Source organism: Streptomyces sp. A2-16, assembly GCF_018128905.1.
In the GTDB taxonomy this organism is placed as follows: domain Bacteria; phylum Actinomycetota; class Actinomycetes; order Streptomycetales; family Streptomycetaceae; genus Streptomyces.
Genome location: NZ_CP063808.1, coordinates 7229538 through 7684695, shown reverse-complemented (window position 1 = coordinate 7684695; position 455158 = coordinate 7229538). Strand labels below are relative to the sequence as shown.

Annotated in this window: 411 protein-coding genes, 1 tRNA gene, 2 pseudogenes and 2 riboswitches (2 of these 416 only partly in view); of the genes and pseudogenes, 243 read left to right on the top strand and 171 right to left on the bottom strand. The window is 71.0% G+C overall.

All coding sequences use genetic code 11. The features are described from left to right. A protein-coding gene (locus IOD14_RS34570) for a helix-turn-helix domain-containing protein (protein ID WP_249126128.1) crosses the window boundary here: on the bottom strand, window positions 1-277 show its beginning. 404 nt of this gene lie to the left of the window's left edge; 277 of the gene's 681 nt are visible here — the first part of the coding sequence; it begins with the start codon at window positions 275-277; the stop codon falls past the left edge of the window. 255 nt (window positions 278-532) lie between these two features. On the opposite strand from IOD14_RS34570, the gene IOD14_RS34565 reads away from it, so the two are divergent. The 3 genes from IOD14_RS34565 (at window position 533) to IOD14_RS34555 (ending at window position 3044) form a co-directional block, all read left to right on the top strand. Beyond that, on the top strand, window positions 533-2347 hold the full coding sequence (locus IOD14_RS34565) for an AAA family ATPase (RefSeq protein ID WP_212672375.1): 1815 nt from the start codon (window positions 533-535) through the stop codon (window positions 2345-2347). Between the two features lie 108 nt (window positions 2348-2455). Further along, window positions 2456-2590: a glutamine synthetase gene (locus IOD14_RS44585; protein ID WP_249126127.1), complete on the top strand. Its 135-nt coding sequence runs from the start codon at window positions 2456-2458 to the stop codon at window positions 2588-2590. A 211-nt stretch (window positions 2591-2801) separates the two neighbouring features. Then, window positions 2802-3044, top strand: a complete 243-nt coding sequence (locus IOD14_RS34555) for a hypothetical protein (RefSeq protein WP_212672374.1) — start codon at window positions 2802-2804, stop codon at window positions 3042-3044. 95 nt (window positions 3045-3139) lie between these two features. Here IOD14_RS34555 and IOD14_RS34550 read toward each other — a convergent pair whose 3' ends face one another. The 3 genes from IOD14_RS34550 to IOD14_RS34540 are packed head-to-tail and all read right to left on the bottom strand — an operon-like array spanning window position 3140 to window position 4876. Further along, window positions 3140-3580 carry a VOC family protein gene (locus IOD14_RS34550; RefSeq protein ID WP_212672373.1) on the bottom strand — a complete coding sequence of 147 codons (441 nt, stop codon included), beginning with the start codon at window positions 3578-3580 and terminating at the stop codon, window positions 3140-3142. Window positions 3581-3620: 40 nt separating this feature from the next. Beyond that, entirely contained in the window at window positions 3621-4130 is a 510-nt protein-coding gene (locus IOD14_RS34545) for a pyridoxamine 5'-phosphate oxidase family protein (protein WP_212672372.1), read from the bottom strand. Then, complete coding sequence (locus IOD14_RS34540; RefSeq protein ID WP_212672371.1) at window positions 4130-4876, bottom strand: helix-turn-helix transcriptional regulator; 747 nt, start codon at window positions 4874-4876, stop codon at window positions 4130-4132. The genes IOD14_RS34545 and IOD14_RS34540 overlap by 1 nt, the downstream gene beginning before the upstream one ends. Window positions 4877-5039: 163 nt before the next feature. Here IOD14_RS34540 and IOD14_RS34535 point away from each other — a divergent pair, with 163 nt between their 5' ends. Beyond that, window positions 5040-5918 (top strand): hypothetical protein, encoded by an 879-nt coding sequence (locus IOD14_RS34535; protein ID WP_123988731.1) that lies wholly within the window; start codon window positions 5040-5042, stop codon window positions 5916-5918. Window positions 5919-6495: 577 nt separating this feature from the next. Beyond that, a complete protein-coding gene (locus IOD14_RS34530; RefSeq protein ID WP_212672370.1) occupies window positions 6496-9483 on the top strand; it encodes a bifunctional [glutamine synthetase] adenylyltransferase/[glutamine synthetase]-adenylyl-L-tyrosine phosphorylase in 2988 nt (995 codons plus the stop codon). On the opposite strand, the gene IOD14_RS34525 is transcribed toward IOD14_RS34530, so the two are convergent. Both IOD14_RS34525 and IOD14_RS34520 read right to left on the bottom strand, forming a co-directional pair. Beyond that, the gene (locus IOD14_RS34525) at window positions 9471-10331 is read right to left on the bottom strand and encodes a phosphatase PAP2 family protein (protein WP_212672369.1); all 861 of its coding nucleotides are present in this window, start codon (window positions 10329-10331) and stop codon (window positions 9471-9473) included. The two genes, IOD14_RS34530 and IOD14_RS34525, sit on opposite strands and share 13 nt — an antisense overlap. Before the next feature lie 131 nt (window positions 10332-10462). Further along, complete coding sequence (locus IOD14_RS34520; protein ID WP_280843768.1) at window positions 10463-11497, bottom strand: LacI family DNA-binding transcriptional regulator; 1035 nt, start codon at window positions 11495-11497, stop codon at window positions 10463-10465. A 363-nt stretch (window positions 11498-11860) separates the two neighbouring features. Here IOD14_RS34520 and IOD14_RS34515 point away from each other — a divergent pair, with 363 nt between their 5' ends. From IOD14_RS34515 to IOD14_RS34475, 9 genes are all read left to right on the top strand, one after another. Further along, a complete protein-coding gene (locus IOD14_RS34515) occupies window positions 11861-13129 on the top strand; it encodes an extracellular solute-binding protein (protein WP_123988727.1) in 1269 nt (422 codons plus the stop codon). A gap of 133 nt (window positions 13130-13262) precedes the next feature. Next, window positions 13263-14267, top strand: coding sequence for a sugar ABC transporter permease (locus IOD14_RS34510; protein WP_212672368.1), 1005 nt, complete (start codon window positions 13263-13265; stop codon window positions 14265-14267). 13 nt (window positions 14268-14280) lie between these two features. Continuing rightward, window positions 14281-15186 carry an ABC transporter permease subunit gene (locus IOD14_RS34505; protein WP_123988725.1) on the top strand — a complete coding sequence of 302 codons (906 nt, stop codon included), beginning with the start codon at window positions 14281-14283 and terminating at the stop codon, window positions 15184-15186. 143 nt (window positions 15187-15329) lie between these two features. Beyond that, complete coding sequence (locus IOD14_RS34500) at window positions 15330-16991, top strand: glycoside hydrolase family 13 protein (protein ID WP_123992594.1); 1662 nt, start codon at window positions 15330-15332, stop codon at window positions 16989-16991. Between the two features lie 129 nt (window positions 16992-17120). Next, a complete protein-coding gene (locus tag IOD14_RS34495; protein WP_212672367.1) occupies window positions 17121-17687 on the top strand; it encodes a dihydrofolate reductase family protein in 567 nt (188 codons plus the stop codon). 122 nt (window positions 17688-17809) lie between these two features. Then, a complete protein-coding gene (locus tag IOD14_RS34490; protein WP_212672366.1) occupies window positions 17810-19201 on the top strand; it encodes an alpha-amylase family protein in 1392 nt (463 codons plus the stop codon). Between the two features lie 334 nt (window positions 19202-19535). Next, window positions 19536-24935, top strand: a complete 5400-nt coding sequence (gene pulA, locus IOD14_RS34485) for a pullulanase-type alpha-1,6-glucosidase (RefSeq protein WP_212672365.1) — start codon at window positions 19536-19538, stop codon at window positions 24933-24935. A gap of 73 nt (window positions 24936-25008) precedes the next feature. After that, entirely contained in the window at window positions 25009-26628 is a 1620-nt protein-coding gene (locus IOD14_RS34480) for a fused response regulator/phosphatase (RefSeq protein WP_123988721.1), read from the top strand. 28 nt (window positions 26629-26656) lie between these two features. Beyond that, window positions 26657-27010, top strand: coding sequence for a 5-carboxymethyl-2-hydroxymuconate Delta-isomerase (locus IOD14_RS34475; protein WP_123988720.1), 354 nt, complete (start codon window positions 26657-26659; stop codon window positions 27008-27010). On the opposite strand, the gene IOD14_RS34470 is transcribed toward IOD14_RS34475, so the two are convergent. The 3 genes from IOD14_RS34470 to IOD14_RS34460 form a co-directional block, all read right to left on the bottom strand. Next, entirely contained in the window at window positions 27007-27696 is a 690-nt protein-coding gene (locus tag IOD14_RS34470) for a TetR/AcrR family transcriptional regulator (protein WP_123988719.1), read from the bottom strand. The two genes, IOD14_RS34475 and IOD14_RS34470, sit on opposite strands and share 4 nt — an antisense overlap. A gap of 64 nt (window positions 27697-27760) precedes the next feature. Further along, complete coding sequence (locus tag IOD14_RS34465) at window positions 27761-29701, bottom strand: hypothetical protein (RefSeq protein WP_212672364.1); 1941 nt, start codon at window positions 29699-29701, stop codon at window positions 27761-27763. A gap of 49 nt (window positions 29702-29750) precedes the next feature. Then, entirely contained in the window at window positions 29751-30260 is a 510-nt protein-coding gene (locus IOD14_RS34460; protein WP_212672363.1) for a tetratricopeptide repeat protein, read from the bottom strand. A 130-nt stretch (window positions 30261-30390) separates the two neighbouring features. Here IOD14_RS34460 and IOD14_RS34455 point away from each other — a divergent pair, with 130 nt between their 5' ends. Further along, window positions 30391-30828: a hypothetical protein gene (locus IOD14_RS34455; protein ID WP_212672362.1), complete on the top strand. Its 438-nt coding sequence runs from the start codon at window positions 30391-30393 to the stop codon at window positions 30826-30828. A gap of 59 nt (window positions 30829-30887) precedes the next feature. Here IOD14_RS34455 and IOD14_RS34450 read toward each other — a convergent pair whose 3' ends face one another. The 3 genes from IOD14_RS34450 to IOD14_RS34440 form a co-directional block, all read right to left on the bottom strand. After that, entirely contained in the window at window positions 30888-32483 is a 1596-nt protein-coding gene (locus tag IOD14_RS34450; RefSeq protein ID WP_123988716.1) for a DUF1996 domain-containing protein, read from the bottom strand. A gap of 183 nt (window positions 32484-32666) precedes the next feature. After that, window positions 32667-33320: a response regulator transcription factor gene (locus tag IOD14_RS34445; protein WP_212672361.1), complete on the bottom strand. Its 654-nt coding sequence runs from the start codon at window positions 33318-33320 to the stop codon at window positions 32667-32669. Continuing rightward, window positions 33311-34582, bottom strand: coding sequence for a sensor histidine kinase (locus IOD14_RS34440; RefSeq protein WP_123988714.1), 1272 nt, complete (start codon window positions 34580-34582; stop codon window positions 33311-33313). The genes IOD14_RS34445 and IOD14_RS34440 overlap by 10 nt, the downstream gene beginning before the upstream one ends. 256 nt (window positions 34583-34838) lie before the next feature. Here IOD14_RS34440 and glnII point away from each other — a divergent pair, with 256 nt between their 5' ends. The 3 genes from glnII to IOD14_RS34425 all read left to right on the top strand — a co-directional run bounded on the left by glnII (window position 34839) and on the right by IOD14_RS34425 (window position 37859). After that, window positions 34839-35867: a glutamine synthetase gene (gene glnII / locus IOD14_RS34435; protein WP_212672360.1), complete on the top strand. Its 1029-nt coding sequence runs from the start codon at window positions 34839-34841 to the stop codon at window positions 35865-35867. A gap of 363 nt (window positions 35868-36230) precedes the next feature. Continuing rightward, window positions 36231-36785 (top strand): winged helix-turn-helix domain-containing protein, encoded by a 555-nt coding sequence (locus IOD14_RS34430; RefSeq protein ID WP_123988712.1) that lies wholly within the window; start codon window positions 36231-36233, stop codon window positions 36783-36785. 75 nt (window positions 36786-36860) lie between these two features. Beyond that, window positions 36861-37859, top strand: coding sequence for an SDR family oxidoreductase (locus IOD14_RS34425; RefSeq protein WP_212672359.1), 999 nt, complete (start codon window positions 36861-36863; stop codon window positions 37857-37859). A 30-nt stretch (window positions 37860-37889) separates the two neighbouring features. Here the strand turns inward: IOD14_RS34425 and IOD14_RS34420 are convergent, their stop codons facing one another. Then, the gene (locus IOD14_RS34420) at window positions 37890-38339 is read right to left on the bottom strand and encodes a helix-turn-helix domain-containing protein (protein WP_123988710.1); all 450 of its coding nucleotides are present in this window, start codon (window positions 38337-38339) and stop codon (window positions 37890-37892) included. A 66-nt stretch (window positions 38340-38405) separates the two neighbouring features. On the opposite strand from IOD14_RS34420, the gene IOD14_RS34415 reads away from it, so the two are divergent. Beyond that, a complete protein-coding gene (locus IOD14_RS34415) occupies window positions 38406-39260 on the top strand; it encodes an alpha/beta fold hydrolase (protein ID WP_212672358.1) in 855 nt (284 codons plus the stop codon). Window positions 39261-39262: 2 nt separating this feature from the next. On the opposite strand, the gene IOD14_RS34410 is transcribed toward IOD14_RS34415, so the two are convergent. Both IOD14_RS34410 and IOD14_RS34405 read right to left on the bottom strand, forming a co-directional pair. Continuing rightward, complete coding sequence (locus IOD14_RS34410; RefSeq protein ID WP_212672357.1) at window positions 39263-39934, bottom strand: hypothetical protein; 672 nt, start codon at window positions 39932-39934, stop codon at window positions 39263-39265. Window positions 39935-40041: 107 nt separating this feature from the next. Beyond that, window positions 40042-40404 carry an arsenate reductase family protein gene (locus IOD14_RS34405; protein WP_174269103.1) on the bottom strand — a complete coding sequence of 121 codons (363 nt, stop codon included), beginning with the start codon at window positions 40402-40404 and terminating at the stop codon, window positions 40042-40044. A 166-nt stretch (window positions 40405-40570) separates the two neighbouring features. Between IOD14_RS34405 and IOD14_RS34400 the strand changes: the two genes are divergently transcribed. Continuing rightward, window positions 40571-40885 (top strand): hypothetical protein, encoded by a 315-nt coding sequence (locus IOD14_RS34400; RefSeq protein WP_123988706.1) that lies wholly within the window; start codon window positions 40571-40573, stop codon window positions 40883-40885. 146 nt (window positions 40886-41031) lie between these two features. Here the strand turns inward: IOD14_RS34400 and IOD14_RS34395 are convergent, their stop codons facing one another. Then, complete coding sequence (locus IOD14_RS34395; RefSeq protein ID WP_123988705.1) at window positions 41032-42225, bottom strand: winged helix DNA-binding domain-containing protein; 1194 nt, start codon at window positions 42223-42225, stop codon at window positions 41032-41034. Window positions 42226-42234: 9 nt separating this feature from the next. On the opposite strand from IOD14_RS34395, the gene IOD14_RS34390 reads away from it, so the two are divergent. Together IOD14_RS34390 and IOD14_RS34385 are read left to right on the top strand one after the other, a co-directional pair. Beyond that, window positions 42235-42441: a hypothetical protein gene (locus tag IOD14_RS34390; protein ID WP_212672356.1), complete on the top strand. Its 207-nt coding sequence runs from the start codon at window positions 42235-42237 to the stop codon at window positions 42439-42441. A 48-nt stretch (window positions 42442-42489) separates the two neighbouring features. Then, window positions 42490-43830: a DUF2252 domain-containing protein gene (locus tag IOD14_RS34385; RefSeq protein ID WP_212672355.1), complete on the top strand. Its 1341-nt coding sequence runs from the start codon at window positions 42490-42492 to the stop codon at window positions 43828-43830. 165 nt (window positions 43831-43995) lie between these two features. On the opposite strand, the gene IOD14_RS34380 is transcribed toward IOD14_RS34385, so the two are convergent. Beyond that, complete coding sequence (locus IOD14_RS34380) at window positions 43996-45642, bottom strand: alpha/beta fold hydrolase (protein WP_123988703.1); 1647 nt, start codon at window positions 45640-45642, stop codon at window positions 43996-43998. Between the two features lie 106 nt (window positions 45643-45748). On the opposite strand from IOD14_RS34380, the gene IOD14_RS34375 reads away from it, so the two are divergent. Continuing rightward, entirely contained in the window at window positions 45749-46036 is a 288-nt protein-coding gene (locus IOD14_RS34375) for a hypothetical protein (protein ID WP_123988702.1), read from the top strand. Between the two features lie 4 nt (window positions 46037-46040). Here the strand turns inward: IOD14_RS34375 and IOD14_RS34370 are convergent, their stop codons facing one another. The 5 genes from IOD14_RS34370 to glnA form a co-directional block, all read right to left on the bottom strand. After that, on the bottom strand, window positions 46041-46625 hold the full coding sequence (locus IOD14_RS34370) for a hypothetical protein (protein WP_123988701.1): 585 nt from the start codon (window positions 46623-46625) through the stop codon (window positions 46041-46043). A gap of 2 nt (window positions 46626-46627) precedes the next feature. Beyond that, window positions 46628-47545: a zinc metalloprotease HtpX gene (htpX, locus tag IOD14_RS34365; RefSeq protein ID WP_212672354.1), complete on the bottom strand. Its 918-nt coding sequence runs from the start codon at window positions 47543-47545 to the stop codon at window positions 46628-46630. Between the two features lie 96 nt (window positions 47546-47641). After that, window positions 47642-49090 carry a hypothetical protein gene (locus IOD14_RS34360; protein WP_249126126.1) on the bottom strand — a complete coding sequence of 483 codons (1449 nt, stop codon included), beginning with the start codon at window positions 49088-49090 and terminating at the stop codon, window positions 47642-47644. A gap of 12 nt (window positions 49091-49102) precedes the next feature. Next, window positions 49103-49357: a hypothetical protein gene (locus IOD14_RS34355; protein WP_212672353.1), complete on the bottom strand. Its 255-nt coding sequence runs from the start codon at window positions 49355-49357 to the stop codon at window positions 49103-49105. 105 nt (window positions 49358-49462) lie between these two features. Continuing rightward, complete coding sequence (gene glnA / locus IOD14_RS34350) at window positions 49463-50872, bottom strand: type I glutamate--ammonia ligase (RefSeq protein WP_123988698.1); 1410 nt, start codon at window positions 50870-50872, stop codon at window positions 49463-49465. Window positions 50873-51072: 200 nt separating this feature from the next. Here glnA and IOD14_RS34345 point away from each other — a divergent pair, with 200 nt between their 5' ends. Next, complete coding sequence (locus IOD14_RS34345; protein ID WP_123988697.1) at window positions 51073-51543, top strand: RDD family protein; 471 nt, start codon at window positions 51073-51075, stop codon at window positions 51541-51543. 139 nt (window positions 51544-51682) lie between these two features. Continuing rightward, window positions 51683-52942, top strand: coding sequence for a lipase family protein (locus tag IOD14_RS34340; protein WP_123988696.1), 1260 nt, complete (start codon window positions 51683-51685; stop codon window positions 52940-52942). A 71-nt stretch (window positions 52943-53013) separates the two neighbouring features. On the opposite strand, the gene IOD14_RS34335 is transcribed toward IOD14_RS34340, so the two are convergent. The 4 genes from IOD14_RS34335 to lipB form a co-directional block, all read right to left on the bottom strand. Then, on the bottom strand, window positions 53014-53715 hold the full coding sequence (locus tag IOD14_RS34335) for a DUF4191 domain-containing protein (RefSeq protein WP_123988695.1): 702 nt from the start codon (window positions 53713-53715) through the stop codon (window positions 53014-53016). Between the two features lie 81 nt (window positions 53716-53796). Then, window positions 53797-53997: a hypothetical protein gene (locus IOD14_RS34330; protein WP_123988694.1), complete on the bottom strand. Its 201-nt coding sequence runs from the start codon at window positions 53995-53997 to the stop codon at window positions 53797-53799. A 266-nt stretch (window positions 53998-54263) separates the two neighbouring features. Next, on the bottom strand, window positions 54264-55229 hold the full coding sequence (gene lipA, locus IOD14_RS34325) for a lipoyl synthase (RefSeq protein WP_123988693.1): 966 nt from the start codon (window positions 55227-55229) through the stop codon (window positions 54264-54266). Window positions 55230-55303: 74 nt separating this feature from the next. Continuing rightward, a complete protein-coding gene (gene lipB, locus IOD14_RS34320) occupies window positions 55304-56104 on the bottom strand; it encodes a lipoyl(octanoyl) transferase LipB (RefSeq protein WP_123988692.1) in 801 nt (266 codons plus the stop codon). 244 nt (window positions 56105-56348) lie between these two features. On the opposite strand from lipB, the gene IOD14_RS34315 reads away from it, so the two are divergent. Further along, window positions 56349-57785 carry a regulator gene (locus IOD14_RS34315; RefSeq protein ID WP_212672352.1) on the top strand — a complete coding sequence of 479 codons (1437 nt, stop codon included), beginning with the start codon at window positions 56349-56351 and terminating at the stop codon, window positions 57783-57785. A 33-nt stretch (window positions 57786-57818) separates the two neighbouring features. Here IOD14_RS34315 and IOD14_RS34310 read toward each other — a convergent pair whose 3' ends face one another. Both IOD14_RS34310 and IOD14_RS34305 read right to left on the bottom strand, forming a co-directional pair. Continuing rightward, on the bottom strand, window positions 57819-59243 hold the full coding sequence (locus IOD14_RS34310; RefSeq protein WP_123988690.1) for an NAD(P)/FAD-dependent oxidoreductase: 1425 nt from the start codon (window positions 59241-59243) through the stop codon (window positions 57819-57821). Between the two features lie 233 nt (window positions 59244-59476). Further along, window positions 59477-60370: a TIGR01777 family oxidoreductase gene (locus IOD14_RS34305; protein WP_212672351.1), complete on the bottom strand. Its 894-nt coding sequence runs from the start codon at window positions 60368-60370 to the stop codon at window positions 59477-59479. Window positions 60371-60444: 74 nt separating this feature from the next. Here IOD14_RS34305 and IOD14_RS34300 point away from each other — a divergent pair, with 74 nt between their 5' ends. Continuing rightward, a complete protein-coding gene (locus IOD14_RS34300) occupies window positions 60445-60933 on the top strand; it encodes a GNAT family N-acetyltransferase (RefSeq protein WP_123988689.1) in 489 nt (162 codons plus the stop codon). Window positions 60934-61088: 155 nt separating this feature from the next. Here IOD14_RS34300 and IOD14_RS34295 read toward each other — a convergent pair whose 3' ends face one another. Next, window positions 61089-62273, bottom strand: a complete 1185-nt coding sequence (locus tag IOD14_RS34295; protein ID WP_123988688.1) for a MarP family serine protease — start codon at window positions 62271-62273, stop codon at window positions 61089-61091. A gap of 1019 nt (window positions 62274-63292) precedes the next feature. On the opposite strand from IOD14_RS34295, the gene IOD14_RS34290 reads away from it, so the two are divergent. Next, window positions 63293-64078 (top strand): peptidoglycan recognition protein, encoded by a 786-nt coding sequence (locus tag IOD14_RS34290; protein ID WP_249126314.1) that lies wholly within the window; start codon window positions 63293-63295, stop codon window positions 64076-64078. A gap of 21 nt (window positions 64079-64099) precedes the next feature. On the opposite strand, the gene IOD14_RS34285 is transcribed toward IOD14_RS34290, so the two are convergent. Continuing rightward, window positions 64100-65227, bottom strand: a complete 1128-nt coding sequence (locus tag IOD14_RS34285) for a peptidoglycan bridge formation glycyltransferase FemA/FemB family protein (RefSeq protein ID WP_212672350.1) — start codon at window positions 65225-65227, stop codon at window positions 64100-64102. Window positions 65228-65386: 159 nt separating this feature from the next. Here IOD14_RS34285 and IOD14_RS34280 point away from each other — a divergent pair, with 159 nt between their 5' ends. Continuing rightward, window positions 65387-65620, top strand: a complete 234-nt coding sequence (locus IOD14_RS34280; RefSeq protein ID WP_212672349.1) for a hypothetical protein — start codon at window positions 65387-65389, stop codon at window positions 65618-65620. Between the two features lie 44 nt (window positions 65621-65664). Here IOD14_RS34280 and IOD14_RS34275 read toward each other — a convergent pair whose 3' ends face one another. The 4 genes from IOD14_RS34275 to IOD14_RS34260 all read right to left on the bottom strand — a co-directional run bounded on the left by IOD14_RS34275 (window position 65665) and on the right by IOD14_RS34260 (window position 70886). Further along, a complete protein-coding gene (locus tag IOD14_RS34275; protein ID WP_123992589.1) occupies window positions 65665-66183 on the bottom strand; it encodes a DUF4240 domain-containing protein in 519 nt (172 codons plus the stop codon). Window positions 66184-66239: 56 nt separating this feature from the next. Next, window positions 66240-67214: a YafY family protein gene (locus tag IOD14_RS34270; RefSeq protein ID WP_123988685.1), complete on the bottom strand. Its 975-nt coding sequence runs from the start codon at window positions 67212-67214 to the stop codon at window positions 66240-66242. An 85-nt stretch (window positions 67215-67299) separates the two neighbouring features. Then, window positions 67300-70002 (bottom strand): pyruvate dehydrogenase (acetyl-transferring), homodimeric type, encoded by a 2703-nt coding sequence (aceE, locus tag IOD14_RS34265; RefSeq protein ID WP_123988684.1) that lies wholly within the window; start codon window positions 70000-70002, stop codon window positions 67300-67302. Window positions 70003-70262: 260 nt separating this feature from the next. Further along, a complete protein-coding gene (locus tag IOD14_RS34260; protein WP_123988683.1) occupies window positions 70263-70886 on the bottom strand; it encodes a GntR family transcriptional regulator in 624 nt (207 codons plus the stop codon). A gap of 213 nt (window positions 70887-71099) precedes the next feature. Between IOD14_RS34260 and IOD14_RS34255 the strand changes: the two genes are divergently transcribed. Continuing rightward, complete coding sequence (locus IOD14_RS34255; RefSeq protein ID WP_123988682.1) at window positions 71100-71762, top strand: hypothetical protein; 663 nt, start codon at window positions 71100-71102, stop codon at window positions 71760-71762. Between the two features lie 58 nt (window positions 71763-71820). Here IOD14_RS34255 and sucB read toward each other — a convergent pair whose 3' ends face one another. The 3 genes from sucB to IOD14_RS34240 form a co-directional block, all read right to left on the bottom strand. Continuing rightward, window positions 71821-73608, bottom strand: coding sequence for a 2-oxoglutarate dehydrogenase, E2 component, dihydrolipoamide succinyltransferase (gene sucB, locus IOD14_RS34250; RefSeq protein WP_123988681.1), 1788 nt, complete (start codon window positions 73606-73608; stop codon window positions 71821-71823). A gap of 68 nt (window positions 73609-73676) precedes the next feature. Continuing rightward, on the bottom strand, window positions 73677-75065 hold the full coding sequence (lpdA, locus tag IOD14_RS34245; RefSeq protein ID WP_174269101.1) for a dihydrolipoyl dehydrogenase: 1389 nt from the start codon (window positions 75063-75065) through the stop codon (window positions 73677-73679). A 290-nt stretch (window positions 75066-75355) separates the two neighbouring features. Then, window positions 75356-76882 (bottom strand): leucyl aminopeptidase, encoded by a 1527-nt coding sequence (locus tag IOD14_RS34240; RefSeq protein ID WP_212672348.1) that lies wholly within the window; start codon window positions 76880-76882, stop codon window positions 75356-75358. Window positions 76883-77075: 193 nt separating this feature from the next. On the opposite strand from IOD14_RS34240, the gene IOD14_RS34235 reads away from it, so the two are divergent. Then, window positions 77076-77855 carry an endo alpha-1,4 polygalactosaminidase gene (locus tag IOD14_RS34235; protein ID WP_123988678.1) on the top strand — a complete coding sequence of 260 codons (780 nt, stop codon included), beginning with the start codon at window positions 77076-77078 and terminating at the stop codon, window positions 77853-77855. On the opposite strand, the gene IOD14_RS34230 is transcribed toward IOD14_RS34235, so the two are convergent. Beyond that, entirely contained in the window at window positions 77852-78634 is a 783-nt protein-coding gene (locus IOD14_RS34230; protein WP_212673450.1) for an adenosylcobinamide-GDP ribazoletransferase, read from the bottom strand. The two genes, IOD14_RS34235 and IOD14_RS34230, sit on opposite strands and share 4 nt — an antisense overlap. A 74-nt stretch (window positions 78635-78708) precedes the next feature. On the opposite strand from IOD14_RS34230, the gene IOD14_RS34225 reads away from it, so the two are divergent. After that, window positions 78709-79473 (top strand): hypothetical protein, encoded by a 765-nt coding sequence (locus IOD14_RS34225; RefSeq protein ID WP_123988677.1) that lies wholly within the window; start codon window positions 78709-78711, stop codon window positions 79471-79473. A gap of 464 nt (window positions 79474-79937) precedes the next feature. Here IOD14_RS34225 and IOD14_RS34220 read toward each other — a convergent pair whose 3' ends face one another. The 3 genes from IOD14_RS34220 to cobT form a co-directional block, all read right to left on the bottom strand. Next, the gene (locus tag IOD14_RS34220) at window positions 79938-80681 is read right to left on the bottom strand and encodes a hypothetical protein (RefSeq protein ID WP_249126125.1); all 744 of its coding nucleotides are present in this window, start codon (window positions 80679-80681) and stop codon (window positions 79938-79940) included. Window positions 80682-80691: 10 nt separating this feature from the next. Continuing rightward, a complete protein-coding gene (locus IOD14_RS34215; RefSeq protein WP_212672347.1) occupies window positions 80692-82452 on the bottom strand; it encodes a phosphatidylglycerol lysyltransferase domain-containing protein in 1761 nt (586 codons plus the stop codon). An 86-nt stretch (window positions 82453-82538) separates the two neighbouring features. Continuing rightward, on the bottom strand, window positions 82539-83621 hold the full coding sequence (cobT, locus tag IOD14_RS34210) for a nicotinate-nucleotide--dimethylbenzimidazole phosphoribosyltransferase (RefSeq protein ID WP_123988675.1): 1083 nt from the start codon (window positions 83619-83621) through the stop codon (window positions 82539-82541). 126 nt (window positions 83622-83747) lie between these two features. Between cobT and IOD14_RS34205 the strand changes: the two genes are divergently transcribed. Further along, entirely contained in the window at window positions 83748-84629 is an 882-nt protein-coding gene (locus IOD14_RS34205; RefSeq protein WP_249126124.1) for a hypothetical protein, read from the top strand. Here IOD14_RS34205 and IOD14_RS34200 read toward each other — a convergent pair. After that, entirely contained in the window at window positions 84618-85820 is a 1203-nt protein-coding gene (locus IOD14_RS34200; protein ID WP_212672346.1) for a bifunctional adenosylcobinamide kinase/adenosylcobinamide-phosphate guanylyltransferase, read from the bottom strand. The genes IOD14_RS34205 and IOD14_RS34200 overlap by 12 nt on opposite strands. Before the next feature lie 130 nt (window positions 85821-85950). On the opposite strand from IOD14_RS34200, the gene IOD14_RS34195 reads away from it, so the two are divergent. Continuing rightward, the gene (locus IOD14_RS34195) at window positions 85951-86166 is read left to right on the top strand and encodes a hypothetical protein (RefSeq protein WP_123988673.1); all 216 of its coding nucleotides are present in this window, start codon (window positions 85951-85953) and stop codon (window positions 86164-86166) included. A gap of 127 nt (window positions 86167-86293) precedes the next feature. On the opposite strand, the gene IOD14_RS34190 is transcribed toward IOD14_RS34195, so the two are convergent. Together IOD14_RS34190 and IOD14_RS34185 are read right to left on the bottom strand one after the other, a co-directional pair. Then, a complete protein-coding gene (locus IOD14_RS34190) occupies window positions 86294-86995 on the bottom strand; it encodes a methyltransferase domain-containing protein (protein ID WP_123988672.1) in 702 nt (233 codons plus the stop codon). Between the two features lie 83 nt (window positions 86996-87078). Next, window positions 87079-87756 (bottom strand): DUF3043 domain-containing protein, encoded by a 678-nt coding sequence (locus IOD14_RS34185; protein ID WP_123988671.1) that lies wholly within the window; start codon window positions 87754-87756, stop codon window positions 87079-87081. Window positions 87757-87974: 218 nt separating this feature from the next. Between IOD14_RS34185 and IOD14_RS34180 the strand changes: the two genes are divergently transcribed. The 8 genes from IOD14_RS34180 (at window position 87975) to IOD14_RS34145 (ending at window position 98446) form a co-directional block, all read left to right on the top strand. Then, window positions 87975-88754, top strand: coding sequence for a PspA/IM30 family protein (locus IOD14_RS34180; protein WP_234358555.1), 780 nt, complete (start codon window positions 87975-87977; stop codon window positions 88752-88754). Between the two features lie 22 nt (window positions 88755-88776). After that, the gene (locus IOD14_RS34175) at window positions 88777-89055 is read left to right on the top strand and encodes a hypothetical protein (protein WP_123988670.1); all 279 of its coding nucleotides are present in this window, start codon (window positions 88777-88779) and stop codon (window positions 89053-89055) included. Window positions 89056-89234: 179 nt separating this feature from the next. Beyond that, window positions 89235-90473: a histidine kinase gene (locus IOD14_RS34170; protein ID WP_123988669.1), complete on the top strand. Its 1239-nt coding sequence runs from the start codon at window positions 89235-89237 to the stop codon at window positions 90471-90473. Further along, window positions 90470-91147, top strand: a complete 678-nt coding sequence (locus IOD14_RS34165) for a response regulator transcription factor (RefSeq protein WP_123988668.1) — start codon at window positions 90470-90472, stop codon at window positions 91145-91147. Before IOD14_RS34170 ends, IOD14_RS34165 begins: the two co-directional genes overlap by 4 nt. 134 nt (window positions 91148-91281) lie before the next feature. Next, on the top strand, window positions 91282-94389 hold the full coding sequence (locus IOD14_RS34160; protein WP_212672345.1) for an efflux RND transporter permease subunit: 3108 nt from the start codon (window positions 91282-91284) through the stop codon (window positions 94387-94389). Between the two features lie 161 nt (window positions 94390-94550). Continuing rightward, a complete protein-coding gene (locus IOD14_RS34155) occupies window positions 94551-94976 on the top strand; it encodes a YciI family protein (protein WP_123988666.1) in 426 nt (141 codons plus the stop codon). Next, complete coding sequence (locus IOD14_RS34150) at window positions 94969-96114, top strand: DUF6596 domain-containing protein (RefSeq protein ID WP_212672344.1); 1146 nt, start codon at window positions 94969-94971, stop codon at window positions 96112-96114. The genes IOD14_RS34155 and IOD14_RS34150 overlap by 8 nt, the downstream gene beginning before the upstream one ends. Window positions 96115-96208: 94 nt before the next feature. Continuing rightward, window positions 96209-98446, top strand: a complete 2238-nt coding sequence (locus IOD14_RS34145) for a serine/threonine-protein kinase (protein ID WP_212672343.1) — start codon at window positions 96209-96211, stop codon at window positions 98444-98446. Between the two features lie 18 nt (window positions 98447-98464). Here IOD14_RS34145 and nadA read toward each other — a convergent pair whose 3' ends face one another. Beyond that, a complete protein-coding gene (gene nadA / locus IOD14_RS34140; RefSeq protein WP_123988663.1) occupies window positions 98465-99649 on the bottom strand; it encodes a quinolinate synthase NadA in 1185 nt (394 codons plus the stop codon). A gap of 254 nt (window positions 99650-99903) precedes the next feature. On the opposite strand from nadA, the gene IOD14_RS34135 reads away from it, so the two are divergent. Then, entirely contained in the window at window positions 99904-100260 is a 357-nt protein-coding gene (locus IOD14_RS34135; RefSeq protein WP_020137379.1) for an iron-sulfur cluster assembly accessory protein, read from the top strand. An 81-nt stretch (window positions 100261-100341) separates the two neighbouring features. Here IOD14_RS34135 and IOD14_RS34130 read toward each other — a convergent pair whose 3' ends face one another. Continuing rightward, window positions 100342-101973 (bottom strand): hypothetical protein, encoded by a 1632-nt coding sequence (locus IOD14_RS34130; RefSeq protein ID WP_249126313.1) that lies wholly within the window; start codon window positions 101971-101973, stop codon window positions 100342-100344. A 904-nt stretch (window positions 101974-102877) separates the two neighbouring features. Then, window positions 102878-103087, bottom strand: coding sequence for a hypothetical protein (locus tag IOD14_RS34125; RefSeq protein WP_123988662.1), 210 nt, complete (start codon window positions 103085-103087; stop codon window positions 102878-102880). A 151-nt stretch (window positions 103088-103238) separates the two neighbouring features. Between IOD14_RS34125 and IOD14_RS34120 the strand changes: the two genes are divergently transcribed. Continuing rightward, window positions 103239-104213, top strand: coding sequence for a carbohydrate kinase family protein (locus IOD14_RS34120; protein WP_123988661.1), 975 nt, complete (start codon window positions 103239-103241; stop codon window positions 104211-104213). A gap of 4 nt (window positions 104214-104217) precedes the next feature. Here IOD14_RS34120 and IOD14_RS34115 read toward each other — a convergent pair whose 3' ends face one another. Beyond that, window positions 104218-105579 carry a cysteine desulfurase/sulfurtransferase TusA family protein gene (locus IOD14_RS34115; protein ID WP_212672342.1) on the bottom strand — a complete coding sequence of 454 codons (1362 nt, stop codon included), beginning with the start codon at window positions 105577-105579 and terminating at the stop codon, window positions 104218-104220. 247 nt (window positions 105580-105826) lie between these two features. Between IOD14_RS34115 and coxB the strand changes: the two genes are divergently transcribed. From coxB to IOD14_RS34095, 4 genes are all read left to right on the top strand, one after another. Next, a complete protein-coding gene (gene coxB / locus IOD14_RS34110) occupies window positions 105827-106786 on the top strand; it encodes a cytochrome c oxidase subunit II (RefSeq protein WP_123988659.1) in 960 nt (319 codons plus the stop codon). Further along, window positions 106783-108525, top strand: a complete 1743-nt coding sequence (ctaD, locus tag IOD14_RS34105; protein WP_123988658.1) for a cytochrome c oxidase subunit I — start codon at window positions 106783-106785, stop codon at window positions 108523-108525. Before coxB ends, ctaD begins: the two co-directional genes overlap by 4 nt. Then, window positions 108522-108920 carry a cytochrome c oxidase subunit 4 gene (locus IOD14_RS34100; protein WP_123988657.1) on the top strand — a complete coding sequence of 133 codons (399 nt, stop codon included), beginning with the start codon at window positions 108522-108524 and terminating at the stop codon, window positions 108918-108920. Before ctaD ends, IOD14_RS34100 begins: the two co-directional genes overlap by 4 nt. Before the next feature lie 131 nt (window positions 108921-109051). Continuing rightward, the gene (locus tag IOD14_RS34095) at window positions 109052-110314 is read left to right on the top strand and encodes an Ig-like domain-containing protein (protein WP_123988656.1); all 1263 of its coding nucleotides are present in this window, start codon (window positions 109052-109054) and stop codon (window positions 110312-110314) included. A gap of 42 nt (window positions 110315-110356) precedes the next feature. Here the strand turns inward: IOD14_RS34095 and IOD14_RS34090 are convergent, their stop codons facing one another. Further along, window positions 110357-110758: a response regulator transcription factor gene (locus tag IOD14_RS34090; RefSeq protein ID WP_212672341.1), complete on the bottom strand. Its 402-nt coding sequence runs from the start codon at window positions 110756-110758 to the stop codon at window positions 110357-110359. A gap of 145 nt (window positions 110759-110903) precedes the next feature. On the opposite strand from IOD14_RS34090, the gene IOD14_RS34085 reads away from it, so the two are divergent. The 7 genes from IOD14_RS34085 to IOD14_RS34055 all read left to right on the top strand — a co-directional run bounded on the left by IOD14_RS34085 (window position 110904) and on the right by IOD14_RS34055 (window position 120234). Then, window positions 110904-111524 (top strand): heme-copper oxidase subunit III, encoded by a 621-nt coding sequence (locus IOD14_RS34085; protein WP_123988654.1) that lies wholly within the window; start codon window positions 110904-110906, stop codon window positions 111522-111524. A 60-nt stretch (window positions 111525-111584) separates the two neighbouring features. Further along, entirely contained in the window at window positions 111585-112394 is an 810-nt protein-coding gene (locus IOD14_RS34080; protein ID WP_212672340.1) for a c-type cytochrome, read from the top strand. Next, window positions 112391-113446, top strand: a complete 1056-nt coding sequence (locus IOD14_RS34075) for a Rieske 2Fe-2S domain-containing protein (protein WP_123988652.1) — start codon at window positions 112391-112393, stop codon at window positions 113444-113446. The genes IOD14_RS34080 and IOD14_RS34075 overlap by 4 nt, the downstream gene beginning before the upstream one ends. After that, entirely contained in the window at window positions 113443-115080 is a 1638-nt protein-coding gene (locus tag IOD14_RS34070) for a cytochrome bc complex cytochrome b subunit (protein ID WP_123988651.1), read from the top strand. Before IOD14_RS34075 ends, IOD14_RS34070 begins: the two co-directional genes overlap by 4 nt. A gap of 208 nt (window positions 115081-115288) precedes the next feature. Continuing rightward, window positions 115289-116353, top strand: coding sequence for an anthranilate phosphoribosyltransferase (gene trpD, locus IOD14_RS34065; protein ID WP_212672339.1), 1065 nt, complete (start codon window positions 115289-115291; stop codon window positions 116351-116353). 76 nt (window positions 116354-116429) lie between these two features. Further along, window positions 116430-116546, top strand: a riboswitch (SAM riboswitch). Window positions 116547-116666: 120 nt separating this feature from the next. Continuing rightward, window positions 116667-118028: an aminotransferase class V-fold PLP-dependent enzyme gene (locus tag IOD14_RS34060; RefSeq protein WP_123988649.1), complete on the top strand. Its 1362-nt coding sequence runs from the start codon at window positions 116667-116669 to the stop codon at window positions 118026-118028. Between the two features lie 67 nt (window positions 118029-118095). Further along, entirely contained in the window at window positions 118096-120234 is a 2139-nt protein-coding gene (locus IOD14_RS34055; protein ID WP_212672338.1) for a serine/threonine-protein kinase, read from the top strand. Here the strand turns inward: IOD14_RS34055 and IOD14_RS34050 are convergent. Further along, a complete protein-coding gene (locus IOD14_RS34050; RefSeq protein WP_007381475.1) occupies window positions 120231-120512 on the bottom strand; it encodes an Lrp/AsnC ligand binding domain-containing protein in 282 nt (93 codons plus the stop codon). The genes IOD14_RS34055 and IOD14_RS34050 overlap by 4 nt on opposite strands. Then, on the bottom strand, window positions 120509-121249 hold the full coding sequence (locus IOD14_RS34045) for a rhomboid family intramembrane serine protease (RefSeq protein ID WP_123988647.1): 741 nt from the start codon (window positions 121247-121249) through the stop codon (window positions 120509-120511). The genes IOD14_RS34050 and IOD14_RS34045 overlap by 4 nt, the downstream gene beginning before the upstream one ends. 160 nt (window positions 121250-121409) lie before the next feature. On the opposite strand from IOD14_RS34045, the gene IOD14_RS34040 reads away from it, so the two are divergent. The 5 genes from IOD14_RS34040 to IOD14_RS34020 all read left to right on the top strand — a co-directional run bounded on the left by IOD14_RS34040 (window position 121410) and on the right by IOD14_RS34020 (window position 126720). Then, complete coding sequence (locus IOD14_RS34040) at window positions 121410-121649, top strand: hypothetical protein (protein ID WP_123988646.1); 240 nt, start codon at window positions 121410-121412, stop codon at window positions 121647-121649. A 35-nt stretch (window positions 121650-121684) separates the two neighbouring features. Continuing rightward, entirely contained in the window at window positions 121685-123028 is a 1344-nt protein-coding gene (locus IOD14_RS34035) for an NYN domain-containing protein (protein ID WP_212672337.1), read from the top strand. Window positions 123029-123237: 209 nt separating this feature from the next. Further along, a complete protein-coding gene (locus IOD14_RS34030) occupies window positions 123238-124272 on the top strand; it encodes a C40 family peptidase (protein WP_123988644.1) in 1035 nt (344 codons plus the stop codon). Window positions 124273-124476: 204 nt separating this feature from the next. Continuing rightward, window positions 124477-125493, top strand: a complete 1017-nt coding sequence (locus IOD14_RS34025; protein ID WP_212672336.1) for a C40 family peptidase — start codon at window positions 124477-124479, stop codon at window positions 125491-125493. A gap of 33 nt (window positions 125494-125526) precedes the next feature. Continuing rightward, the gene (locus tag IOD14_RS34020; RefSeq protein WP_212672335.1) at window positions 125527-126720 is read left to right on the top strand and encodes a hypothetical protein; all 1194 of its coding nucleotides are present in this window, start codon (window positions 125527-125529) and stop codon (window positions 126718-126720) included. An 84-nt stretch (window positions 126721-126804) separates the two neighbouring features. On the opposite strand, the gene IOD14_RS34015 is transcribed toward IOD14_RS34020, so the two are convergent. Further along, window positions 126805-128046 carry a glycosyltransferase family 87 protein gene (locus IOD14_RS34015; RefSeq protein ID WP_212672334.1) on the bottom strand — a complete coding sequence of 414 codons (1242 nt, stop codon included), beginning with the start codon at window positions 128044-128046 and terminating at the stop codon, window positions 126805-126807. 121 nt (window positions 128047-128167) lie between these two features. Between IOD14_RS34015 and IOD14_RS34010 the strand changes: the two genes are divergently transcribed. Both IOD14_RS34010 and IOD14_RS34005 read left to right on the top strand, forming a co-directional pair. Further along, on the top strand, window positions 128168-129310 hold the full coding sequence (locus IOD14_RS34010; RefSeq protein ID WP_212672333.1) for a glycosyltransferase family 4 protein: 1143 nt from the start codon (window positions 128168-128170) through the stop codon (window positions 129308-129310). A gap of 83 nt (window positions 129311-129393) precedes the next feature. Beyond that, window positions 129394-130974: a GMC oxidoreductase gene (locus IOD14_RS34005; RefSeq protein WP_212672332.1), complete on the top strand. Its 1581-nt coding sequence runs from the start codon at window positions 129394-129396 to the stop codon at window positions 130972-130974. A gap of 19 nt (window positions 130975-130993) precedes the next feature. On the opposite strand, the gene IOD14_RS34000 is transcribed toward IOD14_RS34005, so the two are convergent. Then, window positions 130994-132790 carry an AMP-dependent synthetase/ligase gene (locus tag IOD14_RS34000; protein ID WP_123988638.1) on the bottom strand — a complete coding sequence of 599 codons (1797 nt, stop codon included), beginning with the start codon at window positions 132788-132790 and terminating at the stop codon, window positions 130994-130996. Window positions 132791-133083: 293 nt separating this feature from the next. Here IOD14_RS34000 and IOD14_RS33995 point away from each other — a divergent pair, with 293 nt between their 5' ends. From IOD14_RS33995 to IOD14_RS33970, 6 genes are all read left to right on the top strand, one after another. Next, window positions 133084-133881, top strand: coding sequence for a metallophosphoesterase (locus tag IOD14_RS33995; protein ID WP_123988637.1), 798 nt, complete (start codon window positions 133084-133086; stop codon window positions 133879-133881). A gap of 83 nt (window positions 133882-133964) precedes the next feature. Beyond that, the gene (locus IOD14_RS33990; protein WP_123988636.1) at window positions 133965-134405 is read left to right on the top strand and encodes an SRPBCC family protein; all 441 of its coding nucleotides are present in this window, start codon (window positions 133965-133967) and stop codon (window positions 134403-134405) included. A 148-nt stretch (window positions 134406-134553) separates the two neighbouring features. Further along, window positions 134554-135711 (top strand): ArsA-related P-loop ATPase, encoded by a 1158-nt coding sequence (locus IOD14_RS33985; protein ID WP_123988635.1) that lies wholly within the window; start codon window positions 134554-134556, stop codon window positions 135709-135711. Between the two features lie 57 nt (window positions 135712-135768). Then, window positions 135769-136245 (top strand): DUF5304 domain-containing protein, encoded by a 477-nt coding sequence (locus IOD14_RS33980; RefSeq protein WP_123988634.1) that lies wholly within the window; start codon window positions 135769-135771, stop codon window positions 136243-136245. Window positions 136246-136312: 67 nt separating this feature from the next. Next, entirely contained in the window at window positions 136313-137266 is a 954-nt protein-coding gene (locus IOD14_RS33975) for an ROK family glucokinase (protein ID WP_007381458.1), read from the top strand. A gap of 132 nt (window positions 137267-137398) precedes the next feature. Further along, complete coding sequence (locus IOD14_RS33970; protein ID WP_212672331.1) at window positions 137399-138106, top strand: endonuclease/exonuclease/phosphatase family protein; 708 nt, start codon at window positions 137399-137401, stop codon at window positions 138104-138106. A 6-nt stretch (window positions 138107-138112) separates the two neighbouring features. On the opposite strand, the gene IOD14_RS33965 is transcribed toward IOD14_RS33970, so the two are convergent. Then, window positions 138113-138721, bottom strand: a complete 609-nt coding sequence (locus IOD14_RS33965) for a hypothetical protein (RefSeq protein ID WP_123988632.1) — start codon at window positions 138719-138721, stop codon at window positions 138113-138115. Next, a complete protein-coding gene (locus tag IOD14_RS33960; protein WP_123988631.1) occupies window positions 138714-139493 on the bottom strand; it encodes an alpha/beta fold hydrolase in 780 nt (259 codons plus the stop codon). The genes IOD14_RS33965 and IOD14_RS33960 overlap by 8 nt, the downstream gene beginning before the upstream one ends. Window positions 139494-139640: 147 nt before the next feature. On the opposite strand from IOD14_RS33960, the gene IOD14_RS33955 reads away from it, so the two are divergent. From IOD14_RS33955 to IOD14_RS33935, 5 genes are all read left to right on the top strand, one after another. Further along, window positions 139641-140417: a lysophospholipid acyltransferase family protein gene (locus IOD14_RS33955; RefSeq protein WP_123992586.1), complete on the top strand. Its 777-nt coding sequence runs from the start codon at window positions 139641-139643 to the stop codon at window positions 140415-140417. Between the two features lie 38 nt (window positions 140418-140455). Next, entirely contained in the window at window positions 140456-141673 is a 1218-nt protein-coding gene (locus tag IOD14_RS33950; RefSeq protein ID WP_123988630.1) for a DUF5931 domain-containing protein, read from the top strand. After that, on the top strand, window positions 141670-142344 hold the full coding sequence (locus IOD14_RS33945) for a response regulator transcription factor (RefSeq protein ID WP_123988629.1): 675 nt from the start codon (window positions 141670-141672) through the stop codon (window positions 142342-142344). Before IOD14_RS33950 ends, IOD14_RS33945 begins: the two co-directional genes overlap by 4 nt. 53 nt (window positions 142345-142397) lie before the next feature. Next, window positions 142398-143426, top strand: coding sequence for a 6-phosphofructokinase (locus IOD14_RS33940; protein WP_123988628.1), 1029 nt, complete (start codon window positions 142398-142400; stop codon window positions 143424-143426). 61 nt (window positions 143427-143487) lie between these two features. After that, the gene (locus IOD14_RS33935) at window positions 143488-144483 is read left to right on the top strand and encodes a 2-hydroxyacid dehydrogenase (RefSeq protein WP_123992585.1); all 996 of its coding nucleotides are present in this window, start codon (window positions 143488-143490) and stop codon (window positions 144481-144483) included. Here the strand turns inward: IOD14_RS33935 and IOD14_RS33930 are convergent. Continuing rightward, window positions 144435-146315, bottom strand: a complete 1881-nt coding sequence (locus tag IOD14_RS33930) for an anthranilate synthase family protein (protein ID WP_212672330.1) — start codon at window positions 146313-146315, stop codon at window positions 144435-144437. The two genes, IOD14_RS33935 and IOD14_RS33930, sit on opposite strands and share 49 nt — an antisense overlap. Before the next feature lie 268 nt (window positions 146316-146583). On the opposite strand from IOD14_RS33930, the gene IOD14_RS33920 reads away from it, so the two are divergent. Further along, window positions 146584-147936, top strand: coding sequence for a 3-deoxy-7-phosphoheptulonate synthase class II (locus IOD14_RS33920; protein WP_123988626.1), 1353 nt, complete (start codon window positions 146584-146586; stop codon window positions 147934-147936). Between the two features lie 133 nt (window positions 147937-148069). Continuing rightward, on the top strand, window positions 148070-148312 hold the full coding sequence (locus IOD14_RS33915) for a (2Fe-2S)-binding protein (protein ID WP_212672329.1): 243 nt from the start codon (window positions 148070-148072) through the stop codon (window positions 148310-148312). On the opposite strand, the gene bfr is transcribed toward IOD14_RS33915, so the two are convergent. Next, a complete protein-coding gene (gene bfr / locus IOD14_RS33910; protein WP_123988624.1) occupies window positions 148309-148788 on the bottom strand; it encodes a bacterioferritin in 480 nt (159 codons plus the stop codon). The two genes, IOD14_RS33915 and bfr, sit on opposite strands and share 4 nt — an antisense overlap. 177 nt (window positions 148789-148965) lie before the next feature. On the opposite strand from bfr, the gene IOD14_RS33905 reads away from it, so the two are divergent. Further along, entirely contained in the window at window positions 148966-149598 is a 633-nt protein-coding gene (locus tag IOD14_RS33905; RefSeq protein WP_123988623.1) for a sulfite oxidase-like oxidoreductase, read from the top strand. A gap of 3 nt (window positions 149599-149601) precedes the next feature. Here IOD14_RS33905 and IOD14_RS33900 read toward each other — a convergent pair whose 3' ends face one another. From IOD14_RS33900 to thiO, 6 genes are all read right to left on the bottom strand, one after another. Next, window positions 149602-150147 (bottom strand): DUF4396 domain-containing protein, encoded by a 546-nt coding sequence (locus IOD14_RS33900; protein WP_123988622.1) that lies wholly within the window; start codon window positions 150145-150147, stop codon window positions 149602-149604. A gap of 76 nt (window positions 150148-150223) precedes the next feature. After that, window positions 150224-151087, bottom strand: a complete 864-nt coding sequence (locus IOD14_RS33895; protein WP_123988621.1) for a deoxyribonuclease IV — start codon at window positions 151085-151087, stop codon at window positions 150224-150226. Window positions 151088-151605: 518 nt separating this feature from the next. Next, window positions 151606-153546: a Stk1 family PASTA domain-containing Ser/Thr kinase gene (gene pknB / locus IOD14_RS33890; RefSeq protein ID WP_212672328.1), complete on the bottom strand. Its 1941-nt coding sequence runs from the start codon at window positions 153544-153546 to the stop codon at window positions 151606-151608. 118 nt (window positions 153547-153664) lie between these two features. Then, window positions 153665-154459 carry a thiazole synthase gene (locus tag IOD14_RS33885; RefSeq protein ID WP_123988619.1) on the bottom strand — a complete coding sequence of 265 codons (795 nt, stop codon included), beginning with the start codon at window positions 154457-154459 and terminating at the stop codon, window positions 153665-153667. A gap of 2 nt (window positions 154460-154461) precedes the next feature. Further along, the gene (gene thiS, locus IOD14_RS33880) at window positions 154462-154662 is read right to left on the bottom strand and encodes a sulfur carrier protein ThiS (protein WP_212672327.1); all 201 of its coding nucleotides are present in this window, start codon (window positions 154660-154662) and stop codon (window positions 154462-154464) included. Beyond that, complete coding sequence (gene thiO, locus IOD14_RS33875; protein ID WP_212672326.1) at window positions 154659-155816, bottom strand: glycine oxidase ThiO; 1158 nt, start codon at window positions 155814-155816, stop codon at window positions 154659-154661. The genes thiS and thiO overlap by 4 nt, the downstream gene beginning before the upstream one ends. Beyond that, window positions 155814-155926, bottom strand: a riboswitch (TPP riboswitch). It overlaps the preceding gene by 3 nt. A 52-nt stretch (window positions 155927-155978) precedes the next feature. Between thiO and IOD14_RS33870 the strand changes: the two genes are divergently transcribed. The 6 genes from IOD14_RS33870 (at window position 155979) to IOD14_RS33845 (ending at window position 160921) form a co-directional block, all read left to right on the top strand. Next, the gene (locus IOD14_RS33870; RefSeq protein ID WP_123988616.1) at window positions 155979-156329 is read left to right on the top strand and encodes a hypothetical protein; all 351 of its coding nucleotides are present in this window, start codon (window positions 155979-155981) and stop codon (window positions 156327-156329) included. A gap of 32 nt (window positions 156330-156361) precedes the next feature. Further along, entirely contained in the window at window positions 156362-157576 is a 1215-nt protein-coding gene (locus tag IOD14_RS33865) for an FAD-dependent oxidoreductase (RefSeq protein ID WP_212672325.1), read from the top strand. Between the two features lie 144 nt (window positions 157577-157720). Continuing rightward, window positions 157721-158092, top strand: a complete 372-nt coding sequence (locus IOD14_RS33860) for an Rv2175c family DNA-binding protein (RefSeq protein ID WP_123988615.1) — start codon at window positions 157721-157723, stop codon at window positions 158090-158092. 94 nt (window positions 158093-158186) lie between these two features. Further along, a complete protein-coding gene (gene thiE / locus IOD14_RS33855) occupies window positions 158187-158837 on the top strand; it encodes a thiamine phosphate synthase (RefSeq protein ID WP_123988614.1) in 651 nt (216 codons plus the stop codon). Window positions 158838-158969: 132 nt separating this feature from the next. After that, the gene (metF, locus tag IOD14_RS33850) at window positions 158970-159893 is read left to right on the top strand and encodes a methylenetetrahydrofolate reductase [NAD(P)H] (RefSeq protein ID WP_123988613.1); all 924 of its coding nucleotides are present in this window, start codon (window positions 158970-158972) and stop codon (window positions 159891-159893) included. 56 nt (window positions 159894-159949) lie between these two features. Continuing rightward, window positions 159950-160921 (top strand): hypothetical protein, encoded by a 972-nt coding sequence (locus IOD14_RS33845; protein WP_123988612.1) that lies wholly within the window; start codon window positions 159950-159952, stop codon window positions 160919-160921. Window positions 160922-160937: 16 nt separating this feature from the next. Here IOD14_RS33845 and IOD14_RS33840 read toward each other — a convergent pair whose 3' ends face one another. From IOD14_RS33840 to IOD14_RS33820, 5 genes are all read right to left on the bottom strand, one after another. After that, complete coding sequence (locus tag IOD14_RS33840) at window positions 160938-162440, bottom strand: NAD(P)/FAD-dependent oxidoreductase (protein ID WP_212672324.1); 1503 nt, start codon at window positions 162438-162440, stop codon at window positions 160938-160940. Window positions 162441-162489: 49 nt separating this feature from the next. Continuing rightward, window positions 162490-163110: a DUF4126 domain-containing protein gene (locus IOD14_RS33835; RefSeq protein WP_123988610.1), complete on the bottom strand. Its 621-nt coding sequence runs from the start codon at window positions 163108-163110 to the stop codon at window positions 162490-162492. Between the two features lie 394 nt (window positions 163111-163504). After that, the gene (locus tag IOD14_RS33830) at window positions 163505-164137 is read right to left on the bottom strand and encodes a TetR/AcrR family transcriptional regulator (RefSeq protein WP_031059424.1); all 633 of its coding nucleotides are present in this window, start codon (window positions 164135-164137) and stop codon (window positions 163505-163507) included. Window positions 164138-164184: 47 nt separating this feature from the next. Next, entirely contained in the window at window positions 164185-166269 is a 2085-nt protein-coding gene (locus tag IOD14_RS33825) for a YhgE/Pip domain-containing protein (RefSeq protein ID WP_212672323.1), read from the bottom strand. Then, window positions 166241-166999, bottom strand: coding sequence for an ATP-binding cassette domain-containing protein (locus IOD14_RS33820; RefSeq protein WP_212672322.1), 759 nt, complete (start codon window positions 166997-166999; stop codon window positions 166241-166243). Before IOD14_RS33820 ends, IOD14_RS33825 begins: the two co-directional genes overlap by 29 nt. A gap of 186 nt (window positions 167000-167185) precedes the next feature. On the opposite strand from IOD14_RS33820, the gene IOD14_RS33815 reads away from it, so the two are divergent. The 3 genes from IOD14_RS33815 (at window position 167186) to IOD14_RS33805 (ending at window position 169355) form a co-directional block, all read left to right on the top strand. After that, window positions 167186-167755: an SAV_6107 family HEPN domain-containing protein gene (locus IOD14_RS33815; RefSeq protein WP_123988607.1), complete on the top strand. Its 570-nt coding sequence runs from the start codon at window positions 167186-167188 to the stop codon at window positions 167753-167755. Window positions 167756-167911: 156 nt separating this feature from the next. Then, complete coding sequence (locus IOD14_RS33810) at window positions 167912-168682, top strand: methyltransferase (protein ID WP_123988606.1); 771 nt, start codon at window positions 167912-167914, stop codon at window positions 168680-168682. 277 nt (window positions 168683-168959) lie between these two features. Further along, complete coding sequence (locus tag IOD14_RS33805) at window positions 168960-169355, top strand: DUF3040 domain-containing protein (protein WP_053846972.1); 396 nt, start codon at window positions 168960-168962, stop codon at window positions 169353-169355. Window positions 169356-169549: 194 nt separating this feature from the next. Here IOD14_RS33805 and IOD14_RS33800 read toward each other — a convergent pair whose 3' ends face one another. From IOD14_RS33800 to IOD14_RS33785, 4 genes are all read right to left on the bottom strand, one after another. After that, window positions 169550-171958, bottom strand: coding sequence for a DUF3488 and transglutaminase-like domain-containing protein (locus tag IOD14_RS33800; protein ID WP_212673448.1), 2409 nt, complete (start codon window positions 171956-171958; stop codon window positions 169550-169552). Next, window positions 171958-173325 carry a DUF58 domain-containing protein gene (locus tag IOD14_RS33795; protein ID WP_123988605.1) on the bottom strand — a complete coding sequence of 456 codons (1368 nt, stop codon included), beginning with the start codon at window positions 173323-173325 and terminating at the stop codon, window positions 171958-171960. The genes IOD14_RS33800 and IOD14_RS33795 overlap by 1 nt, the downstream gene beginning before the upstream one ends. Then, entirely contained in the window at window positions 173325-174359 is a 1035-nt protein-coding gene (locus tag IOD14_RS33790; protein WP_212672321.1) for a MoxR family ATPase, read from the bottom strand. Before IOD14_RS33790 ends, IOD14_RS33795 begins: the two co-directional genes overlap by 1 nt. 250 nt (window positions 174360-174609) lie before the next feature. Next, window positions 174610-175152: a carbonic anhydrase gene (locus IOD14_RS33785; protein WP_249126123.1), complete on the bottom strand. Its 543-nt coding sequence runs from the start codon at window positions 175150-175152 to the stop codon at window positions 174610-174612. Between the two features lie 434 nt (window positions 175153-175586). Between IOD14_RS33785 and rsmH the strand changes: the two genes are divergently transcribed. From rsmH to IOD14_RS33705, 16 genes are all read left to right on the top strand, one after another. Next, window positions 175587-176543, top strand: coding sequence for a 16S rRNA (cytosine(1402)-N(4))-methyltransferase RsmH (gene rsmH, locus IOD14_RS33780; RefSeq protein WP_123988603.1), 957 nt, complete (start codon window positions 175587-175589; stop codon window positions 176541-176543). 58 nt (window positions 176544-176601) lie between these two features. Beyond that, window positions 176602-177186, top strand: coding sequence for a hypothetical protein (locus tag IOD14_RS33775; protein WP_212672319.1), 585 nt, complete (start codon window positions 176602-176604; stop codon window positions 177184-177186). A gap of 5 nt (window positions 177187-177191) precedes the next feature. Beyond that, on the top strand, window positions 177192-179168 hold the full coding sequence (locus IOD14_RS33770; protein WP_282959530.1) for a penicillin-binding protein 2: 1977 nt from the start codon (window positions 177192-177194) through the stop codon (window positions 179166-179168). A 232-nt stretch (window positions 179169-179400) separates the two neighbouring features. Further along, window positions 179401-180930, top strand: coding sequence for a UDP-N-acetylmuramoyl-L-alanyl-D-glutamate--2,6-diaminopimelate ligase (locus IOD14_RS33765; RefSeq protein ID WP_212672317.1), 1530 nt, complete (start codon window positions 179401-179403; stop codon window positions 180928-180930). Between the two features lie 4 nt (window positions 180931-180934). Beyond that, entirely contained in the window at window positions 180935-182344 is a 1410-nt protein-coding gene (gene murF / locus IOD14_RS33760; RefSeq protein WP_212672316.1) for a UDP-N-acetylmuramoyl-tripeptide--D-alanyl-D-alanine ligase, read from the top strand. Further along, window positions 182341-183414: a phospho-N-acetylmuramoyl-pentapeptide-transferase gene (gene mraY, locus IOD14_RS33755; RefSeq protein WP_123988598.1), complete on the top strand. Its 1074-nt coding sequence runs from the start codon at window positions 182341-182343 to the stop codon at window positions 183412-183414. The genes murF and mraY overlap by 4 nt, the downstream gene beginning before the upstream one ends. After that, window positions 183396-184838, top strand: a complete 1443-nt coding sequence (gene murD / locus IOD14_RS33750; RefSeq protein ID WP_249126122.1) for a UDP-N-acetylmuramoyl-L-alanine--D-glutamate ligase — start codon at window positions 183396-183398, stop codon at window positions 184836-184838. The genes mraY and murD overlap by 19 nt, the downstream gene beginning before the upstream one ends. Window positions 184839-184974: 136 nt before the next feature. Next, the gene (ftsW, locus tag IOD14_RS33745; protein WP_123988597.1) at window positions 184975-186336 is read left to right on the top strand and encodes a putative lipid II flippase FtsW; all 1362 of its coding nucleotides are present in this window, start codon (window positions 184975-184977) and stop codon (window positions 186334-186336) included. A gap of 6 nt (window positions 186337-186342) precedes the next feature. Then, window positions 186343-187437 carry an undecaprenyldiphospho-muramoylpentapeptide beta-N-acetylglucosaminyltransferase gene (gene murG / locus IOD14_RS33740; protein ID WP_123988596.1) on the top strand — a complete coding sequence of 365 codons (1095 nt, stop codon included), beginning with the start codon at window positions 186343-186345 and terminating at the stop codon, window positions 187435-187437. A 19-nt stretch (window positions 187438-187456) separates the two neighbouring features. Beyond that, on the top strand, window positions 187457-188251 hold the full coding sequence (ftsQ, locus tag IOD14_RS33735; RefSeq protein ID WP_212672315.1) for a cell division protein FtsQ: 795 nt from the start codon (window positions 187457-187459) through the stop codon (window positions 188249-188251). A gap of 287 nt (window positions 188252-188538) precedes the next feature. Next, the gene (gene ftsZ / locus IOD14_RS33730) at window positions 188539-189735 is read left to right on the top strand and encodes a cell division protein FtsZ (RefSeq protein ID WP_123988594.1); all 1197 of its coding nucleotides are present in this window, start codon (window positions 188539-188541) and stop codon (window positions 189733-189735) included. Then, the gene (pgeF, locus tag IOD14_RS33725) at window positions 189732-190460 is read left to right on the top strand and encodes a peptidoglycan editing factor PgeF (RefSeq protein ID WP_212672314.1); all 729 of its coding nucleotides are present in this window, start codon (window positions 189732-189734) and stop codon (window positions 190458-190460) included. Before ftsZ ends, pgeF begins: the two co-directional genes overlap by 4 nt. Window positions 190461-190466: 6 nt before the next feature. Then, a complete protein-coding gene (locus IOD14_RS33720; RefSeq protein WP_123988592.1) occupies window positions 190467-191186 on the top strand; it encodes a YggS family pyridoxal phosphate-dependent enzyme in 720 nt (239 codons plus the stop codon). A 129-nt stretch (window positions 191187-191315) separates the two neighbouring features. After that, window positions 191316-191957: a cell division protein SepF gene (sepF, locus tag IOD14_RS33715; RefSeq protein WP_007381413.1), complete on the top strand. Its 642-nt coding sequence runs from the start codon at window positions 191316-191318 to the stop codon at window positions 191955-191957. A gap of 50 nt (window positions 191958-192007) precedes the next feature. Beyond that, window positions 192008-192298 carry a YggT family protein gene (locus tag IOD14_RS33710; RefSeq protein ID WP_053847334.1) on the top strand — a complete coding sequence of 97 codons (291 nt, stop codon included), beginning with the start codon at window positions 192008-192010 and terminating at the stop codon, window positions 192296-192298. 52 nt (window positions 192299-192350) lie between these two features. After that, window positions 192351-193532 (top strand): DivIVA domain-containing protein, encoded by a 1182-nt coding sequence (locus tag IOD14_RS33705; RefSeq protein WP_123988591.1) that lies wholly within the window; start codon window positions 192351-192353, stop codon window positions 193530-193532. 150 nt (window positions 193533-193682) lie between these two features. Here IOD14_RS33705 and ileS read toward each other — a convergent pair whose 3' ends face one another. Further along, window positions 193683-196820 (bottom strand): isoleucine--tRNA ligase, encoded by a 3138-nt coding sequence (gene ileS / locus IOD14_RS33700; RefSeq protein WP_212672313.1) that lies wholly within the window; start codon window positions 196818-196820, stop codon window positions 193683-193685. A gap of 581 nt (window positions 196821-197401) precedes the next feature. Here ileS and IOD14_RS33695 point away from each other — a divergent pair. The 6 genes from IOD14_RS33695 (at window position 197402) to IOD14_RS33670 (ending at window position 203373) form a co-directional block, all read left to right on the top strand. Beyond that, a complete protein-coding gene (locus tag IOD14_RS33695) occupies window positions 197402-198724 on the top strand; it encodes a TraR/DksA family transcriptional regulator (protein ID WP_212672312.1) in 1323 nt (440 codons plus the stop codon). 61 nt (window positions 198725-198785) lie between these two features. Continuing rightward, a complete protein-coding gene (lspA, locus tag IOD14_RS33690; protein WP_123988589.1) occupies window positions 198786-199361 on the top strand; it encodes a signal peptidase II in 576 nt (191 codons plus the stop codon). Window positions 199362-199427: 66 nt separating this feature from the next. Next, window positions 199428-200372 (top strand): RluA family pseudouridine synthase, encoded by a 945-nt coding sequence (locus tag IOD14_RS33685; RefSeq protein WP_212672311.1) that lies wholly within the window; start codon window positions 199428-199430, stop codon window positions 200370-200372. Beyond that, window positions 200369-200839, top strand: a complete 471-nt coding sequence (locus IOD14_RS33680; RefSeq protein WP_212672310.1) for a GNAT family N-acetyltransferase — start codon at window positions 200369-200371, stop codon at window positions 200837-200839. Before IOD14_RS33685 ends, IOD14_RS33680 begins: the two co-directional genes overlap by 4 nt. A gap of 165 nt (window positions 200840-201004) precedes the next feature. After that, window positions 201005-202579 carry a Na+/H+ antiporter gene (locus IOD14_RS33675; RefSeq protein ID WP_123988586.1) on the top strand — a complete coding sequence of 525 codons (1575 nt, stop codon included), beginning with the start codon at window positions 201005-201007 and terminating at the stop codon, window positions 202577-202579. Window positions 202580-202632: 53 nt separating this feature from the next. Next, on the top strand, window positions 202633-203373 hold the full coding sequence (locus IOD14_RS33670; protein ID WP_123988585.1) for an SDR family oxidoreductase: 741 nt from the start codon (window positions 202633-202635) through the stop codon (window positions 203371-203373). A gap of 377 nt (window positions 203374-203750) precedes the next feature. On the opposite strand, the gene IOD14_RS33665 is transcribed toward IOD14_RS33670, so the two are convergent. Then, complete coding sequence (locus IOD14_RS33665; RefSeq protein WP_123988584.1) at window positions 203751-204872, bottom strand: mechanosensitive ion channel domain-containing protein; 1122 nt, start codon at window positions 204870-204872, stop codon at window positions 203751-203753. A gap of 119 nt (window positions 204873-204991) precedes the next feature. Here IOD14_RS33665 and IOD14_RS33660 point away from each other — a divergent pair, with 119 nt between their 5' ends. After that, a complete protein-coding gene (locus IOD14_RS33660; protein WP_123988583.1) occupies window positions 204992-205561 on the top strand; it encodes a dienelactone hydrolase family protein in 570 nt (189 codons plus the stop codon). On the opposite strand, the gene IOD14_RS33655 is transcribed toward IOD14_RS33660, so the two are convergent. From IOD14_RS33655 to IOD14_RS33640, 4 genes are all read right to left on the bottom strand, one after another. After that, window positions 205558-207216 carry an alkaline phosphatase D family protein gene (locus IOD14_RS33655; protein WP_123988582.1) on the bottom strand — a complete coding sequence of 553 codons (1659 nt, stop codon included), beginning with the start codon at window positions 207214-207216 and terminating at the stop codon, window positions 205558-205560. The two genes, IOD14_RS33660 and IOD14_RS33655, sit on opposite strands and share 4 nt — an antisense overlap. 84 nt (window positions 207217-207300) lie before the next feature. Further along, window positions 207301-208116, bottom strand: coding sequence for a thioredoxin domain-containing protein (locus IOD14_RS33650; RefSeq protein ID WP_212672309.1), 816 nt, complete (start codon window positions 208114-208116; stop codon window positions 207301-207303). A 95-nt stretch (window positions 208117-208211) separates the two neighbouring features. Then, on the bottom strand, window positions 208212-208904 hold the full coding sequence (locus IOD14_RS33645; RefSeq protein WP_123988580.1) for a hypothetical protein: 693 nt from the start codon (window positions 208902-208904) through the stop codon (window positions 208212-208214). A gap of 91 nt (window positions 208905-208995) precedes the next feature. Next, window positions 208996-210321 carry a DUF2252 domain-containing protein gene (locus tag IOD14_RS33640; protein ID WP_123988579.1) on the bottom strand — a complete coding sequence of 442 codons (1326 nt, stop codon included), beginning with the start codon at window positions 210319-210321 and terminating at the stop codon, window positions 208996-208998. Between the two features lie 204 nt (window positions 210322-210525). Here IOD14_RS33640 and dnaE point away from each other — a divergent pair, with 204 nt between their 5' ends. Next, window positions 210526-214065 carry a DNA polymerase III subunit alpha gene (gene dnaE / locus IOD14_RS33635; RefSeq protein WP_123988578.1) on the top strand — a complete coding sequence of 1180 codons (3540 nt, stop codon included), beginning with the start codon at window positions 210526-210528 and terminating at the stop codon, window positions 214063-214065. A 91-nt stretch (window positions 214066-214156) separates the two neighbouring features. Here dnaE and IOD14_RS33630 read toward each other — a convergent pair whose 3' ends face one another. Further along, window positions 214157-214321: a hypothetical protein gene (locus IOD14_RS33630; protein ID WP_174269096.1), complete on the bottom strand. Its 165-nt coding sequence runs from the start codon at window positions 214319-214321 to the stop codon at window positions 214157-214159. Window positions 214322-214544: 223 nt separating this feature from the next. Between IOD14_RS33630 and IOD14_RS33625 the strand changes: the two genes are divergently transcribed. The 4 genes from IOD14_RS33625 (at window position 214545) to IOD14_RS33610 (ending at window position 218462) form a co-directional block, all read left to right on the top strand. Beyond that, on the top strand, window positions 214545-215762 hold the full coding sequence (locus IOD14_RS33625) for an NYN domain-containing protein (protein ID WP_123988577.1): 1218 nt from the start codon (window positions 214545-214547) through the stop codon (window positions 215760-215762). 106 nt (window positions 215763-215868) lie between these two features. Continuing rightward, window positions 215869-216843, top strand: a complete 975-nt coding sequence (locus tag IOD14_RS33620) for an ABC transporter ATP-binding protein (protein ID WP_212672308.1) — start codon at window positions 215869-215871, stop codon at window positions 216841-216843. Window positions 216844-216925: 82 nt separating this feature from the next. After that, on the top strand, window positions 216926-217750 hold the full coding sequence (locus tag IOD14_RS33615) for an ABC transporter permease (RefSeq protein ID WP_123988575.1): 825 nt from the start codon (window positions 216926-216928) through the stop codon (window positions 217748-217750). A 34-nt stretch (window positions 217751-217784) separates the two neighbouring features. Beyond that, on the top strand, window positions 217785-218462 hold the full coding sequence (locus tag IOD14_RS33610; protein WP_212672307.1) for a DUF2567 domain-containing protein: 678 nt from the start codon (window positions 217785-217787) through the stop codon (window positions 218460-218462). A 603-nt stretch (window positions 218463-219065) separates the two neighbouring features. Here IOD14_RS33610 and ybaK read toward each other — a convergent pair. The 4 genes from ybaK to IOD14_RS33590 form a co-directional block, all read right to left on the bottom strand. After that, complete coding sequence (gene ybaK / locus IOD14_RS33605) at window positions 219066-219566, bottom strand: Cys-tRNA(Pro) deacylase (protein WP_123988573.1); 501 nt, start codon at window positions 219564-219566, stop codon at window positions 219066-219068. A gap of 16 nt (window positions 219567-219582) precedes the next feature. Further along, complete coding sequence (locus tag IOD14_RS33600; protein WP_123988572.1) at window positions 219583-220323, bottom strand: LON peptidase substrate-binding domain-containing protein; 741 nt, start codon at window positions 220321-220323, stop codon at window positions 219583-219585. An 11-nt stretch (window positions 220324-220334) separates the two neighbouring features. Continuing rightward, window positions 220335-221345: a hypothetical protein gene (locus IOD14_RS33595; RefSeq protein WP_123988571.1), complete on the bottom strand. Its 1011-nt coding sequence runs from the start codon at window positions 221343-221345 to the stop codon at window positions 220335-220337. Between the two features lie 121 nt (window positions 221346-221466). Continuing rightward, on the bottom strand, window positions 221467-223044 hold the full coding sequence (locus IOD14_RS33590; RefSeq protein WP_123988570.1) for an oxidoreductase: 1578 nt from the start codon (window positions 223042-223044) through the stop codon (window positions 221467-221469). A 170-nt stretch (window positions 223045-223214) separates the two neighbouring features. Here IOD14_RS33590 and hisD point away from each other — a divergent pair, with 170 nt between their 5' ends. From hisD to IOD14_RS33540, 10 genes are all read left to right on the top strand, one after another. After that, window positions 223215-224540: a histidinol dehydrogenase gene (hisD, locus tag IOD14_RS33585; RefSeq protein WP_123988569.1), complete on the top strand. Its 1326-nt coding sequence runs from the start codon at window positions 223215-223217 to the stop codon at window positions 224538-224540. Next, complete coding sequence (locus IOD14_RS33580) at window positions 224537-225643, top strand: histidinol-phosphate transaminase (RefSeq protein ID WP_123988568.1); 1107 nt, start codon at window positions 224537-224539, stop codon at window positions 225641-225643. Before hisD ends, IOD14_RS33580 begins: the two co-directional genes overlap by 4 nt. Beyond that, a complete protein-coding gene (hisB, locus tag IOD14_RS33575) occupies window positions 225640-226233 on the top strand; it encodes an imidazoleglycerol-phosphate dehydratase HisB (RefSeq protein ID WP_123988567.1) in 594 nt (197 codons plus the stop codon). The genes IOD14_RS33580 and hisB overlap by 4 nt, the downstream gene beginning before the upstream one ends. Further along, on the top strand, window positions 226230-226394 hold the full coding sequence (locus IOD14_RS33570; protein WP_174269095.1) for a hypothetical protein: 165 nt from the start codon (window positions 226230-226232) through the stop codon (window positions 226392-226394). The genes hisB and IOD14_RS33570 overlap by 4 nt, the downstream gene beginning before the upstream one ends. Continuing rightward, window positions 226391-227032, top strand: coding sequence for an imidazole glycerol phosphate synthase subunit HisH (hisH, locus tag IOD14_RS33565; protein ID WP_123988566.1), 642 nt, complete (start codon window positions 226391-226393; stop codon window positions 227030-227032). Before IOD14_RS33570 ends, hisH begins: the two co-directional genes overlap by 4 nt. Then, window positions 227032-227760: a bifunctional 1-(5-phosphoribosyl)-5-((5-phosphoribosylamino)methylideneamino)imidazole-4-carboxamide isomerase/phosphoribosylanthranilate isomerase PriA gene (gene priA / locus IOD14_RS33560; RefSeq protein ID WP_053850461.1), complete on the top strand. Its 729-nt coding sequence runs from the start codon at window positions 227032-227034 to the stop codon at window positions 227758-227760. Before hisH ends, priA begins: the two co-directional genes overlap by 1 nt. After that, window positions 227757-228155 (top strand): RidA family protein, encoded by a 399-nt coding sequence (locus IOD14_RS33555; RefSeq protein ID WP_123988565.1) that lies wholly within the window; start codon window positions 227757-227759, stop codon window positions 228153-228155. Before priA ends, IOD14_RS33555 begins: the two co-directional genes overlap by 4 nt. After that, entirely contained in the window at window positions 228152-228907 is a 756-nt protein-coding gene (gene hisF / locus IOD14_RS33550; RefSeq protein ID WP_123988564.1) for an imidazole glycerol phosphate synthase subunit HisF, read from the top strand. The genes IOD14_RS33555 and hisF overlap by 4 nt, the downstream gene beginning before the upstream one ends. 148 nt (window positions 228908-229055) lie before the next feature. Continuing rightward, entirely contained in the window at window positions 229056-229643 is a 588-nt protein-coding gene (locus tag IOD14_RS33545; RefSeq protein WP_123988563.1) for a helix-turn-helix domain-containing protein, read from the top strand. Window positions 229644-229682: 39 nt separating this feature from the next. Beyond that, window positions 229683-230999: an MFS transporter gene (locus tag IOD14_RS33540; protein WP_249126121.1), complete on the top strand. Its 1317-nt coding sequence runs from the start codon at window positions 229683-229685 to the stop codon at window positions 230997-230999. A 223-nt stretch (window positions 231000-231222) separates the two neighbouring features. Here the strand turns inward: IOD14_RS33540 and IOD14_RS33535 are convergent, their stop codons facing one another. Next, the gene (locus tag IOD14_RS33535) at window positions 231223-231858 is read right to left on the bottom strand and encodes a TIGR03085 family metal-binding protein (RefSeq protein WP_123988562.1); all 636 of its coding nucleotides are present in this window, start codon (window positions 231856-231858) and stop codon (window positions 231223-231225) included. Window positions 231859-231940: 82 nt separating this feature from the next. On the opposite strand from IOD14_RS33535, the gene hisI reads away from it, so the two are divergent. The 10 genes from hisI to lgt all read left to right on the top strand — a co-directional run bounded on the left by hisI (window position 231941) and on the right by lgt (window position 240664). Beyond that, window positions 231941-232336, top strand: a complete 396-nt coding sequence (gene hisI / locus IOD14_RS33530) for a phosphoribosyl-AMP cyclohydrolase (RefSeq protein ID WP_123988561.1) — start codon at window positions 231941-231943, stop codon at window positions 232334-232336. Window positions 232337-232347: 11 nt separating this feature from the next. Beyond that, entirely contained in the window at window positions 232348-233826 is a 1479-nt protein-coding gene (locus IOD14_RS33525) for an anthranilate synthase component I (RefSeq protein ID WP_123988560.1), read from the top strand. Window positions 233827-233877: 51 nt separating this feature from the next. Beyond that, window positions 233878-234519, top strand: coding sequence for a TIGR02234 family membrane protein (locus IOD14_RS33520; RefSeq protein ID WP_123988559.1), 642 nt, complete (start codon window positions 233878-233880; stop codon window positions 234517-234519). Window positions 234520-234620: 101 nt separating this feature from the next. Next, window positions 234621-234869, top strand: coding sequence for an HGxxPAAW family protein (locus IOD14_RS33515; protein WP_123988558.1), 249 nt, complete (start codon window positions 234621-234623; stop codon window positions 234867-234869). A 78-nt stretch (window positions 234870-234947) separates the two neighbouring features. After that, the gene (locus IOD14_RS33510) at window positions 234948-235388 is read left to right on the top strand and encodes a DUF2752 domain-containing protein (protein ID WP_123988557.1); all 441 of its coding nucleotides are present in this window, start codon (window positions 234948-234950) and stop codon (window positions 235386-235388) included. A 138-nt stretch (window positions 235389-235526) separates the two neighbouring features. After that, window positions 235527-236336, top strand: a complete 810-nt coding sequence (trpC, locus tag IOD14_RS33505) for an indole-3-glycerol phosphate synthase TrpC (RefSeq protein WP_123988556.1) — start codon at window positions 235527-235529, stop codon at window positions 236334-236336. A 295-nt stretch (window positions 236337-236631) separates the two neighbouring features. Beyond that, entirely contained in the window at window positions 236632-237918 is a 1287-nt protein-coding gene (gene trpB, locus IOD14_RS33500) for a tryptophan synthase subunit beta (RefSeq protein ID WP_123988554.1), read from the top strand. Further along, window positions 237915-238733, top strand: coding sequence for a tryptophan synthase subunit alpha (gene trpA, locus IOD14_RS33495; protein ID WP_123988553.1), 819 nt, complete (start codon window positions 237915-237917; stop codon window positions 238731-238733). Before trpB ends, trpA begins: the two co-directional genes overlap by 4 nt. A 115-nt stretch (window positions 238734-238848) precedes the next feature. Beyond that, window positions 238849-239625: a thioredoxin domain-containing protein gene (locus IOD14_RS33490; protein WP_123988552.1), complete on the top strand. Its 777-nt coding sequence runs from the start codon at window positions 238849-238851 to the stop codon at window positions 239623-239625. 82 nt (window positions 239626-239707) lie between these two features. Further along, on the top strand, window positions 239708-240664 hold the full coding sequence (gene lgt, locus IOD14_RS33485; RefSeq protein ID WP_212672306.1) for a prolipoprotein diacylglyceryl transferase: 957 nt from the start codon (window positions 239708-239710) through the stop codon (window positions 240662-240664). A 69-nt stretch (window positions 240665-240733) separates the two neighbouring features. Here the strand turns inward: lgt and IOD14_RS33480 are convergent, their stop codons facing one another. Genes IOD14_RS33480 through IOD14_RS33450 form a run of 7 tightly spaced genes read right to left on the bottom strand, consistent with a single transcriptional unit; the run spans window position 240734 to window position 248550 of the window. After that, entirely contained in the window at window positions 240734-241558 is an 825-nt protein-coding gene (locus IOD14_RS33480; protein ID WP_123988550.1) for a CoA ester lyase, read from the bottom strand. Beyond that, window positions 241555-242745, bottom strand: a complete 1191-nt coding sequence (locus IOD14_RS33475) for a CoA transferase (protein WP_123988549.1) — start codon at window positions 242743-242745, stop codon at window positions 241555-241557. The genes IOD14_RS33480 and IOD14_RS33475 overlap by 4 nt, the downstream gene beginning before the upstream one ends. Continuing rightward, window positions 242742-243635, bottom strand: a complete 894-nt coding sequence (gene rbsK / locus IOD14_RS33470; RefSeq protein ID WP_123988548.1) for a ribokinase — start codon at window positions 243633-243635, stop codon at window positions 242742-242744. Before rbsK ends, IOD14_RS33475 begins: the two co-directional genes overlap by 4 nt. Next, complete coding sequence (locus IOD14_RS33465) at window positions 243632-244990, bottom strand: ADP-ribosylglycohydrolase family protein (RefSeq protein ID WP_212672305.1); 1359 nt, start codon at window positions 244988-244990, stop codon at window positions 243632-243634. The genes rbsK and IOD14_RS33465 overlap by 4 nt, the downstream gene beginning before the upstream one ends. After that, window positions 244978-246144, bottom strand: coding sequence for an ADP-ribosylglycohydrolase family protein (locus IOD14_RS33460; protein WP_212672304.1), 1167 nt, complete (start codon window positions 246142-246144; stop codon window positions 244978-244980). Before IOD14_RS33460 ends, IOD14_RS33465 begins: the two co-directional genes overlap by 13 nt. A 7-nt stretch (window positions 246145-246151) precedes the next feature. Next, on the bottom strand, window positions 246152-247456 hold the full coding sequence (locus IOD14_RS33455; protein ID WP_249126120.1) for an ADP-ribosylglycohydrolase family protein: 1305 nt from the start codon (window positions 247454-247456) through the stop codon (window positions 246152-246154). Next, window positions 247453-248550 (bottom strand): ADP-ribosylglycohydrolase family protein, encoded by a 1098-nt coding sequence (locus IOD14_RS33450; RefSeq protein ID WP_123988545.1) that lies wholly within the window; start codon window positions 248548-248550, stop codon window positions 247453-247455. The genes IOD14_RS33455 and IOD14_RS33450 overlap by 4 nt, the downstream gene beginning before the upstream one ends. 273 nt (window positions 248551-248823) lie before the next feature. Here IOD14_RS33450 and IOD14_RS33445 point away from each other — a divergent pair, with 273 nt between their 5' ends. The 3 genes from IOD14_RS33445 (at window position 248824) to IOD14_RS33435 (ending at window position 255995) form a co-directional block, all read left to right on the top strand. Next, on the top strand, window positions 248824-249555 hold the full coding sequence (locus IOD14_RS33445) for a VIT1/CCC1 transporter family protein (RefSeq protein ID WP_123988544.1): 732 nt from the start codon (window positions 248824-248826) through the stop codon (window positions 249553-249555). A gap of 379 nt (window positions 249556-249934) precedes the next feature. Next, window positions 249935-254542, top strand: a complete 4608-nt coding sequence (gene gltB / locus IOD14_RS33440) for a glutamate synthase large subunit (protein WP_123988543.1) — start codon at window positions 249935-249937, stop codon at window positions 254540-254542. After that, a complete protein-coding gene (locus tag IOD14_RS33435) occupies window positions 254535-255995 on the top strand; it encodes a glutamate synthase subunit beta (protein ID WP_123988542.1) in 1461 nt (486 codons plus the stop codon). The genes gltB and IOD14_RS33435 overlap by 8 nt, the downstream gene beginning before the upstream one ends. A gap of 99 nt (window positions 255996-256094) precedes the next feature. On the opposite strand, the gene IOD14_RS33430 is transcribed toward IOD14_RS33435, so the two are convergent. Beyond that, a complete protein-coding gene (locus IOD14_RS33430) occupies window positions 256095-256268 on the bottom strand; it encodes a hypothetical protein (protein ID WP_212672303.1) in 174 nt (57 codons plus the stop codon). Then, a complete protein-coding gene (locus tag IOD14_RS33425; protein WP_212672302.1) occupies window positions 256265-256606 on the bottom strand; it encodes a hypothetical protein in 342 nt (113 codons plus the stop codon). Before IOD14_RS33425 ends, IOD14_RS33430 begins: the two co-directional genes overlap by 4 nt. Before the next feature lie 59 nt (window positions 256607-256665). Here IOD14_RS33425 and IOD14_RS33420 point away from each other — a divergent pair, with 59 nt between their 5' ends. Continuing rightward, a complete protein-coding gene (locus IOD14_RS33420; protein ID WP_249126119.1) occupies window positions 256666-256953 on the top strand; it encodes a hypothetical protein in 288 nt (95 codons plus the stop codon). Here the strand turns inward: IOD14_RS33420 and IOD14_RS33415 are convergent. Together IOD14_RS33415 and IOD14_RS33410 are read right to left on the bottom strand one after the other, a co-directional pair. Next, a complete protein-coding gene (locus IOD14_RS33415) occupies window positions 256938-257870 on the bottom strand; it encodes a chitosanase (protein ID WP_249126118.1) in 933 nt (310 codons plus the stop codon). The two genes, IOD14_RS33420 and IOD14_RS33415, sit on opposite strands and share 16 nt — an antisense overlap. Next, entirely contained in the window at window positions 257867-258784 is a 918-nt protein-coding gene (locus IOD14_RS33410; protein ID WP_212672301.1) for a rhomboid family intramembrane serine protease, read from the bottom strand. The genes IOD14_RS33415 and IOD14_RS33410 overlap by 4 nt, the downstream gene beginning before the upstream one ends. A gap of 176 nt (window positions 258785-258960) precedes the next feature. Here IOD14_RS33410 and IOD14_RS33405 point away from each other — a divergent pair, with 176 nt between their 5' ends. After that, window positions 258961-260601 (top strand): cytochrome bc complex cytochrome b subunit, encoded by a 1641-nt coding sequence (locus tag IOD14_RS33405; protein WP_212672300.1) that lies wholly within the window; start codon window positions 258961-258963, stop codon window positions 260599-260601. Here the strand turns inward: IOD14_RS33405 and IOD14_RS33400 are convergent. Next, window positions 260576-261541: an acyl-CoA dehydrogenase family protein gene (locus IOD14_RS33400; protein WP_212672299.1), complete on the bottom strand. Its 966-nt coding sequence runs from the start codon at window positions 261539-261541 to the stop codon at window positions 260576-260578. The two genes, IOD14_RS33405 and IOD14_RS33400, sit on opposite strands and share 26 nt — an antisense overlap. Then, window positions 261541-262680: an acyl-CoA dehydrogenase family protein gene (locus IOD14_RS33395; protein WP_212672298.1), complete on the bottom strand. Its 1140-nt coding sequence runs from the start codon at window positions 262678-262680 to the stop codon at window positions 261541-261543. Before IOD14_RS33395 ends, IOD14_RS33400 begins: the two co-directional genes overlap by 1 nt. 48 nt (window positions 262681-262728) lie before the next feature. On the opposite strand from IOD14_RS33395, the gene IOD14_RS33390 reads away from it, so the two are divergent. Genes IOD14_RS33390 through IOD14_RS33380 form a run of 3 tightly spaced genes read left to right on the top strand, consistent with a single transcriptional unit; the run spans window position 262729 to window position 265323 of the window. Continuing rightward, window positions 262729-263514 (top strand): SDR family oxidoreductase, encoded by a 786-nt coding sequence (locus IOD14_RS33390; RefSeq protein WP_123988536.1) that lies wholly within the window; start codon window positions 262729-262731, stop codon window positions 263512-263514. A 13-nt stretch (window positions 263515-263527) separates the two neighbouring features. Further along, on the top strand, window positions 263528-264142 hold the full coding sequence (locus IOD14_RS33385) for a TetR/AcrR family transcriptional regulator (RefSeq protein WP_123988535.1): 615 nt from the start codon (window positions 263528-263530) through the stop codon (window positions 264140-264142). Window positions 264143-264165: 23 nt separating this feature from the next. After that, window positions 264166-265323, top strand: coding sequence for an acetyl-CoA C-acetyltransferase (locus IOD14_RS33380; protein ID WP_212672297.1), 1158 nt, complete (start codon window positions 264166-264168; stop codon window positions 265321-265323). On the opposite strand, the gene IOD14_RS33375 is transcribed toward IOD14_RS33380, so the two are convergent. Genes IOD14_RS33375 through IOD14_RS33360 form a run of 4 tightly spaced genes read right to left on the bottom strand, consistent with a single transcriptional unit; the run spans window position 265307 to window position 268624 of the window. Next, window positions 265307-266356 carry a nitronate monooxygenase gene (locus tag IOD14_RS33375; RefSeq protein ID WP_123988533.1) on the bottom strand — a complete coding sequence of 350 codons (1050 nt, stop codon included), beginning with the start codon at window positions 266354-266356 and terminating at the stop codon, window positions 265307-265309. The two genes, IOD14_RS33380 and IOD14_RS33375, sit on opposite strands and share 17 nt — an antisense overlap. Continuing rightward, entirely contained in the window at window positions 266356-267072 is a 717-nt protein-coding gene (locus IOD14_RS33370; RefSeq protein ID WP_212672296.1) for a CoA-transferase, read from the bottom strand. Before IOD14_RS33370 ends, IOD14_RS33375 begins: the two co-directional genes overlap by 1 nt. After that, the gene (locus tag IOD14_RS33365; protein ID WP_212672295.1) at window positions 267069-267884 is read right to left on the bottom strand and encodes a CoA transferase subunit A; all 816 of its coding nucleotides are present in this window, start codon (window positions 267882-267884) and stop codon (window positions 267069-267071) included. The genes IOD14_RS33370 and IOD14_RS33365 overlap by 4 nt, the downstream gene beginning before the upstream one ends. After that, on the bottom strand, window positions 267881-268624 hold the full coding sequence (locus tag IOD14_RS33360) for an enoyl-CoA hydratase family protein (RefSeq protein WP_212672294.1): 744 nt from the start codon (window positions 268622-268624) through the stop codon (window positions 267881-267883). The genes IOD14_RS33365 and IOD14_RS33360 overlap by 4 nt, the downstream gene beginning before the upstream one ends. Before the next feature lie 54 nt (window positions 268625-268678). Here IOD14_RS33360 and IOD14_RS33355 point away from each other — a divergent pair, with 54 nt between their 5' ends. Together IOD14_RS33355 and IOD14_RS33350 are read left to right on the top strand one after the other, a co-directional pair. Next, window positions 268679-269428: an SDR family oxidoreductase gene (locus IOD14_RS33355; RefSeq protein WP_212672293.1), complete on the top strand. Its 750-nt coding sequence runs from the start codon at window positions 268679-268681 to the stop codon at window positions 269426-269428. Window position 269429: 1 nt separating this feature from the next. Then, window positions 269430-270335, top strand: coding sequence for an SDR family oxidoreductase (locus IOD14_RS33350; RefSeq protein ID WP_123988528.1), 906 nt, complete (start codon window positions 269430-269432; stop codon window positions 270333-270335). Between the two features lie 13 nt (window positions 270336-270348). On the opposite strand, the gene IOD14_RS33345 is transcribed toward IOD14_RS33350, so the two are convergent. Together IOD14_RS33345 and IOD14_RS33340 are read right to left on the bottom strand one after the other, a co-directional pair. After that, a complete protein-coding gene (locus IOD14_RS33345) occupies window positions 270349-271230 on the bottom strand; it encodes a hypothetical protein (protein ID WP_123988527.1) in 882 nt (293 codons plus the stop codon). A 37-nt stretch (window positions 271231-271267) separates the two neighbouring features. Then, window positions 271268-273037 (bottom strand): beta-galactosidase family protein, encoded by a 1770-nt coding sequence (locus tag IOD14_RS33340; RefSeq protein ID WP_212672292.1) that lies wholly within the window; start codon window positions 273035-273037, stop codon window positions 271268-271270. An 84-nt stretch (window positions 273038-273121) separates the two neighbouring features. Between IOD14_RS33340 and IOD14_RS33335 the strand changes: the two genes are divergently transcribed. The 7 genes from IOD14_RS33335 to IOD14_RS33305 all read left to right on the top strand — a co-directional run bounded on the left by IOD14_RS33335 (window position 273122) and on the right by IOD14_RS33305 (window position 282079). After that, complete coding sequence (locus IOD14_RS33335) at window positions 273122-273994, top strand: AraC family transcriptional regulator (protein WP_123988525.1); 873 nt, start codon at window positions 273122-273124, stop codon at window positions 273992-273994. A 196-nt stretch (window positions 273995-274190) separates the two neighbouring features. Continuing rightward, window positions 274191-274541 carry a chorismate mutase gene (locus IOD14_RS33330; RefSeq protein ID WP_123988524.1) on the top strand — a complete coding sequence of 117 codons (351 nt, stop codon included), beginning with the start codon at window positions 274191-274193 and terminating at the stop codon, window positions 274539-274541. A 139-nt stretch (window positions 274542-274680) separates the two neighbouring features. Then, entirely contained in the window at window positions 274681-275337 is a 657-nt protein-coding gene (locus tag IOD14_RS33325) for a response regulator (protein ID WP_212672291.1), read from the top strand. A 56-nt stretch (window positions 275338-275393) separates the two neighbouring features. Beyond that, window positions 275394-277880 (top strand): aminopeptidase N, encoded by a 2487-nt coding sequence (pepN, locus tag IOD14_RS33320; protein WP_123988523.1) that lies wholly within the window; start codon window positions 275394-275396, stop codon window positions 277878-277880. 116 nt (window positions 277881-277996) lie between these two features. Further along, window positions 277997-279391 carry an aminotransferase class V-fold PLP-dependent enzyme gene (locus tag IOD14_RS33315; RefSeq protein ID WP_212672290.1) on the top strand — a complete coding sequence of 465 codons (1395 nt, stop codon included), beginning with the start codon at window positions 277997-277999 and terminating at the stop codon, window positions 279389-279391. Further along, window positions 279388-280809, top strand: a complete 1422-nt coding sequence (locus IOD14_RS33310; RefSeq protein ID WP_212672289.1) for a SidA/IucD/PvdA family monooxygenase — start codon at window positions 279388-279390, stop codon at window positions 280807-280809. The genes IOD14_RS33315 and IOD14_RS33310 overlap by 4 nt, the downstream gene beginning before the upstream one ends. A gap of 121 nt (window positions 280810-280930) precedes the next feature. Next, window positions 280931-282079: a GDSL-type esterase/lipase family protein gene (locus IOD14_RS33305; RefSeq protein WP_212672288.1), complete on the top strand. Its 1149-nt coding sequence runs from the start codon at window positions 280931-280933 to the stop codon at window positions 282077-282079. Here IOD14_RS33305 and IOD14_RS33300 read toward each other — a convergent pair. Beyond that, a complete protein-coding gene (locus IOD14_RS33300) occupies window positions 282076-283875 on the bottom strand; it encodes a 5'-nucleotidase C-terminal domain-containing protein (protein WP_212672287.1) in 1800 nt (599 codons plus the stop codon). The two genes, IOD14_RS33305 and IOD14_RS33300, sit on opposite strands and share 4 nt — an antisense overlap. Window positions 283876-284001: 126 nt before the next feature. Here IOD14_RS33300 and IOD14_RS33295 point away from each other — a divergent pair, with 126 nt between their 5' ends. Together IOD14_RS33295 and pyk are read left to right on the top strand one after the other, a co-directional pair. Next, window positions 284002-284694 carry an SIMPL domain-containing protein gene (locus IOD14_RS33295; protein ID WP_123988518.1) on the top strand — a complete coding sequence of 231 codons (693 nt, stop codon included), beginning with the start codon at window positions 284002-284004 and terminating at the stop codon, window positions 284692-284694. 144 nt (window positions 284695-284838) lie between these two features. Then, window positions 284839-286275, top strand: coding sequence for a pyruvate kinase (pyk, locus tag IOD14_RS33290; protein ID WP_123988517.1), 1437 nt, complete (start codon window positions 284839-284841; stop codon window positions 286273-286275). Between the two features lie 6 nt (window positions 286276-286281). On the opposite strand, the gene IOD14_RS33285 is transcribed toward pyk, so the two are convergent. Together IOD14_RS33285 and IOD14_RS33280 are read right to left on the bottom strand one after the other, a co-directional pair. Then, on the bottom strand, window positions 286282-287067 hold the full coding sequence (locus tag IOD14_RS33285; RefSeq protein WP_123988516.1) for a helix-turn-helix domain-containing protein: 786 nt from the start codon (window positions 287065-287067) through the stop codon (window positions 286282-286284). Window positions 287068-287153: 86 nt separating this feature from the next. Further along, window positions 287154-287236: transfer RNA gene (locus IOD14_RS33280), tRNA-Leu, on the bottom strand. Between the two features lie 101 nt (window positions 287237-287337). Between IOD14_RS33280 and IOD14_RS33275 the strand changes: the two genes are divergently transcribed. Next, window positions 287338-287994: a response regulator gene (locus tag IOD14_RS33275; protein WP_031041938.1), complete on the top strand. Its 657-nt coding sequence runs from the start codon at window positions 287338-287340 to the stop codon at window positions 287992-287994. Between the two features lie 72 nt (window positions 287995-288066). Here IOD14_RS33275 and IOD14_RS33270 read toward each other — a convergent pair whose 3' ends face one another. The 8 genes from IOD14_RS33270 to IOD14_RS33235 all read right to left on the bottom strand — a co-directional run bounded on the left by IOD14_RS33270 (window position 288067) and on the right by IOD14_RS33235 (window position 297996). After that, complete coding sequence (locus tag IOD14_RS33270; RefSeq protein ID WP_123988515.1) at window positions 288067-288783, bottom strand: ABC transporter ATP-binding protein; 717 nt, start codon at window positions 288781-288783, stop codon at window positions 288067-288069. Beyond that, window positions 288780-289640 (bottom strand): ABC transporter ATP-binding protein, encoded by an 861-nt coding sequence (locus tag IOD14_RS33265; RefSeq protein ID WP_212672286.1) that lies wholly within the window; start codon window positions 289638-289640, stop codon window positions 288780-288782. Before IOD14_RS33265 ends, IOD14_RS33270 begins: the two co-directional genes overlap by 4 nt. Window positions 289641-289645: 5 nt before the next feature. Continuing rightward, a complete protein-coding gene (locus IOD14_RS33260; RefSeq protein ID WP_212673445.1) occupies window positions 289646-291415 on the bottom strand; it encodes a branched-chain amino acid ABC transporter permease in 1770 nt (589 codons plus the stop codon). Window positions 291416-291420: 5 nt separating this feature from the next. Continuing rightward, complete coding sequence (locus IOD14_RS33255; protein WP_031041929.1) at window positions 291421-292350, bottom strand: branched-chain amino acid ABC transporter permease; 930 nt, start codon at window positions 292348-292350, stop codon at window positions 291421-291423. A 135-nt stretch (window positions 292351-292485) separates the two neighbouring features. Next, window positions 292486-293706, bottom strand: coding sequence for a branched-chain amino acid ABC transporter substrate-binding protein (locus tag IOD14_RS33250; RefSeq protein WP_123992577.1), 1221 nt, complete (start codon window positions 293704-293706; stop codon window positions 292486-292488). A 226-nt stretch (window positions 293707-293932) separates the two neighbouring features. Next, entirely contained in the window at window positions 293933-294619 is a 687-nt protein-coding gene (locus tag IOD14_RS33245; RefSeq protein WP_212672285.1) for a hypothetical protein, read from the bottom strand. Window positions 294620-295200: 581 nt separating this feature from the next. Then, entirely contained in the window at window positions 295201-295662 is a 462-nt protein-coding gene (locus tag IOD14_RS33240; RefSeq protein ID WP_123988512.1) for a hotdog fold thioesterase, read from the bottom strand. Between the two features lie 54 nt (window positions 295663-295716). Next, a complete protein-coding gene (locus IOD14_RS33235; protein ID WP_212672284.1) occupies window positions 295717-297996 on the bottom strand; it encodes an FdhF/YdeP family oxidoreductase in 2280 nt (759 codons plus the stop codon). A 166-nt stretch (window positions 297997-298162) separates the two neighbouring features. On the opposite strand from IOD14_RS33235, the gene polA reads away from it, so the two are divergent. Then, complete coding sequence (gene polA / locus IOD14_RS33230; protein WP_212672283.1) at window positions 298163-300892, top strand: DNA polymerase I; 2730 nt, start codon at window positions 298163-298165, stop codon at window positions 300890-300892. Between the two features lie 631 nt (window positions 300893-301523). Further along, entirely contained in the window at window positions 301524-301994 is a 471-nt protein-coding gene (locus IOD14_RS33225; RefSeq protein ID WP_212672282.1) for a hypothetical protein, read from the top strand. Here the strand turns inward: IOD14_RS33225 and IOD14_RS33220 are convergent. Continuing rightward, on the bottom strand, window positions 301927-302772 hold the full coding sequence (locus IOD14_RS33220; RefSeq protein ID WP_212672281.1) for a DUF4184 family protein: 846 nt from the start codon (window positions 302770-302772) through the stop codon (window positions 301927-301929). The two genes, IOD14_RS33225 and IOD14_RS33220, sit on opposite strands and share 68 nt — an antisense overlap. Window positions 302773-303081: 309 nt before the next feature. On the opposite strand from IOD14_RS33220, the gene IOD14_RS33215 reads away from it, so the two are divergent. The 3 genes from IOD14_RS33215 (at window position 303082) to IOD14_RS33205 (ending at window position 306092) form a co-directional block, all read left to right on the top strand. Beyond that, the gene (locus IOD14_RS33215) at window positions 303082-304806 is read left to right on the top strand and encodes a lytic transglycosylase domain-containing protein (RefSeq protein WP_212672280.1); all 1725 of its coding nucleotides are present in this window, start codon (window positions 303082-303084) and stop codon (window positions 304804-304806) included. A gap of 146 nt (window positions 304807-304952) precedes the next feature. After that, window positions 304953-305087: an SPW_0924 family protein gene (locus IOD14_RS33210; protein WP_123988507.1), complete on the top strand. Its 135-nt coding sequence runs from the start codon at window positions 304953-304955 to the stop codon at window positions 305085-305087. A 21-nt stretch (window positions 305088-305108) separates the two neighbouring features. After that, complete coding sequence (locus tag IOD14_RS33205) at window positions 305109-306092, top strand: DUF3068 domain-containing protein (RefSeq protein ID WP_212672279.1); 984 nt, start codon at window positions 305109-305111, stop codon at window positions 306090-306092. On the opposite strand, the gene hrpB is transcribed toward IOD14_RS33205, so the two are convergent. Both hrpB and IOD14_RS33195 read right to left on the bottom strand, forming a co-directional pair. Continuing rightward, window positions 306082-308607, bottom strand: a complete 2526-nt coding sequence (gene hrpB, locus IOD14_RS33200) for an ATP-dependent helicase HrpB (RefSeq protein WP_212672278.1) — start codon at window positions 308605-308607, stop codon at window positions 306082-306084. The genes IOD14_RS33205 and hrpB overlap by 11 nt on opposite strands. 31 nt (window positions 308608-308638) lie before the next feature. After that, on the bottom strand, window positions 308639-309532 hold the full coding sequence (locus tag IOD14_RS33195) for a class I SAM-dependent methyltransferase (protein WP_174269094.1): 894 nt from the start codon (window positions 309530-309532) through the stop codon (window positions 308639-308641). A 317-nt stretch (window positions 309533-309849) separates the two neighbouring features. Between IOD14_RS33195 and rpsA the strand changes: the two genes are divergently transcribed. From rpsA to IOD14_RS33175, 4 genes are all read left to right on the top strand, one after another. Then, the gene (gene rpsA, locus IOD14_RS33190) at window positions 309850-311352 is read left to right on the top strand and encodes a 30S ribosomal protein S1 (protein WP_123988504.1); all 1503 of its coding nucleotides are present in this window, start codon (window positions 309850-309852) and stop codon (window positions 311350-311352) included. Window positions 311353-311531: 179 nt separating this feature from the next. Next, window positions 311532-312470 carry a PAC2 family protein gene (locus IOD14_RS33185; protein WP_123988503.1) on the top strand — a complete coding sequence of 313 codons (939 nt, stop codon included), beginning with the start codon at window positions 311532-311534 and terminating at the stop codon, window positions 312468-312470. A 31-nt stretch (window positions 312471-312501) separates the two neighbouring features. Then, window positions 312502-313119: a dephospho-CoA kinase gene (coaE, locus tag IOD14_RS33180; RefSeq protein WP_123988502.1), complete on the top strand. Its 618-nt coding sequence runs from the start codon at window positions 312502-312504 to the stop codon at window positions 313117-313119. A gap of 50 nt (window positions 313120-313169) precedes the next feature. Next, window positions 313170-313556, top strand: a complete 387-nt coding sequence (locus IOD14_RS33175) for a tetratricopeptide repeat protein (protein ID WP_123988501.1) — start codon at window positions 313170-313172, stop codon at window positions 313554-313556. A gap of 25 nt (window positions 313557-313581) precedes the next feature. On the opposite strand, the gene IOD14_RS33170 is transcribed toward IOD14_RS33175, so the two are convergent. Further along, window positions 313582-313848: a DUF6343 family protein gene (locus IOD14_RS33170; RefSeq protein WP_174269093.1), complete on the bottom strand. Its 267-nt coding sequence runs from the start codon at window positions 313846-313848 to the stop codon at window positions 313582-313584. A gap of 77 nt (window positions 313849-313925) precedes the next feature. Here IOD14_RS33170 and IOD14_RS33165 point away from each other — a divergent pair, with 77 nt between their 5' ends. Together IOD14_RS33165 and IOD14_RS33160 are read left to right on the top strand one after the other, a co-directional pair. Further along, complete coding sequence (locus tag IOD14_RS33165) at window positions 313926-314825, top strand: acyltransferase domain-containing protein (protein ID WP_212672277.1); 900 nt, start codon at window positions 313926-313928, stop codon at window positions 314823-314825. A gap of 186 nt (window positions 314826-315011) precedes the next feature. Further along, window positions 315012-315476 (top strand): DoxX family protein, encoded by a 465-nt coding sequence (locus IOD14_RS33160; RefSeq protein ID WP_212672276.1) that lies wholly within the window; start codon window positions 315012-315014, stop codon window positions 315474-315476. Window positions 315477-315548: 72 nt separating this feature from the next. Here IOD14_RS33160 and IOD14_RS33155 read toward each other — a convergent pair whose 3' ends face one another. Continuing rightward, window positions 315549-316172: an RNA-binding S4 domain-containing protein gene (locus IOD14_RS33155; RefSeq protein ID WP_123988497.1), complete on the bottom strand. Its 624-nt coding sequence runs from the start codon at window positions 316170-316172 to the stop codon at window positions 315549-315551. A 123-nt stretch (window positions 316173-316295) separates the two neighbouring features. On the opposite strand from IOD14_RS33155, the gene IOD14_RS33150 reads away from it, so the two are divergent. Together IOD14_RS33150 and pip are read left to right on the top strand one after the other, a co-directional pair. Beyond that, window positions 316296-317027 carry a uracil-DNA glycosylase gene (locus IOD14_RS33150; protein WP_212672275.1) on the top strand — a complete coding sequence of 244 codons (732 nt, stop codon included), beginning with the start codon at window positions 316296-316298 and terminating at the stop codon, window positions 317025-317027. 9 nt (window positions 317028-317036) lie between these two features. Beyond that, the gene (gene pip, locus IOD14_RS33145) at window positions 317037-317999 is read left to right on the top strand and encodes a prolyl aminopeptidase (RefSeq protein ID WP_123988495.1); all 963 of its coding nucleotides are present in this window, start codon (window positions 317037-317039) and stop codon (window positions 317997-317999) included. Here pip and IOD14_RS33140 read toward each other — a convergent pair. After that, window positions 317996-318664, bottom strand: a complete 669-nt coding sequence (locus IOD14_RS33140) for a GntR family transcriptional regulator (protein WP_123988494.1) — start codon at window positions 318662-318664, stop codon at window positions 317996-317998. The two genes, pip and IOD14_RS33140, sit on opposite strands and share 4 nt — an antisense overlap. Window positions 318665-318841: 177 nt before the next feature. On the opposite strand from IOD14_RS33140, the gene IOD14_RS33135 reads away from it, so the two are divergent. Then, on the top strand, window positions 318842-320308 hold the full coding sequence (locus tag IOD14_RS33135; protein WP_123988493.1) for an NCS1 family nucleobase:cation symporter-1: 1467 nt from the start codon (window positions 318842-318844) through the stop codon (window positions 320306-320308). A 5-nt stretch (window positions 320309-320313) separates the two neighbouring features. Next, window positions 320314-321033, top strand: a complete 720-nt coding sequence (locus tag IOD14_RS33130) for an aspartate/glutamate racemase family protein (protein ID WP_123988492.1) — start codon at window positions 320314-320316, stop codon at window positions 321031-321033. Between the two features lie 267 nt (window positions 321034-321300). Here the strand turns inward: IOD14_RS33130 and IOD14_RS33125 are convergent, their stop codons facing one another. The 3 genes from IOD14_RS33125 to IOD14_RS33115 are packed head-to-tail and all read right to left on the bottom strand — an operon-like array spanning window position 321301 to window position 322825. After that, the gene (locus IOD14_RS33125; protein ID WP_212672274.1) at window positions 321301-321750 is read right to left on the bottom strand and encodes a GNAT family N-acetyltransferase; all 450 of its coding nucleotides are present in this window, start codon (window positions 321748-321750) and stop codon (window positions 321301-321303) included. Then, window positions 321747-322160 carry a RidA family protein gene (locus IOD14_RS33120; protein ID WP_212672273.1) on the bottom strand — a complete coding sequence of 138 codons (414 nt, stop codon included), beginning with the start codon at window positions 322158-322160 and terminating at the stop codon, window positions 321747-321749. Before IOD14_RS33120 ends, IOD14_RS33125 begins: the two co-directional genes overlap by 4 nt. Next, the gene (locus tag IOD14_RS33115; RefSeq protein ID WP_212672272.1) at window positions 322157-322825 is read right to left on the bottom strand and encodes a hypothetical protein; all 669 of its coding nucleotides are present in this window, start codon (window positions 322823-322825) and stop codon (window positions 322157-322159) included. Before IOD14_RS33115 ends, IOD14_RS33120 begins: the two co-directional genes overlap by 4 nt. 86 nt (window positions 322826-322911) lie before the next feature. Between IOD14_RS33115 and IOD14_RS33110 the strand changes: the two genes are divergently transcribed. Both IOD14_RS33110 and IOD14_RS33105 read left to right on the top strand, forming a co-directional pair. Beyond that, complete coding sequence (locus tag IOD14_RS33110) at window positions 322912-323676, top strand: nucleotidyltransferase domain-containing protein (protein WP_212672271.1); 765 nt, start codon at window positions 322912-322914, stop codon at window positions 323674-323676. Window positions 323677-323898: 222 nt separating this feature from the next. Further along, window positions 323899-325842, top strand: coding sequence for an FUSC family protein (locus IOD14_RS33105; RefSeq protein WP_212673444.1), 1944 nt, complete (start codon window positions 323899-323901; stop codon window positions 325840-325842). 3 nt (window positions 325843-325845) lie between these two features. Here IOD14_RS33105 and IOD14_RS33100 read toward each other — a convergent pair whose 3' ends face one another. Further along, window positions 325846-326826: an endonuclease/exonuclease/phosphatase family protein gene (locus IOD14_RS33100; protein ID WP_123988488.1), complete on the bottom strand. Its 981-nt coding sequence runs from the start codon at window positions 326824-326826 to the stop codon at window positions 325846-325848. 136 nt (window positions 326827-326962) lie between these two features. Between IOD14_RS33100 and IOD14_RS33095 the strand changes: the two genes are divergently transcribed. The 4 genes from IOD14_RS33095 to IOD14_RS44575 all read left to right on the top strand — a co-directional run bounded on the left by IOD14_RS33095 (window position 326963) and on the right by IOD14_RS44575 (window position 330700). Continuing rightward, window positions 326963-328315 (top strand): amidohydrolase, encoded by a 1353-nt coding sequence (locus tag IOD14_RS33095; RefSeq protein ID WP_212672270.1) that lies wholly within the window; start codon window positions 326963-326965, stop codon window positions 328313-328315. Window positions 328316-328380: 65 nt separating this feature from the next. Then, the gene (locus IOD14_RS33090) at window positions 328381-329550 is read left to right on the top strand and encodes a cytochrome P450 (protein ID WP_212672269.1); all 1170 of its coding nucleotides are present in this window, start codon (window positions 328381-328383) and stop codon (window positions 329548-329550) included. A 102-nt stretch (window positions 329551-329652) separates the two neighbouring features. Then, window positions 329653-330342 (top strand): DUF899 domain-containing protein, encoded by a 690-nt coding sequence (locus IOD14_RS33085; protein WP_212672268.1) that lies wholly within the window; start codon window positions 329653-329655, stop codon window positions 330340-330342. A 172-nt stretch (window positions 330343-330514) separates the two neighbouring features. Next, on the top strand, window positions 330515-330700 hold the full coding sequence (locus IOD14_RS44575) for a hypothetical protein (protein WP_079162746.1): 186 nt from the start codon (window positions 330515-330517) through the stop codon (window positions 330698-330700). Between the two features lie 2 nt (window positions 330701-330702). Here the strand turns inward: IOD14_RS44575 and IOD14_RS33080 are convergent, their stop codons facing one another. The 3 genes from IOD14_RS33080 to IOD14_RS33070 form a co-directional block, all read right to left on the bottom strand. After that, window positions 330703-332646, bottom strand: a complete 1944-nt coding sequence (locus tag IOD14_RS33080; RefSeq protein ID WP_123988484.1) for an ABC transporter ATP-binding protein — start codon at window positions 332644-332646, stop codon at window positions 330703-330705. Between the two features lie 206 nt (window positions 332647-332852). Then, window positions 332853-333308, bottom strand: a complete 456-nt coding sequence (locus tag IOD14_RS33075; protein WP_123988483.1) for a hypothetical protein — start codon at window positions 333306-333308, stop codon at window positions 332853-332855. Continuing rightward, window positions 333299-333961, bottom strand: coding sequence for an ATP-binding protein (locus IOD14_RS33070; protein ID WP_249126117.1), 663 nt, complete (start codon window positions 333959-333961; stop codon window positions 333299-333301). The genes IOD14_RS33075 and IOD14_RS33070 overlap by 10 nt, the downstream gene beginning before the upstream one ends. 260 nt (window positions 333962-334221) lie before the next feature. On the opposite strand from IOD14_RS33070, the gene IOD14_RS33065 reads away from it, so the two are divergent. Together IOD14_RS33065 and IOD14_RS33060 are read left to right on the top strand one after the other, a co-directional pair. After that, entirely contained in the window at window positions 334222-335082 is an 861-nt protein-coding gene (locus tag IOD14_RS33065) for a helix-turn-helix transcriptional regulator (RefSeq protein WP_123988481.1), read from the top strand. Then, the gene (locus IOD14_RS33060; protein WP_123988480.1) at window positions 335083-335337 is read left to right on the top strand and encodes a DUF397 domain-containing protein; all 255 of its coding nucleotides are present in this window, start codon (window positions 335083-335085) and stop codon (window positions 335335-335337) included. A 170-nt stretch (window positions 335338-335507) separates the two neighbouring features. Here the strand turns inward: IOD14_RS33060 and IOD14_RS33055 are convergent, their stop codons facing one another. Continuing rightward, the gene (locus IOD14_RS33055) at window positions 335508-337046 is read right to left on the bottom strand and encodes a PLP-dependent aminotransferase family protein (protein WP_212672267.1); all 1539 of its coding nucleotides are present in this window, start codon (window positions 337044-337046) and stop codon (window positions 335508-335510) included. A gap of 46 nt (window positions 337047-337092) precedes the next feature. On the opposite strand from IOD14_RS33055, the gene IOD14_RS33050 reads away from it, so the two are divergent. Then, the gene (locus IOD14_RS33050) at window positions 337093-337572 is read left to right on the top strand and encodes a carboxymuconolactone decarboxylase family protein (RefSeq protein WP_123988478.1); all 480 of its coding nucleotides are present in this window, start codon (window positions 337093-337095) and stop codon (window positions 337570-337572) included. 131 nt (window positions 337573-337703) lie between these two features. Here IOD14_RS33050 and IOD14_RS33045 read toward each other — a convergent pair whose 3' ends face one another. From IOD14_RS33045 to IOD14_RS33035, 3 genes are all read right to left on the bottom strand, one after another. Continuing rightward, window positions 337704-339191, bottom strand: a complete 1488-nt coding sequence (locus IOD14_RS33045) for a glutamate synthase subunit beta (protein ID WP_123988477.1) — start codon at window positions 339189-339191, stop codon at window positions 337704-337706. A gap of 162 nt (window positions 339192-339353) precedes the next feature. Further along, window positions 339354-339833: an anthrone oxygenase family protein gene (locus IOD14_RS33040; RefSeq protein ID WP_123988476.1), complete on the bottom strand. Its 480-nt coding sequence runs from the start codon at window positions 339831-339833 to the stop codon at window positions 339354-339356. 277 nt (window positions 339834-340110) lie between these two features. Continuing rightward, window positions 340111-340818, bottom strand: a complete 708-nt coding sequence (locus IOD14_RS33035) for a DUF2293 domain-containing protein (RefSeq protein ID WP_212672266.1) — start codon at window positions 340816-340818, stop codon at window positions 340111-340113. 123 nt (window positions 340819-340941) lie between these two features. Here IOD14_RS33035 and IOD14_RS33030 point away from each other — a divergent pair, with 123 nt between their 5' ends. Both IOD14_RS33030 and IOD14_RS33025 read left to right on the top strand, forming a co-directional pair. Continuing rightward, entirely contained in the window at window positions 340942-341574 is a 633-nt protein-coding gene (locus tag IOD14_RS33030) for a uridine kinase (protein ID WP_212672265.1), read from the top strand. 168 nt (window positions 341575-341742) lie between these two features. Next, complete coding sequence (locus IOD14_RS33025; protein ID WP_212672264.1) at window positions 341743-342174, top strand: CBS domain-containing protein; 432 nt, start codon at window positions 341743-341745, stop codon at window positions 342172-342174. A gap of 22 nt (window positions 342175-342196) precedes the next feature. Here the strand turns inward: IOD14_RS33025 and IOD14_RS33020 are convergent, their stop codons facing one another. Beyond that, complete coding sequence (locus tag IOD14_RS33020) at window positions 342197-343324, bottom strand: magnesium and cobalt transport protein CorA (protein ID WP_123988472.1); 1128 nt, start codon at window positions 343322-343324, stop codon at window positions 342197-342199. 198 nt (window positions 343325-343522) lie between these two features. Here IOD14_RS33020 and IOD14_RS33015 point away from each other — a divergent pair, with 198 nt between their 5' ends. Beyond that, complete coding sequence (locus tag IOD14_RS33015) at window positions 343523-344317, top strand: methyltransferase domain-containing protein (protein ID WP_123988471.1); 795 nt, start codon at window positions 343523-343525, stop codon at window positions 344315-344317. Between the two features lie 165 nt (window positions 344318-344482). Here the strand turns inward: IOD14_RS33015 and IOD14_RS33010 are convergent, their stop codons facing one another. Together IOD14_RS33010 and IOD14_RS33005 are read right to left on the bottom strand one after the other, a co-directional pair. Continuing rightward, entirely contained in the window at window positions 344483-345421 is a 939-nt protein-coding gene (locus tag IOD14_RS33010; RefSeq protein WP_212672263.1) for a PfkB family carbohydrate kinase, read from the bottom strand. Continuing rightward, entirely contained in the window at window positions 345418-346326 is a 909-nt protein-coding gene (locus IOD14_RS33005; RefSeq protein ID WP_212672262.1) for a pseudouridine-5'-phosphate glycosidase, read from the bottom strand. Before IOD14_RS33005 ends, IOD14_RS33010 begins: the two co-directional genes overlap by 4 nt. Window positions 346327-346425: 99 nt before the next feature. Here IOD14_RS33005 and IOD14_RS33000 point away from each other — a divergent pair, with 99 nt between their 5' ends. After that, window positions 346426-346854 carry a VOC family protein gene (locus IOD14_RS33000; RefSeq protein WP_123988468.1) on the top strand — a complete coding sequence of 143 codons (429 nt, stop codon included), beginning with the start codon at window positions 346426-346428 and terminating at the stop codon, window positions 346852-346854. Between the two features lie 46 nt (window positions 346855-346900). Here the strand turns inward: IOD14_RS33000 and fdhA are convergent, their stop codons facing one another. From fdhA to IOD14_RS32985, 3 genes are all read right to left on the bottom strand, one after another. Further along, window positions 346901-348127 carry a formaldehyde dehydrogenase, glutathione-independent gene (fdhA, locus tag IOD14_RS32995; protein WP_123988467.1) on the bottom strand — a complete coding sequence of 409 codons (1227 nt, stop codon included), beginning with the start codon at window positions 348125-348127 and terminating at the stop codon, window positions 346901-346903. Window positions 348128-348259: 132 nt separating this feature from the next. Next, complete coding sequence (locus tag IOD14_RS32990; protein ID WP_212672261.1) at window positions 348260-348814, bottom strand: methylated-DNA--[protein]-cysteine S-methyltransferase; 555 nt, start codon at window positions 348812-348814, stop codon at window positions 348260-348262. 61 nt (window positions 348815-348875) lie between these two features. Next, entirely contained in the window at window positions 348876-349745 is an 870-nt protein-coding gene (locus IOD14_RS32985; RefSeq protein ID WP_212672260.1) for a glycerophosphodiester phosphodiesterase family protein, read from the bottom strand. Window positions 349746-350025: 280 nt separating this feature from the next. On the opposite strand from IOD14_RS32985, the gene IOD14_RS32980 reads away from it, so the two are divergent. From IOD14_RS32980 to IOD14_RS32950, 7 genes are all read left to right on the top strand, one after another. After that, window positions 350026-350895, top strand: a complete 870-nt coding sequence (locus tag IOD14_RS32980) for an MHYT domain-containing protein (RefSeq protein WP_212672259.1) — start codon at window positions 350026-350028, stop codon at window positions 350893-350895. Between the two features lie 72 nt (window positions 350896-350967). Further along, entirely contained in the window at window positions 350968-353100 is a 2133-nt protein-coding gene (gene uvrB / locus IOD14_RS32975) for an excinuclease ABC subunit UvrB (protein WP_123988463.1), read from the top strand. 135 nt (window positions 353101-353235) lie between these two features. Further along, a complete protein-coding gene (locus IOD14_RS32970; RefSeq protein ID WP_123988462.1) occupies window positions 353236-353814 on the top strand; it encodes a TerD family protein in 579 nt (192 codons plus the stop codon). Between the two features lie 51 nt (window positions 353815-353865). After that, the gene (locus tag IOD14_RS32965; protein ID WP_212672258.1) at window positions 353866-355953 is read left to right on the top strand and encodes a TerD family protein; all 2088 of its coding nucleotides are present in this window, start codon (window positions 353866-353868) and stop codon (window positions 355951-355953) included. Window positions 355954-356179: 226 nt separating this feature from the next. Next, window positions 356180-357181, top strand: a complete 1002-nt coding sequence (locus IOD14_RS32960; RefSeq protein ID WP_212672257.1) for a TerC/Alx family metal homeostasis membrane protein — start codon at window positions 356180-356182, stop codon at window positions 357179-357181. 131 nt (window positions 357182-357312) lie between these two features. Continuing rightward, window positions 357313-357615, top strand: a complete 303-nt coding sequence (locus tag IOD14_RS32955; protein WP_123988459.1) for a hypothetical protein — start codon at window positions 357313-357315, stop codon at window positions 357613-357615. A gap of 45 nt (window positions 357616-357660) precedes the next feature. Beyond that, window positions 357661-358761, top strand: coding sequence for an ionic transporter y4hA (locus tag IOD14_RS32950; RefSeq protein WP_212672256.1), 1101 nt, complete (start codon window positions 357661-357663; stop codon window positions 358759-358761). Here the strand turns inward: IOD14_RS32950 and IOD14_RS32945 are convergent. Both IOD14_RS32945 and IOD14_RS32940 read right to left on the bottom strand, forming a co-directional pair. Then, window positions 358751-360037, bottom strand: a complete 1287-nt coding sequence (locus IOD14_RS32945; protein ID WP_212672255.1) for an MFS transporter — start codon at window positions 360035-360037, stop codon at window positions 358751-358753. The two genes, IOD14_RS32950 and IOD14_RS32945, sit on opposite strands and share 11 nt — an antisense overlap. A 75-nt stretch (window positions 360038-360112) precedes the next feature. After that, window positions 360113-361159 carry a S66 peptidase family protein gene (locus IOD14_RS32940; RefSeq protein WP_123988456.1) on the bottom strand — a complete coding sequence of 349 codons (1047 nt, stop codon included), beginning with the start codon at window positions 361157-361159 and terminating at the stop codon, window positions 360113-360115. 85 nt (window positions 361160-361244) lie between these two features. Here IOD14_RS32940 and aroQ point away from each other — a divergent pair, with 85 nt between their 5' ends. Continuing rightward, window positions 361245-361718, top strand: coding sequence for a type II 3-dehydroquinate dehydratase (gene aroQ, locus IOD14_RS32935; protein ID WP_123988455.1), 474 nt, complete (start codon window positions 361245-361247; stop codon window positions 361716-361718). A 44-nt stretch (window positions 361719-361762) separates the two neighbouring features. Here the strand turns inward: aroQ and IOD14_RS32930 are convergent, their stop codons facing one another. From IOD14_RS32930 to IOD14_RS32910, 5 genes are all read right to left on the bottom strand, one after another. Next, a complete protein-coding gene (locus tag IOD14_RS32930) occupies window positions 361763-362521 on the bottom strand; it encodes an amino acid ABC transporter ATP-binding protein (protein ID WP_280843655.1) in 759 nt (252 codons plus the stop codon). Next, window positions 362518-363408, bottom strand: a complete 891-nt coding sequence (locus IOD14_RS32925; protein ID WP_123988454.1) for an amino acid ABC transporter permease — start codon at window positions 363406-363408, stop codon at window positions 362518-362520. The genes IOD14_RS32930 and IOD14_RS32925 overlap by 4 nt, the downstream gene beginning before the upstream one ends. Continuing rightward, complete coding sequence (locus IOD14_RS32920; protein WP_212672254.1) at window positions 363405-364289, bottom strand: ABC transporter substrate-binding protein; 885 nt, start codon at window positions 364287-364289, stop codon at window positions 363405-363407. The genes IOD14_RS32925 and IOD14_RS32920 overlap by 4 nt, the downstream gene beginning before the upstream one ends. 348 nt (window positions 364290-364637) lie before the next feature. Further along, the gene (locus IOD14_RS32915; protein WP_123988452.1) at window positions 364638-365294 is read right to left on the bottom strand and encodes an MBL fold metallo-hydrolase; all 657 of its coding nucleotides are present in this window, start codon (window positions 365292-365294) and stop codon (window positions 364638-364640) included. Window positions 365295-365304: 10 nt separating this feature from the next. Continuing rightward, on the bottom strand, window positions 365305-365991 hold the full coding sequence (locus IOD14_RS32910) for a maleylpyruvate isomerase family mycothiol-dependent enzyme (RefSeq protein ID WP_212672253.1): 687 nt from the start codon (window positions 365989-365991) through the stop codon (window positions 365305-365307). A 229-nt stretch (window positions 365992-366220) separates the two neighbouring features. Here IOD14_RS32910 and uvrA point away from each other — a divergent pair, with 229 nt between their 5' ends. Next, window positions 366221-369259, top strand: a complete 3039-nt coding sequence (gene uvrA / locus IOD14_RS32905; RefSeq protein WP_123988450.1) for an excinuclease ABC subunit UvrA — start codon at window positions 366221-366223, stop codon at window positions 369257-369259. Window positions 369260-369389: 130 nt separating this feature from the next. Here uvrA and IOD14_RS32900 read toward each other — a convergent pair whose 3' ends face one another. From IOD14_RS32900 to IOD14_RS32885, 4 genes are all read right to left on the bottom strand, one after another. After that, on the bottom strand, window positions 369390-370301 hold the full coding sequence (locus IOD14_RS32900) for a carbohydrate kinase (protein WP_212672252.1): 912 nt from the start codon (window positions 370299-370301) through the stop codon (window positions 369390-369392). Further along, window positions 370298-371473 (bottom strand): LacI family DNA-binding transcriptional regulator, encoded by a 1176-nt coding sequence (locus IOD14_RS32895; protein WP_212672251.1) that lies wholly within the window; start codon window positions 371471-371473, stop codon window positions 370298-370300. Before IOD14_RS32895 ends, IOD14_RS32900 begins: the two co-directional genes overlap by 4 nt. Before the next feature lie 109 nt (window positions 371474-371582). Next, a complete protein-coding gene (locus IOD14_RS32890; protein ID WP_212672250.1) occupies window positions 371583-372560 on the bottom strand; it encodes a hypothetical protein in 978 nt (325 codons plus the stop codon). Between the two features lie 211 nt (window positions 372561-372771). Then, window positions 372772-373146: a response regulator gene (locus IOD14_RS32885; RefSeq protein ID WP_123988446.1), complete on the bottom strand. Its 375-nt coding sequence runs from the start codon at window positions 373144-373146 to the stop codon at window positions 372772-372774. Window positions 373147-373606: 460 nt separating this feature from the next. On the opposite strand from IOD14_RS32885, the gene IOD14_RS32880 reads away from it, so the two are divergent. Next, entirely contained in the window at window positions 373607-376348 is a 2742-nt protein-coding gene (locus IOD14_RS32880) for a PAS domain S-box protein (protein WP_212672249.1), read from the top strand. A 129-nt stretch (window positions 376349-376477) separates the two neighbouring features. Here the strand turns inward: IOD14_RS32880 and IOD14_RS32875 are convergent, their stop codons facing one another. Next, window positions 376478-376636 carry a hypothetical protein gene (locus IOD14_RS32875; protein WP_212672248.1) on the bottom strand — a complete coding sequence of 53 codons (159 nt, stop codon included), beginning with the start codon at window positions 376634-376636 and terminating at the stop codon, window positions 376478-376480. 249 nt (window positions 376637-376885) lie between these two features. On the opposite strand from IOD14_RS32875, the gene IOD14_RS32870 reads away from it, so the two are divergent. The 13 genes and pseudogenes from IOD14_RS32870 to IOD14_RS32810 all read left to right on the top strand — a co-directional run bounded on the left by IOD14_RS32870 (window position 376886) and on the right by IOD14_RS32810 (window position 393120). Beyond that, the gene (locus tag IOD14_RS32870) at window positions 376886-377560 is read left to right on the top strand and encodes a response regulator transcription factor (protein WP_212672247.1); all 675 of its coding nucleotides are present in this window, start codon (window positions 376886-376888) and stop codon (window positions 377558-377560) included. An 86-nt stretch (window positions 377561-377646) separates the two neighbouring features. After that, window positions 377647-379701 carry an excinuclease ABC subunit UvrC gene (uvrC, locus tag IOD14_RS32865; RefSeq protein WP_212672246.1) on the top strand — a complete coding sequence of 685 codons (2055 nt, stop codon included), beginning with the start codon at window positions 377647-377649 and terminating at the stop codon, window positions 379699-379701. Beyond that, entirely contained in the window at window positions 379698-380657 is a 960-nt protein-coding gene (gene rapZ, locus IOD14_RS32860) for an RNase adapter RapZ (protein ID WP_123988442.1), read from the top strand. The genes uvrC and rapZ overlap by 4 nt, the downstream gene beginning before the upstream one ends. Next, complete coding sequence (yvcK, locus tag IOD14_RS32855; protein ID WP_123988441.1) at window positions 380654-381721, top strand: uridine diphosphate-N-acetylglucosamine-binding protein YvcK; 1068 nt, start codon at window positions 380654-380656, stop codon at window positions 381719-381721. Before rapZ ends, yvcK begins: the two co-directional genes overlap by 4 nt. Continuing rightward, on the top strand, window positions 381712-382701 hold the full coding sequence (whiA, locus tag IOD14_RS32850) for a DNA-binding protein WhiA (protein WP_020120074.1): 990 nt from the start codon (window positions 381712-381714) through the stop codon (window positions 382699-382701). The genes yvcK and whiA overlap by 10 nt, the downstream gene beginning before the upstream one ends. Before the next feature lie 190 nt (window positions 382702-382891). Beyond that, complete coding sequence (locus IOD14_RS32845) at window positions 382892-385843, top strand: M14 family metallopeptidase (RefSeq protein WP_212672245.1); 2952 nt, start codon at window positions 382892-382894, stop codon at window positions 385841-385843. Window positions 385844-386056: 213 nt separating this feature from the next. Beyond that, a complete protein-coding gene (gene gap / locus IOD14_RS32840; RefSeq protein WP_123988439.1) occupies window positions 386057-387064 on the top strand; it encodes a type I glyceraldehyde-3-phosphate dehydrogenase in 1008 nt (335 codons plus the stop codon). Between the two features lie 125 nt (window positions 387065-387189). Beyond that, the gene (locus IOD14_RS32835; protein WP_212672244.1) at window positions 387190-388401 is read left to right on the top strand and encodes a phosphoglycerate kinase; all 1212 of its coding nucleotides are present in this window, start codon (window positions 387190-387192) and stop codon (window positions 388399-388401) included. Between the two features lie 6 nt (window positions 388402-388407). After that, complete coding sequence (gene tpiA, locus IOD14_RS32830) at window positions 388408-389184, top strand: triose-phosphate isomerase (RefSeq protein WP_212672243.1); 777 nt, start codon at window positions 388408-388410, stop codon at window positions 389182-389184. 103 nt (window positions 389185-389287) lie between these two features. Continuing rightward, window positions 389288-389518 carry a preprotein translocase subunit SecG gene (secG, locus tag IOD14_RS32825; protein ID WP_031057628.1) on the top strand — a complete coding sequence of 77 codons (231 nt, stop codon included), beginning with the start codon at window positions 389288-389290 and terminating at the stop codon, window positions 389516-389518. A 215-nt stretch (window positions 389519-389733) separates the two neighbouring features. Next, entirely contained in the window at window positions 389734-390069 is a 336-nt protein-coding gene (locus IOD14_RS32820) for an RNA polymerase-binding protein RbpA (protein ID WP_003957010.1), read from the top strand. A gap of 729 nt (window positions 390070-390798) precedes the next feature. Further along, window positions 390799-392454, top strand: a complete 1656-nt coding sequence (gene pgi / locus IOD14_RS32815) for a glucose-6-phosphate isomerase (RefSeq protein WP_212672242.1) — start codon at window positions 390799-390801, stop codon at window positions 392452-392454. Window positions 392455-392492: 38 nt separating this feature from the next. Then, window positions 392493-393120: pseudogene (locus IOD14_RS32810) on the top strand (thioredoxin domain-containing protein). 36 nt (window positions 393121-393156) lie between these two features. Here the strand turns inward: IOD14_RS32810 and pgl are convergent. Genes pgl through tkt form a run of 5 tightly spaced genes read right to left on the bottom strand, consistent with a single transcriptional unit; the run spans window position 393157 to window position 399932 of the window. Beyond that, window positions 393157-393939 (bottom strand): 6-phosphogluconolactonase, encoded by a 783-nt coding sequence (pgl, locus tag IOD14_RS32805; protein ID WP_123988435.1) that lies wholly within the window; start codon window positions 393937-393939, stop codon window positions 393157-393159. Then, on the bottom strand, window positions 393936-395168 hold the full coding sequence (opcA, locus tag IOD14_RS32800) for a glucose-6-phosphate dehydrogenase assembly protein OpcA (RefSeq protein WP_212672241.1): 1233 nt from the start codon (window positions 395166-395168) through the stop codon (window positions 393936-393938). Before opcA ends, pgl begins: the two co-directional genes overlap by 4 nt. Continuing rightward, window positions 395165-396688, bottom strand: coding sequence for a glucose-6-phosphate dehydrogenase (gene zwf / locus IOD14_RS32795; RefSeq protein WP_123988433.1), 1524 nt, complete (start codon window positions 396686-396688; stop codon window positions 395165-395167). Before zwf ends, opcA begins: the two co-directional genes overlap by 4 nt. Before the next feature lie 4 nt (window positions 396689-396692). Then, window positions 396693-397811 (bottom strand): transaldolase, encoded by a 1119-nt coding sequence (gene tal / locus IOD14_RS32790; RefSeq protein ID WP_212672240.1) that lies wholly within the window; start codon window positions 397809-397811, stop codon window positions 396693-396695. 33 nt (window positions 397812-397844) lie between these two features. Beyond that, the gene (gene tkt, locus IOD14_RS32785) at window positions 397845-399932 is read right to left on the bottom strand and encodes a transketolase (RefSeq protein ID WP_123988431.1); all 2088 of its coding nucleotides are present in this window, start codon (window positions 399930-399932) and stop codon (window positions 397845-397847) included. Window positions 399933-400285: 353 nt separating this feature from the next. Here tkt and IOD14_RS32780 point away from each other — a divergent pair, with 353 nt between their 5' ends. From IOD14_RS32780 to IOD14_RS32765, 4 genes are all read left to right on the top strand, one after another. Further along, on the top strand, window positions 400286-401239 hold the full coding sequence (locus tag IOD14_RS32780; RefSeq protein WP_123988430.1) for a heme o synthase: 954 nt from the start codon (window positions 400286-400288) through the stop codon (window positions 401237-401239). 59 nt (window positions 401240-401298) lie between these two features. Continuing rightward, window positions 401299-401631, top strand: coding sequence for a hypothetical protein (locus tag IOD14_RS32775; protein ID WP_123988429.1), 333 nt, complete (start codon window positions 401299-401301; stop codon window positions 401629-401631). Between the two features lie 103 nt (window positions 401632-401734). Next, window positions 401735-402841: an amidohydrolase family protein gene (locus tag IOD14_RS32770; RefSeq protein WP_123988428.1), complete on the top strand. Its 1107-nt coding sequence runs from the start codon at window positions 401735-401737 to the stop codon at window positions 402839-402841. A gap of 99 nt (window positions 402842-402940) precedes the next feature. Continuing rightward, entirely contained in the window at window positions 402941-403660 is a 720-nt protein-coding gene (locus IOD14_RS32765) for a nucleotidyltransferase domain-containing protein (protein WP_212672239.1), read from the top strand. Here IOD14_RS32765 and IOD14_RS32760 read toward each other — a convergent pair. Further along, window positions 403615-404637 (bottom strand): COX15/CtaA family protein, encoded by a 1023-nt coding sequence (locus tag IOD14_RS32760; RefSeq protein WP_212672238.1) that lies wholly within the window; start codon window positions 404635-404637, stop codon window positions 403615-403617. The two genes, IOD14_RS32765 and IOD14_RS32760, sit on opposite strands and share 46 nt — an antisense overlap. 70 nt (window positions 404638-404707) lie before the next feature. Continuing rightward, window positions 404708-407293 (bottom strand): tetratricopeptide repeat protein, encoded by a 2586-nt coding sequence (locus tag IOD14_RS32755; RefSeq protein ID WP_212672237.1) that lies wholly within the window; start codon window positions 407291-407293, stop codon window positions 404708-404710. Window positions 407294-407571: 278 nt separating this feature from the next. On the opposite strand from IOD14_RS32755, the gene IOD14_RS32750 reads away from it, so the two are divergent. Further along, entirely contained in the window at window positions 407572-408879 is a 1308-nt protein-coding gene (locus IOD14_RS32750) for a glycosyltransferase family 4 protein (RefSeq protein WP_212672236.1), read from the top strand. Here the strand turns inward: IOD14_RS32750 and IOD14_RS32745 are convergent. The 4 genes from IOD14_RS32745 to IOD14_RS32730 are packed head-to-tail and all read right to left on the bottom strand — an operon-like array spanning window position 408791 to window position 413502. After that, window positions 408791-410914: a glycogen debranching N-terminal domain-containing protein gene (locus tag IOD14_RS32745; RefSeq protein WP_212672235.1), complete on the bottom strand. Its 2124-nt coding sequence runs from the start codon at window positions 410912-410914 to the stop codon at window positions 408791-408793. The two genes, IOD14_RS32750 and IOD14_RS32745, sit on opposite strands and share 89 nt — an antisense overlap. A 29-nt stretch (window positions 410915-410943) precedes the next feature. Continuing rightward, window positions 410944-411714, bottom strand: a complete 771-nt coding sequence (locus tag IOD14_RS32740; protein WP_212672234.1) for an ABC transporter permease — start codon at window positions 411712-411714, stop codon at window positions 410944-410946. Continuing rightward, window positions 411711-412634: an ABC transporter ATP-binding protein gene (locus tag IOD14_RS32735; RefSeq protein ID WP_123988420.1), complete on the bottom strand. Its 924-nt coding sequence runs from the start codon at window positions 412632-412634 to the stop codon at window positions 411711-411713. The genes IOD14_RS32740 and IOD14_RS32735 overlap by 4 nt, the downstream gene beginning before the upstream one ends. Before the next feature lie 10 nt (window positions 412635-412644). Further along, on the bottom strand, window positions 412645-413502 hold the full coding sequence (locus tag IOD14_RS32730; protein WP_123988419.1) for an AAC(3) family N-acetyltransferase: 858 nt from the start codon (window positions 413500-413502) through the stop codon (window positions 412645-412647). A 160-nt stretch (window positions 413503-413662) separates the two neighbouring features. Between IOD14_RS32730 and IOD14_RS32725 the strand changes: the two genes are divergently transcribed. The 8 genes from IOD14_RS32725 to IOD14_RS32690 are packed head-to-tail and all read left to right on the top strand — an operon-like array spanning window position 413663 to window position 420221. Beyond that, window positions 413663-414406 carry a metalloregulator ArsR/SmtB family transcription factor gene (locus IOD14_RS32725; protein ID WP_123988418.1) on the top strand — a complete coding sequence of 248 codons (744 nt, stop codon included), beginning with the start codon at window positions 413663-413665 and terminating at the stop codon, window positions 414404-414406. Then, window positions 414403-415827: a Fe-S cluster assembly protein SufB gene (sufB, locus tag IOD14_RS32720; protein WP_123988417.1), complete on the top strand. Its 1425-nt coding sequence runs from the start codon at window positions 414403-414405 to the stop codon at window positions 415825-415827. The genes IOD14_RS32725 and sufB overlap by 4 nt, the downstream gene beginning before the upstream one ends. 59 nt (window positions 415828-415886) lie before the next feature. Next, the gene (gene sufD, locus IOD14_RS32715) at window positions 415887-417068 is read left to right on the top strand and encodes a Fe-S cluster assembly protein SufD (protein ID WP_123988416.1); all 1182 of its coding nucleotides are present in this window, start codon (window positions 415887-415889) and stop codon (window positions 417066-417068) included. Next, window positions 417068-417385 carry a non-heme iron oxygenase ferredoxin subunit gene (locus IOD14_RS32710; RefSeq protein ID WP_123988415.1) on the top strand — a complete coding sequence of 106 codons (318 nt, stop codon included), beginning with the start codon at window positions 417068-417070 and terminating at the stop codon, window positions 417383-417385. Before sufD ends, IOD14_RS32710 begins: the two co-directional genes overlap by 1 nt. 7 nt (window positions 417386-417392) lie before the next feature. After that, on the top strand, window positions 417393-418157 hold the full coding sequence (sufC, locus tag IOD14_RS32705; RefSeq protein ID WP_123988414.1) for a Fe-S cluster assembly ATPase SufC: 765 nt from the start codon (window positions 417393-417395) through the stop codon (window positions 418155-418157). Further along, complete coding sequence (locus IOD14_RS32700) at window positions 418154-419410, top strand: cysteine desulfurase (protein ID WP_123988413.1); 1257 nt, start codon at window positions 418154-418156, stop codon at window positions 419408-419410. Before sufC ends, IOD14_RS32700 begins: the two co-directional genes overlap by 4 nt. 17 nt (window positions 419411-419427) lie before the next feature. Further along, window positions 419428-419892: a Fe-S cluster assembly sulfur transfer protein SufU gene (gene sufU / locus IOD14_RS32695; RefSeq protein WP_123988412.1), complete on the top strand. Its 465-nt coding sequence runs from the start codon at window positions 419428-419430 to the stop codon at window positions 419890-419892. Then, window positions 419889-420221 carry a metal-sulfur cluster assembly factor gene (locus tag IOD14_RS32690; protein WP_123988411.1) on the top strand — a complete coding sequence of 111 codons (333 nt, stop codon included), beginning with the start codon at window positions 419889-419891 and terminating at the stop codon, window positions 420219-420221. Before sufU ends, IOD14_RS32690 begins: the two co-directional genes overlap by 4 nt. A 67-nt stretch (window positions 420222-420288) precedes the next feature. Here the strand turns inward: IOD14_RS32690 and IOD14_RS32685 are convergent, their stop codons facing one another. After that, on the bottom strand, window positions 420289-421104 hold the full coding sequence (locus tag IOD14_RS32685; RefSeq protein WP_123988410.1) for an AbfB domain-containing protein: 816 nt from the start codon (window positions 421102-421104) through the stop codon (window positions 420289-420291). Window positions 421105-421370: 266 nt separating this feature from the next. Here IOD14_RS32685 and IOD14_RS32680 point away from each other — a divergent pair, with 266 nt between their 5' ends. The 6 genes from IOD14_RS32680 (at window position 421371) to IOD14_RS32655 (ending at window position 425762) form a co-directional block, all read left to right on the top strand. Next, entirely contained in the window at window positions 421371-421691 is a 321-nt protein-coding gene (locus tag IOD14_RS32680; protein WP_123988409.1) for a multidrug efflux SMR transporter, read from the top strand. Beyond that, window positions 421691-422248: a TetR family transcriptional regulator gene (locus tag IOD14_RS32675; protein ID WP_212672233.1), complete on the top strand. Its 558-nt coding sequence runs from the start codon at window positions 421691-421693 to the stop codon at window positions 422246-422248. Before IOD14_RS32680 ends, IOD14_RS32675 begins: the two co-directional genes overlap by 1 nt. 213 nt (window positions 422249-422461) lie before the next feature. Further along, window positions 422462-423451, top strand: a complete 990-nt coding sequence (gene dapD, locus IOD14_RS32670; protein WP_212672232.1) for a 2,3,4,5-tetrahydropyridine-2,6-dicarboxylate N-succinyltransferase — start codon at window positions 422462-422464, stop codon at window positions 423449-423451. Window positions 423452-423578: 127 nt separating this feature from the next. Then, window positions 423579-423794 (top strand): hypothetical protein, encoded by a 216-nt coding sequence (locus IOD14_RS32665; protein ID WP_123988406.1) that lies wholly within the window; start codon window positions 423579-423581, stop codon window positions 423792-423794. A 175-nt stretch (window positions 423795-423969) separates the two neighbouring features. Beyond that, window positions 423970-424539 (top strand): SigE family RNA polymerase sigma factor, encoded by a 570-nt coding sequence (locus IOD14_RS32660; RefSeq protein WP_123988405.1) that lies wholly within the window; start codon window positions 423970-423972, stop codon window positions 424537-424539. Next, the gene (locus tag IOD14_RS32655; RefSeq protein WP_212672231.1) at window positions 424536-425762 is read left to right on the top strand and encodes a WD40 repeat domain-containing protein; all 1227 of its coding nucleotides are present in this window, start codon (window positions 424536-424538) and stop codon (window positions 425760-425762) included. The genes IOD14_RS32660 and IOD14_RS32655 overlap by 4 nt, the downstream gene beginning before the upstream one ends. Here the strand turns inward: IOD14_RS32655 and dapA are convergent, their stop codons facing one another. Further along, entirely contained in the window at window positions 425763-426656 is an 894-nt protein-coding gene (gene dapA, locus IOD14_RS32650) for a 4-hydroxy-tetrahydrodipicolinate synthase (RefSeq protein WP_174269091.1), read from the bottom strand. A 152-nt stretch (window positions 426657-426808) separates the two neighbouring features. On the opposite strand from dapA, the gene IOD14_RS44810 reads away from it, so the two are divergent. The 7 genes from IOD14_RS44810 to IOD14_RS32620 all read left to right on the top strand — a co-directional run bounded on the left by IOD14_RS44810 (window position 426809) and on the right by IOD14_RS32620 (window position 430980). Further along, on the top strand, window positions 426809-426937 hold the full coding sequence (locus IOD14_RS44810; RefSeq protein ID WP_280843644.1) for a hypothetical protein: 129 nt from the start codon (window positions 426809-426811) through the stop codon (window positions 426935-426937). After that, window positions 426934-427626: a hypothetical protein gene (locus IOD14_RS32645; RefSeq protein WP_123988402.1), complete on the top strand. Its 693-nt coding sequence runs from the start codon at window positions 426934-426936 to the stop codon at window positions 427624-427626. The genes IOD14_RS44810 and IOD14_RS32645 overlap by 4 nt, the downstream gene beginning before the upstream one ends. 51 nt (window positions 427627-427677) lie before the next feature. Further along, the gene (locus tag IOD14_RS32640) at window positions 427678-428097 is read left to right on the top strand and encodes a phage holin family protein (protein ID WP_123988401.1); all 420 of its coding nucleotides are present in this window, start codon (window positions 427678-427680) and stop codon (window positions 428095-428097) included. Then, window positions 428094-428588: a DUF3618 domain-containing protein gene (locus IOD14_RS32635; RefSeq protein ID WP_212672230.1), complete on the top strand. Its 495-nt coding sequence runs from the start codon at window positions 428094-428096 to the stop codon at window positions 428586-428588. The genes IOD14_RS32640 and IOD14_RS32635 overlap by 4 nt, the downstream gene beginning before the upstream one ends. 247 nt (window positions 428589-428835) lie before the next feature. After that, window positions 428836-429537 carry an antibiotic biosynthesis monooxygenase gene (locus IOD14_RS32630; protein WP_212672229.1) on the top strand — a complete coding sequence of 234 codons (702 nt, stop codon included), beginning with the start codon at window positions 428836-428838 and terminating at the stop codon, window positions 429535-429537. An 81-nt stretch (window positions 429538-429618) separates the two neighbouring features. Next, complete coding sequence (locus IOD14_RS32625) at window positions 429619-430242, top strand: helix-turn-helix domain-containing protein (RefSeq protein WP_212672228.1); 624 nt, start codon at window positions 429619-429621, stop codon at window positions 430240-430242. Between the two features lie 3 nt (window positions 430243-430245). After that, window positions 430246-430980, top strand: a complete 735-nt coding sequence (locus IOD14_RS32620; RefSeq protein WP_123988397.1) for an SRPBCC domain-containing protein — start codon at window positions 430246-430248, stop codon at window positions 430978-430980. 11 nt (window positions 430981-430991) lie between these two features. Here IOD14_RS32620 and IOD14_RS32615 read toward each other — a convergent pair whose 3' ends face one another. Further along, the gene (locus tag IOD14_RS32615; protein ID WP_212672227.1) at window positions 430992-432815 is read right to left on the bottom strand and encodes an endonuclease/exonuclease/phosphatase family protein; all 1824 of its coding nucleotides are present in this window, start codon (window positions 432813-432815) and stop codon (window positions 430992-430994) included. Window positions 432816-433092: 277 nt separating this feature from the next. Between IOD14_RS32615 and IOD14_RS32610 the strand changes: the two genes are divergently transcribed. The 6 genes from IOD14_RS32610 to IOD14_RS32585 all read left to right on the top strand — a co-directional run bounded on the left by IOD14_RS32610 (window position 433093) and on the right by IOD14_RS32585 (window position 440669). Then, window positions 433093-434517 carry a hypothetical protein gene (locus IOD14_RS32610; RefSeq protein ID WP_123988395.1) on the top strand — a complete coding sequence of 475 codons (1425 nt, stop codon included), beginning with the start codon at window positions 433093-433095 and terminating at the stop codon, window positions 434515-434517. Window positions 434518-434722: 205 nt separating this feature from the next. Beyond that, window positions 434723-436186 carry an alkaline phosphatase PhoX gene (locus IOD14_RS32605; protein WP_212672226.1) on the top strand — a complete coding sequence of 488 codons (1464 nt, stop codon included), beginning with the start codon at window positions 434723-434725 and terminating at the stop codon, window positions 436184-436186. Between the two features lie 454 nt (window positions 436187-436640). Next, complete coding sequence (locus tag IOD14_RS32600) at window positions 436641-438221, top strand: TROVE domain-containing protein (protein ID WP_212672225.1); 1581 nt, start codon at window positions 436641-436643, stop codon at window positions 438219-438221. An 84-nt stretch (window positions 438222-438305) separates the two neighbouring features. Continuing rightward, window positions 438306-438953, top strand: coding sequence for a GntR family transcriptional regulator (locus tag IOD14_RS32595; RefSeq protein WP_123988392.1), 648 nt, complete (start codon window positions 438306-438308; stop codon window positions 438951-438953). Between the two features lie 38 nt (window positions 438954-438991). Continuing rightward, window positions 438992-440008: a 1-aminocyclopropane-1-carboxylate deaminase gene (locus IOD14_RS32590; protein ID WP_123988391.1), complete on the top strand. Its 1017-nt coding sequence runs from the start codon at window positions 438992-438994 to the stop codon at window positions 440006-440008. Window positions 440009-440102: 94 nt separating this feature from the next. Beyond that, entirely contained in the window at window positions 440103-440669 is a 567-nt protein-coding gene (locus tag IOD14_RS32585; protein ID WP_123988390.1) for a TetR/AcrR family transcriptional regulator, read from the top strand. Window positions 440670-440792: 123 nt separating this feature from the next. On the opposite strand, the gene IOD14_RS32580 is transcribed toward IOD14_RS32585, so the two are convergent. The 7 genes from IOD14_RS32580 to IOD14_RS32550 form a co-directional block, all read right to left on the bottom strand. After that, window positions 440793-442031 carry a TerD family protein gene (locus IOD14_RS32580; RefSeq protein WP_174269293.1) on the bottom strand — a complete coding sequence of 413 codons (1239 nt, stop codon included), beginning with the start codon at window positions 442029-442031 and terminating at the stop codon, window positions 440793-440795. 59 nt (window positions 442032-442090) lie between these two features. Beyond that, complete coding sequence (locus IOD14_RS32575) at window positions 442091-443080, bottom strand: zinc-dependent alcohol dehydrogenase family protein (protein ID WP_123988388.1); 990 nt, start codon at window positions 443078-443080, stop codon at window positions 442091-442093. Further along, on the bottom strand, window positions 443077-443919 hold the full coding sequence (locus tag IOD14_RS32570) for a carbohydrate ABC transporter permease (RefSeq protein ID WP_212672224.1): 843 nt from the start codon (window positions 443917-443919) through the stop codon (window positions 443077-443079). Before IOD14_RS32570 ends, IOD14_RS32575 begins: the two co-directional genes overlap by 4 nt. Then, on the bottom strand, window positions 443916-444854 hold the full coding sequence (locus IOD14_RS32565; protein WP_123988386.1) for a sugar ABC transporter permease: 939 nt from the start codon (window positions 444852-444854) through the stop codon (window positions 443916-443918). The genes IOD14_RS32570 and IOD14_RS32565 overlap by 4 nt, the downstream gene beginning before the upstream one ends. Next, a complete protein-coding gene (locus tag IOD14_RS32560; RefSeq protein WP_212672223.1) occupies window positions 444851-446224 on the bottom strand; it encodes a sugar ABC transporter substrate-binding protein in 1374 nt (457 codons plus the stop codon). The genes IOD14_RS32565 and IOD14_RS32560 overlap by 4 nt, the downstream gene beginning before the upstream one ends. 76 nt (window positions 446225-446300) lie before the next feature. After that, window positions 446301-447068, bottom strand: a complete 768-nt coding sequence (locus IOD14_RS32555; RefSeq protein WP_123988384.1) for a DeoR/GlpR family DNA-binding transcription regulator — start codon at window positions 447066-447068, stop codon at window positions 446301-446303. A 305-nt stretch (window positions 447069-447373) separates the two neighbouring features. Beyond that, complete coding sequence (locus tag IOD14_RS32550; protein WP_212672222.1) at window positions 447374-448183, bottom strand: NAD(P)-dependent oxidoreductase; 810 nt, start codon at window positions 448181-448183, stop codon at window positions 447374-447376. 154 nt (window positions 448184-448337) lie between these two features. On the opposite strand from IOD14_RS32550, the gene IOD14_RS32545 reads away from it, so the two are divergent. Together IOD14_RS32545 and IOD14_RS32540 are read left to right on the top strand one after the other, a co-directional pair. Further along, on the top strand, window positions 448338-449282 hold the full coding sequence (locus IOD14_RS32545; protein WP_212672221.1) for a 5-dehydro-4-deoxyglucarate dehydratase: 945 nt from the start codon (window positions 448338-448340) through the stop codon (window positions 449280-449282). Next, window positions 449279-450439, top strand: coding sequence for a hypothetical protein (locus tag IOD14_RS32540; protein WP_123988381.1), 1161 nt, complete (start codon window positions 449279-449281; stop codon window positions 450437-450439). The genes IOD14_RS32545 and IOD14_RS32540 overlap by 4 nt, the downstream gene beginning before the upstream one ends. On the opposite strand, the gene IOD14_RS32535 is transcribed toward IOD14_RS32540, so the two are convergent. Further along, window positions 450376-451695, bottom strand: a complete 1320-nt coding sequence (locus tag IOD14_RS32535) for an MFS transporter (protein WP_212672220.1) — start codon at window positions 451693-451695, stop codon at window positions 450376-450378. The two genes, IOD14_RS32540 and IOD14_RS32535, sit on opposite strands and share 64 nt — an antisense overlap. Window positions 451696-451835: 140 nt before the next feature. Between IOD14_RS32535 and IOD14_RS32530 the strand changes: the two genes are divergently transcribed. From IOD14_RS32530 to araD, 5 genes and pseudogenes are all read left to right on the top strand, one after another. Then, window positions 451836-452420: a TIGR03086 family metal-binding protein gene (locus IOD14_RS32530; RefSeq protein WP_123988379.1), complete on the top strand. Its 585-nt coding sequence runs from the start codon at window positions 451836-451838 to the stop codon at window positions 452418-452420. A 74-nt stretch (window positions 452421-452494) separates the two neighbouring features. Next, a pseudogene (locus tag IOD14_RS32525) lies at window positions 452495-453287 on the top strand (MBL fold metallo-hydrolase). A 158-nt stretch (window positions 453288-453445) separates the two neighbouring features. Next, a complete protein-coding gene (locus IOD14_RS32520) occupies window positions 453446-454102 on the top strand; it encodes a GntR family transcriptional regulator (RefSeq protein ID WP_031044780.1) in 657 nt (218 codons plus the stop codon). Beyond that, on the top strand, window positions 454099-455010 hold the full coding sequence (locus IOD14_RS32515) for a dihydrodipicolinate synthase family protein (RefSeq protein ID WP_123988378.1): 912 nt from the start codon (window positions 454099-454101) through the stop codon (window positions 455008-455010). The genes IOD14_RS32520 and IOD14_RS32515 overlap by 4 nt, the downstream gene beginning before the upstream one ends. Beyond that, window positions 455007-455158: the beginning of an L-arabinonate dehydratase gene (araD, locus tag IOD14_RS32510; RefSeq protein ID WP_212672219.1), read on the top strand. 1585 nt of this gene lie beyond the right edge of the window; only the first 152 of its 1737 coding nucleotides appear in the window; its start codon is at window positions 455007-455009; its stop codon lies beyond the right edge, outside the window. The genes IOD14_RS32515 and araD overlap by 4 nt, the downstream gene beginning before the upstream one ends.

Here is a 455158-nt window from a genome sequence, read left to right as displayed (position 1 = left end):
TGAGCGCGTCACGCACGGCTGGGACGTCGTCCTGCTGTTTCTCGTCTTCCATGAGCACGGTCTGACCGAGCAAATCTCCCAGGGGCACGCGCAGGATGCGCGACAGCTCCGCGAGCATGTCGATCCGGGGAGGCTTCCGGCGCCCCGTCTCGATCTTCGCCAACCAGTCCGTGCTACGCCCGACCAGACCGGCGAGCACCTCTTGCGTGTAGCCGCGACGCTTCCGGTAGAACGCGATGCGCTCGCCGATGCTGAGGTGATCTCCAAGACCACGCATTACGTGCTGCCTCCTGCGGGTTGTAGGGGCCTGTCTCACGGTACAGAGCTGTTGACGGGGCAGGTAGTTGGCCTCGCTTGTTGCTTGGCTGAACAAGAATGTCGGTTCCTGGCGGCGGTGACCCGGACACAGTGTCCGGGTCACCGCCGCCAGGAACCGACATGCAGCAGTGGCTAGGCAGTACGCAGGTCCTTCGTTCGATATTCGATCACTAGAATTATATTTCCGCGCCCCACTCCTACGCGGCTCAGTAAGATGTTCACCTCACTGCAGAAGAAGGGCAGGCTGCCGATGGAGAACGTGGTTATTCCCGCAAACCTGAGTGGTGGAGAGGCTGACAAGTTCGCACTTTCTATCGCATCCGTCACGCTCGAAAATGGTCTCACTTTGAATCCGCCATCGCGTGGCGTGACAGTAGTAGTAGGTGGCAATAATGTTGGCAAGTCGACGTTGCTCAAGCAGATTTCAGCCCTCTCTTCGCGAAATGCCGGTGAGGCGGTAGGGCCGGCTCGCTGGCGGCTTGTAACAGACATTCGTTTTAATGTCTCGGGTACTTCCAGAGATCTTTGCGCGTGGCTCCTTGCGCATGGGAATGTGTACATGCAAAACGGATTGCTTTGGTTTGGTACGCAGGGGCATGGAGGTGCGCATGAACATCATGTTCGGCAATTCGGTGAAATGGATCAAGGGCGAGTAGATAGGCTCTTGCCCTTGGTGAGTTCATTCATGCTATTTGCGGACCCGTGGGAGCGGGTAGGAGCTATTCAGCCCCAGGAGATGAGGGAGTCTGTAGAAACGCCTCCGAAAAATGTGATGCACCACCTAGAGGACTCGGTGCAGATGTTGACTGAAGTGCGAGAAATCTGTCGTGAAGTATTTCGTCTTGACTTGACGCTAGACACGTTGGCTCGAATGATTCAGTTGCGTGTAGGAAGGGTGGCGATTTCTGCACCCCCTGCCGATGCTATCTCGTCAGAATATCGAAAGGAGGTTGCGAGCCTTCCGCCGCTAATGGAACAGGGGGATGGGATCAAAAGTTTGATCGCGCTCATCCTCCCCATTGTGACTGCCGAACATCCCATTGTCCTGATTGACGAACCGGAAGCTTTCCTTCATCCGCCACAGGCCACCGCCCTCGGGAGAATCCTGGGTAGCCTTGCAAAGAGGAAGGGGATTCAAGTGATTCTAGCGACGCATGATAAAAATCTCCTGACCGGGCTCCTGGCCTCCGACTCGGAGGTTTCCATTGTCCGTCTCGATAGAACCCTGGAGGGTACCTCGCGGGCTCATCAGCTTGCCGTTGAGGATGTTCGGGAGCTTTGGGGTGACCCGTTGTTGAGGTACACGAATACGCTGGATTCTCTCTTTCATCGGCTTACTGTTGTTGCCGAGGCCGATCAGGATTGCCGGTTCTATGCAGCTGCGCTCAATGAATATGAACCTCGGGCGAATGTGCCGATTCCGGCCAGCGATGTTCTATTCGTTCCGTCGTACGGTAAGGCGGCAATCTATAAGCTGGTTAAGGCGCTGCGAGCCATCCATGTCCCAGTTGTTGCGGTTCCTGATATTGACATTTTGAACGACGAGGTGACCATTTCTCGATTGGTCGAAGCGTATGGCGTCGACTGGAATCTGCTGAAGCGTGACTATAGAGTCGCGACCCAGTCTTTTCGGGGGTCTCGAAATCCGGCTACTCTGCGTGATGTGATCGCGGCGGTGCAGTCTGTTTTCGCAGGGAGAGAGGATGAGAAATATAGTGACGATGCAAAACGCGAGGTTCTGGCTCAAATTCGAGCGCAAGAAAGCCCATGGAGCCTACTCAAGAAATTCGGCGAAGCGGCGTTTGAGGGGCAGTCTGCTGTCGCGGCGGAGCAGCTAATGAAGCGTCTGGATGAACTCGGAATTGTGCTTGTGAGGGTGGGTGTACTTGAGAAGTTCGCTCCGACTTTGGGTGTTGCTAAAGGGCCAGCTTGGCTGACCGCTGCGCTGGCGGCAGGGGCGCACAGGGGAGACCGGGCACGGGAGCACATCAGGCGTTGCCTATCCCCGCTCAACGTCTCTTCGGAGTGAGGCCCGGATGGTCATCTGCTGGCCTCGGCGCCGGGCCGTCTGTGGGCCGTCGAAGGGTGGCCCACAGCGACCAACAACGACCAATGACGGCCGTTCGATCTCAGGTCAGTGCTGCGCAGACGTCGATCGCCTGAGGTCGCCCCGGGCCGCCGTCACTTCCTGCGCAACAAGCGGCAGGAGTGGGAGGAGTACCGCAGCGAGGTCACGGCCTTCGAGCTGCGGAAGAACCTGCCGGTGCTGTAGGGCGGGAGCGCTGGGTTTCTCCTCGGTAGGAACGGCGTCCGGGCCGGCGGCATGGTGCCGTCGGCCCGGAGTCGTGTGTGGTCCCTGTTGCCGGAAAAAGATGTGCTTTTTGTGTTGACTTGCACCATTTCGGCGAGAAGCGTGAGGTCGAGACGCGACAGTTCGACACCGCACTGCCGCACGGCCCGATCGACACAGGAGGCTGAGCGGAATGACAAGCAGAGCCCCGGTGAGGCGGATCGCCATGGCGCTGGGCGCCGGTGCCGCCGTCTGCGCACTGAGCCTCGGCGGCGCGGGCTTGGCCGATGCCAAGATCCAGCCGGTCGACACGCAGTGCACCAACAACGGAGGCCACCAGCCCGGAGGACAGCAGCCGAGCTGCGGCGGCAACGGACTCACCCAGGAAACCGAGAACCAGAACCCCTCGGGCCACGCACCGCCCGGACAGAACTGAGCAGCCCGCACTCCACGGGCGTGGACAGCAGGACAGGACACGACCGCCGCGGCACCGAGGAGCCGCGGCTTTCCCGTGCCGTCCCGCTGTCCCCGCTACCCCTGCTGCCGGGCCAGCTGCGCGAGCACCTGGTGCAGGGGCTCGGTCTCCCGGCGCTTGTACTCCTGGATCGCCCAGCCGTTGCCGTCCGGGTCCTTGAAGTACATGAAGGTGGCGCCGTCCTGCGGGGCGAACTGGACCGGCTCGCTCACGTCCAGGCCGCGGGAGGTGAGCTCCTCGTACGCCGCCTTCGCGTCCGTCACGCACAGCTGCATGCCGTGGTACGTCCCGGGCTGTGGGGTTCCCGTCGGGACTTGGAGGCCGTCCACCAGGGCGATGGAACAGCCGGATCCGGGCGGGGTCAGCTGGCAGATGCGGACGCCCTCCATCACCTCGCCGTCCAGATCCACGTGGAAGCCGACCTTGTCGCGGTAGAACTCCTTCGCGCGGTCCACGTCCGTGACCGGCAGCAGGATGACTTCGAGGCTCATGTCCATGGCGTGACTCCCTTGTCGACGTCGGTGCATCGGGCCGTTCTCAGAAGCGCCACCGCGTCTGGCTGAACGGCTGTCCCTTACCGAAGCCGAAAACGGTGCGCGGCGCCACCGCATAGACGACAGCGTGTCCCGGTCCGTGATGGAAGTAGCCGTCCCGCACCTCGAAGCGCCAGAAGTCGCCGTACTTCGCCTCCCACGCGGCGGCCAGTTCACGCAGCCTCGTGTCGTCGGAGACCCGCACCGCCTCGCCCTCCACCACCAGGTCGTAGCCCTTGTCCCAGATGTTGGTGCCGGTCGTCAGCGTCACGTGCACGTTGTGCGCGAGGTTCTTCGCCTTGCGCTCCTCCGGGCCGGTGCAGAAGTGCAGTGCGCCGTGCGCCCACACGGCAGGCAGCGGTGTGACGTGCGGGCGCCCGTCCGGCCGTACCGTCGAGATCCAGAACAGCTCGGCGGAGGCCAGCAGCGACTCCGCGTCGGCCCAGGAGTGCGCTGTCGCGTCGGGGTCGCTGTAGCGCGGGTCGAGGTGGGTCTCGGGTTCCTTCTCGGTCATCACAGAGCCTCCGGCTCGGGGAACACCCGGGCCACCGCGGCGGTCCGGCTCGACACCCCCAGTCTGCCGAAGGCGTTCTCCAGATGCTTGCGAACGGTGCTGGGGGAGACCACGAGCTGTTCGGCGATCTGCGCGGTGCTCATGCCGACCGCCACGCAGCGCAGCACGTCCAGTTCGCGGTGGGTGAGGCGGACGGGCTGCCGGCGTCGGCGGGCCGCGACCTTGTAGAGGTCGTACAGGTGGGGGGCCAGCATGCGCAGGGTGGTCATCTCGTGGTCGGTGAAGGCATTCCTGTCCTCGCGGAAGAACTGGAAGACCCGGGTGCGGTTCGGCGCGGTCGACAGCGCGACGGACGCGATGGTCGGGTGCGGGGCGAGGAACTCCGTGTAGATCGGCAGGCTCCGCAGCTCGCGCACCGAGCGGAAGTCCGCCATCTGTGTCGTCTCGGGAACGTCGTGCGGCCTGCAGACCTGGAGGCACTGGGTGTGCTGATGGCGCCAGGTCCAGTACCCGTCCATGTCGTCCTCGGCCTCGTCCTCGTCGCCGATCGCCTGGGCGTTGAGCTCCCTCCTGGTCGGGATGTCCAGCTCGCAGAAGCTCGCCGCGTCGCACGGAATCAGCCGCATCAGTCCCGGCAGCAGGCACTTCGGGGGCACCCCGCCCCCGTCGAGATCCTGCCGGGCCTCCTCCAACAGGTCCGCCATGCGGCGCAGATGGGCCTCGGCGGTGGTGCGGGGTGGGGTCATGTCGGCCTCCCCGGGCCGAAGTACGGGCGCTGACTCGACGCTACGCCGGGCCCGTTCGCGCCGCCCCGGGATTCGCCAAATGGCGAATGGGCGGGCGGCGTGGCAGCGCGCACGCTCGTCATCGGGCGACCGGCTCGGCCGCCCGGAGTCACGGAGGCAGCCCATGCGCTCACATCCGCACCATCGTCCTGACGGCCGCGCGCACCGGCACGCGGTGCTCGTCGCGGCCGCCGTCCCCCTGGTCCTCGCCCTGCCGGCCACCGGCTGCGACGCGTCGACCACCTCCGGCGCGGCCGGCGCGCGGGCCGACGCCGCGTTCTCGTCCGTACGGTTCACGCTGGGTGCCCGGGGTGACATCGAGGTCGCCGGCGTGTCCCGTACGGCGGTCACCCGGGCCGGGGACCGCGCCGTGACCGGCGGCCGCGCGTACCCCTTCGACCGGACCCCGGGCAAGCTGCTCGTGGTGCTCCGGCACTGGCCACAGGGTCAGCGGGCCGCGCGGGACGCGATGCGTCTGCTGCCGCCGCCGGACGACGTGGCGATCGAGAGCGCCTACCTCGTCGACACCGGTGACTGGGCGCTGGCCGAGCTCGACGGTCACCCGGTGCAGTGGCTGCGCGGCGGGACGATCCGTGTGGACGCGACGAAGGCGGGGGCCGTGGAACGCGTCCACCTCACCCTGTCCGGACCGCGCGGGAGCCGGCCGGGGCAGGTCACGCCCCCGCCGGACGAGCGCGCGTGCGAGGACGTCGAACCGGGCGTGAACCGGTACGTCGTCCTCCCGGAGGTCGAGTCGGGCACGGACGTCGCGGAGGTCCTCGCGCGGTTGCGGGAGCGGTGCCTCGACGTCCAGTACGTCTCCATGCCCGGCGGGGTGAACCGGGGCACCGTGTGGTGGGTCGAGATACCGGTCGCCGGCCCCGCGGCCCCGGTGGCCGAGCTACCGCCCCCCACCGACGGCACCCCCACCCACACCCCCGTCCCGGGCGACAACATCCTCACGGACCCGTCCCGCCCGACAACGGTGGTGGTGGTCCACTGACACCCCCTGACGCGACACCGGGCCCGGTTTCCCCTGCCCGCGCCGACCCGACCCGCTGCTCCAGCCGGCCAGCACCCGTCCGCGCCTCACCACAGCCCCGGCTGGGATTCCCCCGCCCGCTCCCCAGGGGGACCCCTGGCCGGGAGCCCACTGTCCGCGGCCCCCGGGCCCTGGCCGGGAGCCCACTGTCCGCGGCCCCGCTGGGCCCTGCCCGGGAACCCACCCTCCACGCCCCCGCTGGGCCCCGGCCGGGAACCCACCCTCCACGCCCCCGCTGGGCCCCGGCCGGGATTTCACCGTCCACACCCCGCTTGCTCCCTCGGCCTGGAACGCCTCACCCACGCCCCGGACCCCAGCCGCAGATCCCCGTCCACGCCTCGCACCCAGCCGCGGGACCCATCCACACCCGGCCGCCCCCCCGAGCCCCACCCAACAATCCCCGGCCGCCCCCCGAGCCCCCACCCGAAAATCCCCACCCGCCCCCACCCCGAAATCCCCCCACCCGCTCCCCGGCGCTCATCCCCCGCTCTCCGGTTACGCTCGATCGACACGACCTAGATCGGACAGGAGGCCGGGGATGACCGCGGCGCCGGGGCGCAGGAGCAGTACCTTCTCGCGGCTGTTGCGGCACGGCTTCACCGATCCGTCGGCCGCCGAGCGGCTGCTGGAGAGCGCGGAGCTGAGCGCCGTACGCAATGACCCGGTGCTGCTGGAGGCGCTCGGCGCGACCGCCGACCCCGATCTCGCGCTGCACGGTCTCGTACGGCTGCTGGAGGCGCAGCCCGACCGGGAGCTGCTCGACACGGTGATAGCGGCGAAGCCGTTCCGCGACCGGCTGCTCGGGGTGCTCGGCGCGTCCGCCGCGCTCGCCGAGCATCTCGCCCGGCACCCCGGCGACTGGCAGGCCCTCGTCACCTACGAGCCGCGCGACCTCCATCCCGGTGTGGAGGAGTTCGAGCGCGGGCTCGCCGAGGCCACCGACCCCGTCTCCTTGCGCGTCGCCTACCGCCGCTGTCTGCTGTCCATCGCCGCCCGTGACGTGTGCGGCACCACCGACCTCGCCGAGACCGCCGCCGAGCTCGCCGACCTCGCCACCGCGACCCTGCGCGCGGCCCTCGCCATAGCGCGGACGGCCGCCCCCGAGGACGCGGCGCTGTGCCGGCTCGCGGTGATCGCGATGGGCAAGTGCGGTGGCCACGAGCTGAACTACGTCTCCGACGTCGACGTGATCTTCGTGGGCGAGGCCGTCGACGGGGCCGACGAGGGCAAGGCGCTGCGCGCCGCGACCAAGCTCGCCTCGCACATGATGCGTGTCTGCTCCGAGACCACCGTCGAGGGTTCCATCTGGCCCGTCGACGCCAACCTGCGGCCCGAGGGCCGCAACGGCCCGCTCGTGCGCACCCTCTCCTCCCACCTCGCCTACTACCAGCGCTGGGCCAAGACCTGGGAGTTCCAGGCCCTGCTCAAGGCCCGCCCGGTCGCCGGTGACATCGAGCTGGGCGAGAGCTACGTCGAGGCGCTCGAACCCCTCGTCTGGAAGGCCGCCGAGCGCGAGAACTTCGTCGCCGACGTGCAGAAGATGCGGCGCCGGGTCGTCGAGAACATCCCCGTCGCCGAGCTCGACCGGCAGCTCAAGCTCGGCCCCGGCGGTCTCAGGGACGTCGAGTTCGCCGTGCAGCTCCTGCAGTTGGTGCACGGCCGCGAGGACGGTTCGCTGCGCAGCGGCACCACGCTGAAGGCCCTGCAGGCCCTCGCCGCGGGCGGCTACGTCGGCCGCGCCGACGCCGCCCAGCTCGACGAGGCCTACCGTTTCCTGCGCTCCATGGAGCACCGCATCCAGCTCTACCGGCTGCGCCGCACCCACCTCGTCCCCGAGGACGACACCGACCTGCGCCGCCTCGGCCGCTCCCTCGGCCTGCGCGCCGACCCGGTGACCGAGCTGAACCGCGAGTGGAAGCGGCACTCCTCCGTCGTACGACGACTGCACGAGAAGCTGTTCTACCGGCCGCTGCTGGACGCCGTGGCCCAACTCGGGGCCGGGGAGATCAGGTTGAGCGCCGGGGCGGCCCGGGAGCGGCTGGTCGCGCTCGGGTACGCCGACCCGGCCTCCGCACTCAGGCACCTGGAGGCCCTCGCCTCCGGTGTCACCCGCAAGGCCGCCATCCAGCGAACTCTCCTTCCGGTCCTGCTGGGTTGGTTCGCCGACTCCGCCGACCCCGACGCCGGGCTGCTCAACTTCCGCAAGGTGTCGGACGCGTTGGGCAAGACGCCCTGGTATCTGCGGCTGCTGAGGGACGAGGGCGCCGCCGCCGAGAACCTCGCACGCGTCCTGTCCGCCGGACGCCTCGCCCCCGATCTGCTGATGCGCGCACCGGAAGCCGTGGCCCTCCTGGGGGACGGCGACGGCGGCGGACTGGATCCGCGCGGGCGGGCCGGTCTCGAACAGGAGATCCTCGCCGCGGTCGGCCGCGCGGAGGGCGCCGTCCAGGGCGTCACGGCGGCCCGTGGCGTCCGCCGCCGCGAACTCTTCCGTACGGCTGCCGCGGACATCGTCGGCTCCTACGGCACCGAGACCCAGCCGGCCGAGCCGGACCAGGGCGCCCTGGTGGAGCGCGTCGGCGCCGCCGTGTCCGACCTGACCGCGGCGACCCTCGCCGGCACCCTGCGCGCGGTCGTCCGGGAGGGCTGGGGCGACACCCTGCCGACCCGGTTCGCCGTGATCGGCATGGGCCGCTTCGGCGGTCACGAACTCGGCTACGGCTCCGACGCGGACGTCCTGTTCGTCCACGAGCCGCGCGAGGGCGTCGAGGAGCGGGAGGCCTCCGAGGCCGCCAACAAGGTCGTCTCCGAGATGCGCCGCCTGCTCCAGATCTCGAGCGCCGACCCACCGCTGCTCATCGACGCCGACCTGCGCCCCGAGGGCAAGTCCGGGCCGCTGGTGCGCACGCTGACCTCGTACGCGGCCTACTACCGCCGCTGGTCGCTGGTCTGGGAGTCACAGGCGTTGCTGCGGGCCGAACCGGTCGCCGGGGACGAGGAGTTGGGCCGCCGGTTCGTCGAACTGATCGACCCCCTGCGCTATCCGACGGCGGGCCTCGGCGACGACGCCGTACGTGAGATCCGGCGGCTGAAAGCGCGCATGGAGTCCGAGCGGATGCCGCGCGGCGCCGACCCGAAGCTGCACACCAAGCTGGGGCCCGGCGGTCTCTCGGACGTCGAGTGGACGGTCCAGCTGCTCCAGATGCGGCACGGGGCGCGGGTCGCGGAGCTGCGCACGACCCGTACCCGCGCGGCCCTCTCCGCGGCGCGGGACGCCGGGTTCGTCTCCGCGGACGAGGCCCAGGTCCTCGACGAGGCGTGGGTGCTGGCGACCCGGGTGCGCAACGCGGTGATGCTGGTACGGGGACGGGCCGGGGACACGTTTCCGACGGAGGCCCGTGAGCTCGCCGCGGTGGGGCGCTACCTGGGGTACGGGCCGGGGCACGCCGGAGACATGCTGGACGACTACCGGCGCACGGCCCGGCGGGCGCGGGGCGTGGTGGAGGAGCTGTTCTACGGGGCGTAGGGAACGCGCAGGGTGCCCTTCTTGTCCGGCACGACCTTCGGCAAGGCGTACGGCAGCGCCCCGTACCAGATCCGTGCCACCGCGAAGCCGAACAGCAGGCACAGGATGCCGCCCACCGCGTCGAGCCAGAAGTGGTTGGCGGTGGCCACGATGACCAGGAGCGTCGCCGCCGGGTAGAGCAGGCCGAGAACGCGTACCCACGGCACCGACGCCAGCGCGAAGATCGTCAGGCCGCACCACAGGGACCAGCCGATGTGCATGGACGGCATCGCCGCGTACTGGTTGGACATGTGCTTCAGATCGCCGGAGGCCATCGAGCCCCAGGTCTGGTGGACCATGACCGTGTCGACGAAGTTCCCGCCGGTCATCAGCCGCGGGGGCGCCAGCGGGTACAGGTAGTAACCGACCAGTGCCACACCGGTGGTCGCGAAGAGCACCAGACGGGTCGCCGCGTAGCGGCCGGGATGGCTGCGGTAGAGCCAGACCAGGACACTCAGGGTCACGATGAAGTGCAGGGTCGCGTAGTAGTAGTTCATCCCGACGATGAGCCAAGTCACGGAGTTCACCGCGTGGTTCACGGACTCCTCGACCGCGATGCCCAGATGGTGCTCCATCCGCCAGATCCAGTCGGCGTTGCGCAGCGCCTCGGCCTTCTGCTCCGGCACCGCGTTGCGGATCAGCGAGTACGTCCAGTAACTCACCGCGATCAGCAGGATCTCGAACCACAGGCGAGGCCGGCGCGGGGTGCGCAGCCGGCGAAGGAGATTCGGCCGGTCCGCGGCCGTGAGGGAGTCAGGAGCGGCCGCATTCTCGCGGTCTTCCAGACTGGTCACGGTCGAGTCACCCATAGACACAAAGTCTGCCAGAGACGCCTTACCCCACCGATCATCCTCCGGTCGGGTTCGGGTCGCATGTCCTACAACGGGAAGACTGTCACTTTCTCCTACCGGGGCACTGTCGACAGCCCGGTTTCTCCGCCTTACGGACGACTGCGGTCCCCAGGGGCCGAAGCCGTCGAACCCCGCACCACCAGCTCCGGCATGAACACGAACTCACTGTGCGGCGCGGGCGTTCCGCCGATCTCCTCCAGCAACGTGCGCACCGCCGCCTGCCCCATGGCCGGCACCGGCTTGCGGATCGTCGTCAGCGGCGGGTCGGTGAAGGCGATCAGCGGGGAGTCGTCGAAGCCCACGACCGACACGTCCCGCGGCACCTCCAGACCCCGCTGCCGGGCCGCCCGTATCGCGCCCAGCGCCATCATGTCGCTCGCGCACACCACCGCGGTGCAGTCACGGTCGATGAGGGCGGTGGCGGCCGCCTGGCCACCCTCCAGGGTGTACAGGGAGTGCTGGACGAGGTCCGCCTCGACGGTCGCCGCGGCCAGGCCGAGCTGGTCCTGCATGGTGCGGACGAAGCCCTCGATCTTGCGCTGGACCGGCACGAAGCGCTTGGGGCCGAGCGCGAGGCCGATCCGGGTGTGCCCCAGCGACACCAGATGGGTCACCGCCAGCGACATCGCCGCGCGGTCGTCGGGGGAGATGAACGGCGCCTGCACCTTCGGCGAGAAGCCGTCCACGAGCACGAAGGGCACGCCCTGCGCCCGCAGCTGCTCGTAGCGCTGCATGTCCGCGGAGGTGTCCGCGTGCAGCCCGGAGACGAAGATGATGCCCGCCACGCCCCGGTCGACGAGCATCTCGGTGAGCTCGTCCTCCGTGGAGCCGCCCGGGGTCTGGGTGGCGAGGACGGGCGTGTACCCCTGCCGGGTCAGCGCCTGGCCGATGACCTGGGCCAGCGCCGGGAATATCGGGTTCTCCAGCTCCGGGGTGATCAGGCCCACCAGGCCCTCGCTGCGCTGCCGCAGTCGTACCGGGCGTTCGTAGCCCAGTACGTCGAGCGCGGCCAGCACGGACTGTCGAGTGGTGGCGGCGACACCCGGCTTCCCGTTGAGGACGCGGCTGACGGTCGCTTCGCTCACCCCCGCCTGAGCAGCGATGTCGGCTAGCCGTGTGGTCACGGCACCGGACTGTACCGGCCGTATCGTCATCGCGGTCCCTCTGTTCTGGTCGGCGCCCCTTGTCCCGCAAGGGGATGATTCCCGCAAGGGAGGGGGATGGCAAGAGCTTGCAGAGTCTTGCACAACCTGTAGTCGTCCCGCTCAGGCCCGTAAAACAAGGGTCTCGCGACGGTCGACGAGGGGTCACGACGGGGTAACTTCCGCGGTCTCTTGCACTTTTTTTCTGCAAGGTCTTTCGCAAGCCTTGCATCGCTGTTACGTTCCCACTCGCCCGGCGGCCGCAAAGGCGCAGTCGGCAGACGGGGAGGGCAGACGGGACCTCTCTCCCCGCACCACACGGGCTTTCACCCTCAAGGAGAACTCATGCGGCGTGGCATAGCGGCCACCGCGCTGGTGGCGTCGTTCGCCCTCGCGGCGACGGCCTGCGGCGGAAGCGACAGCGGCGACAAGGCCGACGGTCCGGTCACCATCACCTGGTGGGACACCTCCAACGCCACCAATGAGGCGCCGACGTACAAGGCCCTGATCAAGGACTTCGAGGCCGCCAACAAGAACATCAAGGTCAAGTACGTCAACGTCCCCTTCGACCAGGCGCAGAACAAGTTCGACACCGCCGCCGGCGCGAGCGGTGCCCCCGACGTGCTGCGCTCCGAGGTCGGCTGGACCCCGGCCTTCGCCAAGAAGGGCTACTTCCTGCCGCTGGACGGCACCGAGGCCCTCGCCGACCAGGCCAAGTTCAAGTCCAACCTGATCGAGCAGGCCAAGTACGACGGCAAGACCTACGGCGTGCCGCTGGTCACCGACACCCTCGCCCTGGTCTACAACAAGCAGCTCTTCGCGAAGGCCGGCGTCGAGGCCCCCAAGACCTGGGACGACCTGAAGGCCGCCGCCGCCACGATCAAGTCGAAGACCGGCGTCGACGGCTACTGGGGCTCCACCCAGGCCTACTACGCGCAGACCTTCCTCTACGGCGAGGGCACCGACACCGTCGACGCCTCCGCCAAGAAGATCACCGTGAACTCGGCCGCCGCCAAGAAGGGCTACGGCACCTGGCTGAGCCTCTTCTCCGGCAAGGGCCTGCACAAGGCCGACACCACCGCCGACGCCTACGCCCACATCCAGGACGCGTTCGTCAACGGCAAGGTCGCCGCGATCATCCAGGGCCCGTGGGAGATCACCAACTTCTACAAGGGCTCCGCGTTCGCGGACAAGGCCAACCTCGGCATCGCCACCGTCCCGGCCGGCTCCACCGGCAAGGCGGGCGCCCCGACCGGCGGCCACAACCTCTCGGTCTACGCCGGCTCGGACGCCGCCCACCAGAAGGCCGCGCTGAAGTTCGTCAACTTCATGACCTCCGCGAAGTCCCAGTCGACCATCGCGCTGAAGAACTCCACGCTGCCCACCCGCGACGACGCCTACACCGACCAGGTCAAGGCCGACCCGGGCATCGCCGGCTACGGCACGGTCCTCGCAGCCGCCCAGCCGCGCCCGGCCCTGCCCGAGTACAGCTCCCTGTGGGGCCCGCTGGACACCGAGCTGCCCAAGGTCGCCGGCGGCAAGGAGTCCCTGGACAAGGGTCTGAGCAACGCGGAGACCGCCATCGCCAAGCTGGTGCCGGACTTCAGCAAGTGAGTCCGCGTGGCCGCCGGATCTCCCGGTCATGGGGGGAGAGATCCGGCGGCCACCGGTCTGTGTCGGCCCCGCCCGCGGGGCCGCGTCGCCCAGCCACTTCTCAGAGCCGCAGAACTTCCAGAAGGTGTCGAACATGACAGTCGCCATCGACCGCGCCACCGGCAAACGCCACGGTGACCGCGCGCCACGGCCCGGGCTGGGCCAACGCCTGAAGCACAGCTACCACAAACACTGGTACGCCTACGCGATGATCGCCCCGGTGGCGGTCGTCCTCGGCGTCCTCGTGCTGTACCCCCTGGTCTACGGCGTCTACCTCACGCTCACCGACGCCACCAGCCTCAACACGGCCCGCACGATCGGCGTCAACCACATCGACGCCACCTACAAGTTCATCGGCCTGGACAACTACGCCGACATCCTGTGGGGCGACACCGCCTACGACCGCTTCTGGTCGCACTTCATCTGGACGATCGTCTGGACGGCCCTGTGCGTCGCGCTGCACTACTGCATAGGGCTCGGCCTCGCGCTGCTGCTCAACCAGAAGCTGCGCGGACGCACCCTGTACCGGCTGATCCTGGTGCTGCCCTGGGCCGTGCCGACCTTCGTCACCGTCTTCGGCTGGCGGTTCATGCTCGCCGACGGCGGCATCATCAACAGCGCCCTGGACGCACTGCACCTGCCGAGCCCGTCCTGGCTGGAGGACACCTTCTGGCAGCGCTTCGCCGCGATCATGGTCAACACCTGGTGCGGAGTGCCGTTCATGATGGTCTCGCTGCTCGGCGGACTCCAGTCCATCGACGCCTCCCTGTACGAGGCCGCCGAGATGGACGGCGCGACCGCCTGGCAGCGCTTCCGGTACGTCACCCTCCCGGGCCTCAGGAGCGTCAGCTCCACCGTCGTACTGCTCGGCATCATCTGGACGTTCAACCAGTTCGCCGTGATCTTCCTGCTGTTCGGCAACACCGCGCCGGACGCGCAGATCCTCGTCACCTGGGCCTACTACCTGGGCTTCGGACAGCAGCCGCGCGACTTCGCGCAGTCGGCCGCGTACGGCATCCTGCTGCTGGCCATCCTGATCGTCTTCACCTCCTTCTACCGCCGCTGGCTGAACCGCAATGACCAGCAGCTCGCGATCTGAGGCAGGAGCCCCCATGAGCACGTCCACAGTCGAGAACCCGGCCACGGTGAGCGAACGGCCCGCCGAGGCGCCCCGCCGGATCCGCCGCCGCGGTGAGCAGAGCCTCGCCGGCTCCTTCGTCTCGCACGGCATCCTGATCGTCGCGAGCCTCATCGCGCTCTTCCCGATCACCTGGCTGGTCTTCCTGTCCCTCGGCCCGGACAAGGACGACTACCTCCACCCGGGCGGCATCTGGAAGAAGATGACGTTCGACAACTACTCGTTCGTCCTCCAGCACACCGAGTTCTTCAGCTGGCTCAAGAGCTCGCTGATCGTCTCGCTCGGCACCACGGTGATCGGTGTGCTGATCGCCGCGACCACCGGGTACGCCGTGTCCCGCATGCGCTTTCCGGGCTACCGGAAGTTCATGTGGGTGCTGCTGGTCACCCAGATGTTCCCGGTGGCCGTACTCATGGTGCCGATGTACCAGATGCTCTCGGACCTCCAGCTCATCGACAGCTACCTTGGGCTCATCCTCGTGTACTGCACGACAGCGGTGCCGTACTGCGCCTGGCTGCTCAAGGGATACTTCGACACCATCCCCTTCGAGATCGACGAGGCCGGACGCGTCGACGGGCTGACCCCCTTCGGCACGTTCGCGCGGCTGATCCTGCCGCTCGCCAAGCCGGGACTCGCGGTCGCCGCGTTCTACAGCTTCCTCACCGCCTTCGGTGAGGTCGCGTTCGCCTCGACGTTCATGCTGTCCGACACGAAGTACACGTTCGCGGTGGGCCTGCAGAGCTTCGTCAGCGAGCACGACGCCCAGCGGAACCTGATGGCCGCGACCGCGGTGCTGATCGCGATACCGGTGTCGGCGTTCTTCTACCTGGTGCAGAAGAACCTGGTGACCGGACTGACCGCGGGCGGCACGAAGGGGTAGTCCGACCGTCGTTCGGCCACGGCGCCGCCGTGGCCGGTCATACCCGGGGCGGCCGCAGTGTCCATCCGACCCCGCTGTCACCGCGGCCGCCTCGTCACCCTCATACCTTTGACCTGATGAACCCGTTACACATCAAGGACGCCATGAGCCAGCAGCACTCCGCCATCGCCCCGGCCCCCCACCCCGCCGAAGCCAAGCGCAGCGACTGGTGGCGCGACGCGGTGATCTACCAGGTCTATCCGCGCAGCTTCGCCGACAGCAACGGCGACGGCATGGGCGATCTGGAAGGCATCCGCACCCGACTGCCGTACCTGCGCGACCTCGGCGTGGACGCGGTGTGGCTCAGCCCCTTCTACGCCTCCCCGCAGGCCGACGCCGGCTACGACGTCGCCGACTACCGGGCCGTGGACCCCATGTTCGGCAACCTCCTGGACGCCGACGCGCTGATCCGCGACGCCCGCGGGCTGGGCCTGCGGACCATCGTCGACCTGGTGCCCAACCACTCCTCCGACCAGCACGAATGGTTCAAGCGTGCGGTCGCGGAGGGCCCCGGATCGCCGCTGCGGGACCGCTACCACTTCCGCCCCGGCAAGGGCGAGGACGGCGAACTCCCGCCCAACGACTGGGAGTCCATCTTCGGCGGACCCGCGTGGACCCGCGTCGAGGACGGCGAGTGGTACCTCCACCTCTTCGCCCCCGAGCAGCCCGACTTCAACTGGGACCACCCCGCCGTCGGCGACGAGTTCCGCTCGATCCTGCGCTTCTGGCTGGACATGGGCGTGGACGGCTTCCGCATCGACGTGGCCCACGGCCTGGTGAAGGCGGACGGCCTTCCCGACCTTGGATCCCACGACCAAGTCAAGCTGCTGGGCAACGATGTCATGCCCTTCTTCGACCAGGACGGTGTCCACGAGATCTACCGCCAGTGGCGGCTGATCCTCGACGAGTACTCCGGTGAGCGCATCTTCGTCGCCGAGGCCTGGACCCCGACCGTCGAGCGCACCGCGAACTACGTCCGGCCCGACGAGCTCCACCAGGCCTTCAACTTCCAGTACCTGAGCACCGCCTGGGACGCCGAGGAGCTGCGCGGGGTCATCGACCGCACGCTGGAGGCGATGCGCCCGGTCGGCGCCCCGGCCACCTGGGTGCTCTCCAACCACGACGTCACCCGGCACGCCACCCGCTTCGCCAACCCGCCCGGCCTCGGCACCCAGATCCGCACGGCGGGGGACCGGGAGCTGGGGCTGCGCCGCGCCCGCGCCGCCACACTGCTCATGCTGGCGCTGCCGGGATCGGCGTACATCTACCAGGGCGAGGAGCTCGGCCTCCCGGACGTCGTCGACCTCGCCGACGAGGTCCGCCAGGACCCGGCGTACTTCCGCGGCGCGGGCCAGGACGGCTTCCGCGACGGCTGCCGGGTGCCGATCCCGTGGACGCGCGAGGGATCGTCGTACGGCTTCGGGGCGGGCGGCAGCTGGCTGCCCCAGCCGTCGGAGTGGGCGGAGCTGAGCGTGGAGGCGCAGACCGGCGACCCGGACTCCACCCTGGAGCTGTACCGCTCGGCCCTCGCCGTCCGCCGCGCGCAGCCCGACCTGGGAGCGGGCGACGCGGTGGAGTGGCTGCGGGCGCCCGAGGGCGTCCTCGCCTTCCGGCGCGGGGAGTTCGTCTGTGTCGCGAACACCGGCGGTGAGTCGGTGACGACTCCGGCGTACGGCCGTCTGCTCCTCGCCAGTGGTGAGGTCGCCGAGGTCGACGGGGACGCGAAGGTGCCGGCCGACACGACCGTGTGGTGGACGACGGCCTGATCATCTGTGTGCATCACCGGGTCCCTCGGGGCCCGGTGATTTTTTCGTCGGGCGTGTCGATCGGCGGGAGGCGCGTTCGACGCTTGGGTGAAAGGGCGAGGACAGCGCCCCGCGATCCGAGGAGAGACCATGCAGATCCGCGCCCGCCTGAGCATGAGCGCCGACGGCTATGTGACGACCCCCGACGGCTGGCCCGCGCTGACCGCCGACCCCGGGTTCGTCTCCGGCCGGAGCCACGGCATCCGGGAGTTCCTGGCCGACTGCGAGGCCGCGCTCATGGGCCGTACGACCTTCGAGCCCGCCCTCACCAACAGCCGCTGGCCCTGGCCCGACCTCGATGTGTTCGTCCTCGGTTCGCACCGCCCCGAGGGCACCCCGGACCACGTCACCACCGACAGCGACCCGGTACGCCTGCTGGAGAAGATCCGCGCGGCCAACCGGGGCGGCGACGTCCACCTCGTCGGCGGCCCCCGCACGATCGGCACATTCCACGCCCTCGGCGCGCTCGACCGCCTCGAACTGGTCGTCCTGCCCATGCTGTTCGGCGGCGGCATGCAGCTGACCCCGGCGCTCGGCCCCGAGACCGGACTGACCTTCCGGAGCCAACGGGCCCTGCCCGGAGGGTCGGTGGAGATCGTCTACTCCTGCCGGGGCAGTCGGGACGACCTGCCGGGCAAGCCCGCCAGTCAGCGCTGAGCAGAGTAGGTGAAAGTTCTTTCTGTTGCTTTCAAGACTCTTGCTGTAAACATTTCGGCAGCGGTACGTTCTCGCCGGCGCCAGGCAAAGACGCCTGGCCGTCCGGCAAGGAGAACCCCCACGTGATATCGAGATGGTCCGCAAGAACCACCGCCACCGCCGCTGCCACCGTGCTCGCGGCCGCGGTCGCCGTCCTGACCCCCACCACCGCCGAGGCCTCCCCACCGGGCACCAAGGACGTCACCGCAGTCCTCTTCGAGTGGAACTTCGCCTCGGTCGCCAAGGAGTGCACCAACACCCTCGGCCCCGCCGGATACGGCTACGTCCAGGTCTCCCCGCCCGCCGAGCACATCCAGGCCTCGCAGTGGTGGACCTCGTACCAGCCGGTCAGCTACAGGATCGCGGGGCGGCTCGGTGACGCCACCGCCTTCCGGAACATGGTCACCACGTGCCACAACGCGGGTGTGAAGGTCGTCGTCGACACCGTCGTCAACCACATGGCCGCGGGCAGCGGCACCGGCACCGGCGGCTCGTCGTACACGAAGTACAACTACCCGGGCCTGTACTCCTCCTGGGACATGGACGACTGCACGTCCACGATCACCGACTACACCAACCGGGCCAACGTCCAGAACTGCGAACTCGTCGGCCTCGCCGACCTGGACACCGGTGAGGAGTACGTCCGCGCCACCATCGCCGGATACATGAACTCCCTGCTCGGCTACGGCGTCGACGGCTTCCGCATCGACGCGGCCAAGCACATCCCGGCCGGCGACCTCGCCAACATCAAGTCCCGCCTGAGCAATCCGTCGGTGTACTGGAAGCAGGAGGTCATCTACGGCAGCGGGGAGGCCGTCCAGCCCACCGAGTACACGGGCAACGGCGATGTGCAGGAGTTCCGTTACGCCTACGACCTCAAGCGGGTCTTCAACAACGAGAACCTCGCCTACCTGAAGAACTACGGCGAGGGCTGGGGCTACATGAACAGCTCGGTCGCGGGCGTCTTCGTCGACAACCACGACACCGAGCGCAACGGCTCCACGCTCAGCTACAAGGACGGCGCGAACTACACGCTGGCCAACGTCTTCATGCTTGCGTATCCCTACGGCGCCCCGGACATCAACTCCGGCTACGAATGGTCCGACAAGGACGCCGGACCGCCCAACAACGGCTCGGTGAAAGCCTGTTGGCAGGACGGCTGGAAGTGCCAGCACGCCTGGCCGGAGATCGTCCGCATGGTCGCCTTCCGCAACGCCGTGCGCGGTCAGTCGGTCACCGACTGGTGGGACAACGGCGGCGACGCCATCGCCTTCGGGCGGGGCAGCAAGGGCTATGTGGCGATCAACCACGAGTCGGGCTCGCTGAGCCGTACGTACCAGACCTCGCTGAGTGCCGGGACGTACTGCAACGTCCAGAACAACACCACGGTGACCGTGAACTCCAGCGGTCAGTTCACCGCCACCCTGGGCGCGAACACCGCGCTGGCGATCTACGCCGGCAAGTCCGGCTGCTGAACCGGCGCGCGCTCACCGATCGGCCACCCCTGCCACGGCCCCACGCCGTCGCACGGGTGGCCGATCCAGTATCTCGATCCACACGATCCGGCCGTCGACCACGTCGAGGATCGGATCGCCCCGCGCGGGCAGCGGCGGCACGCACCGATGGCCCGGACCGAACGGCTGTCCCGGCGGAAGCACCGCCGTGCGCGCGTGATCGACGTATTCACTGACAGATCTGCTGAAAGTTCTTTCCGTTGCTTTCAAGACTCTTGCTGTAAGTATTACGGCGGCGATACGGTCGCGCGGGGTCGGACCCACGTAGAGCCGCCGTAATGCAAGGAGTCCATCCGTGATACCGAGATGGCCGACGCCGTCGAGGCGCCGCACCGCCCACGCCGGACGGGTCGCCGCGGTCACCGTCGCCGCCCTGACCGCAGCATTCGTCCAACCCCTCGCGGCGCGGGCGGACACCCCGCCTCCGCCCCCGTCCGACGCCAAACTCGCCGCCGAGCCCGCCCGGCACGACGACACCCGCGAGCAGTTCTACTTCGTTATGCCGGACCGTTTCGCCAACGGCGACACCGCCAACGACAAGGGCGGCCTGACCGGTTCCCGCCTCTCCACCGGCTACGACCCCACCGACAAGGGCTTCTACCAGGGCGGCGACCTCAAGGGCCTCACCCAGCGCCTCGACTACATCAAGGGCCTCGGAACCACCTCCATCTGGATGGCCCCGATCTTCAAGAACCGGCCCGTGCAGGGCACGGGGGCCGACGCCTCGGCCGGCTACCACGGCTACTGGATCACCGACTTCACCCAGGTCGACCCGCACTTCGGCACCAACAAGGACCTCCAGACCCTCATCTCCAAGGCGCACGCCAAGGGCATGAAGGTCTTCTTCGACGTCATCACCAACCACACGGCCGACGTCGTCGACTACAAGGAGAAGTCCTACGACTACCTCTCCAAGGGCGCCTTCCCGTACCTGACGAAGGACGGCGAGCCCTTCGACGACGCGGACCACGCCGACGGCTCCAAGGCGTTCCCGGCCGTCGACGCGGACTCCTTCCCGCGCACGCCGACCGTCACCGGCGCGAACGCCAAGGTCCCGGCCTGGCTCAACGACCCGACGATGTACCACAACCGCGGCGACTCGACCTACGCCGGCGAGTCGACGACCTACGGCGACTTCTCCGGCCTCGACGACCTGTGGACCGAGCGTCCCGAGGTCGTCTCCGGCATGGAGAGGATCTACCAGCGCTGGGTCAGGGACTTCGACATCGACGGCTTCCGGATCGACACCGTGAAGCACGTCGACATGGAGTTCTGGACCCAGTGGGCCACGGCCCTCGACGCCTACGCGGCCAAGCACGGCCGGAAGAACTTCTTCATGTTCGGCGAGGTCTACTCCGCCGACACGTCGATCACCTCCCCGTACGTCACCCAGGGCCGCCTCGACGCCACGCTCGACTTCCCCTTCCAGGAGGCGGCACGGCAGTACGCCTCCCAGGGCGGCAGCGCGCGGAGACTCGCCGGCGTCTTCGGCGACGACTACAAGTACACGACCGACAAGGCCAACGCCTACGAGCAGGTCACCTTCCTCGGCAACCACGACATGGGCCGCATCGGGTACTTCCTGAACCAGGACAACCCGAAGGCGACCGACGCCGAACTCCTCGCCAAGGACAGGCTCGCCAACGAGCTGATGTTCCTCAGCCGCGGCAACCCCGTCGTCTACTACGGCGACGAGCAGGGCTTCACGGGCGCCGGCGGCGACAAGGACGCCCGCCAGACGATGTTCGCCTCGAAGACGGCCGACTACCTCGACGACGACGAGATCGGCACCGACCGCACCCACGCGAGCGACGCCTACGACACGAGCGCGCCGCTCTACCGGCAGATCAGCGCTCTCGCCAAGCTCCGCAAGGCCAACCCGGCCCTCACCGACGGCGTCCAGACCGAGCGCTACGCGGCCGACGGGGCCGGGATCTACGCCTTCTCGCGCACGCAGGGAGGCATGGAGTACGTCGTCGCCTTCAACAACGCCGGTGAGGCCAAGTCGGCCACGTTCGCGGCCGGTTCGGCGGGGATGACGTACACCGGGATTCACGGCACCGACGCGACGGTGAAGTCCGATGCCGACAAGAAGATCACCGTCACCGTCCCGGCCGGCTCCGCGATCGTCCTCAAGGCGGCGGGCAGGCTCGGCAAGCCCGCCACCACGCCGACGATCGCCCTGAAGGCCCCCGCCGAGGGCGCCACCGGCACGGTCGAGCTCGCCGCCGACGTGGACGGCGGCCTGCTCAACCGGGTCGTCTTCGCCGCCCAGACCGGCAACGGCCCGTGGCGGACGCTCGGCTCCGCCGACCACGCTCCCTACAAGGTCACGCAGACCGTCTCCGACGAGACTCCCGCCGGAACGGCCCTGCGCTACAAGGCCGTTGTCATCGACTCGGCGGGCCGCACCTCCAGTGCCACGGCCGTGTCCACCACCGGCACCCCGCCCGCCGAGGAGCCCCCGACCGCCTCCTCCCGCGACTACGCGGTCGTCCACTACAAGCGCACCGACGGCGACTACGACAAGTGGGGCCTGTACGCCTGGGGCGACCTCGCCGACGGCGAGTCCACCACCTGGCCCGACAGCCATCCCTTCACCGGCCGGGACGCGTACGGCGCCTTCGCCTACGTCAAGCTGAAGCCGGGCGCCTCCGACGTCGGCTTCCTCGTCATCGACAAGGACGGCAACAAGGACGTCGCCACCGACCGCACGATCGACGTCACCAGGACCGGTGAGGTGTGGATCGAGCAGGGCAAGGACGCCGTACTGACGGAGAAGCCCGACCTCCCTGCCCAGGACACGACCAAGGCGGTCATCCACTACCACCGCGCCGACGGGAACTACGACGGCTGGGGCCTGCACGTCTGGACCGGCGCCGCGCACCCCACCGACTGGTCGAAGCCGCTGGAGCCCGTGCGGACCGACAGCTACGGCGCGGTCTACGAGGTTCCGCTCAACGACGGTGCCGCCAGCCTCAGTTACATCATCCACAAGGGTGACGAGAAGGACCTGCCCACCGACCAGTCCCTGGACCTCACGGCGAACGGCCACGAGGTGTGGTTGCTGAACGGCCAGGAGAAGTACCTGCTCCCGCAGCCCGCAGGGTCCGCCGCCGCGCTCGACCTCACCACCTCCAAGGCGGTGTGGATCGACCGCGACACCGTCGCCTGGAACGGTTCGGAGGCCGCTGCCTCCACCCAGCTGCTGTACTCCCGCGACGGCTCCATCGCCGTGAACGGCGGGGCTCTGACCAGCGACGACGAGCGGTGGCTGCGGCTCACGAAGACCGCCCTCACCGACACCCAGAAGGCCAAGTACCCGCACCTGAAGGACTACACGGCCTGGTCCGTCGATCCCCGTGACCGCGACCGGGTGAAGCAGGCCCTCTCAGGCCAGGTCGTCGCCTCCCAGCGAGCCGCCAACGGAGCGGTGCTGACCGCGACCGGCGTCCAGGTCGCCGGTGTCCTGGACGACCTGTACCCCGGTGCGACCAAGGCCGAGCTGGGCCCGGTCTTCCACAAGGACCGCCCCACGCTGTCCGTCTGGGCACCCACCGCGCAGTCCGTGAAGCTGGAGCTCGACGGTTCCACGGTCGCCATGAACCGCGACGCCACCACCGGCGTCTGGTCCGTCACCGGCCCCAAGTCCTGGAAGGGCAAGCCCTACCGGTACGTCGTGAAGGTCTGGGCGCCCAGCGTCCGCAAGGTCGTCACCAACAAGGTCACCGACCCCTACTCCGTCGCCCTCACCACCGACTCCGAGCGCAGCCTCGTCGTCGACCTGAACGACCGGTCCCTGGCCCCGAGCGGCTGGTCGACCTACCGGAAGCCCACGGCCGTCCCCCTCAAGGACGCCGAGATCCAGGAACTGCACATCCGCGACTTCTCGGTGGCGGACGAGACCGTGCCGTCCAAGGACCGGGGCACCTACCTCGCCTTCACCGACAAGAACAGCGACGGCTCCCGGCACCTGCGTCAGCTGGCGAAGGCGGGCACGTCCTACGTCCACCTCCTGCCCGCCTTCGACATCGCGACCGTCCCCGAGAAGAAGTCCGAGCAGTCGACCCCCGACTGCGACCTCGCCTCCTACCCGGCCGACTCCGACCAGCAGCAGGCCTGTGTCGCCGCGTCCGCCGCGAAGGACGCCTACAACTGGGGCTACGACCCCTACCACTACACGGTCCCGGAGGGCTCCTACGCGAGCGACCCGGACGGCACCGGCCGCACGGTCCAGTTCCGGAAGATGGTCAAGTCGCTGAACCAGGACGGCCTGCGGGTCGTCATGGACGTCGTCTACAACCACACCGCGGCGAGCGGGCAGGCCCCCACGAGCGTGCTCGACCGGATCGTGCCCGGCTACTACCAGCGGCTCCTCGCCGACGGCTCGGTCGCCAACAGCACCTGCTGCGCCAACACCGCGACCGAGAACGCGATGATGGGCAAGCTGGTCGTCGACTCGATCGTCACCTGGGCCAGGGAGTACAAGGTCGACGGCTTCCGCTTCGACCTCATGGGCCACCACCCCAAGGCCAACATCCTGGCCGTGCGCAAGGCCCTGGACGCGCTGACCCTCAAGAAGGACGGCGTCGACGGCAAGAAGATCATCCTCTACGGCGAGGGCTGGAACTTCGGCGAGGTCGCCGACGACGCCCGCTTCGTGCAGGCCACGCAGAAGAACATGGCCGGCACCGGCATCGCCACCTTCTCCGACCGCGCCCGTGACGCCGTACGCGGCGGCGGCCCCTTCGACGAGGACCCCGGCGTCCAGGGCTTCGCGTCCGGGCTGTACACCGACCCCAACGGGTCAGCCTCGAACGGGACCGCAGCGGCCCAGAAGGCCCGCCTGCTCCACTACCAGGACCTCATCAAGGTGGGACTCTCCGGCAACCTCGCGCAGTACCGCTTCACCGACACCGACGGCAAGGAGGTCACCGGCGCCCAGGTCGACTACAACGGGCAGCCCGCCGGATACGCGGCCGCGCCAGGAGACGCCCTCGCCTACGCCGACGCCCACGACAACGAGTCACTGTTCGACGCGCTGACGTACAAGCTGCCCGCGGGCACCAGCGCCTCCGACCGGGCCCGGATGCAGGTCCTCGCCATGGCCACGGCCGCCCTCTCGCAGGGCCCGGCGCTCTCCCAGGCGGGCACCGACCTGCTGCGCTCCAAGTCCCTGGACCGCAACTCCTTCGACAGCGGCGACTGGTTCAACGCGATCCACTGGAACTGCCGGGACGGCAACGGCTTCGGCCGCGGACTGCCCATGGCGGCCGACAACGCGTCCAAGTGGCCGTACGCCAAGCCGCTGCTGGGCTCGGTGCGGGTCGGCTGCGCGCAGATCCAGGGGGCGTCGGCCGCCTACCAGGACCTGCTGAGGATCCGTACGACGGAGAAGGCGTTCTCGCTCGGAACGGCGGACCGGGTGCAGTCGACGCTGTCCTTCCCGCTGTCCGGGAAGGACGAGACGCCCGGTGTGATCACGATGGAACTCGGTGACCTCGTCGTCGTCCTCAACGCGACGCCGAAGGCGCAGAACCAGCGGGTCGACGCCCTGGCCGGCACCACCTACCGGCTGCACCCCGTGCAGGCGGCGGGGGCGGACTCTACCGTCAAGGCAGCCTCCTACGCGAAGGAAACCGGCACCTTCGCCGTTCCGGCACGGACCGTGGCCGTATTCATGCGCCATCCGTAGCCCAACGCATTACCTTGGTGGAGCGGACCCTGAACCCCGGTCCGCTCCACCGGTGTTGCCCGAGGGGTGACAGATGGACGCACAAGGCAAGCTGACCGGCACGACCGTGATGGTCGTGGACGACATGGAGGCCAGCCGGTACGCCATGGGCACCGTGCTGAGCCGCGCAGGACACCGGGTGGTCCCGGTCGCCACCGGCGGCGAGGCCCTCGCCGAACTCGACACCCGGCTGCGCAAGGGCACCCTTCCGGACGTGGCCCTCGTCGACGTGGGCCTGCCCGACATGAGCGGCTTCGAACTGTGTCGGCTGTTCAAGGAACGCCCGCACACCGCCGGGATGCCCGTCGTGCACTTCTCGGCCTCCGCGGTGCCCCCCGCCGTGCACTGCGCGGGCATGGACACCGGCGTCGAGGCCTACCTCAAGGTGCCCGCCGAGCCCCTGGAGATCGAGGCCGTGGTCCGGGGCGCCGTACGCAACGCGCAACTGCGGGCCGGAGACCGGGCGCTCGTACGACGGCTCACCCTCCTGTCCGAGACGATCGTCACCATCCAGGCGGCGCGCACCCTCCAGGAACTGTCCGACGCGGCCGCCGAGGGCGTCTCGCGGCTCACCGGAACCCCCGCCGCCGTCTTCGTCCTCGACCAGGACGACCAGCTCTACCGTGGTCTGTCCCGCGACCGGATCCCCGTGGCGCTGCCCGACGAGGGCGCCGACCGGACCGTCGCCGGCCTGCTGCGCCGGCTCGCCCGGGGGCAGTCCGGAGTGCAGCTCACCACCGTGCCGGCGCCGCTGTGGCCCGCCGGTTTCTTCCGGCCGGGCGTCCAGCACGACGCCCGCCTCGCCGTCGTCGTCACCCAGGACGGCCGGGCCCCGGTGTGCCTGGCCGCGCCCGCGCGCGGGATGCGCAGGGTCGGCCTGGAGGGCGAGACCCTGCTGGCCCAGCTCGCGCAGGCCACCGCGCTCGCCGCCCAGCCGCTGCTCATGTACAAGGTCGAGCGGCATGTCGCCCTGACCCTCCAGCACAGCTTCCTGCCCCAGCCGCACCGGCTGCCCGACCTGCCGGGCATCGACGTCGTGGTCCGCTACGTGCCCGCCTCCCGGCAGACCGAGATCGGCGGAGACTTCTACGCCGCGCTGCGCGTCGACGAGGGCGTGCTCACCGCGGTCGGCGATGTCGTCGGGCACTCGCTGGACGCGGCGACCGTCATGGTCGAGCTCCGCCACGCGCTGCGCGCCTACGCCGTCGACGAGAGCGACCCCGCCGTCCTCGCCGAGCGCCTCGACCGGACGCTCCGGCGCTACCACCCCGACACCACGGCCACGGTCTGCCTGGCGCTGATCGACCCGGACACCGGGCGCACCCGGATCGCCAACGCCGGTCACATCCCGCCGCTGGTCGTCCGTGACAGCGGCACCGCGGACTACGCCAAGGCGTCCGGCCCGCTGCTCGGCATCGGCCTGCCCCACCCGCCGGCCACGGAGCTGTTCCTCGAGCCCACCGACCGGCTCCTCATGGTCACCGACGGCCTCATCGAGACCCGCGGCACCGACCTCACGGCCTCCCTGGAACAGCTGCGCGCGGCCTCCGCGGGCGCCCTGCCCGGACTGGACGCGCTGTGCGACACCCTCCTGGACACCTTCGGCCCCGACCGGGAGGACGACATCGCCATGCTGGCGCTGCGGCTAGGGTGATCCGTGTCGCCGTAGAACAGGAGTACCCATGCCGCAGATCACTGTCGAACACTCCCCGTATCTCGACCGTGTCCACTGGGAGGAGTTCGCCCTGGCGCTGCACCCGGTCGTCGTCGAGACGGCGGACGCGAAGCTCGAGGCGTGCAAGACCCGGGTCCTGCGCACCGAGGACGAGGCGGTCGGCGGCGAGAGCAAGAACCACGCGATCGTGCACGTCACGCTCGCCCTGCTTGCCGGACGGTCCGAGGAGACCAAGGCGAAGCTCACCGAGGCCGTCGTGGAACTGCTGCGCGAGCACGTCGGACCCGAGGACGGCCTCACCGTGCACCTCTCCGCCGAGGTGCGCGACCTCGACGCCTCCTACACCAAGGCCGTGCTCTAGGAGGCGAGGGTGATCAGCCGGGCGGCGAGGTCGGTGAACGGGCCGTCGTGCGGCTCGTCCTTGAGCATGTGGCGCAGCAGGTCGGTCATCTCCTGGTCGTAGGCCGCGCTCACCGCGGCCAGCGCGGCGAAGTCGTGGACGAGCTGCGTCTCCAGTTCGGCCCGCGGGACCCTGCGGCCGTCCAGCCAGATCAGGGCCGTCGACTCGACGAGCGAGATCCAGGAGCGGATGAGCAGTTCCAGACGCGCGGGCGGGTCCGTCACCCGCAGATGCGACAGGATCTGCTCGTAGGCGACCTGTCGTACGGAGTCGATGAGCGCGTTCGTCGCGGAGGAGCCGACGGCCGGCCCGCCGCGCATCAACGCCGAGAAACCGGGCCCGTGTTCGTCCACGAAGTCGAAGAACCGGCGCATCACCCGCAGCAGCCGGCCGCCCAGCGACCCCTCGTGCGGCTCCTCGAACCGGCTCGCCAGATCCTGCGCGGCCCGCTTCAACGCGGCCTCGTACAGGCTGAGTTTGCCGGGGAAGTAGTGGTAGACCAGTGGCCGCGAGATACCGGCCGCCGACGCTATCTCGTCGATGGAGACCTCGTCGGGCGAGCGACGGGCGAACAGTTCGAGGGCGACGCCGATCAACTGCTGACGCCGTTCCTCGACTCCCATTCTTCGACGGACCCCGGTAGTCATACGAACACCTTACCGATCGAATCCGGCCCCGAACGGGCCGGTCCGGTCGGGGGTGTTCATTCCGCTACCGGAGCCCGCTGACCGCCCGGCCGTCCTCCAGGGTCCCCTTGAGCTCGGCCTGAGCCCCCTGGCTCGCCTTCACGGCCAGCAGGTTGCCCCGGGCGGAACCCTTCACCCCGCCCGTCGCGCCGATCGACGACGTCCCCCGGCTCCCCGCCGCCAGCAGGTACCAGGAGCCGGTCCCCGACTTCCACAGCACCCCGGCCAGCACCTGCGGATCCTTCGCCCCGCACGCCGGCACGTTCTCGGCCTTCGCCGCGACCGCCCCGTACGTCGAGCCCGGCGTGTGGAACTGGGCCAGCACCCGCTCCCCGCCGCCCTGCCAGGTCTCGCCCCGGGTGCACACCCAGTCGGCCGAGCCGCTCGCGTCGGGCAGCGGCTGCGACGCGTAGCCCCAGGCGTTCACCGCGCGCACCCCCGAGGAGCGCATCGCACCGAGCGAGCAGGCGTACGGCGCCCAGGCGCGCAGCGCCCCCGCTCCGGACGCGTCCTTCACGGACCCGGGGCGGCCGGTGGTGAGGCGGGCCGGGACCAGTTCGCCGAGGTCGGTCAGCAGCCGGGTGCCGGAGGCGTCCGTCAGCTGCAGGACGTTCCAGGAGGTGCAGGCGCCGCTCTGCGCGGGGCCGGCCATCGGTGCGGTGGTGCCGTCGGACAGCGTGAGGTCCATCGCTCCCGAGCCCGGCTTCAGCAGGTCCCGCTCGGCGGCCTTCGTCACCCAAGGGGCCGTCAGATAGCGGATGTTGCCGTCGGCCCGGCCCAGGACGACCGCGCTCGCCTCCGCCCGGTCCGCGCCGTCGACCCGGGCGAAGTCCAGCGCGGCGCCCTTGGTGCTGCCCAGCGGCTCGGCGTAGCGGACGATGCGCAGACCGTCGTAGAGGATCACCACGCGCGCGTTGTCGACGGTGCCTGCGTACAGGAGCTGTGGCGGGCCGGCGGGGCCGCCCGACGGGGTGCCGGGGGTCGCGGAGACCTGGACCGTCTCGCCGGGGCGGGCCCACACGGCGAGGGCGCGGCGCAGCAGGGCGCTGTCGCCGGTCAGGTCACCGCGCGCGGGCCACACGGAGAAGTCGGTGCGCGCTGAGGACTCCCACGCGGCGGCCGGGACCTTGAGCAGCAGGGCCGGGTCCAGGGCGGCCTGGGCGGCGGGGTTCTGCGCGTAGGCGGGCGCGGCGGCGCCGTCGGGTCCCCAGCCGTCGCCGGGCATGCCGAGCAGCGCCCCGCACACGGCGACGGCCGCGGCGGCGGCGAGCGCGGCCTTCATGTGCTGTCTGCGCCGCATCAGGTCGGTGGGGCGGGCCTGGAGCGAGCAGGGATCGAACTCGGGGGATTCGAGGAGGGCGTACCGGTCCTCGGCGGAGGCGGTGTCGACACCGGCGGCCTCGTCGAGCGCCGCGTCCACGTCGGTCACGCCCGCCGCCGCCAGCACCTCGCGCACGTCGCCGTCGGGGAGCTTCTCCAGGCCGCGCAGGACATGGGCGGCGCGGCCCGGACCGGACATCGCCGACAGGCGCTGGTCCAGGGCGAGTTCGTCGGCGCCGCCGGAGCGCGGGAAGAGCCTGAGGCCCCACACCTGGGGGAGCAGCGGCGGGAGCTGGGAGCGCTTGGGCCACGCCAGGCGCCGCAGCGGCAGGCCCGCCTCCAGCGCCGTCCGCACCACCTGGAGGCGGACGAAGGCGTAGCCGGGATCGCCCTCGCGGCCGGCCGACTGGGCCGGGATCACGGGCGTCGCCTTGCGGCCCCTGGGCAGGGCGCGCTGGGTGAGGGCGTGCGCGGTCAGGACCCGTCGGCCCCGGCCGAGGCCCGGCGGAAGCACCAGATAGGCGATCCTGACCAGCCGGGGGTAGTGCTCGACGAGCGCGGCCTCGGCCTGTTCGACGTCGACGACGGGGTCGGCGGCGGAGCCGGACGCGGGTGCGGGGCGCGGGGCGACATCCTGTGACTGCACGTTCAGCAGAACGAGCGAATCGTTCGTTGGTCACCGCCGACCGGAGGAATCAGTCCTCGGGGTCGACCAGGGCGCGTGCGTAGTTCGCCATCGACCGCTGGTAGCGCGGGAGATGGGGCGCGAGCGCGCCCAGGACCAGCGACAGGCCCTCGCGGTCCCGGCCGAGGCTGGACAGGCACAGCGCGAGCGTGGCGCGTACCGCGTCGTCCAACTCGTCCGACGGGCCGTCCAGTTCGGGGGTGAGCAGCTTGACGCCCTCCTCCGCCTGCCCGATGTTCCTGAGCGAACTGGACAGCTGGATCTTGGCCCGTCGCCCCTTGTAGCCGCTCTCCTGGCCGAGCCCCTTCGCGAGCGCCTCCCGGTACAGCGGGGCCGCCTTGTCGGAGTGCCCCGTCGAGTCCCAGGCACAGGCCCGCTCGAAGGGGGCGAGCGCACTGTCCTCCGGCAGCTCGGCGACCAGCGCGTCGATCACGGCCCGGAAATCGGCCGCGCGCTCTTCCGGATACTCGTCGAAGGTCGCCCAGGCGGCGTCGACCCGCTTTTCCCAGTCCTCGTTCACCCGGCACACTTTCGCACAGCCGTACCCGTGATGACACCAGGATTTGAGTGTCCCGCGCTCCACAGCCGTATGGGGGGAGACGGACCCCCGCCGGGGCCCGTCCGACGTGACCCCGTGACCGGAGGAACAGATGAGGTTGACCCGACCGATGCTCGCGCTGACCGGCGCGGCCGCGGCGCTGGCGCTGGCGGGCTGCGGATCCGGCGGTGACGCGAAGGCCGTCGCCGCGGTCCCGTCCGCGGCCACCGGGAGTCTCGAGCACCTGGCCGCCGAGGTGAAGTGCACGCCCAACATCCAGATCGACGCCGACGAGCTGCGCCAGGCCGTGTGCAAGAAGTCCAAGGACGCCGCCGGCAAGTTCATCCTCGCCACCTTCGCCACCGACCGCGGCCAGCGCGAGTGGATCAACGGCGCCAAGGACTACGGCGGTCACTTCCTGGTCGGCCGCAAGTGGGTCGCCGTCGGTGACACCACCCAGACGGTGACGGCGCTGCGCAAGACGCTCGGCGGGGACATCGAGGAGGGCACCGACCACTCGAAGATGGGCGCCACGCATTCGGCCCACTGAGGACGCGGACACAAGAAAGCCGGCGGTGAGAGATTCTCACCGCCGGCTTTCTCAGTGCGTCACTGGCACTTCTTGCCGGTGTTGATGCAGTTGACCATCTTGTTCATCGTGTTCTGGGAGAAGAAGTTGATGAAGTCGTTGTGGTCGGTGATCGGCTTGTGCAGGTTCTCCGGGAAGGTGTCGACCGCGTAGGGGTTGACGACCGTGCCGTTCTGGAGCTTCGGGGCCGGGACGTTGTAGACGAGCCGGACCTGGAGCTGCGGGATCGCCTTGAAGCCGTTGGCGCAGCTGCCGTCGGCCTGGGCGAACGCCACGTGGGTGCGGTGGTTGGCGCTGTCGATGTTCTGACCGTCCCAGCAGCTCTGGAAGTTGGTCGTGCGCACCACCTGGCTGCCCTGCGGGCAGATCGGGTACTTGTCGTGCAGCTGCACCTTGTTCTCGAAGCCGGTGCAGGACCAGTTCACGTTGGCGTTGGCGTTGCCGTTGACGAAGGCCTTCGCGTCACCGGTGATGATGCGCAGGGCGGTCGGCATCGCGACGACGTTGCCCTTCTTGTTGCCGACGAACTTCAGCTGGGCCTGGGCCGGCTGGAGGATCTTGCCGACGTTGCCCTCCTTGCCGCCGCCGTCGTTGTTCTGGTCGAAGTCCTGCTGACCGTTCTGCAGACGCAGCACCGGCCAGAAGTACGAGGACTTGTCGCCCTGGTTCTGGCAGGTGGTCTGGGCCGCCGCCAGTTCCTGGTCGCTCGCGAAGGCGTCGTTGCTCTGGTTGCCGACGTAGTCGTGCAGGTGGTGCGCGCCGTTGGCGACACCCGGGGCGACGATCACGTTGTCCGTGTTGTGGTTGTCGTTCCCGTTGGTGCCGCACTTCGTGGTGAAGGTGCCGCGCGAACCCGAGTTGCCGTTGGCCGGGAGGCCGTTCTGGCCCACTCCGAGCTGGGCGCTGCCCTGGACCTTGGTGATGTCCACGAAGTCGGCCGCGACCGGGCCGTTGCCGCCCTGTCCGCCGTTGCCCTGCTGCTGGCCGCCGTTCTGCTGGCCGCCGTTCTGTTGGCCACCGTTCTGCTGACCGCCCTGCTGCTGACCGCCGCCCTGCTGCTGGCCGCCGTTCTGCTGCTGACCGCCCTGCTGCTGGCCACCGTTCTGCTGCTGGCCACCGGCCTGGCCCGCGTTCGTCTGCGCGTTCTGCGTGGTGCACGCGGCCAACTGGCTGAGCGAGCTGTTGAACTGGCCGCCGACCCGCTGGATGTCGATGCGGATCCGGTCGATCGTGGCCGCCCGCTTCTCCTTCAGGGGACCGACGATGGCGTTCTGGACGAAGCCCGGGTCACCCGCCTGGGCCTGTCGGGTCGAGGCGAGCCTGGCGTAGGCCTCGGTGATCTGCTTGTCCAGGTTGGCCAGCTCGGTGGCCACCCCCTGACGCGCGTTCTGAGGCACGTTCGTCAGCTTCTGACCGACGTCGGGGCACGAGATGGTCGCGACCTGCGCGGCGGCGGCCTTGGTCTGGTTCTGGGACCAGCCGTTGTTGTTGGACTCGTGCGCCGAAGCGTAGAAGTTCGCCCAGATCAGCCCGCCCCCGCCGAGCGCTAGGGCCGCCGACGCGGCTATGGCCTTGGTGGCCATCGACGAGCGGCGTTTACGTGTATTGCGTCCCATGGAACTCCTCTGACTTCCTTTTTCGGGGCTATCGAGGCGCCCGACAGGAGTGAAGCGGCGCCATCCCATACGCATGGCGTCCCATGGGTGTTCAGCCACCCCACAAACAAATCAGAGGTTTGCCGGGCCTTGGGGTACCAACAGCCCCCTGAGCAGCAGGAGTTACAGAAAATGATGCTCTGCTCACCGGCCCCGGTCCAGGAACGCGAGCACCGCCAGAACGCGGCGATTGTCGTCGTCCGACACCTCAAGGCCCAGTTTGGCGAAGATGTTGGCGGTGTGTTTGGCGATCGCCCGTTCCGTGACGACGAGCTTGGCGGCGATCGCCGCGTTCGACCGCCCCTGCGCCATCAGTTCGAGCACTTCCCGCTCCCGGGGCGTGATCCGCGCGAGCGGCTGGTCATCGGCGGCCCGCCGGGCCAGCAGCTGCTGGATCACCTGCGGGTCCATCGCCGTACCGCCCGCCGCGACCCGTCGTACGGCGTCCACGAACTGCTCCGCGTCGAACACCCGGTCCTTGAGCAGATAGCCCACCCCGCCGCTGCCGTCGGCGAGCAGCTCGCGCGCGTACAGCTGCTCCACGTGCTGGGAGAGCACCAGCACCGGCAGCCCCGGTCTGTCCCGCCGGGCGTTCAGCGCGCACTGCAGCCCCTCGTCGGTGTGCGTCGGCGGCAGCCGTACGTCGACCACGGCGACGTCCGGTTCCAGCTCGGCCAGCGCGCGGGCCAGTTCGGGCCCGCTCTCGACGGCCGCGGCGATCTCGAAGCCGTGGGCCTCCAACAGCCGTACGAGACCGTCGCGCAGCAGGAAGAGGTCTTCGGCGAGGACTACGCGCAAGGGATCTCCATGGTCACCATGGTGGGACCGCCCGCGGGTGAGCTGACGGCCAGGACGCCGTCGAATGTACCGAGGCGCCGCTCGACTCCGGCCAGGCCCGAACCGGCCCCGATCACCGCGCCGCCCCGGCCGTTGTCGGTGACGGTGATCCGCAGCATCCCCGCCCCCTCCTTCACGTGATGCAGGTCGATCCAGATCCGGTCGGCGCCCGAGTGCTTGACCGCGTTGGTGAGCGCCTCGCTGACGGCGAAGTAGGCGGCTGACTCCACGGGGGCCTCCGGGCGGCCCGGCAGTTCCACGCTCACCTCCGTCGGGACCGGCATCCTGAGCGCCAGCGCCCTTACCGCGTCGCCCAGTCCGCGCTCGGCCAGCACCGGCGGATGGATGCCGCGCACCAGGTCGCGCAGTTCGGTGAGCGCGTCCGCGGAGGACTGGCGGGCCTGCGCGAGCAGCCGCCTCGCCTGTTCGGGGTCCTTGTCGAGGAGCATCTCGATGGTGCCGAGATCCATGCCCATGGCGACCAGACGGGCCTGCGCCCCGTCGTGCAGATCCCGCTCGATGCGCCGCAGTTCGGCCGCGGAGGTGTCCACGGCGTCCCGCCGGGTCTCGGTGAGGACCCGGACGCGTTCGGCCAGCTCGCCCTGTCCGGCGCCGAGCACGGTCCGGGTGAGCCGGAAGTGCACGGTCAGCAGACGCGGTGCGAGCGGGGCGAGGGCCAGCAGGGCGACGCCGAGGGCGCCGGCGGCGAGCGCGGAGGTCTGGTCGGCGACGCGCACGAAGCCGTACCAGTAGCCGCCCGACGCGGCGAGCGGCCGCCACAGCCCGGCCGCGACCGCGATCCCCTCCAGCGGGTAGAACACGAGCACCGCGGGCAGCAGCGCGGTCACGAAGCCCGCCGTCATGTCCACCGGCAGCCACCGCAGATCCCGCCAGGTCGCCGGGTCCCGCAGCATCCCGAAGGTGCGCGTCCAGGGGTTGGGGTCCTTCGGCTCCGGCCGGTAGGCCGACGGGATCCGCACCCCGCCCCACTCGGCCGCCAGGACCCGCCGCCAGTCCGCGAGCGCCCGCACCCCCGTGAGCACCCAGGGGGTCGTGATCAGACCGACGCCGATCGGCACGAGGGCGATCGACACCAGGGCGAGCGTGAAACCGAGCACCGCCCCCGGCAGCGTCACCAGCGCCAGCGCGAGCCCCCGTGCGGCCGCGAGCCCCATGGCCCGCACCCTCGTACTCCAGCTGCCGTTCCCCGTCTGCATGGTCATACAGTCAGTCTCGTCCAGCGGGACGGCGCGGGGCACTGGGTCTGGCCGCCCGGTCGGGGGTGGTGCCGGATACACCCTGTGCCGTGCTCACACCGTGAATCGCGCCACAGCACCACCAGGTAACACGGGGTTCACATTCGAGCAATGATCGGGAAATCGCCTGTTGACAGGCTCGCGGGCGTCAAGTGGCGGCGTTTCAGTGCCGCAGCGCCGCAGCACCCGCAGTGCGTAGACACATCCCCGAAGGAAGTGGCCCGTGACCTTCAAGGCTGAGTACATCTGGATCGACGGCACCCAGCCGACGGCCAAGCTCCGTTCCAAGACGAAGATCCTGGCGGACGACGCCAAGGGCGCGGAGCTGCCGATCTGGGGCTTCGACGGGTCCTCCACGAACCAGGCCGAGGGGCACTCCTCGGACCGTGTCCTCAAGCCGGTCTTCTCCTGCCCCGACCCGATCCGCGGCGGCGACGACGTCCTCGTCCTGTGCGAGGTCCTCAACATCGACATGACGCCGCACGAGTCCAACACCCGTGCCGCGCTGACCGAGGTCGCGGAGAAGTTCGCCGCGCAGGAGCCCATCTTCGGCATCGAGCAGGAGTACACGTTCTTCAAGGACGGCTACCCGCTCGGCTTCCCCAAGGGCGGCTTCCCGGCCCCGCAGGGCGGCTACTACTGCGGTGTCGGCGCGGACGAGATCTTCGGCCGTGACGTCGTCGAGGCGCACCTGGAGAACTGCCTCGCGGCCGGCCTGGCGATCTCCGGCATCAACGCCGAGGTCATGCCCGGCCAGTGGGAGTTCCAGGTCGGCCCGGTCTCCCCGCTGGAGGTCTCCGACCACCTGTGGGTGGCCCGCTGGCTGCTCTACCGCACCGCCGAGGACTTCGGCATCTCCGCCACCCTGGACCCGAAGCCGGTCAAGGGCGACTGGAACGGCGCGGGCGCGCACACCAACTTCTCCACCAAGGCGATGCGCGAGGGCTACGACGCGATCATCACCGCCGCCGAGTCGCTGGGCGAGGGCTCCAAGCCGCTCGACCACGTCAAGAACTACGGCGCCGGCATCGACGACCGCCTGACCGGCCTGCACGAGACCGCCCCGTGGAACGAGTACTCCTACGGCGTCTCCAACCGCGGTGCCTCGGTCCGTATCCCGTGGCAGGTCGAGAAGGACGGCAAGGGCTACATCGAGGACCGCCGCCCCAACGCCAACGTCGACCCGTACGTCGTCACGCGTCTGCTCGTCGACACGTGCTGCTCCGCCCTGGAGAAGGCCGGCCAGGTCTGATCCCCACCGCTTTCCCAGGGGCGTCCACCGGCCACGGTGGGCGCCCCTCGGCGTGCTGTCGGCGGCCGTGCGGGTGCGTCACGTCATTTTCACGCCAACGAAGTGTCCGAGCAGTGAGAGGAGTCTCCTGTTGTCGGCCGACGTCTGCTTCAATGAGCTCATGGCCAGCTACCGGAAGTGCATCGCGACAGGTCGCCATGACCTCGAGCCCTTCTGGCCCTCCCGTCAGCACCACGACTTCGACCGGGTGTGTTGCCGCGCGATGAACGCGCCGGCCCTCTAAAGCCGTACACCCCGGCCTTCGGCCAGCGCGCAGTCGACGTACGTCTCCAGACGACCTTCTCGCGCGAAAGAGCTGACCTCATGGCGACCACTCGTTCCCTCTCCACCGTCACCCTCCCCGCCCCGTCCGAGAACGGCGCACGGCACCGGCTCCGAGCCGTCGGCCCGGACGAGGTCCCGCACGTGGCGGAGTTCCTCCCCCCGGGCGCCACCTGGCTGCCCGCTCCCCAGCACACCCTGCCCACCCTGCCGGGCCAGCCCCCGATGATCGGCTACCTGGTGCTCGTCCCGGCCGACCAGCACCAGCCCTTCCGGCCGGAACCGACGGTCACGGACGACGACGCGCACCTCGTGCGGATCGACACCGGGCAGCGCACCGCCGAGGTGAACGGCCGCGAACTCGACCTCACCTACCTGGAGTTCGAGCTCCTCGCCCACCTCGTCCAGAACCCCAACCGGGTGCACACCCGTGACCAGCTGGTCACCACGGTCTGGGGCTACGGCCATGTCGGCGACGGCCGTACCGTCGACGTCCACATCGCCCGGCTGCGCCGCAAGCTGGGCGCGGACTTCCGGGGCGCGATCCAGACCGTAAGGCGGGTCGGCTACAAGTACACCCCGCCGACCGGCGACTGACCCGCCCCCTCCGCCCCGTCTGCCCAGGGCAGATCCGGGTTCCCTCGTGCCGTCCCGGCGGGCACAGTCACCGGCATGAGACTTCTTCTGCTGGGTGGTACGGAGTTCGTCGGCAGGGCCGTCGCCGAGGCGGCCCTCAGGCGCGGCTGGGAGGTGACCGTCTTCCACCGGGGGCGGCACGCGCCCGTGGCCGGGGTGCGGTCGCTGCACGGTGACCGCACCGCGCCCGACGGGCTCGCCGCCCTCGCCGAGGGCGGCGAGTGGGACCTCGTCGTCGACACCTGGTCGGGGGCGCCCCGCGCGGTCCGGGACGCGGCGCGGCTGCTGCGGGGCCGCGCCGACCGGTACGCGTACGTGTCGAGCTGCTCGGTGTACACCTGGCCCCAGCCGGCCGGGTACACCGAGGAGGCCCCCGTGGTCGAGGGCGCCTCGGCCGACGCGGACACGACCGACTACGCCCATGACAAACGCGGCGGCGAACTGGCCGTGCTGGACGCCTTCGGCTCGGACCGCTCGCTGCTCGTACGGGCCGGCCTGATCCTCGGCCCGTACGAGAACATCGGCCGGCTCCCGTGGTGGCTGGGCCGAGTCGCCCGCGGCGGTCAGGTCCTCGCGCCCGGGCCACGGGACCTGCCCCTCCAGTACGTCGACGTCCGCGATCTGGCGGAGTGGGTACTGGGCGCCGCCGCGGACGGCCGGTCCGGCCCGTACAACCTGGTCAGCCCGCCGGGCCACACGACGACGGGGGAGTTCCTCGAAGCCTGTGCGACGGCGACGGGCTCGGACGCCTCCCTGCGCTGGACGGACCCGGACGCGGTCCTCGCGGCGGGCATCGCCCCCTGGACCGACCTCCCGGTGTGGGTCCCGCCGGGCTCCGACCTGCACACCACCCTCCATGGCGCGGACACCTCCCGGGCCGCCGCGGCCGGCCTGCGCTGCCGTCCGGTCGCCGAGACGGTCGCCGACACCTGGAGCTGGCTGTGCGGGATCGGCGGCGTCGCCCCGCAGCGCCCGGACCGGCCGGTGGTGGGCCTGGACCCGGAGACGGAGGCGAAGGTGCTGGCCGGCAGGTAGGCCGTCGCCGGTCGCGTACGGCCGGTGAGGTCAGTCCTCCTCGGCCACCGCGTCCCGCACCCCGGCCAAGAACCCCCGGATCGCCGCCCGTTCCCCCTCGTCGTACCCCTGGAGCAGCTCCACCGTCCGCCCGATCAGCGGTCCGAAGAAGGCCTGCCCCAGCTCCACCGCCCGCTCGTCCACTTCGACGACCACCTTGCGCCGGTCCTCGCGCCCCCGTGCCCGCCGCACATGACCGGCCCGCTCCAGCCGGTCGAGCAGCGCGGTCGTCCCCGCCGAGTTGAGCCCGAGCTCCGCGCCGAGCCGTCCCGCCGTCAGCTCCTCTCCCGCGCGGGAGGCGTCCATCAGGGCGATCAGTGCGCGCACGTCCGTCGGATGCATGGCGTTGCGCTGGGCGAACCGGGCGCTGTGCAGGCCGAGTTCGACGGTCACCGCGCGCAGGAGATGGACGATCTCCATCTCGGGTCCCTGGGACGGCATGCGCATTCTCCCCTATCATCTCGCTCAACAAGTGTCTTGCTGAGCGAGATAATAGGGGAGGGGTCGATGGGCAGGTACGACGGCGACGCGTTCGAGGCCGCCTACGACAAGGTGCTGGCCAAGTGGCCCGCCGACCGGGAGGCACTGCGGGTGCCCACCCCGTTCGGCACGACCCATGTCAACGTGTGCGGCCCGGCCGACGCGCCCCCGCTCGTCCTGCTGCCGGGCGGCGGGGGAGCGACCTCCACGTCCTGGTACGCCCAGGCCGCCCACCTCGCCCGCACCCGCCGGGTCCTCGCCGTCGACCTGATCGGCGCCCCGGGCCGCAGTGAACCGGCCGCCGACCGTCACCCCCGCACGGTCGCCGACCTGGTCGCCTGGCTGGACGCCCTCCTCGACGGACTGGGCATCGAGCGGGCCGACGTCGGCGGGCACTCCTACGGCGCCTGGATCGCCCTGCACCACGCCCTGCGTGCCCCCGACCGGATGCGCCGCCTGTTCCTCCTGGACCCGACCCAGTGCTTCGCCGGGTTCAAGGCGGCGTATCTGCTGCACGCCCTGCCGATGCTGCTGCGCCCCACGCCGGCCCGGGTCCGCGCCTTCCTGGAATGGGAGACCGGGAAGGTCGCACTGGATCCCGACTGGCTTCGCCTCCAGGAGGCCGCCGCGGGCTTCCCCGCCACCAGGCCGGTCACCGGGCCCCGCCCCGCCCCCGAGGCGCTGCGCGCCCTGAACGCGCCGGTCCTGCTGCTCGTGGCCGCGAACAGCAGGACCTGTGACACGTATGACGTGACAGCCCGGGCGGCCGAACTGCTGCCACGGGTGGAAGCCGACGTGGTCCCCGGCGTCTCCCACCATGCGTTGCCGCAGTCCGCACCACCCGAACTGGCCCGCCGCCTCACCGAGTTCCTGGGCGAATAGCCTCACCCCACCTTCTCGATCGCGGCCCGGCGGATGAGGAACTTGCCGGGCTCCCGTACCTGTTCGAAGGCCGCGTTGTTGAGCAGGACACAGCTGCCGGAGACCGAAGTGACCTCCACCGTCGTGGACTTGTTGTTGTCCAGGTTGGTGACCTTCAACTTCGTGCCGGCCGGGAACTGGTTGCTGGACGCGGCGGGCGCACCGGCCTCACCGGAGAGCGTGACGGTCGAGCCGTTGCACACCTGCTGCCCGGAGGCGGCGTTGCCCGCCGGGGGAGCCTGGGAGGCGGGCGGAGCCTGGGGTGCGGCGGGCGCGGATGCCGACGCGGCCTGGGAGGGCTGCTGTCCCGCGGCGGCCTGGGAGCCCTGAGCCGACTCCCCGACCACGCAACCGGACGCCTCCTGCTGCACCTTGATCTGCGCGATCACCGCTTCCCGGTTGGCGATCCGGGCCGCCGACTGTGCGTCGGGAGTGGCTCGCTGCCCCTCGATGAACCGCTGGTTGTTGCCGAGCGCGGTGGCGAGCCCCTGGCAGACCGTGGACTGGGCCGCCGTCTGCGGACTCGCGGCGTTCGAGGTGGAGGCCATCGCGAAGGCCCCACCACCCGCCACCGCCGCCGCGCTCACCAGCAGCGCGACTTTCTTCTTCGTACCGAGTGTTCTCCTGCGCGACATCCGCGCCTCCTGAGAGCTAGGGGAGCGTACGCCGCTATGTACGAGATACCGAACGAGGTTACTCAGTGGTCACGGGAGTCCGTTGACGTAACCTGCGTCACACCCCGCTACTTCCTGGCCATGGCGTCCCGTACGGCGTCCTCGGTCCGGCCGACCACCGCCGAGCCGTCGTCCGCCGTGATGAGGGGCCGCTGGATCAGCTTGGGGTGCTCGGCGAGGGCAGTGATCCACCGGTCGCGCGAACTGTCGTCACGGGACCACTCCTTGAGGCCGAGCTCCTTGGCATCGGCCTCCTGGGTGCGGGTGATGTCCCACGGTTCGAGGCCGAGCCGATCGAGCACCTCGCGGATCTCGTCCTCGCTCGGGACGTCCTCCAGATAGCGGCGGACGGTGTACTCGGCACCCTCCGCGTCGAGCAGGCTGATCGCGCTGCGGCACTTCGAACAGGCCGGATTGATCCAGATCTCCATGGCACCCACGGTACGTGAAAACCCGTTCTCCACCTGCGTCACAGCACCCCCGAAAGCCCTTGTGGCCAGGGGCTTTTGTCAGTGCCGGGCGGTAGAATGAAACCAGTGTTCGAGGGCGTCGCCGGGGGTAGCCGGCGGTCGTCCTGACCGCGACAGGAGGATGCCTGTGCCCGCTGCCGCACTGAAGCCGAAGCCGTTGCCGACCCAGTCCACCGCGAAGCACCCCGTGCTGCTCGACCTGCCGTACACCCCCGTGGAGAAGCGCCCGTTGCCGCCGGGCCGCCCCCGCGAGTGGTATGTCACCCACAACCGCCGACTCAAGGCGATGCGGCTCGCGATCGCCCTGCTCGACTCCGGCGTCTACGTGCCGAACCAGGCCCGCAACGACACGATCCGGGACGCCGCCGAGACGATCGGCGTACATCCGCCGTCGGACACGACGTGCCACATGGTGCGGGCGCTGATGCGGTACTCGCGCTAGGCCGTGACGCCGGGTGCCCCGCTCTTCGGGGGTGCCCGGCGTCCCGGTCCGGGGCGGGCTCCGCGTCCCGCTCGGCGGCCGGGCTCGGCGTCCCGGTCAGCCGGCGGGTCCGCCGTACCGCTCAGCCGGCGGGTCCGCCGTACCGCTCAGTCCGCGGGTCCGGCCAGCTCCTTCTCCAGCGGGACCCGGAACCGCGGTGTCACCCGGGTGGTCCCCACCCAACTCCCGAGGCGCTCCGCCTCCACGGCGATGGCCGCCTCGGCCTCGCGCCCCACGCCCTCCGTGTCCAGCAGCCGCCAGACGATCTCCCCGTCCGGCCGCTGGCCCCAGCCGCCCACCACCCGGCCGTTCCACCACACCGTCGGTCCCACGTTGCCGCTCCGGTCGAACAGCGCGGGCCGCAGCGACGGCGCCAGATACCAGTCCCGCTGCTGCCAGCCCATCGCCGTCGGGTCGAGGCCCGGCAGCAGGGCGGCCCAGGGCTCCACGGGCCCCGCGAGCGGGCCGGCGTCGCCCTCGACGACGTAGGCCGGACCCTCGTCCACGCTCACCCGCTCCGCACGGATCGCCGTGAGCGCGCGGCGGACGTCGGTCACCTTCCAGCCCGTCCACCACTTCAGGTCGGCCTCGGTGGCGGGACCGCACACGGTCAGCCAGTGCCGCAACAACCCCGCCTGGGCCACGGCCACGTCCAGCTCCGGATGCGGGGGTGCCACCGCCCAGCGGAACTGCGTGGAGATCCAGGAGCCGAGCGGCCGCCCGCGGACCACCTTGCCCTCCACACCGAGGACCCTCAGCAGGCGGCTCCCGACGGTGTGGACGCCCTCGTAGCTCTTCCCGGCCGCGTACGCGAACTGCTCCCGCAGCCGCGGTTCGTCCTCGGCGAGCTCCGATGCCGTCGCCTGACCGCGCCGGGCGAGCGCGACCAGCGCCGACTCCTCGACCTCCTTCAGCCAGGTCGCGTCCGGGGCACCGGCCTTCGCCATGTCCTTGATGAGCTTGTCCCGTTCACGGGCGGCGACGGTGACACCGGTCGAGGCGTGCACGACCGCGGTGAGCTCGGTCGGGAACGCGAACACGGTGTGCCGCATCCCGTGCATCCGCACCAGCGAACGGTCCTCGTACAGCGCCCGCTCCGTCTCGGCGACGGTCCGGGCCGGGTCCACGAGCCGCGCGCCGACCGCCAGATACACGGTCGCGGGATCGGACCCGTGCAACGCGACCAGGGCGCCGGCCACCTCCTCGGGGCTGCCCGCACGAGCTCCCGCGGCCAGCTGATGCCGCACTGCCAGCCGAGCCCGCCGCTCGTCCACCCCGATGTACCGCTCCCCGTCACCCATGAGCCCATCTTGGCGCAGGCCACTGACAACGCGCCCCGCAGAGACGCCGGGCTGTACCGGATGTGCGGCTACCGCCGCGCGGGCGCGACCAGCCACGACGGCGCCGCGGACGAACGACGGCACATCGCCGCACTTCCACGGAGCGCAGGTCACCCGATCGCCGTACCCGGCATGCGCACCATCCCCCTCCGGCCCTTCACTGCGATGAGGAGGTGACCCACACACCGGCGACCAGGAGGCGGGCGTGACGCAGAGGCACGGCTCATGATCACCCCCGGCACACCGCAGGACCGCGCCCGCGCCGCCCGCAAACGTGTCTCCCGCTCCGCCCACGCCGTCTGGATCCCCTCCGTCGACCGCCCCGACCCCGTCGCCGTACTGGAGCGCCAGGGCCGCGACCGCCTTCCGGAGCTGCTGCCGATCCGGTACGGCAGGATGTCGGCCTCCCCCTTCGCCTTCCTGCGCGGCGCGGCCGCCGTGATGGCCGCCGATCTCGCCGCCCAGCCCCACACCGGCCTCACCGTGCAGCTCTGCGGCGACGCCCACCTGCTCAACTTCGGTCTGTACGCCTCCCCGGAACGCTCCCTCCTCTTCGACCTCAACGACTTCGACGAGACCTTCCCCGGCCCGTTCGAGTGGGACGTGAAACGGCTCGCCGCGAGCGTCGCGGTCGCTTCCCGCGAGAACGGGCACAGCGAGGCCAAGGCCCACCGGGCGGCCGCGGAGACGGTCACCGCGTACCGCACGGCCATGCGACGGCTGGCCCCCCTGGGCGAGCTGGAGGTCTGGTACGCGAAGGTCGACGCCGACAGCCTGCTGCCCCTCGTCCGCTCCGACCGGCACCGCCGGCGCGTGGAGTCCAGCCTCACCCGCGCCCGCCGCCGCACCAGCCTCCAGGCCCTCGGCAAGCTGACGGAGGTCGTCGACGGCCGCCGCCGCATCATCACCGACCCGCCGCTCCTCGAACCGGCCGGCGCCCCCGACATGGCCGGCCTGCGCAAGATCTTCAGCGACTACCGCTCCACGCTCTCCGAGGAACGCCGACTGCTCCTGGACCGCTACCGCTTCGTCGACGCGGCCCGCAAGGTCGTCGGCGTCGGAAGCGTCGGCATGCGCTGCTTCATCGTGCTGCTGGCCGGACGGGACGCCGACGACCCCCTGTTCCTGCAGATCAAGGAGGCCCGGACGTCCGTACTCGAACAACATCTCCCGCAGGGCCCGTACGTCCACCCCGGCCGCCGTGTGGTGGTCGGTCAGCGTCTGCTCCAGTCGGCGAGCGACATCTTCCTGGGCTGGATGAGCGGACCGCAGGGACGGGCCTACTACTGGCGCCAACTGCGCGACATGAAGGGCTCCGCGGACGTGGCCGGCATGCCCCCGGCCGACCTCAGGGCCTACGCCCGCCTCTGCGGCACCACTCTGGCGCGCGCCCACGCCCGCTCCGGCGACCGCGCCGCCATCGCCGCGTACCTGGGCGGCGCCGACACCTTCGACCAGGCGGTCGCCGACTTCGCACTCGCCTACGCCGCCCGCACCACGAGCGACCACGCGACCCTGTGCGCCGCCATCGCGGCGGGCGTGGTCCGGGCGGCCCCGGGCGAATGACCGAAGGCGGCGGGGGCAGCCGTACGGCGAGGGCGGTCCGGTCGGCGTACGGCGACGGCGGTCCGGTCGGCGTACGGCGAGGGCGGTCCGGTCGGCGTACGGCGACGGCGGCCCGGTCGGTCGTACGGCGACGGCGGCCCGGTCAGCCGGGAACCTCCCGCCGCCTCACCCGTACCGCTCCACCAACTCCCGCACATAGACCTCCAGCCGCCCGCTCAACACCTCCGACGTCAGCTCGGTGCGGCCGAGTTCGCGCCACGGCCCGGCGAGCTTCGCCGCGTCGGGGCAGTAGGCGAGCGCGTCGAGGAGCCGCCAGTACAGGTGGTCCGGCCCGTCCGCGAGCCGACGCCCGCCGTGCGCCTCGTACCGCTGCCGGAAGGCGAGCCCGTGTTCGGGTCCGTGCAGCAGGGCGAGGGCCGTCGAGCAGTGCGCGACATCCAGGTCGGCGGGACCCCAGGAGGTCTCCACCCAGTCGACCACCCCGCTGACCCGCAGCCCGGCGCCCGCCCCGGTGAACAGCACGTTCCCGGGATGGAAGTCCCGGTGCAGAAAGCATCCCTCGTACGGCGGCGGGTCCCGGCGGAGCACGTCCACGGCCCGCTCCCACAGCGGGCCGTGGACCCCTCGGACCCTCTCCGGCCCCGTCCACGCCTGGTAGGTGCGCGGCCGCTCCTCGGGAACGACCCGGTGGATCCGTACGAGTTGGGCCGCCAGGAGATCCAGCCGCTCCTCCATGTCCTCCTCGTCGACCCGCACCCGTCCCGGCAGCCGGGACATCAACAGCGAGGGATGGTCGCAGTGCTCGGCGGTGGGGTCCACGGCGACGAGCCGGGGGGCCGGGACGCCGTCGACGGCGGCGAGCAGCGCCAGGACCGACGCCTCGCGGCCCAGCAGACCGGGGGCGTGGTGCCGGAAGAAGGGCTTCACGAACGACCGCAGGACCAGCTCGGTGCCGTCGTCGAGGGCGAGCCCGCGCATCTGGGAGCTCCACCCCCCGGACAGAAAGCCCGAGTCGACGACCGAACGGCCCGCCGGGAGCCGCTTGGCCACCCAGCCCTCGGTCGCCGTCCACCCCCGGTCGCCGAGCCCGGTCAGCAGCGCGGACACCAACTCCCGCCGGTCGGCGGGATGATCGTGCAGCCACTGCCCCAACCGGTGCTCGGCCTCGGGCAGTTCGAGGCGCGTGAACTGGGACCGGAAGGCCAGTGCCTCCTGCACGGCCTCGGTGACCGCCGGCGGGATCACCGCATCCGTGCCGGGTACGACGAGCACCGCCCGCCCCTCGTACGCCCGCAGCACCTCCAGGGCGGGGGAGCTCCGCCAGCTGTCCGGCCGCCGGATGACCTCGCTGAAGCGCCCGTCCCCCCGGCCGAACGGCAGGTCCCAGGCCTCTTCCCCGTACACGGCGGGCGCGCACAGCCCCAGCGCCATAACCCGCTCGCCGTAGTGGCGGGCGAGGTCCGCCACCGTCTGCCCGCTCATGCTGAACCCGACCAGCACCAGCGGCCCGTCCGCCGGAACCCGCGCGTCGATCACGGCGACCGCCTGCTCGAACCGGCGGCGCAGGCTCAACTCGGCGAGTTTCCCGGAGCTTTCACCGTGCCCCGAGAAGTCGAAGGCGAGCGCACGACAGCCGTGGGCCACGAACTCGTCGAGCAGCGGCAGGAGTCGCTCCTTGCTGCCGCTGCCTGCTCCGTGCAGCAGGACGGCGGTCGGGGACACCGCGGTCGCCGACACGGCCGTCGCCGGGCGGCCGCCGTACCCGCCACGAAGGCGCTCACCGGCGTGTTCCTGGGTGAAGGGCTCGAGCATGCCGTCGACTCCGGAGTGTGGGGAAACAGCCTCGCGCAGGGCAGGCATCAGCCCGCCCCTCCGGGGCTACTCTTCTACACCACACCCACGCACACGGAGGCCCGTCATGGGCACCATCGTCCTTTCCGGGACCGTCGTCCTGGTCATCCTGGGCTTCGGGAACCACACCTGGTGGCTCGTCGCCGTCGCCCTGCTCTTCGTGTACATGCAGTACGGCCGGGGCGGTGCCTCGGCGTCCTCGTCGGGCGGCCCGTCCGGCGGCAACTCGGGGACCGCGCCCGGCAGCTACCGGGCCTACCGCGACCGCCGGGACAAGCAGGCCAGGTGGGACCGCCGGTACCGCCGCGAGCGCCCCCTGGAGTCCCGCCGCCAGGCGCGCGAGAGAAAGGGCTAGGGGCTCAGAGGCCGGGGGCGCCCCACAGCGGGAACCAGCGGTTCAGGTCCTGCTCGATGCGCAGATCGTTCGCGAGCGCGGCCTTCACCCGAAGTTCCAGCGGGTTGTCGCGCCGCTGTCCCGCACCGGGCAGCGGCGCGAAGGGGTAGAAGCTGCCGCGCTTGTAGAGGTAGACCAGCGCGAGGGAACGGCCCTCGGTGTCCTGGAACCCGGCCAGCGAGCACAGCAGTTGCGGCCCGAAGCCGTTGACCTCCATTGAACTGTTCACCGCGTGCAGGTCGTTGACCAGCTGCGGCAGCTGCTCCGGGACCCGCTCGGAGACCAGCCAGGAGTAGCCGAAGTCGTCCCTGGTGAGCTGCACCGGGGGGCCGTCCCGGTCGGCGTCCGCGTCCAGCAGGGCCTGGACCTCCCGGTGCGTCTGCTCGAAGGCCGCGCCCTCGACCGTGGCGAAGCACACCGCGCCGCGCCCGGTCGGCCTGAAGGAGGCGGCCGCCTCCAGCGTCACGGCCGCCGACGGCAGCGCGAAGAGCTGGTCGAGATCGGGCGCGACGGGCTTGGTGCGCCCGAGCAGGATGTCCAGCAGCCCCATCCTCAGCCCGCCTTCCCGGGCTCCACCGGCTCACCCAGCTCCGTGGAGATCCGCCCCAGTTGATCCAGCCGCTGTTCCAGCGAGGGGTGGGTCGAGAAGATCCGCTCGATGCCGGGCTCCTTGCCGGTGGCCGGGGTGAAGTAGAAGGCGTTGAAGGCCTGGGCGGTCCGCAGGTCCTTGGTGGGGATGCGGGCGATGTCCCCGGAGACCTTGGTGAGCGCGGAGGCCAGGGCGGAGGGCCGGCCGGTGAGATGGGCCGCCGCCCGGTCCGCCGCCAGTTCGCGGTACCGGGACAGTGCCCTGATCAGCAGGAAGCTGAGCGCGTACACGGCCGCCGAGACGCCCATCACGGCGGCGAAGAGCACAGCGGTGTTCTGGTCCTTCCGGCCGCCGAACAGCTGGCTGTAGAAGGCGAACCGCACGATCAGGCCGGCGATCACGCCCAGGAACGAGGCGATGGTGATCACGGCGACGTCCTTGTGCGCCACGTGCGACAGCTCGTGCGCGAGGACGCCCTCCAGTTCGGCGGGGTCCAGCCGGTCGAGCAGCCCGGTGGTCACGCACACCACGGCGTTGTCCGGGTTCCGCCCGGTGGCGAACGCGTTCGGCATGTCCATCGTGGACACCGCGACGACGGGCTTGGGCATGTCCGCGATGGCGCACAGCCGGTCGACCACGGCGTGCAGTTCGGGATACTCCACCGGCCCCACGACCCGCCCGCGCATGGCGAACATCGCGATCTTGTCGGAGAACCAGAACTGCGCCACGAACATCACGGCGATCAGGCCCACGACCAGCAACCAGGACTTCAGCAACACGATCAACGCGGCGAAGAAGGCCACGTACAGCAACCCGAGCAGGAACATAGTGACCGTCATCCGCACGGTCAGTCGCCGGTCGCTCCGGAAACGACTCCGCATCTGTACCACCCCGCAGTCAGGCACTCGTCCCACCTTCAGTGTGCACCCGCCGCTGCCCATGAAGCGGTCCCGATCGGCCCTAGGGCCAGCAAAGGCTCAGACCCTGAGGCCGGCCTCCCACATGCGCTGCTTCAGCGCGTGGTCACCGAGCAGGTGCCGCACCCGCCCCAGCAGCTCACCCAGCTCGGCCGACCCGGGCGGCACCTTGTCCGTCGGACGCCAGCGCAGCACGGACTGCCGGGCCCAGTGCCGCAGCTTGTCGTCGGGGTCGTCGACCAGCGCGGCGGCGGCCCGCAGCCGTACGACCCCGTCGTGCGCGTTGAGCAGCCGGAACGCGGAGACCCGCGTCTCCCGGGACCGCGTCACCGCCAGCCGCTCCAGCAGCCAACCGGCGTCCAGCATCCGCGCGGACGGCACCAGCGCCCAGGTCGCCTCCCGCACCACACCGGGCGCGGGATCGTCGAGCAGCGCCCGCAGCCGCGGTACGTCCAGCACGTCCAGTGCCCGCAGCCCGCCGACGGCACGCGTTCTGACCACCGGATCCGGATGCGAGGTGAGCCTCCACAGGGACTCCGCGTCACGACGGTCCCCGCACTCCGCGAGCCCGCTCACCACCCCCGCCGACAGCGTGGCGAGGTCACCGGTGGCACAACGTCGCCGGTACCACTCCACCGGGTCGCCCCCGGACTGCCGTACGACATAGCGCGCACAGGCCCGCACCAGCCCGGCCCGGTCTCCGAGGAACCCGGCCGCCCGCTCCCCGAGCCCGGCCCGCCGCAACGCGGTCACACCGGCCGACCGCGCCCGCGGATTGCGGGCGGTGAGCAGCGGTTCGAGCACGTCGTCGTCCGCGTCACCCTCCGCCACGGCGGCCAGGGCGGCCTCCGAGCAGAGACCCTGGACGACCGTGTCCTCGTCCCGGGCGGCGGTGCGGGCCAGCTCGGCGGGGGAGAGGAGGCCCTCCTCGACGGCGAGCCGGTGGACGAAGCGGCGCACGGCGCGGTCGGCGTGGGTGAGGAGCGGCAGCAGCGCCTCGCGGTCCGCCGAGCGCAGCACCTTGTCGACCAGGCCCACGGCGAAGTCGCCCCGGTGCCGGACGGCGATCCTGAGAGCGAGCGGGGCCAGCGCGACCGCGGACTCCACGGTGACCGCCTCCGCCCACCGAGTCCGGGCCGACTCCCGCACCGGTTCGGCCCAGTCCGCACAGCGCACCACGACCAACGGCAACAACTCCGGCCGCCCCGCGACCATGCCCAGCGCCCGTTCGCGGATCCGCCCGTCCCGGTGGCACAGGGCGAGCGCGAGCGGTCCGTCGGCGAGCGGTTCGCCGCGTCGGAGGGCGTCGGTCAGCGTGCGTCCCCGCTCGGTCCGCTGCCAGGCCGGCATCCAGGTGCCGTCGGCCGAGGAGCGGTCGCTGTGCCGCACCGCTTCGTCCAGCGCGATCCAGACAGCCGGATCGCCCGCACCGAACAGGGCGTCCCGCAGGACGGCCCCTTCCGCGAGGCGCACCGCTGCCTGTGTCCCGTTCCAGATACTGCCGCGCACGTGCCCCGCCCCTCAGTACGGACGGAAGTCCGTGTAGCCCAGCACCAGGATGATCAGCGCCACGATCCCGAAAACGGTCGCCGTGGCCCCCCACGACGACCGGCGCGGAGCACGCAGCTCAGGATCGGCCCGGAACGGCTGAGCCTTCGGCGGGTTCTCCTTCCAGCGGGCGGCGAGCATACGAGCCCGGGCCGAGGGCTCCTTGTGCTCCGCTCCGTCGGCCCAGCGGATGTCGAACTCCCGCTCCTCGTCCTCCGGTTCCGCCATCCCCTGCCCCCCGTCTCCCAAAAACTCGTACAAACAAACGATACGGCGACGCCCCCACCCCTGAACAACAGGAATGGGGGCGCCGCCGTACGGCTTGGGCGTCGATCACACGTCGAAGTACAGCTCGAACTCGTGCGGGTGCGGACGCAGCTGCAGCGGGGCGATCTCGTTCGTCCGCTTGAAGTCGATCCACGTCTCGATCAGGTCCGGCGTGAAGACGTCGCCCTGGAGGAGGAACTCGTGGTCGGCCTCGAGGGAGTTGAGGACCGCCGGGAGGGAGGTCGGGACCTGGGCGACGTTCGCGTGCTCCTCGGGAGCCAGCTCGTACAGGTCCTTGTCGATCGGCTCGGCCGGCTCGATCTTGTTCTTGATGCCGTCGAGGCCCGCGAGCAGCAGGGCCGAGAAGGCGAGGTACGGGTTGCCGGAGGAGTCGGGCGCACGGAACTCGACGCGCTTGGCCTTCGGGTTGGAGCCCGTGATCGGGATGCGCATGGCCGCGGAGCGGTTGCGCTGCGAGTACACCAGGTTGATCGGCGCCTCGAAGCCCGGCACCAGACGGTGGTACGAGTTCACCGTCGGGTTGGTGAAGGCCAGCAGCGACGGGGCGTGCTTGAGGATGCCGCCGATGTAGTAGCGGGCGGTGTCCGACAGGCCCGCGTAACCGGCCTCGTCGTAGAAGAGCGGGGAGCCGCCGGCCCACAGGGACTGGTGGACGTGCATGCCCGAGCCGTTGTCGCCGAAGATCGGCTTCGGCATGAAGGTCGCGGTCTTGCCGTTGCGCCAGGCCACGTTCTTCACGATGTACTTGAAGAGCTGGAGGTCATCGGCCGCGGCGAGCAGCGTGTTGAACTTGTAGTTGATCTCGGCCTGGCCGGCGGTGCCGACCTCGTGGTGCTGGCGCTCGACCTGGAGGCCGGACTTGGCCAGCTCCAGGGAGATCTCGGCACGCAGGTCGGCGAAGTGGTCGACTGGCGGGACCGGGAAGTAGCCGCCCTTGTAGCGGACCTTGTAACCGCGGTTGTCCTCCAGCGCACCGGTGTTCCAGGCGCCCGCCTCGGAGTCGATGTGGTAGAAGGACTCGTTCGACGAGGTGGCGAAACGCACGCTGTCGAACACGTAGAACTCGGCCTCGGGGCCGAAGTACGCGGTGTCGGCGATCCCGGTGGAGGCGAGGTAGGCCTCGGCCTTCTTCGCCACGTTCCGCGGGTCACGGCTGTACTGCTCGCCGGTGATCGGGTCGTGGATGAAGAAGTTGATGTTCAGCGTCTTGTCGCGGCGGAAGGAGTCGACCCGGGCGGTCGACAGGTCCGCGCGCAGCGCCATGTCGGACTCGTGGATGGCCTGGAAACCACGGATCGACGAACCGTCGAACGCGAGCTCCTCGTCCGGGTCGAACGCCTCGACGGGCAGCGTGAAGTGCTGCATGACGCCCGGCAGGTCGCAGAATCGGACGTCGACGAACTTGACGTCCTCGTCCGCGATGAACTTCTTGGCCTCGTCGGCGTTCTGGAACATCCAGCTCCTCCTACTCCCGACCGTTCCTGGACCGGGGTGGTAGTTCGTTCGTGCGGCCAGTGCGGTGGCACACGCTGTCCTCGACCCTAGGGACGGGTGGTTTCTCGGGCGTGACCCATTTGTTTCGCACAAGTTAACCGGACATCGTCGGCCCGGCCCCACCTGTCCGTATCCCGAAACGCGGGCAGTACCGTGGGCGTGTGGACAAGAGGGATGCAATCGGATCATGGCTCTCCGGCCCCCGCGCGGCCGCCGAGAACGCCGGTGTCGACTTCGGATACCGCGGACAGCAGCTCGGCCTGCCGGAGGAGGGGCCGGGGTCGATCGCCCGCCCCGGGCGGCGGCTCGGCGCACTAGCCGTGGACTGGGCGATGAGCGTCCTGATTGCATCCCAGCTCATCACGCAGCGCTACGGCGACCCGGCGACCTCGAACTGGGCGCTGCTGGTGTTCTTCCTGATGGGCGTCCTCACGGTCGGCACCATCGGCTTCACCCCGGGCAAGCGCCTCTTCGGCCTGCGGGTGGTCGCCCTCGACACCGGCCGTGTGAATCCGGCCCGCGCCCTGCTCCGCACGGTCCTGCTCTGCCTCGCCGTCCCGGCCCTGATCTGGGACCGCGACGGCCGGGGCCTGCACGACCGGCTGGCGAGGACCGTGGAGGTACGGATCTGACGGCGCCCCGCGTCTTTGTCGCATCCTGACAGTCCCGGCGCGGAACACGCGCGGCGGCTGACTATAAGTCAGTGGGTCTGAGCTCCTAGCGTCTGGCACCCGAGCAACCTCCCCCGTTGCGAAGGGACCCTCCGGACCGATGAAGAAATCCGCCCTCGTCACCGCCCTCGCCGCCCTCACCGCCGCTCTGCTGGGCAGTGGCGGCCTCGTCTCCGAAGCGCCCCGGGCCTCCGCCGCGGCCGCCTGCACGGCCGCCGACCCGGACGTCTACACGCCTCCCGCCACCGTGCCTGCCACCCCGGGCACCGTGCTGGCCTGCCGTTCCGTCACGCTGAGCCAGGTGCCGGGAAGTATCGCGATGTCCGCCTGGAAAGTCCTCTACAGCTCCACCGACAACCAGGGCCGGCCCGCCGCCGTATCCGGCACCCTCGCCGTCCCCTCGGCGCCCTGGACCGGCGCGGGCCCCCGTCCCGTCGTCGCCTTCCACCCCGGCACTCTCGGCCTCGGCCCCCAGTGCGCCTTCTCCAAGCAACTCGCCGGAGCCTTCCAGGACGAGTACGAGGGCGACAACGTCGCCGCCCTGCTCAAGGCCGGGTACGCCGTCGCCGCGACCGACGGCCCCGGCTACCTCGACGGCCGGACGCACCGCTATGTCGCCGGCACCGACTCGGGGCACGCCCTGCTCGACATCGCCCGCGCCGCCCCCGCCGTACCGGGCAGCGGACTGTCCCGGCAGGCCCGCGTCGGGCTGTGGGGCTACTCCGAGGGCGGTGCGGCCAGCCTGTGGGCGGCCCAGCTGGCGGCGGGCTACGCGCCCGAGCTCAAGGTGGTCGGGGACGCCTCCGGCGGCATCCCGGGCGACCTCAGGCAGGTGGCGGCCGCGCTCGACGGCGGCGCCTTCTCCGGCTTCCTCGCCGACGCGGCCGTCGGCATCCAGGCCGCCTACCCCGCCCTGCCCCTCGACTCGCTCCTCAACGACCAGGGCCGCCAGGCCGTGCGGACCGCCAAGTCCGTGTGTCTCGTCGGCACCGTCACCGCCCTCGCGGGCAGGAGCATCAAGGACCTCACCACCGCCGGACTCACCCTCGACCAGCTCTACCGGCAGCGCGGCAGCGACGGCCGCACCTGGGGCGAGGTCCTGGACGCCCAGAAACTCGGGGTGGACCTCGGAACGTACAAGATCACCTTCCCGGTCCTGCAGTACCGCGGAGCCCTCGACGAGGTCATCCCCACCGCCACCGAGGACGCCGTCCGCGCCGCCTACTGCGCCGCGGGCGTGAGCACCGGCTGGAAGATCTACCCCGGCGACCATCTCCTCGCCGACAACCAGGCCGTCGGCGACGTCGTCTCCTGGCTCGGCGACCGGTTCGCGGGAAAGGCGGCCCGGAGCGACTGCTGACGCCCCGTGTCCCTTACGACGACGAGGGCGCCCGGAGTGATCCGGGCGCCCTCGTCGTCGTAACGGGAAAGTCAGCGTGCCTTGCCGCCGCCCTTCGGCAGCTTCATGCCCTTGGGCATCGGGCCCTTCGGCAGCGGCATGTTGCTCATCAGGTCGCCCATCGCCCGCAGACGGTCGTTGGTGGCGGTCACCTGGGGGCCGGTCAGCACGCGCGGCAGCTTCAGCATCGTGGTCCGCACCTTCTTCAGGGGGACCTGGCCCTCGCCCGTGCCCACGACGATGTCGTGCACCGGCACGTCCGCGACGATCCGGTTCATCTTCCGCTTCTCGGCGGCCAGCAGGCCCTTGACCCGGTTCGGGTTGCCCTCGGCGACCAGGACGATGCCGGCCTTGCCGACGGCCCGGTGCACCACGTCCTGGCTGCGGTTCATCGCCACCGCGGGGGTGGTCGTCCAGCCTCGGCCGATGTTGTCCAGTACGGCCGCGGCGGCACCCGGCTGGCCTTCCATCTGCCCGAACGCGGCCCGCTCGGCGCGGCGCCCGAACACGATCGCCGTCCCGAGGAAGGCGAGCAGGAAGCCCAGGATGCCGAGGTAGACCGGGTGACCGATCAGGAAACCGATCGCGAGAAAGACACCGAGGATGAGGATGAAGACACCCGCGAGCACCAGGCCGATCGTCTTGTCGGCCTTGCGGGTCATCTTGTACGTCAGGGCGATCTGCTTCAGTCGCCCGGGGTTCGCGGCATCCGCCGCACTGTCACTTCTCGCCATGCCCCGAAGTCTACGTGGCCCCGCAGGCGTCGACGACGGCAGTGTCCGCCCCTTCGCGCATCCTCGCGAGGAGCGGAGGGGTCAGGAGCTGACGGTGAAGGTCTGGTCCAGCACGCGCTGCGCCTCGACCCGGTCCTTGGCGCGGCGGCGGTCCTCCAGGACGGAGGTCCAGGCGTTGCGGCGGGCGGTGCGCTGGCCGCTGCTGAGGAGCACGGACTCGACGGCACGGAGTGCATCGGTGAACGACGGAATCGCGGTGGCGCGAACGGGCGCGGCCTGCATGATGGGGGTCCCCTCGGAGCGGCGGCTCTGGTGAGTGGTGCACGGGCTGTACAACCAGGGTCACTGAATGGTGTTACCAGGGCGTGACCAGCCGGTCAAACGCCAATGAAGCCTGGAGTTGCGGTCCGAAAACGACGACGCGGCCCCGATGACCCCCCTATCTGCGGGGATGTCCGGGACCGCGTCAATCGGCCACTACCGAGCGGTAGTTGCTTGTGCTCGGATTCACACGTTTGGAGTGGCACTCCGTGCCATTCGGGTGTCGCTCAGACGGCCTGCGAGGCGACGTACGCGCCACGCTTTTCGACGGCCATCTGGTAGAGCCGGCCCGCCCGGTAGGAGGACCGGACGAGCGGTCCGGACATCACACCGGAGAAGCCGATCTGCTCGGCCTCCTCCTTCAGCTCCACGAACTCCTGCGGCTTGACCCAGCGCTCCACGGGGTGGTGGCGCACCGACGGGCGCAGGTACTGCGTGATGGTGACGAGCTCGCAGCCGGCGTCGTGCAGCTGCTGGAGCGCCTCGCTGACCTCCTCGCGGGTCTCGCCCATGCCGAGGATCAGGTTGGACTTGGTCACCAGGCCGAAGTCGCGGGCCTCGGTGATGACCTTCAGGGAGCGCTCGTAGCGGAAGCCGGGGCGGATCCGCTTGAAGATCCGCGGGACCGTCTCGACGTTGTGCGCGAAGACCTCGGGGCGGGACTCGAAGACCTGCTGGAGCAGCTCCGGCACGGCGTTGAAGTCGGGGGCGAGAAGCTCGACCTTGGTGCGGCCGGCCTCACGAGCGGACGTCTGCTCGTGGATCTGGCGGACCGTCTCGGCGTACAGCCAGGCGCCGCCGTCCTCCAGGTCGTCGCGGGCGACGCCGGTGATGGTGGCGTAGTTGAGGTCCATGGTGACCACGGACTCGCCCACGCGGCGCGGCTCGTCCCGGTCGAGGGCCTCGGGCTTGCCGGTGTCGATCTGGCAGAAGTCGCAGCGCCGGGTGCACTGGTCGCCGCCGATGAGGAAGGTCGCCTCGCGGTCCTCCCAGCACTCGTAGATGTTGGGACAGCCGGCTTCCTGGCAGACCGTGTGCAGACCCTCGCTCTTCACGAGCTTCTGCATGGCGGTGTACTCGGGACCCATTTTCGCCCGGGTCTTGATCCACTCGGGCTTGCGCTCGATGGGGGTCTGAGCGTTGCGGACCTCCAGGCGCAGCATCTTGCGTCCGTCGGGTGCGACTGCGGACACGACCGGCTCCCTAGCGATTGATTCTTCGGCGTGGTCAAGGGTACGCCCGTGGATTTGAAAGCCCACCGCCTGTCTCAGGCCGCAGGTGTCTTCTCGATCACCCTCGGCCTGAGGTCCGCGTTCTCCAGTACGTCCTTCAGGTGCCGCTCGACGACCGGCAGGACCTCGGCGATGGTCACGTCCCGGCCGAGTTCGTTCGCGAGGGAGGCGACCCCCGCGTCGCGGATGCCGCACGGGATGATCCGGTCGAACCACTTGTTGTCCGGGTTCACGTTCAGCGCGAAGCCGTGCATCGTCACGCCCTTGGCGACGCGGATGCCGATCGCCGCGATCTTGCGGTCCTCGCGGCGCTGGCCCGCGTTGGACGGGGCGTACTCCGGGCCGTTCAGACGCGGGTCGAACTCCTCGTCCGTGAGCCGGGGGTCGAAGTCCAGGGAGAGCCCGCCGAGGGCCGGACGCTGCTCGACCGGGTCGCCGAGGACCCATACGCCGCTGCGGCCCTCGACCCGGGTGGTCTCGAGGCCGAACTCCGCGCAGGTGCGGATCAGGGCCTCCTCCAGGCGCCGTACGTGCGCCACCACGTCCACCGGGCGCGGGAGCTTCTGGATCGGGTAGCCCACCAGCTGGCCCGGTCCGTGCCAGGTGATCTTGCCGCCGCGGTCGACGTCGATGACCGGAGTGCCGTCGAGGGGGCGCTCGTTGTCCGCGGTGCGCCGGCCCGCCGTATAGACAGGGGGGTGTTCGAGCAGCAGGACCGTGTCGGGGACCTCGTCCTCGAACCGCGCCGCATGCACCCGGCGCTGCTCGTCCCAGGCCACCTGGTACTCGACCGCGTCCGCACCGAACCCCATGCGGACGAACCGCAACCCACTCACGGCAAGCGCCTCCCTAGAAGGTCGTAAGGCACGAAAGGTGCCTGTGCCACTGTACGTCCGGCCCGCGGGCGTCAGCCCCGGTGGCAATCCTCACACGATCGGATGAACGAACGTCGAAGTGTGCGATCGCCTGCTCACTCTCCGCTACATTCGCGCCGTTCGCAGAGGCCATAAGGGCAGCTCACAGGCAATCCGGGCACCACGTTCGACGTGACGGCCCGAAAGGCAGGAGACCGCACCGCAGATGACGGAACGACCCGCGCAGCGCACGCCCAACCGACAGCTCGCCGCGCTCATCGCAGAAGCGGGGTTCTCCAACGCGGGTCTCGCCCGACGCGTGGACCAGCTCGGACTCGAACACGGGCTGGATCTCAGATACGACAAGACATCCGTGACCCGGTGGCTGCGCGGGCAGCAGCCCCGGGGCACCACGCCCGCCCTCATCGCCGAGGTCTTCACCCGCCGGCTTGGCCGCCGGCTCTCCGCGCAGGACCTGGGTCTCGACGCCTGCGCACCCGTGTACGCGGGACTGGAGTTCGCCGCCGGGCCCGAGGAGGCCGTCGACATCGTCAGCGGGCTGTGGCGCAAGGACTCCGGCAGCCACGCCGAGCTGCGCAAGATCGCCTTCACCCCGGCCGGTCTGGTCGTCCCGAGCCGCGACTGGCTGATCGGCCGCCCCGACGACCGGGTCGCCCGGGGCGAGCCTCCCGTCCGGGTCCCTCCCCAGGGGCGACCGATGCTGCCCCGGCAGCGCGGCCAGGCCGAGCGCGGGCCCGGCCAGAAGGTCACCAGCGGGGACATCGCCGCGCTCGGCTCGGTCGGCGACCTCTTTCGCACCCTCGACGACCAGTACGGCGGCGGCCACGCCCGGCAGGCCCTGGTCCGCTACCTGGAGCACGAGTGCGAGCCGATGCTGCGCGGCACCTACGGGGAGACCACCGGGCGCAGACTGTTCGCCGCGGCCGCCGACCTGACCCGGCTCGCGGGCTGGACCTCCTACGACATCGCGGCGCACGGCCTCGCACAGCGGTACTTCGTGCAGGCGCTGCGGCTCGCGCAGGCGGCGGGGGACCGGGCGTACGGGGCGTACGTCCTGGTCACCATGAGCCGGCAGGCGGTGTACCTGGGGCACGGACGGGAGGCGATCCAGCTCGCGCGGGTGGCCCAGCAGGGCGTCGGTACGACGGCTCCGCCGGTCGTGCAGGCGCTGCTGCACTCGGCCGAGGCGCGGGGGCACGGGGTGCTGGGCGAGGTGCGGGCGTGCACCGCGTCACTGGTCCGCGCGGAGCGGGCCCTGGAGACGGCACGCCCCGGTGACGAAGTCCCGCACTGGGCGCGGTTCTTCGACGAGGCGCAGCTGGCGGACGAGTTCGGCCACTGCCACCGGGACCTGCAGCAGTTCCGGGCGGCCGCGCAACACGCCGAGCGCTCGCTGCAGTTGCGCGCTCCGGCATACGCCCGCAGCCGGCTGTTCTGCCGGGTGGTGCTGGCCTCCGCGCGGCTGGGGCTGGGGGAGTTGGACCAGGCCTGCTCGTTGGCCGCGGAGGCCGCCGGGCAGGCCGCGGAGATGCGGTCGGTGCGGGCGGTGGAGTACGTGCGGGACTTCGAGCGGCGGTTGGAGCCGTACAAGGACGCGGCACCGGTGCGGAGTTATCGCGACAAGGTCGCCGCACTGGGGTAGGAACCCGCGCCCCTGACGGGGCGCGGATGATCCCTACGCCGCCTGAGCCGTCGGAGTCGGGTCCGCCCTGTGCATCGAGCCCGCCGCTCCCAGGTCCGTGAGGATCGCCGTGGCCGCCCGGTGTGCCGAGTGCAGGGCGCCCTGCACCGTGCTGGTGTCCCGGTGGTCGCCGCAGACGTACAGGCCGGCCAGGAGGCGTACCGGGCGGCGCAGGTCGTGGGGGGCGGGCATGGCCGGGACCGCCTCCCGGGTGTGGTGGACCGCGAGGGTCTCCCAGCGGTGCGTCGACGTGCCGTACAGGCGGGCCAGATGGGTGCGTACGGCCGTCTCCAGGTCCGGGGGAGGGGTGCCCAGGACCGTCGAGGAGATCAGGGCCCGGCCCGAAGGGGCCCGGCTCGGGTCGACCTCGCTGAGCACCGCCGTGTGGGTCACCGGGCCGCCCCGGTCGGCGTCGAGGAGCAGCGCGGAACCCGTGCGGGGCGGATCGTCCGTCGTGTGGTGGACGACCGTCACCGGATGGAAGTCCGGCACCCGCAACCCCGGCAGCAACTCCGCCGCGGCCCGCGCGTCCGTCGCCAGCAGCACCGCCCGGCACCGGATCTCGCCGTGCTCGGCCGTGGTCACCGACGTCGTCGCGACGGACGTGACCCGCACCCCCGTGTGCACGGTCCCCGCCGGCAGCGTCTGCGCGAGCAGCTCCGGCAGCGTCTCCGCACCGCCCTCCGGCACGCACAGCCGCCCGCCCGCGAAGGCCCGCAGCGCGAGGTCGGCGCACCGGCTGGACGTCGTCAGCGCGGGGTCGCACAACAGCGCGGCCAGCAGCGGGCGCAGGAACCCGTCGATCGTGCGCGCGGGCAGTCCCCGGGCCGCCAGCGCCTGCCCGGCGGGCAGTTCGGGACGGGCCAGGAGGCGTTCGACGGACACATGGGCGAGCCGGGTGAGCGCGGCACCGAGCCGCGCCTGGTCCACGGCACCGCCCAGCGGCGCGGCCCCGCGGGCGATCCGGGACCCGGCCCCCTGACCGGCACCGGGCAGCACCCGGAGCGCGGTTCTCCGGGACGCTGCCACCAGGCCCGGACCTGCCACCCCCCGAGGGGCGCTCGCCAGGGCGCGTACCGCACGCAGTGCGCCCCTCGCGCTCCGGGCGCCCGCCGGAGCGTCCACCCGGTGGTGGCGCCCGTCGCCGTGCAGCAGGATCCCCGGCGCGAACGGGCGCAGCACGAGCCCGTCGAGCCCCGGCGTCAGCCGTAGTTCGGGATACGCCGTGGACAGCAGCTGTCCGATCCGGTCGAGCCGGAAGCCGTCGACCTTCTCGGTCGACATGCGGCCGCCCGCGCACGGGGCGGCCTCCAACACCGCGACGGTCACTCCTGCGCTGGTCAGCCGATGCGCCGCGGAGAGCCCGGCGACCCCGGCTCCCACGATCACGACGTCCGCCTGGTACGTGGGCTCAAGCACGTGCCCCTCCTCGAGGTTGCGCGGCCGGTGGAGACGTCATGCCCCCAACAGGCTCCGGGGATACCCGAGTTCGGATCGAGGGTAGGGCTGTGATCGGTCAGGAACAGTCGCGCATCGGCAGGGCACGGTCGCACGCCGGTCGCATGTCGTCACGGACGGTCGCCGAGAAGGTCGTACGGCACTTTCTCGCGCCGCCCGGCCACCCCGCCCCGAGCGCCCCGGACCGCCCCTTCTCAGGCCGCCCGGATCGCACCCTCGATGTCCGGAAACGCGAACGTGAACCCCGACTTCAGCAGCCGGGTCGGCCGCACCCGCGCGCTGCCGAGCACGTCCCCGGCCATCTCGCCGAGCGCGGCCCGCAGTACCGGCGCGGGCACGCTGAACAGGGTCGGCCGGTGCAGCACACGGCCCATGGCCTCGGTGATCTCACGGTTCGTCAGGGGCTCCGGAGCGGTGAGGTTGAACGGTCCTGACAGCCCGTCGGTCTCCAACAGGTACCGGATCGCGGCCACTTCGTCGTGCAGCGCGATGAACGACCAGTACTGGCCGCCGTCGCCCATCCGGCCGCCGAGCCCTGCCTGGAACAACGGGAACAGCTTGCCCCAGGCGCCGCCCCCGCGACCCACCACCAGACCGGTGCGGGTGAACGCGGTCCGCACGCCCGCCTCTTGCGCGGGCGCGGCCGCCCCCTCCCACTCCACGCACAGCTCGGGCAGGAAACCCTGCCCTGCGGGCGAGTCCTCGTCGACGACCCGGTCGCCGGTCTCGCCGTAGTAGCCCATCGCGCTGCCGTTCACGAAGACCTTCGGCGGCTCGTCCAGGGAGGCGACGGCCTTGGCGAGGGCGGTCGTGCCGTTGACCCGGCTGTCATGGATCTGCTTCTTGTACGTGTCCGTCCAGCGCCGCGAACCGACCCCGGCACCGGCGAGGTTGACCACGGCGTCGCACCCGGCGAGCCCGGCCGTGTCGACCCGCCCGGCCTCGGGTTCCCACCGGACCTCGTTCCGGTCCCGGGGCTCCCGGCGCACCAGGCGCACCACCTCGTGCCCGTCGGCGGTGAGGGACCGCGCCAGGGCCGAGCCGATCAGTCCGGACGCCCCGGCCACCGCGATTCTTGAAAGTTGCATGACCTCATCCTGCCTGGTGGGTGCGTAAAAGCGATGTCTGGTTCCGCTATGCCCGGCGCCGTAGTGTGACGGGCATGTCCGCACTGTCCATACGCCTCGCCCTCCCCGACGACGAAGAGGAGCTCGCCCGTCTCGACCGTGCCGAATGGTCGCCCCTGCACGACGTCCTGCCCCGGCAGCAGCCGCCCTACCGGCCGTTCTTCGACGAGCGCCACCTCCCCGGCGACTGCCTGGTCGCGGAGGCCGACCGCCGCATCCTGGGGTTCATACGTCTCGGTTTCCCGACCGGGCTCGAGTCGAACGCCCATGTGCGCCAGATCCAGGGCTTCGTCGTCAGCGCCCAGGCCCGGGGCCGCGGTGTCGGCCGGGCCCTGATCCGCGCGATCACGGAGGAGACCCGCCGCCGGGGCGCCCGACGGCTCACCCTGCGCGTCCTCGGCCACAACACACCGGCCCGCAGGCTCTACGAGTCCGAGGGCTTCGCGGTCGAGGGCGTACTGCCGGAGGAGTTCCTGCTGGCGGGGGAGTACGTCGACGACGTGATCATGGGGCGCCGTCTCTGAGGACCTGGTCGGCCGCGGCGGTCGTACGGCGTCTGCGCACCACCAGGTAGAGCGCGACCCCCGCCACGAGCAGCGAGATCAGGAAGAACACGGGCACGGGAGCCTCCGGGGTGCCATGCGGAACCGTGGCCCCCATCATCCGCGAGGCGACCGCGTTACGACGTGACCAGCTCGCCCGTGTCCACCGGTGAGGTGGCGTCCGCCGCCTTCTGGGCGTCGCCTGCGACCTCGTCGGCGGTCAGGACGTAGCCCGTCTCGTCGTCGGAGGTGGAGCGGGCGAACACCACGCCGTAGACCTTGCCGGAGGTGGTCAGCAGCGGGCCGCCGGAGTTGCCGGGGCGCACGGTCGAGCGGATCGAGTAGATCTCGCGGGTGACCGTGGCGTCGCTGTAGATGTTCTGCCCGGTCGCCTTCACCCGGCCCGCCACGGTGGCCGCCTGGAGGTTCAGGTCGCCGTCCTGCGGATAGCCCGCGACCACCGCGGAGTCGCCCCGCGAGGCGCCGTCGTCGAAGCGCAGCACCGGGGCCCGGAGGTCCGGGACGTACAGCACGGCCACGTCCCGGTTCGGATCGAACAGCACCACCCGTGCCTCGTACGGCTGCCCGACCCCGCCGATCCGGACGCTCGGCTCGTCGATGCCGGCCACCACGTGGGCGTTGGTCATGACGTGCTGCGGCGCGTACACGAAGCCGCTGCCCTCGCGGCCCTGGGTGCCGGAGGCGCCCTCGATCTTGACGGTGCTGAGCTTGGCGGCGTTGGTGGCGGCCGCGGTGACGCTGTCGCCGGTGGGCTTGGCGACCTCCGCCGTGGACTCGTTCTCGAACGGGTTGAACACCTGAGGGAAGCCCGCCTCGGTGAGCGCGGAGGTGGCCCGGGAGAACCAGGACGGCGTGGTCTCCGGCATGGAGTCCTGGACGGCACCGAGCAGGGCGGAGTCCCGGATGGCCGTGGTGACCAGCGGGGACGAGGACGCGCCCAGGACGCTCGCGGCGACCCACGCGACGACGAGCACGGCCACGGAGTTGGCGGCGGCCCCGCCGACGCCGTCGGCGACTCTCAGCGGTCCCTCGTCCAGTTCCCTGCGCAGTCTCAGCGCCAGGCGCCCCGCCAGCTCGTGGCCCACGGCGGCCGGGACCAGCACGGTCAGCACCGCGGTCACGGTCGCGGCCGTGCTGCCCGGGGTCACCAGGTCCATCATCCACGGCAGCACCCACACGCCCACGACGGCGCCGCCCACGAAGCCGGCGAACGAGACACAGCCGGCCAGCAGGCCACGCCGGTAGCCGGAGGCCGCATAGGCGGCGATCACCAGCAACAGCAGGATGTCGAGCACGTCCACGGAGCCGCCCTTCTCTCTCGGAACCTTCAGTACGCAGGCGAGGCGTCCAGTGATCAGCTACGCGCGCGCGTGGCACCGGTTACCGGCCACGCGTGCGTGCACCTGGAAAAACGTCGTGGATGCGGACGATGGTTCCACCGGGTGGCACAGCACACATCGCGGACGGAGCGGATCCGGCCGAGAGTGGAACCATGCGTGTCCGAAGATCGCGGGGACCGCGAAGACGGCGGGCGCCCCGAATACGCCACGCGGGCCGAATACGGCTCGCGATCCTCAAAGCCCTGCCCCCGGCCAACCGCCACCGCTCCACCCTGCCGCCCACGCCCGCGACAACCTCGCAAGGCGCGTCGCCCGCCCGGCCCGTCGGCCCTGGCGAGCAGGCGGCCCCGACCCCCGCGACCTCGGGTGAACCGCCCGGCATCCGCTCGTCGGACTCCGGCGGGGACCGATCTGCGCCGCCCACAGGCCCCGCCGGGGCAACGGCCACCCCGACCCCCGCGACGACGTCGGACGCCCTGCCCGCCACGAGCCCGTCGGCCGCGGCGCCGGGTCGGTCCCCGTCGTCCGCCCGGCCCGTCGGTCCTGGTGAGCAGGCAGGTCCGCCCCTCGTGACGTCGGGTGAACCGTCCGGCATCCACTCGTCGGGCTCCGGCGGCCCCCTGGCCCCGGGCGGATCGGCGCCGCCTACCGGCACCGCCGGGGCACCGGCCACCCCGACCCCCGTCACGAGCCCGTCCGCTGCCGCCCCGGGCCGGTCTCCTGCCGTGGACCCCGCAGCGTCCCCAGGGTCAGAGGACTCCGGCCCGTCCTCGGCGTCCGTCAGGCCCGCAGATCCCCGGGGGCAGGCCGCTGCCGGGTCCGTCGCCTCGGGGGAGGCCACCGGAACACCCCAACCCCCGGACGTCCCCCAACCCCCGGACGTCCCCCAACCCCCGGACGTCCCCTCACCCCCCGCCGCCCTCCAACCCCCCAGCCCCCCGACCCCCCGCCCCCCGACCCCCCGCCCCCCGGCATCCCGCATCCCCCGCATCCCCCGCCCCCTCCTCGCCCTCCTCGTCCTTCTCCCCGGCCTCGTGGTCCTGCTCGTGATCGTGATCTGTGTCGTCGGGATCGAGGACGTGGCCGGGCGGCCCGTGCGGGGGGCCGTGGTGACCCCGCACAGGGTGGTGACGCATGTCGCGGCCAGGCCGCACATCGTGCCGCGGTCGGTGTGGGCCCGCGGTGGTGGTGAGGCGAACACCGCCGCCCGCACCCCGCCGCCCCCGCACTACGACGACAAGGTGATCGCGGTCTTCGTGCACCACACCGACTCGCCCAACGACTACGCCTGCTCCGACGCGCCCCGCATCATCCGCTACCTCGCCGCAGGCCAGACCGGCGCCCGGAACTGGGACGACATCGGCTACAACTTCCTCGTCGACCGCTGCGGCACCATCTACGAGGGCCGTGCGGGCGGCGTCGGCCGTCCCGTCACCGGCGCCCACACCCTCGGCTTCAACCACCGCACCGCGGGCATCGCCGCCCTCGGCACCTTCACCGCCGGCTCCCCCGTCCCGCGCGCGATGACCGACGCGATCGCCGCCCTGGCCGCCTGGAAACTCGGCCTCGCCCACGTCGACCCGCGCGGCACCGTCCGCCTCACCTCCAGCAACAGCCTCAGCCGCTACCGCTCCGGCACCACCGCCTCGCTGCCCGCCCTCGCGGCCCACGGCGACGCCTACATGACGACGTGCCCCGGCGCCGCCCTGGACGCCCTGCTGCCGGCGATCAGGGAGCGCGCGGCCCGACTCCAGGGCAGGACGTGATCCCCCGAGCGCCGCACCCGGTCACCTGCGCCCGAGATACACCGCCAGCGCCCGCTGCAACACCCTGCCCTGGAGCCCCACCGGCCGTTCCCACTCACCCAGGTACTCCACGACCCGGCCCCCCGCCCCCGTCTTGAAACGGAGCCGGCCCAGCAGCCGGCCCTCGCCGAGCGCGGGGGTCACGGACCGCAGGTCGTACGTCTCGGCACCGGCGGCCCGCGCATCGCACAGCATCCGCCACAGCAGCGCGCTGCTGGGCCGCACCTCCCGCCCCCGGCGACCGGACGCGGCGTAGGAGTGCCAGACCCGGGAGCCGACGTTGATCATCAGCGCGGCGGAGAGCACCTCGCCGTCGTACTCGGCGAGATAGAGCCGGAGCCGGTCCGAGTCCTCGGCGTTCAGGGCCTCCCACATGTGCCGGAAGTAGGCCGCGGGACGGGCCCGGAAACCGTCCCGGGCGGCGGTCGCGGTGTAGAGGCGGTAGAAGTCGGGCAGGTCGGCCGCCGTACCCCAGGAGACCCGCACACCCGCCGACTCGGCCGTGCGCAGCGACTGCTCGAAGTGCGGCGCGAGGGCTTCGCGCAACTCGTCCACCGAGCGGCCCGCCAGCGGGATCTGACAGCCGTACCGCGGCTGCCCGAGGCCGAAGCCGCTGTCCTCGTCCGCCGCGCACCGCCGCCACCCGAGCCCCCGCAGCCGCTCCCCGGCGTCCAGCGCGAACCCGTCGACACCGGCCGCGGGCAGGTCCCGCACATGCCGGACGCCGGGGTCGGCAATCCCCTTCGTCACCGTGTCGGCGCCCCAGTGCCGCACGACGACGGGCGGTCCGATCCGCACCGAGAACGCCCCGCGTTTCTCCAGGTGGGCGACCAGGGGGTCCAGCAGGCGTTCCGGGCGCGGGCCGAGCCAGTCGATCGTCGGTCCGTCGGGAAGATAGGCGAGACAGCGCCGGGTGCCGGGCAGCGGCCGGTACAGGACGAGCGCCGTCGCGATCCTCGTCCCGTCCTCGAACCAGCCGACGCTCTCGGCCAGCCAGTCGGGCTTCACGTCGGCCCACTCGGGGATCTGCAGATGGCTCGCGTCGGGGTGCAGCCGCAGGTGGGCGAGATGTTCCTCGCGCGTGATCTCGCGCACATACGGGCTGGTCATGGGCGGGGTGCTCCTGTTCGGGGCGGCCACGGTAAGCCGGGAGTCACGGCAGGGGTCAAGAGCCCGAGCTCTCACAGGTTTCTCGTGGGTGACTCAAGGACCACGCCGAAACAGCCGCCCTATCGTCATGCACACGCACTGACTGGAGGTGGGGAAGAAATGAACAGCAGTCACACGAACACCCCCGAGAAGACCGGTGGCCGGCTCCGGACCCCCGGCGGCCCCTGGGCGGTCGTCTGCGCCGTCGCGGCCGTCATCCTCGGCCCGGCCGCGGTCACCGCGTCCGCGCTCGACCAGGCCAACGCGGCCCCCCTGCACCACGCGGTGAAGGCCGACCAGACGCAGGCGTACATCCCGACGGACACGACCCGCCGCCGGAACGCGGCGGTCTGAGAGACGGCGTGAGACGGCGTGAGACGGCGGCCGGTGACGGGGGCTCAGCCCCTGAACCGCTCCCACAGCTTGGGGTACCGCTCCGCCAGCGCCCGGTCGCTCTCCAGGTCGACCGGCGTGCCGAGCGGCTCGGAGGCCGCGGGCGGGATGCCCAGATCGGGAGCGACGGTACCGGTGAGCTGCTCGTAGGCCTCGTCGGCCGCGTAGCCCAGTTCCTCGCCGTCGCCGTCGATCTCCTCGTCGAAGTCGGCGAGCAGGTCGGCGAGCGAGTCGGGGTCGTGCACCGCGCCCTCGTACACCTCGCGGCCCTGGCCGATCAGCCAGCACCGGAAGAAGTCGAAGGCGTCGTCGCTCGCCCCGTCCAGCAGGATCCAGGCGGCGCCCCACAGATCCCAGCTGTACGCGCGGTTGTAGCGGGCCTCGAAGTGACGGGCGAAGTCCAGGACCATCTCCGGGTCCAGCGCCAGGAGCCGGTCCACGAGCAGGTCGGCCTGCTCCTCGGGGTCGCCGTCGGCGGCCTCGCGGGTGGCGTCCACCAGCTCCCAGAACTCCGTCTCGTCCATCACGGGTCCAGCATCGGGCCTTGAGGGGTGGGGCGCACGTGGAGTGCGGCGGATTGTTATGTCCCGTACAGGCGGGCCAGCCGGGCCGCGTCCTCGACGAAACGCACCCGCAGGCTCTCCGGGGCCAGCACCTCCACCTCCGGTCCGAGCCCCCTGAGCTGCGAGTGGGCGACCTTCTCGGACTCCACGGGGAGCGTCACCGTCAGCCACCCGTCCTCGTCCGGGGTGCCCGCCGCCGCCAGCGCCTCCCGCGCGGAGGCGGGATCGACGGCGTACGGCAGTCCGCGCACCCCGTCGCCGGAGAGCCGTACCACCACCTCGGCCCGCAGGATCGACCGCGCGAACTGCTCCGCCCGTTCCTCCCAGAAGCCGGGCAGGTCGAACTCCTCGTCCCGTACGAAGCGGTCGGCGGCGGACTCCACCGAGGTGAACCGGTCGATCCGGTACACCCGGAAGGAGCCGCCCTGCGCGACCCGTGCGCACACGTACCAGACGCCCGCCTTGAGGACGAGGCCGTACGGCTCCAGCTCCCGCTCCACCTCGGCCTCCCGGCTCCGGTACCGCGCGCTGATCCGGCGGTCGTCCCACACCGCGTCCGCGACGGCGGGCAGCAGCTCGGGGGACTTCGGCTCGGCGAACCAGTTGGGCGCGTCGAGATGGAAGCGCTGTGCGGCCGTACGGGAGGCGTCGCTGAGGGAGGGGAGCAGCGCGGCGGACACCTTCAGCCGGGCGGCGGAGGCCGCGTCCTCCAGCCCCATCTCGCGCAGCGCCCCCGGCACACCGGACAGGAACAGCGCCTCGGCCTCGCTCCGCGCCAGCCCGGTCAGCCGGGTCCGGTACCCGCCGATCAGCCGGTAACCGCCGGCCCGCCCCCGGTCGGCGTACACCGGGACCCCCGCCTCCGACAGCGCCTGGGCGTCCCGCGTCACGGTCCGCTCCGACACCTCCAGCTCCCGCGCCAGCTCGGCGGCGGTCATGGAGGGGCGGGACTGGAGCAACAGCACCATCTTGATGAGCCGGGCAGCACGCATACGGCCATGATGCCGGGGCCCACTGACAGCGAAGGGGCACGGCGGCGGCCGTACCCCTTCGTCGTAGGCATCGAAGCCCGGATCCCTACAGCCCGTACTTCTCCCGGGCTTCCTTCACCGCAGTCGCCTTGACCTCGCCGCGGCGGGCCAGCTGGGCGAGGGCCGCGACGACGACCGACTCGGCGTCGACGCCGAAGTGGCGGCGGGCGCCCTCGCGGGTGTCGGAGAGGCCGAAGCCGTCCGCGCCCAGCGAGGACCAGTCCTGCTCGACCCACTGCGCGATCTGGTCGGGGACCTGGCGCATGTAGTCGGAGACCGCGAGCACCGGGCCCTCGGCGCCGTGCAGGGCCTGACGGACGTACGGGACCCGCTCCTCGCCGCGCAGCAGGCCGGCGTCGGCCTCCAGCGCGTCACGGCGCAGTTCCGTCCAGGAGGTCGCGGACCACACATCGGCCGCCACGCCCCACTCCTCGGCCAGCATGCGCTGTGCCTTCAGCACCCAGTGGATCGCCGTGCCGGAGCCGAGCAGCTGGATGCGGGCGGCGTTGGCGGCGGGCGAAAGGCCCGCCGACTCGGCCGTGTTGAAGCGGTACAGGCCCTTGACGATGCCTTCGTCGACGGCGGGGGCGGACGGCTTGGCGGGCTGCGGAAGCGGCTCGTTGTAGACCGTCAGGTAGTAGAAGACGTTCGGGTCCTCGCCGGGTGCCGCCTCGCCGTACATGCGGCGCAGACCGTCCTTGACGATCGCCGCGACCTCGTAGGCGAACGCCGGGTCGTACGTCAGCGCCGCCGGGTTGGTCGCCGCGATGACCGGCGAGTGACCGTCGGCGTGCTGCAGGCCCTCGCCCGTCAGCGTGGTACGGCCCGCCGTGGCGCCGACGAGGAAGCCGCGGCCCAGCTGGTCGCCGAGCTGCCACATCTGGTCGGCCGTGCGCTGCCAGCCGAACATCGAGTAGAAGATGTAGAACGGGATCATCGCCTCGCCGTGCGTCGCGTACGCGGTGGACGCGGCGATGAAGTCGGCCATCGAACCGGCCTCGGTGATCCCCTCGTTGAGGATCTGGCCGTTCTGGGCCTCCTTGTAGTACATCAGCTGGTCGCGGTCGACCGGCTCGTACGTCTGGCCCTTGGGGGAGTAGATCCCGAGAGAGGGGAACAGCGACTCCATACCGAAGGTGCGCGCCTCGTCGGGGACGATCGGCACCCAGCGCTTGCCCGTCTCCTTGTCGCGGACCAGGTCCTTGATGAGCCGGACGAAGGCCATCGTGGTCGCGACGTTCTGGGAGCCGGAGCCCTTGTCGAAGGAGGCGAACGCCTTCTCGGCGGGGGCGGGCAGCGGGGCCACGGGGTGGACACGGCGGGCCGGGGCCGGGCCGCCCAGGGCCGCGCGGCGCTCCTGGAGGTAGCGCACCTCGGGGGAGTCGGCGCCCGGGTGGCCGTAGGGGACCACGCCGTCGACGAACTGGCTGTCCGAGATGGGCAGTTCGAGCAGGTCGCGCATTGTCTTGAACTCGTCCACCGACAGCTTCTTCATCTGGTGGTTGGCGTTCTTCGACGCGAAGCCCTCGCCGAGGGTGTGGCCCTTGACCGTCTGGGCCAGGATCACGGTCGGCGCGCCCTTGAACTCGACGGCGGCCTTGTAGGCGGCGTACACCTTGCGCGCCTCGTGGCCACCGCGGGAGAGGTGGAAGCACTCGAGGATCTTGTCGTCGGACAGCAGCTTCGCCATCTCGACGAGCGCCGGGTCCTTGCCGAAGAAGTCCTGGCGGATGTAGGCGGCGTCGCGCGTCTGGTACGTCTGGACCTGCGCGTCCGGTACCTCACGCAGGCGCCGTACGAGCGCGCCCGTGGTGTCGAGCTGGAAGAGCTCGTCCCAGGCGTTGCCCCACAGCGACTTGACGACGTTCCAGCCGGCGCCGCGGAACTGGGCCTCCAGCTCCTGCACGATCTTGAAGTTCGCGCGGACCGGGCCGTCGAGGCGCTGGAGGTTGCAGTTGATGACGAAGGTCAGGTTGTCGAGGCCCTCGCGGCTCGCGAGTGCGAGTGCCGCCGTGGACTCCGGCTCGTCCATCTCGCCGTCGCCGAGGAAGGCCCAGACGTGGGACTGCGAGACGTCCTTGATGCCGCGGGCGGTCAGGTAGCGGTTGAAACGCGCCTGGTAGATCGCGGAGAGCGGGCCGAGGCCCATCGACACCGTCGGGAACTCCCACAGCCAGGGCAGGCGGCGGGGGTGCGGGTACGACGGGAGGCCGTTGCCGCCCGACTCGCGGCGGAAGTTGTCCAGCTGGGACTCGTCGAGCCGGCCGTCGAGGAAGGCGCGGGCGTAGATGCCGGGGGAGGCGTGGCCCTGGATGTAGAGCTGGTCGCCGGACCCGTCGGCCTCCTTGCCCTTGAAGAAGTGGTTGAAGCCGGTCTCGTAGAGCCAGGCCGCGGAGGCGAAGGTGGCGATGTGGCCGCCGACGCCGTATTTGGAGCCGCGCGTGACCATCGCGGCCGCGTTCCAGCGGTTCCACGCGGTGATCTTCCGCTCCATCTCCTCGTCACCGGGCGCGGACGGCTCGGCGGCGGTGGGGATGGTGTTGACGTAGTCCGTCTCGAGGAGCTTCGGCAGCGCGATGCCGTTGCCCTCCGCCCTCTCCAGCGTGCGGCGCATCAGGTACGCGGCTCGGTGCGGGCCGGCCGCCTTGGCGACCGCGTCCAGGGAGGCCTGCCATTCGGCGGTCTCCTCGGGGTCACGGTCGGGGAGCTGGTCGAGCTCGCTCGGCTGGATGGCGTTGGGGTCGGTCATGTCGCCGCCTTCCTCAGTCGAAGGGGGTTCCCTCAATCAGGCAGGGTTTCGGGGGTGCCCTTTGTCTTTGGCAGGACAGGGCGGAGGGCCCTGGTAAGGCCCGTCGGCGACTCTAACTCGCTGATCGATGATCGATCAAAGGGTTGAGAGGCAAAACTTCTTGATCGCGAGAAAGTAGGCACGCGGTGCCTTCGACGGAGACACCGGGTGCCTTGATTTTGAAGGATTTCCGCAGGTGAGCGTGGGTGTGCTCGGCTGTGTCAGGCCCTTGGGGCGCACCCCAGGACATGCGCCTTCACGATCTCCGCGATCCGCGGGTCCCGGCGCTTGAACGCCGCCACCAGCTCCTCGTGCTCCTCCGCGTACGACTGCTGGACCGTCCCCAGCCAGCGGATCGACAGCGCGGTGAAGACCTCGATGCCCAGGCCCTCCCAGGTGTGCAGCAGCACCGAGTTGCCGGCCGCCCGGACCAGCTCGCGGTGGAAACCGACCGTGTGCCGCACCTGCCCCGTGCCGTCGGAGTCCCGGTCCGCCTCGTACAGCGCCGCCACATGCGGCTCCAGGGCCGAGCAGTCCCGCGCCAGCCGCTCCGCCGCCAGCTCCGCCGCGATCGCCTCCAGACCGGCCCGGACCGGATAGCTCTCCTCCAGGTCGGCCGCCGTCAGGTTCCGCACCCGTACGCCCTTGTTCGGCGCGGACTCGATCAGCCGCAGCGACTCCAGCTCCCGCAGCGCCTCCCGCACCGGCGTCTGGCTGACCTCCAGCTCGGTCGCGATACGGCGCTCCACGATCCGCTCGCCCGGCTGCCAGCGCCCGCTGACGATCCCCTCCACGATGTGCTCGCGGATCTGTTCGCGCAGCGAGTGGACGACGGGCGCGGTCATGAGAGCTCCTTAAGGGCGTTTGACGTAAAGACAATAAGGCCGAGGGCCCGTCCGGGAGGGGCGCACGGGGGCGCTTTCATGCAGGTGAGACGAGGCTTACACGCTCCCAGTCACACGACTTCTGTCAAGACACGGAACCCCACGGCCTCCAGGCGTGTCGCGTTGAGCAGGGGTTCCCGCGCGGGGCGCCCCTTCGCACCACAGGGGGACGGCATGGACATCGGGGGGCGACGGGGACTGGCGGCCGTGGCCGTGATCGGCGCGATCGTCGCCGTGACGGGCTGCGGACAGTCGGCCGCACGGGTGACGGCGGAGTCCACGCCGAGCAGCTCGGAGACGATCACGGGGATGGCGGGCGCGGCCGGCGGCAGCGGCGCAGCCTGCGTCTTCGTCAAGCCGGACGGGGCACAGAAGTTCGGGCACGTCGGCTGGGGCTTCAGGATCCCGGGCACCGGCCGCTGGGTCTACGGCGCCGTGGAGAACCCCAGCGGGAAGCTCTACACCCCGCCGGGCGGCGACATCGGGGCCTGGCACGCCGAGGGGTCGTACGACCGCATGCTCGGCGACATGTCCACGGACGCGCACTACCCGGGCACCTCCGAACACCCCTACAGCCGCTACCGCTGCACGAAGTCCTCGACGCACTCCGTGCACAAGGCCAGGGCCATGATCGGCAAGGTCGAGGCCCGCGGCTTCCTCGTCGGGGTCGACCCGAGGACCGGGAAACTCACCTCGCGGGACTGCCTGGACGCCACCTACGACGTGCTCAAGGCGTACCGGACGAAGGGACTCACGCCCGCGCCCAGGCTCTCCGTTCCCAACGTGTGGGTGGAGGAGCTGTGGGGCTGGTCGGACCGGCAGCTGACACCCGGGTGAGCACACGCCGGTGCCCCCGCCCGGAGACCGGACGGGGGCACCGTGCGAGCGAAGTGCCTTACAGACCGAGCTCGACCTCGAACTCGCCCGCCTCCAGGATCGCCTTGACCGCGGTCAGGTAACGGGCCGCGTCGGCGCCGTCCACCAGACGGTGGTCGTAGGAGAGGGTCAGGTACGTCATGTCGCGGACGCCGATGACCGTGCCCTCCTCGGTCTCGATGACCGCCGGACGCTTGACCGTGGCACCGATGCCGAGGATCGCGACCTGGCCCGGCGGCACGATGATCGTGTCGAAGAGCGCACCGCGCGAACCGGTGTTGGAGATGGTGAAGGTCGCGCCGGACAGCTCGTCGGGCGTGATCTTGTTGGCGCGGACCTTGCCGGCCAGCTCCGCCGTGGCCTTCGCGATGCCGGCGATGTTGAGGTCGCCCGCGTGCTTGATGACCGGGGTCATCAGGCCCTTCTCGGAGTCCACCGCGATACCGATGTTCTCGGTGTCGAAGTAGGTGATCGTGCCTTCGCCCTCGTTGATCTTGGCGTTGATGGGCGCGTGCGCCTTCAGCGCCTGGGCGGCCGCCTTGACGAAGAACGGCATCGGGGAGAGCTTGACGCCCTCCCGGGCCGCGAACGCGTCCTTGGCACGGGCGCGCAGCTTCATCAGACGGGTGACGTCGACCTCGACGACCGAGGACAGCTGCGCCTGCTCGTGCAGTGCCTTGACCATGTTGTCGCCGATGACCTTGCGGATGCGCGGCATCTTGACGGTCTGGCCACGGAGGGGGGAGGCCTCCAGCGTCGGCGCCTTCTTGGCGGCGGCGGCCGGAGCGGCGGCGGCCGGAGCCGGAGCAGCGGCGGCGGCCTTCGCGGCCTCGGCGGCGGCGACGACGTCCTGCTTGCGGATACGGCCACCGACGCCGGTGCCCTTGACGGCGGCCAGGTCGACGCCGTGCTCGGCGGCGAGCTTGCGCACCAGCGGGGTCACGTAGGCGCCGTCGTCACCGGAGGTCGCGGCGGGCGCCGGGGCCGGGGTGACCGGGGCGGGAGCCGGAGCGGCCGGCGCCGGAGCCGTCTGCTGCTGCGGGGCCGGGGCCGGGGCGGCGGGCGCCTGCGGGGCCGGAGCCGGGGCAGGAGCGGGCGCCGGAGCCGCGGGGGCCGGAGCCGGGGCGGGGGCCTCGGCGGCCGGGGCGGGAGCGGCGGGGGCCGGGGCAGCGGCCGGAGCCGCACCCGGGGCGCCGATGACGGCGAGCTTCGCGCCGACCTCGGCGGTCTCGTCCTCGCCGACCACGATCTCCAGCAGCACGCCGGCGGTGGGCGAGGGGATCTCGGTGTCGACCTTGTCGGTGGAGACCTCGAGCAGGGGCTCGTCCTCCGCGACCTCCTCGCCGACCTCCTTCAGCCACCGGGTGACGGTGCCCTCGGTGACGGACTCGCCGAGCGCGGGCAGGACGACGTCCGTGCCCTCGGCGCTGCCGCCGCCGGAAGCGGCCTCGGCGGTGGGAGCGGGCGCCGGGGCGGCCTGCTCGGTGGACGGAGCGGCCGCGGCCGGCTCCGGGGCGGGCTCGGCGACCGGCTCGGCGGCCGGGGCCGGGGCAGCGGCCGGGGCGCCGGTGCCGTCGTCGATCACGGCCAGCTCGGCGCCGACCTCGACCGTCTCGTCCTCGGCGACCTTGATGGAGGCCAGGACACCGGCGGCGGGGGAGGGGATCTCGGTGTCGACCTTGTCGGTCGACACCTCGAGCAGCGGCTCGTCGGCCTCTACACGCTCACCCTCGGCCTTCAGCCAGCGGGTGACAGTGCCCTCGGTGACGCTCTCGCCGAGCGCCGGAAGGGTTACGGAAACCGCCATGGTTTCGGTTGCTCCTTACGAATTGCGGAAGTCTGTGTGCGAAGCGGAGTCGCTTCGTCGACCGAGGGTCAGTCGTGCGAGTGGAGCGGCTTGCCGGCCAGGGCCAGGTGCGCCTCGCCGAGTGCCTCGCTCTGCGTCGGGTGGGCGTGGATGAGCTGCGCGACCTCGGCGGGCAGCGCCTCCCAGTTGTAGATCAGCTGGGCTTCGCCGACCTGCTCGCCCATGCGGTCGCCGACCATGTGGACGCCGACCACGGCACCGTCCTTGACCTGGACGAGCTTGATCTCGCCCGAGGTGTTCAGGATCTTGCTCTTGCCGTTGCCCGCGAGGTTGTACTTCAGAGCGACGACCTTGTCCGCGCCGTAGATCTCCTTGGCCTTGGCCTCGGTGATGCCCACGGAGGCGACCTCGGGGTGGCAGTAGGTCACCCGCGGGACGCCGTCGTAGTCGATCGGGACGGTCTTCAGACCGGCCAGACGCTCCGCCACCAGGATGCCCTCGGCGAAGCCGACGTGCGCGAGCTGGAGCGTGGGGACCAGGTCGCCGACGGCGGAGATGGTCGGGACGTTGGTGCGCATGTACTCGTCGACCAGGACGTAGCCGCGGTCCATCGCGACGCCCTGCTCCTCGTAACCGAGACCGGCGGAGACGGGCCCGCGGCCGACGGCCACCAGCAGCAGCTCGGCCTCGAACTCCTTGCCGTCGGCGAGGGTGACCTTGACACCGTCCTGGGTGTACTCGGCCTTCTGGAAGAAGGTGCCCAGGTTGAACTTGATGCCGCGCTTGCGGAACGCGCGCTCAAGAAGCTTGGAGGAGTTCTCGTCCTCGAGAGGGGCGAGGTGCTTGAGGCCCTCGATGATGGTGATGTCGGTCCCGAAGGACTTCCAGGCGGAGGCGAACTCGACGCCGATGACACCGCCGCCGAGGACGATCGCGGACTTCGGCACCCGGTCCAGCACGAGCGCGTGGTCCGAGGAGATGATCCGGTTGCCGTCGATCTCCAGGCCCGGCAGCGACTTCGGCACGGAGCCGGTCGCCAGGAGCACGTGACGCCCCTGGACGCGCTGGCCGTTGACATCGACCGACGTCGGGGAGGAGAGGCGCCCCTCACCCTCGATGTAGGTGACCTTCCGGGAGGCGACAAGCCCCTGCAGGCCCTTGTACAGGCCGGCGATGACGCCGTCCTTGTACTTGTGGACCCCGGCGATGTCGATGCCCTCGAAGGTGGTCTTCACACCGAACTGCTCGCTCTCGCGGGCCTGGTCGGCGATCTCGCCCGCGTGCAGCAGGGCCTTGGTGGGGATGCACCCTCGGTGCAGGCAGGTACCGCCGACCTTGTCCTTCTCGATCAGGGCGACGTCAAGCCCCAGCTGCGCCCCGCGCAGGGCCGCGGCGTAACCGCCACTACCACCGCCGAGGATCACTAGGTCGAAAACGGTGCTGGCGTCGTTCGCCACGTCACGTCCTCCATGCATGTGCGCCGTACGCCGGTCTGCAGTGACCGGGCGGCGGCTGGTGTCCGGCCGCTCTTTCTTCGGCCCTGTGGTGGGGGCCCTGTCCTGCCGAGCCCCATCTTCGCACTTGTCGGCACTGAACGAGACGCCGGGCCGGGGTGTGAGACACCACACGCTCACATGAGAACGAGGGGCGCGGTGAGACACCCGAAGGGGCGTGGGGAACTGCGCGACCAGCCACAACCGGCCCGCAGTCGCCCACGCCCCTCGGGCGTCGAGCTCTCAGGCGAGCATCAGCCCAGGTCACCCGACGCGGTCAGCTCCGCGAGCCGCACCAGCGTGCGCACCGCGGATCCCGTGCCGCCCTTGGGCGTGTAGCCGAACGGCCCGCCGTCGTTGAACGCGGGACCCGCGATGTCCAGGTGCGCCCAGGCGATGCCCTCGCCCACGAACTCCCGCAGGAACAGACCCGCGACCAGCCCGCCGCCCATCCGCTCACCCATGTTCGCGATGTCGGCGGTGGGGGAGTCCATCCCCTTGCGCAGGTGCTCCGGCAGCGGCATCGGCCAGGCAGGCTCGCCGACCTCCTCCGCGGCCTCGTGCAGAGCCGTGCGGAAGGAGTCGTCGTTCGCCATGATCCCGAAGGTCCGGCTCCCCAGGGCGAGCATCATCGCGCCGGTCAGCGTCGCCACGTCCACGATCGCGTCCGGCTTCTCCGCCGACGCCGCCCACAGCGCGTCGGCCAGCACCAGCCGGCCCTCGGCGTCGGTGTTGAGCACCTCCACCGTCTTGCCGCTGTACATCCGCAGCACGTCACCCGGCCGGGTCGCCGACCCCGACGGCATGTTCTCGGCCAGCGCCAGCCACCCGGTCACGTTGACCTCGAGACCCAGCCGCGCGGCCGAGACCACGGCCGCGAACACCGCCGCCGCCCCGCTCATGTCGCACTTCATCGTCTCGTTGTGGCCCGCAGGCTTCAGCGAGATGCCGCCCGAGTCGTACGTGATGCCCTTGCCCACCAGCGCGAGGTGCTTCTTCGCCTTGGACGAGGTGTACGACAGCTTCACCAGCCGCGGCCCCGACGCCGACCCCGCGCCGACGCCGAGGATGCCGCCGTAGCCGCCCTTCTCCAGGGCCTTCACGTCGAGCACCTGCACCTTGAGCCCGTGCTCCTTGCCCGCCGCCTGCACGATCGCGGCGAAGGCCTCGGGGTTCAGGTCGTTCGGCGGCATGTTGATGAGGTCGCGGGCGCGGTTGAGCTCCTCGCAGACCGCGACGGCCCGGGCGAGCGCGGCCTTGTGGGCGGCGTCGCGCGGCTTGCCGCCCAGGAGCGCGGCCTCGGCGAGCGGCGCCTTGCCGTTCTTCGCCTTCGGGTCCTTGCCGTTCTCCTTGTAGGCGTCGAAGGAGTACGCGCCGAGCAGCACGCCCTCGGCTACCGCGCCGACGTCGGCGGCGTCGCCCAGCGGCAGCACGAAGGCGGCCTTCTTCGCGCCGGTCAGCGCGCGGGCGGCGACACCGGCCGCCTTGCGCAGGGCCTCAGGGGCGAAGGAGGAGTCCTTCTCGGGCTCGGCGCCCAGGCCGACCGCCACCACGAGGGGGGCCTTGAGACCGGAGGGCGAGGGCAGCTTGGTCACCTCGCCCTCGGCGCCGGAGGCACCGAGGGTCTCCAGGACGCCGGCGAGCCTGCCGTCGTACGCCTTGTCCACTGATTCGGCGCCCGGCGCCACGACCGGGCCCTTCGCGCCCTTGGCGACACCGATCACGATCGCGTCGGCCCGCAGGCCGGGCGCCGCGGAGGTGCTGAGAGTCAGAGCAGTCACGGTGGTGAATTCTCGCTTCCGATGTGAAGTTTGCTTGAGTCGAGCGGGTGGGTCGACCGGGCCCGACGGCCGACCCTATTTCGTGTCCGAACACGGGCCCCGATCGGGGCCTTCACCCCTGTCGGCGACCACCCGGGAAGAGCCTACGCTCGGGTCGGCCGCCGATCCTTCCGCACGCCCTGGAGCCCACCCCTTGAAGCGCCCTCTCCTGCTCGCCGCCCTGCTCCTCCTGGTGACGGGCTGCTCGACCACGTCCGACGCCCGGCCCGGTGACTCCCGCTGGCGGCCCCGCCCCGGCATCGCCTGGCAGTGGCAGCTGACCGGCCGCGTCGACACCTCCGTGGACGTGCCGGTCTACGACATCGACGGCTTCGACCAGACCGAGGCGGTGGTGTCCGCCCTGCACGACAAGGGCCGCAAGGTCATCTGCTACCTCTCCACGGGTGCCTGGGAGGACTGGCGGCCCGACGCCGACAGGTTCCCCAAGTCGGTGATCGGGCGCGGCAACGGCTGGGAGGGGGAGCGCTGGCTCGACATACGCGCGACGGACGCACTGGAACCGCTCATGGCGGACCGCCTCGACATGTGCCGCGAGAAGGGCTTCGACGCGGTGGAGCCGGACAACATGGACGGCTACAGGAACCGCACGGGCTTCAGGCTCACGGCGGCCGACCAACTGCGCTACAACCGGCTGATCGCGAAGCTGGCCCATGAGCGGGGCATGGCCGTCGGGTTGAAGAACGACCTCGACCAGATCCCCCAGCTGGTGGGCGACTTCGACTTCGCCGTCAACGAGCAGTGCGCGCAGTACGACGAGTGCGCGGACACGGAGCCCTTCATCAAGGCGGACAAGGCCGTCCTCCACGTCGAGTACGAGCTGCCCACCAGCCGCTTCTGTGCCGAGTCCCGGCGGCTGAAGCTGAGTTCGATGCTGAAGAAGTACGAACTCGGGGTGTGGCGCGAGGCCTGCTAGAAGGTCAGCGACAGGACCACCAGGGCCGTCGTCCCGGCCGTCTCCGCCAGCCCTCCGAACACGTCCCCGGTCACTCCGCCGAAGCGGCGTGTGCAGTGCCGCAGAAGGAGTTCGGCCACCGCCACGGCGGCACCGACCGCGAGAACCGTCCGGACGAGGTCGTACGGTCCGAAGAGCGCCCCCGCCCCGGCCGCGCCCAGGGTCACGGCGGCGGCCGCGAGCACCGCCTCCCGCACCGGGACGACTCCCGCCACCGCGGCGCCCAGCCCCTCCGGGCGGGCCGGCGGGACCCCGGTGCGGGCCGCCAGGGTCAGGGCCAGGCGCGCGGCCGTCGCCGAGACCACCGCGGCCACCGCACCCCGCGTCCACGAGTCGCCGTACATCTGCGACAGGGCGGCCACCTGTCCGAGGAGCACCAGGACGAGGGTGATCACCCCGAACGGGCCGATGTCCGACTGCTTCATGATCCGCAGGGCGTCCTCGGCGGGCTTGCCGCTGCCCAGGCCGTCGGCGGTGTCGGCGAGGCCGTCGAGGTGCAGGCCCCGTGTCAGGACCGCCGGTACGGCCACCGTGGCGACGGCGGCCAGCGGTGCGGAGGCACCCAGGAACAGCAGCAGGAGGCCCACCGCCGCCGACGCTCCTCCCAGTGCCACCCCGACCAGCGGAGCGCACAGCATTCCGCCGTGTGCCGCCTCCCGGTCCCAGCGGGTCACCTTCACGGGGAGCACGCTGAGGGTGCCGAAGGCGAAACGGAGGCCGTCGAGCGGGGGCTGGGTCATGGACACGATCGGCAGGGTAGCCCGGACGCCGTAGCCGCCGGGCGGCCCACCCCCGGCGACCGGAGACTGGGTTCATGGGTCACTGGCTGCAGCGCAACATCGTGGAACCCGGCAAGCTGCCGCTGCTCCTCGCCCTGACCGCGTTCGTGCTGACCTTCCTGATCACGCGGGTCATCACCCGGCTCATCCGGGCGGGCAAGGGGCCCTTCGGCAACGTCAGCTCCGGAGGCGTGCACATCCACCACGTGGTGCCGGGGGTCGTTCTCACGGTCATCGGCGGCTTCGGCGCGGTCGCCAGCGGGCGGCACGGCTTCGGGGCGGGGTTGTGCGCGGTCGTCTTCGGGATGGGTGCGGGTCTGGTGCTGGACGAGTTCGCGCTGATCCTGCATCTCGACGACGTGTACTGGAGCGAGGAGGGCCGCAAGAGCGTCGAGGTCGTCGTCCTCACCGTGGCGCTGGTCGGACTGGTGCTCGCGGGGTTCTCGCCGTTCGGCGTCAACGACGTGACGCAGGACGAGGCCCAGGACCGCGGCGGTGTCATCACCAGCGTGGTGGTCAACTTCCTCTTCGCGATGCTCGTCCTGCTCAAGGGCAAGACCCGGATGGCGATCTTCAGCGTGATCGTCCCGCTCGTCGGCCTGATCGGCCTCATCCGGCTGGCCCGCCCGGGCTCCCCCTGGGCCCGGCGCTTCTACCGCCACCGCCCACGCGCCCGAGCCCGCGCCACCCTGCGCTCCTACCACCACGACAAACGCTGGTCGGGCCCCCGCCGAAGACTCCAGGACCTGATCGGCGGCAGACCGGACCCGACGACACCGCCACCTGCGCGACCCCACTGACGACGGACACGGTCGGCGGGCAGGGGCCGTTCACAAGAACCACCGACAGGACCACGCAACCCACCCACCGGCCGCTGCCCGCCCGCCGAGCCGCGGCCCGCCCGACCCCGCCCGCCTGACGGGACCCCACCCGTCGGCCGCTGCCCGCCCGCCGAGAGCTCGCTGCCGAGCCGCTGCCCACCTGACCCCGCCCGCCTGACCGCCGACGGACCCCGCCCGCCGCGCGCAGGCACCCGAGGCGAACCGTGCGCCGACGGTCGCCGAGGCCCCGGGGGCCGCACTCTCGCGCGCCCCCGACTCGCCACGAACCCTTACGCGGGACCCCACCGGTCCCGCCACACGTCCCCGCCCGCCGCCCGCCGCCCGCCGCCCGCCGCCCGCCGCCCGCCGCCCGCCGCCCGCCGCCCGCCAGCGTGTCACCGTCGGCCCGTTCGGCACTGTCACCGTCGGCCCGTGCGGCGTTGTCACCGTCGGTCCGCGCGGCGGCCTCCCGGGGTTCGGGGGTGGGAGCCGGGGCCGTTGTCGGTGGGTGGTGGGCCGGGTGCGGGTGACCTGGTGGGGCGGTGTCTGCGCAGGGCCGAAGCCGCGCACAGCAGCAGCATCGCCGCGATGGCCGCCAGGTGTTCCTTGCCGGCGAGGTTCTGTTTCACCAGGACCTCGACCAGCATCGCCGCGATCACCGCGCCCGCGGTGACCCGGGCTCCGTAGCGCCAGCCGAGGAAGACGGCGAGGCCCACCACGGCCGCCGACGGGCCGGTGTCGACGACGTGGGCGTCCGAGGCGGGCAGGCCGAGCGGGCTGTCGGGGCCCAGCCAGATGCCCACGCGTGCGTACAGCGTCCCGGCGAGCGTGGCCGCGTACGCCAGCGTGAGCGTCCGCCACCGGCCCAGACAGATCTCGGCGATCCCGAACACGAACAGGATCTGCGCCAGCGCACCCCACACGGGCAGGTCCAGAGCCGGCACGAACAGGGAGAGCGGAGTGCGGAGCAGGGCCACCCAGAGGGGATCCGCGGCGCGCACGGCACCGGCGTCCTGGACGAGGTCGTAGCCCCACGACTGGTTGTGCACGATGTGCAGCACCGCGGTCAGGCACACGGCCGTCAGGGCCAGAGGAACCGCCCGCCACCTCCGCCGGAGCAGCGGACCGCGCACGGCGACGTACAGCGGCCCCCACTCCGCGCGAGCCCAGCGGGCGAGCCTCTTCATCCCATGGTCCTCATCTGTGCGTACTCAGGCGCTCCCGGCGCCGCAGCCACCTCGGCAGCCCCGGCACCTCCAGGAACCCCTCCGCGCGGGCCGCGGCGATGCCGATGCGCGGCAGGTCCGCGCTCTTCTCGAAGAGCAGGAAACGCGGTTCCCAGATGGGCCGGTACTTGGCGTTGGCCCGGTACAGCGACTCGATCTGCCACCAGCGGGAGAAGAAGCTGAGCAGCGACCGCCACAGCCGCAGCACCGGTCCGGCACCAAGACGCGCCCCACGTTCGAAGACCGAACGGAACATGGCGAAGTTGAGCGAGACCTGGGTGATCTGAATCTCCTGCGCCCGGTTCAGCAGCTCGATGACCATGAACTCCATGAGGCCGTTGTCCGCGTCGCGGTCCCGGCGCATGAGGTCGAGGGACAGCCCGTGCGGCCCCCACGGCACGAAGGACAGCAGCGCCTTCAGCTCCCCGTCACCGTCGCTGCACTCCAGCGCCACGCACCGCCCGTCCGCCGGGTCCCCGAGCCGCCCCAGCGCCATGCTGAAGCCTCGCTCGGTGGCCCCGTCCCGCCACTCGTCGGCCCGTTGTACGAGAGCGTCCATCTCCTCGGCGGGGATGTCCTCGTGGCGCCGGATCCGCACGGTGTACCCGGCCCGTCTGACCCGGTTGTACGCCTGCCGGACGGTCCGCATCGCCCGCCCCTCCAGCGTGAACTCGGCGACCTCGACGATCGCCTCGTCGCCCAGCTCCAGCGCGTCCAGGCCGTGCCGCGCGTACACCGTCCCCGCGTCCTCGCCCGCCCCCATCACCGCCGGCAGCCAGCCGTGCTCCCGCGCCTGGGCGAGCCACGGCTCGATCGCCCCCGGCCAGGCCTCGGGGTCGCCGATCGGATCGCCGGAGGCCAGGGAGACCCCGCTGACCACCCGGTAGGTCACGGCGGCCTTCCCGGTCGGCGACCACACGGCGCTCTTGTCCCTGCGCAGCGCGAAGTACCCGAGCGAGTCGCGCTCGCCGTGCCGGTCGAGGAGTTCGCGCAGGCGCCGTTCGTCGTCCTCGGTGAGCGGGTCGACGGCACGCCGGGAGCGGAACGCGGCGTAGAAGACGGCGAGGACCAGGATCGTGCTGAGCACGTTGATGACGACGTTGACCCAGTTCGGCGTCGAGATGCCGTCGAAGCGGGAGTCGTCGGCGGCGACCGAGACCAGCCGCAGCGTGCCGTACCACCACCGCTCCGTGAAGGTCGACGACCCGGGCGCCTCGTTGGTGACGGTCACCAGCAGCGCGGCCAGCAGCGAGGACACGAGCAGTCCGCCCACGGCCACGGCGGCGGCGAGCCGCGGGTTGGACCGGTCACCCTTGGCGTAGAACTCCCGCCGGCCGACCAGCAGCGCGGCGACGAACGCGGCCGTCAGGGCCAGCGAGATCCAGTTCTGCGCGTACCGCCTGATCTCCGGGAACGCCATCGCGAGGACGAACAGCGCGAGGAACGCTCCCGACAGCACCAGGTTCAGGATCCATGCCGCGCGCTTGCGCCGCCGCATGGTGATGGCGAGGAAGGCCGTGAACACCCCGGAGGCGAAGCCCGCCGTCAGCAGGTACGGCGTGAAGTAGTCCTCCTGGTTGTGCCGCCGCACGTCCTGCCCCAGCGAGACCCACACCGCGCTGAGGAGGTTGACGAACGAGACGACCCGCAGATACCAGACGGCGAACCCGGCGGCCCGCCGGGAGGCGATGGTGGACGGTCGACGGGTGCCGGTGTTGAGGACATCTCCCATGAAAAGGGATCATGCCCCTCTTCTTCGCCGCGGCGGCGTTCAGCCACGACGGCACATCCCGGCGGTGCCCGACCGGCCGAACCCGCCTACTCGTCCTTCTCCTCCGGCTCCTCGGAGGCAACAGTGGGCCGCTCCGGCAGCTCGGCGGCCAGCGCCGCCGCGGCCTGCACCAGCGGCAGTGCCAGCAGTCCGCCCGCGCCCTCCCCGACCGTCACGCCATGGTCGAGCAGCGGCTCCAGGGCCATCCGGTCCAGCGCCTTCGACTGCCCCGGCTCCCCGCTGTTCTGCCCGGCCAGCCACCAGTCCGGCGCCCGGAACGCGATCCGCTGCCCCACCAGCGCACAGGCGGCCACGACCACCCCGTCCAGCACGACCGGCAGCTTGCGCACCGCGCTCTGCAGCAGAAAGCCCGTGATCGCCGCGAGGTCGGCCCCGCCCACCGTCGCCAGCAACTGCAACTGGTCCCCGAGCACCGGCCGCGCCCGCCGCAGCGCGTCCCGGATCGCCGCGCACTTGCGCATCCACGCCAGGTCGTCGATCCCGGTCCCGCCGCGCCCGGTCACCACGGACGCGTCGGTCCCGCACAGCGCCGCGACCAGCACCCCGGCCACCGTGGTCCCGCCCACGCTGACATCGCCGAGCACCACGAGATCCGTACCGGAGTCGGCCTCCTCGTCGGCCACCGCGACCCCGGCCCGGAAGGCGGCCTCCGCCTCCTCCAGGGTCAACGCGTCCTCGACGTCGACACGACCGCTGCCGCGCCGCACCCGATGCCGTACGACGTCCTCCGGCAGCTCGGCCGGATCGCAGTCCAGCGCCATGTCGACGACCCGCACCGGCACGCCGAGGCGCCGCGCGAGGATCGACACCGGCCGGCCGCCTTCCAGGACCTCCCGCACCAGCTCCGAGGCGCTGCCCGCGGCCCGCCCCGAGACGCCCAGTTCCGCGACCCCGTGGTCACCGGCGAACAGCACGACCCGCGGCCGCTCGACCGGCCGTACCGGTACGGCCGACTGCGCCGCGGCCAGCCACTCACCGAGTTCGTCGAGGCGGCCCAGCGCCCCGGGAGGCACGATCTGACGCTCCCTGCGCGCCTCGGCGTCGCGGCGCACCCCGCCGTCGGGGCGCTCGATCAGATCGGTGAAGTCGTCGAGATTAAGCGAGCTCATTCGCCGAACAGTACCGGCCCTGATCGAACACGGCGGCGCCACGGGGCCTTGACGTCATTGCACCCAAGATCGGGATCCCATACGTTCCGTTTTATAGCGAATTGCCGTGCGTCCCCGGGAGGCCCCATGACCGCACCAACCGCCCCTTCCGTACGGCGTCTTCGCTCCACCGCCCGCGCGATGGTGCCGTTCCCCGAACCCGAGAGCTGGCTGGACGTGGAGACGGGGGACGCGGACTTCCCGGAGGCGGCGCGCACGTTCTTCCCCTACACGGCCTTCGACGGCCTGGACCTCACCCCCCGCGTCCTGCACGCCCAGGCGGTCGAGCGCCTGGAGGAGGGCTACCAGGGGCGTCTGACGGACCCGCGGATCACCGTCCGTCTGCGCGCCCGCTACGACGTGGTCAGCCTGCTGAACCGGCACGCGGACCCCGAGGAGCTCGAGGCGGCCCTCGCCGTCCTGCGCCCGGGGGGCCACCTCCTGGTGGAATCCCCGGACGACCCCCGCCCCGAACTGGAGTCCCGGGGCTGCACCGTCCTCGCGACGGCCCGCAGATCCGCGCACGTCCCGGACCGTCTGACGGCCCGTCTGCCCGGCACCCTGCCCCCGTGGGTGAGCGGACCGCTGACGTCCACCGCGAGAGCACTGGACCACGCCCTGGCCCTCCTCCTCGCCGGCACCCGCTTCGCGAAGACCTACCGGGTGATCGCCCGCAAGGAGCCCACAGCCCCACAGGCCTTGCCCACAGCCGCGCAGAACCGGCCCGCAGCCCCGCAGGGCTTGCCCCCAGCTCCGCAAGACCCGCCTTCGGCCGCGCAGAGTCCGCCTGCAGCTCCGCAGGGCTTGCCCGCACGCCCGCAGAGCCCGCCCGCAGTCGCGCAGGGCTTGCCCTCGGTCCCGCTGAGTCCGCCCTCAGCCCGGCAGGGCTTGCCCTCGGCCGGGCAGAGCCCGCCCGCAGTCCCGCAAGACCCGCCCGCACCCCCGCAGAACCCGCCCTCAGCCCCGTAGGACCATCGCCTGTCCCGCCACCACCAGCACCACCTGCTCGCACTCGCCCGCGAACGCCGCGTTCAGGCGTCCCAGCTCGTCCCGGTAGCGGCGCCCGGAGGCGGTGGCCGGGACGATGCCCGACCCCACCTCGTTCGACACGGCCACCACCGTCCGCCGTGCGCCCCGCACCGCCTCCGTCAACTCCCGCACGCGCGACCGCAGTTCCCGCTCCCCGCCGTCGGCCCACTCCGCGTCGTCCCACGCCCCGACGGTGTCCATCGCGTCCGTCAGCCACAGCGACAGACAGTCGATCAGCAGCGGCGCCCCCCCGTCCTTGAGCAGGGGCACCAGGTCGCACGTCTCGGCCGTACGCCACGACCCCGGCCGCCGCTCCCGGTGCGCGGCGACCCGCGAGGCCCACTCGGTGTCCCCGTTGCGCGAGCCGCCGGTCGCCACGTACAGCACACCGGGGAACGCCTCCAGCCGCCGCTCGGCCTCCACCGACTTCCCGGACCGCGCTCCACCGAGCACCAGCGTCCGGCGCGGCACATCCGGTACGTCCTCGTAGACCCCGACGACCAGGGTCGTCCCGTCGGGCACGGCCCGCGCACCGGCGGCGGCGAGCCTGCGCCGCAGCTCCGCGCCGGGCGGCACGTCGTGATCGACATGGACGGCGACCACATCGGTCGTGGGCCCCGCGGCCCCCACGGCCCGCAGCCGGGCGAGCGCGTCCGGCCGCCGTACGACGTCGGCGAGCACCATGTCGTACGACTCCACGGCCCCGTTCTCCAGCCCGGCGGGCGCACCCCCCGGCGGCAGGTACAGCACCCGCTGGCCGTCGGGCCCGGTGACGGCGTACCCGGTCCCCGGCGCGTCCAGCGCCACGGCCCGCACCCGATGCCCCGTCAGCAACGCCAACTCCCGCCCGTCCGGCACCCGCCCCGGCTGCGGAAGCCCGGCGGGCACCTCGACGGGGGGCCCGTCATGGGGATGCGACAGCAGGACCTGCTTGACACCTGCGAGTGAATGGCCCGCGCGCGCGGCGGCGAAGGCGGCCCCGGGAGTGAGATCGAGCAGCAACGTCTCGTCGATGAGCACGGCGGTGGCGGCCCGGGCGTCCGCACCGAGCGCGACTGCACAGGCGGCGCAGGGGCAGAAGGGGCGGGGTAGGCCGTCGGGGGCACCGGTGCCGAGCAATGTCAGTTCCACGGCACGATTCTCGCCGGTGCCCGTTGATCCAGCGCGCGCAGAGACCCCTTCAAGGGGCGCCCACCGGCCCACACCCGGAGACGCACCGCTTAGGGTGCTCTTCGTAACGGATCAAACACGGGAGGCTCACATGGCGACATGGACCTGGCGATTCGAGACGGCCGACGGTGCGGAGACCCAGCCCGCCGTGGAGCCCGAGGAGTTCACCACCCAGGGCGACGCCGAGTCCTGGCTCGGTGAGTACTGGAAGCCTTTGCTCGCCGGCGGTGCGGAACAGGTGCGCCTGTTCGAGGACGCCACCGAGATCTACGGCCCGATGAGCCTGAAGGCCGCCGAAGAGGCGTGACCGGGAAGGGCGGGGGCGATCGGACCGCCCTCGCCCGCCGCTCTCCCCTTACGGCCGGTGCATCCGCCGCCGGCGCCGCGCCGTCCCCGGCACCCCGACCCGCCCCGTTCGGTTCGCCCGAACCGGCTCAGCCGCGCACTCCGCACAGGTGCAGCAGCGCGGCGACCCCCCGATACGGATCCGTCCGCCCGGCTCGCTCCTCGCAGGCCAGCAGTGTCTCCGCGTCGGCAGGCGCCTCGGTGTCGTCCGCGGCGTTGTCCGTGAACACCCGCACGCCGTACCAGGCCTGGAGCGGAGCCCCGATCCCGGCGAGCGTGGCGGTGAGCGTGCTCAGCCGGTCGGCCCGTACGTCGAGCCCCAGCCGGTTGCGGTACGTGGTGCTGTCGAAGGCGTCCAGCGCCCCGGCCCAGTCCCCGGCCAGCCCCGGCCGCATCGCGAGCGCGTCGGCGTTGCGCACGAGCAACGACAGCAGTCCGCCCGGTGCCAGCATCCGCGCCAGCCCGGCGAGCAGTGGATCCGGCTCCTCGACGTACATGAGCACGCCGTGGCACAGCACCACGTCGAAGCTGCCCGGCAGGAAGTGCACCCCGGTGTCCCGGCCGTCGCCCTCGATGATCCGCATCCGCTCCCGGATGCCCTCGGGCTCGGCGGACAACGAGTCCCGCGCCGCCGCGACCATCGTGGAGTCCTGTTCGAGCCCGGTCACCTGATGCCCGGCCCGGGCCAGCCGCAGCGCCTGCGTGCCCTGGCCCATGCCCACGTCGAGCACCCTCAGCCGCTGCCCGACCGGGTACCGCCCGACTATCTGCTCGTCGAGCTGCCGGGCCACCAGCTCCTGTCGTACGACATTCCGCAGCCCGCCCAGCTTTCCCAGCCAGGCATCAGCCGCACCCCCGGAGAAAGACGTCGTACTCAGGGCCGCTCTCCGCGCTTGACCTGCGGCTTGGGCAGCCGGAGGCGACGCATCTGGAGGGAGCGCATCAGGGCGTAGGCCACCGCGCCCTTGCGGCTCTGGTCCGGGAAGCGCTCGGTGAGCCGCTTCTTCAGACGGAAACCGGTGAGGATCGAGTCGAGCACGATCAGCACGATCACGACCAGCCACAGCAGCAGCGCGATGCTCTGGAGCGCGCCCACCCGCACCAGGCTCAGCACGAGGATGACCACGGCCATGGGCAGGAAGAACTCCGCCACGTTGAACCGCGCGTCGATGAAGTCGCGGGCGAACTTGCGCACCGGGCCCTTGTCCCGCGCGGGCAGGTACCTCTCGTCGCCGCCGGCCAGCGCCTGGCGCTGCCTGTCCAGGGCCGCACGGCGCTCCTCGCGCTGGCGCTTGGCGGCGTCCTTGCGCGTGAGCGAGGTGTTGGCGACGCTGCGGCGCTGGGACTGCGACTCACTGCGCTTGGGCGTCGGGCGGCCCTTGGGGGCCTGCGGGTCGCGGGGCTGCTTGGAGTCGGTCAGCTGCGCCTTGTCGGCGACAGCGGCCTTCTCTTCCTTGGTGGCACGGCTACGGAACACAAAACCCAAGGGTAAGGGGTGTCCGGGGTTGGACCCCAGCCCCGTGGGGAACGATCCGGCAACACCAGTCGTCATCAAGGGGGACAGAGGGGACGTCCGGTGACTGGTCGCTCACCCTGAAGGTCACCTACTCCTTACGCCGGAGCAAGGGATTGGTCAGTCGTCCTTGGGGATGAGCGCATCCGTCCCGGAACAGTGCGTCAATGGATGCAGGGCCCGTACTGTGGGTTCTGTCGCAGAGCTGGAGCTGGAAGTCCGTCAGAAGGGGGCGCGCGAAGCCCATGAGCGGTGTCATGAAGCGTATGGGGATGATCTTCCGCGCGAAGGCGAACAAGGCCCTTGACCGGGCCGAGGACCCGCGCGAAACCCTCGATTACTCGTACCAGAAGCAGCTCGAACTGCTCCAGAAGGTACGCCGGGGCGTGGCCGACGTGGCCACCTCCCGCAAGCGCCTGGAACTCCAGCTGAACCAGCTGCAGTCGCAGTCCTCCAAGCTGGAGGACCAGGGCCGCAAGGCGCTCGCGCTCGGCCGGGAGGACCTCGCCCGTGAGGCGCTGTCCCGCCGGGCCGCGCTCCAGCAGCAGGTGACCGACCTGGAGACCCAGCACTCGACGCTGCAGGGCGAGGAGGAGAAGCTCACCCTTGCGGCCCAGCGCCTCCAGGCCAAGGTGGACGCCTTCCGGACCAAGAAGGAGACCATCAAGGCGACCTACACCGCGGCCCAGGCGCAGACCCGGATCGGCGAGGCCTTCTCCGGCATCTCCGAGGAGATGGGCGACGTGGGCCTGGCCATTCAGCGGGCCGAGGACAAGACGGCCCAGCTCCAGGCCCGGGCCGGCGCCATCGACGAACTCCTTGCCTCGGGTGCCCTGGACGACCAGTCCGGCATGCACAAGGACGACATCCAGGCCGAGCTGGACCGGCTCTCCGGTGGTACGGATGTAGAGCTGGAACTGCAGCGCATGAAGGCGGAGCTGGCGGGAGGCTCCTCGTCGCAGCAGGCCATCGAGGGCGGCACCGGCCAGTCGCAGTCCCAGCAGCCGCAGGACACTCCACGCTTCGACAAGCAGTAGGTCCCACGCCGAGGAGGGCGACATGATCGTACGGATCATGGGGGAGGGGCAGGTGAGGCTGGCCGAGAGCCACCTCGCCGACCTGAACAAACTGGACGACGAGCTGTTGGCCGAGATGGAGAACGGCGACGGTCCGGGCTTCCGCCGCACCCTCCAAGCCCTCCTCACCAGGGTTCGGGACCTGGGCACCCCGCTCCCGGACGACTCCCTGGAACCCTCGGAACTGATCCTCCCCTCCCCGGACGCCACGCTGGAGGAGGTCCGGGAACTGCTCAGCGACGACGGCTTGATCCCGGGCTGAAGTTTCGATGCCGGTTCAGGGCGATCCAGCCCGTCCGGCGTTTGAGGACGAGGCCCGCAAGGGCCGACGGGGGGCTGGGGGCGCAGCCCCCAGAGACGCGCGCCCACCACTGGCCGCAAGTCGGAAGGTACAGGCAGCCCCCGGTCCAAGCGACGCAGGACCCCGTACCGTTGGCAGACGTGACCACCCTCGCCCGAGTCCGCCGCCAGCTCAAGGCGCACCCCGTGGCGGCCGACGCCGTCCTCGCCGCAGGCGTCCTGCTCTGCATGGTGGCCGGCTCCTTCGTGGACCCCCACGGCGAGCACGACGTCAGCTGGAGCATCCGCACCCCGGCCCCCCTCAGCCTCGTCCTCATCGCGCTCGCCGCCGCGGCCCTGGTCTTCCGCCGCCGCGCCCCCCTGACCGTGCTCGCCCTCACCGGCACCGCCTCCGTCATCGAGTGCGTCACCGGCGACCCGCGCGCCCCCGTCGCCATGGCCGCCGTGATCGCCCTCTTCACGGTCGCCTCGACCACCGACCGTCCCACCACCTGGCGCGTCGGCCTGCTCACCATGACCGTCCTCACCGGCGCCGCGATGCTCGCCGGCCCGCTGCCCTGGTACGCCCAGGAGAACCTCGGCATCTTCGCCTGGACCGGCATCGGCGCCACCGCCGGCGACGCCGTCCGCAGCCGCCGGGCCTTCGTCCAGGCCATCAGGGAGCGCGCCGAGAAGGCCGAACGCACCCGCGAGGAGGAGGCCCGCCGAAGGGTCGCCGAGGAGCGCCTGCGCATCGCCCGCGACCTGCACGACGTCGTCGCCCACCACATCGCCCTGGTCAACGTCCAGGCCGGAGTCGCCGCGCACGTCATGGACAAGCGCCCCGACCAGGCCAAGGAGGCCCTCGCCCACGTCCGCGAGGCCAGCCGCTCCGCCCTGGGCGAGCTGCGCGCCACCGTCGGCCTGCTCCGGCAGTCCGGCGACCCCGAGGCCCCCACCGAACCCGCCCCGGGCCTCGCCCGCCTCGACGAACTCGTCGGCACCTTCCGCAGCGCGGGACTCCATGTCGAGGTCGCCCGCGCCGACCACGGCACCACCCTGCCCGCCGCCGTGGACCTGGCCGCCTACCGGGTCATCCAGGAAGCGCTCACCAACGTCCAGAAGCACGCCGGTACGGACGCGAAGGCCGAGGTCAGCGTCGTACGGGTCGGACCGGATGTGGAGATCACCGTCCTCGACAACGGCAACGGCGAGGACCACGACCCGGACGGCCCCGACAGCGGCGGCGGCCACGGCCTGCTCGGCATGCGCGAGCGCGTCACCGCCCTGCGCGGCACCCTCACCACCGGTCCCCGCTACGGGGGCGGATTCCGCGTCCATGCGATGCTGCCGGTCAAGACCCGATCCGCAGCCAAGGACCAGCCGGGAGAGCCCGTATGACGATCCGTGTCCTGCTCGCCGACGACCAGGCACTGCTGCGCAGCGCCTTCCGTGTGCTCGTCGACTCGGAGCCGGACATGCAGGTGGTCGGGGAGGCGTCCGACGGCGCCGAGGCCGTGCGGCTGACCCGGGAGGAGGGCGCCGACGTCGTCCTCATGGACATCCGGATGCCCGGCACGGACGGCCTCGCGGCCACCCGCATGATCAGTGAGGATCCCTCCCTCGCCCATGTCCGGGTGGTCATCCTGACGACCTTCGAGGTCGACGACTACGTCGTGCAGTCCCTGCGCGCCGGCGCCTCCGGCTTCCTCGGCAAGGGCAGCGAACCCGAGGAACTCCTCAGCGCCATCCGGGTCGCGGCGGGCGGCGAGGCCCTGCTGTCCCCGGCCGCCACCAAGGGCCTGATCGCCCGCTTCCTGGCCCAGGGCGACGCCGAGGACAACGACCCGGTGCGCTCCGAACGCCTCGCCGCCCTCACCGTCCGCGAGCGCGAGGTCCTCGTCCAGGTCGCCGGCGGCCACTCCAACGACGAGATCGCCGAGCGCCTCGAGGTCAGCCCGCTCACCGTCAAGACCCACGTCAACCGGGCCATGGCAAAGCTGGGCGCCCGGGACCGGGCCCAGCTCGTGGTGATCGCGTACGAGTCGGGGCTGGTACGGCCGAGGGTGGAGTGACACTGGGTGCGTGTACTGCGCCAGGAGTAGGCGCCGTATAAGGAAATGGACCTGGGGCCTACGAAACAGCGCACAGCCATGGCCCAGGGTTGAGGAGCCGTTTCTGCCGCTCACAGAATTGAGAACCCTCACCCATGTCCTGGCTGTCCCGATTCAGCCTCGCGCAACGGGCCCTGATAGGCCTGATGTCCCTCGTCGCGATCGTGTTCGGCGCGATCGCGATCCCGCAGCTGAAGCAGCAACTCCTGCCCACCATCGAACTGCCGATGGTGTCGGTGATCGCGCCCTACCAGGGCGCCGCCCCCGACGTCGTCGAGAAGCAGGTCGTCGAGCCCATCGAGGACAACCTCGAGGCCGTCGACGGCATCTCCGGCGTCACCTCCACGGCGAGCGAGGGCAACGCCGTCATCATGGCGTCCTTCGACTACGGCAACGACACCAAGCAGCTCGTCGCCGACGTCCAGCTCGCCGTCAACCGGGCCAGGCTCCCGCAGGACGTGGACCCCCAGGTCGTCGCCGGCTCCACGGACGACATGCCGACGGTCGTCCTCGCCGTCACCGCGGACAAGGACCAGCAGGCCCTCGCGGACCAGCTGGACCGGACCGTCGTCCCGGATCTGAAGAACATCGACGGCGTCGGCCAGGTGACCGTCAGTGGTGTCCGTGACCTGCAGGTCTCCGTCACGCCCGACGACCGCGAGCTCGCGGCGGCCGGTCTGACGACCCAGTCCCTCGCCCAGGCCCTCCAGGCGGGCGGCGCGACCGTCCCGGCCGGCTCCTTCGACGAGGACGGCGCCAACAGGACCGTTCAGGTGGGCGGCGGCTTCACCTCGCTCGAGCAGATCCAGAACCTCATGGTCAAGGGCTCGGGCAAGCCGGTCCGGCTGGCCGATGTGGCCACCGTGCGGCAGACGCAGGCCCCGGCCGACTCCATCACCCGCACCGACGGCAGGCCGAGCCTGTCCGTCGCGGTCACCATGGACCACGACGGCAGCGCGGTCGCCATCTCGGACGCGGTCGAGGACAAGCTGCCCGGTCTGCGCAAGGACCTCGGTTCCGGCGCGACGATCACCGTCGTCAGCGACCAGGGCCCGGCCGTCTCGAAGGCCATCTCCGGCCTGACCACGGAGGGCGCGCTCGGCCTGCTCTTCGCGGTCCTGGTGATCCTGGTCTTCCTGGCCTCGGTCCGCTCGACGCTGGTCACGGCGGTCAGCATCCCGCTCTCCGTCGTCCTGGCCCTGATCGTCCTGTGGACCCGCGACCTCTCGCTCAACATGCTGACGCTGGGCGCGCTGACCATCGCGATCGGCCGGGTCGTCGACGACTCCATCGTCGTACTGGAGAACATCAAGCGGCACCTCGGCTACGGCGAGGAGCGCCACTTCGCGATCCTCACCGCGGTCCGCGAGGTGGCCGGAGCGGTCACCTCCTCGACCCTCACCACGGTCGCCGTGTTCCTGCCGATCGGCCTGGTCGGCGGCATGGTGGGCGCACTGTTCGGCGCGTTCAGCCTGACGGTGACGGCGGCCCTGCTGGCCTCGCTGCTGGTCTCGCTCACGGTCGTCCCGGTCCTGTCGTACTGGTTCCTGCGCGCCCCGAAGGGCACCCCCGAGGACGCCGACGAGGCACGCCGGGCGGCGGAGGCGAAGGAGGCGAGGAGCAGGCTCCAGCGGCTCTACGTCCCCGTCCTGCGCTTCGCCACCAGGCGCCGGCTGACGAGCGTGCTGCTGGCGGCCGTGATCCTGATCGGCACCTTCGGCATGGCCCCGCTCCTGAAGACCAACTTCTTCGACCAGGGCGAGCAGGAAGTCCTCACCGTCAAGCAGGAGTTGAAGCCCGGCACCAGCCTGGCCGCGACCGACGTCCAGGCGAGGAAGGTCGAGAAGCTCCTCGCCGGCACGAAGGGCGTCAAGGACTACCAGGTCACCATCGGCTCCTCCGGCTTCATGGCGGCCTTCGGCGGCGGCACGGACACCAACCAGGCGTCCTACCAGGTGATGCTGGACGACTCGGCGAAGCACGACGCCGTCCAGGACGACATCGAGGCGGGCCTGAAGAAGCTCGACGGCATCGGCACCACGACCGTCGCCGCCGGTGACGGCTTCGGCAGCCAGGACCTCAGCGTGGTCGTGAAGGCGGCCGACGCGAAGGTCCTGCGCGAGGCGTCCGAGAAGGTGCGCAGGACGGTGGCCGGCCTGGACGACGTCACGGACGTCACCAGCGACCTCGCGCAGAGCGTGCCGCGCATCTCGGTGAAGGCCGACGACAAGGCCGCGGCGGCCGGCTTCGACGACCAGACCCTGGGCGCCGCGGTGACCCAGGCGGTCAAGGGCACGACGGCCGGCCGGGCGATCCTGGACGACACCGAGCGCGATGTCGTCATCACGTCGGCGAAGCCCGCGGCGACCCTCGACCAGCTGAGGAACCTGCGGCTCGGCCCGGTGAAGCTGGGGGACATCGCCACGGTGAAGCTGGTGGACGGTCCGGTGTCGATGACGCGGATCGACGGCCAGCGGGCCGCCACGATCACCGCGAAGCCGACCGGCGACAACACGGGCGCGGTCAGCGCGGACCTCACGTCCAAGCTGGACGCGCTGAAGCTCCCGGAGGGCGCCACGGCCGAGATCGGCGGAGTCACCTCGGACCAGGACTCGGCGTTCAAGAACCTGGGCCTGGCGATGCTCGCGGCGATCGCGATCGTCTTCATGCTGCTGGTCGCGACCTTCCGCTCCCTGGCCCAGCCGCTGATCCTGCTGGTGTCGATCCCCTTCGCGGCCACCGGCGCGATCGGCCTCCTGATCGTGACGGGCACCCCGATGGGCGTCCCCGCGATGATCGGCATGCTGATGCTCATCGGCATCGTGGTGACGAACGCGATCGTGCTCATCGATCTGATCAACCAGTACCGCAAGCAGGGGTACGGCGTGGTGGAAGCCGTGATCGAGGGCGGCCGGCACCGTCTGCGCCCGATCCTGATGACGGCCCTGGCCACGATCTTCGCGCTCCTCCCGATGGCGCTGGGCGTCACCGGCGAGGGCGGCTTCATCGCGCAGCCGCTCGCGGTGGTCGTGATCGGCGGCCTGATCACCTCGACGCTGCTGACCCTGCTCCTGGTCCCGACGCTCTACACGATGCTGGAGCTCCGCAAGGAGCGCCGGGCGAAGAAGCGGGCGGCGAAGCGGGGCGAGACCCCCGCGCAGCCGGCCCGGGCCGCCGAGGAACCGGAACCGGCGGGCGTCTGACCCGGCAGGAGCCCCCGCGGCGTCGGCTGCGGGGGCTCCCGCCGTTCCACGAAAGCCGGGAAAAAGAATTTCCCACGGCGATGTCGAGAACCCGTGCCCTGCTCCGTCCCCGTGGTGAGAGCGGCCAGAATGGGGCCGCACCGGGATACAGGAGAGACATCATGGCCAAGTACCTGTTGCTCAAGCACTACCGTGGCGCCCCCGCTCCGGCCAACGACGTGCCCATGGAGCAGTGGACCCCCGAGGAGATCTCGGCCCACGTGCAGTACATGCGGGACTTCGCGGAACGGCTGGAGAAGACCGGGGAGTACGTCGACGGGCAGGCCCTCGCTCCCGAGGGCACGTGGGTGCGGTACGACGGCGAGGGGCGCCCGCCCGTCACCGACGGGCCGTTCGCCGAGACCAAGGACCTCATCGCCGGCTGGATGGTGATCGACGTCGACAGCTACGAGCGGGCCCTCGAACTGGCCGGGGAACTCTCGGCCGCCCCCGGCGCCGGCGGGAAGCCGATCCACGAATGGCTGGAGCTGCGCCCGTTCTACGCCTCCTCGCCCACTGCCACGGACGACTGCCACGCCGGTGGATGAGGCGCTGCTCAGAAGCCTGACCCCGGGCGTGCTCGCCGTCCTCGTCCGCCGCGGAGCAGACTTCGCGGCGGCCGAGGACGCCGTCCAGGACGCCCTCGTCGAGGCGGTCCGGGTCTGGCCGGCCGACCCGCCGAGGGACGCGAAGGGCTGGCTGGTCACCGTGGCCTGGCGCAAGTTCCTCGACGCGACCCGCTCGGACACCGCCCGGCGCCGGCGCGAGGACCGTGTCGAGGAGGAACCGGCGCCCGGGCCCGCGCCCGGCGTGGACGACACGCTCCAGCTGTACTTCCTGTGCGCCCACCCCTCGCTCACCCCGTCGTCCGCGGTCGCGCTCACCCTGCGTGCGGTCGGCGGCCTGACCACCCGGCAGATCGCCCAGGCGTACCTCGTCCCCGAGGCGACCATGGCGCAGCGGATCAGCCGCGCCAAGCGGACCGTCTCCGGGGTGCGGTTCGACCAGCCAGGCGACGTCGCCACCGTGCTGCGCGTCCTCTACCTCGTCTTCAACGAGGGCTACTCGGGCGATGTCGACCTGGCCGCCGAGGCGATCCGCCTCACCCGGCAGCTCGCCGCCGCCATCGACCACCCCGAGGTCGCGGGACTGCTCGCCCTCATGCTGCTCCACCACGCCCGCCGCGCCTCGCGCACCGCGCCCGACGGCAGCCTGGTGCCGCTCGCCGAGCAGGACCGCACCCGCTGGGACACCGCGGCCATCGCCGAGGGTGTACAGATCCTCCAGAGCGCCCTCGCCCGCGACCGGCTGGGCGAGTTCCAGGCCCAGGCCGCCATCGCCGCCCTGCACGCCGACGCGCCCACCGCCGAGGAGACCGACTGGGTGCAGATCGTCGAGTGGTACGACGAACTCGCCCGGCTGACCGACAGTCCCGTGGTCCGCCTCAACCGGGCGGTCGCCGTGGGCGAGGCCGACGGCCCCCGCGCGGGCCTGGCCGCGCTGGCCGCGGTCGAGGACTCGCTGCCCCGCCACACCGCGGCCGCCGCCTATCTCCACGAACGCGCGGGCGACCTGACCACCGCGGCCCGCCTGTACGCCGAGGCCGCCCACAAGGCCCCCAACCTCGCCGAACGCGACTACCTGACCCGCCGGGCGGCCCGGCTCAACTCCCGTAAGCGGCACTGAAGGCGCGGACCTGGACCTTCCCGGGACGGGGCGGGCCGGCCCCGTTACATATGCTGGAGCCTCGGACTGCCGCACGGGGGAAGGGGATGCGGGCGTGCCGCTTCACAAGGACGACCCGAAATCGGTCGGCGGGTACAGACTGGTCGACCGGCTCGGGTCCGGGGGGATGGGCATCGTCTACCGGGGCAGATCCCGCTCGGGCCGCGAGGTCGCGGTGAAGGTCGTGCACGCCCAGTACGCCGAGGACCCCGTCTTCCGCACCCGCTTCCGCCAGGAGATCGAGGCCGTCCGCAAGGTGAGCGGTGCGTTCACCGCCCCGGTCGTGGACGCCGACCCCGAGGCGGCGCGGCCCTGGATGGCGACCCAGTACGTGCCCGGCCGCTCGCTCGCCGACCGGATCGACGAGCGCGGCCCCCTGCGGGAGACGGAACTGCGGCGCCTGGCGCTGGGGTTGGTGGAGGCCCTGCGGGACATCCACCGGGCCGGTGTGGTGCACCGCGACCTCAAGCCCGCCAATGTCCTGATGGCCGACGACGGCCCCCGCGTCATCGACTTCGGCATCTCCCGGGCGGCGGAGAACAACCCCCTCACCGAGACCGGCCAGATGATCGGCACCCCGCCCTTCATGTCCCCGGAACAGCTCACCGACGCCCGCACGGTCGGCCCGGCCTCCGATGTCTTCGCGCTCGGCGCGCTGCTGGTGTACACGCTCAGCGGCCGGGGGCCGTTCGACGCGGACAGCCCCTACCTCACGGCGTACCAGGTGATCCACGACGAACCCCGCCTGGACGGCGTGCGGGAGGAGTTGCGGGCCGTCCTGCAGAGCTGTCTGGCCAAGAAGGCAGCGGACCGGCCCGGGCTGGACGAGGTCGCCCGGGAGCTCGCGCGGGTGCTGCCCGAGGAGACGACGGACGGCCCGCAGACGGTGACGCTGCTCGGGGACCTGCCGGACCCGTCCGACACCGGTGCCCCGCACCCGGACTCGCCCACGACCCCCGGCCGCCGCCGGCTGCGCCCGCTGTGGACGGCGACCGCCGCGATCGGCGCGCTGGCCCTCGGGCTGACGGCGTATCTGCTGGGCGGCCCGGGACGGACGGAGAGCGACGGCGGGGGCGGCACGGTCCGTGCCGAGGGCGCCGCCTCCCGCTGGACGGAGCTGCCCAGCGGCTGGCAGCCCTGGCAGACGACGGTGTACGCCACCGCGGAGCGGGGCCTGAAGAAGGGGATCACCCTTCTGGAGGGCGGGGTCGACAGCGGCCCGGAGTGCCAGATGTACGAGGGCTCCCTCTACTGCGCGGGGGACGCGGTGCTGCCCGTGCGCCTCGACGGCACCACCGGACGGGTCGACTGGCGCGCCGACGGGGTGCCGTCCCTCCCGATGAAGAGGTCGTACTTCTTCTGGCTCCTCGGGGTCGCGGACGACGTCATGCTGGTCAAGCAGCAGTACCAGCCGGAGGGCGGGGACCTCGTGATCTCGGTCATCGCCCTCGACACCAAGACGGGGAAACGGCTCTGGCACCGCACGGTGGACGGGCGGTCCACGCATGTGTTCCTCTCCGGTGACCTGGTGCTCGTCCCGGACATCGGCCGCGGAACGCTGACCGCGCGTTCGGCGCGCACCGGCGACCGGCGCTGGACGGCGCCGCTTCCGTCGGGGATGCAGTGCGATCCGGCGCACACGAACGTGGGCCTGTATTTGGAGTGCATGCCGGGCATGACGCCCAGCAAGACCATTCTGCTGCTCGGCTTCGACCGCTCCGACGGCTCGGTGCGCCGTATGGAGGTGCCGGCCCTGTCGACGCTGGTCGGCACGTACGACGGCCGCCTGCTCTACCTCGAGGCCGCCGAGGAAGTACCGGGGCACCTGAGCACCGGTACGAAGGGTCCCTTCGCCCGGATCCGGCTGGTCGACCCGGACACCGGCGCCGCCACGACGACGGAGCTCGCCAAGGAGTTCGAGGGCACCGTGACGGCGGCGGACGGCACCCTGTGGTTCACCGGCGCCTCCGGCCGGGTGACCGCCGTGTCGGTCCGCACCGGAAAGCAGCTGTGGCAGACCCAGACGAGCCTGGAGCAGCCGGGCGGTGTCACCCCCGGCCCGGGCGCACGGGTGGTCTGTCTGTCCAGTGCCAGCGGGCGGGTCGCGGCCCTGGACGCCAGGAAGGGCACGCTGCTGTGGAAGACCCCGCCGCGCGCCAAGTGGGTGAACGCCCAGAACGATCTGCCGCCCGAGGTGCTGCTCGACAAGGGCGCCCTGGTCGTCACCACCCCGTCCGGCGACGTCTTCACCCTCGACCCCGCCCACCCCGAGCGGACCTCCGCGTCGGGGTGAGCGTGGCTCGACACGGGCCTACGGCAGCGCCAGCATCCGCTCCAGGGCCAGCTTCGCGAACGCCTCGGTCTCCTTGTCGACCTCGATCCGGTTCACGAGCTTGCCCTCGGCCAGGGACTCCAGGGTCCAGACCAGGTGGGGCAGGTCGATGCGGTTCATGGTCGAGCAGAAGCAGACCGTCTTGTCCAGGAAGACGATCTCCTTGCCCTCGGGGGCGAAACGGTTCGCGAGCCGTCGTACGAGATTGAGCTCGGTGCCGATGGCCCACTTCGAGCCGGCCGGGGCCGCCTCCAGCGCCTTGATGATGTACTCGGTCGAGCCGACGTAGTCCGCGGCGGCGACGACCTCGTGCTTGCACTCGGGGTGCACCAGGACGTTCACCCCGGGGATGCGGGCGCGCACGTCCTCCACCGACTCCAGCGAGAAGCGGCCGTGCACCGAGCAGTGACCGCGCCACAGGATCATCTTCGCGTCCCGCAGCTGCTCGGCGGTCAGACCGCCGTTCGGCTTGTGCGGGTTGTAGACGACACAGTCCTCCAGGGACATGCCGAGATCCCGGACGGCGGTGTTGCGGCCGAGGTGCTGGTCGGGCAGGAAGAGGACCTTCTCGCCCTTCTCGAAGGCCCAGTTCAGGGCCCGCTCGGCGTTCGACGAGGTGCAGATCAGGCCGCCGTGCTTGCCCGTGAACGCCTTGATGTCCGCCGAGGAGTTCATGTACGACACCGGCACGACCTGCTCGGCTATGCCGGCGTCGGTCAGCACGTCCCAGCACTCGGCGACCTGCTCGGCCGTCGCCATGTCGGCCATGGAGCAGCCGGCGGCGAGGTCGGGGAGGACCACCTTCTGGTCGTCGGAGGTGAGGATGTCCGCGGACTCGGCCATGAAGTGCACACCGCAGAACACGATGTACTCGGCTTCCGGGCGGGCGGCCGCGTCCCGGGCCAGCTTGAAGGAGTCGCCCGTGACGTCGGCGAACTGGATGACCTCGTCACGCTGGTAGTGGTGGCCGAGGACGAACACCTTCTCACCGAGCTTCTCCTTGGCCGCGCGGGCGCGCTCGACCAGGTCCGGGTCGGAGGGAGAGGGCAGGTCGCCGGGGCACTCGACGCCCCGCTCGCTCCTCGGGTCGGCCTCGCGGCCGAGCAGCAACAGGGCGAGCGGAGTCGGCTGTACGTCGAGCTCCGTGGTCTGGGCGGTGGTCACGACACGCACCCTTTCTACTTTTCGTCGAACTGACGTTATCTATCATAACCCGGTTCACGTCACTTTGACGATGGTCATTGCGTCGATGTGACGTGAATCCCGAAGAACGGCGGATGAGCCGTTTTCCGCTCCACGTCACGTGTGCGAGCATGAAGAAGGCGCCGGAAATCCGGCGTCCGGCCCGGAATGAATCCGCGGCCTTGCCGGTTGCACCAGTCGGCAAGCAGTCTCCGTACAACCCGGGAGAGATGTAGATGTCCGTATCGGACGAGACCGGCACCGTCACCGACGGCATCATCCTGTCCGACGCCGCCGCGGCGAAGGTCAAGGCCCTGCTCGACCAGGAAGGCCGTGACGACCTGGCCCTGCGCGTCGCCGTTCAGCCCGGCGGCTGCTCCGGCCTGCGTTACCAGCTCTTCTTCGACGAGCGTTCCCTCGACGGCGACGTCGTCAAGGACTTCGGCGGCGTCAAGGTCGTCACCGACCGCATGAGCGCCCCGTACCTGGGCGGCGCTTCCATCGACTTCGTGGACACCATCGAGAAGCAGGGTTTCACGATCGACAACCCGAACGCGACCGGCTCCTGCGCCTGCGGCGACTCCTTCAGCTGAGCCCCCGGTTCGACCAGGTTCCGAGCGACAGAAGGCGGCGGCCCCCTCCGACGGGGCCGCCGCCTTCGCGCGTCTCCGGGACTACCGTGCCCCGGAGGTCTCCGGCAGCCGTGCGCCCGCCTTCCTCAGCGGGATCTCCTTGCCGTCCGAACCCACGACCTTGCGGGCACCGAGCGGCTCGTCGAGCGTCACGGTCTTCTGCATCTCCTTGGCGATCGCGATGCAGACCCGCTCCGGCCACGGTGTGTAGGTCACCTTGGCCGTCACCTCGTCCGCGCTCTCGCTCGCCGTCGCCGCGTAGTCCCCGCACACCCCGCCGGTGAAGGTCAGGGTCAGCTCGTCGCCCTCGGCCGTGTAACCGTCCACCTGGACGTCCCGTGTCTTCGGCGCGGAGGTCGGCTCGTCCGAGGGGGCCGTGGGTGTGGCGGGTGACGTGGGCGTCGCCGTCGCCGGGGAGGCGATGTACTTCGGGTCGACCGCCGGGTACGTCACCGTGAAGGCGTCCTTCGCACCCGCCGACCGCACCTCGAACAGCCAGGACGGCACGAGCGCCTGCCGGCCGTCCACGTAGTGCGAGGCCAGCCCGAACACCGCCTTCTCCACGGTGAGCGTGCTCTTCGCGGGGCTCGCCGTCGGCTCCCCGCAGGGCGCCTCCAGACGGTCCTTCAGCGGTACGGGACTTGCGCAGCCGCCGATGCCCATGCGGTGGTCGGTGGCAGGCACCTTGTTCAGCAGGGCCAGCGTCTTCTCGGCGCTCAGCACGGGGTACGAGTCGCTCTTCACCGGGGCCTTCAACTGGCCGGTGCCGCCGACCACTTCACCCTGCCCGTTCACGGTGACACCGGTGGTCCAGCCGTACGTGGGCAGCCCGCCCACGGCCGGATCGGCGTTCACGACCCGCTGCGCGCCCATGACCTGGCTCGCGTCCAGCTTCGCGGTGTCCTGACCGAGCGCCTTCAGCACCGGCGCGGCGGCCTTCTCCGCGACCGCCACGCTCACCGGAGGGCCGGTGGGCGTGTCGGGCTGCGCCCCGCACACGGTGGCACTGGAGCAGTTGTCGATGACGGGGGAGTAGCGCTGGAAGGTCCACGCGCCCGGCGCCTGCCGGTTCACCTGGAGACTCGGCCCCGAGCCGTCCTTGACGCCGACCCGCCAGACCTGCCCCTGCATCACCGGCGTCCCCTCGACGCCCAGCGCCTCGGCGAGCCGCGTCACGTCCGCCTCGGCCACCTGCCCCTGGACCCGGTAGACGGGCGCGGAGTCGGGACCCTCGGGGAGAGTGCCGTCCGCGCGATAGGTCGCCCCGTACGGGTTCGGCTCCCCGGGCGCGATCCCGTTCCCCGCCCCGCCGTCCGCGCCGTAACCGTCGAGCGCGAGAGGCGGCGGAGTGTCGTCCCCGGGCGCACCGGCGGTCGTGTCGTTCCCGGACCCTCCGGAGGCATTGGCGGCGAGGTACGCCCCACCCCCTCCCACCACCAGCACGGCAGCGGCGACGGCGGCAATGGCCACGGGCGACCGGCGCCGCGCCGAACGCGGAGCACCGGCATCCCCGTCCCGGGGGACCTCGGATCCGGTGAGACCGCTCTCGACCGCACCCTGACCGGCACCGTCGTCCGCGGGCGCGCCGGCCCGGGGCCCGGAAGCGGTGCCGTCGGCGGGGGAAGGCGACTGACCGGGCTGGACGGCAGCGGACCCGAGCCGCTTGAGGCCCACGGACGCATCGTCCGGCTCCACGGCGGCCGTGCTGCCCGAGGCCGATGAGCTGCCCGCATCGTCGGCCAGGGAGTCGGCGCCCACGGAACCGTCCGAATCGGCGGCGCCGGCCGTGTCGCCGGCGGGCTGCGGCTGATCGGGACCCGCGGGCGCATCAGGGGCGGCGGCCTCCGGAGCCGGACTCGCGGCGGCCCCGGCCTCCGGGCCTGTAGGGCCGTCCGGATCGGTGCCGGCAGCCGTGTCGGTGGCCGTGTCGCCGGCGGACCGCGGTTGATCGGGACCCGCGGGTGCATCGGGAGCGGCGGCCTCGGGGGCTGGGCTCGCGGTGGCCCCGGCCTCCGGGTCTGTAGGGCCGTCCGGATCGGTGCCGGCAGCCGTGTCGGTGGCCGCGTCGTCGGCGGGCTGCGGCTGATCGGGAGCCGCGAGTGCATCAGGAGCGGCGGCCTCGGGGGCCGGGCTCGCCGTGGCCGCCGTGTCGGGGTTCGGGGAGGCGTCCGTGTCGGCGTCGGCGACTTCCTCGGGGTCTCCCACCGGGCCTGCGGCGGCGCCGGACGTCTCCTCGGTGCGGCCCTGACCTGCCTCGGCCCCGGCCCCGCTGGAACCCCGCTCTTTCGCGGACCCGCCCGCCGCACCCGTGCCAAGAGCTTCCGCGGCGTTCCCGTCCCCGCCGCCGGAGGCCTCGCCGGGGTCGTTGTTGTCGGGTCGCTCGCTGTTCACCGCATCGCTCCTTCTGCTGCGCAACTGTCCCTCGACCCTGACCCGACCCTGTCAAAAAGGTCGGCAAACGGGTCGTATTCCGCATCCCCTTTCCGGGGGACGGCGATGGGACGCAGCGGGGGAGCGCGCGGTTCCCTCGAACGCGCCGACGCACGCGCCGCGACTCGGGCGACGCACGCGCCGTGACTCAGTCGCCGTACTCCGACATCGCCTCCAGCAGCCGCGCGGACCCCTCGGGAACCGTCACACCGTGGATGAGGGAGGGAGAGACCGGGAGAGCGGCGATCCGGTCGGGAACCGCCCAGTGCGGAGCCATCCGGGCGCAGTCACCGCGCAGCGAGGCGAGGTCCCCGTCCAGGTCGGACGGGACGGACGCGTACAGCTCAAGGTTCGTCATGACGGAACCGTATGCACGTCGGAGCCCGCGAAGAAAGATCTACTATCGGGTAGTTTTACCTGCTTCACCGCGCCGTCGGCCGCCTCGCAGTACTCCATACGGACCCGATAGCGTGAAGTGTCAATACACCCTCCCTCAGGAGAGCCACGCCGTGCGCATCGCAGTCACCGGCTCCATCGCCACCGACCACCTCATGACCTTCCCCGGCCGCTTCGCCGACCAGCTCGTGGCGGACCAACTGCACACGGTCTCGCTCTCCTTCCTGGTCGACAACCTCGACGTACGCAGGGGAGGCGTCGGCGCCAACATCGCCTTCGGCATGGGCCAGCTCGGCACCAACCCGATCCTCGTCGGCGCCGCGGGCTTCGACTTCGACGAGTACCGCGCCTGGCTGGACCGGCACGGCGTCGACACCGCATCCGTCCGGATCTCCGAGACCCTGCACACCGCCCGCTTCGTGTGCACCACCGACGCCGACCACAACCAGATCGGCTCCTTCTACACGGGCGCGATGAGCGAGGCCCGCCAGATCGAGCTCAAGACGGTCGCCGACCGCGTCGACGGCCTCGACCTCGTCCTCATCGGCGCCGACGACCCCGAGGCGATGCTCCGCCACACCGAGGAGTGCCGGTCCCGCGGCATCCCGTTCGCCGCGGACTTCTCCCAGCAGATCGCCCGGATGAACGGCGACGAGATCCGGATCCTGCTGGAAGGCGCCACGTACCTCTTCTCCAACGAGTACGAGAAGGGGCTCATCGAGTCCAAGACGGGCTGGTCCGACGAGGAGATCCTCGCGAAGGTGGGCCACCGGGTCACCACGCTCGGTGCGCGCGGTGTCCGGATCGAGCGGACCGGCCAGGACCCGATCGAGGTCGGCTGCGCGGAGGAGGAGCGCAAGGCCGACCCGACGGGTGTCGGTGACGCGTTCCGCGCCGGCTTCCTGTCCGGGCTCGCCTGGGGCGTCTCGCTGGAGCGCGCGGCCCAGGTGGGCTGCATGCTGGCGACGCTCGTCATCGAGACCGTGGGCACCCAGGAGTACCGGCTGCGCCGCGGCCACTTCATGGAGCGGTTCACCAAGGCGTACGGCGACGAGGCGGCCGAAGAGGTCCGCACGCACCTCAAGTGACCGGCTAGGAGATCCGGCGGACCACGTAAGCGGAACCCCGGTCCGCCGGTTCCTCGCCCACGTACTCCTGCTCCCGCATCTCGCACCACGCCGGGATGTCCAGGCGGGCCGCCTCGTCGTCGGACAGGACCCGGACCGTGCCGCCCACCGGCACGTCCCCGATGACCTTGGCGAGCTCGATGACGGGGATCGGGCAGCGCTTGCCGAGGGCGTCCACGACCAGGGCGTCCTCGCGCACGACGGCCGAAGGCGTCGGCGCGCCCAACTTCTCCCGGACCGCCGCCACCGCCCCCGGCAGCACCTCCAGGAAACGGTCGACCTCCTCGGCGGGTGTCCCCGGCGGCAACGACACCCGCACATTCCCCTCACTCAGCACCCCCATCGCCTTGAGCACATGGCTCGGCGTCAGCGTGCTGCTGGTGCACGACGATCCGGAGGACACGGAGAACCCGGCCCGATCCAGTTCGTGCAGCAGGGTCTCTCCGTCGACATAGAGACAGGAGAAGGTGACGATCCCCGGCAGCCGTCGCTCCGGATCGCCCACCACGTCCACGTCCGGCACCAGCCGCGGCACCCGCGCACGGATCCGCTCCGTCAGCTCCCGCAGCCGCAGTGCCTCCTGTGCCGCCTCGGCACGCACCGCCCGCAGCGAGGCCGCCGCCGCGACGATCGCCGGCAGGTTCTCGAACCCGGGCGCCCGCCCCGACTCCCGTTCGTCCGCCGGTCCTTGGGGTGAGAACCGGACACCTTTCCGCACGGCGAGCAGTCCGACTCCCGAGGGACCGCCCCATTTGTGCGCACTGCCGGTCAGCAGGGACCACTCGCCCTCCACCGGCCCCCACCCCAGCGACTGCGCCGCGTCCACCAGCAGCGGCACCCCGGCCGCCCGGCACGCGGCAGCCACCTCGGCCACCGGCTGGAGCGTCCCCACCTCGTGGTTGGCCGACTGCAGACACGCCAGCGCGGTGTCGGGGCGAAGGGCATCGACGTAGGACTGCGCGCTCACCGCCCCCGTCCGGTCCACCGGCACCTCGGTCACCTCGAACAACTCCGCCGAATGAAGTACCGAGGAGTGTTCGACGGCGGACACGATCAGGTGACGTCCGACCCGCCTGCGCCCGCCCGTCGCCCCGGCGATCCCGCTGTGCACGGCCCGCGTCCCGGAGGAGGTGAAGGTCAGCTCATCGGGGCGGCAGCCCACGGCTTCGGCGGCGGCCTCCCGGGCGGCGTCCAGCAACATCCGGGCCCGCCGCCCTTCCCGGTAGAGCCGAGAGGGATCGGCCCACCCTTCATCCAGAGAGGCCAACAGCGCCTGACGGGCAACGGGGTGAAGGGGCGCACCGGAAGCGGCGTCGAAATAGGACACACGGCAACGCTAACCTCCTTGGCGGCGCCGGGAACTGCGCGATCAGCCACAAAGCACCCGCAGCCGCCAATCAAGCGAACCCACGGAGCGACTAGGCACCCCTCCCGCTGAACCCCCGGAGGGCGTCGGCTAGGGTTTGGTCCGCATAAACATCCAAACCCCTGCCCGACGCAGGGCGGCGACCGACCACCGAGTAAGGCCAGGCCGCAGCCGATACGCGCGGGCGAGACTCTCGGGAAGGCGCTACGTGAGTCCCAACGGCTCCGACCGCTCGCCGCGGCGCCCGATGCGGCGGAAGCTGCTGCAGGCAATGACCGCGGGCCTGGTCCTGGCGACCGCCACCGGTTGCACATACAAGGACTTCCCCCGCCTTGGTATGCCCACCCCGACCACGGAAGAGGCTCCGCGGATCCTCTCCCTGTGGCAGGGATCCTGGGCTGCCGCGCTGGCCACCGGCGTGCTGGTGTGGGGCCTGATCCTGTGGAGCACGATCTTCCACCGGCGCAGCCGCACCAAGGTCGAAGTTCCTCCGCAGACCCGGTACAACATGCCGATCGAGGCGTTGTACACGGTGGTTCCGCTCGTCATCGTCTCGGTGCTCTTCTACTTCACGGCCCGCGACGAGTCGAAGCTCCTCAGTCTGAAGAAGCAGCCCGACGTCACCATCAACGTCGTCGGCTACCAGTGGAGCTGGGCGTTCAACTACGTCGAGCCCGTCGCCGGTTCGACGGGGGACGCGAAGACCGACAAGAACCTGGACGCGATTCCGAAGCGTTTCAAGGACGACTTCCCGGCGAACGCCGGCGGTGTCTACGACTTCGGGACCCCCGCCACCAGGAACCCGCAGACCGGCAACCCCGGCCCGACCCTCTGGCTCCCCAAGGGCAAGACGGTCCGCTTCGTCCTCACCTCGCGTGACGTCATCCACTCCTTCTGGGTGGTGCCGTTCCTCATGAAGCAGGACGTCATCCCGGGCCACACCAACGCCTTCGAGGTGACCCCCAACAAGGAGGGCACCTTCCTCGGCAAGTGCGCCGAGCTCTGCGGTGTCGACCACTCCCGGATGCTGTTCAACGTGAAGGTCGTCTCCCCCGAGCGCTACGAGCAGCACCTCAAGGACCTCGCCAAGAAGGGGCAGACCGGTTACGTTCCCGCGGGCATCGAGCAGACCGCCCACGAGAAGAACCGGGAGACGACGAACCTGTGAGCATCCTCAACGAACCCCAGGGTGCCGCGGCAGCAGGGTCCCACTACACGGACGAGCTGCCGGTCCGGCGCCACAACCGCGGCAGTGTCGTGATCAAGTGGCTCACCACCACTGACCACAAGACCATCGGCACGATGTACCTGGTCACGTCGTTCGCGTTCTTCCTGATCGGCGGCGTGATGGCGCTCTTCATGCGCGCCGAGCTGGCCCGGCCGGGTCTGCAGATCATGTCGAACGAGCAGTTCAACCAGGCGTTCACGATGCACGGCACGATCATGCTGCTGATGTTCGCGACGCCGCTGTTCGCCGGCTTCACCAACTGGATCATGCCGCTGCAGATCGGCGCGCCCGACGTGGCGTTCCCGCGGCTGAACATGTTCGCCTACTGGCTCTACCTGTTCGGCTCGACGATCGCGGTGGGTGGCTTCCTCACCCCCTCAGGTGCGGCCGACTTCGGCTGGTTCGCCTACTCGCCGCTGTCGGACGCGGTCCGCTCGCCGGGCATCGGCGCCGACCTGTGGATCATGGGTCTGGCCTTCTCCGGCTTCGGCACGATCCTCGGTGCGGTCAACTTCATCACCACGATCATCTGCATGCGCGCGCCGGGCATGACCATGTTCCGCATGCCGATCTTCGTGTGGAACGTGCTGCTGACCGCGGTGCTGGTCCTGCTCGCCTTCCCCGTTCTCGCCGCCGCGCTGTTCGCGCTGGAGGCGGATCGGAAATTCGGGGCACACGTCTTCGATGCCGCCAACGGCGGAGCGTTGCTCTGGCAACACCTCTTCTGGTTCTTCGGCCACCCCGAGGTGTACATCATCGCGCTGCCGTTCTTCGGCATCATCTCCGAGGTCATCCCGGTCTTCTCCCGCAAGCCGATGTTCGGCTACATGGGTCTGATCGCGGCGACCATCGCGATCGCGGGTCTGTCCGTGACGGTGTGGGCGCACCACATGTACGTCACCGGCGGTGTGCTCCTGCCGTTCTTCTCCTTCATGACGTTCCTCATCGCCGTACCGACGGGCGTGAAGTTCTTCAACTGGATCGGAACGATGTGGAAGGGGTCCTTGAGTTTCGAGACCCCGATGCTCTGGGCCACGGGCTTCCTGATCACCTTCACCTTCGGTGGTCTGACCGGTGTCATCCTGGCCTCGCCCCCGCTGGACTTCCATGTCTCGGACTCGTACTTCGTGGTGGCGCACTTCCACTACGTCGTCTTCGGCACCGTCGTCTTCGCGATGTTCTCCGGCTTCCACTTCTGGTGGCCGAAGTTCACCGGCAAGATGCTCGACGAGCGCCTCGGCAAGATCACGTTCTGGACGCTGTTCATCGGCTTCCACGGCACCTTCCTGGTCCAGCACTGGCTGGGCGCGGAGGGCATGCCGCGTCGTTACGCCGACTACCTGGCGGCCGACGGCTTCACCGCCCTGAACACGATCTCGACGATCAGCTCGTTCGTGCTCGGCCTGTCGATCCTGCCGTTCCTCTACAACGTGTGGAAGACGGCCAAGTACGGCAAGCCGGTCGGCGTCGACGACCCGTGGGGCTACGGCCGCTCGCTCGAGTGGGCGACCTCCTGCCCGCCGCCGCGCCACAACTTCCTCACCCTGCCGCGGATCCGCAGCGAATCCCCGGCGTTCGACCTGCACCACCCCGAGATCGCCGCGCTCGACCAGCTCGAGAACGCCGGTCACGGTGAGAAGGCTCTGGCCGGCAACGGCGGCAAGGAGGCCGGGAAGTGAAGATCCAGGGACGGATGTTCATCTGGCTGAGCGTCTTCATCCTCGTCATGGCGATCGTCTATGGCGTGTGGTCGAAGGAGCCGGCCGGTACCACCGCGCTCTTCCTGGCCTTCGGCCTGTCCATCATGATCGGCTTCTACCTGGGCTTCACGGCCAAGCGGGTGGACGCCGGCGCGCAGGACAACAAGGAGGCCGACGTCGCGGACGACGCCGGCGAGGTCGGGTTCTTCAGCCCGCACAGCTGGCAGCCGCTCGCCCTCGGCTTCGGCGGCGCCCTCGCCTTCCTGTCGGTCGCGATCGGCTGGTGGCTGCTGTACTTCTCGGTGCCGGTCATCATGATCGGCCTGTACGGCTGGGTCTTCGAGTACTACCGCGGTGAGAACCGCACCCAGTAGCACGAACCGCGCTCATCAGGGGCCCGGACACTCCGTCAGGAGCGTCCGGGCTCCTGCTTTTGCCGCAAGACTGATCACTCGTACGAGTCACTCGGCGTGCCGGAGTTGACTTTGCTTCCTAGCGTGAAGTCATGAACCACGTACCGCGTACCCGCACCGTCGTCAGCTGCACCCTGCTGGTGATCGCGCTCGGCGCGAGCGCCTCCGCCTGCGGGTCCGACGGGAACCCGCTGGCGGCCACTCCGTACGACGCGGCGGATCAGATCGCCTTCAACGCGCCCACGGGCGACGACAAGAAGGCCGACCCGGACAAGCCGCTCGAGGTCACCGCCGAGGACGACGACGGCCGCATCACCGACGTCACGGCCATGGACGCCACGGGGCGCTTCCTGGCGGGCGAACTCTCCGACGACGGCACCCGCTGGCACAGCACCTCCCCGCTGGCCGCGAACGCCCATTACACGGTCCGCGTGAGCACCGAGGACGAGGACGGGGCACCGGGCCGCAAGGTCCTCGACTTCGACACCAGCAAGCCGCTCGGCAAGAAGCGCCTGAACGTCACCTTCGGTCCCAAGTCGGGCACCTACGGCGTCGGCCAGCCCATCACCGCCAAGCTGGACCGACCCGTCAAGGACAAGGCCCAGCGGGCGGTCGTCGAGCGTGCCCTCAGGGTGGACTCCACGCCCGCCGTGCCGGGCGCCTGGCACTGGGTGAACGACAAGGAGCTCCACTACCGCCCCAAGGAGTACTGGCCCGCCCACGCCACGATCCAGGTCCGCAGCGACCTGGAGGGCCTCAAGATCGGCGACCGGCTCTGGGGCGGCAAGGGCAAGGCCCTGCGGCTGACCACCGGCGACCGCGTCATCGCTGTGACGGACGCCTCGTCACACTCGATGAAGGTCTACAAGAACGGCGAGGTCATCAAGGAGCTCCCGGTCACCACCGGCAAGCCGGGCTTCGACACCCGCAACGGCGTCAAGGTCGTGCTGGGCAAGGAGTACTTCGTACGTATGCGCGGCACCAGCATCGGGATCGCCGAGGGCTCCTCGGAGTCGTACGACCTCCCGGTCTACTACGCCACCCGCGTCACCTGGAGCGGCGAGTACGTGCACGCCGCCCCCTGGTCGGTGGGATCCCAGGGCTACGCCAACGTCAGCCACGGCTGCACCGGCATGAGCACCTCGAACGCCGAGTGGTTCTTCGACACCGTCCGCGAGGGCGACGTGGTCCAGGTCGTCAACTCCGAGGGCGACACGATGGAGCCCTTCGGCAACGGCTTCGGCGACTGGAACGTGGACTGGAAGAAGTGGCGCGACGGCAGCGCGCTGGTGGCCGGCACCCCGGACGCCCCCAGCCCGGCACAACAGGCCAGGCTGAGGCCCCGGAGCGTCTAGAGACACCTCAGGGCAGCGGACCGGACCGGCTCCCTGGGGTCCCTAGGCGCTCAAGGCCTTCCGGTCCCGCAACAGGGAAGCCAGCGCCGCGGCGAACTCCACCGGATCCACGGGATGCGTCACCGCCCCCTCCGCCCGGCTCCACGTCGCCAGCCACGCGTCCTGCGGCCGCCCGATCAGCAACAGCACCGGCGGGCAGTGGAACACCTCGTCCTTGATCTGCCGGCACAGGCCCATGCCCCCCATCGGCACGGCCTCCCCGTCCAGCACACAGACGTCGATCCCGCCCTTGTCCAGCTCCTTCAGCACCGCGGCGGGCGTGGCGCACTCCAGGAACTCGACCAGCGGGACGTCGGGAGCCGGTCGCCGGCCGGAGGCGAGCCGCACCTGCTCGCGGGTGTTGGAATCGTCGCTGTAGACCAGCACCGTGGCGGTCGGCTGCATTGTTCCTCCGTGACGTCAGCGTCGTAAGGACAGGCCCGTTGGGCCGGATGCTACTCCCTTGAACACCACGTCAACACCGGTATGGAGCAGGGAGACACTCCGAACGGCACCCCCCGGGGTGAGGGCGGGATAAGCGACCGACATAATGTCGGTCGTGGCGACAGCAACGACAGAGACAACCGGGCACGCGCACCCATCGGTCAACCGGCCGAACCTCACCAGCGTCGGAACCATCATCTGGCTGAGTTCCGAGCTGATGTTCTTCGCGGCCCTCTTCGCGATGTACTTCACCCTGCGATCGGTGACGGGTCCCGACCACTGGAAGGAAATGGCGCACAGCCTGAACTTCCCGTTCTCGGCGACGAACACCACGATCCTGGTGCTTTCCTCCCTCACCTGCCAGCTCGGCGTCTTCGCAGCCGAGCGCGGTGACGTGAAGAAGCTCCGGGGCTGGTTCATCATCACCTTCATCATGGGCGCGATCTTCATCGGCGGTCAGATCTACGAGTACACGGAGCTGGTGAAGAAGGACGGGCTCTCGCTCTCCTCCGACCCGTACGGCTCGGTGTTCTACCTGACCACCGGCTTCCACGGCATGCACGTGACGGGCGGCCTCATCGCGTTCCTGTTCGTTCTCGGGCGTACCTACGCGGCCAAGAGGTTCACCCACGAGCAGGCGACCGCGGCGATCGTCGTGTCCTACTACTGGCACTTCGTCGACGTCGTCTGGATCGGCCTCTTCGCCACGATCTACATGATCAAGTAGCCGGGCCCGCTCCCGACATCGCAAGCATCGACGCAGAAGATCCTGACACCGGGGTAATCCGTGAAAAAGCTCTCCGCACGACGACGCCACCCGCTGGCAGCGCTCGTCGTCCTACTCCTCGCGCTGGCATGCACCGGGGGGCTGTACGCCGTGTTCGCGCCCGCGGACAAGGCGAAGGCAGATGAAACCGCCCAGTCCCTTGCCATCGACGAGGGCAAGAAGCTCTTCGCCGTAGGCTGCGCCAGCTGCCACGGCAGGGGAGGCGAGGGCTCTTCCGACGGTCCGAGCCTCGTGGGCGTGGGCGCCGCCGCCGTCGACTTCCAGGTCGGCACCGGCCGCATGCCGGCCCAGCAGCCGGGCGCGCAGGTCCCGCGCAAGAAGGTCATCTACACGCAGGCCGAGATCGACCAGCTGGCCGCGTACATCTCCTCGCTGGGCGCCGGTCCGAGCATCCCGACCGAGGCGCAGTACGGCCCCGACGGTGCCGACATCGCCAAGGGCGGTGAGCTGTTCCGCGACAACTGCACCCAGTGCCACAACTTCACCGGCAAGGGTGGTGCGCTGACGCACGGCAAGTTCGCGCCGAGCCTGGAAGGCGTCGACCCGAAGCACATCTACGAGGCCATGCAGACCGGCCCGCAGAACATGCCGTCGTTCCCCGACACCACGCTGTCGGAGCAGAACAAGAAGGACATCATCGCGTACCTGAACGCGGTCAACGGCGACGACACCGTGAGCCCCGGCGGCCTTGAGCTGGGCGGTCTCGGCCCGGTCTCCGAAGGCCTGTTCGCCTGGATCTTCGGCCTCGGCGCGCTGATCGCGATCGCCGTCTGGGTCGCCGCTCGGACCGCAAAGGCCAAGAAGTCATGAGTAGCCAAGACATTCCAGAAGAGAACCTGCCCGCAGAGCAGGACGCGCACGGCGCGGTAGGCGTCGCGGACGAGAAGAACCCGTTCGCGGACCCCGGCCTCCCGCCCCACGAGCACCGGGTGCAGGACATCGACGAGCGGGCCGCCAGGCGGTCCGAGCGCACGGTGGCCATGCTGTTCACGGTGTCGATGCTGGCCACCGTCGGGTTCATCGCCTCGTACGTGGGCATCCCCCACGACAAGTCGATCTTCGTCTTCCCGATCGGGCACATCAACGCGCTGAACTTCGCGCTGGGCCTGACCCTCGGTCTCGCCCTCTTCGCGATCGGCGCGGGCGCGGTCCACTGGGCCCGCACCCTGATGTCCGACGAGGAGATCGCCGACGAGCGTCACCCGATCGAGGCGTCCCCCGAGGTCCGCGCGAAGGTCCACGCGGACTTCAAGCAGGGTGCCAAGGAGTCGGCGCTCGGCCGTCGCAAGCTGATCCGCAACACCATGTTCGGCGCGCTGGCCCTGTTCCCGCTCTCCGGCGTCATGCTGCTGCGCGACCTCGGCCCGCTGCCCGGCACCAAGCTCCGCCACACCATGTGGCGCAAGGGCCTCCAGCTCGTCAACATGAACACCAACGAGCCGCTGCGTCCCTCCGACGTCGCGGTCGGCTCGCTGACCTTCGCCAAGCCCGAGGGCCTGGAGGAGCACGACGAGGAGTTCCAGACCGAGATCGCCAAGGCCGCCCTGATGATCGTCCGCATCCAGCCGGACAACATCAAGGACAAGCGCGAGCTCGAGTGGTCGTACGAGGGAATCGTCGCGTACTCGAAGATCTGCACCCACGTGGGCTGCCCGATCTCCCTGTACGAGCAGCAGACGCACCACGTGCTCTGCCCCTGCCACCAGTCCACCTTCGACCTCTCCGACGGTGCCCGGGTGATCTTCGGCCCCGCCGGTCACGCCCTGCCGCAGCTGCGCATCGGCGTGAACGACCAGGGTTACCTCGAAGCGCTCGGCGACTTCGAGGAGCCCGTCGGTCCTGCATTCTGGGAGCGCGGATGAGCACTGAGACCACCACCGAGTCGCGCTCGCGCGACAAGGCACCGGCCGGCGAGCGCGTCGCCGACTGGGCCGACGGCCGGCTCGGGATCTACTCCCTGGCCAAGGCCAATATGCGCAAGATCTTCCCCGACCACTGGTCGTTCATGTTGGGTGAGGTCTGCCTCTACAGCTTCATCATCATCATCCTCACGGGTGTGTACCTGACGCTGTTCTTCCACCCGTCGATGAACGAGGTGGAGTACCACGGCAGCTACGTCCCGCTGCAGGGACAGCTGATGTCCGAGGCGTTCAACTCGACCATGCACATCTCCTTCGATGTGCGCGGTGGTCTGCTGATCCGGCAGATCCACCACTGGGCGGCGCTGATCTTCCTCGCCGGCATGTTCGTGCACATGATGCGTGTGTTCTTCACGGGCGCGTTCCGCAAGCCGCGTGAGGTCAACTGGCTGTTCGGCTTCCTGCTGTTCGTCCTCGGCATGTTCACCGGCTTCACCGGTTACTCGCTCCCGGACGACCTGCTCTCCGGCACCGGTGTCCGCTTCATGGAGGGCGCGATCCTGTCCGTGCCGATCGTCGGCACGTACCTGTCGTTCTTCCTGTTCGGCGGAGAGTTCCCGGGCGGCGACTTCGTGGCCCGCTTCTACTCGATCCACGTCCTGCTGCTGCCGGGCATCATGCTCGGCCTGGTCGTCGGCCACCTGATCCTGGTCTTCTACCACAAGCACACGCAGTTCGCGGGCCCCGGCAAGACCAACAACAACGTCGTCGGCATGCCGCTGCTGCCGGTCTACATGGCCAAGGCCGGAGGCTTCTTCTTCCTGGTCTTCGGTGTCATCGCGGCCATCGCGGCGATCGCCTCCATCAACCCGATCTGGGCGATGGGCCCCTACCGTCCCGACCAGGTGTCCACGGGCGCCCAGCCGGACTGGTACATGGGCTTCTCCGAGGGCCTGATCCGTGTCATGCCGGGCTGGGAGATCAACTTCTGGGGTCACACGCTCGTCCTGGGCGTGTTCATCCCGCTGGTGATCTTCCCGCTGGTCCTCGTCGCGATCGCGGTCTACCCGTTCATCGAGTCCTGGGTCACCGGCGACAAGCGCGAGCACCACATCCTGGACCGCCCGCGCAACGCCCCGACGCGTACGGCCTTCGGTGTCGCGTGGATCACCTGGTACATGGTGCTGCTGATCGGTGGTGGAAACGACCTCTGGGCCACCCACTTCCACCTGTCGATCAACGCCATCACCTGGTTCGTGCGGGTCTCGTTCTTCGTCGCCCCGGTCCTGGCGTTCGTCGCCACCAAGCGGATCTGCCTCGGCCTCCAGCGCCGCGACAAGGAGAAGGTGCTGCACGGTCGCGAGTCCGGCATCATCAAGCGCCTGCCGCACGGTGAGTTCATCGAGGTGCACGAGCCGCTCAGCCAGGAGCAGCTGCACACGCTCACCGCGCACGAGCAGTACAAGCCGGCCGCGATCGGCGCCACGGTCGACGAGAACGGCGTCGAGCGCAAGGTCAAGGGCTCCGAGAAGCTGCGCGCCAAGCTGAGCGAGGCGTACTACGGCGAGGAAGCCCAGATCGCCAAGCCGACCGTCGAGGAGTACAAGGAGATCACGAGCGGCCACGGCCACCACTGATCACTGCTTGTCGCTGCGCTCGCCACGCGCGGTGGAAGGGCCCGTCCGGAACGCCGGACGGGCCCTTTGCCGTGCGCTGCTCCCCGCGCCGACGCGCCGGGCCCGCCGGAGGCGAAGGGCCCCGTCCGAACACCGGACGGGGCCCTTCGCCGTGCTCCGCGCTGGATAGGGTGTGAGGACACTTTTCTACGACATCTGGAGCGGCCCCATGAGCGCTGTGACCCCCGCTGGAGGCGACATCGCGGCGGGCCGTTCCTGGCCCGAGGTGCTGAACGCCCTGCTGTACGGCCGTGACCAGAGCGCCGAGGCGACGGCCTGGGCGATGGACCGGATCATGCAGGGCGAGGCGACCGACGCACAGATCGCGGGCTTCGTGGTCGCCCTCCGCGCCAAGGGCGAGACGGTCGAGGAGATCAACGGCCTCGTCCGGGCGATGTACGCGCACGCCAACGTGATCGAGGTCCCCGGGCGGACGGTCGACATCGTCGGCACCGGGGGCGACGGCGCCAAGACCGTCAACATCTCCACCATGTCGGCGATCGTCGTGGCCGGAACCGGCGCCACGGTCGTCAAGCACGGCAACCGCGCCGCCTCCTCCGCGTCCGGCGCCTCGGACGTCCTGGAGAAGCTCGGCGTCAACCTGGAGCTGACCCCGCGGCGGGTGGCGGAGGTGGCCGGGGAAGCAGGGATCACCTTCTGCTTCGCGATCAAGTTCCATCCGGCACTGCGTCACGCGGGCGCCGCACGCGGCCAGTTGGGCATCCGCACGGTGTTCAACATCCTCGGACCGCTGACCAACCCCGCCCGGGTGCGGTCCCAGGCCGTCGGGGTCGCGGATCCGCGGATGGCACCGGTCGTCGCGGGCGTCTTCGCCGAGCGCGGCAACTCCTCCCTGGTCTTCCGCGGGGACGACGGCCTCGACGAGCTGACGACCACGTCGACCTCCCGCGTCTGGGTCGTCCGCGACGGCAAGGTCACCGAGGAGAGTTTCGACCCCCGGGACGTCGGCATCGAGCTGGTGCCTGTGGAGGCCCTGCGCGGCGGTGACCCGGCGTTCAACGCGGAGGTCGCGAGGAAGCTCCTGGACGGCGAGACGGGCCCGGTGCGGGACGCCGTGCTCCTGAACTCGGCGGCCGCCCTGGTGGCCCTGGAGCCCGGTCCCGGGACGCTGGCCGAGCAGCTGCGGGCCGGGATGGACAAGGCGGCCGAGGCGATCGACTCCGGGGCGGCGAAGCGGACCCTGGAGCGCTGGGTGGCCGCGAGCAACGCCTAGCGCCCGGCGGGGTGTCGTCCCGCGATCCGGACACGGGTTGCGGGACGACGATCACCTCGCGTACTTTTTTTGACCAGGTCATGAGTGACAGTCATGAGGCCCCGGCCGACTGTCCGGCAACCCTCCGTCCGTGGCGGGGTGCCCCGGGTGAAGACCAGGCCGTAGGCAGCGAGGTCTGCGGCAAGCGCGGATCCCTCACGAACCAGGGATCCTGGTCGTTCGAGGAGTCTTCCGTGAGCAAGCGAATGCGATAGGGCGCCGAGCCCCGCCTCCGCACACCCATCTCACCTTTCTCTTTGCCCGGGAGTCCCCCATGTCTGTCTCCACCGCTGCCTCCGCCCAGACCATTTGTTCCCAGCTGCCCGTTCTGGGCCGTGATGTCACCGTCCCGCTCGTCACCGGCGGCGAGGTCACCTACGCGGCGCTCGACTACGCCGCCAGCGCTCCGGCCCTCCAGCGGGTCTGGGACGACGTGGCGGCCTACGCGCCCTACTACGGCAGCGTGCACCGCGGGGCCGGCTACCTCTCCCAGCTGTCGACCGACCTCTTCGAGAACGCCCGCAGGACCGTCACCGAGTTCCTCGACTGCCGGGACGACGACCAGCTGGTCTTCACCCGGTCGACCACCGACTCGCTGAACCTCCTCGCCGCCGCCCTCCCCGCCGACTGCCAGGTCTTCGTCTTCGAGACCGAGCACCACGCGAGCCTGCTGCCCTGGCAGGACGCCCGGGTCAGCTACCTCGACGCCCCGCGCACCCCGGACCAGGCCGTCGAGACGCTGGAGAAGGCCCTCGCCGACCGCGACCCTCAGGGCCCGGCCCTGGTCTGCGTCACCGGTGCGTCCAACGTCACCGGCGAACTGTGGCCGGTCCGCGAGCTGGCCGCCGCCGCCCACGCCCACGGCGCCCGGATCGTCCTGGACGCGGCCCAGCTCGCCCCGCACCACCCCGTGAGCGTCCGTGACCTCGACGTCGACTGGGTCGCCTTCTCCGGGCACAAGCTCTACGCCCCCTTCGGTTCCGGTGTCCTGGCCGGACGCGCCGACTGGCTCAGGGCCGCCGACCCCTACCTCGCGGGCGGCGGCGCCAGCCGCAAGGTCACCCGGCGCGAGGACGGGGGAGTGGACGTGGAGTGGCACGACAGCGCCGCCCGCCACGAGGCCGGCTCCCCGAACGTCATCGGCGCCTACTCCATCGCCTCGGCCTGCAGGGCGCTGACCGAGGCCGGCTTCGACACCCTGGTGGCCCGCGAGCAGTACCTCGTCGAGAAGGTGAAGACAGGGCTCGCCGAGGTCCCCGAGGTCCGCGTGCTGTCCCTCTTCGGCGACGACGCCCCCCGGGTCGGCGTGATCTCCTTCGTCGTCGAGGGCTGGAACAGCTCCCACTTCGCCGCCGCCCTGTCCGCCGAGTACGGCATCGGCGTCCGCGACGGCCTCTTCTGCGCCCACCCCCTCGTCCGCACCCTCCTCGGCAGCGACCCGCAGTCCCAGGGCGAGTGCGGCGCCCCCGAGGCGGCGCCCGGCGAGAAGTCCCTCAACGCGATCCGGGTGAGCTTCGGCGCGGGCACGCCGGACGAGCACGTCGAGCGGTTTGTGAAGGCCGTGAAGGAACTGGTCGCGGACGGTGCGAAGTGGACGTACCGCACCGAGGACGGCCGCTGCGTCCCGGCCGTCTGAGGTACCGGCCACCGGCGCGCGTATACGCTCCCCCTCAGCAGCCGTACGAAAGCAGGGGGAGCACGGGGTGCAGGAGCTGCGCGAGACGGACCCGCGGACCATCGGGCCGTACGAGGTCCTGGGCAGACTCGGGTCCGGCGGCATGGGCGAGGTGTATCTCGCCGAGGCGCGGGGCGGGCCGCGGCTCGCCGTGAAGGTCGTACGGACCGAGCACGCCGGGGACCGTACCTTCCGTGCCCGGTTCCGGCACGAGGTCCGGGCCGCGCAGACCGTCGGCGGGGCGGGCACGTACACCGCGCGGGTCGTGGACGCCGACACCGAGGCGGCGCGGCCGTGGATGGCCACCGAGTTCGTGGCGGGCCCCAACCTGCGGGACGCGGTGCTCGACGGCGGACCGCTGCCCGCGGCCGCGGTGCGGCTGCTGGCGGCCGCGCTCGCCGAGGCGCTCGCCGCGATCCACGCCAAGGGGCTGGTGCACAGGGACCTCAAGCCCTCCAACATCCTGCTCGCGCCGGACGGCCCCCGGGTCATCGACTTCGGGATCGTCCGGGCCCTGGAAGGCACCGCCCTGACCCGGACCGGCGTGGTCGTCGGGTCGGTCGGCTATCTCTCGCCCGAGCAGATCCGCAACGGCGCCCAGGTGGTGCCGGCCAGTGACGTCTTCTCCCTGGGCGCGGTCCTCGCGTACGCGTCCGGCGGCAAGGAGCCCTTCGGCGAGGGGCAGGATTCGGTCGTTCTGCTGCGGATCCTGACCGGGGACGTCGACCTGTCCGCCGTACCGAAGGAACAGCTGCCGCTGGTGGAGGCCTGTCTGCGGGACGAGCCCGGCGCGCGGCCCACGCCCGCCGAGCTGGTCGCGGCCGCCGGACACACGACACAGTCGCTGCGCGCGGGCCTCCGGCCGGGCTGGTACGCCCCCGGTGCGGCCAAGGAGCCCGAGACCGCTCCGAGCGGGGCGCGGTGGGTTCCCGGGCACGACTCGGGGGAGCGGGAGAGCCGGGTCGAGTACGTGGCGCCCGTGACCGTCACGGACGTCCCCGAGGTCACCCATGTGTCGCCGCCGCCCGCCCCGCCGTCCCGGCGCGGGCTGCTGCGGGCCGTGGCGGGCGGCGCAGGAGTGGCGGCGGCCGCGGGCGTGGGCGGATGGCTGTGGCTGCGGGACGGGTCGGACGGATCCGCGCAGGTCGGGGCGGGCCCGACGGGCACGCCCGCCACGGGCTGGCAGTACAAGGTCCAGGGGCTCGGCGGGCGGCGCGGCCCCTGTGCCGCGGTCTCGCCCGACGGCACCCGGGTGTACGTCGGCGGCGCGGACCGCGCGCTGCACGCGCTGGACCTGGACGGACGGGCCGTGTGGCGGACCCCGCTCGGTGCCGAGGCCATGTCCCCGCTCGCCACCGCCGACGGCGTCCACTGCCTGCTGGAGGACGGCCAGGAGGGCGCCGCCGAGCTGTGCGCGCTCGGCCCGCGCGGCAAGGTCCGCTGGACCAGGTCCTTCGCGGCGAACAGCCAGTTCCTGGTCGCCGCAGGCAAGCTGATCCTGGTGTCCTACGGGGACGGCTCGGACGCGGGCGGAGTGCGGGCCTACGCCCCCGACGGCAGCGTGCGCTGGTCCACCCCGACCGGTGCCGCGCCCACCAGCGAGCCCATGGTGGCGGACGGGGTCGTCTACGTCGGTACCTTCGGGGACCAGGTCCAGGCCCTGGACGCGAAGACCGGCAAGCGGCTCTGGGCGACGAAGGCCGGCCTGGACGCCGGGCGGCCCGCCCTGGTCGGCGACACGCTGGTCGTCGGATCGGGCGGCGAGCAGTCGCTGCACGGCATCAGCCGCACGGGCAGGTCGCTGTGGGACTCGACCAACGAGAAGGCGTTCGGCAGCCGCTACTTCACCTGCGTGCCGTTCCGCGGCCTGGGCGTCACCGCGTCCGACTACGAACTCGTCGCCCTGGACCCCGCCGACGGATCGACGGTGTGGTCCTTCCGGTTCACCGACGAGGGGAGCCAGTACAGCGACCCGGTGGTCTCCGGCGACACGGTCTACGTACGCCGTGGTTCGACCCTCTACGGCATCGACCGTGCGGGCAGGCAGACCTGGCACAAGCGCGTCGAGGGCGGGGCGTCCATCGGCACCCAGTCCCCGGTGGTCCGGGGCGGCCGCGTCTATGTCGCGACCGCCGACGGCATCACCGTGCTCGCGCTGGACTCCTAGCTGTCGAGGCCGATCGCGAACGCGGCCTCCAGGTCGTGCTGCGAGTAGGTGCGGAAGGCCACGTGGGTGTCGGTCGCCTCGACGCCGGGGATCTTGCTGATGCTGCCCGGGATGACCTCGGCGAGGTCCTCGTGCCGCTTGACCCGGACCATGGCGATCAGGTCGTACGTGCCCGTGACGGAGAAGACCTCGCTCACGGACTCCAGCGCGGCGATCCGCTCCGCGATCTCGGGGATCCGGTCCACGCTGGTCTTGATGAGGACGATCGCGGTGATCACGGCTGGTTCTCTCCCTCGGGGGCTGTCGCTGGGGCGGCCCTCACTCTAGTGGTACGGCCGAACCGCACCCAGGCGAAGACCAGGCCCAGGCCGAAGCCCACCAGGTGGGCCAGATACGCCACCCCGGGGCCGTCGGAGGCCCGGCCCGCCGCGAGCCACTGCAGGGCCGCCCAGAAGGGGAGGACGACCCAGGCGGGGAAGCGCAGCGGCAGGAAGAACAGGAACGGCAGGAGACTGGTCACCCGGGCCCCGGGGAACAGGAACAGGAACGCGCCGAGGACCGCCGAGATCGCCCCGGAGGCACCGACCAGGGACTGGTCGGAGTCGGCGTTGGCGGCCGCGTAGCCCAGCAGGGCGAGGTAGCCGCAGCCGAGGTAGAAGAGGAGGAACTGCAGCCGGCCCATCCGTTCCTCGGTCATCACGCCGAAGACGTAGAGGAAGAGCATGTTGCCCAGCAGGTGCACCCAGCTGCCGTGCACGAACAGCGCGGTGGCCGGGGTGAGCGCGGCACCGGGCGCGTCCTCGAAGAGCTCGGCCGGGACCACGCCCCAGCGGTGGAAGTAGGCGCGCTGGGCGGCCAGGGCCGCGTCCCCGGAGCCGTAGGCCGGATCGAGACCCGAGGCGGGGCCGACCACGAAGACCAGACAGCACAGGGCGATCAGGCCGTAGGTGACCGGAGCCGGCCCCCACAGCGCCCTGCTTGCTCCACCGACCGTCACCCTCCAGTTGCTGATCATGAACACAGAGCATGACGTAACCGGACGCAACCCGACAGACCGCCTCGCCGCTGCGGACGCCCGAGCGGCGAGTACCCGCCAGGCCGTAGGGTTACGAGCCACATGCACCGGGACGCCGGTGTGTCACTGACAATGGCTAGTAGGAAAGAGCACAGTCACGATGACGGTTCCCCTCCCGACCGCCTCGACGCGGTGGCGCTGCACCCTCTGCGGCAACCTCACGCGCTTCGACGTGACCCGCTCGTCGAAGGTCGTCGAGTACGTCCACCTCGATCTGGCCGGCGAGCCGAATGTCGAGGAGCGCGAGGTGGTCAGTGAGACCATCGAGTCGGTGCGGTGCCGCTGGTGCAACGCGGTGGACCAGGTGGAACTCGTGGACAGGCCGGGCGCCGGCTCCTGACAGGGCCGGCCCCGCACGGCGATGGGGTGTGACGGATGGTGGAGACACAAGGCGGGGGGCCGGGCGACGGCGCCGCCGAGGTGCTCGACCGTCCGCTGCCCGACAGTGTGCGGCGCCGGGTCGTGCACATCGTCTCGGAAGGCTTCGGCGGGCTGACCGTCGGCGAACTGCCCGCCCAGCTGAGGCAGTACGCGCGCTTCGCGCCGAACCGGCGGGCCAAGTTCGCGGGCAACGCGATGGCGGCCGCGCTGGAGACCGATCCGCTGTTCCGCCAGCGCATCGGGGAGAAGTTCAGAGAGGCCCAGCCGGAGCTGTCCGGCGCCCTCGACTCCGGTGCCCCGCCCCCGGCCGCGGACCCGCTCGATGTGGCGGCCGCGGCCTATGTTCTGCGTCCCACCGGCTGGGTCAAGCTGGTCACCGCGGCCGGTGAGGAGGCCCAGCGGGCGGACGCCGAGCGGGCCGACGAGGAGAGCCGTGCCGAGCTGGAGCGGCTGCGCGAGGAGCTCGCGGCCGCCCGCGACCAGACGCGCGCCGACACCGAGCGGCTGCGCGCCGACCTGGAGGTCGCCAAGAAGGAAGCCGAATCGCTTCACCGCAAGCTGCGCGCGGCACTCAGTGACGTCAAGCGCGGCGAGGCGGCGCTGCGCAAGCTGCAGGCCGAGATGGAGGCCGTGCGCACCGAGGGCCAGACCCAGGTGTCCGCCGCCGAGAGCGAGTCCCGGCGCCTGAAGGCACGCCTCGGGGAGGCGGAGGCCGCTCTGGAGGCCACGCGCAGAGCGGCACGGGAGGGGCGCAGTGTCGAGGACATGCGCGTGCGTCTGCTTCTGGACACCGTTCTGGACGCGGCCCAAGGGCTGCGCCGGGAGCTGGCGTTGCCGCCCGTCTCGGTACGGCCCGCCGAGACCGTGGACGCGGTCGAACCGGGCCGCATGACCCCGAAGGACATCGCCGCGCGGGCGCTGTCCGAGCACGATCCGGCCATCCTGGACCAGCTTCTCGCCCTGCCCCAGGCGCACTTGGTGGTCGACGGCTACAACGTCACCAAGACCGGCTATCCCCAGATGCCGCTGGAGAAGCAGCGCCTGAGGCTCCTCGGGCAGCTCTCCCAGCTCGCGGCGCAGACCGGGGCGGAGGTGACCTGCGTCTTCGACGGGGCCGAGCTGGCCGCGCCGGTGCTGCTCGCGCCGCCGCGCGGGGTGCGGGTGCTGTTCTCGAAGGCGGGTGTCACCGCCGACGAGTTGATCCGCCAGCTGGTGCGTGCCGAGCCGCCGGGGCGGCCGGTCATCGTCGCCTCGACCGACCGCGAGGTCGCCGACGGGATCGCCAAGGCGGGGGCGCGGCCGGTCGCTTCCGCGGTGCTTCTCAAGCGCCTGTCCTAAACATCAGGGTCCAGGTTTAATGCCCGAATTAGCCTTATCGTCACGCAACGTAGTGTCAATCGCGTATCACTGCACGTGAGTTGTGTGTAAAGAATGCATGGCGTGACAGGATTTTGCTCCTGAGGATTTGAACTGATCACGGGATGGTCACTAGGGTCTGGGCTCGAACCTCCGAGCGGGTGATCACTCAAAAGAAGGAGTTCACCTCCGTGGCGTCCCATCGTCGACCCAAGCAGCCGAGCCGTACGCGCGTGACCGTGCTCACGACCGCAGCCGCTGCCGCCGTGGCCCTCAGTGCCAATGCCGCCAATGCCGCGCCGAGCGCGAAGCCGAGCAAGGACGAGGTCAAGGCGAAGGTCGACGCCCTCTACGAGCAGGCCGAGCAGGCCACCGAGAAGCTCAACGGCGCCAAGGAGAAGCAGGAGAGCCTCCAGAAGGAGATCTCCACCATCCAGGACAACGTGGCCCGCGGCCAGGACGACCTGAACGAACTGCGGGACTCCATAGGCCTCGCGGCCGCCGCGCAGTACCGCACCGGCACCATCGACTCCTCGCTCCAGCTCTTCCTGTCGTCGAACCCGGACGACTACCTGGACAAGGCGTCCACCGCGGACCAGCTCAGCTCCCAGCAGGTCGAGGCGCTGAAGAAGATCCAGGAGAAGCAGCGCGAGCTGGCCCAGGACCGCGCCGAGGCCTCCGAGAAGCTGAAGGACCTCGCGAGCACCCGCACCGAACTGGCCAAGCAGAAGAAGGCCGTTCAGGGCAAGCTCGCCGAGGCGCAGAAGCTCCTCAACACGCTGACGGCCGCCGAGAAGGCCGCCCTCGCCGCCGCCGACAGTCGTGCCAGCCGCTCCGCGAGCGCGCGCGTGGACCTCGGTGACGCCCCCGCGTCCTCCGCCCGGGCCCAGGCCGCCTTCAACGCCGCCCAGACCCAGCTCGGCAAGCCCTACGTCTACGGCGCCACCGGCACCGCCTCCTACGACTGCTCGGGCCTGACCTCCTGGGCCTACGCGCAGGCCGGCATCACCATCCCGCGCACCTCGCAGGCCCAGGCCAACGCCGGCACCCGCATCTACTCCCAGAGCGACCTCAAGGTCGGCGACCTGGTCATCTTCTACGGCGACCTGCACCACGTCGGCCTGTACGCGGGCAACGGCCAGATCATCCACGCCCCGCGCACCGGCACGGTCGTCCGCTACGAGTCGATCAACAACATGCCGTTCCAGTTCGGCGTGCGGATCTGAGGCCCGCAGCCGATCAAGATCGCGACGACGCACCCCCCGTTCGGGCGAATCGCGACAACTGCATCTGACTCCACGCCCCGCCCATGACCTGCGTCTGAGGCGGGGCGTCACTTTGTGCCCCCCCCTGAGGTCTTTGGCCGGGTCCCGTTCACGGGGCTACTGTCTGCCGCGTTCTCGTCCGCCAAGGGAAGGAGCGCGGCCTCCGTGGGGTCCCATCGCCGCCTTGTCCAGACGTCCGGGTTCAACCGGGGCGCCGGTGCCGCTTTGTGCGTGCTGTCCGCCGCGGCCGCCGCGCTCGGCGCGGTACCGGCCTTCGCCGCCCCGTCCGACGACACCCGGGCCGAGGTGGACCGCCTCTACGAGCAGGCCGAGCAGGCCACCGAGGCCTTCAACCAGGCCGACGAACGCGCCGACTCGCTGCGCGAGGAGGTCTCCACCGCGCAGGACGGGATCGCGCGGCAGCAGGAGCGCATCAACTCCATGCGGGACGCGCTCGGTTCGCTGGCCGGCGCCCAGTACCGCTCCGGGGGACTCGACCCGTCCCTGGCGCTGCTGTTCTCCGACGACCCGGACGACTACCTCGACAAGGCCGCCGTCCTGGACCGCATCAACGCCCACCAGGCGGGCGAGCTCAAGGACCTCCAGGAGGCCATGCGCGAACTCGCCCAGGAGCGCAGCGAGGCGGCCCTGAAGCTCGGCGAGCTGGAGAGGAGCCGCAAGGCCGTCGCCTCCCACAAGCGGACCGTGGAGAAGAAGCTCGCCACGGCGCGCGAACTCCTCAACTCCCTCCCGTCCGACGAGCGCGCCGCCTACGACCGGGCCTCCCGCTCCGGGCGCTCCGAGATGCCCGACCTGACGGGGGCCGCGGCGCCCTCGGGCCGGGCGGCAGCCGCCGTGGCCGCCGCGCAGTCCGCGATCGGCAAGCCGTACGTGTGGGGCGCCAACGGACCCAACGGCTTCGACTGTTCGGGCCTGATGCAGTGGTCGTACGCCCAGGCCGGTGTCTCCCTGCCGCGCACCTCGCAGGCCCAGCGCTACGCCGGCCGCCAGGTCCCGCTCTCCCAGGCGCAGCCCGGCGACCTGGTCACCTACCGGGGCGACGCCAGCCACGTCGGCATGTACGTCGGCAACGGCCAGGTCGTCCACGCCCCCTACCCCGGCGCCCCGGTCCGCTACGACCCGGTGGGCATGATGCCGGGGGCGACGGTCACGCGGCCCTGACCGAGGGCGCCGATACCCGTACGATCGGGAAACATGGCTGGTCGAAGGCGGGCGTCGGAACACGGTGTCGTGGTGGTGTGCCTGCTGCTGGTCTCCCTGGTGGCCTGTGGCGGGAGGCCCACGGCCGCCGACACCGCCCGGGCCGACGTCCAACGCGTCCTCGACCGGCGGGCCACGGCCGTCCTGGACCGCGACGGGGCGGCGGTGGCGAGGACGGGCACCGCGGACTGGTGGAAGGACCTCAGCGCCGTCCCCCTCGCCTCCTGGTCCTACAAGGTCACCGCAGTGCACCGCAGCGGCTCCACCGCCACCGCCGACGCCGAACTCCGCTACCAGGTCCAGGGGTACGACCGGGCCCCCGTCACCGTCGCCCGCACCATGAACCTCTCCCTGGACGCGGCCGACCAGTGGTACGTCCGCAGCGAGAAGCCCGCCAGGAAGGCCCCGCAGCTGCTGTGGGACCAGGGCCAGGTGAGGGTCGTCCGCGGAAGGCACAGCATCGTCCTCGGCGTCGGACACTCCGGTGAGAAGCTGCACTCCTTCGCGGACCTCGCCGACCACGCGGTGCCCGCGGTGTCGGACGCCTGGGGCACGAAGTGGGCGGGGCATGTCGTCGTGCTCGTACCGAAGTCCCTGGACGGGATGGCGGGACTGCTCGGCTCGCCGGCCTCCTCGTACCGGGGCATCGCGGCCGTCACCACCGGCGAGACGGGCGCCCCGGCGCAGGCACCCGCGGACCGGATCATCGTCAACCCCGACGCGTACGCCCTCCTCGGCACCCTGGGCAGACAGGTCGTGCTCACCCACGAGACCACCCATGTCGCCACCCGTGCCGACACCACCGCGGCGACACCGCTGTGGCTGTCGGAGGGGTTCGCCGACTGGGTCGGCTACCGGGACACCGGGCGCACCCCGGCCGAGGCCGCGCCGGAGCTGTCGGAGGCCGTCTCCGCGGGCCGGGTGCCCGCGGCCCTGCCGTCCGACGCGGACTTCGGCTTCGGCGGCAGCGCGACCGGGCTCGCGCTGTCCTACGAGAGCGGCTGGATGGCCTGCCGGATGATCGCGGACCGGTGGGGCGAGGGGAAGCTGGACGCGTTCTACCGGGCCGTGGGCACGCACGAGAAGCGGCGGGGGGCGGTGGAGGAGGCCATGGCGAAGGTGCTCGGCACCGACCTGAAGGCCTTCACCGCCCAGTGGCAGGAGTACCTGCGGGACCAGTTCGGCTGATCCGGCCGGGTTCGGCTGATCCGGCCGCCCGGAGCCGGCCGCGGCCCCTCGGCCCGCACCGTCCCCGGTCCACGCGTACGGCGCTCAGGACGAGGCCGGGGCCTCCTGGGCCGGAGCGGCGCTCTGGTCCGGTGCCGGGTCCGGCTGGACCCGCTTGGGGACCGTCGCCCGCCACAGCTCACGCATCCCGACGACCGTGGCGAGGACCAGCAGGCCGTTGCGCACGACGAGGAGGCCGATGCCGCGCGGGCTGCTGGCCACGACGTCCGCGAACCAGATCGGGAACTCCAGGACCGTCACGAAGCACGCCGCCAGCACCAGGACCGCGGTCAGGCCCATCCGGCTCGCGCGGAAGCACAGACAGGCCGCCGCGAGGCCGACCAGCCACACCATGTACTGCGGGCTGATCACCCGGCTGGTCGTGGTGAACATCAGCACCGCCACCAGCGCCGCGTCGGCCGCCGTGTGCGCCTCGAACCGGGTGGCCGTCAGCCGCCACAGCAGCAGCAGTCCGAAGGCCATCCCGGTCAGCGCGAGGGCGGCCGTGCTGACCATGGTCACCCAGGGGCCGAGGAACTCCACCGAGCCGTAGTTGAGCAGGACCGAGCCGTCCCAGCCGTGGTGGCGGGCGACGTGGAAGACCAGGGAGCCCAGCGACTCCACCTCGGTGCCCCGCTCCCGCTGGAAGGTCAGGAAGGCGAAGGCCCCCGGCATCGCCACCGCGAACAGTCCGGCGACCACCAGGGCAGTCACCGCCGCCGAGGCCCAGACACGGCGACTGCGGACGCCGACCAGGATCAGCGCCGGCCACACCTTCAGCATGGCCCCGAAGCCCACCAGGGCTCCGGCCACCTTCGGATGCCGGGCCGCCGCGAGGACCGCGGCGACCGCCACCGCGGTCACCATCACGTCGTAGCGGGAGTAGACGGTCGGTCCGAGCAGAGGTACGCCCGCCACCCACACCCAGGCTCCCCGCAGTCGTCGCCCGGGACGCAGGCCCGCGTACAGCAGCAGGAGGAGGACGGCCAGGTCGGCGGCGAAGGCGACGAGGAAGAAGGCCTGGGTGTACTCCAGGAAGGGCAGCAGCGCGGGGGAGAGGATCGCGAGGGCCGCGGCCGGCGGATACTGCCAGGTCACGTCGTCCTGAGGGAACGTTCCGGTGCGCAGGACCTCGTACCAGCCCTGGTAGATGACCGACACGTCACTGGTGACGTCGGGGCCCGGGAAGACGTACACCTTGTAGACCCACAGCAGCAGCAACAGCCTGGTCACGCCCCAGGTCAGCAGCAGTCCTGTCAGGGATCGCCGCCAGGCCGTCGTGTCCACGTGATCCCCTGCCGTTCTCTTTCGGTCTTTGAGGAGAACATGATGTCCCGCTCTCCTGTGAGGGTGCCACAGACATGGCCGTGCCCGGCTGTGAGCAGCCGGTTCGGTAGGGTCGGCCGCGATGCACAAGACCCTGATCGTGACGAACGACTTCCCGCCCCGCCCCGGTGGCATCCAGGCGTTCCTGCACAACATGGCGCTGCGGCTCGACCCCGAGCGCCTGGTCGTCTACGCCTCCACCTGGAAGCGGAGCCGCGAGGGCGTCGAGGCCACCGCCGCCTTCGACGCGGAGCAGCCCTTCACCGTCGTACGGGATTCCACGACCATGCTGCTGCCGACGCCCGGCGCGACCCGCAGGGCCGTCGGGCTGCTGCGGGAGCACGGCTGTACGTCGGTGTGGTTCGGGGCGGCCGCGCCGCTCGGGCTCATGGCCCCGGCGCTCAGGAAGGCCGGTGCGGAGCGGCTGGTGGCGACGACCCACGGGCACGAGGCGGGGTGGGCCCAGCTGCCCGCGGCCCGGCAGCTGTTGGGCCGGATCGGGGAGTCCACGGACACGATCACCTACCTCGGCGAGTACACGCGGTCGAGGATCGCCGCCGCGCTGTCCCCGGCGGCCGCGGGGCGGATGACGCAGCTGCCGCCGGGGGTCGACGAGAAGACCTTCCACCCCGGGTCGGGCGGGGCCGCCGTGCGGGCGCGGCTGGGGCTGACCGAGCGGCCGGTGGTCGTCTGCGTCTCGCGGCTGGTGCCGCGCAAGGGGCAGGACACCCTCATCCTCGCCATGCCGCGGATCCTCGCGCGGGAGCCCGACACCGTCCTGCTGATCGTCGGCGGCGGCCCCTACGGCAAGGAGCTGCGCAAGCTCGCCCACGAGACCGGGGTCGCCGACTCCGTGCGCTTCACCGGGGCCGTGCCCTGGGCCGAGCTGCCCGCGCACTACGGCGCAGGGGACGTCTTCGCGATGCCGTGCCGGACCCGTCGGGGCGGGCTCGACGTGGAGGGGCTCGGGATCGTCTACCTGGAGGCCTCCGCGACCGGGCTGCCCGTCGTCGCGGGCGACTCCGGCGGCGCCCCCGACGCGGTGCTCGACGGCGAGACCGGCTGGGTCGTGCGCGGCGGGTCGGTCGAGGAGGCGGCCGAACGGATCACCGTCCTCCTCGGCGACGCGGAACTGCGGAGCCGCATGGGGGAGCGGGGACGGGAGTGGGTCGAGGAGAAGTGGCGCTGGGACTTGTTGGCAGAAAAGTTGAAGACATTGCTATAGCCGGAGGGGGATAATCCGCCGATGCTGCGGCCATGACAGGAAAACTGATACAGCGTCAGCTGAGTAGACGTCAGATCCTTGGTATGGCCGCCCTCCAGACGGCGGCCACTCTCGGCTTCACCCGCGTCGGGCTCCAGTCGGCCCACGCGGACGAGCCCGCCGCGGTCGAGTCCGCGCCCGCCATCGTCGTCGGTTCCGGCTATGGCGCCTCAGTCGCCGCCCTGCGCCTCGGCCAGGCCGGCATCCGCACCCTCGTCCTCGAGATGGGCCGGCTCTGGAACACCGCCGGCCCCGACGGCAAGGTCTTCTGCAACACCGCCAACCCCGACCAGCGCTCCATGTGGTTCCGCACCCGCACCGAGGCGCCGCTCGCCACCTTCCTGTGGCTGGACGTCGTCAACAAGGACATCAACCCCTACCCCGGCGTCCTGGACCGCGTCCGCTTCGCCAACATGTCCGTCTTCGTGGGTCGCGGCGTCGGCGGCGGCTCCCTGGTCAACGGCTCGATGGCGGTCACCCCGCTGCAGTCCTACTTCGCGGAGCAGTTCCCGACCGTCGACACCGCCGAGATGTACTCCACGTACTTCCCGCGCGCCCGCGCCATGCTCGGCGTCAACACCGTCGACCCGGCCTGGTTCGAGTCGACCGAGTGGTACAGGTTCACCCGGGTCTCCCGGAAGCACGCCCAGAAGACCGGCCTGAAGACCACCTTCGTGCCCAGCGTCTACGACTTCGGCTACATGCAGCAGGAGGCCGCCGGCACCGCCACCAAGTCCGCCCTGGGCCAGGAGGTCATCTACGGCAACAACTACGGCAAGAAGAGCCTAGACAAGACCTATCTGGCGTCCGCGCTCGGCACCGGCAACGTCACCATCCACACCCTGGAGAAGGTCACCGGGATCAGCCGGGCGAGCGACGGCACCTGGCTGCTGACCGCCGACCGCATCGACTACACCGGCGCGGTCGTCGAGACCAAGCAGTACTCCTGCACCTACCTGTTCCTCGGCGGCGGCAGCCTCGGCACCAGCGAACTCCTGCTCCGGTCACGGCAGTCGGGGACGCTCCCGGCGCTGGACGCGAGCGTCGGGGCCGGCTGGGGGCCCAACGGCAACACGATGCTCGGGCGGGCCAACCACCTGTGGGACACCGTCGGCGCCAACCAGTCGACCATGCCGGTCATGGGCATCGACGACTGGGCCAACGCCGACAACCCGGTGTTCGCCGAGATCGCGCCCCTGCCCACGGGACTCGAGCACTGGGTGAGCCTGTATCTGGCGATCACCAAGAACCCGCAGCGCGCGGCCTTCTCGTACTCCGGCGGTGCTCTGAACCTCAACTGGACGGCCGCGCAGAGCGCCGTCTCCTCCGGCATGGCCAAGAAGCTCTTCGACCGGATCAACTCCGCCAACTCGACCATCTACCGGTACGACCTCTTCGGGTCGCCCAGCAGGGTCTTCGCCGACGACTTCACCTACCACCCGCTGGGCGGCTGCGTGCTCGGCAAGGCCACCGACAACTACGGCCGGGTGAAGGGCTATTCCAGGCTCTACGTCACCGACGGCTCGCTGATCCCCGGCAACATCGGGGTCAACCCGTTCGTCACCATCACCGCGCTCGCCGAACGCACGATGGCGCGGGTCCTCGTGGAGGACACCGCGCCATGACGTTCCGTCGGAAGGGGTACTACTTCGCGTAGATCGCCTCGATCTCGTCCGCGTAGTCCTTCGCCACCACATTGCGCTTCAGCTTCAGCGAGGGCGTGAGGTGGCCCGTCTCCTCCGTGAACTGGGAGGACAGAATGCGGAACTTCCGCACCGATTCCGCCTTCGACACCGCGGCGTTGCCGTCGTCGATCGCGGCCTGGATCGCCGCGTTCAGGTCCGCGTCCCCGGCCAGCGACGCCGCGGTGGAACCCGCCGGCTTGCCGTGCTCCTCGGCCCAACGGCCCAGGAACTCCTCGTCGATGGTGACCAGCGCGCCCACGAACGGCCGCCCGTCGCCCACCACCATGCACTCCGCGACCAGCGCGTGCGCCCGGATGCGGTCCTCGATCACGGCCGGGGCGACGTTCTTGCCGCCCGCGGTGACGATGATCTCCTTCTTGCGGCCGGTGATCCTCAGGTAGCCGTCCTCGTCGAGGGTGCCGATGTCACCGGTGTGGAACCAGCCGTCGGTCAGCGCCTCCGCCGTGGCGGCCTCGTTGTTCCAGTAGCCCTTGAACAGGTGCTCGCCGTGCAGCAGCACCTCGCCGTCGTCCGCGATCCGGATCACCGAGCCCGGCAGCGGCTGCCCGACGGTGCCGATCTTCGTGCGGTCCCAGGGGTTGAACGCGGTCGCCGCACAGGACTCGGTCAGTCCGTAGCCCTCCAGGACCGTGAAGCCGATCCCGCGGAAGAAGTGCCCGAGGCGCTCGCCCAGCGGGGCGCCGCCGGAGATGGCGTACTCGCCCTTGCCGCCGAGGACCGCGCGCAGCTTGCTGTAGACCAGCTTGTCGAAGGTCTTGTACTTGATCTTCAGACCGAGGGACGGGCCCGAGGGGGTGTCCAGGGCCTTGCTGTAGGCGATCGCCGTGTCGGCGGCCTTGTCGAAGATCTTGCCCTTGCCGTCCGCCTGCGCCTTGGCGCGTGCCGAGTTGTAGACCTTCTCGAAGACGCGCGGTACGCCGAGGATCAGCGTCGGCCGGAAGGATGCCAGTTCGTCGGTGAGCTGCTTGATGTCCGGAACCATGCCGAGCTTGATCGGCGCCATCATCGGCGCGATCTGCACGAGCCGGCCGAAGACGTGCGCGAGCGGCAGGAACAGCAGGACCGAGCACTCGCCGGTGCGGAACAGCGGGCGCAGCCGCTCCACGATGTTGCCGCACTCCGCGAAGAAGCTGCGGTGGGTGAGCACACAGCCCTTGGGCCGGCCGGTGGTGCCACTCGTGTACACGATGGTCGCCGGGTCGTCGGCCTTCGCCAGCGAGCTGCGCTCCTCGACGGCCGCGTCGCTGATGTCCTTCCCCGCGCGCCCCAGCTCCTCGATCCCGCCGCCCTCGATCTGCCACACGTGCTTGAGCGCGGGCAGCTGCTGGCGCACCGACTCGACGGCCGCGCTGTGCCCGTCCAGCTCCACGACACAGGCGGTCGCGCCCGAGTCGGACAGGATCCACTGGATCTGCTCGGGAGAGCTGGTCTCGTACACCGGCACGGTGATCGCACCCGCGCACCAGATCGCGAAGTCGAGCAGCGTCCACTCGTAGCGGGTACGGGACATCAGGCCGACCCGGTCGCCCGGCTGGACGCCGGAGGCGATGAGCCCCTTGGCGGCGGCGTGCACCTCGGCGAGGAACGCCGTGGCCGTCACGTCCTGCCACTGACCGCCCACCTTGCGGGCGATGACGGCGACGTCGGGATGCTGCGCGGCGTTTCTACGGACGATGTCGGTGAGATTGCCGTCCGCAGGGACCTCGTACAAAGCCGGAAGGCTGAACTCGCGCAAGACTGCTGCTCCTCATAGGGCGCCGGCGCCACGACGTTGTGTGATGCGACGGTCGGTCCAAGGCTCGGGCAGGTGCTCAGAGTTTCAGTAGTTGAATGCTGAGCACGACTGGACTGCCCGGACGTTACCCGCCGGTATGGCTTCTTCGACAGGGGGTCCCGGCGAGATGTTCGCTGCGTCACACGGATTGGGGTTCTTGGCGCACAGTAGTCCACCTGCTTACTGACTGGCCAGTAACCGCAGGCCCGGCCGCCACTGTTCACGTATGCCGCACAGGCCTACTCTTGATCGTCATGGCACCCACACCGGCCGGGAACCGACGAACACGCGTGCACGTGGTCAGCGATGTGCACGGCAACGCCCGTGACCTGGCCAGGGCCGGCGACGGTGCCGACGCCCTGATCTGCCTGGGTGACCTTGTTCTTTTCCTCGACTACGCCGACCACTCGCGCGGCATCTTCCCCGACCTGTTCGGGGTGGAGAACGCGGACCGCATCGTGGAACTGCGCACCGCCCGCCGTTTCGAGGAGGCGCGGGAACTCGGCGCCCGGCTGTGGGGCGGGATCGGCGCCGACCGCGCCTCGGTGATCGAGAAGGCGGTGCGCAAGCAGTACGCCGAGATGTTCGCCGCGTTCCCGACACCGACGTACGCGACCTACGGCAATGTCGACATGCCGCCTCTGTGGCCGGAGTACGCCGGACCCGGTACGACCGTGCTCGACGGCGAGCGGGTGGAGATCGGCGGCTGGACGTTCGGCTTCGTCGGCGGCGGCCTCAGGACCCCCATGCGGACGCCGTACGAGATCAGTGACGAGGAGTACGCGGCCAAGATCGAGGCGGTCGGCGAGGTGGACGTGCTGTGTACCCACATCCCGCCGGAGGTGCCGGAGCTGGTGTACGACACGGTGGCGCGGCGGTTCGAGCGGGGGAGCCGGGCACTGCTCGCGGCGATCCGCCGTACCCGCCCCCGGTACTCCCTGTTCGGCCATGTCCACCAGCCGCTCGCCCGCCGGATGCGCATCGGCGCGACGGAGTGCGTGAACGTGGGGCACTTCGCGGGGAGCGGGAAGCCGTGGGCGCTGGAGTGGTGACTCCGTGCGCGCGGTAGCCTTCACGCTGCACAGACGTGCGTACCACCCTTCCTCACCGGACCGTATCTGGAGGAGCCACGGCGATGGCGGAACACACCAGTTCGAGCATCACGATCGAAGCTGCGCCTGCCGACGTCATGGCGGTGATCGCGGACTTCGCCCGCTACCCGGACTGGACGGGCGAGGTGAAGCAGGCGGAGGTCCTCTCGACGGACGCGTCCGGGCGGGCCGAGCAGGTGCGGCTGGTCATGGACGCGGGCGCGATCAAGGACGACCAGGTCCTCGGCTACACCTGGACCGGCGACAACGAGGTCTCCTGGACGTTGGTGAAGTCCCAGATGCTGCGGCAGCTGGACGGTTCCTACGTGCTGAAGCCGGCGGGCGCGGGGGCGACGGAGGTCACCTACCTGCTCACGGTCGACGTCAAGATCCCGATGCTCGGCATGATCAAGCGCAAGGCGGAGAAGGTCATCATCGACCGGGCGCTGGCGGGGCTGAAGAAGCGGGTGGAGTCGGAGCAGTAGGGCGCGTTCGCAGGTGCGGGTCCGTCGGGGTCGCTCGCGCAGGCCCGCGCGGCTGTACCCACGGCTTCAGAGGCGCGGGGAACTGCGCGACCGGCCCCCACCGGCCTGCAGCCGGACCGAACCGCCGAGTCCGTTACGGTTCACCCCTATGCGCTCCATCCTGATCACCGGACCCGGCGGCAGCGGCCGTACCACCGTCGCCGCCGCCACCGCGCTCGCCGCCGCCCGCGGGGGAACCCGCACCCTCGTGCTGAGTGCCGACCGCACCGACACCCTCGGCACGATCCTCGGCACACCGACCGGGGCGACCCCCGCCCAGGTCTGCGAGAACCTCACCGCGTGGCGCCCCGACGCCACCGCCGGTTTCCGGGACGATCTGGCCGGCTTCCAGGACCGTGCCTCCAACGTGCTCGACCTGCTCGGCGCCTCCCGGCTGGACCCGGAGGAGGTCACCCCCCTGCCCGGCGCCGAGGAGCTCACCCTGCTGCGCGCCCTGCGCGACGCGGCCCTCTCCGAGCGGCACGACCTCCTGGTCGTCGATCTCCCGCCCACCCCGCAGGCCCTCGCCCTCCTCTCCCTCCCCGAGGAACTGCGCCGCTACCTGCGCCGGCTCCTCCCGGCCGAGCGCCAGGCCGCCGCAGGTCTGCGGCCCGTGCTCGGAAGGCTGGCCGGCGTCCCCATGCCCTCGGAGTGGCTGTACGAGACCGCCGCCCGCTGGGACACCGAACTCGGCGCCGTCGAGGCCGTCCTCGCCGACCGGCACCGCGTCGTACGGCTGGTCGCGGAGCCCGGCCCGGCCGGCTCCGACGCCGTGCGTTCCGCGAGCCTCGCCCTCGCCCTGCGCGGCCTGCGCCCCGACGCCCTGGTCGCCAACCGCGTCGCACCCCAGGAGTGGTCCGCGGGGCTCGTCGCCCAGCAGCGCAAGACCCTGGAGGAGTGGCAGGAGTCGTACGACGTCCATGTCGTCCCGCATCTCGGCCACGACCCGCGCGGCACCGACGACCTCGCCGCGCTCGCCGTCCCCGGGGTCAACGACACGACCTCCACCGTCGAGTGGCCCGTCGTCGATCACCTCGCCGAGGACGGCGTCCTGGTGTGGCACATCCCGCTGCCCGGCGCCGTCCGCGACGAACTGGACCTGATCCGGCGCGGTGACGAACTCGTCGTCAGCGCTGGGCAGTTCCGCCGGATCGTCCCGCTGCCCTCCGCCCTGCGCCGCTGTGCCGTCGCCGGTGCCGCACTGCGCGAGGGCGAGCTGCGCATCCGGTTCGCGCCGGACCCGGAACTGTGGCCCCGCACCCCGTGAACCGCGTACGCCCATTCGGGTAACGTCGGAGGGACGAACCGTAGTCAGGAGTCCGTCATGAGCGAAGAGCTCCCCCCGTCCGACGCCGGGGAACACGAGGCGATCGACGAGGTACGGGCGACCGACGCCGACGCGTGGGCGACGGCGGTCGCCGAGGACCTCGCGGCGGAGAAGGCCCGCCGTCGCGCCGAGTACGGCCCGCCCCCGGGCTCGGCCGCCGAGGAACTGCGCAAGCTCGTGGACAACGTCGCCGAGAAGCTGTCCGGCCTCCAGTCCCCGCTCCTCGGAGGCATCGCCGGACCGGCCGCCCAGCAGGTGGTCAAGCAGGTCGTCCAGCAGGCCAAGGCCGCGGTCGAGCCGGTCATCGAACGCAACCCGGACGTCTTCGACCACCTCGCCGCCGCCGGTGGCGAACTCCTCGCCGCGTACCGCTCCGCGGTCCAGGCCCAGGAGCAACGCTGGAGCCGCCGTGACGAGAACCTCCGCGGCCGGGGCGAGGACCCGGGTCCCGGCGAGCGCATCGACTTGGACTGAAACCCCCTGACGGCAGGGCCTCGGGTACGGTTGACCGTAGCGGGGCTCGACCGAAACTGAGGGATTCATGGGACTCACCATCGGCGTCGACATCGGCGGCACGAAGATCGCGGCCGGCGTGGTCGATGAGGAAGGCAACATCCTCTCGACCCACAAGGTGCCGACTCCGGGCACGGCCGAGGGCATCGTGGACGCCATCGCCTCGGCGGTGGAAGGCGCGCGCGCCGGGCACGACATCGTGGGCGTGGGCATCGGTGCGGCCGGATACGTCAACCGCCAGCGCTCGGAGGTGTACTTCGCCCCCAACATCCACTGGCGCAACGAGCCGTTGAAGGAGAAGGTCGAGACCCGCGTCGGCCTTCCGGTCGTCGTGGAGAACGACGCCAACGCGGCCGCCTGGGGCGAGTACAAGTTCGGCGCGGGCAAGGGCCACCGCAACGTCATCTGCATCACGCTCGGCACCGGTCTCGGCGGCGGCATCATCATCGGGAACAAGCTGCGCCGCGGCCACTTCGGCGTCGCGGCCGAGTTCGGCCACATCCGCATGGTCCCGGACGGCCTCCTGTGCGGCTGCGGCAGCCAGGGCTGCTGGGAGCAGTACGCGTCGGGGCGGGCGCTGGTGAGGTACGCCAAGCAGCGCGCCAACGCCACCCCGGAGAACGCAGAGATCCTCCTCGGCCTCGGCGACGGCAGCCCCGACGGCATCGAGGGCAAACACATCTCCATGGCCGCCCGCCAGGGCGACCCGGTCGCCGTCGACTCCTACCGCGAGCTCGCCCGCTGGGCCGGCGCGGGCCTCGCCGACCTCGCCTCCCTCTTCGACCCCTCCGCCTTCATCGTCGGCGGCGGCCTGTCCGACGAGGGCGAGCTGGTCCTGGACCCGATCCGCAAGTCCTACAAGCGCTGGCTGGTCGGCGGCAACTGGCGCCCGGTCGCCGACGTCATCGCGGCCCAACTGGGCAACAAGGCGGGCCTGGTGGGCGCGGCGGACCTGGCGAGAGAGCCGGACCCGATCATGTAGCGGTGACGGTGCCTTTCAGGGGCGCGGGGTGGTGCGAACCTGCGGCTCCGCCGCGTGGGCGCGACCGGCCACGGACGACCGGTGGTCGCGCCCGGCCCTCGCGCCCCTCCCCTTGGGCGTAAATTGATCCACATGGTTCCGGTCAAGGTCCTGAGCTACAACATCCGCTCCATGCGCGACGACACGGACGCTCTCGCCCGTGTCATCAGCGCCTGCGAACCGGATCTCGTACTGATCCAGGAAGCCCCCCGTTTCTTCCGCTGGCGCAAGAAACTCGCGCGGCTGGCGTCGGCCTCCGGACTGGTCGTCCTCACCGGCGGCGGCACTGCGGCGGGCCCCGCGATCCTCTGCAACCTGCGGGTCACGGTCGAACGCACGGAGGACGTCCTCCTGCCCCTCACCCCGGGTCAGCACAGAAGAGGCTTCGCCACAGCCGTCGTCGACATCGCCGGTGCCCGCCTCGGTGTACTGAGCTGTCATCTGTCCCTGCAGAAGGACGAGCGATACGAACAGGCAGGAGTGCTCCTCGACCGCCTCGCCGGCATGGGCGTGGACCACGCCGTCGCGGGCGGCGACCTGAACGACCGCCCCACCGGCCGCACCTTCACCCGGCTGGCGACGGACCTCCAGGACTGCTGGGCGGTCAGCCCCACCGGCGGCGAACACACCTGGACCCGCAGCGAACCCCACCAGCGCATCGACGCGATCTTCGCCACGAAGGGCATCGAGGTGCGCGGCTGCGGAGTCCCCCTGGACCTGCCCGGGATCACGGAGACAGACCTGAGGGCGGCCACGGACCATCTCCCGGTCCTGGCCACCCTCGGCATCCCCGCGAGCTGAGCCGGACTAGACCACGGCCCCCCGGCCGGGATCCCCGTCGTCCTCGTCGTCGGCCCGCATCCGGGTCACCAGGGTGACGAAGCCGCCCAGGAACCCGCCGATCCCGACCGTGGCCAGCCACCACGTCATCTCCCAGCCGAGCAGCACCGCGACCAGCAGCAGGAGCGGACCGCCGAGGACCCCCAGCCAGGCGAACTTCGCGGTGGTGTCGGCGGCGGGCAGCGGCGGCGGCTCCGGCGGCACGAAGTGCCCCTCGTCGTCGTCCTCGAAGTCCTCCTCGGACGGCTCCGGGGTGCTGTAGTCACGTGGCCCGACGCCGGGCGCGAAGGCGACGGAACCGCCCAGCGGCTTGGCCGGCTTCTCGTCCTTCTTCGGTGCGTCCTTCGTGGGCTGGGCCTCCGTGGCCGCCGGTTCGTCGTTCGTCTCGGTCTCCAGCAGCGCGAGGTCCTCGACCGACTTGAACGGCTTGGTGCCCGGTGGGTCCTTCGGCTCCTCGCCGTACCCGGCGACGATGGCCGCCCACGCGGCCTCCTCGTCGAACGGGACGCTCTGCTCGTCCGGCTCCTGGCCCTCGCGGCCTTCACGGCCTTCACGGTCGGAGTCGTGCTCAGCCACGGGCGGTCGTCCCTTCACTGCCGATGCCGGTGGTGTGCCGGCCGATGAACGCGAGGCTCTCGTCGAAAATCCGCTCCGCGTCATGGTCCAACGTCGCCACGTGGTAGCTCTGTTCCAGCACGATCTCAGTTACGTCCGTCGACGACACCCGGCTCAGCACGCGCGCGGAGTCGGCCGCCGGCACCACATGGTCCTGCGCGCTGCGCAGCACCAGCAGCGGCTGGGTGACCTGCGGCAGCTCGCCGTCCACCTGCCGGAAGAAGGTCCGCAGGGAGTGCGCCGCGTGCAGCGGCACCTTGTCGTACCCCAGCTCGACGCTGCCCTCCTTCTTGATGTCGCTGGCGATCCCGGGCGCCGTACGGACGAAGTGGCGGGCCACCGGAAGGGCGTAGGGCGCGAGGCCGTGCATGCGGTTCGCCGGGTTGACGACCACGACACCGCTGACCGCGTCCCCGTGCTTGGCGGCCAGCCTGAGGGCCAGGGTGCCGCCCATGGAAAGACCGGCGACGAACACGGAGGTGCAGCGCTCGGTGAGGGCGCGCAGCTCGCGGTCCACCTCGGCGTACCAGTCCTGCCAGCCGGTGAGGGCCATGTCCTGCCAGCGGGTGCCGTGCCCGGGCAGCAGCGGCAGGGAGACCGTCAGGCCGTGCTCGGCGAGGTGCTGGGCCCAGGGCCGCAGTGACTGGGGGGAACCGGTGAAGCCGTGGCAGAGAAGGACACCGGCCTCCCCGCCCTCATGGCGGAACGGCTCGGCTCCGGGGAGGACCGGCACCTAGGTCTCCTGTTCATGAAAGAAGCGTGAGCAAGTCCAGGTGTGGTTCACCGTACGCGACCGCACTGACACCGACCAGGGCCGTCGGGCTGTTTGACAGCGCTCCGGGTTAAGGTCTGATCGACGGACACAGGAGGCACTCGGTTGTTGTACGGCACGATGAAGGTCGCCATCGGAGGGCCGCTGAAGGTCGCCTTCAGGCCCTGGGTGGAAGGCCTGGAGAACATTCCCGCCGAGGGTGCCGCCATCCTGGCGAGCAACCACCTGTCGTTCTCCGACTCGTTCTTCCTGCCCGCGGTCCTCGACCGCAAGGTCACCTTCATCGCGAAGGCCGAGTACTTCACCACCCCCGGGGTCAAGGGCCGCCTCACGGCAGCCTTCTTCAAGGGGGTCGGCCAGCTTCCCGTGGACCGCTCGGGCGCGCGCGGCGCGGGCGAGGCGGCGATCAGGAGCGGCCTCGACGTCCTGGAGCGCGGTGAGTTGTTCGGGATCTACCCCGAGGGCACCCGCTCGCCCGACGGCCGTCTGTACCGCGGCAAGCCCGGCGGCCTCGCGCGCGTGGCGCTCGCCTCCGGGGCCCCGGTCATCCCGGTCGCCATGATCGACACCGAGAAGATCCAGCCGCCCGGCAAGGTGATGCCCAAGCTGATGCGCCCGGGCATCCGCATCGGCGAGCCCCTGGACTTCAGCCGCTACCAGGGCATGGAGCACGACCGTTTCGTGCTGCGCGCGGTGACCGACGAGGTCATGTACGAGATCATGAAGCTCTCCGGCCAGGAGTACGTCGACATCTACGCGACGGCCGCCAAGCGGCGGATCTCGGAAGCGGCCAAGGCCGAGAAGGCCGCCAAGGCCGCTGCGGCGAAGGCCGAGGCCGCTGTCGCGAAGGCCGAGCAGGACGAGCCCGGCAGCTCCGCGTCCTAGGATCCTGGGACACGGGCATCGGGCCGGGGGTGGGGGAGATGGCCAAACAAGTACGCGTCATGCGCATGTCGGTCGAGCAGCCGCTGTGGCGTGCCCTGACCGGCTACCGGGTGCTCACCATGCTGTACGCGGTCGGGCTCTTCGCCACCGAGTACGACCAGTTCGACCGGCCCGGCATCGCCATCGCCTACTACGTCGTCCTGTGCCTCTGGACGCTCGCCACGCTGCCCCGCGTCCAGAACGCGGCCGCGTGCACCAAGCGCTTCCTCGCCGTCGACCTCACGATCGCGATCACCGGCATCGTCCTGACCCCGCTGGTCGTCAACCAGCACCACATCGACAGCGGCGGCCCCACCCTGCCGTCGATATGGACCGCCGGTTCCGTCCTCGCGTTCGCCATCAAGGGCGGCTGGCGCTGGGCCGCGCTCGCCTCCACGCCGGTCGCCGCCGCCAACCTGTTCGAGCGCGGCCACCCGGCCCGCGACACCGTCCACAACGTGATCCTCGTCTGGGTCGCCTCCATCGCCATCGGCTACGTCGTCGAGGTCGCCCGCGCCTCCGAGCGCACCCTCGCCCGCGCGCTGGAGATCGAGGCGGCGACCCGGGAGCGCGAGCGGCTGGCCCGCGACATCCACGACAGCGTCCTCCAGGTGCTCGCCATGGTGCAGCGCCGGGGCGCGGTCATGGGCGGCGAGGCGGCCGAGCTGGGCCGGATGGCCGGCGAGCAGGAGGTGGCGCTGCGCACCCTGGTCTCCGGCGGCCTGACGTCGGTGTCCCGGGTCTCGTCCGACGCGTCCCAGGGGGCGGTCGTCCACGTGGTGGAGGACGAGTCGGACGACGACGCCCCGCTCGACCTGCGCGCGCTGCTCGCCCCGTACGCCTCGGCGAAGGTCTCCCTCGTCGAACCGGGCGCCGCCGTCCCGCTGCCGCCGCCCGCCGCCCGCGAACTGGCCGCGGCCGTGGGGGCCGCCCTGGACAACGTGCACCGGCACGCCGGAGAGCACGCGCGCGCGTGGATCCTCGTCGAGGACGAACCCGACGAGGTGATCGTGACCGTACGCGACGACGGGCCCGGCATCCCCGAGGGGCGGCTCGCCCAGGCCGAGGGCGAGGGGCGGCTCGGGGTGGCCCAGTCGATCCGGGGCCGGCTGCGCGACCTCGGCGGCAGCGCCGAGCTGATCTCGCCTCCGGGGCAGGGCACCGAGGTCGAGCTGAAGGTACCGAAGGTCTCACGGGGGAAGGCAGGACAACGATGAGCGACAAGGATCCGATCAAGGTGATGGTGGTCGACGACCACCCCATGTGGCGCGACGCCGTCGCCCGGGACCTGGCCGAGTCCGGCTTCGACGTGGTCGCGACCGCCGGCGACGGCGACCAGGCCGTACGCCGGGCCAGGGCCGCGAACCCCGACGTGCTGGTGCTCGACCTGAACCTGCCGGTGAAGCCGGGCGTCCAGGTCTGCAAGGAGCTCGTCGGCCACAACCCGGCCCTGCGCGTCCTCGTGCTGTCGGCGAGCGGCGAGCACGCCGACGTCCTGGAGGCCGTGAAGTCCGGCGCGACCGGCTATCTGCTGAAGTCGGCGTCGACCGAGGAACTCCTGGACGCCGTCCGCCGCACGGCCGTCGGCGACCCCGTCTTCACACCCGGACTCGCCGGCCTGGTCCTCGGCGAGTACCGGCGCCTGGCCACCGACCCGGCGCCCACCACCGACCCCGACCAGCCCAGGGCCCCGCAGCTCACCGAGCGCGAGACCGAGGTGCTGCGACTGGTCGCCAAGGGCCTGAGCTACAAGCAGATCGCCGAGCGTCTGGTGATCTCCCACCGCACGGTCCAGAACCACGTCCAGAACACTCTCGGCAAGCTGCAACTCCACAACAGGGTCGAGCTCGTCCGATACGCCATCGAACGAGGCCTCGACGACGAGTGAGACGCGCGTCACACTGACCCTTCGTCAGGCACCTGCGGCGAAGGGAACTGTCCATGCGCGTCGGAGTACTGACCGGAGGCGGCGACTGCCCCGGCCTCAACGCCGTCATCCGGGCCATCGTCCGCAAGGGCGTTCAGGAGTACGGCTATGACTTCACCGGCTTCCGGGACGGCTGGCGGGGTCCACTGGAGGACGCCGTCGTGCGTCTCGACATCCCGGCCGTGCGCGGCATCCTGCCCCGCGGCGGCACCATCCTCGGCTCCTCCCGCACCAACCCGCTGAAACAGGAGGACGGCATCCGCCGGATCCAGGAGAACCTGGCCGAGCGGGAGGTCGACGCGCTCATCGTGATCGGCGGCGAGGACACCCTCGGCGTCGCCGCGACCCTGTCCGACCAGCACGGAGTGCCCTGCGTCGGCGTCCCGAAGACCATCGACAACGACCTGTCCGCCACCGACTACACCTTCGGCTTCGACACCGCGGTCGGCATCGCCACGGAGGCCATCGACCGGCTGCACACCACCGCCGAGTCCCACATGCGCGTCCTGGTCTGCGAGGTGATGGGCCGCCATGCCGGCTGGATCGCCCTGCACTCCGGTCTCGCGGGCGGCGCCAACGTCATCCTCATCCCCGAGCAGCGCTTCGACGTCGACCAGGTGTGCGCCTGGATCACCTCCCGCTTCAAGGCGTCGTACGCCCCGATCGTGGTCGTCGCCGAGGGCGCCATGCCGAAGGACGGCGACATGGTCCTCAAGGACCAGTCCCTCGACTCCTTCGGCCATGTGCGCCTGTCCGGGGTCGGTGAGTGGCTGGCTAATCAGATCGAGAAGCGCACCGGCAAGGAGGCCCGCACGACCGTGCTCGGGCACATCCAGCGCGGCGGCACTCCCAGCGCCTTCGACCGCTGGCTCGCCACCCGTTTCGGACTGCACGCCATCGAAGCGGTGCGGGACGGCGACTTCGGCAAGATGGTCGCCCTGCGCGGCACGGACATCGTGCGCGTCCCCATCGGGGAGGCCACGGCACAGCTCAAGACGGTGGACCCGAAGCTGTACGAGGAGGTCGGGGTGTTCTTCGGCTGATCCGGCGGGGCTCGGCCATGGGCCGTATATTCGGCCCATGGCCGACCACAGGGGAGACGCCTTGGAGATCCTGGCCTTCGGTGTGCAGGCCGACGAGAAGCCTCTGATCGAGAGCGCGTTCGCCGGTCACCACGACGTCCGCTGCCTGGACGTCTTCCTCAACGAGGACACCGCCCCCATCGCCGCCGGCCACGAGATGGTCTCCACCAGCGTCAACGCCGAGCTCGGCGCCCGCGTCCTGGAGATGCTCGCGGCGGGTGGCACCCGGATGATCGCCCAGCGCTCCACCGGCTTCAACAACATCGACCTCAAGGCGGCCGAGCGCCTCGGCATGACGGTCGCCCGGGTGTCGTACTACTCGCCCTACTCGGTCGCCGAGTTCGCCTGGACCCTCGCCCTGGCGGTCAACCGCCGCGTCGTGCGCGCCTCCACGCGCACGCGTGACTTCGACTTCCGCCTCGACGGACTGATGGGCCGCGACATGCACGGCCGCACCGTCGGCGTCCTCGGCACCGGCAAGATCGGCGAGGCCTTCACCCGGATCGCCCACGGCTTCGGCATGCGGCTGCTCGGCTGGGACGCCGCCGAGAACCCCGCCTGCCGGGAACTCGGCATGGAGTACGTCCCCAAGGAGCGACTCCTCGCCGAGTCCGACCTGATCACCCTGCACGTCCCGCTGATGCCCGAGACCACCCACCTCCTCGACGCCGACGCACTGAAGGCGATGAAGGACGACGCGATCCTGGTCAACTCCAGCCGCGGCGGCCTCATCGACACCGCGGCCCTCGTCACCGAACTGCGCGCCGGCCGCTTCGCGGGCGTCGGCCTCGACGTGTACGAGGCGGAGGCGGGCCTGTTCTACGTCGACCGCTCGCTGGAGGCCATCGAGGACGACATCCTGGCCCGCCTGGTCACCTTCCCGAACGTCCTGGTCTCCTCCCACCAGGCGTACTACACCGAGGACGCCGTCGGGCAGATCATCGACGCCACGGTGAGGAACGTCCTGGACTACAGGGCGGGCCGCCGCTCCGAGAACGTGCTGGTGCCCCGCAGCTGAGCCACCAGCTCCCGTACGACGGCGGCGCCGTCCAGCGTCAGGACCGACTCCGGGTGGAACTGCACCCCGGCGAAGCCCGGCCCGCGCAGGGCATGCACCTCGTGCGTGTCGCTTCGGCTCACCTCGATGCCGTGCGCGGCCAGCTCTCGGGCGGCCTCGTCGTCGCAGCGCGCCACGAAGCTGTTGTAGAAGCCGACCGTCTCCGGCCGCCCGAACAGGTCGACGGTCGTCTGCGCCCCCTGGTACGGCACTTCCTTGCGTACGATCTCCAGGCCCAGCTCGGCCGCGATCAGCTCGTGCCCGAGGCAGACGCCGAGCACGCCGTGCCGGTGGTCGCGGAGGACCTCGGCGGTCAGGGCACGCAGCAAGCGCATCTTGGGATCGGACCCGTCGCAGGGGTCACCGGGGCCGGGGCCCAGGACGACCGGGCCCTCGTGCCCGAGCACCGCCTCCCGGAGACCGGGCTCGTCATAGCGCCGTACGGTCACCTCCAGGCCGCTGGACCGCAGCACATGCGCGAGCATCGCGGTGAAGGTGTCCTCCCCGTCGACCACCAGGGCGTGTCCGGCGAGCTTGTCGACGGGTTCCTGCATCCGCAGCCAGAAGGGCGCGAGGTGCGCGCGCCGCCCGTCGAGCGCGGCACGCACGCGTGGATCGTCGGAGAGACTCGCGCGCGCGTGCTCCGCACGGGGCCGGGACGGACGTACACCCAGAGCCGCCAGCACCCCCGCCGCCTTCGCGTGGGTCTCCGCGACCTCGCTCACCGGGTCCGAACCGCGCACGAGGGTCGCGCCGACCGGGACGCGCAGGCGGCCGTCGGCGGAGATGTCCGCGGTGCGGATCAGGATGGGGGAGTCCAGGGTCTGCGCCCCGCCGGAGTCCCGGCCGAGCAGCGCGAGCGCGCCCGCGTAGTAGCCGCGCCCGCCGACCTCGTGGCGCTCGATGACCCGGCAGGCGTTCTGCACGGGCGAGCCGGTGACGGTCGCCGCGAACATGGTCTCCTTCAGGACCTCCCGCACGTCCAGAGAGGACTTCCCGCGCAGTTCGTACTCGGTGTGCGCGAGGTGGGCCATCTCCTTGAGGCGGGGGCCGATCACCACTCCGCCCATGTCGCCGACCGTGCACATCATCTTGAGCTCCTCGTCGACGACCATCGACAGCTCCTCGATCTCCTTGCCGTCGGCGAGGAAGTCGAGCAGGTGCTCGGGGGTCGGGCCCTCGGCGGGATAGCGGTACGTCCCGCTGATCGGGTTCATGACGACGGTCCCGCCGGACATCCGCACGTGCACCTCGGGGCTCGCGCCGACCAGGGTGCGCTCGCCGGTGTGGACGACGAAGGTCCAGTACGCGCCCCGCTCGCCCACCAGGAGCCGCCGGAACAGGCCGAGGGCGTCCGCGCGGGAGAACCCCGGGATCTCGCCCTCGTACGTCCTCCGGATCACGAAGTTGGCGCCCTCACCGCGCCCGATCTCCTCGTGCAGGACACGCCCGACGATCTCCGCGTACTCCTCGTCGGCCACGTCGAAGCCGCCGTTCTCGACCCGCACGTCGTGGGCGGGGAGCTCCGCGAGGGCCTCGGTGAGGGAGAGGGTGCGGGTCTCCTCGGGGATCAGCACGCTGAGCGGTGTCCCGTCGTCGCGCACGTCGAAACCGCGTTCGCGGATCTGCCGGTAGGGGATGAGCGCCAGGCCCTCGTCGGGGAGGTCGGCGAGACGGTCACAGGTGCGGACGGGGCCGAGGAGCAGCTCCACCGTGCTCTCGTCGTGGCCCGGGGTGCGACGGCGGAGCAGTGCGAAGGGACGGTCGTCGTCCAACAGGTGTGTCAGGTCCATGGTTCCTCAGCTCTCGATGGCTCGGGCTCGATGGCTCGGTATCGGTGAGGAACGACCCCGGAAACGCCGAAGGCCGCCCCTCGGGCGGCCTTCGCGAAGTCTTGCGTACGCGCAGTCAGTGGGCCGCCGGATGAGCGGTCCACCACCAGTTCTGGGTCGAATGCGCGAACATGGGCCGCACCCTACCCCATGTCCGCGGAGTGTTTTCGGTGTCTCACTTGATGGGCACGGCGCTGGAGCCATGACACGACCCCGTAATGTTGAGGTCGTGACCGTGAACGCTAAGACCAGCGCGAGCGCTGGCAACACCTGGCGAGACCTGCCCGCGGCGCAGCAGCCCGAGTACCCCGACACCGAGGCTCTGCGCGCAGTGATCGCGGACCTCGAGTCGTATCCGCCGCTCGTCTTCGCGGGCGAGTGCGACCAGCTGCGCGCCCGGATGGCGGCCGTCGCCAAGGGAGAGGCGTTCCTCCTCCAGGGCGGCGACTGCGCCGAGGCCTTCGACGCCGTGTCCGCGGACCACATCCGCAACAAGCTCAAGACCCTGCTCCAGATGGGCGCCGTGCTGACGTACGCCGCCTCGGTGCCGGTCGTGAAGGTCGGCCGGATCGCCGGCCAGTACTCCAAGCCGCGCTCCAAGGGCACCGAGACCCGCGACGGCGTGACCCTGCCGACCTACCGCGGCGACTCCGTCAACGGCTTCGAGTTCAACGAGAAGGCCCGCATCCCGGACCCCGAGCGCCTGAAGCGGATGTACAACGCCTCCGCGTCCACGCTCAACCTGGTGCGCGCCTTCACCACCGGCGGCTACGCCGACCTGCGCCAGGTGCACGCCTGGAACCAGGACTTCGTGAAGTCGTCCCCCTCCGGCCAGCGCTACGAGCAGCTGGCCCGGGAGATCGACCAGGCACTGAACTTCATGCGGGCCTGCGGGACCGACCCGGAGGAGTTCAAGACCGTCGAGTTCTACTCCTCGCACGAGGCGCTGCTGCTCGACTACGAGTCGGCGCTCACCCGCGTGGACTCGCGCTCGGGGCAGCTGTACGACGTCTCCGCGCACATGGTGTGGATCGGTGAGCGCACCCGGCAGCTGGACCACGCGCACATCGAGTTCGCCTCGCAGATCCGCAACCCGGTCGGCATCAAGCTCGGCCCGACGACCACGGCCGAGGAGGCGCTGCAGTACATCGAGCGCCTCGACCCCGACCGCGAGCCCGGCCGGCTGACCTTCATCGTGCGCATGGGCGCCGACAAGGTCCGCGACAAGTTGCCCGAGCTGGTCGAGAAGGTCACCGCCTCCGGCGCGACCGTCGCCTGGATCACCGACCCGATGCACGGCAACACCTACGAGGCGGCCTCCGGCCACAAGACCCGCCGCTTCGACGACGTGCTCGACGAGGTCAAGGGCTTCTTCGAGGTCCACAAGGGCCTCGGCACCCACCCGGGCGGCATCCACGTCGAGCTCACCGGTGACGACGTCACCGAGTGCGTGGGCGGCGGCGACGAGATCTTCGTCGACGATCTGCACCAGCGCTACGAGACGGCCTGCGACCCGCGGCTCAACCGCAGCCAGTCGCTCGACCTGGCGTTCCTCGTCGCGGAGATGTACAGGGACCAGTGACGGGGGCACCTGTTACCAGCATGTGAATGGGGCGCGGATCACATACGATCCGCGCCCCACTCCACTTTTGCGGTTCCTGAGCGCCGGGTAAGGTTAGGTTAGCCTTATCGATCTCGGCGGGAGGTGAATCCGCGTGTACGTCTGCAACTGCTTCGGGGTGACCGAAGCGCAGGTCCAGCAGCACGCGGACAACGGCGCCTGCACGCCCCGCCAGATCGCCTCCGCCTGCAAGGCCGGGACGGACTGCGGATCCTGTGTGCGCCGGATCCAGGCGATCCTCGGCCGGGGCGCCTGCCCCCGCCCCGCGTCGGCCGACCCGGGCACTCCGGTCCTGGCCGGACTCGAGGGGCTCGAGGGACTCGGAGAGGCCGCCTAGCTCTCCGGCTGCTCGATCAGCTGCGCGATGTACAGCGCCTCGCCGAGCTTGTCCAGAAGCTCCAGCTGCGTGTCGAGATAGTCGATGTGGTGCTCCTCGTCCGCGAGGATCGACTCGAAGATGTTCGCCGAGGTGATGTCGCCCTTGGCGCGCATCACCTCGATGCCGCGCTTGAGGCGGTCGATGGCCTCGACCTCGACCTGCCGGTCGGCCTCGAACATCTCCTTGACGGTCTGGCCCACGCGCACGTGGAACAGCCGCTGGTAGTTCGGCAGCCCCTCCAGGAAGAGAATGCGGTCGGTGAGCACCTCGGCGTGCTTCATCTCGTCGAACGACTCGTGCCGCGTGTACTTCGCGAGCTTCGTCCAGCCGAAGTTCTCCTGCATCTTCGCGTGCAGGAAGTACTGGTTGATCGCGGTGAGCTCGCCCGTGAGCTGCTCGTTGAGGAATTCGATGACCTCGGGGTCGCCCTGCATCGCAGAGGCTCCTTCCAACCGTGGGGAACTGGCGGATTGCGCCGCATCCTTGCACCGGCGAAGAAGATCGTCCAGTAAGTCTTCACTTAGTAAGTAAGGGCATGCTTAGTCCATTTTGAGGCGTATTGGGGGGAGCCTGGTCAGGTGCATCCCCTCGGGTCTGTCAGGATGGAAGGCATGGGTCAGCCGGTGGAGCGGGAGAGTGGGGAGGCGGCGCACTCCGAGCTTCCGCCGGGGCAGCGACTGCAGCGCGGCTGGCCCGTCACGCACTACGGTCCGGTGCCCAAGTTCCGGCCCGAGCGCTGGGAGTTCCGGGTCTTCGGTGCCACCGCCGACAGCGAGAAGCACTGCTGGAGCCACGAGCAGTTCACGGCCCTGCCGTACACCACCGTCGTGGGCGACCTGCACTGCGTCACGAAGTTCAGCATGCTCGGCGCCGAGTGGGGCGGCATTCCCGCCCGCACCATCCTGGAGATCGCCCCGCCCGCGCCGACGGTGACCCATGTGATGGTCTGGGCCGAGTACGGCTTCAGCTCCAACCTCCGGCTCGACGACTTCGCGTCCGAGGGGGCGATCTTCGCCACCCACAAGGACGGTGAGCTGCTGACCGCGGAGCACGGGTTCCCGCTCCGGCTGGTCGTCCCCCATCTGTACGCCTGGAAGGGGCCCAAATGGGTCCGAGGCGTCGAGTACATGACCGCCGACCGGCGCGGGTTCTGGGAGGAGCGCGGCTACCACAACGTCGGCGACCCCTGGAAGGAACAGCGGTACTCCTACCAGGAGGAGCCGGGGGACGGCCCCGAGCTCTGACGCTCAGTGGTGGCCGTGATGCTGGTGGACCACGGCGTGCCCCTTGCCGCGGCCGATCATCCACTTGTTGACCGGCACGGTGACGACGAACGCGATGACCAGTGAGATCGCCAGCGACGCCCAGAACAGCAGATCGGCGAGTTCCGCGTCCATGGCGTCCGGCCACAGGGCGATCACGCCGTTGTCGATCAGCTCCATCACGGCGATGGACAGGGTGTCGGCGGCCAGCGCCACCTTGACCGCCGCGGCGAGGCCGAGGCCGGACCTGAGGACGCCGTACAGGGTGAACGAGTAGCCGAAGAGGAAGGCGAGCACGATCGCCAGGACGGTCGTCGGCAGGTTTCCCCAGCCCAGCGCGGTCCCGATGACCATGCCGAGCACTTCGCCGATGGCGCAGCCAGTGAGGCAGTGGAGGGTGGCCTGGATGGCGATGGTCCAGGTGGCGGTGGTCGGAGTGGCGGTGGTCGGGGTCGTGTGGTCGTGTCGGCCTTCGGGCTTGTGCTCGGGTTCGTGTGTCTTGTGCTGGTGCGCGTGCGTCTCGTGATCCATGACAGCCCCCATGGTCGGATGACGGTTCCTGCGACTGATAGGAACCGTATACCCCCTGGGGGTATTCCTCAATGTGTCACGCGTCCCGGAGTTTCTTCAGGCGCTCCACGTCCGCCGCGTGTCCCTCCTTGCCGCCCGGCGTCTCGATGACCAGGGGGACGCCCTCGGTGGCGGGGTGGGTCATCAGGGCGCGGAACGGGTCCTCGCCGATGTGGCCGGAGCCGATGTTCTCGTGGCGGTCCTTGTGGGCGCCGACCACGTCCTTCGAGTCGTTGGCGTGGATCAGCTTCAGGCGGCCCTCGCCGACCGTGTCCACCAGCAGGTCCAGCGTCTGGTGCATGCCGGACGGGCCGGTCAGGTCGTGGCCGGCCGCGAAGATGTGGCAGGTGTCCAGGCAGACGCCCAGCTTCGGATGGGCGTCCAGGGCCTCGAAGTACGGGCCGAAGTCCCACGTGCGTGAACAGAGCGAGAAGCCCTGGCCGGCCGTCGACTCCAGGAGGAGGTACGGGTCGTCGTCGTGGGTGAGCTCGTCGAGCAGCGGGAGCATGTGCTCGCGGACCTGCTTCAGGGCCACGGAACGGTCCCGGCCGCCGGTGGCGCTGCCGGTGTGCACGACGACACCGAGCGCCCCGATCTCGCGTCCGCGTCGGAGGGAGTGCCGCAGGGACTCGACCGACCTCTCCACGGTCGCCTCGGTGTGCGAGCCGAAGTTGATCAGGTACGGGGCGTGGACGTAGGCCGGGATCGCGCTCTCGGCGCAGGTCTCGCGGAACGCCTCGTCCTGGCGAGGGTTGCCGGGGGGTGTGGCCCAGCCGCGCGGATTGGCGACGAAGACCTGCACGGTTTCTGCGTCGAGGTCACGGGCGTAGGAGAGGCCTACGGAATGCAGACCGCCGGCCACGGGGATGTGGCCGCCGATGGGGTTGCGCTGAGTTGTCACTGGTCAAGGGTGCCATTGCCTGCGGCGCGGGGGCGGTGGTGGGTGCGGGTTCGGTGGGGGCTGGGGTTTTGCGCCCACGCGGCGGAGCCGCATATCGACACGGTCCCGCGCCCCTGGATGCCTGCGGCGCAGCTGCGGGTTCGGTGGGGGCGTGTGTAGCGCATGGGCCCCGGTGGGTGGGTCGGGGCCGGGGTGAGGGGTGTCCGTCCTCGGTCCGGCGGTAGCTGTCGATCCAGCAGTACGGGATGCCGGACGCCGGCCGCTGCGGGCGGACACCCCCCACCCCGTCCCCTTCTCGCCGTACGCGGCTTGCGCCCCGTCGTGCCGCACGGTCCGGCGAACGGACCGCCCTGGCGCCGGGTCAGGCAACCCCCCAGGGGCGCGGGGAACTGCGCGACCAGCCACGATGCACCCGCACCCGCCCGACCACCTGACCCGGCACCCCCATACGCGCCCGGCTCCAGCCCAGCGCAGCTGACCGTCGCACGACGACCGAACCCGGCACCCCGTCACGCGTCTCAGCGGATCGTGATGGTGATCGTCGACCCCTTCGGTGCCGTGTCGCCGCCCTCCACCGACTGCTTCTTCACGGTGTCGCCGAACAGGCCGAGCAGGCCGCGGTCCTCGTCGACCTGGAATCCGGCGTCCTCCAGCGCGGACTTGGCGTCGTCGACGCTGTCGCCCGTGACGTCCGGGACCTCGATCATCTCGGGGCCCTTGGAGATGGTCAGGGTGATGGTGTCGCCCTCGGCGGCCTGGCTGTCGGGCTCGGGGCTCTGCCTGGCGACCTGGCCCGCGTCGTACTCGGAGTTGATCCGGGCCGTGGCGATCTTCACCTTCAGGCCGGCCTTCGTGAGGTCGGACTTCGCGTCGGCCAGGTCCTCGCCGGTGACGTCGGGGACGTCGACCGGGGCGCCCTTGCTGACGGTGAGCGCGATCGCCGAGCCGGCGCGGAGCGTGGTGCCGCTCTGGGGGTCGGTGCCGATCACAAAGCCCTTGGGGACGTCCTCGCTGAACTCCCGGGTGACCATGCCCGGTTGCAGGCCTTCCGTCTTCAGCCGAGCTCTCGCCCTGCCGAGTTCATAGCCGTCCATATCGGGCACCTTCACCGTCTGCGGGCCCTTGGACACGGTGATCGACACGGAGTCGTTGTTCCGTATGCGGGCGCCCACCTCGGGGTCCGTGCTGATGACGGTGCCGCGCTTCACCGTGTCGCTGTAGGCGTAGGTGACCTTCCCGGCCTCCAGCCCGGCCTCCTCCAGCCGGTCCCTCGCCTGGGTCTCGGTCTTCGTCAGCAGGGCCGGGACGCGGGTGAACTGGCCGGAGTTGATGTACCAGACGCCCGCCCCGAGGCCGAGGGCCAGCAGGACCGCGGCGACGATCAGGAGGGGGCCGCGCCGGGAGCCGCCGCGGGAGGAGCGGCCGCGCCGGGACGGGGGGAGCGGCGGGCTCTCCAGGACGCTGGTGCGGTGGTGGACCGGTTCCGGCTCGTCCTCGTTGACCGGGAGCGGGCGCGGCACGGTGAGGGTGCGCGGGATCACGCTCGTACGGTTGTCGGCGCCCGCGTACTCCGTGGGGAGCGCCTGCGGCGGCACCGCGTCCAGCTGGTCGGGGGTCAGCCTGCCGTGGGCCTCGCGGGTCTGCGCGAGCAGGGCCACGGCGTCGTACGGGCGCAGGTCCGGGGTGCGGGCGGTGGCCGACGCGACCAGTTCGTCCAGTTCGTACGGCAGTCCCGGGACCACGGCCGACGGGGGCGGGACGTCCTCGTGGAGGTGCTTGTAGAGGACGATCGCGGGGGATTCGCCCTCGTGCGGCTGGCTGCCGGTCAGCATTTCGTACAGGACGACACCGCACGCGTACACGTCGACGCGGGCGTCGGCGGTGCCGGGCTGGTCGATCTGCTCCGGGGACAGGTAGGAGACAGTGCCGAGGACGGCTCCGGTGGTGCTGGTCACGGTGTTCACGGACCGCACGAGCCCGAAGTCGGCGACCTTGACCCTGCCGTCGTCCCCTATCAGGACGTTCTCCGGCTTCATGTCGCGGTGCACGAAGCCTGCGCGGTGCGCGGCGCCGAGCGCGGCGAGGACCGGCTCCAGGATGTCCAGGGCGGCGCGCGGCTGCAGGGCCCCGCGCTCGCGCAGCACGTCACGCAGGGTGCAGCCGGCGACGTACTCCATGGCGAGATAGACGTACGACCCGTCGGTGCCCTGGTCGAAGACCTGCACCACGTTGGGGTGGGCGAGCCGGGCGACGGACTTGGCCTCCCGGATGAACCGCTCGACGAAGGTCCCGTCCGCCGCGAGCGCGGGGTGCATCACCTTGAGGGCGAGCACACGGTCCAGACGGGTGTCCAGGGCCCGGTAGACCGTGGCCATCCCGCCGACCGCGATCCGCGCGTCCACGCGGTAGCGGCCGTCGAGCATCTGCCCGACCAGCGGGTCCTGAAGGGTCGTATCCACGCAGGCGAGTGTACGAGCCGTCGCTGACAGTCCATCCGGTTCGGCGGAGATAGGGGCGGTACTGCAGCTGTCCTGTGACGGAGGTCGCACCTGCTCGTGTCCATTGTCGAACGTGTGTTCAGAAGGCCGGACGCTCCGGATCCAGTTCGGCCCTGCCGTCCACCGGGGACGACGCCTGGGCGAAGTGCCGCCGCGGAATCCGTCCCGCCCGGTACGCCAGCCGTCCCGCCTCCACCGCGTGCCGCATCGCGTGCGCCATCAGCTCCGGCTCCTGTGCCCGGGTGACCGCCGAGGCGAGCATCACCCCCGCGCACCCCAGCTCCATCGCCAGCGCCGCGTCCGAGGCGGTGCCCGCCCCCGCGTCCAGGATCACCGGCACGCGCGCGTGCTCGACGATCAGCTGGAAGTTGTGCGGGTTGCGGATGCCGAGCCCGGAGCCGATCGGGGAGCCGAGCGGCATGATCGCCGCGCAGCCCGCGTCCTCCAGCTTGCGGGCCAGCACGGGGTCGTCGTTGGTGTACGGCAGCACCGTGAAGCCGTCGTCCACCAGGGTCTCCGCCGCGTCCAGCAGCTCGATCGGGTCCGGCAGCAGGGTCCGCTCGTCGGCGATGACCTCCAGCTTGACCAGGTCGGTGCCGAGCGCCTCGCGCGCGAGGCGGGCCGTCAGGACGGCTTCTCCGGCGGTGAAGCAGCCCGCCGTGTTCGGGAGCACCCGGATGCCGAGCTTCTCGAGCACGGACAGCACCGAGCCGTGCACCGAGGGGTTCACGCGTCGCATCGCGACCGTCGTCAGCTCCGTGCCGGAGGCGATCAGCGCCCGCTCCAGCACCTCCGGGCTGGGGGCTCCGCCCGTGCCCATGATCAGCCGGGACGAGAAGGGCGTACCGCCGATGACAAAGGGGTCGTCGGCCATGGTCAGCCTCCTTGGACGGCGGTGAGGACTTCCACGCGGTCTCCCTCGGAGAGGGACGTGGACGGCCACTGCGCGCGCGGGACGACGGTCTCGTTGAGCGCGGCCGCGACTCCGGAGGGCGCCGGGGACAGGGCCCGTACGACGGTGTCGAGAGCCGTGCCGGGAGCGAACTGGCGCGGCTCCCCGTTGACGGAGATGTTCATGCCGGCTGCTCCACGGACTCCAGGAACCGCCCGGGGGTGAACGGGCGTGCCACGTCCGGCAGTTCACCGGTGGTCAGCGCGTGCGCCAGCGCGTCCCCGGTGACCGGCGTCAGGAGCACGCCGTTGCGGTAGTGCCCGGTGGCCAGCAGAAGGCCGGGCAGTTCCGTCGGGCCGAGCAGCGGGGCGTTGTCCGGGGAGCCCGGACGCAGTCCCGCGCGGGTCTCCGTCAGCGGCAGTTCGGTGATGCCGGGGACCAGTTCGTGCGCGTCCCGCAGCAGTTCGTACACCCCGCCCGCGGTCACCGTCGTGTCCCAGCCCAGCTCCTCGCTGGTCGCGCCGATCACCAGCTCGCCGCTCTCGCGCGGCACCAGGTAGACGTGGCTGCCGCGCACGACGGCCCGCACGGTACGGCTCAGGAAGGGCGCCTGGTGCGGCGGCACGGTCAGCCGCACGACTTGTCCCTTCACGGGCCGTACGGGAGGCAGGAGGGCCTGCGGGACCCCTTCCAGGCGGCCGCTGAGGCTGCCGGCGGCGAGCACCACCTGGTCCGCGTCCAGTTCCTCGCCGTCCGTGGTGGCGACCCCGGCGGCCCGGTCCCGGACGACACGAAGGCGTTCCGCCCATGTGCGGTGGAAGACCACGCCCATCCGCTCGCAGGCGGCCAGCAACGCGCGCGTGAGGCGGCGCGGATCGATCTGGTGGTCGCCGTCCACCCGCAGCCCGCCGCGCACCCCTGGCGCGAGCATCGGCTCCAGGCGCCGGCACTCCCGTCCCGACAGCCACTCCGACTCCAGCCCCGACTGCCGCTGGAGCGCGTGCAGTTCGCGCAGGTGGGCGCGGTCGTCGGCGTCCAGGGCGACGGCGAGCGTGCCGCACCGGCGGTAGCCGAGGTCGTGCCCGGTCAGCTCGGTGAGCTCGGCCGCGAAGTCGGGATAGCGGTGGGCCGAGGCGAGATTCAGGCCCAGCAGGGTCTGCTCGCCGTAGTGCAGTTCGGTGACCGCGGCCAGCATCCCGGCGGCCACCTGGGCGGCCCCGCCGCCCGGTTCCGGGTCCACGACGGCCGTGGTGAGACCGCGTTGCGCGGCCCGCCAGGCCGTGACCAGGCCGATGATGCCGCCCCCGACGACGAGGACGTCTGACGTACGTGAGGACATGGGCGTCCAGCCCCTCCCTTCGCCGGCATGACCCGGATCAGGTTCGTACGGTCGGAGGCCGCCCAGCCTCCCTCTCAGCCCGGTGCGTCCGGGCTCCCGCGAGTGCTCTACGTTGGCCACCCTAGCCCTTCGTTCCACGCCTCTGTAAGGGAGCCTCGCACCATGCCCCGCTCGCTCGACGGCCTCGTCCTCGCCCCGGTGGCCGACCAGGCCCCAGGTCAGGTGGGTACGCGGACCCGCTTCACCTACCACGAGAAGGACGGGGAGATCTGGGCCGAGTACGCGGGCGGTGACGTCGTACGCGGGCATCTGGTCGGCACGCGCGCGGGGGACCGCCTCGACTTCCGGTACGTACAGCTCAAGCACGACGGCACGACGTCCTGCGGGCACTGTGTCTCCACGGTCGTCGAGCTTCCCGACGGCCGGGTGCGGCTGGAGGAGACGTGGGAGTGGGAGTCGCAGCCGGGCAGCGGGACGAGCGTTGTGGAGCAGGTCACTCGGCACGACCCCTGACTGACTGATTGTCAGCTGGCTATGGTGATCAAATGAGCGAGCGGACGCAGGCGCAGCGGCGGGTGGTCGTGGTCGGCGCGGGCATGGCCGGGGTGCAGACCGCGGTCGCGCTGCGCGAGCAAGGCTTCTCGGGAACCGTCACGGTGATCGGCGCGGAGCCCCATCAGCCGTACGACCGTCCGCCGCTCTCCAAGGCCGTGCTGCTCGGCAAGGCCGAGGGCTCCGCCTTCGACGTGGACTTCGAGGCCCTCGGCATCGAACTGCTGCTCGGCCGTGAGGCGCTGGGCCTGCGCCCCGAGGCGCACGAGCTGGACACCGAGGCCGGACCCGTGCCGTACGACGTCCTGGTCCTCGCCACCGGCGCCGAACCGATCCGGCTGCCCGGCACGGAGGGCGTCCCCGGGGTCCATCTGCTGCGCACCCTGGACGACGCCGAGCGACTGCGGCCCGTGCTCGCCCGGCAGCACGACATCGTGGTCGTCGGCGCGGGCTGGATCGGCGCCGAGTTCGCCACCGCCGCGCGCGAGGCGGGCTGCGCGGTGACCGTCGTGGAGGCCGCCGACCGGCCGCTCGCGGGCGCGCTGCCCGCCGAGGTGGCCGCTCCGATGACCTCCTGGTACACCGACGCGGGAGCTGACCTTCGCACCCACGCGCGCGTGGTGCGCGTCGAGCCCGGCGAGGTCGTCCTGGACGACGGCTCCAGGGTGGCCGCGGGGGCCGTCGTGGTCGGGATCGGCGCCCGGCCCGCCACGGCCTGGCTCGCCGGTTCCGGCATCGAACTGGGCGCCCACCGCGAGGTCGTCGCCGACAACCGGCTGCGCACCTCGGCGCCGGACGTCTACGCCGTCGGAGACTGCGCCTCCTTCCCCTCGGGCAGGTACGGCGGGCGCCTGCTGATCCACCACTGGGACAACGCCCTCCAGGGCCCCCGCACGGTGGCCGCCGACATCCTCGGCGAGACGCCCACGGTCTACGACCCGGTCCCGTACTTCTGGTCCGAGCAGTTCGGCCGCTTCGTCCAGTACGCCGGCCACCACGCGTCCGCCGACACGACCCTGTGGCGCGGCGAGCCGTCCGGTCCCGCCTGGACGGTGTGCTGGCTGCGCGAGAACCGCCTGGTGGCCCTTCTCGCGGTGGGCCGCCCCCGAGACCTGGCCCAGGGCCGCCGCCTGATCGAGGCGGGCACGGAGATGGACCCGGTGCTGCTGGCGGACCCGGCGAGGCCCCTGAAGGCGGCGACGGCGTAGGCCGCGGTGCGGGCGCGCGGAGGCGGCCCGTGCGGCAGTCCGCGTGCTGTCGGCACGGTCGCCACCAGGCGATCGGGCCCTTTGTTCCCCCGCCGGAGGCGCCCCGGCTTCCGACTGTCAGTGCGGGATGGCACGCTTAATCCCGTGACCGAGATTGACGCAAAAACCGATGCACTCGTCCCCGCCTGGCTCACCCTCCCCGACATCGCGGAGCTGCTCGACGTCGAGGTGACGCGGGTGCGGCAGCTGGTCAAGGAGGGCCAGCTCATCGCCGTACGCCGTGGTGAGAACCGCGCGCTGCACGTCCCCGCCGCCTTCATCGACGTGGCCGAGCAGAAGGTCGTCAAGGGTCTGACCGGGACCCTGACGCTCCTGAGGGACGACGGCTTCACAGACGAAGAGATGCTGGAGTGGCTCTTCACCCCCGACGAGAGCCTGCCCGGCACCCCCGCGCAGGCCCTGAGCGAGAATCGCGGCACGGAGGTGAAGCGCCGGGCCCAGGCGCTCGCCGTCTGACCCAACAGCATCGGCGTACGGGCCGTGACCGCCGGGGCCACGGCCGCGGTCCGGTGCGGCCCGTACGCCACCGAACCCCGGGGGAGACACACGCATGCCCGACACCGCCCGCGCCCAGCTCGCCGACGCCCGCCTCTACCTCTGCACGGACGCCCGCAGGCGCCAGGGCGACCTCGCCGAGTTCCTGGACGCCGTCCTGGCCGGCGGCGTCGACATCGTGCAGCTGCGGGACAAGGGCATGGAAGCCGCCGAGGAACTGGAGCACCTCCGGATACTCGCCGACGCCTGCGCGCGGCACGGCAGGCTTCTCGCGGTCAACGACCGGGCCGACGTCGCCCACGCGGCCGGTGCCGACGTACTGCACCTCGGCCAGGGCGATCTGCCCGTCCCGGCCGCCCGCGCCATCCTCGGCGACGACGTCCTCATCGGCCGCTCCACGCACGCCGAGGCGGAGGCGGCCGCGGCCGCCGTGCAGGACGGCGTGGACTACTTCTGCACGGGTCCCTGCTGGCCCACCCCCACCAAGCCCGGCCGGCACGCCCCCGGTCTCGACCTGGTCCGCCACACCGCAGCCCTCGGCACGAACCGCCCCTGGTTCGCCATCGGCGGCATCGACCTCGGCAATCTCGACCAGGTCCTGGAGGCCGGGGCCGGCCGGGTCGTGGTCGTCCGGGCCATCACCGAGGCGGACGACCCGGGTGCGGCCGCCGCGGAGTTCGCGAAGCGGCTGCGTGACGTCGTGTGACACGGCGAGGGCCCGCCCTGCGCCGGTCGCATGATCGGCCCGGTGTCCGAGGGGTGGGACAACAAGTCGACAAACCGGGCAAATTTGCGTGATCCGGTTGGGCGACCGCTGCCCCCTGGCTAACCTGCCGGTATGGCCCTAGGAACCTCATCCACCAGGACTGACCGCGCCCGCACCGTGCGCGACATGCTCGCCGCCGGCAAGACGACGTACTCCTTCGAGTTCTCGGCGCCGAAGACCCCCAAGGGTGAGCGGAACCTGTGGAGCGCGCTCAGGAGGGTCGAGGCGGTCGCCCCGGACTTCGTCTCCGTCACCTACGGCGCAGGTGGCTCCACCCGAGCGGGCACCGTCAAGGAGACCGAGCAGATCGTCGCGGACACCACCCTGACCCCGGTCGCCCACCTGACCGCGGTCAACCACTCCATCGCGGAGCTGCGCAACATCATCGGCCAGTACGCCGACGCCGGGATCCGCAACATGCTGGCCGTCCGCGGCGACCCGCCCGGCGACCCCATGGCCGAGTGGGTGGCGCACCCGCAGGGTCTGACCTACGCCGCCGAACTCGTCCGACTCATCAAGGAGTCGGGCGACTTCTGCGTCGGTGTCGCGGCCTTCCCGGAGATGCACCCGCGCTCCGCCGACTGGGACACCGACGTCGCGTGCTTCGTCGACAAGTGCCGCGCGGGCGCCGACTACGCCATCACCCAGATGTTCTTCCAGCCGGAGTCGTATCTGCGGCTGCGTGACCGAGTCCACGCCGCGGGTTGCGAGACCCCTGTCATCCCCGAGGTCATGCCCGTGACCAGCGTGCGGATGCTGGAGCGGCTCCCGCAGCTCAGCAACGCGATCATCCCGTCCGTCCTGAAAGAGCGGATCCTCACAGCAAAGGACGATCCGGCCGCTGTACGCTCGATCGGAATCGAGTTCGCCACGGAGTTCTGCGCGCGGCTGCTGTCCGAGGGAGTGCCCGGACTGCACTTCATCACGCTCAACAACTCCACGGCATCGCTGGAAATCTACGAAAACCTGGGTCTGCACCACCGACCGCAGGCCTAGACCGGCCGCACGGATATACGACACACTGCGTAGCGGTCACTGGGAGAGGGGCGTACATGGGCTGGACGGTCCTCTACATCGCGTTCGGATTCGTCGCGCTGTGGCTGCTCGGCGAAGTGCTGCTGCAGTACAAGGCGCGGCTGCGCTGGCGGGTGCTCGCCTTCGTCGGCTTCCTGGGCGTGGTCCTCGGCGTGCTCATCTCGCAGGTCGTCGTCATCGGTCTCGGTGCGATCGCCTTCGCGGTCGGCCAGACCTATGTGACCCTGTCGTTCCGCCGTGGCTTCGAGCAGGGCTGGGCGGTCAACCCGCCCGCCGCACTGGGCACTCTGACCGGCGGCAAGAAGAGCCGCCGGGAGCGCGGCCGCGAGGAGCCCGCCCTCGAGGTCTCCGGCCTGGAGACGGGTGAGGCGGCCTACGGCGACGAGCCCGGGTACGACCAGGGCCGCCCCGACACCGCCGGATACGGCCACGAGGACGACTACGACCGCGACGACGTCTTCACGCCCGCGCGCTCCGCCGCCATGGCCACCGAGACCACCGCCGTCTACGAGCCGCAGCCGCTGCCCGACGACACCGGCTCCTACGGCGTGTACAACGACTCCGCCTACGCCGGTGACCAGTCCTACGCCCCCGCGGGCCAGACCCAGGACCAGTACGCGACGGCCGCCGCCGACCAGTCCTACGGCTACGACGGCTACACCGGCTACGACCAGCAGCAGTACGGCTACGACCCGGCGGGACAGCAGCAGTACGCCGCCTACTCCGACCCGTACATCGGCACCCAGACCTACGGCGCGGGCTCGTACGACACCTCGTACGGCGGCCAGCAGCAGTTCGTCCAGCAGGGCTACGACCAGTACGGCGGGACGTACGGCGGCGAGACCCCGGCCGGCGGTGTGTGGGTGCCGCAGCAGCGCACCGACGAGTACGGCGCCGAGCTTCCGCAGGAGCAGCAGTACTACCAGGACAACAACGGCCAGGGGCAGCAGAACCAGGGCCACGGGTACGACGAGCAGTACCGCTTCTGACGCGGGACGGCTCTCGTCACTGAGAGCCGCGGAACTCCGGACCCTCCACGACCAGTCCGGCCACCAGCGCGCCCGACATACCGGCGTGGGCCAGGCCGCCACCGGGGTGCGACCAGCCGCCGGCCGTGAACAGACCGGGTACCGCCGTGCTGTTGGACGGGTGCAGGGTGCCCTCGCCGCCCGCCAGTGAGGGCGGGGGAACGGCACCCCCCTCGGCCCCTGTCTCCCGCTCGGTGTCCACGGGCGTGCGCACCTCGCGCCACAGCACCCGCTCACGCAGCCCCGGTATCGCGCGCTCGGCGGCGGCCGTCATCTTCTCCACGAAGGCGTCGACGACACCCGGCGTGACCCAGTCGTGCCCGCGGCCGCACGGCACGGTCGCCGTCAGCACCACGGACTCGTGCCCCGCGTCGGGACGCAGTGCGGCGTCGTCCGGCCGGTCGATCCGGACCGTGGGCTCCGGTGTCTCCCCGCGGACGAACAGGTCCAGTTCGTCCCCGGGGGCCGGTCCGTACACCACCGTGCGGTGCACGGCGTCCGGCTCCCGCGCGCCGCGCAGGGCGAGACACACCACGACCCGGCCCGGGTGCAGGTCCTCGGCGTCGGGAGGGACGTCCTTCGCGCCGTAGAGCTCACGACCCGGTACGAGCCCGCGCAGCCGCCAGGGGCCGGCGCCGACGACGGTGTCCGCCTCCACGACCGTCCCGTCGGACAGCTCGAGACCTGCCGCGCGACCGTCCTTCTCCAGGACTCCCGTCACCTCGGCGCCGAAGTGGAACTCGACCCTGCGCTGGACACACCGCTCGTACACCGCCCGCGCCAACTCCCGCACGCCGCCTCGGACATACCAGGTGCCGAAGGCGTGCTCCATGTACGGCAGGACGGCCGCGCTCGCCGGAGCGGTGCCGGGGTCGACGCCGTAGGTGAGGGCGCACCCGTCCAGCAGGGCCGCGAGGCGGGGGTCCCGCAGCTCCCAAGCCCCGATCTCGTGCAGGGTGCAGGCCCGCCGGGTGCGCAGCAGACGCTTGTGCGGCACCGCGGGGTAGGGCTCGCGCGTCAGCACCTGCCAGTTGGGCCACAACGGCTCCTCCAGGAGCGGTCTGCGGGTGCGGTCCCAGGCCTCACGGGCCCGGATGAGGAAGTCGCCCCAGCGTGCGCCCGCGCCCGCGCCGAGGGCCTCGTCCAGGGCGGCGACCACTCCCGCGCGCGAGGCGTTGGGCAGGGACACCTCGGTGCCGTCGGTGAAGAGGTGCCGCGACGACGGGTCGACCTGGACGAGCTCGATGACCGACTCCAGGGGCTCCTTGCCGGTCTTGATGAACAGATCGCGGTAGACCGCGGGGAGGGTGAGCAGGCCCGGCCCGGTGTCGAACCCGAACCCGTCGCGCTCGAACCGGCGCACTGCTCCGCCGTACGTCTCCGTGCGCTCGTACACCGCCACCCGGTGGCCCGCGACGGCCAGCCGGGCAGCGGCCGCCATCGCGCCCATCCCGGCGCCGATCACCGCAATCCGTGCCATGCCTGCGACTTTATCGGCCGCCACTGACAGTTCGGATCCGCCCTTCGCCTCAGCCCCCGCGTCCCTGGGCGGGAGGCCGTGCGGCCAGTCGTCTTTCCTCCCTGCGCTGCGCCCTGCGTCTGCGGAATCTGCGGATCCGGGAGATCAGGAAGTACAGCACCACCAGGCCCGCCGCCAGCAGGAGGCCCGCGATGATCGCCGCCGCGGTGGGATGGAACATCGCGAACGTGACGATGCCCGCGACCCCGAGGTCCTCCGCCAGGCTCAGGACGATGTTGCTGAAGGGCTCCGGCGAGGTGTTCACCGCCATGCGGGTGCCCGCCTTGACCGTGTGGCTGGCCAGGGCCGTCGAACCGCCGACCAGGCCCGCCGCCACGTCGGAGAGCGACCCGCTCTGACCGGCGAGCAGCGCCCCGACCCAGGCGCCGGCGACGGGACGGACCACCGTGTGGACCGAGTCCCACGCAGAGTCGACGTACGGGATCTTGTCCGCCACCGCCTCGCACAGGAACAGCACGCCCGCCGCGACCAGTACCTCGGGGCGCTGCAGGGTCTCGGGGACGTCGTCGCTCAGCCCTGTCGCGCCGAACACGCCGAGCAGCAGCACCACCGCGTACGCGTTGACACCGCTGGCCCAGCCGCTGGTGAACACCAAGGGGAGTACGGACACGGACGCGATCGTAACCAGTGGGCCGCAAGCCGTCCTGGGGGTGAGCACGCACGACTGAGTATCCGTACCTAGGGGCTGAGATGAGTACGCGCGCGGATGGGCTCCGACCTGCGCGGACGAGAGAGTGGAGCCACGGCGAAGGGGAGAGGCTCCGGCACCGGCGACACGGGGCGCCGGAACGGAGCCGCCCCGGACCCGCTCCTTCCGCCGACTGAGGTCGGCGGGAGCGAGGCACGGGGGAACCCGGGAAAGCGGGGGAACGACCGAACGGGGGCCCAACGGGGGGCACGGGGGGTACGGGGGTACGGGGGTACGGGGGAGAAGGCGCCGGTTCGAGGTGGCCCGCGGGGGACGCGGCCACAGCGGACCGGCGCCTTCGCCTGTCAGCCCGGCGTCATCCGTTGCGCCCGCTCACCCGCCCCTGCAGCAGCCGCGACAGCGCCGCGTGCACGTCGTCCAGGGAGCGCTCGGGCTGGAAGGACTGCCAGTCCAGGGCGGCCACCAGGACCATGCCGACCAGCGCGGACGCGGTCAGCGGCACATCGATCTCGTCGCTGAACTCGCCGTTCTCCACACCTTCGCGCAGCACGCCCTCCACGACCGCCACGGCTTGCTGACGGACCACCATGAGCGTGGACTGCCAGGCCCTGTTGGTGCGCCACAGCTCGGCCACGTACAGCTGGGTGAAGGCCGGATAGCGGTCGATGAAGACGAGGCCCGCGCGGATCATCGCGTCCAGGGCGTCCACCTTGCCGCCACCCGCGCGTGCCGTCGCCTCCGCCGCCTCCCTCAAGGACGCGGTGAGCAGACCCACACCGTGCCGCAGCAGCTCCTCGAAGAGCACGGACTTGCTCGCGAAGTTGTAGTAGACCGTGCCCTTCGCGACTCCGGCCCGCTCGGCGATCTCGTCGACCGTGGTGGCGGAGAAGCCCTGCTCGGCGATGAGCGTGACGGCCGCCTCGTAGAGCTTCTGCCGGGTGGCCTCGCGGCGTGTGCTGACGCCCGCCGTGGCGCTGCTGCTTTCCATGGTTCTGATTCTCACAGGCGAGGGCGCCCCTGAGGTCGCGGAAGGGCTCACAGGGTCAGCTCCGGGTGCAGCCGGTCCAGCGTCCACACCTGCCGGCGGCGGGCCGAGACGGCGGTCAGCGCGAGGGCGCCCGCGGTGAAGGCGAGAAGCACCACGCACGCGTGCCACACCGGAGTCAGACCGCCGCCCGTGATGAGCCTTCTCAGGGCCTCGACGACGTAGCTCATCGGCAGGAAGGGGTGGATCGCGTTGAAGAAGCCCGGACTGGTCTGGACGGGGTAGGTGCCTCCCGCGGACGTCAGCTGGAGCATCAGCAGGGCCAGGACGAGGATCCGGCCCGCCGCTCCGAAGCGTGCGTTCAGCCATTGGACGATCGCCGCGAAGCACGCCGTCACGAGGAACAGGAAACCCACCGTCCCGGCCGCCCGCGCCATCTGCAGACCGATCGCCCAGTGCAGCACCGACATCAGGGCCACGGTCTGCAGCACCCCGATGGCCACCACGGGCAGCCACCCGGCCAGCGCGATCCGCCAGGCCGCCGCACCGGCGGCGAGGGCACGCCGGTTCATCGGCGTGATCAGCATGTAGGCGACCATCGCGCCCACCCACAGGGACAGCGGGATGAAGTACGGGGCGAACCCGGTGCCGTAGTTCGGCGCCTTGTGCAGGTCCTTGGAGACCAGCTGGACCGGGTCCGCCATCACGTCGGTGCGCCGGTCGCGGTCCTTCTTGTCGTAGTCGGGGATCTGCGAGGCGCCGTCGTGCAGCCCGTCGGAGAGCTTGCCGGAGCCGTCGGCGAGCTTGTACATGCCGCCGCTCAGGGTGTCCGCCCCGTTCTTGAGCCGCCCGACGCCCTCGTCCAGGTCCTGTGCGCCGGTCCGCGCGGTGCCGAGGCCGGAGTGGAGCGACCTGGCGCCCGCGGCGACCTGGCCGGCGCCCCGGTTGAGCTGGTTGACCTTCGCCACGGCGTCGTCGAGGTCCTCGGAGAGGCGGGGTGCCCGGTCGGCGAGGTCGCGGGCCTGCTTCTGGAGGGTCGCGAGCTGTCCGTCCAGCTTTTTCAGGTCGCCGTTCTGGTCGGCGACGAGCGCGTTGACGTCGTCGGCGACCTTCGCCACGTCGTCGGCGGCCTGCCGGGCCTTCTTCAGGTCGGCGCAGGCCGCGTCCGGCAGGACCGGGTCGGTGCAGCGCGTCCTGTAGACGCTGTCCAGCGTGTCCGCGGCCCGATGCGCCCCCTGGGCGGCCGCGGGGGCGGTCCGCACCAGCGTGCCGAGGTTGTGGCGGACGGCGCCGGCCGAGTCGGCGACGAGCCGGGCGGTGTCCCCGATGCTCTTCTCGTTGCCGTCGAGGAAGGGACCCAGCTTGTCCGCGACCCCGTTGACCTTGTCGGCGAGGCTCTGGGTGCCGTCGGCGACCTGCTGCGCCCCGTCCGCGAGGTCGCCCGAGCCCGTGTCCAGCTTCGCCAGTCCGTCGGAGAGCTTCCCGCTGCCCGCCTCGGCCTCCTGAAGGCCCGCGGCAAGGTCCTCGGATCCCTTCTCCGCCTTGCCGATGCCGCCTTCCAGGTCGTCGGCCCCGTTCGCGGCCTTCACCGTGGCGCCGTGGATGTCGGAGAAGGAGATGAAGATCCGGTCCAGGAAGGACCGCGAGGCCTTCGTGGACGCGGCCTGGCGCACCTCGGCGAAGACCGTCCGCGAGATCTGCCCGACGATGTAGTTGTTGGAGTCGTTCGTACGGACCTGGAGGGCGCCCGTCTCGGGGGAGTCGCCCGCACTGGAGGCGATGCGCCGGCTGAAGTCGGCCGGCATGGTGAGCGACAGGTAGTAGGTGCCGTTCTCGACGCCCTTGCGCGCCTCGGCGGCGTCGACCTCGTGCCATTCGAAGGTGCCGCTCTCGCGGAGCCCCTTGGTGAGGTCGTCGCCCGCGGTGAGCCTCTTCCCGTCGGCGGTGGCACCCTTGTCGTCGTTCACGAGGGCGACGGGGATGCGGTCCAGGCGGCCGTAGGGGTCCCAGAAGGACCACAGGTACAGGGCGCCGTACAGCAGCGGCAGCACCAGCAGGGCCACCAGGGCGGCACGCGGCAGTTTCCCCCTGCCGAAGCGGCGCAGCTCAAGCGCGGCCAGTCGCGGTGAACGCATCGGTCGCCTCCTTCCCGGTCTCGGTTCGTGTGTCCTGCTCGGGCTCCGGTCGCGTGGACACCTTCACGGCGCCCGCAGGGGCCTCGCTGCACACCGCCAGGACCGTCGTCCCGGCCGCGGCGAGGGAGCCGAGCTGCGCCCAGGCCTCGACGCGTTCGGCGTCCGACAGCTTCAGGTCCAGGTCGTCGACGGCGAGCAGTCGCGGCCGGCCGATCAGGGCCAGGGCGATCGACAGCCGCAGGGCCTCCGGGCGTTCCAGATCGCGTACGGCGGTCCGCGCGCCCTTGGGCAGCGCCTCCCGGTCGAGCCCGGCGGCCGCCAGCGCGGTGTCGATCCGCAGCCTCGCCTCGGCCGTACGCTCCTCGCGCGGCCGCAGCAGGGCCCGCACCGAGTCGCCGAACCGGCGCTGCAGCAGCGCCCGTTCGCGCAGGTGCTCCCCGACGGTCAGGGCCGGGTCGAGGTCGGTGAGCCCGGCCACGTGCGCCGGCGCGCTGAACCGGCGCACCGCCGCGAGCTGCTTCGGGAGCCGCGCCCCGCCCACGGTCGCGGTTCCCTCGGTGGCCTTCATCCGCCCGGTGAGCGCGAGCAGCAGGCTCGTACGGCCGGACCCCGAGGGCCCCTCCACGGCGATCAACGCACCGGGCTCCGCGGTGAGGTCGATCCCGCGGAACGCCCAGCCGCGAGGCCCCTTCAGACCGAGACCCTCGGCCGTGACAGCTACTCCGTCCACGGCCACCCCCTGATCCTCTTGAATCGGCAATTTTTTGAACTGACTGGTCAGTGCAAAAACTAACCCGAACCTTCGCTCGAAGCAAAAGCGCAGGTCAGAACGGATTGTCAGTGGCATACCTCACGATGGGCACATACGGCACTCCGTAGCGCGAGCTGCCGTCAACCAGACGACAGGAGGTTCGTCATGGCCAGCTACCACGCAGCCGCCGCCCGTCGGCGCCGCGCCACCGGCCCTGCCCCCTCACTGACCGGCCCGGCGAGCGACGTGCACCCCGTGCTGCGCCGGACGACGGCCCCGCCCGCCGCCCTCGACCTGCTCGCCCAGGCCCGCGCCGGCCTCGACGAGGCCTCGGCGCTGGAGACGTCGAACGAGCGCTATGCGACGGCCCACCTCGCCGCCCTGCGCACCGCGGCCGCCGTGCTCGCCGCCCGGGGGCGTCCGGAGCCCACGCCCCGACGCCGCGCCAAGATCCGGAGCGCTTGGGAAGTGCTCCCCGAGATAGCGCCCGAGCTCACCGAGTGGAGCGCGCTGTTCGCCGCCGGTGCCCGGCGCCGCGCCCGGGCCGAGGCCGGCATCCAGGGCGCGGCCAGTCGCCGGGACGCGGACGACCTCATACGCGACGTGGCGATGTTCCTTCGCCTCGTCGAGCGGATGCTGGTGCTCCAGCCGGTCCTCCCGCAGCCGCGCCAGGACGCGGAGGGGCCGGCGGAGAGCGGCCACGGCACCGACCGCGACTTCCCGGACGCCGGGTGACCGGCATGCCGCGTCACGGGCCGGCAAGGTCCTCCGGGGTCCGCCGTACGAGACGAGCCGCCGGGCACGGCACCCGGAGTGACCAGGTGGGGTACCGGAGGCAATAGGGTGGAGAGCGCCTGAAGCCTTCCCCTCCGCGCCGAGGAGTCAACTGCCGTGTCGGACCCGCTGCGACCCCGCGCCTCCCTCCGTACCGCCGTGGTCTGGGAGGTCCTCCAGGACGCCCTCGACCGCCGGGTCAAGGCCACGGGACGCCAGGCGCTGGACGTCCTCGACACCGGGGGCGGCAGCGGCAACTTCGCGGTGCCCGTGGCCCGACTCGGCCACCAGGTCACCGTCGTCGACCCCAGCCCCAACGCGCTGTTCGCCCTGGAGCGCCGCGCCGCCGAGGCCGGCGTCGCCGACCGGGTGCGGGGTGTCCAGGGAGACGCCCACGGCCTCTTCGACGTGGCCGAGCGCGGAGGCTACGACGTGGTGCTGTGCCACGGAGTCCTGGAGTACGTGGACGACCCCGCCGAGGGCGTGCGCAACGTGGTGGCCGCCCTGCGCCCCGAGGGCGTCCTCAGCCTGCTCGCTGCCGGTCTCGGCGGCGCCGTGCTCGCCCGGGCCCTGGCCGGCCACTTCAAGGAGGCCCGGCAGGCGCTCGGCGACCCGGACGGCCGCTGGGGCGACGGCGACCCCGTGCCGCGCCGCTTCACCACCGACCAGCTCACCGCGCTCGTCGAGGGCGCGGGCCTGACCGTGGGCGCCGTGCACGGTGTACGGGTCTTCGCCGACCTCGTCCCCGGCGTGCTCGTGGACACCGAGCCCGGCGCCCTGGAAGCCCTGCTCAAGCTGGAGGAGGCGGCGGCCGAGCTCCCCGCCTTCCACTCCGTTGCCACACAGCTTCACGTGCTCGGTGAGACGCGGGAGGCCGCCGAGGCCTGAGCCGCCCCGTGTGCCGTACTGCTGATCAGGTACTTGATGGCACATGGAGTACGCCACAGGCCCCCCGATCGCGCCCTCAGCGCCGTATGATCGAGGGAGACCGCCCGGCATGACGGGACGGCCGCTGGGGAATGACAAGATTCAGCAGCCGGAGCGTTCATGGCGGAATCCGGTTGGCCAATTGGCGCAGAGGGGCGGGTTTCACGGGGGCGATTCCCTGCCTATCCTGAAGGGACCCCCCGAGTCGCCCCGGCGACTGCACGATGAGGAGGACTCCGTGCCGCTCTCGGAGCACGAGCAGCGCATGCTCGAGCAGATGGAGCGAGCGCTGTACGCCGAAGATCCCAAGTTCGCGTCGGCGCTCGAGGGAAGCGGGCTGCGTACGTACACCCGGCGGCGGGTCTACCAGGCGGTCGCCGGCTTCCTCGTGGGTATCGCGCTCCTCATGGCCGGTATGGTCGCCAAGCAGGTGTGGCTCAGCGTGGTGGGCTTCCTCGTCATGCTGGGATGCGCGGTGCTCGCCGTGACCGGCTGGCGCAAGGCCCCCAAGCCGGGCGAGCAGCCCGCCGCAGGCGCCCCGCACGCCCGTCGCCAGGGACGTCAGAAGCGCTCGATGATGGACCGGATCGAGCAGCGCTGGCAGAAGCGCCGCGACGAGCAGGGCGGCCAGTAGCCGACCCGCCCGACAGCTCCCACAGATGTTCTGAGGGGGCGAGCACCCGGTCGGGTGCTCGCCCCCTCACGCACGTCCTGCGGACGCAGGCTCATGTCCTGCGGCCTCGCCCGCCCGTCTCCGCAGGGCACCTCACCCCTCGCAGCACAGTGGCCCGGGCCACCAGTGCTGTTCCGCCCGCGGGGCGGCGCTTTTCAGCCTTCCTGACCGGACGGTTTGCGCAGCGTCGGCCGGACCCCCGCCACGCGTGTCCTCGTCCCGGCCCACCACTCCGAGAGCGTCCACACCACCCGTGCGGTGGAACGCGGGGCGATCAGTGCCCGCGCCCGCGTGCCCCGGCTGACCGATTCGCGCAGTCCGCCGATCACCCGGAGGACGTCCTGGGCCAGGCCGGCCGTCGGCCGCGGGTGCGGGGCGTAGAGCACCTGCTCCACGGCGTCCGCCACCCGGTGCACCGAGGCGGCCGCCGTCGGTTCGAGATGGCCGAGCCGTACGATCCGCGCCGCCGCCTTGCGTGGCGTCTGCGAGTCGTCCGGCGCGATCCCGAAGTCCCACGCGGTATCGGTCAGCTCCTGCCAGGCCGCCAGGGTGTACGCGGCGGCGTCCGCGTCACTGCGGCCGTGCGCGCCCAGCCGTACCGAACGGGTCCGCAGCCGCCACAGCATCGGCATCAGGGGCACCGACAGCACGACCAGCCCGAGGAGCGTCCAGAACAGCAGCTTGAGGTACCACCACTGGCCCTGCACGGCCCACCAGGGGCCGCCACCGTCCTGGGCCGCCGCGGCCGCCGGGGACGCGCTGTCGCACGCCTCCAGCTTCCGCAACTGGGGCGAGCAGCTGTCGCTCGCCGAGGCCGAGGCCGACGGCGCCGTGGACGACCCCGCGGACGGCCGCGCCACGCCGGGGTCCACGCTGCCGCCCACCTCGGGGATGGTGTACGAGGGGACCGTGCCCCGGGTCGGGGTGGGCTCGAAGCGGGTCCAGCCCACTCCCTCGAAGTACAGCTCGGGCCAGGCGTGGGCGTCCTTCAGCCCCACCGACACCGTGCCGTCCGCCTGCGGGGTGCCGGGCGCGAAGCCCACCGCGACCCGGGCCGGAATGCCCAGGGAGCGGGCCATCGCCGCCATGGCGAAGGAGAAGTGGACGCAGAAGCCCTGCTTGTCCCGCAGGAAGTTGGCGATCGCGTTGGGCCCGTCGCCGACCTGCACCTGGGTGTCGTACTCGAAGCCGCCGGTCACCGCGAAGTAGTCCTGGAGCGCGACCGCCTGCTCATAGGGGTTCTTCGCGCCCGCGGTGACCTCGCGGGCGGTCTTGGCCACCACCGCCGGCAGCGAGTCGGGCAGCTCGGTGTAGTCGCGCTCGAGGGCCGGGGGCGGGGCCGGCGCGGCGGCGAGCTGCTCGGCCGTCGGCTCCACGTCCAGGCTCTTCACGTCGTACGTCAGCCCGCGCGTGTTCTGCCCGTGGTCGCCGACCAGCGCCATGCCCTCGGGCTCGTAGCGCCAGTTGCCGCGGACCTGGACGCCGCTGGGCGGGTAGGGCATGGGCAGATAGCTCTGCTCGTACCAGTTCGCCGCCGAGATGGTCGTCTCGACCTCCGTGCGCTTGACGTCGGAGCCCAGGCCGATCGGGGTGGGGAAGTCCTTCGGCACGGCGCCGATGGACCGCTTGGACGGCTTCCAGGTCCGGCCGTCGAAGTCGTCCAGGGAGACGATCCGCAGATACAGGTTGGAGATGTCGTTGCTCCCGGTGCGCACGGACAGGACCTGGCGGTCCTCGTCCACGTTCAGGCTGTCGCGCAGCGAGAGGAGCGGGTTCACCGCGGAGATCGTGCCGCCGTTGCCGTTCCCGGCCCCCACGCCCGCCCCGGTGGCGTCCAGGAGGCCGCCGTTCATCGAGGGCAGGACGGCCGACACCACGAGGGCGATACCGAGGCTCGCCACGCCGATCCGCCGGCCGGTGCGCACCGGCGCCACCGGCCCGGAGTCGATGCCCGGGGAGCGTGGCGCCCCGCCGAAGACACGGCCCCACTGGGAGAGCCGGTCGCGCCCCTCGGCCAGGAGCAGCAGCAGATAGCCGATCGCGGCGACCAGGAACCAGAGCCAGTCGCCGTGGCCTTCCGACAGCCCCGCGGCGACGGAGTACAGCGCGAGCAGGGGCAGCCCCGCCGGGGCCGCGCTCCGGAAGGTCACCGCGAGGGTGTCCACCATGAGCCCGACGACCAGGACACCGCCGAAGACCATCAGCTTGATGCCGTCGGACTCCAGCGGCGCCGGAATCGCGTACCGCGCGATGTCGTCGCCGCCCTGCTGGAGCAGGTCCCCGAAATGCACGAAGGCGCCCGGACCGGGGATCAGGCCCAGGAAGGCATGGTCACGGGCGAAGATCAAGGTGAGCATGGCCAGCGTGACGAGCGCCTGGGCCGCGACCGTCAGCGGACGGGCCAGCGGGATCCGCCGCGCCACCGCGCCCGTGACCGTCTGCACCCCGAGCAGGAACGCGGCCTGCACGATCCACGTGACCGGCTCGACCAGCGGCAGCAGGGCGCAGGCGGCCATCAGCGTGGCCGCCCACGCGCACAGCGCCAGTCGTCCCCGCCCGCTCATCATGATCCCTCCCCGGCGCCGGCCGCACCGACGCCCGAGCGCTCGCGGTCCGCGAGACGCCACAGCTCCTCCAGCGAGGCGCCCCGGGGCACGCCCAGTGCCGTCCAGCCCGCCTCGCGCAGCATCCGCAACCGCTCCTCGCGCTCCTGCAACGGCCCGGGAACATCGGTCGGTTCCCGCACCCAGCTCTCGCTGTCGAGCACGAAGGCGAGCGCGCCCCCGCTGCGCTGGCGCATCTTGGCGACCACGGTGGCCTGCTCCTCGTCCAGGTCGCCGAAGAACGCCACCAGCAGCCCTTCGTTGCCGCTGCGCAGCACGTCGTACGCGCGCGACAGGCCCGTGCCGTCGGAGTGGTCGATCACCGCGAGCGTGTCCATCATCAGTCCGGCCGCGTCCGCGGTCCCCTGGCTGGCGCCCGCGAAGCCGTCGGCGCCCTCACCGGGCACGGAGTTGCCGGTGTCGGTCAGCAGCCGGACGGAGAAGCCCCGCTCGAGCATGTGGACCAGGACGGAGGCGGCGCCCGAGACGGCCCACTCGAAGGCCGAGTCGGGGCCCGCGCCCGCGAAGGCGAGGCCCCGGGTGTCCAGCAGCACCGTGCAGCGGGCGCGCTGGGGCTGTTCCTCGCGGCGCACCATCAGCTCGCCGTAGCGGGCGGTGGAGCGCCAGTGCACCCGGCGCAGGTCGTCGCCGTAGCGGTAGCCGCGCGGGATCACGTCGTCCTCGCCGGCCAGGGCGAGCGAGCGCTGCCGTCCGTCGCCGTACCCCTTGGCCTCGCCGCTCAGCCGCACCGGCGGCAGCGCCTCCACGCGCGGGATCACGGTCAGGGTGTCGTACGAGGAGAAGGACCGGGTCAGCTCGCACATCCCGAACGGGTCGGTCAGGCGCAGCTGGAGCGGGCCCAGCGGATAGCGGCCGCGCAGGTCGGAGCGGACGCGGTAGGAGACCTCGCGGCGGCCGCCCGGCTCGACGCGGTCGAGCACGAAGCGGGGGCGCGGGCCGAGGACGTAGGGGACCCGGTCCTGGAGCATCAGCAGGCCGGTGGGCAGGCGCGAGACGTTGTCCATCCGCAGATGCACGCGGGCCTCGCTGCCGGCGGGCACGCGCGCGGGGGAGAGCCGGCGGCTGCCCGCGACCCGGTAGCGGGTGCGGTAGAGCACGGTGGCGCACACCAGGGGCAGCACGGCGAGGAGCAGGCCGACCCGGAGCAGGTCGCTCTGGCCCAGGACGTACGCGCAGATGGCCGCGGCGATGCCGGCGGCGAAGAAGGAGCGGCCCCGGGTGGTCAGACCGGCCAGTGCCGTGCGGACACCGCCCTTGTCGCCCCGGTCGGGCTCGGGGCCGCCGGCCGAGGGCACCCCGGTGGACATCACAGGCTCCGCGGCGGCTGCTGCGGATACGCGGGCGCGGTCCGGCCGATCCCGAGACCGCCCTGCTGGGGCGTGGCGGGGACCGGGGTGCGCTGGAGGATCTCCTGCACGACCTGCTCGGCGGTGCGCCGGTTCAGCTGGGCCTGGGCGGTGGGCAGCAGACGGTGGGCGAGGACGGCCACCGCGAGCGCCTGGATGTCGTCCGGGAGCGCGAACTCGCGCCCGCTGAGGGCGGCGGAGGCCTTGGCGGCGCGCAGCAGGTGCAGCGTCGCGCGCGGGGAGGCGCCGAGTCTGAGGTCGGGGTGGGTGCGGGTGGCGGCGACCAGGTCGACGGCGTACCGCCGGACCGTTTCGGCGACATGGACGCCGCGGACGGCCTCGATGAGCTTCACGATGTCGTGGGCGTGCGCCACCGGCTGGAGGTCCTCCAGCGGGCTCACCCCGCCGTGGATGTCGAGCATCTGCAGCTCGGCCTCCGCGCTGGGGTAGCCGACCGAGACCCGGGCCATGAAACGGTCGCGCTGGGCCTCGGGCAGCGGGTAGGTGCCCTCCATCTCGACGGGGTTCTGCGTGGCGACCACCATGAAGGGGCTGGGCAGCTCGTAGGTCTGTCCGTCGATGGTGACCTGGCGCTCCTCCATCGACTCCAGGAGTGCGGACTGCGTCTTCGGCGAGGCGCGGTTGATCTCGTCGCCGATCACGATCTGGGCGAAGATCGCGCCCGGTTTGAACTCGAAGTCCCGGCGCTGCTGGTCCCAGATGGACACGCCCGTGATGTCCGAGGGCAGCAGGTCGGGCGTGAACTGGATACGGCGCACCGAGCAGTCGATGGACCGCGCCAGCGCCTTGGCCAGCATGGTCTTGCCGACGCCGGGGACATCCTCGATCAGAAGATGTCCCTCGGCGAGCAGCACGGTCAGCGAAAGCCGTACGACCTCGGGCTTCCCCTCGATCACGCCCTCCACCGAACTGCGTACCCGCTCGACAACGGCGGTCAGATCAGTGAGGCTCGCTCGATCGTCATAGGTGGTCACCCGGCCCTCCTCGGCCCGAAACTTTCCGGGCCGACGCTCTGTGATGCGTAACCGGCCCACCCCGAATCACGGACACCACGCGTGAAAAGTTCCGCGCGACGCCACACCCGCATTCTTGCTGCCGTTACCGATTCGTGTCACTCGACTGTGGACAACTGGCTGCACTATGTCGGGTCTTACGGTGTTTTGGGCACCCTGAGGGCCGAAATCAACAGCGAAACGACAGCTACGGCAGTGTGCTGCACCGGTCTCAGGCCGGGTCGATCTCGCGCAGCAGGCCCGTCTTCACGTCGAACACGAAGCCGCGCACGTCGTCGGTGTGCAGCAGGAACGGCGAGGTGCGCACCCGCTGCATGGACTGGCGTACGTCCTGGTCGACGTCCCGGAAGGCCTCCACGGCCCATGCCGGGCGCTGGCCGACCTCCATCTCCAGCTCGGTGCGGAAGTCCTCGGTGATCGCCTCCAGGCCGCAGCCCGTGTGGTGGATGAGCACGATGCTGCGGGTGCCGAGTTTGCGCTGGCTGATGGTGAGGGAGCGGATCACGTCGTCGGTGACCACGCCGCCCGCGTTGCGGATGGTGTGGCAGTCGCCGAGTTCCAGGCCGAGCGCGGCGTGCAGGTCGAGGCGGGCGTCCATGCAGGCCACGACGGCGACGTGCAGGACGGGGCGGGCGTCCATCCCGGGGTCGGTGAACGCGGCGGCGTACCGCTCGTTTGCGTCGACCAGGCGGTCGGTCACCCCGCCGCCGGGGGATATGGCGCCTTCGGTGGGAACGGATGCGGAAGTCGTCATAACCATGACGGTACTGGTCACCGCCGTCGCGGTCCTGTCGTGAGAAGGGAAAAAGAGCGTCATCACGTCCTCTGTGTGAGGTACCCCACAAGGGGATCGGGTGCACCCGAACGGGTGTTTTCCGCCCATTCCCAGCATCGGGTCCGCGCCGGTGCGCGACGCGCAGGCCGGTTGATTGACCGCGAGACACCGTGGACTAAAGTGACGCGAAGCGGGAGGCGAGGCCTCCCTGCTGGACTTTCCCCGGAGACCCCGGCGATTTTCCGGAGATCTTCCCACGTGCGCGGCGCGTACGTACGGCTCGGCCTCCTCCCGCTCCCGGTCGGCTGACGCTTCCGGCGCCGGCAGGCCTCCCCCTCGGGGCCTCCAGCGAAGCTGGGGAAGGGCGGGAGCCCGGCGGTGCGTACGGCCCGCGCCGGACCTGAGAGGGCCCCTTGAGCCAGAGTCGACACGTCCCGGTGATGCTCCAGCGGTGCCTGGACCTGTTGGCCCCCGCGCTCGAGCGGCCCGGGTCGGTGGTGGTCGACTGCACGCTCGGGCTCGGCGGTCACAGCGAGGCCCTGCTCCAGCGGTTCCCCGAGGCCAGGCTCGTCGCCCTCGACCGCGACAAGGAGGCCCTGCGCCTGTCGGGCGAGCGGCTCGCGCCCTTCGGTGAGCGCGCCACCCTCGTCCACGCGGTCTACGACGAGCTCCCGGAGGTGCTCGACCGGCTCGGCATCGCGCGCGTGCAGGGCGTCCTGTTCGACCTCGGGGTCTCCTCCATGCAGCTCGACGAGGCAGACCGCGGCTTCGCCTACGCCCAGGACGCCCCGCTCGACATGCGCATGGACCAGACGACCGGCATCAGCGCCGCCGAGGTCCTGAACACCTACCCGCCGGGCGAACTCGTCCGGATCCTCAGGGCGTACGGCGAGGAGAAGCAGGCCAAGCGGATCGTCGCCGCGATCGTGCGCGAGCGCGACAAGGAGCCGTTCACGAACAGCGCGCGGCTCGTCGAGCTGATCCGCGACTCCCTGCCGCAGGCCGCCAAGCGCACCGGCGGCAACCCGGCCAAGCGCACCTTCCAGGCCCTGCGCATCGAGGTCAACGGCGAACTCTCGGTCCTGGAGCGGGCGATCCCGGCCGCGGTCGAGGCACTCGCCGTGGGCGGCCGGATCGCCGTGCTGTCGTACCACTCGCTGGAGGACCGGCTGGTCAAGCAGGTCTTCGCGGCCGGCGCCGCCACCACGGCCCCGCCCGGACTGCCCGTCGTGCCCGAGCGCTACCAGCCCCGGCTCAAGCTGCTCACGCGCGGTGCCGAACTTCCCACCGAGGAAGAGATCGCCGAGAACCGGCGGGCCGCACCGGCGCGTTGCAGGGGCGCCGAGCGAATCAGGGAGTCCATCGAATGATGCGTGAGCCGCGAGAGCCGCGTAAGTGGGTTGGGAAACCGGACTCACGGGAGGGTGCGTGAGCAGGAAACCCGAACTGAGGGGGAGGGCCGCTCGTCTCGCGCGTCTCCTCCCCGGCACGGCGAGCCCCGGACAGGCGGCCCGCACGCCCTTCGTGCTCCTCGTGGTGCTCCTCCTCGGCGGCGGCCTCATCGGGCTGCTGGTGCTGAACTCCGCGCTGAGCGAGGGGTCGTTCAAGCTCACCGACCTCCAGAAGGACACGAAGAGCCTCACCGACGAACAACAGGCTCTGCAGCGGGACATCGACGCCTACTCCGCGCCCGACGCCCTGGTGCGCCGGGCCCGTGAACTCGGCATGGTGCCCGGCGGCGACCCGGCCTTCCTGGACCCCGACGGCACCGTCAAGGGCGTCCCGTCCCCCGCCTCCGCCGCCGAGCAGGCCTCCTTGCGGATGCCGCTCGTCCTCGCGCCCGAGGCGTTCGACAGCGGCGCCGTCCCGACGCCGACGGCCAGCACCGCCCCGGCGGCCGGCACCACTGCGGCGGTGAGCAGCGCCCCGGCACAGACCGTCGTACCGGCGCCCGGGACCGCCCCCTCGGACATCCCGCTCTCCCCGACCCCGACCCCGACTCCCGGCAGGTGACGGAAGTGTCTGACGACTTCGGCAGGCAACCGCCGCGCCGCCGCGTGCCCGGACCCGCCCGCCCCGAGCGCTCCGGCCGCCCCGTCGGCCGACCGCGCCCGGGCCCCGGCGCCCGCCCCGCCCGCCGCCCCGCGGCCCCCCGCGGCACGGCCCCCAAGACCATCCGCCTGGGCAGTCCCCGCCCCCGGCTGCGCCTGGTCGGCCTCGCGCTGACCCTGGTGCTGGCCGCCTTCGTCGTACGACTGCTCCAGGTGCAGGCGGTGGACGCGAGCACGTACGCCGCCAAGGCCGAGCGGAACAGGTACGTCGGCTACACGCTCGCCGCCGAGCGCGGCGGGATCACCGACCGGGACGGGGTGGCCCTCGCGACCAGCGAGGACGCGTACGACATCACGGCCGACCCGACGCTGTTCACCCGCAAGCAGCTGAAGATCGACGACGGTCCCGAGCAGGCCGCCGCCCTGCTCGCCCCGATCCTGGGGCAGGAGCAGGAGACGATCGTCAAGAAGCTGCGGCCCAAGGACAAGAAGCTGCGCTACGTCCTGCTCGCCAACCGGCAGACCCCGCAGGTCTGGAAGCAGATCAAGGACCTGAGGTCCGCGCTCGCCACCAAGAGCGAGACCGACCCGGGCACGGCCAACGTCCTCGCGGGCGTCCTGTCCGTGCCGACGACCAAGCGCGTGTACCCGAACGGCGACCTCGCCGCCGGGATACTGGGCTGGGTCAACGCCGACGGCAAGGGCGGCGGCGGGGTCGAGCAGCAGCTGAACTCCCTGCTGGCCGGCAAGGACGGCAAGGTGCGCTACGCCCAGTCCGGCGGCCGTCAGGTGCCCACCGTGGGCTCCACCGAGACGCCCGCGGTGCCCGGCAGCGACGTCGAGCTCACCATCGACCGCGACATCCAGTGGGCCGCCCAGCAGGCCATCACCGACCAGGTGAAGGAGTCCAAGGCGGACCGCGGGTACGTGATAGTGCAGGACACGCGGACCGGCCAGGTCCTCGCCATGGCCAACTCACCGGGCTTCGACCCGAACGACCTGTCCAAGGCGAGCTCCGTGAACATGGGCAACGCGGCCCTCCAGGACGCCTACGAGCCCGGTTCCACCGCCAAGGTCATGTCGATGGCCGCAGTACTGGAACAGGGCGTCGCCACCCCGCTCACGCATGTGATCGTGCCCAACCGGCTGCACCGCGGCGACCGGCTCTTCAAGGACGACATCGACCACGAGACCTGGTACCTCACGCTCAACGGCGTGCTCGCCAAGTCCTCGAACATCGGCACCATCCTGGCGACCGGCCAGCTCGGCAAGACCCAGGCGCAGGCCAACCAGGTCCTCTACTCCTACCTGCGCAAGTTCGGCCTCGGCCGCTACAGCGGGCTGGACTTCCCGGGCGAGACCCCGGGCATCCTCGCCAAGCCCGCCGACTGGTCGACCTCACAGCAGTACACGATTCCTTTCGGCCAGGGCGTCTCCCTCAACGCGATGCAGGCCGCGTCCGTCTACTCGACGATCGCCAACGGCGGTGTCCGCGTCGAACCCACGCTCGTGCGCGGCACCAAGGGGCCCGACGGACGCTTCACACCCGTCGCCAAGCCCAAGGAGACAAGGGTCGTCAGCGCGAAGACGGCCAAGACCCTGGCCCAGATGCTGGAGTCCGTCGTGGACGACCAGGAGGGCACCGGCACCAAGGCCCGCATCCCCGGCTACCGGGTCGCGGGCAAGACGGGCACGGCCAACCGCGTGGATCCGGCCACCGGCAGGTACAAGGGCTACACCTCGTCGTTCGCCGGCTTCGCGCCCGCCGACAAGCCGCGGATCACCGTCTACTGCGCCATCCAGAACGCCACCAGCGGCAGCTACTTCGGCGGCCAGATCTGCGGACCCGTCTACAAGAAGGTCATGGAGTTCGCCCTGAAGACCCTGCAGATCCCGCCCACGGGGGCGAAGGCCGCGAAGCTGCCCGTCACCTACACGCCCTGACCTGCACGGTGCCGGCACCCGCCGGCCCGCTCGGCACGTCGGCCGTACCTCATCAGCACGTCATCAGCACCTCGGAAAGGCCACCAGGAACCACCTCGTGACGACGATCACCTCCGATTCCGGGAACCAGGGCGCGCCCCGCCCCTCACTTCGCTCCGAGGCGGGTGCGCCCGGTACGCTCACCGCCGTGCCACACGCTGATCAGTCCCAAACCACCCAGAAGGGCGCACCCGTGACATATCCGGGACCGCCCCGGCCGGTCCGGGTCTCCGCAACACCCCTCGCGGAGCTCGCCGATCAGCTGGGTGCCGCCGCACCGGACCCCGCGCAGGAGACGGTCGAGGTCACGGGCATCACCCATGACTCGCGCGCCGTCCGCCCGGGCGACCTGTACGCCGCCCTCCCCGGGGCCCGTCTGCACGGTGCCGACTTCGTCACCCAGGCTCTCGGCCTCGGCGCGGTCGCGGTGCTGACCGACCCGACGGGCGCCGAGCGTGCCGCCGCGACCGGGCTCCCGGTGCTGGTCGTCGAGGACCCACGCGCGCGCATGGGCGCACTGGCCGCCACGATCTACGGCCACCCCGGCCGCGACCTGCTCCAGATCGGGATCACCGGCACCTCCGGCAAGACCACCACCGCCTACCTCGTCGAGGGCGGTCTCAAGGGGCTCAGGTCCACCGGCCTGATCGGCACCGTCGAGATGCGCATCGGTGACGAGCGCATCAAGTCCGAGCGCACCACGCCCGAGGCCACCGACCTCCAGGCCCTGTTCGCGGTCATGCGCGAGCGCGGTGTCGAAGCGGTCGCCATGGAGGTCTCCAGCCACGCCCTGGTCCTCGGCCGGGTCGACGGCTGTGTCTTCGACATCGGGGTCTTCACCAACCTCAGCCCGGAGCACATGGAGTTCCACTCCGACATGGAGGACTACTTCCAGGCCAAGGCGCAGCTCTTCACGCCGAAACGCAGCCGTCTCGGCGTCGTCAACCTCGACGACGAGTACGGCCGCAGGCTCGTCAAGGAAGCCACGGTCCCGGTCGTCACCTTCTCCGCCGAGGGCCACCCCGACGCCGACTGGCGCGCCGAGGACGTCGAAGTCGGGCCCATGGACTCGACGTTCACCGTGATCGGCCCCAAGGGCGAGCGGATCGCCGCCAGGTCCCCGCTCGCGGGCCCCTTCAACGTGGCGAACTCCCTCGCCGCGATCGTCGCCCTGGCCGCGGCCGGCCTCGACCCGCAGACCGCCGCAGAGGGCGTCGCCGCGGTGCCGGGCGTACCGGGCCGCCTGGAGCGCGTGGACGTCGGGCAGCCCTACCTCGCGGTGGTGGACTACGCCCACAAGACGGACGCCGTCGAGTCGGTGCTCAAGGCGCTCCGCAAGGTCACCGAGGGCCGGTTGCACATCGTGCTCGGCTGCGGGGGCGACCGCGACAGGACCAAGCGCGGACCGATGGGCGCGGCCGCGGCCCGCCTCGCCGACACCGCCGTACTGACCTCCGACAACCCCCGCTCCGAGGACCCGCTCGCGATCCTTGCAACCATGCTCGAGGGCGCGGCGTCCGTACCAGCACACGAGCGCGGCGAGGTCCAGGTCTTCGAGGACCGGGCCGCCGCGATCGCCGCAGCCGTCGCCCGCGCGCGGCCGGGCGACACCGTACTGGTCGCCGGGAAGGGCCACGAGCAGGGCCAGGACATCGCCGGGGTGGTCCGTCCCTTCGACGACCGCCAGGTGCTTCGAGAAGCCATCCAGAAGACCCAGGGATGAACTTGTGATCGCCCTCTCTCTCGCCGAGATCGCCTCAGTCGTCGGCGGGCAGACGCATGACATACCGGATCCGTCGGTGCAGGTGCACGGGCCCGTCGTCATCGACTCCCGGCAGGTGAAGGACGGCAGCCTGTTCGCCGCCTTCGTGGGGGAGCGCGTCGACGGCCACGACTACGCCGACCAGGCCGTCCGGGCGGGTGCGGTGGCCGTGCTGGCCCAGCGCCCCGTCGGCGTGCCCGCGATCGTCGTCGAGGACGTCCAGACGGCTCTCGGCGCCCTCGCGCGTCATGTCGTACGACGGCTCGGCGCGACCCTGGTCGCCCTCACCGGCTCGGCCGGCAAGACCAGCACCAAGGACCTGATCGCCCAGGTGCTCCGGCGCAAGGCGCCGACGGTGTTCACACCGGGCTCGCTCAACAACGAGATCGGGCTGCCGCTCACCGCGCTCACCGCCACCGAGGAGACCCGGTTCCTCGTCCTGGAGATGGGCGCCCGCGGGATCGGGCACATCAGCTACCTCACGGATCTGACGCCCCCGAGGATCGGCCTCGTCCTGAACGTCGGCACCGCCCACATCGGCGAGTTCGGCGGCCGCGAGCAGATCGCGCAGGCCAAGGGCGAGCTGGTGGAGGCCCTCCCGCCGGAGAGCGAGGGCGGCACCGCGATTCTCAACGCCGACGATCCTCTCGTACGGGCCATGGCCTCCCGTACGAAGGCGAAGGTGATCCTTTTCGGAGAGTCCGGCGAAGCGGACGTACGCGCCGAGAACGTGCGACTCACGGACACCGGACAGCCCGCCTTCAGTCTTCGCACACCCTCCGGTGCAAGCGAAGTGACCATGCGCCTGTACGGTGAGCACCACGTGTCGAACGCGCTCGCCGCGGCCGCCGTCGCCCATGAGCTGGGCATGTCCGCAAGTGAGATCGCCACCGCGCTCTCCGAGGCGGGCTCCCTCTCCCGCTGGCGTATGGAGGTCACCGAGCGCCCGGACGGCGTGACCATCGTCAACGACGCCTACAACGCGAACCCCGAGTCCATGCGAGCCGCTCTGCGCGCGCTCGCGGCGATGGGCAAGGGGCGGCGGACCTGGGCGGTGCTCGGCAAGATGGCCGAGCTCGGGGACGAGGCGCTCGCCGAGCACGACGCGGTCGGACGGCTCGCCGTCCGGCTCAATGTCGGCAAGCTCGTCGCGGTCGGGGGCAGGGAAGCGTCCTGGCTGCAACTGGGCGCATATAACGAGGGTTCGTGGGGTGAGGAGTCGGTGCACGTGTCCGACGCACAGGCGGCGGTCGACCTGCTGCGCAGTGAGTTGCGCCCGGGAGACGTCGTCCTCGTGAAGGCGTCCCGGTCGGTCGGCCTGGAGAGCGTCGCCCAGGCGCTGCTCGACGCCGAGGGTGAGGTTGCCGCCCGATGATGAAGCAGATCCTGTTCTCAGGAGTCATCGGCCTGTTTCTGACCCTGGTCGGCACCCCGCTGCTGATCAAGCTGCTCGCGCGCAAGGGTTACGGCCAGTACATCCGCGACGACGGCCCGCGCGAGCACGCCAGCAAGCGCGGTACGCCCACCATGGGTGGTATCGCCTTCATCCTGGCGACCGTCGCCGCCTACTTCCTGTCCAAGATCATCACCGGTTACCCGCCCACCTACTCGGGCCTGCTGGTGCTCGGCCTGATGTGCGGCATGGGCCTGGTCGGCTTCCTGGACGACTACATCAAGATCGTCAAGCGGCGTTCGCTGGGTCTGCGGGCCAAGGCGAAGATGGCGGGGCAGCTGATCGTCGGCATCAGCTTCGCGGTGCTCGCGCTGATGTTCCCGGACTCCCACAACAACACCCCGGCCTCGACGCGGCTGTCGTTCATCACCGACTTCGGCTGGAAGATCGGCCCGATCCTGTTCGTGGTCTGGGCGCTGTTCATGATCCTCGCGATGTCGAACGGCGTGAACCTCACCGACGGTCTGGACGGCCTCGCCACCGGCGCCTCCGTGCTCGTCTTCGGTGCCTACACCTTCATCGGCGTCTGGCAGTTCCAGGAGTCCTGCGCCAACGCGCAGACCCTGACCAACCCCAACGCCTGCTACGAGGTGCGCGATCCGCTCGACCTCGCGGTGATCGCCTCCGCGCTGATGGGTGCCTGCCTGGGCTTCCTGTGGTGGAACACCTCGCCGGCCAAGATCTTCATGGGCGACACCGGTTCGCTCGCCCTCGGCGGTGTCCTCACCGGCCTCGCCATCTGCTCCCGCACCGAGCTCCTGGTCGCCATCATGGGCGGTCTGTTCGTCCTCATCACCATGTCGGTGGTCATCCAGGTCGGTTCCTTCCGGCTCACCGGCAAACGCGTGTTCCGCATGGCACCGCTCCAGCACCACTTCGAACTCAAAGGCTGGTCCGAAGTCCTCGTGGTGGTCCGTTTCTGGATCATCCAGGGCATCTGCGTGATCGTCGGCCTGGGTCTCTTCTACGCGGGATGGGCAGCAGAAAAGTGACCTCCTCGGAGCACCTCGACTGGCAGGGGAAGCACGTCACCGTCGCCGGACTCGGTGTCTCCGGCATCCCGGCGGCCAAGGCGCTGCACGCGCGCGGGGCGCACGTCACGGTCGTCAACGACGGCGACGACGCACGCGCGCGTGAGCAGGCCGCGGAGTTGGAGGCGCTCGGGATCACCGTGCGCCTCGGCGACGGCGCGACCCTGCCCGAGGGCACCGAGCTCGTGGTCACCGCGCCCGGCTGGAAGCCGGACAAGCCGCTCTTCACCGCGGCCCGTGCGGCTGGCCTGGAGATCTGGGGCGACGTGGAGCTCGCCTGGCGGCTCCGCGGCCCCGACGCGGCCCCCTGGCTCGCGATCACGGGCACCAACGGCAAGACGACCACCACCCAGATGCTGGCGTCGATCCTGAGGGCCGCAGGGCTGCGCACGGCCGCCGTCGGCAACATCGGCGTCTCCCTGCTGGACGCGGTGCTCGGCGACGAGCAGTACGACGTGCTCGCCGTGGAGTTGTCGAGCTATCAGCTCCACTGGGCGCCCTCCCTGCGCGCCCACTCCGCCGCCGTGCTCAATCTCGCCCCCGACCATCTCGACTGGCACGGCTCCATGGAGGCGTACGCCGCCGACAAGGGCCGGGTCTACGAGGGCAACAGAGTCGCCTGCGTCTACAACGTCGCCGACAAGGCCACCGAGGACCTGGTGCGCGAGGCGGACGTCGAGGAGGGATGCCGGGCGATCGGCTTCACCCTCGGCACCCCCGGGCCGTCCCAACTCGGTGTCGTCGAGGGCATCCTGGTCGACCGGGCCTTCGTGGAGGACCGGCACAAGAACGCCCAGGAGCTCGCCGAGGTCTCCGACGTGAACCCGCCGGCCCCGCACAACATCGCCAACGCCCTTGCCGCGGCGGCCCTCGCACGCGCTTTCGGGGTGCCCGCTAGGGCCGTACGGGACGGGCTGCGCGACTTCACCCCGGACGCGCACCGCATCGCCCACGTGGCCGATGTCGACTCGGTCGCCTATGTCGACGACTCCAAGGCCACCAACACCCACGCGGCAGAAGCCTCGTTGGCGGCCTACGAGTCGATCGTGTGGATCGCGGGCGGGCTCGCCAAGGGTGCGACCTTCGACGAGCTGGTCACCAAGTCGGCAAAGCGACTTCGCGGTGTCGTGCTCATCGGTCAGGACCGCGCCCTGATCCGGGAAGCCCTCGCGCGACACGCCCCGGAAGTACCCGTGGTGGACCTCGACCGGACCGACACTGGGGCGATGCTCGCGGCTGTCCGGGAGGCTTCGCGTCTCGCCGTCGCAGGCGACACCGTGTTGTTGGCGCCGGCCTGTGCGTCGATGGACATGTTCGCCAACTACAACAAGCGCGGGGAAGCGTTCGCGGAGGCGGTTCGCGGACTCGCCGGCGCGGGCGCCTGACGGCGGGTCACGGCCGAGGCGGGCGCTTTCGGGATCCTTGGAGGGCGCGTGACTCGAATGTGGTCGGTTCGTCGGCTGCGGGTCGTGGGGGCTGGTCGCGCAGTTCCCCGCGCCCTTGAGGGGTTGGTGGTGAAGCGTGTCCACTAGTCGGACTGGGCGGCCGCCCAGCCAGCGGGCTGTGAGGCGCCCTGCGAGCCCCAAGCCTGCACGCGAGAACCCCCTGCTGCGGTTCTACTTGCGTGCTCACAAAGCCTGGGACCGCCCGCTGACCGCCTACTACCTGATCCTCGGCGGCAGCCTGCTTATCACCGTGCTCGGACTGGTGATGGTCTACTCGGCCTCCCAGATCACGGCCCTGCAGATGTCGTTGCCGGGATCCTTCTTCTTCCGCAAGCAGTTCCTGGCCGCAGTCATCGGCGCCGTCCTGCTGCTGATCGCCTCCCGGATGCCGGTCAAGCTGCACCGGGCGCTCGCCTACCCGATCCTGGCGGGCGCCGTCTTCCTGATGGCCCTGGTGCAGGTGCCGGGGATAGGGATGTCGGTCAACGGCAACCAGAACTGGATCTCGCTCGGCGGCTCCTTCCAGATCCAGCCCAGCGAGTTCGGCAAGCTCGCGCTCGTGCTGTGGGCGGCCGACCTGCTCGCCCGCAAGCAGGACAAGAAGCTGCTGACCCAGTGGAAGCACATGCTGGTGCCGCTCGTCCCGGTCGCCTTCCTGTTGCTCGGACTGATCATGCTCGGCGGCGACATGGGTACGGCGATCATTCTCACCGCGATCCTGTTCGGCCTGCTGTGGCTGGCGGGGGCGCCGACCCGGCTGTTCGTCGGGGTGCTGTCGGTCGCCGCGTTCATCGGGTTCGTCCTCATCAAGACCAGCCCCAACCGCATGGCCCGGCTCGCCTGCATCGGCGCCACCGAGCCCAAGTCCGGCGGCGCCGACTGCTGGCAGGCAGTGCACGGCATCTACGCCCTCGCTTCTGGCGGAATCTTCGGCTCCGGGCTCGGTGCGAGTGTGGAAAAATGGGGCCAACTACCCGAAGCCCACACCGACTTCATCTTCGCCGTCACCGGTGAGGAACTGGGCCTCGCGGGGACGCTGTCGGTACTCGCTCTCTTCGCGGCTCTAGGCTATGCGGGTATCCGCGTGGCCGGACGCACGGAGGACCCCTTCGTGAGGTATGCCGCGGGAGGTGTGACCACCTGGATCACCGCTCAGGCGGTGATCAACATCGGTGCGGTGCTCGGCCTGCTGCCGATCGCCGGTGTCCCGCTCCCGCTGTTCTCCTACGGAGGGTCCGCCCTGCTGCCGACCATGTTCGCCGTCGGGCTGCTGATCGCGTTCGCGCGTGACGATCCCGCCGCGCGGGCGGCGCTTTCGATGCGGCAACCCCGCTTTGGTAGAAAGCGGGCGGGAGGCGCCGTGCCGGCACGGGGGCCTCGGAGATGGAACACGATGCGACGGCGCGCCCCATCGGCGCGTTCGTCCGGAGAGCGGTGAATTTCGGTGCATGTCGTACTCGCCGGTGGGGGGACCGCCGGCCACATCGAGCCCGCGCTCGCCCTCGCGGACGCCCTGCGCAGGCAGGACCCGACCGTGGGGATCACGGCCCTGGGCACGGAACGGGGCCTGGAGACCAAGCTCGTCCCGCAGCGCGGCTACGAGCTCGCGCTCATCCCGGCCGTCCCGCTGCCCCGTAAGCCCACCCCCGAGCTGATCACCGTCCCGGGCCGGCTGCGCGGCACGATCAAGGCCACCGAGCAGATCCTGGAGCGCACCAAGGCCGACGCGGTCGTCGGCTTCGGCGGCTATGTGGCCCTGCCCGGCTACCTCGCGGCCAAGCGGCTCGGGGTGCCGATCGTGATCCACGAGGCCAACGCCCGCCCCGGCCTCGCCAACAAGATCGGCTCCCGCTACGCCGCCCAGGTCGCCGTCGCCACGCCGGACAGCAAGCTGCGGGGCGCCCGCTACATCGGCATCCCGCTGCGCCACACCATCGCCACCCTGGACCGGGCCGCCGCCCGTCCCGAGGCCCGGCACATGTTCGGCCTCGACCCCAACCTGCCGACCCTGCTGGTCTCCGGCGGCTCGCAGGGCGCCCGGCGCCTCAACGAGGTCGTCCAGCAGGTCGCGCCCTGGCTCCAGCAGGCCGGGATCCAGATCCTGCACGCGGTCGGCCCGAAGAACGAACTGCCGCACGTACAGCAGATGCCGGGAATGCCCCCCTACATCCCGGTAAGTTACCTGGACCGGATGGACCTCGCGTACGCCGCGGCCGACATGATGCTCTGCCGCGCGGGCGCGATGACCGTCGCCGAACTCTCCGCCGTCGGGCTTCCGGCCGCCTATGTCCCGCTGCCCATCGGCAACGGCGAACAGCGGCTGAACGCCCAGCCGGTGGTCAAGGCCGGCGGTGGACTGCTGGTCGACGACGCGGAACTGACGCCCGACTGGGTACGGGCGAACGTACTGCCCGTGCTCGCCGACCCGCACCGGCTGTACGAGATGTCCCGCGCCGCCGCCGAGTTCGGCCGCCGGGACGCCGACGACCTGCTGGTCGGCATGGTGTACGAGGCGATCGCCTCGCACCGACGCCAGTAGCCAGGAAGAGGGAGTGCGCGTGGCCGGATCGACGACCGCCGAGCGCGGTGAACGCCAGCAGGAGTCGTCCGGCCCGCCTCCCGCCCGGCGGTTGAGGGTGCGTCGGCTTCGTACGATCATCATTCTCGCCGTGACGCTCGTGCTTCTTTCCGCGGGCGCCGTCTGGCTGTTGTACGGCTCCCAGTGGCTCCGCGTCGAACGCGTGTCGGTCTCGGGGACCGGGGTGCTGACTCCCGAGCAGGTTCGCGAGGCCGCCGACGTCCCGGTCGGATCGCCGCTGATTTCCGTCGACACCGACGCGATCGAGGCACGACTGCTCCGGAAATTGCCCCGAATTGACTCGGTTGATGTCAGTCGATCCTGGCCCCATGGAATCGGGCTGAAAGTGACTGAGCGTACTCCGGTTCTGCTTGTCCAAAAGGGCCGAAACTTTGTCGAAGTGGACGATGAAGGTGTCCGATTCGCCACGGTTTCCGAGGCCCCGAAAGGCGTGCCCGCACTGGAATTGTCGCTCTCCCGGCCCGACTCCCGGGCCGCGAGCCTGCGCCGTTTCGGCGAGGCCCGGCTCGTGCGCGAAGCCGTGCGGGTGGCGGGTGACATTCCGGCCTCCGTCGCCCGCGCGACCCGTTCCGTCAAGGTGCGTTCGTACGACGACATCTCGCTGGAGTTGAGAGGCGGCCGTACCGTCGCCTGGGGGAGTGGCGAGAAGGGTGCCGAGAAGGCCCGTACGCTCACCGCTCTCATGAAAGCCACCCCCGATGCTCGGTACTTCGACGTCAGCGTTCCCACCGCCCCTGCGTCATCGGGGAGTTGACGCACATCAGCGCAGGCCAGCACCCTGGTTGGGCACCGCTACGGCTGATCACATAGGGTGAAAAGAAAAACGGGAGGTTCGGCGTGTTCGTTGAACGTGCGCCACTTGTCGACTTAGTGTCCTGTTCAGAAGACTCCAGGGAACAGACACACTGGTAACCCTAAACTTCAGCGTTAGGGTTCGGGTCGGCGCTACGGACCGTCCCATTCGGCATCAGTCGGCGGATCACGAGGCAGCAGTGCTTCGTTGGCCCGACGACACGTAACTCGAGGCGAGAGGCCTTCGACGTGGCAGCACCGCAGAACTACCTCGCAGTCATCAAAGTCATCGGTGTCGGCGGCGGTGGTGTCAATGCCATCAACCGGATGATCGAGGTCGGTCTCAAGGGCGTCGAGTTCATCGCCATCAACACCGACGCGCAGGCGCTGTTGATGAGCGACGCCGACGTCAAACTCGACGTCGGCCGCGAACTCACCCGCGGACTCGGCGCCGGCGCCAACCCGGCCGTCGGCCGCAAGGCCGCCGAGGACCACCGCGAGGAGATCGAGGAGGTCCTCAAGGGGGCCGACATGGTCTTCGTGACGGCCGGAGAGGGCGGCGGCACCGGCACCGGTGGCGCACCCGTCGTGGCCAACATCGCCCGCTCGCTGGGCGCCCTCACCATCGGCGTGGTCACCCGCCCCTTCACCTTCGAGGGCCGCCGTCGCGCCAACCAGGCCGAGGACGGCATCGCGGAACTCCGCGAAGAGGTCGACACCCTCATCGTCATCCCCAACGACCGACTGCTGTCCATCTCGGACCGCCAGGTCTCGGTCCTCGACGCCTTCAAGTCGGCCGACCAGGTCCTGCTCTCCGGTGTCCAGGGCATCACCGACCTCATCACCACGCCCGGTCTGATCAACCTCGACTTCGCCGACGTCAAGTCGGTCATGTCCGAGGCCGGTTCGGCGCTCATGGGCATCGGCTCGGCCCGCGGCGACGACCGCGCGGTGGCCGCCGCCGAGATGGCGATCTCCTCGCCGCTCCTGGAGGCGTCCATCGACGGCGCCCGAGGTGTGCTGCTCTCCATCTCCGGTGGCTCCGACCTCGGCCTGTTCGAGATCAACGAAGCCGCCCAGCTGGTCAGCGAGGCCGCCCACCCCGAGGCCAACATCATCTTCGGCGCGGTCATCGACGACGCCCTCGGCGACGAGGTCCGTGTCACCGTGATCGCCGCCGGCTTCGACGGCGGCCAGCCGCCGACCCGTCGCGAGACCGTCATGGGCTCGTCCTCCTCCTCGGCCCGTCGCGAGGAGCCCACTCCGGTACGGCAGACCGAGAGCCGTCCCTCCTTCGGCTCGCTCGGCAGCGTCACGCCGAAGGAGGACCCGGAGCCGGTTCCCGAGCCGACCGCCGACCTGCCGGTCGCCCCGCCGGTCCCGCCGTCGCGGAGCTACTCCGACAGCGCGGCCGAGGAGCTGGACGTGCCGGACTTCCTGAAGTGATAGGACAGCGCGAGAGCGTGAGCGGCGCGCACTTCGCCTTCACCGACCGGTGGAGCGGGGTGAGCGCCGCTCCGTATGAGGAGCTCAACCTCGGCGGGGCGGTCGGCGACGACCCCGAGGCCGTGCGGACCAACCGCGAACTGGCCGCCAAGTCCCTCGGGCTCGACCCTGCCCGGGTGGTCTGGATGAACCAGGTGCACGGAGCGGACGCCGTGGTGGTCTCGGAGCCCTGGGGCGAGAATCCGGTGCCCCGGGTCGACGCGGTCGTCACCGCCGAACGCGGCCTCGCCCTCGCCGTCCTCACCGCCGACTGCACCCCGGTGCTGCTCGCGGACCCGGTCGCCGGGATCGTCGCGGCGGCCCACGCGGGCCGGCCCGGCATGGTCGCCGGAGTCGTCCCGGCCGCGCTACGCGCGATGACCGAACTCGGCGCCGACCCGGCCCGGATCGTCGCCCGCACCGGGCCCGCCGTCTGCGGCAGCTGCTACGAAGTGCCCGAGGAGATGCGCGCCGACGTCGCCGCCGTCGAACCCGCGGCGCACGCCGAGACGAGCTGGGGCACTCCCGCGGTCGACGTGACCGCCGGAGTGCACGCGCAGCTCGACCGGCTCGGGGTGCGCGACCGGCGGCAGTCGCCGGTGTGCACGCTGGAGTCCGGCGACCATTTCTCGTACCGCCGCGATCGCACCACGGGGCGACTCGCGGGATATGTCTGGCTGGACTGATGGGGCATGACGGACCGTAAGGACGAACTCGCCGCGAATCTGGCGAAGGTGGAGGAGCGCATCGCCGCTGCGTGCGCGGCCGCCGGGCGGGCACGGGAGGAGGTGACCCTCATCGTGGTCACCAAGACCTATCCCGCGAGCGATGTACGGATGCTCGCCGAGCTCGGTGTGCGTCATGTCGCCGAGAACAAGGACCAGGACGCGGCGCCCAAAGCCGCCGAATGTTCGGATTTGCCCCTTACTTGGCATTTCGTTGGTCAGTTGCAGACCAACAAGGTGCGATCTGTTGTGGGTTACGCGGATCTCGTGCAGTCCGTCGATCGTTCGAAGTTGGTGACGGCCCTGTCCAAGGAGGCCGTGAAGGCCGAGCGCGAGGTGGGCTGCCTGATCCAGGTCGCTCTCGACGCCGGTTCGAGCGAGCGAGGGGAGCGGGGTGGCGTGGCACCGGGCGGGATCGGGGAGTTGGCCGAGCTCGTGGCCCGGGCTCCGGGGTTGCGGCTCGACGGGCTGATGACCGTCGCTCCGCTGACCGGGGAGTACGCGGGACGCGAACAGGCGGCGTTCGAGCGGTTGATGGATTTGTCGACCGACCTGCGCAGAGCCCATCCGGCTGCGAACATGGTCTCGGCAGGGATGAGTGCGGACCTCGAACAGGCCGTGGCGGCAGGGGCGACACATGTGCGCGTCGGCACCGCGGTACTCGGAGTCCGCCCCAGGCTCGGGTAACGTCGCCAAGAAGTCGGACCACAGCAGAAAATATGGTCATTACCGCCGAGAGGCGGTCATAACGACCTCGTGGATCGCGGGCACTTGGCAGTCGTCAGCCGATCCACCACAGAGCGGAGGACTCAGAGAATGGCCGGCGCGATGCGCAAGATGGCGGTCTACCTCGGCCTCGTGGAGGACGATGGGTACGACGGCCGCGGTTTCGACCCCGACGACGACTTCGAACCGGAACTCGACCCGGAGCCCGAGCGGGACCGCCGACGGCATGAGCCGTCTCACCAGTCACATCAGGCACTTCAGCCTGAAAGGGACGAATCGGTCAGAGTTGTGCAGTCCTCGGTACCGCGCGACCCGGTACCCCGATCCTCTTCGCTCGCCGCGGAATCGGTGCGTCCCGCGCGCATCGCGCCCGTGGCATCCATCACACAAGAGCGCGCAAGCCTGGAGAAGAACGCACCGGTGATCATGCCCAAGGTCGTGTCGGAACGAGAGCCTTACCGGATCACCACACTTCACCCCCGGACCTACAACGAGGCCCGTACCATCGGGGAACACTTCCGTGAGGGCACCCCGGTGATCATGAATCTGACTGAGATGGATGACACAGACGCCAAGCGACTTGTCGACTTTGCGGCCGGTTTGGTGTTTGGTCTTCACGGCAGCATCGAGCGGGTGACGCAGAAGGTGTTCCTGTTGTCGCCTGCTAACGTCGATGTCACGGCGGAGGACAAGGCCCGCATCGCAGAGGGCGGGTTCTTCAACCAGAGCTGAGAAGCACAACCGGAACGAAGTACGGAACAGGGGAGAGGGAAAGAAAGACCATGAGCGTGTTCGCGCAGGTGATCTACATCGCGCTGATGGTGTTCCTCATCGTGCTCATCTTCCGGTTGGTCATGGACTACGTCTTCCAGTTCGCCCGCTCGTGGCAACCCGGCAAGGCGATGGTGGTCGTTCTGGAGGCCACCTACACTGTCACCGATCCACCGTTGAAGCTTCTGCGGCGGTTCATCCCGCCGCTGCGTCTCGGGGGCGTGGCGCTCGACCTGTCCTTCTTCGTGCTGATGATCATCGTCTACATCCTCATCTCCATCATGGGAAACCTGGCGAGGTGACTGTGGACGATACGGTCTTGCCGACTGCCGATGACTACGTTGAGGTGAAGAGATGCCGTTGACCCCCGAGGACGTGCGGAACAAGCAGTTCACGACCGTCCGCCTCCGAGAAGGCTATGACGAGGACGAGGTCGATGCCTTCCTCGACGAGGTCGAAGCCGAACTGACGCGCCTGCTGCGCGAGAACGAGGACCTGCGCGCCAAACTGGCCGCGGCGACGCGTGCTGCTGCCCAGAACCAGCAGAACATGCGCAAGCCCCCGGAGCAGGACCAGCAGCAGGGCGGCATGCCCGGACAGGGAATGCCGCAGCAGGGCATGCGCGGGCCCGGTCCCGGCGGCCCTGTGCCGGCCGGCATATCCGGTCCGCCGCAGCAGCAGATGGGTGGCCCCATGGGTGGCCCGCCCCAGCTGCCGAGCGGTGCGCCGCAGCTGCCTGCCGGTCCCAGCGGCGGCCAGGGGGGCCCGCAGGGTCCCGGTCCGATGGGCCAGGGCCCCATGGGTCAGGGTCCGATGGGCCAGGGTCCGATGGGTCAGGGCACCATGGGCGGTCAGCCGCCCATGCAGCAGCAGATGGGTGGCCCGATGGGCGGCCCCATGGGCGGTCCGATGGGCGGCCCCGGTCAGGGCCCCGGTGGCGACAGCGCCGCCCGAGTCCTCTCGCTGGCCCAGCAGACCGCCGACCAGGCGATCGCCGAGGCCCGTTCCGAGGCCAACAAGATCGTCGGCGAGGCGCGTTCGCGTGCCGAGGGTCTCGAGCGTGATGCCCGTGCCAAGGCCGACGCCCTGGAGCGGGACGCGCAGGAGAAGCACCGCGTCGCGATGGGCTCCCTGGAGTCCGCCCGCGCCACGCTGGAGCGCAAGGTCGAGGACCTGCGCGGCTTCGAGCGCGAGTACCGCACGCGTCTGAAGTCGTACCTCGAGTCGCAGCTGCGCCAGCTGGAGACCCAGGCCGACGACTCGCTGGCTCCGCCGCGCACTCCGGCGGCCGCGTCGCTGCCGCCGTCGCCGGCGCCTTCCATGGCTCCGGCCGGTGCGAGCGCCCCGTCGTACGGTGGCAACCCCGGCGGCATGGGCGGCGGTCCTTCGCCGGCCGCTCCGTCCTACGGCGGCCAGCAGCAGATGTCGCCCGCGATGACCCAGCCGATGGCGCCGGTACGGCCGCAGGGCCCCGGCCCGATGGGGCAGGCTCCGTCGCCGATGCGTGGCTTCCTGATCGACGAGGACGACAACTGACGGCCTCTAGTACGCCTTAGGCGTCGGCAGCGTTCAGGGCGGGACCCCGGATTTTTCATCCGGGGTCCCGCCCTTTTACGCGTGTTGATCACGGTGTCGCGGACATGAAGAAGGCCCGGTCCTCGCAGGACCGGGCCTTCGTTCTGCTGCTTACGCCTTGCGCAGACGGAACGTCAGCGACAGGCCCTCGTCGGTGAACGGGGTGCCGTAGCTGTCGTCCGCCTCGCCCTGGGCGAAGTCCGTCGCAAGGACCTCGTCGGCGATCAGGGCGCTGTGCTCGGACAGGGCCGCGATCACGGCCGGGTCCGTGGCCGTCCAGCGCAGGGCGATGCGGTCGGCCACGTCGAGGCCGCTGTTCTTGCGGGCCTCCTGGATCAGACGGATCGCGTCACGGGCCAGGCCCGCCTGCCGGAGCTCCTCCGTGATCTCCAGGTCGAGGGCGACCGTCGCACCGGAGTCGGAGGCCACCGACCAGCCCTCGCGCGGGGTCTCGGTGATGATCACCTCGTCCGGGGCCAGAGCGATCGTCTCGCCGTCGACCTCGACCGAGGCCGTGCCCTCGCGCAGGGCGAGGGACAGCGCGGCCGCGTCGGCGTTCGCGACGGCCTTCGCCACGTCCTGGACGCGCTTGCCGAAACGCTTGCCCAGGGCGCGGAAGTTGGCCTTCGCCGTGGTGTCGACCAGGCTGCCGCCGACCTCGCTGAGGGAGGCGAGCGCGCTCACGTTCAGCTCGTCGGTGATCTGCGCGTGCAGTTCACGGTCCAGGGCGTCGAAGCCGGTCGCGGCCACGAGCGCCCGGGACAGCGGCTGGCGGGTCTTCACGCCCGACTCCGCGCGCGTGGCCCGGCCCAGCTCGACGAGCCGGCGCACCAGGACCATCTGCTTCGACAGCTCCGGGTCGATGGCGGTCAGGTCCGCCTCCGGCCAGGAGGTCAGGTGCACCGACTCCGGGGCGCCCGGGGTGACCGGCACGACCAGGTCCTGCCAGACCCGCTCGGTGATGAACGGGGTCAGCGGGGCCATCAGCTTGGTGACCGTCTCGACGACCTCGTGCAGGGTGCGCAGCGCGGCCTTGTCGCCCTGCCAGAAACGGCGCCGGGACCGGCGTACGTACCAGTTGGACAGGTCGTCCACGAACGCCGAAAGGAGCTTGCCGGCGCGCTGGGTGTCGTACGCCTCCAGGGACTGGGTCACCTGGTCGGTCAGCGCGTGCAGTTCGGACAGCAGCCAGCGGTCCAGGACCGGGCGGTCTGCCGGGGCCGGGTCCGCCGCGCTGGGCGCCCAGTTGGACGTACGGGCGTACAGGGCCTGGAAGGCGACCGTGTTCCAGTACGTGAGGAGCGTCTTGCGGACGACCTCCTGGATGGTGCCGTGGCCCACGCGACGAGCCGCCCACGGGGAGCCGCCGGCTGCCATGAACCAGCGCACCGCGTCCGCGCCGTGCCGGTCCATCAGCGGGATCGGCTCCAGGGTGTTGCCCAGGTGCTTGGACATCTTGCGGCCGTCCTCGGCGAGGATGTGGCCGAGGCAGACGACGTTCTCGTACGACGACTTGTCGAAGACCAGAGTGCCGACGGCCATCAGCGTGTAGAACCAGCCTCGCGTCTGGTCGATGGCCTCGGAGATGAACTGCGCCGGGTAGCGGGACTCGAACAGTTCCTTGTTCTTGTACGGGTAGCCCCACTGCGCGAACGGCATCGAACCCGAGTCGTACCAGGCGTCGATGACCTCCGGCACGCGCGTGGACGTCTTTCCGCAGCCGTCCTGGGGGCAGGCGAAGGTGACCTCGTCGATGTACGGGCGGTGCGGGTCCAGGCCGGAGTGGTCCGTGCCGGTCAGCTCGGTGAGCTCCGCGCGGGAGCCGACGACCGTGAGGTGGTCGTCCTCGCAGCGCCAGATCGGCAGCGGGGTGCCCCAGTAGCGGTTGCGGGACAGCGCCCAGTCGATGTTGTTCTGCAGCCAGTCGCCGAAGCGGCCGTGCTTGACCGTCTCCGGGAACCAGTTGGTGTTCTCGTTCTCCTGGAGGAGGCGGTCCTTGACGGCGGTGGTGCGGATGTACCAGGACGGCTGCGCGTAGTAGAGGAGCGCGGTGTGGCAGCGCCAGCAGTGCGGGTAGCTGTGCTCGTACGGGATGTGCCGGAAGAGGAGGCCGCGCTGCTGGAGGTCCTCGGTGAGCTTTTCGTCCGCCTTCTTGAAGAAGACGCCGCCCACGAGGGGGACGTCCTCCTCGAAGGTGCCGTCCGGGCGCACCGGGTTCACGACCGGCAGGCCGTAGGCGCGGCAGACCTTGAGGTCGTCCTCACCGAAGGCGGGGGACTGGTGGACCAGGCCGGTACCGTCCTCGGTCGTGACGTACTCGGCGTTGACGACGTAGTGCGCCTGCTCCGGGAACTCCACGAGCTCGAACGGACGTTGATAGGTCCAGCGCTCCATGTCGGCGCCGGTGAAGGACTGGCCGGTGGTCTCCCAGCCCTCGCCGAGCGCCTTGGCGAGCAGCGGCTCGGCGACGACGAGCTTCTCCTCGCCGTCGGTGGCGACGACGTAGGTGACCTCGGGGTGCGCGGCGACCGCCGTGTTGGACACCAGGGTCCAGGGGGTCGTCGTCCACACCAGGAGCGCGGCCTTACCGGCGAGCGGACCGGAGGTGAGCGGGAAACGGACGTACACGGACGGGTCCACGACCGTCTCGTAGCCCTGCGCCAGCTCGTGGTCGGACAGGCCGGTGCCGCAGCGCGGACACCAAGGGGCGACGCGGTGGTCCTGGACCAGCAGGCCCTTGTCGAAGATCGTCTTCAGCGACCACCAGACCGACTCGATGTACTCGGGGTCCATCGTGCGGTAGGGGTCCTGGAGGTCGGTCCAGTAGCCCATGCGGGTCGTGAGCGCCTCGAAGGCGTCGGTGTGGCGGGTCACGGACTCGCGGCACTTGGCGTTGAACTCGGCGATGCCGTACGCCTCGATGTCCTTCTTGCCGCTGAAGCCGAGCTCCTTCTCGACCGCGAGCTCCACCGGGAGGCCGTGGCAGTCCCAGCCGGCCTTGCGGGCCACGTGGTAGCCGCGCATGGTGCGGAAGCGGGGGAAGACGTCCTTGAAGACGCGCGCCTCGATGTGGTGGGCGCCCGGCATGCCGTTGGCGGTCGGCGGGCCCTCGTAGAAGACCCACTCGGGGCGGCCCTCGGACTGCTCCAGGGTCTTGGCGAAGATCTTCTGCTCGCGCCAGAAGTCGAGCACCGCGTGCTCGAGCGCGGGCAGGTCGACCTGGGCGGGCACCTGGCGGTACTGCGTCATCAGTCTTCCTCCGGCGGATGTGCTGCCTTCCGTCCGGAGGGACGAGAGCCCGTGCGCCGGATTCGGCGCGCTCCCGCGGTACCACCCTCCTTGGCCCGCCGACACCTGGTGTGTGTCGATGAGCCCCCTCATTGGGGTCGCGATGCCGGGTCTACCGGCCCTGACGGGCTTTCTTCCGGCGGCTCCGGGGTGATCTTCGCGTCGCGCTCGCCCCCGGGCTTCCACCGTCCCCGGGTCGCTCTGGGCTGCGTACGCCGCTACTCGTCCCCATCCACGCTTCTCGCTGCGCCCAGTGTACGGCGCCCCGGGGACACTGGCCGACCGGATTTCCGGGGCCGGGCGCGGAGGTCGCCGCAGGGCCCGCCGTGACCCGAATGGAGCGGCACGACTGTTCGGATTCCGGGACGCTCGATCCGGCGGATTACCCGGCGGGGAGCTGGGCACAACGCATGCATGCTTCCCGCCCCGCGTGCGTGGGGCGGGCGAATCGGGCGGCGTGCCCCGTTGCCGCGGGACTCAAGTCGATTTATCGTCCCAGCACGATTCGCGAGCAAGATCACAATATGTGAAGGGGCCGCGGCATGGTGGCGAAGAAGACCGCCGTACAGCAGTCGGCGTCGGGCCGTTCCAGCCATGCCCGAGCCTCCGGCGGCGAGGCCAAGGGCGCGGGCGGCAAGAAGAGCGCGCAGGGGGCGTCCGCCGCATCGCCCGCCAAGGGTGCGGTCAAGGCCGTGAAGGCGGTCGGTGCGGCGGCGAAGAGCGTCGCGAAGAAGGCCGCCGTCAAGAGCACGCGCGCGGGTGCGGGTGCGGAGAAGGGCGTGGCGAAGAAGGCGGCGCCCCGGAGGGCGAGCGGCGCCAAGAAGGCCACGGCGGCTTCCGGCGGGCACGCGACCGCGGAGGACGAGACCTCGGGCGGGAGACCGACGGCCGAGGCCCCTGTCGGGGGGACGGAGGAGCCCACCAAGGGCGTCGGAAAGGCGTCGGTCACGAGGAAGGCCGCGGTCACGAAGAAGGCCGCGGGTACCAAGAAGGCTGCGGTCACGAAGAAAGCCGCGGTCACGAAGAAAGCTGTGGCCACGAAGAAAGCTGTGGCCACGAAGAAGGCCGCAGGTGCGAAGAAGGTCTCGGGTACGAAGAAAGTCTCGGGTACGAAGAAGAAGGCGGTCGCCGAGAAGAGCACGACGAAGAGCACGGCCGCCGAGAAGAGGGCGGCAAAGGGCGCCACCGCGACGAAGGCCGCGGGGGAGAGGACGGCCGCGGCGGACACCGCGGTCGAGGAGACGGCCGCCACGGAGGCCGGTGTCCCGCAGGGGGACACCGGACAGGGCACCTCCGGGAAGCACACCCCCACGAAGCGGGCGGCCAGGAAGAGCACGGCCAACAAGGCGGGCGCGGCGAGGGCCGCGAAAAAGACGGGAGCCACGACGGTGGTTGCGAAGAAGACCCCTGGCACGGCCACAGCGGCGAAGACCGCCCTACCCAACGCGCGTGTCGCCGCGGTGGAGCCCGGCGAACTGGCGGTGCGCCCGGGTGAGGATCCATGGACGCCCGAAGAGGTCGAGGAGGCCCGCGCGGAGCTGACCGCCGAGGTGCTGCGGCTGCGCACCGAGATCACCACCTCCGAGGAGTCCCTGGTCGGACTCATGCGGGACTCCGGGGACGGCGCGGGCGACGACCAGGCCGACACCGGCACGAAGAACATCACGCGCGAGAGCGAGATGGCCCTCGCGGCCAACGCGCGCGAGATGCTCACCCAGACCGAACGCGCCCTGGGACGGCTCGACGCCGGCACCTACGGCCTGTGCGAGAACTGCGGCAACCCCATCGGCAAGGCACGCATGCAGGCCTTCCCGCGCGCGACCCTGTGCGTGGAGTGCAAGCAGAAGCAGGAACGCCGGTACTGAGGGTCCTTGGAGGCGTGTCGTACCCTCGTCCTCAGTCAGGTACCTAGGTCGAGGGACTCACGTGGCAGAGGCGGAGCGCATCATCGGTACGCCGGATACCCCAGAGGCGGCGGGGGCCGAGCCGGAGCAGGACCAGACGGCGCGGCCCAGGGGCAAGCGCCGGATCGCCGTGCTGTTCACGGTGGCCGCCTTCGCGTACGCCCTCGACCTGATCAGCAAGATGATCGTGGTCGCCAGGCTGGAGCACCACGAGCCGATCGAGATCATCGGGGACTGGCTGAAGTTCGAGGCGATCCGCAACGCGGGCGCGGCCTTCGGCTTCGGCGAGGCCTTCACCGTGATCTTCACGGTGATCGCGGCCGCAGTGATCGTGGTCATCGCCCGGCTCGCCCGCAAGCTCTACAGCCTGCCCTGGGCGATCGCGCTCGGACTGCTGCTCGGCGGTGCGCTCGGCAACCTCACCGACCGGCTCTTCCGCTCGCCCGGCGTCTTCGAGGGCGCGGTCGTCGACTTCATCGCGCCCAAGCACTTCGCGGTCTTCAACCTCGCCGACTCGGCGATCGTGTGCGGCGGCATCCTGATCGTGCTGCTGTCCTTCAAGGGGCTGGACCCGGACGGAACCGTCCACAAGGACTGAGCCCCGGCCTTCCGGTTTTCCACAGGGCCGGTCGGGGCCGTCCGGGCTGTCCGGCATACTCGACGGGTGAGCACGATTCCCGAGATCCGTACCCTGCCCGTGCCCGACGGCCTGGAGGGCGAGCGCGTCGACGCCGCCATCTCCCGCATGTTCGGCTTCTCCCGTACCAAGGCGGCCGAGCTCGCAGCCGCGGGGAAGGTCATGGTCGACGGGTCGGTGGTCGGGAAGTCCGAGCGGGTGCACGGCGGGGCCTGGCTGGAGGTCGAGATGCCGCAGGCGGCCGCGCCGGTGCAGATCGTCGCCGAGCCGGTCGAGGGCATGGAGATCGTCCATGACGACGACGACGTGGTCGTGATCGTCAAGCCGGTCGGGGTCGCCGCGCACCCCAGCCCCGGCTGGACCGGCACGACCGTGATCGGCGGGCTCGCCGCCGCCGGATACCGCATCTCCACCTCCGGTGCCGCCGAGCGCCAGGGCATCGTGCACCGGCTCGACGTGGGCACCTCGGGGCTGATGGTCGTGGCCAAGTCGGAGCGGGCGTACACCTCGCTCAAGCGCCAGTTCAAGGAGCGCACGGTCGACAAGCGGTACCACACGCTCGTCCAGGGCCACCCTGACCCCACCAGCGGCACCATCGACGCACCCATCGGCCGGCACCCCCAGCACGACTACAAGTGGGCGGTCACCGCCGAGGGCAAGCCGTCCGTGACGCACTACGACCTCATCGAGGCGTTCCGCGCGGCCTCGCTGCTCGACGTGAAGCTGGAGACCGGGCGCACCCACCAGATCCGCGTCCACATGGCGGCCCACCGCCATCCCTGCGTCGGCGACCTGACCTACGGCGCGGACCCGACCCTCGCCAAGCGGCTGCGGCTGACCCGGCAGTGGCTGCACGCCGTGCGGCTCGGCTTCGAGCACCCCGGGGACGGGGAGTGGGTGGAGTTCGCGAGCGAATATCCGGAGGACCTCCAGCAGGCCCTGGACCTGGTGCGGGCGGAGACCTACGGGTGAGCACGGGCGCGTACGAGGTGCGGATCGCCGAGGACCCCGCCGACCGGGAGTCCTGCTTCGCGGTGCGCAAGGAGGTCTTCGTAGGCGAGCAGGGTGTGCCCGAGGACATCGAGTACGACTCCTACGACGCCGTGGCGGTGCATGTGCTGGCCGTTCGGGAGGACGGGGTGCCGCTCGGGACCGGGCGGCTGCTGTACGGCGAGGCGGCGGCAGGGAAGACCGGCGGCGAGGTGTCCGTGGGGTCCCTGGGGCGGCTCGCGGTGACCCGGGAGGCGCGCGGGCTCGGGGTGGGGGCCGCGCTGGTGGCGGCCGTCGAGGACGCGGCACGCGCGCGTGGGCTGACGGCCGTGGATCTGCACGCCCAGACGCACGCGCTGGGGTTCTACGAGCGGCTCGGGTACGAGGCGTACGGGCCGGAGTTCCCGGACGCGGGGATACCGCACCGGGCCATGCGGCGGGTTCTCTGACGGGTTGTGAGTGACGGGCGTGACGGCTGACGGGTGGCCCGTGGCGGCTGACGGCTGAGCGCCGGCGGTTGAAGGCCTTGCGGGAGCGGCGGTCGGGCGGGTTGGGGCGTTTTGCGGGCAGACTGAAGTGACCGTTGGTTTGTCGATCTGCCCGGAGTTCTCACCGTGGATCAGTTGGCCCTGTTGTTCGTGCTGTTGCTGGGGGCTCTGATCAGTGTCCCGGTGGGGGACCGGCTCGGGTTGCCGGCGCCGGTGCTGATGACACTGCTCGGGATCGTGCTGGCGGTGCTGGACTTCGTACCGAATGTCGACATCCCGCCCGAGCTGATCCTTCCCATCCTGCTGCCACCCCTGCTCTACGCGGCGGTGCGGCGCACGTCCTGGCGGCAGTTCACGGCCAACAAGCGGCCGATCTTCCTGCTGGCCGTGGCGCTCGTGTTCGTGACGACCCTGTGCGTCGCCGTCGTCGCCCACGCGATCGTGCCGGGGCTGCCGATCGCCGCCGCCGTCGCACTGGGCGCGCTGGTCGCGCCGCCCGACCCGGTCGCCGCGACCGCGGTCGCGGGCCAACTCGGGCTGCCCCGAAGGCTGGTGTCCATCCTGGAGGGCGAGGGGCTCTTCAACGACGTGACGGCGATCGTGCTCTACCACGTGGCCGTCGCCGCGGCCGTCAGCGGCTCGTTCAAGCCCGGGGAGGCCGTCTTCGAGCTCGTGCTCTCCGCGGTGGTCGCCGTCGTCGTGGGGCTGGTGCTGGGCTGGGGCGCCAACAAGCTGATGGATCTGCTGGGCGACGCCACCCTCCAGATCGGGCTGACGGTGCTCGTGCCGTACGCCTCCTACGTGCTCGCCGAGGAGCTCCACGGCTCCGGTGTGCTCGCCGTGCTGACCACCGCCCTCTTCCTCGCCGAGTACGGCACCGACGCCGACGACGTGATGACCCGGCTGGCCGGGCACACCTTCTGGGACATCGTCGACACCCTCGTCACCGGCGTGGCCTTCGGGCTCATCGGACTGGAGCTGCACAACGCGATCCGGACCGCGTCCGGGCGCTGGGGCGAGATGCTCGGCTGGGCCGGGACGATCGTCGCCGTGGTCGTCCTCGTACGGCTCGCGTGGCTGATGCCGGCCACCTGGCTCACCAAGCGGATGCACGCGAGGCGGGACTACAGCGAGGAGATCCCGACGAGTTGGCGGGAGACCGTCATCATGTGGTGGTCCGGGATGCGGGGCGTGGCGTCGGTGGCGCTGGCGCTGGCCATTCCGCTGGAGACCGAATCGGGCGCGGGCTTTCCCGACCGGGACGAGATCGTCTTCATCGCGTTCGGTGTGATCATGGCGACGCTGGTGCTCCAGGGGCTGACGCTGCCGTGGCTGGTGAAGCGGCTGGGGGTGCGGGCCGACAGCGAGCGGGAGAAGGAGTTCGAGAAGGCCCTCGCGGTCCGGGCGGCGAAGGCGGCCAAGCGGCGGCTGCGGGAGATCGAGGCCGTGGAGGAGCTGCCGGAGGAACTGTCCGAGCAGATGCAGCGGCGGGCGTTCGAGATCGGCGTGCGGATCCATCCCGAGACGGGGGACGAGGAGCGGCGCGAGGCCAGGCGGCGGCTCAAGCGGGTGCGGCAGATCCAGGGCGAGATGCTGAGCGCGGCGCGGCACGAGGTGCTGGCGGCGCGGAGCGAGCCGGGGGCCGACCCCGAGGTCGTGGACCGGGTGCTCAGGCATCTGGACGTCCGTAGTCTGCGGTGAGCGGGCGGCCACCGGGGGAACGCGCGCCAAGTGGACGTTTGTAGGCTGCAGTCATGGCTCGCAACGTGGTGATCAGTGGTGGCGGTACGGGAATCGGGCTCGCGGCGGCGCAGGTGTTCGCTGCGGAGGGGGATCGGGTGCTGCTGCTCGGGCGGCGCGCCGAGGTGCTGGCGAAGGCCGGGGTGCCCGGGGCGTTGACGTACGCCGCGGATCTCGGTGACGTCGAGCAGGTGCGCGGGGTGGTCGGATTCGTGGCGCGTGAGCTCGGGGCCGTGGATGTGCTGATCCACAGTGCCGGGGGGAACGGGCAGCTCGAACCCGCGGTGGACGGTGCCGATCCGCTCGACGCCGTCGTGCACGACTGGACCGTGAACTTCCGGCTCAATCTGCTGACCGCGGTGCTGCTCACGGAGGGGTTGAAGGAGCGGCTCGCCTCGCCGGGCGGGCGGGTGCTGTTCGTGAGTTCCATCGCCGCGTACCGGGGGTCCGGGAGCGGGGCGTACGGGGCGGCGAAGGCGGGGCTGCATCCGTACGCCCATGATCTGGCGCGGGAGTTGGGGCCGCGGGGGATCACGGCCAATGTGGTGGCGCCGGGGTATGTCGAGGAGACGGAGTTCTTCGGTGCGGCGATCGATCCCGCGCGGCGGGAGCGGCTGATCGGTGACACGTCCACGGGGCGGGCCGGGACGCCGGGGGATGTCGCCGCGACGCTGCACTGGCTGGCTTCGGCCGGGGCCGGGCATGTGACTTCGCAGATCGTGCAGGTCAATGGTGGGGCTGAGCGCGGGAGGTGACGGGGGCGCGGCCGGCTGTCGGCGGGTGCGGGTCCGTCGTGGCCGGTCGCGCAGTTCCCCGCGCCCCTGAGTGGGTACAGTCGCGCGGCGCCAGGACGGACCCTGCGCCACCGCCGGGACGGCCATGCGCCACGCGGCATCAGGACGGACCCTGTGTCGCGCGGTGCCATGGCGGTCCTGTGTCGTGCGGCGCTATGGCTGCCTTGCGTCGTGCGGCGCTACGGCGGTCCTGTGTCGTGCGGCGCCGCACGGCAGGCCCTCTGCCACGTGGCGCCGCACGGCCGTCAGCCCGGTCCTGGGCGCCGCACGGCCGTCAGCCCGGTTGTGGGCGCGGCGCGGCCGTCAGCCCGGTTGTGGGCGTGGCACGCCGAGCGGTGTCAGCCTCGGCCCGTTCTCGGGGCGTCGGCGGCTGCGCCGTCGGGGTTGCCGCTGTGCGGGCGGTGGCCGTTCCTCGACCGGAATCCCGGGGCCAGTGTCGCGTCCGCCGTGTTGACCCGGGGCAGGGCGTACGGGTGGTGGTCGGTCAGCCAGCGGATCATCTGTTCGCGGACCGTGACCCTCACCGTCCAGATGTCGTCCGCGTCCTTGGCGGTCACCAGGGCACGCACCTGCATCGTGTTCGGGGTGGTGTCGGTGACGGCGAGGCCGTAGTCGCGGCCGTCCCAGGCCGGGCACTCGCGCAGGATGTCCCGCAGCCGCTCGCGCATCAGCTCCACCGGGGCGGTGTGATCGACGTGCCAGAAGACGATGCCGGTCATCTGCGGGGTGCCGCGCGACCAGTTCTCGAACGGCTTCGAGGTGAAGTACGACACCGGCATGGTGATCCGGCGCTCGTCCCAGGTGCGGACCGTCAGGAAGGTCAGCGTGATCTCCTCGACGGTGCCCCACTCGCCGTCCACCACCACGGTGTCCCCGATGCGCACCATGTCGCCGAAGGCGATCTGCAGCCCGGCGAACATGTTGCTGAGCGTCGACTGGGCGGCCACACCGGCGACGATGCCGAGGATGCCCGCCGAGGCCAGCAGCGAGGCACCGGCCGCGCGCATCGCGGGGAACGTCAGCAGCATCGCGGCCACGGCCACCACGCCGACGACCGCGGCGACCACCCGCATGATCAGCGTGACCTGGGTGCGCACCCGGCGGACCCGGGCGGCGTCGTGGTGGGCGCGGGCGTAACGGGTGTACGTCGTCTCCACTATGGCGGCGGCGATCCGGATCACCAGCCAGGCGGTCGCCCCGATCAGGATCAGCGTCAGGGTCTGCCCGATGCCCGCACTGTGCCGCTGCAGCACCCTCGCCTCGTCGTACGCTCCTCTCAGCATCGCCGCGCACAGCACGAGCATGTAGGGGATGCGGCCACGGCGCAGCAGACCCCACATCGGGGTCTCGCTGTGGCGCGCGTCGGCCTTGCGCAGCAGAAGGTCGGTGGCCCAGCCGATCACGAGAGTGAGCAGCACCGAGCCGCCGACCACGATCAGTGGACGGAGTACGTTCTCCATGACCCCGAACCTAACCGGCCCGGGGCGGGCATGAACATGTGACTTCCGCCCCGAAGTGGGTACGGCCCCTGTCCCCGCCGTGCGCGGGCGTTGTCCGTACCGGCTGGCACCATGGCCCCATGAACATCATGCTCTTTCACTCGACCTACGGCCTCAGGCCCGCCGTCCGCCAGGCCGCCGACCGGCTGCGGGAGGCGGGGCACGAGGTGTGGACCCCGGACCTCTTCGAGGGGCGCACGTTCGACACGGTCGAGGAGGGCATGGCCTTCAACGAGGAGATCGGCAAGGACGAACTGCTCAAGCGGGCCGTCCTGGCCGCCGCGCCCTACTCCGAGCGCGGTCTCGTCTACGCCGGCTTCTCGCTCGGTGCCTCGATCGCGCAGACCCTCGCCCTCGGCGACGACAAGGCCCGCGGACTGCTGCTCCTGCACGGCACGTCGGACATCGCGCCCAACGCGACCGCGGACGAACTGCCGGTCCAGCTGCACGTGGCCGAGCCGGACCCGTTCGAGACCGACGACTGGCTGAGCGCCTGGTATCTCCAGATGGGCCGCACCGGCGCCGACGTCGAGGTCTACCGGTACGCCGGGGCCGGTCACCTCTACACCGACCCCGACCTGCCGGACTACGACGAGGAGGCCGCCGAGGCCACCTGGCGGGTGGCCCTCGGCTTCCTGGAGACGCTCTAGACGGGGGTGTACGTCCGCTCGACCTTCTGCGTGCCGGTCCGGGTGCGGTACGAACGCGCCCAGGCCGAGGTCGCGTTCTGCTTCGTCTTGTCGGACAGCACGTAGTAGTCCATCTGCGCCCGGTCGGCGGTGATGTCCAGGACGCCGTAGCCGTGGCGGTCGGTGTCGACCCAGTGGACGTGCCGGTTGGCGACCTGGATGACCGGCGCCGCGAGCGCGGTCACCGTGCCCTCGGGAACCTTGAGGATGTCGTCGAGGTTGTCCGAGGTCACCGAGGTCACGACGAACTCCGTGGCGGCCGAGGCGGACAGCGGGTAGGTGCCGGCGTCCACCGGCACGTCGTTGGCCCACGCCATGTGGATGTCGCCGGTCAGGAAGACGGTGTTGCGGATGGCGTTGGAGCGCAGGTGGGCCAGGAGTTCGCGGCGGTCGTCGGTGTAGCCGTCCCACTGGTCGGTGTTGAGGGCGAGCCCCTCCTTCGGCAGACCGAGCAGCTCGGCGAGGGGCCTCAGCAGGTCGGCGGAGAGCGAGCCGATCGCGAACGGCGAGATCATCACGGAGTTGCCGACCAGCCGCCAGGTGGTGTCACTCGACTTCAGACCGGCCTTCAGCCAGTCCAGCTGGGCGCGGCCGGTGATGGTGCGGTTCGGGTCGTCGACCGAGCCGTTGCCCACGGCGACCTGCTGGGAGCGGAAGGACCGCAGGTCGAGCAGCGAGAGGTCGGCGAGCTTGCCGAAGCGCAGCCGGCGGTAGGTGGTGCCCGCGAGCGCGGGGCGGACCGGCATCCACTCGAAGTAGGCCTGCTTGGCGGCGGCCTGACGGGCCGACCAGGCGCCCTCCGCGCCCTCGGTGTGGTTCTCGGCACCGCCCGACCAGGCGTCGTTGGCGAACTCGTGGTCGTCCCATATCGCGACGACCGGGGCGACCGCGTGGAGGGCCTGGAGGTCCGGGTCCGTCTTGTACTTGCCGTGCCGGATCCGGTAGTCGGCCAGGGTGAGGATCTCGTGGGTCGGCGCGTGCTGCCGTACGACGGTGTCGCGGGTGCCGTACTCGCCGGTGCCGTACTCGTAGATGTAGTCGCCCAGATGCAGCCAGGCGTCCAGGTCGCCGCGGGCCGCGAGATGGCGGTACGAGGAGAAGTAGCCGGCCTCCCAGTTGGCGCAGGAGACCACGCCGAAGCGGAGGTTGGCCACGGCCGCGTCCGCCGCCGGCGCAGTGCGGGTGCGCGCCGCCGGGGAGTCGGTGCCGCCCGCCGAGAAGCGGAACCAGTAGTCGGTGGCGGGCGCGAGGCCGCGCACGTCCGCCTTGACGGTGTGGTCGGAGGCGGCGGTCGCGGTGACGGATCCCTTGGCGACGACGTTCGTGAAGGCCTTGTCCCTGGCGACGATCCAGCCGACCTCGGTGTCGGGGCCGAGCCCGGAGCCGGGTACGGCCTCGGCGGTGGGGGTCACCCGGGTCCACAGCAGGATCCCGTCCGGGAGCGGGTCGCCGGAGGCGACGCCGTGCAGGAAGGCGGGGGTCTCGGCGGCCGCCCGGGCCGGCAGTGCGGCGGCGAGCGGTCCGGCCAGAACCGCGGTGGCCGCCGCGGCCTTGACGACCGTACGGCGGCGCGGGGAAAGGGAGTTGCTCTCGGTTGTTCTCGGTCTACTGGTCACGGCCGATCAGGTTACTGATCGGTATGAACGAGGGCGGGCGAACTCGTGAAAGTTCGCCCGCCCTTTGCCTGAAGAGTGCGGTGATCAGGCCTTCAGAGCCGCGTCGAGCGCCGTGTTGAAGTCGGCGACCGTCATCGGCGCGCTCTTGCCGTCGGCACCGGTCAGCGTCTTGCCGTCCATCTTCAGGGTCGGGGTGCCGGTCACCCCGTCCTTGTTGAACTTCTCGGACATGTCCAGGGCCCACTTGTCGTAGGTGCCGTTCTTCACGGCGTTCTGGAAGGTCTTGTTGTCCTTCAGCTCAGGGACGGTCTGCGCGATCTTGATGAGGTAGGAGTCGTCCTTGAACTTGTCGGGGCCGCTCTCGTCGGGGTGCCACTTCGTGGAGTACATCGCGGTCTTGTACTTCAGGAACGCCTCGGGGCTCACGTTCAGCGCCGCGCCGAGGGCGCTGAGGCCGTTCTTCGAGCCCTCGCCGCCGAGGTTGCCGTCGAGGAAGGTGGCACCGACGAACTGGATCTTGAACTTGCCGTCCTCGACGCCCTTGTCGACGGTCGAGCCGACGGTCTGCTCGAACTGCGCGCAGACGGGGCAGCGCGGGTCCTCGTACATGACGAGGGTCTTCTTGGCGGTGCTCTTGCCGATGACGACGGTCGTGCCGTTGGTGCCCGTGCTGTTGGCCGGCTTGACGAGCTTGTCGTCCTTCGCCGCTTCCCAGTAGCTGGGCTTGTTGCCCTGGACGACCGCGTAGCCGATGCCGCCGGCTATCGCCAGGACACCGACCACGGAGCAGGCGACGATGACCTGCCGCTTGATCTTGTCGCGCTTGGCCTGGCGCTCGCGTTCCTGGCGCAGCCGCTCACGGGCGGCGGTCTTCGCGGCCTGGCTGTTCCGCTTGCTCATTTCGGTGTTCTCCATCGGGGGACGCGCACACGTGGTGTGCGGGGATACGTGGGTCGGGACTGGTGGTGCTCAGGTGCCGTGGGAGCGCGTGAGGCTCAGACGGAAGCGACCGAGCACGGCGGTCCACGCCGTCCCAGGGAGTGCACGAGGAGCTCGTCGAGAACGCGGGCCGTACGGCGGCCGGGGCGCACCGGGCGGACCGGTTCCGGCGCCGACCGCACGGTCAGCGCGGCGGCCGCGAGGAGCAGCGGCCGGAAGGTCGTGGCGGCGACGGCCCGCAGCAGCTGGGCCAGCGCCCGTTCGCCCCGGCGCAGCCAGGCGGCCGCGATCAGGCCGACGCAGACGTGCGCGCCGAGCAGCAGCCACGCGGTGGCCGGGTCGGCGTGGGCGAGCAGGCCGCCCAGCCGCTCCGGGTCGGTGCCGGTCATCCGGGCCAGCGGCGAGCCGACGCTGGTGCCGTCGCCGCAGAACACGTCCCAGCCGACCGAGCGCAGCGGCCCCGTCACCGGGCCGCCCGCGGCGCCGTAGCAGATGTGCTGCCCGGTGGTGAAGACGGTGTCGGCGGCCAGCTCCAGGGGGATCAGCACGGCGGCGATCCGCCCGTAGCCGCGCTCCCGGCCGGCCAGCGCGAAGGTGAGCGCGAACACGGCGACGGCGACCGCCGCCACCGTGTTGAGCGGCAGGGGAGCCCGGGACAGCAGCACGTGCGACGCGGTGCTGAGCGTCACGACGAGTGCCGTGAACAGCGCCGCGCGGAGCGCTCGTAGCTGGGTCCCGGATATGTCCATAGCGTGGAGAGTGTGTCACGCGGGCCTGTAAGGGACCCCTAAAGGGTCCCTGTGAGCGGCCCTATCGTTATCGACGGCGGTTGGGGGCCCGTCACAGGCCGGGGATGCGGCCGTTGCGGAACAGGTCCACGAAGGTCTGGTGGTCGGCACGCGCGCGTGCGCCGTAGCTGTGCGCGAAGTCGACCAGGAGGCCCGCGAAGCCGTCCTCGTCGGCCGCGATCGCCGCGTCGATGGCCCGCTCGGTGGAGAACGGCACCAGGGACTCGCCGGAGGTGTCGTCGGCCGCTGCGTGCATGGTGGCCGTGGCCCGGCCGAGGTCGGCGACGACCGCCGCGATCTCCTCCGGGTCGTCGATGTCGCCCCAGTCCAGGTCCACGGCGTACGGCGAGATCTCCGCGACCAGCTGGCCCGCGCCGCTCAGCTCGGTCCAGCCCAGCCAGGGGTCGGCGTGCTGCTGGAGGGCGCGCTGGGAGATCACCGTGCGGTGGCCCTCGTGCTGGAAGTAGTCGCGGATCGCCGGGTCGGTGATGTGCCGGGAGACGGCCGGGGTCTGGGCTTGCTTGATGTAGATCACGACGTCGTTCTCCAGGGCGTCGGTGTGCCCCTCGAGCAGGATGTTGTACGACGGCAGCCCGGCCGATCCGATGCCGATGCCGCGCCGGCCGACGACGTCCTTGACGCGGTAGGAGTCCGGGCGGGACAGGGAGGCCTCCGGGAGGGTCTCCAGATAGCCGTCGAAGGCCGCGAGCACCTTGTAGCGGGTGGCCGCGTCCAGCTCGATGGAACCGCCGCCCGGCGCGAAGCGGCGCTCGAAGTCGCGGATCTCCGTCATCGACTCCAGCAGGCCGAAGCGGGTCAGGGAGCGGGCGTCGCGCAGCGCGTCCAGCAGGGGGCCCTGGGCGGTGTCCAGGGTGAAGGGCGGCACCTCGTCGCTCTTGGCGCCGGTGGCCAGGGCGTGGATCCGCTCGCGGTACGCGCCCGCGTACACCTCGACCAGCTCGGTGATCTGCTCGTCGCCCAGCGCCTTGGCGTACCCGATCAGCGCGACGGAGGCGGCGAAGCGCTTGAGGTCCCAGGTGAAGGGGCCGACGTAGGCCTCGTCGAAGTCGTTGACGTTGAAGATCAGCCGGCCGTTGGCGTCCAGGTAGGTGCCGAAGTTCTCCGCGTGCAGGTCGCCGTGGATCCACACGCGCGAGGTGCGCTCGTCCAGGTACGGGCCGCCCCTCTTCTCGGCGTCCAGGTCGTGGTAGAAGAGGCACGCCGTCCCGCGGTAGAACGCGAACGCCGAGGCCGCCATCTTGCGGAACTTCACGCGGAACGCTGCCGGGTCGGCGGCCAGGAGCTCGCCGAAGGCGGTGTCGAAGACAGCGAGAATCTCCTCGCCGCGGTGCTCGTCGTTGAGCTGCGGTACCGACATCGCGGGGTGCCTCCTGGTGCATGCGTACGACAGCGTTTCTGTCGTCTGGTCCAACGGGCGGGTCCGGGGGAAAGTGCCCGCGACCCTCGTTGTGAAGGTACGCGGGGCGGCCCTCTGAGTGTCAGTGCCGAGGCATAGACTTCGACGCTGTCCCCCGAACCGTCCGCCCGCCTGTCGTCGACTGTTTTCCATGGAGGCCACGCCGTGTCAAAGCCGCCGTTCACGCACCTGCACGTCCACACCCAGTACTCCCTGCTGGACGGTGCCGCGCGGCTCAAGGACATGTTCAACGCGTGCAACGAGATGGGCATGACCCACATCGCCATGTCCGACCACGGCAACCTGCACGGGGCGTACGACTTCTTCCACTCGGCGAAGAAGGCCGGGGTCACCCCGATCATCGGGATCGAGGCGTACGTCGCGCCCGAGTCCCGGCGCAACAAGCGCAAGATCCAGTGGGGCCAGCCGCACCAGAAGCGGGACGACGTCTCCGGTTCGGGTGGTTACACCCACAAGACGATGTGGGCCGTGAACAAGACCGGCCTGCACAACCTCTTCAAGCTCTCCTCCGACGCCTACGCCGAGGGCTGGCTGCAGAAGTGGCCCCGCATGGACAAGGAGACGATCTCCCAGTGGTCCGAGGGGATCGTCGCCTCCACCGGCTGCCCCTCAGGCGAGCTCCAGACCCGGCTGCGCCTCGGCCAGTACGACGAGGCGCTGAAGGCCGCCGCCGACTACCAGGACATCTTCGGCAAGGACCGGTACTTCCTGGAGCTGATGGACCACGGCATCGAGATCGAGCACCGGGTCCGCGACGGCCTCCTGGAGATCGGCAAGAAGCTCGGCATCCCCCCGCTGGTCACCAACGACTCGCACTACACGTACGCGCACGAGGCGACCGCCCACGACGCCCTGCTGTGCATCCAGACCGGCAAGAACCTCTCCGACCCCGACCGCTTCAAGTTCGACGGCACCGGCTACTACCTGAAGTCCACGGAGGAGATGTACGCCATCGACTCCTCGGACGCCTGGCAGGAGGGCTGCGCCAACACCCTCCTGATCGCCGAGATGGTCGACACCGAGGGCATGTTCGAGGCCAAGAACCTCATGCCGAAGTTCGACATCCCCGACGGCTACACCGAGGTCACCTGGTTCAAGGAGGAGGTGCGCCGCGGCATGGAGCGCCGCTTCCCCGGCGGCATCCCCGACGACCGCCAGAAGCAGGCGGACTACGAGATGGACGTCATCATCCAGATGGGGTTCCCGGGCTACTTCCTCGTGGTCGCCGACTTCATCATGTGGGCCAAGAACAACGGCATCGCGGTGGGCCCGGGCCGAGGCTCAGCGGCCGGCTCGATCGTCGCCTACGCGATGGGCATCACCGACCTCGACCCGATCCCGCACGGCCTGATCTTCGAGCGGTTCCTCAACCCCGAGCGCGTCTCCATGCCCGATGTCGACATCGACTTCGACGAGCGTCGGCGCGTCGAGGTGATCCGGTACGTGACGGAGAAGTACGGCGCCGACAAGGTCGCCATGATCGGCACCTACGGCAAGATCAAGGCCAAGAACGCGATCAAGGACTCCGCGCGCGTCCTGGGTTACCCGTACGCGATGGGCGACCGCCTCACCAAGGCCATGCCCGCCGACGTCCTCGGCAAGGGCATCGACCTCGACGGCATCACCAACCCCTCGCACCCGCGCTACAGCGAGGCCGGCGAGATCCGCGGGATGTACGAGAACGAACCGGACGTGAAGAAGGTCATCGACACCGCCAAGGGCGTCGAGGGCCTGGTCCGGCAGATGGGTGTGCACGCGGCCGGCGTGATCATGTCCAGCGAGCCCATCGTCGACCACGCCCCGATCTGGGTGCGGCACACCGACGGCGTGACCATCACGCAGTGGGACTACCCGCAGTGCGAGTCGCTCGGCCTGCTGAAGATGGACTTCCTGGGCCTGCGCAACCTCACGATCATGGACGACGCCATCAAGATGGTGAAGGCCAACAAGGGCATCGACCTGGAGATGCTCGCCCTCCCGCTGGACGACCCCAAGACCTTCGAACTGCTCTGCCGCGGTGACACCCTCGGCGTCTTCCAGTTCGACGGCGGCCCCATGCGCTCGCTGCTGCGCCAGATGCAGCCCGACAACTTCGAGGACATCTCCGCCGTCTCGGCCCTCTACCGGCCGGGCCCGATGGGCATGAACTCGCACATCAACTACGCCGAGCGCAAGAACGGCCGCCAGGAGATCACGCCGATCCACAAGGAGCTGGAGGAGCCGCTCGAAGAGGTCCTCGCGGTCACCTACGGCCTGATCGTCTACCAGGAGCAGGTGCAGAAGGCCGCGCAGATCATCGCCGGGTACTCGCTCGGCGAGGCCGACATCCTGCGCCGCGTGATGGGCAAGAAGAAGCCCGACGAACTGGCGAAGAACTTCACCATCTTCCAGGCCGGTGCCCAGAAGAACGGCTACAGCGACGAGGCGATCCAGGCCCTGTGGGACGTGCTGGTCCCCTTCGCCGGCTACGCCTTCAACAAGGCCCACTCCGCCGCGTACGGACTGGTCTCCTACTGGACCGCGTACCTCAAGGCCAACTACCCGGCCGAGTACATGGCCGCGCTGCTCACCTCGGTCAAGGACGACAAGGACAAGTCGGCGGTCTACCTCAACGAGTGCCGGCGTATGAAGATCAAGGTGCTCCCGCCGAACGTCAACGAGTCCGAGCACAACTTCGCCGCCCAGGGCGACGACGTGATCCTCTTCGGGCTCGAAGCGGTGCGCAACGTCGGCACCAACGTGGTCGAGTCGATCATCCGCAGCCGCAAGGCCAAGGGGAAGTACGCCTCCTTCCCCGACTACCTCGACAAGGTCGAGGCGGTCGCCTGCAACAAGCGCACCACGGAGTCGCTGATCAAGGCGGGCGCCTTCGACACCATGGGGCACACCCGCAAGGGCCTCACCGCGCACTTCGACTCGATGATCGACAACGTGGTCGCGGTCAAGCGCAAGGAGGCCGAGGGCCAGTTCGACCTCTTCGGCGGAATGGGCGAGGCGGACACCAGCGAGCCCGGCTTCGGACTCGACGTGGAGTTCACCACCGACGAGTGGGACAAGACCTACCTGCTCGCCCAGGAGCGGGAGATGCTCGGCCTGTACGTCTCCGACCACCCGCTCTTCGGCCTGGAGCACGTGCTGTCCGACAAGGCCGACGCGGGCATCGCCCAGCTCACCGGCGGTGAGCACGCGGACGGCGCGGTCGTCACCATCGGCGGCATCATCTCGGGCCTGCAGCGCAAGATGACCAAGCAGGGCAACGCCTGGGCGATCGCCACCGTCGAGGACCTCGCCGGTTCCATCGAGTGCATGTTCTTCCCCGCGACCTACCAGCTGGTGTCGACCCAACTCGTCGAGGACGCCGTGGTCTTCGTCAAGGGCCGCCTCGACAAGCGCGAGGACGTGCCCCGTCTGGTCGCCATGGAGCTCCAGGTCCCCGACCTGTCCAACGCGGGAACCAACGCGCCCGTGATCCTCACCATCCCGGCGCTCAAGGTCACCCCGCCGATGGTCAGCAGGCTCGGTGAGATCCTCAGCCACCACAAGGGGGAGAGCGAGGTCCGCATCCGGCTGCAGGGGCCCAGCAAGACCACGGTCCTGCGGCTGGACCGGCACCGGGTGAAGCCGGACCCGGCGCTCTTCGGCGACCTGAAGGTGCTGCTCGGACCGTCCTGCCTGGCGGGCTGACCCACCCGTCCCCGGGACTTGCTGAGGGGCGCACTCCTTGCGGGGTGCGCCCCTCTGTGTGCCTGGGTCTCAACAACCCTTTATGCAGATGTCAGTTGTGCCCGAAGCTTTTCTGCCGCCCCTTGCGGGCGACATCGCCGGGAGTCACCTGCGTGGTGCGCTGCTCGGCCGGTGTCTCCATCGAGGAGTGCTGCGGCTCCTGCCCGGCACGCTCGGACTGCGGCTGCTTACGGTTCTGCTTCTTGTTCTTGGCCATGGTGATCTGCCTCCTGAGGGTGATCTAGGGGCCAGGGCCGGGACCAGATTCACATAGGCTGACAAGAGGCGCATTTCGGATAATTACCGTGCGTGACAGGGAATGTCGCCGGGCGATGCCCCGAAACGCCACGCCGAAGATCGAGTTCCGGCCGTTAACCCCCGCGCGGTCGGGCAGACTCGAAGGAAGCCCGAAGCAAACCTCCCGGAAAGAGGGTGGACCCGTGGACCGCTGCATCGTCCTGGTGGACGCCGGGTATCTGCTGGGGGCCGCCGCCAGTCTCCTCGCCGGGGAGCCCTCGCGTTCCCGCATCACCGTCGACCACGCCGCCCTCGTCCAGGGGCTGCGCGACCGGGCCGAGTCCGACACGGAACGGCCCCTGCTGCGCATCTACTGGTTCGACGGCGCCCCCGACCGCGTCCCCCAGCCCGAGCACCGCAGGCTGCGGGTGATGCCCCGGGTGACCGTCCGGCTCGGCGCCCTGACCCGCAGCGACGGACGCTGGGCCCAGAAGGGCGTGGACGCCGCCATGCACGCCGAGCTCACCGAACTGGCCCGCAACCGCGCCTGCTCCGACGTCGTGCTCGTCACCGGCGACGGGGACCTGCTGCCGGGCATGATGGCCGCCAAGGAGCACGGGGTCGCCGTACACCTGTGGGCCGTGCAGGCCGCCGACGGGGACTACAACCAGTCGGAGGACCTGGTCGCCGAGGCGGACGAGCGGCGGGTGCTGGACCGGGCCTGGATCACCAAGGCCGTCCGCGCGAAGGAGCTCGGCGGGGTCTGCGCGCCGCCGCCCGTGCCGAGGCCCGAGATCGCCGCGATCCTCTCCGCGCCGCTGCCCGAGTCCGCGCTCTCGCAGGCACCCGAGCGGTCCGCCGAGGAGAGCGAGCACGCCCCGGCGGCCGCCTCGGAGAACGGCACGCAGGAGCGGGTGCCCGCGCCGAAGGGCGTACCGACGCCGAAGGATCTCGCCGCGCTGCGGGCGCACGGCAGCCAGCCCGCCCAGCACCCCGCGAGCGCGACCCTGCGCTGGTCCTCCGACAAGGGCTGGGTCGACCGGCCCGGGGGCGCCGCCGAGCCGCCCGAGGTCGCCTCCATGCCGACGCTCGCGCAGCTCACCACGGCGGAGCAGCGATGGGCCGACCGCGAGGAGGACATCACCACGGTCGGCGGGGACCCGTTCGAGGTGGGGCAGGTCTTCGCGCGCCGGTGGATGGAGCGGCTCGGGGACCAGGCCCATCTGCAGAAGCTGTCCGGGATGTACCCGCGGGTGCCGCACCGGATCGACGGGGAGCTGCTCCGGTACGCGGCGCGGTTCGGGCTGCTCGCGCACAAGGACGACCAGATCGACGAGCACGACCGCTATGCGATCCGGGCCGGGTTCTGGCGCGAGATCGATGTGCGGACGGCGGCGGAGCACGCCCCCGCCGGGGAGTGAAACGGCACATACCCCGCCCCAGGGGAGAGCCGGGCTCCCGGACCCCGTAGTCTCGTTCCTTGTGAGTACGCGCGCTGCACCGGCACTTCGACACAGTGGGGATGTCGTGTGTGCGGTGCGTGGGCTGACCAAGACCTATCCGGCGGTGCGCGGGCGGCGCGGGGCGCCGGCGACGCCCGAGGTACGCGCCACCGACGACGTACGACTGGACATCCGGCAGGGCGAGATCTTCGGGCTGCTCGGGCCGAACGGCGCCGGGAAGACCACACTCGTACGGCAGCTCACCGGGCTGATGCGGCCCGACCGCGGCAGCGTCGAGATCCTCGGCCACGACATCGTGCGCCACCCGGACCGGGCCTCGCGGATCCTCGCCTATCTCGGCCAGGAGTCCTCCGCCCTCGACGAACTCACCGTCTCCCTCGCCGCCGAGACCACCGGACGGCTGCGCGGTCTGGAGGCAAGGCGGGCGCGGGCCGAGCGGGACGCCGTACTCGACGAGCTGGGGCTCACGACGATCGCCGGGCGGCCCCTGAAGAAGCTGTCCGGCGGACAGCGGCGGCTCGCGTGCTTCGCGTCGGCGCTGGTGGGGGAGCGGCCGCTGCTCGTGCTCGACGAGCCGACCACCGCGATGGACCCCGTGGCGCGGCGCGCGGTGTGGTCCGCCGTGGACCGGCGGCGGGCCGAGCGGGGGACCACCGTCCTTCTCGTCACCCACAACGTCATCGAGGCGGAGACCGTCCTCGACCGGGTCGCCGTCCTCGACCAGGGGCGGGTCATCGCCTGCGACACGCCCTCCGGGCTCAAGGAACAGGTCGCCGGGGAGGTCCGCGTCGACCTCGTGTGGCGCGAGGCGGCCCCGCTGCACGTCCCCGAGGTCGCCGCGCTCCAGGACCGGGCCGTGGCCGCCGGGCGCCGCTGGACGCTGCGGCTCGCCCCCGAGGAGGCCCGCGCGGTCGTCGCCACCGTCACCGGCGGAGCCGCGTTCGCCGCGCTGGACGACTTCACGCTCGCCACGCCCAGCCTGGAGGACGTGTACCTCGCGCTGGGCGGGGCCGCGCAGCAGGGGCTGGTGAAGGCGTGAGCACCGTGAGCACTTTGAGTACGCGGACGGCCGCATCCGTACGTCACAGGGCGACCGCCGGAGCGAAGAGGAGCCGAGCCACGTGAGTGTCGTACCCGCCGAGGTTCTGCCGGGCGGCGCGCCGGCCGTCGTGGAGACGGGTCGGGACGCGGCCGCCGAGCTCGGGCCGCGCGCACGGCTGTGGCCGTCACTGGCGGCCGTCTACCGGGCGCAGCTGTCCCGCGCGCGGGTCGCGCGCATCCCACTGCTGTTCGTGGCGACCTTCCAGTCGGTCGGGATCATGATCCTGATGCGGGGGGTCGTGGACGGCGGGGGCGAGGCCCAGTCCGTGGTCGCCGGGGCGTCCGTGCTGGTCGTCGCCTTCGTCGCGCTCAATCTGCTCGCGCAGTACTTCGGGCAGCTGCGGGCGAGCGGCGGGCTCGACCACTACGCCACCCTGCCGGTGCCGCCCGCCGCCGTGGTGCTCGGCGCCGCGGGGGCGTACGCCTCCTTCACCGTGCCCGGGACCGTGGTCACCGCGATCTTCGGGTGTGTGCTGTTCGGGCTGCCGCTGGCGCACCTGTGGGTGCTGGTGGCGGTGATCCCGCTGGCCGGCGCGGCCCTGGCGGGGCTGGGGGCGGCGCTCGGGCTGCTCGCGCCCCGGCCGGAACTGGCCACGCTGCTGGGACAGCTCGGCATGTCTGCCGCGCTGCTGCTCGGGGTCCTGCCCGCCGACCGGATGCCCGAGGCGGTGCGGTTCGCCCGGGATCTGCTGCCCTCGACCTACGGCGTCGAGGCCTTCGCCCGGACCTTCGGGCCGCATCCCGACTGGGCCTTCGTGCTCGGCGACCTCGCCGTGTGCGGGTGCGTCGGTGTGGTCTCGCTGGCCGTCGCCACCTGGGCCTACCGCCGGGCGGCCGTCCGGTGACGCGCCGCACAGGCGGGCCTGGCACGATGTCAGGGTGACCGCTCCGTTGACGCCTCCGCCGCCGCCCCACGAACCGTCCCCGCACGATGCGTGGCAGGCCCCCCATGCCGGGTACGCGGCTCCCGCCGAACCCCGTTACGGGGAGGGCGGGCCCGGGATGAGGACCGAGTTGATCGAGGGCGCGGTGATCATGGTCGCCGTGGCGCTCTGCGGAGTGCTGCTCGGGGTGCTGTGGTGGTGGCTGGCTCCGCACGTGCCGCTGGTCGGGGACGTGGACGAGCAGGGGAACTGGGTCGTCTACCTCAAGGACACCGAGGGCGAGCAGGCGGTGGGGGTGGACGGGACGCTCACCCTGCTGGCGCTGGCCTTCGGGGCCGTGAGCGCGCTCGTCGTGTTCCTGTGGCGGCGGCGGGGCGGAGTGCCGCTGGTGGTGGGACTGGCCGTCGGGGGCGTTCTGGCGTCCCTGCTCGCGTGGCGGGTGGGGATGTGGCTCGGGCCGTCGTCCGACGTGCTCGCGCATGCCAAGGCCGTGGGCAAGGGGGTCACGTTCTCCGCGCCGCTGAAGCTGGGGGCGAAGGGGGCGTTGCTGGCCTGGTCCTTGGCCGGGCTCGTCGTGCATCTGGGCCTGACGGCGTTGTTCGGGCCGCGGGATCCTGAGCCGGTGTACGGGCCGGGGGTTCCGGGGGACGGGTACGGGGCGCCTGCGGCGTAGGCGCCGTTTCCTCGCCCCCGCCGCCCCTACCCGTCCCATCCCCAGGGGCTGCCGCCCCTTCGACCCCGCCGAGGGCTGCGCCCCGAGACCCTGCTCAGGGCTGTCGGCCTCAGACCCTGCCCAGGGCTGTCGGCCCCAGATCCGCCCGGGAGTTGAGCCCCTTGGGCCCCGCCCTGGGCTGCCGGCGCCAGACACCCCGCACAGAGCTGTCGGCCCCAGACCCCGCTTCGGTTCTGAAGGGGCTTTGTCCTCGAGCGTCGGACGGGGCTGGGTGGTGGATCGGGGGCGGGAGGATTGGGCTGTCTCCGGCCCGCCTGGGAACTGCGCCACTTCGACCCGGCTAAGGCTGTCGGCCCCAGACCTGCCCGGGAGTTGAGCCGCTTCGGCCGCGTCCCGGGCTGTGCCTCAGAGACCCCGCACAGAGCTGTCGGCCCCGGGCCCCGCTTCGGCTCTGTAGGGGCCTTGTCCTCGATCGGGAGCGGGAAGGTTACGCCGGGCGCCTGCCGTGGTTTGAGCGGCCCTTCTTTGTGCGCCACTTGCGCTTGCGTGTTTTCTTCGACATGCCCCTTGTGCTTAGTCCAGGAAGGGGCGCCCGTCGAGGGGTCACGCGCGGGCGATCGGGGCCAGGACCGCGTTGGTGAGGTGGGCCAGGTCGGTGGGTGCCAGTTCCACCTCCAGGCCTCGGCGGCCGGCCGAGACGCAGATGGTGTCGTGGGTGGAGGCGGAGGCGTCGAGGACCGTGGGGAGCTTCTTGCGCTGGCCCAGCGGGGAGATGCCGCCGCGGACGTAGCCCGTGGTGCGTTCCGCCAGGGCCGGGTCCGCCATCGCGGCCCGCTTGCCGCCCGCCGCCGTCGCCAGGGCCTTCAGGTCCAGGGAACCCGCCACCGGGACCACCGCCACGGTCAGCGTGCCGTCCACGTCCGCCACCAGCGTCTTGAAGACGCGGTCCGGGGAGACGCCCATCGCCTCGGCCGCCTCCTCGCCGTACGACGGGTGGGAGGGGTCGTGGTCGTAGGCGTGCACCGTGAAGGGCACGCCCGCCGTGGTCAGGGCCACCGTCGCGGGGGTGCCCCCGGACTGCTGCTTCTTCGACTTCTTCGCCATCGGACGGGTTCCGGCCTCAGTTCATGCTCGTCGGGCCGAGCGTCAGGTCCGACGCCGGCAACGACGGCAGATTACGGATGATCGCCGTCTCCGCGCGCAGGAGTTTCAGCTCGTCGCGGAGCCGGGACGCGGTGTCGGCGGCCTGGAGCAGACGCTGCTTCGTGGGGGTGTCCAGCATCATCGCGGCCGCCACCAGGTACGAGACCACCGACGGCTCGTCCGGGAGGTCCGCGTCGGAGGACAGGGAGCGTTCCCGGGCTCCCGCCAGACGCTTCTGGTACTGGCGGAACGCCCGCAGGACGCCCTCCGCCAACGGCCCCGCCTCTTCGCCCTCCTCCTCGGGCAACTCCTCCAGTTCGGCCGTGAGATAGGGGCCCGAGGCGTCGACGGACAGGAGACGAACCCGGGTCGTCCCCGTCGCCAGGACCTCGAAGGTGCCGTCCGCCCGCTCCCGTACCGTCGCCGCGTCCGCCACGCAGCCGACCGCGTGGAACGCCTTGACCGGGTCGTCGCCGAAGCCGGCCGCGGGGCCGCCGTCGGGCACGGCCGTCCGGTCCGGCAGGCCGCGGGCGCTGGGCGCCACCTCGTGGCCGTCGCGGATCGCCACCACGGCGAACCGGCGCGGTTCCTCCTCCGGGGTCTTCAGCAGTTCGCGCATCATGGCGCGATAACGCTCCTCGAAGACGTTGAGAGGAAGCACGAGCCCCGGGAACAGCACGGAGTTCAGGGGGAAGAGCGGGAGCCGCACGGTGGTCACGGCGCCAAAGCCTAATGGCCCCCGGAGCGGACACGTCCCCCGTGCTCACTCCGTGGATGGATCAGGGCGTGTCGGCGGACCTCCTCGCGGACCTCCAGGAAGCGGCCCAGCGGGTCCTCCGACTCCCGGCTCCACGGGAACGAGGTCGCGTACGGGCCGAGCATCCGCAGCTGGTCCAGGGCGTCCGTCCAGCGGCCGAGGCGTACCAGGACGTACACCAGCTTGTTGCGGATCTCGGCGGGCCAGGGGTCGGCGGCCGCGAAGGTGGCGGACAGCTCGACGGCCCGGTCGGCCGCCGCGTCCAGCCGCTCGCGTGCGACCGCCGTGCCGCCGCCCTCGGTCAGACAGGCCAGCGCCGCCCGCGCGGGCAGCGCCTGGACGAGCGCGCCGGGCGGGGCGTCCTGCGCGGCCCGCTCGGCGAAGTCGAAGCACTCGCGGTACGAGCCCCGCCAGGAGGTGGCCAGATAGCGCAGGGCGGCCACATGGCAGCCGTAGTGCCGCGGGGCGCGCCGCAGGGCCGCCTCCCAGAGCTCCCCGAAGTAGGTGTGCCCGGCCTGCGAGCCGCGCGCGTGGTCCAGCGCGATCCGCCACGGCACCGGGTCGCGGCCCTCGCCGCGGGCCGCGGCGGTGATCAGCGGGCTCACCTCGCGCAGCAGCTCCGCGCGGGCCGGTGAGTCCCATACGCGGTCCACCGCGAGCTGAGCACCGAGCAGCAGCTGGTCCGGGTCGTGCGGGGCTTCGGCGCGCCAGGCGTCGTACCACTCGGGGCGCGAGCGGGCGAAGGCGGAGAGCCGCCGTACGTATCGGTCGCGCAGCTCCCAGGCGGCGTCCTCGCGGGTCGCGGCGAGCAGCTCGGCCGCGCGCCCGTACGTGCCCTGTCCGGCGGCGACCAGCGCGGGTCCGAGCCGGTCGTCGGGCGCGTCGAGCAGTACCTCGTCGTCGGCGGGCAGTCCGCCGGTGAGGTAGGGGGGCATCCGTGACGCGCGGATGAAGGGGGGCAGCAGAGCCATGGTGTCGACCATTGAAAGTCCGTGGCTCGGCGTTGCGCCAGTGCGCACGTGCAACTCGCGGAAAGTTGTACGGCCGACGGTCAAGGCAGGGTAAAGACGTGACCTTCGTTCACCTTACGCACCATGGATCCCCCTAGTTTCTCCGCAGGAGCCTGGTGGCCCCCGCCGCCACCGTGGTCGCCAGGATCCAGCCGAGAAGGACCATCGACGCCGCCAGCCACTGCCAGCCGCCGCGCAGCTGCCAGAAGCCGACCTGCCCCAGGTCGATCACCGGAAGCAGCAGGTCGAGGGCGAAGAGGGCGGGATTCCAGGCCGGATGGTCGCCGCCCTTGAGCGGCGGATGGCTCGCGTGTGCGAACGCCAGCGAGCCCGCGGCCCACAGCACCGCCATCCAGACGGCGGCCCGGCCCGGCCGGTACCCGTAGGCGACCGTCAGGTCCTGCACGTAACCCCAGAACTTCGCGGCCGGCGGCAGGGTCTCCCGGCGCCGGCGCTGCTTGGCGAGCAGCACCTCACGCGCGTCCTCGTCCTCGCCGCCGGCCCGCAGCACGGCGGCGAGCCTCTCGTACGGCTCCGGGTTGTACTCGGCGGTCGCGGCCGCCACCCACTCCAGCCGCTCGGCCAGCGGGAAGGGGCCGTGCGGCACGAGGTTCTCGTAGGCGAAGCCGCCCATGTGCAGATTGCCGGGCCCCGGCCAGGCGCTCGCCCGGTCCACGAGGTTGCCGACGCGGGCGCCCGACAGGACCACCTTGCCGCGCTGCGGCCGCTCCCCGAGGAAGCGCAGCTCGGGCGCCTGGATGCGGCGCAGCGACAGCTCCTGCTCCTCGGTGAAGGTGAACCGGGCCCGCTCCAGGTCCACGGCGTCCCCGAACCGCCCGTCGTCCAGTCGCACCCCGCCCTGGCACTCGAAGCGCTGGATCCGCGTCCCGCGCGCGGGGGTCGCCCCGCTCAGCATGGACGCGCCGACGCCCGCCGGGGTCAGGTACAGCGTGCGCTCGACGGTCAGCTGGGGGGCGTTCAGCGCGAGCCGCGTGTACGGGTTGTTCAGCCGGGCGCCGCGCAGGCTCAGCGAGACGCCGATGGTGGCGCTGCGCAGGCTCAGCTCTCCGTGCGACTCCAGCAGCTCGGCCTGCAGGTCCTGGCCCACGGTCATGCCGTCGGCGGCGATGGAGCGGCCGCTGCGGTCGCGGTAGACGATCGCCTGGTTCATCAGCAGGTCGGTGCCGATGTGCGCGTCGGTCAGCCGTACGCCGTTGTGGAAGCGGCAGCGGGGGAAGTGCAGATCGCCCTCCGTGTGCACCCGGGCGGCCTCCAGGCGCGGCACCGAGCAGTCCACGAACCGCGCGGTGGTGAACCGGGCCTCCGGCAGCAGGATCTCCCGCTCGAAACGGCAGCTTTTCATCTCCACGTACGGCACCACCGTGCCGCCCGCGAGGTCCAGGGTGCCGCTGATCTGCACGCCGGTGAGCTTCAGGGACGACACCCGGCCCGCGAGCGCGGGCGGGCCGTCCAGGAGCAGCCAGCAGACGATGCGCGCGCGTACCGTCCGTTCGGGCCCCCAGGGGTGTCCGCCGTGCGGATCGTCGACGACGGTGTCGCCGCTGCTCAGGTCGTACACGGTGCCGTTGCGGAAGGCCTGCCACATGCCGGCCTCGGCGGCGGTCAGATCGTCCGGCAGGTCTCCGTTCCGGAAGCCGGCCCCCTCGGTCACGTCTCTTTCATCCCCCTCATCTACTCACGGGTTTCGTACAGCTGTTCATGCCCGTTGAGTGACCTACGGAACACTAGACGTGAAGGGGATCTTCCGGGTTCCGACGGGTTCCGTATCAGCCACTGGAATGCGCGAACGGCCGCTGACGGGGGTCTGAGAGAATTGGGATCGTGATCTCCCGAATCGATCTGCGCGGCGACGCCCTCCCCGAGGGCCCCGCCCTGCGCGACCTGCTGCCCCGAGCCGACTTCGACGTCTCGGCCGCCCTGGAGAAGGTGCGTCCGATCTGCGAGGCCGTGCATCATCGGGGCGACGCGGCGCTGATCGACTTCGCCGAGAAGTTCGACGGCGTACGGCTGGAGCGGGTGCGGGTGCCCGCGGAAGCCCTCACGCGCGCGTTGGAGGAGCTCGACCCGGACGTGCGGGCGGCCCTGGAGGAGTCCATCCGCCGCGCCCGTCTGGTCCACCGCGCACAGCGCCGCAGCAGCCACACCACCCAGGTCGTGCCCGGTGGCAGCGTGACCGAGAAGTGGGTGCCGGTCGACCGGGTCGGGCTGTACGCCCCGGGCGGCCGGTCGGTCTACCCGTCCTCCGTGATCATGAACGTGGTGCCCGCGCAGGAGGCGGGGGTCGAGTCGATCGCCCTCGCGTCCCCCGCCCAGGCCGAGTTCGGGGGCCTGCCGCACCCGACGATCCTCGCCGCGTGCGCCCTCCTCGGCGTCGACGAGGTGTACGCCGCCGGCGGTGCGACCGCCGTGGCGATGTTCGCCCACGGCACCGAGTCCTGCCCGCCCGCCAACATGGTCACCGGCCCCGGCAACATCTGGGTCGCCGCCGCCAAGCGCTACTTCACCGGGAAGATCGGCATCGACGCCGAGGCCGGCCCGACCGAGATCGCGGTCCTCGCGGACTCCACCGCCGACCCGGTGCACGTCGCCTCCGACCTGATCAGCCAGGCCGAGCACGACCCGCTGGCCGCCGCGGTCCTGGTCACCGACTCCGTCGAACTCGCGGACGCGGTCGAGAAGGAGCTGGAGCCGCAGGTCGCGGCCACCCGGCACATCGACGACCGGATCGTGCCCGCGCTGAAGGGCAGGCAGTCCGCGATCGTCCTCGTCGACGGCATCGACGAGGGCCTCAGGGTCGTCGACGCGTACGGCGCCGAGCACCTGGAGATCCAGACCGCGGACGCGGCCGTCGTGGCCGACCGGGTGCGCAACGCCGGCGCGATCTTCATCGGGCCCTGGGCGCCGGTGTCGCTGGGCGACTACGCCGCCGGGTCCAACCACGTGCTGCCGACCGGTGGCTGCGCCTGCCACTCCTCCGGGCTGTCCGTGCAGTCCTTCCTCCGGGGCATCCACATCGTCGACTACACGAAGGACGCGCTGGCCGAGGTCGCGCACCACGTGGTGACGCTGGCGGAGGCGGAGGATCTGCCGGCCCACGGCGCGGCGATCAAGGCACGGTTCGACTGGAAGGTACCCGGAAGCAAGTGACCGGCATCGACGATCTCCCCGTACGGGACGAGCTGCGCGGCAAGTCCCCCTACGGCGCGCCCCAGTTGGACGTCCCCGTACGGCTGAACACCAACGAGAACCCCTACCGGCTGCCCGAGCCGCTGGTCGAGCGCATCGTCGAGCGCGTCCGCGAGGCCGCCCGCGATCTCAACCGCTACCCGGACCGGGACGCCGTCGAGCTGCGCACCCGGCTCGCCGAGTACCTGACGGACACCTCCGGGCACGAGGTGGGCCCGGCCAACGTCTGGGCCGCCAACGGCTCCAACGAGGTCCTCCAGCAGCTGCTGCAGACCTTCGGCGGACCGGGCCGTACGGCGATCGGCTTCGAGCCGTCGTACTCGATGCACGCGCTCATCTCGCGCGGCACCGGCACCGGCTGGATCACGGGTCCCCGCAACGAGGACTTCACGATCGACGTCGAGGCGGCCGTGGCAGCGATCGCCTCGCACAAGCCGGACGTCGTCTTCATCACCACCCCCAACAACCCCACCGGCAACGCGGTCCCGCCCGACACGGTCCTCGCGCTGTACGAGGCCGCGCAGGCGGCGAAGCCGTCCATGGTCGTGGTCGACGAGGCGTACATCGAGTTCAGCCACGGCCACTCGCTGCTGCCGCTCATCGAGGGGCGGCCCCACCTCGTCATCTCGCGGACCATGTCGAAGGCGTTCGGGGCGGCCGGGCTGCGCCTCGGCTACCTCGCCGCGCACCCGGCGGTCGTGGACGCCGTACAGCTCGTACGGCTGCCCTACCACCTGTCGGCCGTCACCCAGGCGACCGCGCTCGCGGCCCTGGAGCACACCGGCACGCTGCTGAAGTACGTCGAGCAGCTGAAGGCCGAGCGGGACCGGCTGGTGAACGAGCTGCGCGCGATCGGCTTCGACGTCGTGGAGTCGGACGCGAACTTCGTGCAGTTCGGGCGCTTCGCGGATTCGCACGTGGCCTGGCAGAAGATCCTCGACCGGGGAGTCCTGGTCCGGGACAACGGCATTCCGGGGTGGCTGCGGGTCAGCGCAGGCACCCCCGAAGAGAACGACGCGTTCCTCGACGCGGTCCGTGAACTGAAGAAGGAGCAGAGCACATGAGCCGCGTGGGACGCGTGGAGCGAGTGACCAAGGAGACCTCGGTGCTCGTCGAGATCGATCTCGACGGCAGCGGCAAGGTCGAGGTGTCGACGGGTGTCGGCTTCTACGACCACATGCTCGACCAGCTCGGCCGGCACGGTCTGTTCGACCTGACGGTGAAGACCGAGGGCGACCTGCACATCGACTCGCACCACACCATCGAGGACACCGCCCTCGCCCTCGGCGCCGCCTTCAAGCAGGCGCTCGGCGACAAGGTGGGCATCTACCGCTTCGGCAACTGCACGGTCCCGCTGGACGAGTCCCTCGCCCAGGTCACCGTCGACCTCTCCGGCCGCCCCTACCTCGTGCACACCGAGCCCGAGAAGATGGCGCCGATGATCGGCGAGTACGACACCACGATGACCCGGCACATCCTGGAGTCCTTCGTGGCGCAGGCGCAGATCGCCCTGCACGTGCACGTGCCGTACGGCCGCAACGCCCACCACATCGTGGAGTGCCAGTTCAAGGCGCTTGCCCGGGCCCTGCGCTACGCCTCCGAGCGCGACCCGCGCGCGGCCGGCATCCTCCCCTCCACGAAGGGCGCGCTGTGAACGGGCTGTCGACCCTCCTGATCGTCGTCGGCCTCTTCCTGGCCGGCGGCATCTACTCCTTCGTCAAGCAGCAGATGCCCAAGGGCCTCATCGTGCTGCTCTCCATCGCCGCCGGGATGTGTCTGGTCGCCGGTGTCATCAGGCTGGAGGTGTGGAATTGAGCGACTCCAAGCGTGTGGTCGTCTTCGACTACGGCTTCGGCAACGTGCGTTCCGCCGAGCGCGCCCTCGCGCGCGCGGGAGCCGACGTCGAGATAACGCGTGACTACGACAAGGCGCTGAACGCCGACGGTCTGCTGGTGCCCGGAGTCGGCGCCTTCGCCGCCTGCATGCAGGGCCTCAAGGAGGCGCGCGGCGACTGGATCATCGACCGCCGGCTCTCCGGCGGACGCCCGGTCATGGGCATCTGCGTCGGCATGCAGATCCTCTTCGCACGCGGCATCGAGCACGGCGTGGAGAGCGAGGGCCTCGATGAGTGGCCCGGTTCGGTCGAGCCGCTGCAGGCCGACATCGTGCCCCACATGGGCTGGAACACCGTCGACGCGCCGGCCGACTCCCAGCTGTTCGCCGGCCTGGACGCGGAAGCCCGCTTCTACTTCGTGCACTCCTACGCCGTCCACGACTGGTCGCTGGAGACGCACAACCCGTCGATACGGGCGCCGCGCGTGACCTGGTCGACGCACGGCAAGCCCTTCGTGGCCGCCGTGGAGAACGGCGCCCTGTGGGCCACGCAGTTCCACCCCGAGAAGTCCGGCGACGCCGGTGCGCAGCTGCTGAACAACTGGATCGGAACCCTCTGATGCCCTCGAAGCTCGAACTCCTTCCCGCCGTGGACGTCCGCGACGGCCAGGCGGTCCGCCTCGTGCACGGCGAGTCCGGCACGGAGACCTCCTACGGCTCCCCCCTGGAGGCCGCCCTGTCCTGGCAGCGGTCGGGTGCGGAGTGGCTGCACCTGGTCGACCTGGACGCGGCCTTCGGCACCGGCGACAACCGGGAACTGGTCCGTCAGGTCACCGAGGCCATGGACATCAAGGTCGAGCTGTCCGGCGGCATCCGCGACGACGCCTCCCTGGCCGCCGCGCTCGCCACCGGCTGCACCCGCGTCAACCTCGGCACCGCCGCCCTGGAGAGCCCCGAGTGGGTCGCCAAGGTCATCGCCGAGCACGGCGACAGGATCGCCGTCGGTCTCGACGTCCGCGGCACGACCCTCAAGGGCCGCGGTTGGACCAGCGAGGGCGGCGATCTCTACGAGGCGCTGGAGCGGCTCGACAAGGAGGGCTGCGCCCGCTACGTCGTCACCGACATCGCCAAGGACGGCACGCTCCAGGGCCCCAACCTGGAGCTGCTGCGCAACGTCTGCGCGGCGACCGACCGCCCGGTGGTGGCCTCCGGCGGGGTGTCCTCGCTGGACGACCTGCGGGCCATCGCCGAGCTGGTGCCGCTCGGTGTCGAGGGATCGATCGTCGGGAAGGCCCTGTACGCGAAGGCGTTCACCCTGGAAGAGGCCTTGGAGGCGGTGGCTCAGTGAGCGATCTGCGACGCGTCGCGACCGGCGCGCCCTGGGAGGAGACCTTCGGGTACTCCCGTGCGGTGGAACTCCCCAACGGCCTGGTGCTGGTCTCCGGCTGCACCTCGATAGTGGACGGCGAGATCGCCGGAGGCGGTCCGTACGAGCAGACGGTCAACTCCTTCAACGTCGCCTTCGCGGCGCTGAAGGAGCTGGGGCTCGGCCGGGACGACGTGGTGCGCACCCGTATGTACATCACCCATGCCCGGGACGTGGACGACGTTGGCCGCGCCCACAAGGAGCTGTTCGACGCCGTCCGGCCCGCCGCATCGATGATCATCGTCTCCGGCTTCGTGGACCCCAGCCTGGTCGTCGAGGTCGAGGTGGAGGCGTTCCGAGGAGACACCGCAGCATGACCCTTGCCGTACGAGTCATCCCCTGCCTGGACGTGGACAACGGCCGGGTCGTCAAGGGCGTCAACTTCCAGAACCTGCGCGACGCGGGCGACCCCGTCGAGATGGCCAAGGTGTACGACGCCGAGGGCGCCGACGAGCTGACGTTCCTGGACATCACCGCCTCGTCGGGCAACCGCGAGACGACCTACGACGTGGTGCGCCGCACCGCCGAGCAGGTGTTCATCCCGCTGACGGTCGGCGGCGGTGTCCGCACGGCCGAGGACGTGGACAAGCTGCTGCGGGCGGGCGCGGACAAGGTGGGCGTGAACACCGCGGCCATCGCCCGGCCCGACCTGATCCGCGAGATCGCCGAGCGCTTCGGCCGGCAGGTGCTGGTGCTGTCGGTGGACGCGCGGCGCACCGAGTCGGGTTCCTTCGAGGTGACCACGCACGGCGGCCGCAAGGGCACCGGCATCGACGCGGTCGAGTGGGCGCACCGGGCCGCCGAGCTGGGCGCCGGTGAGATCCTGCTCAACTCGATGGACGCGGACGGCACCAAGGACGGCTACGACCTGGAGATGATCGAGGCCGTCCGCAAGCACGTGACCGTCCCGCTGATCGCCTCCGGCGGCGCGGGCAGACTGGACCACTTCCCGCCGGCCATCGCGGCGGGCGCGGACGCGGTGCTGGCGGCCTCGGTGTTCCACTTCGGCGATCTGCGGATCGGCGAGGTGAAGGAGACGCTGCGGCGGGCGGGGCACCCGGTGAGGTGACACCGCGCTCTGCTCGAGCCCCGGTCGCTGCCACTGGCGACCGGGGCTTTCTGTCGGGCAGGTGCGGGAACGGATGCGCGAGCAGATACGAAAGGAAGATTGCGCAAAATATATTGCGCAACTTTTCTTTCGTATCTACTTTGGGGGCATGTCACGCGAGCAGAACCGCCCGATCACCGACCTCGGCACGCTCAAGGCACTGGCCCATCCGCTGCGGATGCAGCTGTACCGCGGGCTGTGCGTGGCCCGTGTCGCCACCGCCTCGCACCTCGCCGACCAGGTCGACGAGGCTGTGTCGCTGGTCAGCTACCACCTGCGCAAGCTGGCCGAGCACGGGCTGATCGAGGAGGCGGAGCCGCAGAGCGGGGACGGCCGTGAGCGCTGGTGGCGGCCCTCGTCGGAGGGCGTGAGCATCCGCGACCGGGACTTCCGTGACGCGCCGGAGAGGGCGGCCGCGCACCTGGCGGCCACGCGGCTCTTCCACGAGCAGCGTGCCGACATGTACCGCCGCTACCTCGACGAGCGCCCCACCTGGAGCGCCGAGTGGAACGCGGCCGCCCCGGACAGCGAGTCCCTGCTGCGGCTGACGGCCGGCGAACTCGACGAACTCCGCGAGGAGTTGCTGGCCCTCGCCAGGAAGTACGACGAGAAGGGCCGGGCCGCCGAGGCCGCGGGCGACACCGAGGGGCGCGAGAACGTCGCGCTGCACATGTACGGCTTCCCGTTCCGTGTCTGATTCCCGATTCCGCGATCCGCGTCCGAGAGGGACCCGCCCGTGACCGCCACGACCACCACCGTGCCCACCGCCCGGGCCGCCGTCGTCGACACCCCCGCCCATCGCGACGGCAACGTGCTGCGGTGGCTCGCCGCCTACACCGCCTCCATGACCGGCGACAGCGTGTACTACATCGCCCTGTCCTGGGCGGCCGTCCAGAGCGGTACGCCCGCGCAGGCCGGGATCGTGATGTCGGTCAGCGCGCTGCCGCGGGCCCTGCTGATGCTGGGCGGAGGAGTGATCGCCGACCGGCTGGGGCCGCGCAGGGTCGTCATCGGCAGCGACGCGGTGCGCTGTCTGACCGTGCTCGCCGTGGCCGCGCTGCTGTTCCTCACCAGCCCCGGCCTGTGGCCGCTGGCCCTGCTGGCGCTCGCCTTCGGGACCGTCGACGCCGTGTTCCTGCCGGCCGTGGGAGCCCTCCCCGCGCGCGTGACGAGCCGCGGGCAGCTCACGCGCGTGCAGGGCATGCGAGGGCTCGCCATCCGCTTCGCCGGCGTGGTCGGGGGACCGCTCGGCGGCCTCGCGGTGGCGGTCGGGGGAGCGGCGGCCGCGTTCGCCTTCGCGGGCCTGCTGATCGCGATATCGGTGCCGCTGCTGGTCTCGGTGCGGATACGGGAACTGCCCGCGGACGACGTGACGGCCGACGCCGAGAAGGTGAGCGGCGGCGCCGCCGGTGGCGGGAAGACCCGCGCCGAGGACGCCGTCGGGACCGCCTGGCACGACCTGCGGGTCGGGCTGCGGTACATCCGCCGCCACCGTGTGCTCGCCCCGCTGATGCTGGCGATCGCCCTCGGTGACCTGGGCTTCGTCGGGCCGCTCAACGTCGGGCTGACGTTGCTCGCCGACGAACGCGGCTGGGGCGCCTCCGGGATGGGCTGGGTGCTCGGCGGGTTCGGAGCCGGGTCCGGCCTCGCCTCCCTGCTGCTGGCCGTACGCGGGCGCGTGCCGCACGCCGGGCACGTGATGGCGTACGCCTGCCTCGGCGGGGCGGTCGCGATCGGCGCCCTGGCCTTCGTCCCGGACGTCGTCGCGGCCGCCGGAGTCGCGCTGCTGGTCGGACTGCTCGCCGGGCTCAGCGGCGCCCTGTGCGGTGCCCTGCTCCAGACCCAGGCCGACCCCGCCTGCCTGGGCCGCGTCACCGCCGTGGCCTCACTGGTCAGCCTCGGCTTCGCACCGCTCAGCATGCCGCTGTCCGCCGCCGCGATCGGCGCCTTTGGCACCGGCCCGGTCTTCGTGACCAGCGCGGCGGTGTGCGGGCTCGGCGGGGTCGTCGTACTGTCCGCGAAGAACCTGCGCCGCGCCGAACTCCCGACCTGACCGACCGGACGCATGGGGCGCGACCGGACTCACGAGGCGCGACCGGACTCACGGGGCGCGACCGGACTCACGGGGCGCGACCGGACTCACGAGGCGTGACCGGTCGAAATCCGAGGCCCGGCCGGACTCACAAGGCGCGACCGATCCCCCCGGGGCCGCCCGGCCGGACCCCGAGGCGCAGCCGACCCCGCCCCGAGCGCGACCGAACCCCCGGCCCGGACCGTCAGATTCCGAGTTCCTTCGCCTCGTGCAGCCTGGCGATCGCCTCCTTGTCGCCGTCCAGCTCCACCTTGGCCGCGCTCTGCCGCCCGTACAGGAACAGCAGCAGCTCCGACGGCTCACCGGTCGCCGTCACGACCGGCGTGCCCCGGTGCGCGACCGCCGTCTGGCCGTCCGGGCGGCGCAGCACCAGGCCGGTGGGCACACCGCGGCCCATCAGCCGGGCGGTGCGCTCCAGACGGGACCACAGGGCGTCCTGGAACACCGGGTCCAGCTCGCGCGGCGTCCAGTCGGGGCGGGCCCGGCGGACGTCCTCGGTGTGGACGTAGAACTCGACCGTGTTCGACAGCTCCTCCACCTGCTTGAGCTGGAACGGCGAGAAGCGCGGCGGGCCGGTGCGGATCAGCTGGATCAGCTCTTCGTAGGGCTTCTCGGAGAACTCGGTCATCACCCGGTCCAGGCGGGACGCGAGCTGCTTGATCAGCAGACCGCCGGCGGCGTCGGGACGGCGCTCGCGCACCACCACGTGCGCCGCGAGATCGCGGGTGAGCCAACCTTCGCAGAGAGTCGGGGCCTCCGGGCCCTCGGCCTCCAACAGATCGGCGAGGAGAAGTCGTTCACGCTTGGCGAAAGTCGACATGCAGTCAGCCTACGACCGCGCCCCGGGTCCGCACAGTGGACACCACGCCAGGCTTGTCAGTGGCGCGCGGCACAATGGCCCCATGACCAGCACGCCCCCAGCCAGCAGCCTCGACCCCGAGATCGCCGCACGCCTCAAGCGCAGCGCCGACGGGCTCGTCCCCGCCATCGCCCAGCAGTACGACACCGGTGAGGTGCTCATGCTCGGCTGGATGGACGACGAGGCGCTGCACCGCACGCTGACCACCGGCCGCTGCACCTACTGGTCGCGCAGCCGCCGGGAGTACTGGGTCAAGGGCGACACCTCCGGCCACTTCCAGTGGGTCAGGTCCGTCGCCCTGGACTGCGACGCCGACACCGTGCTGGTCAAGGTGGACCAGGTCGGAGCCGCCTGCCACACCGGCGCGCGCACCTGCTTCGACGAGGACGTGCTCCTCAAGGACGGCGCTGATTCCGGTGCCGCCGCCTCGGATCAGTAAGGTCAGCCGCCATGGACCTCGAGACCTTCCGCAAGCTGGCCACCGACCGCCGTGTCATCCCCGTCACGCGCAAGCTCCTGGCCGACGGCGACACCCCGGTCGCCCTTTACCGCAAGCTCGCCGCCGAGCGCCCCGGCACCTACCTGCTGGAGTCCGCGGAGAACGGCCGCTCGTGGTCCCGCTACTCCTTTGTGGGCGTTCGCTCGGCCGCGACCCTGACCGCGCGCGACGGCCAGGCGCACTGGCTGGGCACCCCGCCGGTCGGCGTCCCCGTCGACGGCGATCCGCTGGCCGCCCTGCGCGCCACCATCGAGGCCCTGCACACCCCCCACCAGGAGGGCCTGCCGCCCTTCACCGGCGGCCTGGTCGGCTACCTCGGCTACGACATCGTCCGCCGCCTGGAGAAGATCGGCCCGGGGGAGCGGGACGACCTCCAGCTGCCCGAGCTGACCATGCTGCTCACCAGTGACCTCGCCGTCATGGACCACTGGGAGGGCTCGGTCCTGCTGATCGCCAACGCGATCAACCACAACGACCTCGACACCGGCGTCGACGAGGCCTACACCGACGCGGTGGCCCGCCTGGACGCCATGGAGGCGGACCTGTCCCGCGCGGTGGCCCAGCCCCCGGCGGTCCTGCCGCCCTCCGAGCTGCCCGAGTACACCGCGCTCTGGGGCGGCCCCGACTTCCAGGAGGCCGTCGAGGACATCAAGGAGCGCATCCGGGCCGGCGAGGCCTTCCAGGTCGTCCCCTCGCAGCGCTTCGAGACGCCGTGCACGGCCAGCGCGCTGGACGTCTACCGGGTCCTGAGGGCCACGAACCCGTCGCCGTACATGTACCTCTTCCGCTTCGACGGCTTCGACGTCGTGGGCTCGTCCCCCGAGGCCCTCGTCAAGGTCGAGGACGGACACGCGATGGTCCACCCCATCGCCGGCACCCGGTGGCGCGGGGCGACCCCGCAGGAGGACCAGGCCCTCGCCGACGAGCTGCTCGCCGACCCGAAGGAGCGCGCCGAGCACCTGATGCTGGTCGACCTCGGGCGCAACGACCTGGGACGCGTCTGCGAGCCGGGCTCCGTGGAGGTCGTCGACTTCATGTCCGTCGAGCGGTACTCCCACGTGATGCACATCGTCTCCACGGTCACCGGCAAGGTGGCGCGGGGCCGCACCGCCTTCGACGTCCTGACCGCCTGCTTCCCCGCCGGCACCCTCTCCGGCGCCCCCAAGCCCCGCGCGATGCAGATCATCGACGAACTCGAGCCGTCCCGGCGCGGGTTGTACGGCGGCTGCGTCGGCTACCTCGACTTCGCGGGCGACTCCGACACCGCGATCGCCATCCGTACCGCCCTGCTGCGGGACGGCACCGCCTACGTCCAGGCCGGCGCCGGAATCGTCGCCGACTCCGACCCGGTCGCCGAGGACACGGAGTGCCGCAACAAGGCGGCGGCGGTCCTCAGGGCGGTCCACACGGCGAACCGCTTGGGCAAGTAGGGCGCTTCTCACGGAACCCCGGGTGCCCGTTCGCCCGGGGTTCGGGTGATAGTGGGGTACGTGACTGCTGTACCGCACCCCCGTTCCGAAGCCGCCGGACCCGCCAAGGCCGGACGTCTGAGTCTCGCCGTCGCCCTGCTGGGCGGCGCGCTCGGCGCCGCCGTGGCGCTGCTGGCCACCCGCCAGCAGTGGTCCGAGGGCACCGCGACCGTAGCCGGCGGGGCGTTCCCGCTGACCGCCAAGGGCAGCGACGTGACCGGTGTCCCGGCCGCCCTGGCCATAGTGGGCCTGGCCGCGCTCGTCGCCGTCTTCGCCGTCCGCAAGGCGGGGCGCCTCCTGGTCGCCGCGCTGCTCGCGCTCTCCGGGGCGGGCATTGTCGTGGCGGCGCTGATCGGCGCCGGCGACTCGTCCGCGCTGGACGAGCAGGCGGCGAAGGCCTCCGGCGACACCTCGGCGACGGTCTCCGCCCTCAGCCACACCGCGTGGCCCTACGTCGCCGTGGTGGGGGGTGCGCTGATCCTCCTGGCCGGTCTGCTGGCCCTTCGGTACGGGCGGCTGTGGCCCGCGATGTCGGGGCGGTACGAGCGGGACGGGGCGCCCCGGGCGCGTCGCAAGGCCCCTGTCGTCGACCCCGACCGGCCCGAGGACATCTGGAAGGCGCTCGATCGCGGGGAGGATCCCACGCAGGCGTAGGGGTTCTCCCGACCCCCGAACACGTCGCGCCCCCGCGTGCGGAACAATGGGGCCGAGCGTCCGGCTCAGTCATCACGTACTTCAGCACCTAGGAGCAAGCAATGGCGGGCAGCAGCCACGGTCACACCCCGGCCGCCTGGACCGGTGTCACGATCGCCTTCATCGGTTTCTGCGTCGCGGGCGCCTTCATGGTGATGGCCCAGCCGGCGGGCTTCTGGGCCGGCATGGCGATCGTGGTCATCGGCGGCGTCGTCGGCTGGATCATGAGCGCCATGGGGATGGGCATGCCCAAGGACACCCACAAGCCGCTCGTCACCGCGCAGGCCGAGTCGGCGGACGCCAAGAGCTGACGCGAACCTCGTGGAGGGGCGGTCCGGCGCGAACTGCCGGGGCCGCCCCTCACGCGTTCGACGCGGGAGCGGGGGACAATGCCAGACGTGAACGCAGACAGTCAGCCGGTACTGCCCCGCAACGGCCTGCCAGGACGCCTGGCCGTCCCGGGCGGCATCCTCGCGGCCGTCGCCGCGGCCTTCACCTACGTGGGGACCGTCGACCCCAACCAGCCCGGCCACTACCCCGTCTGCCCGCTGTACCGCATCACCGGCCTCTACTGCCCCGGCTGCGGCGGACTGCGCAGCGCGCACGCCTTCGTCCACGGGGACTTCCTCGGCGCGCTCCAGGACAACGCACCGGCCGTTGTGGGCTATCTGGGCTTCGCCGTGCTGTGGACCGTCTGGGTGGTCCGCGCGGCGCGCGGACGGCCGTTGAACCTCGGTCTCGGGCCGGTGCACCTGTGGACGGCGGGGGCATTGCTGCTGGTCTTCACGGTTGTCCGGAACCTGCCGTTCGGTGGCTGGCTTCATCCTTGATCAACTGGTGAATGTCCAGGTAGTGGGACCGGCGTCAACCGGATGCGAGGGCTACGCCCTCCTGCGGATACCATCGCAGTGACCACTTGTTCTCATCAGTCGCTGGAACTGTCAACCGTCTGGAAGGGGGCCGCTCGCGTGAGTGTGCTCGACGAGATCATCGACGGAGTCCGTGCCGACCTCGCGGAACGGCAGGCGCGCGTCAGCCTCGACGAGCTCAAGGAGCGCGCGGCGAAGGCTCCGGCGGCCAAGGACGGCGTGGCCGCACTGCGCGGCGACGGCGTCAAGGTCATCTGCGAGGTCAAGCGCTCCAGCCCCTCCAAGGGCGCGCTGGCCGCGATCGCCGACCCGGCGGGCCTCGCCGCCGACTACGAGGCGGGCGGCGCGGCGGTCATCTCCGTCCTCACCGAACAGCGCCGTTTCGGCGGCTCGCTCGCCGACCTGGAGGCCGTCCGCGCGCGCGTGGACATCCCGGTCCTGCGCAAGGACTTCATCGTCACCTCGTACCAGCTCTGGGAGGCCCGGGCCTACGGCGCCGACCTCGCGCTGCTCATCGTCGCGGCCCTGGAGCAGCCCGCCCTGGAGTCCCTGATCGAGCGCGCCGAGTCCATCGGCCTGACCCCGCTCGTCGAGGTCCACGACGAGGACGAGGTCGAGCGCGCGGTGGACGCCGGAGCGAAGATCATCGGCGTCAACGCGCGTAACCTCAAGACCCTCGAGGTCGACCGCGGCACGTTCGAGCGCATCGCCCCCGAGATCCCGGCCGGCCTGGTCAAGGTCGCCGAGTCCGGAGTCCGCGGCCCGCACGACCTGATCGCCTACGCCAACGCCGGCGCCGACGCGGTCCTGGTCGGGGAGTCCCTCGTGACGGGCAAGGACCCGAGGACGGCCGTGTCGGACCTGGTGGCCGCGGGCGAGCATCCCGCACTGCGCCACGGGCGCGGCTGATCTTTCGCTAGGCTTGCCCCGATGACGCTCACGACGACAGCCACGGACAGGTACGCCCGCCTCGCGCGCGGCTGCCGCCCCCGTGGTTGCCGCGCGCCCGCACGCAGGGTGCACGGCCGTCGGGTCCGGTATGTCATCGGGGACGAACCCGGACAGGTGAACGGCCGCCGATGGCAGCGCCCCTTCAGGGGCGCGGGGAACTGCGCGACCGGCCACCACGGTCCCGCGGCCGACTGACTTCTCCGCCCCCACGGCGTTCAGTGTCTTTTTCACGCACTCACCGTGAGGTCCAGTCATGCCCAGCGAGTTCTTCATCCCCGACCCCGAGGGTCGGATCCCCAGCGCCGAGGGCTACTTCGGCGCGTTCGGCGGCAAGTTCATCCCGGAGGCCCTCGTCGCCGCCGTGGACGAGGTCGCCGTCGAGTACGACAAGGCCAAGCACGACCCCGAGTTCGCCCGTGAGCTCGACGACCTGCTGGTCAACTACACCGGCCGCCCGAGTTCGCTCACCGAGGTGCCCCGCTTCGCGGAGCACGCGGGTGGCGCCCGGATCTTCCTGAAGCGGGAAGACCTCAACCACACCGGCTCCCACAAGATCAACAACGTGCTCGGTCAGGCCCTGCTCACCAAGCGCATGGGCAAGACCCGGGTGATCGCCGAGACCGGCGCCGGCCAGCACGGCGTCGCCACCGCGACCGCCTGCGCGCTCTTCGGTCTCGAGTGCACGATCTACATGGGTGAGATCGACACCCAGCGCCAGGCCCTGAACGTGGCCCGCATGCGCATGCTCGGCGCCGAGGTCATCGCCGTGAAGTCCGGCAGCCGCACGCTGAAGGACGCCATCAACGAGGCCTTCCGCGACTGGGTCGCCAACGTCGACCGCACCCACTACCTCTTCGGCACGGTCGCGGGACCGCACCCCTTCCCCGCGATGGTCCGCGACTTCCACCGGGTCATCGGCGTCGAGGCCCGCCGCCAGATCCTGGAGCGCGCCGGCCGTCTTCCCGACGCGGCCGTCGCCTGCGTCGGCGGCGGCTCCAACGCCATCGGCCTCTTCCACGCCTTCATCCCCGACACCGACGTACGCCTCATCGGCTGCGAGCCCGCCGGGCACGGCGTGGAGACCGGCGAGCACGCGGCGACCCTGACCGCGGGCGAGCCCGGCATCCTGCACGGCTCCCGCTCCTACGTCCTCCAGGACGAGGAGGGCCAGATCACCGAGCCGTACTCGATCTCGGCCGGTCTGGACTACCCGGGCATCGGCCCCGAGCACTCCTACCTCAAGGACTCCGGCCGCGGCGAGTACCGCGCGGTCACCGACGACGCGGCCATGCAGGCCCTGCGCCTGCTGTCGCGCACCGAGGGCATCATCCCGGCCATCGAGAGCGCGCACGCGCTGGCCGGCGCCCTGGAGGTCGGCAAGGAGCTCGGCAAGGACGGGCTGATCGTCGTCAACCTGTCCGGGCGCGGTGACAAGGACATGGACACGGCCGCACGCTACTTCGGCCTGTACGACACCGACGCGGCCGTCGCCGCGGACGAGGCCGGCACCGGCGCGGAGATCGAGGGGGACGCCAAGTGAGCGGGAACATCCAGCTGTTGACCGACACCCTCGCCGCCGCCAGGGCCGAGGGCCGGTCCGCGCTCATCGCCTACCTCCCGGCCGGGTTCCCGACCGTGGACGGCGGCATCGAGGCGATCAAGGCCGCCTTCGACGGCGGCGCGGACGTCGTCGAGGTCGGTCTGCCGCACAGCGACCCGGTGCTCGACGGCCCCGTCATCCAGACCGCCGACGACATCGCCCTGCGCGGCGGCGTCAAGATCGCGGACGTGATGCGGACGGTGCGCGAGACGTACGAGGCCACCGGGAAGCCGGTGCTCGTGATGACGTACTGGAACCCCATCGACCGCTACGGCGTCGAGCGTTTCACCGCGGAGCTCGCCGAGGCGGGCGGCGCGGGCTGCATCCTGCCCGACCTGCCGGTGCAGGAGTCGGCGCTGTGGAGGGAGCACGCCGAGAAGCACGGGCTCGCCACGGTCTTCGTCGTCGCGCCCAGCAGCAAGGACGCGCGGCTCGCCGAGATCACCGCGGCGGGCAGCGGCTTCGTCTACGCGGCCTCGCTGATGGGTGTCACGGGCACGCGTGAGTCGGTCGGCGCGCAGGCGCAGGACCTGGTCGAGCGCACCCGGGCCACCGGCTCGAATCTGCCCGTCTGCGTGGGACTCGGGGTCTCCAACGCGGCGCAGGCCGCCGAGGTGGCCGGCTTCGCCGACGGCGTGATCGTCGGCTCGGCCTTCGTCAAGCTGATGCTGGACGCGCCGGACGACAAGGCCGGTCTCGAGGGCGTTCGCGCGCTCGCCGGTGAGCTGGCGAAGGGCGTGCGCCGACAGGCGTAGGACCGCGGGCCGTGCGGGCCGTTCCCGTCACGGCACCACGCGATGTTCGCTCACTCGAACGGGTGGACCTGGGGCCGGGGAGGCGCGGTGCGCCTCCCCGGTTCGTTCTGCGGGTGTGAGCGAGAAGAACCGTGAGGGAAAGCGCACCGCCCGGGAGCGGCTGGCGGAGGAGCGCGCGAAGCAGAAGTCCGCGGAGAAGCGGCGCCGGGTGCTGATCGTGGGCGCGAGTGTCGTCTGCGTCCTGGGGCTCGCGGCGGTGATCGGCGTCGTCGCGGCCAACTCCGGCAAGGACAAGGACAGCGACGCCTCGGGCCCGGTCGTGGTGCCCTCGGGGGCCAATGGCCAGGACAGCCTCGCCATCCCGGTCGGCGAGGAGGGCGCCAAGTCGACGCTCGTCGTCTGGGAGGACTTCCGCTGCCCGGCCTGCAAGGCGTTCGAGACCGCGTACCGCCCGACGATCCATGAGCTCACCGGCTCCGGCAAGCTCAAGGTCGAGTACCACCTGGCCACGATCATCGACGGCAACATGGGCGGCACCGGCTCCCGCAACGCGGCCAACGCGGCCGCCTGTGCCCAGGACCTCGGGAAGTTCCCGGGCTACCACGACGTGCTCTACGAGAACCAGCCCGAGGAGACCAGCGACGACTACGCCAAGAACGAGAAACTGCTCGAACTGGCGCAGAAGGTCGACGGTCTCGACACCCCGGCGTTCCGGTCGTGTGTCGAGAAGGGCACCCACAACAGCTGGGTGGACAAGTCCGCGTCCGCCTTCCGCAACGGCGGGTTCTCCGGCACCCCGACCGTCCTGCTCGACGGCAAGAACATCTACCAGGACCAGACGATGACCCCGGCGAAGCTGAAGCAGCAGGTGCTGGAAGCCGCCAAGGGGTAAGGAATTCAGGTCCGCCTGTTATGGACCCGTTGCCGGGCCGCCTGCCGTGGGCCCGGCCCGGCAGGGTAGCGTCGACCCTGCCATGGAACTTGCCTACATTCCCAGCCCGTCGCGCGGGGTGATCCACCTCGGTCCCATCCCGCTGCGTGGCTACGCGTTCTGCATCATCATCGGCGTCTTCGTTGCCGTCTGGCTCGGCAACAAGCGCTGGATCGCCCGAGGCGGGCGGGCCGGCACGGTGGCCGACATCGCGGTGTGGGCCGTGCCGTTCGGACTGCTCGGCGGCCGCCTCTACCACGTGATCACGGACTACGAGCTGTACTTCAGCGAGGGCCGCGACTGGGTGGACGCCTTCAAGGTCTGGGAGGGCGGCCTCGGCATCTGGGGCGCGATCGCCCTCGGCGCCGTGGGTGCGTGGATCGGCTGTCGCCGACGCGGCATCCCGCTGCCCGCCTACGCCGACGCCATCGCGCCCGGCATCGCCCTCGCGCAGGCCGTCGGCCGCTGGGGCAACTGGTTCAACCAGGAGCTGTACGGCAAGCCGACCGACCTGCCGTGGGCCCTGCACATCACGTCCTCCACCGACGGCCGGGTACCGGGCTACTACCACCCGACGTTCCTGTACGAGTCGCTGTGGTGCATCGGCGTCGCGCTCCTCGTCATCTGGGCGGACCGCCGCTTCAAGCTGGGCCACGGGCGGGCGTTCGCGCTGTACGTCGCCGCGTACTGCACGGGGCGCGGCTGGATCGAGTACATGCGCATCGACGACGCCCACCACATCCTCGGGCTCCGGCTCAACGTCTGGACCGCGATCATCGTGTTCCTGCTCGCGGTGACGTACATCGTGCTCTCCGCGAGGAAGCGGCCGGGACGGGAAGAAGTGGTGGAGCCGGGTGCCTCCGACGGTGACGCCGAGAAGGCCGACGGCGAGGAGAAGGCCGCCGACGGTGACGGGACGGCCGAGGCCGACTCCGCCGAGGTGAAGGCCGACACCGAGGACAAGGCCGAGGCCGGGACCGAGTCCGCGAAGAAGACCTGACGGCCGGTCGTACGTCGACGAGGGCGCCCCGGGATCTCCGGGGCGCCCTCGTTGCCGTTGGGGGGCGGTTCAGCGGCGGTGCAGGAGGGAGAGCGTGCGGTGGGCCTGGGCCACCACCGCCGCGTCGATGAACGTGCCGTTCGGCAGGGCCTGGGCTCCCTGGTCGGCCTCGGCCGCCTTGAGGACCGTTTCCGCCCGCTCGATCTCCTCCTGGGTGGGGAGATAGGCCCGTTCGATGACCGGGAGCTGGCGGGGGTGGATGGCCGCCCGGCCGAGGAAGCCGAGGGCGCGGCCGTGGGCGCAGGAGGCCGCGAGGCCGTCCAGGTCCTCGATGTCGGGGTGGACCGACTGGGGCGGGGGAGGCAGGGCCGCCGCTCTCGCCGCCACGACCACCCGGGAGCGGGACCAGTCCAGGCCCGCGTCGTGGCTCACGCCCAGGTCGGCTCGCAGGTCCGCCTCGCCGAGGGCGATGCCCCGCAGGGTGGGGTGGGCCGTCGCGATGTCGTGGGCGCGCTCGACGGCCAGGGCCGATTCCAGGAGGGCGTACAGGGGTGGGGCGCCTCTTCCGGCGGGGGCCGTCGTCTCCGCGACGTGCCTGATCTGGGCGGGGGCGGTGATCTTGGGGAGGCGTAGGCCCGAGACGCCCGGGAGAGGGGCCAATGCTGCCAGGTCCGCCGTCGCCACGGGGCTGCCGAGGGCGTTCACGCGGACGTGGACCGGGGTCGGCTGGGGGTCGGCGAGGCGTTCGGCGGTGGCCTCGCGGGCGTACCGCTTGCGGTCGGGGGCGACCGCGTCCTCCAGGTCGATCACCACGATGTCGGCGCCGGCCGCGAGGGCCTTGGTGACGATCTCGGGCCGGTCGCCGGGGACGTACAGCCAGGTGAGCGCGGTCATACGGCGCCCTCCTCGCGCAGCGCCGTCAACTCGGTCTCGCTCAGGCCCAGTTCCGTCAGGAGCTCGTCCGTGTCCGCGCCGTGCGGGCGGCCCGCCCAGCGGATCGCGCCGGGGGTCGCGGAGAGCCGGAAGAGGACGTTCTGCATGCGCAGGGGGCCGAGGTCGGGGTCGTCGACCGTGGTGACGGTGTCGAGCGCCTGGTACTGCGGGTCGGCCATCACGTCCCGGATGTCCTGGATGGGGGCGACCGCGGCCTCCGCCTTCTCGAAGGCCGCGAGGACGTCGGCGCGGCTGCGTCCGGCGATCCAGGAGCCGACCGCCGCGTCCAGGACGTCGGCGTGGGCGGCCCGCTGGGCGCCGGTCGCGAACCACGGCTCGTCGATCAGTTCCGGGCGGCCGACCAGGTGCATCACGCGTTCCGCGATCGACTGGGCCGAGGTGGAGACGGCGACCCAGGTGCCGTCGGCCGTGCGGTAGGTGTTGCGCGGGGCGTTGTTGGCGGAGCGGTTGCCGGTGCGTTCCTGGACGTGGCCGAGCTGGTCGTACCAGGTCGGCTGGGGGCCGAGGACGCTCAGGATCGGCTCGATGAGGGCCATGTCGACGACCTGGCCCTCGCCGGTGCGGTCGCGGGCCGCGAGGGCGGTCATCACCGCGTACGCCGTCGCGAGACCCGCGATGGAGTCGGCCAGGCCGAAGGGCGGCAGGACCGGGGGCGCGTCCGGTTCGCCGGTGATCGCCGCGAAACCGCTCATCGCCTCGGCGAGGGTGCCGAAGCCGGGACGGCGGGAGTAGGGGCCGAACTGGCCGAAGCCCGTGACACGGGTGAGGACCAGGCGGGGGTTGGCGGCGCTGAGCTCGGGCCAGCCCAGGTCCCATTTCTCCAGGGTGCCGGGGCGGAAGTTCTCGATGACCACGTCCGCGGCGGCGGCCAGCTTCAGGAAGGTGGTCCGGCCGCCCGGCTTGGACAGGTCGAGGGTGAGGGTGCGCTTGTTGCGGCCCAGGACCTTCCACCACAGGCCGACGCCGTCCTTCGAGGGGCCGTGGCCGCGGGAGGGGTCCGGTTTCGTGGGGTGCTCGATCTTGACGACCTCCGCGCCGAAGTCACCGAGCAGGGTGGCGGCCATCGGGCCCGCGAACAGGGTGGCCAGGTCGAGGACGCGGAGGCCGGAGAGGGGTGCAGGTGTCATGACGTGTACCGGGCCTCGATCTCGGAGCGGTAGGGCATGGACGCCGAGGCGCCTTCCCGCTGGACGGAGAGTGCGGCCGCGGTGGCGGCCCAGGCCATGGCCTCCCGGATGGGCCGCTCCTCGCCGAGGGCGACCGCGAGGGTGCCCACGTAGGTGTCGCCCGCGCCGGTGGAGTCCACCGCGGTGACCCGTGGGGCGGGGACGACGAGGGGTTCGGCGTCCCGGGTCAGATACAGGCTGCCGGCCGCGCCCAGGGTGATCACCACGCGCGGGACCCGGTCGAGGAGGGCGGTGCCGGCGGCGAACGGGTCGGTGCGGCCGGTGAGGGTGGCGGCCTCGTGCTCGTTGGGGACCAACAGGTCGGTGGCGGCGAGGAGTTCGGGCGGGAGGGGCTGGACGGGGGCGGGCGTGAGGATCGTACGGACACCGTGGGACCGGGCCTTCTGCGCGCCCGCGAGGACCGCGGCCAGGGGGATCTCCAGCTGGAGGAGCAGGGCGTCGGCCGAGGCGATCAGGCCCTCGTCGCCGGGGACGAGGTGGTCGACGGTGCCGTTGGCGCCGGGGACGACGACGATCGCGTTGCCGCCCTCGTCGTCGACGACGATGTGCGCGGTGCCGGTGGGGCCCTCGACGGTGCGCAGGTGGTCGGTGGTCACTCCGGAGTGCTCCAGGGTGGAGCGCAGGCGGGTGCCGAAGCCGTCGTTGCCGACCGCGCCGATCATCGAGACGGTGGCCCCGGCGCGGGCGGCGGCGATCGCCTGGTTGGCGCCCTTGCCGCCGGGGATCGTGCGGAACTCCCTGCCGGAGACGGTTTCTCCGCGCCGGGGTGCCTTCTCGACGTAGGCGACCAGGTCCATGTTCGTGCTGCCGAGCACGGCGATGTGGGTCATGGGCGGGCAGCCTCCCGGTGGGTGAGGTGGGCCAGGGTGTCGAAGCCGGTGCCGTTGAAGTCGGCGACGGAGGTGGCCAGGCGGTTCTTGAGAGGGGTGGTCCAGCGGTCGGGGAGGCGTTCGGGGGCGCCGGCGAGGAGACCGGCGATGCTTCCCGCCGTGGCGCCGTTGGAGTCGGTGTCCCAACCTCCGCTCACCGCTCTGCAGATGGAGCCGGTGAAGTCACCGTTCGCGTGGGTGAGGGCGGCGGCGATCAGCGCGGTGTTGGGGACGGCGTGGACCCAGTGGTGGGTCGCGGCGTGGGTGGCGTGGAGCGCGTCCACGACCTCGTCGAAGTCGTCGTGCTCCTCGGCCAGTCGGATGGCGTGGGTGACGGCCGCGGAGAGGCGGGAGTCCGGCGGGATCACGGTGAGACCGGTGCGCAGACAGGTGTGGACGTCGGGGGTCGCCGTCGCCTGGGCGATCACCGCGGCCGTGAACATCGCCGCGTAGACGCCGTTCGCCGTGTGGGTGAGGGTGGCGTCCCGGTGGGCCTGCTCGGCCGCGGCCGCCGGGTCGCCGGGGTTGGTCCAGCCGTGCACGTCCGCGCGGATCAGGGCGCCGATCCATTCGCGGAACGGGTTGCGGTGACGGGCCGTCCTGGGGGGTTCCAGACCCTGGAGGAGGTTGCGGTAGGCGATGCGCTCGGCGGTGAAGGTGCGTCCCGCGGGGAGTTCGTCGAGCCAGAGTCCCGCCACGTCCGCGGTGGTGAAGCGCCTGCCGTGGCGCTGCAGCAACATCAGGTTCAGCAGCGGGTAGTTGAGGTCGTCGTCCTCGGGCATGCCGTCGATGTTCTCGGCGAGGGAGGTCGCCGCCGAGCGGCGGTTCCAGGGGTGGGCGGCGAGGAGTTCGGCGGGGACGCCCCGCGCCGTGAACCAGGTGTTCAGGGGCCGGTTGCCGGTTGCTCCGGCGAGTCGGCGGATGGCCTCCAGCGGGAGCTTCTCCACGGGCTTGCCCAGGAGGCAGCCCACGGCGCGGCCCAGCCAGGCCGCTTCCAGGGCGGCCCGGCCGGGGGATGCCGCGGGGGTGGGCGACGGCCACCTTCCGCAGCGGTCCTTGATCCTCATGAGGTCGGTGGGCTCGTCGTCCGCCAACCTGCTGGGCAGATCGGCCAGTTCGTCCAGCAGGTCGTCCGCGAGCTGCCGCAGGTACCGGGACGCGGGCTCCGCCGAGGCACCCGCTCGGGTCGGCGCCTCCCGGCCGCCCGCCGCCCGCCACCTCGCGGCGATCGCCGACGGCTCCCTGCCGTCCTGGGCCGCCTGGCGGAGCTCGTGGCCGATGAGGTCCTCCGGTTGGACCCAGGTCAGTCGGAGCATCTCGAGCCTCCGAGGTCCGCGAAGGCCGCCTCATGGGTCCTGCGCCGGGCCACGTCCCGCTCGAAGATCTCCCGGGTCACGGCGGTCAGGGTCGCCGCCGGCTCCCACAGGTCCAGGCGGCTCGCCTCGGAGACCGCCTTGGCCCAGTCGTCCGGGACCGGGAAGCCCAGGGCACCCGAGAGGGCGCCGGCCATCGTGGCGATCGAGTCGCAGTCCCTGCCGTAGTTCACCGCGCCGAGGACGGCGTGGCGGTAGTCGCCCGCGGCCACCAGCAACATGGCCAGCGCGATGGGGAGTTCCTCGATCGTGTGCAGCCGGGAGGGGCGGCGGGCGCCGAGGGAGGGCTTGCGGTAGTCGGGCCCGACCGTGTCGTAGGGCGCGACCGCCTGCCGCAGCGGGAGCAGCGCCGACTCGAAGTCCGTGTGGCGGGCGGCCACTTCGCAGACCTGCTCGATCGCGGCACGGGTGCCGTCCTTCGCCAGGGAGAGGCAGGCCGTCACGATCGAGTCCGGTGTCGCGCCCGGTGTCGCCGCCGCGGCCACCGCCGCCGCGAAGACTCCCGCCGCCTCACGGCCGTACGACGACTGGTGGGCGCCCGCGATGTCCAGGGCCTCGGTGTAGGCGGCCCTCGGGTCGGCCGCGTTGACCAGGCCGACCGGGGCCATGTACATCGCCGCGCCGCAGTTGACGATGTTGCCGACACCGGCCTCCCGGGGGTCGACGTGGCCGTAGTGGAGGCGGGTGACCAGCCACTTCTCCGCGAGGAAGACACGGTGCAGGGGGAGGGCCTCCGCCTCCAGTTCCGGGATCCAGCGCGGGTTCGTCATCAGGTCGGGGACCAGGTGGTCGGCGATCGCGTAGGCGTCGAGGTGGTCTCTGACGCTGTCGTAGACGCGGATCAGCGCGTGGGTCATCAAGGTGTCGTCGGTGACGTGGCCGTCGCCCTTGTGGTACGGGGCGATGGGGCGGGCGGTGCGCCAGGCGTCGCCGTTCCAGGGGCCGACGATGCCGTGGACGCGGCCGGCGTGGCGTTCGAGGATCTGGTCGGGGGAGTAGCCCTCGACGGGGCCGCCGAGGGCGTCGCCCACCGCCGCGCCCACGAGGGCTCCGGTGATGCGGTCCGGGAGGCTGCTTTCTTGGTTTTTGGGCGTCATGCCCGAATCATCCTCCTGGGAGGGGTGGTTGTGCGGCTTCCAGGAGTTCGGCGAGTTCCATGAGGTCCGTGCCGGTGAGACGGGGGAGGGCGCAGCCGGGGAGTTCCCGGCAGGTGTTCCGCCAGCCGGCGGGGATGGCGTCGGCGCCGCCCCACGCTCCGGTCAGCGCGCCCACCAGGGCGGGGGCGGAGTCGGCGACTCGGGAGAGACAGGCGGCCGCGGGGATCGCCTCGGCGATGCGGCCCTGTGCGGCGGTGGCGAGCGCGAGGGCCACGGGGACGGTTTCGGCGGCCGCGATGCCGTAGCTGTAGACGTGGTCGACGATCTCGTGTTCCAGGGCGGGGATCAGGGCGAAGGCGGTGCCGGCGGTGCGGGCGAGGTGCAGGGCGTGGCGGGCGTTGCGGCCGATCTCCGTCTCCTCGGGGAGTTCGGCGAGGGCGGCACTCACACAGGCGTCGACGGGGCTGCCGGTCAGGGCCAGGGAGACGGCCGCGGCCATCGCTCGCGCTCCGTGCACCCCGTCGCCGTCCTGGGTGTAGCGGGCGTCGAACTCGGCCAGGTCCGCGGCGAGTCGGGGCGCGCCGGGGTGGGCGACGGCGAGGACGCAGGCTCTGACGCAGGCCGCGTCGTCGAAGTAGTGGGGGTTGTCGTGGCCGGTGGCGGGCGGGCGCAGGCCGGTGGCGAGGTTGCCGAGTCCCGCTCTCACGGAGATGCGGGCGCGCAGGGGGAGAACGGCGGACTCGATCTCCGGGGCGAGGTCCGCGGCGGCGGCCACTTCGGCGGCGAGGGCGTTCCAGGAGAGGTCGATGGCGGCTCTCGTACGGCGCTCTCTCGTCGGGTCGCCGAGGGTGGTGCCGTCGCCCGCCCTGAGGAGGGCCTGCGCGGTGAAGGCCGCCCATTCGGCGTCGTCGGAGGGGCCGAGGCGGAGGGGCTCGGGGGGCTGGTTGAGGGCGATGGGGACGGGGAGGGTGGTGGTGGCGTTCTGCTCGGCGAAGGTGTCGAGTTCGCGGGTGAGGCGGCGGGTCCAGGTCGGCATGCGGGCGGCTCGGTGGCGGGCTGCGGGCCAGCCGGCGGCGTCTCCCGCGGCCAGGCCCAGGAGCAGGCCGTGGACTCTTCGACCGGGCTCGGGTTCGTGGGTTGCCTGCGGTTGCGGTTGCGGCTCCGGGGTCGTGTCCGTGGCCTCGGTTTCGCCTTCGGCCCGGGTGTCACCGCCGTCGGAGGCCGCGGCTGTGGACGGGGTCGCCGTGGGGGCCGGGTCGGCCGTGCCCGGATTCTGTGTCGGGCCCTCGCCCCACGGCCCCGGTGGCCTCATCGGTCCGCCCCCGGCGCGTCGCCCGCTGCCAGGGTGAAGGCGTCCGGGTCGGGCGGGGGCCACTCCTGTGCGAGACCGGTCGTCCCCCACTTCCCGTCCTCGCCGCCCACCAGCAACTCCGCCACGTCCAGCACGTGGTGGCCCGCCATCGAGGGCAGGCAGCTGCCCTTCGCCGGGCCGATCGCCGACGCCCAGTCGGCGGGGATGGCCGACGCGCCCCTCGTGGCGCCTGCCAGCGCTCCCGCCACCGCCGCCGTCGTGTCCGCGTCCCTGCCCATGTTGACCGCCGTGAGCACCGCCTCGCGGAAGTCGCCGTCGGCCACCGCGTACGCCCCGAAGGCGAGGGCCACCGCCTCCGGGGCCAGGTCGGTCCACGGGTAGCCGCCGATGACGACGGCGGAACGGACCGCGCGTTCGCCCCGGTGGGCCACCGCCACCGCCCTCCTCAGGGACCTCGCCGTCCAGCTGTCGTCCGGGATCACCGCGAGCGCGGAGGCGACGACGGCGATCGTGGGGGCGCCCGCCATCGCCGCGGCCACTCCCGCCGCGACCGCCTGGCCGCCGTAGATGCCCTCGCCGTCGTGGCTCACCGAGCCGTCGACCGCCACCAGACGGGCCGCCTCCGCGGGGCGGCCCGCCGCGAAGACGCCGAAGGGCGCCGCCCGCATCGCCAGACCGTCGCTCCAGGCGTGGCGGTGCTGGGCCGAGATGGGGGCCGCGAGGCCCCGGCGGAGGTTCTCCAGCGTGCCCCGCTCGCTGAATCCCGCGCCGCGGAACGGGCCCTCGTCGAGGTCCGCGATCCACTTGTGCCAGGCCGCCTCCACATGGCAGGGGGTCAGGGCCGAGCCGTGGCGGGCCAGCAGCAGGCCGGAGAGGATCGCGTACTCGGTGTCGTCGGTGCCGGCCGGCTCGTCCACCACATAGCCCTCGATACGGCCCCAGCGGGCGCGGATCTGCGACGGCTTCATGTTCTCGGCGGGGGCTCCGAGGGCGTCCCCGACCGCCAGGCCCAGCAGGGCGCCACGGGCCCGCTCGCGGAGTTCGGCGGCGTCCTGGGACGCCGGGACCGAGGGAATGCAGGCGATCGATGCCATACGCGGCCTCTCCGGAGGGGGTTCCTCAGGGGGCACGGAACCCTTTGCGCATGTGTCCCACCATCGGCGGTTGACCTGAGCGTCCCAGGGCTCAACGTCACCCGGTCGACAGCTGAGCGGCAGCCTGATCGTCTGTGCATTCGAAGGTAAAGCCGCAGGTTAGCCCAGCCTTTCCTTGCTGGCGGACGGGAATGCCCCGTCGTACTGTGAGCGTTGTTGAGAATTAGATTGTGTCCAAACTTAGCTTTGGCTTAGCTTCCCTGGGGGGTCGGAATGGCGATCATCGACGTCGAAGCACCGCTGCACGAGGCGCACCGCGACAACCACACGCACCGGGACGTGAACGGCGGCTGGCTCAGGCCCGCCGTTTTCGGGGCCATGGACGGACTGGTCTCCAACCTCGCGCTGATGACCGGAGTCGCCGGTGGGGCCGTCGGCCAGAACACCATCGTGCTGACCGGACTCGCCGGGCTCGCCGCCGGTGCCTTCTCGATGGCCGCCGGCGAGTACACCTCCGTCGCCTCCCAGCGCGAGCTCGTCGAGGCCGAGCTGGACGTGGAGCGCCGCGAGCTGCGCAAGCACCCGCAGGACGAGGAGGCCGAGCTCGCCGCCCTGTACGTGGGGCGTGGCGTCGAGCCCGAGCTGGCCAGGGAGGTCGCCCGGCAGCTGTCGAAGGACCCCGAGCAGGCCCTCGAGATCCATGCCCGCGAGGAGCTGGGGATCGACCCCGGCGACCTGCCCTCGCCGCTCGTCGCCGCCGTCTCCAGCTTCGGGTCCTTCGCCCTGGGTGCCCTGCTCCCCGTACTGCCGTATCTGCTCGGTGCGACCGCGCTGTGGCCCGCCCTGCTGCTCGCCCTTCTCGGGCTGTTCGCGTGCGGTGCCGTCGTGGCCAGGGTGACCGCGCGGACCTGGTGGTACAGCGGACTGCGGCAGCTCGCCCTGGGAGGTGCGGCGGCCGGTGTGACGTACGCCCTGGGCAGTTTGTTCGGGACGGCCGTAGGATAGGAGGACCGCTACTTATGCGTTGGGCCGCATAAGTAGCCGTTACTCGCTGGTTTCGAATGCTTAACCACTGGGCATGAGCCGTAAGCGCCGCGGGCAATGACGCTTGCGACGCACTCGCGGGGTCGGCGACGACGCCTTCACCGCCCCCTGGATCGACGGACACCGATCTGACCGATCGGTCCGTTTCGGTCCCCACATACTTCAAGCCACGTGTGCGACACCCCCCTCGCACCGCGTGGCGTCCGCATGTTGGAACGGAGTATCCGGTTCCCGAGATCCGCTCCATCATGTAACCTGCACGAAATTTTGCGCTCACGCAGAGGGCCAACGTCGTCCCTCGGCAAGCTGAATATGCCAATTGACGACGACGGGAGAGCCGATGCGTACGCCGCGCCAGCCGTCCCAGCACTCCACGAGTGGCCAGAAGTGGTCGTTCATGGATGCTCGCCCTGCTGCGCAGGGTATGTACGACCCCCGCAACGAAAAGGACGCCTGTGGCGTCGGCTTCGTGGCCACCCTCACCGGCGAGGCGAGCCATGCGCTGGTCGAGCAGGCGCTCACGGTTCTGCGCAACCTGGAGCACCGCGGTGCCACCGGCTCCGAGCCCGACTCGGGTGACGGCGCGGGCATCCTGTCCCAGGTTCCGGACGCCTTCTTCCGCGAGGTCGCCGGCTTCGAACTGCCCGCGGCCGGCGCGTACGCCGTCGGTATCGCCTTCCTGCCGGAGGACGGCACCGAGGACGCCATCTCGAAGATCGAGACGATCGCCGCCGAGGAGGGCCTCACCGTCCTCGGCTGGCGCGAGGTCCCGGTCGCCCCCCAGCTGCTCGGCGCCACCGCCCGCTCGACGATGCCGGCCTTCCGCCAGATCTTCGTCAGCGACGCTTCCGCCGTGCCCGCGACGGACATCTCGCTCGACCGCAAGGCGTTCGTGCTGCGCAAGCGCGCCGAGCGCGAGGTCGACGTCTACTTCCCCTCGCTGTCCGCGCGCACCATCGTCTACAAGGGCATGCTGACCACCGGTCAGCTCGAGCCCTTCTTCCCGGACCTGTCCGACCGCCGTTTCGCCTCCGCGATCGCGCTCGTGCACTCCCGGTTCTCCACGAACACCTTCCCGTCGTGGCCGCTCGCCCACCCGTACCGCTTCGTCGCGCACAACGGTGAGATCAACACCGTCAAGGGCAACCGCAACTGGATGGCGGCCCGTGAATCGCAGCTGGTCTCCGATCTGTTCGGCAACGACAGCGAGGCCATCGAGCGCGTCTTCCCGATCTGTACGCCGGACGCCTCCGACTCGGCGTCCTTCGACGAGGTCCTCGAACTCCTGCACCTGGGCGGCCGTTCGCTGCCGCACTCCGTGCTGATGATGATCCCGGAGGCGTGGGAGAACCACGACTCCATGGAGCCGGCCCGCCGCGCCTTCTACCAGTTCCACTCCAACCTGATGGAGCCCTGGGACGGCCCGGCCTGTGTCACCTTCACCGACGGCAAGCAGGTCGGCGCGGTCCTGGACCGCAACGGCCTTCGCCCCGGCCGCTACTGGGTCACCGACGACGGCCTCGTCGTCCTCGGCTCCGAGGTCGGCGTCCTCGACATCGACCCCGCCAAGGTGGTCCGCAAGGGCCGCCTCCAGCCGGGCCGGATGTTCCTCGTCGACACCGTCGAGCACCGCATCATCGAGGACGACGAGATCAAGGCCGGCCTCGCCGCCGAGCAGCCGTACGCGGAGTGGCTGGAGGCCGGCGAGATCGAGCTCGGCGACCTGCCCGAGCGCGAGCACATCGTGCACACCCACGCCTCGGTCACCCGCCGTCAGCAGACCTTCGGCTACACCGAGGAAGAGCTCCGCATCCTCCTCGCGCCGATGGCCAAGGCCGGTGCCGAGCCGATCGGTTCGATGGGCACCGACTCGCCGATCGCCGCGCTGAGCGAGCGTCCGCGTCTGCTCTTCGACTACTTCACCCAGCTGTTCGCGCAGGTCACCAACCCGCCGCTGGACGCGATCCGCGAGGAGCTCGTCACCTCGCTGCGCTCCTCGCTGGGCCCGCAGGGCAACCTGCTCGACCCGAGCGCCGCCTCCTGCCGCTCCGTCGTGCTGCCCTTCCCGGTGATCGACAACGACGAGCTGGCCAAGCTCATCCACATCAACGCCGACGGCGACATGCCCGGCTTCAAGGCCGCGACCCTCTCCGGCCTGTACCGGGTCTCCGGCGGCGGCGACTCCCTCGCCGCGCGCATCGAGGAGATCTGCACGGAGGCCGACGCCGCCATCGAGAACGGCGCCCGGCTGATCGTGCTGTCGGACCGCCACTCCGACGCCGAGCACGCGCCGATCCCGTCGCTGCTGCTCACCGCGGCCGTCCACCACCACCTCATCCGCACCAAGCAGCGCACCCAGGTGGGCCTGCTGGTCGAGGCCGGTGACGTCCGCGAGGTCCACCACGTCGCCCTGCTGATCGGCTTCGGCGCCGCGGCCGTGAACCCGTACCTCGCCATGGAGTCCGTCGAGGACCTCCTGCGCGCGGGCACCTTCCTGAACGGCCTGGAGCCCGAGCAGGCCATCCGCAACCTGATCTACGCCCTGGGCAAGGGTGTCCTCAAGGTCATGTCGAAGATGGGCATCTCGACCGTCGCCTCCTACCGCGGCGCCCAGGTCTTCGAGGCCGTCGGTCTCGAAGAGGGCTTCGTCCAGAAGTACTTCAGCGGCACCGCCTCCAAGATCGGCGGCGTCGGCATCGACGTCGTCGCCAAGGAGGTCGCCGCCCGGCACGCCAAGGCGTACCCCGCCTCCGGCATCGCGCCCGCGCACCGCGCGCTCGAGATAGGCGGCGAGTACCAGTGGCGCCGCGAGGGCGAGCCGCACCTGTTCGACCCGGAGACGGTCTTCCGCCTCCAGCACTCGACGCGGGCCAACCGCTACGACATCTTCAAGAAGTACACGGACCGCGTGAACGAGCAGTCCGAGCGGCTGATGACGCTCCGCGGGCTCTTCGGCTTCAAGTCGGACCGCCCGTCCATCTCCGTGGACGAGGTCGAGCCCGTCTCCGAGATCGTCAAGCGCTTCTCCACCGGCGCCATGTCGTACGGCTCCATCTCCAAGGAGGCGCACGAGACCCTCGCCATCGCCATGAACCAGCTGGGCGGCAAGTCCAACACCGGTGAGGGCGGCGAGGACGCGGACCGGCTGTACGACCCGGCGCGGCGTTCGTCGATCAAGCAGGTCGCCTCCGGCCGCTTCGGTGTGACCTCCGAGTACCTGGTCAACGCGGACGACATCCAGATCAAGATGGCCCAGGGCGCCAAGCCCGGCGAGGGCGGCCAGCTGCCCGGCCACAAGGTGTACCCCTGGGTCGCCAAGACCCGGCACAGCACCCCCGGCGTCGGCCTGATCTCCCCGCCGCCGCACCACGACATCTACTCGATCGAGGACCTGGCCCAGCTGATCCACGACCTGAAGAACGCGAACCCGCAGGCGCGGATTCACGTGAAGCTGGTCTCCGAGGTCGGCGTCGGCACGGTCGCGGCGGGTGTGTCCAAGGCGCACGCGGACGTGGTGCTCATCTCCGGCCACGACGGCGGTACGGGCGCCTCCCCGCTCACCTCCCTGAAGCACGCGGGTGGCCCCTGGGAGCTCGGTCTCGCCGAGACCCAGCAGACCCTGCTGCTCAACGGCCTGCGCGACCGCATCGTCGTCCAGACCGACGGCCAGCTCAAGACCGGCCGTGACGTCGTCATCGCCGCGCTGCTCGGCGCCGAGGAGTTCGGTTTCGCGACCGCGCCGCTCGTCGTCTCCGGCTGCGTCATGATGCGCGTCTGCCACCTGGACACCTGCCCGGTCGGCATCGCCACCCAGAACCCGGTCCTGCGCGACCGGTTCACCGGCAAGGCCGAGTACGTCGTGAACTTCTTCAAGTTCATCGCCGAAGAGGTCCGCGAGATCCTCGCCGAGCTGGGCTTCCGCTCCATCGAGGAGGCCGTCGGCCACGCCGAGACGCTCGACGTCGAGCGGGCCGTCAACCACTGGAAGGCGCAGGGCCTCGACCTGGCTCCGCTGTTCTACGTGCCCGAACTGCCCGAGGGTGCCGCGCTGCACCAGGTCATCGAGCAGGACCACGGCCTGGAGAAGGCGCTCGACAACGAGCTCATCAAGCTCGCCGCCGACGCCCTGGCCGCCGACTCGGCGACCGACGCCCAGCCGGTGCGCGCCCAGGTCGCGATCCGCAACATCAACCGCACGGTCGGCACCATGCTCGGCCACGAGGTGACGAAGAAGTTCGGTGGCGCGGGCCTGCCCGACGACACCATCGACATCACCTTCACCGGCTCGGCAGGCCAGTCCTTCGGCGCCTTCCTCCCGCGCGGTGTCACGCTGCGCCTGGAGGGCGACGCCAACGACTACGTCGGCAAGGGCCTCTCCGGCGGCCGGGTCGTCGTCCGTCCCGACCGGGGCGCCGACCACCTCGCCGAGTTCTCGACGATCGCGGGCAACACCATCGCCTACGGCGCGACCGGCGGCGAGCTGTTCCTGCGCGGCCGTACCGGTGAGCGGTTCTGCGTCCGCAACTCCGGCGCGACGGTCGTCTCGGAAGGCGTGGGCGACCACGGCTGCGAGTACATGACCGGCGGTCACGCGGTGGTCCTCGGCGAGACGGGCCGCAACTTCGCGGCCGGCATGTCCGGCGGCATCGCCTACGTGATCGACCTCGACCGGGACAACGTCAACGTCGGCAACGTGGACGCCGTGGAGGCGCTCGACGACACCGACAAGCAGTGGCTGCACGACGTGGTGCGCCGCCACCAGGAGGAGACCGGTTCCACGGTCGCCGAGAAGCTCCTGGCCGAGTGGGACACCGCCGTGGACCGCTTCAGCAAGATCATCCCCAGCACGTACAAGGCAGTGCTCGCCGCCAAGGACGCCGCCGAGCAGGCGGGACTCTCCGAGTCCGAGATCACCGAGAAGATGATGGAGGCGGCGATCAATGGCTGACCCGAAGGGCTTCCTGAACCACGGCCGTGAGGTCGCCAAGTCCCGCCCCGTCGACGTACGTCTGAAGGACTGGAACGAGGTCTACGTCCCCGGCTCCCTGCTGCCGATCATCAGCAAGCAGGCCAGCCGCTGCATGGACTGCGGCATCCCGTTCTGTCACAACGGCTGTCCGCTCGGGAACCTCATCCCCGAGTGGAACGACTACGCCTACCGCGAGGACTGGGCGGCCGCCTCGGAGCGGCTGCACGCCACGAACAACTTCCCGGAGTTCACCGGGCGGTTGTGCCCGGCTCCCTGCGAGTCGGCGTGTGTGCTCGGCATCAACCAGCCGGCCGTGACCATCAAGAACGTCGAGGTCTCGATCATCGACAAGGCGTGGGACAGCGGTGACGTCGAGCCGCAGGCCCCGGAGCGCCTGTCCGGCAAGACCGTCGCCGTGATCGGCTCGGGTCCGGCCGGTCTCGCCGCCGCCCAGCAGCTCACCCGGGCCGGTCACACCGTGGCCGTCTACGAGCGCGCGGACCGCATCGGAGGCCTCCTCCGGTACGGCATCCCCGAGTTCAAGATGGAGAAGCGGCACATCAACCGCCGTATCGAGCAGATGCGCGCGGAGGGCACCCGCTTCCGCACCGGCATCGAGATCGGCCGCGACCTCAAGGCGACCGACCTCAAGAAGCGCTACGACGCCGTCGTGATCGCCGCCGGCGCCACCACCGCGCGTGACCTCCCGGTCCCCGGCCGCGAGCTCAAGGGCATCCACCAGGCCATGGAGTACCTGCCCCTGGCCAACAAGGTCCAGGAAGGCGACTACGTCACCGCTCCGATCTCGGCCGAGGGCAAGCACGTCGTGGTCATCGGCGGCGGCGACACCGGCGCCGACTGCGTGGGCACCGCCCACCGCCAGGGCGCGGCCTCGGTCACGCAGCTGGAGATCATGCCCCGCCCGGGCGAGGAGCGGAACGCCAACCAGCCCTGGCCGACCTTCCCGATGCTCTACAAGGTCACCTCCGCGCACGAGGAGGGCGGCGAGCGGGTCTACTCCGTCTCGACGACCCACTTCGAGGGCGACGAGGACGGCAACGTCCAGTGGCTGCACCTGAGCGAGGTCGAGTTCATCGACGGCAGGCTGACCCCGAAGCCGGGCACCGAGCGCAAGATCCCCGCCCAGCTGGTCACCCTCGCGATGGGCTTCACCGGCACCGACCGGGAGAACGGCCTGGTCGAGCAGTTCGGCCTGGAGCTCGACGAGCGCGGCAACATCGCCCGCGACGCCGACTTCCAGACCAACGTCCCCGGCGTCTTCGTCGCCGGTGACGCGGGCCGCGGCCAGTCGCTCATCGTGTGGGCGATCGCGGAGGGCCGCTCGGCCGCCCGCGGCTGCGACCGCTTCCTGACCGGCGCGAGCGAACTGCCCGCACCGATCCGGCCGACGGACCGTTCGCTGATGGTCTGACGACCGGTCAAGAAACGTCCCGTACAACGGCGTACGGAACGCTGACGGTGCCCGCCCTCCCAGTCCCCGACCGGACGAGGGGCGGGCACCGTCGCCATGTCAGCGGGGAGTTCGGCCCGAAACGGCCTCCAGGGCCTCGAACTCCACCGTCGCGTCCTCGCTGTACGCGCCGACCCGGCCCCGGGTGTAGGGGAGTTCGGTGTCGGTGAACGTCACCACCGGCTGCCCGTCCACCGCGACGGACAGGACCGCGCCGCGCTGGACGACCGTCACGTCGTACCACCGGCCGACGGGGTACGGTGTCCGGCCCGTCGCCAGGAAGCGCCGGCCCCCGGACAGGCGGGATCGCGTTTGCCCAGTTCCCAGCCGTTCGGCTTGAGGGTGACGTAGTAGAAGTGCTCTGGGTCGGTGTACGCCCGGACCAGCCACGGCACTTCCCAGGGGTTCGGCTTGGGGGAGCGCAGCTGCTTCAGGGTCCGCGTCCGCGCCTCGTACCGTACGTCGGTGCAGGAGGCGGTGCTCACCACCAGCCCGGCGTGGGTGGTGCCGGGGTCCTCGGCGGCCACGGGGGAGAGCCGGAGCGAGCCGTCGTCACCGTGGTTGGTGCCCATGCCGTTGAACACCGACAGCCAGCGGCCGTGGGTCGTGCCGTCGATCCACGGCTTCGGCGGTGGGCCCTCGCCCTGGCAGCGGCTCAGGGAGACCGCGCGGGGCCACGACCGTCCCGTACTCCTGGACCGTCAGCGGCCGGGCCGCCCCCGACGAACAGGCGGCCGCCTACCGGGCGTTGCTGGACTCCTTCACCGGGCGGGACTGGTGGGCGGGCGTGTGCTGGTGGATGTGGGACGACTGGCCCGGCAGTGGTGAGACCCCGGCCCGGCTCGCCTGCACCCCGCACGGAAAGCCCGCGGAGGCGGTGCTGCGGGAGAAGTGGGGCCCCGCTCAGGGCACCCGGTAGGTCTCCCCGTACACCTGCCACTCCAGCGGCGTCCTCAGGTCCAGGTTCCCCTCGTCGAGGAACCGCCGCTGGGCCGTGTCGACACGGGAGGTGTCGATGTCCGCGTCCCGCGTCTTCATCGCGGCCCGGCGGATGTCCAGGAAGGCCTCCAGGTAGGCCTTCTCGGAGCCGCCCCCGGTCGGGCTGTCGGCCTTCTCCAGGGCGCGTTCGCGCATCCCGTAGAAGCTGGTGGCGTCGGTGCCGGGGCCGTGGAAGACCATGGCGTCGTAGTAGACGAACTGGCCGAGCGCGCCCAGGCCGTCGAGCTTGGCGAGGCGGACCGCGGGGTCGAAGTAGACCCGGTCGCGCTCCGCGTCCTGGGCCTTCCGGAAGGCCGGCTGCCGGGCCTCCGCCTTCCACGCGGCCGTGAAGCCCGGGTCCAGGCCCTCGTGGGAGTCGCTGCCGTCGACCTCGCGCAGGGCCGGGAGGTACCGGGCGAGGCCGTTGCCGGGGTGGGCCTTCGTGTAGCGCTCGACGAGGGTGAGCAGGTCGTGGGTGCCCGTGCAGAAGCCGATGAGGCCGGCCGTGTAGCCCTGTCCGTCGCCGATGTCCTCGATGTAGGCGTAGGCGCTGCGCCAGTCGAGGGTGGAGTTCTCGGCGCTGGCCACGAGTTTCTGGGCGAGCTCCTTCCCGGCGGGGGCGGCCAGCCCCGGCGGGACGTCGCCGATGACCTGCTCGTAGGACGCGCTCCTCGTCTGCTCCGCCCAGGTCTTGGCGCCCTCCGCGTCCTCGGCGTTCTCGGCCGCCTGCGCCCGGTACGCGGTGGAGAGATCGGGCCCGGCCCGGCCGGCACCGGAGTCCTCGGGCGCGAGGAGGTACACCGACGCCGTGGCGATCACGGGGACGGCCGCGAGGAGCAGCAGGCGGAGGCGTTTCACCGGATTCCCGTCAGTTCGGTGACCTTGGCCCAGGCGGACACCAGGAGCACCATCAGCAGTACCGCGCATGCTCCCGCCTGCACCAGGGCGCGACGGCCGTCCCGGGGAGCGTACGCGTAGGCGAGGGTGACGACGGCTCCGGCGAGCAGGCCGCCGAGGTGACCCTGCCAGGACGTCGCCCACGCCGAGACCACCAGCCACAGCAGCAGACCCGCCATGAACCGGTTGACCTGCGCCATGTCGGCGCCGAGACGGCGGGCCAGCACGTAGTAGGCGGCGCCGAGCCCGAAGATCGCGCCGGACGCGCCGAGCGTGGGTGTGGTGGGCGCGACCAGCAGGACGAGGACCGAACCGCCGAGCGCGGAGAGCAGGTACAGGGCGAGATAGCGGACCCGGCCGAGCTGGGCCTCCACCACCCGGCCGATGTTCCACAGCGACACCATGTTCATCACGATGTGCAGGATCCCGAACGTGCCCTCGGTGGGCGGCAGATGCAGGAACGCCCCGGTCAGCAGCCGGTACCACTCGCCGTCGACGACACCATCGGCATGGAAGTCGGAAGGATAGGAGGCCTGCCACTCGTAGTGGCCGCCGTCCGGGCCCACCAGCCCGGCCCCCAGCATCTCGAACCGGTCCACGATCGCCGGGCGCACCAGCTCGCCGAGGTAGGCGAGCACATTGAGGCCGATGAGGACGTACGTCACCAGGGGGACGGCCGAGATCCGCCCGCCGAACGCGGTCCGGGCCTGCCGCACCGACCGCGCCCCCTCCCGCACGCACTCCGGGCACTGGTGGCCGACCGCCGCCTCCCGCATGCAGTCCGGGCAGATGTACCGCTCGCAGCGGGTGCAGCGGACATGGGACTCCACCCGGGGATGGCGATAACAGGTGGTGACGGCGGATTCGGGTTCCACAGCCGGCTCTCCTCGGAGTGACAGGGGTGATGGTCGAGCCGGTGGGGCTGCGGCGAACAAAATAGCGAACCTGGGTGAGGGCGGACCGCGCCGGGGCCGGAGTCGGTGTCCGCCCCGTTGGCTTCGCCGTACGGCCGTGCCACGCTGAGGGTGATCCGACGGGGAGGCGACGACGTATGGACGGCGCGCGATCGGTGAACGAACGGACTGGTGGGCCAGGGGCCGGCAAGGGCGAGAAGCTCGCCGACTGGGCCGACGGACGGCTCGGCCTGTACGCGCTGGCCAAGGCCAACATGCGCAAGGTGTTCCCGGACCACTGGTCGTTCATGCTGGGCGAGATCTGTCTCTACAGCTTCCTCATCCTGATCCTCACCGGCGTCTACCTCACGCTGTTCTTCGAGCCCAGCGGGGTCGAGGTCGTCTACCACGGCTCCTACGAGCCCCTCAACGGCGTGGTGATGACCAGGGCGTACGAGTCCACGCTCGACATCAGCTTCGACGTGCGCGGCGGTCTGCTGATCCGGCAGATCCACCACTGGGCGGCCCTCGTCTTCGTGACCGGAATGCTCGTGCACATGATGCGGGTGTTCTTCACCGGCGCCTTCCGCAAGCCGCGCGAGCTCAACTGGGTGTTCGGCTGGACCCTGCTGTTCCTCGGCATCATCACCGGACTGACCGGCTACAGCCTCCCCGACGACCTGCTGTCCGGCACCGGCATCCGCTTCGCCGACGGGGCGATCCTGTCGATCCCGATCGTCGGGACGTATCTGTCGTTCTTCCTGTTCGGCGGCGAGTTCCCGGGCCACGACATCATCCCGAGGCTCTTCCCCATTCATGTCCTGGTGCTGCCCGGGATCATGCTCGGCCTGGTGGTCGCCCATCTGATCCTGGTCTTCTACCACAAGCACACCCAGTACCCGGGGCCGGGACGCGACAACAGGTCCGTGGTCGGCATGCCCTTCCTGCCGGTCTACATGGCTAAGGCGGGCGGCTTCTTCTTCCTGACCTTCGGCGTGCTGGCGCTCATGGGCGGACTCGCCCAGATCAACCCCGTGTGGGCGTTCGGCCCCTACAGCCCGCAGCTGGTGACCACCGGCGCCCAGCCCGACTGGTACCTCGGCTTCTCCGAAGGGCTGATCCGGGTGATGCCGGGATGGGAGATCAACTTCTGGGGCCACACGCTGGAACCCGGTGTCTTCATCCCCTTCTCGCTCTTCCCGCTGATCCTGCTCGCGATCGGGCTGTACCCCTTCGTCGAGGCGTGGGTCACCGGAGACAAACGTGAGCACCACATCCTGGACCGGCCGCGCAACGCGCCCGTCCGCACCGGGCTGGGAGTCGCGTGGCTGAGCCTGTACGTGGTGCTGCTGATCGGCGGCGGCAACGACATCGTGGCCACGCATCTGCATCTGTCGATCAACGCGATCACCTGGTTCGTGCGGGTCTCCGTGTTCGTGGTGCCGGTGCTCGCCTTCATCGTCACCAAGCGGATCTGTCTCGGGCTCCAGCGCCGGGACCGGGACAAGGTGCTGCACGGCCGGGAGACCGGCACCATCAGGCGGCTCCCGCACGGCGAGTACGTCGAGGTGCACGAGCCCCTCGCGCAGGAGCAGCTGCACACCCTCACCCAGCACGAGCAGGAACCGCCGTACGAGATCGGGCCGCTCGTCGATGCCAACGGGGTGCGGCGGCCGGTCAGGCTCTCCCAGCGGATGCGGGCCGGACTCGCGCGGGCGATGTTCGGGCCCGACAGCCGGATCCCGAAGCCGACGGTGGAGGAGCACCGGGAGGTCACCAGCGGCGACCACCACCACTGAGCACCGTCTCGCGGCACTCGTCGGGGGTGCCCCAAGCGGTGCGCAGCGCACGGGCCTTGGTGAGCCACAGGGACAGGTCGTACTCCGCCGTGTATCCGATCGCGCCGTGCAGTTGGAGCGCGGTGCGGGCCGTCCGGTACGCCGCCTCGCAGGCCGTGACCTTGGCGGCGGCCACGTCCTTCGCGGTCATCGTCAGGGCGGCGCCGAGGAGGAGGGGACGGGCGAACTCCAACGCGATCTTCGCGTCGGCGAGTTGATGCTTGACCGCCTGGAAGGAGCCGATGGGGGCGCCGAACTGGGTGCGCTGCCCGACGTAGGCGACGGTCTTGTCGAGGAGGGCGAGACCTGTGCCGAGGGCCTGGGCGGCGGTGATGAGGCGGGCCGTCCTGAGGGCGTCCGCCGACGGGGGGTGCGGGGTGAGCAGTTCGCCACCGGGGTCGAGCGGGGTGAGGCGGCGGGCGGGGTCGAGCGAGGGACGCACGGGGCCGTGGCCGGGAGCGAGACGCAGCCCCTCGGCGGTCAGGGAGAGACGGATGTCGGCCGCGTCACCGTCCAGGGCGTACCGGCCTGTGGCCAGGGTCGCCGTCGACTCGCCCGAGGCCAGCGACGGCAGCAGCCGCTTCGCCGGGCCGGGGTCGTCCAGCGAGGCGAGCAGTGTCGCCGCCGTCACCGTCTCCACCAGGGGGCCCGGTACCGCGTGGCGGCCCAACTCCACGAAGGCGACGACCAGTTCCAGAGGGCGTGGGCCCAGTCCCTCGTAGGCTTCCGGTACCGCCAGTGCGAACACCCCGGCGTCGGCGACACGGCGCCACAGCGCGCGGCCGCTCGCGTGATTCCCCCGGCTCCAGTCCCGGACCACCGCCGGTGTGTCCGCTGCTGTCAGCATCGCGTCCAGGGAGTCGGCGAAGTCCCGTTGCTCGGCGTCGAGGAGGAAGCGCATCAGCGGCGTCCCTTCGGCAGGCCCAGCAGGCGTTCGGCGATGATGTCCCGCTGGATCTCGTTCGTGCCGGCGTAGATGGGGCCGGCCAGGGCGAAGACATAGCGTTCGGCCCAGTCCGTGTCCGCCGGTTCGCCCTCCTCGCCCAGCAGATCCAGCGCCGTCTCGGTGAGCGCGATGTCGTACTCGGACCAGAAGACCTTGTTGAGGCTGGACTCCGGGCCGAGCGGGTCGCCGTCCAGGAAGCGGGCGGCGGCCGCGTAGGTGAAGAGCTGGTGGGCGCGGGCGCCGATCAGGGCGTCCGCGACCCGGGTGCGGGTGTCCTGCGGGCGGCCCAGGGACTCCCACCGGGCGAAAAGGCGGTCGGCGGCGGCGAGGAAGCGGCCCGGGGAGCGCAGCATCAGGCCCCGTTCGTTGCCCGCCGTCGACATCGCGATCCGCCAGCCCCGGCCGGGCTCGCCGATGACGTCCTCGTCCGGCACGAACACCTCGTCCAGGAAGAGCTCGGCGAAGGCCGGCTTCCCGTCGAGGCGGCGGATCGGGCGGACGGTGACACCGGGGGCACGCAGGTCGAACATCAGGTACGTCAGCCCCTGATGGGGTTTCGGGGTGTCCGGGTCGGTGCGGAAGAGCCCGAAGGCGCGGTCCGCGAAGGCGGCCCGGGAGGACCACGTCTTCTGCCCGGTCAGCAGCCAACCCCCTTGCGTGCGCACCCCCTTGGACCTCAGGGACGCCAGGTCCGAGCCCGCCTCCGGCTCCGACCATGCCTGTGCCCAGACCACCTCACCGGTCGCCATCGACGGCAGCACGCGCGCGCGTTGCTCCTCGGTGCCGTGGTCGAAGAGGGTCGGGGCGAGCAGGCTGACGCCGTTCTGGCCCACGCGCCCGGGCGCTCCGGCCGCGTAGTACTCCTCCTCGAAGACCAGCCAGTCGACGATCCCCGCGTCCCGGCCGCCGTACGCCGTCGGCCAGTTGACCACCGACCAGCGGTCCGCGGCGAGCTCCGCCTCCCACGCGCGGTGGGCGGCGAAGCCCTCCTCGGTCTCCAGGGAGGGCAGCGGGGAGGCGGGCACATGCGCGCGCAGCCACGCGCGGGCCTCGGCACGGAAGGCCTCTTCCTCCTGCGTGAACGCCAGATCCATGGACACCCGTCCTTCCCTAACAAGTGTTTGGTAGGTTAGCGTGGCGCCATGACAGGCGTCGAGAGTCCGGTGTACGAGCCGGGGCACGGACTGCTGAAGGGACGCACCGCCGTCATCACCGCGGCCGCCGGCGCGGGCATCGGCGGGGCGACCGCGCGCCGCTTCCTGGAGGAGGGCGCACGCGTACTGATCAGTGACGCGCACGCGCGGCGACTGAAGGAGTACGAGGCAGAGCTCGCACGAGAGTTCCCGGGAGCGGTGTCGGCCGTCGCCTGCGACGTCACCGACGAGACACAGGTGCGCGCGCTGTTCGACGCGGCCGTCGGGGAGCACGGACGGCTGGACGTCGTCGTCAACAACGCAGGTCTGGGCGGGACCTCGCAGCTCGTCGACATGACCGACGAACAGTGGTCCCGGGTCCTGGACGTGACCTTGAACGGCACCTTCCGGTGCACCCGCGCCGCCCTGCGGCTGATGCGGGACTCCGGTGGCGGGGTGATCGTCAACAACGCCTCCGTCGTCGGCTGGCGCGCACAGGCGGGGCAGGCGCACTACGCCGCCGCGAAGGCCGGGGTCATGGCCCTGACCCGGTGCGCGGCGCTGGAGGCGGCCGAGTACGGCGTGCGGGTCAACGCCGTCTCCCCGAGCCTCGCCATGCACCCCCACCTGGTCAAGGTGACCTCGGCCGAACTGCTGGAGGAGCTCACCGCGCGCGAGGCCTTCGGGCGGTACGCCGAGCCCTGGGAGGTGGCCAACGTGATCGTGTTCCTGGCGTCCGGCTACTCCTCGTACATGACCGGCGAGGTCGTCGCCGTCAGCAGCCAACACGCCTAGGACAATGGACGATGTGCCGACCAAGAAGAAGCCCCAGGTGAGCGCGGCAGCCCCGGCCCGCCGCCGTGAACTCCTCGACACCGCCGCCGAGGTCTTCGCCGAGCAGGGCTACAACGCCACGACCGTACGCAAGATCGCCGACCACGCGGGCATGCTCGCGGGCAGCCTCTACTACCACTTCGACTCCAAGGAATCGATGCTGGAGGAGATCCTGCGGACCTTCCTCGACGAGCTCTGGGGCGGCTACGACGCCGTCCTGGGCGCCGAACTCGGCCCGCGCGAGACGCTGGAGGCCCTGGTCACCGAGTCGTTCCGGGAGATCGACCGGCACCGCGCCGCCGTCGCGATCTACCAGAAGGAGAGCAAGCAGCTGGTGGCGCAGGAGCGGTTCGCGTTCCTCGCCGAGTCGCAGCGCAGGTTCGAGAAGGCCTGGCTGTCCACGCTGGAGCGCGGGGTCGCGGCCGAGGTGTTCCGGGCCGACCTCGACGTCCGGCTGACCTACCGGTTCGTGCGCGACACCGTGTGGGTCGCCGCGTCCTGGTACCGGCCCGGCGGACAGCACAGCCCGGAGGAGATCGCCCGGCAGTACCTGTCGATGGTGCTGGACGGGATCGCTGTACGCGAATAGCCCTTACGGATGAGGGAGTTGCCATGGCCGAGGCCTACATCGTCGAAGCGGTCCGTACGCCCGTCGGGCGGCGCGGGGGAGGACTGAGCGGGGTCCACCCGGCCGATCTGGGCGCACATGTGCTGAAGGCGGTCGTCGAGCGGGCCGGGGTCGACCCCGCGGCCGTCGAGGACGTCGTCTTCGGGTGCCTGGACGCGGTAGGGCCGCAGGCCGGGGACATCGCGCGGACCGCATGGCTCGCGGCCGGGCTGCCCGAGGAGGTGCCCGGGGTGACCGTGGACCGGCAGTGCGGGTCCTCGCAGCAGGCCGTGCACTTCGCCGCGCAGGGCGTGCTCTCCGGGACGCAGGACCTGGTGGTCGCCGGCGGGGTGCAGAACATGTCGATGATCCCGATCGCCTTCGCGACCCGGCAGGCCGCCGAACCGCTCGGGCTGACCCAGGGCCCCTTCGCGGGCAGCGAGGGGTGGCGGGCCCGGTACGGGGACCGGGCGGTGAACCAGTTCGTCGGTGCCGAGATGATCGCAGGGAAGTGGGGGATCAGCCGCGAGGACCAGGAGGAGTTCGCGCTCCGCTCGCACCGGCGGGCACTGCGGGCCATCGACGAGGGCCGCTTCGAGCGGGAGACGGTGGCCCACGGCTCCGTCACGGTCGACGAGGGCCCGCGACGGGACACGTCCCTGGAGAAGATGGCCGGTCTCAAGCCGGTGATCGAGGGCGGCACCATCACCGCGGCCTGCTCCTCGCAGGTCTCCGACGGGGCGGCGGCGATGCTGCTGGCATCGGAGCGGGCGGTGCGCGAACACGGTCTGACGCCTCGCGCGCGCGTGCACCACCTCTCCGTGCGCGGCGAGGACCCCATCCGCATGCTCACCGCCCCCATCCCGGCCACCGCGCACGCCCTGAAGAAGACCGGCCTGTCCATCGACGACATCGACCTCGTCGAGATCAACGAGGCCTTCGCCCCGGTCGTGCTGGCCTGGCTGAAGGAGACGGGCGCTGATCCGGAGAAGGTCAACGCCAACGGCGGCGCGATCGCCCTCGGGCACCCGCTGGGGGCGACGGGCGTGAAGCTGATGACCACGCTTCTGCACGAACTGGAGCGCACCGGCGGGCGGTTCGGGCTGCAGACGATGTGCGAGGGCGGGGGACAGGCGAACGTGACGATCATCGAGCGGCTGTGAGCCGTTCTCGTGTCTCCTCCGCCTCCTTCATGATCCGGTCCACCAGCTCCGCGCACGACGGCAGGTCGCCGATCACCCCGGCGACCTGCCCGGAGGCCATGACCCCGAGATCCGTACGGCCGTCCACCATCGCCGCCCTGAGCAGCATGGGCGTGTTCGCGGCGAGGAGCACCTGGCTCCAGGACAGTTGCTTGCCGTGGCGCATCGCGAGGCCGTCGTGGGCCAGCTCCCGCCAGCTCAGACCGGACAGCTTGCGGAAGCCGGCCGCTCTCCTCAGCGCGTGCCAAAAGGCCCTGGCCCGCCCGGAGCTCTCCAGCGCGCTCACCAGATCGGTGCGGAGCATGCGGTGCGGAAGGCCGTCCACCGCCCGGGTCACCGTCACGTCCTTGACCGTCGCCGCCAGATAGCGCGCCTTCACCGCGTCCGGCACCGTCGAGTCCGAGGTGAGCAGGAAACGGGTGCCCATGGCGACGCCCGCCGCCCCGTACGCCAGTGCCGCGACCAGACCCCGCCCGTCGAAGAAACCCCCCGCCGCCACGACCGGGATGTCCACCGCGTCCACCACCTGCGGCAGCAGGACCGTCGTCGCCACCTCCCCGGTGTGCCCGCCGCCCTCCCCGCCCTGCACGATCACCGCGTCCGCGCCCCACGCGGCCACCTTCTCGGCATGCCGCCGGGCCCCTACCGACGGGACGACGACCACCCCCGCCTCCTTGAGCTCGCCGATCAGCTCGGCGGAGGGCGCGAGGGCGAAGGACGCCACCCGCACCCCCTCCTCGATGATCACCCGCACCCGGTCGCCGGCGTCCGCCGCGTCGGCCCGCAGATTGACCCCGAAGGGCGCGTCCGTACGGGACCTGACCTCCCGCACCGCCTCGCGCAGTCCGTCGAGGGTCATGGTCGCGGAGGCCAGGATGCCGAGCGCCCCCGCGTTCGCCGCGGCCGAGACCAGGCGCGGTCCCGCCACCCACCCCATCCCGGTCTGCACGATCGGGTGGCGCACCCCGACCAGCCGGGTGAGCGCGGTCTCCATCAGCCGCCGACCTCCCCGGACCGGGTGTCGCGCGGATCGATCACCTCGCGGATCAACCGGAGCTCCCGCGCGGTCGGTTCACGGGTGCGCGGCACCTCGTCCGGGACCACCAGCTCGAAGCCGGTGGCCTCCCGCACCTGTTCCACGGTGACCCCCGGGTGCACGGACGCCAGCCGCATCGAGTGGTCCGGGGTCGCGAAGTCGAAGACGCCCAGGTCGGAGACGACCCGGGGGATACGGTGGTGAGGGGCGCCGTCCGCGTGGTCGTACCCCACCCCGCACACCATGTCGACCTTCTCCACGAAGACGCGCCGGGAGTGCCTCGGCACCCAGTAACTGGTCGGGTTGTTCAGGGTGTTGACCGGTGCGCCCCGCACCCCGAGCAACTGGCGCTTCGGCCGCGCCCAGTCGCCGATGCACGAGATGTTCTGGTTGCCGTACCGGTCGATCTGGCTCGCGCCCATCATCACGTGCCGTCGGCCGCCGGTGACCAGGGCGAGGTGCTGCCGGTAGGGCAGCCAGCCCTCCACGGTGCCGTCGACGCCCACGAGCAGGGCCTCCCCGTCGGTCATGAGGAGGTCGGGGGAGAAGGTCCGCCGGGCGAGCCGGGCACCGAGGGACGGGATCAGCCCCATGGCACTGGCCAGCACCTCCCCGTCGTCCCGCCACGCCTCGGCGCAGGCGATCACGCAGTACTCGGCCCGGGTGACGGTCATGAGCCGGCCCCTTCCGGTGCGGAGAGGTGGCGCTCGGCGTACTCCGGCCAGGGGGTGGTCGCGTACTCCCGCTGGGCCGCCTCGTCCCGGGGGTAGTCGGGCGCGCAGGACGTGAAGTGGGCGCCGTTCGGGGCCTCGACCACGCCCGTGACGGTGTGCCGTTTCACCAGCAGCGTCTGCGGGCCCGCCTCCTTCGTCAGCTCGGCGGTGTCGACGACCCGTTCGCACGAGAGGTACGCCGTGTCCGCCGCCTCGCAGAAGAGGTCGTCGAAGTAGGGGTCGGGGCCCAGGTACTGTCCGTTGCCCTGCCGGTCGGCGCGGTTGACGTGGACCAGGGCCGCGTCCAGGCGCAGGGCGGGCACGGCGACGAACGTCTCCCCGTCGTCGTACGGCGAAGTCACCGTCCGCAGGCCCGGGTTGACCCGCATGACGTCCGAGCCGAGCCCGGCCCGCACCGGCAGGAACGGCAGCCGGTGGGCGGCCGCGTGCAGGCCCCACATGAACATCGCCTCGTCGATCTCCATGAGCTCGAAGGCGCCGGCCTCGCGGGCCGCCCGGTAGTGCGGTTCGAGGGGGATCGAGTCGAGGGTGACGAAGGCGGCGACGAGCTTGCGGATGCGTCCGGCGGCGGCCAGCATGCCGACGTCCGGGCCGCCGTACGACACGACCGTGAGGTCGGTGACCGGGGAGCGCAGCAACGCCCTGATCAGGGCCATCGGCTTGCGGCGGGAACCCCAGCCGCCGATGCCGAGGGTCATGCCGCTGTGCAGCCTGGAGACGACCTCGTCGGCCGTCATGGTCTTGTCGCTCACTCGGCCTCCCTGCCGAACCTGTCACGGACCCGGTCGGCGACCCCGCTGACGCTCGCCTCGTAGGTGAAACCCTGCTCGTAGCGGTAGCTGCGGCGGACGTCGACCGGGTCGATGCCGTTGATGGCGGCCTTGGCCAGGCGCAGGAGTTCGCCGTCCTTGGCGGCGATCTCGCGGGCCGACTCCAGGGCCGTGGCGGCGAGTTCGCCCCTCGGGACGACTTTCCACACCGCGCCGTGCCGGTGCAGTTCGGCGGCGGTGACCGTGCGGGAGGTGAAGTAGAGGGCGCGCAGGAGGTGCTGGGGGACCAGGCGGGCCAGGTGCGTGGCCGCGCCGAGGGCCCCGCGGTCCAGTTCGGGCAGGCCGAAGGTGGCGTCCTCGCTCGCCACGATCACATCCGCGTTGCCCACCAGGCCGACACCCCCGCCCAGGCAGAACCCCTGCACGGCCGCCACCACGGGCACCTCGCAGTCGTACACCGCCGAAAAGGCCTCGAAGCAGCCGCGGTTGGCGCCGACGAGGGCGGCCGCGCCGCGCGACTGGATCTCCTTGATGTCCACGCCCGCGTTGAAGCCACGTCCCTCGGCCGCCAGGACCACGCACCTGACCTGCGGATCGCGGCCCGCCGCGCGCACGGCGTCCGCCAGGGCGAACCAGCCGTCCACCGGCAGGGCGTTCACCGGCGGGAAGTCGACCTGGACCAGGACGATCCCCTTTTCCGGGGACGAGGTGGAGACACCCATGGCCGCATCAGCTACCTTTCCACCAAACGTTTGTTAGGTGAAGGGTAGCGGTGAATGGAGCCGAGCGGGAGGGTCGTGGTCGTCACCGGAGGGACGCGCGGAGTCGGCGCCGGGATCGCCCGCGCCTTCGCGGAGACCGGCGCGGACGTCGTCGTCTGCGCCCGCAGACCGCCCGAAGTCCCCCTGCCGAACACGCGGTTCGCGACCCTGGACGTCCGGGACGCCGACGCCGTACGGCGCTTCCTCGGCGAACTGCCGCGCCTGGACGTCCTGGTCAACAACGCGGGAGGCGCCCCCTACCGGCTGCTCGCCGACGCGAGCCCCGAACGGCACGCCCGCGTACTGGAGTTGAACCTCATCTCCCCGCTCACCGTGTCCCTGGCCGCGTACGAGCACCTGAGACGGACCCGGGGCTCGGTCGTCATGATCGGCAGCGTCAGCGGCGGCCGGCCCTCGCCCGGCGCGGCCGCGTACGGGGCAGCCAAGGCGGGCCTGGAGAACCTGGCCCGCTCGATGGCCGTGGAGTGGGCACCGGACGTCCGGGTGAACACCCTGGTCGTCGGCATGGTCCGCACCGAGCGGTCGCACCTGTACTACGGCGACGAGGAGGGCATCGCCGCCGTCTCCCGCACGGTCCCGCTCGGCCGCCTGGCCGAACCCTCCGACGTGGGCGCGGCGGCCGTGTTCCTGGCCTCCGACGCCGCCGCCTACATCAGCGGGGCCTCGCTGCTGGTGCACGGCGGCGGCGAACGCCCCGCCTTCCTCGACGCCACCAACGCGGCAACCGTCCACAAGGAGAGCTGAGTTGACCGGAATCTGCGACGGCAGGGTCGTCGTCGTCACCGGCGCGGGCCGCGGCCTCGGCCGCGCCCACGCGCTGGCCTTCGCCGCAGAAGGGGCACGTCTGGTCGTCAACGACCTCGGCGTCGGCCTCGACGGCACCCCGGGCCCCGACAGCCCCGCCGCCCTCGTCGCCGAGGAGATCCGCGCGGCCGGCGGTGAGGCCGTCGCCCACGGCGGCGACATCGCGACGTCCGACGGGGCCGCCTCCCTCGTCCGGGCGGCTCTGGAGACGTACGGGCGCCTCGACACCCTCGTCAACAACGCCGGCTTCCTGCGCGACCGGATGCTGGTCAACCTCGACGAGGACGACTGGGACGCGGTGCTGCGGGTCCATCTCAAGGGCCACTTCCTGCCGCTGAAGCACGCGGCCGCGCACTGGCGGGCGGAGACGAAGGCCGGCCGCACACCGGCCGCCCGCATCATCAACACCAGCAGCGGAGCAGGCCTGGCCGGCTCGGTGGGCCAGGGCAACTACAGCGCCGCGAAGGCCGGAATCGTGGGCCTGACCCTGGTCGCCGCCGCCGAACTGGCCCGCTACGGAGTCCAGGTCAACGCGATCGCCCCCGCGGCACGGACGAGGATGACGGAACAGACCTTCGCCGACACGATGGCGGCCCCGGCCGACGGCTTCGACGCCATGGCCCCTGAGAACGTCTCCCCGCTGGTGGTCTGGCTGGGCTCGACGGCGAGCGCGGGAGTGACCGGCAGGGTCTTCGAGGCGGAGGGCGGCCGGATCACCGTGATGGAGGGCTGGCGGCCGGGCCCGACGGCCGACAGGGGCGCGAGATGGACCCCGACGGAGGCGGGCGAGACGGCACTGAAGCTGCTGGGAGAGGCCGGCACACCCCGGCCGGTCTACGGAGCATGACCGCAGCGCACCCCTAGGTGTCACACTCCAGCACCGTCCGGCACAACGCGCAGCGCGCCCGCACCCGCCCCCGCACCGGCACCCGGATCCGCTGGTGACAGGTGGGACAGGGGAACGACACCCGCAGGCGCCCGGGCCCGTCAGGGGTGAAGGTGTAGGGCACCCCCGGCTGCGGGCCGGGAGCGTGGCGGCGGTCCCGGGCGTACCGGCGCCGCCCGGCCCAGCCCGCCGCCGTGAGGGGCGGCTGCTCGGAGTCCTGGCGGGCCAGGGCCATGCCCTTCACGTACGCCGTGTAGGCCTGCGCGCTGGTGAACCACACCGAGGGATCCTCACCGAACACCAGCGACCGCTTCGCCAGCACGTACCCGAACTCCTCCGGCGTGAGATACCCCAGCTTCTGCGAGGACGCCGCGTCCTCCCGGTACGCGTCCAGCAGCAGCCACCCCGCCCCCAGATACGTCGTCGCCGTGTCCGTGAGGATCTCGTTCTCCCGCACCCCCGGGAAGGAGAGGTCCAGCCGGTGCAGATACACATGCATGACCTCGTGGGCCAGCGCCGCCCCGATGTCCCGCCGATGCGTGCGGAACCGGTCGTTCAGCTCGACGAAGTACTCGGGGCCCGCGGTGAGTTCGACGTTCGCCGCGTGGGTCATCTCCCGGAAGCTCACCACGAGCCGGGCGTCCGGCAGCCGGTAGTGCCGCACCAGCTCCCGGGCCACCCGCTGCGCGCCCAGATACAGATCGTCGGTGTCGCAGAACGCCACGTCCACCGGGGCCACACTCGTCGCGAACGTCTGCACGGTGTCGTAGGAGAGCCGCTTGTAGAGCGCGTTGATCGACGCCCGCACCGTCTCCAGATGCGGGTAGCCGTGCTGGACCGGTCCGTCGTTCGTCACGCCCGTACCCCCAAGACGCCCTGAACCCGCTTCCACTCTACGAGGTCGTGAGCGGATTCTCGTGGGTCGGATCCGGCGCACGGAGCCGGAGCACGGGCCCGCCCGCCGGTGCCTCCTCCAGCTCCAGCACCCACACCTCGTTGCCGCCCTCCCGCAGCACGGGACCCGGCACGTACAGCGAGCGCTGCGGGCCCACCAACCAGTACCGGCCGAGATCGAAGCCGTTGACCCACACGAACCCCCGGGTCCAGCCCGGCAGCTCCAGCACCGCGTCCCCGGCGCCCCGCACACTCACCTCACCCCGGTACAGGCCCGGCGAACCGTCCCCCGGGACCTCCCCGAAGCCGATCCCCGTCACCGAGTCCAGCGCGTCGAGCCGCAGCCCCCGCGCCCGCACCCCGTGCAGGAACTGCCGCTCGTGCAGCAGCCCCCCGGTGATCCCCTTCGCCTCCCCGCTCCGGGGCCCGTAGTTGACCCGCCCCAGCGACTCCACCCACAGCTCCACGCGCGCGTGCCCCGCGACCGGCTCCTTGAGCTGCGCGTCCTCCTCGGTGAGCACCCCGGCCCGCTCCCCGTCGACGTACACCACCGCGAGATCCCTGAGCCCCCGCGCGATCAGTGGATACGGCTGCCGCGGCCCCGGCACGGTCACCTCGTAACGCACCAGCCCCCGGTCGACGTCCAGCTCCTCGAAGGCCGGCGGGACGGGGCCCTCGTGGGGCGGCCCGCCGCGCTCCTCCAGCACGGCGGACAGGGACGCCCACTCGGGCAGGTTCACGTCAGCGTCCGCCTCCAGCACGTCGGGCGCGGGCGGGAGCTCGGCCACGGGACCGTACTGCGCCAGCACCTCACGGAAGCGCCAGAACTTCTCCGTCGGCCTGCCGTACTCGTCGATCGGCGCGTCGTAGTCGTACGACGTCACGTCCGGCTCCAGCGGACCGTCGTGCAGCGCGCCCCCGCCCCGGTTGGCGCCCGCCCACCCGGCGAAGTTGGTGCCGCCGTGCGCCATGTAGAGGTTCACCGAGGCACCGCACTCCAGGATCTCCCGCAGCGCCGCGGCCGCGTCCGGGGCGTCCCGCACGACGGGCTCGCCACCCCAGTGCTCGAACCAGCCGCACCAGAACTCCATGCACATCAGCGGGCCCTGCGGCCGGTACCGGCGCAGCGTCTCGAAGGCCGTACGGGCGCCGGAGCCGAAGTTGACCGTGGCGAGGACACCGGGAACGGAGCCGCCGGTGAGCATGTGGTCCTCGGGGCCGTCCGAGGTGAACAGCGGCACGGTGACACCCTCCGCGCGCAGCAGCTCCGCAAGCCGCAGCAGATACGCGGCGTCCGAACCGTAACTGCCGTATTCGTTCTCCACCTGCACCATGAGCACCGGGCCGCCGCGGTCGATCTGGCGCTCCACGACCTGCGGCAGCAGCCGCCCGAACCAGCGCTCCACCTGCCCCAGATACACCTCGTCGCGCGTGCGCGCGTGCCCCTGCAGCCAGTGCGGCAGACCGCCGTTCTCCCACTCCGCGCAGATGTAGGGCCCGGGCCGGACGATCGCCCACAGCCCCGCCTCCCGGGCCGCGTCCAGGAACCGGCCCAGCGCCGCCATGTCCCGGAACTCGCCCGGGTGCGGCTCGTGCAGGTTCCACGGCACGTACGTCTCCACACAGTTCAGGCCCATCGCCCGCAACATCGCCAGCCGATGCCCCCACTGTGCCTCGTGCACCCGGAAGTAGTGCAGCGCGCCGGACAGCAGCCGCACCGGCCGGCCGTCCAGCAGGAAATCGGTTTCACCCACCGTGAACTCGCTCATAGGCTCCACCCTCACCACTGGCGGCGATCACGTCCATGGACAAAGATCGGCGCTGCTTGGACCGAAGCGCAGGCAAGGAGCGCGATGTACCACACCTGGATGCGGTTCCTCACGCCCAGCCCCGTCCATCACCGCCTGGGGCTGGTCTGCCTCGGCGTCGGACTCCAGTACGGCCCCCTGCCCACCGTCGGTCCCCGCACCCTCGACAGCCACGTCGCCGTCGTCATCAGCACCGGCACCGGGTGGTACGAGACCCCCGACGGCCGGCGCACGACCGTCACCGCGCCCTCGCTGCTGTGGCTCACCCCCGGCATCCCGCACCACTACGCGCCCGACCCGGGGACCGGCTGGGACGAGGGGTTCGTCGGCTTCACCGGGCCCGCCACCGCCACCTACACCGAGCTCGGCTACATCGAACCCGACCGCCCCGTCGTGCCCCTGTCCGACGCCACCGGCCCGCGCGCGGTGATCGCCCGCATCGCCCGGGCCGCCCGCCGCGACAACCCCCTCCTGGAGGTGGAGACCGGCGCCGCCGTCCACGAACTCCTGGTCGCCCTGCGCCGCGCCCGCGCCGACCTCGCCCCCGACGGCGACCTCGTCCTCAAGGCGCTCGCCCGTGACGCCTGTCTGCCGCTGTCCGTCGCCGACCACGCTGGCCGGCACGGCATGACCCTGGCCGAACTGCGCACCGCCGTGCGGCGCGGCGCCGGGTGCAGCCCCAAGGACTACCTCCTCGGCATCCGCCTGGGCCGCGCCAAGGAACTCCTCGCCGCCACCGACCTGCCCGTCGCCGCGATCGCCCGCCGCGTCGGCTACGACGACCCCGCCTACTTCTCCCGGCTCTTCACCCGCCGCGTCGGCATGGCCCCCGTCCGCTTCCGCGCCCAGGAGAGCCGCACCGTCCCCGGCGGCTGGAGCAACCGGATCCCGGACCCGGACGACCCGCCGAGGATTTGATCACCGAGGATTTGATCACCGGGGATCCGGGATCCGGGATCCGGGATCCGGGATCCGGGACGGGACGGGACGGGACGGGACGGGACGGGACGGGAGGGGAGGGGAGGGGAGGGGAGGGGAGGGGAGGGTTTGGCCGGTCGGTCTCCGGCCGGTCCGGCGCGGAGCCTGTCACCCCGCCCCCTTAAGGTTGTCGCCCATGACCACCAGCAACAACGGAACCGGTGACGTCGACCCCGCCGTCCGCGAGGAGCTCGCCCGGCTGCGCGACAGCATCGACAACATCGACGCGGCCGTCGTCCACATGCTCGCCGAGCGCTTCAAGGCCACCCAGCAGGTCGGCCACCTCAAGGCCCGCCACCAGCTGCCGCCCGCCGACCCGGCCCGCGAGGCCCGCCAGATCGAGCGGCTGCGCACCCTCGCCGAGAACGCCAAACTCGACCCGGCCTTCGCTGAGAAGTTCCTGAATTTCATCATCGCCGAGGTGATCAGACACCACGAGCGCATCGCCGAGGACACCGTCAACGGCGCCACCCCGCTGGCCGATTGACCTCGGTCGACGTCCCGGAGAGATGACACGGCCGCCGGTACCGGGCATGCTGCGCTGTGCACTCCTTGTCAGCCCACGAGCACACCGTGTCAACACACGGGCGTAGGCTGACTGTCCGCGAGGGAGGGACGGTCGGGCCATGCCTTCGGATGCCAAGATCCTCATCGTCGACGACCACGAGGACACGCTCTACGCCCTGGAGAGCGCCCTGGCCCCGCTGGGCTACCGGCTCGCCCGCGCCACCAGCGGCGACGAGGCCCTCAAGCAGGTGCTCCGCGGCCAGGTCGGCCTCCTGCTCCTCGACGTACGCATGCCTGGCGTCAGCGGCCTCGACGTGGTCCGCTACATGCGGCGCCTGGAGCAGACCCAGCACATACCCGTCGTTCTGCTCACCGGCTTCGGCCCCGACCACGAACTGACCTCCGCCGCCTTCGCCCTCGGTGTCGCCGACCTCGTGATGAAACCCATCGACCCCTGGGCCCTGCGCACCAAGGTCCGCTACCTCTTCGACGCCCACCGCCGCCACCTCGCCCTCGAACACGAGGTGCGGGAGCTGCGGGCCCTCGTCAAGGACCGCACCGAGGACAAGGGGCACGATGAGGGCCAGGGCCACGGCGAGGGCAAGACCTACGACGAGGCCAAGACCTACGACGAGGACGCCGGCCACGACGAGAACGCGGGCCGCGGTGGCGCGGAGGCCGCCGCCCGCCACGCCCTGCCCCATCCGGACGCCCGCGTTCCGCTGCAGCGCGCCGAAGGGGCGCACACCGGGGAGCTCGAACAGGACCGGACATAAGGCGTGTACCGATCCGCCTCTGTGAGTTGACCGTGCCATCAGGCAGCATGTCCTGCATGTCCGTACTGACGCGCGACGAAGCGCAGACCCGTGCCAAGCTCCTCGACGTTCACCGCTACACCATCGCGCTCGACCTCACCACCGGCGACGAGACCTTCGAGTCCCGGACGGTCGTACGGTTCACCGCGCGCGCCGAGGCGGACACCTTTGTCGAGCTCAAGCCGGCCGAGCTGCGGGAGGCCACCCTCGACGGCCGCCCCCTCGACCCGGAGACCCTCGAGGAGAACCGGCTGCCCCTCAAGGGCCTGACCGCCGGCGAGCACGAACTGCGCATCGACGCCGTCATGCGGTACTCCCGCACCGGCGAGGGCATGCACCGCTTCACCGACCCCACCGACGGCGAGACCTACGTCTACACCCAGCTGTTCATGGACGACGTCCAGCGCGTCTTCGCCGCGTTCGACCAGCCCGACCTCAAGGCCGTCTTCGACCTGTCGGTCAAGGCCCCCGCAGGCTGGAGCGTCCTCGCCAACGGCATCACCACCGACCAGGGCGACGGCCACTGGCAGGCCGCCACCACCCCCCTGATCTCCACCTACCTCGTCGCCGTGGCCGCCGGCCCCTGGCACTCCGTGCGCACCGAACACCGCGGCCTGCCCTTCGGCATCCACTGCCGCCGTTCGCTCGCCCCCTACCTGGACCCGGACGCCGACGAGATCTTCGAGATCACCAGGCAGTGCTACGACCGTTACCACGAGAAGTTCGAGGAGCCCTACCCCTTCGACTCCTACGACCAGGCGTTCGTCCCCGAGTTCAACGCCGGCGCCATGGAGAACCCCGGCCTCGTCACCTTCCGCGACGAGTTCGTCTACCGCTCCGCCGTCACCGACACCGAGCGCCAGACCCGCGCCATGGTCATCGCCCACGAGATGGCCCACATGTGGTTCGGGGACCTCGTCACCCTGCGCTGGTGGGACGACATCTGGCTCAACGAGTCCTTCGCCGAGTACATGGGCTACCAGACCCTCACCGAGGCCACCCGTTTCACCGACACCTGGGTCGACTTCGGCGTCATGCGCAAGGGCTGGGGATACGACGCCGACCAGCGCCCCTCCACCCACCCCGTCGCCCCCGAGGCCGTCGAGGACACCGCGTCGGCCCTGCTGAACTTCGACGGCATCTCCTACGCCAAGGGCGCCTCCGCGCTGCGCCAACTGGTGCACTGGCTCGGCGAGAAGGACTTCCTCGCCGGCATCAACACCCACTTCACCCGCCACCGGTTCGCCAACGCCACCCTCGCCGACTTCATCGACTCCCTCGCCTCCGCCACCGAACGCGACGTCCACGCCTGGGCCGACACCTGGCTGCGGACCACCGGTGTCGACACCCTGCGGCCCGCCGTCACCCGGGGCGAGGAAGGCACGTACACCCTCCAGGTCGAGCACCAGGGCAGCCGCCCGCACCGCATCGCCGTCGGCCTCTACGACCAGGACGTCACCGACGAGGGCCGCCACCTCGTCCTGCGCCACCGCCTCGACCTCGACATCCCCCAGACCGAGCCGCTGCCCATCGGCAAGCGCCCCACCCTCCTGCTCCTCAACGACGGCGACCTCACCTACGCCAAGGTCCGCTTCGACCACGAGTCCGCCAAGGCGGTCACCGAGAGCCTCTCCGGCCTGCCCTCGCCCCTGACCCGCGCGGTCGTCTGGAACGCCCTGCGCGACGCCGTCCGCGACGGCGAACTGGCCCCCACCGCCTACCTCGAGGCCGCCCGCGCCCACCTCCCGTACGAGACCGACCTCGCTCTCGTCCAGGGCGTCCTCGCCTTCGCCTCCACCTACGTCGCCGACCGCTACGTCACCCCCGAACAGCGCCCCGCCGCCCTCACCACCCTCTCCTCCCTCTGCCGCGACCTCATCCGCCGCACCGAGGACGGCGACAACCCCGGCCTGCGCCTGATCGCCGTCCGGCACTGCATCGACGTCGCCGCCCACCCCGACACCATCGCCGCCTGGCTCGCCGACGGCACCGTCCCCGGCGGCCCCGAACTCGACCCCGAACTGCGCTGGCGGGTCCTCGCCCGCCTCGCCGTCCTCGGCGCCACCGACGAGGCCGCCATCGCCGCCGAACTGGCCCGCGACCCCTCCGCCGCCGGCCAGGAAGGCGCCGCCCGCTGTCGCGCCGCACTCCCCACCGAGGACGCCAAGGCGGCGGCCTGGGAGGCGATGTTCACCCGCGACGACCTCTCCAACTACCTGTTCATCGCCACCGCCCAGGGTTTCTGGCAGCCCGAACAGAGCGATCTCGTACGGCAGTACGTGCCCCGCTACTACGAGGACGCCGTCGCCCTCGCCGCCCGCCGCGGCCCCGCGATCGCCGACGCCGCCGGCCGCTGGGCGTTCCCCGCCCACGCCATCGACGAGGACAACCAGGCCCTCGGCCAGGCCTGCCTGCGCGACGCCGACCCCATCCCCTCCCTGCGCCGCAAGCTGATCGACCAACTCGACGACCTGGGGCGGGCCTTGCGGGTGAGGCAGGCCTAGAGCGGGTTTTCCCCGCACGGGAGTACCCCCTTTCGGGTCAGGATCGTTGAACTCTCCGGGCGCGCCGCGGCAACCGCGTCCAAGCTGGAAACCCCCAGCGCCCCCGGAGGTCGACGATGCACACGCCGCCCCTGGCCTCGGGCCCCGAAGGCCGCGATGTGCTGCGCCCACTGCTCGACACTGTCCTGGAGGCACTGGAGGAGGGGGCGCGGGCGCGAGGGGGCCCACTCCCGGCGGGCGGCCCTTCCGAGGTGGCAGCGCGAGTACGGGCCGCGCTGGGAGACGTACTCCCGGACGAGGGCGATCCGGAGGCCCTACGGCACCTGGTGCGCGCCCTGGCGGAAGGCTCCGCGGACCCGGCGGACCCCTTCTGCGCGGCCCACCTCCACTGCCCGCCTCTCGCGGTGGCCGCAGCGGCAGACCTGGCCGCTTCCGTGCTCAACCCGTCCCTGGACTCCTGGGACCAGGCCCCGGCGGCATCGGAGCTGGAGTCACTGGTGACAGGGACACTTGCAAACGAGGTCTATCCGGACCCACCCAGGGGCGCGGGAAACTGCGCGACCAGCCCCCACGGACCCGACGCCTTGGTCACGACCGGTGGCACGGAGTCCAACCAACTCGCCCTCCTCCTGGCCAGAGAGACACATGGCCCCGGCGTCCGCCTCGTCTGCGGCGAGAACGCCCACCACTCCCTCCCAAGGGCCGCCTGGCTCCTCGGCCTGCCCGAGCCGGTGATCGTCCCCACCCCCCACGGCACCCTCGACCCCGCCACCCTCGACACGGCCCTGCACGGACCGTCGGTCGTCGCCGCGACCGCAGGCACCACCGACGCCGGCCTGATCGACCCCCTCCCCGAGATCGCCGCCCTGTGCGCACAGCGCGGCGCACGGCTGCACATCGACGCGGCCTACGGCGCAGGACTCCTCTTCAGCGCACGGCACAGAGCCAGGCTCACCGGCCTGAGCGTCGCCGACACCGTCACCCTCGACCTGCACAAACTCGGCTGGCAGCCGGTCGCCGCAGGCCTTCTCGCCGTACGCGACAAGAACGACCTCGCCGCCCTCCACCAGCGCGCCGACTACCTCAACGCCGACGACGACACCGAGGCCGGCCTCCCCGACCTCCTCGGCCGCTCCCTGCGCACGACCCGCCGCCCCGACGTCCTGAAGATCGCCGTCACGCTGAGAACCCTGGGCCGCACAGGACTTGCCGCACTCGTCGACCAAGTCTGCGAACAGGCAAGGGAGTTCGCGAAAGCCGTCGACGACCACCCCGGCTTCGACCTCCACGCCCCGCCCACCATCAGCACGGTCCTGTTTCGCCCCGCGGGCGCCACCGACGACGCAGTGGCCGCCGTACGCCGACAACTCCTCGAAGACGGGCGGGCCGTGCTCGGCCGGGCCCGCGCCGACGGCCGACTCTGGCTCAAGGCCACCCTCCTCAACCCCACCACCCGGCCGGCCGACCTCGCCGGACTCCTGCACCTCGTGGAAGGAACCACCCCCCGATGAACCCCCACCCCCCACACCACGAGCCCGACGCACCCCGTGACCTCGTCGGCATCGGCATCGGCCCCTTCAACCTCTCCCTCGCCGCCCTCGCCCAGCCGCTCACCACGCTCGACGCCGTCTTCTACGAACAACGCCCCGCCTTCGACTGGCACCCCGGTCTCCTCATCGACGGCGCCACCATCCAAGTGCCGTTCCTCGCCGACCTGGTGACCCTCGCCGACCCCGCCAGCCAGTGGACCTTCCTCAACTACCTCAAGACCCGCGAGCGCCTCTTCCCCTTCTACTTCGCCGAGCGCTTCCACATCCAGCGCGCCGAATACGACGCCTACTGCCGCTGGGTCGCCGAGAACCTCCCCGGGCTCCACTTCCGCCACCAGGTCGACGCCGTTCGCTTCAACCCCGAACGCGACGTCTTCGAGGTCGACTTCACCCAGCTCGACACCGACGGCGAGGCCGAGGCGCTGGGGCGGACGTACACCAAGAACATCGTCCTCGGCATCGGCACCGAGCCCTACGTCCCCGAGCCCCTCAAGCCCCTCGTCGAGGCCCCCGGCGTGCCCGTCGTCCACGCCGCCGACTACCTCGCCCACCGCACCGGCCTCCTCGCCGCCGACCATGTCACCGTCGTCGGCTCGGGACAGTCCGGCGCGGAGGTCTTCCTCGACCTCCTCCGCAACCGCCCCTGCGGCCGCGAGGGACTCCACTGGCTGGGCCGCACCGAAGCCTTCGCGCCCATGGAGTACTCCAGGCTCGGCCTCGAACACTTCACCCCCGACTACACCCGCTACTTCCACGCCCTGTCCGAAAGCGTCCGCGACCGCCTCGGCGCCACCCAGTGGCAGCTCCACCGCGGCATCGACGCCGACACCATCGCCGACATCCACGACGAGCTCTACCGCCGCACCCTGCACGGCGGCTGGCCCGACGCCGTCCTCACCCCGGGTGTCCGCGTCCGCACCGCCGGCCGCATCGCGACGACCAAGATCGAGCTGCACCTCGAACACGTCCAGCAGGGCAGCCGCTCCCGGCTCACCACCGACGCCGTCGTCCTCGCCACCGGCTACCGCGAACGCCCCCTCGACCGCGTCCTCGCCGGGCTCGACCCCTACCTGCGCCGCGACAGCCGCGAACGCCCCCGCGTCGACGAACACTTCCGTCTCGTCCTCGACCCGTCCGTCACCGGCGCCGACTGCCACGTGTACGTCCAGAACGCCGAACGCCACACCCACGGCGTCGGCACCCCCGACCTCGGCCTCGCCGCCTGGCGCAGCGCCACCATCCTCAACACCGTCACCGGCAAGGACGCCTACCCCCTCCCCACCCGCACGGCCTTCACCACCTTCGGACTGGAACCCCGGCCGCAGATCCCGTCCGCCCGCCAGGCCCCCGTGCTGACACCGCTGGTCGAAGGACGGTAGGAAACGGCAACGGCGCGGGCAGGCGGGGGACGCCGGGAAAGCGGCGGCGGTGAAAGAACCGGGACAGCAAGAAAACCGGCGACGGCGGAAGAACCCGGGCACCGGGCCGGTTGGCCCCGACATGACGACCACCTGGACCGCCGCCCACCGTGCCGCCGCCATCAGCCCCCACGAACGCCTCGCCCTCTTCGAGTCCCGCGGCTTCGCCGACCAGACCGTCCGCCAGTCCCTGCGCCTGGCAGGCGGCGGCGAAGCGGTCCGCGTGCGCCTCACCAACCGCTACGGCACCGAGCCCCTGGAGATCGGCGGCGCCCACCTCGCCCTGCGCACCAAGGGCAGCGGCATCGACCCCGGCAGCGACACCCCGCTCCACTTCTCCGGCGCACCCACCATCACCATCCCCGCAGGCCAGGAGACCGTCAGCGACCCCGTCGAACTGCCCGCGACGGCCGGAGAAGAACTCTCGGTGAGCCTCTACCTGCCGGGCGACACCGGACCCACCACCTTCACCGCCATGCCCTACGACACCGGATACGCCGTCCCCGGCGACCAGCTGTCCGCCGCCGTACTCGACAACCCCGAGGAGTTCGCCACCGGCCACCTCCTCGCCGGCGTCGACGTCCTCGCCCCGGCCGGCACCCGCATCGCCGTCGCCTTCGGCGACTCCTGGATCGAGGGCGCCGCCACCACCCCCGGCACCGACAACAGCTTCCCCGGACAGCTCAGCCGCCGACTCCCCAACGGCTGGATCGTCAACGCCGGCATCTCCGGCAACCGGCTCCTCACCGACGAGATCGGCGAGCACCTCCTCGCCCGCGTCGACCACGACGTCCTCGCCGTCCCCGGCGTCAGCCACGTCCTCGTCCACATCGGACTCAACGACCTCGGCCTGCCCGGCCACTTCGCCCACCCGGAACCCGCCGAAGGCCCCACGGCCGCCGAGTTCAAGGCCGGCCTCACCACCCTCGCCGACCGCCTCCACACGGCAGGACTCACCGTCATCGGCTCCACCATCGGCCCCTACAAGGGCACCGTCCACGAGGGCTACGACACCCCGCGCGGCCAGGCCGTGCGCGCCGAGGTCAACACCTGGCTGCTCGGCGACGACCATCCCTTCGACGGGATCGTGGACGTGGCCGCCGCCGTCGCCGACCCGGACGAACCCGACCGGATCCGCCCCGACTACAACGCCGGCGACGGCCTCCACGTCAACGACGCCGGCGCGAAAGCCATCGCCGACGCCGTGGACGTGACCCTCCTGGACCTCTAGAAGACAGGCGTGCCCTCACGCGTGAGCTTCCAGTCCACCGACGCGAAGTCCTTCGGGTCCAGCACACCCTTCGCGGTCACCCACTCCGCGATCCGCGTACGGATCTCCGTCGACTCCGACCACAGCTCGGTGGCGGAGGCCACGTGCGGGAACGCACCGCCGCCGTTCGCCCGGTAGTTGTTCACCGCGAACACGAACTTCTGCGCGTCGTCCAGCGCGGCACCGTTGTAGGTGAGGTTCTTGATCCGTGAACCGGCAGCCTGCGCGATGTCGATGTCGTAGGACAGCCCCGACACGTAGTCGTAGTTGTAGTCCGGACGGTTGCCCGCGTTCGTCAGCTTCTCCACGTCCACCGCCGCACCCGCCGCCGTCCGCACGAAGTACTCCGCCGAGTACTCCAGGTACGCCCTGATCTGCGCACCCGTCAGCAGCTTCGCGACCAGCGTGTTGTCGTACACGTACAGGCTCGACAGATCCCGGATCGTCACATCCCCGGCCGGGATCTCCGAGGTGCGGGAGAACGGCGAGGCCTGCGCGATCACCGGCAGCGAGGCGTACTCGGTGCTCGCCAGCGCCGCCCTCACCACGTCCTCCTGGACCTTCGTGATCAGGTCGATGATCGGGGCGTCCTTGTACCGCGCCTCGACCGTCGTCAGCTTCTGCGTCGCCGTACCGACCACCTGGTTCACGTACTGCACGACCACGTCGTGATCGGCCTTCAGCAGCTTGGTGATCTTCGGATCGTCGGCGACCGAGTTCGAGTTCAGCACCTTCGACGACACCGACTCGACCGACCAGCGGCCCTTCTCGAGAACCAGCTCGATGTCGAACAGCGACAGCCGCTCCGCGTACGCCAGCGGCTCCGACAGCACGACCGTCTTCCCGGTCTTCGTGTTGGTGACCTTCAGCTCCGGGATCTCCACGTGCGCGTGCCCGACCAGGATCGCGTCGATCCCCGGCACCTGCTGTGCCACCAGCGCCGCGGAGTTCTCGACGTACGGCAGCTGGTCACCGTAGGACGACGTGCCCGAGGAACCCGAGTGCGCCGACACCACCACGACGTCCGCACCCATCGACCGCAGCTTCGGCACCCACTTCGCGGCCTGCTCCTCAAGACCCGGGAACGTCAACTTCCCCTGGACATAGGCCTTGTCCCAGATCGCGATACCCGGGTTCGTCAGACCCAGCACCGCCACCTTCACCGGCGGCGCGCCCTTCACATGGAACTTCTTGATGAAATACGGCGGGAACGCGGGCTTCAGCGTCTTCGCGTCCAGCGCGTTGGCGCCAAGGAGCGGGAAGTCGCACTGCTCCTCGAACTTCCGCAGCGTCTCGATGCCGTAGTTGAACTCGTGGTTGCCCAGCGCCACGGCGTCGTACCCGATGGCGTTCATCGCCGCGGCCATCGGGTGGACGGGACCGCCCTTGGCGGTGATCGGGTCGACCTTCGCGTAGTAGTACGTCAGCGGAGTGCCCTGGATCGTGTCGCCCGCGTCGAGAAGCAGCGTGTTGCAGCGGCCCTTCTCCGCACGGACCTGGTTCACCAGCGTCGAGATCCGCGACAGGCCCTGCGCGTTGCCCGCCGAGTCCTTGTACTCCGCGTCCTTGAAGTAGTCCCAGTTGAAGACATGACCGTGCAGGTCCGTGGTGCCCATCACCGTCAGCGAGTACCGCTTCACGGGCTTCCTCCCGCTCTCCGCGGCCTGCGCGGCAGGAGCCCCCACGGCACCCGCCAGCGCGACCCCCGCTCCGGTCACGGCGGACTTCTCCAGGAACTTCCTGCGGTTCAAGGCCATCTCTTGATCTCCTCGGGGAACGGTCAACAACGCGCGTAGATTCTGACCCGCACATGTCGAACCGCAACAGTCCCCGCAGGTTTCGATCTGATGACCCCACCCGTGAGAACTGACACAGTGGGGCGTATGGCCACCGACTCCGTTCCCTACGGCACCCCCGACGCGCCCCGCATCGCCGTCCGCGGTGAAGCCCACCTCGAAGTCGACCCCGAGATCGCCCGCATCGGCGTCACCGTCGCCGCCCGCGGCAAGGACCGCCGCACCGCCCTCGACGACCTCACCCGCCGCAACGCGAGCGTCCTGGACCTCCTCAAGTCCTACGGAGACGCCGTCGAACACCTGGAGACCGGCTCCTTCTCCGTCACCCCCGAACTCAAGGAACACGGCCGCGGCGAACGCGTCCACGCCTACCACGGCCGCGTCCACATCACCGCCGAGCTGACCGACTTCACCGCACTGGGTGAACTCACGACCCGGCTGGCCGACCTGGAGTTGACGAGGGTCGACGGCCCCTGGTGGGCCCTGCGCCCGGACTCACCCGCCTACCGGGAAGCCCGGCAACAGGCGGTACGCGAAGCGGTCCAGCGAGCCAGGGAGTACGCGGAAGCGCTGGGCACATCTCTCGCGGCCCTCGTCGAACTCGCCGACATCGGCGCCGAGGACCCCGAACCCCGCTTCGTCGGCAAGGCCAGCCGCGCACGCTCCATGGCCTACGAGGCCGCAGCCGACGCGGCCACCCCCCTCGACCTCGAACCACAACGCCAGCACGTCAACGCCCAGGTCAACGCACGCTTCACCATGGCACCGCCCAGGCTGTGAGCGAGCGCGGAATTTGCACCCGAAATGCTCATCGGAGCGGAGTGCCGCACACTTCAACCCTTGTCAACAGCCCTTCACTCAAAGGTTGTTGAGTCGTCATACCCGTCCAATTCCCTACCCATCGGTAAGGTCTAGGGTCGAAACATGCGCCGAGCAAAGATCGTCTGCACCCTGGGCCCCGCCACCGACTCGTACGACCAGATCAAAGACCTCGTCGACGCCGGAATGGACGTAGCCCGCTTCAACCTCAGCCACGGCAGCTACGCCGAGCACGAGGAGCGGTACCACCGCGTCCGCAAGGCCTCCGACGAGTCCGGCCGCAGCGTCGGCCTCCTCGCCGACCTTCAGGGCCCGAAGATCCGCCTCGGCCACTTCACCGAAGGACCCGTACTCCTTGAACGCGGCGACACCTTCACCATCACGGTGGAAGAGGGCGCCGAGGGCGACCAGCGCTCCTGCGGAACGACGTACGCCGGACTCGCCACGGATGTCACCACGGGCGAGCGCATCCTCGTCGACGACGGCAAGGTCTGTCTGGAGGTCACCTCCGTGGAGGGCCCCCGGGTCCACACCCGAGTGATCGAGGGCGGCATGGTCTCGGACCACAAGGGCCTCAACCTGCCCGGGGTCGCGGTCTCGGTCCCCGCCCTCTCCGAGAAGGACGAGGAGGACCTGCGCTGGGCGCTGCGCATGGGCTTCGACGTGATCGCCCTGTCCTTCGTCCGCTCCGGCCGGGACATCGAAGCCGTCCACCGGATCATGGACTCCGTGGGACGCCGGCTCCCCGTGATCGCCAAGGTGGAGAAGCCGCAGGCCGTCGAGGCCATCGACGACATCGTCGCCGCCTTCGACGGCATCATGGTCGCGCGCGGTGACCTGGGCGTGGAGATGCCGCTGGAGCAGGTGCCGATCGTCCAGAAGCGCGCGATCAAACTGGCCAAGCGGAACGCGAAGCCGGTGATCGTCGCCACCCAGATGCTCGACTCGATGATCGAGAACTCGCGTCCGACGAGGGCGGAGGCGTCCGACGTGGCCAACGCGGTCATCGACGGCACGGACGCGGTGATGCTGTCGGGCGAGACGAGCGTCGGCAAGTACGCGATCGAGACCGTCCGGACGATGGCGAAGATCGTCGAGGCGGCGGAGGAGGACATCCTCGCGAAGGGACTGCCGCCGCTGACGGAACGCAACAAGCCGCGGACCCAGGGCGGTGCGGTCGCCCGGGCGGCTGCGGAGATGGGCGACTTCCTCGGCGCGAAGTTCCTGGTCGCCTTCACGCAGAGCGGCGACACGGTGAAGCGGTTGTCGCGATACCGGTCCCCGATCCCCCTGCTGGCCTTCACCCCGGAGCCGGCGACACGCTCGCAGCTCAGCCTGACGTGGGGCGTGGAGACCTTCCTCGGCCCGCAGGTCGACTCCACGGACGCGATGGTCGACCAGGTGGACGAGCTGCTGCTGCGGTACGGCCGCTGCGAGAAGGGCGACGTGGTCGTGATCACGGCCGGCTCCCCGCCCGGGGTGTCCGGCTCGACGAACCTGGTCCGAGTGCACCACATCGGCGAGGACGACAGTCCGAAGTAGTCGCAGTCAGTACTTGGGGCCTACGTGGGTGTCCATGAGGGCTACGGAGGCTTTGCGGGCGATCGAGATGTTGAACGGGTCGCTGCCGCGAGCAAGGGTGGTCCACTCGACATCGACCTTGTCGAGGGTGTCGGTGAGGAGTCGCCGGATGTCGTCGGACTTGTTGGAGAAGAAGTACCGGGGGTATTCGTAGCGCTTGCGTTCCCCTGCCACGACGCGAGTGGTCCAGTTGGTGATCCGGCATCCGTCGGAGTGGATGAGGCCGCGAATGAACTCCCAAGGGTGGGCGTCGACGATGGTCTGCTGCCAGGGAACGAGGGCGATGGTGCGCTCGTGCTTCTTGCCGGGGCCGTGCTGGGGGAACAGACACCGCAGGTGCGTAGAGGACAACTTCATCTCGCGACACCCCTTGCGGCGGACGCGGCAGACCGAGTTCCGTGGGAACACCGACCGCATGGCCTTCTCGCACTCGTCCATGAGCCCCGGATACGTCTCGTCGCAAGTGACGGACAGGCTCGGCGAGCGCATCGCGCGGTTCTGAACGATGTAGCCATCGCCCAGATACAGGCCGAGCAGGTATGCGTATGCCCGCGAGTCGAGCGTGAGGTCGCAGCGGGGGCAGGGCGGAGGCACGCGCCCTGGGCATTCGCCGCGTTTCGCGCGGTCCAAGTGCTTCCAGTGGCCGATTGTGCCCACCGGGACGTTGAGCGTCCTGGCGACGTCCGCGTTCCTCGCGCCGTCGCGCAGCAGGGTGAGCGCCTTCTGTCGAACCTCAGTGCCGTGAAAGTTCATGCGACTACTCTGAGTGAGCGATCGCGACTGAGTGCAGCAAAAAGCGGATGTTCACGAGAACGTGGACATCCGCTTTTCGTCAGAAGTGCCGGGTGCGGGACTCGAACCCGCAAGCCCTCTCGGGCAGATGTGTTTGAGACATCCGTGTATGCCATTCCACCAACCCGGCAGGACTGGCTGCACGGAAGCATACCGGGTCACCGCAGCTCCCCGCCTCTAGGTAGGCTGCACAAGCAGCAGTACCTGCCCGGCCCGTAACAAGGAGCCCCCGTGACCGCCCCCGAGTCGCCCCAGCCCGTAGACGCGCCCGACGACGACAAGTCGCACGTGCCTCCGCTGACGACCCGTGTCGTCATTGCCGAGGACGAGGCCCTGATCCGGCTCGACCTCAAAGAGATGCTGGAGGAAGAGGGCTACAGCGTCGTAGGCGAGGCCGGTGACGGTGAGCAGGCCGTCGAGCTCGCCCGTGAGCACAAGCCGGACCTCGTGATCCTCGACGTGAAGATGCCCAAGCTGGACGGCATCTCCGCCGCCGAGAAGATCGCCGAGGAGCGCATCGCGCCCGTGCTGATGCTCACCGCCTTCTCGCAGCGCGACCTGGTGGAGCGGGCCCGTGACGCCGGTGCCATGGCCTACCTCGTCAAGCCCTTCAGCAAGAGTGATGTCGTGCCGGCGATCGAGATGGCCGTCTCGCGGTTCACGGAGCTGAGGGAGCTGGAGAACGAGGTCGCCGACCTCACCCTGCGCCTGGAGACCCGCAAGCTCGTCGACCGGGCGAAGTCGATTCTTCAGACGTCGTACGGGCTGACCGAGCCCGCCGCGTTCCGGTGGATCCAGAAGACCTCGATGGACCGGCGCATGTCGATGCAGCAGGTCGCCGAGGCGGTCATCCAGGACGCCGACGAGAAGAAGGCCAACAAGGGCTGAGCGCGACGGCGAGAAATGACCGAGGCCCGCGTCCCCAGCAGGGGGCGCGGGCCTCGTCGTACCGCCGAGGGGTCAGTCCTCGCCGAGGTAGGCCTTGCGGACCGACTCGTCGTGGAGGAGGTCCTGGCCGGTGCCGGACAGGACGATGTTGCCGACCTCCATGACGTGTCCCTGGTCGGCCAGGGAGAGGGCCGCCTGGGCGTTCTGCTCGACGAGGAGGATCGTCGTGCCCTGGGACTTCAGCTCGACGATGGTCGACATGATCTTCTGCATCATGATCGGGGAGAGACCCATGGAGGGCTCGTCGAGCATGAGCAGCTTCGGCTGGGACATGAGCGCGCGGCCCATGGCCAGCATCTGCTGCTCGCCGCCGGACAGGGTGCCCGCCGCCTGGTTGCGGCGCTCTCCCAGGATCGGGAAGAGGTCGTAGGCGCGCTGTATGTCCTTCTCGATCCCTTCCTTGTCCTTCCTCAGGAACGCTCCGAGCTGGAGGTTCTCGAAGATGGTGAGGCGGGGGAAGATGTGCCGGCCCTCGGGGGAGTGGGCGAGCCCGAAGGAGACGATCTTGTGGGCCGGGACTCCGCTGAGGGGCTTCCCGTCGAACAGGACCTTGCCGGACGTCGGCTTGAGCAGGCCCGAGAGCGTCCGCAGTGTCGTCGTCTTGCCGGCGCCGTTGGTGCCGATGAGGGTGACGACCTGGCCGGCCTCGACGCTGAAGGAGATGCCTTTGACGGCTTCGATCTTGCCGTAGGAGACCCGGAGGTCCTCGACTTCGAGGAGGGCGGTCACTGGGCTTCTCCCTTGGTGCCGGAGGTGCTCTGTGCGTCGGCGCCCGACTCGGCTGCCTCGACCTCGGCCGCTTCGGCCGCGCCGGGGTCGCCTTCGAAGGGTTCGCCGAGGTAGGCCGCGATGACGCGTTCGTCGGCCTGGACGACCTCGGAGGTGCCTTCGACGAGCTTCTCGCCCTGGACGAGGACGGCGACGCGGTCGGAGAGGTTGAAGACGAAGCGCATGTCGTGCTCGATGAGGAGGACGGCGATGCCCTTGTCGCGGATCGCGAAGACCAGCTCCTCGGTGGCGCGGGTCTCCTGGGGGTTCATGCCGGCCGTGGGCTCGTCGAGGAGCAGCAGGCCGGGCTCGGAGGCCAGGGCTCGGGCGATCTCGAGCTTGCGCTGCTCGCCGTAGGGGAGGTTGCGGGCGAGGTGGTCGCGCTTGGCCTCCAGGCCGATGAACTCCAGGAGTTCCATGGCCCGTTCCTCGCTGGCCTTCTCCGCCTTCTTGAAGCCGGGGCCGCGCAGGAGGGCCGACCAGAGGCCTTCCTTGGTGCGGGTGTGGCGGCCTACGAGGACGTTCTCGAGGACCGTCATGTTGGCGAAGAGGCGGATGTTCTGGAAGGTGCGGGCGATGCCGGCCTTGGTCACCAGGTGGGGCTTCGGGGGCAGGACGGTGCCCTGGTAGGAGACCGTGCCCTCGGTGGGGACGTAGAGGCCGGTGAGGCAGTTGAAGAAGGTGGTCTTGCCGGCGCCGTTGGGGCCGATGAGGCCGACGATCTCACCCGCGTTGACGGTGAAGTCGACCGAGCGGACGGCGGTGAGGCCGCCGAAGCGCATGGTGACGTTGCGTGCTTCGAGTACTGGTGTGGTCATGTCGCTCACGCCCCCGCCTTGGTGACGGCAGCGGGTTCGCCGGTCAGGGTTGTTGTTTCTGGTACGTCGAGTTGGCCGGTCTCGTGGAATTCGAGTTGGCGGCGACGGTTGGCGATGATGCCTTCGGGGCGGAAGCGCATCAGCAGGATGAGGGCGATGCCGAAGGCCAGCAGCGACTTGTCCTGGAGGAACACCAGCTTCTCGGGCAGCAGGTAGAGGAGTGCGGCGCCGAGGATGGGGCCTGCGACCGTGCCCATGCCGCCGAGGACGACCGCGGCGAGGAGGAAGGCCGAGTTGGGGGGTGTCGAGCCCGCGAACTGGTACGGCGTCGGGACGACGCTGTAGGTGACGTGGGCGCTGACGGTGCCGGCGAGGCCGGCGAGTGCGGCGCCGAGGGCGAAGGCGATGAGCTTGACGCGGAAGCCGTTGATGCCCATGGCGGTGGCGGCGGTCTCGTCCTCGCGGATGGCGATCCAGGAGCGGCCGATGCGGGAGTCGGCGGCGCGGGTGTAGACGAGGACCACGATGGCCATGATCAGGACCATGAGCAGGTAGTAGTTGGCGAACCGGCCGATGGTGAAGCCGGCGATGTCGTGCGCCTCGCCGAGGTTGAACCCGAAGAAGTTGAGGTCCGGGATGGACGGGATGCCGTTGGGTCCGTTGGTGATGTCCGGGCCGGATTCGCCGTCCATGTTGTTGACGGCGATGCGGAAGATCTCTCCGAAGCCGAGGGTGACGATGGCGAGGTAGTCGCCGCGCAGTCGCAGGGTGGGGGCGCCGATGAGGACGCCGAAGATCAGCGATGCGGCGGCGCCGGCGAGGGCGGCGGCCCAGAAGGGGAAGTGGACGCCGGAGAAGCGGGAGAACTCGGAGCCGGAGACGAGGGCGGCGGTGTAGGCGCCGACGCCGAGGAAGGCGACGTATCCGAGGTCGAGGAGGCCCGCGAGGCCGACGACGATGTTCAGGCCGAGGGCGACCGTGCCGAAGATCAGGATGTTGACGCCGATGTTGGCGTAGTGGTCGTCGGTCTGGGTGAAGGGGAACGCGATCGCGGCGGCGAAGCCCATGGCGAGCGTGAAGCTGCGGTTGTGGGCGACGATCCGGGAGAAGCGGTCCATGAGGCCCGCGGTGTGCAGGGCCCAGACGGCGAAGACGACGACGATGAGGTAGCCGACGAAGAGCTCGCCGTACTCGGTGTCGATGCCGTAGGTGAAGACGGCCAGGCCGATGATCGTGGCGACGGTGATGACCGCGCGCTCCAGCCAGGGGCTGAGGGGCGCCGGGGCGGGGATGCCGTCGGGCTTGGCGAGGTACGCCTTGAGGTTTTCCTTGGTGCTCTCGGTGCGCGGCTCGGGGAGGGCGAAGGCGCCGATGACGGGGAGGAGGGAGGCGATGGCCGCGACCCAGCCGCCCGGTTCGAGGTTGGCGAGTCCGCCGAGTTCGGCGGCGATCGAGACGACCGTGTACCAGGTGACGCCGAAGCCGCCGATGGCGGTGAGGGCGAGGGGGGCGTTGTTGCGGGCGGGGATGAGCCAGCGCAGGCCCCGGACGTCGTACGCGGAGAGGGCGAAGACGGTGGTGAGGAGGCCGGCGATGAAGGTCAGCCACTGGAGGCCGCCGGGGTAGCCGCTGATGGTGAGGTCGCCGGGGAACTCGCTGGTCCAGGTCCAGGCGAGGAAGGCGGAGGCGGCGGTGGCGACGCCGCCGACGAGGAGGAGCGCGCGGGCCGCCGCGAGGGGCAGCGGGATCAGGCCGCGGGTGGTGGTGTCGGTCATGGTGGTCACGCCCTGTCCGCGACGCGTTCGCCGAGCAGGCCTTGTGGCCTGACGAGGAGAACGATGATGAGGAGCGCGAAGGCCCAGACGTTGGCCCAGCTCTGGCCGCCGAGCTTGTCCATGCCGGGGATGCCGTCGATGTAGGCGGAGGCGAGGGTCTCGGCGACGCCGAGGACGAGGCCGCCGAGCATGGCGCCGTAGATGTTGCCGATGCCGCCGAGGACTGCCGCGGTGAAGGCCTTGAGGCCCATCAGGAAGCCCATGCGGTAGTCGATGTTGCCGTACTTGAGGCCGTAGGCGACGGCGGCGACCGCGGCGAAGAAGCCGCCGATGGCGAAGGCGATGACGATGATGCGGTTGGTGTCGATGCCCATGAGCTGTGCGGTGTCCGGGTCCTGGGCGGTGGCCTGCATGGCGCGGCCGGTGCGGGACTTGCGGACGAAGAAGGCGAGGGCGGACATGCAGATGATGGCGGCCACGATGAGGAAGATGTCGGCGTCCTTGATGGTGACGGAGCCGATTTCGTGGGTGGCGTCGAGGCCGGGGAAGGCGACGGCGCGGTCGGCGCCGGGGTAGAAGTTGCGGACGACTTCCTGGAGGGCCAGGGAGAGGCCGATCGCGGTGATGAGCGGTGCGAGCCGTGGTGCTCCGCGCAGGGGCCGGTAGGCGAACCGTTCCGCTCCGACCGCGATGAGGATCGCGACGATGCCGCCGCCGACCAGCATCAGGGGGACGGCTACGGCCATCGAGACGCCGTCGGGAAGGATGTAGAAGTAGACCGTGAAGGCGCCGAAGGCCCCGGTCATGAAGATCTCGCCGTGCGCGAAGTTGATGAGCTGGACGATGCCGTACACCATCGTGTAGCCGATGGCGATGAGCCCGTACATCGAGCCTAGGAGCAGCCCGTTGGCCAGCTGCTGCGGCAGGGTGTTCACCGCGTGGCCTCCATTGTCGCTGGTGGTCGTGTGCACAGATCGCGTGCAGGGGTGGGGTGTGGCAAGGGCCGCGCGGTCGGGGTCCCCTTCCGCGCGGCCCGTGGTGAGGTGATGCCGTTTCCGTCTGGGACCGGACTAGCTGGCGGTGCCGGTCTTCACAGCCTTCCACGCACCCTTGGTGACCTGGTAGACGGTGAGCTGCTTGTTGGTGGTGTCGCCGTACTCGTCGAAGGAGACCTTGCCGGAGATGCCTTCGAAGTCGGACTTCTGGACGGCGTCGACGACGGAGGAGCGCAGGGCGTTGATGTCGCTGGGGACCTTGCCGTCGTTGGCGTCGACGGCGGCCTTCACGGCCTTGATGATGGCGGTGGCGGCGTCGTAGGAGTACGCGCCGTAGGCGCCGTAGTCACCCTTGTAGCCCTTGGCCTTGTAGGTCTCGATGAAGGTCTTCGCGGCGGGCAGGGTGTCGGCGGGGACGCCGACGGCGGTGGCGAGGTCGCCCTCGGAGGCGGCACCCGCGGTCTCGATGTAGGTGGAGGCGAACATGCCGTCGCCGCCGAAGAGCGGGATCTTGACTCCGCCGTCCTTCATCTGCTTGGTGATCAGCGACGACTCGTCGTACTGGCCACCGTAGTAGAGGAGGTCCGCGCCGGAGGTCTTGATCTTGGTGACGAGGGAGCCGAAGTCCTTGTCGCCGGTGTTGACGTGGTCGGTGCCGACCACGGTGCCGCCGAGCTTCTTGAACTGCTCGTTGAAGATCTTCGCGAGGCCGGCGCCGTAGGTCTGCTTGTCGTCGACGACGAAGACCTTCTTCTTCTTGAGGCCGTTGTACGCGTAGTCGGCGGCGAAGCTGCCCTGGAGCTCGTCGGTGGTGGCGGTGCGGAAGTACGTCTTGTAGGGACGCTTCTTGGCCGTCTGCCAGTCCTTGCCCTGGGTCAGGGCGGGGTTGGTGTTCGAGGGGGAGATCTCGACCATGTTGGCCGAGGCGAACACCTGCTGCATCGACTGGGCGACGCCGGAGTTCAGCGGGCCGACGGCGCCGACGGCGGTCTTGTCGCCGGTGATCGCGGTGGCGTTGGACTGGCCGGTGGCCGGCTGCGCCTTGTCGTCGTAGGCCTTCAGCTTGAAGGTGACGCCCGGGACGAGCTTGTTCTTGTTGGCGTCGTCGACGGCGATCTGGGCGCCGTACTGGATGCCGAGACCGGTGGTGGAGTTCTCGCCGGAGAGCGGGGCGTCCACGCCTATGGTGAGGGTGGTGCCACCCCCGCTGTCACTGTCGCCGCCCTTGTCGTCTCGGGAGCCGCAGGCGGTGAGTGTGAGAGCCCCCGTCGCCATGACGGAGGTCAGGATCACCATGGAACGTCGCACAATCATTCCTTTCCGCAGGCACGCGCCCCCTCGTGGGTGCGGCTGGTGCCCGCGCTTTACCGAACTCCCGATGGAGCGGTGACTGGCCGTGACTCTAAGCCCGGTTTGTGGGAAGGGGCATCGCTGTGCGCGGGCTTGTGACTTTCTTGTTATGACGTGGTGGATGGCGGGCTTCCGTGGAGGGGGCTCTCAGCCGTTTTGGCGGAATTTCCCCTCAGTCCGCATTTTGAGAACCTGCACTTCCGGTTGGCCGTCCGGCCTGTGGCGCCGACACCGGGGTGCAGGCGCCCCGGAGGAGCCGGAAAAGGTCGTCGGAGTACGCCCGGCCGAAGATGAAGCTGTGATGCTGTATTGCGCGCGTGTTACGGAGCGTTACGTCAAGAAATGGTAGGTCGGCATTCAGTGGCAGACCCGAGCAGTCGGAAACCGATATCTCCACGGTGACCCGGCGTGTGGTGCCGGTGTGCACCGTGAACGCCTCGGGCAGGGCGTGGGCGGTGAGGCCGGGGAAGGCGGCGCCGGTGACCTGGAGGGTGACGGGGGGCCCGCTGTGGACGTCGACGGCGAAGCGGAAACGGCCGCTGGTGGGGTGGGCGCCGGGGGTCTCGGGCAGTCCGGCGGAGCCCAGGTAGCGCCAGGCGGTGACGTTGGCGGGCCAGGGAGCGGGGGTGGGTTCCGGTTCGGGGGGACGGTCCTCGGAGTGGGTGAGGGGCACGAGAACTCCGGCCGCCAGCAGGGCGATCGCGCCGGCTCCCAGGGCGGCCCTGCGGCCGCGCGGTGACATACCGCGCCACCGCGCGCCCCAACGGTCCGTCAGCCGGGGCCCGTCGGTGCCGATGACGTCGTAACTCGCTCCGGAATCCGGCGAGTCGACGGGCTCGACGGGGCCGATACCGGTCATGGGAGAACGGTAGGGGAGCCGACGGCCGGTGCCCAGCCGGTGCGCGCTCCCTCGCGGGGTCGGCAGTGCTGCCGTCGTCCGCCGACGTGTGGTGCTGCGGGCACGCAGGGGGCCTGCCGTATGGCTCGCTCGTGCGCCGACGGTTGCGGTGGGCCGGCCGTCTTGACAGGGCCGACGGTTGCGGTGGGCCGGCGGTCTTGGCGGGGCCGACGGTTTCGGTGGGTCGGCGGTCTTGGCGGGGCCGACGGTTTCGGTGGGTCGGCGGTCTTGGCGGGGCCGACGGTTTCGGTGGGCCGGTGGGCGCGTGCGTGGGCGGTGTCGCGTCGGTGGGGGGCCCGTGGCCGTGGCGCGTCAGTGGGTGGCCGTGGCGGTGTCGCGTCGGTGGGTGGTTGTGGCGGTTGGAGGTGCCGAGGGTCCGTGGGTGGGCCGCCGGGGCGGCAGGGGCTCGCCGGGGCGGTCCGGCCGCCGGGCCCGCTGCCGCCGTGGGGCACGGCCTTCTCCGCCTTGGGGCTGCCGGATCCCGTGGGGTCGGGCCAGGACGCGTCGCATGTCGTGTTCTGGCCCGACCGGCCCGGCAGGTGCTAGCGGGTGGGGGCGTCGCGGAGCAGGCAGGTCAGGCGGGCGGTGCAGACCCGGCGCTGCTCCTCGTCGCTGATCACGATCTCGTACGTCGCGGTGGAGCGGCCCCGGTGCACCGGGGTGGCCACTCCGGTCACCAGTCCCGAGCGCACTCCGCGGTGGTGGGTGCAGTTCAGGTCGACCCCCACCGCGATCTTGGAGCTTCCGGCGTGCAGCATCGAGCCCACGGACCCGAGGGTCTCGGCGAGCACGGCCGAGGCGCCGCCGTGCAGCAGACCGTACGGCTGGGTGTTGCCCTCGACGGGCATGGTGCCGACGACCCGGTCGGCCGAGGCCTCGACGATCTGCACGCCCATGCGGCTGCCCAGGTGCCCGGCCGAGAACATGGCGACGAGGTCGACGCCGAGCGCCGCGTACTCGTCGATGACCTCCTGCGGGAACGTGACGTGCTGCTGCTCACCCATGGGGCCGGGCTCCGTTCGTCCTGGTCACTACGACTTCCTGTGCTGAGCAAACGCTCAGTCGGTTGTCGATTGTTCCAGACGCACGACGACGGACTTGCTGGCCGGGGTGTTGCTGGTGTCGGCGGTGGAGTCCAGCGGTACCAGGACGTTGGTCTCGGGGTAGTACGCGGCCGCGCATCCCCGTGCGGTCGGGTAGTGCACGACCCGGAATCCGGGGGCCCGCCGCTCCACGCCGTCCTTCCACTCGCCGACGAGGTCGACGTACGACCCGTCGGCGAGACCGAGCCGGTCGGCGTCCCCGGGGTTGACCAGGACGACCCGGCGGCCGTTCTTGATGCCCCGGTAGCGGTCGTCGAGGCCGTAGATCGTGGTGTTGTACTGGTCGTGCGAGCGCAGCGTCTGCAGCAGCAGCCGCCCTTCGGGCAGCGCGGGGTACTCGACGGGCGCGGCGGTGAAGTTGGCCTTGCCGGTGGCGGTGGGGAAGCGGCGCTCGTCGCGCGGGGCGTGCGGCAGGGTGAAGCCGCCGGGACGGGCCACGCGCGCGTTGAAGTCCTCGAAGCCGGGGATCACGCGGGCGATGCGGTCCCGGATGGTGGCGTAGTCCTTCTCGAACTCCTCCCACGGGGTGGCGCTGTTCTCCCCGAGGACCCGGCGGGCCAGGCGGCACACGATGGCGGGCTCGGACAGCAACTGCCCGCTCGCGGGCTCCAGGCGGCCCCGGGAGGCGTGCACCATGCCCATGGAGTCCTCGACGGTCACGAACTGCTCGCCACTGCCCTGGAGGTCGCGCTCGGTGCGGCCCAGGGTGGGCAGGATCAGGGCACGCGCGCCCGTGACCGCGTGCGAGCGGTTGAGCTTGGTCGACACGTGCACGGTCAGCCGGGCGCGCCGCATGGCGGCCTCCGTGACGTCGGTGTCGGGGGAGGCGGAGACGAAGTTGCCGCCCATGGCGAAGAAGACCTTGGCCTCGCCGTCCCGCAGGGCGCGGATGGCACGGACGACGTCGAAGCCGTGCTCGCGCGGCGGCGCGAAGCCGAACTCCTTCTCCAGGGCGTCCAGGAAGGCGGGCGCGGGGCGTTCGAAGATGCCCATGGTGCGGTCGCCCTGGACGTTGGAGTGGCCGCGGACCGGGCAGACGCCGGCGCCGGGGCGGCCGATGTTGCCGCGCAGGAGAAGGAAGTTGACGACCTCGCGGATGGTGGGCACGGAGTGCTTGTGCTGGGTCAGGCCCATGGCCCAGCAGACGATGGTCCGCTCCGAGGCGAGGACCATCCGCAGGGCTTCCTCGATCTCCGCGCGCGTGAGGCCGGTCGCGGTGAGCGTCTCGTCCCAGTCGGCGGCGCGGGCGGCCTCGGCGAACTCCTCGTAGCCGTGGGTGTGTTCGCCGACGAAGGCCTCGTCGACGGCGCCCTCGGTCTCCAGGATCAGCTTGTTGAGGAGGCGGAAGAGGGCCTGGTCGCCGCCGATGCGGATCTGCAGGAACAGGTCGTTGAGCGCGGCGCCCTTGAGCATGCCCTGGGGGGTCTGCGGGTTCTTGAAGCGCTCCAGGCCGGCCTCGGGCAGCGGGTTGACGCTGATGATCCGCGCGCCGTTCGCCTTCGCCTTCTCCAGGGCGGAGAGCATGCGGGGGTGGTTGGTGCCCGGGTTCTGTCCGGCGACGATGATCAGGTCGGCCTTGTAGAGGTCGCCGAGCAGGACGCTGCCCTTGCCGATGCCGATGGTCTCGCTGAGCGCCGAACCGGACGACTCGTGGCACATGTTGGAGCAGTCCGGCAGGTTGTTCGTGCCGAGCTCACGGGCGAAGAGCTGGTAGAGGAACGCGGCCTCGTTGCTGGTGCGGCCCGAGGTGTAGAAGACGGCCTCGTCGGGCGAGCCGAGAGCGGTGATCTCCTCGGCGATGATGTCGAAGGCGCGCTCCCAGGTCACCGGTTCGTAGTGGGTGCCGCCCTCGGCGACGTACATGGGATGCGTGAGCCGCCCCTGCTGGCCCAGCCAGTAGCCGCTCCTGGTCGCGAGGTCCGCGACGGGGTGCGCGGCGAAGAACTCGGGGGTGATGCGGCGCAGGGTGGCTTCCTCGGCGACCGCCTTCGCGCCGTTCTCACAGAACTCGGCCGCGTGCCGGTGGTCGGGCTCCGGCCAGGCGCAGCCGGGGCAGTCGAAGCCGTCCTTCTGGTTGACGCGCAGCAGCGTCAACGCGGTGCGCTTCACGCCCATCTGCTGCTGGGCGATCCGCAGGGTGTGGCCGATGGCCGGGAGCCCGGCCGCCGCGTGCTTCGGTTCGGTGACCTGGGGAGCGTCCTGAACCGGATCACCCTTGGGCGGCTTCGTGGCCATCGGACTGTCTCCTTCGCGCACACCGGTGAGGTACGTCTCCGATCCTCGCACGCGCCGGTGACAGCGCTGTTTGCCGGGCCCGCGGTGAGCGGGGACGGGCCCGGCCTCGCGTGGCGTCGGCGGCGGGCGGGTCCGACTGTCAGTGGGGCGTGGCAGGATCGGGGGCGTGGCAGAGACAGCAGCGAAGAAGACCGACAACAGCCCCGGTGGCACCCGCCCGCGCCTGATGCTCATGGACGGGCACTCGCTGGCCTATCGCGCGTTCTTCGCGCTGCCCGCGGAGAACTTCACCACCGCGACCGGCCAGCCGACCAACGCGATCTACGGCTTCGCCTCGATGCTGGCCAACACCCTGCGTGACGAGGCCCCCACGCACTTCGCGGTGGCCTTCGACGTGTCCCGCAAGACCTGGCGCTCCGAGGAGTTCACGGAGTACAAGGCCAACCGCTCCAAGACCCCCGACGAGTTCAAGGGCCAGGTCGAGCTGATCGGCGAGGTCCTCGACGCGATGCACGTCTCGCGGTTCGCGGTCGACGGCTTCGAGGCCGACGACGTCATCGCCACCCTCGCCACCCAGGCCGAGGCCGCCGGCTTCGAGGTGCTGATCGTCACCGGTGACCGCGACTCCTTCCAGCTGGTCTCCGAGCACACCACCGTGCTGTACCCGACGAAGGGCGTCTCGGAGCTGACCCGGTTCACCCCGGAGAAGGTCTTCGAGAAGTACGGCCTGACGCCCGCCCAGTACCCCGACTTCGCGGCCCTGCGCGGCGACCCGTCCGACAACCTCCCCGGCATCCCCGGCGTCGGCGAGAAGACCGCCGCGAAATGGATCAACCAGTTCGGTTCGTTCGCGGAGCTGGTCGAGCGCGTCGAGGAGGTCAAGGGCAAGGCCGGGCAGAACCTCCGCGACCACCTGGAGGCCGTGAAGCTCAACCGCCGCCTCACCGAGATGGTGCGCACGGTGGAGCTGCCGAAGACGGTCACCGACCTGGAGCGCCTGCCGTACGACCGCAAGACGCTGGCGATGATCCTCGACACCCTGGAGATCAGGAACCCCTCCCTGCGGGAGCGGCTGCTGGCCGTCGACCCAGGCGCCGAGGAGGCCGAGGGGACCCCGGCCGCCGCGCCCGGCGTGGCGGTGGACGGCACGGTGCTCGGCACCGGCGAGCTGGCCGGCTGGCTCGCCGAGCACGGCGCGCAGCAGCCCCTGGGTCTGGCCACCGTCGACACCTGGGCCCTCGGCACCGGCTCGGTCGCCGAGGTCGCGCTCGCCGCGTCCGGCGGGGCCGCCGCCTGGTTCGACCCGGCCGAGCTGGACGAGGCCGACGAGCGGGCCTGGACCGCCTGGCTCGCCGACGCCGACCGGCCCAAGGTGCTGCACAACGCCAAGGGCGCCATGCGGGTCTTCGCCGAGCACGGCTGGAGCGTCGCCGGGGTCGGCATGGACACCGCGCTCGCCGCGTACCTCGTCAAGCCGGGGCGCCGGTCCTTCGACCTGGACGCGCTGTCGCTGGAGTACCTGGGCCGGGAGCTGGCGCCCGCCGCCGCGGCCGACGGGCAGCTCGCCTTCGGCGCGGACGACGGCGCCGAGGCCGAGGCGCTGATGGTCCAGGCCCGAGCCGTCCTCGACCTCGGCACCGCATTCGAGGGCCGCCTGGAGGAGGTCGGCGCGGCCGATCTGCTGCGGGACATGGAGCTGCCCACCTCCGCCCTGCTGGCCCGGATGGAGCGGCACGGCATCGCGGCCGACCGGGCCCATCTGGAGGCCATGGAGCAGATGTTCGCCGGGGCGGTCCAGCAGGCCGTGAAGGAGGCCCACGCGGCGGCCGGGCACGAGTTCAACCTCGGCTCGCCCAAGCAGCTCCAGGAAGTCCTCTTCGGCGAGCTGGGCCTGCCGAAGACGAAGAAGACGAAGACCGGGTACACGACGGACGCCGACGCGCTGGCCTGGCTCGCCACCCAGACGGACAACGAACTGCCGGTGATCATGCTCCGGCACCGTGAGCAGGCCAAGCTGCGGGTGACCGTGGAGGGCCTGATCAAGACGATCGCCGCGGACGGCCGTATCCACACGACGTTCAACCAGACGGTCGCGGCCACCGGACGTCTGTCGTCCACGGACCCGAACCTCCAGAACATCCCCGTCCGTACGGACGAGGGGCGGGCCATCCGGCGCGGGTTCGTGGTGGGGGAGGGCTTCGAGTCCCTCATGACCGCGGACTACAGCCAGATCGAGCTGCGGGTGATGGCCCACCTGTCCGAGGACGCGGGGCTCATCGAGGCGTTCACCTCGGGGGAGGACCTCCACACCACGGCCGCCTCCCAGGTCTTCGCGGTCGAGCCCGGTGCGGTCGACGCGGAGATGCGGCGCAAGATCAAGGCGATGTCGTACGGGCTGGCGTACGGGTTGTCGGCGTTCGGGCTCTCGCAGCAGCTGAACATCGACGCGGGGGAGGCGCGTGCGTTGATGGACGCGTACTTCGAGCGGTTCGGCGGGGTGCGGGACTATCTGCGCCGGGCCGTCGACGAGGCGCGGGCGACCGGGTACACGGCGACGCTCTTCGGGCGCCGGCGGTATCTGCCCGACCTCAACAGCGACAACCGTCAGCGGCGTGAGGCGGCCGAGCGGATGGCGCTCAACGCGCCGATCCAGGGGACGGCGGCGGACATCGTCAAGATCGCGATGCTCAAGGTGGACGGAGCGCTGCGGGAGGCCGGGCTCGCCTCGCGCATGCTGCTGCAGGTCCACGACGAAATCGTGCTGGAGGTCGCGCCGGGGGAGCGGGCGGCCGCGGAGGAGATCGTGCGGCGGGAGATGTCCGACGCGGTGGAGCTTCGGGTGCCGTTGGGGGTTTCGGTGGGGGATGGGGGGGATTGGGAGTCTGCTGCTCATTAGCCTGCGGGTTCGGTGGGGGCGGGGGTTTTGCGCAGTTCCCCGCGCCCCTGGATGCCTGCGGCGGCCTGCGCGGGTTCGGCGGGGGCGTGCGTAGCGCATGGGCCCCGGTGGTGGGGTCGGGGCCGGGGTGGGGGGTATCCGTCCTCGGTCCGGCGGTTGCTGTTGCTTGAGAAGGGGCTCGGTAACGGACGCCGGCCGCTGCGGGCGGACACCCCCCACCCCGTCCCCTGCGCGCCGTACGCGGCTTGCGCCCCGTAGTGCCGCACGGTCCGGCGAACGGCCCGTGGTGGCGCGCGAGGTGGTCTGCGGTCCGTTGCGGCGCGCGAGGTGGCGAACGGCCCGTCCGAGCGCAGGGTCACTGCAACCCCCAGGGGCGCGGGGAACTGCGCGATCAGCCACGACGGACCCGCACCCGCCCGACCACCTGATCCGGCACCCCCGGTGGCGCCCGGTCCAAGCCCAGCGCAGCTGCCCGCGGGGAACTGCGCGACCAGCCACGACGGACCCGCACCCGCCCGACAACCGAACCCGGCACTCCCATAGGCACGCGGCTCCAGCCCAGCGCAGCTGTCTTCACCCGCGTGGCCCCCGCGGCAGCGCCCCCTGCCGTGCCCCCGGCCAGGATGCCGTCATGGGTATACGCATGCTCCATCGCAGGGCGGTCCCGGGACGGGCGCAGGGTCAGGTGCGCGCCGGCAAGGCCTCGTCCGTACGCGCCCCGGTTCCGGCCCACGCGGCCGCCGCAAGCACCGCCCGTGTTCCCGTCGATCTCGTGACGCTCCTGCGCGGGGTGAGGGCCAGGGCGGCTGGACCCCGCATGACGGCCCGCCTCGCCGGCACTCTGCGTCACGCCGGGGCGGATCTGCGGCACCGTGTGACCCGCCGGGACCGGGACGTCGTAGCGGAGGAGCCGTCCGGGTATCGGCTGTGGGGCGAGCTGGTGCTCGGTTATCTCGCGCTCGCCCTCACCCTGCTGCCCCGGTCCCGGCCGATGCCCACCATGACGGTGTTCATCGCGGGGACTGCGGACACCGTCAGCGAGCGAGCGGGAGACCGGTCTCTTCCCGGGCGGCGGACGCCGGGGCCGGGCGCCACAGCCTGACCGCGGTGGCGTACAGCAGTACCCCGAGGACCAGGCCGGCGCCCGCGCCGAAGCAGAGGGTCGGGATCAGTTCCCAGGGCTTCGCGGTGGAACCCCAGTACGCCCACCACCGCGAGGCCCGCTGCAGCGCGGCCACCGTCATGCACCCGCCGATCCCGGCCACGGCCCACCATCTGTCCCGCGTGGACAGGACGGGGACGCCCGGTGCCGAGGTCGCCGCGGGGGTCCGGCGCAGTGCGTGCACGCAGAACACGGCGATCACCACCGCGGCCAGCGCCGAACCGCCGTACTGCAGGTACCAGTAGAGGGGGGAGCCGGCCACGTCCAGGCCCAGGACGGGGAACAGGCGCATCCCCCATCTGTCGTGGTGCGTGAACGCGTCCCACACGACGTGGGTCAGTGCTCCGAGGGCGGCGGAGGCGTACCAGCGCAGCACCAGTGCCGTACGCACGCGTGCGCGTGGCGTGCCGCAGCGCAGCAGCGTCGCCACCCTGCCCTGGCCGCGGCGGGGCAGCAGGGCCACCAGGGGTTCTCGCAGCAGCAGCCACAGGCCCATCAGCGCCCAGGCGACCAGCACGTCGATCGTGAAGACGCCGGGGAAGGAGTGCGTGACGGTGCCGAACTCCATCGCTCCCGAAACGACACTTGCCGCGTAGTAGGTCATGTCGGGCGAGAAGGATCCGGCCACCAGCACGGCCGGAACCAGTCGGCCCCGCCCGCTTCCGTCGGGGCGCACCGCGGGCAGGACCGCCGCCGCGTGGCTCAGGGTGAACGGCAACGGGGCTCCTCGCGGCGGGTGTTGGCCGGGCAGCGGCCCGGGTGATCGGCTCCGTCCAGTATGGGCGACGCGAACCCGCACCGATCGAACATGGCCAACCGGTGAATATCGGGCACGAACCGGTGTCCGAGGAAAGGAAGTTGTCGTAGGGTCACACGGGTCACCGCGCCGGGGAGCTCGGTCGAAAGGTACGCATCAGGAATTGCCGCGCGTCACGGGGGCAACCTCAAGAGCGATTCGACTGTCTCAACGGGACGAGAGCGACAGACGGAGAAGGGCGCTCGGGCGTCCACAGGAGGGGTTCACTTTATGGCGGCGCAATTCGGCAGGAGGCTGGCCAAAGGGGCGACGACCACCGCCGTGGCAGCACTCGCGGTCGCGGCACTGTCAGCCTCCCAGGCCCCGGGGGTCACGGCCGACGACAACGGCAGATCGACCGCCGCCGGTGCCGAAGCCTCCCCCGATCCGGCCGCCGGGAACGGCGCGACGGGCAATTCGCCGTACTACACGGACCTGCCTCCGCTGAACACCCCTGCCCCCGCGCCGACCAGCGGCACCTCCGCCACCGCCACCCCGGTCGAGAGCGAGGCGGGCATACCCGCGACCGTCCTCGACGCCTACAAGAAGGCCGCGAACGAGCTCCAGGCGTCCAAGCCCGGCTGCCATCTGCCCTGGCAGCTGCTCGCCGCCATCGGCCAGGTCGAGTCCGGTCAGGCCCGCGGCGGCCGCGTCGACGCGGACGGCACCACCACCTCCAAGATCCTCGGCCCGCAGCTCGACGGCAACGGCTTCGCACTCATCAAGGACACCGACAACGGTGCCTACGACGGCGACACCGCCTACGACTCGGCCGTCGGACCCATGCAGTTCATCCCCTCCACCTGGGCGTGGGCCGGCCGCGACGGCAACGGCGACGGGGTGAAGGACCCGAACAACATCTACGACGCCTCCCTCGCCGCGGGCCACTACCTGTGCCGCAACAACTGGGACCTGGCGACCAGCGCCGGCCTGGAAGACGCGATCCTCAGCTACAACCCCTCGCGGCACTACCTGGACACGGTCCTGTCGTGGCTGGAGTACTACCGCAAGGGCACCCACGAGATCCCGGACGGCACCGGTACCGTCCCGGGCAACCGCAGCGACGGCGGCAGCAGCGATGGTTCGACCTCCACGCCCTCGTCGCCCTCGACCCCGCACCCCTCGAAGCCGAGCACGCCCGGCTCGCCGAGCCCGACCCCGCCCGTGACACCCCGGCCCCCGTCCGGGACCCCCACCACGCCTCCGACGACGCCCGTCACGCCCACCCAGTCCGTGGACCACCTGGAGGACGCGGGCACCGCGAAGCTCACCGCCATGGCGGGCGACGCGTTCACCGAGAACATCAGCACCAAGGCCGAGAACGCCGCCGGCAAGGGCGTCGCCAAGGTCCGGGTCCGCTTCACGATCGTCGGCGACACCGACGCCGCCTTCACCGGCGGCGAAAAGGTCGCCACCGCGCTGACCGACAGCTCCGGCGTGGCCACCGCGCCCGCGCTCCAGGCGGGCGAGACCACCGGCGCCTTCGCGGTCCGCGCCACCCTCATCGGCCGTACCGTCACCGGGCCCATCTACACGGCCAACGTGACCCAGCGCGTCGCCGACACCCTCGTCCGCACCGCCGACACCGCGCTGACCTGCACCCCGGGCGGCCAGTTCGCCGACGTGGTCCAGGTGAAGGCCACCTACAAGGACGCCGTCGCCGACAAGGTCGCCGCCACCGCCACCCTGATCAAGTCGGCCGACGACGCGACCGAGAACGACAAGGGCCCCTACTTCAAGGACGCCGACGGCAAGACCGTCCGCACCCTGACGGGCCTCACGACGGACGCGGACGGTGTGCTGAAGCTGCCGCAGCTCTACGCCGACGACACCACCGGCACCTATCTGCTCCGTATCACCACCGCGGGCGGCGCGACCCTCGACGTGACGCTGACCGTGGCCGCCGCCGCGGACACCTCCGCGAGCCCCTCGCCCAGTCCCAGCGCGAGTTCATAGCCGCCGGACCCACCTCCGAGGGCGTCCTTTCCGCTACGGCGGACAGGGCGCCCTTCGTGCGTGCGCGACCTGTTCTCATCTCGCCCGGGCGTTGCTACCGTGCCGGATCTGACGATGTATCAGTTCCCGCCCGCAGGGAGGCAGACATGCGCGCCCTGATCGCCGCCGCGACCGGCCTCGTCCTCGCGTTCGCACTGATCCTCACCATCACCGCACTGGGCACCCCTGCCGGCAGTACATCCCCCAAGCCGCTGCTGACCACGGTGCCCGCACACCCGTAACCGTCCGCCCGGGAGGCCGAGATGCGCCGCAAGACCAGCCTGGTCCTGCTCGCCCTCGCCGTGTTCTTCGCGGCGCTGTCCCCGCTGCTGCGCTGGTACGCCTTCCCGCGCCTGGCCAAGATCCCGGCGAACCAGTACCAGGACATGGTCCTGGAGGCGAGGAACGCGACCCTCCTCGACTACGGCACGATGACCGCGAAGAAGGTCCCGAAGGTCACCATCGTGCAGACCCTCAAGGGCGACGTGGAGGCATCCGAGAAGATCGAGAAGACGGCCGGGCGGGACGTCGTCGTCTGGGACGGGCTGTCGTACGTCCAGGGCCCCGACGGCAAGATGGTCTCCGAGATCCCCGAGCGCTACATCTTCGACGCCCACAGCCAGGCCCCCGTCCACGCGCCCGGCGAGATGGTCGACGGCGACCCCGTCAAGCGCACCGGCATCGAGTTCAAGTGGCCCTTCCTGACGGAGAAACGGGACTACGAGTACTTCGACGCGCAGACCCGCACCACCAACCCCATCCACTACGAGGGCACGCGGACCTTCCGCGGCGTCGAGGTCTACTACTTCGAGCAGACCATTCCGTGGACCAAGGTGCCCTTCCCCAAGACCATGCCGGTCAAGGGGATCACCCCCGAGTCCGTCGCCAGGACCGGCACCACCCGCTGGTACACCACGGTCCGCAAGTTCTGGGTCGAGCCCCTCACCGGCGCCCCCGTCTACGGCGAGGAGATCCACAAGGAGGAGCTGCGCGGCGGCTCCCTCCTCGGCGACCGCGCGAAGGTCACCGCCTTCGCCGGGCACGTGAAGATGCGCGAGGACTACATCGAGCACACCGTCGACCTGGTCAAGTCGAACCGCACCCTCGTCCTCCTCATGACCTCCTACCTGCCGTGGGGCTTCCTGTCCCTGGGCGTCCTGCTGCTGGCCCTGGCGCTGTTGCTCGAAGCCCGCAGCCGCCGCCCGGCCCCCGCGAAGGTCGACGCACCCGAACCGGTCACCGCCTGAGCCGCGCGTTGGTGTACCGCGTCGCCTCGGCGCCCGCCGGGTCCTCCGGCCACGGATGCTTCGGATACCGGCCGCGCAACTCCGCCCGAACCCCCTTGTAGCCGTCCTTCCAGAAGGAGGCGAGGTCGGCGGTGACCGCGGCCGGGCGTCCGGCGGGGGAGAGGAGATGCACGAGCAGGGGGACACCGGCGACCCGGGGCGACTCCTGCAGCCCGAACATCTCCTGCAACTTCACCGCGAGGACGGGCTGTTCGGGGGTGCCGTAGTCGATCCGGATCCTGGACCCGCTCGGTACGGCGATCCGCTCGGGCGCCAACTCGTCGAGCCGCGAGGCATCCCCCGAGGCCCACGGGAGCAGCCTCCGCAGAGCCTCTCCGGCGTCCACTCGCGCCAGGTCGGCCCGGCGCCGGGCACGGCTCAGCTCGGGCTCCAGCCACTCGTCCACGCGCGCGTGCAGGGCCTCGTCGGAGACGTCGGGCCACGGGTCGCCCAGGTGGTGGCGGAGGAATGCGAGCCGCTGCCTCAGCACCTCGGCGTCGGGCGTCCACCGCAGCAGCCGCGGACCGTCCTCGCGCAGCCCTTCGAGAAGCGCCTCGCGCACGAGGACGGGGTCGGCGTTCCGCAACGGCCGTACCGCGAGCTCGATCGCCCCGAGCCGCTCCACCCGCCGGGCCACGACGTCCCCGTCGGCCCAGTGCACCTCCTGGCGCTCGGAGTACAGGGAGGCCGCCGCCGACCTGGCCGTCTGCTCGTCGGTCACCGCTGCCAGCTGCACGCGCGCGTGCCCCTTCCCGACGGGACGGTCCGCCACGGCGACGGCGATCCAGGGGGCACCGCGCAGCGGGGAGCCGGCCGGGAGTTCGGCGCGGGTCCCGGAGGCCATGAGGTAGGAGCCGCCGTCGGCCCTGGCCACACGCTCGGGGAACGCCAGGGCTGCCACGAGCCCGGCGACGCCGTCCTCGCCGAGGTCCGCAGGACGGGAACCTGGGGGCACGGGCGAGCGCGGGGACTCCGCCACCAGGCCCCGCAACCGTCGCACCTCCGCCCGCCACCGCCCCGCGTAGGCGTCACCCCCGCGCCGGGCGGCCCGCAACGCGCCCGCGAGGTCGTCCCCGTACTCCCGCGGTGCCTCCTCGCTCAGCAGCGCGACGACCTCGGCGGCACGCTCGCCCCCGACCGGCACGGCCGCGTCCAGGAGCGCCCGTCCCAGCCGCGGATGCAGCCCCAGCCGCGCCAGCCGGACACCCCGCTCCGTGGCATGACCGGCCGGGTCCACGGCGTCCACCGCCGCGAGAGCGGTCCGCGCGGCCGCCATCGCCCCGCCCGGCGGCGGATCCAGCAGGGCGAGGCCGGACGCGTCCGGATCGCCCCAGCAGGCCACCTGCAACGCGAACGCCGTCAGGTCGGCCACCTTGATCTCCGGCGACGGGAAGCGCGGCAGCCGCGCGTCCTCGGCCTCCGCCCAGCACCGGTACACCGCACCCGGCGCCTGTCGCCCGGCCCGCCCCGCCCGCTGCCGTCCGGCCGCCTGCGAGGCCCGCACGGTCGCGAGCGCGCTCAACCCGCGCGCGTGGTCCACGCGCGGCTCCCGGGCCAGCCCCGAGTCGACGACCACCCGCACGCCCGGCACCGTCAGGGAGGACTCGGCCACGGCGGTCGCCAGCACCACCCGGCGCCGCTGTCCGCCCGCCAGCACGGCGTCCTGCACAGCCGCCGGGGCCCGCCCGTGCACCTGGAGCACGTCCACGTCGCCGAGACCGCCCAACTGCCCTGCCACGCGGGCGATCTCGCCCACGCCCGGCAGGAAGCACAGCACGTCCCCCTCCCGCTCGGCCAGCGCCCGCCGCACCACCGACGCCACATGCGCGAGCAGCGCGGGATCGACCCGCATGCCGTGCGGCGGCCGCACCGGCCGGGTCGGCGGGGCCCACACGACCTCCACCGGATGCGACTCACCCGCCGCCTCGACCACGGGCGCGTCGCCCAGCAGCCGCGCCCACCCCTGCGCGTCGGTCGTCGCGGACGCGGCGACCAGCCGCAGCTCCGGCCGCAGGGCCTGCCGTACGTCCCACAGGAAGGCCGCCGTCGTGTCCGCGTCCAGATGCCGCTCGTGGCACTCGTCGAGGACCACCACGTCCACGCCCGCCAGTTCCTGGTCGCGCTGGAGCCGCTGCAGCAGCACACCCGTCGTGACGACCTCCACGCGTGCGTGCCGTCCGACCACCCGCTCGCCGCGCACGGTGTAGCCGACGCTTCCGCCGACCTGCTCGCCCAACAGCCACGCCATCCGCCGGGCGGCCGCGCGGGCGGCGATCCGGCGGGGCTCGGCGACCACCACCTTGCGCGCGGGTGCGTCGGCGTCCAGCAGGCCCGCGAGGGCCAGCGGCACGAGGGTCGTCTTGCCGGTGCCGGGCGGGGCGACGAGGACGGCCGTGCCGTGGCCCTCCAGGGCGTCGCCCAGCGCGGACAGCGCACCGCGCACGGGAAGGGAGTCCAGGGCGTCGTAACGGATCACGCCCCCAGTGTCGTACGACTGCCCGGAGGCCTCAGTCGCGCTCGCACACGAAGATCGCGGACCCGGGGATCAGATTCCCGCGCAGCGGGGACCAGCCGCCCCACTCCGAGGTGTTCCAGACCGGCCACTCCGGCTCGACCAGGTCGACCAGGCGGAAGCCGCCCGCGACGACGTCACGCACCCGGTCGCCGATCGTGCGGTGGTGCTCGACGTACACCGCGCGGCCCTTCTCGTCCTGCTCGACGTAGGGCGTGCGGTCGAAGTAGGAGGCCGAGACGGTCAGGCCCTCGGGGCCCGGCTCGTCCGGGAAGGCCCAGCGGATCGGATGCGTCACCGAGAAGACGAAGCGGCCGCCCGGGCGCAGCACGCGGCGCACCTCCTTGAGGACCAGCACCGGGTCGGCGACGAACGGCAGCGCGCCGTACGCCGAGCACGCCAGGTCGAAGGAGCCGTCCGCGAAGGGCAGGACGCCCGCGTCGGCGCACACCAGGGGGAAGGACGTACCGATGCGCAAGGCGTGCTGGAGCTGGCGGTGCGAGATGTCGAGGGCGACCGGGCGGGCGCCCTGCGCGGCCAGCCAGCGCGCGCACTGGGCCGCGCCGGCGCCGATCTCCAGGACGTCCTTCCCCTTGAGGTCCTCGGGCGGTCCCAGCAGCTCGGCCTCCACCTCGTCGAGGCCCTCGGGGCCCCACACGAAGCGGTCGTCGCCGAGGAAGGTGCCGTGCTCGACCTGGTAGTCGTCCGCGTTGCGGTCCCACCAGCCACGGTTGGCGCGGGCGCTCTCGGTGACGTCCGCGTCACGCCGGGTGGCCTGCGACTCCGCGTCCGGGTCGGACTCCTGCTGGTGTGATGCGGGCTCTTGGATGATCGGCTCCCTCGTATTAGTCTGCGGCTCTTCCGTCCGACCGGTCGCGGCGGCCGTCATAAAAGGGACGCCGTCGCACGCGCGTGGCCTCGTGGGACAGGTTTTGTGCCGGGTATGCGGCGATCCGCCCCGGGTGTGCGCCTTCGCGCATTGACCCTGTCCGGCTGCCCCCGTATGCTACAAGTTGCGCTGCGGGCCTGCGCACCTCAGACGTAGCAGGTCGCGCTCGCATCTGTTGTATGTCCCCTCGGTTCTCGAGGCGCCACCAGTGGTTTTGTGTGGCGCTTCCTTGGCTGTCCGGCTTCTTCAGAGCGAAACGGGCTCCCGGCGTAAGCAGTACCTACGACTTCAATGTCCGTACCGGAGCCCTTTCCCACATGACGAGCAGCACCGAGACCACCGCCACCACCCCGCAGGTAGCGGTCAACGACATCGGTAACGAGGAAGCCTTCCTCGCCGCGATCGACGAGACGATCAAGTACTTCAACGACGGCGACATCGTCGACGGCGTCATCGTGAAGGTCGACCGGGACGAGGTCCTGCTCGACATCGGTTACAAGACCGAAGGCGTTATCCCGAGCCGCGAGCTCTCGATCAAGCACGACGTCGACCCCAATGAGGTCGTCGCCGTCGGTGACGAGATCGAGGCCCTTGTTCTCCAGAAGGAGGACAAGGAAGGCCGCCTGATCCTCTCGAAGAAGCGCGCCCAGTACGAGCGTGCCTGGGGCACCATCGAGAAGATCAAGGAAGAGGACGGGATCGTCACCGGTACCGTCATCGAGGTCGTCAAGGGTGGTCTCATCCTCGACATCGGCCTCCGTGGCTTCCTCCCGGCTTCCCTCGTCGAGATGCGCCGTGTCCGCGACCTCCAGCCCTACGTGGGCAAGGAGCTCGAGGCCAAGATCATCGAGCTGGACAAGAACCGCAACAACGTGGTCCTGTCCCGCCGTGCCTGGCTGGAGCAGACCCAGTCCGAGGTCCGCCAGACGTTCCTCACGACCCTCCAGAAGGGTCAGGTCCGCTCCGGCGTGGTCTCCTCGATCGTCAACTTCGGTGCCTTCGTGGACCTGGGTGGCGTCGACGGTCTGGTCCACGTCTCCGAGCTCTCCTGGAAGCACATCGACCACCCGTCCGAGGTTGTCGAGGTCGGCCAGGAAGTCACCGTCGAGGTCCTCGACGTGGACATGGACCGCGAGCGTGTCTCCCTGTCGCTGAAGGCGACCCAGGAAGACCCGTGGCAGCAGTTCGCCCGCACCCACCAGATCGGCCAGGTCGTGCCCGGCAAGGTCACGAAGCTGGTTCCGTTCGGTGCGTTCGTCCGCGTGGACGAGGGCATCGAGGGTCTGGTCCACATCTCCGAGCTGGCCGAGCGCCACGTGGAGATCCCGGAGCAGGTCGTCCAGGTCAACGACGAGATCTTCGTCAAGGTCATCGACATCGACCTCGAGCGCCGTCGCATCAGCCTCTCGCTGAAGCAGGCCAACGAGGCCTTCGGTGCCGACCCGGCGACGGTCGAGTTCGACCCGACCCTGTACGGCATGGCCGCGTCGTACGACGACCAGGGCAACTACATCTACCCCGAGGGCTTCGACCCCGAGACCAACGACTGGCTCGAGGGCTTCGAATCCCAGCGTGAGGTGTGGGAGAACCAGTACGCCGAGGCGCAGACCCGCTTCGAGCAGCACCAGCAGCAGGTCATCAAGTCCCGTGAGGCCGACGCCGCTGCCGCGGCCGAGGGCGGGGACGCTGCGGGTGCCGCTCCGGCCGCGGGTGGCGGTGGCGGTTCGTACTCCTCCGAGGGTGCGGACACCTCCGGCGCTCTCGCGTCGGACGAGGCGCTGGCCGCGCTCCGCGAGAAGCTCGCGGGTGGCCAGAGCTGAACGCTCACTGAGCAGTAGCTCTTGAACTGAAGGGCCGTACCTTTCGAGGTGCGGCCCTTCGGTGTTCTCGGCCGCTGACATGAAAAGGCCGTAAGAGATGGCCTGATCAGGGCCGTGGATGGGAATGCCGCTGTTCCAGGGCGTGTTGAAGCGTATGAACACGAGGAGGAGCGGTCACTGTGCTTGATCCGCAGGGTTTGTACGCATGGGAGCCCAAGGGCCTCGCCGTCGTCGACATGGCGCTCGCGCAGGAGTCGGCCGGTCTGGTCATGCTCTACCACTTCGACGGATACATCGACGCGGGCGAGACCGGCGACCAGATCGTCGACCGGCTGCTCGACTCGCTGCCGAACCAGGTCGTGGCCCGTTTCGACCACGACCGGCTCGTGGACTACCGCGCCCGCCGTCCGCTGCTCACGTTCAAGCGCGACCGGTGGACGGACTACGAAGAGCCCACGATCGACGTGCGACTCGTCCAGGACGCCACCGGAGCGCCCTTCCTGCTGCTGTCGGGCCCGGAGCCGGACGTGGAATGGGAGCGCTTCGCCGCGGCCGTCCAGCAGATCGTGGAGCGGCTCGGCGTCCGGCTGTCCGTGAACTTCCACGGCATCCCCATGGGCGTCCCGCACACCCGGCCCGTCGGCCTCACCCCGCACGGCAACCGGCACGACCTCGTCCCCGGCCACCGCAGCCCCTTCGAGGAGGCGCAGGTGCCCGGCAGCGCCGAGGCCCTCGTCGAGTACCGGCTCATGGAGGCGGGCCACGACGTCCTGGGCGTCGCGGCGCACGTCCCGCACTACATCGCCCGCTCGCCCTACCCCGACGCCGCCCTGACCGTCCTGGAGGCCATCACGGCCGCCACCGGCATGGTCCTGCCCGGCATCGCCCACGGCCTGCGCACCGACGCCCACCGCACCCAGACCGAGATCGACCGCCAGATCCAGGAGGGCGACGAGGACCTCGTGGCCCTCGTCCAGGGTCTGGAGCACCAGTACGACGCGGCTGCCGGCGCGGAATCCAGGGGCAACATGCTCGCCGAACCCGTGGACATCCCGTCCGCCGACGAGATCGGCAAGGAGTTCGAGCGCTTCCTGGCGGAACGGGAAGGCGACAACTGACACACGGCGAGCACCGTCTAGGCTTCCGCTCATGCTGAAGGTGGGCCTGACCGGCGGTATCGGCGCCGGCAAGAGCGAGGTGTCGAGGCTCCTCGTGGAGCACGGCGCCGTCCTGATCGACGCCGACCGCATCGCGCGCGAGGTCGTCGCGCCGGGCACCCCCGGCCTCGACGCGGTCGTGCAGGCGTTCGGCGAGGAGGTGCTGGCCGAGGACGGCAGTCTCGACCGTCCCCGGCTGGGCTCCATCGTCTTCGCCGACCCGGACCGGCTCGCCGTGCTGAACTCGATCGTGCATCCCCTGGTGGGCGCCCGGTCCCGCGAGCTCGAATCAGCCGCCGCCGAGGACGCCGTCGTCGTCCACGACGTCCCGCTCCTCGCCGAGAACGCCCTCGCCCCGCTCTACGACCTCGTGGTCGTCGTCGACGCGAGCCCCGAGACCCAGCTCGACCGGCTCGTCAGGCTGCGCGGCATGACCGAGCAGGACGCACGCGCGCGCATGGCCGCCCAGGCGACCCGCGAGAAGCGCCTGGAGATCGCGGACGTCGTCATCGACAACGACGTACCCCTCGATGAACTGCACCGACGCGTGCGGGAGGTATGGGGCGATCTCGTACGACGGGCGCGCGCGTCCCGGCAGTCACAGGAATAGCGTCCCCCGGTCCGGGCGTTGAACCCTTCCAGTGAGGGAAGGACTGAGCCGTGCCCGAGATCAGCGGATCGACCGGACGTACTCCGGAGACGCATGTCATCGACTTCCGCGCGGCCGAGCAGTTGCTCACCGCGCGGGACCCTCGGGGCGCGGTGAAGCTGCTCGACTCCGTCATCGCCGCCCACCCGGAGAACACCGCCGCCCGGCTGCTGCGCGCGCGGGCCTTCTTCGCCGCCGCGCAACTGCGGCCCGCGGAGCTGGAGTTCACCATCGTCCTGGAACGCGAGCCGGACAACGCCTTCGCGCACTTCGCGCTCGCCCGCACCTATGAGCGACAGGGACGGTCCGACCAGGCCAGGCGGCACTTCCGGCTGGCGGCCGCCCTGGACCCGAACCCGGAGTTCCTGAAGGCGGCGCGGTTCGACTCCGAGTCCTGAACTGCGTGCCGGCTTCCCGCGGCGGTCAGCGGCGGCCGTTCTCCGGCGGCCGGTACGGCGGGATGTCGGGGCCCGGCTGGTAGTGCGGGCCCTGACGGATGTGCCTGAGGATCATCGTCGTGTCGACGGTGATCACCAGCCAGAGCACTCCGCAGGCGATGGCCCAGCCGGGACGGCCCGCCAGCGCGAACGCGGCCGTACCGAAGATCGCCCAGACCAGACCCCACACGCTCAGCCAGAACCGGGCCCGCAGCGCACTGCGCGCCGTCGTCGGCTCACTGCCTGTACGCATCCGGATCACCACTCCTTCCTTGCAACGTACTCTTCGGAACGGACGTTGACCAAAGGGCCGAAGAGGGAGGTCACCGCGTGCTTCCGGACGCCGACGAACTGGCCGAGGTGCTGGTGGAACTCGCTGTACCGCACGAGGACGTGAGCGAACTCGTACGGATGGGCCGACGGGTCATGGACGACCCGGAGCTGCGGCGCTTCCTGGAACACTCCGTCGACGAACTCGTCCGGGACATCGGCAGGGCCGACGACCCGGTCGTCCTGCCCGAGCTCGACTGGCCGGCCGGCGCCCTCCAACGCTGCTTCCCCGTCTACGTGTTCGTGGCCGCGCTGCCGCACACGCGCGCGTACCACCGCGAGCGCGGCATCCCGGCCGAGGTGTCCCGGCGCACCCTCGCCGACCTCGGGCGGAACATGGCCGTGCACCGCAGGCGGTACGGCAGGGCGGGCGTGGCGTCACCGCGCTGGCTGACCCGGCACTCGCGGGGCGAGCTGTACCAGCTGGGGCGGCTCCAGTTCGAGCGGACCCGGTACGGGCCGTGGAACAGCAGGGCGTTCTCGGCGGCGGGGCTGGACATCCCCCTCGGCACGCCCTGTCTGAGCCTGCACATCCCCGACTTCCTCGGACCGCTCTCCCCTGAAGCCTGCGATCGTTCGCTCGCCCTGGCCGCCGAGTTCTTCGCCCGGCACTTCCCGGAGGAGCCGTATCCGGCCGCGCTGTGCCATTCCTGGCTGCTGGACCCGCAGTTGAAGGAGTACCTGCCCGCGGACTCCAACATCGTCCGGTTCCAGGAGCGTTTCCGGCTCGCCCCCGCGGACGCGGGACCGGAGGACACCGAGCCGGTGCAGTTCGTGTTCGGGGACCCGGAGCTGCCGGTGGAGAGCCTGCCGCGGCGGACGGCGCTGGAGCGGGCCGTGGGCGATCACCTGCGGGCCGGTGGCCACTGGTACATCGGGCGCGGCTGGTTCGCCTGGTAGCGCGGGCGTGACGGGCTCGCCCCCTGGCGCGGGCGGGCCGGTTCGCCGGCTGCCCGGACGTGGGCGGCTCGTCATACGGCCCGGAGCGGTCGGTGAGAGAACGGTCGTGCGGCGGCGATGAGTTCGGGTGCGGGGGCCGGTCTACCTCCCTGACAGCAACACGGACCGCTTCCCCAGGAGATCCCGATGTCCGAGACCACCGTCCCCGTCACCCGTACCGCCGCTTCCACCGCCGCCCCCGTCATCGCCGAGTCCTCGACCTCCCGCGGCCGCCGCGCCCGGATCGCCCTGCGCGCCCTGCAGGTCGTGCTCGCCCTCTTCTACGTGATCGCGAGCGCGCTGCCCAAGCTGATCGCGCACCCCTCGGCCGCCGAGGGCTTCGACAGGATGGGCTGGGGGAGCGCGGGGATGTACACCATCGGCGTGCTCGAACTGGCCGGAGGGATCGCCCTGCTGATCCCGGTGCTGCAGTCGGTGGCGGCCATGGCGCTGAGCGGGCTGATGGTCGGCGCGTTCGTCGTCCAGCTCACGTACTTCGACGGGGAGAACGCGGCGACTCCGCTCATCCTGATCGTCCCCCTCGCCCTGATCGCCTGGGCCCGGCGCCGGCACAACGCGGACCTGCTGCGACTGGTGCGACGACGGGCATGACGGGAGCGGCCGCGGTCACCGCCGTGAGGCCGGCGCCCTCGCCCTTAGGGGAGGGCGCCGGCCTCACGGCGGTCAGTCCCGGTGGTCCGGCCGGCCTGCCTCGCCGTGCCCGGGGGTGCCGGTCCCGCCCGGCCCGGCGAAGCGGGTGCGGCGACCGCCTTCCGCGAGGCCGCGCAGACGTTCCAGTTCGCGGCGGTCGCGCTTGGTCGGGCGGCCGGTGCCGCGGTCGCGGATGCCGGCGGGTGCGACGGCCACGCGGGGCGGGGGCGGCGGCGAGTTGTCGACGTAGCACTGGGCGGCCACGGGGGCGCCGACCCGTTTGCGGATCAGACGCCTGACGATGACGATCCGCTCCCGGCCCTCCTGGCGGACGCGCACCTCGTCGCCGACGCGCAGCGAGTGGGCGGGCTTCACCCGCTCGCCGTTCACATGCACGTGTCCGCCCCGGCAGGCGGTGGCTCCCGCGGAACGGGTCTTGACCAGCCGTACGGACCAGATCCAGCTGTCGATCCGCACGCTCTCGCCGTTCTGCGGCCCGGCGGCCTCCGCGGCGGCGACGGCGGCGGCGATCTTCGGGTCCGGTGCCTCGGGAACCGCGAGACCGGGACCGGCGACCTCCGCGCCGGGCCCCTCGGCCGCCGTTCCGGCCCGGCCCGTTCCACCGGTCTCGTTGTCGTCCGTACGTTCCACAGCCATGGTCCGACCTTAGTACGCGGGAGCGCGGGTCCCAGGTGGTTTTCCGGGGGGTGCCGGGCAGCGCGGTCCGGCCGCCCGGCCCTGGCCGTCGGCGTCCCGGCGGTCCGGCCGTACCGTGGAGCCGTGGATGCCCTGGCCGATCTCGACCGCCGGATCTCGGGCTGTCGTGCCTGCCCGCGGTTGGTCGACTGGCGGGAGGAGGTGGCCCGGACCAAGCGGGCCGCGTTCGCCGACTGGACCTACTGGGGCCGGCCGGTGCCAGGGTTCGGGCCGCCGGACGCGCGGATGCTGATCGTCGGGCTCGCGCCGGCCGCGCACGGCGGGAACCGCACCGGGCGGATGTTCACCGGTGACCGTTCCGGGGACGTGCTGTACCAGGCGCTGTACGACGTCGGGCTGGCCTCGCAGCCGACCGCCGTGACCGCGGACGACGGACTGGAGCTGCACGGCGTGCGGATCACCTCGCCCGTGCACTGCGCCCCGCCCGCCAACAAGCCGACCCCCGGGGAGCGTGACACCTGCCGGCCCTGGCTGGTCCAGGAGCTGAACCTGCTGCGGCCGACGCTGCGGTCCGTGGTCGTGCTCGGGGCCTTCGGCTGGCAGGCCGCGCTGCCCGCGTTCGCCGAGGCGGGCTGGAGCGTGCCCCGGCCGAGGCCCGCCTTCGGCCACGGGACGCGCGTCCCGCTCGACGGCCTCGAACTCTTCGGCTGCTTCCACGTCAGTCAGCGCAACACCTTCACCGGCAAGCTCACGCCCGAGATGCTGCGGGACGTGCTGCGCACGGCGGCCGAGGCGGCGGGACTGCGGGGCCGTACCGGCGAAAACGGGACGACGAGGCCGTCGTACGACGGTTAGGGTCGCCGGATGCCTCTCTACCCGGAGATCGAACCCCACGACCACGGCATGCTCGACGTCGGCGACGGCAACCTCGTGTACTGGGAGACCTGCGGGAACCCGGACGGCAAGCCGGCGGTGGTGCTGCACGGCGGTCCGGGGTCAGGGTGCACGCCGTGGGCGCGCCGGCTGTTCGACCCCGCCGCGTACCGGATCGTGCTGCTGGACCAGCGCGGTGCCGGGCGGTCGAGGCCGCACGCGAGCGCGTACGACACCGACATGAGCGTCAACACGACCCCGCGTCTCATCGCGGACCTGGAGTTGCTGCGGCGGCATCTGGGGATCGAGCGGTGGCTGGTGTGGGGTCTGTCGTTCGGGTCGGTGCTGGGGTTGCGGTACGCGCAGACGCATCCGCAGGCCGTGACGGAGCTCGTGCTGACGGGCGTCGCGACCGGGTCCGATGCCGAGGTCGCACTGCTGACCAGGGGAGTGGGGAAGATCTTCCCCGAGGCTTTCGAGCGGTTCGTCGGCGAGCTGCCCCTCGCCGAGCGGGACGGGAACCTCGCCGCCGCCTACAACCGCTTGCTGGAGTCGCCCGACGCGGCGGTCCGTGAGCGGGCGGCGCGGGCCTGGACCGACTGGGAGACGGCGACCATTCCCGCCCCGCCCAGATCGGTCGAGCGTTTCGAGGACCCGGTGTTCCGGATGGGCTTCGCCCGTACCGTCACCCACTACTGGGGCAACGGTCACTTCCTCGACGAGGACGGCGCCGTCCTGCGCGACGCGCCCCTGTTGAAGGACATCCCCGGCACCCTCGTGCAGGGCAGCCTCGACTTCGGGAACCTCCTCGGCACCGTCTGGCGGCTCCATCACGCCTGGCCGGGCAGCGAGTTGACGGTGATCGACGAGGCGGGGCACAGCCCCGGGGCCCCCGGCACGGTCGAGGCGCTGGTGGAGGCGACGGACCGGTACGCGCGCGGCTGGACCCGCTAGACCGGCTCGCCCGTGTCCCCGAACAACTGCCGTACCGTCGACTCGTAGTTGGTCCGCACATGGGCCAGGGCGTGCGCCCGGGCCCGCTCCGGGTCGCCCGAGGCGATCGCCTCGTACAGGTCCCGGTGTTCGACGAGGAGCTGGGGCCACTCCTCGTTGCGCCGGGTCATCCAGCGCAGCCGCCCCGCAACCGGTTCCAGGGCCTCGACCAGCAGGCTGTTGCGGGCCATCGCCACGATGCTGTCGTGCAGACGGCTGTTGACGTCCGTGATGGTCTCCGCGTCGCCCGCCGCGGTCGCGGTGGCCGCGAGGTCGAGGAGCCGCTCCACCTCGGCGAGATCCTCCGGGGTCGCCCGGGCCGCGGCGAGCCCTGCGGCGTACACCTCCAACGCCTCGCGCAGTTCGAAGAGTTCCTTGACGTCGTTGGGGGTCAGTCGCCGTACGACCGTGCGGCGAGGGGTCTCGAAGTGGACGAAGCCCTCGGCGACCAGCGCGCGGATCGCCTCGCGGACCGGCACCCGGGAGACCCCGAAGCGGTCGGCGAGCTCCCGCTCGACCAGCCGGTCGCCGGGGCGCAGTCCGCCCGCGATGATCTCCTGCCGCAGGGTGGCCAGGACGCGTTCGCGGACGGCGCCGAGGGGCTCGGTGTTCGTCGTGGAGCTCATGGAGCCATCTTCTCCGACGCCGGAGCCGTCGCGGACGCCGGAGGTGTTTTACGGAGCCTTAACGAACGCGACATCGGTCGGAACTCTTGACGGCGGGACCATGTCGGCAGTTTGGTATACCAAAACCGGATGCCAGGCGGCCGCCACCCTCCTCCTGTCCCCGTCCTTGGAGGCCCTGTGTCCCTCGCCGACCGTGCCGAAGTCACCGGCACACCAGCGTTCGTCCCCGATCCCCGGCTCACCAACGAAGACCTCGCGCCCGCGGGCAAGCGGAACTGGAAGGTCTTCGACCTCTTCGCCATGTGGATGTCCGACGTCCACAACCTCGGCAACTACACCTTCGCGGCCGGTCTGCTGGTCCTCGGCATGAACGTGTGGCAGGTCTTCACCTCCCTGCTCGTCGGCTTCGTGCTCATCTACATCGGCATGAACTGGATGGGGAAGATCGGCCAGCGCCACGGCGTGCCGTTCCCCGTGGTCAGCCGCATCAGCTTCGGTGTGTGGGGCGCCAACATCCCGGCTCTCATCCGGGCCGTGATCGCCATCATGTGGTACGGCATCCAGACCTACCTCGCCTCCGTCGCGGTCAACGTGATGCTGCTGGCCGCCTGGCCGGGCCTCGAGTCCTGGACGCACAGCTCCTTCCTGGGCCTCGACGCGCTCGGCTGGGTCTCCTTCCTCTCCCTGTGGCTGATCCAGGCGCTGATCATCAGCCAGGGCATGGAGTCGGTCCGCAAGTTCCAGGACTTCTGCGGCCCGGCGATCTGGCTCGTCATGATCGCGCTGGCGGTCTGGGTGCTGGCCAAGGCCGGCTGGAGCATCTCGCTCACCACCACCCCGCACCCGGTCTCGGTCGGTGAGCAGTGGCGGCAGTGGTTCGGCGCGATCGGCCTGATCCTCGCCACCTACGGCACCCTCATGCTCAACTTCTGCGACTTCTCCCGCTTCGCTCCGGACTACAAGACCGTCCGCCGCGGCAACTTCTGGGGTCTGCCGATCAACTCCACGGCCTTCGTGGTCGTCTCCGTGATCGTGACCGCGGGCTCGCTGGAGGTCTGGGGCGAGGCCATCACCGACCCGGCCGAGCTCGTCGCCAAGGTCGGCAACACCTGGGTGATGGTGCTGGGCGCGCTCACCTTCGCCATCGCCACCATGGGCGTCAACATCGTCGCCAACTTCGTCTCACCGGCGTACGACCTCGCCAACGTCTGGCCGCAGAAGATCACCTTCAGGGTCGGCGGCATGATCAGCACGGTCGCCGCGCTCGTCGTGACCCCGTGGAACCTCTTCTCCAACCCCACGGTCGTCAACTACTTCCTCGGCGGCCTCGGCGCCTTCCTGGGCCCGCTGTTCGGCGTGATCATGCTCGACTACTACTGGGTCAAGAAGGGCCGCGTGGACGTCGACGAGCTGTTCAAGGCCGAGCCCGGCTCCCGCTACTACTACCGCAAGGGCGTCAACCCCAAGGCCCTGTGGGCGTTCCTGCCCGCGGCCGCCGTCGCCGGGGTCCTCGCCCTGGTGAAGACGTTCAGCGACGTGGCCCCGTACTCCTGGTTCATCGGTACGGCCCTCGCAGCCGGCCTGTACGCGCTGCTGTGCCGCAGCGAGCGGACCGCCCCCGTCGAAGAGCCCGTGGAGGTCTGAGAAACGTGCGGATCGTCGTCACCAACTGCAACACCACGCAGGAGATGACCGAGGAGATCGTACGAGGTGCCCGGGCCGCGGCAGGCCCGGGCACCACCGTGCTCGGACTCACCCCCGCGTGGGGCCCGGAGTCCGCCGAGGGCTGGCTCGACAGCTACCTCTCCGCGGCGGCGGTCATCGACCTGCTGCGCACGTACGAGGGGCCTTCCTACGACGCCGTCGTCATGGCCGGCTTCGGTGAGCACGGCCGGGAGGGCGTCCGGGAGTTGGTGGACGTACCGGTCGTCGACATCACCGAGGCCGCCGCCCATCTGGCCTGTCTGCTCGGTCGGCGCTACGGGGTCGTCACCACGCTGGAGCGCTCCTGCGGGCAGATCGAGGACAGCCTGGAGCTGGCGGGGGTGGGGCGCAACTGCGCCGCCGTCATCGGGACCGGGCTCGGCGTTCTCGACCTCGGCGACGCGGACCGCACGGAGGCCGCGTTCCTGGCCGCCGCCGAGCGGGTGCGGGAGGCGGGCGCCGAGGTGTTGGTGCTGGGCTGCGCCGGGATGACCGGGCTGCAGCGGACGGTGGGGGAGAAGCTCGGGCTTCCCGTCGTCGACGGGGTGGGGGCGGCGGTGAAGCTCGCGGAGTCCCTGGTGGGACTGGGGCTCACGACCAGCCGGGCGGGCGGGTACGCGAAGCCGGTGCCGAAGAGGCGGGTGTGGGGAGCGCCGCCGGGCTGATCACGGTGGGCTGATCGGGCTCGGGGTCGTGTGATGGGAGTGGGGATTGCGGTCGGGCTGATCGGGCTCGGCTGATGGTGCTCGGCTCGGTGATGGGTGCGGGGCCGCCACTGGGCTGATCAGGTTTCGGCCGGTCGTGCTCGGGTCGGGTGGGGTCGCGCCGTCACGCCGGTCGTGCTCGGGTCGGGTGGGGTCGCGCCGTCACGCCGGTCGTGCTCGGGTCGGTTGAGGTCGCCGTCACGCCGGTCGTGCTCGGGTCGGTCGCCCTCAGGGTCGCCAGACGTACCGCACGTCCGGTTCCCGCTCCTCGTTGCCGCTGCCGTCGGTGCGTTCGGCCTCGACGAAGCCGTGGCGCTCGTAGAAGCGGTGGGCCGGCTTGTTGACCTGGAAGGTCCACAGGCTCAGCCCCTGGGGACTGCGTTCCTTGGCGAGCGCGACGAACCGGTCGCCGATGCCGCGCCCCCGCCAGTCGGGGTCGAGATACAGCTGGGACAGCAGATCGTCGGCGAGGACCATGAGGCCCACGACCTGTTCCTCCGCCACAGCCACCCACGTCTCCCGCAACGGCACCACGATGTCCCGGATGTGGGCGCGCACCTCGTCGTCGGACCGGGGCCGCGTCACCGTCGGCAACGCGGCGGTGAAGGAACGCAGATACACGTCGGCCGCGGCGGAGGCGTCGGCGGCGGTGGCCCGGCGGATGACGACCCCGCTCACCGCCCCGCCTCCTGAGGGACCACGGCCGTCGCCGTGATCTCCACCAACTGGCCCGTGTAGCCGAGACAGGCGACGCCGATCAGCGTCGACGAGTGCGGCCCGGCGCTCAGCCCGGACGCCTCGACGACCTCCCACACGGCGGACAGCACCGCGGGCTCGCTGCTCACGACATGCACGTCGGTCGCCAGCACATGCTCCAAGTCGCTGCCGACGGCGAGCAGCTGCTCCTTCAGATTCGCGATCACCTGCTCGGCCTGCCGCGCCGGATCCCCCGCACCGACGAGGTTCCCCTCGGCGTCCAGCGGAACGGACCCGGCGAGGAACGCGAGCTTCGTGCCGGCCTCGACGACGGAGGCGTGGGAGTAGGTCGGCGGCGGGAAGAGGGCCGGGGCGGTGACGCGCTGGATCACGTGGGCTCCTGGGGCGAACGGCGGGCAACCTTTCGATCATCGGGGGCGGAGGGACGGGGCCGCATCTCAATTTCCGGGCCCGACCGGTGTGCGAGGTGTGCGCACTCCTGTGCAAGGTCCGGGTACGCCTGGGAGACGGACGCGAGGATCCTTCGCCGCAGCAGCTGCTCCGCGGCCGCGCGTCCGGTGCCGCCGGACAACTCGTCGAGGATGTCGTCGTAGCGGGCCGGCCGATGGCAGAGATAGTCGACCTTCCAGTGCTCGAGCGGGAACTCCGTTGATCCGCCCAGGTGTTCGCGGTGCTCGACGGCGAGGGCCGTCAGTTCCTCCGGAGCGAGCACGGGCACGTCGATCGGTTCCGCCGCGATCCGCGCGAGGATCTCCCGCCGTCTGCGCAGCACCGCCTCCCGGACCGCGCCGGACCGCCGGACGGCCACCGCCGAGACCGCCCTGAACTCCTCACTCCGCTCGGCTGCTTCGACCCGCTCGACGCTGTAGAGACGGGTCGGCGGGGCCGTGCGGAAGAACGGGTTGGCCCGCCGCAGATCGGGCTCGCCGAGCAGTCGGCGGACCATCCCGGCGGTCCAGCCGCGGGCCCGCAGACCGGCAGCGGAGAGGTGTGTGCGATGCGCTCGCGGGTGCTGGTCCTTCTCGTACGTCGTCATCGCCTGTTCCCCCGTCGCCGTAACACTGAGTGACGACTTCATTGATAACGCGTGCCACTGACAACGGGCCTTCGTAGGCTGCGCCCATGTCTCCCACGCACTGTGACGCGGACTTCCTCGAGATCACCACCGACCGCCTCGCCGCCCTGCCCGCCGTCCGGGCCGTGGCCCTCGGTGGCTCGCGTGCCCAGGGGACCGCGCGACCGGACAGCGACTGGGACCTGGCGGTCTACTACCGGGGCACGTTCGACCCGGCCGCCCTGCGCGCCGTCGGCTGGGAGGGCGAGGTGTCCGAGCTCGGCGGCTGGGGCGGCGGGGTGTTCAACGGCGGCGCGTGGCTGACGATCGACGGGCGGCGGGTCGACGTCCACTACCGGGACCTCGACGCGGTGGAGCGGGAGCTGGCGGAGGCGCGGGAGGGCCGCTTCCGGGTCGAGCCCCTGCTCTTCCACCTCGCGGGCATCCCCACCTACCTGATCGTGGCCGAACTCGCGATCAACCAGGTCCTGCGGGGCGACCTCCCGCGCCCCGACGCCTACCCGCCGAAACTCCGCACCTCGGCCGCCACCCGCTGGCGCGACACCGCCCACCTCACCCTCGCCTACGCCGAGGCCAACCATGCCCCGGCCGGCCGCCTCACCGAGACCGCGGGCGCCCTCGCCACGGCCGCCGTCCAGATGGGCCACTCCGTGCTGGCGGCCCGGGGAGAGTGGGTGACGAACGAGAAGCGGCTGCTGGAACGGGCCGGGCTGCGGGAGGTCGACCGGATCGTCGAGTCCCTGACGGCGTCACCCGCGGCGGCCGTCCGCGCGGTGACGGAGGTACGGGAACTGTTCGACGCGGCGGGCTGAGCAGCCGTACGGATTCCGTCGTCCTCTCGTTCTCCCGGGTTGCGTTCATAAAGAACGTGGCTTTTGCATGCATCGTCACACGCGGGTAACACGAGCGTCCCGGACCCTCCAGGAACGCGATCTACCGTGGAGACCACAGCCCAACGCCCGGCCACCGTCGCCCGAAGGCACACCCCCGCCTCCCCCGACGACAGGAGCCCCGTGTCCCGCCCCGCCGTACGGATGCACCTACCGCCCTGGCTCGCCCACGCCCTTCGTGCCCAGCGCGGGCCGATTCCCTGGAGTGCCGTGGTGCGCGGGGCGCTGTCCGCCGGGCCCCTGCTGCTGGCCGGAGTGCTCGCCGACCGCACCTCGCTCGGTGTCGTCGCCGCCATCGCCGCCATGCTGGCCGGGATCAACGACCGGCCCGGGAGCCGACGGGTCTCGGTGCGGAGGATCGGGGCGCCCGCGCTCGCGGGGGCGGCCGGGATGGCGGTCGGGACGTACGCGGGGCAGTACGCGGGGGCCGTGACCCTCACCCTTCTCCTCACCCTCGTCGGGCTGGTCGCCGGCGGCATCAGCGCCGTCGGTCCCGTCGCCTCCGGAGCCGGAACGCAGTTGCTCGTCGGCTCCGCCATCGGGGCCGGGATGCCCCTGCCGTTGGAAGGCTGGCTGCGGGCCGCCGCCTACCTCGGCGGAGCCTGCTGGCTGCTCGCGCTGCGCCTCGCCCTGCCCACCCCCGGCTCCCTCGCCGGGGACTTCCGGTTCGACGGCGAGCGGGAGGCCGTCGCCGAGGTGTACGACGCCGTCGCCGCCCTCCTCGACGCCGTGGGCGGGGAGAACGCCACCTCGCGGCGCGTCGCGCTCACCGCCGCTCTCGACCACGCGCAGGACGCGCTCACCGGGCCCCGGCTGCGGCGGTACGCCAGCTCGGCCGCCGAGCGGCGGCTGCACGCGCAGTACGCCGCCGCGCTGCCCCTCGCCGAGGCCGCCACCGCGCTCGCCTGGGCGGAGGAAGCGGTGCCCGGGCGGGCCTCCGCGGGACCCCGGCGGCTCGCCGCCGCCGTACGGGGGAACACGCACACCGGACCGCTGCCCGCGCCCAACCGGTCGGGGCCCGCGCTGCGGGCGCTCGACGACGCGTTGCTGCGGGCCGCCGAGGCGTTCGACCGGGGCCGGGGTGGGGACCTGCACACGCGCCGACGCACCGTCCGGGACCTGCTGCGGGCCGTCTTCGGGGCCGGTGGGCGGGAGTACGGGCTGCGGGTCGCCCTCTGCTTCGGGGCCAGTGCCGCCGTGGCACAGGCGCTGCACCACTCCCACTGGTACGGGGAGCACGCGCACTGGTACTGGCTGCCCGCCACCGCCGTCTTCCTCGTCAAGCCCGACCTCGGACCGCTCGCCTCCCGGGTGCTGTGCCGGGCCGCCGGGACCGTCCTGGGCGCGCTGGTCTTCGCCGGGTTCGCGCTGGTGCTGCCGCGGCCCGAAGGGCTCATCGCGCTCGTCGCCGTCGGCGGGGCGCTCATCCCGGTTGCCACCCGGCACTTCGCCGCGCAGACCGCCGTCGTCACGGTGCTGGTCCTGGCGCTCGTCATGGTGGGCGGCGAGCCGCAGGCCTCCGCCAGCCGGATCACCGAGACCCTGCTCGCCTGCGCCATCGTGCTGATCGTGGGTCATCTGCCGATGCCGGGACAGCGGGGCGGGGGAGTCCGATCCCGGCTGACAGCGGCGGGCGAGGCGGCGCAGGCGTACCTCACGCATGTCCTGCGGGAGGCCGAGGGGTCCGGTCTGCGGGACAGTTCGTGGCCGGCCTTGCGGCAGGCCGTGCGGCGTGTCCGCACCGAGGACACCGACGACACCGAGAACACCGGCGACACGCGGGCCGTGCGCTGGACCCTCCGTCGGGAGGCCTACCGCGCGCTCGCCGAGGCCCGTACCGCCATCGCCCTCGCCGCCGCCGAACTCCCGCCGCTCGCCCGGCACTCGGAGGGCTCGGACGAGATCGTCGCCGTGCTCGAAGGGATCGTCGACACGACCACCGCGTGCGCCGTGCACCTGGACGACTCCGGCCGGCTCGCCCCCGAACAGGTTCGGCGGCTCACCGAACTCCTCGACGAACTCCACCGACTCGACGAGGGCCACCGGCGCGTGGGGGTCCGGCTGCCCGAAGTCCCCCTGGCCGGTTAGGAGTCAGACCCGGACCCACACCGGTGCGTGGTCCGAGCCGGGCGTCCCCACCCGTTTCCTCGGGTCCTCCTCCACCGACGGCAGTTCGAGGGCGTCGTCCCGCTGCTCCGGCAGGCCCGTCCCCGCCTCCGCGATGCGGCGGGCCAGACGGTGACTCACCAGGACGTGGTCGATCAGTTCCGCCCGTCCGAAGCTGACCCGGGAGAAGCGGCGTTCCTCGGGTATGCGCGGGGCGATGTCCCACAGCCGGAACGGATCGCCCAGGTCGGACTTGTGGAACGCGCGCGGCTTGTCGAGCTCGGAGCCGGGCGGGCCGAGCAGGATCTGGGTGGTGGCGGCGTTCACCACGTCGTTCATGTCGCCGAGGACGATGACGTCCCGTTCCGTTCCGGCGCCTTCGAGCAGGAAGTCCGCGAGGGCGCGCAGGGTCGCCGCCTCGGCCGCGCGCCGGTAGAGGGCGTAGGCGCCGAAGCGGGCCCGTTCGGCCTCGTCGTGCGGCTGGAAGCGGCTCTTGCCCTCGGCCGCCGGATACGACAGCAGCTTCGACTTGAGATGGGCGACGGCCACCTGGAGCACCCCGTCCGCGGTGTCGGTCTCCACCGCGAGGAAGCCGCGGCTGGTCTCCCGGTCGTGCGCGTCCGGCTCGGTGCCGTCGTCACCCTGCACGGGCCGCAGCAGGTCCGCGAACACATGGGTGTCCCGCCGTATCCGCAGCGGGGTGCGGCTGAGGAAGCCGACCCGGATGCCCCTGCGGTCGGCGTGCCGGGAGAGCGCGATGTGCCACTGCCCGCCCGTGGCCTTGGCCAGGTCGGCGAGCGTCTCCTCCTGTTTGACCTCCTGCACTCCCAGCAGCGCCGGGTCGAGCGCGGTGATCACGGAGGCGAGGGCCTCCACTTTCGCCTCGTACTCGGCCTCGGTCCTCGGAGCGCCGTCGCCGCTGCGCGGCAGCATCAGATTCTCTAGGTTCCAGGTGCCGACGAGCATGCCGGACCCCTTCCGGAAGGCGTACGACGGGCGGTGGTCAGGCCAGCGTGCCCGTGCCCGGGCCGCCGCGACAGAGCGGCGACGGGATGCGCGGTTCACGCACTGCGAGGGCACGACCGCGTCGTACGGTGCCTGTATGACGCCTTCTCCCGCAGGTCTCATCATCTCTCGGTGCACGGTGCTCACGCACGACGATCAAGAGCGGGTCGGGTTCGCGCGGGACGCCGCGATCGTCGTACGGGACGGTGTCGTCGAGTCGGTGACCAGCAGCGCGCGGGCCGAGGAACTGCCCGCCGCGGAGCGCATCGACGCGCGGGGGCAGATCGCCCTTCCCGGGCTCGTCAACTGCCACACCCACGCGCCCATGGTCGCCCTGCGCGGCGTCGCGGAGGACCTGCCGACCGAGGAGTGGTTCAACGACGTCGTCTGGCCGATCGAGTCCAACCTCACCGAGAGAGACGTGGAGTTGGGGGCGCGGCTGGCCTGCGCCGAGATGATCCGGGGCGGTGTCACCTGCTTCGCCGACCACTACTTCTCGATGGACGCCGTCGCCGCGGTCGTCGAGGAGTGCGGGATCCGGGCGTACCTCGGGCAGGCCTACTTCTCCTCGCAGGGACCCCAAGGGCGGGAGAAATCCCTGGAGTTCGCGCTACGGCACCGCGGCGGCGCCGGAGGCCGCATCACCACGGCCCTCGCCCCGCACGCGCCCTACACCGTGGACGAGGCCGACCTCGCCGCGACCGCCTCGCTCGCCCGGGAGCACGGCCTGTCCGTCCACCTCCACGCCTCCGAGAACCGCGACCAGGCCGAGACCAGCCTCGCCCGGCACGGTGTCACGCCCATCGAGGTGCTGCGGCGCACCGGGATCCTCGACACGGACGTCCTGATCGCGCACGGCAGCGGCATCCTCGACCGCGACCTGCCCCTCCTCGCGAGTGCCGAAGGCCGTACGGCCGTCGCGACCGCCCCGCGCGGCTACCTCAAGTTCGCCTGGCCCACCACCACGCCCGTCCGCGCCCTGCACGAACTCGGCATCCCCGTCGGACTCGCCACGGACGGCGCGGCCTCCAACAACTCCCTGGACGTATGGGAGTCGATGGCGCTCACCGCGCTGATCCAGAAGTCCACCACCGGCGACCCCCGCTGGCTGACGTCCCGTCAGGCACTGCACCACGCAAGCCTGCAGAGCGCCCGTGCGGTCGGACTCGGTGACGAGGTCGGCAGCATCGCGCCGGGCCGCCGTGCCGACATCATCCTGGTCGACCTCACCGGCCCGCACACCCAGCCCGTGCACGACCTCGCCGCGACCCTCGTCCACAGCGCACGCTCCTCCGACGTCCGCACCACGATCGTCGACGGCCGCGTCCTGATGCGCGACCGCGAGCTGCTGACCATCGATGTCCCCTCAGTGGCAGGGGAGTTGAGCAAGCGCCTGCCCGCGCTCCTCGACCGGAGCCACGGCAGGCGGATCCAGGACTACGACACCTGATCAACTCGCCCGCGGGGACAGCGAGTCCGGCAGTCCGTGATCTCGGCGCCGCTAGGCTGACGTCCATGGATCCCGCCGACGGCCTCCTCGACCACCCCTACGACGTGTACCGGCGTCTGCGCGACACCGCGCCGGTGCATCGGATCCCCGGCCCCGACGGGACGCCCGCCTGGATCGTCACGCGGTACGAGGACGTGCGGGCGGCGCTCGCGGATCCTCGGTTGTCGCTGGACAAGACGCATGCCACGGCGGGGACCTACAAGGGGTTCTCGCTGCCACCGGCGCTCGACGCCAACCTGCTCAACATGGATCCGCCCGATCACAGCAGGATCCGACGGCTGGTGGGCCGGGCCTTCACACCGCGCCGGATCGAGCGGCTGCGTGAGCCGATCCGGCGCACCGCCGACGGGCTCCTCGACGCGCTCGGCGACCACGGCACCACCGACCTCATCGCCTCCTACGCCGCGCCCCTCCCGATCACGGTCATCTGCGACCTGCTCGGCATCCCCGACGAGCACCGGCTCGACTTCCGGGTGTGGACCGACACCCTCGTCGCACCCGACCCCACGGCGGGGCCGAACGCCGCCAAGGAAGCCGTCGTCGCGATGCTGGGCTTCTTCACCCGGCTGCTCGCCGACAAGCGCCGTGCCCCCGCCGACGACCTGCTCTCCGACCTGATCGCCGTCCGCGACGAGGGCGACCGGCTCACCGAGGACGAGCTGATGTCGCTGGCCTTCCTCATCCTCTTCGCCGGGTACGAGAACACCGTGCAGCTGATCGGGAACGCGGTGCTCGCACTGTTCCAGCACCCCGACCAGCTCGCCGCCCTGCGCAAGGACCCGGACCTGCTGCCCGCGGCCACCGAGGAGTTCCTCCGCTACGAGGGCCCTGCCCTGCTGGCCATCCGCCGCTTTCCCGTCGAGGACATCACCATCGGCGGGGTCACCGTCCCCGCGGGCGAGACCGTCTGGGTCTCCCCGTCCGCCGCCAACCGCGACCCCGACCGCTTTCCCGACCCCGACCGCCTCGACCTCGCCCGCGACGCCTCCGGTCACCTCGCTCTCGGCCACGGCATCCACTACTGCCTCGGCGCCCCGCTGGCCCGTGCCGAGACCGAGATCGCCCTGGCCGCGCTGCTGGAACGGTTCCCGGACCTCGCGCTCGCCGAGCCCACCCCGAGGTGGCGCAACTCCCTGCGCGCCCGCGGCCTGCTCGCGCTCCAGGTGTCGTACTGAGTCGACCGGAAAACCCGTCCCGGAATCTTCTCGCGACAGCGATGAGTTCCGCCCCTCCCCACGGTCACCACCCCGAACGGACCGTCGCACAGGAGGGACCCCATGGCGCTTCCGGAGATCGTCTCGCGGGACGAGTGGCGCGCGGCGCGCGAGGAGCTGCTGGTCAGGGAGAAGGCGGCCACGCGTGCGCGGGACGCCCTCAACGCCGAGCGGCGCAGACTGCCCATGGTCGAGATCGAGGAGAAGTACGTCTTCGAGGGCGGCGACGGCAAGGCCGGCCTCCTCGACCTCTTCGAGGGGCGCGGCCAGCTCGTCGTCTACCACTTCATGTTCGCGCCGGAGTGGGACGCGGGCTGCCGCAGCTGCTCCGCCTTCCTGGACCAGATCGGGCACCTGGCGCATCTGAAGGCACGGGGGACGACCTTCGCGGCCGTGTCGAGAGCGCCGTACACGAAGATCCTGCCGTTCAAGGCACGGATGGGATGGACCGTGCCCTGGTACTCGTCGTACGGCGACGACTTCAACCGCGACTTCGAGGTCACCCTGGAACACGAGGGGGAGTGGACGGAGCGGCCCGGCATCAGCTGCTTCCTGCGCGACCGCGACCGGGTCTTCCACACCTACTCGACCTATGAGCGCGGTCTCGACGGACTCGGTTCGACCACCAGCTTCCTCGATCTCACCGCGCTGGGCCGCCAGGAGGAGTGGGAGGAACCCAAGGGGCGCGCGTCCGCTCTGGGGGCGCCCGCCGGCAGCGTGCGCATTCGGTATCACGATGAGTACGAGGACTGACACATAGAGCGACCGAAGTGACCGTTGAGTAATCGAACTTTCACGCTTCGCGCTGAAGGCGTGTCAACTACGTCTCAGTCCGGCAACTCACCGAGGCTTTCGGCCCCCGGAAGGCGTTAACTCCTACAAGTGCTCCTACGGGTGAGCACACGCTTTCTGGAGGTGCAGGGTGGTGAACGGGCGAACAGTGCTCGAACGCTTTCCCGCTGGCGGGCCGCGAGGATCGTGGCCGGCGGAGGAGTTCGCGCAGGCGAGGCGTCTTGAAGGACTGCCGGCGGAGGTCGTCATGGACCTTGCGACGGACACGTTCCTGGTGATCGTCCGCAGTGGAGAGGCAGCCGTCGACGCCGTCGCGTGAGGTCAGCCCGCCTCCTTGGCGGGCACCTTCGCCGTGAACTGCTCGGCCTGGAGCGCGTACAGCTCCGCGTAGACACCTCCGGAGGCCAGGAGCTCGTCGGGCGTTCCCGACTCCACGAGCCGGCCCTGCTCCAGCACATGCACCAGATCCGCGTGGCGCACGGACGCCAGCCGGTGGGTGATCAGGATGACGGTCTGACCGGTGCCGGCCAGGGCCCGGATCTTCTCGAAGACCTCCAGCTCGGCCCGGGCGTCCAGGGCGGCCGTCGGCTCGTCCACGATCAGGATGCGGCCGCGCCGATAGGCGGCCCGGGCGATCCCGAGCCGCTGCCACTGCCCTCCGGACAGCTCGTGCCCGCCGCTGAAGTTGCGGGCCAGCAGGGTGTCCAGGCCGCGCGGCAGATCGGCCAGCACCTCTCCGGCACCGGCCTCCGCGACCGCGCCGGACACCCGCTCGTCGGTGAGCGGCACCGAGGAGCGGCCCACCGCCACATTGACGCGGGCGGTGAACGGCCACCGCTTGAAGTCCTGGGCGACCATCGCGACCCGCTCGGCGAGCAGCTGCCGGTCCGCGTGCGCCGTGTCCACGTCGTCCCACAGGATCCGGCCCCGGTCGGGGGCGTACAGCCCCGCGAGCAGCTTCACCAGGGTGGTCTTGCCGGAGCCGTTCTCCCCGACCAGCGCGACGATCCTGCCGAGCGGCACCGTGAGCGTCACGTCGTCGAGCGCCGGGCGGGCCGCATCACCCTGGTAGGTGAAGGAGACGTGCTCGAAACGGATCTCGCGCGGCTCGGCGGGCAGATCGACCCCGCCCTCCGGGATCGCCCGCTCGGCCGCCTCCGCGTAGAGCCGCTGGAGATCGCCGACGAAGAGGGCCTCCTCGTGCAGCGCGTTCACCTCGACGACCAGCGTGTCCAGGCTCTGCGAACCGGTACGGATCGCGATCACGGCCGTACCCGCCACCGACAGGGCCATCGCGCCGGCCAGCAGCAGCCCGCCCAGCGTCGCGTACGTCGCCGCCGTCGCGATCCCCGTCCAGGCCGCCGCGATCAGCCCCGTCCGGGCGGCCAGCCCGGCCAGCCGGGCCTGCTCCGCCTCCGCCGTCTCCGACATCGCGCGAAAGTGCCTGAGCAGGAACGGCCCCACCCCGTGGACGCGGATCTCGGGTGCCGCCTCGGGCTCGATCAGCAGGGCGCCGAGCAGCCGCCCCGCGCGCGCGTGCTGCACCCAGGCGTGGAAGGACTCGTACCGGCGGCGCGCTATCGTCAGCGCGCTCCACGCGCTCGGGATCGTCATCGTGACCAGCAGCGGCAGCAGCGCCGGGTGCAGCACGGTCAGCACACCGGCCGCCGCGATCAGCGAGATCATCGCGTTCACCACGCGGGTGGCGAACGAGATCATCCGGCGGGCCGAGGCAGCGCCGTACTGGGCGGTGTCCAGCAGCTTGTGGAAGGCGTGGTCCTCGATCGCGGCGAGCTCGACGGTGGCCGCCCGTTCCAGATACCGCTCGGTCGCCACCCGCTCGACCTTGGGTTCGAGGCGTCCGGTGGCGTAGGTGGACGCCGCCCGCAGCAGCGCTCCCACGAGCATGACGGCGGCCATCGTCACCAGCGCGGGCACCGCTCCCCGCAGCCGGTCCTCCAGCGCGCCCCCGCCGATCAGCCGCCCCAGCACGCTGTTGACGGCGAGCAGACTCACGGCCTGCGCGAGCCCCCGCCCCACCTCGGCACCGACCACGGTCCGCGCGGCCCGCGGATCGGCCTGCCAGGCCAGCCGGAAACTGCCCGACAGCAGAGCGGGCAGCCGCACCACCATGGCCCGGAACCCCAGCTCCAGAAACGCGTCGGCATGGGAGTTCCACCCCATGTCGTACCGCAGGGGCCCACCGAAGAGCAGCTGCTCCGACTCGGAGACCCCGGGTTGCCGCGTGTCGCCCTGTTTCCCCACCGTTGACCTCCCCCGATCGTGGACGGGGCAACTATGGCGGGGCCGGCAGTGGGGAGGGAGGGCGCAGAGCGAGTTTCACAGTGCGCGCGGGCGCACGCTTCCGAGCGCCGGAGCGGTGATCCACTCAGGGGCGCGGAGCTGCCTCGCCGCACGGCTCCGCCGCGCGGACGGGTGCGGCCCCCCTGCGGCCGCACCCCGAGGACGGCCTAACCGGCGGAGCTGACCGGCCGCGACCAGTTGGGGGTGGTCCCCGTCAGCCGGCACAACGCCAGGTACAGCGGTATCGGCGGTGTGTAGGGCAACGTCCCCTCCGGCCGGCGCACGAGAGACGGCACCACCGGGGCGTCCGGAACAACCGCCCCGGTGGCGTACTGGGCGGGCGCCGGCCACTCGAGCGCGTAGTCGGAGTCGGCGGGCACGAGCCACCACCAGTGCGTGTCATCGGCGTACACGCACCCGACCCTCGGCAGCCGGGACACCAGCTGCCGGCTCAGCGGCACCGGCACCCCCACCGCGTCGCAGCCCAGCGGCACCGTCATCCCCTCCGGTACGACCAGCCTGTGCGGCGTTCCGGACGTCCCCGGTGCGCGCAGCTCGCGTCCGAGGCGGACCAGCGTGTCCAGGGTCAGCACCTGGCCGCCGGGCCCGCTCCTCACGCCCATGCGCCCGCGCTCCCCGTTCCGTGATCGCGGGCTTCCCCCTCGGGTGCCGCTCTGTGGTGCTCCTCGGCCTCGTCACCCTGCCCCGGCCCCCCGGAGGGAACCGGCTTCGGGCGGGCCCCCCAGCCCAGGTCGTTGCGCGGGCCGGTGTCCTCGCGGGGCTCGTCCGCCTTGCGCGGCAGCTCCGCCCAGACCAGCAGCCCGGGACCGTGCTCATGGGCGCCCCACGCGTGACAGAGGGAGTCGACGAGGAGCAGTCCCCTCCCGTGCTCCTCTTCGCCGCGCTGCGGGGACGGGTGCGGTTCACCCGGTGCGCAGCCCTCGTCGCGTACGGCTATCCGTACCAGGTCGTCGTCGTCGTGCAGCTCGCAGACCACACGGCTGCTCGCGGTGTGCACGATGGCGTTGGTGACCAGCTCGGAGACCACCAGGGCGGCTGAGTCGCAGGTGTCCTCGCAGACCGACCAATGGGTCAGTCGCGCCCTCGTCAGACGTCTGGCCTGCGCGGGAGAACCCGGATGCGCGGCCAGCTCGAAACGGAACCGGCGCCGGGCAGCGGCCCTGTAGAGGCCTGCTCCCGCAGCGGCACCGAGACCCTGGGGGTGGCCTTCGGCGGCATCTGTTCCTAAGGGCGGGGACGGAATCACGCTTGCCACTATCGCCCCGTCGTGAACACTTGGCAAGTGTCACTCTGAAAAATGCAGAGTGCTGTGTGACGCGGTCGGAGGCCGTGGCACACTGCTCGCAACAGCATCTTGAGCGGCGCCAGTTGGGATCACCGGAGATCCGTACGTATCGGTATTCGTACCGATGGTCATATCCGTACAGATCTTCGATTTAGGTCTTCGAATGGCGCCGCTGGGCTGTCAGCATGCTGCTGGCTCGACGCCCGTACATGACTTCGTGGAGGTGGAGCGTGAGCGAACCGCGGTCCGCGCCGACGGTCGGCCAGGTCGTCCTCGGTCGGCGCCTGCTGGACCTGCGGGAACGCGCCGGGCTCAAGCGCGAGGAAGCGGCCCGCATCCTCCGTGTCGCCCCCGCCACCGTCCGCCGCATGGAGATGGCCGAGGTCGGCTTCAAGATCCCGTACCTCCAGCTCCTGCTGAAGGCCTACGGCGTCTCCGATCAGGAGGCCGAGGACTTCGTCCAGCTCGCCGAGGACGCCAACCGCCCCGGCTGGTGGCAGCGCTTCCACGACGTGCTGCCCGGCTGGTTCTCCATGCACGTCAGCCTGGAGGGCGCGGCCTCGCTCATCCGCGAGTACGAACCGCACTTCGTGCCGGGTCTGCTCCAGACCGAGGACTACGCGCGTGGCGTGCTGCGCTCGGGCGCCATCGGCCAGACCAGCCCCGACGACATCGAGCGCCATGTCGCCCTGCGCATGGAACGGCAGGGACTGCTCACCCGTCAGGACGCGCCCCGGCTGTGGGTGGTCATGGACGAAACCGTGCTGCGCCGCCCCGTCGGCGGCCCGGAGGTGATGCGTGCCCAGATCGACAAACTGCTCGAGGCAACGAAGCTGCCCAACGTGACGCTCCAGGTCGCCCCGTTCGCCAACGGGCCGCATCCCGGGACGTACGGGCCCTTCGTGCTCTTCCGATTCGCCGTGCCCGAACTTCCGGACATGGTCTACAGCGAGTACCTGACCGGCGCGGTCTATCTGGACGCGCGCATCGAGGTGGCGACCCACCTCGAGGTCATGGACCGCATGGCGGCGCAGGCCGCTACGGCACATCGCACGAAGGAGATCCTCCGGGATCTCCGCAAGGAGCTGTGAATGAACCGCATCAAGCCACGCCGACCCGTCTACAACGGCATGCCCGCGCGGGAGCTGGGGAGCGAAGGCTGGCACAAGCCGTGGAGCGGCGGCAACGGCGGCAACTGCCTGGAGGCGATGAAGCTCGCCGACGGCCGGATCGCCGTCCGTCAGTCCACCGATCCGGACGGACCGGCGCTGATCTACACCACCGACGAGATGACCGCGTTCATCGAGGGCGCGAAGGCGGGGGTGGCCGACTTCCTGCTCTCCTGACCCGCGTGCTCAATTGATGGGTAAGCACTTCATGGTTGCGATCGACACCACCGAGCCCCACCCCGCGCGAATGTAGAGGCACCGCACCCCCCACAGGCTCGCCCGTGCCGGCGTCCGTCACTCACTGGACGCCGGCACCGGCATGTCCGGGGCCCCGCGCGGTGCCTGTCCTACGACATCTGCGTCCCGCCCGGCGGCAGCGACCCGCACAGCGCCTCCAGTGCCGCCGCGTAGGCGTGCTCGGGAGGCGTCGCGTACCCCACGACCAGGCCGTCGTGGGCCGGCATGTCCGTGTCCGGGTGGCGGAAGTCCGCGAGGCCGTCGAGCGCGAGCCCCTGGCGGATCGCGGCCTCGACGGCGGACCGCTCGGTGCCCGGCGGCAGCCGCAGCACCGCGTGCAGTCCCGCCGCGACCCCGCTGACCTCGATGTGCGGTGCGCGCTCGGCCAGCGCGGCGACGAGCCGGTCCCGGCGGCCGCGGTAGCGCTGCCGCATCCGCCGTACGTGACGGTCGTAGGCCCCGGAGACGATCAGGTCCGCGAGGGCCAGCTGGTCGAGCACGCTCGCCCAGGCCTCCCGCTCGCCCTTGGCCGCGAGCACGTCACCGACGTACCGCTCGGGCAGCACCATCCACCCCAGCCGCACCGCGGGCGACAGGCTCTTGCTGACCGAGCCGATCAGGATCACCTGTTCGGGATCGAGGCTCTGCAGGGCGCCGACGGGCTTGCGGTCGTAGCGGAACTCCCCGTCGTAGTCGTCCTCCAGCACCACCGTGCCACGCGCGCGTGCCCAGTCGACCACCGCGACCCGGCGCTCCGCGTGCAGTGGTCCGCCGGTGGGGAACTGATGCGCGGGCGTGAGCAGAACAGCCCGCTCACGGGCCAACCGGTCGACCAGCGCGCCGTGCTCGTCCAGGGGCAGCGGCACCGTCCGGACTCCCTCGGCCGCGAGCAGCTCCCGGTGGAAGGGCAGCCCGTACGCCTCCACGGCGAGCGGGCCGCGCAGGATCCGTCCGCCTCTTCCGCCGCCTGTTCCGCCACCTGTTCCGCCACCTGTTCCGCCTCCCGCTCCGCCTCCGAAGAGCAGGCGCAGGGCGTGGGCGAATCCGGAGCAGACGACGATCCGGTCCGGTTCCGTGCGCACGCCACGCGCGCGTGCGAGGTAGGCGGCGAGCGCCGCTCTCAGCTCGGGCCGTCCGGCGGGGTCACCGGGGCCGAAGACCTCGTTGGGGGCCTGCTGGAGGGCCCGGCGGTAGGAGGCGAGCCAGGCGGACCGGGGGAAGGCGGAGGCGTCGGGAGTGCCCTGGCGGAGGTCGTGACGGGTGGGGTGATCGGGTCGGGCGGGGCGGCCGGGCAGACCGGGGCGCGGCGCGCGACCGCGGGGCTGTCCCGCGGGCGCCTTCGGGGGTACGGCGGCCTGGAGCGGCCGGGCCCGTTCGGCCACGTGGGTGCCGGAGCCCTGGCGGGCGGTGAGCCAGCCCTCGGCGACGAGCTCGGCGTAGGCGTCGGCGACCGTGTTGCGGGCGACACCGAGGTCGGCGGCGAGCGAACGGTAGGGCGGCAAGCGGGTCCCTGGGGCGAGCCGGCCGCTGCGTACGGCCTCACGCAGCGCCCGGATCAGCGCGGCCCGCCTGCTCCCCGGACCGGAGAGTTCCAGGAGGAGGTCGGAGCCGCCGATCCGCTCCATGTGATTGACCCACGAATCTGCCATGGAAATGCACCCTACAGCCGGTCTTTCCAGCCCATAGGTTGGTCCCATGACGACGACGAACACGCACGTGACAGGCACGGCCCGGCTGAATCTCGCGAAGGCCGCCCCGAAGGTGTTCCGGGCGCTGATCGGCTTCGACGCGGCGGCCCGAGAGGGCCTCGACCCCACCCTCGTCGAACTGATCCAGATCCGCGCCTCCCACCTCAACCACTGCGCGTACTGCCTCCACATGCACACCAACGACGCCCGCAAGGCCGGTGAGACGGAGGACCGGCTCCACATGGTCCCGGTCTGGCGGGAGGCCCGCCATTTCTTCACGGAGAAGGAGCAGGCGGCCCTCGCCCTCACGGAGGCGGTGACGCTGGTGGCCGACGGGGGAGTCCCCGACGCCGTCTACGCGCAGGCCGCGGCCTGCTTCGACGAGCAGGAGCTGGCCCACGTGCTGTCCCTGATCCTCACCATCAACACGTGGAACAGGGTGGCCCTGTCGACGGCGAAGGTGGCGGGGACGGACGAGCGGGGGTGAGGGGCGGGGGTGAGGGGCGGAGGCCTGGGTGTGCGGGCGGGGTGAGAGGCGGGGGGCTTGGGTGTGCGGGCCGGAGTGCGAGGCGGTGAGCGGGCCGGGGTGAGGGGTGGGCCGGGGTGGGCGCGTCGGGCCTACACCGTCATCGGTCGGTCGTACGGACCGATCGGCGCCGGCAGTTGCGAGGTCCCCGTCAGATACCGGTCGACCGCCGCCGCGACCGCTCGCCCCTCAGCGATCGCCCACACGATCAACGACTGTCCCCGAGCGGCGTCCCCCGCGGCGAAAACCCCCGGCACGTTCGTACCGAACCCCGGGTCCCGGGCGACCGTCCCCCGGGGCTCCATCTCCAGCCCCAACTGCTCCACCAGCCCGTCCCCCCGATCGGGGCCGGAGAACCCGAGCGCCAGCAGCACGAGGTCGGCGGGGATCGTTCGACCCGTGCCCTCCACCGGCCGTCGCGCCGCGTCCACCTCGACGAGATGCAGCGACCGCACATGCCCGTCCCGGTCCCCGGTGAAGCGCAGGGTGGACGCCGCGAACAACCGCGCGTCCGCGTCGGCCGCAGGCGCCGTCCCCAGGTCCCGGGCCTCCTCGTGCGCCGCCGACAACCGGTAGATCTTCGGATACGTGGGCCACGGCTCGACGTCCTCGTCGCGCTCGTCCCCGGGCTGCGCGTAGATGTCCAACTGGGTCACGGAGGCGGCCCCTTCGCGTACCGCCGTCCCCAGACAGTCGGCCCCCGTGTCGCCTCCGCCCACGATCACGACATGCTTGCCGGCAGCCGACATGGGAGACTCCGCGAGCTCTCCCTCGCACACCCGGTTGGCCAACGGCAGATATTCCATGGCCTGCTGAATCCCCGCCAACTCCCGCCCCGGCACATCCAGTTCACGCCATGCCGTGGCCCCTGTGGCGATCACCACCGCGTCGTACCGGGCCCTGAGCTCCGCCGCCCCGACATCCCGTCCGACCGCCGTGGACGTACGGAACTTCGTCCCCTCGGCCCGCATCTGCTCGATCCGCCGTTCCAGATGGCGCTTCTCCATCTTGAACTCGGGGATGCCGTACCGCATCAGCCCGCCGAGCCGGTCGTCCTTCTCGTAGACGGCGACCGTGTGGCCCGCCCGCGTCAACTGCTGTGCCGCGGCGAGCCCGGCCGGGCCCGACCCGATCACCGCGACGGTTCGCCCCGACAGCCGGTCCGGCGGCCGCGGCGGCGCGAAACCGAGCTCCCAGGCCCGGTCCGCGACCGCCACCTCGACGTTCTTGATGGTGACCGCCGGCTGGTTGATGGCGAGCACACACCCCGCCTCGCAGGGCGCCGGGCACAACCGCCCCGTGAACTCGGGGAAGTTGTTCGTCGCGTGCAGCCGGTCGGCGGCCCGCCGCCAGTCCTCGCGCGAGACCAGGTCGTTCCACTCGGGGATGAGATTCCCCAGCGGACAGGCGTCGTGGCAGAACGGGATCCCGCAGTCCATGCAGCGGTCCGCCTGTGCGGTGATGATGGGCAGCAGCGCCCCGGGGACGTACACCTCGTCCCAGTCCCGGACCCGCTCCTCGACCGGCCGGCGGGGCCAGTCCTTGCGAGGGTTGGTCATGAATCCCTTGGGATCCGCCATGGCCGTCTTCCTTGCTCGCGCTGGTGACGCTGACGCGTCCGACAAGGCCGTGCGTCTTCGGGCGGCACTCCTGCGGAACTTCTTTCGGCCACGATACGACTCATCGGCCACTTGCGCAGAGTGCCGGTGAGCCGCCGTACAGCGGTTTTCCCATGGCTTTTCTCAGGTGAGGGCCAATATGTACGCCAGCGCCGCCGCGCCCGAGGCGACCGCGCGGACGTGGTTCCACATGGTCCACTCGCGCACGTACGTCGGCCAGTACGCCGCCGCCTCCGGAGTGCCCGGGTCCAGCTTGAGCAGGGCGTCGTTGCGGGGCACGTTCGCCACCATCGTCAGCCCGAACGTGCCGAACAGGTACAGCACGCTCCCCACCAGCAGCTCCACGGTCCCCTCGTCCGGCCACAGCACGAACGTCACCACCGCGATCATCGCGCACAGCAGCGCGGAGCCCGCGAACACGGCCATGAACGGCGGCCGCACCGCGGTCACATTGATCGCGTTCATCGCGGCGACGCCCTGCGCGGGCGGCAACGCGGCGAGCCCCCGCATCACGAACGTCGAGAACGCGCAGAACACCCCGGCCACCAACCCGGTCCCGAGCACCCCCAGCACCACCAGCACGAAGTAAGGCCCATCGATCATCGACACCAGCTCCCGCCTCCGGCCGGACCCTCGGCCCGGCACCACCCGTCCCCACCAGTCAATCCCGCCCCCACCCCCCGAACCATGGCCATTCCGCGCACCCCCATAACCGAACGTCCACCGCGCCGGGCGGCTGCGGGGTGCGGCGCAGTGCCGAGGAGGTTGAGCTCAAGGAGTTTGCGTTCAAGGAGGTTGCGTTCAAGGAGGTTGCCTTCAGGGGCGAGTCCGGGTTCCGGACCGACCCCGGTCGCCGTTGATCGACTTCGCCCACAGATCGTCAGACCGCCTCCTCCGGCGCCACCCTCCCCAGGTCCCGCCACTCGCTCAGCACCGCCTCCACCCGCCCCGAGATCCGCCGTCGTGCCTCGTGCCGCGCGACCCCGGTCATCAGCAACGTGTCGTACGGCGTGTCCACATGCCGCGCGGACGCCACCACCGCCGACACCACCGCCCCCTCCGTCAGGGCCCGCCCCGCCGCACTCCGCCCCACCCGCCCACTGCCCCGCAGGGACGCGTGCGAGGCGATGGCCCGGGCCCGCTCGTCGGGGCACCCCGGAAACAGCCGCCGTATCTCCGCGGCGAACGCCTCCGCGAACCGCACATCCTCCGCCGCCCGCCGCCGCGCGTCCCGGACCCGGCGTCGCCGCCGTGCCTCCGCGTCGGCCAGACACCGCTCCTCGGCCCGTGCCAGCCCCGCCTCCTCGACGAGGACGCCCTGCCGCTCGTAACGCCCCTTGCGCCGGTTGAACCGCACGACGACCGCCGACAGCGTGCTCTCGTCCCGCGACCGACGCGTGAGCGCCGTGTCCCCGCGCGGCAGGAACACCAGGTGCCCGAGATCGGCGCAGTCGAGACACCGCGGCGCCCCGCCCTCGACGACGAGCAGCGGCAGCGGCCCGCCCCGGCACTCCGCGCAGTGCCGCCTCCGCAACGGCTGTACGACAAGTGGTCCGCCACGGGTCGTGGGAGCTGCGAGGCCTGTCATGAGAGGTTCATTCCCCGGTCACCCCCACCACCGCACCCGCGTGGCCCGGCACTTCCCCGCGATCCAGCCCGCCGGGAACCGACCACCGCCCGTCCCGAACGTCGGCTGACGCATCATGGCGGTGTGCGACTCGAAGCGATCACCTGGGACCGGCTCGGCGGGCGGCTGGCCGACCGTCTCCTCGACCTGAAGCCCGCCGACGGCAGCCCCTGGCCGCGCGTCGCCCTCGACGGTGCCCCGGCGGCCCGCCCGGGCGAACTCGCCGAACGGGTCGGCGAGGCCCTGCGCATACGCGGCCGCCCTTCGCTCGTCGTCGCCATGGAGGGCTTCCTGCGCCCCGCCTCCGTCCGTCTGGAATACGGTCACCACGACACGGAGGCCTACTACAACGGCTGGTTCGACACCGGTGCCCTCTGGCGAGAGGTCTTCGGCCCCCTCGAACCCGACGGCGACGGCCGCGTCCTGCCCGACCTCTGGGACCCCGTCACCGACCGCGCCACCCGCAGCCCCTACGTCCACCTCCCGCCCGGCGGCGTCCTGTTGCTCCACGGCCCCCTCCTGCTGCGCCACTGGTTCCCCTTCGACCTGACCGTCCACGTCCTCCTCTCCGAGGGCGCCCTCCGCCGCCGTACCCCCGAGCCCGACCACTGGACCCTCCCCGCCTACGAGCGCTACGCCGAGGAGACCGATCCGGCCGCCGCAGCCGACGTCCTGGTCCGCGCCGACGACCCCCGCCACCCGGCGTGGAACGGCTGACCGAGCGGTTCGAGCACGCCGGTGTCGCCGCCCGAGCCGGGCGCGGCCGGGCCTCCGGCACCGCGGAGTTCCGGGTGCAGAGCCCCGGCGGCGCGGCGAGAATGAAGGGCGCCGGGACTTGCGGTGCCGTCCGCGCCGCGCCGGCCGTCCGGCACCGGGAGGTACTCCATGACCACCGCCGGAGACATCATGCACCGGGGCGCCCAGTGGATCCCCGCGCACGAGACCCTCGACCGCGCCGCCCAGTTGATGCGTGAACTCGGCGTCGGAGCCCTGCCCATCAGCGACGCGAACGAACGGCTGTGCGGCATCCTCACCGACCGCGACATCGTCATCGGCTGTGTGGCCGTGGGCCACGACCCGGCCGAGGTCACCGCCGGTGAGATGGCCCAGGGCACACCCCGCTGGATCGACGCGGGCGCCGACGTCACCGACGTGCTGCACGAGATGCAGGAGCACCGGATCCGCAGGCTCCCCGTCATCGAGAACAAGCGCCTGGTGGGCATGATCAGCGAGGCCGACCTGGCCCGGCACCTCACGGACGAGCAGATCGCCGGCTGGGCCGAGAGCGTCTACGCGCCCTCCTCCACCACCCACTGACCCCGTCCGCCGGCGGGCCTGGTCACAGCCAGCCGTTGCGCCTGAAGCCGCGGTACAGCACACCGCACGCGACGGCTATCACGCCCATGACCAACGGGTAGCCGAACGTCCAGTGCAGCTCCGGCATGTGGTCGAAGTTCATGCCGTACACACCGCAGACCATCGTCGGGACGGCGATCACCGCGGCCCAGGCCGTGATCTTCCGCATGTCCTCGTTCTGCGCGACCGTCACCTGTGCGAGGTGTGCCTGAAGGATGGAGTTGAGCAGTTCGTCGAACCCGGCGATCTGCTCCTTGGCACGCAGCAGATGGTCGGACACGTCGCGGAAGTACGCCTGTATCTCCGGGGCGACGACGTGGATCGGCCGGGTGGAGAGCTCCTCCAGCGGACGGCTGAGCGGTGCCACCGCCCGCTTCAGCTCCAGGAGTTCGCGCTTGAGCTGGTAGATGCGGCCCGGGTCGACCCGCGCGCCGTCGTCCGCGAACACCGCCGTCTCGACCAGGTCGATGTCCGACTGCATGGCGTCGGTGACGTTCAGATAGTCGTCGACCACATGGTCCGCGATCGCGTGCAGCACCGCGGCCGGCCCCTTGGCGAGCTGCGCGGGATCGGACTCCAGCTCCTCGCGCAGCGGCCCCAGCGATCCGTGGCTGCCGTGCCGCACGGTGATCACGAAGTCCTCGCCGACGAACACCATGATCTCGCCGGTGTTGACCACCTCACTGGTCGCCGTGAGCTCCTCGTGCTCGACGTAGCAGACCGTCTTGAACACCGCGAACAGCGTCTCGCCGTAACGCTCCACCTTCGGGCGCTGATGGGCCTCCACCGCGTCCTCGACCGCCAGCGGGTGCAGGTCGAAGAGGTCCGCGATGCCCTCGAACTCATGGTCCGACGGCTCGTGCAGACCGAGCCAGACGAAGCCGTCACGGCTCCTGCGCACCCGCTCCACGGTGTCGACCAGGTCACCGTCGACCGGGATGCGGGCCCCCTCCTTGTAGGTCACGCAGTTGACCACAGAGGTGCCCAGCGGGGATCGGGCGTGGTGGCTCAGGTCGACGCGCGGGCGCCGCCGGGCCAGCCGGGCCACCTTGCGCAGGCCGCTGACCCTGCCGAGGCCCGTGACCTTGCGCAGATTCCCTGCCATGGACATCTGCATCTCCCTTGCGTGGATCGCCGAGCGACGCGTTCGTGCGTCCTGGCGGGCCAGTTTGCCAGGCCTGCGTAAGCGTCGGGTGAGCCTGTGGACAGGGGAGGTTCCGCTTGGTTCCCGCCTGTGGAAAACCGGCCCGGCTCGTCGTAGCACCGCGTCGTCGTTTCCGACAAGCCCGGCAACTGGGATCATCGCGGCATGAGACGAACCGACGGGTATCTCCTCGACAACCGGCAGGCGGAGGCGGGACAGCGCTTCGACGCCTTCGCCACCCTCTTCGACCCCACGACCTTCCGGCACATCGAAGGATTCGGCATCGGATCCGGCTGGCGCTGCTGGGAGGTCGGCGCGGGCGGCACGTCCGTGGTGTCCTGGCTGGCCAAGAAGGTCGGCCCGACCGGGAAGGTCGTCGCGACGGACATCGACACCACACTTGTCGCCGCCGCGGGCCGCCCGCCGGTGGACGTACGTGTCCACGACGTGAGCTCCGAGGAACCGCCCGGGGACGGCTTCGACCTGGTGCACGCCAGGCTCGTCCTGGTCCATGTGCCGGACCGGGAACGGGCGTTGCGCTCGATGATCAAGTCCCTGCGGCCCGGCGGACGGCTCCTGCTGGAGGACGCCGACCCCGCCCTGCAACCCCTGACCTGCCCCGACGAGCACGGCCCCGAGCAACAGCTGGCGAACCGACTGCGCACGGGCTTTCGCCGGCTGCTCGCCGACCGGGGCGCCGACCTCTCCTACGGCCGCACCCTTCCGCGGCTGCTCCGCGAGGCCGGTCTGCGACAGGTGACCGCCGACGCGTACTTCCCGCTCACCTCGCCGGCCTGCGCCGCTCTGGAGTCGGCCACGATCCGCCAGATCCGCGACCAGCTGGTCACGGCGGGCCTCGCCACGGACGAGGACATCGACCGCCACCTCACCAACATCGCCACCGGCACGATGGACCTGGCCACGGCCCCGCTGATCTCCGCGTGGGGGCGCAAGGCGTAGGAGGGGGGTTCCGCCTCGGCAGGCCGCCGGTGGCCGGCATGGCGAAGGCCGGCCCGGAGCCCTGGGAGGCTTCGGTGGCCGACGCAGGCCGAGGAGGCGTCGGTCGGCAGCGGGGCCCGGGTAGGTGTCCGGCGGCGGCGGAGGCCGAGCCCTCGACCGCCGCCGTCAGGTCCGTGCCGGTGGTCTCCCGCCCACCCGTTCCACCGCCAGCGCACCCGCCCGGCATCCTCGCGCCGCCGCGTCCTCGGGCGCGGCGCCCGCCAGCAGGGCCGCGAGGAACGCGCCCGTGAAGGCGTCGCCCGCCCCGGTGGTGTCCCGGGGCGTCGCCGGCACCGCGGGCACCTGGGCGCGGACGGCCCCGGACCGGGCGATCAGCGCCCCCTCGGCCCCCTGCTTGGCCACCACCAGGGGGACGTGGCGGCTCAGCTTGGCCGCCGCGTCCGCCGGGTCGGGCAGCCCGGTCAGCAGGCAGGCCTCGTCCCGGCTCGGCAGCAGGATGTCCACCCCCTCGACCAACGAGAGGAAACGATCCACCCCCAGTCGGCGCAGGAAGCCCGCCGACGCCGGATCGACGCTCACCGGCACACCACGCGCGCGTGCCGACTCCATGGCCAACGCCACCAGCGTCCGACTCGGCTCCGCGAACAGCAGATAGCCGGACAGATGCAGCCTCGCCACCCCGTCGAGCAACGCGTCGGACCAGTCGGCCGGCTCCAGGCGCAGTGCCGCGCCGCTGTCGGTGAGGAACGTCCGCTCGGCGGCCTCACCCGTGTCCACGAGACAGATCACCGTCCCGGTCGGCACCTCGGGATCGACGACGAGCCGCGGCACCACTCCGCACGCGGCCAGCTCCCGCTCGTGCCACGCCGCCGCGTCCGTGCCCACCCGCCCCAGCAGCCGTACCTCCGCCTCGCCCCCGTGGGCGGCCCAGCAGGCCACGTTGGCCCCCGCCCCGCCCGGCACCGTACGGATCGCCGCGGTGGTGTCCGTTGCGGTGGCGAGCGGCCCCCGGTGCCGGGCGACGACGTCCGTGATGACGTCCCCGACGACCAGGAGAGCGCCGCCCCGGTGGGCCGCGGCGGTACCGGGCCCCTCCGTCGTCACGCCGCAGCCCGGGCCGCGGCGATCCGCCCGGCCAGCCGCACGTTTCCGCGCACCGCCGCCAGGTTGGCGCTCAGGGAGGCGCCGTCGGTGTGCCGCACCAGGTAGCCCAGCAGGAACGGCGTGACCCCCTGACCGGTGACCCCCGCCTCCTCGCAGGCCTCAAGTGCTTCCGCGAGCACACGCGCGTGCAGTCCGGGATCCAGCTGCTCCTCCTCGGGCACCGGGTTGGCGACGATCAGCGCCGAACCGGGCGCGCCGAGGGCTTCCCGCGCGCGCATGACCTCCGCGACCTGCTCGGGGGAGTCCAGCCGCCACTCCACCGGATGGCCGGAGTCGGACAGATAGAAGCCCGGGAAGCGGTCCGTGCCGTACCCGGCGACCGCCACCCCCAGCGTCTCCAGCCGCTGGAGCGTCGCGGGCACGTCCAGGATGGACTTCACGCCCGCGCACACCACGGTGATCGACGTGCGCGCCAGCAGGCCGAGGTCGGCCGACTCGTCCTGGGTCGTCGTCCACTCCCGGTGCACTCCGCCGAGCCCACCCGTCGCGAACACCTCCACCCCGGCCAGGGCCGCCAGCTGCGCCGTCGCCGACACCGTGGTCGCTCCGCTCACGCGCGCGGCCACCGCGAGCGGCAGGTCCCGGTGACCCAGTTTGCGGATCCCCTCCTCGTTCGCCACCCGCTCCAACTGCTGCTTGTCCAGGCCGACATGAGGACGCCCGTCCAGGACGGCGATCGTCGCCGGCACGGCCCCCTCCTGCCGTACGACGTCCTCCAGCTCCAGCGCCACCTGCAGATTGCGCGGACGCGGCAGCCCGTGCGCGATGATCGTGGACTCCAGGGCCACCACGGGTCGACGCGCGTCGATCGCCTCGCGCACCTCTTCGGACAACTCCAGCACCACGGGCCTGCCTCCTGTCGTTCGGTCTTCCCTCATCTCTGGCGGGTGGCACGTCCGGTCAAACCCTTGCGAGCTGTGGAGGACGACACCAGCCTGGGGTGCATGACGGACAACTCGACACGTCTCGACCATGTCGTCCTCTGGGTGCGCGACCCGGTGGCATCGGCCGACTTCTACGAGAAGACCCTGGGCATGGAGCCCGTGAGGCTCACCGACTTCGCCGCGGGAGCGGTGTCCTTCCCCTCCGTACGGCTCAACGACGAGACCATTTTCGACCTCATGCCGCTCACCCTGGCGGACGGCATGAAAATGGTGCCCGGCGCTGCCGAGAGCGCGGGACACCCCGTCAATCATGTCTGCCTGGCCCTGCCCGCCGACGATTTCGAGACACTCCGCGACCGGTTGGAGGAACGCTCGGTACCTGTCTCGGACTTCTCCCACGACTCCTTCGGCGCCCGGGGAACGGCGCGGCGCAGCTTCTACTTCCGCGACCCGGACGGGAACGTCTTCGAGGCACGCCACTACGACTGACCGTGCGAGGGGGCCACACGCGCGTGTGGCCCCCTCGCACGAGACGTCAGACCGGCCGCACGCCGTTCAGCGCCCCGTGCGGATCGAGCACGTACTTGCGGCTCGCGCCCTGGTCGAACTCGGCGTAGCCGCGCGGTGCGTCCTCCAGCCCGATGACCGTCGCGTTGACCGCCTTGGCGATGTGCACACGGTCGTGCAGGATCGCCATCATCAGGCTCCGGTTGTACTTCATCACCGGGCACTGTCCGGTGGTGAAGCGGTGGCTCTTGGCCCAGCCGAGCCCGAGCCGTACCTTCAGCGTCCCGCTCCTCGCGTCCTCGTCGACCCCACCGGGGTCATCGGTGACGTACAGGCCCGGGATACCCAGTGCACCGCCCGCGCGGGTGATGCCCATCAGCGAGTTGAGGACCGTCGCGGGCGCCTCCGGGGCGTCCTCGCCGTGGGCCCGGGCCTCGAAGCCCACCGCGTCGACCGCGGCGTCCACCTCGGGCTCCCCGAGGATCTGCGCGATCTGCTCCTCGATGCTGCCACGTGTCACGTCGACGGTCTCGCAGCCGAAGCTCCGTGCCTGGGCGAGGCGCTCGGCGTTGAGGTCGCCGACGATGACCACGGCCGCCCCGAGGAGCTGCGCCGACGCGGCCGCCGCCAGACCCACCGGGCCCGCCCCGGCGACGTACACGGTCGAACCGACGCCCGCACCCGAACTGACCACGCCGTGGAACCCGGTCGGGAAGATGTCCGACAGCATGGTCAGATCGAGCAGCTTCTCGCGGGCCTCCTCCCGGTCGGGGAACCTCAGCAGGTTGAAGTCCGCGTACGGCACCATGGCGAACTCGGCCTGGCCGCCGACCCAGCCGCCCATGTCGACGTAGCCGTAGGCCGCGCCCGGGCGGGACGGGTTGACGTTCAGGCAGATTCCGGTCTGGCCCTCCTTGCAGTTGCGACACCGCCCGCAGGCGATGTTGAACGGTACGGAGACGATGTCGCCGACGTCGATGAACTCGACGTCCGGGCCCCGTTCGACGACTTCGCCGGTGATCTCGTGTCCGAGGACCAGCCCTTCGGGCGCGGTCGTCCGTCCGCGCACCATGTGCTGGTCGCTGCCGCAGATGTTGGTGGCGAGGACCTTCAGGATGACCCCGTGCCGGCACTTCCTGCCGACCGCCTCGGGAGACACCCCCGGCCCGTCCTGGAGCTCAAGCGTGGGGTAGTCGACGGTCCTGACCTCCACCGCGCCTGGCTTGAGATACGCGACTGCCCTGTTTCCGCTCATGTCTGATCGCCGTCCCTTCGGCTCCGAGCCCTCGGATGCCAGTGGCTGTGCGCAGGGCGGAGTCTGCTACCGCGGCGGCCTTCCGGCCAGCCGTCGCGCGCGGGTCCTTCACGAAGGGATTCCGGTGGGGTGTCAGAACAGCGGCTCGGGCAGCACGCCCTCCAGCGCGAGCAGCTTGCGCTTGGTCTCCAGGCCGCCGCCGAACCCGCCGATGCCGCCGTCGCTCTCCACGACCCGGTGGCAGGGGACGACGACCGGCAGCGGATTGGAGCCCATGGCCATGCCCACGGCCTGCGCGGCACCCGGCTGGCCGACCCGGCCGGCCAGATCGCCGTACCCGACGACCTGGCCGTAGCGCACGCCGGACGCCAGCTCGCGCAGCACCTGACGGTTGAAGCCCGAGATCAGGGACCAGTCCAGGGGCAGCTCGAAATCGTGCCGCTCACCCGCGAAGTACGCCTCCATCTGGTGTATCGCCTCGGTCAGGAGCGGAGAGCCGGGCGCCTCGACGGGCTCGCTGCCCAGCCGGGACGCGAGCCGCTCCAGCGCCTTGTCGCGGACCGGGTCGGTGGCGTGGAAGACCACGTTGACCAGACCTTCGTCGGTCGCGGCCAGCAGCAGCGGGCCGATGTCCGTGCCGACGACGGCCCACACGATCCGCTGCTCGTCCTGCCCATGGCTGTTCATGCGACCCACCGTACGGGCCGCCACTGACAACACCCGGTGACCTGCGCGAACGGCGGTCCCGCTATTCGCGCAGCGCGTTCCGCACCACATCCGGCTTGTTGGTGATGACACCGTCGACGCCGTACCCGGCGACCCGCCGTGCCGCGTCGGCGGTGTTGACGGTCCAGGTGAAGAGCTCCAGCGGCTTGCCGTGCGGGCCGGTGAAGGCCTGGACCGCGGAGACGTAGGCCCGGGAGAGGGAGGTGTACGACGGGTTGATCTGGTCGGTGAAGTCCGCGTACGTGTGCAGGGACGCCACGGAGGGCGTTCCGAGGAAGCCGGTCCTCACAGCGGGCTTGAGATCGTGGACGGTCCGCAGACTGGCCGCGCTGAAGCTCTGCACGACCAGCCGGCCGCGGTGCGCGCGGTCGAGCCACCCCTCGTTCCCGAGGAGCTTGAGGGTGTCGCGCTCGATGCCCGGGTACAGCTCCGGGTTCTTGAGTTCCAGGAGCAGCTTCTGACGGTGAAGATCGACGCGGTGCACGTACTGCTTCAGTGTCGGCACGCGCGTGCCCGCGTAGGCGGCGCCGAACCAGCTGCCCGCGTCCAGACGCGCGATCTCGGCGGCGGTGAAGTCCTTCACCTTCCAGGGCGCCCGGCGGGGGAAGACCTGCTCCACGTCCGTGGTCCGTCGCAGGTTGTCGTCGTGGAGGACGACGAGTTGGCCGTCCCGGGTGCGCTGGACGTCGTTCTCGACCCAGACCGCGCCGAGCCGGGCGGCCCTGTCGACGGCGGCCAGGGTGTTCTCGGGGGCGTAGGCGGAGGCGCCCCGGTGGGCGATGACCGCGGGTGGTGTGCCGTCCTCGACGGCGCGGACGTCGGTTGCGGGAAGCAGGAGGGCGACGGTCCCCAGGAGCGCGGTGGTCAGAGCGGTCACGGCGCGCGCGTGCATACGTACTCCTCGCGTCGAGCGATCACGTACAGCACAACTGTGACAGCACCGGGTCAACGGCACCGGGGTACAGAATGGACACATCCTGAACGGGGACGTCCCAAGGCCGCTCACGAGTGCCGCACAACTGGGGCAAGGGCGTGTTTCTTTGCCGGAAAATCGTTCGACCATTCCGGTGGGGGTCATACTCTCTGCCTCAACCCTGACCGCTCGGGCGGTGCTGGGAAGGGGCGTATTTCAGGGAATTCCAGGACGTAAGAGGGCGGAAGGGCAGCCGCGCATGCAAGGCACGGTCGACGGATTCAGCTACGGACTCGTCACACCGCTGGTGGCCTACCTGATGGCCTGCCTCGGTGGCGCCCTCGGCCTGCGCTGCACCACCAGATCCATGCTGGTCAGCCGGTCCTGGCGACCCGGCTGGCTGGCTCTCGGTTCGGCGGCGATCGGCTCCGGCATCTGGACCATGCACTTCGTGGCGATGATGGGGTTCAAGGTCCGGGAGGCGCCGATCCACTACGACAGGGCCATCACCTTCGCCAGCCTGGGTGTCGCCATCGTGATGGTGGGCATCGGCGTCTTCATCGTCGGCTACCGCGGCGCGAGGGGCACGGCCCTGATGACCGGCGGTGCCGTCACCGGCCTGGGCATCGCCTCCATGCACTACCTGGGCATGGCGGGCATGCGCTTGAACGGGCAGCTGGAGTACAACACCGCGACCGTGGCCGTCTCGGTGGTCATAGCCGTCGTCGCCGCCACCGCCGCCCTGTGGGCCGCCGGGCAGGTCAGGGGATTCCTGTGGAGCGTGGGCGCGAGCCTGATCATGGGCCTCGCCGTCACGGGCATGCACTACACCGGCATGGCGGCCCTCAGCGTCCATCTGCACAGCTCGTCCGCCCCCGTCTCCGGTGATTCGCCCGCCTCCCTGCTCGCGCCGATGATGATCGGCCCGCTGGCCTTCCTGCTGCTCGCCGGTGTGGTCGTGATGTTCGATCCGCTGATGGTCATGGGCAAGCCCGTGTGGTCGCCCGCCGAGAACAAGCCCGGCGTCCCCGCCCGCGAGCTCGTCCACCAGCCGGCCGACCGCCGCCCCGTGCTCCGCACCCGCCGGAACGTGACCCACCGCGACTCCCGCACCCCGCAGAACCACTGACCCACGGGCCCGCCGTGGCCCGAAACCCCTGATCGGGCCGCGTTGTCAGTGGGGGGTCGTACGGTTGACTCCATGCGGCCCGTTTCCCACATCGAACGTACGGTGGCGCCTTTCGAGGTCGTCAGCTCCTACCAGCCCAGCGGCGACCAGCCGGCGGCCATCGCCGAACTGGCCAAGCGCATCGAGGCAGGTGAGAAGGACGTCGTCCTGCTCGGCGCGACCGGCACCGGAAAGTCCGCCACCACCGCGTGGATGATCGAGAAGCTCCAGCGCCCGACCCTGGTGATGGCCCCGAACAAGACGCTGGCCGCCCAGCTGGCGAACGAGTTCCGGGAGCTGCTGCCGAACAACGCGGTCGAGTACTTCGTCTCGTACTACGACTACTACCAGCCCGAGGCCTACGTCCCGCAGTCGGACACCTACATCGAGAAGGACTCCTCGATCAACGAGGAGGTCGAGCGCCTGCGCCACTCCGCGACCAACTCGCTGCTCACCCGCCGCGACGTCGTCGTGGTCGCCTCCGTGTCCTGCATCTACGGCCTCGGCACCCCCCAGGAGTACGTGGACCGCATGGTCCCCCTCAAGGTCGGCGAGGAGATCGACCGCGACCAGCTGCTGCGCCGCTTCGTGGACATCCAGTACACGCGCAACGACCTGGCCTTCACCCGTGGCACCTTCCGGGTGCGCGGCGACACGATCGAGATCTTCCCGGTCTACGAGGAGCTCGCCGTCCGCATCGAGATGTTCGGCGACGAGATCGAGGCCCTCTCCACGCTCCACCCGCTCACCGGCGAGATCATCAGCGACGACGATCACCTGTACGTCTTCCCGGCCTCCCATTACGTCGCGGGTCCCGAGCGCATGGAGCGGGCCGTCAACGACATCGAGAAGGAACTGACGGAGCGCCTGGCCGAGCTGGAGAAGCAGGGCAAGCTCCTGGAGGCCCAGCGCCTGCGCATGCGCACCACCTACGACCTGGAGATGCTCCGCCAGATCGGCTCCTGCTCCGGCGTCGAGAACTACTCGATGCACTTCGACGGCCGCCTGCCCGGCTCCCCGCCGAACACCCTGCTGGACTACTTCCCGGACGACTTCCTGCTCGTCATCGACGAGTCGCATGTGACCGTGCCCCAGATCGGCGCCATGTACGAGGGCGACGCGTCCCGCAAGCGCACCCTCGTCGACCACGGCTTCCGCCTCCCGTCGGCCCTGGACAACCGCCCCCTGAAGTGGGAGGAGTTCACGGAGCGCATCGGCCAGACCGTCTACCTGTCGGCGACGCCCGGCAAGTACGAGCTCTCGCGCGGGGACGGCGTCGTCGAGCAGATCATCCGCCCCACCGGCCTGGTCGACCCCGAGGTCGTCGTCAAGCCCACCGAGGGCCAGATCGACGACCTGGTGCACGAGATCCGCACCCGCACCGAGAAGGACGAGCGCGTCCTGGTCACCACGCTCACCAAGAAGATGGCCGAGGACCTCACCGACTACTTCCTGGAGCTCGGCATCCAGGTCCGCTATCTGCACAGCGACGTCGACACCCTGCGCCGTGTGGAGCTGCTGCGCGAGCTGCGCTCCGGCGAGTTCGACGTCCTCGTCGGCATCAACCTCCTGCGGGAGGGCCTCGACCTGCCCGAGGTGTCCCTGGTGGCCATCCTCGACGCCGACAAGGAGGGCTTCCTGCGCTCCGGCACCTCCCTGATCCAGACCATCGGCCGCGCGGCGCGCAATGTCTCCGGCCAGGTCCACATGTACGCCGACAAGATCACCCCGGCGATGGAGAAGGCCATCGACGAGACGAACCGCCGCCGGGAGAAGCAGGTCGCGTACAACAAGGAGCGGGGCATCGACCCCCAGCCGCTCCGCAAGAAGATCAACGACATCGTCGCGCAGATCGCCCGCGAGGACATCGACACCGAGCAGCTGCTCGGCTCCGGCTACCGCCAGGGCAAGGACGGCAAGGCGGCCAAGGCGCCCGTGCCCGCCCTCGGCAAGGCGGCCGGCACCAAGGCGGCCAGGGGCAAGGCCAAGGAGACCGTCCCGACCGACCGTCCCGCGGCCGAGCTCGCCGAGCAGATCGAGGAGATGACGGCACGCATGCGTGCCGCCGCCGCGGACCTCCAGTTCGAGATCGCGGCCCGGCTGCGCGACGAGGTCTCCGAGATGAAGAAGGAGCTCCGGCAGATGAAGGAGGCGGGCCTGGCCTGACCCGCGTCGCGCTGTGTTGCAAGACCGACACAAAGTGCGCTTCGGGGTGCGTCACCGACAGCCGCCCTGCGTAGGGTTCTGGCACAACCGCGGGGGCCGCGGCAACAGGGGACAGCAGCGAGAGGGGTTCGGCGCGTGACCGTCAACATGACCAAGGGTCAGGCCATCAGTCTGCAGAAGGGCGATGGAGGCAGCCTGACCGCGGTGCGCATGGGCCTCGGCTGGCAGGCGGCTCCTCGGCGCGGCCTGTTCGGCTCGCGCACGCGGGAGATCGACCTCGACGCCTCCGCCGTCCTGTTCGCGGACAAGCAGCCCGTCGACGTCGTCTTCTTCCGCCACCTGGTGAGCGACGACGGCTCGGTCAAGCACACCGGTGACAACCTCGTCGGCGGCGTGGGGCAGGGCGGGGACGACGAGGCGATCCTCGTCGACCTGGCCCGTGTCCCCGTCCACATCGACCAGATCGTCTTCACCGTGAACTCCTTCACGGGCCAGACCTTCCAGGAGGTGCAGGACGCCTTCTGCCGCCTGGTCGACGAGACCAACGGCCAGGAGCTCGCCCGCTACACGCTCGCGGGCGGCGGCGCCTACACCGCCCAGATCATGGCCAAGGTGCACCGGACGGGCCCGGGCTGGTCCATGACGGCTCTCGGCACCCCGGCCAACGGCCGGACCTTCCAGGACCTGATGCCGGCGATCCTGCCGCACCTGTAAGCGGCCCGCCGAGCGGCACCGACCCACACCACGACACAGGGGGAGAAGGCGATGACGGCCGAGCTGGTGCGGGGGCAGAACCACCCGCTCTCCCAGGCCCGACTCGAGATCCGGATCGCGGCCGGCACACCGGTCGTGGCCGGGGCCACGCTCGGCGACGAGCGCGGCCACGTGCACGGCGTCGAGTGGGTCGTCCACCCGGGCGCGCCGACTCTGCCGGGTCTCGAGGTCTCCCGGCAGGCGGCCGCCGACCACCGCCTCGCGGTCGATCTCGGCGCGGTGCCCGAGGCCGTCCACCGGGTCCATGTCCTCCTCGCGCTGCCGGCTGCGGGCGGCCCCGTGCGCTTCGGCGCCGTGGCCGCCCCGTTCGTCGCGGTCACCGGCCTGGACGGCACCGAGCTCGCCGGCTACACCATCACCGGCCTGGACGCGGAGTCCGCGGTCGTCGCGCTGGAGCTCTACCGCCGCCAGGGCGCCTGGAAGGTGCGCGCGGTGGGGCAGGGCTACGCGGGCGGCCTCGCCGAACTCCTCACCGACCAGGGCCTGCCCCAGGCCCGGCAGCTCGCCCACGACATCCACGAGGCGGTGGCCCGGGGCTCGGCCCGCGCTGTGCCGATGCCACCGCCGCTCACGGCGGACGGCGACCGTCTCCGCCAGACGGCCACGCCGGCGCCGGGCTCCGACCAGGGACCGTCCTCGGCCCAGGGCACTCCCGGTGCCGTACCGCCGCAGCCGCTGTCGCCCTACGGCACACAGCCCCCGACCGCTCCGCCGCTGCCTCCGAACGGCGGCCCGGCCTCCGGCGCACCGCAGCCCACCTCCCCCTACGGCGCGCAGGGCACTCCGGCAGCGGACGCGCCGCAGCCCGGACCCGCCCCGGGGGCCGCGGACACCACCGCCCGGCCGCCCACCGTCGGCGGCCCGATCGACTACAGCCACCCCCGGCGGCAGAACACCGCCCCGCCGCCGCCCCCACCCGTCGCGCCTCCCGCCCAGCCGGGGCAGCCGGCGCGGCCGGTCGCCGGGGACGCCACCGGCTGGTCCATGGAGGAGCGCCTCTACAACCAGGTGTGGGGCATGTTCGAGGACCTGGCCCGCTCCACGGCCGCGTACCGCAGTGCCGTCGACTTCGCCGACTCCCGCATGGAGAAGGAGCTGGACGCGGCCCTCGCCGACCCGCGCAGCCGGATCGGCGCACAGGGCGACGCCGCACGTGAGGCCGCTCGCGCCAAGCACGCCCAGCTCGTCGAACAGGCCCGGGCGGTCTACGACCGGGATCTCGGCCAGCTCACGGCCGAGTCCGAGGTGGTCGAACCCGCCCTGCCGCCGGCGTACGCCCGCTGGGACAACCCCGTCTGGCACGGCTACCGGGTGCCGTTCGAGGTGCCCATGGCCGTGCGGCTGGGCGATCTGCATCTGCCCGAGTGCGCGGAACTGCGCATTCCGATGCTGGTCCGGCTGCCGCTGGAGCGCGGCCTGTGGATCGACAGCGGGGCCGCCGGGTCTCTCGACGGTTCGTTCCTCGACTCCCACGAACTGCACCGCCTCGCCATGGACACGGCCGTGGCGCTCGCGGCCCGGCTCCTCGCCGTCCATCCCGCCGGGGACTACACCCTGCAGGTCATCGACCCGGCGGGCTCGGGTGCGCAGGCGCTTGCCCCCCTGGTGTGGTCCGGTGCGCTCGCGGCCCCGCCCGCCGTCGGCGCCGCGGGCGTGGCGGACGTCCTGGCCCGCCTCACCGAGCGCGTCGACCTCGTGCAGATGGCGGTGCGCGGCGGTGCGGCCGACTCCTTCCCGCCCGGGTTCGACACCTCCGAGCAACTGCTGATCGTCAACGACTTCCCGCACGGCTTCGACGACCGGGCCGTGACCCAGCTGCGCTACCTCGCCGACGAGGGGCCGTCCGTCGGCGTCCACCTGATGATGGTCGCGGACCGTGAGGAGGCCTCCGCCTACGGCCCCCTCCTCGACCCCCTGTGGCGCTCGCTGATGCGGCTCACGCCGGTCCCCGACGACCATCTCGCCGACCCGTGGGTCGGGCACGCCTGGACCTACGAGCCGGCGCTCGTCCCGCCCGGCAGCCAGGTGCTCTCGCAGGTCCTCAGCCAGGTCGCGACGGCTCGTACCAAGTACACGTAAAGGGCTCCCATCAGGGATTTTGACCTTTCTTTTGCCAATTGCTTTACCTTTCCTTGGTGATTGGGGTACGGTTGGTGGCACGGAGGGGAGTACTCCCTGTCGACTGCGGCGTACCCGTCAATACGGATCAGGCCTGATCCCGGGGCGCCGGCCCACCGTGGGTGGAAGAGACCTCCGGCAGCGCGACGACGCTGGTTACTTGCCGTTACGTATTGCCGGAGGAACTGTGGATGTTTCCGTGACCCTGTGGGTCCTGACGATCGTGGGCCTCGCCGCCCTCATCGCGGTCGACTTCTTCATCGGCCGCAAGCCGCACGACGTGTCCATCAAGGAAGCGGGCATCTGGACGGTCGTCTGGATCGCCCTGGCCGGCCTCTTCGGGCTCGGTCTGTTCGTCTTCGGCGGCGGCCAGGCCGGCGGAGAGTTCTTCGCGGGCTTCATCACCGAGAAGTCCCTGAGCGTGGACAACCTCTTCGTCTTCGTCCTGATCATGGCGAAGTTCGCGGTGCCCTCGCAGTACCAGCAGCGGGTGCTTCTCGTCGGTGTCCTCATAGCCCTGGTGCTGCGCGCGATCTTCATCGCCGCCGGCGCCGCGATCATCGCCAGCTTCGCCTGGGTGTTCTACATCTTCGGCGCCTTCCTCATCTGGACCGCCTGGAAGCTCATCCAGGAGGCACGCGCGGACGAGGAGGACGAGGAGTTCGAGGAGAACAAGCTGCTGAAGGCCGCCGAGCGCAGGTTCGGCGTGGCGGACCGCTACCACGGCACCAAGCTGTGGATCGTGGAGAACGGCAAGCGGGTCATGACCCCGATGCTCGTCGTGATGCTCGCGATCGGCTCCACCGACGTGCTCTTCGCGCTCGACTCGATCCCCGCGATCTTCGGCCTGACCCAGGACCCGTACATCGTCTTCACCGCCAACGCGTTCGCCCTGATGGGCCTGCGCCAGCTGTACTTCCTCATCGGTGGCCTGCTGAAGAAGCTGGTCCACCTCAGCTACGGCCTGTCGATCATCCTGGGCTTCATCGGCGTCAAGCTGGTGCTGCACGCCCTGCACGAGTCGGGGGTGCACGTCCCCGAGATCAGCATTCCGGTCTCGCTCGGTGTGATCTGCTCGGTCCTGATCGTCACCACGATCACCAGCCTGATGGCCTCCAGGAAGCAGGCGGCGGCCGAGGCGGCGCAGGCGAAGAGCGAGGGCGCTCCGAAGGACAGCATCGAGGCCTGACCACGGCCGACGTAGAAAGAACCACCACCGGGAGCGGTGCGCGGCGAATTGCCGGGTATCGCTCCCGGTGCTTGTTTGGTTCCAGTGTGCGTTCCCCGGCCCGGGGGCGCCGTGGCCGGCTGGAGACACCCATGAAGTTCGCGCAGATCATCGGCTTCGAGACCGAGCGCCTGGAGGAGATGCAGCAGGTGCTGCGGGAGGCGGAGCAGCGCAGTGCGGGCCGGACGGGCGGCCCGACCCACCGCATGCTCCTGAAGGACCGGGACAAGCCCAACCACTACCTCGCGGTGATCGAGTTCGAGTCGTACGACGAGGCCATGCGCAACAGCGACGACCCCGAGACGAGCAAACTCGCGGAGCAGCTCGGAGCCTTGAGCATCGGCGAGCGCGTCTACATCAACTGCGACGTCCTGGAATCGGGCGAGCTCAAGTAGCCCAGGGGGCGTGCGGGGCCTGAGTGCCTCTGCGAGTATCGCTGCATGATTGCTCGGCTCCGCCCGCTCACCGTGAGCTGGACGTCCGTCGTGCCGGTGCTCGCGGTCGTCCTGCTGGTGTTCACCTGGGGCCGCGATCTGCCCGGAGCGGTCGTGGTCATCGTGACCCTGGTCCTCGCCGGGGCCGTGCTGGCCGCCGTGCACCACGCCGAGGTGGTCGCCCACCGGGTCGGGGAGCCGTTCGGCTCGCTCGTCCTTGCCGTCGCCGTCACGATCATCGAGGTGGCCCTGATCGTCACCCTGATGGCGGACGGCGGCGACAAGAGTTCCACGCTGGCCAGGGACACGGTCTTCGCGGCCGTGATGATCACCTGCAACGGCATCGTCGGCATCAGCCTCCTGGTGGCCTCACTGCGCCACGGCACCGCGGTCTTCAACCCCGAGGGCACCGGCGCCGCCCTCGCCACGGTCGCCACCCTGGCCACGCTGAGCCTGGTGCTGCCGACGTTCACGACGAGCAAGCCGGGCCCGGAGTTCTCCACCACCCAGCTGACCTTCGCCGCGGTGTCCTCGCTGATTCTGTACGGCCTGTTCGTGGCGACCCAGACCGTACGGCACCGCGACTACTTCCTCCCGATCACCCGCCAGGGGGAGGTGATCACGGCTGACGACCACGCCGACATCCCCACCGCCCGCGCCGCGCTGGTCAGTCTGAGCCTGCTGGGCCTCGCCCTGATCGGGGTGGTCGGCCTGGCCAAGGGCGTCTCACCGACCATCGAGTCCGGGGTGGCCAAGGCCGGTCTTCCTCATGCCGTCGTCGGTGTGATCATCGCCCTGCTGGTGCTTCTCCCCGAGACCATCGCCGCCCTGCGCTCCGCGCGCCGCGACCGCGTGCAGACCAGTCTCAACCTCGCCCTCGGCTCGGCCATGGCCAGCATCGGCCTGACCATCCCCGCCGTCGCACTGGCCTCCGTCTGGCTCTCCGGGCCGCTCGTCCTCGGCCTCGGCTCCACCCACATGGTGCTGCTGGCCCTCACGGTGGTGGTCAGCTCCCTGACCGTGGTCCCCGGCCGGGCCACACCGCTGCAGGGCGGCGTACATCTCGTGTTGTTCGCGGCCTATCTGGAGCTGGCGATCAACCCGTAACGGACCCGTCCGCAGCCGGCTCCGCCACCGTCACGGGCACTGGACGCGTCTCCGGCAGCAACGCGAAGCACCCGAGGCTGAGCAGCGCGATCCCGGTCAGATACGCGCCCACGCCCCAGGGCACCCGCCCGCCGTGCTCCACCAGCGCCGTCGCCACGATCGGGGTGAGCGCGCCCCCGATCACCCCGCCGAGGTTGTAGCCGACAGCGGCCCCGGTGCAGCGCACCCGCGGCTCGTACAGCTCCGGCAGATACGCGGCGATCACCGCGAACATCGTGATGAACGCGATCATCGCCCCCAGGAAGCCGAGGAACATCCACAGCGGCTCCCCGGTGGCCAGCAACGCCACCATCGGGAACATCCACAGCGCGGCCGCCGTGCATCCCGCGAGACACAGCGGCCGCCGCCCGTACCGGTCCCCGAGCAGCGCGGCCACCGGTGTGAGCGAGCCCTTCACCAGCACCGCGGCCATGATGCAGGTCAGCATGACGGTACGGCTCACCCCGAGCCGCTCCGTCCCGTAGGCGAGGGACCACGTCGTCACGGCGTAGAAGATCGCGTACCCGACCGCGAGCGCACCGGCCGTCAGCAGGACGAGCCGCCCATGGTCGCGGACCACCTCGGCGAGCGGCACGCGCGCGTGGTCGTCGATCTCCAGGAACCCGGGGCTCTCCGGAAGGGAGGAGCGCAGCCACAGCCCCACCGCCGCCAGCACCCCGGCCGCCCAGAACGGCACCCGCCAGCCCCACGCGGCGAACTGCGCCTCGGACAGCGTGGCCGACAGCGCCAGCACCACGCCGTTGGCGAGCAGGAAGCCCAGCGCGGGTCCCACCTGCGGGAAGCTCGTCCACAGCCCACGCCGTTCGGCGGGCGCGTGCTCCGCGGTCAGCAGCACGGCCCCGCCCCACTCCCCGCCGAGCCCCAGGCCCTGCAGGAAGCGCAGCACCAGGAGCAGCAGCGGGGCGGCCGCACCGATCGCGTCGTACGTCGGCACACAGCCGACCGCGACCGTGGCGACGCCGGTCAGCAGCAGCGAGGCCACGAGGACCGGACGCCGCCCGTGCCGGTCCCCGATGTGCCCGAACAGCACCGACCCGAGCGGCCGCGCGACGAACCCCACGCCGAAGGTCCCGAAGGCGGCCAGCGTCCCCACGACGGGCGAGAAGCTCGGGAAGAACAGCGGCCCCAGGATCAGTGCCGCGGCCGTTCCGTAGACGAAGAAGTCGTAGAACTCGATGGCCGTCCCGGCGAGCGAGGCGGCCGCGAGCCGCGGCATGGAAGGCGCCCTTACGGTGCGTACGTCGTGCATGCCGCGTCAACCACCCGCGGTGACCAAGGGTTACGGGCGTGGTCAGTACGTGACGGTGATGCGCCGGGCGGGACCGTCGACGCGGACGAGACCGCCGTAGGGGATGACGAGTTGTGGATCGGTGTGGCCGTAGTCCACGTCGAAGACGATGGTCGTGTTGGGCGCATACACGCGCATGACCCGCAGTACGGCCTCGCGCTGGTCGGCGGCGTAACGATCCGCCTGCTCCGGGCTGTTGGGGTGCTCGAAGGACCAGGTCTTGGGGCGGCCCATCAGCAGCGCGGAGAAGCGTTCCAGCAGCCCGCGCTCGCCCATGTTGCGCAGGGTGCGGAAGACCTCGACATCGCTCGGCATCTCCTCCGAGGTCTCCAGGAGCAGCACCCCTCCGTCGTACACGCTCAGGTCGCGCGCGATCTCGCGGTCGGCCATCAGCAGCCAGCCCAGGATCTCCAGACAGCCGCCCCAGGCGCGGCCCTCCACCACCCGGTCGGCGTTCACCCAGGTCCAGCCGTTGCCGGGACGGGTGTCCGGCTCCGTCTCGAAGGTGGCGGGGTCCGCCCAGTCACGGTCGACGTCCCGCACCCGGGCGGCGGGCGCGAGTTCGTAGGCGCCGGAGGTGAACAGGGCGGCCCGCAGGGAGTCTGCGGTCAGGGAGCTCATGGCCACCGGGCGCCCGAGCGCGGTCATCACGGTGGCGCCGTGGTAGCTCACGATGCCGGTGCTGTACAGGTACGCGAGCAGGTTGGTGTTGTCGCTCATCCCGAAGAACGGCTTCGGGTTCGCCCGGATCAACTCCCGGTCCAGGAACGGCAGAACGGTGATCTGATCGTCACCCCCGATGGACGCCATGACCACCTTGACGTCCGGGTCGGCGAAGGCCGCGTGGATGTCGGCGGCGCGTTCCTGCGGCGTCGAGCCCATCTTCCGGGTCGCCGGATACTCGACCGGCTCCAGCCCGTACTCCTTGCGCAGCCGCTCCAGCCCGAGCTCGAAGGGGCGCGGGAAGAGCCCCGGCAGGCCGGCGCCGGGGGAGATGACGGCGATGCGGTCGCCGGGTACGGGCTTGGAGGGGTACGAGAGCGTGGTCATGCCGGGAGGGTACGGGCGGCACCGCGCGCGGCGCACCGTGATAAACCGGGGACGAGCAGCCCACCCGTACCGGACCGGAGGAACCGTGCCCCGCACCCTGGCCAACGCCCCGATCATGATCCTCAACGGCCCCAACCTGAACCTGCTCGGTCAGCGGCAGCCGGAGATCTACGGCAAGGACACCCTCGCCGACGTCGAGGCCCTGTGCGCCAAGGCGGCCGCCGCGCACGGCGGCACCGTGGACTTCCGGCAGTCCAACCACGAGGGCGAACTGGTCGACTGGATCCACGAGGCGAGGCTCCATCACTGCGGGATCGTCATCAACCCCGGTGCCTACTCGCACACATCGGTCGCGATCCTGGACGCGCTCAACACCTGTGACGGGCTGCCGGTCCTGGAGGTGCACATCTCCAACATCCACCAGCGCGAGTCCTTCCGGCACCACTCCTACGTCTCGCTGCGCGCGGACGGGGTCATCGCCGGCTGCGGGGTGCAGGGATACGTGTTCGGGGTGGAGCGGGTCGCGGCGCTGGCGGGGCCGGCCCGGGCCGAGGCGTAGGGCAGTAAGTGGCGCCCGCCATGGCGGGCGCCACTTACAGCTGCTTACAGCCGCCCCGCCTCCACGATCCGCTTCAGGAAGCGCTGTGTGCGCTCGTGCTGCGGAGCGCCGAAGACCTGCTCGGCGCTCCCGCGCTCGAGGACCACACCCGAGTCCAGAAAGCAGACCTGGTCGGCGACCTCCCGCGCGAAGCCCATCTCGTGCGTGGCCAGCATCATGGTCATCCCGTCGCCCTTGAGGTCACGCACGACGTTCAGGACCTCGCCCACCAGCTCGGGGTCCAGGGCCGCGGTGATCTCGTCGAGCAGCAGCAGCCGGGGCCGTACGGCGAGGGCTCGCACGATCGCGACCCGCTGCTGCTGACCGCCGCTGAGCCGGTCCGGGTACTCGTCCGCCTTCCCGCCGAGCCCGAGCCGCTCCAGGAGCCCGCGGGCGTGCTCCTCGGCCTCCGCGCGGGCCACCTGGTGCACCCGGCGCGGTGCCAGCGTGATGTTCTCCAGCACCGTCATGTGCGGAAAGAGGTTGTACGCCTGGAAGACCACGCCGATACGGCGCCGTACCGCGTCCTGGTCGACGCGCGGATCGGTGATCTCCTCGCCGTCCAGCCAGATGGCGCCGTCGTCGATCTCCTCCAGGAGGTTGGCGCAGCGCAGCAGTGTCGACTTGCCGGACCCGGACGCACCGATCAGCGCGGTCACGGTGTGCGGGGCGACCTCCAGATCGACGTCCCGCAGCACGACCGAGTCGCCGAACGTCTTGCGGACGGACTCCATCCGCAGCACCGGTCCGTCTGCGTCGCTCATGCGATTCCTCCCTGGGCCCGCCGGCGGTCCATCCGTGCCGTCACCCAGTCCGTGAAGCGGGTCATCGGGATGGTCAGCGCCACGAAGACCAGGCCCGCGACGATGTACGGCGTGTAGTTGAGGCTCCGGCCGACGATGATGTCGGCGGCCCGTACGGCGTCGATCGCGCCCCCGATCGACACCAGACCGGTGTCCTTCTGGAGCGACACCAGGTCGTTCAGCAGGGGCGGCACCTGGCGGCGCACCGCCTGCGGCAGCACCACGTACCGCAGCGCCTGCCGGTTGGAGAGCCCGAGCGAGCGGGCCGCGGCACGCTGCGAGGGGTGCACGGACTCGATGCCCGCGCGGAACACCTCGGCCACGTACGCCGAATACGTCAGCGTGAGCGCCGTGCCGCCCAGCCACACCGGGTCGACCGTCACGCCCTGGAGCCGCAGGGCCGGCACACCCAGGACGACGATCATGAGGTTGATGATGAGCGGCAGGCCGCGGAAGAAGTCCGTGTAGGCGGCGGCCAGGACGCGCAGCGGGAAGAACACCGGGCCGCGCAGCGTGCGGGCGATGGCGATCAGCATGCCGAGCAGCAGCACGGCGACACCGCAGATCAGCAGCAGCCGGACGTTCAGCCACAGCCCTTCGAGGACCTTGGGAAACGCCTCGCGCGCGTACTGCCCGTTGAAGAACGTCTCCTTGGTGCGCGGCCAGCCGGGCGCGTTGACGACGACCAGGTAGAGGACGATGCCGGTGACCAGGGTCGAGACGGCGGCGATGGCCGTCGCGCGGCGGGTGCGGGCGCGCTTGAGGCGCTCCCGCTCGATCCGCCGCTGCGACGGCGTGTAGGAGTCGCCCGCGTCTTCCTGGCCGGCCTCGTCCTTCGTCAGCGTCACTTGAGGACCGGGGCGTCGACGGCGTCGGACAGCCACTGCTGCTCCAACTTGCCGAGGGTGCCGTCCTTGCGCAGGGCGTCCACGGCGGCCGTCACGCAGGAGGTGAGCGCACTGCCCTTGTCGAGCACGAGCCCGAACTGCTCCGGCGTGCCGCCCTGGTTCTCGAACTGCCCGACGATGGTGCCGTCCGTCACCTCCGCCGCGGTGATGTAGAAGGCGGTCGGCAGGTCGACGACGATGGCGTCCACCTGCTTGTTCTCCAGGGCGGACTTCGCCTGGTCGTTCTTGGCGTACGCGGCGGCCTCCTGCGTCGGCTTCACCACGTCCTGGATGTAGTTCAGGCTCGTCGTGCCGACCTGGGCGCCGAGCTTGAGGCCCTTCAGGTCCGCGATGCTCTTCGCCTTGGCGGCCTTGGTGCCCTTGAGAGCGATGACGGCCTGGCGCACGTCGTAGTAGCCGGAGGAGAAGTCCACGGCCTTCTTGCGCTCGGCGCTGATCGACACCTGGTTGATGTCGAAGTCGAAGGTCTTCTCCCCGGGTGCGAAGGCCTTGTTGAAGGGGACGCTCTGCCAGACGACCGCGCTCCTGTCGTACCCGAGCTGCTTTGCCACGGCGTAGGCGACGGCCGACTCGAAGCCCTTGCCGTTCGCGGGCTTGTCGTCCTTGAACCACGGCTCGTACGCCGGCTCGTCGGTCGCGATCGTCAGCTTGCCGGCGGTCTCGGTGGCCAACTTGCCCTTGGCACAGGTGGTTCCGGTCGACCCCGAGGCCTTGGCGCTCGCGTCCTCGTCGGGCTGCGGAGCGCAGCCGACGGCGGTGGCGAGCAGGGCTATGGATGCCGCGGCGACAGCGCGGCGCAGGGCGCGTGGGGCAGGGTGCATGGCGGGAGAGTGACAGTCCACTGTCCCGTTTGTCGAGGTCACGGCGGCAATCGTCCGCATATTGGGAACGGGTGTTGCGGTCGTGTGAACAGTTTTCGGACAGGTTGCCGGGGCCGCCGGTCGAGGGCGGGGAAATGAAGACCGGCGGCCCGTACCGCGCAGGAGCCGTCATCCTGTGCGGGGCTGCTCCCAGTTGACTGCGCAACCATGTGCGCCGGGAGCGCGTGCGTGACTCCGGCGTGTGTGAAGGCTTCACACGGGGCGCGTGCGAAGGGGTGCGCGCCGGGCGTACGTCTTTCCGTGCGCCCGCCGTACGCCGTTCTCACGCCCCTCCGCACACCGCGGAGTTCACCAGCCCCGAGCGCGCCACTCCGGCAGCTGCGGCCGCTCCGCGCCCAGCGTCGTGTCGTTCCCGTGGCCCGGGTACACCCAGGTCTCGTCGGGCAGCGCGTCGAAGATCTTCGTCTCGACGTCGTGGATCAGGCTGGCGAACGCCTCGGGGTCCTTGCGGGTGTTGCCGACGCCTCCCGGGAACAGGCAGTCCCCGGTGAACACATGAGGGTGTCCGTGCGGGTCGTCGTAGACGAGGGCGATCGAGCCGGGCGTGTGACCGACCAGGTGGCGGGCGGTCAGCTCGACGTGGCCGACGCGGATGACATCTCCGTCGTCGACCGGGACGTCGGTGGGCACGGGGATGCCGTCGGCGTCGTCCCGGCCGGCGTACGTACGCGCGTGCGTGGCCGCGACCACCGCGGCGAGCGCCTGCCAGTGGTCGCCGTGCTGGTGCGTGGTGACGACGGAGGCGATGCCGTCGTCACCGATCATGCCCAGCAGGGTGTCCGCCTCGTTGGCGGCGTCGATCAGCAGTTGCTCGTCGGTGGCCCGGCAGCGCAGCAGATAGGCGTTGTTGTCCATCGGGCCGACCGCGATCTTGGTGATCATCAGGTCCTTGAGCTCGTGCACGTCGGCGGGCCCGCCGACCGTCACCTGTCCGCTGTACGTCATGACCGCCAGCCTATAGCGGGGGCAGCGCGGGGAGAGTGCCGCCGTGGACCGTCAGTGCCGAGCCGTCGCGGCGGCCGGCGAGCCAGCCGAGCAGGTCGGCCGGGCGGCCGCTGACGACGAGGGAGGGATCCCCGTCGCCGCCCGTCCTGATTCCGGGGCCCGCGTCCTGCTCGATCAGAAGTGCGGGGACGTCGGGATGGCCCCGGAAGCGTTCCGCCAGGAAGTCGATCTCGCGCTCCAGGAACTCCTCGGGCAGGTCCTCCAGGTCGTACCCGATCCCGAGGTCCACGTGATGGAGCTCCACCTCGACCCACCGGCGGAACGGCACCCGGGACGCCGAGTCGGTGACCCCGTTGCGCAGCTCGACGGTGCGTGACCAGTCGGCCGGTGCCGCACCCTCCTCCTGGAAGCGGGCGGCGCTGTCGCGGAGGTCGGCGAGCTGGACGTCGAGGGGCCGCGGGGCGTCGCGCTCGATGTCGGCGTCGCGCGCTTCCCCGGAGGGATACATCGGCCGTCCCCGCAGCACGTTCACGAGGGCGTCGGCGTTGCGGGCGAGGTGCGCGAGGACATGGCCGCGGCTCCAGCCCGGCAGCCGTGACGACTCGGTCACGGACGCGTTGTCCATCTTGGCGGCTGCGGTCAGCAGCCGCTCGGTCGCACCACGTACAGACTCCAGGTCATGAGCGTGATCAATCATGGTGCTGACCCTAGTCCCGCCACACCTTTGGGTGAAGGTGGTGAAGCAGTGCCGTAAATCGAAAGCACGTGCTATATGGTCGGGCGTGGCGTCGGGCATGCTGGATGGCCGGGGATTGTTATGCCTCCGGGGAATCCGACCGGCGTTGTCAGTGGCTCCCCCTAGTCTGAGAAATGACGGGGGCCCCGCCCCTGTCACTCCTCTCAAGCCAAGAAAGGTGCGGACCGGCGTGGCCGACCGTCTCATCGTCCGTGGCGCGCGCGAGCACAACCTGAAGAACGTCTCGCTCGACCTGCCTCGCGACTCGCTCATCGTCTTCACGGGCCTGTCCGGGTCGGGCAAGTCCTCCCTGGCCTTCGACACCATCTTCGCCGAGGGCCAGCGGCGCTACGTGGAGTCGCTCTCCTCGTACGCCCGCCAGTTCCTCGGCCAGATGGACAAGCCCGACGTCGACTTCATCGAGGGCCTCTCGCCCGCGGTCTCCATCGACCAGAAGTCGACCTCGCGCAACCCGCGCTCGACGGTCGGCACCATCACCGAGGTCTACGACTACCTGCGTCTGCTCTTCGCGCGCATCGGCAAGCCGCACTGCCCGGAGTGCGGCCGCCCGATCTCGCGCCAGTCGCCGCAGGCCATCGTCGACAAGGTCCTGGAGCTGCCGGAGGGGAGCCGCTTCCAGGTGCTCTCGCCGCTCGTGCGCGAGCGCAAGGGAGAGTTCGTCGATCTCTTCGCCGATCTCCAGACCAAGGGTTACAGCCGTGCGCGCGTGGACGGCGAGACCATCCAGCTCTCCAACCCGCCCACGCTGAAGAAGCAGGAGAAGCACACCATCGAGGTGGTCATCGACCGCCTCACGGTGAAGGAGTCCGCCAAGCGCCGTCTCACCGACTCGGTGGAGACCGCCCTCGGCCTCGCCGGCGGCATGGTCGTGCTCGACTTCGTCGACCTCCCCGAGGACGACCCCGAGCGCGAGCGGATGTTCTCGGAGCACCTGTACTGCACGTACGACGACCTGTCCTTCGAGGAGCTGGAGCCCCGTTCCTTCTCCTTCAACTCGCCTTTCGGCGCCTGCCCCGACTGCTCCGGCATCGGCACGCGCATGGAGGTCGACCCCGAGCTGATCGTCCCGGACGAGGACAAGTCCCTCGACGAGGGCGCCATCCACCCGTGGTCGCACGGCCACACCAAGGACTACTTCGGGCGTCTGATCGGCGCCCTCGCCGACGCGCTCGGGTTCCGGACGGACATCCCCTTCGCCGGGCTGCCGCAGCGCGCGAAGAAGGCCCTCCTGTACGGCCACAAGACGCAGATCGAGGTCCGCTACCGCAACCGGTACGGCCGCGAGCGGGTCTACACGACCCCCTTCGAAGGGGCCGTCCCCTTCGTCAAGCGCCGGCACAGCGAGTCCGAGTCGGACGCCAGCCGTGAGCGCTTCGAGGGCTACATGCGCGAGGTGCCCTGTCCCACCTGTGAGGGCACCCGTCTCAAGCCGCTCGTCCTCGCGGTCACCGTCATGGGCAAGTCGATCGCCGAGGTCTCCGGCATGTCCATCAGCGACTGCGCGGACTTCCTGGGCGAGCTCAAGCTCAGCGCCCGCGACAAGAAGATCGCCGAGCGGGTGCTGAAGGAGGTCAACGAACGGCTGAAGTTCCTGGTCGACGTCGGTCTCGACTACCTCTCGCTGAACCGCGCGGCCGGCACCCTCTCCGGCGGCGAGGCCCAGCGCATCCGCCTGGCCACCCAGATCGGCTCGGGACTCGTCGGCGTCCTCTACGTCCTCGACGAGCCGTCCATCGGTCTGCACCAGCGCGACAACCACCGGCTGATCGAGACCCTGGTCCGGCTCCGCGACATGGGCAACACGCTCATCGTCGTCGAGCACGACGAGGACACCATCAAGGTCGCCGACTGGATCGTCGACATCGGCCCCGGCGCGGGTGAGCACGGGGGCAAGGTCGTGCACAGCGGCTCCCTGAAGGAACTGCTCGCCAACGAGGAGTCGCAGACCGGCCAGTACCTGTCGGGCCGGAAGGCCATCCCGCTGCCCGACATCCGCCGCCCGCTCGACCCGTCCCGGCAGCTCACGGTGCACGGGGCCCGCGAGAACAACCTCCAGGACATCGACGTGTCCTTCCCGCTGGGTGTGTTCACCGCGGTCACCGGTGTCTCGGGCTCCGGCAAGTCGACCCTGGTCAACGACATCCTGTACACCCACCTGGCGCGCGAGCTCAACGGCGCGAGGAGTGTCCCGGGCCGACACACGCGCGTGGACGGCGACGACCTCGTCGACAAGGTCGTGCATGTCGACCAGTCGCCGATCGGCCGCACCCCGCGCTCGAACCCGGCGACGTACACCGGCGTCTTCGACCACGTCCGCAAGCTGTTCGCCGAGACCACCGAGGCGAAGGTCCGCGGCTACATGCCCGGCCGCTTCTCCTTCAACGTCAAGGGCGGCCGCTGCGAGAACTGCGCGGGCGACGGCACCATCAAGATCGAGATGAACTTCCTTCCGGACGTCTACGTCCCGTGCGAGGTCTGCCACGGCGCCCGCTACAACCGGGAGACCCTGGAGGTCCACTACAAGGGCAAGTCCATCGCCGAGGTCCTGAACATGCCGATCGAGGAGGCCACGGACTTCTTCGACGCCGTCCCCGCGATCGCCCGTCACCTCAATACCCTCAAGGACGTCGGTCTCGGCTACGTCCGTCTCGGCCAGGCCGCGACCACCCTGTCCGGCGGTGAGGCCCAGCGGGTGAAGCTCGCCAGCGAGCTCCAGAAGCGGTCCACCGGCCGTACGGTCTACGTCCTGGACGAGCCGACCACCGGTCTGCACTTCGAGGACATCAGCAAGCTGCTGAAGGTCCTGTCCGGACTGGTCGACAAGGGCAACACCGTCATCGTCATCGAGCACAACCTCGATGTGATCAAGACGGCCGACTGGGTCGTCGACATGGGCCCCGAGGGCGGCGCGGGCGGCGGACTCGTGGTCGCCGAGGGCACCCCGGAGGAGGTCGCCGGAGTCCCGGCCAGCCACACCGGCAAGTTCCTGAGGGAGATCCTCGGCGCCGACCGGATCAGCGACGGGACCTCGGTGAAGGCCCCGCGCAAGGCACCGGCCAGGAAGACGGCCGCGGCGAAGAAGACGGTCGCCGCCGGGTCGGCGGCCAAGAAGACGGCGACGGCCAGGACCACGGCGGCCAAGAAGGCGGCCGGAGCCGATGGGAAGGCCACGCCCGCCAAGAAGACGACCCGGGCCCGCAAGGCCTGAGACACGGGCCCGCCGGCCCGGACACATCAGGAACACACGAAGCAGCGGTGCCGCGGAGACTTCCCGCGGCACCGCTGCTTCGTCATGGCACAGGCACCGGGACCGGCACTGTCACCGCTCTCCTCGACACCTACAGCTCACCCAGTTCCGACGCATACGGCGGCTGCGCCCCCGCGCGTGAGCACGTGATCGCCGCCGCGCGGGCCGCGAACCGCAGCAGCCGGGTCCAGTCCTCGACGCCAAGGCCGGCGAGCGCGTCCGGGGACAGCGCGTCCAGGGTGGCCAGGCCGTGCAGCAGGGCCGCGTTCACCGTGTCGCCGGCGCCGATCGTGTCCACGACGTCGACCTTCTCGCCCGGCACCGGGAGCACCGCCCCGTCCCGGGTGAACACGGTCAGCCCGTCACCGCCATGGGTGATCACCACGGCCGAGGGTCCCGAGGCCAGCCACTCGCGCGGGGTGCCGCCTAGCCACAGCGCGTCCTCCTCGGAGAGCTTGAGCAGGGACACCGACGGCAGCCAGCTCTTGAACCGGGCCCGGTAGGCGTCCGCGTCGGGGATCAGCCCGGCCCGGATGTTCGGGTCGAGCGCCGTGAACACGCCCTGCGCGGCAGCGGTCCGCAGCAGCTCCTCGTACGCGCTCGCCCCCGGTTCCAGGACGAGCGAACAGGTGCCGAAGGACACCGCGCGCGTGCCGGACGGGAGCGCGGCGGGAGCCGTGAACAGACGGTCGGCGGTGCCGTCGACGTAGAAGGAGTAGGCGGCCGAGCCGTCGGTGTCGATCGTGGCGACGGCGAGCGTGGTGGGTTCCGGCCCGCGCTGCACGGCGGACACCTCCACTCCCGCCTCCCGCAGCCCGTCGAGCAGCGCCTCGCCGAAGGCGTCGAGCGAGGTGCGGGAACAGAAGGCGGTGGGGGAGCCGAGTCGCCCGAGGGCCACGGCGGTGTTGTAGGGGCCGCCGCCGAGTGCCGGCTTGAGCACCGCGAGGGCACCTGGGCCCTGCGGTACCAGATCGATCAGGGCCTCACCGGCGACGACGATCACGAGACGGTTCCTTTCGACTGCGAGGGCTGCGAGGGCTGCGAGGGCTGCGAGGGCTGCGCGGGCTGCGTGAGCCGGGAGGGCTGCGTGGGCTGGGCGCGATGTGACGGTTGCGAGGGCTCGGACCGCCGCGCGGGACGGCCGTGCTCCTGCGCCCCGGTCTCCGCACACCCGCACGACGTCCGGTGGACGAACGCGCAGTCCAGGCGCACGGTCCGGGCCGGTCGGTCCGGCGCCTCGAGGCGTTCCAGGAGCACCCGGACCGCCTGGGCGCCGATCTCTCTGCTGGGCTGGGCGATCGCGGTGAGCCGGGGCGAGAACAGGTCGGCCCAGGCGAAGTCGTCGAAGCAGCACAGGGCGAGGTCGTCCGGCACCGAAAGACCGCGCTCGCGCAGGGCGCGCAGGGTTCCGATGGTCATCGCGTTGTTGGCGGTGACGAGGGCGGTGGGCGGGGCGGCGAGGGAGAGCAGGGCGGCGGTCGCGCGCTCGGCTCCGGCCGACTCGGAGTCGCCGTGGGCGACGAGGTGATCGTCGTAGGGGAGACCGGCGGCCGTCAGGCCCTGTCGGTATCCGGAGATCCGTTCGGCGGTGGTGCTGAGCCCTGGCAGGCCGGCCACCAGCCCGATGCGCCGGTGGCCGAGTCCGGCGAGATGGGTGACCAGCCCGGCCGTCGGCCCGGTGTTCTCGGCGCAGACCTGGTCGAAGCGCTGCGGGCCGTCCTCGGGGACGGCGACCACCCGGTCGAGGAACACGGTCGGGACCTCGTGGCGCCCGAGGTAGGAGACGAGCTCGCGCGGATCCGCCGAGGGCGCGACGATCATGCCGTCCACGCGTCTCTCGTGCAGCAGCTGGACGACCTTGCGCTCGTGGTCGGGGTCGTCGTGCGGATCGGCGATGAGCAGGCTGTAGCCGTGTTCCAGAGCGCTCGCCTCGACGCCCTGGAGGATCTCCGTGAAGTACGGGTTGCTGATCGCCGACACCGCGAGCCCGATGGAGCGGGTGCGGGAGGTGACCAGGGAGCGGGCCAGGGTGTTGGGGGTGTAGCCGAGTTCGTCGACGGCGTCCAGCACGGCCTGGCGGGTGTGGGGCAGGACAGGTCGGGTCCCGTTGAGGACGTGCGAGACGGTCGCCACGGACACCCCGGCGCTGCGTGCCACGTCGGCCATGGTCGGCATCGGATCCCCTCCCGGAGCAGTGCCCACGGGGCACCGGAACGGTGGCCCTCGGCCCGGAAGGTATCCCATCCAGCGGCGCACGTAAACGCTTGCGCAAGCGTTTACGCGGTCACCGGTCCGTCGGCACCGCCCGCTGCTCCCAGTCCCACCCGATCCCCACCACCCCCGTCCGCACCCGCGGCTCGACCAGGTGCACCGAGTGGTGGTGGCCGGTGAGGGCCAGTTCCTGGCGGCCGCTGCGGGGCGCGGCGGGGGAGTGCTGGGCGAAGCGGTGGCAGCGCAGCGGCAGGGCGTTCTCGTCGAAGCGGACCTGGAGCGCGTACTGCCCGCCTGGTGAGCCGAAGCCCCGGACGTACTCGCGCGACACCCCGGCCGTGCCGTCCTCGACGCGGTAGCGGAACAGGAAGGTGTCACCCGCCCGCAGCCGGGCGTCGAGAAGCAGCTCGGCCACGAGCACCCCGGTGTCGTGGTGCGAACGCACGCGTCCCGTACGGCAGTTCTCCAGGGCGTGCACGCTCATGCGCTCCGGCGCGCACCCCGGGTCGCCGTGGTGGACGGCGATGTACCGGTCGACGCCCTCGCGGTGGGCGCGCACGATGTGGTGCGACTCGCGGCTGCGCAGCTCGCGGCGCGCCCCGATGTCTATCCGCTCGTGGTGGCCGAGGGTGTGCAGCCCGTCGTCGCGCGGCGAGTCCAGCTCGGCGAGGAGCTGTTCGAGGACGTCCGAGGCCGCGAGGAGGGAGCGGTAGGAACGGGTCGCGGGCCGCTCGGCGGCCGAGCGGCCCTCGTCCTCGGCGAGCAGCCGGATCAGCGACTCCTCCGGCAGCTGGAGGATCTCCTCCAGTGCCCGTACGGCCCGCAGCGACTCGGGACGCTGCGGGCGCCGGGCGCCCTGCTGCCAGTAACTCAGGCTGGTGACGCCGACCTTGACCCCGAAGCGCGACAGATGGTGCTGGACGCGCTGGAGCGGCAGCCCCCGGGCGGCGATCGCGGCGCGCAGCGCGACGTGGAAGGGGCCGCCGCGCAGGGCCGAGTCCAGTTCCGCGTCGGCGAAGGTCGCGACGTCCGCGTGCTGTGCGTGCGGCATGCAGGGGCCTTTCTGTACAGGTCCGGGCGGCTGGTCAGGCCGTTCGTGAGGGTGCCCCGGGGCCGTCCGTGGCAGTGCCGGGGGAGGCTTCACATCCGTACGCCGTCGTTCCCGGTCCCGAGTTCCCCCGCATTGAAGCGTGTTGACCAAGTCCCGACAACACCTGCCGCCGAACGGCGGCATACTCCCGGCCGGTTGCCGACCCGCCCGATCAGGTGGCGGGGGCGTCCCCGTCGCCGCCCAGCAACTCCCTGATGGCCCGCGCCGACAGCGCCGACTTGGTCAGGAACCCGCGCGCCGGGCTGTCGGCGATGAGTTCCTCGAAGTCCTCCAGCGCGTGCGTGGAGATCAGGACGATGGCGCAGGAAGCTCTGCGGGCCAGTTCCGCCGCCACGTCGAAGCCGCTCTCGCCGTCGAGATCGAGATCGACCAGCACGAGGTCAGGGGTCAGCTCCGCGGCCCGTACCAGGGCCTCGGCACCCGACAGTGCGACGCCGACGACCGGTATCCCGTCGCGTTCCAGCAGGCGTCGCGCGGCCTCCAGGAACCGGATGCTGTCATCGACGAGAAGACAGCGCATGGACATGCGGACAGGGTCCCAACCAGCCGGGGATCGCGCCTTCCGGCTACCCGGAAAGAGTCGCGGTGGTTTGCTTCCCGGCACCGGGAACGTGCCCAAGTCCTGTGCCGGATCGGCCGGTGCCCCCTCACCCGGCGCAGCGCGAGGTCAGCCAACGGCGCGATCCCGGCCCCGCACTGCGCGGTCGCGCTCTCGCCGGAGTACGCCGAGGGCGGTGCCGGGCGCCTGTTCATCGAGCAGCTGGCGGACGGCGTGGGCCTGGCCGCGGACGCCCGCGTATCCGGCGATCACGGAGGCGTTCTCCCGTGGACTGCGGGGGAGTTCGCGGGCATGCTGAAGGGGCCGGGCGGGGCCGGATCGACCGTTCCCCGCGCGGACGCATGAACGTGGCCTCCACAAAGGGGTGTCTCGCATGACGGAACCCAACGGCACCACCCACAGAATCGGCAGCGCCTGAGGCACTGCCATGCGCCGCTCACCTCTCGGACGAAGGCCCCGGACCCCGCATCGCGTCCCGCTTCTCGCGCGGCTGCGCGTCCGCCGGAAACTGATGCTGCTGGTCCTGCTGCCGGTGACCGGGCTGCTGGTCCTCACCGCGTTCAGCTCTGTGGCCCAGTGGCGGGAGGCGCGGACCCTGCGCGACTTCCACACCGCGACCGGAGTGTCGTTCGCGGCGACCGAGGTCGCCGGCGCCGTCGCACGCGAGAGGCTCGCCGCCGTCAAGGCCAGGCTGCGCCCCGGGCCCGCCACGCGCGCGGAACGGACCGAGGCCGAACGGGCCACCGACCGGGTCCTGGCGGGTGCCCTGGCCCGCGCTGCCTCATGGCCGGGCTCCGACGTCCCCGGCGACCTCGACACCCTCGGCCGTCAACTGCACTCCCTGCGCGCCCGGACGGCCACCGGCTCGCTCACCGGCCCCGACATCGCCGACCGGTACGCGCACGTCCAGGACACCCTGCTCGCCGACGTCACCGCACTCGAATCCGCCCGCCCCACCCGGGCCTCGGGCCGCGCGGCGGACGCCCACCTCGCCCTCCTGCGGGCCATCGAGGCCGCCGAACGGGAGCAGACGGAGGTCGCCGCCCTGCTCGCCGGGCCCGCCGGCCGCCCCACCGGCGCCGGACGCTGGCCCGCCCTGGAGAGCGCCCAGCTGGACGCCTTCCGCGAGAACACCTCCGCCGAGCTGCGGACCCGGCTGCACCTCATCCAGTTCCAGGACCCCGGCCGGGCCGTCCGCGAGGTCCGCGACCTGCTGGCCACCGACACCCCGGAGACTGCCCGATGGCCCTCGTACGAGCAATGGCTCGCCGACTCCGGCGCGCGCCTCGACTCCCTGCGCGCCATCCAGGACCGGGCCGCGCGCGCACTCGACGCCACGGCGGGCCACGACCGCCGCGAGGCGGAGACCCGCGCGGTGCGCGAGCCCGCCGTCTCCCTCGCCGTCCTCGCCGCCGTCACCTTCCTCGCCCTCGCGCTCAGCCGGTCCATCACCCGGCCCCTCGCCCAGGTCTCCGCGGGCGCCCGGGCACTGTCGTGCGGCGATCTCTCGTACGACATCCGGTACACGGGCCGGGACGAACTGGGCGAGGTCGCCGACACCTTCCGTGAACTGCGGGTGACCACGGAGCGGCTGGCCACCGAGATCCGCGCCATGAACACGGCGATCGACCACAACCGCCTCGAACACCGCGCCGACGAGGCCTCCTTCGAGGGCACCTGGAGCCAGCTGCTCGGCGGCATGAACGACACCATGGCCTCCTTCGCGGCGGCGCACGGGCGGCGCGAGGACGCCGAGCAGGAACTGGCGAGCATCTTCGACCTCTCCCTGGACCTGCTCTGCATCAGCGGGGTCGACGGCTACTTCAAGCGGGTCAACCCGGCCTTCGAGCGCACCCTTGGCCACCCGCGCGAGACGCTCCTGGCGAGGCCGTTCATCGAGTTCGTGCACGAGGAGGACCGGGACACCACGCGGGCAGCCCTCGCGCGGCTCGCGAGCGGTGTCGAGGTGGCCGAGTTCGAGAACCGCTACCTGCGCGCGGACGGCACCGAGTGCTGGCTGGAGTGGAGCGCCCGGCCGGTCCCGGAACAGGGCCTCGTCTACGCCACCGCCCGCGATGTCACCGAGAGCCGCCGTGCCGCGCGGGAACAGGCCGCCCTGCGCCGGGTCGCCACCCTGGTGGCCCACGGTGCCCCGCCGTCCCAGGTGTTCGCGCGGGTGGCCGAGGAGGTGGGGGGCCTGCTGGACACCACCGCGGCCGTGCTGCGGCAGGAGGCCGACGGCAGCCGGACGGTCCTCGGGACCGTGCTCGGCATCCCGGAGGAACTCGAGGAGGCCACCCGCGAGGCGCGCAGGGCAGCGGGACAGCAGGCGATGGACGAGGTGACCCGGACCCGGTGCGAGGCCCACGTCGGTCATGCCGTGGGCGCGCCCATCGTCGTCGACGACCGGCTGTGGGGCTTCGTCCTCGCGGCCTCGCCGCTGGAGGTGCTGCCCGCGGGCACCGAGTCACGGCTGGCCGACTTCACCGAACTCGCCGCCACGGCCATCGCCAACGCCGACAGCCGTGCCCAGCTGACCGCCTCACGCGCGCGCGTGGTCGCCGCCGGGGACGCCTCACGGCGGCGCATCGAGCGGGATCTGCACGACGGGGTCCAGCAGCGGCTCGTGGCCCTCCAACTGGACCTGCGGCTCGCCGAGACCCTGGTGACCGACCCGTCCTCCGAGCTCGCGGAGCAACTGGCGCACGTCGGCAAGGGGCTCGACGACGCGTTCCAGGACCTGCTCCAGGTGGCCCGGGGCATCCACCCGGCGATCCTGTCCAAGGGCGGACTGGGGCCCGCCCTGCGCTCACTGGCCCGCCGCTCCGCCGTACCCGTCGAACTCGACCTGCGGCTGCCGGCGGGGCGCCTTCCGGAGCAGCTGGAGGTGGCCGCCTACTACGTGGCCTCCGAGTGCCTGACCAATGTGGCGAAGCACGCGCACGCGCGCGTGGCGGAGGTGGTGGCGCGGATCAGGGACGGTGTCCTCGAACTGACCGTCCGCGACGACGGCGTCGGAGGCGCCGAGCCGGGGAGCGGCTCCGGCCTGATCGGGCTCATCGACCGGGTCGAGGCGATCGGCGGGAAGCTGGCCGTCTCCGGGCTGCCCGGCGAGGGCACGACCGTGGACGTGCGGCTGCCCCTGGCCGCGCCCTCGCCGGACTCGTGACCGCCCAAGGCGGACCGGTGACCGCCCGGGGCGCACGCCGGGGAGTTCGTCCAGGTGGGGGAGCCTGAACTGGGTGACGTCGCGTACGCTCCGGGCGGTCCTGTCGGACGGAGAGGCATCCGTCCGGCTCTAGAGGCGGTGGGTCCCGCCGTGCTGTGCGGCCCGCAGGCGCTTGGCGCGCACGATGTCCGGGTCCCTGGGGTCCAGGACGCCGACCGGGCCGTACGTCTCCTCCGGGTACCGGCGGGCACGGACCGGCCGCCGCTTCTCGATCCGTGTCCGCCGCATGTCCAGCACCCTTCGGCCGTGCGACCTCGCGTCCCTCGCCCGGGACGGCCGGTCGGACTGCATCTGCACTGCCTAGAGCATCGCCCGGAGATGTCCGCACGTCGTCACGGCAGGCCTCCAATTCCGCTTCCGGCTAGCCGTAACCCCATGGGTGGGGCAGGCTGTTGGGACGCAGGCAGCGGGCGGGGCCGGGGGAGCTCCGACCTTGGACGACGCGCATCGCGCGGGCCGGGCGAGGGGGCCGGGGTCATGGACGACGCAGCACAGCAGCCGGCGCGGGGGCGGGTCGTCCTCGCCGACGACGACATCCTGCTCAGGGAGGGCCTGGCCAGTCTGTGCGAGCGCGTCGGATACCAGGTCGCGGGCCAGGCCGGTGACGCGGTCCGGCTCCTGGAACTGGTCGACGAGGAGCGCCCCGAACTGGCGATCGTCGACATCAGGATGCCCCCGGACCACTCGACCGAGGGCCTCAAGGCGGCCCGCACGATCCGTGAGCGCCACCCCGACACCGGCATCCTCGTCCTGTCGGCGTTCGTCGAGGTCGAGGACGCCCTGGAGCTGCTGGCGAGCGGCCGCAAGGTCGGCTACCTCCTCAAGAGCCGGGTCACGGTCGTCGACGAGTTCATCGAGGCCCTGGAGCGCATCCACCGCGGCGGCTCGGTCGTCGACCCCTCCCTGGTGCAGGAACTGTTCTCGGCCCAGCGCCGCGACGACCCCCTCGCCCACCTGAGCGCCCGCGAGCGCGAGGTCCTCGCCCTAATGGCCGAGGGCCGCTCCAACGCGGGCATCGGCCGCCGTCTGTGGGTCACCGAGGGCACCGTCGAGAAACACGTCCGCAGCATCCTCGGCAAACTCGGCCTCACCGAGGACACCGACGACCACCGCCGGGTCCTGGCCGTTCTCACCTTCCTGGAGTCCCGCTAGGCGTCCGCTGTGGATCACCCCGGGACATGGCCGGGGTTGTCCACAGGCCGACCGGAGTGTCAGTTCCCGCCAGTAGGGTGTGAGACATGGCCGACCCCTCCAGCTACCGCCCCAAACCAGGGGAGATCCCGGACTCCCCCGGGGTGTACAGGTTCCGCGACGAGCACCGCCGGGTGATCTACGTCGGAAAGGCGAAGAGCCTGCGCCAGCGCCTGGCGAACTACTTCCAGGACCTGGCGAGCCTGCACCCCCGCACCCGCACGATGGTGACCACGGCCGCGTCCGTGGAGTGGACCGTGGTGTCCACGGAGGTCGAGGCCCTGCAGCTGGAGTACTCCTGGATCAAGGAGTTCGACCCCCGGTTCAACGTCAAGTACCGCGACGACAAGAGCTACCCGTACCTCGCGGTGACGATGAACGAGGAGTTCCCCCGTGTGCAGGTGATGCGCGGCCAGAAACGCAAGGGCGTGCGGTACTTCGGGCCGTACGGGCACGCGTGGGCGATCCGCGACACCGTGGATCTCCTGCTGCGCGTCTTCCCCGTCCGCACCTGCTCCGCCGGCGTCTTCAAGAACGCCGCCCGCACCGGCCGCCCCTGCCTCCTCGGCTACATCGGCAAGTGCTCGGCGCCCTGTGTCGACCGCGTCTCCGCCGAGGAACACCGCGACCTGGCCGAGGACTTCTGCGACTTCATGGCCGGCCGCACCGGCACCTACATCCGCCGTCTCGAGCAGCAGATGACGGACGCGGCCGAGGAGATGGAGTACGAGCGGGCGGCCCGCCTGCGCGACGACATAGGGGCCCTGAAGAAGGCCATGGAGAAGAGCGCGGTCGTGCTCGCCGACGCGACCGACGCCGACCTGATCGCGGTCGCCGAGGACGAGCTGGAGGCCGCCGTCCAGATCTTCCACGTCCGCGGCGGACGCGTGCGCGGACAGCGCGGCTGGGTCACCGACAAGGTCGAGGAGATCACCACCGGCGCCCTCGTCGAGCACGCCCTCCAGCAGCTCTACGGCGAGGAGAAGGGCGACTCGGTCCCCAAGGAGGTCCTCGTCCCGGCCCTGCCCGAGCCGGTCGAGCCCGTCCAGGAGTGGCTCGCCGGACGCCGCGGCTCGGGTGTCTCCCTGCGCATCCCGCAGCGCGGCGACAAGAAGGCCCTCATGGAGACCGTGCAGCGCAACGCCCTCCAGGCGCTCGCCCTGCACAAGACCAAGCGCGCCTCCGACCTGACCACGCGCTCGCGTGCCCTGGAGGAGATCGCCGAGGCCCTCGACCTGGACAGTGCCCCGCTCCGCATCGAGTGCTACGACATCTCCCACCTCCAGGGCGACGACGTGGTCGCGTCCATGGTCGTCTTCGAGGACGGCCTCCAGCGCAAGAGCGAGTACCGCCGCTTCCAGATCAAGGGCTTCGCAGGTCAGGACGACGTCCGTTCCATGCACGAGGTGATCTCCCGCCGCTTCCGGCGCTATCTCGCCGAGAAGGAGAAGACGGGGGAGTGGGTGGAGGACCTCCCCGAGGAGGGCGCCCCCGAGAACGGCCTGAAGGACGAGGACGGCCGCCCCAAGAAGTTCGCCTACCCGCCCCAGCTCGTCGTCGTCGACGGCGGACAGCCCCAGGTCGCCGCCGCCAAGAAGGCGCTGGACGAGCTCGGCATCGACGACATCGCCGTCTGTGGCCTCGCCAAGCGCCTGGAGGAGGTCTGGCTGCCGGACGAGGACGACCCGGTCGTGCTGCCCCGCACCAGCGAAGGCCTGTACCTTCTGCAGCGGGTCCGTGACGAGGCCCACCGCTTCGCGATCACCTACCAGCGCACCAAGCGGGCCCAGCGCTTCCGGTCGAGCCCGCTCGACGACGTCCCCGGACTCGGGGACACGCGCAAGCAGGCCCTGCTGAAACATTTCGGGTCCTTGAAGAAACTACGATCCGCCACCATCGACCAGATCTGCGAGGTCCCCGGCATAGGCCGCAAGACGGCCGAGACGATCGCCGTGGCCCTCGCCCAGGCGGCCCCGGCCGCGCCCGCCGTCAACACGGCGACTGGAGAGATCATGGATGAGGAGGAACCCGGCACCACGGGTTCCGGTGGGGATCCCGTGACGGCGGGCGCCCCGGACGAACGACGGGGGCAGGAGACATGAATGTGAACGAGCACGAAGAACAACAGGACCAGAGCGGAGACGACGCACAGGTGAGTACGGGCACGACCCTCGACGCGGGCGGAGTCCCGGAGGCGGCCATCCCCGAGCTGGTGATCATCTCCGGCATGTCCGGCGCCGGCCGTTCCACCGCCGCGAAGTGTCTGGAGGACCTCGGCTGGTTCGTCGTCGACAACCTCCCGCCGGCGCTGATCCCCACCATGGTGGAGCTCGGCGCCCGATCCCAGGGCAACGTCGCCCGGATCGCGGTGGTCGTCGACGTCCGCGGCCGGCGCTTCTTCGACAACCTCCGCGAGTCCCTCGCCGACCTGGAGGCCAAGCACGTCACCCGGCGGATCGTCTTCCTGGAGTCCTCCGACGAGGCCCTGGTGCGCCGCTTCGAGTCCGTGCGCCGCCCGCACCCCCTCCAGGGCGACGGCCGCATCGTCGACGGCATCGACGCCGAGCGCGAGCTCCTGCGCGAGCTGCGCGGCGACGCCGACCTGGTCATCGACACCTCCAGCCTCAACGTCCACGAGCTGCGCGCCAAGATGGACGCCCAGTTCGCCGGCGAGGAGGAGCCCGAGCTCCGCGCCACCGTCATGTCCTTCGGCTTCAAGTACGGCCTGCCGGTCGACGCCGACCTGGTCGCGGACATGCGGTTCCTGCCCAACCCGCACTGGGTCCCGGAGCTGCGCCCCTTCACCGGCCTCAACGAGGAGGTGTCGGCGTACGTCTTCAATCAGCCCGGCGCCAAGGAGTTCCTCGACCGCTACGCCGAGCTGCTGCGCCTGATCGCGGCCGGCTACCGCCGCGAGGGCAAGCGGTACGTGACCATCGCCATCGGCTGCACCGGCGGCAAGCACCGCTCGGTCGCCACCTCGGAGAAGCTCGCCGCCCGGCTCGCGGCCGAGGGTGTGGAGACGGTGGTCGTGCACCGGGACATGGGACGGGAATGACCGCACGCAGTCCCCGGCTGAGCAGGCTGCGCCGGGCCGTCCCAGAGGGGCGGGCGGCCCGACCCGTCGAGGCCCGGGGTGCCAGGCCCCGCCGGCGCGGCGCCCAGCCCAAGGTGGTCGCGCTCGGCGGCGGCATGGGCCTGTCCGCCTCGCTCGCCGCCCTGCGCCGGATCACCGGCGACCTCACCGCCGTCGTCACCGTGGCCGACGACGGCGGCTCCAGCGGGCGCCTGCGCGACGAGCTGGGCGTGCTGCCGCCCGGCGACCTGCGCAAGGCGCTGGCCGCGCTGTGCGGCGACGACGAATGGGGCCAGACCTGGGCCCGGGTCATCCAGCACCGCTTCCAGTCCAAGGGCGACCTGCACGAACACGCGGTCGGCAACCTGCTGATCGTCGCCCTGTGGGAGCAGCTCGGCGACCACGTCCAGGCCCTCGACCTGGTCGGCAGGCTCCTGGGCGCGCACGGCCGTGTGCTGCCCATGTCCGCCGTACCCCTGGAGCTCCAGGCCCTGGTCAAGGGGCACGATCCGGAGCGGCCCGAGGACGTGGACACCGTACGGGGGCAGGCGACCGTGGCCCTGACCCCGGGCGAGGTGCAGTCGGTGCACGTCGTGCCGCACGACCCGCCCGCGGTCCCCGAGGCGGTCGAGGCCGTCCGGGACGCGGACTGGGTGGTCCTCGGCCCCGGCTCGTGGTTCTCCTCGGTCATCCCGCACCTGCTGGTGCCCGAACTGCTGGACGCGCTCACGCAGACGAAGGCGCGCCGGGTACTCTCCCTGAACCTCGCTCCGCAGCCGGGAGAAACCGATGGCTTCTCCCCGCAGCGTCATTTGGAGGTTTTGGGACGACACGCCCCTAAACTCGCCCTGGACGTGGTGCTGGCCGATCAGGCCGCTGTGCCCGACCGGGATTCGCTGACCGATGCCGCCAAGCGGTTCGGCGCCGCGGTCGAGCTGGCGCCGGTGGCCCGGCCCGACGGGACCCCGAGGCACGACCCGGAGCTGTTGGCCGCCGCGTACGACCGTATTTTTCGGATGCATGGAAGGATCGGCCCATGGCGATGACGGCAGCGGTGAAGGATGAGATCTCCCGGCTTCCCGTCACCCGGACCTGCTGCAGAAAGGCGGAGGTCTCCGCCATTCTGCGGTTCGCCGGCGGCCTCCACCTGGTGAGCGGGCGCATTGTGATCGAGGCGGAGCTGGACACCGCGATGGCGGCCCGCCGTCTCAAGCGGGACATTCTGGAGATCTTCGGCCACAGCTCCGAGCTGATCGTGATGGCACCGGGCGGACTGCGCCGCGGATCGCGTTACGTCGTGCGGGTCGTGGCCGGCGGTGACCAGCTGGCCCGCCAGACCGGCCTGGTCGACGGCCGTGGCCGGCCGATCCGGGGTCTGCCCCCGCAGGTCGTCTCCGGTGCCACCTGTGACGCCGAGGCCGCCTGGCGCGGGGCCTTCCTGGCGCACGGCTCGCTCACCGAACCCGGCCGCTCCTCCTCCCTGGAGGTGACCTGCCCGGGTCCGGAGGCAGCGCTCGCCCTCGTCGGCGCCGCGCGCAGGCTCTCGATCGCCGCCAAGGCGCGCGAGGTCCGCGGGGTCGACCGGGTGGTCGTGCGCGACGGCGACGCGATCGGCGCGCTGCTGACCCGCCTCGGCGCCCACGAGTCGGTGCTCGCCTGGGAGGAGCGCCGGATGCGCCGCGAGGTGCGGGCCACCGCGAACCGGCTAGCCAACTTCGACGACGCCAACCTCCGCCGCTCCGCGCGTGCGGCCGTCGCCGCCGGAGCCCGGGTCCAGCGGGCGCTGGAGATCCTCGCCGACGACGTGCCCGAGCACCTCGCCGCCGCCGGGCGCCTGCGGATGGACCACAAGCAGGCCTCCCTGGAGGAGCTGGGCGCGCTCGCCGACCCGCCGCTGACCAAGGACGCCGTGGCCGGCCGTATCCGCCGGCTGCTCGCGATGGCCGACAAGCGCGCCTCCGACCTGGGCATCCCGGGCACGGAGTCCAGCATCACCGAGGAGATGGCCGACAACCTGGTCGGCTGACGTTCCCTCACCACGCCGGTGCCGACGCCCGCTTGGGGCGCAGGCACCGGCGTCCGCGCATCCGGGCACCGGTGCTGGTGCATCCGGGGGTCGGCGTTTGCGTATCCGTGAGGCGCCCTTGACTGGATCATGAACTGTCATGAGCCTGGCATCTGTTCGCTGCTGTGGCGGACCACCGCAAGGGGGGCTCATGAGACGAAGAGCGAGACCGATCCTCGCTGTTGGCGCACTCCTCCTCGGCGGCGCGGGCCTCGTGCCCGTCGCCCAGGCCGCGGAGAGCGCAGGTTCTCCTGATCCGAACGAAGTCAAGGTCTTCCGGGCCGAGGTGACCAGCGGGCAGGTACCCCTGCTGCTGGCCGCCGGGCAGGACGGACACGAACTGAGCGAGCAGGTGCCCGCGAAGGGCACCGCCACGGTCGAGGTCTACCTCACCGACCAGGAGGCCCGGAAACTCGAGAAGCAGGGTGTCGAGCTCACCGAGCACACCCTGACCGCCAAGGCCGAGGCCCGCGTGGACAAGGCCGCCGAGGGCGTGTTCCGGCCGTACAGCGGAAGCGGCGGGCTGCGGGAGGAACTCCTCGCCACCGCCCGGGCCAACCCCGGCCTCACCAAGGTCGTCTCCATCGGCAAGACGGTGAAGGGCCAGGACATCCTCGCGCTCAAACTGACCAAGAACGCGAAGAAGTCCAAGGACGGCTCCAAGCCCTCCGTGCTCTACATGTCCAACCAGCACGCGCGCGAGTGGATCACGCCGGAGATGACCAGGCGGCTGCTCCACCACTACGTCGACGGTTACAGGACCGACAAGCGGCTCAGGAAGATCGTCGACTCCACCGAGCTGTGGTTCGTCCTGTCGGCCAACCCGGACGGCTACGACTACACCTTCCAGAACGCCGACAACCGCCTGTGGCGCAAGAACCTGCGCGACAACAACGGCGACGGCACCATCGCCGTCGGCGACGGAGTCGACCTCAACCGCAACTTCTCCTACAAGTGGGGCTACGACAACGAGGGTTCGTCCCCCAACCCCACCAGCGAGACCTACCGCGGCACGAGCCCGTCCTCCGAGCCCGAGACCAAGGCCCTGGACGCCTTCGAGAAGCGGATCGGCTTCACGTACGGCATCAACTACCACTCCGCCGCCGAACTCCTCCTCTACGGCGTCGGCTGGCAGGTGGCCACCGACACGCCCGACGACGTCCTCTACAAGGCGCTCGCAGGCACCCCGGACAACTCCGCGATCCCCGGCTACCGTCCGCAGGTCTCCTCGGAGCTGTACACCACCAACGGCGAGGCGGACGGCCACGCGTCGAACGTCAACGGCCTGGCGATGTTCACCCCCGAGATGTCGACCTGCCAGACCGCCTCGGACCTCGACCCGAACGACCAGTGGAACGCCGCCGACTGCCAGTCGGTCTTCAACTTCCCGGACGACGAGAAGCTGATCCAGCAGGAGTTCGAGAAGAACATCCCCTTCGCGCTCTCCGTCGCCGAGTCCGCCGCCCGGCCCGACCGGCCGAAGTCCTCGCTCGGCCTGAACGCCGCCGACTTCACCCCGAAGACGTTCACCACGTCCTACGCGCGCGGCGCGGACCAGGAGGTCTCCGTCGTCGTACGCAGGTCCGTGCGCGACAAGGAGCTCAAGTACCGCGTCAACGGCGGCCGTACGCACGAGCGGGATCTCCGGGCCTGGAAGGGCGGCGAGACCTACGGCGGTGAGGACAACCTCTACTTCGACGAGTACCGGGCCGAGGTGGAGGACGCCGACCCGGGCGACAAGGTCGAGGTCTGGTTCACCGGCCGGCCGAAGAGCGGAAAGCCCGCCTCCAGCACGCACTTCACGTACACGGTCGCCCAGCGGCCGCGCGCGGACGTGCTCGTGGTCGCCGAGGAGGGCGCGACCGCCGCACAGGCGCAGACCTACGTCGACGCGCTCAAGGCGGCCGGCCGTCAGGCGATCGTCTGGAACGTCGCCGCCCAGGGCGCGCCCGACGCGCTCGGGGTGCTGGACCACTTCAAGTCGGTCGTGCACTACACGGGCGCGACCGTCCCGGGCAACCCCACCCAGCTCCAGCTGCGCGCCTTCCTCAACGAGGGCGGCAAGCTGATCGAGGCGGGCGAGCGGGCCGGCGGCAGCGTCGACCTGGGCGGCGGCACGCTGTCCAACGACTTCAGCCAGTACTACCTGGGCGCCTACACGCGGACGACCCTGCCGGGCGCCACCGCCTTCCAGGGCGCCGGCAAGCTCGCCGGGACCGGCGCGAGCCTCGGCGCCGCCCCCGGCAACCCGCTGGACGCGGCCGGATCCTTCAGCGTCACCTCGGACAACCTGCCCGTGGCGACCTTCCCGCAGTTCGCGAGCGCGGGAGCCGGCGCCTACCCCGGCACGCCCAACCCGTACGGACCGTACGAGGGCTCCTCCATGGCGGCCGTCACGCACAGCGACTACGCCTGGAACCGCCTCACCCGCACCGTCGACCTCACCCAGGTGACCGCGGCGCAGGCGCCCACCCTGCGCACCCGGCTGCTGTGGGACACCGAGGAGGGCTACGACCACGCCGTCCTGGAGGCGCACACCGCCGGGGCCGACGACTGGACCACCCTCCCGGAGAAGAACGGCGCCACCAGCACCGCCGTACCCGCCGAGTGCGAGGCCGGGTTCTTCATCGCGGCCCACCCCGCGCTCAAGCGGTATCTGACCCAGGGCGCCGGCGGCTGCACGGCCACCGGCACCAGCGGCCAGTGGAACAGCCTCACCGGGGCGTCGGCAGGCTGGCAGGAGGTCTCCTTCGACCTGTCCGCCTACGCGGGCAAGAAGGTCGAGGTCTCCCTCAGCTACATCACGGACCCGGGGTCCGGCGGCCGCGGTGTCCTCGCCGACAACGCGTCCGTGGTCATCGGTGGCCAGGCCGTGGAGACCGAGGGCTTCGAGACCTCGCTCGGCGCGTGGAGCGTGCCCGGACCGCCCGCGGGCAGCCCCGCGGTCGTCAAGGACTGGGGGCGCGCCGGAGAGCTGTTCAAGACGTACGGCGCGGTCACCACGGACGACACCGTGCTGCTGGGCTTCGGCCTGGAGCACGTCACCTCGGCGGCCGACCGCACGGCCCTCGTCAGAAAGGCGCTCGCGGCCGTCCGCGGGTGAACCGGCTGTGACTCGTCGCAGTCGTTCCGGGTGACCGGAGCTTTCGGTCCGGGACGGTCCGTACCCCTACTGGCGGGTACGGACCGCCCTGCCGTGTATGGGGCATCTCGATGTCACTCCGAAAGCCTCAGGGAGGTAGGGTCGGGGGTGGTCGGGGACATCCCATACAGCTCGCCGGTCTCACAGCCGGCGTACCAACGAGGAGATCGGTTCGTGACGATCCGCGTAGGCATCAACGGCTTTGGCCGCATCGGTCGTAACTACTTCCGCGCGCTGCTGGAGCAGGGTGCTGACATCGAGATCGTGGCTGTCAACGACCTGGGTGACACCGCGACCACCGCGCACCTGCTGAAGTACGACACCATCCTGGGCCGCCTCAAGGCCGAGGTGTCGCACACCGCCGACACGATCACCGTCGACGGTCACACCATCAAGGTGCTGTCCGAGCGCAACCCGGCCGACATCCCGTGGGGTGAGCTGGGCGTCGACATCGTCGTCGAGTCGACCGGCATCTTCACGAAGAAGGCCGACGCCGAGAAGCACATCGCCGGCGGCGCCAAGAAGGTCCTCATCTCGGCTCCGGCCAAGGACGAGGACATCACCATCGTGATGGGCGTCAACGAGAACAAGTACGACGCGGCCAACCACCACGTCATCTCCAACGCCTCCTGCACCACCAACTGTGTGGCGCCGATGGCCAAGGTTCTCGACGAGAACTTCGGCATCGTCAAGGGCCTGATGACCACGGTCCACGCGTACACGAACGACCAGCGCATCCTGGACTTCCCGCACTCCGACCTGCGTCGCGCCCGCGCCGCCGCGGAGAACATCATCCCGACCACCACGGGTGCCGCCAAGGCGACCGCGCTGGTCCTCCCGCAGCTCAAGGGCAAGCTCGACGGAATCGCGATGCGCGTCCCGGTCCCCACCGGTTCCGCCACCGACCTGGTCGTGGAGCTGGAGCGCGAGGTCACCAAGGACGAGGTCAACGCCGCGTTCAAGAAGGCCGCCGAGGGCGAGCTCCAGGGCTACCTGTCCTACACGGAGGACCCGATCGTCTCCTCCGACATCGTCAGCGACCCGTCGTCCTGCACCTTCGACTCCTCCCTGACCATGGTCCAGGAGGGCAAGTCGGTGAAGATCCTCGGCTGGTACGACAACGAGTGGGGCTACTCCAACCGCCTCGTCGACCTCACGGTCTTCGTCGGCAACCAGCTCTGATCCACAGAGCAGGCATTTCGATGTGAGAGCAGGGCCCGGGCGGCGCAGGGACGCGCCGCCCGGGCCCTGACTCACGTGCAGAACAGCCCTCGTACGATCAGAGCACCCTCACCAGGAGTTCCCTCATGAAGACGATCGACGAACTTCTCGCCGAAGGCGTGGACGGCAAGCGGGTCTTCGTCCGCGCCGACCTCAACGTGCCGCTCGCCGACGGCGTCATCACCGACGACGGCCGCATCCGCGCCGTCCTGCCCACCGTCAAGGCCCTCGCGGACGCGGGCGCCAAGGTGGTCGTGGCCTCGCACCTGGGCCGCCCCAAGGGCGCGCCGGACCCGGCCTTCTCCCTGCTTCCGGCCGCCGAGCGGCTCGGTGAACTCCTGGGCGCCCCCGTGGCCTTCGCCCAGGACACCGTCGGCCCCGCCGCCCACGACGCGGTGAACGGCCTGCAGCCCGGCCAGGTCGCGGTCATCGAGAACCTGCGCTTCAACGCGGGCGAGACCTCCAAGGACGACACCGAGCGCGGCGAGTTCGCGGACCAGCTGGCCGCTCTCGCGGACGTGTACGTCGGCGACGGTTTCGGTGCGGTGCACCGCAAGCACGCTTCGGTGTTCGACCTCCCGGCCCGGCTGCCGCACTACGCCGGCTACCTGATCGCCACCGAGGTCGGCGTCCTGAAGAAGCTCACCGACGAGGTCCAGCGGCCCTACGTGGTCGTGCTCGGCGGCGCCAAGGTCTCCGACAAGCTCGCCGTCATCGACGAGCTGCTCGGCAAGGCCGACCGCATCCTCATCGGCGGCGGCATGGCCTTCACCTTCCTCAAGGCCAAGGGCCACGAGGTCGGCGCCTCCCTCCTCCAGGAGGACCAGATCCCGGCGGTCCTGGAGTACATCGAGCGCGCCGAGAAGACCGGCGTCGAGCTGGTCCTGCCGGTCGACGCGGTGGTCGCCCCCGCCTTCCCGGACCTGAAGACCAAGGCCCCGGCCGACGCCACCACCGTCGCCGCGGAGGCCATCCCGGCCGACCGGATGGGCCTGGACATCGGCCCGGCCTCCGGCAAGCTGTACGCCTCGAAGATCACCGACGCCGCCACCGTCTTCTGGAACGGCCCGATGGGCGTCTTCGAGCACCCCGAATTCGCCGAGGGCACCAAGGCGGTCGCCCAGGCTCTCCTCGACTCCTCGGCCTTCACGGTCGTCGGCGGCGGCGACTCCGCCGCGGCCGTCCGGATCCTGGGCTTCGACGAGAACGCGTTCGGACACATCTCGACCGGTGGCGGCGCCTCCCTCGAATACCTCGAGGGCAAGACGCTCCCCGGCCTCGCCGCACTGGAGGACTGACCCCGCATGACCACTCGTACGCCGATCATGGCGGGCAACTGGAAGATGAACCTCAACCACCTCGAGGCCATCGCGCACGTCCAGAAGCTCGCCTTCGCCCTCTCGGACAAGGACTACGAGGCCGTCGAGGTCGCCGTCCTGCCGCCCTTCACCGATCTGCGCTCCGTGCAGACCCTGGTCGACGGCGACAAGCTCAAGATCAAGTACGGCGCCCAGGACCTCTCGGCGCACGACTCCGGTGCCTACACCGGCGAGATCTCGGGCTCGATGCTCGCCAAGCTGAAGTGCACGTACGTGGCGGTCGGCCACTCCGAGCGCAGGCAGTACCACGCCGAGACCGACGAGCTCGTCAACGCCAAGGTCAAGGCCGCCTACAAGCACGGCCTCACCCCGATCCTGTGCGTCGGCGAGGAGCTGGACGTCCGCGAGGCGGGCAACCACGTCTCGCACACCCTCGCCCAGGTCGAGGGCGGCCTGAAGGACCTCCCGGCCGAGCAGGCCGAGTCCGTCGTCATCGCCTACGAGCCCGTGTGGGCCATCGGCACCGGCAAGGTCTGCGGCGCCGAGGACGCGCAGGAGGTCTGCGCCGCCATCCGCGGCAAGGTCGCCGAGCTGTACACCCAGGAGCTGGCCGACCAGGTCCGCATCCAGTACGGCGGCTCCGTCAAGGCCGGCAACGTCGCCGAGATCATGGCGCAGGCCGACATCGACGGCGCTCTGGTGGGCGGTGCCTCTCTGGACGCCGATGAGTTCGTCAAGATCGTGCGCTTCCGGGACCAGTGAGTAGGCCGTAGCGGCGATCCGTCGTACCCTTGCGGGGGCATGGCCCTTAAGGCCGTGCCCCCGTCGTTCATCCGAATCCGAGAGAGTTGGTCCAGCCGTGGTTATGGGGTTCTCGATCGCCCTGATCATCTTCAGCGGCCTGATGATGCTGCTGGTGCTCATGCACAAGGGCAAGGGCGGCGGCCTCTCCGACATGTTCGGTGGCGGTATGCAGTCCTCCGTCGGCGGCTCTTCGGTCGCCGAGCGCAACCTTGACCGGATCACCATCGTGGTCGGTCTGCTGTGGTTCGCGTGCATCATCGTGCTCGGTCTCCTCATGAAGACGAACAGCTGAGCGGCCACGCCACACACAGCACGTACATTCCGCACGTAAGGCCCCATGTTCGGTACGCGCACCTGAGCGCGGCCTATCATGGGGCTTGCGTCTAGGTGTGGGGGCGGTAACTCCAATCACTGGACGCGCGTTGGGCCTTACGTAGACTGAGGCGCTCGCAACGAAGCGACAACGCCGACTCGCTTCGCGGCACCATCACGCAGGGAGTTACGACCGTGGCAAGTGGCAACGCGATCCGAGGTAGCCGGGTCGGGGCGGGGCCGATGGGCGAGGCCGAGCGGGGCGAGTCCGCGCCCCGGCTGCGCATCTCCTTCTGGTGCTCCAACGGGCATGAGACGCAGCCCAGCTTCGCCAGCGACGCGCAGGTCCCCGACACCTGGGACTGTCCGCGCTGCGGCTTTCCCGCCGGACAGGACCGGGACAACCCGCCGGACCCGCCGCGCACCGAGCCGTACAAGACGCACCTCGCGTACGTACGGGAGCGGCGCAGCGACGCGGACGGCGAGGCGATCCTCGCCGAGGCGCTCGCCAAGCTGCGGGGCGAGATCTAGGAGTCGAATGCCGGCCGGGTACCAGGGGTGCCTGGCCGGAACCGTTTTCACGACCGCCGGCCCGCTGGGCATGAGCGCCGGCGCCCCTGGTATGACCGCCGGCCCCCTGGCATGTCCGTCGGCCCGACGGGCACGATTGTCCGCCCGCCGGGCATGACTGCCTGCCCGCCGAGCACGACCGCTGCCCGCCGGGCACGACCGTCGGCCCGTCTGGGCGATGGCGGGCGCAGCTGTCGGCCCCCGCCGGTGGACGCCGGTCGAGGCCGGGGGCGGGTGTGCGCCCGCGTGGCGCGGGGGACGGTACGGACGGCTGCGGTGCGCGGGGGACGGAAATGTGGTGCGCGTCAGGGCCCTCGGCCTTCGGCGCCGTGCCGCGCAGTAGGGCTTCGGCCTTCGGCGCCGTGCCGCGCGGCGGCCCCTCCTCGCCGGGCCCCTGACCGAACTCTGCTCCTCATCGCCGCCCGCGATCACCGTCCACGGCCGCCTGCCCCGGTCTCCCGCGAGCGGCATGTCCCAGCTCGACCCGCCCGAGCCGGGACGAAGGACGAACGGCCCGATCCTGTCCGCGGTGCCCCTCCTCGTGCTGTTTCGCCGTCCCGCTGATACCCGCGCTCCGCGCGCACGTACCTGTTGGTGCGGTCGGCGCCGCAGTCGGTACGGCTCGCGCCCCGCGTTGATCAACTAGGTTGGACCAGCTGGGACAGGCACGAAAGAAGGCTGAAGTCGGACATGAACGCAGACGGCCGTACCAGGCTCAACCGGACGCCCGAGTGGACCGCGCTGGCCGAGCACCGCGAGGAGCTCGGCGAGGTGCGGCTGAGGGAGCTCTTCGCCGCCGATCCCGGCCGCGGCACCGAGTACGCACTGCGGGTCGGTGACCTGTACGTCGACTACTCCAAGCACCTGGTCACCGACGAGACGCTGCGGCTGCTGCGCGAACTCGCCGCCGCGACCGATGTGTTCGGGCTCAGGGACGCCATGTTCCGAGGCGAGAAGATCAACACGACCGAGGACCGGGCCGTGCTGCACACCGCGCTGCGGGCCCCGCGCGACGCGGTGATCGAGGTCGACGGCGAGAACGTCGTGCCTCAGGTGCACGCCGTGCTCGACAGGATGAGCGACTTCGCGGGCCGGGTCCGTTCCGGTGAGTGGACCGGGCACACCGGCAAGCGGATCAAGAACGTCGTCAACATCGGCATCGGCGGCTCCGACCTCGGTCCCGCGATGGCCTACGAGGTGCTGCGCGGCTTCACCGACCGCGACCTCACCGTCCGCTTCGTGTCCAACGTCGACGGCGCCGACCTGCACGAGGCCACCCGCGACCTGGACGCGGCGGAGACGCTCTTCGTCATCGCCTCCAAGACCTTCACCACCATCGAGACGATCACCAACGCCACCTCGGCCCGCGCCTGGCTGCTCGACGAGCTCAAGGCCGGCCAGGAAGCCGTCGCCCGGCACTTCGTGGCCCTGTCGACCAACGCCGGGAAGGTGGCGGAGTTCGGCATCGACCCGGACAACATGTTCGAGTTCTGGGACTGGGTCGGCGGCCGCTACTCCTTCGACTCGGCGATCGGTCTCTCCCTGATGATCGCCATCGGCCCCGACCGCTTCCGCGAGATGCTCGACGGCTTCCACCTCGTCGACGAGCACTTCCGCACCGCCCCGGCCGAGGCCAACGTGCCGCTGCTGCTGGGCCTGCTGGGCATCTGGTACGGCAACTTCCACGACGCCCAGTCGCACGCCGTACTGCCGTACAGCCACTACCTGTCGAAGTTCACCGCCTATCTCCAGCAGCTGGACATGGAGTCCAACGGCAAGTCGGTGCAGCGCGACGGTCGGCCGGTCGAGTGGCAGACCGGACCGGTGGTGTGGGGCACGCCCGGCACCAACGGGCAGCACGCCTACTACCAGTTGATCCACCAGGGCACCAAGCTCATCCCCGCGGACTTCATCGGCTTCGCCGAGCCGGTGGAGGAGCTGAGCGACGGGCTCAAGGCCCAGCACGACCTGCTGATGGCGAACTTCTTCGCCCAGACCCAGGCGCTGGCCTTCGGCAAGACACCGGACGAGGTGCGGGCGGAGGGTGTGGCCGAGGAGCTGGTCCCGCACAAGACGTTCCAGGGCAACCACCCCACGACGACGATCCTGGCCCGCGAACTGACCCCCTCGGTCCTGGGCCAGCTCATCGCCCTCTACGAGCACAAGGTGTTCGTCCAGGGCGCCGTCTGGAACATCGACTCCTTCGACCAGTGGGGCGTCGAGCTCGGCAAGGTCCTCGCCAAGCGCGTCGAGCCGGCGCTCACCGAGGGCGTCGAGGTGCCGGGCCTGGACGCGTCCACGAAGGCCCTGGTGGCGACGTACCGGGAGCTGCGCGGACGCCAGTGAGCCACCCCGGCCGGAACTGCTGTGCGTTTTCCGTGCCCATGCCCCGTGCCGGTCACGGCGGGGGCGCCTACAGCGGTCTGGAGGCGGTTCCGGAGAAGCTCGGTGCCGACGGCACGACGATCACCGTCGGCAACCCGCACGCGCCGGTGAGGGGTGCACCTCTACGAGGACCCGAGGTGCCCGGTCTACGAGGAGTTCGAGTCCACCGGCGGCGGCCCGGAGCTGCGGGAGGCGACCGTACGGGGGGAGACGAGGACCGAGTCCCTGGCGTCCTTCCTGGACGACAGGGTCGGCGGCAGCGGTTCGGAGAAGGCGGTCAACGCCCTGCGGGCGGCGCCGGCGGAGGGCAGGTTCGCGGAGCACCACCAAGTGCTCTGCCGCCACCAGCCCGAGGAGTCCGAGGACGGCTTCACCCATGACCGTCTGCTCGAACTGGCCGAGCGTGTCGACGGGTTGCGGGGCCCGGCGTTCGACTCGGCGGTGAAGGGCATGAAGTACCGGGCCTTCATGAAGGCGTCCGAGAAGGCCAATGAGGACGCCGACTGCAACGGCGTGCTCTTCGACGCTCCGGTGTTCTCGAACCTGCTCCGGGAGATCCGCAGGGAGCCGGAGGACTGGCAGAACTACGTCTTCCCCGACGTCGCGACGACGCCGGGCCCCTTCTGAGGGACCCGGCGTCGACCGCCGTACGCGAAACGGGTGTTACGGCGAGGCCGGTGGATACAGCGACCTCGGCAGCTGGGACGCCGCCGCCGAGTCCAGCAGCCACAGGGTGCGGGCCCGGCCGCGCGCCCCCGCCGCCGGGGCCTGGATCTCCCCCGCGCCGGACAGGGCGATCGCCGCGGCCTGCGCCTTGTCCTCGCCGGCCGCGAGCAGCCACACCTCGCGTGCCGCGCGGATCGCGGGCAGCGTCAGCGTCACCCGGGTCGGCGGGGGCTTCGGCGCGCCGTGCACACCGACGACCGTGCGCTCGGTCTCCCGGACCGCGGGCAGCTCCGGGAACAGGGACGCCACATGGGTGTCCGGGCCGACGCCCAGCATCAGCACGTCGAAGGTCGGGACCGCGCCGTGGTTCTCGGGACCGGCCGCACGGGCCAGCTCCTCGGCGTAGGCCGCCGCCGCGGCCTCGACGTCCGCGCCGTGGGGGCCGTCCGACGCCGGCATGGCGTGCACGCGCTTCGGGTCCAGCGGTACGGCGTCCAGCAGGGCCTCGCGGGCCTGCGTGACATTGCGCTCCGGGTCGCCCTCGGGCAGGAAGCGCTCGTCGCCCCACCACAGGTCCAGACGGCCCCAGTCGACGGCGTCCCGGGCGGGCGCCGAGGCCAGGGCGGCGAGCAGACCGTTGCCGTTGCGGCCGCCGGTGAGGACCACCGACGCGGAGCCCCGGGAGGCCTGCGCGTCCACGATCCTGGTGATCAGGCGGGCCGCGGCGGCCTGGGCCATCAGCTCCTTGTCGTGGTGCACGACCAGCTGCGGGGTGCTCACTTCGCCGCCTTCCCGTTCCCGGTCAGGCCGGAGGGGACCGGCTTCAGCGATGCCGACGGCGCCCCTTCCGCCCGGGGAGCTTTCGCAGGGCCCTCGACAGGGGCCTTGACGGCGAGCTCCGCGGAAGCTCCGGATCCAGCGGATCCAGCGGATCCTCCGGAGACGGGCTCCCCGGAGGAGGACTCTGCGGCGCCGGACCCCTCGGCGGCGGATTCGTCGCCGACGGGCTTGTCCGCGACGGATCCGGGTTCTCCTTTGGGAGCCGGTTCCCGAAAGGGCGCCGACGGTCCCGGAAAGGGCGCCGACGGGTTCAGCCGTTCCACCCCGAACCGCAGCGCGGAGGCGTACGTGTCGTCCGGGTCCAGCCTGCGCAGCTCCTCCGCGATCAGCTCGGCCGTGTCCCGGCGCTTGAGCGCCACCGCACGGTCCGGCTGCCCCTGGATGGAGAGCGTGGCGAGCGAGCCGTCCGCACGGTCCAGCACGATCGGACCGCTGTCCGTGTGCAGGCGTACGGCCGTCAGACCGGGGCCGCCGGACAGCGACCGCTTCACCGGCACGTCCAGCCGGTCCGCCAGCCACATCGCCAGCAGCTCGCAGCTCGGGTTGAACTCCTCGCCCTCCACCTCGACGGCCTCCACCTCGCAGGTGACCTGGTCGAGCGCGGCGGCCAGCATCGAGCGCCACGGGGTGATCCGGGTCCAGGAGAGGTCGGTGTCGCCCGGGGCGTAGGTCTCGGCGCGCGCCGTCAGCTCGCGCACCGGCTGCTCGGAGGCGTACGTGTCGGTCACCCGCCGCTGGGCGAGCGCACCCAGCGGGTCCCCGGCCGGGTCGAGCGGCGCGTCCACCGGCCACCAGACGACGACCGGCGCGTCCGGCAGCAGCAGCGGCAGGACGACCGACTGGGCGTGGTCGGCCACCTCGCCGTACAGCCGCAGCACCACCGTCTCGCCGGTGCCCGCGTCCGCGCCCACCCGCACCTCGGCGTCGAGGCGGGACTGGGTGCGGTCACGAGGACTGCGCGACACCCGCTTGATGACCACCAGCGTGCGCGAGGGGTGCTCGCGGGACGCGTCTCCGGCGGCCTTGAGGGCGTCGTAGGCGTTCTCCTCGTCGGTGACGATGACCAGCGTGAGCACCATGCCGACGGCCGGTGTGCCGATGGCCCGGCGCGCCTTGACCAGCGCCTTGTTGATCTTGCTGGCGGTGGTGTCGGTGAGGTCTGTCTTCATGGCCGGCGCCAGCTCCGTCCCTCTCGTGCGAGCATTTCGTCCGCCTCGACCGGGCCCCAGGTCCCCGCGGGGTACTGGGCGGGCCTGCCGTTCGTGTCCCAGTACTCCTCGATCGGGTCGAGGATCTTCCAGGACAGCTCGACCTCCTCCGTGCGAGGGAAGAGGTTCGAGTCGCCGAGCAGCACGTCGAGGATCAGCCGCTCGTACGCCTCGGGGGACGACTCCGTGAACGACTCGCCGTAGGCGAAGTCCATGGACACGTCCCGGATCTCCATCGAGGTGCCCGGCACCTTGGAGCCGAAGCGGACGGTGACGCCCTCGTCGGGCTGGACGCGGATGACGATCGCGTTGGAGCCGAGCTCCTCGGTGGCCGTCGTGTCGAAGGGGGAGTGCGGGGCCCGCTGGAAGACCACCGCGATCTCGGTGACCCGGCGGCCCAGGCGCTTGCCGGTGCGCAGGTAGAAGGGGACGCCCGCCCAGCGGCGGTTGTCGATCTCCACCTTGATGGCCGCGTAGGTGTCGGTCTTCGACTGGGGGTCGATGCCGTCCTCTTCGAGGTAGCCGACCGCCTTCGCGCCGCCCTGCCAGCCCGCCGCGTACTGTCCGCGCACGGTGTCCCGGCCCAGGTCCTTCGGCAGCTTCACCGCGCCGAGCACCTTGGTCTTCTCCGCGGCCAGCGCGTCCGCGTCGAAGGAGGCCGGCTCCTCCATGGCCGTGAGGGCCATCAGCTGGAGCAGGTGGTTCTGGATGACGTCACGGGCGGCGCCGATGCCGTCGTAGTACCCGGCGCGGCCGCCGATGCCGATGTCCTCGGCCATCGTGATCTGCACGTGGTCCACGAAGGACCGGTTCCAGATCGGCTCGAACATCGTGTTGGCGAAGCGCAGCGCCAGGATGTTCTGGACGGTCTCCTTGCCCAGGTAGTGGTCGATGCGGAAGACCTGGTCCGGGGCGAAGACCTCCTCGACGGTCGCGTTGAGCTCCTCGGCCGACTTCAGGTCGTGGCCGAAGGGCTTCTCGATGACCGCGCGGCGCCAGGACCCGCTCGACTGGTCGGCCAGCCGGTGCTTCTTCAGCTGCTGGATCACCACGGGGAAGGCGGACGGCGGCACGGACAGGTAGAAGGCGAAGTTGCCGCCGGTGCCCTGTGCCTTGTCGAGTTCGTCGATGGTGTCGCGCAGCCGCTCGAACGAGTCGTCGTCGTCGAAGGTGCCCTGGACGAAGCGCATCCCCTGGATGAGCTGCTGCCAGACCTCCTCGCGGAACGGCGTCCGGGCGTGCTCCTTGACGGCGTCGTGGACGACTTCCGCGAAGTCCTCGTGCTCCCAGTCCCGCCGTGCGAAGCCGACCAGCGAGAAGCCCGGCGGCAACAGACCCCGGTTCGCGAGGTCGTACACGGCGGGCATGAGCTTCTTTCGTGACAAATCGCCCGTGACGCCGAAGATGACCAGGCCCGACGGCCCCGCGATACGCGGGAGCCGTCGGTCGGCAGGGTCACGCAGCGGATTGCTGCTCGACAAGATTTCAGCCCTCCGAGGGGGCGAGGCGCTGGAGCTCCGCCTCGGTCGACTTGAGCAGGTCGTTCCAGGCCGCCTCGAACTTCTCGACGCCCTCGTCCTCCAGGAGCTGGACCACCTCGTCGTAGCTGATCCCGAGCTTCTCGACGGCGTCGAGGTCGGCGCGGGCCTGCTCGTACGTGCCGGCGATCGTGTTGCCGCGGATCTGCCCGTGGTCCTCGGTGGCGAACAGGGTCGCCTCCGGCATGGTGTTCACCGTGTTCGGCGCCACCAGCTCGTCGACGTACAGCGTGTCCTTGTACGCCTTGTCCTTGACGCCGGTCGAGGCCCACAGCGGACGCTGCTTGTTCGCGCCGGCGTTCTCCAGCTTCGACCAGCGCTCGCCCGAGAAGACCTCCTCGTACGCCTGGTAGGCGAGGCGGGCGTTGGCGACACCGGCCTTGCCGCGGGCGGCCTTGGCCTCGTCGGTGCCGAGCGCGTCGATGCGCTTGTCGATCTCGGTGTCCACACGGGACACGAAGAAGGACGCCACGGAGTGGATCTTCGACAGGTCCAGACCCCGCTCCTTGGCCTTCTCCAGGCCGGCCAGGAAGGCGTCCATGACCAGGCGGTAGCGCTCCAGCGAGAAGATCAGCGTGACGTTGACGCTGATGCCGAGGCCGATGACCTCGGTGATCGCGGGAATGCCCGCCTGGGTGGCCGGGATCTTGATGAGGGTGTTGGGGCGGTCGACCAGCCAGGCGAGCTGCTTGGCCTCGGCGACGGTCGCCTTGAGGTTGTGCGCCAGGCGCGGGTCGACCTCGATCGACACCCGGCCGTCCTGACCGTTGGTCGCGTCGAACACCGGGCGCAGGATGTCGGCGGCGTCCCGGACGTCCGCCGTCGTGATCATGCGGAGGGCCTCTTCGACGGACACCTTGCGGAAGGCCAGGTCGGAGAGCTGCTGGTCGTAGCCGTCGCCCTCGGAGATCGCCTTCTGGAAGATCGACGGGTTGGTGGTGACGCCCACGACGTGCTGCTGGTCGATCAGCTCGGCGAGGTTGCCGGACGTGATCCGCTTGCGCGACAGGTCGTCCAGCCAGATCGCCACGCCTTCCTCGGAGAGGCGCTTGAGTGCGTCTGTCATGGAATTACATCTCCTACGTGTCGTATGTGAGCGTCAGCGCTGGGCGGCGGCCAGGGATTCCCGGGCCTTCGCGGCCACGTTCTCCGCAGTGAAACCGAACTCCTGGAAGAGGAGCTTGCCGTCTGCGGAAGCACCGAAGTGCTCCAGGGAAACGATGCGACCGGCGTCCCCGACGTACTTGTGCCAGGTGAGACCGATCCCCGCCTCGACCGCGACACGGGCCCTCACGGCCGGGGGAAGGACGCTGTCCCGGTACCCCTGGTCCTGCTCCTCGAACCACTCCACGGACAGCATGGAGACGACCCGCGTCGGTACACCGTCGGCTTCCAGCCGCTCCCGGGCCTCGGCGGCGACGTGCACCTCGGAACCGGTGGCGATGAGGATCACCTCGGGCGTCCCGGTGGAGGCCTCGAACAGGACGTAACCGCCCTTGACCGCGTCCTCGTTGGGCTCGTACGTCGGCACGCCCTGACGGGTCAGCGCGAGGCCGTGCGGGGCGCCCTTGCCGAACTCCTTCGTCCAGCGCTTGAGGATCTCGCGCCAGGCGATCGCCGTCTCGTTGGCGTCCGCCGGGCGGACCACGTTCAGGCCCGGGATCGCGCGCAGCGAGGCCAGGTGCTCGACCGGCTGGTGCGTCGGGCCGTCCTCGCCGAGACCGATGGAGTCGTGCGTCCACACGTACGTCACCGGCAGGTGCATCAACGCCGAGAGCCGGACGGCGTTGCGCATGTAGTCGGAGAAGACGAGGAACGTACCGCCGTAGATGCGGGTGTTGCCGTGCAGCGCGATGCCGTTCATCTCCGCGGCCATGGAGTGCTCGCGGATGCCGAAGTGGATCGTGCGGCCGTACGGGTCGGCCTCCGGCAGCGGGTTGTCCGCCGGGAGGAACGAGCTGTTCTTGTCGATCGTCGTGTTGTTCGAACCCGCGAGGTCGGCGGAGCCGCCCCACAGCTCGGGGATCACGGCGCCGAGGGCCTGCAGGACCTTGCCGGACGCGGCACGGGTGGCGACACCCTTGCCGGGCTCGAACACCGGGATCGAGGACTCCCAGTCCTTGGGCAGCTCACCCGCGGCGACCCGCTCGAACTCGGCCGCGCGCTCGGGGTTGTTGCTCCGCCACTCCTGGAAGGACTTCTCCCACTCGGCCCGCGCCTGACGGCCGCGCTCCAGCGCCCCGCGGGTGTGCTCGATGACCTCGTCCGCGACCTCGAAGGACTGCTCCGGGTCGAAGCCCAGCACCCGCTTGGTCGCCGCGACCTCGTCGTCGCCGAGCGCCGAGCCGTGGGCGGCCTCGGTGTTCTGCGCGTTCGGGGCGGGCCAGGCGATGATCGAGCGCATCGCGATGAAGGACGGCCGGTCGGTGACCGCCTTGGCCTTCTGGATCGCCTCGAAGATCGCGGCCGGGTCGAGGTCGCCGTTGGCCTGCGGCGCGACACGCTGCACGTGCCAGCCGTACGCCTCGTACCGCTTGACGGTGTCCTCGGAGACGGCCGTCTCGGTGTCGCCCTCGATCGAGATGTGGTTGTCGTCCCACAGCAGGATCAGGTTGCCGAGCTTCTGGTGGCCGGCCATCGAGGACGCCTCGGCGGAGATGCCCTCCTGGAGGCAGCCGTCACCGGCGATGGCGAAGACGTAGTGGTCGAAGGGGGAGGTGCCCTCGGGGGCCTCCGGGTCGAACAGACCGCGCTCGTAGCGGGCGGCCATCGCCATGCCCACCGCATTGGCGACACCCTGGCCGAGCGGACCGGTGGTGGTCTCGACGCCCTTGGTGTGGCCGTACTCCGGGTGACCCGGGGTCTTCGAGCCCCAGGTGCGGAAGGCCTTGAGGTCGTCCAGCTCCAGGCCGAAACCGGCCAGGTAGAGCTGGGTGTAGAGGGTCAGGGACGAGTGGCCGGCGGACAGCACGAAGCGGTCGCGCCCGACCCAGTCCGGGTCGGCCGGGTCGTGCCGCATCACCTTCTGGAAGAGGGTGTAGGCGGCGGGAGCCAGGCTCATCGCCGTACCCGGATGGCCGTTTCCGACCTTCTGTACGGCGTCGGCGGCCAGGACGCGGGCGGTGTCGACGGCCCGCTGGTCCAACTCGGTCCACTCGAGGTCTGTGGTGGTCGGCTTGGTGCTCACCCTGGGTCAGGGCTCCTCTCCACATGTCACGCATGTCGAATGCCGGTGCACGGGACGCCCGGCCGTTGTCGAGCCTACCCCCGCAAGTACGTGCGTTTTTTCGAGTCATTCCAGACTGCCGGGCCTCACGGACATCCGCCTCCCGACTGGCCCGGACCGCACTTGGCAACTGAATACGCAGCCGCTCGTCCGAGTGCTCAACCGAGTACCGCTGAGCTCTTCCGGGGGCGTCCTCGGACACGACCCGACCCCCGCGAATATCGGGGTATGGGCAACGTCTACAGTGGCGTGGTACGCGCGAGCCTTTACCGGGACTTCACACGGGTGAGGCTTGCTGGGATGTCTCTGTAGGGGTGTGCGTGACGGCCGTCGAATCCCGTCCAGCCGGAGTGCTGGGGGAGAGCAAGAGCTCGAGTCACCGGCCGTTCGGGGCCCGTGTCAAGGCATTCGTGGCGCTGACCAAGCCCCGGATCATCGAGCTGCTGCTGATCACCACCGTTCCGGTGATGTTCCTGGCGCAGCAGGGTGTGCCGGACCTGAAGCTGGTCCTGCTCACCTGTGTCGGCGGCTATCTCTCCGCGGGCGGCGCCAACGCGCTCAACATGTACATCGACCGCGACATCGACGCGCTCATGGACCGCACCTCGCAGCGTCCCCTCGTCACCGGAATGGTGTCACCGCGTGAGTGCCTCGCCTTCGGCATCACGCTGGCGGTCGTCTCGACGCTCCTGTTCGGTCTCGCCGTCAACTGGCTGTCCGCCTGGCTGTCGCTCGGAGCGCTGCTCTTCTACGTCGTCGTCTACACGATGATCCTCAAGCGCCGTACCTCGCAGAACATCGTGTGGGGCGGCATCGCCGGCTGCCTGCCGGTCCTCATCGGCTGGTCGTCGGTCACGAACTCCATGTCGTGGGCGCCGGTCGTCCTCTTCCTCGTCATGTTCTTCTGGACGCCGCCGCACTACTGGCCGCTGTCCATGAAGGTGAAGGAGGACTACGCGCGCGTGGGCGTGCCGATGCTGCCGGTCGTGGCCTCCAACAAGGTGGTCGCCAGGCAGATCGTCCTCTACAGCTGGGTGATGGTCGGGGTGTCGCTGCTGCTCCAGCCGCTCGGCTACACCGGCTGGTTCTACACGGCGGTCGCACTGCTCTCCGGCGGCTTCTGGCTGTGGGAGGCGCATGGGCTGCAGAACCGCGCCAAGGCCGAGGTGACGGGCGCGAAGCTCAAGGAGATGCGGCTGTTCCACTGGTCGATCACCTATGTGTCGATCCTCTTCCTCGCGGTCGCGGTGGACCCGTTCCTGCGCTAGGCGTCCCTGAGGCAAGGGTCACGTCGCCGTCGGCTTTACCCGTCGGTAGCATCCTGGTCATGGCAGACACGCAGCAGGTTGACGCGAAGGCCGAGCGCAAGGTGGCCCGGCTCGCCAAGCAGATCAGCGCCTTCTCCAAGGAGCACGGCGGCGCCGAGGGCCAGCTGGCCTACATCGGCGAGCGCGGCGCCCGGATCGTCCTCGTCGGCGAGGACGGCGGCTGGGGCGACCTGGTGGCCCCCTCGTACGAGATCGCCGAGAAGGCCGTCGAGAAGTCCGGCATCACGGTCCACGAGGACTTCGACGGCGAGTTCGCCGCCAAGGTGAGGACGGGCCCGTACGAGTGGAGCCGGATGGCCGGAATCCAGGTCGGCGGCCCGAGCAACGGCTGAGACAATCGGCGTTTCGCACGGGGTGTGTGAGACCAACACCTCGTGACCGGTTCACCCGTTAGGACGTGTAGTAAGCGCACACGGTCCGCTCACGGGAGCCCGGATGATCGAAACGCCGTCCCTCGTGGACCAGTACTGCCACGGCGTACTGAGAACGGAGCTGGGTCTCGGCACCTTCGAGGCCCAGCTGGCGCGCACCGAGGGCCCGCCCGCCCCGGGGACCACCCTGTTCGACACCCAGACGGGTTTCGCCGTACGACGTTGGTGCCCGCCCCTGCTCGGCCTGGAACCGCACTGTCCGCCCGCCCGCTATCTGGCCCGGCGCCGTGAGCTGGGCGTGCTGGAAGCGGGGCGCAGGCTCCTTCGCGGGAGCGGGATCACCACGTATCTGGTCGACACGGGGCTGCCCGGCGACCTCACCAACCCCACCGAACTGGCCTCCGCGGCGGACGCCGAGACCCGCGAGATCGTGCGCCTGGAGCTCCTGGCCGAACAGGTCGCCGACACCTCCGGCACCGTCGAGTCCTTCCTCGCCAACCTCGCCGAGTCGGTGCACGGGGCCGCCGTGGGCGCGGTCGCCTTCACGTCGGTGGCGGGCGTACGGCACGGTCTGGCGCTCGCACCCGAGCCCCCGGGCCCCGGAGAGGTGCGCGGCGCGGCCGGCCGGTGGCTGGCGGGCCGCAGGGTGGGCGGTGAACTGTCCGACCCCGTGCTCCTGCGACACCTGCTGTGGAGCGCGGCCGCCTCGGGCCTGCCCCTTCAGCTGCACGCCGGGCTCGGCGAGCCGGGCCTGCGCATCGATCGCACCGACCCCGTCCTGCTCACCGACTTCGTGCGGGCCACCGCGGGTCTCGGCACCGACCTCGTCCTGCTGCACAGCTACCCCTACCACCGGCACGCCGCCCATCTCGCCGGGGTCTTCCCGCACGTCTACGCCGACTCCGGAGCGGCCCTCGTGCGCACCGGCGCCCGCGCGGCGACGGTGCTCGCGGAGATCCTGGAACTGGCCCCCTTCGGCAAGATCCTCTTCTCCAGCGGAGCCCACAGCCTGCCCGAACTGCACGTGGTGGGCGCCCGGCTGTTCCGCGAGGCGCTGGCCCGGGTGCTGGGCGGCTGGGTTGCCGAGGGGTCCTGGTCGCTGGCGGACGCGCAGCGGGTGGCCGGGCTGATCGCGGCGGGGAACGCGCGCAGGGTGTACGGGCTGGAGTGATGTGCGGGGTGTGCGGGCTGGAGTGATGTGCGGGGTGTTCGGGCTGGAGTGACGCGCGGGGTGTACCGGCCGGCGGCGTGAGCTGTACAGGATGGCCTCATGCAGCAGACCGACGCGTTACTGGACCGCTTCCTCGCCGGGCTCGCCCCGCTCCACCCCGTCGCCGTCTGGGCCCACGGCTCGCTGGCAGGCGGCGACTACCAGGAGGGCCGCAGCGACCTCGACCTGATCGCCGTACTCCCCGCGCTCACGCCCCGTACGGTGTGGCGGCTGGCGACGCTGCACGCGCGGCTGCGGGCCGAGCCGCTGTCCGGGCAGCTCCACTGCACCTACCTGACACCCTCGGCGGACATGGACCGCCGCCACCTCACCTGGGCGCACGAGGAGCTGTTCAAGCGGCCGGTCACCCCGGTCACCCGGCGGGAACTGCACGCCTTCGGGCGGGTGCTGCACGGGAGGCCGCCGGTGGACCTGCTGCCACCGGTGTCGGACCGTGAGCTGGCCGACTTCGTGGTCCGCGACCAGCGGGACTTCTGGCGCCCGGCCGTCGACAACGCCCCGCTGTGGACCCGCGATGTGTGGGTCGACCTGGGGCTGGTGACCTTCGCCCGCGCGACCGTGACCCTGCGCGAGGGCCGGCTGATCTCGAAGCGGGAGGCACTGGAACTGCTGCCCGGGCTCGGGGCGCCGGTGGAGGTGGTGGCGGACATCCGGGGGCGCCGCTACGGCGATCCCGCGCCCGCCGTCGAGAACAGGGCCGCGCTGACCCGGACCTACTTGGGCCCGGCGATCGACGAGCTGGTGGCGGCGTACGGCTGAACCGGTACCTCGGGCAGCTCCCCCTCGGGGCGTTCCCGCAGGGCCAGCAGGACGCGCAGGACCGCGATCCACACCAGGGCCGAGCCGAGCATGTGCAGGCCGACCAGGAACTCGGGCAGGTCGGTGAAGTACTGGACGTAGCCGATGACGCCCTGGGAGAGGAGGACCAGGAAGAGGTCGCGGGTGCGGTCCAGGGGGTTCTTGGGGGCGTCGACCGCCTTGAGGATGAACCACAGGGCGAAGGTCAGCGACACCACGATCCAGGCCAGGACCGCGTGCACCTTGGCCACCGTCTCCCAGTCCAGCGGCATCCGCTCGACCTCGCTGGAGTCACCGGCGTGCGGCCCGGCGCCGGTCACGACCGTGCCGACCAGGATCAGCAGGGCGGCGGCCGCGATCATGAACCACACCAGCTGCTGCACCGGCTTGCCGACCAGTGGGCGGGGGGCCGTGTCACCCTCGCGGGTGCGCTGCCACATCACCGCGGCGACGGTGATCAGGGCGGTGGTCGCGACGAAGTGGGCGGCGACGGTGTACGGGTTCAGACCCACGAGCACGACGATCCCGCCGAGGATCGCGTTGCTCATCACGATCCAGAACTGCGCCCAGCCGAGCCGGGTGAGGCTGCGCCGGCGCGGCTTCTCCGACCGCGCGGCGATGATGGCCCACCCGACGGCGGCACACAGCACGTACGTCAGCATCCGGTTGCCGAACTCGATCGCCCCGTGCACGCCCATCGCGCTGGTCGCGGTCAGCGAGTCGTCGGTGCACTTGGGCCAGGTCGGACACCCGAGTCCCGACCCGGTCAGCCGCACCGCGCCACCGGTGACCACGATGACCACCGCCATGACGAGCGCGGCGAGAGCCGCCCGCTGAACCGTCCGGGGAGTCGGGGTCCAGCGTGCGGCGATGAAGGCGAGGGGGTTGCGGACGGCCGCTACGGCGTCGGCACGGGTCACGTTTGGCACGCCGTCCATCGTAGGGGCGTTGCTTGTGCACGCTTTCACGAGGGTCGTCGTTTCCGGGTGGCGGCCCCTGAGGCATCGGTCACAGGGACCGGCGGATGCGTTCCGCTTCGGCCCTGAGCCGGGCGGCCTCCGCCTGGGCGCCCCGGTCCGCGACACATGCGGCCAAATGCTCGTACACGGCCATCAGGACGGGGTGGTCGCAGCCGAGCGCGGTACGGAAGATCTCTCCCGCGTCCCTGAGTACCCGCTCGGCGTCCGCGCCCCGGCCCTCGGCGCGCAGCACCGGCCCGAGCCGGGTCAGCGACTTCGCGCGGTAGTAGTGCCGCTCGCCGTAGGAACGCCGGTAGATCTCCTCGGCCCGCTCGAGGGTGCGTCGCGCCTCGGAGATCCGCCCCTGCGCGAGCCGGAGAGAGCCCAGCTTGTTGAGACAGGCCGCGTACTTGTGCTCCTCGGCCTCGCTGCGCTTGCTGTGCAGTTCCACCACCGGGCCGAGGATCGCGTCGGCGCGGGCCAGCTCCGAGCGGGCCCGGCGCAGCAGATCGAGGCGACGCACGGGTTGCAGGGTGCGCCGCGCCTGCTCCCGGTCCTGTTCGGCGCGCCGGCGCAGCACATCGGCGAGGAACTTGGCCACCTGGGCGGTCTCGAAGTCCTCCGGCCCCCGGTGCGCCCCGAACATCTCCAGCGCCGTGGTCAGCGACTCCTCCGCCGGTTCGAGCTGCCCGCGGTCCTGGGCGACGATGCCGAGGTCGCGCTGCAGCATGGCGCGGAAGAGCGTGTACTCCGGAGGCTCCTGGTTCCCGCGGCTGGGGATCCGCTCCTTGGCGCGCTCGTAGTGGACGACCGCCTGGGCGAGCTGTCCCGCGTTGCGATGGACCAGACCGATCTCCTGCTCGGCGACGGCCCAGTCGAGGCTCTCCTCCCGCCAGGTCTGCCCTTCGTAGATCTTCACGGCCGTCTGCACTGCCTCCAGGGCCTCCGGGAAGCGGTTGTACTCGCGCATGATGCCGCCCAGCTGTCGCTGGCACTGGGCCCGTAATCGCAGGAACGCCTCTTCCTCATGTCCCTCGCACAGATCCAGCGCCCGACGGCACTCCCGCTCGGCGTCGTCCAGCGCCGCCAGCAGGTAGTGCTGGCGGGCCACGGCGTACCGGGCGGAGGCGCGGGCGAGTTCGTGGTCGTCCCCGAACTCGCGGAGTTCAGCTTCCTGCTCGAAGAAGTTGAGGGCCCGCACCCAGTCGCAGCGGTGCTCCTGGTACGTGCCCACGCGGTGCAGCAGACGGGCCAGCGCCTCGGGGTCCTGCGAGGCGCCGAGCCCGCCGTCTGCGTCGTCGCCCCAGGCCAGCTTGTCGATGGCCGCCTCGACGTGGGGCATCAGCCGCTCACACGTGGGCCGGGACGCCAGCAGGTCCGGGGTCGCCGGGAAGCAGGCCTCCACGAGACGGACCGCCGCCTGGGACCACTCCAGGCGTTCGGCCAGGCTCAGCCCGTCGTGGATCAGGGTCTGCACCCGTGGGTGCATGCCGTACGCGGCCGATCCCTTGCGCCAGTCACCGCTGCGGGTCAGCAAGGAGTGGTCCACCAGCAGCAGCACCTCCCGGGTGAAGGTGACGGGGTCGGCCATGACGGTGCGCAGACGGGCGGGCAGGACGGACCGGTGCTGGGTGAGTGTCGTCCTCTGGACGTCCTCGGAGGCCAGGAACGCGCACAGGCGCAGCAGGTCCACGGCGGCGGGTGAGGCCTCCGAGACCCGAGCGATGGAGAGCCGGAAGGTGCCCTCCACCGAGGCCCCACCCGGCAGGTCACGCAGGTACTCGGCCACGGTGATCTCGGCCTGCGCGATGTAGGCCGCGGCCTGGTCGAGGGCCAGCGGCAGCCAACCCAGCTCGTGGCCCAGCGCGGTCAGTGCCCGGCGGTCCCCGTCGGTCAGCTGCTCGGGCGCGATGCCGAACCGACGCCGCAGGAACTCGACGCCCTCCTGCTCCGGGAAGGCCCGCAGCTCCACCGGGGCGGACCGCAGGCCGGTCCAGCCCTGGTGCTGCTGGGTGGTGATGAGTACTTCGCCGTCGCCCTCGGAGGGCAGCAGACTGCGCATCGAGTCGTCGTAGGTGGGCCATCCGTCGTAGACGAGCAGCCAGCCCCGCTGCTCGCGCAGCCTGCTCCACAGGTTCATCAGGACGACGTTCTTGCTCTCCTGGTCCGGGATGCCCACGTACTGGGCGAACTCCAGGAGTTCGGTGCGCAGGGTGTCGGGCCGGGAGGCGTTGAGCCACCAGGTCAGGGTGTGCCTGCTCAGCTCGCGGTGGGCGTAGGACACGGCGAGCTGCGACTTGCCGGCACCGGTCGCTCCGTAGAGCACGCACAGCCGGGGCACGGGACGTTCGTCCTTCTGCCGCCACCCCCGGGCGGGCCTCTTCAGGACGGCCACGATGGCATCCTTCTCCGCGACGCGACCCGTGAAGTACATGCTGAGCATGGGGAGGTTGTTGGGCGGGCCCTGCCCCGGGCCGACCGCCTTGGCCGGTGGGTCGTCCGCTGTCCTGCGCGCCACATGCGCCGCGACCCCGCCCGTCAGGCCGATGACGAGGGCGGCGCCCGCGGCCAGCACCCACAACAGCGGCTCCCCGGAGTCGGCGGCCTTGACCGCCACGGAGAGAAAGGCGGCCACCCCGGCCCCCGTACCAGCGGATAACGTGACCACCCACGACCGCATGCGACCCCCCGAAGTCGCTCCGCCTCAGCGCGAGCGCACACTCGCGTTTGAGGGTGAATGTCATCTAATCTTCAGTTTCCCCTTCTTCTCTTCTTCGCAACCGGTGGGCAACCGTTTCGTTAAAGAGGCGAACGGCGAGCCGTGCCGTGCAATACGATCCCGGCTCGCGGAGGTTTGTTCTGCCGTTTCCGGGTGTGGCCCGAGCGCGGTGACGAGGGCGCCCGGAGGCGGCAATGGGACAGGAGAGCGGTTCACGGACCCCTGAAGGGCTGGACATCGCGCTGGTCCATTGGGCATTTCCGCCCACGGTCGGCGGGGTCGAGTCCTACCTGTGGAACTGTTCCCGGCTGCTCGCCCGACACGGGCACAGGGTGACGGTGTTCACGGGGACGCCCGATGCGAGGACGCCGCCCGGGGACGGGATCGAGGTACTGCGGCATCCCGGACTCGACCTGTCACGGGCCACAGGGGACGGTGCGGAGCGGCAGGCTCTGCGGGACTGGTTCCGCGAGGAGTTGTCCGGGCGGGGGATCCGGCTGGTGCACGGTCACAATCTGCACCACTTCTCGTCGGCTCCGGCCGAGGCCCTGCTCGACCTCCGGGACTCCATGGGGCTGGTCCTGTTGCACACTTACCACAGTATCTGGAGGGAGCCTGCGAGCGTACGGCTGGCAAAGCCCTGCGGCCGGTTCGACGTCCACTTCGCGGTCTCCGAATTCCTGCGGCGGGCCTGCGCGGACGTGTTGGGTGTGCGCTGTGCCAACCCGATGTACCTGGGTATTGACACCGAGCCCTATCTGCAGGTTCCGGAACTCACCGATCCGTCCGAGGGCGACGAGGCCGTCATTCTTCTGCCGGCCCGTCTCATTCCCGACAAAGGCGCGGAGATGGCGGTGAAGGCCATGGCCAAGGTCATCAAGCAGGATCTTGCGGTCCGGCCGTACTTGGTCCTGATGGACACCCCGGACTCGGTCGATTTCCATGGAGAGAAGGTCGGATTCCGTGATTCCGTGCAGGAATGGGCGAAATTCCTTCCGGAAACCGATCGAGTTCGTTTCGAACGTGCGGGTGTGGACGGGATGGCCGAGCTGTATCGCCGGGCGCGGGTGGTGGTGTGTCCCTCCCTGTTCGCCGAACCCATGGGGCTCGCCGCGCTCGAGGCGATGTGCTCGGCCCGCCCCGTGATCGCCACCGACGTGGGGGGTCTCGCGGAGGGTATCGGGGAGCACGGCGTGTCCGGGTTCCTAGTCGCCCCCGGGGACGCCGAGAGCTTGGCCGACTGCCTCGTCCAGCTGCTGCGCTCCCCGGACACGGCCAGGGAGGTCGGCATCGCCGCGCGTCGGCGGGTGCGGGAGGACTTCGACCTCGAACACCGGTGTCTGCCTCCGCTGATCAGCGCGTACGCGAAGGCGCTCCGGTCGGTTCCGCGTCGGCGGTGGCCATGGGATCGCCTCACCCGTGCGGTCGTCCGGCGGAGTGCGTCCAGCCCACGGGCAGTCCCGTCACCTCCACCTCGCCCGAGCGTGCCGTCCGGATCCTGAGCGGTTCCCCTGCCAGCCGCAGGCCCTGTACGGACAGCGGTCCGATGAGGTCCGCCGGCATGGGACGGATCCGCAGCGTCCGCTCCGAGGCGTCGGGACGCAGCCCGAGCAGCGCGGCGAGGAGCGCCACACCCGAGGCGGCCGACCAGCCCTGCGGGCGGCAGGCGGCCGGGTATGCCAGGGGTGCGGGTGAGCCGGGGGTGCGGTGGTCGCCGCCGTAGAGTTCCGGCATGCGGTAGCCAAAGTGGGTCGCGGCGTCCAGGAGGCCGTCCGCGAGGGTGTATGCCTCGGTGTCGCAGCCCGCCGCGCAGAGGCCGTGGATCGCTATCGCCGTGTCATGCGTCCAGACCGAACCGCCGTGGTAGCTCATCGGGTTGTATCCGCCCAGCTCCGCGGAGCGGCTGCGCAGTCCCCAGCCGGAGTTCAGCTCGCTCGCGGCCAGCCACGCCGCCACGTCCTGGCAGCCCTGTGCGTCCAGGATGCCGGTGGACAGCAGCTGGCCCATGTTGGACGCGGGGCCGCTGACCGGTTTCCGGCCCCGCCCCACCGCGATGGCGACATAGCGGGAGGCCGGCCCCTGCGGGGACGGCAGCCAGAACGCGTCGGCGAAGCGTTTGCGCAGCGACTCCGCCCAGGTGCGCAGACGCGCGGACGCCTCGAAGCGGCCCCGGGACGCCAGCAGCGCTGCCAGCCCGGTCGCCGCCTCGTAGGCGTATCCCTGTACCTCGCACAGCGCCAGCGGCGGCTCGATACGGCGGCCCGCCGCGTCCCGCACCGCGTCCTCGCTGTCCTTCCACGACTGGTGAAGCAGTCCGCCGGCGCGTGGGTAGTAGCGCAGGAAGCCGTCCTCGTCGTCGTTGCTCGTCTCCACGACCCAGTCCATGGCGCGTTCCGCGTACGGCAGCAGAGCGTCCGTCTCCGCGTCCGGCAGCCCCCAGTGCCAGGCCTCCGCCAGCAGGGACACGAAGAGGGGGGTCGCGTCGACCGAGCCGTAGTACCGGGAGGGCAGACGCAGACCATGGCCGTGCTGGGCGTCAGCCGGACGCAGTTCGTGGAGGATGCGGCCCGGCGCCTCCTCCCGGAACACGTCGTGCGCCGTGCCCTGACGCCGGGCCAGCGCCCACAGCGTGCCGCGGGCCAGATCGGTGCCCAGGGGCAGCATCATCCGCGCCGACCAGATGGAATCGCGACCGAAAAGCGTCAGGTACCAGGGGCATCCCGCCGCGATGAACTGGTCCTCGGGGTCCAGGCGGTCGGGATCCGCCAGACGCAGCGCGCTCAGGTCGCCGAGGCCGTGGCGCACCAGCTCCACCAGGCGGCGGTCGCCCCGTACGACGGGTTCGGCCCAGGGCGCCGGGGAGCGGGGGGCGTCCGGGTGACCGGGCGGAGCGGGGACGGTCCCGCCGACGACGTCGAGCCTGATCCGCCGGGTCTCGCCGGGTCTGAGCAGCACCCGGGGCCAGGCGAACGTGCCGCCCTCCGGGCCGTCGGTGACCTCCGGCACCATGCCGTCGCCCGTGGCGCGGACCGCTGCGCGGGCCGTGGCCGTCCGCCATTCCAGGCCGGTCGCGTCCGGCAGGACGGTGGAGCGTACGGCGGTCTCCGCGTCGCCGCGCTTGACGAGAGCGATGTCCGCGAGGTCGGTGGCGAGGGCCAGCTCGACGTGTAATCGACGGGTCGTGACGCCGACGTTCCGCAGCAGGACGGTCTCGCCCTCCCCGGCCGTGCGCACTCGCTCGATGATCACCGTGGGGTCGTCCGTGCGGGCTCCGCGATAGCGGTGGACGGAAGTGAAACGCACCCGGTCCGGGCCCAGTTGCTGGAGCCCTATCGGCTCGGGCTCCCGGCCGTTCACCAGCAGGCACGCGGTGTGCAGCAGCCTGCGGTCATGGCCGTAGAACCCGTCCGCGCGCAGCCCGCGCAGTTGCCCGTCCCGTGGGGAGGCGACGAAGGACGGGGCCGCGACGCAGATCACCACGTCGTGCAGCAGGGGCTGGAGAGCTCGCACACTCGACGAATCCGCGGACTCGAACATTGGGCGACTCTTCCCGTTCCCCGGGAAAGTCACTCCCAGCGGAAGAACTTCCCGGCCAGCGCCAGCCCCACGCCCCCCCACACCGCCAGGATCCCCAGATCGCCCCACGGCATCCCGGCCCCGTGCTGCAACACATCCCGCAGGCCGTCCGACAGGGCCGTGATCGGCAGCAGGCTCAGGACGTCCTGAGTGGTCTGGGAGAACTGGTCCAGGGGGATGATGACCCCGCCGCTGACCAGGAGGAGCAGGAAGACCAGGTTGGCCGCGGCCAGGGTGGCTTCGGCTTTGAGGGTGCCGGCCATGAGGAGACCGAGGCCCGAGAAGGCCGCCGTGCCGAGGAGCAGGAGCAGGGCGACGGCGAAGGGGTTGCCGTGCGGGGACCAGCCCAGGGTCAGGGCGATGACCGTGAGCAACACCACTTGCAGGATCTCCGTCACCAGGACCGACGCCGTCTTCGCCGTCATCAGGGCCCAGCGGGGGAGCGGGGAGGAGGCCAGGCGCTTCAGGACGCCGTAGCGGCGCTCGAAGCCGGTGGCGATGGCCTGGCCGGTGAAGGCCGTGGACATGACCGCGAGGGCCAGGACGCCGGGGGCGAGGAAGTCCACCGCCTTGGCCCCGCCCGTGTCGATGATGTCCACCGAGCTGAACAGGACCAGTACGAGGGTGGGGATCACCACCGTCAGCAGCAGCTGCTCGCCGTTGCGGAGCAGCATCTTCGTCTCCAGCACGGCCTGGGTCGTGATCATGCGGCCCAGGGGGGCCGCCCCCGGCTTCGGGGTGTAGAGACCGGTGGCCGTCATGCGCGCAGTTCCTTACCCGTGAGCTCCAGGAAGACGTCTTCCAGGGTGTGCCGTTCCACCGAGATCCTCTCCGGCATGACTCCGTGCTGGGCGCACCAGGACGTCACCGTCGCCAGGAGCTGGGGATTGACCTTGCCGACGACCCGGTAGGAGCCGGGGGTCAGTTCCGCCGCCGTGCAGTCGGCGGGGAGCGCCTTGAGGAGGGACCCGACGTCGAGTCCGGGGCGGCCCGTGAAGCGCAGGGTGTTCTCGGCTCCGCCCCGGCACAGCTCCTCGGGCGTGCCCTGGGCGATGACCCGGCCGCCGTCGATGATCGCCACGTCGTCGGCGAGCTGCTCGGCCTCGTCCATGTAGTGCGTGGTGAGGATGACCGAGACGCCGTCCGTGCGCAGGTCCCGGACCAGGTCCCAGGTGGACCGGCGGGCCTGCGGGTCGAGGCCCGCCGTCGGCTCGTCCAGGAAGACCAGCTCCGGGCGGCCGACCACGGCCATGGCGAGCGCCAGGCGCTGCTGCTGGCCGCCGGACAGGCGCCGGTACGTCGTCCTGCCGCAACCGCCCAGGCCCAGGCGCTCGATCAGCGCGTCCACGTCGAGCGGGTGGGCGTGCAGGCTCGCCATGTGCCGCAGCATCTCGTCGGCCCGGGCGCCCGAGTACACGCCCCCGGACTGGAGCATCACGCCGATCCTCGGGTGCAGCTCACGGGCCTGCCGCACCGGGTCGAGCCCCAGGACCCGTACCGTGCCGGAGTCCGGCTTCCGGTAGCCCTCGCAGGTCTCGACCGTCGTCGTCTTGCCGGCGCCGTTGGGCCCGAGCACAGCGGTCACGCCCGCCCGGGCCACCAGGTCGAGGCCGTCCACGGCGGTCTTCGTGCCGTACCGCTTCACCAGGGCGTGGACCTGGACCACGGGCTCACTTCGCATGGGCCCGAGTCTAGGTTCGGGGCCCGCGCCGCCGACGGGCGGGTGCAGGATCTCCACCCGGCGCATTTCCGGGCACGTCCTCGTACGAGCGGTGCAGCGCCAGCCACCGCTGCGCGTACCGCACGGCGTCCGCCACCGGGAACAGCCGGGTGTCGGCCGCGCCCGCCCTTCCCCGTACGACGGCGTCGCTGTCCCGCTCGAAGTCGTACCCCAGTTCGTCGAAGCGGTCCGAGCTGATCGAGACCTCCGTGACCACCTCCCAGCCCTTCGGTCCCGGGCGGCCGACCTTCACGCGCGGGTTCGGGACGCGGTACTCGGCGAGGTGGAAGCTCGTGCAGGTGTCGTAGCCGGCGCCGAGGAGCAGCACGCGCGCGTGGAGGGCCTCCAGGCGGGCCAGCGGGCTGTGCTCGCCCAGGCGGCAGTCCAGGGCGTGGCCGTCCACGACCTCACGCGCGCGTGCGCCCAGGGCCGCGAAGGAGGTCTGGGGGTGCGCGCTGCGCACGGCACCGGGCCAGGTGCGCACGGTCTCCGGGATCACCCCCACCCCGCGCGAGGGCGTGACGAGGGGGTCGTAGGCGGGCATGGTGGCGCGGATGGTCTCCCACCAGTCCTCGGGGACCGGCGGGTTGCTCCACACCGCCGGGTCGGAGAGGTCGCCGGTCTGGGTGGGGACCACCAGGGTGCCGTCCGGGCCGAGGGTGTCGAGGAGGGCCTGAACCACCGCGACCGGGCCTCCGCAGACCCAGCCGAGGGCCTTCAGGGAGGAGTGGACGAGAAGGATCTCGCCCCTGCGGACACCCAGCTCGCGCAGCTGTCCGGCGAGGGTGTCGCGGGTGACAAGTGGGCCGGTGGGAGGTGGTGTCGGCATGGTTCGGCAGTGTCCCCGACAGGAGCGCCGAATGCCACCGGTTTGATCGATCAAAGATCGTTTTCCCAGGTCAGGTTAGGGATGCCTAAGTGATGTAAGGCACCATCCACGGGTCGGACGCGGCTTGCCCGGCCCTGAGGAATTACGCAACAATGGCGTTGTGAAAAACGTCGGCGAGGCTCGGGAGACCCCCACGGGGGCCCCTCAGGAGGAGCTCGCGACCGGTGAGCGGTCCACCCGCAACCGCGTCGCGCGATCCATCCTGGACCACGGCCCGTCGACCGTCACCGAACTGGCCGGGCGGCTGGGGCTGACCCCGGCGGCCGTACGGCGCCATCTGGACGCGCTCGTGGCCGACGATGTGGTGGAGGCGCGGGAGCAGCGGGTGTACGGCGCGCGGACGCGTGGCCGGCCCGCCAAGGTCTTCGCGCTCACCGACTGCGGCCGGGACGCCTTCGACCAGTCCTACGACAAGCTCGCCGCGGACGCTCTGCTCTGGATCCAGGAGCGCTTCGGCGGGGACGAGGCGGTCGTCGCCTTCGCGCGTGCCAGGATCGCCGCGCAGGCCGAGGAGTACCGCAAGGCCGTCGAGTCCGCCGCCCCCGAGGAGCGCACCGAAGCCCTGGCCAAGGCCCTGAGCGCGGACGGGTACGCTGCTACGGCGCGCAGCGCACCGGTCGGCGAGCAGCTCTGCCAGCATCACTGCCCGGTGGCCCATGTCGCGGAGAAATTCCCGCAGCTGTGCGACGCCGAGACGGAGATCTTCTCGCAGCTGCTCGGGACACACGTCCAGCGACTTGCAACCATCGCCCACGGTGACGGCGTCTGTACGACATTCATCCCAAAGATTTCCAAGAACACCCATAACGCATCTGCAAGCACCGCCGGGAGGAACCCCGCATGACACTCCCCATCGAGGAGACTGCCCACCCCGAGCTCGAGGGTCTGGGCAACTACGAATACGGCTGGGCCGACTCCGACGTGGCTGGTGCCTCTGCCAAGCGCGGCATCAATGAGGACGTCGTCCGGGACATCTCCGCGAAGAAGTCCGAGCCGGAGTGGATGACCAAGCTCCGTCTCAAGGGCCTGCGGCTGTTCGACAAGAAGCCCATGCCGAACTGGGGCTCCGACCTCTCCGGCATCGACTTCGACAACATCAAGTACTTCGTGCGCTCCACGGAGAAGCAGGCGGAGTCCTGGGAGGACCTGCCCGAGGACATCAAGAACACGTACGACAAGCTCGGCATCCCCGAGGCGGAGAAGCAGCGCCTCGTCGCCGGTGTCGCGGCCCAGTACGAGTCCGAGGTCGTCTACCACCAGATCCGTGAGGACCTGGAGGAGCAGGGCGTCATCTTCCTCGACACCGACACCGCTCTCAAGGAGCACCCGGAGCTCTTCAAGGAGTACTTCGGCACCGTCATCCCGGTCGGCGACAACAAGTTCGCGTCGCTCAACACCGCGGTGTGGTCCGGCGGCTCCTTCATCTACGTGCCGAAGGGCGTGCACGTCGAGATCCCGCTCCAGGCCTACTTCCGGATCAACACCGAGAACATGGGCCAGTTCGAGCGGACGCTGATCATCGTCGACGAGGGTGCCTACGTGCACTACGTCGAGGGCTGTACCGCGCCGATCTACAAGTCGGACTCGCTGCACTCCGCGGTCGTCGAGATCATCGTCAAGAAGAACGCCCGCTGCCGTTACACGACCATCCAGAACTGGTCGAACAACGTCTACAACCTGGTCACCAAGCGCGCCGTGGCGTACGAGGGCGCGACCATGGAGTGGATCGACGGCAACATCGGCTCCAAGGTCACCATGAAGTACCCGGCCGTCTACCTGATGGGCGAGCACGCCAAGGGCGAGACCCTCTCCATTGCCTTCGCGGGCGAGGGCCAGCACCAGGACGCCGGCTCCAAGATGGTCCACATGGCGCCGAACACGTCGTCCAACATCGTGTCGAAGTCCGTCGCGCGCGGTGGCGGCCGTACGTCCTACCGCGGTCTCGTCGAGATCGGCGAGGGCGCCCACGGCTCCAAGTCCAACGTGCTGTGCGACGCGCTGCTCGTCGACACCATCTCCCGCTCCGACACCTACCCCTACGTGGACGTCCGCGAGGACGACGTGTCCATGGGCCACGAGGCGACCGTCTCCAAGGTCAGTGACGACCAGCTCTTCTACCTGATGAGCCGCGGCATGACCGAGTTCGAGGCGATGGCCATGATCGTGCGCGGCTTCGTCGAGCCCATCGCCAAGGAACTGCCGATGGAGTACGCGCTGGAGCTCAACCGGCTGATCGAGCTGCAGATGGAAGGCGCGGTCGGCTGACCCGTCCTTCGAGAAGCAGCGGCATATTTCTGACGTAGGAAGAGAGCAGACCGACAGCCATGGCTGAGGCTCAGAACATCCCCGTGGGGTCCACCACCGCGGGCCAGATCGCGGTGGCCGCCGAGTCGACCGTCGCCACGCGCATGAGCGCGCCCCCCTCCTTCGACGTGGCGGACTTCCCGGTCCCGCACGGTCGCGAGGAGGAATGGCGGTTCACCCCGCTGGAGCGCCTGCGCGGGCTGCACGACGGCACCGCCGTCGCGACCGACGGCGGCCTGAAGGTCGACGTGGACGCCCCCGAGGGCGTCACCGTCGAGACCGTCGACCGCGGCGACGCCCGCCTCGGCAGGGCCGGTACCCCGGTGGACCGGATCGCCGCCCAGGCGTACTCCGCGTTCGAGAAGGCCGGCGTGATCACCGTCCCCAAGGAGACGGTCCTCACCGAGCCCATCCGGATCGCCGTGCACGGCGAGGGCGGCACCGCCTTCGCCCACCAGGTGATCGAGCTGGGCGCCTTCGCCGAGGCCGTCGTGGTCATCGACCACACCGGTGACGCGGTGCTCGCCGCCAACGTCGACTACGTCCTGGGCGACGGCGCCAAGCTGACCGTCGTCTCCGTCCAGGACTGGGACGACAAGGCCGTGCACGTGGCCCAGCACAACGCGCTGATCGGCCGCGACGCCACCTTCAAGTCGTTCGTGGTCACCTTCGGCGGCGACCTCGTCCGGCTGCACCCGCGCGTCGCCTACGCCGGCACCGGTGGCGAGGCCGAGCTGTTCGGCCTGTACTTCACCGACGCCGGCCAGCACCAGGAGCACCGCCTCCTGGTCGACCACAACACCCCGCACTGCAAGTCGAACGTCGCCTACAAGGGCGCGCTCCAGGGCGAGGGCGCCCACGCGGTGTGGATCGGCGACGTGCTCATCGAGGCCAAGGCCGAGGGCACCGACACCTACGAGATGAACCGCAACCTCGTCCTCACCGACGGCGCCCGGGTCGACTCCGTGCCGAACCTCGAGATCGAGACCGGCGAGATCGTCGGCGCCGGCCACGCCTCGGCGACCGGCCGCTTCGACGACGAGCAGCTCTTCTACCTGATGGCCCGCGGCATCCCGGCCGACGAGGCCCGCCGTCTGGTGGTCCGCGGCTTCTTCGCGGAGCTGGTCCAGCAGATCGGTGTCGACGACATCGAAGAGCGCCTTCTCGTGAAGATCGACGAGGAGCTGGAGGCCACCGTCTGATGGCCTACGTACGCGCCTGCGGGCTGAGCGAGCTGGAGGAGGACACCCCGAAGCGGGTGGAACTCGACGGCACGCCGGTCTCGGTCGTGCAGACCGAGGGGGAGGTGTTCGCGATCCACGACATCTGCTCCCACGCGAACGTCTCGCTCTCCGAGGGCGAGGTGGAGGACTGCCAGATCGAGTGCTGGCTGCACGGCTCCAGCTTCGACCTGCGCACCGGCAAGCCGTCCGGCCTCCCCGCGACGCGCCCCGTCCCCGTATACCCCGTAAAGATCGAAGGGGACGACGTGCTCGTCTCCCTCACCCAGGAGTCCTGAGGCACCCATGGCAACGCTTGAAATCCGAGACCTGCACGTCACCGTCGAGGCCGACAACGCCACGAAGGAGATCCTCAAGGGTGTCGACCTGACCGTGAAGCAGGGCGAGACGCACGCCATCATGGGCCCCAACGGCTCCGGCAAGTCGACTCTCGCCTACTCCCTCGCGGGTCACCCGAAGTACACCATCACCGGCGGCACCGTCACCCTCGACGGCGAGGACGTCCTGGAGATGGAGGTCGACGAGCGCGCCCGCGCGGGCCTGTTCCTGGCGATGCAGTACCCCGTCGAGGTCCCCGGCGTCTCGGTCTCCAACTTCCTGCGCACCTCCGCCACCGCCATCCGCGGCGAGGCCCCCAAGCTGCGCACCTGGGTGAAGGAGGTCAAGGAGGCCATGGAGCGCCTCAACATGGACCCCTCCTTCGCCGAGCGCAACGTCAACGAGGGCTTCTCCGGCGGTGAGAAGAAGCGCCACGAGATCCTCCAGCTCGAACTGCTCAAGCCGAAGGTCGCGATCCTCGACGAGACGGACTCCGGCCTGGACGTCGACGCGCTGCGGATCGTTTCCGAGGGCGTCAACCGCGTCCGTGAGACCGGTGAGGTCGGCACCCTGCTGATCACGCACTACACGCGCATCCTGCGCTACATCAAGCCCGACTTCGTCCACGTCTTCTCCGGCGGACGCATCGTCGAGTCCGGCGGCGCCGAGCTCGCCGACAAGCTGGAGAACGAGGGCTACGAGGTTTACACGAAGGGTGGCGCATCCGAGTGACACAGCTGCCGGGCCTCCTCGACACAGAGGCGATCCGCAAGGACTTCCCGATCCTGGACCGCCTGGTCCACGACGACCGGAAGCTCGTCTACCTGGACAACGCGGCGACCTCGCAGAAGCCGCGCCAGGTGCTGGACGCCCTGAGCGAGTACTACGAGCGCTACAACGCCAACGTCCACCGCGGTGTGCATGTGCTCGCCGAGGAGGCCACGGCGCTGTACGAGGGCGCGCGCGACAAGGTCGCCGAGTTCATCAACGCGCCCTCGCGCGACGAGGTGATCTTCACCAAGAACGCCTCCGAGTCGCTCAACCTCGTGGCGAACATGCTGGGCTGGGCCGACGAGCCCTACCGCGTGGACTCCGAGACCGAGATCGTCATCACGGAGATGGAGCACCACTCCAACATCGTGCCGTGGCAGCTGCTGTCGCAGCGCACGGGCGCGAAGCTGAAGTGGTTCGGGCTGACCGACGACGGCCGCCTCGACCTCTCCAACATCGACGAGATCATCACCGAGAAGACGAAGATCGTCTCCTTCGTGCTGGTGTCGAACATCCTGGGCACGGTCAACCCGGTCGAGACGATCATCCGCCGTGCGCAGGAGGTCGGCGCGCTGGTCTGCATCGACGCCTCCCAGGCGGCCCCGCACATGCCGGTGGACGTGCAGGCGCTTCAGGCCGACTTCGTGGCCTTCACCGGCCACAAGATGTGCGGTCCGACGGGCATCGGCGTGCTGTGGGGACGGCAGGAACTCCTGGAGGACCTGCCCCCGTTCCTCGGCGGCGGCGAGATGATCGAGACCGTGTCGATGCACTCGTCGACGTACGCCCCGGCGCCGCACAAGTTCGAGGCGGGCACGCCCCCGATCGCGCAGGCGGTGGGCCTGGGCGCGGCGATCGACTACCTCAACTCGATCGGCATGGACAAGGTCCTCGCCCATGAGCACGCGCTGACCGAGTACGCGGTGAAGCGCCTGGCGGAGGTCCCGGACCTCAGGATCATCGGCCCGACCACGGCCGAGGACCGGGGCGCGGCGATCTCCTTCACGCTCGGCGACATCCACCCGCACGACGTGGGCCAGGTTCTCGACGAGGAGGGCATCGCGGTCCGGGTCGGCCACCACTGCGCGCGGCCGGTCTGCCTCCGGTACGGAATTCCCGCGACCACGCGAGCGTCGTTCTATCTGTACTCCACTCCGGCCGAGATCGACGCACTGGTCGAGGGTCTGGAGCACGTACGGAACTTCTTCGGCTGACGGGAACGGGCTATCGCATGAAGCTGGACTCGATGTACCAGGAAGTCATCCTGGACCACTACAAGCACCCGCACGGGCGTGGTCTCCGGGATGGCGACGCCGAGGTGCACCACGTGAACCCGACGTGCGGCGACGAGATCACCCTGCGTGTGAAGTACGACGGCACGAGGATCGAGGACGTCTCCTACGAGGGCCAGGGCTGCTCGATCAGCCAGGCCAGCGCGTCCGTGCTGAACGATCTGCTGGTCGGCAAGGACCTGGCGGACGCGCAGCGGGTTCAGGAGACCTTCCTGGAGCTGATGCAGTCGAAGGGCAGGATCGAGCCCGACGACGCGATGGAGGAGGTGCTGGAGGACGCGGTCGCGTTCGCCGGTGTCTCCAAGTACCCGGCCCGGGTCAAGTGCGCCCTCCTCAGCTGGATGGCGTGGAAGGACGCGACGGCCCAGGCGCTGGGCGCCGACGCCGAAAGGAAGACGGCATGAGCGAGACCATTGAGATGAAGCCGGCCTCCGAGGAAGAGATCCGCGAGGCCCTGTACGACGTCGTCGACCCCGAGCTGGGCATCGACGTCGTCAACCTCGGCCTGATCTACGGCATCCACATCGACGACGCGAACATCGCGACCCTCGACATGACCCTGACCTCGGCGGCCTGTCCGCTGACGGACGTCATCGAGGACCAGGCCAAGTCCGCCACGGACGGCCTCGTCAGCGAACTCCGCATCAACTGGGTGTGGATGCCGCCGTGGGGACCGGACAAGATCACGGACGACGGACGCGAGCAGCTTCGGGCGCTCGGGTTCAACGTCTGAGCGAGCGCACACGCGAGAGCGGCGGCACCTTCGGGGGTGCCGCCGCTCTCACGTTCTCGGGGACGGCTCAGGCCAGGCCGCCCACCAGCTGGAACGACGAGTCCGACAGATACTGCGAGCTGTACTCGAAGCGTTCCAGGCGGATCACGAAGTTCTTGTGGCGCAGGAAGTAACCGGGGTAGTTCACCGACTCCAGCATCTTCGCGCCACCGGTGTAGGCGGCGTCCCGGAGGCAGAACGTGGCGTCCTGCTTGAAAAGGGACGAGCCGTCGTTTCGTTCCGCCCGGAGCACGAAGCTGCGGTGGCGCAGGTACGTGCCGTCACGGGTGGTGAACGAGTAACAGGAGCCGTCCGCCAGCCCCTTGACCTGCTTGAAGGTGGCGTCCTCGCGGGACTGCGAGCCGCTGACCGGGTCCAGGCCCACATAGCCGTCGTCCACGTGCCAGAAGCGGCTGGGGTAGTTGACCGAGCGGAACGAACGGTAGGTCGCGGAGGGCTTCGGCTTCGACGAACCGCCCTTGGACGCGGTGGGTTTGGGCGGCTTCGGGGAGGTCGTGACCGCGACGGTGGGGCCGGTGCCCTGCTGCCGGGGTCCCCGGGGAGTGGGGGACACCGAGGACAGGCCGCTGTCGCCCTGCGGCGCGGTGGTCGTCGCGGGCTGCGAGGAGAAGGAGATCAGGCCTCCCTCGTCACGCGCGGTTTTTGACGAGTTGTCATCTCCGTTGTCGGTGGCGGCTATCGCCGCGACACAGGCGACGATCGTGGCCACCGCCATCGCCCCGGCCAGATAGAGCCGTCTGGTGCCGGGCGTACGGGAGGTGTCCAACGTCCAGCCGTTCTCCCAGGGGCGGTCCTGGGGCGGCCGGGACTTGTCTTCGGGCATGCGCTGTTCCTCCGGCGCGGCGCGGTGCGACGTGCCGCTGCTGTGGTGGCGCGGTATGTGAATGGTGAAACACAGGTGGTTGCGGGTGAACACTAGTGGTTTCAGGCCGTCCCGAGCAGCCCTTTGAACCGGCCCGTTTCCACATTCGCCGCTCAGTGGGCCCTCGGTCGTGCCCAGTTGGGCGGCGGGAGTGGTGATGTGCTCACCTCTGCCCCGCTTGTCCCGTACGGGCTCATGACCGGGCGCCGTTATGTACGCTTGTACACATGGGATACCTGCTGCTCGCCGGAGCCATCGCCGCCGAGGTCGGAGCGACCACGGCCATGAAGTACACCGAGGGCTTCAGCCGGCTCGGGCCCTCGCTGCTGACCGTGCTCGGCTATGTGCTCTCCTTCGCGCTGCTCGCCCAGACGCTGAAGACGGTGTCGGTCGGCACCGCCTACGCGATCTGGGCCGGGGTCGGCACCGCCGCGATCGCCTCGATCGGGATGGTCTTCCTCGGGGAGGGGATGACGGTCACCAAGGCCGCCGGGATCGCGCTGATCATCGTGGGGGTCGTGGTCCTGAACCTCGGCGGGGCGCACTGATGGCCCGGCGGCACGACCCCGAGCGCCGGCAGCGGATCATCGACGCGGCCATCCGGGTCGTGGGGCAGAAGGGGCTCGCGGGGCTCAGCCACCGCAGCGCCGCCGCGGAGGCCGACGTACCGCTCGGGTCGACGACGTACCACTTCAAGAGCCTCGACGAGCTGATGGTCGCCGCGCTGCGCCAGGCCAGCGAGGGCTTCGCCAAGGCGGTCGCCGCGCACGGCACGCTCGACGACCCCGGTGCCGACCTCGCCGTCGGCCTCGCCCGCGTACTCGGTGACTGGCTCGGCGGCGACCGCACCGGCGTCGAGCTGGAGTACGAGCTCTATCTCGCCGCCCTGCGCCGACCCGCCCTGCGCCCCGTCGCCGCCGAATGGGCCGACGACCTCGCCGATCGCCTCGCCCACCGCACGGACCCGGTCACGGCACGGGCGCTGGTCGCGCTGATGGACGGCATCTGTCTCCAGGTGCTGCTGACGGGGGCACCGTACGACGAGGGGTACGCGCGGGAGGTGCTGGCACGGGTGATCCCGGAGGGGGTGCGGTCGATGTCCTGAGGGGGTGCGCGTGCCGTGTCCCGGGAGCCTTCCGGAGGGTTGGGGCTGGGTGGTTGTCCGGCTTCTGCCGGGCCTCGCGGCTGGGTGCGCGGCCCGGGGACCCGGTGTCTTCGAGGGCGGGGAGACCGGGTGGGACCTGCTGGGTCGCCCAGAAACCGAGACGGCTCGGGTGCGGGTTCGCGTCCCGTGGCTCCCGGCGGTTAGGTTTCCCTCATGACCGACACGACTGCTCCGCGCACCACCGGCGCCATCGCCGCAGGCCTCGCCACCGTCGCCGCCGACGGCACCGTTCTCGACACCTGGTTCCCCGCTCCCGAGCTCTCCGCCGAGCCCGGGCCGGCCGGTACCGAGCGGCTGTCCGCCGACCGGGCCGTGGAACTGCTCGGCGAAGGCGCCGCCAAGGCGATCGGTCCGGACGCCCGCCGGGGCGTCGAGGTGATCGCGGTTCGCACGGTCATCGCCTCCCTCGACGAGAAGCCGCTCGACACCCACGACGCCTACCTGCGGCTGCACCTGCTCTCGCACCGCCTGGTCCAGCCGCACGGCCAGAGCCTCGACGGCATCTTCGGTCTCCTGCCCAACGTCGCCTGGACCTCGCTCGGCCCGGTCGCCGTCGACGAGATCGAGAAGGTGCGCCTCAACGCCCGCACCGAGGGCCTGCACCTCGCGGTGACGAGCGTCGACAAGTTCCCGCGCATGACGGACTACGTGGCCCCCAAGGGCGTCCGCATCGCCGACGCCGACCGGGTCCGCCTCGGCGCGCACCTCGCCGCGGGCACCACCGTGATGCACGAGGGCTTCGTCAACTTCAACGCGGGCACCCTCGGCACGTCCATGGTCGAGGGCCGCATCTCCGCCGGTGTCGTGGTCGGCGACGGCTCGGACATCGGCGGCGGCGCCTCCACCATGGGCACCCTCTCCGGCGGCGGCAACGTCCGCATCACCATCGGCGAGCGCTGCCTGATCGGCGCCGAGGCGGGCGTCGGCATCGCGCTCGGCGACGAGTGCGTCGTCGAGGCCGGTCTCTACGTCACTGCGGGCACCCGGGTCACCATGCCCGACGGCCAGATCGTCAAGGCCCGCGAGCTCAGCGGCGCCTCGAACATCCTCTTCCGCCGCAACTCGGTCACCGGCACGGTCGAGGCCCGCCCGAACAACGCGGTCTGGGGCGGCCTCAACGACGTCCTGCACAGCCACAACTGAGCCGCTCCCGGGCCAGGACGAAGATCACTTACGGGTTACTCACCGTGACCTCGCGAGTGTTTCGGCAGATGAACGGGTGGACGCAGAGTCCGATCAGCCGCCGAAACGACGAACGAGGGGTCGAGCGATGAGGAATGTGCGGAAGAGGGCCGTGGCACGTGGACTGACGGTCCTCGCCACGGTGTGTCTCGTGCCCGCCGGCAGCGCGCACGCCGACGAGACCAACACCGGCTCGCACAACGGCCCCCGGATCGGCCTGGTCAACGTCGGCCAGGTGGACGACCCGATGGAGGACGTGCTGGAGCACCTGCTGCTGATCGGCGACGGGTACTCCTGGAACTGACCCGCAGAACTGACCCGCAGCACTGACCCGCAGCACCCGGTGGAAGTCGCCGTGGAGGACCCCGTTCCTCCACGGCGACTTTTTTTCGTGGTGGTGGCATAGCGGCGGGCCGCCGCACGCGTCACAAGGGTCGGAGGGGCGGCGCACAGGCGTCGCCGGGGAAGAGAAGGTGACGATGAATGCCGAAGGGCTGGAGAGTTTCCGGGACTTCGTGGACACCAGGTCGTCCGCCCTGCTGAAGACCGCCGTGCTGCTGTGCGGGGGAGACCGGCACGCCGGAGAGGACCTGCTGCAGAACGCCCTGGTGAAGGCGGCCGGGCGGTGGCAGAAGATCGACGAGCCGGAGGCCTACGTACGGCAGGTCCTCTACCGTCAGCAGGTCAGCCGCTGGCGGCTGAAGTGGCCCAGGCGCGAGGTCAGCGTCGCCGAGCCTCCCGAACCGCCGGGCACCGGCGACCCGGGCGCCGACACCGCCGCCGCGGCCGAACTGCGCCTGGTGATGCGCGAGGCCCTGTCCCGGCTCACCGCCCGCCAGCGCACCGTGCTGGTGCTGCGCTACTTCGAGGACCTGCCCGAGGCCGACGTGGCCCGGCTGCTGGGCTGCTCGGTCGGCACCGTGCGGTCCACCACCCATCGCTCGCTGGCCCGGCTGCGTCAGCTCGCTCCCGAACTGGCCGCCCTCGGGCCCGCGGAGGCCGAGCGGTCCGACACCCGTGACTACTCGCCCGTGGAGGTGCGTCCGTGAACGTCGACGACATCGTGCGCGACGCTCTGCGCGAGCAGGCCGCCGAACAGCCCCTGACACCGGCGGGGTTCGCCGACCGGGTGTTCGCCGTCCGGCGCCGTCGGCGCAACCGAAGGATCGCGGCCGCCGCCGTGGCCGCGGTGGCCGCGATCACCGTCGGGATCGGGGTGCCGCTGCTGGACTCCGGCAAGGAGGACGTACGGCCCTCGGGCGGCGGCGGCACCGTGGTCGAGAAGAAGACCAGGGCCCACCCCGACCAGTCGCCGCCGCGCGACGAGATCTCCGTCGGGGGCACGGCCCTGGCCGGGTACTTCATCCCGGAGACGGTCAAGAAGACCGCGGAGACCGCCGTCTACCAGCGCACCTACCATCTGCTGAACCCGAGGACCGGCAAGTACGCCAAGACCGCGGACTGGTCCTGGGTCGCCGTCGCTCCCGGCGCGAAGACCGCCGCCGTCCTCGAACAGGACCTGCCCACCTCACGGATCGGCCTGCTGGACCTGACCACCGGCAAGGTCGAGCGGTGGATCCCGGTCGATCACGGGGTCGGCGGGCTCGCCTTCTCCCGCGACGGCCGCAGGCTGATCGCCACGACCTACACCAAGAACCCCGATCTGCGGGTCAAGACACAGGGCGACTCCGAATGGGGCCAGGAATGGACGTCGAGCCGCACCGGCTTCTACGTCCTCGACGTGGCCTCCGGGAAGGGCGCCTGGAGCGAGGTGAAGCTCGCCGCCGACGACGGCAAGCTCGCGGGCACCTTCCTCAACACCCGCCAGGACTTCGCCCTCACCGACGACGGCCGGTACGCCTGGTCCGGGAACCCCATGGGGGACATCGGCAAGGAGTTCTGGGACCTCAAGGGCCACAAGGTCCCCACGCCCGCGAACGAGAAGCACCTGGAGTGGTTCGTCGAGGCGGGGAAGTCGCCGAACGGCGAGCTCGTCGCCGGTGACTTCGCGGGCAAGAAGTGGAAGACGTCCTCGTGGGTCGTCGACGCCGTGTCCGGTGAGAAGACCGAGGTGCGCGGGCAGCAGTTGCTCGCCTGGGTGGGCAACAAGCAGCTCATCGCCTGGGACATCGGCAAGAACGACAAGAACGAGTTCCATCAGCGGCTCGTGCTGGTCACCATCGGCGGCGACAAGGAGACCCCGCTCAGCGGCTTCCGGCAGGGGAACGACGGCGACGCCGGACGCTGGAAGCCGCTCTTCGCCCAGCCCTGATCAGGCGGCCACGAACCGTTCGTACTCCGCGAGCAGCCCGTCGGTCGCCTTCCGGCCGGCGGGCCGCAGCGGGGCGCGGACCGGGCCCGCGGGGAGACCGAGCGCGTTGAGGAGGGCCTTGGCAGTGACCGTGCCGGGCAGGCCCGCCGACATCATCGCCTCGATCAGCGGCGTGGCCCGTTGTTGGAGGCGGGCGGACACGGGGGTGTCGCCCGCCTCGAACATCTCCAGGATCGCCCGGAGCCGGTCCGGGACCACGTTGGCCACCGTGCTGACGTAGCCCGCCGCGCCCACCGCGTACAGGGCGAGGATGTGCTCGTCGCAGCCCGCGTAGTACGCCAACTCCGTGCGGTTCAGGACCTTCTGGGTGCCGAGAAGGTCGTAGGAGCAGTCCTTGACCGCGACGATCCGGGGGTGCTCGGCGAGCCGGATCATCGTCTCCGGCTCGATGCGGGTGCCGGTGCGGGACGGGATGTCGTAGAGCATGACGGGCAGTCCGCAGGCGTCCGTGATCTCCCGGAAGTGTGCCTCCAGCGCGTCCTGGGGCGGCCTGCTGTAGTAGGGGCTGACCACCAGGACCCCGTCGGCGCCCGCCTTCTCGGCGGCCAGGGCCAGTTCCACGGTGTGCCGGGTGTCGAAGGTGCCCACCCCGGCCACGACCGACGGCCCCTCGCCCACTGCCTCCCGCACCGCCGTCACCAGCGCCGCCTTCTCAGCGTCCGTCGTGGTCGGCGACTCGCCGGTCGTGCCGGACAGCACGAGACCGTCGCAGCCCTCGGCCACCAGGTGCGCGGCCAGTCGCTGAGCGCCGTCGAGATCGAGCGCGCCCTCCTCGGTGAAAGGCGTGATCATGGCGCAGAGGGCGCGGCCGAAGGGCGGGGCGATTGTCGTCATACGCGTAGTCTCGGCCGGGCAACCGTGAAGCTCCACTTAATTCTTCTACGGTGTACCGGTAAGGGATGCTGCGAAAAGGTCCTATGTCCAAAACGACCTCGCATGGGTCACCATGGTCAGGACGGTGCACGACCCCTGGTCCTGGAGGCGTCATGAAGCTCGGCAAGGCACTCGCCACCGGAGTCGCGGAAGAGCGGCCGGAGCTCCACGAGGAGGAGCTCGAGCTCCCCGAGGAGATCAAGGAACTGAAGGCTCCCGAAGAGGTTCCGGCGGCCCGATGAGACTGCGGCTGCCGGAGGAACGCCCGACGGAGCCGCCGACCGGATACAAGATCGCCCACCCGGTGCTGTCCCAGGACGGCACCCGGGCCGGGTTCACCGGAGTGTCGCTCGGCGGCGCGCTGCCGTACGGAGTCCTGGCCGACGCGTCCTGCGTCTACGGCCTGCGGCACCGGGCACCGAACCGCCGCTGCGACTGCGGCTTCCACTGCGTGCACGACCGCGCGGCGGCCGAGGCACTGCTGTGCACGGCCGAGCACCGCACCGCCGTCCTCCTGGACGTCCTGGTCCTCGGCCGCTACCTCCGCTTCGAGCTCGGCTTCCGCTACGCCCGCCAACGGGTGCGGACCGCGACCGTCGGCCCCTGCGCCTGCGGCACGGTCGCGGCCGTCCTCGCCGACGCCGGCTGGGGCAGACCCGGCTGGCGGGCCCTGACCCCCTCCTGCGCGGGCTGTCTGCGCGGCCGTACGGCCGTCTCGCTCGCCGGGTTCGCCCGGCTCGCCGGGGAGGGGCTGCGGGTGGTGGCACGGCCCGCCGCCGCGCCCGTGCTCGGCGACCCGGAGCTGCCCGAGGAGCTCGGGGTGCCCGAACTCGCCGCCGAAGCGGCCCTGTTGCAGGCCCGGCTCGACTGGTTCCAGAGCCAGCTGGCCCGGCTCGGGCAGCGCGGCCCGGACGGCGGCCCGCAGGGGTAGTGGACGCCGGGCCGGGTACCCGGGTGTTCCGACCGAGAGGAGGCGGAACACGTGACCGGAACCACGGCCCACAGGCCGGCGCACGACGAACATCACTCGGTGGGCGAACTCGTCGGACAAGCCACCGAACAGGTCTCCCGGCTGGTACGGCAGGAAGTCGCCCTAGCGAAGGAGGAGCTGGCCGAGAAGGGCCGGCGGGCCGGAAAGGGCGGCGGGCTGCTCGGTGCCGCCGGCGCCTTCGCCTACGCGGGACTGCTCGCCCTGGCCGGAACGGCCACCGCCGCACTCGCACTGGTGCTGTCGGTGTGGGCCTCGGCGCTGATCGTGACCGCCGTGCTGTTCGTGATCGCGGGCGTGCTCGCCGCGACCGGCCGGGCCCAGTTGCGCCGTGCCGCGCCTCCGACGCCCGAGGAGGCCCTCGGCAGCGTCAAGGCGGACGTCGAGGAGATCAGGGAAAGGGCGCACCGATGACGAACAGCGAGCCCCCCGTGACGGGGGCGAAGGGGCCCGAGGAACTGCGGCAGCAGATCGAGCGGACCCGTAGCGAACTCGGCGACACGGTGGAGGAGTTGGCAGGAAAGATGGATGTGAAGGGCCGTGCGCGGGCCCGTGCGGCAGATCTCAGGGACAAGGCGGGTGCCATGACCGTGCAGCTGCGCAGCAGCGCGGCGCAGGCCGGACACACCGTGCAGGAGAGGGCCACGCAGGCCGGCCACAAGGTTCACGACCGGGCCACGCAGGCGGGCCACCAGGTCCAGGACCGGACGCTGAGGGCCGGAAAGCTCACCCAGGGCAACGCGGCCGGGACGGGACGCACGCTGGAGCGGAGGGCGGAGCGCAGCGTGCCCCAGCCGGCCCGGCCCCTGGTCATGGCGGCCGTACGGCATCCTCGGCCGGTGCTGATCGTCGGCGCGGTCGTGGCCGCGGTCGTCGTCGTGTCGTGGCGGTACCCGAAGAAGTAGGCCACCGTACTCGCGAAACGGACGTGGGCGGCACCCGGAAGCACGGGTGCCGCCCACGTCCGTGCGTACCCTGCGGCCGCCGGGGGGGGGAGGGTCACTTCACCTCGGCTCGTCGTCGGCCTGCCCGTCCGTGCCGTAGTGGCTCTCCCGAAACCACCTCCCGAACCGCCGACTTGACCTGAATCATGGTTGAGGTTGAAGGGTGAGGGATGTCCGCATCGCACAGCGATCCGAGGAGGCCCCGCGCATGACCCGACGAACCGACACCCACCCCGACCTCACCCGCCCCGAGGTCGGCGCATCCCTCTTCAGCACCTGGCGGGTCGGCAACCCGCTGCGGCAGCGGGAGACCGTCGAGGCCGTCGCCGGTGCCTGGGAGCGCCGGCCGTGGCCCGCCGACGGACTCCTCGGCTACCACGTCTACACCGGACACGACACCGCGAGCCTCCTGCACTACTCGCAGTGGACGGACGAGCAGGCCTACGACGCCTTCGCGCGGACCCGGCGACTGGAGCGGGTCGACGAGATCGACACCGCGGTCCCGGGCATCGAGCGGCTGGGGCTCGGCCGCTACCGGCACTACCGCAGCGTCGTCCAGGAGGGTGCCCCTCGGGTCCCGGGGTGCATCGTGATCGTGGACATCGAGTTCGAGGGTCCCGACCCCGACCGGCAGCGCGCCTGGGTCGACGCCGTCGTCGAGGCGCTGGAGGACGAACCCCACCCGCACCACGGCGGCATCAGCGGCCACTTCCACCTCGGCACCGACGGCACCCGCATCCTCAACTACGCCGAGTGGGAGAGCGCCCAGGCCCACCTCGACGCCCTCGCCGCACCGGGGGACGGGATCGGCTCGGCGACGGACCGCTGGAAGCGCGTGCAGACCTGGCCGGGGCTGAAGAGCAGCGTGGTCAGCCGGTACGACCACGCCCTGGGCCTGGTTCCCGACTGAGCCCGGTCCGCTCGGCGCCGACCGCTCACCGAACACTCGAACCGTCTGGACAAAAAAAGTTTTCGGTGAGACGGTGGACCCATGCTGGACGTGACCGTGATCGAGGACCCCGAGGCCGCAGCCGCCTCCCTGGACCCCATACGAGCGAGGCTGCTCGCCGAGCTGGCGTCCGGCCCCGCGTCGGCCGCCATGCTGGCCGGCAAGGTCGGGCTGCCCCGGCAGAAGGTGAACTACCACCTCAAGGCCCTGGAGCGGCACGGCCTGGTCGAGCTCGCGGGGGAGCGCCGCAAGGGCAACGTCACCGAGCGGCTGATGCGGGCGACCGCGGCGTCGTACGTGATCTCACCGCTCGCCCTCGCCGCCGTGCAGCCCGACCCGGACCGCTTCCGCGACCAGCTCTCCGCGCGCTGGCTCCTCGCGCTGGGGGCCCGACTGGTGCGGGACGTCGGCCAGTTGATCACCGGCGCGGCCAAGGCCCGCAAACGGCTGGCGACCTACGCGCTGGACGGCGAGGTCCGCTTCGCCTCCGCCGCCGAACGGGCCGCGTTCATCGAGGAGTTGACGGCGGGAGTCACCGCCCTGATCCGCAAGTACGACGCCCCGGACGCCGAGGGCGGCCGTGACCACCGGATCGTCGTGGCGGTCCACCCGACGCTCAAGCAGTCCGAGCAGTCCGAGCACACAGTGCAGACCGAGTTGGAGTAGATCATGTCCAAGGAGTTCGAGATCGCCCGCGAGTTCGAGGTCGACGCCACCCCCGAGCAGGTGTGGGAGGCGATCACCACCGGAACCGGCGGCTATCTGTGGCCGATGGAGCCGCCCGAGCCCCGCGTCGGCGGCACCGGCCCCTTCGGGTCCAAGGTCACCGCCTGGGACCCGCCGCACCGCTACACCAACCGCGTCGAGGACGTCGAGGGCATCTCCGAGCAGACCCTCAACCAGCTCGACTACACCGTCGAACCCCGTGACGAGGGCCGACGGGCCTGGGTGCGCTACGTCCACAGCGGGATCTTCGTCGACGACTGGGACAACCAGTACGACGGAGCCGCCAAGCACACCGACTTCTACCTGCACACCCTGCGCGAGTACCTGACCCACTTCGCGCCCCGCCCGGCCGCCTTCGCCACCTTCGACGGACCCGAGGCGTCCAAGGCGCCGGACGCCCTCGCCGTCGTGGGACGCGCACTCGGGGTCGGCGAGGACGTGCCCGCCGGTACCCGCGTGACCGTCCACGGGCCGGACACCTTCGACGCCGTGGTCGACTACCGCAACCCGTACTTCATCGGGCTGCGCACCGACCGGGGCCTCACCCGGGTCTTCGGACGCAACCACTGGGGCCACCCGGTCGGCATCTCCCTGCACGACTTCGCGGCGGACGCCGACATCAAGGAGTGCGAGAACGAGTGGCAGGCCTGGCTGAACGGAGTGTTCAACCAGGCCTGACCTCCCACGGGTTACGGCTTGAAGCGCAGCACCTGCGGGTCGTGGTCGCTGATCTGGTCGTTGAACTCCGAGTTGATGTGCACGCTGTCGTACTCGAAGTCGCAGCCGCGCCGGATCGACGGGCTGACCAGGATCTGGTCCAGGACCTGCTGGTTGCCCTGGTAGTCGTAGGTGTAACGCTCGCTCTTCGGCAGCGACTTGATCGCCGACCAGAGCTCTCCGTCACCCTCCAGGATCTTCGCGGTGCCGGAGAACTCGAAGTCGTTGATGTCGCCGAGGGCGATGACGTCCGCGTTCTTCTGGACGTCGAGGATGCTCTTGACGAAGGCGTTGACCAGGGTCGCCTGCGCGTGGCGCTGGATCTCCGAGCTGCGCGGCACCGGCTGGGTCGCCGAGGTCAGACCGTAGTCGCCGCCCTTGGAGTTGAGGTGGTTGGCGATCACGAAGACCGTGCGGCCGCGGAAGACGAACTCGCCGGCCAGCGGCTTGCGGCTGGACTTCCAGGCGTCGTTCGCCGGGTCGATCCGGCCCGGGGAGGCCGTCAGCTGCGCCTTGCCGTGCACCTTGGTGACGCCGACGGCGGTCGTGGAGTCGCCGCCCGCGCGGTCCACGAAGGAGACCCGCTCCGGGTTGAACAGGAACACCTGGCGGATGTTGCCGCCCGGCTCGCCGCCGTCCTGGTCGTTGACCGGGTCGATGGAGCGCCAGTCGTACTTCGGGCCGCCTGCCGTGACGATCGCGTCGATCAGCTTGTTCACCGTCACGTCGGCCGCGACCGTGCCGTCGTCCTTCGCGCCGTTGTTGTCCTGGATCTCCTCCAGGGACACGATGTCGGGCGACTTCAGGTTGTTCACGATCGCGGAGGCGTGCTCCTCGAAGGTGGCGTCCGACGGGTCGAGGTTCTCGACGTTGTACGTCGCGACCGCCAGCTCGCCCTTCTTCTGCTTCTGGGTCGTCTCCCGCTGCAGGCCGGCGCTCTTCAGCGTACCGATCTCGTTGGCGACCAGGGTGTAGCCACCGAACTGGTTGTAGTCCAGCGGGCCCGCGGTGGCACCGGTCAGCACGTCACCGACGTTCGCGACGGGGAAGGCGGAGGTCGCGCCCAGCGACTGGATCTGCAGCCGGCCGGTGTTCTGCGAGTCGTAGGAGCCGTAGAGGGTGCCGCCGCGCGGGGTGGCGTTCTCGCGCGGCTTCACCGTCACCCACAGCTCGGTGTACGGGTCCGTCGCGCCGACCACGCGGGTGTCGGCGACCTTGACGTTCATGCCCTCCAGGGACTCGTAGAAGTCCAGGGCGTACTTCTTCGGCTGCAGCGTCAGGCCGTTGATCGAGTTGTTCGCGGCCGCGTCACCGGCGGGGGCGTAGGCGGCGGGCACCGATTTCGCGTCGATCACCGTGGCCGCCGGGACGGCGTTGCCGCTGGAGACGACCGTGACGGTCGGCTTGGTGATCTCGGTCAGCGACTGGTTCCCGGTCGACGCGCCGCCCGGGACGTACTCCGAGACCGTGCCGGTGACCGTGACGGCGTCTCCGACGGCGACCTTCGGGGCGGAGCTGGTGAAGACGAACACGCCCTCGCTGGTGGCCGGGTCCGCATCGGGGTTCGGATCCTGGATCCAGAACCCCTTGGAGGAGCCGTAGGTGCGGACGCCGGTGACGATTCCGGCCACATCCGTGACCTTCTGACCTGCGTACGGGGATATCCGGGTCGCGCCCTGGATGTCATGGATGCTCACGGCGGCCGCGTGCGCGGGCGAGACGAGGACGACGGTGGAGGCCGCCGACAGGGCGGCGACGGTGAGCGCGGCGAGACGCGCGGACTTCTTGCTCGGCAACGGGATCCCTCCGGGGACGAACGTAGGCGGCCGGGACGAGGGTGAACGTGGAACGGTGGGAGCCGCGACCTGTGGGGCGGAGGCGACGCGCGTAGAAAATACAGTGAACACATGTCCGCCAGATTTCTACGCGCGTCAATCTCCTGCCTGGTCAGGCCAGTTGTCAAGGTTTCAGCCATGTACGGACCCTGTCGGGGAGATGAACCGGGCGGCATGGGTGGATATCCGTCTACGCTGAGCGGCTGAGTGGCACGACGCGTCCTAGGAGAACCAGCCGATGTCAGACAGCTCCCCCCTGCCGCCGGTGCGGCTGCACCCCGAAGCGGAGCTGGCGCGGGACGCCCTGTCCACGCCGCTGCTCGCCCGGGCCGCCCGGCTCGCCCGCTGGGCCGGCGAGGACACCCGGGTCGACGCCGGGGGCGGGCTCGTCGAGGAGCAGCTGCCCGCCGCGGCCTCCCATCTCGGACTGACCGGGGACGAGGCGGCGGCCCACGCGAGCGAGGCCTGGCGGGTCGCCGTCGACACCGGGCTCGTCGAGATCGTCGACGAGGAGGAGGGCACCGTCGCCACCGGAGCGGACCTGGCCCTGCTGTCCGGGGCCCCGCAGGATGTGCTCGGTGTGTGGCTGACGGCCCTGGAGACGGCGCTGGCCGACGCGAGCGTGCCGGACCTGGACGACCTGGTCGACGCCATGGACGAGAGCGGCGAGGTCGACTTCGCCTCCCTGGACTGGGACCCGGAGGCCGAGCAGGAATTCCTCGACGGTGTGCTCGGCAACCTCTACCTGCTCACCGTCAGCGAGGACGGCCCCGGTGACGGACCCGTGCCGCTGCCCGCCCTCGCGGCGTCGATGATCGTGCCGAGCGACATGGGCGAGCCGACCAACGACGTCCTGGAGCAGGTGTCCGACGCGATGATGCGGCTGGACGACCAGTTCCGGATCCTGGAGCCGGTGGGGATCGTCGAGTACCAGCCCGTCGACGAGGCGCTGATGGCCGACGCCGACGAGGAGCCCGCCGCGGTCGTCGACGACACCGACGTCTCCCGGTACGGCATGGTCCGGCTGACCCCCCTCGGGCTGTACGGGCTGCGGTCGCGGCTGCTGGAGGCGGGCATCCCGGCACCGGCCGTCGGCGACCTCGCCGACAAGGGAGCGGACGCCCTGCTGGACGGGACCGCGGCCTTCCCGCCCTCCGCCGCCCAGGCCGAGACCGAGCAGTGGCTGGACCTGCGTGAACCTCTCGCGGCGGCACGGGAGTTGCTGGCGGCGGCCCGCGGGAGCGACGCGGGGGCACCCCTGCGCCGACTGCGCTGCCAGCAGGCACTCTCGCTGGTCGGGGTCGTCGCGGAACCGGCGCTGCGGGAGGTTCTCGACGACCCGGAGCTGGGCGGGCTCGCCCGGGTCTGGCTGGTCGAGCGGGGGTTCGGGGACGTGCCCGCGCCCGCCGAGGACATGGTCTTCTGGCTGACGATCGACACGGTGGCCGCACAGCTGGCCGCGGAGGGGAACTCCGAGGAGCTCCAGGGGCTGGTCGAGGGGCTGGCCCAGCAGCACAGCGGGTTCTTCGCGGCGGCCTGGCGGGTGGACCATCCGGCCACGGCGGACGTGCTGGAGGCGATGGGCCGGCTGCATCCCGACAAGAAGGTGGCCAAGGAGGCTCGGAAGGCCGCGTTCAAGGCGCGGTCGCAGCAGGGGGGTTGAGGTTGTGTCGCGGGTGCGGGTGAGTGGGGGCTGGTCGCGCAGTTCCCCGCGCCCCTGGGTGGGTTTCCGCGTCCTTTGTTGATTCATGGAAGCTGCTCCACTGAATCTCCCCGGTGTTCAACCGGTGTTCAGGCATGGGCGAGACGGTTGCGCCGATTCGAGGTCCGCCACCCTCCACGGCTCACCGACCGTCTCAGGAGACACCATGTCGCTCACCCGCAGGGACTTCGCCGGCAGAACCGCGCTCACCGGGGCCGGTGTCGCGCTGGCGGGCACCGTCGGCGCCCTCGCCACCGCGCCCAACGCGCTCGCCGCAACCGATGTCGAGACCGAGGACGTCGAGACCGAGGGCGTGGAGGCCGCCGGCGCCCACCGCGGTGTCGGCTACGGGCCGCTGATCGCCGACCCTGAGGGCCTGCTCGCGCTGCCCGCCGGATTCACGTACAAGGTCATCACGTACAGCGGCAGGACCAAACTGGAGTCCGGCGAGTTCACCCCGTCCAACCACGACGGCACCTCCACCTTCGACGGCCCGCGCGGCACCACCCTCCTCGTCAACAACCACGAGCTGGCAGGGCCCCGCGCCAACTGGCCCCACCCGGTGCCGCTCACCGAGGGCCTCGTCTACGACCCGGCCGCGGCCGGCGGCTGCACGGTCGTCGAGGTCCGCCCGGGCGGCAAGGTCGCCGAGTGGGTCGGCATCGCCGGCACCGCCACCAACTGCGCGGGCGGCAACACCCCTTGGGGCACCTGGCTCACCTGCGAGGAGACCGAGGACAAGGCCGGCACCAACGGCTTCACCAAGGACCACGGCTACGTCTTCGAGGTCGACCCCAGCGACCGCCGCGCCAACAAGAACCCCAAGCCCATCAAGGCGCTGGGCCGTTACGCCCACGAGGCCGTCGTCGTCGACCCCAGGCGCGGCCACCTCTACCTCACCGAGGACGCCTCCAACCCCAACGGCCTGCTGTACCGCTGGACCCCGCCCGAGGGCTTCTGCCACGGCCACGGCAAGCTGCGCACCCTCGCCGAGAACGCGGGCACCCTCCAGGCCTTCAAGTGCTTCGACTCCGGCGGCAAGTTCGTCGACGACCTCTCCCGCGCGACCAGGATCGGCACCGTCTACGGCGTCGACTGGGTGGACGTCCCCGACCGTGACGCGCGGACGACCTCCGTCCGCAAGCAGTTCACCACCGGCCAGGTCACCCGCGCCCGCAAGCTCGAAGGCATGTGGTGGGGCGACGGCGGCACCTACATCGTCTCCTCCTACGCCCGCACCGAGAGCCCCGTCCAGCACGACGGCGCGGTCTGGTTCTACGACCCCAAGCGCCGCACCCTCACGCTGAAGGTCCTCCTCGGCGTGAACCCCGACCCCTCCAAGGACGGCGCCTTCGACGGCCCCGACAACATCACCGTCTCCCCGTACGGCGGCCTCGTCATCGCCGAGGACGGCGAGGGCGTCCAGCACCTGTTCGGCGCCACCGAGAGCGGCCGCACCTACCCCATCGCCCGCAACGAGCTGAACATCGGCACCGAAGAGGAGCCCGAGTACAGCGAGTTCACCGGCGTCACCTTCTCCCCCGACGGAAAGACGCTGTACGCCAACATCCAGACTCCGGGGATCATGCTGGCGATCACGGGGCCGTGGAAGCGCCAGAAGCGCGGCTGAATTTAATTCGTTCGCCCGTCCCGCGGCACGCCTCCTAGAGTGATGAACGTCCAGGTGCGAAGGCAGGACCTACTTCCACTCATAATGGGGCGGCCGCGGGTTCGAGTCCCGCCACCGGTACAACTCGCCGGTGTAGCTCAGGGGTTAGAGCACCTAATGTCGGTTCCGCCGACCTGAACTCTGGACACCACAACTTCATGCACCTCCCGGTGCGAGAAATCCTGATCTCGGGAGGCGCGGCTCATGGTGGGTGCCCGGTGCGCAGGCAGCGGATACTTCGGGAACTGATGAGGGAAAACCCTCTTGCGGGTTCGAATCCCGTCATCGACTCAAGGTCGGTGTGGCGGAACGGAAGACGCGCCAGTTATAAGCAACCGCAGTCGACTTCGACCTCGGGCACCCTCCTTTTGCCGCGCCTCCCTCCGAAACAGTCAAGAATTCGGGGGAATTCACCATGGCGCGATTCAACAAGAAGGCCGCACGGGCCCGCCCCGTTTCGCGGGTGACCTCGACGGGGCGCGTTCTGCGGACCTACGAGGGCGGCCGCGGCCGTGAGCGGGACGCCCGTTCCGAGCTCTTCCTGCTCGCGGTCTCCAACTTCGTCTCCCAGCAGACCTTCTACGAGTCCGGCGCGGACCGTGACGACCGCTTCGCCGCGCTGGTGCGGCAGCTCGCCGTCACCGACCCGGCCTGGACCGCCGGCCTGCTGGGCTGGCTGCGCGGCGAGGGCAACCTCCGTACGGCTTCGCTCGTGGGCGCCGCCGAGTACGTGAAGGCGCGTCTCGACGCGGGCGTCACCGACGGCCCCGCCAACCGGCAGGTCGTGGCCTCCGTGCTCCAGCGGCCCGACGAGCCCGGCGAGTTCCTCGGGTACTGGACGGCGCGGTACGGCCGCAACGTCCCGCAGCCCGTCAAGCGCGGGATCGCCGACGCCGTACGGCGGCTCTACAGCGGCAAGTCGCTGCTGAAGTACGACACCGCGTCCAAGGGCTACCGCTTCGGCGACATCCTCAACCTCGTGCACGCGGCCCCCGACCCGGACAAGCCGTGGCAGGGCGAGCTGTTCCAGTACGCCCTCGACCGGCGGCACCACCCGGACACGGCCGTGCCGCCCGTGTCGAACCGGCTGCTCACCGCGCACCGCGAGCTCATGGCGCTGCCGGTCGAGCGGCGCCGTGCCGTGGTGACCTCCCGGGGCGGCGCCGAGCGGCTGGCCGCGGCGGGCATGACGTGGGAGGCGCTGGCGGGCTGGCTGCAGGGCCCGATGGACAGGGTGGCCTGGGAGGCGGTCATTCCGTCGATGGGCGCGATGGCACTGGTTCGCAACCTGCGCAATTTCGACGAGGCCGGTGTCTCGGACGAGGTCGCGGAGCAGGTGGCGGCCCGGATCAGCGACCCGGCGGAGGTGGCACGGTCGCGGCAGTTCCCCTTCCGGTACCTCGCCGCGTACCAGCACGCGCCCTCGCTGCGCTGGTCGTACCCGCTGGAGCAGGCGCTCGGCCACTCGCTGGCCAACGTGCCCGCACTGCCCGGCCGGACCCTGGTGCTCGTGGACCGCTCGGGCTCGATGTGGGCGCGGCTGTCCGACCGCTCGCAGCTCAACCGGGCCGACGCGGCGGCGATCTTCGGAACGGCGCTCGCGCTGCGGGCGGCGGACGCGGATCTCGTCGAGTTCGGCACCACGAACCGGCGTCTGAAGATCGGCAGGGGCGAGTCGGTGCTGAAGATCCTCGGCCGTTTCGGCGACCTGGGCGGCACCGACACCACCTCGGCGATCCGCGCGCACTACCGGGGCCAGGACCGGGTGCTGATCGTCACCGACGAGCAGTACACCCACCACCGCCACGGCGACCCGACCGAGCAGGTCCCGGCCGACGTGCCGGTCTACACCTGGAACCTCGCCGGCTACCGGGTGGGCCACGGCCCCTCCGGCACCGGCAACCGCCACACCTTCGGAGGCCTCTCGGACACGGCCTTCCGGATGGTTCCGCTGCTCGAGGCGGCCCGGGACGCCGACTGGCCCTGGGCTGCCTGAGCCGAGAGCGTGTGACCCGCACTTCACGGGGGTGCGGGTCACACCCTTGCCCGCCCATCCGACTGACATCTAACATTTCAGTTCATGGAAGCCATCCGGCCGCTCGGCCGCACCCTGTTGCGGGACCGGGCCTACACGTCCATCAGGGACGCCATCGTGGCCGGGGAGATCGAGCCCGGGGCGGTGGTGCGGGACGCCGAGCTCGCCGAGCGGCTCGGGCTGTCGCGGGCGCCCGTGCGAGAGGCCTTCGCGCGGCTCGTCGACGAAGGGCTGCTGGAGAGCAAGCCGCAGAGCTACACCCGGGTGACGCAGGTCGTCGCCGCCGACGTGCGGGACGCGGCCGCCGTGGTCGGGGCCATGCACGAACTGGTCACACGGGTCGCCGTGCCCCGTCTGTTCGCCGCCGACATCGAGACCATGCGCGCGGCCAACGAACGGTTCGCGGCCGCCGTCACCGCCGGAGACGTGGACGAGGCCCTGCGCGCCGACGACGAACTCCACGACGTCCTCGTCCGGGTCAGCGGCAACCGCGCGGCCGCGGCCACCACCGCCCGCTACACCCCCCTCATCCGCCGGCTGGAGCGCCGGCGCTTCGGCGAGGGCGGCAACTGCCGTTCGGCCGGTCTGCACGACCGGCTGATCGCGGCCTGCGCGGCCGGTGACGTGGACGAGGCGGTCCGGGTCACGGCCAAGATCTGGCGAGGACTGGCCGAACTCGCCGACAGCGACTGAGTCCACGGCGCCCACAGCGATCCACCCGGGAGGTCCCCATGTCCCTTTCGTCCTACGACCGTTACCCCCTCCTCTTCGGTCCGTCCCCCGTCCACCGCCTGGAGCGCCTGACCGCGCACCTCGGCGGTGCCGCCCTGTGGGCCAAGCGCGAGGACTGCAACTCCGGGATCGCGTACGGCGGCAACAAGACCCGCAAGCTGGAGTACCTGGTCGCCGACGCGCTCGCGAAGGGCTGCGACACTCTCGTCTCGATCGGCGGCGTCCAGTCCAACCACACTCGCCAGGTCGCGGCCTGCGCGGCCCGGGCCGGTCTCAAGTGCGTCCTGGTGCAGGAGAGCTGGGTGGACTGGCCGGACGCCGTCTACGACAAGGTCGGCAACATCCTGATCAGCCGGCTCGCCGGGGCCGACGTACGGCTGGTGAAGGCCGGGTTCGGGATCGGCTTCAAGGAGAGCTGGGAGCAGGCGCTCAGGGACGTCGAGGAGGGAGGCGGCACGCCGTACGCCATCCCCGCCGGCGCCTCCGACCATCCGCTCGGCGGGCTCGGCTTCGCCGCGTGGGCGTACGAAGTGGCCGACCAGGAGCGCGAGTTGGGCGTCTTCTTCGACACGGTCGTGGTCTGCTCGGTGACCGGCTCCACCCAGGCGGGCATGGTCGCCGGGTTCCGGGCGCTGGAGGAGGCGGGCGGCCGACCCCGGCGTGTCCTCGGCATCGACGCCTCCGCCAAGCCCGTCGCGACCCGGGAGCAGATCGCGCGGATCGCCCGCGACACCGGTCGACTCATCGGTGTGCAGAAGGAGTTGACCGTGGAGGACGTGGAGCTGGACGAGCGGTACCACGCGGGCGTGTACGGCATCCCCGACGAGACCACGCTGGAGGCCATGCGTCTCGCCGCGCGCACCGAGGGGATGGTCACCGACCCCGTCTACGAGGGCAAGTCCATGGCCGGGATGATCGACCTCGTCGGGCGCGGGGAGATCGGCGCCGACTCCACGGTCCTCTACGCCCACCTCGGCGGGCAGCCTGCGCTCAACGGGTACAGCGCGCTGTTCTAGCCCGCGTGCCGTTCCCCGAGGCTGGACGGGGACTGTCTCCGTTCGGTGTTCGATAGCATGCGGCCAGAGTCTCCGGCTTGCGAGGAGTGTCTGGATGACGCAGGTCAGGCCCATGCGCGCGGACGCTCGGCGCAACTACGAGCGGCTGCTGAAGGTGGCCGCCGAGGCGTTCGCCGAGCACGGCGAGGGCGCGTCGCTTGACGACATCGCCAAGCGGGCGGGCGTGGGTTCCGGGACGCTCTACCGGCACTTTCCGACGCGGCAGGCCCTGCTGGAGGCGGCGTACGTGGACCGCGTCGAGGGGTTCGCACGGCGGGCCGACGAGCTCGCGCGGGAGCTGTCGCCGGGGCAGGCGCTGGCGGAGTGGCTGTACGAGCTGTGCGTCGGGACGATTCAGGTGCGGGGGCTGAAGACGCTGCTGGGCTCCGCGATGGCGGACGGCAGCGAGGCGGCGGTCACCGTGTGCGGGACGCATGTGCGGGGGGCGGCGGAGCGGCTGGTGTCGGCGGCGCGGGAGGAAGGGGCGCTGCGGGGGGACGTCGAGCCGATGGAGTTGCTCCGGCTGGCCCATGGGGTGGCGGGGGCGGCGGAGTTGGACGGCGGGGGTGGGGAGTCGATCCGGCGGTACTTGGCCCTGTTGACGGAGGGGTTGCGCGCCTAGGGAGGTGCCTGGGCATGTCGTCCTGCGGTGCGGAGACCTCGTGGCCGGTCGCGCGGTTCCCCGCGCCCCTGGGTGGGTGCAGTCTCATGGACTCCTGACTGCACCCACTTACCCGCAGCTACGTCACAGCGCCTGCGCCGCCGGCTTCACCATCCCCCTGACCGTGCGGGACTTCACGAAGTCGCCGATGGCCGTCATCTCCCACTCGCCGGAGAACTGCTTGATCAGCTTGGCCATCATCACGCCCGTCTGCGCCTCCGCGTTCGTGAGGTCGAAGCGGACCAGTTCCTCTCCGCTCGCGGCGTCGATGAGCCGGCAGTACGCCTTGGCGACCTCGGTGAACTTCTGGCCGGAGAAGGAGTTGACCGTGAAGACGAGACCGGTGACCTCCTGGGGGAGCCGGCCGAGGTCCACGACGATCACCTCGTCGTCACCGCCGCCCTCACCCGTGAGGTTGTCCCCGGAGTGCTTGATCGCGCCGCCGACGATGGACAGCTTGCCGAAGTAGCAGCTGTCGATGTGGTTGCGCTGCGGACCGTAGGCGATGACCGACGCGTCGAGGTCGATGTCCTTGCCGCGGTACGCCGGCTCCCAGCCCAGACCCATCTTGACCTGGGAGAGAAGGGGGCGGCCGCCCTTGACCAGGGACACGGTCTGGTTCTTCTGGAGGCTGACCCGGCCCTTGTCGAGGTTGATCTTCCCGGCGCCCGGAGCGGGAGCGGGCGGGGCCGGGGGCGCGGCGGGTGCCGGCGGCGGGGCGAGCCGCGGGTCCATGGCCGGGGGCGGCGGGGTCATCGGGGTCTGCACGGTCGGCGCGGGCGGCGGGGCCACCGGCTGCGGCGGGGCGGCCGCGGCGGGCGCCGGTGCGGGTTCGTCCACGGAGACGCCGAAGTCCGTCGCGATGCCCGCCAGTCCGTTGGCGTACCCCTGTCCCACGGCCCGGGCCTTCCAGGCGCCGTTGCGCAGGTAGATCTCCACGACCACCAGCGCGGTCTCGGTGCCGAGCTGCGGCGGGGTGAACGTGGCGATGGCGTTGTTGTCGTCGGCGCTCCTGATGGTCGCCGTCGGTTCGATGCCCTGGAAGGTCTGGCCCGCCGCGTCCGGGCTGGCGGTGATGACGATCTTCTCGATGCCCGGGGGCAGGGCGGCGGTGTCGACGCTGATCGCGTCCGGCGCCGAGCCGCCGCCCGACCGGTAGGTGACCCCCGGCCCCGTGGGCTGGTTGTAGAAGATGAAGTCGTCGTCGGAGCGCACCTTGCCATCGGCGGTGAGCAGCAGGCCCGATACGTCGAGCCGCACCGGTGCGGAGACGTCCACCGTCACGCGGGCGACGGGGAGAGGGATGTTCGAGCCGGGGGTCATAGCTGTCATGCCCGGTGAACGAGCGACGCCGCTTTACCGTTCCCTTAATCTTCGCGCGGTCACGGCACCACCACGATCTTCCGGCCCACCCCCGCCGCGAACTGCTCCAGCGCCTCGGGGTAGCGGTCCAGGGGCAGCCGGTCGCTGATGAAGATCTCCGGGTCCAGCACCCCGTTCGCGAACAGCTCCGCCGCCCGTTCGAAGCTGTGCAGGACCGCCATGGAGCCGGTGATGGTGATCTCCTGGTTGTAGACGCGGTAGGGGTCGATCGTCACCCGCGTGGCGTAGTCGGCCACCCCGAACTGGAGGAAGGTGCCCGCCTTGGCCACCCGGTCCAGGCCGTCCTGGATCGCCGCCGCGTTGCCCGTCGCGTCGATGACCAGGTCCCAGCCCTGCGGGCGGTCCAGCTCGTCCGGGTTCGCGGCGGACGCCGTGACGCCGAGGCGGCGGGCCGTCTCCAGCCGGGTGGGGTTCACGTCGACCATGTCCACGCTCGCCGCGCCGGTCCGCTTCGCCAGTTCCAGCATCATCAGGCCCATCGTTCCCGAGCCGTAGATCAGGACATGGGCGCCGAGGCGGGACCGGAGGACGTCGTACCCCCGGACCGCGCAGGACAGGGGCTCGACGAGGGCCGCGTCCTGGGTGCGGACGTGCTCGGGCAGCCGTACGCAGTTGGCGACCGGCGCGAGGGCGAACTGCGCCGCGCCGCCCGCCGTCGTCACGCCGATCGCGGCCCAGCGTTCGCAGAGGTTGTTGTGGCCCGTACGGCAGTACCGGCACTCGTGGCAGTACAGGGACGGGTCCACGGCCACCCGGTCGCCGATCGCGAGTTCGGTGACCTGGGTGCCGACCCCGACCACCGCTCCCGCGAACTCGTGGCCCGGCACGATCGGCAGCTTGGGGGCGAACTCGCCCTGGAGGATGTGCAGGTCGGTGCCGCACAGGCCGCACGCGGCGACCTCGACGACGACCTCCCGCGGGCCCGGCGTCGGGTCCGGGACCTCGGCGACGACGGCACGGCCCACGGACTCGATGACGGCGGCCTTCATTTCACGGCTCCCAGCGACAGGCCCTGGACCAGTTTGTCCTGGGCGGCGAACCCCGCGGCGAGCACCGGCAGGGAGATGACGAGCGACGCGGCGCACACCTTGGCCAGGAACAGGCCCTGGCTGGTGATGAAGCCGGTCAGGAAGACGGGGGCGGTCTCGGCCACCACACCCGTCAGGACACGGGCGAACAGCAGCTCGTTCCAGCTGAAGATGAAGCAGATCAGGGCGGTTGCCGCGATGCCCGGCAGGGCGATCGGGGCCACCACGCGCGCGAGGATCGTCGGGAGCCGGGCGCCGTCCACGCGCGCGGCCTCGATCACCGCCACCGGGACCTCGGCGAGGAAGGACTGCATCATCCAGACGGCGATCGGCAGGTTCATCGACGTGTAGAGGATGACCAGCAGCCAGATGTTGTCGAGCATGTCCGTGTTCTTCGCGAACAGGTAGATGGGGAGCAGGCCCGCCACCACCGGGAGCATCTTCGTCGACAGGAAGAAGAACAGGACGTCCGTCCACTTCCTGACCCGGCGGATGGAGAGCGCGTAGGCGGCGGGGAGCGCCAGGAGCAGGACGAACAGGGTCGAGGCCAGGGAGGCGACCGTCGAGTTGATCAGGGCGGGCCAGGGGCTCGCGCCGCCGCCCGTGCCGAAGAACTCGCGGTAGCCGTCCAGGGTGAGGGCGGTGCCGAAGGAGGGCGGGTTGGTGGCCGCGTCCGTCTCCGAGTGGAAGGACGTCAGGGCCATCCACGCGATGGGGAGGAAGAACACGATCCCCAGCAGCCAGGCCACCAGGCCCAGGCCGGCTCCCTTGCGTTTCACGGCGATGGTGTTGCTGCTCATGCCCGGCTCGCCTCCTCGCGGAACAGGGACGACACCACGCGCAGGGCGAAGGTCGCGATGATGATCGAGCCGATGACGACCAGGACGCCTGCGGCCGACGCGAGGCCGTTCTCGTGGGCCTGGTAGAAGCTCTGGTAGACGGTGTACGGGAGGTTCGCGGTGCCGAGGCCCCCCGAGGTGATGGTGAAGACCGCGTCGAAGTTCTGGACGATGTAGATCGAGCCGAGCAGAGCGCCCAGCTCCAGGTAGCGGCGCAGATGCGGGAGCGTGAGATAGCGGAAGATCTGCCAGTCGCTCGCGCCGTCCACCCGCGCGGCCTCCATCTGCTGCTGGTCGCGGCTCTGCAGGCCGGCCAGCAGGATGAGCATCATGAACGGGGTCCACTGCCAGACCAGCGAGGCCTCGACCGCGAGCAGCGGGGTGTTTGAGATCCAGTCGGGCTGTGGGCCGCCCACATAGTGCAACAACCCATTGAGCAGGCCGTATTCGGGGTTGTAGAGCACGTGTTTCCAGAGGAGGGCCGCCGCCACCGGGACCACCAGGAAGGGGGCGATCAGCAGGGTGCGGACCACTCCGCGGCCCTTGAAGCGGCGGTCGAGGAGCAGGGCCAGGAGCAGTCCGAGGACCAGGCTGACCAGGACCACCGTCACCGTCAGCAGGATCGTCGTCCACACCGAGTGGCGCAGGTCCGCGTCGGTGAGGACCTCCTGGTAGTTGTCGACGCCGGTGAAGTGACGGGCCTTGGGATAGAGGGAGTTCCAGTCGAAGAACGAGATCACCACCGTGGCCACGAACGGGAGCTGGGTGACCACGATCATGAAGACCAGGGCGGGGAGCAGCGGGGCGCGGGTGGCCCAGGCGCGCAGTCGGTTCGAGGGCTGCGGCGCGGTGCGTACGGTCGGAGCGGCCAGTGGGGCCGTGGTGGTCGCGGTCATCGTCCCTCGTACTCCTCGGAGACCTTCTCGGCGAGCTGCTGGGACTTCCTCAGGGCCGACTCGACGGACTGGCGTCCGGCGATGGCCGCGCTGATCTCCTGGGAGACCCTGGTGCCGAGATCGGTGAACTCGGGGATGCCGACGAACTGGATGCCGGGCGCCGGGCGCGGCTGCACGCCCGGGTCGTTCGGCCGGGCCTGCTCGATGGCCTGCTTGGTCATCTCCTGGAAGGCGGCGGCCTCCTTGACGTAGGCGGGGTTGGTGTACGTCGAGGCGCGCTTGCCGGCCGGGACGTTGGACCAGCCGATCCGGTCGCCGACCAGTTGCTCGTACTGCTTGCCGGAGGCCCAGGAGACGAACTTCCAGGCCTTGTCGGGGTTGCGGGAGGCGTCCTGGATGCCCCAGGCCCAGGTGTAGAGCCAGCCGGAGGACTTCGTCTCCTCGACGGGGGCGGGCGCGTAGCCCACCTTGCCCTTGACCGGGGAGCCCTTCGCCTCCAGGGAACCGGCCGCGGAGGTGGCGTCGTACCACATGGCGACCTTGCCCTGGGTCATGTTGTTGAGGCACTCGGCGAAGCCCGACTGGGCGGCGCCGGACTCGCCGTGCTCGCGCACGAGGTCGACGTAGAACTTCGTCGCCTTCTCGAAGGCGGGGGAGTCGAGCCGGGCCTTCCAGCTCTTGTCGAACCAGGTGCCGCCGAAGGTGTTCACGACCGTGGTGAGCGGGGCCATGACCTCGCCCCAGCCGGGCAGGCCGCGCAGACAGATGCCCTTCATGCCGGACTGGGCCCCGTCCGCCTTCGCGGCCAGGTCGGCCACCTGCTGCCAGGTGGGCCGGGCCGGCATCGTCAGGCCCTTCTGCTCGAAGACGTCCTTGCGGTACATCAGGAAGGACGACTCGCCGTAGAAGGGCTGGCCGTAGAGCTTGCCGTCGTCGCCGGTGAGCGACTGGCGCATGGGGGCCAGGACGTCCTGCTCGTCGTAGGCCGGGTCCTTGGCCACGTACGAGTCCATCTCGTGCAGCCAGCCGTTGCGGGCGTAGATGGGGATCTCGTAGTTGGACAGGGTGGCCACGTCGTACTGTCCGGCCTGGTTCGCGAAGTCCTGGCTGATCTTGTCGCGGACGTCGTTCTCGGGCAGCACGGTGAAGTTGACCTTGATCCCGGTCTCCTTGGTGAAGTGGGCCTTGGTCAGCTTCTGCAGCTCGGTCATCTGGGGGTTGTTGACCATCAGGACGTTGATGGCGTCGCCGCCCGATCCCGCCCCGCCCGCTCCGACCCAGCAGCCGGAGAGCAACGGGGCGAGCAGCGTCCCTGCGGCGGCCATGGCGAGCGTGGCTCGCGGTGGCCGTCGTCGGCTCTGGGTTCGCATGGATCGCTCCTGAACATATGGGGAGATAAGGGGTGCGTCCGGGCATGGGCGTGCCCCAGGGGGGTGCGTTCGGTTGTCAGACCCGGATGACCTGCGGTCCGAGCAGGGAGTACCGATGGGCCTCCGCCGAAGGCAGCAGCGTGCTCGTCACGATCGCCTCCAGCGCGTTGATGTCCGCGAACCGGCAGAAGCTGACCGCTCCGAACTTGGTGTGCACACCGGCGAAGACCGTGCGGCGGGCGGCCCGGATCGCCTGCGCCTTGACCTCGCTGACCGCGGGGTCGGGGGTGGTGAGGCCGTGTTGGCGGGAGATGCCGTTGGCGCCGATGTAGGCGAGGTCGAGCACGAAGCCGGCCAGCATTTTGGTCGTCCAGTGGTCGACGGTCGCCAGGGTGCCGGGGCGGACCCGTCCGCCGAGGAGCAGGACGGAGGTGTTCTCGGCCTCGGCGAGGGCGCCGGCGACCGGCAGGGACGCGGTGACCACGGTGAGCGGCCGGTCCCGGGGCAGGGCCTCGGCGATGAGCTGCGGGGTGAAGCCCTCGTCGACGAAGACCGTCTCGGCGTCCCCGAGGAGCTCGGCCGCGGCGGCCGCGACCCTGCGCTTCTCGGGCACGTGGCTGGTGGCGCGGAAGGCGAGGGTCGTCTCGAATCCGGCGCTCTCCACGGGGTAGGCGCCGCCGTGCGTACGGCGGACCAGGCCGTGGTCCTCCAGTGCGCGGAGGTCTCGGCGCACGGTTTCCTTCGCCACGCCGAGCTGGGCGGCGAGGGTGTTGACGTCGACGGCGCCGGTGGTGCGGGCGGTCCGTACGATTTCCCGCTGGCGTTCTTCCGCGGTACTGGTCATTCGGTCACCCGCCTTCCGGTCGTGCTGCCCGTTCGGGCCGTCTGCAGGAAGTTGTACAGCGGGTGGGCGGCGGTGACCAGGTCTGTTGCGGGAAGGATCCTGTCCGTGTGTGCCCGTTCGGGCGGGGCGGGCCCAAGAGCTCGGGTTGTGCGGCCGTGTGGCGGGTGCGGGTTTGTTGTGGCTGGTCGCGCAGTTCCCCGCGCCCCTGGTTGTGCGCTGTCGCGCCACAACCAATGACCCGCCACCATGCCCGAACACGCCTGCGGGCGGGCCCGTTCGGTGCCCGCCCGCGCTCTGCCGGTGTCTCAGTACGGCCAGATCGGCGGGTCCGTCACGAACTGGCCGCCCAGGTAGGCGTGGCCCTCGTTGCCGTCCTGGAGCTCGCCCTGTTCGGCGATGAGCTTCTCGGCGTAGGGCTCGGAGTCGTCCTGCGGGTCGTAGCCGAGCGCCCGCGCGGTGGTGAGGTCCCACCACAGGCGGGTGTTGGCGGAGGAGCCGTAGACCACGGTGTGGCCGACCTCCTGTGCGGTCAGGGCCGCGTGGAAGAGGCGGGCGCCGTCGGCCGGGCTCATCCACAGCGAGAGCATGCGCACGCTGGTCGGCTCGGGGAAGCAGGAGCCGATGCGGACGGAGACGGTCTCCAGGCCGTGCTTGTCCCAGTAGAACTGCGCGAGGTCCTCGCCGAAGGCCTTGGACAGACCGTAGAAGGTGTCCGGGCGGCGCGGTGTGTCGATCGGGATCAGCGGGTCCTGGCCCTGGGGGCGCGGGGTGTAGCCGACCGCGTGGTTGGAGGAGGCGAACACGATCCGGGAGACGCCCTCCGCGTGCGCGGCCTCGTACAGGTTGTAGGTGCCCTCGATGTTCGCCTTGAGGATCTTCTCGAAGGGGGCTTCCAGGGAGATGCCCGCGAGGTGGATGATCGCGTCGACGCCGCGCACGGCCTCGCGCACCGCGTCCTTGTCGGCGAGGTCCGCGACGACCGCGTCCGGCTCGCCCTCGACGGGGCGCAGGTCGAGCAGGCGCAGCTCGTAGCCGTACGCGGGCAGGAGGTCCCGCATCAGGGTGCCTAGGCCGCCGGCGGCGCCGGTGAGCAGGACGGTGCGGGGAGCGGGCATCCTCAGGTCTCCTCGAGTGGCCTTATGCGTGCACGGTATTCACATTCGTGGACAAGCTAGGGATCGTGTCTTGAGCTCGTCAAGGGTAGCGTGGTGTGTGTTCATAAATGTAAACTCTGATCAGTATTCTGCATGCCATTTCTAGGGAGAGCCTGTGACGTCGTCCGCCGCCCTCGCCCATCGACTCGGCATCCCCAGCGGGCCGCTGTTCTTCCCCGTCACCGCCTACGGCCCGGACGGATCCGTCGACCTCGATGTGTATCGCGCCCACATACGCCAAGGCGTCGACTCGGGCGCCGCGGCCGTGTTCGCCTGCTGCGGCACCGGGGAGTTCCACGCGCTCACGCCCGAGGAGTTCGAGGCCTGCGTCCGGGCGGCCGTCGAGGAGACGGCGGGGCGGGTGCCGGTGGTGGCCGGCGCCGGATACGGCACCGCGCTCGCCGCACGGTACGCGCGACTGGCCGAGGCCGCCGGGGCCGACGGACTGCTCGCCATGCCGCCGTACCTCGTCGTCGCCGGGCAGGAGGGGCTGCTGCGGCACTACCAGGAGGTGGCCGCGGCGACCGCGCTCCCGGTGATCGTCTACCAGCGCGACAACGCCGTCTTCACCCCCGAGACCGTCGTCGAACTGGCCCGCACCGAGGGGATCATCGGCCTCAAGGACGGCCTCGGCGACCTCGACCTGATGCAGCGGATCGTCAGCGCGGTGCGCACCGAGGCGCCCGGCGACTTCCTCTACTTCAACGGACTGCCGACCGCCGAGCAGACCCAGCTGGCCTACCGCGCCATCGGTGTGCCCCTGTACTCCTCGGCCGTCTTCTGCTTCGCCCCCGAGATCGCCCTCGCCTTTCACCGCGCGCTCACCGACGGCGACCGGGCCACGGCCGACCGTCTGCTCGACGGCTTCTACCGTCCCTTCGTCGAACTGCGCGCGCGTGGCCGCGGGTACGCGGTCTCCCTGGTGAAGGCAGGGGTCCGGATGCGGGGCCTCGACGTGGGCGAGGTGCGCCCGCCGCTGCACGAGCCGGGCGAGGATCATGTGAAACAGCTCGCGGAGATCATCGAGCGCGGCTACGCGCTCCTGGGGGAGGCACAGTGAAGGCGGCGACGTTCGTCTACCCCTGGGACGTCAACGGAGACCCGGAGGCCGCGGCCCGCATCGCGGGACTCGGCGTGCGGCAGGCGACCCTCGCCTCCGCCTACCACTCCACGCGCGCCCTGACCCCCCGCCATCCGCGCCACCGCATCGTCACCGCCGAGCACGCGGCCGTGCTGTATCCGACGGACGCTCGCTGGGAAGGGCGCGCGCTGCGCCCCTACGCGGCCGGCGACTGGGCGCCCGGCGACGCCTTCGGGGAGGCGGCCGCGCAGCTCTCCGCGGCGGGCCTCGACGTGCACACCTGGGTCGTCCTCGCCCACAACTCCCGCCTGGGCGCCGAGCATCCGGACACCTCCGTCGTCAACGCCTACGGCGACCGCTACCCGTGGGCCCCCTGCATCGCACAGCCCGGCACGCGCGCGTACCTCGTCGACCTCGCCGTCGAGGCGGCGCTGCGCCCGGGCGCGGCCGGCACCGAACTGGAGTCCCTCGGCTGGTACGGCCTCCAGCACCTGCACGCCCACGACAAGACCGGCGGGGTGCCCCTCGGCGACGCCGGGATGTACCTCATGGCGCTCTGCTTCTGCGGGACCTGCCGCGAGGGGTACGGCGAGCAGGGGCTGGACGCCGACGCGCTCGCCGCCGCGGTACGGGCGGCCCTGGAGCCGCTGTGGCGGGGCGCGCCGGACGACGGGGACTGGGCCGGGGTCGAGAAGCTGCTCGGCGCCGACACGGCCGCGGCCACGCGCGCGTGGCGCGACGAGACCGCCCGCACGCTCCAGGAGACGGCCGTCCGCGCGGTCCGCGCGGCCGCGCCCGAGGGCTTCCAGATCCTGCTGCACGCCGACCCCGTGACGTACCACGTCGGTGCCAACCCGGGTGTCGACCCCGAGCACATCCTGTCCGTCGCGGACGGCGTCGTCGTGCCCTGCGCGGGCGGGCCGGAGCTGCTCACGCCCTTCGCCCGGGCCCGCGAGGACGCGGTCGTGGCCGCCAACTTCCCCGTCGTCTCGCAGATGGACGGCAGCCCCGGCACCCTCGCCGCGGACGTGGCCCGCGCGCGGCAGGCAGGGGCGAGCGAAGTACGGCTCTATCACGCCGGGTTGGCGTCGGACGGCGACCTGGACGCGGTCCGCGAGGTGCTCGCCGGCCTCTGAAACAGCGGGACCGACACGGCGAGCCAGGCCACGCCGAGGACGGCCGACAGCGGCCGCTGGTCGACCAGTTCGACCAGGGCCGCGCCCGCCGCGAGACCGAGCGCGTTCGGGGCGTACACCAGCGTCTGGGCCGTCGCGACGGCACGGCCCAGCAGCGCGTCCGGGGTCTCGCGCTGCACGGCGGTGAGCGCGGAGATCAGCACACAGGGGAGCCCCGCGCCGATGGCCGCGCTGCACGCCAGGGCCAGCGGGTCGGACGGGACCGCCCGAAGCCCGGCGGCCACCGCGGTCACCGCGATGCCGTACGCGGCGTACCTGCGCTCGCCCAGCCGCCGCAGGGTGGGCCCGGAGAGCAGCCCCACCGCGATCGAACCGGCGCCCTGGACGGCGTACAGCGCACCGGCGTACGCGGGGGAGCGGCCGAGTCCGTCGATCACGGCGTACAGCAGCGCGCCGTTGAGCCCCGCGAACAGCATGGTGGCGCCGCCGGCCAGGACCAGCGGGCGCAGGCGCGGGTGCGTCCACAGGTGCCGGGTTCCGGCGGCCAGGGAGGTGCGCCCGGACGGGCTCGGACGGCTGTCGGCGGGGGAGGAGGCGGACGCGGACGGCTGCGGTTCCGTCCCGGCGGCCGGTGCGCGGCCGGGCGTTCCCGACGCCGTCGCCGCGAGGAGGCCCGGTCGGCTCTCGCGGACCCGCAGGCCGGCGTAGAGCCCCGCGGCCAGTACGAACGTGAGCGCGTCCAGCAGTGCCACGCCCGGACCGCCGTAGAGCCCGTACAGCCCCGCTCCCGCCAGGGGGGCCACCAGCTTCATGCCCTCGGTGACGGCCATCCGCAGACCGTTGAAGTCGCCGAGCAGGGGCGGCGGGACGGCGCCGGCGACCAGGGCCGACTCCGCCGCGTCATGGACCACGCCCACCGTGCCGTACACGAGAAGGACCACAAGGAGGAGCCACACGCGGCCGGGGGTGTCGACGGCGACGAGGGCCGGGAGGAGGGCCGCGAGCAGGAGGCTGCCGCCGATCAGCAGGGGTTTGCGGCGGACTCGGTCGGCCAGTGCCCCGAGCAGGGGGCCCGCCAGGGTCGGTGCCCACATCGCGAGCATGCACAGCGCGGCCAGGCCGTCCGAGCCGGTGAGGTCCTTGACCCAGACGCCGGACACGAGCCACAGGGCCGAGGTGCCGAAACCGGAGACGACCACCCCGGTGAGAAAGAGCCTGCCGTTGCGATCGCGCAGGACCGCCGATGTCTTCGTCATGCCTGGACATCGTGGGTCTAAGGCCCCGGGCGTGGGATGGGGCAGGTGCCCTAGATACCGGGCGATGAGTTCTCGCGGCGGGGACGGTCTACCCCTGACGACACCGGCAACCGTTGCCCGGACACCGTGAGGAGCACCGAATGACCGTCCCGCCCCTGGACCTCGGACCGCAGACACGCGTCATCGCCCTGCTGGCCGAGGGCGTCACCGATGACCAGCTGGCGCACCCGACACCCTGCCCGGAGCTCGCGGTGCGCCACATGCTCGGCCATCTGCTCGGCCTCTCCGCCGCCTTCCGCGACGCCGCCCGCAAGGACCTCGGCGCCACCACCGACACCCCGCCGACCGACTCCGTCCCGGACATCGGTCCCGGCTGGCGCGAGGAGCTCCCCAAGGTCCTCGACGAACTCGCCGAGGCCTGGCGCGACCCGGCCGCCTGGACCGGTATGACCCGCGCGGGCGGTGTCGACCTGCCCGGAGAGGTCGCCGCCGCCGTGGCCGTCGACGAACTGGTCGTCCACGGCTGGGACCTGGCCCGGGCCACCGGACAGCCCTACGACCCGGACCCCGCCGCGCTCCAGGTGTCGTACGACTTCCTCCGCGCCTCGGCCGACGACCCGAGCCGGGACGCCATCTTCGGCCCCGTCGTCCCGGTGCCCGAGGACGCGCCGCTGCTGGACCGGGCGGTCGGGCTCAGCGGGCGCAACCCGGCCTGGACGCCGTAGACGCCGGTACGAGCGTGCCGTAGAGGAACGGAAACCGGCGGCGGGCGGCAGGCCGGGACCGTACGCTCCCCACCATGCCGCCCCTCGGTCTCACCGTCCTCGGTACCGCCTCCCCGCACCCCGCGCCGGGCCGCCCCTGCTCCGGCTATCTGCTGCGCGGCGGGGGCGCCGAGGTGTGGGTGGACGCCGGGCCCGGCACCTTCGCGGAGTTGCAGCGGCACACGGACCCCTCCCGGCTGACGGCGATCTGGATCTCCCCTCTGCACGCCGACCTCCCCCAGTCTCGGCTTCGCTCGACCGGGCGGTGCCCCCATCGCCGATCTGCTCGCCGCCGTGTACGCCTTCGCGTACGGCGGACTCACCCCGCCCGCCCCGATCCCGGTGTACGCGCCGCCGGGCTGCGCCCATCGGCTCGCCGGGTTCTTCGGGCGCTCCGACGTGCGCTTCCTCGACGGCATCCTCGACTTCCATCCCCTGTACGACGGCCATGCCGTGCGGCACTGGAACCTCCGGCTCGCCTCCCGGGCCGTGGCGCACGACGTCGAGGCGTACGGGCTGCGCGCCGAGTGCGCAGGACGCGTGTTCGCGTACTCCGGGGACAGCGGGCCCTGCGCGGCCCTCGTCGAACTCGCCTCGGAATCGGACGTGTTCCTGTGCGAGGCGGACATCGACCGTCATCGCGGGGGCGATCAGGTCCATCTGACTCCCGAGGACGCCGGCGACATCGCCCGCAAGGCCGGGGTGCGCGAACTGCTCGTCACCCACGTCGGACCCACGCTCACCAGGGAAGCGGCCACCACCCGCGCGGCCGTCGCGTTCGCCGGGCGCACCAGTACGGCCTTCGAGGGCGCCATCCGGCTCGTCTGACGCGTCTTCACCGCAACTTCAACTTCCTTTGCCGGAAGCATTGACGAAACAACACCGTCCTCCTACCTTCAACCCGTCGTACTTCGTACGTCATATATGAGACGCGATACGCGAGATCAGATACGCAAGATCCGATACGCGAGATCCGAGAGGCGCGCATGACCTCTGTGCCCACGCCGATCCCCTCCCGCACGCAGTACGTGCTGGAGGAGATCAAACGCCGCATCCTCACCGGGCGCCTGACGCCTGGTCAGGCCCTGGTGGAGACCGAACTCGCCGCACAGTTCGGGGTGTCCAAGACCCCGGTGCGCGAGGCGCTCAAGACCCTGGCCGGGACCGGGCTCGTCGTGATGAGCCAGTACAAGGGCGTCACGGTGCGCATGGTGGACGCGGACATGGCGCGCGAGGTCTACGACGTCCGCCTGCTCCTCGAACCCGAGGCGCTGAAGCGGGCGGTACGGCGAGGGGCCTCCCTCGACGCCGCCCGCGACGCCCTGACCAAGGCCGACGACGCCACCGACACCGCCGAACGCTCCCTCGCCAACCGGGAGTTCCACCGCGCGCTCTACCTGCCCTGCGGCAACCCGCTGCTCGGCCGGATGCTTGACGAGGTCCGCGACCAGGCCGCTCTGGTCTCCGCGGTCGCCTGGGCCGCCTCGCCCTCCTGGGACCGGGAGGCCGGCGAGCACCGGGAGATCCTGCGGCTCGCCCTGGACGGCGACGCGGACGGCGCCGCCCGCGCCCTGCACGCCCACATCGCGTCCTTCGTCGAACGAGCGTTCCCCGGAGTGCTGGACCAGGAAGGTCAGGAATGAGCAGCGAGGCCCATCTGACCCAGCGGGCCGCCCTGGCCGACGTGGTCGCGATCCCGGTGACCCCGTTCGCCGAGGACGGCACCGTCGACCAGGACACCCATCGGGCCCTGCTGCGCCGGCTGCTCGACGGGGGCATCACCACCCTCACCCCCAACGGGAACACCGGCGAGTTCTACGCCCTCAGCCCCGAGGAGCGCCGCCTCGTCACGGAGCTGACGGTCGAGGAGGCCGGGGACCGGGCGGACATCCTCGTCGGCGTCGGGCACGACGTCCCCACCGCCGTCGCCTCCGCCCGGCACGCCCGGGAGCTCGGCGCGGGCATGGTCATGGTCCACCAGCCCGTCCATCCCTATGTCTCGCAGCACGGCTGGGTCGACTACCACCGCGCGATCGCCTCGGCCGTCCCGGAGCTCGGGGTCGTCCCGTACATCCGCAACGCCCAGCTCACCGGCGAGCGCCTCGCCGAACTCGCCGACGCCTGCCCGAACGTGATCGGGGTGAAGTACGCCGTCCCGGACGCGGCCCGGTTCGCCGCCTTCGCGCGGGACGCGGGACTCGAACGCTTCGTGTGGGTCGCCGGGCTCGCCGAGCCGTACGCGCCCTCCTACTTCTCCGCGGGCGCCACCGGCTTCACCTCCGGGCTGGTGAACGTCGCCCCGGCCGTCTCGCTGAACATGATCGAAGCGCTTCGATCCGGTGACTACGCGGCCGCCATGAAGGTCTGGGAGCAGATCCGCCGCTTCGAGGAACTCCGCGCGGCGAACGGCTCCGCCGACAACGTCACCGTCGTCAAGGAGGCCCTCGCCTCGCTCGGCCTGTGCCGTCGCGAGGTCCGCCCGCCCAGCCGCGAGCTGCCCGAGTCCCAGCGCTCCGAGGTCGCCGCCATAGCCGCCGGGTGGTCGATATGACGGACAGGGAGCGCATGAGGCCGGAGGAACTGCGCAGCCACCAGTGGTACGGCACCGAGGGCCAGTTGCGGACCTGGTCGCACAACGCCCGCATGCGCCAGCTCGGTTACGAGGACGAGGAGTACCGGGGCCGCGCGGTGATCGCCGT

What these genes read in the sequence shown, in the direction of transcription:
- pgi (WP_212672242.1), top strand. Translation starts at nt 390,799, where the DNA reads ATGAACGCAGACGGCCGTACCAGGCTCAACCGGACGCCCGAGTGGACC.
- IOD14_RS32710 (WP_123988415.1), top strand. Translation starts at nt 417,068, where the DNA reads ATGGCCTACGTACGCGCCTGCGGGCTGAGCGAGCTGGAGGAGGACACC.
- IOD14_RS33995 (WP_123988637.1), top strand. Translation starts at nt 133,084, where the DNA reads ATGGCACCCACACCGGCCGGGAACCGACGAACACGCGTGCACGTGGTC.
- IOD14_RS34255 (WP_123988682.1), top strand. Translation starts at nt 71,100, where the DNA reads ATGGACATCGGGGGGCGACGGGGACTGGCGGCCGTGGCCGTGATCGGC.
- IOD14_RS33155 (WP_123988497.1), bottom strand. Translation starts at nt 316,172, where the DNA reads ATGGCTGTGGAACGTACGGACGACAACGAGACCGGTGGAACGGGCCGG.
- IOD14_RS33050 (WP_123988478.1), top strand. Translation starts at nt 337,093, where the DNA reads ATGACGACGACGAACACGCACGTGACAGGCACGGCCCGGCTGAATCTC.
- sufB (WP_123988417.1), top strand. Translation starts at nt 414,403, where the DNA reads ATGACACTCCCCATCGAGGAGACTGCCCACCCCGAGCTCGAGGGTCTG.
- IOD14_RS34010 (WP_212672333.1), top strand. Translation starts at nt 128,168, where the DNA reads ATGCACAAGACCCTGATCGTGACGAACGACTTCCCGCCCCGCCCCGGT.
- IOD14_RS44810 (WP_280843644.1), top strand. Translation starts at nt 426,809, where the DNA reads ATGAAGCTCGGCAAGGCACTCGCCACCGGAGTCGCGGAAGAGCGGCCG.
- IOD14_RS33800 (WP_212673448.1), bottom strand. Translation starts at nt 171,958, where the DNA reads ATGAGCGGGCGGGGACGACTGGCGCTGTGCGCGTGGGCGGCCACGCTG.
- IOD14_RS33305 (WP_212672288.1), top strand. Translation starts at nt 280,931, where the DNA reads ATGACGACCACCTGGACCGCCGCCCACCGTGCCGCCGCCATCAGCCCC.
- IOD14_RS33330 (WP_123988524.1), top strand. Translation starts at nt 274,191, where the DNA reads ATGACCACCAGCAACAACGGAACCGGTGACGTCGACCCCGCCGTCCGC.
- yvcK (WP_123988441.1), top strand. Translation starts at nt 380,654, where the DNA reads ATGACCGCACGCAGTCCCCGGCTGAGCAGGCTGCGCCGGGCCGTCCCA.
- tpiA (WP_212672243.1), top strand. Translation starts at nt 388,408, where the DNA reads ATGACCACTCGTACGCCGATCATGGCGGGCAACTGGAAGATGAACCTC.
- IOD14_RS33705 (WP_123988591.1), top strand. Translation starts at nt 192,351, where the DNA reads ATGCCGTTGACCCCCGAGGACGTGCGGAACAAGCAGTTCACGACCGTC.
- IOD14_RS34270 (WP_123988685.1), bottom strand. Translation starts at nt 67,214, where the DNA reads ATGCGTGCTGCCCGGCTCATCAAGATGGTGCTGTTGCTCCAGTCCCGC.
- IOD14_RS33445 (WP_123988544.1), top strand. Translation starts at nt 248,824, where the DNA reads ATGGCGATCATCGACGTCGAAGCACCGCTGCACGAGGCGCACCGCGAC.
- IOD14_RS33160 (WP_212672276.1), top strand. Translation starts at nt 315,012, where the DNA reads ATGTCCGAGACCACCGTCCCCGTCACCCGTACCGCCGCTTCCACCGCC.
- IOD14_RS34530 (WP_212672370.1), top strand. Translation starts at nt 6,496, where the DNA reads ATGACCGCGGCGCCGGGGCGCAGGAGCAGTACCTTCTCGCGGCTGTTG.
- IOD14_RS32645 (WP_123988402.1), top strand. Translation starts at nt 426,934, where the DNA reads ATGAGACTGCGGCTGCCGGAGGAACGCCCGACGGAGCCGCCGACCGGA.
- IOD14_RS33110 (WP_212672271.1), top strand. Translation starts at nt 322,912, where the DNA reads ATGTCTCCCACGCACTGTGACGCGGACTTCCTCGAGATCACCACCGAC.
- IOD14_RS34060 (WP_123988649.1), top strand. Translation starts at nt 116,667, where the DNA reads ATGTCTGTCTCCACCGCTGCCTCCGCCCAGACCATTTGTTCCCAGCTG.
- IOD14_RS33115 (WP_212672272.1), bottom strand. Translation starts at nt 322,825, where the DNA reads ATGACGACGTACGAGAAGGACCAGCACCCGCGAGCGCATCGCACACAC.
- IOD14_RS34095 (WP_123988656.1), top strand. Translation starts at nt 109,052, where the DNA reads ATGAACCACGTACCGCGTACCCGCACCGTCGTCAGCTGCACCCTGCTG.
- coaE (WP_123988502.1), top strand. Translation starts at nt 312,502, where the DNA reads ATGCTGAAGGTGGGCCTGACCGGCGGTATCGGCGCCGGCAAGAGCGAG.
- IOD14_RS33105 (WP_212673444.1), top strand. Translation starts at nt 323,899, where the DNA reads ATGCACCTACCGCCCTGGCTCGCCCACGCCCTTCGTGCCCAGCGCGGG.
- IOD14_RS33830 (WP_031059424.1), bottom strand. Translation starts at nt 164,137, where the DNA reads ATGGAAAGCAGCAGCGCCACGGCGGGCGTCAGCACACGCCGCGAGGCC.
- IOD14_RS32560 (WP_212672223.1), bottom strand. Translation starts at nt 446,224, where the DNA reads ATGCGAACCCAGAGCCGACGACGGCCACCGCGAGCCACGCTCGCCATG.
- IOD14_RS32770 (WP_123988428.1), top strand. Translation starts at nt 401,735, where the DNA reads ATGATCGAAACGCCGTCCCTCGTGGACCAGTACTGCCACGGCGTACTG.
- IOD14_RS32590 (WP_123988391.1), top strand. Translation starts at nt 438,992, where the DNA reads ATGTCCCTTTCGTCCTACGACCGTTACCCCCTCCTCTTCGGTCCGTCC.
- IOD14_RS32875 (WP_212672248.1), bottom strand. Translation starts at nt 376,636, where the DNA reads ATGCGGCGGACACGGATCGAGAAGCGGCGGCCGGTCCGTGCCCGCCGG.
- IOD14_RS33630 (WP_174269096.1), bottom strand. Translation starts at nt 214,321, where the DNA reads ATGGCCAAGAACAAGAAGCAGAACCGTAAGCAGCCGCAGTCCGAGCGT.
- IOD14_RS34275 (WP_123992589.1), bottom strand. Translation starts at nt 66,183, where the DNA reads ATGGACGAGACGGAGTTCTGGGAGCTGGTGGACGCCACCCGCGAGGCC.
- IOD14_RS32910 (WP_212672253.1), bottom strand. Translation starts at nt 365,991, where the DNA reads ATGATTGATCACGCTCATGACCTGGAGTCTGTACGTGGTGCGACCGAG.
- IOD14_RS33535 (WP_123988562.1), bottom strand. Translation starts at nt 231,858, where the DNA reads ATGTCGACTTTCGCCAAGCGTGAACGACTTCTCCTCGCCGATCTGTTG.
- IOD14_RS34305 (WP_212672351.1), bottom strand. Translation starts at nt 60,370, where the DNA reads ATGCAACTTTCAAGAATCGCGGTGGCCGGGGCGTCCGGACTGATCGGC.
- IOD14_RS33670 (WP_123988585.1), top strand. Translation starts at nt 202,633, where the DNA reads ATGGCTCGCAACGTGGTGATCAGTGGTGGCGGTACGGGAATCGGGCTC.
- IOD14_RS33665 (WP_123988584.1), bottom strand. Translation starts at nt 204,872, where the DNA reads ATGGAGAACGTACTCCGTCCACTGATCGTGGTCGGCGGCTCGGTGCTG.
- IOD14_RS34410 (WP_212672357.1), bottom strand. Translation starts at nt 39,934, where the DNA reads ATGTCGCGCAGGAGAACACTCGGTACGAAGAAGAAAGTCGCGCTGCTG.
- IOD14_RS32610 (WP_123988395.1), top strand. Translation starts at nt 433,093, where the DNA reads ATGTCAGACAGCTCCCCCCTGCCGCCGGTGCGGCTGCACCCCGAAGCG.
- IOD14_RS33390 (WP_123988536.1), top strand. Translation starts at nt 262,729, where the DNA reads ATGACAGGCGTCGAGAGTCCGGTGTACGAGCCGGGGCACGGACTGCTG.
- IOD14_RS33260 (WP_212673445.1), bottom strand. Translation starts at nt 291,415, where the DNA reads ATGACCGACACCACCACCCGCGGCCTGATCCCGCTGCCCCTCGCGGCG.
- IOD14_RS33975 (WP_007381458.1), top strand. Translation starts at nt 136,313, where the DNA reads ATGGGACTCACCATCGGCGTCGACATCGGCGGCACGAAGATCGCGGCC.
- IOD14_RS34545 (WP_212672372.1), bottom strand. Translation starts at nt 4,130, where the DNA reads ATGACCGAGAAGGAACCCGAGACCCACCTCGACCCGCGCTACAGCGAC.
- IOD14_RS33545 (WP_123988563.1), top strand. Translation starts at nt 229,056, where the DNA reads ATGTCACGCGAGCAGAACCGCCCGATCACCGACCTCGGCACGCTCAAG.
- IOD14_RS34510 (WP_212672368.1), top strand. Translation starts at nt 13,263, where the DNA reads ATGACAGTCGCCATCGACCGCGCCACCGGCAAACGCCACGGTGACCGC.
- IOD14_RS33595 (WP_123988571.1), bottom strand. Translation starts at nt 221,345, where the DNA reads ATGGTCGACACCATGGCTCTGCTGCCCCCCTTCATCCGCGCGTCACGG.
- IOD14_RS33425 (WP_212672302.1), bottom strand. Translation starts at nt 256,606, where the DNA reads ATGGGCACCAACCACGGTGACGACGGCTCGCTCCGGCTCTCCCCCGTG.
- IOD14_RS34040 (WP_123988646.1), top strand. Translation starts at nt 121,410, where the DNA reads ATGACGGTTCCCCTCCCGACCGCCTCGACGCGGTGGCGCTGCACCCTC.
- IOD14_RS33970 (WP_212672331.1), top strand. Translation starts at nt 137,399, where the DNA reads ATGGTTCCGGTCAAGGTCCTGAGCTACAACATCCGCTCCATGCGCGAC.
- IOD14_RS32945 (WP_212672255.1), bottom strand. Translation starts at nt 360,037, where the DNA reads ATGCCGCGGCTCGCGGCCGCCTCGCTCGCCGGGACGGCCATCGAGTTC.
- IOD14_RS33095 (WP_212672270.1), top strand. Translation starts at nt 326,963, where the DNA reads ATGACGCCTTCTCCCGCAGGTCTCATCATCTCTCGGTGCACGGTGCTC.
- IOD14_RS32630 (WP_212672229.1), top strand. Translation starts at nt 428,836, where the DNA reads ATGACCCGACGAACCGACACCCACCCCGACCTCACCCGCCCCGAGGTC.
- IOD14_RS34565 (WP_212672375.1), top strand. Translation starts at nt 533, where the DNA reads ATGTTCACCTCACTGCAGAAGAAGGGCAGGCTGCCGATGGAGAACGTG.
- dapA (WP_174269091.1), bottom strand. Translation starts at nt 426,656, where the DNA reads ATGACGACAATCGCCCCGCCCTTCGGCCGCGCCCTCTGCGCCATGATC.
- IOD14_RS33295 (WP_123988518.1), top strand. Translation starts at nt 284,002, where the DNA reads ATGGCCACCGACTCCGTTCCCTACGGCACCCCCGACGCGCCCCGCATC.
- IOD14_RS34525 (WP_212672369.1), bottom strand. Translation starts at nt 10,331, where the DNA reads ATGGGTGACTCGACCGTGACCAGTCTGGAAGACCGCGAGAATGCGGCC.
- IOD14_RS34550 (WP_212672373.1), bottom strand. Translation starts at nt 3,580, where the DNA reads ATGGACATGAGCCTCGAAGTCATCCTGCTGCCGGTCACGGACGTGGAC.
- IOD14_RS34455 (WP_212672362.1), top strand. Translation starts at nt 30,391, where the DNA reads ATGAGGTTGACCCGACCGATGCTCGCGCTGACCGGCGCGGCCGCGGCG.
- IOD14_RS32555 (WP_123988384.1), bottom strand. Translation starts at nt 447,068, where the DNA reads ATGACCAGTACCGCGGAAGAACGCCAGCGGGAAATCGTACGGACCGCC.
- IOD14_RS33450 (WP_123988545.1), bottom strand. Translation starts at nt 248,550, where the DNA reads ATGGCATCGATCGCCTGCATTCCCTCGGTCCCGGCGTCCCAGGACGCC.
- mraY (WP_123988598.1), top strand. Translation starts at nt 182,341, where the DNA reads ATGATGAAGCAGATCCTGTTCTCAGGAGTCATCGGCCTGTTTCTGACC.
- sufD (WP_123988416.1), top strand. Translation starts at nt 415,887, where the DNA reads ATGGCTGAGGCTCAGAACATCCCCGTGGGGTCCACCACCGCGGGCCAG.
- IOD14_RS34375 (WP_123988702.1), top strand. Translation starts at nt 45,749, where the DNA reads ATGGGCACCATCGTCCTTTCCGGGACCGTCGTCCTGGTCATCCTGGGC.
- IOD14_RS34135 (WP_020137379.1), top strand. Translation starts at nt 99,904, where the DNA reads ATGTCCGTATCGGACGAGACCGGCACCGTCACCGACGGCATCATCCTG.
- IOD14_RS32530 (WP_123988379.1), top strand. Translation starts at nt 451,836, where the DNA reads ATGACCGTCCCGCCCCTGGACCTCGGACCGCAGACACGCGTCATCGCC.
- IOD14_RS34480 (WP_123988721.1), top strand. Translation starts at nt 25,009, where the DNA reads ATGGACGCACAAGGCAAGCTGACCGGCACGACCGTGATGGTCGTGGAC.
- murD (WP_249126122.1), top strand. Translation starts at nt 183,396, where the DNA reads ATGGGCAGCAGAAAAGTGACCTCCTCGGAGCACCTCGACTGGCAGGGG.
- IOD14_RS33100 (WP_123988488.1), bottom strand. Translation starts at nt 326,826, where the DNA reads ATGCTCGTCGGCACCTGGAACCTAGAGAATCTGATGCTGCCGCGCAGC.
- IOD14_RS33405 (WP_212672300.1), top strand. Translation starts at nt 258,961, where the DNA reads ATGGACGGCGCGCGATCGGTGAACGAACGGACTGGTGGGCCAGGGGCC.
- IOD14_RS33335 (WP_123988525.1), top strand. Translation starts at nt 273,122, where the DNA reads ATGTACCACACCTGGATGCGGTTCCTCACGCCCAGCCCCGTCCATCAC.
- IOD14_RS33085 (WP_212672268.1), top strand. Translation starts at nt 329,653, where the DNA reads ATGGCGCTTCCGGAGATCGTCTCGCGGGACGAGTGGCGCGCGGCGCGC.
- IOD14_RS34005 (WP_212672332.1), top strand. Translation starts at nt 129,394, where the DNA reads ATGGCCGCCCTCCAGACGGCGGCCACTCTCGGCTTCACCCGCGTCGGG.
- IOD14_RS33055 (WP_212672267.1), bottom strand. Translation starts at nt 337,046, where the DNA reads ATGGCAGATTCGTGGGTCAATCACATGGAGCGGATCGGCGGCTCCGAC.
- IOD14_RS33795 (WP_123988605.1), bottom strand. Translation starts at nt 173,325, where the DNA reads ATGTCCACCGGGGTGCCCTCGGCCGGCGGCCCCGAGCCCGACCGGGGC.
- lgt (WP_212672306.1), top strand. Translation starts at nt 239,708, where the DNA reads ATGGAACTTGCCTACATTCCCAGCCCGTCGCGCGGGGTGATCCACCTC.
- IOD14_RS34380 (WP_123988703.1), bottom strand. Translation starts at nt 45,642, where the DNA reads ATGCTCGAGCCCTTCACCCAGGAACACGCCGGTGAGCGCCTTCGTGGC.
- uvrB (WP_123988463.1), top strand. Translation starts at nt 350,968, where the DNA reads ATGCGGCCCGTTTCCCACATCGAACGTACGGTGGCGCCTTTCGAGGTC.
- IOD14_RS33325 (WP_212672291.1), top strand. Translation starts at nt 274,681, where the DNA reads ATGCCTTCGGATGCCAAGATCCTCATCGTCGACGACCACGAGGACACG.
- IOD14_RS33640 (WP_123988579.1), bottom strand. Translation starts at nt 210,321, where the DNA reads ATGTCGGTACCGCAGCTCAACGACGAGCACCGCGGCGAGGAGATTCTC.
- htpX (WP_212672354.1), bottom strand. Translation starts at nt 47,545, where the DNA reads ATGCGGAGTCGTTTCCGGAGCGACCGGCGACTGACCGTGCGGATGACG.
- ybaK (WP_123988573.1), bottom strand. Translation starts at nt 219,566, where the DNA reads ATGGCGAAGAAGTCGAAGAAGCAGCAGTCCGGGGGCACCCCCGCGACG.
- IOD14_RS34450 (WP_123988716.1), bottom strand. Translation starts at nt 32,483, where the DNA reads ATGGGACGCAATACACGTAAACGCCGCTCGTCGATGGCCACCAAGGCC.
- sufC (WP_123988414.1), top strand. Translation starts at nt 417,393, where the DNA reads ATGGCAACGCTTGAAATCCGAGACCTGCACGTCACCGTCGAGGCCGAC.
- sepF (WP_007381413.1), top strand. Translation starts at nt 191,316, where the DNA reads ATGGCCGGCGCGATGCGCAAGATGGCGGTCTACCTCGGCCTCGTGGAG.
- IOD14_RS34195 (WP_123988673.1), top strand. Translation starts at nt 85,951, where the DNA reads ATGGCGACATGGACCTGGCGATTCGAGACGGCCGACGGTGCGGAGACC.
- IOD14_RS33300 (WP_212672287.1), bottom strand. Translation starts at nt 283,875, where the DNA reads ATGGCCTTGAACCGCAGGAAGTTCCTGGAGAAGTCCGCCGTGACCGGA.
- IOD14_RS33785 (WP_249126123.1), bottom strand. Translation starts at nt 175,152, where the DNA reads ATGACGACTTCCGCATCCGTTCCCACCGAAGGCGCCATATCCCCCGGC.
- IOD14_RS34035 (WP_212672337.1), top strand. Translation starts at nt 121,685, where the DNA reads ATGGTGGAGACACAAGGCGGGGGGCCGGGCGACGGCGCCGCCGAGGTG.
- whiA (WP_020120074.1), top strand. Translation starts at nt 381,712, where the DNA reads ATGGCGATGACGGCAGCGGTGAAGGATGAGATCTCCCGGCTTCCCGTC.
- IOD14_RS34090 (WP_212672341.1), bottom strand. Translation starts at nt 110,758, where the DNA reads ATGCAGCCGACCGCCACGGTGCTGGTCTACAGCGACGATTCCAACACC.
- IOD14_RS33375 (WP_123988533.1), bottom strand. Translation starts at nt 266,356, where the DNA reads ATGGAGACCGCGCTCACCCGGCTGGTCGGGGTGCGCCACCCGATCGTG.
- IOD14_RS33370 (WP_212672296.1), bottom strand. Translation starts at nt 267,072, where the DNA reads ATGACCGTCACCCGGGCCGAGTACTGCGTGATCGCCTGCGCCGAGGCG.
- IOD14_RS32870 (WP_212672247.1), top strand. Translation starts at nt 376,886, where the DNA reads ATGGACGACGCAGCACAGCAGCCGGCGCGGGGGCGGGTCGTCCTCGCC.
- IOD14_RS34430 (WP_123988712.1), top strand. Translation starts at nt 36,231, where the DNA reads ATGGCGACCACTCGTTCCCTCTCCACCGTCACCCTCCCCGCCCCGTCC.
- IOD14_RS34285 (WP_212672350.1), bottom strand. Translation starts at nt 65,227, where the DNA reads ATGACCAGCCCGTATGTGCGCGAGATCACGCGCGAGGAACATCTCGCC.
- aceE (WP_123988684.1), bottom strand. Translation starts at nt 70,002, where the DNA reads ATGACCGACCCCAACGCCATCCAGCCGAGCGAGCTCGACCAGCTCCCC.
- IOD14_RS33950 (WP_123988630.1), top strand. Translation starts at nt 140,456, where the DNA reads ATGGCCAAACAAGTACGCGTCATGCGCATGTCGGTCGAGCAGCCGCTG.
- pepN (WP_123988523.1), top strand. Translation starts at nt 275,394, where the DNA reads ATGTCCGTACTGACGCGCGACGAAGCGCAGACCCGTGCCAAGCTCCTC.
- IOD14_RS33930 (WP_212672330.1), bottom strand. Translation starts at nt 146,315, where the DNA reads ATGGACCTGACACACCTGTTGGACGACGACCGTCCCTTCGCACTGCTC.
- IOD14_RS32940 (WP_123988456.1), bottom strand. Translation starts at nt 361,159, where the DNA reads ATGACCACGCTCTCGTACCCCTCCAAGCCCGTACCCGGCGACCGCATC.
- IOD14_RS33235 (WP_212672284.1), bottom strand. Translation starts at nt 297,996, where the DNA reads ATGGCCACGAAGCCGCCCAAGGGTGATCCGGTTCAGGACGCTCCCCAG.
- IOD14_RS33905 (WP_123988623.1), top strand. Translation starts at nt 148,966, where the DNA reads ATGGGTCAGCCGGTGGAGCGGGAGAGTGGGGAGGCGGCGCACTCCGAG.
- IOD14_RS32595 (WP_123988392.1), top strand. Translation starts at nt 438,306, where the DNA reads ATGGAAGCCATCCGGCCGCTCGGCCGCACCCTGTTGCGGGACCGGGCC.
- thiE (WP_123988614.1), top strand. Translation starts at nt 158,187, where the DNA reads ATGCCCGACACCGCCCGCGCCCAGCTCGCCGACGCCCGCCTCTACCTC.
- IOD14_RS33090 (WP_212672269.1), top strand. Translation starts at nt 328,381, where the DNA reads ATGGATCCCGCCGACGGCCTCCTCGACCACCCCTACGACGTGTACCGG.
- IOD14_RS32685 (WP_123988410.1), bottom strand. Translation starts at nt 421,104, where the DNA reads ATGCCCGAAGACAAGTCCCGGCCGCCCCAGGACCGCCCCTGGGAGAAC.
- IOD14_RS33355 (WP_212672293.1), top strand. Translation starts at nt 268,679, where the DNA reads ATGGAGCCGAGCGGGAGGGTCGTGGTCGTCACCGGAGGGACGCGCGGA.
- IOD14_RS34225 (WP_123988677.1), top strand. Translation starts at nt 78,709, where the DNA reads ATGGGTCACTGGCTGCAGCGCAACATCGTGGAACCCGGCAAGCTGCCG.
- IOD14_RS33845 (WP_123988612.1), top strand. Translation starts at nt 159,950, where the DNA reads ATGGGCTGGACGGTCCTCTACATCGCGTTCGGATTCGTCGCGCTGTGG.
- IOD14_RS33480 (WP_123988550.1), bottom strand. Translation starts at nt 241,558, where the DNA reads ATGACCGCGCTCACCTGGCTGTACGTCCCCGGCGACCGGCCCGAGATC.
- IOD14_RS33240 (WP_123988512.1), bottom strand. Translation starts at nt 295,662, where the DNA reads ATGGGTGAGCAGCAGCACGTCACGTTCCCGCAGGAGGTCATCGACGAG.
- IOD14_RS33340 (WP_212672292.1), bottom strand. Translation starts at nt 273,037, where the DNA reads ATGAGCGAGTTCACGGTGGGTGAAACCGATTTCCTGCTGGACGGCCGG.
- IOD14_RS34300 (WP_123988689.1), top strand. Translation starts at nt 60,445, where the DNA reads ATGTCCGCACTGTCCATACGCCTCGCCCTCCCCGACGACGAAGAGGAG.
- IOD14_RS33195 (WP_174269094.1), bottom strand. Translation starts at nt 309,532, where the DNA reads ATGACGGCCGCCGCGACCGGTCGGACGGAAGAGCCGCAGACTAATACG.
- IOD14_RS33265 (WP_212672286.1), bottom strand. Translation starts at nt 289,640, where the DNA reads ATGACCACACCAGTACTCGAAGCACGCAACGTCACCATGCGCTTCGGC.
- IOD14_RS34335 (WP_123988695.1), bottom strand. Translation starts at nt 53,715, where the DNA reads ATGGCGAGAAGTGACAGTGCGGCGGATGCCGCGAACCCCGGGCGACTG.
- rpsA (WP_123988504.1), top strand. Translation starts at nt 309,850, where the DNA reads ATGACGAGCAGCACCGAGACCACCGCCACCACCCCGCAGGTAGCGGTC.
- IOD14_RS33870 (WP_123988616.1), top strand. Translation starts at nt 155,979, where the DNA reads ATGCCCCGCTCGCTCGACGGCCTCGTCCTCGCCCCGGTGGCCGACCAG.
- IOD14_RS34180 (WP_234358555.1), top strand. Translation starts at nt 87,975, where the DNA reads ATGAAGCGTATGGGGATGATCTTCCGCGCGAAGGCGAACAAGGCCCTT.
- IOD14_RS34495 (WP_212672367.1), top strand. Translation starts at nt 17,121, where the DNA reads ATGCAGATCCGCGCCCGCCTGAGCATGAGCGCCGACGGCTATGTGACG.
- IOD14_RS34515 (WP_123988727.1), top strand. Translation starts at nt 11,861, where the DNA reads ATGCGGCGTGGCATAGCGGCCACCGCGCTGGTGGCGTCGTTCGCCCTC.
- IOD14_RS32775 (WP_123988429.1), top strand. Translation starts at nt 401,299, where the DNA reads ATGGCAGACACGCAGCAGGTTGACGCGAAGGCCGAGCGCAAGGTGGCC.
- IOD14_RS34185 (WP_123988671.1), bottom strand. Translation starts at nt 87,756, where the DNA reads ATGACGACTGGTGTTGCCGGATCGTTCCCCACGGGGCTGGGGTCCAAC.
- IOD14_RS32930 (WP_280843655.1), bottom strand. Translation starts at nt 362,521, where the DNA reads ATGAGCGACGCAGACGGACCGGTGCTGCGGATGGAGTCCGTCCGCAAG.
- IOD14_RS32575 (WP_123988388.1), bottom strand. Translation starts at nt 443,080, where the DNA reads ATGAAGGCCGCCGTCATCGAGTCCGTGGGCCGTGCCGTCGTCGCCGAG.
- hisB (WP_123988567.1), top strand. Translation starts at nt 225,640, where the DNA reads ATGAGCCGCGTGGGACGCGTGGAGCGAGTGACCAAGGAGACCTCGGTG.
- IOD14_RS33885 (WP_123988619.1), bottom strand. Translation starts at nt 154,459, where the DNA reads ATGGCCGACGACCCCTTTGTCATCGGCGGTACGCCCTTCTCGTCCCGG.
- IOD14_RS32690 (WP_123988411.1), top strand. Translation starts at nt 419,889, where the DNA reads ATGAGCGAGACCATTGAGATGAAGCCGGCCTCCGAGGAAGAGATCCGC.
- IOD14_RS34415 (WP_212672358.1), top strand. Translation starts at nt 38,406, where the DNA reads ATGGGCAGGTACGACGGCGACGCGTTCGAGGCCGCCTACGACAAGGTG.
- IOD14_RS33140 (WP_123988494.1), bottom strand. Translation starts at nt 318,664, where the DNA reads ATGAGCTCCACGACGAACACCGAGCCCCTCGGCGCCGTCCGCGAACGC.
- IOD14_RS34395 (WP_123988705.1), bottom strand. Translation starts at nt 42,225, where the DNA reads ATGGGTGACGGGGAGCGGTACATCGGGGTGGACGAGCGGCGGGCTCGG.
- bfr (WP_123988624.1), bottom strand. Translation starts at nt 148,788, where the DNA reads ATGCAGGGCGACCCCGAGGTCATCGAATTCCTCAACGAGCAGCTCACG.
- IOD14_RS33840 (WP_212672324.1), bottom strand. Translation starts at nt 162,440, where the DNA reads ATGGCACGGATTGCGGTGATCGGCGCCGGGATGGGCGCGATGGCGGCC.
- IOD14_RS32515 (WP_123988378.1), top strand. Translation starts at nt 454,099, where the DNA reads ATGAGCAGCGAGGCCCATCTGACCCAGCGGGCCGCCCTGGCCGACGTG.
- IOD14_RS33210 (WP_123988507.1), top strand. Translation starts at nt 304,953, where the DNA reads ATGCGCGCCCTGATCGCCGCCGCGACCGGCCTCGTCCTCGCGTTCGCA.
- sufU (WP_123988412.1), top strand. Translation starts at nt 419,428, where the DNA reads ATGAAGCTGGACTCGATGTACCAGGAAGTCATCCTGGACCACTACAAG.
- IOD14_RS33395 (WP_212672298.1), bottom strand. Translation starts at nt 262,680, where the DNA reads ATGGATCTGGCGTTCACGCAGGAGGAAGAGGCCTTCCGTGCCGAGGCC.
- sucB (WP_123988681.1), bottom strand. Translation starts at nt 73,608, where the DNA reads ATGGCGGTTTCCGTAACCCTTCCGGCGCTCGGCGAGAGCGTCACCGAG.
- IOD14_RS33435 (WP_123988542.1), top strand. Translation starts at nt 254,535, where the DNA reads ATGGCTGACCCGAAGGGCTTCCTGAACCACGGCCGTGAGGTCGCCAAG.
- IOD14_RS33475 (WP_123988549.1), bottom strand. Translation starts at nt 242,745, where the DNA reads ATGACACCTGCACCCCTCTCCGGCCTCCGCGTCCTCGACCTGGCCACC.
- IOD14_RS32885 (WP_123988446.1), bottom strand. Translation starts at nt 373,146, where the DNA reads ATGTCCATGCGCTGTCTTCTCGTCGATGACAGCATCCGGTTCCTGGAG.
- IOD14_RS33990 (WP_123988636.1), top strand. Translation starts at nt 133,965, where the DNA reads ATGGCGGAACACACCAGTTCGAGCATCACGATCGAAGCTGCGCCTGCC.
- IOD14_RS34405 (WP_174269103.1), bottom strand. Translation starts at nt 40,404, where the DNA reads ATGGAGATCTGGATCAATCCGGCCTGTTCGAAGTGCCGCAGCGCGATC.
- IOD14_RS34425 (WP_212672359.1), top strand. Translation starts at nt 36,861, where the DNA reads ATGAGACTTCTTCTGCTGGGTGGTACGGAGTTCGTCGGCAGGGCCGTC.
- IOD14_RS33000 (WP_123988468.1), top strand. Translation starts at nt 346,426, where the DNA reads ATGACGGACAACTCGACACGTCTCGACCATGTCGTCCTCTGGGTGCGC.
- IOD14_RS33360 (WP_212672294.1), bottom strand. Translation starts at nt 268,624, where the DNA reads ATGGGTGTCTCCACCTCGTCCCCGGAAAAGGGGATCGTCCTGGTCCAG.
- IOD14_RS32535 (WP_212672220.1), bottom strand. Translation starts at nt 451,695, where the DNA reads ATGACGAAGACATCGGCGGTCCTGCGCGATCGCAACGGCAGGCTCTTT.
- IOD14_RS33940 (WP_123988628.1), top strand. Translation starts at nt 142,398, where the DNA reads ATGCGCGTCGGAGTACTGACCGGAGGCGGCGACTGCCCCGGCCTCAAC.
- IOD14_RS33980 (WP_123988634.1), top strand. Translation starts at nt 135,769, where the DNA reads ATGAGCGAAGAGCTCCCCCCGTCCGACGCCGGGGAACACGAGGCGATC.
- IOD14_RS33020 (WP_123988472.1), bottom strand. Translation starts at nt 343,324, where the DNA reads ATGTCCATGGCAGGGAATCTGCGCAAGGTCACGGGCCTCGGCAGGGTC.
- IOD14_RS32660 (WP_123988405.1), top strand. Translation starts at nt 423,970, where the DNA reads ATGAATGCCGAAGGGCTGGAGAGTTTCCGGGACTTCGTGGACACCAGG.
- IOD14_RS34475 (WP_123988720.1), top strand. Translation starts at nt 26,657, where the DNA reads ATGCCGCAGATCACTGTCGAACACTCCCCGTATCTCGACCGTGTCCAC.
- IOD14_RS34355 (WP_212672353.1), bottom strand. Translation starts at nt 49,357, where the DNA reads ATGGCGGAACCGGAGGACGAGGAGCGGGAGTTCGACATCCGCTGGGCC.
- hisF (WP_123988564.1), top strand. Translation starts at nt 228,152, where the DNA reads ATGACCCTTGCCGTACGAGTCATCCCCTGCCTGGACGTGGACAACGGC.
- IOD14_RS33170 (WP_174269093.1), bottom strand. Translation starts at nt 313,848, where the DNA reads ATGCGTACAGGCAGTGAGCCGACGACGGCGCGCAGTGCGCTGCGGGCC.
- IOD14_RS32580 (WP_174269293.1), bottom strand. Translation starts at nt 442,031, where the DNA reads ATGACCCCCGGCTCGAACATCCCTCTCCCCGTCGCCCGCGTGACGGTG.
- IOD14_RS32955 (WP_123988459.1), top strand. Translation starts at nt 357,313, where the DNA reads ATGAAGTTCGCGCAGATCATCGGCTTCGAGACCGAGCGCCTGGAGGAG.
- IOD14_RS33075 (WP_123988483.1), bottom strand. Translation starts at nt 333,308, where the DNA reads ATGGGCGTGAGGAGCGGGCCCGGCGGCCAGGTGCTGACCCTGGACACG.
- trpB (WP_123988554.1), top strand. Translation starts at nt 236,632, where the DNA reads ATGCCCAGCGAGTTCTTCATCCCCGACCCCGAGGGTCGGATCCCCAGC.
- cobT (WP_123988675.1), bottom strand. Translation starts at nt 83,621, where the DNA reads ATGAGCTCGCTTAATCTCGACGACTTCACCGATCTGATCGAGCGCCCC.
- IOD14_RS32680 (WP_123988409.1), top strand. Translation starts at nt 421,371, where the DNA reads ATGGGATACCTGCTGCTCGCCGGAGCCATCGCCGCCGAGGTCGGAGCG.
- rbsK (WP_123988548.1), bottom strand. Translation starts at nt 243,635, where the DNA reads ATGACCCACATCGCCGTGCTCGGCAGCACGAACATGGACCTGGTCGCC.
- IOD14_RS33825 (WP_212672323.1), bottom strand. Translation starts at nt 166,269, where the DNA reads ATGCGTTCACCGCGACTGGCCGCGCTTGAGCTGCGCCGCTTCGGCAGG.
- rapZ (WP_123988442.1), top strand. Translation starts at nt 379,698, where the DNA reads ATGAATGTGAACGAGCACGAAGAACAACAGGACCAGAGCGGAGACGAC.
- IOD14_RS34470 (WP_123988719.1), bottom strand. Translation starts at nt 27,696, where the DNA reads ATGACTACCGGGGTCCGTCGAAGAATGGGAGTCGAGGAACGGCGTCAG.
- IOD14_RS33245 (WP_212672285.1), bottom strand. Translation starts at nt 294,619, where the DNA reads ATGACCGGTATCGGCCCCGTCGAGCCCGTCGACTCGCCGGATTCCGGA.
- IOD14_RS32675 (WP_212672233.1), top strand. Translation starts at nt 421,691, where the DNA reads ATGGCCCGGCGGCACGACCCCGAGCGCCGGCAGCGGATCATCGACGCG.
- IOD14_RS33900 (WP_123988622.1), bottom strand. Translation starts at nt 150,147, where the DNA reads ATGGATCACGAGACGCACGCGCACCAGCACAAGACACACGAACCCGAG.
- IOD14_RS33315 (WP_212672290.1), top strand. Translation starts at nt 277,997, where the DNA reads ATGCACACGCCGCCCCTGGCCTCGGGCCCCGAAGGCCGCGATGTGCTG.
- IOD14_RS34155 (WP_123988666.1), top strand. Translation starts at nt 94,551, where the DNA reads ATGGCCAAGTACCTGTTGCTCAAGCACTACCGTGGCGCCCCCGCTCCG.
- IOD14_RS33455 (WP_249126120.1), bottom strand. Translation starts at nt 247,456, where the DNA reads ATGAGGCCACCGGGGCCGTGGGGCGAGGGCCCGACACAGAATCCGGGC.
- ileS (WP_212672313.1), bottom strand. Translation starts at nt 196,820, where the DNA reads ATGACGCAGTACCGCCAGGTGCCCGCCCAGGTCGACCTGCCCGCGCTC.
- IOD14_RS32750 (WP_212672236.1), top strand. Translation starts at nt 407,572, where the DNA reads ATGGGACAGGAGAGCGGTTCACGGACCCCTGAAGGGCTGGACATCGCG.
- IOD14_RS33285 (WP_123988516.1), bottom strand. Translation starts at nt 287,067, where the DNA reads ATGAACTTTCACGGCACTGAGGTTCGACAGAAGGCGCTCACCCTGCTG.
- IOD14_RS32570 (WP_212672224.1), bottom strand. Translation starts at nt 443,919, where the DNA reads ATGAGCAGCAACACCATCGCCGTGAAACGCAAGGGAGCCGGCCTGGGC.
- IOD14_RS32965 (WP_212672258.1), top strand. Translation starts at nt 353,866, where the DNA reads ATGACGGCCGAGCTGGTGCGGGGGCAGAACCACCCGCTCTCCCAGGCC.
- IOD14_RS32835 (WP_212672244.1), top strand. Translation starts at nt 387,190, where the DNA reads ATGAAGACGATCGACGAACTTCTCGCCGAAGGCGTGGACGGCAAGCGG.
- IOD14_RS33720 (WP_123988592.1), top strand. Translation starts at nt 190,467, where the DNA reads ATGACGGACCGTAAGGACGAACTCGCCGCGAATCTGGCGAAGGTGGAG.
- IOD14_RS33525 (WP_123988560.1), top strand. Translation starts at nt 232,348, where the DNA reads ATGGACCTCGAGACCTTCCGCAAGCTGGCCACCGACCGCCGTGTCATC.
- IOD14_RS34070 (WP_123988651.1), top strand. Translation starts at nt 113,443, where the DNA reads ATGAGCACTGAGACCACCACCGAGTCGCGCTCGCGCGACAAGGCACCG.
- IOD14_RS32550 (WP_212672222.1), bottom strand. Translation starts at nt 448,183, where the DNA reads ATGCCCGCTCCCCGCACCGTCCTGCTCACCGGCGCCGCCGGCGGCCTA.
- secG (WP_031057628.1), top strand. Translation starts at nt 389,288, where the DNA reads ATGGGGTTCTCGATCGCCCTGATCATCTTCAGCGGCCTGATGATGCTG.
- IOD14_RS32665 (WP_123988406.1), top strand. Translation starts at nt 423,579, where the DNA reads ATGAGGAATGTGCGGAAGAGGGCCGTGGCACGTGGACTGACGGTCCTC.
- IOD14_RS32920 (WP_212672254.1), bottom strand. Translation starts at nt 364,289, where the DNA reads ATGCACCCTGCCCCACGCGCCCTGCGCCGCGCTGTCGCCGCGGCATCC.
- IOD14_RS32620 (WP_123988397.1), top strand. Translation starts at nt 430,246, where the DNA reads ATGTCCAAGGAGTTCGAGATCGCCCGCGAGTTCGAGGTCGACGCCACC.
- IOD14_RS34420 (WP_123988710.1), bottom strand. Translation starts at nt 38,339, where the DNA reads ATGCCGTCCCAGGGACCCGAGATGGAGATCGTCCATCTCCTGCGCGCG.
- hisI (WP_123988561.1), top strand. Translation starts at nt 231,941, where the DNA reads ATGACCAGCACGCCCCCAGCCAGCAGCCTCGACCCCGAGATCGCCGCA.
- IOD14_RS34215 (WP_212672347.1), bottom strand. Translation starts at nt 82,452, where the DNA reads ATGGGAGATGTCCTCAACACCGGCACCCGTCGACCGTCCACCATCGCC.
- IOD14_RS34385 (WP_212672355.1), top strand. Translation starts at nt 42,490, where the DNA reads ATGATCACCCCCGGCACACCGCAGGACCGCGCCCGCGCCGCCCGCAAA.
- IOD14_RS33510 (WP_123988557.1), top strand. Translation starts at nt 234,948, where the DNA reads ATGCCAGACGTGAACGCAGACAGTCAGCCGGTACTGCCCCGCAACGGC.
- IOD14_RS32980 (WP_212672259.1), top strand. Translation starts at nt 350,026, where the DNA reads ATGCAAGGCACGGTCGACGGATTCAGCTACGGACTCGTCACACCGCTG.
- IOD14_RS34260 (WP_123988683.1), bottom strand. Translation starts at nt 70,886, where the DNA reads ATGACCGCGCCCGTCGTCCACTCGCTGCGCGAACAGATCCGCGAGCAC.
- IOD14_RS34125 (WP_123988662.1), bottom strand. Translation starts at nt 103,087, where the DNA reads ATGACGAACCTTGAGCTGTACGCGTCCGTCCCGTCCGACCTGGACGGG.
- pip (WP_123988495.1), top strand. Translation starts at nt 317,037, where the DNA reads ATGCCTCTCTACCCGGAGATCGAACCCCACGACCACGGCATGCTCGAC.
- IOD14_RS34165 (WP_123988668.1), top strand. Translation starts at nt 90,470, where the DNA reads ATGACGATCCGTGTCCTGCTCGCCGACGACCAGGCACTGCTGCGCAGC.
- IOD14_RS32730 (WP_123988419.1), bottom strand. Translation starts at nt 413,502, where the DNA reads ATGCCGACACCACCTCCCACCGGCCCACTTGTCACCCGCGACACCCTC.
- thiO (WP_212672326.1), bottom strand. Translation starts at nt 155,816, where the DNA reads ATGTCCTCACGTACGTCAGACGTCCTCGTCGTCGGGGGCGGCATCATC.
- glnA (WP_123988698.1), bottom strand. Translation starts at nt 50,872, where the DNA reads ATGTTCCAGAACGCCGACGAGGCCAAGAAGTTCATCGCGGACGAGGAC.
- pyk (WP_123988517.1), top strand. Translation starts at nt 284,839, where the DNA reads ATGCGCCGAGCAAAGATCGTCTGCACCCTGGGCCCCGCCACCGACTCG.
- IOD14_RS32950 (WP_212672256.1), top strand. Translation starts at nt 357,661, where the DNA reads ATGATTGCTCGGCTCCGCCCGCTCACCGTGAGCTGGACGTCCGTCGTG.
- IOD14_RS33695 (WP_212672312.1), top strand. Translation starts at nt 197,402, where the DNA reads ATGGTGGCGAAGAAGACCGCCGTACAGCAGTCGGCGTCGGGCCGTTCC.
- IOD14_RS34020 (WP_212672335.1), top strand. Translation starts at nt 125,527, where the DNA reads ATGGCTGGTCGAAGGCGGGCGTCGGAACACGGTGTCGTGGTGGTGTGC.
- IOD14_RS34220 (WP_249126125.1), bottom strand. Translation starts at nt 80,681, where the DNA reads ATGAAGAGGCTCGCCCGCTGGGCTCGCGCGGAGTGGGGGCCGCTGTAC.
- IOD14_RS34440 (WP_123988714.1), bottom strand. Translation starts at nt 34,582, where the DNA reads ATGACCATGCAGACGGGGAACGGCAGCTGGAGTACGAGGGTGCGGGCC.
- IOD14_RS32765 (WP_212672239.1), top strand. Translation starts at nt 402,941, where the DNA reads ATGCAGCAGACCGACGCGTTACTGGACCGCTTCCTCGCCGGGCTCGCC.
- IOD14_RS32585 (WP_123988390.1), top strand. Translation starts at nt 440,103, where the DNA reads ATGACGCAGGTCAGGCCCATGCGCGCGGACGCTCGGCGCAACTACGAG.
- IOD14_RS33060 (WP_123988480.1), top strand. Translation starts at nt 335,083, where the DNA reads ATGAACCGCATCAAGCCACGCCGACCCGTCTACAACGGCATGCCCGCG.
- IOD14_RS33015 (WP_123988471.1), top strand. Translation starts at nt 343,523, where the DNA reads ATGAGACGAACCGACGGGTATCTCCTCGACAACCGGCAGGCGGAGGCG.
- IOD14_RS33400 (WP_212672299.1), bottom strand. Translation starts at nt 261,541, where the DNA reads ATGCGCTTCCTCCTCGACGCCGAGCAACGGGACTTCGCCGACTCCCTG.
- IOD14_RS33205 (WP_212672279.1), top strand. Translation starts at nt 305,109, where the DNA reads ATGCGCCGCAAGACCAGCCTGGTCCTGCTCGCCCTCGCCGTGTTCTTC.
- IOD14_RS34205 (WP_249126124.1), top strand. Translation starts at nt 83,748, where the DNA reads ATGACCGCACCAACCGCCCCTTCCGTACGGCGTCTTCGCTCCACCGCC.
- IOD14_RS33035 (WP_212672266.1), bottom strand. Translation starts at nt 340,818, where the DNA reads ATGACAGGCCTCGCAGCTCCCACGACCCGTGGCGGACCACTTGTCGTA.
- IOD14_RS33215 (WP_212672280.1), top strand. Translation starts at nt 303,082, where the DNA reads ATGGCGGCGCAATTCGGCAGGAGGCTGGCCAAAGGGGCGACGACCACC.
- IOD14_RS34340 (WP_123988696.1), top strand. Translation starts at nt 51,683, where the DNA reads ATGAAGAAATCCGCCCTCGTCACCGCCCTCGCCGCCCTCACCGCCGCT.
- IOD14_RS34315 (WP_212672352.1), top strand. Translation starts at nt 56,349, where the DNA reads ATGACGGAACGACCCGCGCAGCGCACGCCCAACCGACAGCTCGCCGCG.
- IOD14_RS34075 (WP_123988652.1), top strand. Translation starts at nt 112,391, where the DNA reads ATGAGTAGCCAAGACATTCCAGAAGAGAACCTGCCCGCAGAGCAGGAC.
- priA (WP_053850461.1), top strand. Translation starts at nt 227,032, where the DNA reads ATGCCCTCGAAGCTCGAACTCCTTCCCGCCGTGGACGTCCGCGACGGC.
- IOD14_RS33945 (WP_123988629.1), top strand. Translation starts at nt 141,670, where the DNA reads ATGAGCGACAAGGATCCGATCAAGGTGATGGTGGTCGACGACCACCCC.
- IOD14_RS33985 (WP_123988635.1), top strand. Translation starts at nt 134,554, where the DNA reads ATGCGCTCCATCCTGATCACCGGACCCGGCGGCAGCGGCCGTACCACC.
- IOD14_RS32565 (WP_123988386.1), bottom strand. Translation starts at nt 444,854, where the DNA reads ATGACCGCGACCACCACGGCCCCACTGGCCGCTCCGACCGTACGCACC.
- IOD14_RS33045 (WP_123988477.1), bottom strand. Translation starts at nt 339,191, where the DNA reads ATGGCGGATCCCAAGGGATTCATGACCAACCCTCGCAAGGACTGGCCC.
- trpD (WP_212672339.1), top strand. Translation starts at nt 115,289, where the DNA reads ATGAGCGCTGTGACCCCCGCTGGAGGCGACATCGCGGCGGGCCGTTCC.
- IOD14_RS32895 (WP_212672251.1), bottom strand. Translation starts at nt 371,473, where the DNA reads ATGCCGACCATGGCCGACGTGGCACGCAGCGCCGGGGTGTCCGTGGCG.
- IOD14_RS33710 (WP_053847334.1), top strand. Translation starts at nt 192,008, where the DNA reads ATGAGCGTGTTCGCGCAGGTGATCTACATCGCGCTGATGGTGTTCCTC.
- IOD14_RS32605 (WP_212672226.1), top strand. Translation starts at nt 434,723, where the DNA reads ATGTCGCTCACCCGCAGGGACTTCGCCGGCAGAACCGCGCTCACCGGG.
- opcA (WP_212672241.1), bottom strand. Translation starts at nt 395,168, where the DNA reads ATGAAGACAGACCTCACCGACACCACCGCCAGCAAGATCAACAAGGCG.
- IOD14_RS34045 (WP_123988647.1), bottom strand. Translation starts at nt 121,249, where the DNA reads ATGATCAGCAACTGGAGGGTGACGGTCGGTGGAGCAAGCAGGGCGCTG.
- IOD14_RS33380 (WP_212672297.1), top strand. Translation starts at nt 264,166, where the DNA reads ATGGCCGAGGCCTACATCGTCGAAGCGGTCCGTACGCCCGTCGGGCGG.
- IOD14_RS34230 (WP_212673450.1), bottom strand. Translation starts at nt 78,634, where the DNA reads ATGACCCAGCCCCCGCTCGACGGCCTCCGTTTCGCCTTCGGCACCCTC.
- IOD14_RS34540 (WP_212672371.1), bottom strand. Translation starts at nt 4,876, where the DNA reads ATGACCCCACCCCGCACCACCGCCGAGGCCCATCTGCGCCGCATGGCG.
- IOD14_RS34330 (WP_123988694.1), bottom strand. Translation starts at nt 53,997, where the DNA reads ATGCAGGCCGCGCCCGTTCGCGCCACCGCGATTCCGTCGTTCACCGAT.
- uvrC (WP_212672246.1), top strand. Translation starts at nt 377,647, where the DNA reads ATGGCCGACCCCTCCAGCTACCGCCCCAAACCAGGGGAGATCCCGGAC.
- IOD14_RS32880 (WP_212672249.1), top strand. Translation starts at nt 373,607, where the DNA reads ATGCGCCGCTCACCTCTCGGACGAAGGCCCCGGACCCCGCATCGCGTC.
- IOD14_RS32520 (WP_031044780.1), top strand. Translation starts at nt 453,446, where the DNA reads ATGACCTCTGTGCCCACGCCGATCCCCTCCCGCACGCAGTACGTGCTG.
- IOD14_RS32600 (WP_212672225.1), top strand. Translation starts at nt 436,641, where the DNA reads ATGGCGCGATTCAACAAGAAGGCCGCACGGGCCCGCCCCGTTTCGCGG.
- IOD14_RS32740 (WP_212672234.1), bottom strand. Translation starts at nt 411,714, where the DNA reads ATGACGGCCACCGGTCTCTACACCCCGAAGCCGGGGGCGGCCCCCCTG.
- IOD14_RS33660 (WP_123988583.1), top strand. Translation starts at nt 204,992, where the DNA reads ATGAACATCATGCTCTTTCACTCGACCTACGGCCTCAGGCCCGCCGTC.
- tal (WP_212672240.1), bottom strand. Translation starts at nt 397,811, where the DNA reads ATGACAGACGCACTCAAGCGCCTCTCCGAGGAAGGCGTGGCGATCTGG.
- IOD14_RS32990 (WP_212672261.1), bottom strand. Translation starts at nt 348,814, where the DNA reads ATGAACAGCCATGGGCAGGACGAGCAGCGGATCGTGTGGGCCGTCGTC.
- IOD14_RS34505 (WP_123988725.1), top strand. Translation starts at nt 14,281, where the DNA reads ATGAGCACGTCCACAGTCGAGAACCCGGCCACGGTGAGCGAACGGCCC.
- IOD14_RS34280 (WP_212672349.1), top strand. Translation starts at nt 65,387, where the DNA reads ATGAACAGCAGTCACACGAACACCCCCGAGAAGACCGGTGGCCGGCTC.
- IOD14_RS33815 (WP_123988607.1), top strand. Translation starts at nt 167,186, where the DNA reads ATGGCCAGCTACCACGCAGCCGCCGCCCGTCGGCGCCGCGCCACCGGC.
- IOD14_RS32745 (WP_212672235.1), bottom strand. Translation starts at nt 410,914, where the DNA reads ATGTTCGAGTCCGCGGATTCGTCGAGTGTGCGAGCTCTCCAGCCCCTG.
- IOD14_RS33040 (WP_123988476.1), bottom strand. Translation starts at nt 339,833, where the DNA reads ATGATCGATGGGCCTTACTTCGTGCTGGTGGTGCTGGGGGTGCTCGGG.
- IOD14_RS33310 (WP_212672289.1), top strand. Translation starts at nt 279,388, where the DNA reads ATGAACCCCCACCCCCCACACCACGAGCCCGACGCACCCCGTGACCTC.
- IOD14_RS34370 (WP_123988701.1), bottom strand. Translation starts at nt 46,625, where the DNA reads ATGGGGCTGCTGGACATCCTGCTCGGGCGCACCAAGCCCGTCGCGCCC.
- IOD14_RS33225 (WP_212672282.1), top strand. Translation starts at nt 301,524, where the DNA reads ATGGGTATACGCATGCTCCATCGCAGGGCGGTCCCGGGACGGGCGCAG.
- IOD14_RS33645 (WP_123988580.1), bottom strand. Translation starts at nt 208,904, where the DNA reads ATGGACATATCCGGGACCCAGCTACGAGCGCTCCGCGCGGCGCTGTTC.
- IOD14_RS32915 (WP_123988452.1), bottom strand. Translation starts at nt 365,294, where the DNA reads ATGACGTACAGCGGACAGGTGACGGTCGGCGGGCCCGCCGACGTGCAC.
- IOD14_RS32760 (WP_212672238.1), bottom strand. Translation starts at nt 404,637, where the DNA reads ATGGACGGCGTGCCAAACGTGACCCGTGCCGACGCCGTAGCGGCCGTC.
- thiS (WP_212672327.1), bottom strand. Translation starts at nt 154,662, where the DNA reads ATGAACATCTCCGTCAACGGGGAGCCGCGCCAGTTCGCTCCCGGCACG.
- IOD14_RS34175 (WP_123988670.1), top strand. Translation starts at nt 88,777, where the DNA reads ATGATCGTACGGATCATGGGGGAGGGGCAGGTGAGGCTGGCCGAGAGC.
- IOD14_RS32735 (WP_123988420.1), bottom strand. Translation starts at nt 412,634, where the DNA reads ATGCGAAGTGAGCCCGTGGTCCAGGTCCACGCCCTGGTGAAGCGGTAC.
- IOD14_RS34535 (WP_123988731.1), top strand. Translation starts at nt 5,040, where the DNA reads ATGCGCTCACATCCGCACCATCGTCCTGACGGCCGCGCGCACCGGCAC.
- dapD (WP_212672232.1), top strand. Translation starts at nt 422,462, where the DNA reads ATGACCGACACGACTGCTCCGCGCACCACCGGCGCCATCGCCGCAGGC.
- IOD14_RS33465 (WP_212672305.1), bottom strand. Translation starts at nt 244,990, where the DNA reads ATGCTCCGACTGACCTGGGTCCAACCGGAGGACCTCATCGGCCACGAG.
- IOD14_RS33515 (WP_123988558.1), top strand. Translation starts at nt 234,621, where the DNA reads ATGGCGGGCAGCAGCCACGGTCACACCCCGGCCGCCTGGACCGGTGTC.
- IOD14_RS33865 (WP_212672325.1), top strand. Translation starts at nt 156,362, where the DNA reads ATGAGCGAGCGGACGCAGGCGCAGCGGCGGGTGGTCGTGGTCGGCGCG.
- IOD14_RS33650 (WP_212672309.1), bottom strand. Translation starts at nt 208,116, where the DNA reads ATGAGCAAGCGGAACAGCCAGGCCGCGAAGACCGCCGCCCGTGAGCGG.
- IOD14_RS34555 (WP_212672374.1), top strand. Translation starts at nt 2,802, where the DNA reads ATGACAAGCAGAGCCCCGGTGAGGCGGATCGCCATGGCGCTGGGCGCC.
- IOD14_RS32985 (WP_212672260.1), bottom strand. Translation starts at nt 349,745, where the DNA reads ATGCACGCGCGCGCCGTGACCGCTCTGACCACCGCGCTCCTGGGGACC.
- IOD14_RS32890 (WP_212672250.1), bottom strand. Translation starts at nt 372,560, where the DNA reads ATGCCGCACGCACAGCACGCGGACGTCGCGACCTTCGCCGACGCGGAA.
- IOD14_RS34500 (WP_123992594.1), top strand. Translation starts at nt 15,330, where the DNA reads ATGAGCCAGCAGCACTCCGCCATCGCCCCGGCCCCCCACCCCGCCGAA.
- IOD14_RS32625 (WP_212672228.1), top strand. Translation starts at nt 429,619, where the DNA reads ATGCTGGACGTGACCGTGATCGAGGACCCCGAGGCCGCAGCCGCCTCC.
- fdhA (WP_123988467.1), bottom strand. Translation starts at nt 348,127, where the DNA reads ATGAGCGGAAACAGGGCAGTCGCGTATCTCAAGCCAGGCGCGGTGGAG.
- IOD14_RS33025 (WP_212672264.1), top strand. Translation starts at nt 341,743, where the DNA reads ATGACCACCGCCGGAGACATCATGCACCGGGGCGCCCAGTGGATCCCC.
- IOD14_RS33250 (WP_123992577.1), bottom strand. Translation starts at nt 293,706, where the DNA reads ATGGTGATCCTGACCTCCGTCATGGCGACGGGGGCTCTCACACTCACC.
- IOD14_RS34085 (WP_123988654.1), top strand. Translation starts at nt 110,904, where the DNA reads ATGTCGGTCGTGGCGACAGCAACGACAGAGACAACCGGGCACGCGCAC.
- IOD14_RS34160 (WP_212672345.1), top strand. Translation starts at nt 91,282, where the DNA reads ATGTCCTGGCTGTCCCGATTCAGCCTCGCGCAACGGGCCCTGATAGGC.
- IOD14_RS32635 (WP_212672230.1), top strand. Translation starts at nt 428,094, where the DNA reads ATGACGAACAGCGAGCCCCCCGTGACGGGGGCGAAGGGGCCCGAGGAA.
- metF (WP_123988613.1), top strand. Translation starts at nt 158,970, where the DNA reads ATGGCCCTAGGAACCTCATCCACCAGGACTGACCGCGCCCGCACCGTG.
- IOD14_RS32845 (WP_212672245.1), top strand. Translation starts at nt 382,892, where the DNA reads ATGAGACGAAGAGCGAGACCGATCCTCGCTGTTGGCGCACTCCTCCTC.
- gltB (WP_123988543.1), top strand. Translation starts at nt 249,935, where the DNA reads ATGCGTACGCCGCGCCAGCCGTCCCAGCACTCCACGAGTGGCCAGAAG.
- IOD14_RS33460 (WP_212672304.1), bottom strand. Translation starts at nt 246,144, where the DNA reads ATGACGCCCAAAAACCAAGAAAGCAGCCTCCCGGACCGCATCACCGGA.